We start from the raw sequence: 461,373 nt of genomic DNA, 5'->3' as shown, positions 1-461,373 counted from the left end.
TCTTGATTTTTATCAAGAAATGGTTTCAGGGCTTTTGATGGATGGTAACAAAGTTGCTGGAGTAAAAACATCTTTGGGGGTTGAGATAAAGTCTAAAGCAGTTGTTTTAACCAATGGTACTTTTTTGAACGGATTAATTCATATAGGAGACAAGAATTTTGGTGGGGGCCGTGCAGGCGAAAAAGCTGCGACTGGGATTACCGAACAGTTAGTTGATTTAGGTTTTGACTCAGGCAGAATGAAAACTGGAACGCCGCCTAGGGTTGACGGAAGAAGTTTGGATTATTCCAAAATGATTGAACAACCTGGCGATGTAAACCCTGAAAAATTTTCGTATTTAGATGTTACAAAGCCTTTAGAAAAGCAGCGTTCATGTCATATGACTTACACCAGTGAATTGGTGCATGATTTATTACGTGAAGGGTTTGAAAGGTCTCCAATGTTTAATGGCCGAATTAAAAGTTTAGGACCTCGTTATTGCCCATCAATTGAAGATAAAATAAATCGTTTTGCAGATAAAGATAGGCATCAATTATTTATTGAACCGGAAGGTTGGAATACAGTTGAGGTTTATGTAAATGGTTTTTCAACTTCGCTTCCTGAAGATGTTCAATTTAAGGCATTAAGATCTGTTAAGGGATTTGAAAACGTTAAGTTTTTCCGTCCGGGTTACGCCATAGAGTATGATTATTTTCCGCCAACTCAATTGAAGCATACTTTGGAAACCAAACTTGTTGATGGTCTTTTCTTCGCTGGTCAAATTAACGGAACAACTGGTTATGAAGAGGCAGCATCTCAAGGATTAATGGCTGGTATTAACGCCAGTTTGAAGGTTCAAGAAAAGGAAGCGTTCACACTAAAAAGGGATGAAGCTTATATTGGTGTTTTGATAGATGATTTAATCACTAAAGGAACCGAGGAGCCGTATAGAATGTTTACATCTCGTGCGGAATATAGAACTTTGTTACGACAGGATAATGCCGATTTAAGGTTAACGCCAAAAGGTTATGAGCTCGGTTTGGCTTCTGAAAAGCGATTAAAAAGAATGGAAGAGAAGCATGAGGCGGCAGAAAAATTCGTAAGCTTTTTTGAAAACTTGAGCGTAAAGCCGGAGGACATTAATCCTATTTTGGAAGAGAAGGAGTCCTCTCCCGTAAAACAATCAGGAAAGCTGTTTAAGGTTTTTGCGCGCCCAAATATCGAAATGAATGATATTCGAAAAATTGAGGAGGTGGAGTCTTACATAAAAGAAAATAATTTAGATGTTGAAATTATTGAGCAGGCCGAAATTCAAGTAAAATATTCCGGCTACATAGCCAAAGAAAAAAACAATGCTGATAAATTAAGCAGACTCGAGTATGTAAAAATCCCTGAGAATTTTGATTATTCAAAAATCAAGTCCATGAGTTTTGAGGCGCGTGAAAAACTGAAAAAGATTCAACCAACGACTGTTTCACAGGCATCAAGAATAAGTGGCGTTTCGCCAAATGATATTTCTGTTTTACTTGTTTATATGGGTAGATAGTTTTTAACGTTCCACGTGGAACATCAAAATATTTTCCTTTTTTTGTCCATCTTAACTAGATTCAGAATTCGTTTTTAAATGAGCAATACATCTATTTTTTTAAAGGTAAAAGACCATTCTGTTTCGGGAGAAGAATTCCAACTTATAGAGAATGCGGAATACGGTTTTTTGGAAACCACACCAAAGCCAACTGAGGAAAAACTTCCCGAGTATTACCAAAGTGAAGATTACATTTCCCATACAGATGCCAAAAGAAATCTTTTTGAAAAAGCATATCACTTCGTTAGAGGTGTGTCCTTAAAAAGTAAATTAAACCTGATTAATTCTTTTTCGCAAAAAGGTAAAACGCTTTTAGATGTTGGATGTGGGACTGGTGATTTTTTACAAGTAGCTCAAAATAATGATTGGAAAGTTTTAGGAATCGAGCCGAACGAACAGGCGAGGCAAATTGCCAACCAAAAAACCAACAATGCAGTTTTTAAAACGGAGCAGCTTTTAAAATTTAACAATCATGGTTTTGATGTTATAACCTTGTGGCATGTTTTGGAGCACTTGCCAAATTTAGAGGAACAAGTTTCCATTTTTAAAAAACTACTCAAACTAGATGGAACTTTAATCATTGCTGTGCCAAATCATAAAAGTTATGATGCAAAACATTATAAACAATTTTGGGCTGCTTATGATGTGCCAAGACATTTATGGCATTTTAATAAACCTTCTGTTTTTAAACTCATGGAAAAACAGAACATGCAAGTAAAAAAAATTAAGCCCATGTTGTTTGACGCATTTTATGTGAGTTTGCTTTCTGAAAAATATAAATCAGGAAAAATGAATTTAATTAAAGGTTTTTCTGTTGGGTTGCTCTCAAATTTAAAAGCCGTATTTAACAAAGAGGCTTCTTCGTTAATTTATATTATAAAAAACAGGTAAAAATGCATTTGGAGCCCTTAAAACTAAAATTAAGAACCATAATAAGGAAATGGCATGTGCTTTTTTGAAGCTCCTTTAAATCGCTTTATTTGGCGCCAGAAACAATAGGTAAAATTTATTCATATTTTACAAAGCTATAAATATTGGCTATATGTTAAATTCAAAGTAAATTGAAGTTGGTTTAACGTTTACTTTGCTACATTTGTGCGTTTTTATAAATCAACAAACCAAAACAAATAAATAGATAAAAATGAAAAACATAATTTACTTATCGTTGGTGATGATGGTTTTGGCATCTTGCCAAAAACCAAACAAAATAGGTTTCATAAATAATGGAACTATTATAAATGAGTACCAAGAGAAAAAGGATGTAGAAGCAAAATACCAAGTTAAGGAGGAGAGTTTTAGAAAAAAGGCTGATAGTTTAGGGAAGGCATTTCAAGCTGAAGTTCAAGTGACTCAAATGGAAGCGCAAAGGGCTTCACAAAAAAAGCAACAAGAATTAATGGCTGGGTTGCAACAAAAGCAGCAAAGGTTACAACAACAAATGCAAGCAGAACAGCAACAATTAACCCAAGAATTTCAAACAGAGATAGATTCTGTTATTAGTACAGTTAAAAAGTTTGTTAAAGGGTACGGTAAGACAAACGGATACACTTACATTTTAGGTACAACAGATGCAGCTTCAACGGTAATGTATGGAACCGATGAAAACGATTTAACGCAAACTATTTTAGAAGCTTTAAACGCTGAATATAAAAATTAAGATAAAAGACCTTGGTCTCTAAGCCTCTGTTTAACAGCTAACAGGGGCTTTTGTGTTTTTAAAAATAAAAGGAAAATACCTTTGGAACTATTGATATTTCAATGTTTCCAGAGCCCAACAATTCACCGTCAACCTGAATTAATGGAGGGTTTTCAACGGATGTTTTAATTTTTAATGTATTGGTTTTTAATGTTTTAACTTTTTTATGAAGCGTTATTGTTGCATTAAACAACCTATGAAGGTTTCTTATGATGTCATATTTGCTTAAGTTTTGGCCAATAGTAACATCAAATAGCCCGTCATGAGGGTTCGGGGTGCTAGTAAATTGCATGCCTCCACCCGAATATTGACAAATACCTATAAGAATCATCAATGTTTCCCCAGATATTTCTTCGGAATTAGCAATGATTTTTACCTCGAAGTTTTTGAAAGCAAAAAGACCTATTATAGCCGCCCATAAATAAGACAAACTACCTAGATGTTTGTAAGTTTCAACTCTACTAACCACAAAACCGTCAAATCCAATACCAGCTAAATTGTTAAAGTAAGTAGGAGGCTCTGGACTGTTTTCAAACTGTATTTTGCCAATATCTTGAGTTTTTGTTCGGCCGTTAATAATCAAATCAACAGCCTTTTTTATGTCTTTTGGTATACCATAGGTTTTAACCCAATCGTTACCCGTACCAACAGGAATTACACCTACAGTTATTTTTTGTGAAGGAACAATATTTTGAGACAGTACTCCATTAACTATATTGTGTAGGGTGCCATCACCACCAACACATATAATGTTTCTAATATCCTTCTTAATGGCATTTTGCGCGAGTTCTAAACTGTGTTTGGAATATTCGGTGAGCGCATAATAAAAATTGAGTTTCTCTTGCTCTAACAGTCTTTTAATTTTTGGCCATTTTCGTTTACCAGAACCATTTCCAGAGGCTGGGTTAATAATAACAAACCATAGTTCTTTTGGCTGTGTCATTAACTAGGGTTTTTTGTGTAAAAGTCTAGTTAGTTTTATTGAAAGGTCGGTAAGGATTATTTTAGAATTTCCGTTGCGTTCAATATGGTAAATAGCATCTTGTAGTTCGTCGCTAATTTCCATAATGTTGTTGCCATGAACAAATGGCGCAAAATTCTCCAATTTAAATTTTTCGGTTTTGGGCTCAAAAAAAACTAAATCTGGGGCATTGTAATTTAACAATAATGCCTGCCTAAAGAAATCTAAGCAAAAGTTGAGAAATTGTTTTTGGGTTTCACGGCCGGTTTTGGCAATATCTTCGCTCCAAGAAATTAAATCATGAATGGCCGCCTTATTTCCTTTAGCTTTAAAGGCACTTCTTATCCAGAAAATAAACCAAGTTTCAAACTGGGTGTCTTCAGAATCATGGTAAACTAAATCACAGGCCTTATTATAATTTCCGTTGGATTGGTGCGCTATCTTGGTGGCCACAGACGCTTCTATATGGTAAGCTTTCATCAAGGCTTCTTTGATGTCGTCTTCGGCCAATGGAGGAAAATGTAATATTTGGCAACGCGACCGTATAGTGTTTATAATTTGCTCTTCATCTTCAGCAATTAAAAGAAAAATAGTCTTATTTGGCGGTTCTTCTATTAGCTTTAGAAGCTTGTTGGCGCATGATGTATTCATTTTTTCGGCCATCCAAATCAACATCACTTTATAACCACCTTCATAAGATTTCAGCGAAAGCGATTTTACAATTTCACTAGCTTCTTCTACACTTATAAGTCCTTGTTTGTTATCCACGCCAAGCAGTTTGTACCAATCAAACAAATTACCGTAGGGTTGTTGTTCTAAAAGTTGGCGCCATTCTTCCAAATAAAAGCTTGAAACAGGTTTGCTTTTCACCTTATCGCTTATTGTAACCGGAAAAGCAAAATGAAGGTCGGGGTGCGAAAAGTTTTTGAACTTTAAATTACAAGCTTCATTTCCCGTGTTGTTTTCGCCACCAGAATTGGAGCATAAAATGTATTGCGCATAAGCCAAAGCCATGGGCAATGTTCCAGAGCCCTCTTTACCTATAAATAATTGCGCATGGGGTATACGGCCATTGTCAACACTTTGGGTTAAATGGTTTTTTATATGCGTTTGGCCTAAAACATCCTTAAAAAGCATGAAACAAAAGTAAATGAATTTTTCTATTTAAAATGGCTTTACTTTTTAAAACCAGACGAGTTTTGGTTGAAAAAATTTAATTTTTTAAAAAGTTCTGCTGGTTCAAACGTTTTCGTTAAAAAACACGTTTTATAAAGCTATTTAATTACTTACATTTGTGCTTCAATCACTTAATAAGGTAAAATTTAATTATATGAAGACGCTAAACGACTTTAATTTCGAAAATAAAAAGGCATTGATTCGAGTAGATTTTAATGTCCCCCTAAATGATAAATTTGAAGTAACTGATGCTACAAGAATTGTATCTGCAAAGCCAACAATTATAAAAATATTGGAAGATGGTGGAAGCTGTGTTTTAATGTCTCACTTAGGCCGTCCAAAAGGCGTTCAAGATGAGTTTTCGTTACGTCATATTGTACAAAAAGTTGAAGATATTTTAGGTGTTGAAGTAAAATTTGTGGATGCCTGTGTAGGAGAAAAAGCGGAAGCTGCAGTGGCGAATTTAGAACCCGGCCAAATTTTGCTATTGGAAAATTTACGTTTTCATAAAGAAGAAGAAGCGGGTGATGTAAATTTTGCCAAGCAACTTTCAAAATTAGGTGATATTTATGTTAATGATGCTTTCGGTACAGCGCATAGAGCACACGCATCAACAACTATTGTTGCACAGTTTTTTGAAGGTAAAAAATGCTTTGGAAGCCTATTGGCAGAAGAAATAGAAAGCATCAAAAAAGTTATGGAAACAGGCGAAAAGCCGGTATTGGCCATACTTGGTGGCGCAAAAGTGTCTTCTAAAATAACAATCATTGAAAATATTTTGGATAAAGTTGACCAAATGATTATTGGTGGTGGTATGGCGTTTACCTTTGTTAAGGCACAAGGTGGAAAAATTGGGAATTCAATTTGTGAAGATGACAAACAACAATTGGCCTTAGATATTTTAAAACAAGCCAAAGAAAAAAACGTGAAGGTTTATATTCCAGTTGACACAGTTGCAGCAGATGCTTTTAGTAACAACGCCAATACTCAGATTGTAGATATCAATGCTATACCTGATGGTTGGGAAGGTGTAGATGCTGGACCAAAATCTGTTGAAATTTTCAAAGATGTTGTATTGAAGTCCAAAACCATTCTTTGGAATGGACCTTTAGGTGTCTTTGAAATGGAAAATTTTGCGAAAGCAACTATTGCCCTTGGTAATGCCATTGCTGAAGCTACCAAAAACGGAGCTTTTTCGTTAGTTGGTGGTGGCGATTCTGTGGCCGCCGTAAAACAGTTTGGTTTTGAGGATAAAGTAAGCTATGTAAGTACAGGTGGTGGCGCTATGTTAGAAAGTCTAGAAGGCAAAATACTTCCTGGAATTGCCGCTATTTTGGAATAAAGTGAATTAAGTTTTTAATTTCCCTGAAAAAATACGATTTTAGCCATAATATCGTTCTGTAAACTGAATTGATTTTATGGCTTTTCGTTTTTTAATAACTCTTCTTATTTTCAACACTGGAACTTGTATTTTACAGGCCCAAGACTCTATTTCTTTAAAGACTAATCAAGTCAAGAAAAAGGCTGTTGCGCTAAACAAATCTTCTAAAGATTCATTAATTGACGGAAAGACTAAAACCGTTAAAGTTATTGAAGCCGAGTCTGATAGTTTAAACATTAAAAACCTTCAAGACCATGAATTTGCGGCAGGACTTGACGAAAAATGGTACGAAGAATTATATAGCAATGCGCTGTTCGATACCATTTATAAATCAGTTACCGAGTTATCTTTTGATGCCGTTGATTATCCAGAACTTCCAACCGAAGTACTGAAACAACGCTTAAAGGAACTGGATGCCAGAACACCTTTTAATGTAGAATATAACCCTTCTTTGGAGAACGTTATCAAGTCTTATTTAAAAAACAGACGCGAGCAACTTCAAAAGTTAATAACATTAAGTGCATTTTATTTCCCAATGTTTGAACGGGAATTGGATTTATATGATATTCCTTTGGAAATCAAATATTTGGCAATAGTTGAATCTGCTTTAAAACCCCGGGCAAAATCAAGGGTTGGCGCAACTGGTCTTTGGCAATTTATGTTCAGCACGGGCAAAATGTACGGGCTGGATGTAAGCAGCTATGTTGACGAGCGCAGCGACCCGATTAAATCTACCGAAGCCGCTGCCAAATATTTGGCTAAACTATACGAAATATTTGGCGATTGGGATTTGGCTTTGGCCGCCTACAACTCGGGTCCTGGTAACGTAACTAAGGCTATCAGGCGTTCTGGAGGTTACAAAAACTATTGGAATATCCGCCATAATCTCCCTCGCGAAACCGCTGGTTACTTGCCCGCGTTTTTGGCCAATATGTACATTTTTGAATATGCCGAAGAGCATGGTTTTAAAAAGTACAAACCAGAAACGGCTTATTTTGAAACGGATACTGTTAGGGTAAAACAAATGATTACGTTAGATCAAGTTTCAGAAGTAACAGGCACGCCTATTGAAGAACTTCAGTTCTTAAATCCTTCTTATAAATTGGATATTATTCCGTTTATAAAGGATGAAAATTACACCTTGAGATTGCCTATTGGCGTTATTGGCCAGTTTGTAAACAATGAAGAAAAAATCTATGCGTTTGCCAAGGCAGAATTTGATGAACGTGAAAAACCGCTTCCTCAGCTTATCGAAGCCGACCAAAGATTGACTTATCGCGTTAAATCTGGAGATTATTTAGGGAAAATTTCTAGAATGTATGGCGTTCGGGTTAGTGACATTAAACGATGGAACGGTTTGCGAAGCAATGACATTAGCATTGGGCAACGGCTTACTATTTTTCCCAGAAGACCACATGTTAGTGCTCCCATTTCTGCTACAGCCACTACAAAAACAAAGCCCTTGTCTGGTGAGGTAATTACCTATATAGTTCAGTCAGGCGATTCTTTATGGAGCATTGCTCAAAAATTTCCTGGAGTTTCTGTTCAAAATATTAAAGATTGGAACGGTATTAGTGGTAATAATTTAAAACCGGGAATGAAACTCAAAATAGCTAAGGGTTAATTTCCTTAAAACCTAATACACATTATGCGATATTTTCTTTTTTCATTACTGTCTTTCATGCTTTTAACATCTTGTGGAGACAAAAAAAAATCTACCGAACGTTACATTCAAGATTCATCAGGGGCCATAAATAATGTGTCTGTTGTAACCGAAAATGAAATTTGGGATGGGCGTGTTGGCGAAGCCATAAGAACAGTTTTGGCAAAACCCATTTACGGGCTTCCGCAAGACGAACCTATGTTTACCATTAGCCAAATACCTCCTGCCGTTTTTTCGGGTTTTGTTACTAAAAACAGAACGGTTTTAATGATTAAAATGAATAAAGATGCAGGTATTGAATATTTAGATAATGTATATGCCAAACCGCAGAAAGTAATTGTAGTTTCCGGAAAATCCAAAAAAGAGATTATTGCTATTCTTCAGGAAAATGAATCTAAAATTATTGATACGTTTAGAAGCATGGAGATAGCCGAAAGGCAGCGCCAAATGGCAAAATCACCGCATAGCTTTGAATCGATAAAAGAAAAATTGAACTTAACTATTGATTTTCCATCAATTTACAGAATTGCAAAGTCTACTGATGATTTTTTCTGGATTAGAAAGGACATAACCACGGGCACTACCAACCTTATGATTTACGAGTTGCCCTATTCTGCCATTAAGAGAAATGACAGCGTGGTGAACCAAATTATTCGAATTAGGGATTCTGTAGGTAAAAAATATATTGAAGGCCCGGTTGAAGGTTCTTATTTGGCTACTGAAGACGCCTACACACCTTTTCATGGTGAGACTATTTTGGACAATAAACCAGCTTTGGAAACCAAAGGCATTTGGGACGTCAAAAATGCATTTATGGGTGGCCCTTTTATTAGCTATGCTGTTGAAGACAAAATCAATAAACGATGGGTCATTTTGGAAGGTTTTGCATTTGCACCATCCGTTGATAAACGAAACTACATGTTGGAGCTTGAAGCCATTATTAAAACGGTGAAAATAAATTAGTAAAAAGCATAAAAAAGGCCAACACATTGTATTGGCCTTTTTCAATCATTAAGCTACAAAGTAGTTTTATTCTTTTGTATCACTTTTAGAATCTTCTTCTTTACTGGCATCCTTAAATTCCTTAATGCCACTACCTAGTCCGCGCATTAATTCTGGTATTTTTTTACCTCCAAACAACAATAAAACAACCACAACAATTAATGCTATTTGCCAAGGCCCTATTGCTAATGGTAACATATATAAGCTCATAATCTTAAATTTATAGAGCAAAGTTAGTAATTAAAGTTCAATAATATCGTTTTCAACATAACTTTAGCATAATCTAAAACGGCAAAACAAAACCCTTACTTTAATTTTGGGATAATGTATTGGATAAATTCTATTATTTTTGTTCAGTATGAGTAAGAAAAAGCAAAAACCAAAAAAAATAAAAAGAAAACTTCTCGATAAGTATCGATTGGTTATTCTCAATGAAAACACTTTCGAAGAGCGATTATCCTTCAAGTTAACCAGGTTAAATGTTTTTGTAATGGGGTCTTTATTGGCTATTTTTTTAATCTCCCTGACTTATTTACTCATTGCTTATACGCCGCTTCGGGAATATATTCCGGGGTATTCTTCCACTGCATTAAAAAAGAAGGCCACGGAGTTGAGCTATAAAACAGATTCTTTACAACAGGCATTGGTTATGAACGATCGCTATTACGAATCCATCAAAAAGGTTTTGTCTGGCGACTTAAGTACTGCTGATTTTAATAAAGATTCTATAGTTCAGGCGGTGAAGTTGGAAGCGAGTGAAGTAGATTTTAAACCTAGCGCCGAAGATTCGCTTTTAAGGCAAAAAGTTGATAAAGAGGATAAATACAACCTTTTTGAATCTGCAACATCGGCCACAAACTTTGTGTTATTTCCTCCTGTGAGTGGAACTATCAGCGAAACTTATAATGCCAAGGAAAAACACTATGCGGTTGACATTGTGGTTGCAAAAGACACCCCCGTTAAGGCGACCGCTGATGGCATTGTTATTTTTGCGGAATGGACAGCCACTACAGGTTATGTTGTAATTGTAGAACATAGTTATGGCTTAATTTCGGTTTACAAACACAACACGGGAGTAAACAAAGAGCAAGGTGATTTGGTTAAAGCGGGCGAGGTGATTGCCACAGCTGGGAATTCAGGTGAATTATCAACCGGGCCACATTTGCATTTTGAACTTTGGAATGACGGTTACCCAATAAATCCAACTAACTTTATTGATTTTAACTAAATGATATCATTAAAATCCGCGATAGCAAAACCTTTTGCAAAGCAAGTTTTCAGGAGTATTCAAAAATGGGCAAAAAAACCAATTGAAACTCAGGAAAAAGTTTTTCAAGATTTAATTTCCCAAGGGGCAGGAACAGTCTTTGGAAAGGATCATGATTTTATTAGCATAAATAACCATGCCGATTTTATAAAACGCGTGTCCATAAGGGATTATGAAGCTTTAAAACCATATGTTGAACGTATTATTGCAGGAGAAGAAAATATACTTTGGAAAGGCAAACCCCTTTATTTTGCTAAAACTTCAGGAACAACATCTGGGGTGAAGTACATACCCATAACCAAACCTTCAATTGAAGCCCAAGTAGCAGCTTCACGTAATGCCATTTTATTGTACATCCACGAAACAGGTAACGTTAAGTTTGTTGATGGCAAAATGATTTTTTTACAAGGAAGCCCAGTTTTAAAGCAGAAAAACGGCATTAATATTGGACGATTATCAGGGATTTCAGCCCATTACGTACCTAAATATCTTCAAAAAAACAGAATGCCTTCATGGAAAACCAATTGCATTGAAGATTGGGAAACAAAAGTCAATGCTATAGTTGAGGAAACGGTCAACGAAAACATGACCGTTATTGCTGGTATTCCATCGTGGGTTCAAATGTATTTTGAAAAGCTTCAGCAAAAAACCGGTAAAAAGATTGGCGATATTTTCAAAAATTTCAACCTCTTCATTTTTGGAGGCGTAAATTATGAACCCTATCGGGCAAAGTTTGAAAATTTAATTGGTCGAAAAGTAGACAGTATAGAACTATATCCTGCGAGTGAAGGCTTTTTCGCGTTTCAAGATAAACAGGGTGAAAAGGGTATGTTGCTCCAGCTTAATTCGGGTATTTTTTATGAGTTTATTAAAGCTGAAGACTTTTTTAATGATAACCCGAAACGAATCACCATTAAAGACATTGAGCTTGGTGTAAACTATGTAATGATTATTTCTACAAATGCTGGATTGTGGGCCTATAATATTGGTGATACAGTGCAGTTTACATCCACAAATCCGTATCGCGTAATCGTGTCAGGTAGGATCAAGCACTTTATTTCTGCATTTGGCGAACATGTTATAGGGAAAGAGGTAGAACAAGCGATGCAAGAATCCATTGCAAATACGGACGTTAGGGTTACAGAGTTTACCGTAGCACCACAAATCAATCCAGAACAAGGTTTGCCATACCATGAGTGGTTTATTGAATTTGAAAACGAACCCGAAAACCTTACAGATTTGGCGAGGAAACTAGATGAATCCCTTCAAAAACAAAACACGTATTATTTCGATTTAATAGAGGGAAAGGTTCTTCAACAGCTTAAGATTACTAAAGTTAAAAAAGGAGGCTTTCAGGAATACATGAAATCGGTTGGGAAACTAGGTGGTCAAAATAAAATCCCTAGGTTGGCAAACGACAGAAAAATTGTTGATTCATTTTCGAGTGTGAAATCGCACAAATAATAGTATCTTTGGCGCGAATTTAAGGATACATGAGTAATAAAAAACATCACGCAAGAACGCGCGCTCAAGAGAGCTCAAATGCCATTGAGCGTATGTACATTACCATGCGTCATTTGTTCAACAGAGGATTTTATAAACCGATGGGCATTTCGGGAGAAACCCTTCGTGAAGCCTTGCTTACCCTACGTCCTGAAATTTATGGTTCTATTGCCGAGGAAAAAGCCGAACTGGAAGGGTTGCTTTATGTTATTGATAGGTTGCCTACAGGAATTGAGCAGTGTACATTTATTAACTTAACAAGTGATGAAGGCTACGGGAGTTCTCATTTTAAGCCCATAATTCCAGAAAAGCGACGTAGGCACTGTTACAGAATCGATGCCGAGCAAATGAACATTGAAATTACTCGCGGGCGATCAGATATTTATGATATTTTAACCCATCTTACTTTTCTTTTTGTTGAATCGCATAAAATAAGTTCCAGAGTGCTTATTGATGACGAAGGTACTACTACTAGAGATTGGGTAAAACTTGAAAAAGTAGTGGTTGACAACAACGACTTGTCACAAGAAGAACGAGAAATAGCCATTACACATGCAGCTACCATTTTAGGCAGAACATTTAAGGAAATAACGAATATTTATAGCCAGTTTGCAACGCCCGGGCAACCTGAGCGATTTTTGCATATTATATATTGGCTGGGCAAATTAGCTTTAGAAGAACAGGTTAATTTTAATAAAAGAACCATCACTTTCAGCCCTGTGCTGAGAGAACGTATTGGGCATCATATACATGGCGAGATTTGGGCAGATAACATTAAAGAGTATCTATATAAGCATAATTTGTTAGAAAGGCCAATTCATATCATAAGTGCCAACATGCATAGCGTTATGAATACGCTTTTTGCCCATAATGTTTTGAAGTCAAAAAAGGGACCTCAGAAAGGCCTTTTTGAAATGTATGAAGCCCTTAGCAAAAAGGAAAATGAAGTTATGCGCAATAAAGTGACCAAAGAAGCGTTGCTCAAAGGCATGGCATATCTTAAAGACGCTTCAGGTGCTAATATTGATGTACAGGTTTTTGATACATCAAAATTTGATGCTTCAAAAATGGATATTAAATTTAAACCAGCTGTTGAGGAACAAGAAAATCCTGTTATTTTGGTTATGGATTATGCTTTTGGCGAGCAGGCCTATGAAACGATTGATGAACTTTTAAAGCCTTACAAACTAAAAGGCAAGAATGTTCATTTGAATGTGGAGTCCATTTCCATAATGGGCAAAGCAGGTATTTTAGAAGGAGGGAAGGGAGACATCATGATACCTTCTGCCCATATTTTTGAGGGCACGGCAGATAATTACCCTTTTGAGAATGAGCTGAAGAAAGCTCATTTGGAAAATCAAGGTGTGGACGTTTACGAAGGCGCAATGATTACCGTTTTAGGAACATCACTTCAAAACAAAGATATTTTGAAGTTTTTCCATAATTCTACTTGGCAAGTTATAGGTTTGGAGATGGAAGGGGCACATTACCAAAAGGCAATCCAAGCCGCCTCAAAAGTTCGTGGAAACATAAGAGCCGATGTAAAGGTGAGATATGCCTATTACGCCAGTGATAACCCTTTAGAAACCGGAGCAACTTTGGCTTCAGGAGGATTGGGAACTTCAGGAGTAAAACCAACATATTTAATAACAAGAACAATATTAGAACAAATATTAAATTAATCAATCACCATGAGTAAAGATTCGCCGCAACCACAGCAATCAGAAGAAGTCGATTTAGGGCAGCTATTCAAACAAATAGGCAAGGCATTTGACCGACTTATTAATTTCATCTCAAGTATTTTTAAAGGCATATATAAAGTTGTTATATTATTGCTGGTGCATATTTACAAACGATTAATTTGGTATGCAGGGGTAATTATTATTGGCTTGATATTGGGTTTTATTATAGACTCCTATTCCAAGAAGATGTATGGTGCCAACATGTATATCCAGACTAATTACAACTCTGCGCGTCAAGTCTATGAAAACATCAAACAATTCCATCAATTGGCCTATGTTGATAAGGATACGTCAGAATTGGCTCTAAAACTTAATATTTCTTCAGATTTAGCCTCTAATTTAAAAGGCTTTTATATAGAACCTGATTTGGATGAGAATAATATTGCTGAAATGTATTCTGATTTCTACCAACGCTTAGACTCTGTATCAAGATTAGAGATGACCTACGATAGGTACAGGGAATCTCTAACACCTTACAATTACAGTATTCATAGAGTGGGAGTTGCCTCTACGGACAAAAACATATACAAAAAAATTGAGGAATCTTTTATTCATCAAATTTCAGGCAATAAGTATTTGAATGAGCTTTTAGAGGCTAACAAAAAGATTCTAGAAAAAAAAGACAACGTTCTCCAAAAACAAGTGCAGAAAACAGATTCATTGGTTGAAGAATATTTAAAAATTAGAATTAACGAATCACAAAAGGAACAAATTCCCAATTCTGGCACAAATGTATATTTGGGTGATGCACAATCAGCTGGTGGCAGCTTAATTGTAGACGAAGCCAAAATAGTTAATCAACGGCTATATTATGAAAATCAACGGCGATTGATAGATAGTACATTAGCGGTAAAAAAATATATAGTTAACGTACTTGCAAACTTCCCAGAATCGGGATATGATATCAGCGAATGGTATGAAAAAAAGAAATTTTTGTTGCCCGTTGCTTTATTTACAATTACGCTTCTTGTATTCTCATTCATCGGATTGGGTAAATTTTTAGAAAATCAAGATAAATAATAAACCGCCATATAAATGACAATTTTAATAACGGGAGGGGCAGGTTTTATAGGGTCTAATTTTATCGAATATTTTTTGACAAAGAATCCAATGCATGAAATAGTCAATTTAGATTCTCTAACGTATGCAGGAGACCCTTTAAATTTAGTAGAGGTAAATAGAAATCCCAATTATACTTTCGTTCATGGAGATATTTGCAACAGAAGCTTAATTGAAGAATTGTTCAATAGATATGATTTTAAAGGCGTTATACATTTCGCTGCTGAATCTCATGTTGATAATTCAATAAGTGCACCAAGCGCCTTCATAAACACAAATGTTTTTGGAACATTCAACTTACTTGACGTTTCCAAGAATCATTGGATGGATGCCCCAAACCAAATAAAGAAAGGCTATGCTGAGTCACGATTTTTACACATTTCAACAGATGAGGTCTATGGAACTTTAGGTGATGAAGGCTTGTTTACAGAACAAACCCCTTATGCACCAAATAGCCCATACAGCGCCTCTAAGGCATCGTCAGATTTTATAGTTAGAAGTTATTACCATACTTACGGAATGAACGTTGTAACAACCAATTGTTCAAACAATTATGGTCCAAAACAACACGATGAAAAATTAATACCAACTATTATTAGAAAGGCTTTAAATAATGAAGAAATACCAATTTATGGTGATGGTAAGAACATAAGGGATTGGCTGTATGTTGAAGACCACTGTAGAGGAATAGAGTTGACTTTTATAAAAGGTAAGGCTGGGGAAACCTATAATATTGGCGGTAATAACGAACGGAATAACTTATACATTGCCAATATTATCTGCGGAATCCTAGACGAATTAGTGCCCAAAAGTAGCAGGTACAACCAGCAAATTACATTTGTAAAGGATAGACCTGGGCATGATTTTAGGTATGCTATAGATGCCTCAAAAATTGAAAGGGAATTAGGGTGGCTTGCTCAAGAAAATTTTGAAACAGGCATAAAAAAAACCATTGCTTGGTACTTAAAAAAATACAATAGATGAAAGGTATAATATTGGCTGGAGGTTCAGGAACAAGGTTATATCCACTTACCAAGGTGGTGAGCAAACAGCTTATGCCAGTTTATGACAAACCAATGATTTATTATCCGCTGTCAACATTACTGTCTGCGGGTATTCAGGAGGTATTAATAATAACCACACCGAACGATTTGGAAAATTTCAAACAATTGTTGGGTGATGGTTCCGATTATGGTTGTCGTTTTGAGTATGCAGTACAAGAACAACCAAATGGATTGGCAGAAGCTTTTATCATCGGTGAAAAATTTATTAAGGATGATAGCGTTGCACTTATTTTAGGGGACAATATTTTTTATGGCTCCGGGCTGGATAAAATTTTACAAGATAATGTTGATCCATCGGGGGGTGTTATTTTTGCTTACCATGTTCAAGACCCACAGCGTTATGGGGTTGTTGAGTTTGATGAAAATAATAGGGCAATTTCAATAGAAGAAAAACCTCAAAAACCAAAATCCAGTTTTGCTGTTCCCGGAATTTATTTTTATGATAATTCAGTTGTTGAAATAGCCAAAAGCATTAGCCCCAGTAAAAGAGGAGAGTTGGAAATAACTGATGTGAACAAAACATATCTAAAACAAGGAAGACTTAATGTACAAATTTTAGATAAAGGAACAGCATGGTTAGATACAGGAACATTTACCTCGTTGATGCAGGCTTCTCAATTTGTTGAAGTTATTGAAGAGCGCCAAGGGCTTAAAATTGGAAGCATTGAGGAAATAGCCTATAAAATGGGCTATATTAATAAATCGCAACTTAATGCATTGGCAGAGCCATTGCTAAAAAGTGGCTATGGAAAATACCTTAAGCAACTTATACAGTAAAATGACGATTGAAGAAACATACCTAAAAGACTGCTTTGTAATAACGCCAAAAGTGTTTAATGATGAAAGAGGTTATTTTTTTGAGACCTTTAATAAAAACATTTTTAAAAAGGAAACAGGGATAGACCCGAATTTTGTCCAAGACAATCAATCAAAATCAAATTTGGGCGTTTTAAGAGGTCTACATTTTCAAACAGGTGAATTTGCTCAAGCAAAATTGGTTCGAGTTGTAAAGGGTAGTGTTTTAGATGTTTGTGTTGATGTTAGAGAGGATTCTGCTACCTATGGAAAGTATTTTTCATTAATACTTGACGATAAAAAACACCAACAATTATATATTCCAAGGGGTTTTGCACATGGCTTTGTGGTTCTTGAAGACAATACTATTTTTTCTTACAAATGCGATAATTTCTACAACAAATCTTCGGAATCTGGAATCATATACAATGATGTTGCTTTAAATATCGATTGGGGTATTCCGGAAGAAAGACTTATTATTTCAGAAAAAGACAAAGGTCTTCCTGCATTAAGAGAATAATTTAAATTAATATGGGTTTGAAGGTTTTAGTTACTGGAGCCAGTGGGCAGTTAGGAAAAACCATTGAAGAGTTGTTTGCAAAAAACAATTCCAACATTGATTTTACTTTTGCTTCAAAATCGGATTTGGACATTACCGATCAATTAAAAGTTGAAGTTTTTTTTACAAAAAACAAGTTTGATTATTGTATTAATTGTGCGGCTTATACTAATGTTGAACAGGCAGAGAAAACACCAGAAATGGCGTTTAAAATAAACGCCCATGCGGTTAAAAGTATTGCCAAATCTTGTAAAAAGAATAATGTAACCCTCATACATGTTTCAACAGATTATGTGTTTGATGGAGAAAAAACCACCCCATATACTCCAGAAGATTTAACTAACCCAATAAATGAATATGGCAAGTCAAAATTATTGGGAGAATCCCTTATTCAGGATATACTCAAGAAGTATTTTATCATTAGAACTTCATGGCTCTACAGTAAAAAATATGGAAAGAACTTTTATAAAACAATTGTAAATCTTGCAAAAACAAAAGATGAGTTGGCCATTACAACCGATCAGAAAGGGTGCCCTACAAACACAGAAACTTTAGCAAAATACATTATAGGCTTAATAGTCAGTAAAAATAATAATTACGGATTAAAGCATTTTTCAGACGAAAAAGTAATGACTTGGTATGATTTTGCTAAGGAAATTATGTCAGAAAATAATTTAATTCAAACCACTAACCTTGTTAAAACTAGCAATTATGTTACTTTTGCAAAGCGACCAAAATATTCGGTTTTAAGAACAACTAAAGAATAGAAACAAACAAACTTCAAATGAAAAAAAAGGTAGCTTTAATTACTGGGGTAACAGGACAAGATGGAGCTTATTTGAGTGAATTCCTATTAAAGAAAGGGTATGAGGTTCATGGCATTAAAAGGCGTTCATCATTGTTCAACACAGATAGGATAGACCATCTATATCAAGACCCACATATAGAGCATAGAGATTTTTTCCTTCACTATGGAGATTTGACTGATAGTACAAATTTAACTAGAATTATTCAAGAGGTTCAACCAGATGAGATATATAATTTGGCCGCTATGAGCCATGTTCATGTGTCTTTTGAAATGCCTGAATATACAGCTAATGCCGATGCTCTTGGCACCTTGAGAATTTTGGAAGCAATCCGGTTGTTGGGAATGGAAAAGAAAACGCGGATCTATCAAGCTTCAACCTCAGAATTATATGGTAAGGTACAGGCAGTGCCACAAACCGAAACAACTCCATTTTACCCAAGAAGCCCATATGCAGTAGCGAAAATGTATGCTTATTGGATAACGGTAAATTACCGAGAAGCTTATGGCATCTATGCTTGTAATGGTATTTTGTTCAATCATGAATCACCTATTAGAGGTGAAACGTTTGTTACTCGAAAAATCACTAGGGCAACCGCTAGAATAGCATTGGGTCTACAGGACAAATTTTATTTGGGGAATTTAGATGCTCAACGTGACTGGGGACATGCCAAAGATTATGTTCGTATGATGTGGATGATACTTCAGGCCGATGAAGCTGAAGATTGGGTTATTGCAACAGGGAAAACCACAAGGGTGCGAGATTTTGTGCGTATGAGTTTTGGTGAAGTTGGAATTGAATTGGAGTTTAAAGGAAATGGCGTTGATGAGAAGGCTTATGTAAAAGCATGTAATAAACCAGAATACCAATTACCAATTGGAAGGGAAGTTTTAAGCGTAGACCCTAAATATTTTAGACCAACAGAGGTTGATTTGCTTATTGGCGATGCCACAAAGGCCAAAGAAAAATTAGGTTGGGTGCCAGAATACGATTTGAAGGCATTGGTAAAAGATATGATGCAAAGCGACGTAACCTTAATGAAAAAGGAGCAGTACCTTAAAGAAGGAGGTTATAAAATCATGAATTATTTTGAATAATTTTCATGGAAAAAAACGCTAAAATCTATGTAGCAGGGCATCGAGGTTTGGTTGGAAGTGCTATTCTAAAAAATCTTCAAAAGAAAGGCTATCAAAATCTAGTTGTACGGACACACCACGAATTGGATTTAACCAATCAATCTGCAGTTTCATCTTTTTTCAAACAAGAAAAACCAGAATATGTTTTTTTGGCGGCCGCAAAAGTTGGCGGTATCATTGCAAACAACACATATAGAGGCGATTTCATTTACGAGAATTTGATGATTCAGAATAACGTTATTCATCAAAGCTATCTTCAAAATGTAAATAAGCTGATGTTTTTGGGAAGTACATGCATATATCCTAAAAATAGTCTCCAACCAATGAAAGAAGAGTATCTGTTAACAGATACTTTGGAATATACAAACGAACCTTATGCTATCGCAAAAATAGCGGGAATCAAGATGTGCGAAAGTTACAATTTGCAGTATGGTACCAATTTTATTTCGGTAATGCCTACCAACTTGTATGGGCCTAATGACAATTTCGATTTAGAAAAATCTCATGTTCTTCCGGCTTTAATCAGAAAAATGCATCTTGCCAAAGAATTATCAGAAGGTAGATACGATGAGGTTTTAAAGGATTTAGGGATAAAATCACTAGAAGAAGCTAAAAGCTATTTGAATAAATTTGGGGTTTCTGAAAACAGCGTGGAAATTTGGGGTTCTGGAAAACCAAAACGAGAGTTTTTATGGAGTGAAGATATGGCCGATGCTTGCGTTTTTCTGATGGAGAACAGAAATTTTAAGGACATCTTTAAAGAAGAGGAGAAGGAGATAAGAAATACACATATTAACATTGGCACAGGAGAGGATGTGTCCATTAGAGAATTAGCGGAAACTATAAAGAGTATCGTAGGATTTAAAGGCAAGTTGGTTTTTAACGCAGATAAACCTGATGGTACCATGAGAAAGCTAACGGATGTTTCAAAATTGCATGATTTGGGTTGGAAACATAAAATAAATTTGCAAGAAGGAATAATTAAAATGTACAAATGGTACAATGAAAATGATTGAATACCTAAATACAGCAACAACTGCTGCAGTGCTAGCAGGAAAGGAAATCCTAAAAATATACAATAAAGATTTTGATATAGCCTTTAAAGATGACAGATCTCCTTTAACAGATGCTGATCTTGTATCAAATAAAATAATAATAAAGCACCTCAAATTAACCAATATTCCAATAATCAGTGAAGAAAATAAGCAAATTCCATATACCGACAGAAAAAACTGGGATTATTGTTGGATAGTTGACCCAATTGACGGAACTAAAGAGTTCATAAAGAAAAATGGGGAATTTACCGTAAATATAGCTTTGGTAAAAAGCGGAAAAACAAAATTAGGCATTATTTATGTTCCTGCCACAAGAGAACTATATTACACCAATACAAATAAAACCAAGGCTTTCAAAACCATTATGCCCGAAGTAAGCAATAATTTAAGTGATTTATTATTTAGAGAAGAAGATTTAATCACACCAAATTCAGATATAAATTCAGATATAAAAGTGGTTGGAAGCAGATCGCACATGAATGAGGATACTATTAGATTTGTGGAAAGCTTAAAAGAAAAACACAAAAGTATTGAAATAGTTTCAAAAGGAAGTTCATTAAAGTTCTGTTTGGTGGCAGAGGGAAAAGCTGATGTATATCCAAGATTTGCCCCTACAATGGAATGGGACACAGCTGCGGGTCAAGCTATTTGTGAAGCGGTTGGGTTAAAAGTTTTAGATCAAACAACACAAAAGCCTATGGAATATAACAGAGAAAACCTTTTAAACAACTATTTCCTGGTAGTCAAATAAATGCCAAAAAACCTTTACAAAAGACATATAGCAAAAGCTTTTACTTGGCGTTTAGTTGGTACCATAGACACGGTATTGTTGTCATGGGCAATTACTGGAAACCCTTTAACAGGATTAAAAATTGGCGCTTTTGAAGTTTTAACAAAATTGGCGCTGTATTATTTTCATGAGCAATTTTGGTTTAGAATAAAAATAGAAAAAAGTAAAAAAAGGCACTTATTTAAAACACTAACATGGAGGATTGTTGCAACTGTGGACACAATGCTACTAGCATGGGTGATCTCTGGAAATCCCTTAACAGGATTAAGCATAGGTGTTGCCGAAGTAATAACAAAAATGGTCTTGTACTACATTCACGAGCGTGTTTGGTATAAAATAGACTTTGGATTAGAAAAAAGAAGAAGATTAAAAAGATGGAAAAAAACATCACAGACCACGAATACAAAATCAATAGATTTGAAAGGCAAAAACTAAACGGACATAACTCTTTTTTGGTTTTTTTTACTGGTTTATCAGGTTCAGGCAAATCTACTTTGGCAAATGCCCTTGAAGAAAGACTAAATAAAAACAGAATACATACCTATGTATTGGATGGTGATAATGTAAGGCGTGGTATTAACAAAAATTTAGGTTTTTCTCCAGACGATCGTTCAGAAAATAATAGGAGAATAGGCGAAATATCGAAACTTTTTATCGACGCTGGAATTGTTGTTTTGGCAGCTTTTGTGGCTCCTTATGAAAAAGACAGGAAATTCATCAAAGAAACTGTCAATTCTGATAACTTTGTTGAAGTATTTGTAAATACAAGTCTAGAAGTATGTGAAAAACGCGACGTAAAGGGTTTGTACAAAAAAGCGAGGGCAGGAGAAATTAAAAATATGACTGGAATCTCAGCACCATATGAAAAGCCTAAAAAACCAGACGTAGAAGTATCTCATTTAAACACTGTGGAAGAATCAATTGAAATGATATTTAAAGTTATAAAAGATAAACTAGAACTTAAGGAACATGGGTAAATATTATTTAAATTATTTAGATGAATTGGAATCTGAGGCCATTTACGTTTTAAGAGAAGTTTGGGCACAGTTCCAAAACCCAGTAATACTTTTTTCAGGAGGAAAAGATTCTATAGTAGTCACTCATTTGGCTAGGAAAGCCTTCTATCCGTCTAAAATTCCATTTTCTTTAATGCATGTTGATACTGGACACAATTTTCCTGAAACCATAAAATTTCGAGATGATTTGATTAATGATTTAGGGGTTAATTTAATTGTTGGTTCAGTACAAGAATCTATTAATCAAGGACGTGTGGCAGAAGAAAAAGGCAAAAACGCAACGCGAAATGCACTTCAAATTACAACACTTTTGGATGCCATTGAGACTAATAAAGTAGATTGTGCCATTGGAGGAGGAAGGCGTGACGAAGAAAAGGCCAGAGCCAAAGAACGTTTTTTTTCGCATAGAGATGATTTTGGGCAATGGGACCCAAAAAACCAACGCCCAGAGCTTTGGAACATCTTTAACGGAAAGTGTTTTGAAGGGGAACATTTTAGAGCTTTTCCAATCAGTAATTGGACTGAAATGGATGTTTGGAATTATATCAAAAGAGAAAATATTATAATACCTTCGTTATACTTTGCCCACGAGAGAGAAGTGGTTTGGCGACAAAGTTCTTGGATTCCAAATTCAGAGTTTTTAGTGCTTGAGGACCACGAGGAAATTGTAACAAAAAAAATACGGTTTAGAACTTTAGGTGATATAACAATAACAGGAGGAATAGAATCTGATGCTGATACGGTTGAAAAAATTGCACAAGAAGTATCGGCGATGAGACAAACGGAACGCGGTAATAGAAGTGATGACAAACGTTCTGAAACTTCTATGGAAGACAGAAAACGACTTGGGTATTTTTAACAAAAAACCTCAAAAATCAAAAATATGAAACCTAATGAAGTTATCTGTTTAACACCTGTTTTTAATGATTGGGAAAGTTTATCAATACTTTTATCTGACATCGAAAAGCAAGCAGCTCTCAATAATGAGTATAAGTTTAGAGCAATTGTAATTAATGATGGGTCTACAGAGCCCATGACAAAGGAAATTCTTGAAAAAAATATTGATGTAGAAGTAATTAATCTAAAACTAAATATAGGCCATCAGAGAGCAATTGCGGTTGGCTTGCAGTATATTTCAAATGAAATAGTAAAAGAGCTAAAAATAAAAGGCATTTCTGGCCATGTTGTTGTTTTAGACGGAGATGGAGAGGATAAGCCTTCAGACATAATGTCAATGGTGCAAAAAGCAAATAATGAAATAGTTTTTGCAAAAAGGGTGAAAAGGAGTGAAGGCATTAGGTTTAAGATTGGCTATTATTTTTATAAACTAATATTTAAGCTACTTACAGGAAAAGCAATCAATTATGGTAATTTCAGTGCGATTCCATTTTCTTTAATAAAGAATGTAGCTCTTTTACCCAACATTTGGAATCATTATGCTGGCAGCATAGTTGAATCTAGAATCAAATTTTCATCTTATCCGACTGAAAGAGGTAACAGATATGCTGGTAAATCTAAAATGAACACAATGAATCTCATTATTCATGGGTTCAGCTCAATTTCAATTTATTTTGATAGATTGTGTTTTAGGGTTTTAAAGTTTTCATTTATATCTATTCTTTTATGTTCAGCATTAATATCATTTGTTTTATATAGCAGATTGTTTACGGATAATGCAATACCAGGTTGGGCCTCTAGTTTAATTCTAATCGCTTTATCAATTGTTGTTCAGCTTTTTTCAGTGACTTTCATTATTTTACTATTTCAGTTAAGTACAAGAAGAACAATAAGCCCTCCAAACAAAAAACTTTATTTAGACTTTATTAATAGAGAAAAACATGGTTGATAAGCTAAAAAAACTTCTTCTTGACTCTAAATTTGCCTTAGCATTTATATTATTATTGGCAACTATGCTAAGATTTTATAATCTTGGTTTTCAAAGCCCTTGGTTAGATGAATTGCACACTATGGTAGAGACAGACCCATCTTTGTCATTTAAAGAATTCTACGACCTTTTATTTACAAGGGAACTGATGCCCCATCTGTACTACCTTTTGGCAAGAATTTTTAGTTTTTTGATTGATGACTCTATAGCAGTGGTAAGGTCCATTTCTGCCATTGCAGGCGTGTTAACAGTTTTTGCAATGTATTTTTTGGGTAAGGAAATGAAATCAAAAAAAGTGGGATTAATAGCCGCACTATTGATGGCCATAAACCATTTTCATATTTATTATTCTCAAGAGGCAAGACCCTATGCATTATTGTCATTATTTACAACAGTGTCGTTTTTGTACCTAATAAGGTTTTTAAAAAAAGAACATATAAAATCAGGGCTGCTATATGCCGTATTTGCGGCATTGATGATTAATACACATTTTTTTGGGTTATTTGTGTTGGTTTCACAAGCTTTGATTATTTTAATCTACTTAAAGGCTATTAATTGGAAGAAAGGGTTTTTTATTAATTCCTGTATATCTGGAATTGTAATTCTTTTACTCTTTATTCCTTCAATGCCCATTTTGTTCAAAATATCGCATGTAGATTCGTTTTGGATACCCCCACCATCCCAAACCTTTTTTGCCGATTTGTTTAGTGTTTTCTTCGGCAAGTCGGAGGTTTTAGTAATTATTGCCGTGCTTCTTATAATTATTTACCTGGTAAAGGTTTTTAATACGAAAGAGAAGGAAATTATCAACTTAAACAATACGTATGCAACCAGTTTTGTAATATTAAGTATTTGGTTGTTTGTAACATTTGTTTTGCCGTACATTAGGTCATACACAAATGTGCCCATGATGCTTAATCGGTATTTTACAAGTGCATTACCTGCAATAATTTTAATTTTATCGATGGGGATATCGTCAATAAAGTTTAAAACCAATGCACTAATATTAGGACTCATTTTTGTTACATTTTCATTTGTAAACCTATTCTTGGTTAGAGATTACTACTATAAGGTAACTAAAACACAGTTTAGGGAACTCACTTCAGAGATAGAAAAAAGAAACATTGATAATAGTCTCATTGTTTACAGAATGGCATGGCACATGGAGTATTATTTTAATGACACCCAAGTTATTCAAGGTTCACTCAATAACTACATAAATAACTTAAAATCAGGAACCGAAAAAAAGGAGAATTTTTGGGCAGTAGGGGCGCATTTAAACCCTTATGAAGTTACTGCTCAAAATCAAAAATACTTAGACGACAACTTTTATTTAGTGGATGATATTGAACTAAAGGATTGCTGGGCAAAATATTATATTTACAAGAACAGCAAGCAATCCATAAACGTGCCATTGGTTGATTTTGACCCCAAGTTAACCAACAGCAATTTAGAGTTGGTAATTAAAAGCAATAAAACAGTTACATCAAAGGATGTTTTTTTAAACCAAGGCAATTACAGATTAGTCTTACAGACAAAAAGTAAGCCTAACCCACCAATTGAAAATGAAAACGCCCATATTGATGTTGCCATCAATGGAAAAAGAATAGGAGGCTTTTATACCAGTTCAAAACAAATAATACCAACGTTTTTTGATTTTGAACTACAAAGTAGTATGGCCATTAATATTCAACTTACTTTTGGCAATGATTACTTTAATGACAAGGTAGACAGAGACTTAATTATTTATGGTGTTTCAATTGAAAAGTTAGAGAATAAGTTATGAACAAGTTTAGATTAACCTCCGTTTTTATATTGTTTTGTTTGGTCTCTTGCAAAAAAACACCACCATCTACCAATAACGAATATAGGGTATGGTTAAACCCGGACGTAAAATTGGAAGAAGTTTTTACTGTTAAAATCAGGCTAAAAGTGTTACATAACGATGAGTTCAAAGTTTATTACACCCAAGACAACACCGAAAATTTTAACGAGGAAAATACCGTAAGAACAAAAATAAATGGAAGCAATGAAGTTCAATTGCTTACGTTTAAGTTTCCTAAAGGAACAAAACCCACCAACTTAAGAATAGATTTTGGGTTTAATAAAGAGCAACGTGTATTTGAGCTCAATAATTTGGAACTTAGTTACCATGACAACTATTTCACCATACCAGGGTCAACGTTTTTGGATTACTTTAAAATATTTGATAATCGCTTAATTTTTGACGCATCAACCACCCAATTATATGTTAACAGAGATATCGATAGAAAACAGTATTTACCCATTACAGTATCGAATGAATCGTTAAATGCAGAATTAAAATATTTTTATCAAGAAAATGCAGAACCTAGCTACGAAACTGTTGAATTTGACCAAGAACAACTATCAAATTTAACTAAAAAAAACAACGCGAGATTTAGAATTGAGAAGTTTGAGTTTGATGATAATTATCGACTAAAAGTAAAAGGATGGGCAATGCTTGAAAACGTTAATTCAACAGACACCAAGCTTAAAGCTATACTGTTAAAAGACAATTTAGGCTATATAATTGAATCCGAAAATAAAAGCCGGCCCGATGTAACCAACTTTTTTAAATTAAATTACAATGCAGACAATTCAGGGTTTGAAATAGACACCCGGATAAGGCACATACCGAAAGGCAACTATGTTTTAGGGGTTTTGCTTAATAATGATAAAAAGGGCATTGAAGGTTTATCAATTTCCAATAAACAAGTAACAATTCTGTAATTTTTAAAAATAAACGACCTAATAATGTTAGATAATAATCAGCTATTACGTTTTACAACGGCAGGAAGTGTTGATGATGGAAAAAGTACGCTTATAGGGCGCTTACTTTACGATTCAAAATCAATATTTGAAGACCAATTAGAGGCTATTGAGAGTTCAAGTAAAAGAAAAGGCCATGATGGTGTAGATTTGGCCCTATTTACAGACGGTTTAAGAGATGAACGAGAGCAAGGCATTACAATAGACGTGGCATATAGATATTTTACAACACCAAAGCGTAAATTTATAATTGCAGACACGCCTGGCCATATCCAGTATACGCGTAATATGGTAACAGGTGCGTCCACTGCAAATGCTGCACTTATATTGGTAGATGCACGACATGGTGTTGTAGAACAAACCCGAAGACATGCTTTTATTGCCTCTTTATTACAAATCCCGCATATTATAGTCTGTATCAATAAAATGGATCTAGTTGATTTTAAAGAAGAGACCTATAACAATGTTTTAAGTCAATTTGAAGAGTTTTCTTCAAAACTATTAGTCAAAGATGTTAGATTCATTCCAATGAGCGCTTTATTAGGGGATAATGTAGTTAATCAATCCGAAAATATGCCTTGGTACAAAGGCGCATCATTGCTCCATACGTTAGAGACCATGCATATAAGTAGTGACATAAATAAGGTTGATGCACGTTTTCCAGTACAAACCGTTTTACGTCCACAACGAGAAGGATTTATTGATTATAGAGGCTATGCAGGTAGGGTTTCAAGTGGGGTGTTTAGAAAAGGAGATGAGATTACCATTATGCCATCAGGTTTCACATCTAAGATTAAAACAATTGATGTTTATGATAAACAAATAGACGAAGCATTTGCTCCTATGTCGGTCTCAATCACTCTAGAAGATGACATAGACATAAGTAGGGGCGATATGCTGGTTCGATCTAATAATAAACCAGAAGCTTCTCAAGATATTGAGGTAATGTTATGCTGGTTAAACAATTCTCCCTCTAGGCCACGCACTAAATACAGTATTTTCCATACTACCAACCAGCAAAAAGCCATGATTAAAGAGATAGTTTATAAAATTGACATTAATTCTTTAAACAGAAAAGAAGAGCAAGTCGAATTAAAAATGAATGAAATAGCCAAGGTGAAACTGAGGACAACAAGACCACTGATGGTAGACTCTTACAGAAAGAACAGAAGTACAGGTAGCATTATTCTGGTTGATGATGCAACGAATGAGACAGTAGCAGCTGGAATGATTGTTTAGCACTATTTTAGAAATTTCTTTAAAAGATTTTTGCAATAAGAAATCAGTAAATATTTAAAACTGAAACACCAAAATGTACTTTATGTAAAGAGAGCATAAATTCTTCAGAAATTTGGGTTTAAAATTTATCTGAATGAATTTTTCTAGAGTTAATGTCTAGTGTTTTACTTAAAGTTTAATGAAAAAATTAAATGACCTAGAATGACAAAGCATAAAGACAAAAATTTAATTGAGTTAGTAAAGGGGGGCTCTGTTTCTTTGGTCATTAAACTGATTGGCATGTTGTTCGGTTATCTGTCTATGCTTTTTATTACTAAATATTTTGGTGCTGAAGAATGGGGTATTTATTCATTGTGTATCACTGTTTTAAGTGTTGCAATTATTTTTCCTAAGTTTGGATTTGATACTTCCTTGGTCAGAATCATAGCAGAGTTAAATGTGGAGAACAAACAAGACCAAATTTTAGGAGTTTTGTTAAGATCTACACTTATTTCAATAGCGCTCTCTTTGGTTGTAATTGTTGCAATAACGCTATTTGCAGATGTTGTTGTTTCTAAAGTAATTAGACAGCCAGAAATGCTTTATTATTTTAAAATAATAAGCATAGCCATCATTCCTATGGCATTGTTAACTATTTATAGTTCATTGTTTCAAGCCCTTAAAAAAACAGCATTTTTTATGTTGTTTCAAGCTACGCTTATTAACGTGGTTTTTTTTATTCTTTTAATTTTTTATTACAATTTTGAAATTGATTTTTCAGGAACATTTAATTTATATGTAATTGCGGTATTTATAGTTTTAATAAGCTTAATACTTTTTCTGGTAATAACAATTAAAAAACTAAATACCGACAAGGTTACAAAAAGAGAGAAACCTAGTTTTGGATATTTAAAAATATTTAAAATTTCATTTCCCATGATGATGTCGAGTTCCTTTGCACTTCTTATTGGATGGGTAGATATTTTCATGTTATCCTATTATAAAACAACAACAGATATTGGCATTTACAATACCACATTAAAATTAGCAGCATTGTCAACGATTACTTTAATGGCTGTTAATGCTATAGCTACTCCAAAATTTGGAGAGTTTTATGTAAGTAAAAACATAGCTGGGTTGAAAGAAACAGTTAAAAACTCCACAAAAATGATTTTTTTAACCTCAACACCCATACTATTGGCTCTTGTAGTTTTTGCCAAACCTATTTTGGGTTTTTTTGGCGAGGAGTTTAAAATTGGTTATCTATCGTTAATCTACTTATGCATATCTCGGTTTATTAATGCAATATCTGGATCTGTTGGATATTTGATGCAAATGACAGATCAGCAAAACCAATTTCAAAATGTTTTGATTGTTGCATTTGTGATTAACTTAATTTTAAATTATTTGTTAATACCGAAATATAGCTATGAAGGTGCAGCAATAGCAAGTGGCTTGTCAATGATATTTTGGAATTTGGCCTTAGTGATTATTATAAAAAGAAAACTTGGTTTTTGGACATTTTATAATCCATTACAAAACCTCCGAGAATAATACTACTTCCAAGCATCCAATTTTTTGTCGAGCAGTTTTTCTAAACCCAAAACTTCTCGCTCGAAAGCGGAAGATAAATAATCAAAGGCTTCTTTGCTTATTTCAGGTTTACTTGAGTTTTTAAAAAGGAAAGCATTCTGGATGAACTTTTTTAACCAACGTGGCGTTACATTCCTGGCAAAATCAAATTTTTCTTTCTTCCTTAATAAAAGCTTTGAAATTTTCCCTTTAGGAGACCTGTACACATTATGTTTTTTATCCAAATCCAATTCACCCGGTTTAAAATTGGGCAGGCGTAAAAACTCCAAAACGGAATTTATTCCTTTCTGTGTGTCCTTAAAAAACTCTTCGTATATAATTACTTTGATGTTTTCTTTTTTAAATACGTTATAATAGGATTTCACTTGTGAAAAATACATTCCCAATTCTTTATAAAGCATTACTTTGCCATCTCCCCATACCTTAGGAAAAGTATTTTCATCTCTAATTAATGCTTTTAAAAAATCATCTTCTTTTTCAACACCACTCTTTATATTCATTAAATAATGGGAGAAGGCCCTATTTATTGGATTTCTCAAAATAATAATAATCTTAGCATTAGGGAAATCGTCATAAATTCTTTTGGCTGAATTTTTATCCCATAAGTAAGACGGGCTTGCATCGCCCACAACAGAATAGTTTTTTGAATCCTTATAAAGAGAATAATAAACATCCCTGTCATTTATGATTTTATTGTGATAGAATTTTTTTGGTTTAGGATTATTGTATACCAACTTATCTTCAGATTCAATATCAGAATAATAATTAGGTTCTTTAACTAGGGGGAAAAACACATCTGAATGGCTTTTAAGATAATTATAAAGTGAAGTTGTTCCCGATTTTGCTGCACCAACAATAAATAAATTAATATTTGGTTTTCCCATTCAGTTATTATTTACAAGTCCGTAAAGATATTTATTTGTGCATTATAAGCAGAATAATATTTTTTAAAATTAATATCTTTGCGCATCTAGAAAACAGCTTTACAGAATTGCCTCACGATAAAAACATTAATGAAATATACTGTAATAACAGCTACCTTTAATAGTGATAAGACTGTTACAGAAACATTTAATTCTATCTTAAATCAATCCTACAAGGGAGATATTGAGTATATAGTGGTTGATGGGTGCTCTACCGACCAAACAGTTGATATAATTAAATCTTACCAAGAAAAGTTTCAGTTAAAAGGAATTTCGTTTAAATGGATATCAGAAAAAGACAATGGCATTTATGATGCATGGAATAAGGGATTAAATATTGCAACTGGAGATTGGATTTCATTTTTAGGCTCTGATGACATATATTTAAAAAATGCCCTCGAACTTTACAACGAAACAATATCAAATTTAGAATACCCCAAGGATTTAGTGTATTCAAATGTGGATGTTATAAAAAACAATAAAACAATTAGGGTAATAAATGGCTTGTGGTCATGGAAAATATTTCGGAGAAAAATGAATATTGGCCATGTAGGTGCTTTTCATAACAAGGAATATTTCAAAATCCATGGTAATTATGATGCAGATTACAAAATAGCAGGAGATTATGAATTGCTTCTGAGGGCAAAAGAAAATTTGAAAACAGCCAAAGTAACCTCAACTACCGCCAAGATGGCCTATGGCGGAATTAGCAATAAATTAATTTTTAAGGCTTTCAGTGAATCCATAAAAGCCAAGTGCCAGACGGGTAAATTAAACATTCTTCTTTGTTATTTAGATTTTTTGAAAGAATACTCAATATATTTTTTAAAAAAAGTTATTTAAAAGAGGGGGGTTAGCTAAAAAAATGAAAAAAAAAAGAACTCTTCTTTTTGTACACCAGTCTTCAGAACTATATGGTTCAGACAAGACACTATTCTATTTAGCTAAATCCGTAAACGAAAACATTAATTTTAATGTCATAGTTGTAATTCCCGATGAGGGCCCTTTAAAAAGGTTGCTTGAAGAAAATCACATTGAAGTTATTATTTCCTCGGTAGTAAAAGTATCTCGGGAAATGTTCTCTTTCTGGAACATTGTGTCTTTACCCTTCAATATTGTTTCATCAATAATTAAACTGAACAAAAACCTCAAGGGGCGTAAAATAGATATAATTCATTCTAATACTTTGGCAGTTTTAGTTGGAGGGTTCTATTCTAAAGTTTATGGAATTAGGCACATATGGCATATTCATGAAATTATTGAACACCCTAAGTTGGTCAAGGTTATTTATCCAATAATCGTTAATTTTTTTTCAGATTGTGTTGTATATAACTCCCAAGCCTCTAACCGTTTTTTTTCAAAGGGCAACAAGAGTTTAGAAAAGAAATCAATAACCATTTTAAATGGATTGGACAGAGAGAAAAGTGCTTCTTCAGATGAAGAAATAAAAAACATTCGGAGTTCATTGTTTAAAGTTGAGAAAGATGATATTGTAATCGGATTGGTTGGCAGAATAAACAAATGGAAAGGCCATAGTTTGTTGTTAGGGTCTTTTGGTGAGCTTGTTGGTAAGTATAAAAACATTAAACTTGTTTTTGTGGGTTCAGTTGCACCTAAACAGGAAATTTTAATAAAAAACTTAAAAGCTATAATTGAGGAGAAAGACCTGAATAAAAAGTGCAAAATAATTCCTTTTCAAAATGATATTTGGAAGATTTGGGACAGTATAGATATTGCTGTTGTACCATCCATAGAACCAGAACCCTTTGGGTTAGTAGCCGTGGAAGCAATGTTGGCAGAAAAGCCAGTTATTGCTTCAAACCATGGTGGAGTCAAAGAAATAGTTGTGCATAATAAAACGGGATTTCTTTTTGAGCCCAATAATTCAGGTGAGCTTTGTGTTTTTTTAGAGAAAATGATTACCGATAAAAATAAGATTGCTGAGTTTGGTATCAATGGAAAAAACAGAGCAGAGGAAAAGTTCTCACTAAATAGTTATTCAAAAAAATTTATTGAATTATATTCAAATATTTAAAAGTACATCTCTATTTTAATGAAAATAAGTGTTCAGAAAATATACAAATTCGCTTTTTACAGCTTACTTTTTCTTAATTTGTTTTTAGATTCCATTGAGATAAATTTTGTAGCAGGGTTATTAATCATTTCTTTTATTTCCATTTTTCCTGAAAATAAAATTTCTCAATCATTTTTAAATTTAATTTCACCACTGTTTGTTGTTATTATGGTGTCTTTCTTTGCTGGGTTGTTTTATGAAATTCAACCATATGAAGCGTTACGTGGTTTTGTGTATTTGTTTAAGCCCATTTTATTGATTATTCTAGGCTTTCTTTTGATTAACAAAATAAAAGACAAACACTTTATTTTTAATGCTATAGTCTATACTGCGGCAATTTCTGCAACTATTCACATTTTTGAGTTGTTGGTTTTTTTAGCAAACAACCCATTTTCAGTTACTAGAATTAGAGAATTAGACAGAGATAATTTTATTGAATTGTTTGCTTTAGTAATATTGTCTGTAAATTCAAACAAGATATTTCTTTCTCATACTATCTTAAAAAAACTTAAATTTTTCAGGTTTCTCCTCATAATCTCCTTTGTTTTTTATTTTTCCAGAACAATGTTCATTGCTTTGTTTCTTCTGATTATTGCAATGAAAGGCTATGCTAAAATTTCTTCAAAAGGATTACTTTATATAACTATTTTTACCATTGTCTTTAGTTCGTTTTTTGTTTCTTTGCAATTCATGAACCTTGAAAGGGATAGTAAAGGAATTGATGGCTTTTTGTACAAACTTAAAATAGCTCCGGCTGAGATTTTCAGTCCTGATTTAGATATAGATATTCACAACCATGAAAGTCTTTGGGATCATTGGAGAGCTTATGAAGCATTTAAAGCCATACAACAAATTAAGGACACAAATTATAGTGTTGGATGGTTTTTTGGTAAAGGACTTAGCAGTCAAGTAGACCTTGGTTTTGAAGTCCCTTTAGACGGTAAAAGATTTCAGTATATACCAATTATTCACAATGGATATGTATATGTTTTATTCAAGTCAGGAATATTGGGGCTTTTAATGTACTTTTATTTCCTAGTTTTTGCTTACATGCAATGCTACAAACCATATAAGAATTTAAGCTTAACAATTGTCAACAACTTCATTTCTGGAGTTGCCATTTTTTTTATTCTAACATCATTAATAATTACGGGAATATATAATAAAAGCGATATTATTGTGCTCTTTCTAGGAGGTTTATTTTCACTACAATTATTTTTTTCTAAAACAAATCAAGAGGATGAAAATAGGTATATTAGGAACTAGAGGAATACCTAACTACCATGGTGGTTTTGAACAATTCACTGAATATTTTTCCGTTTACCTATATGAAAATGGACATGACGTTTATGTTTATAATTCAAGTTCTCACCCTTATAAAAAAAAGGATTTTAAAGGGGTGAAAATTATTTCTTGTCTCGATCCCGAAGAAAAGATTGGTACAATGGGACAGTTTGTTTATGACCTAAATTGTATATTAAATGCAAGAAAACAAAACTTTGATATAATTTTGCAATTGGGTTATACAAGTAATTCAGTTTGGTATAAGTTTTTACCTAAAAAACCTTTGATTATTACTAATATGGATGGTTTGGAGTGGAAACGATCAAAATATTCTAAGCCCGTTCAAAAATTTTTAAAATTTGCAGAAAAACTTGCGGTTAAGTCTAGTGATTTTTTAATTGCTGATTCATTAGGAATCCAAAAATACCTTAAATTACAATATAATATTGAATCTGAATATATAGCATATGGAGCAGAACTTTTTAAATTTCCTAATGAGAGTGTTTTAGAAGAATATAAAGTTAGTGGCTTAAAATATAATATGCTTATAGCTAGATTAGAGCCTGAAAATAATATTGAGGTTATTTTAGACGGTGTCAGTCAATCAAAAAGGGAATATCCCTTCTTAGTTATTGGTAAGCATGGTAATAAATTTGGTGAATATTTGAAGCGAAAATTTAAAGATTCAAAAAACATACGTTTTATTGGGGGAGTCTACGACATAGATAAATTAAATAACCTACGATATTATTCAAATTTATATTTTCATGGTCATTCTGTTGGAGGTACCAACCCTTCTCTATTAGAGGCAATGGCTTCGAATGCATTCATAATCGCTCATGATAATGAATTTAATAAATCGATTTTGGGGGATGATGCCTTTTATTTTAAAGAAAAAGAGGATGTGTCATATTTTGTTGATAATTTTTCTAAAAATGATTTTAGTGATAAAACGAAGAATTGTTTCAACAAAATCGAGGAAAATTTTAATTGGGATTCCATAAACAATAAATATTTAAAATATTTGAGTGAGTGCTATAACACCAATAAATAAAATATTTAATAATAATCTATCTGTTTACGTTGTTGGCTTACTTTTGGCAACTTTAATGTTAGATTACGGCTTTGGTAGTTTTAGCTTGGTGCTTCTAGTTTTTTATTCTTTATTTAAATTTTTTACAAAAAATAATAAAGAAGTATTTTTTGATTATAAACTCATCTTTCCTGTTCTTTTATTCCTTTGGTTTTCTTTAACTTACTTTTGGTCTATTGATAAATCGCTTACCTTAAAAGGAATAGGCAGAATCTCTGCATTGTTTTTAGTTCCATTTGCTTTTTCTTTTTTGCCAAAGTTTACGAGACTTGAGTTTTTCAAAATCTTGAAAGCTTATACCGTAGTGAATTTTTTTTTAGGTATAGTGTTTGTAATCACTTCACTCATTCGGTTTCTGGAATCTAGAAAATTAACAGAATTTACATATCATGATTTGGTTAGTGGTTTTAATTTAAACGCTATTTATGTTTCTGTCTTTTTTTCACTGAGTTTTTTTTATTTGTTTTTAAAGCCTAAAAAAAGAATTTATGAAATAGTTTTTTTGATTTTTTTCTTGATGATGATTGTTCTATTGTCATCAAAGACAATAATTTTTTGTTTATTAATTGGAATAATTTTTATCGGGTGGAAAAAAGTCAAGAATAGAACCCCAAAGCTTGTTGAAATAGTGTTGACTTTTTTGGTAATCTGTTTAATTGTGCTTTTAGCAACGAAAGAAATAACTAAAAGGGTAAATGAAGAATTCGTTATAAACTCAGATGAGAAAACAAATTTGTTGCAAGTATTAGAAAAGGATAAATTTTCACAAGTTTACCCTTGGACAGGTACTTCCATTAGACTTTTTCAATTAAGACTTCTCAAAGAACAGATTGAAACCGAACATGTTTTCTTCAATGGTTTTGGCCTCTTTGCCTCTAGAATTGATTTAAAAAAGAGACACGAACAATATGGTACTTATAAGGGCTATCACATATATAATTACCATAATTGCTATGCTCAAGTTTTATCAGAAACGGGAATCATAGGGTTATTATTATTTCTTTTCCTATTAAGTAGCAATATTGTTTTTGCTTTAAAGTCGAATAATTTGTTGTTTGTTTTTTTTAGTTTTGTGGCTCCTGTTTGGAGTTTTACAGAATCATTCTTGTGGGTGCAAAGAGGAATATTCTTTTTTATAATATTTTATTGCTTGTTTAACAGGACAGAATTTTATGAAAACAAAGAATAGAAAGTATAATTTCAACTTTTTCCTTAATCTAATTGTTGTATTAATATAAAGATTTTACAGTGACTAAAATAAAAACTATCTGTTGTATTGGAGCTGGTTACGTTGGTGGGCCTACCATGGCGGTAATAGCCCAAAAATGTCCAGATATAAATGTATCAGTTGTAGACCTTAATGAGGCTAGAATTAAAGCTTGGAATGATGATGATTTATCAAAACTTCCTGTTTTTGAGCCCGGATTGGATAAAATTGTAGAAGAGGCAAGGGGGAAAAATTTATTTTTCTCAACAGATGTTGACAAGGCCATTGATCAAGCCGATATGATTTTTATCTCAGTAAACACACCAACCAAAACCTATGGTAAAGGTAAAGGCATGGCTGCCGATTTAAAATATATTGAATTATGTGCCCGCCAAATTGCTAAGGTTGCCAAGGAAGATAAAATTGTAGTTGAAAAATCTACTTTACCTGTTCGTACGGCTTCAGCTATAAAAAATATTTTAGACCATACTGGCAATGGTGTGAAATTTCAAATTCTATCAAACCCTGAATTCTTGGCTGAGGGTACGGCAGTTCAAGATTTGCTAAAGCCAGATAGGGTTTTAATAGGAGGGGATTCTTCTGAAGAAGGTAAAAATGCTATCCAAGCCTTAAAAGATATTTATGCCAATTGGGTGCCTACAGAAAAAATACTCACAACCAATGTTTGGTCGTCTGAGCTTTCAAAACTAACGGCTAATGCCTTTCTGGCACAGCGTGTATCTTCAATCAATGCAATGTCAGTAATATGTGAAAAAACGGGTGCAGATGTTAGCGAGGTAGCAAAAGCAATTGGTTTAGATTCTAGAATAGGTTCTAAGTTCTTAAAATCATCTGTAGGTTTCGGAGGGTCTTGTTTTCAAAAGGACATCTTAAACTTAGTTTATATAGCCAAAAGCTATGGATTGAATGAAGTAGCTGATTATTGGAAACAGGTAGTCGTTATGAACAACTACCAAAAGAATCGGTTCTCTAATAACATAGTTAGTACGTTATACAACACAGTTTCCGGAAAGAAAATCACGTTCTTTGGTTGGGCTTTTAAAAAAGACACTAACGATACTCGTGAATCTGCTGCTATACAAGTTGCCGATAATTTGTTGAATGAGCAAGCAAATATTGAGGTTTACGACCCAAAAGTGGTTGAGGAATCTATTTATGCTGATTTAGATTATTTAAATACAAGAACTGAAGAAGAAAACAGAAGTTTGTTGAAGGTAAAAGCCGACCCTTATGAAGCAGCGAGGGAGTCACATGCAATAGCTGTTCTAACTGAGTGGGATGAATTTAAAACCTACGATTGGCAAAAGATATATAACCATATGTTAAAACCTGCTTTTGTTTTTGATGGGCGGGGCGTTTTAGACATAAATGAAATGGAAAAAATTGGTTTTGTTTGTTACTCAATAGGAAAAGGTTCATCTAAATAATTTTCAAAAAATGAAGAAAGTTTTAATAACTGGTGCTGCAGGGTTTTTAGGCTCGCATTTATGTGATAAGTTTATTAAAGAAGGCTTTTACGTCATAGCTATGGATAATTTTATTACCGGGGATAAAAAGAATCTTGAGCATTTAGAAAGCCATCCCAATTTTGAGTTTATTGAGCATGATGTAACAGAATTTGTCAAAATAGAAGGTAATCTGGACTATATTTTGCATTTTGCTTCCCCTGCTAGTCCAATAGATTATCTCAAAATACCAATTCAAACATTAAAAGTGGGATCCTTGGGGACTCATAATCTTCTGGGATTGGCCAAGGCAAAAAAGGCAAGAATCTTAATAGCATCAACATCCGAAGTATATGGTGATCCGCTTGTTCACCCTCAGACAGAAGATTACTATGGCAATGTTAACACTATTGGACCAAGAGGGGTTTATGATGAAGCTAAGCGTTTTCAAGAATCTATTACTATGGCCTACCATAGGTTTCATGATATTGAGACAAGGATCGTTCGAATTTTTAATACTTATGGGCCGCGTATGCGACTTAACGATGGGCGTGTAATCCCTGCATTTATTGGGCAGGCATTGCGTGGTGAAGATTTAACGGTTTTTGGAGATGGTTCGCAAACTCGTTCTTTTTGTTATGTTGATGACCAAGTAGAAGGTATTTATCGTTTAATGTTTAGTGATTATTCATATCCTGTTAACATTGGTAACCCCCATGAAATAACAATAAAAGAGTTTGCGGAGGAAATAATTAAGCTTACAGGCACTACACAAAAAATAGTTTATAAAGAACTTCCCCAAAATGACCCACTTCAACGACAACCAGATATAAGCCTTGCAAAAAAAATACTAAATTGGGAGCCTAAAATTGACAGGTCTAAAGGCATGAATATTACCTACAATTATTTTAAAAAACTATCCAAGGAAGAGTTGTTTAAAAGCGAACATAAAGATTTTAAAAACCACATAAAAAAATAAATTGAATACTTTTAAACAGGGTAGATATTCTGGTTTTATAAAGCCCATTTCTTATTTCATAGATTTAAGTATAATTGTTGGTGCTATTTTTTTATTCGAAATTAATTTAAAAAATCTTTATCCTTTTATTTTTTACGCATGTTTTTTTTGGATAATTATTGCATTCAAAAACCATTTTTATGAAGTTCAGAGATATACCAAGGTAGTTCAAATATTTACTCTCCTATTAAGGCAAATTGTCTTTTTCGTTTTTGTTTTATATGCATTTATTGGGTTTTTTAAGCAACCAAATATTAGTAGATGGGCTCTTGGCAATTATCTTGTCTTGGTATTTTTTCTGGTTACGTGCTTTAAATTTTTGGTCTTTTTTTTGTTGAATAAATATAGATCTGCGTTGGGTGGAAATTTTAGAAAGGTCATTGTAATTGGTGACACAGAAAAGACACGTCAGCTTATAAACATTTTTAACACTAGGCCAAGCTTTGGATATAAGTTTATAAAACAATTTTCAGTAAAAGGAGATGAATTTTCCCTTCAAAAGTGTTTTAATTTTATCATAGAAAATGATATTAATGAAATTTATTTTTCTGTTGCAGATTTATCTAATAAACAGATAAATAAACTAATTGATTTTGCTGACAATAATTTGAGGGAACTAAAATTTATTCCGGATAACAAGGACATCTATACAAAAAAATTAAAGTATGAGTATTACGATTATATACCGATTCTTTCATTAAGAACTATACCAATACAGGATACAGTAAATAAATTTACTAAACGGTTTTTTGATATCACTTTTGCCCTTTTTATAATAATTTTTATTTTATCATGGTTAACTCCAATTTTGGCAATAATAATAAAATTGGAATCTAAGGGCCCTGTCTTTTTCAAGCAATCCAGAAACGGATTTAACTATAAAGAGTTTGATTGTTATAAGTTTCGTTCTATGACACCCAACAAAGACGCCCACCTTTACCAAGCTACAAAAGGGGATCAAAGGGTTACTAAAGTAGGTGCTTTTATCAGAAAAACCAGTATTGATGAACTTCCGCAATTTTTTAATGTACTTTTTGGTGATATGTCGGTAGTGGGCCCTCGACCACATATGGTAAGCCATACCAATATGTATGCCCAAAGAATAGATAAATTCATGGTGCGCCATTTTGTAAAACCAGGTATAACAGGCCTAGCCCAAACCAGCGGTTTTAGGGGTGAGGTAGAAACAGATAAGGATATTATTAACCGTGTTAAGTTCGATATTTTTTACATTGAAAACTGGTCGTTGTTGCTCGATTTTAAAATTATAGCACAAACACTTATAAATGCTTTAAAAGGAGAGGATAAAGCTTATTAAAGCCTCTTAATTAGTTGAGATAATTGGTTGTCAAAATCAAAATGCACTTTAGCAGTTTCTTGAATTGATTTTCTAAAATTAAGACTTAGGTTTTTATGATCCAAGGTTGAAATCACTTTGTTAAGAGTATTATAATTTCCAGATTCCGCAATCCATCCTAAATTGTAATCTTCAATAATTTTTTCACCTTCACCACCACCAAAATATAACATAGGGATTCCTAATCTTGTATACTCAAAAATCTTTGAAGGTACAGAACCATAAATTCTGTTTAACAAAGGTATGATGGTTATATCATAGTCCAAAAGTGCTTTGTGAAGTTTTACCCTGGAAACTTCACCATGGTAAACCAAATCAAGATCTGGGTTTTCTAAAATAAAGGATTCTATTTTGGCTTGTTCTGCACCAGCACCATAAATATGAAATTCAATATTGGAATAATCCAGTTCTTTACAAAGTTTGAAAACACCTTGGGCAATGCCCAACAAACCAGCGTACACCATTTTTATTTTTCCTTCTTTAGAAAGATTTCGATTCAATTCTGGTACAGGGAAATCAGGAAAATTACGGTACAAAAAACTATCTTTTTCTGGGTAGAGTGATTTTATATGCTCGAGAATTTCTTCACTCTGCCCCAAAACTAAATCTGCATGTTTATAATTAAAAGCCTCAATCTTTTCAAGTAATTTGTAACTGAAATTCTTTTTAAAGGCACCCAATTCTAGACCAGCAATAGGCCATAAGTCGCTTATGTTTAAAATGAGTTTTCTTTTTTTGGAGCGCAAAAAAAACATAGATGTAAAAGCAACCAATAAAGGTGGTGATTGCACAATAATAGTTTTCGGAATGTTATGCCACATAAAAAACCAAATCAAGCTAAAACTATATGATAGCATGGCGATTAATCGTAACAGTTTATTTTTAGAATTACTCGCATAAATCCACAAGCGATGAATGGTAATATTGTTTTGCGTTGAAGTGTCCTTAAAACGTCCTCTGTAGGCTTCAAAAACACTTCCTCTTGGGTAGTTGGGCAAAGGCGTACAAACTGAAATATTAAAATCATGCTTTTGTAAACCTTCGGCGAGATGAAAAATTCTATTGGATGCAGCTCCTGTTTCAGGTGGAAAGTAATTGGTGATTATGAGAATGTCCTTCATTTACAATTTGAAAATATGTGTTAAATGACTAACTATTCGCTCTGCTGCATGTCCATCCCAAAGCTCTGGAACGCTTCCTTGTTTCCAGTTGCCTGAAAGTAAAATTTTAAAGGCCTTTTCAATTTTTTTGGTATCACTTCCAACCAACAAATTTGTGCCTATATTACAAGTTTCTAGACGCTCTGTACTATCTCTTAGAGTTAAACAAGGCACATTCATAACCGTGGTTTCTTCCGTAATACCGCCAGAATCGGTTATTACCGCTAGGGCATGTTTCACTAAATAATTAAATTCTAAATAGCCCAAAGGGTTTATGTAATGTAAATTTTCAAAATTTAAATCGAGTCCGTCAAGTAGTTTTTGAGTTCTGGGATGAACAGGAAAAATAATGGGGTAATCTTTTCCCAGGGATACAATTTTAGTAATTATATTTTCAAGTTGCACTTCTTCATCAACATTGCTAGGTCTGTGAAGTGTCATTACAAAATAGCCTTTGTTTCTCAAATTCATGTTATCCCAAAAACTAGGCTTTTTCAACCTGCTTTCATTTTTTAACAAAGTGTCAATCATCACGTTTCCAACAAAAAAGATATTGGATTTTGGCACACCTAGTTCTAATAGATTCTCATTGGCGTAACTTGAAGTTGTAAAGAAATAATCGGTTAAGCTGTCGGTCACAATTCGGTTTATTTCTTCAGGCATTTTCATGTCCCCAGAGCGTATTCCTGCTTCAACATGAGCTACTTTTATGTGCGCTTTTTTGGCGACAATGGCACAGGCCATTGTTGAGGTAACATCGCCGACAACCATTACTAAATCACATGGATTTTGTTGCAATTCCTTTTCAAAACCAATCATAATGGCAGCGGTTTGTTCAGCTTGTGTACCGCTTTTAACTTCTAAATTTGTGTCTGGCAATGGAATATTGAGTTCTTCAAAAAAAGTGCCACTCAAATTCTTGTCGTAGTGCTGGCCAGTATGCACGAGCCTATAGCTCATATTAAAACCTTTCCTTTTTTTATTTTGAATTGCCTCAATAATTGGCGCAATTTTCATAAAATTTGGGCGTGCACCTGCAACTATGGTAATTTTCATTGCTTTTTGTTTAAGTAGGATGAAAACTGCTTCAATTTACCACTTTTTGAACGATTCAATTGGTCTTGTTTCTCATAAATAATGTTCAGTCCATTTTCAAGATAGTTTTCCATTTCAGCATTTATTTTTTCTTTTTTCTCATCTGAGAGTTTTCCAGAACTCACGTAAACAATTTTAAATGTATCGGGTTTTAATTGCTCAATTACAAACTCTTTTACATTGCCATTGTCTTCAATAATGCTTTTGGTGATGTAGTAAAACGTTAGTCCAGCAGCTTTTTTTCCACTGGGCAAAATGGCTATATCGTTGGTGCGCCCAATAAGTTTTTCGAGAATAGGATTTTTAATGGTACTGGTCTTCGAAAGTTTTCCGATGTCGCCAATATCATACCGAATAAATGGATGTGCTTTGTTGTAAAGCGAGGTAATAACTATGCGTCCTTCTTCTCCTAAAGGAAGCGGGTTGTCTTGCTCATCTAGAATTTCTACAAATAAGGTTTCGCTGTTAATCTGCCAGTTTCCATCTGGATTTTCAAAGGCAATTAAATCTAGTTCCGAAGCGCCATATTCGTTAATAACTGGCACACCAAATTGGGTTTCCATGAGCTTTTTGTCGTCTTCAAAAAGCATTTCAGAAGTTACAACGCAAGCTTTTAACGATGGACAAACATGGTTTAGGACAATGTCTTTTCTTTGAAGAAATTTAGCGAATTGCACAATGGAACTTGTGTAGCCGTTGATGTAATCAAACCGAGTTGAGCCGAATTTTTTCAAATACTTTTCGAACGAAGCATCGCTTAAATCAAACACCGAAAATCGAAAACGATGACTTAAAGCATCTTTAAAACGTTCTTTATGATAGCCTTTTTTATCTAAAGGAATACCATAAAATCGCGCTTGTTTTGAAGTGTTAAAATCAAGCCCATACCACCCAAAACGGTTTTGAATAACGGCCCAAGTTAAGGCATGGCAAAATTTGTCTTTTGTAAAAATAAATGGGTCACCCGAAGAGCCAGATGTTTTGTTGATGTAAACACTTTTAGGGGTGAAACCTGCTGAGAGTCTTTCGACCAAAGGTTGCTGCAAATGGCTTTTGGTCATTATCGGAACGCGGTTCCAATCATTTAAATCGATGCCTTTTCCAAAAGTTTTGTAAAATGGGTTTTTCTCTAAATGAAAGTTTACAATTTCTTGTTTTTTAGCTTCAACATAAGCTTTAAAATCAGTATCGTTTTTAGCCTGAATATCCTTTAAAGCATCTTTAGCTTCCTTTATAGGAAAGCCGTTTAATCTTAAAGAAAGGTCAAATAAATTCAAACTAAAAAAATATAATCTGTAAAGTAACTAAAAAATATTCGTGTATTAGGGGCATTAATTTTATTTTTGCACGGCACAAACAAACTTAAAAATGAACATTTTAATTCTTGGTTCTGGCGGAAGAGAGCACACTTTCGCTTGGAAAATAGCCCAAAGCCCTAAATGCAAACAATTATTTGTGGCACCCGGTAATTCGGGAACTGCTGAAATAGCCACCAATGTTAATATTGGCGAAACTGAATTTGAAGCTATAAAAAAGCTGGTTTTAGAACAAAACATTGAATTGGTTGTTGTTGGGCCTGAAGCGCCTTTGGTAAAAGGGGTTCATGATTATTTCTTGAATAACGATGCCATTAAACATGTTAAAGTTATTGGCCCACAAAAAGTGGCTGCAGAGCTCGAGGGCAGTAAAGAATTTGCCAAAGAGTTTATGTTTCGCCATAATATTCCAACAGCGGCATATGAAAGTTTTACGGCTGAAACGGTTGAAAAGGGCTATGCATTTTTAGAAAGTTTAAATCCGCCGTATGTTTTAAAAGCAGATGGTTTGGCAGCAGGAAAAGGCGTAGTTATTTTAAATGATTTAGATGAAGCTAAAGCTGAATTAAAAAGCATGCTGGTTGATGCCAAGTTTGGAGCTGCTAGTACCAAAGTGGTCATTGAAGAATTTTTGGATGGTATTGAGTTAAGTTGTTTTGTGTTGACCGATGGCAAAAACTATAAAATCCTTCCAACAGCCAAAGATTATAAACGTATTGGTGAGGGTGACACTGGTTTAAATACAGGTGGTATGGGCGCAGTTTCTCCTGTGCCATTTGCAACTGATGAATTTTTAAACAAAATTGAAGAGCGCATAGTAAAACCTACAATTAATGGTTTTAAAAAAGACAACCTCCCATATGTTGGTTTTGTGTTTATTGGTCTTATTAAAGTAGATAACGACGACCCAAAAGTGATTGAGTACAACGTACGTATGGGGGATCCTGAAACCGAAGTGGTATTTCCGAGGTTAAAAAATGATTTGGTTGAAGTACTCCAAGCCATGGCTAATGGTACTTTGGATAAAATAAACATTGAAATTGATGAACGTGCCGCAACTACAGTAGTTCTCGTTTCTGGAGGATATCCTGAAGCTTACGAAAAAGGTAAAGAAATAATAGGGATTGATGCGGTGAAAGATTCTATACCTTTCCACGCCGGGGCACAATTAAAAGATGGTAAAGTGGTAACCTCTGGTGGTCGTGTTATGGCTATTACGTCATACGGAAATACGTACCAAGAGGCCATAAAAAAATCTTACCAAAGTATAGAAAAACTACATTTTGATAAGATGAACTATCGTAAAGATATTGGATTCGATTTATAGGAACGAATGAGAAGATATGCTTTTATCTTCTTCATTATTGTCATTAAATCCTTTTAACTGTTTCATCCAGTAAACCATGGCTACCAGACCAATAATGCTGAAAATCCAAGAAATTGCATTTGCACCAAACCAACTGTCAAGTTCTAGTGCTCTTAAAGCATCAAAAGGAGCAAAAAGTACATTAACAAATAAATCCTGAATGGCGTAAAAGAAATCTTTCATCTTGTGTTATTTTATTATTTACCAACCATTTTTTAGTTAGTATATTTACTACGCAAAAATACAAAAACGGACAATGATAACAAGTTTTTTTAATAAATCTAAACCAATAAATTTTGTCATTGTATTTTTCGTTACACTTTTAGCTTTTTTAATTGCCAGAATAGAACTTAAAAATGAAGTTGTTTCGGCTCAATTTTTCCTAAAGCAAGCAGTACTTTTCTTAATAGCATTTGTGTCTATTTTGCTTTTAAATTTCATTGTCAGCAAGAATAGCTTGACTAAAAAGAACAACTATGAAATTTTATTGTTCAGCCTTTTCTTGTTGACCATAACACAAACAACAAGAAACTCAGATATACTTTTGTCCAATTTTTTTATACTCCTTGGTTTAAGGCGAATAGTTAGTATTCGTTCACAAAGAGATGTAAAAAAGAAACTTTTTGATGCAGCTTTTTGGGTTGCCGTTGCAAGTTTATTTTATTTTTGGTCTATCCTGTTTTTCATTCTAATCATTCTGTCGCTTGTTTTATATTCAGATAAAAACATAAGGCATTGGATATTGCCTTTTTTGGGGCTTACCACGGTTTTTGTTATTTCAGTTGGAGCATCCATTGTTTTGTATGATAGCTTTTTTGGGATATTTAACACGTCATTCCAAATAAGTTATGATTTCAGCAGTTATAACTCGGCTAAGTATTTAATAGCCATCACAATGCTAATTTCCTTCGGAATATGGTCTTCCATTTTTTACTTGCAGAACATTAAAAAGAAAAAGAAAGCATTTAGGGCCTCATATAAAACCGTTATTTTGGCTGCGGTTCTTGCCTTTTTGATTGTGCTACTAGTTCCTGAAAAAACAGGAAGCGAGTTTTTATTTTTATTTGCACCATTGGCCATAATAATAACCAATTACATAGAAATTATCCAAGAAAAATGGTTCAAGGAAATTTTTGTGTCTGCGCTTATAATAGTGCCTTTTCTGCTTTTATTGTTGTAGTTTTTCACCAAAAGCTAAATCACCGGCATCACCAAGACCGGGAACTATATAACTATTGCTATTCAAAGTTTCATCAATAGCAGCTATCCATAAATGTACGTTTTCAGAGAAATTATTTTTAACAAAATCAACGCCGTCTTGAGCACCAATAACACTTACTAAATGAATTTCCTTGGGAGTGCCATAAGGCTTTAGGGCTTCAAAAGTACTTAACATTGAATGCCCAGTGGCCAGCATAGGGTCTGCCAACACAAGTGTTTTGCCCTCTAAACTTGGGCAAGCCAAATATTCAACAATAATTTCAATTCTTTCGGGGTTGTGTTCGTGGTGTCTGTAAGCAGAAATAAAAGCGTTGTCGGCAGTATCAAAATAATTGAGTAAACCATTATGTAAAGGTATTCCAGCTCTTAAAATGGAACATAAAACAATATCATTTTCTGCCAAGTTAGCAGGGGCTTGTCCCAACGGAGTTTCAACATCAGAAGATTTATAGCTCAATGTTTTACTCATTTCATAGCCCAACACCTCACCAATACGTTCAATATTTCTTCTAAATCGCATTCGGTCTTTTTGTACTTCAATATTTCTAATTTCAGAAACAAAGGTGTTCAATATTGAGTTTTGGAGTGAAAGGTTATGAATGTGCATAGCGCCAATTTTTACAATAGTAAAGTTAACTAAATATGAAGTATATTTACACCTTTAAATTTTATTAGCATGTTTACCACAAAAGCAAACAAAATATTTCAAGACGTTATAGAAAAATACCACATTGTCAATTCGGTTGACCAACCTTTTGAGAATGCTTACCCAGAAAGTGATTTAATAGAACATTTATTATATAGAAAATGTTGGATTGATACCGTACAATGGCATTACGAAGATATTATTCGCGACCCACAAATAGATCCTGTTGCAGCGTTAAAACTTAAACGCCAGATTGATGCTTCAAATCAAGACAGAACGGATATGGTAGAATACATTGACAGCTATTTTCTTGAAAAATATAAACATGTAACACCTAAAAAGAACGCCACAATCAATACCGAAAGCCCAGCTTGGGGAATTGACAGGCTATCTATTTTGGCGCTAAAAATTTATCACATGAATGAAGAGGCAATGCGTAAAGATGCTTCTGAATCCCACAAGGCAGCATGCCAAAAGAAATTAGATGTTTTGCTGGAGCAACGTGTTGATTTATCTACTGCCATTGACACGCTTTTGAAGGATATTGAAAACGGAGACAAGTACATGAAAGTTTATAAACAAATGAAAATGTACAATGACGATGAGCTAAACCCTGTTCTTCGCTCACAAAAATAAAATCCCTGTGAGAACAGGAATCTCATCTCAAAAATTTAGATGCCAGAATCTAAAAAGCATATTTTAGTTATTCGCCTGTCAGCTATGGGCGATGTGGCTATGACGGTTCCTGTTCTACATGCACTTACAAAGCAACATCCCGATTTAAACATAACAGTTTTAACTCGGGCTTTTTTCGCGCCTTTTTTTAGGGATATTCCAAATGTAAACGTCGCTATTGCTGAGGTAGACACAAAGCACAAAGGTGTTTTCGGACTCTACAAATTGGCTAGAGCACTCAATAAAAGCAAGTTTTATGTTGTTGCCGATTTGCACAATGTTTTAAGAACCAAAATTCTAAAAAAATTCTTGAGGTGTAAACGGTTTATTTCTATTGATAAGGGCAGAAAAGAAAAGCGGGAATTAACTTCTGGAAAAATATTTAAGCCTTTAAGAACAACACACCAACGCTATGCCGATGTTTTTAGTGCCTTGGGATATGTGGTAGATTTATCAAATCCGTCATTTCCTGACAAAGCTATTTTAAGTGAAAATCTCCAAGAATTAATTGGCGACAAAGCCGAGAAACTTATAGGAATAGCTCCTTTTGCAGCTCACGAAGGTAAAATGTATCCTTTGGAACTCATTAAAATTGTCATTGAAGAGATTTCAAAGAATTACAAAGTCATCTTATTTGGAGGCGGAGAAAAGGAAGAAGCGATTTTAAACGATTTACAGAAGGCATATAAAAACGTTATTAGTCTTGCTGGGAAACTGACTTTAGAGGAAGAAATGGATATTATTTCAAATTTGGATTTGATGGTTTCCATGGATTCTGGAAATGCCCATATTGCCGCAATGTTAGGGGTAAAAACAATTACCATTTGGGGGGTTACACATCCATACGCAGGATTTGCACCATTCAATCAACCTGAAGATTATGCTTTGTTGGCAGATAGAAATCAATTCCCAAAAATACCGACCTCGGTTTACGGCAATAAATATCCAGAACATTACAAAGAAGCGGCGGGCAGTGTATCTCCTGAAACTATAATTGCTAAAATTAAGTCGATAATTTAAATGCTGTCATTCCTGCGAAGGCAGGAATCCATATTAAGCTTCACGAATATTTTACAGGTTATAATTAAAAAGATTCCCGCCTACGCGGGAATGACAAATAGAGTAATGTTTACACATCATCATAATCCACCGAAATACTTGCTGTGGTTGGATGTGCCTGACAAGTTAGAATTAATCCTTCGGCCACTTCACTTTCAGTTAAAATGTTGTTTTGCCTCATTTTGGCCTCGCCCTCAGTAATTCTAGCTAAGCAACTACTGCAAATACCACCTTGACATGAATAAGGCGCATCTAAATCTTCATCTAATGCTGCTTCAAGTATGGTTTGTTTTTGGGACATTTCAAAAGTTGTGGTCTCGTCATCAACCGTAATGGTAATTTTTGTTTTTCCATCTTCAACGGTTTCCTCTTCTTCTACTTCTGCAGATTTTGCGGCTTTAAATAATTCAAAATGAATTCTGCCCTCATCAACATCATGGCTAGTTAAAACATCTTTTACGGTATGGATCATGGCTTCCGGGCCACATAGATAATAAGCATCAACTTCAATATGTTTGTGCTTATTTTTCATTACATAATTAACCGTACTCTTTTCAATCCTTCCAAAAATGGAATCGTCATCTTCATCCCGCTGGCTAAACACAAACTGAATGGAAAAACGTTCATTGTAATCATGCTGAAGTTGCAAGAGCTCGTTTAAAAACATGGTTTCTTCTGTGGTTTTGTTGCCATATACCAAAATGACTTTACTGTAAACCTCTTCCTCTAAAGCACATTTAATAATGCTTAAAATGGGGGTAATGCCGCTACCGGCAGCAAATAATGCAATGTTTTTGGTTTTGGAATCGTTGGGGGTGAATGTAAATCGCCCTTTCGGCGCTGCAACGTCAAGGGTGTCACCAACTTTTAAGGTGTTATTGGCATAAGCCGAAAATGTGCCATCTTTCACTTCCTTTACAGCAACCTTTAAATCACCACTCTTTGGTGAACTGCACAAGGAGTAATCTCTGCGTAATTCATGGCCATTAATCGTTTTCTTCACGGTAATGTATTGTCCAGCCTGAAAAGAAAAGGTTTCTTTTAAATTTTCTGGAACTTCAAACAGAATACTAATGGATTTATCGGTTTCTCTGTTAATATGCTTTACGGAAAGCGTATGAAATGATGACATGTGAAATTATTTTTAGCAAAAATAGTGAAGTTGGTTTGTAAATTTTAAATTTGGTTGTAACAATTGGTTTAAAAACTTTACTAACAATTGTATTCAGAAGAAACAAAGCAAACATTAACCATCAAAAATTCTTAAAATGAAAAAAGTATTACTAATATGTTTACTTTCAGTTGCATTTATTCTACAGATTGAAGCTCAAGAAAATTCAGAATTTAAAAATGAAACCATAGAGTTTTTAAAATTAACAGGTGCTGGTGCCGCTTTTGAAAATGCTATTGCGCAGATTGGCACCATGGTTACAGAAGGCAATAAAGAAGCGTACACTGAAGAAGCTAAGGGCACATTGGTAGGGCTTTACGAAAAAATGGCAGAGCTTTACATGGGTGAGTTTACTCGAGAGGAAATTAAGCAACTAACCGCCTTTTACGAATCGGATTTAGGGAAAAAATTAGCTTCTAAACAATTGGGCTTAACGCAAAAAGCGATAACATTTGGTCAAACTTGGGGGATGGAAGTTCAAGGTATTGCCCAAAAGTATCAATAAATCCAAATTATGGTCAAGCAATTTTTAGGTTTAGAATGGAAAAAATTTACTAGGGCATCTTATTTCAAAAAAGGGTTGGCCATTAAAATACTTTTGTTTTTTGCGGCCATTTATTTTGGTGGAGCGGCTATTCTCTTTGGCGTAGGCATGTTTTTCATTTTTAAGAAACTATTTCCTGAAACCGACCCCATTATAATGGTAAATAATTTTCTAATCTATTGGGTTTTATTCGATTTAGGCATTAGGTTTTTCATGCAGCAACTGCCAGTAATGAATATTAAACCTTTAATGACCATACCAATCAAGCGTAATACCATTATTCATTATTTGCTTGGTAAAACGGCATTATCATTTTTTAATTTTTTGGCTCTACTGCTTTTTCTGCCGTTTTGCATTGTTTTATTGGCAAATGGTTACCCTTTTTTAAATGTTTTTTTCTGGTTTTTTAGCATCATTTTAATGACATTGAGTGTAAACTTCCTAAATTTTTTAATCAACAAAAACAATGTCTTTTTTTATATCATTTTGGGTCTTTTGGCAATATTTTTTGGATTGGAGTATTATAATATTTTTAAAATTTCTGAGCCATTAGGCATTGCCTTTAATGCGCTTTATAGTCACCCATATCTTGTTTTGGGTCCTGCTCTTTTATTGGGCATACTTTACCTTAAAAACTTTAACGATATAAAAAAGGGTTTTTATTTGGACGGGGCAATTTCAAAAAAAGTAGAAAAGGTAGACACCACCGATTTGACCTGGATGAATCGTTTTGGAAGCATAGCGGTTTTTCTTAAAAATGATGTTCGGCTCATTTGGCGAAACGCTAGACCCAAACAGGTTTTAATGATATCGTTTTTGTTCTTATTTTATGGCGTGATTTTTTACACCCAAAAAATTTATCAGGATATGCCTGCCGTTTTAGCATTTGCATCTATGTTCGTAACAGGTGGGTTTTTAATGACTTTTGGGCAATTGGTCCCGTCTTGGGATAGTGAGTATTATAAATTACTGATGAGCCAAAACATTCCGTACAGGAAGTATTTGGAATCTAAATGGTACCTGATGGTTGTAGCTGTGGCCATTTCATTTATTTTGAGCACGCCATATTTATATTTTGGTTGGAGAATATTTGGCATGATAGCCGCAGGAGCATTGTTCAACATTGGGCTAAATTCCTTTATCACCTTATTTGGAGGTGCGCTTAATAGAGTTCCCGTAGAATTGAATGTTAAGGCGAAAGCGTTTAGTAATACCAATGGTTTTAACCCTACGCAAATGCTCATTGCATTGCCTAAAATTTTTCTACCCATGCTGCTTTTTTATGTCCCTTATGTGATTTTCAACTTTGAGGTGGGTTTAATTGTGTTGGCATCGAGTGGCGTTTTGGGTATTGTTTTTAGGAACTTCTTTTTAAGCCAAATTGAAAATTTATACCAAAAAGGGAAGTACAAAACGGTAGCTGCTTTTACCGAAAAAAATTAGTCAATTTTAATTAATCAGTTTATTTATGATTACAACATCAAACCTGTCAAAAAAGTATAACAATAATTTAGTTTTAAACATTGAGGCCTTAGAAATTCCCAAAGGACAAAGTTTTGGTTTGGTTGGCAATAATGGTGCCGGTAAAACCACATATTTTAGTTTGCTTTTAGATTTAATCCAACCCACAACGGGGCATATAATAAACAATGGTGTACAAGTAAATACGAGCGAAGATTGGAAGCCTTTTACCTCGGCTTTTATTGATGAAAGTTTTTTGATTGGCTACCTTACAGCAGAAGAATATTTTTATTTTATTGGCGAATTGCGAAACCAAAACAAGGCAGATGTTGATACTTTATTAGCACAATTTGAAGACTTTTTTCATGGTGAAATATTAAACCAAAAGAAGTACTTGCGTGATTTAAGCAAGGGCAATCAAAAGAAGGCGGGTATTGTAGCCGCCCTAATTGGAAATCCAGATGTCATTATTTTAGACGAACCCTTTGCTAATTTAGACCCAACAACGCAAATTCGGTTAAAAGCCATCATCAAGGATTTGGCTCAAAAACAAGGAGTTACAGTTTTGGTTTCAAGTCATGATTTGCTGCATGTTACTGATGTTTGCGAGCGCATTGTGGTTCTTGAAAAGGGTGAAATTGTAAAAGATTTGGCAACCAATGAGGCTACACTCAAGGAACTCGAGGCTCATTTTTCCAACTAATCCATTTATTCAAAAGTCGTTACATTTTATAGGTAAATTCAAAAAGATGCTTATTTTTACCCATCTGTATAATAATAGCTTGAGTTAATAGTTATTATTTACACTAAAAACTCGACCTTGAAAATACCTAGTAAGCACATATTTTTTGTAATAGCCCTCTCTTTTTTGGCTATTGGCTGTTCACGAAAAAAGGATAAGTTTATAAACCGTAATGTCCATGCGGTTACCGCAGAATTCAACGCACTGTTTAATGGTTACAATGCTTTAGAGGAAGGCAGGCAAACATTAAACGTTGCCTACTTTGATAATTATTGGGAGGTTTTGCCCATAGAGCGTATGCAGATTATGGAAGATGTTATACTTCCGGGGCAATCCAAAAATGAAAATTTTTCTCGAGCTGAAGAAAAGGCTGCAAAAGCAATACAAAAACACAGTATGAATATTGATGGCAAAGAGAAGAATCCGCAAATGGATGAAGCTTATTTGTTATTGGGCAAGGCCAGATATTTTGACCAACGATTTATTCCTGCGTTAGAGGCTTTCAACTACATACTTTACAAATACCCGGCAAGTGATAAGATTAATCAGGCTAAAGTTTGGCGTGAAAAAACCAATATACGGTTAGACAATAATGAGCTTGCCATTGAAAATTTAAAACGCTTATTGAGGCAAGAAGATTTGGAAGGTCAGGATTTAGCCGACGCCACCTCCATTTTGGCACAAGCGTATTTAAATGTTAAAGTAATTGATACGGCCATTGCACAACTTAAAATCGCGGCCAAAGCTACAAAAAGTAATGACGAACGTGGGCGCTACCAATTTATTCAGGGTCAATTGTACAATTACCTGGGCTACAAGGATAGTGCGAATATTGCGTTCGATAAGGTTATTGAACTTAACAGAAGAATACCTAGAATTTACATGATTACGGCTTATTTGGAAAAAATCAAAAATTTCGATTTTGAAAACGGAAACAAGCTTGAGGTTACTGAGTTGCTGACAGAACTGGAAGAAAACAGGGAGAACCGTCCGTTTTTAGATAAAATCTACCATCAAATTGCGGAATACCACCATTTACAAAACGGTTCAGATTCATTAGCTGTTAAATATTACAATAAATCTTTACGCACCAATTCAAAGGACAAAATTCTAGTTGCCAAAAATTATGAAACTTTGGGCGATATGAATTTTAACGCATCCATCTATGCTAAGGCAGGAAAATATTACGATAGCACAATGAGTAGCTTGGTGGTTAACTCCAAGCCTTACCGCGTTATAAAACGCAAGCGCGATAACCTGGAAGATGTTATTTACTACGAAGCCATAGCCAAATCAAACGATAGTATTCTGACCTTGGTTAATTTATCTGATGCTGAAAGAACTGCTTATTTCAGTACTTTTATTGAAGAATTAAAAGTCAAAGCCGAAGAAGAAAAGAAGGCACAAGAAGCTTCCGAACGAAATACAGGTTTGGTTACGGTTAATAACCAAATTGGAGGGCAACGTTTTGGCCCATCTGGAGGAAATAACCAAGCCAATACATTTTATTTTTATAACCCAACAACGGTTGCTTACGGCAAAAACGAGTTTGTTAAAATTTGGGGCGATAGGCCTTTGGAAGATAATTGGAGGTGGTCCAGTAAAGCAAGTTCAGGCGGAATAGACAATATTACTTCCGCCAATGATGTTTTGGCGGCTGCTTCAGAAGAGGAACGTTTCGACCCACAGTTTTATATTTCCAAAATCCCTTCCGAAGAAAAGGAAATTGATAGTATTTCAAAAGAGCGCAATTACGCATACTATCAACTTGGGTTGATTTATAAAGAAAAGTTTAAGGAATTTGAATTGGCTAAAGATAAATTTCAAAATCTACTGAAGAGCAATCCCGAAGAACGCTTTGTCCTTCCTTCAAAATATAATCTTTATAGAATTTATGAAGCTTTGGGTGAAAATGGCGAAGCAGCCATTGCGAGGCAAAAAATTATTTCGGATTATCCAGAGTCCAGGTATGCCATGATTTTGAGCAATCCGGATTTGGTTTCGGGGAAAGACGAAAACAGTCCTCAGAGTTTATACGAAGCCTTATATGCCCAGCACGAAAATCAGGAATATGAAGAGGTTATTTCAAAAAGTAAAGAATACATCAACACTTTTGAAGGCGACCCCATTGTTCCCAAGTTTGAACTCTTAAAGGCAACTGCAACCGGTCGTTTATATGGTTATGAACCCTATAAAGAAGCCATCAATCATTTGGCTGTCACCTACGCAAACACACCAGAAGGCAAACAAGCCCAAAACATAGAAGCTAATATTTTACCTAGATTGGCTAATAAAGATTTTAACCGCACTACAGATAGCATTCCAGGCAATTATAAAGTAGTTTTCAAGTTTAAAAATGTTGAACCTGAAAAATTGGCGACCTTCAAAGAAACTTTAGATGAGGTTCTGGAAAATATAAGGTATTACCGATTGAAGTCTTCAATGGATGTTTACGACCCTGACACAAAACTGGTTTTAGTACATGGTTTAAAAACAGAGCAAGTGGCCAAAACATTTGACCAATTATTGAAAAAAGAAGACAAAAAGAAAATAAAAGCCCCCTATTTTGTGGTATCATCCACAAACTATCAAATCATTCAAATCCATAAAAATTTGGATGCGTATTTGAATATCGATAATAATTAAACTTAACAGATTATGTTCTCTGAAAACAAAAAAGACAAACAAATGACAGATAATATCTCTGGCAAAAACACAATTGCCCAAGGCACAAAAATTATTGGCGACGTAAATAGCGAAGGAGATTTAAGAATTGATGGCATTATAGAAGGAAATGTAAAAACTTCAGGAAAGGTAGCGGTAGGTAAAGCTGGTTTTATAAAAGGCACTTTAAACGGAACCGATGCCCATTTTGAAGGTAAATTTTCTGGAAAATTGGCGTTGTCTGGCACACTAACCCTAATGTCTTCAGCACATATTGAAGGCGAAGTGGTTGCAGGAAAGTTGGCTGTAGAGCCAGGAGCTACTTTTAATGTGACTTGTGCAATGAAAGGTGCGGTAAAAGAAATGAACAATGGCGGACAAGCAACACAGCAAAGAAAACCAGAATCCGAAAAAACAGCTTAAAAACGTCGCCGCTCTTTCAGGGATAGCAATTCAAATGGGTGTTACCATTTACTTGTTTGTAATTCTTGGTAAATGGCTAGATACGACTTATAACGATGGCAAAAAGCTGTATATCATTATTATGACGCTTTTGGGTGTCGGCATTTCATTGTATGTTGTTCTGAAACAAGTTAATAGAATAAAGTATTGATGAGCAACCCTTTTTTAAGTTTTACCATCAAAGCCTTGTTTGCTTTGGCCATTGCTTTCGGGATTCATTTAGCAGCATTACATTTTTTCAAACTACCCTTGTTTGAAAATAGAATAGTATTATCCTATGCGGTAAACCTAGTCTTGATTGTTGTTATTTTCGGAGTACTTTATTTGCTTAAAAACAAGTACAAAGGGCAATTGGGATTTTTGTTTTTGGCAGGGAGTGTGTTAAAATTTGCCGTTTTTTTTGTGTTGTTTTATCCGTTCTACAAGCTTGATGGTGTAATTACCAAGCTTGAATTTGCCGCCTTCTTCATCCCTTACGCCATTGGTCTTGTGCTCGAATCTGTGAGCTTGAGCAAATGGTTGAATAAACTCGATTAAAGTTTTAGGGCTATTGGTTTAAATAGTGCTGTAAAATGCCAATTAACAATCTCTAAACCAAGAGATGTGGTGTATTGTAGGCATTGCATGTAACCTTTGAAATACAAATATTTAACCCAGTTGAAATAAAAAAGAAAATTGTTTTTGTTTTTCAGAGAAAAACATACCTTTGCAGCGATTTTTAAGCCACTATTATTTAAAGTGATATGCGAAGAAAAATATCTTTAAAACCAATAGCTCTAGTTCTTATATTATTTAGTCTTTTTTCCTGTAAAGAAAGATCTGAGGCAGAAAAGGAAGAAAGAAAAGAAGAAGTTAAAGAATTTACCCAGCACCACGTTAAGGATTCTTATGACTTCCACCTGTTTTCATACACTACAGATTCAGGTGAAGAAAAGCACATTGGTTTTCCATTACCTATATTGCTTTGGGATAACGGATTAAAAGTATTTTCATCTGCACAATTCCATCATGGTGAAGAAGTTGCTGAGGTTGATGGAAACTACTATAAAGTACACCACTCTAAAATCTATAAAGTTGATGGTCCTGAAGGTGAAATTATTGAGGATGAGCACCATCATGCGATTAACGAAAAGCCTTTTGATTTTTCAATCACTAAAAATGTGGTAATGATTTTTATGATGTTTGCCATCATGTTCACCATGTTTTACCGAATGGCCAGAAAACATAAAAGCAACAAGGGTATGCCAAAAGGTTTGGGTCGTTTCTTAGAGCCAATTGTTTTGTACGTGCGCGATGAAATAGCTATTCCTAATATTGGCGAAAAACATTATAAGCGATACATGAGTTATTTGCTTACCGTATTTTTCTTTGTTTGGATTGTCAACCTTTTTGGTCTAACACCAATAGGGATGAATTTAACCAACAATATCGCTGTAACCCTTTGCTTGGCGCTTATTACTTATATCATCACAACTTTTTCTGGAAACAAAAACTACTGGAAGCACATTTTTTGGATGCCAGGAGTACCAGTGCCAATGAAAATAATTTTGGCACCAATAGAATTGTTGGGAACTTTTATTAAGCCATTTGCGTTAATGATTCGTTTGTACGCAAACATTACAGCAGGTCATATCGTTATTATGAGCATCATAGGAATGGTGTTTGTATTGGAAAACTGGTTGGGCAGCTCATTGTCCTTTTTACTGGCATTTGTTTTAGGTATTCTAGAGTTGCTGGTTGCAGCTTTACAAGCATATATTTTTACAGTTCTTTCGGCCCTATACTTTGGTATGGCGGTTGAAGAGCATCATGACGAACATCATTAATAGGTGTTTGTTCCATCCTGTTTTAACAGGATTATAAGATTGAATGTTTAATTTTTAATTATATATTTTTATGGAAATTCCAGCTATCGTAGGTGCAGGTTTAGTAGTAATCGGAGCAGGTATCGGTATTGGTAGAATCGGTGGTTCTGCTATGGAGGCTATCGCTCGTCAACCTGAAGCTACAGGAAAAATTCAAACGGCAATGCTTATTGCAGCTGCCCTTATTGAAGGTATTGGATTTGCTGCATTATTTGCAGTATAAAACAAACAAAGAAACAGCTATAACGGTTGGTTATAGCTGTTCTTTTTAAATTAAACATAAGTTTTTAGAAATTATAGATTATCATGGGAAAATTATTTGAAGACTTTTCATTAGGGTTGTTTTTTTGGCAAGCAGTGCTTTTCATAGCGTTAGTGCTTTTGTTGAAAAAGTTTGCTTGGAAACCGATATTGGATTCGGTTAACGATAGAGAAGAAGGTATTAAAAACGCATTAGATTCTGCTGAAAAAGCAAGATTGGAAATGGAAAACCTTCAGGCCGATAACCAGAGATTATTACAAGAGGCAAGAGCAGAGCGTGAAGCTATGTTGAAGGAAGCGCGCGACATCAAAAATAAAATGATTGAAGACGCAAAAGGAGAAGCCCAAGCGCAAGCAAATAAAATGATTGCCCAAGCGCAAGAAGCTATTGAAAGCGAAAAGAAAGCAGCCATGGCAGAACTTAAAAGTCATGTAGCAGGTTTATCATTGGATATTGCAGAGAAAGTTGTTCGTACTGAATTAGCTAACAAAGACAAGCAATTAAAGTTGGTTGAAACTATGTTGGGCGAAACATCATTAAGTAAAGCATAATGGCAGGAGCAAGAGCAGCGATACGTTACGCAAAAGCATTATTAAGTTTGGCATCAGATCAGAAAGCAGCCGATGTTGTAAATGCTGATATGAAGTTAATTGCCGATGCTATTGCGGGCAGCAAAGACTTAAGTGAAATGTTGCAAAGCCCTGTTGTGCCTTCTTCAGCAAAAAAAGCGGTGTTGTTGGAAGTTTTTAAAAAATCAAATAAAAACACCTTAAGCTTAATAGATACTTTAATTAGTAATAACCGAATTGATATTTTAGGTGATGTTGCTTTAAAATTCAATCAATTATTTGACGAATCAAAAGGTATTGAAGTAGCGACAGTTACAACGGCGGTAGAATTGACAGGAGACCTTAAGAAGAAAGTTTTGGCTAAAGCGAAAGAACTTACAGGGAAAAACGTTGAAGTAAAAAACATTATAGATGAAAGCATTTTAGGTGGTTTCATTTTAAGAATTGGCGACGTGCAGTACAATGCAAGTGTTACCAATCAGCTCAATAAATTAAAAAGAGAATTTTCATTAAACTAAGATATTTATATCTAAATAAATAATAAGATGGCAGAAGTAAAACCAGCTGAAATATCAGCAATCTTAAAAAAACAACTTTCAGGTTTTGAAGCTAGTGCTTCATTGGATGAAGTAGGAACCGTATTAACAGTAGGTGATGGTATTGTTCGTGCTTACGGATTGTCTAACGCACAATATGGTGAGTTAGTTGAATTCGATGGCGGATTGGAAGGTATCGTACTTAACCTTGAAGAGGATAACGTTGGTATTGTATTATTGGGTGGTTCATCAGCAATTAAAGAGGGTTCTACAGTAAAACGTACTGGGCGTATAGCTTCTATTAACGTAGGAGACGGTATTGTTGGTCGTGTTGTAGATACTTTAGGTAACCCGATTGATGGAAAAGGAGCTATTGCTGGAAAAACTTACGAAATGCCTTTAGAGCGTAAAGCTCCTGGGGTTATTTTCCGTGAACCGGTAACTGAGCCATTACAAACAGGTATTAAATCTATCGATGCCATGATTCCTGTTGGCCGAGGGCAACGTGAGTTGGTTATTGGTGACCGTCAAACTGGTAAAACAACAGTTTGTATCGATACCATCTTGAATCAAAAAGAATTTTATGATGCAGGTAACCCTGTATACTGTATATATGTTGCCGTTGGACAAAAAGCTTCAACAGTAGCAAACATTGCTAAAACTTTAGAAGATAGAGGGGCTTTAGCATATACCACAATTGTTGCAGCTAACGCATCAGATCCTGCACCAATGCAAGTTTATGCCCCAATGGCAGGTGCTGCAATTGGTGAATATTTTAGAGATACTGGTCGTCCAGCTTTAATCATTTATGATGATTTATCAAAACAGGCAGTAGCTTACCGTGAGGTATCCTTATTATTACGTCGTCCACCAGGACGTGAAGCGTATCCAGGTGACGTTTTCTACTTACACTCTCGTTTATTGGAGCGTTCTGCAAAAGTGATTAATGATGATGCCATTGCTAAAAACATGAACGATTTACCGGATTCATTAAAGCCAATGGTAAAAGGTGGAGGTTCTTTAACAGCTTTACCGATTATTGAAACTCAAGCCGGTGACGTTTCTGCATATATCCCAACAAACGTAATTTCTATTACTGACGGACAGATTTTCTTAGATGGTGATTTATTCAACTCTGGTGTACGTCCTGCAATTAACGTTGGTATTTCAGTATCGCGTGTTGGGGGTAATGCCCAGATTAAATCTATGAAGAAAGTTGCTGGTACATTAAAGTTAGACCAAGCACAGTTCCGTGAACTTGAGGCGTTTGCTAAGTTTGGTTCTGATTTAGATGCATCTACTTTGAACGTTATTGAAAAAGGTAAACGTAACGTTGAAATTTTAAAACAAGCACAAAACGACCCTTATACAGTAGAAGATCAGATTGCAATTATCTACGCAGGTTCTAAAAACTTGTTAAGAAACGTTCCTGTTGAAAAGGTTAAGGAATTTGAAAGAGATTTTATTGAGTTCCTAAAAGCAAAGCATAGTGACGTTTTAGCAACTTTGAAGTCTGGAAAATTAACTGATGAAGTTACAGACACATTAACTGCTGTAGCTAAAGATTTATCAGGAAAATATTAAGAGGTATTGTCATTCCTGCGAAGGCAGGAATCTCATAATTTGAATATCAATAAAATAGATTCCGTATCAAGTGCGGAATGACAAAAAGGATATGGCAAACTTAAAAGAAATACGTAACAGAATATCATCGGTATCTTCAACAATGCAGATAACCAGTGCCATGAAAATGGTATCGGCTGCAAAGTTAAAGAAAGCCCAAGATGCTATTACTGCAATGCGACCATATGCAGATAAGTTAACTGAACTCTTACAAAGTTTAAGTGCCACTTTAGATGCAGATTCTGGAAGCAAGTTTTCTACGCAGCGTGAAGTAAAAAAGGTGCTCATAGTTGCTGTAACCTCAAATAGAGGTTTGGCGGGTGCATTCAACTCAAACATCATCAAGGAAGTTAATAGGTTAACTTCTGAAACTTATGCTAACCAAGAGGTTTCTTATTTGGCAATAGGGAAAAAGGGAAACGATGCTTTCAAAAAAACCAATAAGGTTATTGCCAATAATAGCTCTGTTTTTGACGATTTAACCTTTGATAATGTTGCTGAGATAGCACAACTTTTAATGGATAAGTTTGTTGAAGGTGAGTTTGATAAAATTGAAATTGTATATAACAGTTTTAAAAATGCAGCAACACAAATTGTAATTACTGAGCAGTTTTTACCAATTGTACCAATTGAAAGTGATGTTAACGTTAATGCCGACTATATTTTTGAACCTTCAAAAGCAGAGATTGTTGAGCAATTAATTCCAAAGTCATTAAAAACGCAATTGTACAAAAGCGTCAGAGATTCTTTTGCTTCAGAACATGGTGCACGTATGACGGCCATGCACAAAGCAACCGATAATGCTAAGGAGTTAAGAGATCAGCTTAAATTAACTTATAATAAAGCACGTCAGGCCGCGATTACCAACGAAATCCTTGAAATTGTTGGTGGTGCTGAAGCTTTGAATAATTAGATTTTTAATGCTAACGGTCAGGTTGAGTTCAGTCGAAGCCTCGTATTAGCATCTCATTAAAACATATAAATCAAGCCTCACTTTTGTGGGGCTTTTTTAGTTCTGTCTTTAATTAATCGAATAGCATTATAATATCTTTGCTTCACGTTTTGTAAAAACGTATTTTTAGCCATATAAATAGTCTTTAATTGAGCGGACTCAAATCATTATTCAAACAAACATTTATATATGGGTTAGCCACTGTGCTACCAAGAATGTTGAGTTTTTTGCTAGTACGACTGCATACCGATGAAAGCGTTTTAAAATCGGTAGCTGATTATGGCGATGTTTCCCTAATATTTTCATACTTCGTTTTGTTCAATGTTATTTTGGCTTATGGTATGGAAACGGCTTTTTTCAGGTTTTTTAGCAAGGAAGAGGATAAGGCCAAAGTTGTTGGAACCTCATCTATTTCACTTATTGTTTCTTCGCTAGGCTTTTTTGCATTAGCCTTATTTTTTCAGGATAGTATTGCAAAAGTTACCGATATAAAACCAGAATATATCAATTTAGTTATCTGGATTTTACTTTTGGATGCCTTGGTAATCATTCCGTTTGCTTGGTTAAGGGCGAGGGCAAAACCAATAAAATATGCGGTAATTAAAATTTTAAATGTTGTCATCAACTTAGGCTTAAACTTGTTTTTGCTTTTATGGCTAAAGGATTTAGCTCAAGACGGAACGGTTTTCAGTGTTATTTATAAACCAAATTTCGAAATCAACTACATCTTTATTGCTAACTTGGTGGCGAGTGCCGTTACATTGTTATTGATGCTGCCTTTTTATTTAAAGGTAAAATATACTTTTAACACCTCACTGTGGAAAAGCATGATGCGCTATGCATTTCCAGTCTTAATTGCAGGGGTAGCTTTTTCCATTAACGAAACATTCGATAGAATTCTATTAGACAAATTATTGCCTAAAAGCATTGCAAAAACAGATATAGGCATGTATTCGGCCTGCTATAAGTTAGCTTTGTTCATGACACTTTTTGCTACGGCATATCGTTTGGGTATTGAACCTTTCTTTTTCAGCCATGCTAAGACTGCCAATCCACAAAAAAATTATGCAAGGGTATTGGAGTATTTTGTTGTTTTCGGCTCTGTAATATTGCTTACGGTAGTTGTTTTTGCAGATGTTTTAAAAGTGATTTTTATTGGAGATGAAGCCTATTGGAAAGCCATGTGGATAGTGCCCATTATACTGATTGCAAATTTCTGTTTGGGTATCTATCACAACCTTTCAGTATGGTATAAAATAACCGACCGCACCAAATTTGGGGCTTATATTTCGGTTTTCGGAGCCCTGTTAACCCTTGCATTAAACTTTTGGCTAATTCCAGTAATGAGCTACAAAGGGTCGGCAATTGCAACGTTAACCGCCTATGCCGCTATGATGTTTTTGTCGTTTTACTTTGGAAGAAAATATTACCCCATTCCATATAATTTGAAAAAAATAGCATTGTATTTAACAGTTTCCATAGGCTTATCCCTATTTATGTTCTATTCCCGATTTAGAGGTAATTATACTATGGGAATCGCACTCTTAATTGTATTTTTGGGAATCGTTTATTTTTCAGAAAGAAATACAGTAAAACAATTATTAAAAAGATAACATGCAAATTAAAATAATCAATAAATCCAGTCATGATTTACCGCACTATGAAACCATTGCCTCTGCGGGTATGGATTTACGTGCTAATCTCTCGGAGCCAAGAATCTTAAAACCTTTGGAAAGAACTATTGTTGGCACAGGCCTTTTTATAGAATTGCCAATAGGTTTTGAAGCCCAAGTAAGACCAAGAAGTGGTTTGGCAGCCAAAAAAGGAATAACCGTTTTAAATGCACCTGGCACTGTTGATGCTGATTACAGAGGCGAAATAGGTGTGATTTTGGTTAACCTTTCCAACGAAGAATTTACCATAAATAATGGCGAGCGCATTGCGCAATTGATTGTAGCAAAACATGAACGTGCAGAATGGCTTCAAGTTCAAGAACTTTCAGAAACTGCTAGAGGTGAAGGTGGTTTTGGAAGCACAGGAGTGAAATAAAAAATAAACGAATCAATTTTTAAAAAATGAAAATAATAGTCCCAATGGCTGGTCGAGGATCACGATTACGCCCGCATAGTTTAACCGTACCAAAACCGTTAATACCTGTTGCAGGGCAACCTATTGTGCATCGATTGGTAAAGGATATTGCCAAAGTGTTAAAACAGCCCATTGATGAGATTGCTTTTGTTTTGGGTGACCCTGCTTGGTTTGGCGACGATGTAGTTTCCAGTTTACAAAATTTAGCCAAGAGTTTGGGAGCTAAAGCGTCTATTTATCGACAAGATAAACCGCTTGGTACCGGGCATGCCATTATGTGTGCAAAACCTTCTCTTTCAGGTCCAGCGGTAATTGCCTATGCCGATACGCTAATTCGCGCAGAATTTGATTTGGACCCCGAAGCCGATAGTGTAATTTGGACCAAACAAGTTGATAACCCCGAAGCTTATGGTGTAGTAAAATTAAATGATAAACAAGAAATTATTGAGCTTGTTGAAAAGCCGAAAACCTTTGTGAGCGACCAGGCGGTTATAGGTATTTACTACTTTAAAGATGTGGCGGTTTTAAAAGGAAAATTACAAGAAATTCTTGATGAAAACGTTATGAATGGTGGTGAATACCAAATTAACGATGGCATCAAACGCATGATGGCCGATGGAAAAGTTTTTAAAACAGGTACTGTGGATGAGTGGATGGATTGCGGTAACAAAGCAATAACCATCGAAACTAATCAACGCATGTTAGGGTTTTTAAAAGACGATGGCGATGAGCAATTGGTTGCAGATTCTGTTAAATTGGAGAATTCAACCATTATTGAACCTTGCTTTATTGGTGAAAACGTGGTGTTAAAAAATACGACAGTCGGGCCTTTTGTTTCAATTGGGAATGACTGTACCATAGAAAATTCAAACGTTAAAAATAGCTTAATCCAAACCCACACAATCATCAAAAATGCTAAATTGGATAATGCCATGATTGGCAATTATGTGGAATATAATGGAGAATTCACAAGAGTGAGTATCGGCGATTATTCAGTTTTGGAATAAGAATTGTTATTAGTAAATCATGTACATTGTTCTTTACAGATTTGAAGTGAAGTTAAATGAGTCTGAAAGCTTTGAAAAAGGCTGGGCAGGATTAACCAATTTGATTTATAAACACGAAGGGAGTTTGGGCTCTCGTTTACATAAAAAATCAGAAACCGAGTATATGGCCTATGCGCAATGGCCAAATAAAAATAAATTTGAGACGGCAGGAGATAATTTGCCTGAAAAAGCAGAGGAATTTAGGGAATTAATGAGAACATCGTGTTCTAATATAGAGATAATGAACAAGTTTGATGTAGTGAATGATTTACTTGTGAAAAAACCTTATGAATAAAAAAAGCTTTTATATAGCTGTTTTCTTTTTCGGAATATTCTTCGTTTCGCAGGTGAACTATGCCCAAGTTGATTCCGGCATAAAACCAGATGATGACTTGGGAAACAATGAAGATGATTTTCAAGAACTGTTCTACGAAGGCTTAAAAGAAAAGGCTATTGAAAATTATGATAAAGCCGCAGAAGCATTTTTAAAATGTATAGAAATTGATAAATCCGTTGCTGTTGTTTATTTTGAAATGGGCAAATGCTACATGAAACTAAAGAATTTTGGTGCAGCCGAAGATGCCTTAAAAGAAGCCGTGCGTCTGACTCCAGATAATGAATGGTATCTGGATGAACTATATGGTTTCTATGTATCACAGAACGATTATGATAGAGCGATAAAAGCGGTTAAACAACTGGTAAAGTATCATCCAGATTATAAAGAAGATTTGGCATCACTTTACGTACAGACCCAAAAGTATGATAAGGCTTTGGAGATTTTGGATGAACTGGATGCTGAATTTGGAACTTCATTGAGCAGGGACGTGATGAGAAATAGAATTTACGAAGCAACCGGACGCAAAAGGGACCAAATTAAAAATTTAGAAGAACGCGTTGAAAATAATCCGGAAAAGGAATCAAATTATTTGGCACTGATTTTCCGTTATAGTGAAAACAATGAAAAGGATAAGGCTTTCGAAACGGCAAAAGAGCTTCTTAAAATCAATCCCAATTCACAATTGGTGCATTTAGCACTGTACAAATTTTATTTGGATGATAATGATGCTGAAAAGGCTATAGAGTCCATGAAAATAGTCGTAAAAAGCAACGAGATTAAACCAGAGGCCAAGTTGAAAGTATTGACCGATTTTGTGAAGTTCGTTGGTGAATATCCAGAATATGAAGAAGATTTAATTCAGGCTACGGCTATGGTTAGTGATGCCAACAACAGTAAAACCGTTATTGAATTAGGACAGTATTATTTGGCTAAAAATAACAAAGAAAAAGCCTTAGAGTATTTTGAGGCGGCCTTAAAATTGGAGCCCAACAATTTTGGCGTTTTGCGGAATGTGATGCTGTTGTATATTGATTTAAAGAAGTTTGATTTAGCAAAAGCTAAAAGCAACGAATCACTTGAAAAGTACCCTTCACAGCCATTATTTTACCTTATAAACGGGGTGGCGTTAAATGAGTTGAATCAGCCTAAAAAGGCCGTTGAATCTTTAGAAATGGGATTGGACTTCATTATTGAAAACCCAAAAATGGAGGTGGATTTTTACCATCAATTAAGCAGGGCATACACACTTTTAAACAATACAACCAAAGCAAAAACGTTTAGTGAAAAGGCAAAACAAATAGAACCCCAAAACTGATGCATAAACTCTCATCTACCATTTTAATCCTTTTGACACTGCTGCTTTTTAATTGTAAATCTGCAAATACAATTGGCAAAGGCGAAGCAGATTATAACCTATCTACAAAGCAATTGATAAAAGCCAATGCAAAGCAGGTAGCGGTTTTTAAAACGCTTCAAGCACGGCTTAAAATAACCTATACCGATAACGGAAAATCACAAACCCATTCTGTAAACTTTAGGGCAAAAAAAGATGAAGCACTATGGATAAATGCCACGTTTTCGGTAATAAGGGCATTGGTTACCCCCGAAAAAGTGAGTTTTTACAATAAACTGGATAACACCTATTTTGATGGCGATTACAAATATTTAAGCAGTTTATTGGGTACAGAATTCGACTTTCAAAAGGTTCAAAATCTATTGTTGGGTGAAACCATATATAATTTAAAAGATGGTGACTTCAAGGCTTCAGTTGATGATGGGGCTTATGTGGTACAACCTAAAAACCAACGCGAACTTTTTGAAATATTCTTTTTGCTGAATCCTTCAAATTTCAAGGTGAAGTCACAACAAATTTCACAACCCAAAGAGCTTAGGCATTTACAAATAGACTATATAGCGTACCAGGATGTTGAGAAACAGATTTTACCTGAGTTGATAAAAGTAATTGCTGTTGAAGCCAATGAAGAAATGCAAATTGCTTTGGAGTTTAAAAATGTAACGCTAAATGAAGATTTAAGATTTCCGTTTAAAATACCTTCCGGATTTAAACCCATAGAACTTTAATGGTGCACAAAAATCCCTCATATAAAATACTTTTTATTATTGCCTTTACGTTGGTTGGTGGAGTAGTTTTTTCACAGAACAACAAACAAAAACAGCTTGAAACCCGTCGACAAGAATTACGCAGGGAAATTCAAAAAATAAATGAATTGCGCAATGAAAATCAATCTAAGGCTAAATCCCAGTTATCGTTAATTGAAGATTTCAACTATAAAATAAGTGTGCTTTCCAATTTGATTAAAGTGACGAATCAACAAGCCAACTTATTGACTCGTGAGATTAACGCCAATCAAAACAAAATTTCGGATTTACGCAACGAATTAACAGATTTAAAGGAAGATTATGCTGGCATGATTGTGAAATCCTATAAAAGCAAAAACCAACAAAGTAGGATTATGTTCTTGCTGTCCTCAAACAACTTTAAGCAGGCATACAAGCGTTTGCAATACATTAAGCAGTACTCAGACCACCAAAAGAAACAAGGGGAAACTATAAAGCTTAAAACGGAAGAATTGCAATTAACTAACAACCGTTTGTTAAAGCAACAAGAAGAAAAAAGAAAATTGATAGCTGAAAATCGCGAAATACAAAAGAGCTTGGAGGAAGAGCGAAAACAGCATGAAACGGTAATGGCTTCGATTAAAAAGGATTTAAATAAATATACTGCTCAAATAAAGGAAAAGCAAAGAGAATCAGATAGAATAGATCGTGAGATAGACCGCATTATCAAGGCCGCTATTGCAAAGTCTAACGAAAAGGCAGGTAAATCTACATCATCAAGTAGTTTTGCCCTAACTGCTGAAGAAGCCGTTTTGGCTTCAAATTTTGTGTCGAACAAGGGCAAATTGCCTTGGCCGGTTGAAAAAGGTTTTGTTAAGATTGGCTATGGAAAGCAGCCTTCTCTAGTTGATAAGTCGTTAATTGTTGAGCGAAATGGCGTTACGATTGCTACTGAAAAAAACGCAAAAGTCCGAGCTGTTTTTGATGGTGAGGTGAGTGAGATTTATAAGATGAAACATATAAACCCCATTGTGATGATTCGGCATGGTAGTTATTTAACCATTTATAAGAATTTATCGGAGGTTTATGTAAAAGTAGGTGATAAGGTAAAAACCAAGCAAGAAATAGGAAAGGTGTTTACAAACCCGAGCAACGGCGAAACTACAATGAGTTTTACCATATCAAAAGGATTTGTCAAAGAAAACCCTGCAAACTGGATTTATAAAATGTGACGTTTTGTGTCATGCAGAACTTGTTTCAGTATCTCACGAGCTAGATAAAAAACTTCTTTAATTCCTTTCGTCATTCTGAGGAGTGACTAAGGAACGACGTGAGAATCTGTTTAAATTAAAATAATTGTTTTCAATAGCAAAGGTTGCCACACTTCGACTCTGCTCAGTGCAAACTACCTCTTCGCAACGGTTTTTAAACAAACAAAGCTTTCAACTCACTAGCCTCAGAAGGCTTTATTTTCCCCGCCAGCAACAAACTCAATTGTTTACGGCGCAAAGCAGCGGCATAGCGTTCTTTTTCTAAATCCGTTTCAGGAAGCACTTCAGGTACCACAACGGGTTTGCCGGTATCATCTACAGCTACAAACGTATAAATGGCTTCGTTGGCTTTTGTTTTATTGCCAGATTCACGGTCTTCTATCCAAACATCAATGTACACTTCAATAGAAGTTTTAAAAGCTCTCGACACTTTAGCTTCAACAGTTACAACACTTCCCAATGGTACGGCACGACTAAAAGCCACATGGTTTACGGAAGCAGTTACTACAATACGTCTGCTATGGCGACGGGCAGAAATACTTGCTGCACGATCCATACGGGCCAATAATTCACCACCAAACAAATTGTTTAAAGGGTTGGTTTCACCGGGTAAAACCATATCGGTTAAAATGGTTTTGCTTTGTTCTGGAGTCCTCGCTTGCATCTTATTGTGTTTTAATGCCGCAAAGGTAAAAGGAATTTGCGATTTTGTTAAGAATTATGGGAGATAAATGGATTTATAATCAATCTAACTTCTTAACCAACAACCAAGCATCACTGTTATGGTTTTTCTTAATATCTCTAAGCGCTTTTAATGCTTCAAGACGATTTTCGTAGCTGGAATAAACCACTTCATGAAGCCCATATTTATTCGCACCAATTTTTCTTGCACTGAATCCTTCAGCTTTAAGCTGAGATACTTTTTTATCGCAATTAGCCTCAATTCTAAAAGCTCCAGCAACAATGTGGTAGTTGCCAGTTTGTTTGGTAACATTTAAAGTAATGGCAGGAAGCGGATTCAGGCTAAAAGTAGCCTGTTGAATTTTTGAGTCAAGCTGTTTTTCAGCTTCCTCTTGAGCCAGTTGGTTGTGCTTTTCAATTTGATTGGCATAATAATTTGAAGCTGCAAATCCTCCTAAAGTTAATGCAACTAAAGCTACTGCAGCATACTTTAAATAAGATTTGCTTTTTCGCTTTTCATAAGTTACGGCAATAGGCACGACCTTTTCAAGACCTTCAGCAACTTCTTTATGCTCTTCCCTAGATATTGCAGGTGATTCAAATTGAGACAATCCAAATGCATCTGTCAGATAGTTTAACTGATAAGTAGGTTCGAACAAAATTTTACCTTCATTGTTAAAAACAATATCGCCAATGTTTTTGAAGGTTAAGGTTTCACCTTGCGTTAAATATGATTTTAGAAGTTTAACCCGTTTTTCAATTTTTTTGTTGGCGGCTTCAAAAGGGATTTTTTCTACATCGGCAATATAATGGGCCAATAAGCCATCGTTTTTTTGGATTTGCTCATTGAACGACACCACTTTTTTTGGTGCATAAAATGTATTGGAATCGTCATCAATTGTGGCCGATACGCGCTGTGTTAAAAACGCACCAAACTTTGGGATGGTAACGCACTCGTATCTGTAAAGTAGGTCGCTAATGTAGGTTTCTAGTTGCATGAAAACAAAGTTAAAAAATTATGTTTTTTTTGAAAATTTAGATACAAGTATTTATTAACACTGTAAAAATTCTTTTATTGCAGCTTAAAAATCAATTGTATAGCATGACGGAAAATGATTTGCTTTTTACTTTGGCCTTGCAGCATGTACCAAATATTGGTGACATAACTGCCAAAAAGTTGATTTCACATTGTGGGTCGGCCGAAGCTGTTTTAATGGAAAAGAAGCATAATCTTCTTAAAATTGATGGTATTGGCAATATTACCATAAGCGAATTATTTAAACCAAATCATATAAAGGAAGCTGAAAATGAAATAGCCTTTATCAAAGCAAATAATATTAAGGTTTCCTATTTTCAAGATAATCAATATCCAGAAAAGCTGAGGCATTGTATTGATGGCCCCATTTTGTTGTTTCAAACGGGGAATATTAATATTGAAAAGCAACGCATCATCAGTATTGTGGGCACAAGAAAAATTACCACCAGTGGTATTGCTTTTTGCGAAAATTTAATAGAGCAACTAGAGCCGTACAATCCGGTTATTGTTTCGGGTTTTGCGTACGGAACCGATATAGCCGCACATAAAGCAGCGATAAAAAACAATTTGCAAACCATTGGTTGTTTAGCGCACGGATTGAATCAAATTTATCCTAAAGTGCATAAAAAGTATATGACAGACACCGAAAGGAACGGAGGGTTTTTAACAGATTTTTGGAGTACCGACCAATTTGATAGAAACAATTTTTTAAAACGGAATCGTATTATTGCTGGTATAAGTGAAGCTACTATTGTCATTGAATCTGCTGAAAAAGGCGGAAGTTTGGTTACGGCCGATATTGCAAACTCATACAACCGCGATGTATTTGCCGTACCCGGAAGAACCACCGATAGCCAAAGTGAAGGCTGTAACAATTTAGTAAAACACCAAAAGGCACATATGCTTACCACGCCTTTTGATGTACCTTACATTTTAAACTGGGAACTTGAAACAAATGAAAAACCAGTTGTACAAAAACAATTATTTGTGGAGTTAGATAGCACAGAAAAAGTGATTTATAACTACCTAAAGGAAAACGAGAAGGAACAATTAGATATGATTGCCATAAATTGCAAAATGCCCATTTTCAAAGTGGCCAGTGTGTTATTAAATATGGAATTAAAAGGGGTTGTTAGGCCTTTACCTGGAAAATTATTTGAGGTAGTTTAATACTGTCATTTCTGCGAAGGCAGGAATCTCATAATTTTATTGTACTTTTCTTTCAAATTAAAAACGCATGAATACTTTTATATCAATCATGTTAATTATCATACTGATATTGATAATGTCAGATGTGTTTTTTCTTTGGAAAATATTTAAAAATATTGGTAAAAAGAAAAAGGAACTGCCTGATGAAAAGTACTTTGAGTTAAAGTATAATATCAATCTACTAAAAGCAGTTTCAGCAATACTCATATTTATAGTTACGTTTTTAGGTTTTAACAGCTACAATAGTATATCTGAAAATTTAGAGGAAGATTTTACTAAAAAATTTAAAATACAAAATGATAAAATTGACAGCCTTGGGAATGTTATATCCGATTATGAAAAAAGTGTTGAATTATTAAAAATGGAAGAGGGTGAATCGGTTGAAAATCTTGCAGATATTAATCAGAAATTTAGGATTATAAATAACAAGCTAAATCAACATAATGAATCTATAAAATATACAACCAAAGTATATGTTGTAAGGGATATTGAGTTTCCAAAAAGACAAGTAGGTAATCCGGTTATACAAGAAGCTTTTATGTTGTACTTTAAAGATTTGAAAACAATTTATGGTGAAGAGTTGCCAGTATTCAAATCCAAGCCCATGGTTGTAATACAGGGTAAAGAAACGCTTCTTTTAGATATAGTTGAATTAACAAAAGAATATATAAGGATTGGCTCAGTCAGGGTCTCTCAAGATAATTATCTTGATTTAGAAGATGGAAATGCAACTTGGAGGGTGGAATCAAAATCATATAATTTTGATTTATGGATTGCTGAACCTAACTAATATCCAACCTTTTCCCTAACACGTTTCAATACATCATCAGCAACCAACATTGCTTTTTCAGCGCCCACTGCAAGGGCAGCATCAATTTCAGCTTGGTTTTCCATATAATAATTGTAACGTTCACGTTGTGTAGCAAAGGTTTTAACAATTAATTCAAATAAAGCCTGTTTGGCATGTCCGTAGCCATAACCACCATTTTCATAATTGGTTTTCATGGTTTCAATTTGCTTGTCATTAGCCAACAAACTGTAAAGCGCAAAACAATTACAAGTTTTCCAATCTTTTGGGTCTTCAAGAGGTGTGCTATCGGTTTGAATACCCATTATTTGCTTGCGTAATTTTTTATCGGGAAGAAATATATTGATGATGTTATCTCTACTTTTACTCATTTTTTCGCCGTCGGTTCCTGGAATAAGCATCGTATTTTCTTGAATTTTTCCTTCGGGCATTACAAAAGTTTTTCCCATTTTAGCATGAAAACGCGAGGCTACATCACGGGTCATTTCAATATGTTGCAATTGGTCTTTCCCTACGGGAATAATTTCGGCGTCGTATAATAAAATATCTGCAGCCATCAGCATTGGGTACGTGAAAAGCCCAGAATTTACATCTTCCAATCTATCAGCTTTATCCTTAAAGCTATGGGCCAAAGTAAGGCGTTGGTAAGGAAAAAAGCAGCTTAAATACCAAGACAGTTCAGTTACTTGCGGAATATCACTTTGTCTGTAAAACACCGTTTTTTCAATATCCAAACCAAAGGCCAACCAAGTAGCCGCGGTAGAATAGGTGTTTTCACGCAAAACATCAGCATCCTTAATTTGTGTTAAGGTGTGCAGGTTTGCAATAAACAAATACGAATCGTTTTCAGGATTATTGGCCATGTTTATTGCTGGCATTATTGCTCCTAAAATATTTCCTAAGTGTGGTGTTCCCGTGCTTTGAATGCCTGTTAATATTCTTGCCATAAATTTTTAATAAGGGACAAATTTAAAGATAAGTTGGACAATAAAAAAAGTGGCTTATGCCACTTTCATCATAAATATTAAAAAAGATTACTTTTTAAACAGTCCAGCCACAAACAAGATGATGGACGCGCCTATGGCCCCCGTTAAAATATCACCAATTATTCCGTCTGAAATTGAAATTCCCAACACACCAAAAAGCCAATTTCCTACTAAGCCACCAAAAATACCAATAACGATATTTAACACTAGACCAAAACCACCACCTTTCATTATCTTTCCGGCCAACCAGCCAGCAATTGCACCTACTAGCAAAGAATAAAGCAAACTCATAATTAAATAATTTTAAAGTTATTATGAATTAAAGATAATCAATTTATAATAGTATTTTTGAGTGCATGAAGTTTGTAAAATATATACTTTGGACACTTTACCGCATCTGGTTTTACATTCTGGTGGCATTGCCCATTATATTTCTTTTCCCCATACTTTTAGTTTCCATTTTAAAAGAATCTTGGTACCCTTTCTTTTTTAAATTGGCAAGATTTTGGGCTAAGTTCATTTTGCTGGGAATGGGTTTTGTTTGTAAAATTGAGCAAGAGGAAATTCCTGAGAAAGACAAAAGCTATATGTTTATAGCTAACCATACCTCTATGGCAGACATTATGCTGATGTTGGTTTCTATTGAAAATCCTTTTGTTTTTGTTGGGAAAAAGGAATTGGCCAAAATTCCACTTTTCGGCTTTTTTTATAAACGGACCTGCATTTTGGTTGATAGAAGTTCAGAGAAAAGTAGAAAAGCTGTTTTTTTAAGAGCACAACGCCGATTGCAGTCGGGGCTGAGTATCTGTATTTTTCCCGAAGGAGGTGTTCCTGAAGAACATATTGAGTTGGATGAGTTTAAGGATGGTGCATTTAGGTTGGCCATAAACCATCAAATACCAATTGTACCCATTACATTGGCCGACAATAAAAAGCGTTTTTCGTATACTTTTTTTAGCGGAGGCCCAGGAAAGATGCGCGTAAAAATTCATAGGTTTTTATCAACCAAAGGGTTGATTATTGAAAATACGCGAGCTATAAATGAAAAAGCCAGAGATATTATTTTAGGGCAACTGCAAGAATTCAACAATCATTCCAATGGATGATATACAAAAAAAACTGCCCGAGGGGTCGAGCAGCTTTTTTTCGATATTAGCTTTCGAGCTTAAATGAAAGCCAATAACCAGATCTAACCAAAAACCTAGAATTTAATAGCAAACCCCGTGTAAACGCCTATAAAAAATGGTGTAAAATTACCTGAGGTATTGTTAAACGTGTTGAATTGATATTTAAACATGGGCTCTAAATTCAAATCAAATTTTTTAGAGATTTGATAGTTTAAACCCAAACCAAAATTGGCACTATAACTCATTTTATTAATGTTGTTTGCTTCACCTAAAAGAATTTGTGGTCCGTTTGCCGTTTTAGAATATATCTCGTTCTTATCCAAAAAGAATGAGCTAAAACCACCTATTATATTCAAGCCTAACTTTTTGTCCAGAACCGTATATTGAATTTCCAAAGGCACTTCAATATATCCAAAAGCTTGGTTTATGGTTGTGTTTGATGTAAATAAGGATTGCGGCACATTTCCAGAAGCCAAAACTTCTGAACTTACAACTGAGATCTCTGATGTGCTACCATTTACATTTTGCAAAGCATTGCTACTGCTACTTAAACCAACAGATTGATATGTTATAATATCGTTTGTGTTGTAGCCCAAATTCACTTTATTAATACCAGACCGCACTTTAATTTTATCATTTAACGCGTAACTGGCTGTAATGCCATAGCTCATATTAAGTTCTCCCGTTTTGGAGTTGTTGTTGAACTGCGGGTCAATGGACGACCCTTCGCCAAGCGTATTAAAATAAACGGGTGCAGCATTTGGCGCTATACTCCATCTGTTGTTTGCGATGGCTTTTTCTTCGGTCAAAAGGTCTTTGTTTATATCAACAGCTTCTTCAATGGTTAAATTGTTTTTAACAACATTTTCTTGGGTAACTTCATCATTTGTTTTGGCAATTTCTGTGTTATTTCCTGAGGAATTATTGATGATATTTTTAGCTTTTTCTGAGTCAATCAAAATATTTTCAGTGTCTTCACCACCTTCGTTGGAAACGATTATTTTTGATTTGTCCACTAAATTATTTTGAAGTGTTTGGCCTTCAGTTTCTTTGTTGGAAATATTGGCTAAAGTTTGATTGTCATCAGAACCTAAGATTTTATCTTTTGAATTCAGTTTTAAATTTGAGCGCAAAGGCGCTTTACTTTCATTTTCTACTTTGGAAGATGAAGTTTCAGCAATAGAATTGGAATTTGAAGGCACCAAAAGATTTGATTTGGTGTTTTCAATATTTTCTTCAGAATCATTCGTATTCGTTATCAAAACGTCGTTTTCGCCTACGTTATCATTTATCGGTAGCGTTTCTCTTACCTGATTAGTATTAGGAGCATTTTCTTCAGTATCTACAACCTGATTGGTAGGGATATCACCAGAGCCATTAAGATATAGCCTGCCTAAGGTCAAAAACAAAAGAAGTAAAGCCGCAACGCCAGCATAGCGCCACCAAATTGGGATAACACGATGTTTTTTCTTTTTCTGGTTAAGTTGGGCTTCTATATTTTTCCAAACAGCATCGCTAGGTTTAACTTCAAAATCTTTGAAGCTCTCCTGAAATAATCTGTCTATGTGTTTTTTATCGCTCATTATAATGATTTTGAACGTTCTTTTATTCTATCGGTTTCAATGGTTTGCTTCAAAATCTGCCTCGCCCTGGCTAAGTTGGATTTTGAGGTGCCCACAGTAATATCTATCATTTCTGCTATTTCTTTATGAGAATAGCCGTCAAGCACATATAGGTTAAAAACCAAACGGTATCTATCAGGCAATTCTTGAATTAACTTTAATAGATAATCAATGGAAATGGCATCTTCATCAACCTCCAACTCAACATCCTCAATAGCATCTTCATTAATTATATCAAAAACTTTTTCATTCCGGTAACGTTGTAAAACCGTGTTTACAGCAATACGTTTCATCCAGCCTTCAAAAGAACCTTTGTGTTTATACTGTTCAATTTTTTCAAAAATTGTTAAAAATGCGTCTTGCAAATTATCTTCAGCTTCGGCATAGTTCCGTGAATACTTTAAGCACACCGCAAACAACTTACTTGAAAAAAGTTTGTATAATTCGCTTTGTGCCTGAGTATTTTCAACTTTACAATTTTCTATGAGTTGGTTCAAACTCAAATTAAACATGTATTAATTAAAACTCACCTTTTACTCTACAACGGGGACCTCAATGGTTAAATATTGAGATACACCCTCTTCATTTTCGCCTTGCCAAAATTTAAAAATATAGGAGCCATTGCTGGTTACTATAAAATTAAACGTAGCTTCTGTTAAAACATTTTCTAAGGTTTCGCAATTGTTACTGTCAAAAACATAATTTATAGGAGCAACGGTACGTTGATTATTTTCTTTAAAATAATAAAACTCCTTAAACCTGTGGCATGTAGACGGCCTATAATAAGAAACTGTAATGGGATAGGTTTCGCCCATAATGAACTCATCAGGAATGTCTACACTTTCAACTGGTAATACCTCAAAACTATAACTCGTTCCGTCGTCATCAATACTACATGAGGATAGAAACAAGAGCGTTAAACAAAGTAAAGCAAATTTTTTCATAGCAAAGATATTGGGGTTTAAATACATGTTTGCACTAAGTAGATGCCCAAAAAGTTAAAAGGTTGCGTATGAAATGAAAGAAACTTTAGGATTTAATGGTTTAAAAAAGAGTGGGTTACTAGTAATGGGAAATAAAAAATCCCGTTTTTGACGGGATTTTGAAATTATTTTTTAGAAACAGCTTTTCTAACCTTTTCCTCTAGTTCATCCATGAGTTCTGGATTATCCTTAATTAGGGCTTTAACCGCATCGCGCCCTTGGCCAAGTTTGGTTTCATCGTAACTAAACCATGAACCACTTTTCTTGATGATGTCATATTCCACGGCAAGATCTAAAATTTCACCAACTTTACTTACGCCTTCGCCATACATGATGTCAAATTCGGCAGTTTTAAATGGAGGGGCAACCTTGTTCTTCACCACTTTTACTCGGGTTTTGTTACCAGAAACTTCGCCACTTGTTTCCTTTATTTGGGTAGACCTGCGAATATCCAAGCGAACCGAAGCATAGAATTTTAGTGCATTTCCACCCGTTGTAGTTTCAGGGTTGCCAAACATAACACCAATTTTTTCGCGTAATTGGTTAATGAAAATAACCGTACAGTTGGTTTTGCTGATGGATGCCGTTAACTTTCTTAGGGCTTGCGACATTAATCGGGCGTGCAGACCCATTTTGGAGTCGCCCATTTCGCCTTCAATTTCACTTTTTGGAGTTAACGCTGCCACAGAATCAATCACTACAATATCAATAGCCCCAGAACGGATTAAATTATCGGCAATTTCTAAGGCTTGCTCTCCGTTATCAGGTTGGGAGATGATTAAGTTTTCAATATCAACACCCAATTTTTCGGCATAAAACCGATCAAAGGCATGTTCTGCATCAATAAAAGCTGCAATACCACCCGTTTTTTGGGCTTCGGCTATGGCGTGCAAAGTCAATGTGGTTTTACCTGAAGATTCCGGGCCGTAAATTTCAATAACTCGACCACGAGGATAACCGCCAACACCCAACGCAATATCCAAACCTAATGATCCGGAAGGAATGGCATCAACATCTTGAATGGCCGCATCGCTCATTTTCATTACCGTTCCTTTTCCGTAAGCCTTGTCCAGTTTATCTAACGTAAGTTTTAATGCTTTTAATTTTGCGTCTTTTTCACTACTCATTTCAATATTTTTTTCAGAAGTTATGCTCGCTAAAGTACTACAACTTTTGTCATATCACAATAATAGTTTTCAACATTAATAGGTCGTATAGAAATCTCTTTTTGATTGGTTTTTACTATAAAAATGAAACTTGTAACGCAACCTTTCTGTGTAACATGCATCTTACTTAAAAAAGAGGAAAAATTTTGCTATCAAATTTACCAAACGAGTTTTTGAATTAAGCTAACTCTAACTCTATTAAAGGCATCTAAAACAAGTGTTTAGATGCTTTTTTTTGTTGAATAAATTGTGTCTTTCTCTTAAAATTGTACTTTTGCAGCTCAAAATATTTTATCATCTGCATTACGCAGCTTTAACCTTAAAATTAGTATAGCATGCAACTGTACAATAAGTTAAGCGCGAAAGAAAGGGCAGAATTAATCGAGAAAGCAGGAAAAGATCGATTAACGCTCTCTTTTTATCAATACGCTAAAATTAAAAATCCTCATGAATTTAGAGACCATTTATTCGTAACCTGGAACACTTTGGATGTTTTAGGCAGAATTTATGTGGCCCTAGAAGGCATTAACGGGCAATTATCACTTCCAGCCGACAGGTTTAATGAATTTAAAGAACATTTAGACACGATTGATTTTTTAAAGGACATTCGGTTGAATATTGCCGTAGAGCAAGACAATATGTCGTTTTTAAAGTTAAAAGTAAAAGTTCGAAATAAAATTGTTGCCGATGGTTTAAACGATGACACCTTTGATGTTACCAATAAAGGCATTCACCTAAAAGCTGAAGATTTCAACAAATTTATTGAAGACGAGAATACGGTTTTGGTGGATATGCGAAACCATTACGAAAGCGAAATAGGCCATTTTAAAAATGCCGTTACCCCAGATGTTGATACGTTTAGAGAATCTTTGAATATTATTGAAGAAGACTTAAAGGAACATAAAGAGGATAAAAATCTGGTAATGTATTGCACTGGTGGTATCCGTTGCGAAAAGGCCAGTGCCTATTTTAAACATAAAGGATTTAAAAATGTTTTTCAGTTGGAAGGTGGAATTATTGAGTATACAAGACAGGTTAAGGAACAGAATCTGGAAAATAAGTTTTTGGGAAAGAATTTTGTTTTTGACGAACGGCGTGCCGAAAAAATAAGCGATGATATTATTGCAAAATGCCATCAATGTGGCGAACCTTTTGATGTGCATACAAACTGCGCCAACGATGCTTGCCATCTACTTTTTATTCAATGTGATAAATGTAAAGCTGAAATGGAAAATTGCTGCTCCACAATCTGTATGGAAATAAACAGGCTTCCATTTGAAGAGCAAAAGGCGATGCGAAAAGGACAAGGCAACAGCAACGATATTTTTAATAAAGGCCGAGCAGACCATTTACCCTACAAAAAGGATTTGAGAAATATTTTTGACCATTTCAAGAACGAAGAAGCTTAAGATGCAAAAGATTGAATTAATGGCGCCTGCTGGCAATTTTGAGTCTTTGCAGGCAGCTTTAGATAACGGAGCAGATTCTATTTATTTTGGCGTAGAGCAGTTGAACATGCGGGCTAGGGCATCCATAAATTTCACTTTAGATGACTTGCCTGAAATAGCTAAACGCTGTAATTCAAAAAAGGTAAGAACGTATTTAACTTTAAATACGATTATTTACGACCATGATCTTTCCATTGTAAAAACATTAATCAATAAGGCCAAGGAAGTAGGCATAACGGCGGTTATTGCCATGGATCAGGCGGTTATTATGGCTGCCAGGGAAGTGGGCATGGAAGTGCATATTTCTACACAAATAAACATCACCAACATTGAAACAGTAAAGTTTTATGCCCTATTCGCCGATACCATGGTGCTGAGCCGTGAATTGAGCCTAAGGCAGGTTAAAAAGATAACCGAACAAATTGAGAAGGAACAGATAAAAGGACCTTCAGGTAAACTCGTGGAGATTGAAATCTTTGGTCATGGTGCGCTATGCATGGCGGTTTCTGGCAAATGCTACATGAGTTTACATTCGTATAATTCATCTGCCAATAGAGGGGCTTGCAAACAAAATTGCAGAAAAAAATACACGGTTATAGAACAGGAAACAGGGTTTGAAATGGAAATTGACAACGAGTACATCATGTCTCCAAAAGACTTGTGTACTATTGATATTTTAGACCAAGTAGCCGATGCTGGCATTAAGGTTTTAAAAATTGAAGGGAGAGGAAGAGCACCAGAATATGTGGCTAAAGTCATTAAGTGCTATAGAGAGGCTATTGACGGTTTAGAGCTCAACACTTATAACAAAGAAAAAGTGGTTTCTTGGATGCAAGACCTTGAAAAAGTGTATAATCGCGGATTTTGGAACGGTTATTATTTGGGACAGAAATTAGGTGAATGGAGTACTGGTTCGGGTTCACATGCCACTCAAAAAAAGGTGTACATTGGCAAAGGCACCCACTATTTTCCTAAACCTCAAATTGGGGAGTTTAAAATTGAAGCTTTCGATATTTCCGTTGGTGATACCATTTTAATTACTGGCCCAACAACAGGGGCAAAGGAACTTGAAATAAATGAGATGTTTGTAAACGACCAAAAATTATCCAAAGGAAGTAAGGGCGATTTGGTAACCATTCCATTGGGATTTAGAATTCGTCCTTCCGATAAATTATACAAAATCGTAGAAAACAAAGTTGAGGCTTAATGGTTGTGGTCACTTTACAACGAAATAAATGCATTGGTTGCAATTACTGTGTTGAGTTTGCGCCCAAACAATTCCAAATGTCCAAAAAAGATGGAAAAACCGTTTTGTTAAAAGGATTGGAAAAAAAAGGTTTTTTTACCCTCAAATCAAACGACCACACCATTTTAGATGCTTGCGAGAATGCATCCAAAGCCTGTCCTGTTAAGATTATAGACGTTAAAAATATTTAAATCGCCCTATTTGATTCTAATGACTCGGGATTATTTCTTGCCTTTTGTTTAATCTTTAATCAATTTAATTGTTTTTCTTTCTTTGTCTACGTCCTCTAAGACTAAGAAATAGATGCCTTTTTGAAGGCTTTCAATACTAAAATTATTGATGCCAACTTGGTTATTTTCTAGGCTAATTACGGATGCTCCCGTTATGGAAATTACGTCAATTTTAACAACCTTCGTCAAAGAAGAAATATTTATATTATTGTTTGAAGGATTGGGGTATACTTTCATCACATTTATTTTTTCTTTGTTAACTGATAATGGTTCATTCACATTAAAGTTATAGCTTAAAGTCTGACCTTCATAGGATACTTCCCAAGTCCATTCGCCAATGGTATCTGGTACAATGGACCAATAGTAATACCAACTGCTCCCAGCTCCAGTTGTTTGATAAATCCAATCATACATAGCCGAATTATCTGGTCTTAATATTCTCAAATGCAACGATTTTCCTATTTCCTGATCTCTAAGATATGTTGATAAATAAATGGTTGCTCCAGCCTCAAATTCAGCAGACTCATAGGTGGTTTCGGTTGTAGGGCAACCAGGAAAAATGTTGGGATCCTTACTGTGGGTCATCAATGCATTAATATTTGGGTCTATATAAGGTTTTTGATTTTCCCACCAAGACTCAGAGTTCATATTATTGCAGCTTCCCGAAAAAGGGTCAACGAGTTGAGTATAGGTATTGTCGGTATAAACTTCAAAATGTAAATGTGGCCCTGTGGAGTTTCCAGAACTTCCAACGATACCCAAAACCTCGCCTTGAACTACTATTTCACCAACAGTTTTTGTAGTTAACGAGCCATTTTTCATATGTCCATACCAAGCTATGCTTCCATCATTATGTTGAACGTAAACGGCGTTCCATTGGTTACTGTTAAAACTACAGCTTCTGTCAAATTGTCCATCGTTTTTGCCTATTATTTGTCCATCCGCAGCGGCAATGATTTCGGCGCCGTCATCGTCCAAGAGTTTCCATGTGTATGGCCAGGTATAAATATCAACTCCTTGGTGGTTGTATCCAGAATCAGTATCGTAGGTTGAAGTACCGCAATTATAATCAGTTAGCTGATTTGGATAATTTGAGTTATGGTCTACATAATTTGAAACGCTCCAAACATCATTGTAAGTTATGTGATTGGCTTTTTTTACAGGCCAAATAAATAATGGGTGTACCAATGCATCTTTTTTTGAAAAAGCCAATTTGTTGTGTTTTTGTAAGACATCAACGTTAGCTTTAAGCGTTTCCTTTATGTCCTTTCTTTGGGTATTGGTAACGCACTCAACCTCATTTTTAAAAAAATATTCACCATTCGTCATGGGTGTATTTGGAGTTTGCCCATTGCTTATTGTGACATAAAATAGAGGTAAGACAAAAAGTTTTAAAATAGCTTTTGATTTCATATTTTGAGCGTTAGGAATTAAGAAATTGGTTATAATGTGTTAAATGGCTATCAATACTGTAAAAAGGTAATAAAAAATCTACTACACATTCAAAAGAGCATTAAAATTTTTTAAGAAAAGTTGTACTTTTTTATAAAATACTAATCATTTAATTTACTAAATAATTAATCTTATATTTACAAATCAAAATAATAACAAATCGTCATTCGTAACAGTCTAATTGTTAGCGAATTCAATATAAAGAACATTATGGCTTGTGCTAGTTGCTCAACTAAAGACGGCTCCCCAAAGGGCTGCAAAAATAACGGTACCTGTGGTACAGATAGTTGCAATAAGTTAACCGTTTTTGACTGGTTGGCAAACATGTCGCTCCCCAATGGTGAAACGCCATTCAACTGGGTTGAGGTTCGTTTTAAGAACGGACGAAAAGAATACTACCATAACTCAGAAAATTTAACACTTAGCATCGGAGATGTTGTGGCAACGCAAGCAAAAGCGGGCCATGATATTGGTATGGTTACCCTTACGGGGGAATTGGTTCGCGTTCAAATGAAGCGAAAAAGTATACCAGAAAACATTGAAGAAGCTCAAAAAATATACAGAAAAGCCAGCCAAAAAGACATCGATATTTGGCAAACGGCTCGTGACAAGGAAGAACCTATGAAGGTTAAAGCACGTCAGTTTGCAATAGACCTGAGGCTTCAAATGAAAATTTCGGATATCGAATTTCAAGGTGATGCCAGTAAGGCAACATTTTATTATACGGCCGAAGACCGCGTTGATTTTAGGGAACTTATAAAGGTTTTTGCTCGTGAGTTTAGAACGCGTATTGAAATGAAACAAGTAGGTTTCCGTCAAGAGGCATCGAGGCTTGGCGGATTAGGCTCTTGCGGTCGTGAATTGTGCTGTTCTACTTGGCTAACGGATTTCCGCTCAGTAAGCACTTCGGCAGCTCGTTATCAACAATTATCATTGAATCCACAAAAATTGGCCGGGCAATGTGGCAAACTAAAATGCTGTTTAAATTACGAGCTTGACACTTATTTGGATGCATTGAAGGATTTTCCTAAAACGGAAACAAAACTACAAACAGAAAAGGGAACAGCCGTTTGCCAAAAAACAGATATTTTTCAAGGGCATATGTGGTACGCCTATGAGGGAGAATGGATGAACTGGCACAAAATAACTGCCGAACAGGCCAGTGAAATCATAGAACTAAACAAGCAAAACAAAAAAGTTGCGAGTCTTGAAGAGTATGCTTCAGATGTTGTAGAAGATACTAAAACAGAGTTTGAAAACGTTGTAGGGCAAGATAGTTTAACTCGTTTTGATAGTCCAAAAAGGAATAAAAAACGTAGAAACAATAGAAGGAAAGGTAATAAGGAAAACGCTAAGGCTACAAAAAACACCGGAGATAACCAGAGTCAAGGTGAAAATAAAAACAAAAACCGAAGAAGAAAAAACAATAAAAGAAAACCTCAAAGCAGTAAAAATGCAGCAAAATAGAGTCCTGTTATTTTTTTTAATGGTTTTTTCGGTATTAGTGTCATGTGATTCTAACCGTGTTTTCGATGAGTATAAGTCAGTACCCAATAAATGGAACAAAGATTCAATTATAAGTTTTAAGGTAAACCCACCAGATTCTATTAATGAGTATAATTTATTTGTTAATTTAAGAAACACCAATGCATACAAATACAATAATTTGTTTTTAATTGTTGAAATGGTTTTTCCACATGGTAAAACAATAAAAGACACTTTAGAGTATAGAATGGCTGAGCCTAGTGGAAAGCTTTTGGGAACGGGATATACCGATATAAAGGAAAACAAATTGTGGTATAAAGAGGGCATAGTTTTTAATGAGTCCGGTGAATACACGGTTAATATTCAGCACGCCATGAGAGAAAGAGGAAAAGTAAATGGTATTAAAGAGTTGGAGGGTATAACGGATATTGGTTTTAGAGTAGAAAATCCGGTGAAAAAATAAACCATTTAAATTTAAAGATTACCAATAGGCTATGGCAAAAGCAAAAAAGGGAACTAAATCAGTTCAAGATTTTTCGAAATACATTCGTTGGTTTTGGATGGTATTTATAGGAGGCATAGTTGCCATATTACTGTTATTTCTTTTGGCATCGTGGGGTGTTTTTGGTGAAATGCCGGACCACACACAATTAGAGAATCCCAGTACCAATTTAGCGACTGAGATTATTTCTTCTGATGGGCAAACCCTCGGGAAATTTTATTTTGACGATAACAGGACTCCCGTAAATTATGACGATTTACCACAACATTTAGTGGATGCATTAATTGCAACCGAAGATGCCCGCTTTCATGAGCATTCAGGAATTGACTGGTTTGGCACTTTAAGGGCGTTGGTTTATTTAGGAAAAAAAGGTGGTGCTAGTACCATTTCCCAACAATTGGCAAAACAATTGTTTCATAACAGGGATAAAGCCAATATCGTTGAAAAACTATCACAAAAGATAAGAGAATGGATAATCGCAACTCGTTTGGAGCGTCAATATACCAAAGAGGAAATATTGACGCAGTATTTTAATATTTACGATTTTGGCAACTTTGCCGATGGAATTCGAAGTGCATCAAGAATTTATTTCAACAAAGAGCCTAAGGAACTCGATTTAAAGGAGTCGGCAATGTTGGTGGGGATGTTCAAAAACTCCTCCTTGTACAACCCAAGGAGAAATCCTGTGGGCGTCACCAATAGGCGCAATGTGGTTTTGGCGCAAATGTATAAATATGATTATATCAGCGAGGCCATCAAAGATTCATTGCAAAAAACCGATTTGGATTTAAATTACACGCCTGAATCGCACAGCGAAGGCATTGCTACATATTTTAGAGAATACTTGAGGGATTTCATGAAAAAGTGGATAGCTGAAAACCCAAAACCAGATGGTACAAAATGGAATTTATACAACGATGGTTTAAAGATTTATACCACAATAGATTCCAGAATGCAAAAGTATGCAGAGGATGCGGTACAACAACACATGCCGAGGTTGCAGGCTGAGTTTTTTCATCAAAACACACCCGAAAGAAACCCAACAGCACCATTTTTAGAGTTGGAACAAAGTGAGATTAATGACTTGATGAATCGTTCCATGAGGCAATCAGAGCGTTGGAGGCATATGAAATACGATTTGAAAAAATCTGATGATGAAATCAAGCAATCTTTTCAAAAGCCAACCCAAATGTCCGTTTTTGTTTGGAAGGATGGTAAGCCTTCAGAAGTTGATACCATTATGAAACCCATCGATTCCATGCGTTATTATAAGTCTTTTTTAAGAACAGGGATGATGTCTATGAATCCACAAACAGGCCATGTAAAAGCTTGGGTAGGTGGTGTTGATTACAGGCATTTTCAATATGACATGGTCAAACAAGGAAAGAGGCAAATAGGTTCAACGTTTAAGCCGTTTGTTTATGCTTCGGCTATTGACCAATTGCATTATTCACCATGTGATGAGTTTCCCGACGTGCCGTTTTGTATTGAAGCCAATAAATATGGAAATCCAGAAGAATGGTGTCCTAAAAATTCCAGCAATGAATACGGTGGAATCCGAACTTTAAAAAATGCCTTGGCTAATTCAGTAAACACGGTTACTGCCCAATTAATGGATAAAGTAGGGCCACAAACGGTTGCTGATTTGGTTAAAAAACTCGGTGTTGATTCTGATGTGCCGCCAGTGCCTTCAATAGCTTTGGGAACACCAGATATAAGTGTTTACGAAATGGTTGGAGCCTATGCCGCTTTTGCCAACCAAGGAGTCTATACAAAACCTGTAATGGTCACCAATATTGAAGATAAAAACGGAACGATTTTATATCAATTTAAACCAGAAACTAGGGATGTGTTAAGCGACGAAACTGCTTTTGTAACGATTAAGCTTCTGGAAGGTGTTACTCAAGGAGGTTCTGGAACCAGATTGAGAACAGAAGGCTACGAAAAATGGAGACCAGAATACAAAGAAATCATTACAGGCTACCCTTATAAATTAGAAAATCCGATTGCGGGAAAAACGGGAACTACACAAAACCAAAGTGATGGGTGGTTTATGGGTATGGTGCCTAATTTGGTGACGGGTGTTTGGGTAGGCGCAGAGGATAGAGCGGCGCATTTTTCCAATATTACTTATGGACAAGGGGCATCTATGGCCTTACCAATTTGGGGCATTTACATGAAAAGCTGTTATGCTGATGAATCGTTAAACGTATCAAAAGAAGAATTTGAAGAACCTGCAGAAATTTCTATAAATGTAGATTGCTCAACTCACACCGGTACAACTGGAACTGATGATTCCGATACGAATGGCGATAGTCCTGACGATTTGGATTTCGGATAGAGGCGTTAAAATTCACAGATTAAATCTTTTTTGCAAACTCTATAAAGAATTTTATCGATTCTGGGTTTTTCATTGAATCGATATTGATTGATTTTTCCATAGGCATTTTAAGCAGAATTTTTTTAACAGGAGCTTCCATTTTTTTACCACTTATTGTATATGGAATATCTCCAACAGGAATAATTTCATCTGGCACATGCCTTGGTGAATATTCTTTTTTTAATTGATTTTTTATTTCAGATTTAACTTCCTCGGTTAACTCATAATTGGGCTTCATTTTTACAAATAACGGCATATAATGCTTGCCTCCTTCCATTTCAAGATTTACAATTAAAGAATCTTCAACAGAATCAATTTTGTTAACGCTTCTATATATTTCACTCGTGCCAATTCTAATACCATGTCTGTTTAAAGTGGCGTCCGATCGGCCATAAATAATAATACCTTTGGTTTTGGAGTTTATTTTTATGAAATCACCATGTCTCCACTTTCCGGGATAGTGCTCAAAATAACTGGATTTATAGCGCTTGTTATCGCTGTCATTCCAGAAGTAAATGGGCATTGAGGGCATGGGCATGTCAATAACCATTTCGCCTAAATCGTCTTCAACCGGGGTTCCATTGTCATCATAAGCATAAAGCGAAACACCGAGTGCCCTACATTGTATTTCGCCCGAATGAACCGCTTTAAATGGTGTTCCGCCAACAAATGCCGTGCAAACATCGGTTCCTCCTGCCATGGAGCACAACCACACATCAGATTTAACGCTGCTGTAAACATAATTAAAAGCTTCGTGTGGCAATGGCGCTCCTGTAGAACTTATAGAACGCAAGGAAGTTAAGTTATTATGATTTTTTGGTGTGATATCCTTTTTCATACTGGCAACCAAAAAAGGTGCACTAGTACCAAAATGGGCTATCTTAATTTTTTCAGAAAGCTTCCAAAGTTTATAAAAGTTGGGATGTGTGGGGCTTCCATCATATAAAACAATGGCTGCGCCCATTAAAAGAGCGGACTGCAAAAAATTCCACATCATCCAGCCTGTTGTTGTATACCAAAAATAATGTTCACCTTGATGGACATCGTTATGAAATGCCATGTACTTTAAATGCTCCAATAAAATGCCACCATGGGAGTGGACAATGGCTTTGGGCAATCCAGTGGTACCGGAAGAATATAATACCCAAATAGGGTGGTTAAAATCCACAGGCTCAAAAGTAAGTGAATTGCCCTTTGTTTTAAAAATGGAATTGATGTTTATATAATCTTCAGGAAAGCTTGAAATGTTATCTTTGTTTACATAGGGCAGTACAATAACTTTTTCCAGAGATGGCAGAGCATTTGCAATGTCAATGGCAATTGCCGTTTTATCGTAAACCTTACCGTTATAGTAATATCCATCTACGGTAATAAATACCTTAGGTTTTATTTGGGCAAAGCGGTCAATAACACTTTCGGTTCCAAAATCTGGGGAAGTACTGGACCAAATGGCGCCAATTGAATTTACGGCGAGAAATGAAATGGTTGCCTCAGGTACATTTGGTAAAAATGCCACAACACAATCCCCTTTTTTTACACCGACTGACTTCAGATAAGTCGCCATAGAAGCCACTTTTTCCCTAAGTTCGTTTCCTTTTATTTCAATATAATCTCCTTGTTCGTTACTGAAGAAAATAGCAGTTTCATTTGCTTTTAAATGCCTAAAAATATGTTCAGAGTAATTTAAACGCGCTCCATTAAACCATTTAAAGTTTGGCATTGTGTTCATTTCTAAAACAGATGTATATGGACTGTACGATATAATGTTGAAGTATTCCCAAATGCTTGCCCAAAAATCGCTGTGGTTGTCGACAGACCAATGCCAAATATCATCATAGGAATCAAAATGAAGGCTTTTATGATTGGCCAACCATGTTTTATATCTAAATAAATGAGTATTTTCTTTAAAAGATTTTGAGCCTTCCCATAATTTATTGTCGGACATTTTATCTGAAAATTTAAGTTGTTTAAATATAAGGAATCTATAAATGAAAGAAGTGTTGATGATCTATAATCCAAAGAAAATTTGCGAAGCAGGGTTGGGTTGAATATGTAAAAATCGACGAAGTGTTAAATGCAAATGCATTTCATCGATTATTTATGTTTTTAAACCGATTTTTTCAAAAAAAGTTTCATCTTAGCATTCCCCAAATCAACCAAACCAAATAATCGATTTACCCAAATCTACCATAAATTTTTAACCTATGAATATTGCAACAAATCTACCTGAACAACCTACTAATGATGAGAGCAAATTCAAAGAAACTTTAAGAGAGAATTTGCAATTTTTTAAAAGTTTAATTTATTTAACCAAGAAAATATTCATGCTGTAACTTTTTAGTTTTGCTCGAATATTTTAAAAAAACTTGCCCGTGTTGCCCCAAATGCGGGCTTTTTTATTGGTTTTTTTGAAGAACAACGCTTCCTACAATCCTTTTGGGATGGCGTCAATAAGCTTTTTGGAATAATCTGATTTTGGATTACTATAAATAACATCGGCATCATCCATCTCCTCAATTTTGCCCTGATTCATAACCATTAATTGGTCGCTCATATATTTCACAACAGCCAAATCATGTGAAATAAAAATGTAGGTAAATCCGAAATCTTCTTTCAATTGATTGAGCAAATTTAAAACTTGCGCTTGAACGGATATATCTAAAGCAGAAACAGATTCATCACAGACTATCAATTTAGGTTGTAGGGCAATGGTTCGGGCAATGCCAATACGTTGCCTTTGCCCACCTGAAAACTCATGGGGATAACGGTTGAAAAAATCTTCGGACAACCCCACCCGATTTAAAATATCCAATACTTTTTCCTTACGCTCATCATCTGAAGCGTAAAGATTATGGACTTTCATAGGTTCCATAATTGCCTCACCTACTGGAATTCGTGGGTTTAATGAAGAGTAGGGGTCTTGAAAGATGATTTGAATGTCTTTCCTAAGTTTTCTAGTCTCCGTTTTGGAAAGTTTGGTAATGTCAATACCTCTATAAAGTATCTTTCCAGCTGTTGCTTTATCAAGTTGAAGAATGGCGTTGCCAAGGGTAGATTTTCCACAACCCGATTCACCAACCAAACCTAAAGTTTCCCCTTCATACAATTTAAAACTAACATCATTAACTGCTTTAAAAGATCTTTGTTTTGAGAACAATCCTGTTTTTGAAATATATTCCTTTTCAACATTGATTACCTCCAAAAGTGGCGGTTTGCTATAAAGTGCTTTGTGATTTTTTTTTCGGACATCAGGAGTTACAATAGTCGAGGATATCGTGTTACTTAAAAAATCTTGGATGGTTGGTAAAGTTTTTAGTCTTGTATCTAATGAAGGCCTAGAATTTATTAAGGCCTTGGTGTAGTTGTGCTGCGGATTTTTAAATATTTCTAAAACTGAACCTTGCTCTACAATACGGCCTTTGTACATTACCAAAGCTCTATCTGCAATTTCAGATATTAAGGCTAAATCATGAGTTATAAAAATAATACTCATTTGGGTTTCTTTTTGCAATGCCTTTAAGAGATTTATAATGTCTTTTTGAACCGTTACGTCCAAGGCTGTTGTTGGTTCATCAGCAATTAAAATATCGGGTTTGCAAGAAATGGCCATGGCTATCATGACGCGCTGTTTTTGTCCACCCGATATTTCATGAGGATATGCACCATGAATGCGTTCTGGGTTTGGTAGTTTTACTTTTTCAAATAGTTGAATGGTTTCTGCCTTAGCTTCTTGTTTTGTTATATTCGTATGTGCCAACAATATTTCCTCTACTTGTTTTCCGCAGGTCATGGATGGGTTTAAAGAACTCATGGGTTCTTGAAATATCATGGCCAATTTGTTGCCTCGAATATTTTGAAATCTTTTTAAAGGAAGTTTGGTTAAATCTTCATTGTTGAAAACGATTTTGCCGGATGTGATTTTTGAAATTTTAGGAGGAAGCAACCCTAAAACAGCCAATGAAGAAACAGATTTTCCAGAACCCGATTCGCCAACAATACCTAAAATTTCATTTTGGTACAATTGGTATGAAATACCATGAATCACTTCATTTTCACCAAACGAAATAACTAGATTTTCTATTTCTAAAATTGGGGAGGTATTCATTAAATACGAATAATTTCATCTTTGGTTAAAAGGCTGTCACCACGTAAGCGCAAAAATATTTGGGCAACGGCTATGGTATCTTTTTCGCAATAATTTATAATACGATCTATGTCATTTTCCTCATAAAATACGCTATAAACCTCGCTGCCATCAATATCATCTTTAGGTGATGGGATTCCTAAAACATGGGTCAATAATTTTAGCGATGTATAAGTTTTATAATCGCCAAATTTCCATAGTTCCAAAGTGTCAAGATGAGGAACTTCCCAAGGTTTTTTACCAAATAAATTAAGCTTATAAGGTAATTCAATGTTGTGGATTATCATTCGTCTGGCAATATACGGAAAGTCAAATTCCTTACCATTATGGGCGCAAAGTAAATGTTTGGGATGACTAAAATGGGAAATGAGTAGATTTTTAAAGTCTTTTAAAATTTTAATTTCATCACCATAAAAAGAAGTGACCCTGAAGTTCTTTAAATCGTTCGAAAGGGCAAAATAACCAACAGAGATACAAATGATTTTTCCAAATTCTGCCCAAATACCTGCTCGTTCATAAAACTCTTCAGCGGTAAACTCATCCTTTCTTTGGTATTCGGATTTCTGTTCCCACAAAGCTTTAGTAGCGTCATCTAAATCTGAAAAATATTGTGCTTCCGGAACCGTTTCAATGTCTAGAAATAGAATATTTTCCAAATTTAATTTAGATATCATAATGCATCATTTTTTACTAAAGCCAAATAATAGACTACACTGTTTTCCAAATATCCCGGTAACCCCAGCGGCTATTCCGCCTAAAATACCAGTTAATAATATTAAAAGAAATTGATTTCCTTGTAAAGGTAATAAAACAGCCACTTTTTTTGCAAGTATAAAACCGTTGGCATTACTTAAGTATAAAGCGTGAACTGACCAAAGTAGAGCAATAGCCATAAATGGAATAAAAAACACGGCACTTTTTTTAAGGGAGATAGAACATGAAGTTATAAATACCGCAACCATAACAGACCACCATGGTAAAAATAGCCCCAACAAAATCGCTATTAATATGGTTAAGATGAAATTTATACTTTTTCGTTTCATGGTTTAGGTGTTAAGGTTTGCGTGGAAATGACACCAGTTGACTCATTTGAAGCCTGCATAAACAATAAATCAATATATTCTCCAGCTGCCCATCTATCAATATAATTGTCATAATATTTACTTCCTGGATTTCCGGATTGACCACCGGGATAAATTCCCAAAGCTCTAGGGGGTGAACTCATTTCAACAATCAATCGCCAAGAAGGAGCATGGTTTTTATCGGCTGCATTAACTGTGTTACGGTCGCCACCGATTGGTAAATCAAAACGAGAAAATGCTGGCAATGCCTGTAACAAATGCCCAACATAGGTGCCTTTGTATTTGCCCCAGTTGTATTCACCGTGTTTTGATTTCCATTCACTTAATTGGCGAGCAGCTTCTTTGAATGAAATTAGAAACAAATCGCTAGCTGTTTCTATTTCAGGTGTTTTTAAAATATCCATAAACTTATCGTCAGGATGGTTTTTAAGCAAGAATATGGTTTGATAGGTCAAGGTTCTTTTCAGTTCCTCATTTTCAATATCAAATTCATCCCATGTTAGTTCGAATAAAGTTTTCCACCAGGCATCCCAGATACTGGGCGCAATTTCATCAACGTCACTATTAAAATCCCATGCTTTAATGATGTTTAATAGCTCCTTTTCTTCATCCGAAAGGGTTACGCCATCCATATGTTCAAACATATACGGCAAAAGTTCTGATGCTTTAAGGTTATAATTGTTGTTTTGTAAATCTTTGAAATCTTGAATATTGAATTTGTCCTTTGATCTGAAGAAATCGTTAATGACCCTATTTCGGTATGTTTCGTAATGATCATTAAATACGTAAAACGGATAAGATTCATCGACAGGATGTTGATTCGCCGAACTCACGAAGCCACGCTCTGGGTTTTTAACATGCGCATTGAATTCTTGGGGGATAAAACCTTGCCAATCGTTTTCTGGTTGGCTACCATCCATTAAAAACTTTCCTTGTTCTTTCCATTTATTGGGGAACAATCCTTGTATCCAAAGGGCAATATCGCCATCGGTTGAGGCAAAAACAAAATTTTGGGCAGGGGCATCCCAATGTTTTAAGGCTTCCAGATAATTGTCGTAATTTTTAGCAGTATTTAAATCTAAAATGGTGCGCTCATTGTTGCTTCCTATATGGCCAATCCACTTCATGGCATAACCTACTTTTTTGCCATTTCCCTTAAAATTCTTATCATAGGTAACAGGGCCATAATGGGTATAAATTACAGAATCTATAAAGGTTTCTGCTCCTTTTATTTTAATTTCTTCGAGGCGAACGGAAGTGTTTTTCCAAGTCTCGCCGTATTTGTATTGTTTTCTTGAGTCATCTTTAAACTCTATTTTATACCAATCCTTAACGTCTCTAGTGGCATTGGTCTCTCCCCAAGCAATATAATTATTAAAACCTGAAACAATACCCAAAGCGCCGGGAAGCGTTGCCCCAAACGAATTGTGTTGAGGCGTTGATAATTGCATAATAAACCAGATGGATGGAAGGTTTAGACCCAAATGGGGATCGTTGGCCAAAATTGGATGACCCGAGTAAGATTTACTTCCTGCAATAGCCCAATTATTACTACCATTGTCTGGGTCTGGTTTTTTCAGCGTATCAGAAATTGAGTCTAATGGTTGTTCTGTATTGGGAGCTTCGGTCATTTGGATGTCTATAAAATCCCAATTAGTTTCTTTAGTGATGATGGGGTCATTTACATCGAAAAAATCTGGAAAAATCAAATCAAAACGGTCTCTGCCGAACTCACGAAGCACATTGGTATAGCCCAAATCATTGTCATAGCCACACAACTCATCAGTCATGTACATCAATAACAAGGCGGTTTTTTTAATCGTCCAAGGTTCAGGTTTATAGTCCAAAAGTTTATATTCTATAGGGTAATCGCTGGCATCCAAACTATGTATATAACTGTTTACACCTTCACTGTAAGCCTCAATATATTTTACAATTTCGGGGTCTTGTTTCATTTTCTCAACGGCGTTTTCTGCACCAAAGCCCATGCCTTTTCTGCGTTGTTCTCTATCGTAATTAAGTGCTTTTTTTCCAATAATTTCAGATAAACGCCCTCCTGAGGCCAATGTTTGAAAATCCATTTGCCAAAGTCTGTGCTTGGCCGTGATATAGCCTTGAGCACGATATAAATCCATATCGTTCTGGGCAAAAATGTGTGGAATAAGTTGGTCGTCATATTTAACTGAGACCTTTTCCTGAAGACCATCAATTTGAATAGTACCAGAAATTATCTCATCCTTTTCATTTTGCCATATGCCAGTGGAGGGGCTTAAAAATTTTCCAATGGGGGGAATTGAGCCAATTTTAGAATTGAAGACATAAAAGAAAATAATTAATAAGAATAAAGAAGCGCTAAATTTAACTACTCTCATGAGCTAATATTTAATTCAGAATTAAATATAGCAATTAAAAGGAAACCGAATGGGTAGTATTGGTGATTTTTAGAAAAGTACCTTAAAACAATTTTTGCTGTTTATTTGGACTTTCATGATCCAAAAGCCACTGCTTTCTGTGAAGCCCGCCAGCATAACCCGTTAAGCTGCCATCGCTCCCAATTACTCGGTGGCATGGAACGATTATCCATAACGGATTTTTTCCGTTTGCATTTGCAACAGCACGAATGGCGTTTACATCGCCCAATTGTTTTGATAGGTTAAGGTAAGAAATAGTTTTTCCATAGGGTATCTGCTCCAACTTTTTCCAGACTTTTTTCTGAAAATCAGTGCCCTCTGGATTTAATTTTAAACTAAATTGTTTACGGACGCCTTCAAAGTATTCTTGAAGTTGAATCACACATTCCTCAAGTTCTGGGGGAATGATATCGGTGACTTTTTCTTCGGAATTTAAAACGGAAACAGATGTAATACCATCTTCATCACCAATAATTTTAGTGAAGCCCAAAGGTGTTTTGATAATACAACTTTCCATTAACCCGAAGAATTATCATCTTCTAAAATACCCAACTTTTTGGCACGTGTTTCCCAACTTTTTCTGGCCAAAAGTTGAAGATCTGAAACGTTATCGCTTTCATCCATAATTTCCAATCCCAAAAGGGTTTCAATAACATCTTCCATAGTTACCAATCCACTAACAGAGCCGTATTCATCAACAACCAATGCCATATGGTTTCTGCTTTCAACAAGTTTTTCAAACAGACTGGGAATAGGTATACTTCTATTTACAATAATGATGGTTCGCAAAAGCTCTGAAAGTTTTTTGGAACCGTTATCTAGAGCCATCTCCTTAAAAATTTCGTCTTTTAAAACAAGCCCCGTTATGTTGTCCGGATTATCTGAAAAGATGGGTATTCTGGAAAAGCGCAAATTCAAATTTCTGTTAAAGAAATCTTCAACTGTAGTGTTTTGGTCTTCTATAAGCATGACCGTTCTGGGGGTCATGATATCTTTAGCCAATACTTCTTTAAAGGTTAACAGGTTCTTTATGATTTTACTTTCGTTTTCCTGAAACACACCTTCTTCATGCGCCATATCGGTCATGGCATGAAAATCCTCTCTGCTTAGCACGCTTCCATGGTGCCCTTTGCCTCCAATAAGCTTTGTAGTAAGCTGTAATAACCACAAAAGTCCAGACCATTTCAATGGAAAAATTAAAACATTTAAAGCTTTGGAAGTAAAATTTGCCAATTTTTTCCAATAAGTGGCACCAATGGTTTTTGGGATGATTTCTGAAGCCACCAAAATCAAAACAGTCATTATAGAAGATACAACACCAACCATAACATCTTCAGTGAATCGAAACCCAAAAACTGTTTTTATATCGCTTCCAAACATTTCGGCATAAGCAGTTTTGGCCTGAACACCAACTAAAATGGCACCAACTGTATGTGCAATGGTATTAAGGGTCAAGATGGCAATCAATGGCCTGTCAACATCCTTTTTTAAGTGTTCTAAATTATCCGCGTAATGCTTGCCTTCCTGTTTTTTCACATTGATGAAGGTTGGCGTTATACTAAGCAATACTGCTTCAAGAATAGAGCATAAAAACGAAAAGAAAATAGAAATAAAGGCGTAAAAAAGGAGTAAGCCCATGGGGTGTTTTGGTTTTATTGACGCTAATTTACGAAATCAATTTCACAACATCCTTGGCAATCCTTCGACTTCGCTCAGGATGACAAAATATTATTTAGATGGCCGTTAAGGTTATTTATTTAAAAGCTTAACAACGTCTTTTGCAAAGTAACTAGCAATAATATCTGCGCCAGCACGCTTTATGGCGGTAATCTGTTCCATCATTACAGCATCGTGGTCTAACCAACCTTTTTCTGCCGCTGCTTTCAACATGGCGTATTCACCAGAAACTTGGTAAACTGCAACTGGAACGTCAATTTCATTTTTAATCTCGCGAACAATATCCAAATAACACAAACCAGGTTTTACCATAACAATATCTGCACCCTCATCAATATCCATTTCGGTTTCACGAATGGCTTCAAAACGATTGGCATAATCCATTTGATAAGTCTTTTTATCCTTAGGGATATTTATCAAATCCACGGGTGCAGAATCTAAAGCATCCCGAAAAGGGCCATAAAAAGCAGAAGCATATTTTGCCGAATAACTCATTATGCCTGTGTTGATAAAGCCTTCGTCTTCCAAAGCTTCGCGAATGGTTAAAATGCGTCCGTCCATCATGTCGCTAGGTGCAACAAAATCGGCTCCAGCTTTGGCATGGGATAGGCTCATTTCCGCAAGAACTTCGGCCGTTTCATCATTTAAAATCTGCCCCTTTTCAATAATGCCATCATGTCCATAAGCAGAATATGGGTCTAATGCTACATCGGTCATGACCAACATATCTGGGCAAACATTTTTCACCGTTTTAATGGCGCGTTGCATAAGTCCTTTAGGGTTTAAGGCTTCTCTCCCTTTATTGTCTTTTAAATTATCTGGCACTTTTACAAAAAGCAAAACCGACTTTAAACCAAGTTTCCAAAGTTCTTTTACTTCGCCTTCCAATAAGTCCAAACTGTATCGGTAATAGTTTGGCATTGACGGAATTTCATCTTTAATGCCTTTGCCTTCAACTACGAAAAGCGGCACTAAAAAGTCGTTTGGTGTTATGATGGTTTCGCGAATTAAACTGCGTATAGCTTCAGTCGTTCTTAAGCGTCTATTTCTTCGTAATGGATACATGTTTTTAGTATTTAAAATCCGTATTTTTTATTAAAATTATCAGCAAATTTCACCCATTTTTTAGGGGCTTTAAAACGATAGCCAAGGTAAATTTCAAAAAAAGGTATGGTGTCGTCTTGTTTTGTATAGCGGTCAATATTGTGGTGTAAAACCAATAAATTAGAATTTATGCCGCCAAAAAAAGTGTTGGAATTGTAACCAACCACCGCTCTTCCGGAAAATTCAAATAGCGCCGAAGTAATATCGCCATCGCCAACATTTGAGCTGTGGTTTAAGCCAATACCCACAGATGTGCCTAATGAGAAAATAAGATTTCTTGTTAGGCAAAAGTTGTAATAGTAAGATGGTGAAAGGGCAATATCAAAAGAGTCCGCAACGCCGTTAATGTCGTCACTTTTTATGGTGTATTTTGTGTAGTAATATGATAATTTAGGAATAAAACTCCCTGTACTTTTGGTTTGCCATTCGTTTTGAAAGCCAATAGCCCTGAACGAAAAATTTTCATTAAGAATATAAGAAGTCGTGCCTCCAATTTTAAGTGTTTTAACACCTGGAACATAGGCTTTTTGGTTGCCTAAAATGATATTAAATCCTTTTTGACTATACAAATCTATGGTTTGCATCCAATGGTTTTGAAACATTCTAAGATTTAGATTAAAGAGTCTCGAATCGGCATTATCTTTATTCGATTTTATAAAATTCGGCGCAAAACCATAATCAATTTCAATACTTCTAAATAAAACTGAGGCTCCTAAATAGGCTCTTATGTTTGGTTCTAATTCATATTTTAAATTAGTGTCTGATTCGTTTATAAAAAAACTATTCGAAGTATTTATTAGTGAAATTCGAGTTGTTATTTTATCTGGAAAGGTTGTAATGTATTCATTTTTAGCAATACTGTCTTGTTGTGAAAAAGTCAAAGTTTCACAAAAAACAAATACTGATATTAAAAGAATTTTTAAACCCAATCTATTGGATTTTTTAAGATATCAATTAATTTTTCTTCTTCACTTCCTTTTTCTGGATGATGGTCGTAAACCCATTGCACATGTGGCGGCAAACTCATTAAAATACTTTCTATACGTCCGTTGGTTTTTAATCCGAAAAGTGTGCCTTTATCATGAACCAAATTAAATTCTACATAACGACCGCGACGGATTTCCTGCCAATTACGCTGTACCTCAGTATATGGTAAATCTTTTCGTTTTTCTACAATGGGCACATAAGCATTTAGGAAACTATTGCCAACTTCGGCTACAAAGTTGTACCAATTTTCCATGGTCATATCTTTTGAAGCTTTACAATAATCGAAAAACAAACCACCAATACCGCGGGCTTCATTGCGATGGGCATTATAAAAATATGCATCACAACGTTTTTTGTAATCATTGTAAAAACCGTCATTATGACGGTCGCAAGCTGTTTTACAAACTTGATGAAAGTGTTTTGCATCTTCCTCAAACAAGTAATATGGCGTTAAGTCTTGTCCGCCACCAAACCATTGGTCAACAATTTTTCCTTCTTTATCATACATTTCAAAATAGCGCCAATTAGCGTGAACGGTGGGTACCATTGGGCTTTTTGGGTGAATTACTAAACTCAAACCACAGGCAAAAAAGTCAACATCACCAACCTTAAAATAGGTTTGCATGCTTTTTGGTAATTTACCATGAACACCAGAAATGTTCACGCCACCTTTTTCAAAAACATTTCCATTTTCAATAACTCGTGTCCGTCCACCACCACCTTCTGGGCGTTCCCAAATATCCTGACGGAATTTCGCCTTGCCATCAACGGCTTCCAGTTTTGATGTTATAGTATCCTGTAAATCTTGTATATATTGATAAAATTTATTCTTCATTATTATTCAAATTCATTGTACAGTTCATAAAGCTCCATGTCTAAAGGAAGTTCACCGGGCGGAGTGTGCTCCTTTTCAAGGGTTTTAATCCAAGTAAAATTACAATTTTCGGCTACTTTAATACTTGCTAAATTGCTTTTATGCACAATGGCTTTCAGCGTAATTAAACCTATTTTGTCAAAAGCATGATCAGATAAGATTTGAATGGCATTTGTGGTAATGCCTTTACCTTCATAATTGTAATCAATGCAGTATGCCAATTCACCGCGTTTCTTTTTCCAATCAAGCGATTTTAAATAAATCAAACCTATTAAGTTGTTGGATTCATTTTCCTTTAAGGTGAATAGGAATTCTTCTTTTGACTGAAACTGTTTAACCTTTTTCTCAGTGAAAATTTTCGACAGGTCAGGGGTTAAATTCTCCTCAAGTGTTTTTGGGAAATATCGTTTTAAACGCTCTTCATTTGACACAACAAAATTGCACAAGATCCAGGGGTCTTGAAGGTTTATGGGTGAAATATGATATGTGTCAAAATTAAGCTTCACTTACAGTTATTGGCTTTAATTTAAGCGCCTCAATCGTTTGGGTTGAAGCCGCGGTAACCGACAAGGGCAGAACCAAAATAACGCCAACTATAGGAACCAAAAGGCATAGTATGAATACAATGCCATTTCCTATGGCCAAACCGCGATGTTTGCGCACAAATTGAACGCTTTCCTTGTATTGAAAATGACGTTCTAGGGTGTAATCCATATTGCCAAATCCAGCATAATAGGCTTGAACTAAAAACAGCAATATAGTTGAAAATATGTTAACAATTGGTATGAACTTTAATAACAAAATAGGAATGGTTAACAGTAATTCCATTAATAAATTTCTAAGGTTAACTTTTATGCCTCTCCATAGTTGTTGTGCAAAAGAAGTATTTCTATGAGTATGCGATGTGTTTCCTGTGAAATGAGCTTCTATTTTCTCAGAAACCGGACTCATAAATGGCGCTGATAGTGCCATGATGATATGTTTATAAATAATAAGGCCGATAATGATTATGATAAGCCAACCAATAAAATTACTGATGGTAGAGAAGGTTTCTTTTCCCCAATCCCAAATCCAGATTTTCGAAATAAAACGTCCAATATTATCTGACAAGCCATATGCTGAAGTAAAAATAAGAATGGCTGTTACAAAACTAATTACCATTGGAATTGCAAAGTATTTCCAGAGTTTTAGTTTTGAGATTAAACCAAAAGCCCCGAAGTACGCTTTAATTCCTTTGGCAATATTTTTAAGCATTATATTCTTTAACGGCATCAACAAATGCCTTTGCATTTTCTAGCGGGATGTTTGGCAAAATACCATGGCCCAAGTTTACAATGTATTTATCTTTCCCAAACTCGTTAATCATTTGGTGCACCATTTTCTTAATAACGGAAGGAGGTGATAGTAAACGGGCAGGGTCGAAATTTCCTTGTAAGGTTATGTTGCCTCCTGTTAAATAGCGGGCATTGCGCGCAGAACAGGTCCAATCAATGCCTAAAGCGGACGCTTTACTCTGTGCCATTTCATGCAGGGCAAACCAACACCCTTTTCCAAAGGCAATTACCGGAGCATCATCCTTTAAAGCTTCAATTATTTGATTGATGTATTGCCAAGAAAATTCTTTATAATCGGTTGGTGATAGCATGCCACCCCAAGAATCAAAAACTTGGACCGCGTTACAGCCTGCTTTTACTTTTTCTTTCAAATAGGCAATGGTAGTATCGGTTATTTTTTGAAGTAATTGATGCGCTGCCACGGGATTGGTAAAACAGAACTCCTTGGCTTTATCAAAGGTTTTGCTGCCTTGACCTTGCACGCAATAGCATAGGATGGTCCATGGTGAGCCAGCAAAACCAATAAGTGGAATTTCATCATTTAGCAATTCTTTGGTGGCTTTTATGGCTTTATAAACATAATCGAGCTCAACTTTAACATCAGGTACGATTACGTTTTCAACATCTTTTGATGTTCGAACAGGATTGGGCAAATACGGACCAAAATTAGGTTTCATTTGTACCTCAATATTCATGGCTTGAGGTATAACCAAAATATCGCTGAATAAGATGGCAGCATCCATTCCATATCTTCTGATAGGTTGCACCGTAATTTCACTGGCTAATTCCGGGGTTCTGCATCGGGTAAAGAAATCGTATTTCTCACGAATGGCCATAAATTCTGGCAAATAACGCCCAGCCTGGCGCATCATCCAAACGGGTGGCCGGTTTACGGTTTCACCTTTTAATGCTCTTAAAAATAAATCGTTTTTTATCATATTTTCATGTCATTGCTAATCGCGCTTTCCAGCGTGATGTGGCAATCTTTTTAATGAGATTACTTCGTCATAATTCCTAGTATGACGATTTAAACATAATGTTCGTTTACTAGTTCTATGACGCTCTCAACAGTTGGTACTTTTGCAACGCGTACATCGTCAAAATGCTTTCTAGCTTCTTTCGCTGTGGTTTCACCAATACAGAAGGCAATCACCTCTACTTTGTTTTTTTGAACGAAGCTTTCAACCGTTGATGGGCTATAAAACATAACGCCTTCAACCGACTCATCAATTTTTAAGCCATCGTATTTGGTTTGGTAGGCTTCAACTTCGTTTACATTTATATGGTTTTCTGCCAATATGGTTGGTAGTACATCCAATCTTAAATCACTACAAAAATAGGTAACTTCGGTGCCTTCAATAAATTCAACCAAATAATTCGCTAAACTTTCAGCGTTATTTTCGGCATGGGTTACTTTGCCTATTTTCTTTTCAATGAGTCGTTTTGTTCTCCGCCCAACGCAGTAGATGTTTTTAAACTGTAATTCAACGGCAGAATAGTTGGTCGTTAACGATTCTACGGCATTTTTACTGGTGATGATGACATTTTGAATTTCAGACCTAAGTATTTGAGGTCGAATACGGTTCAGGCTAATTTTTATAAAATCTGAACTATCAGAAATCACCTTTTCGTTGAACAATAAACGTTGGTCTTCAGTAAGCGATTTTGTTGAATAGATGTTCGTTTTTTTATTGGATTGCTTTATGGTATCCATCAAACGTTTACCACCACGTTCTATAATGAAATCGGCACAAAATTGAGCCATGTTTTCGTGTTTCCCAAGTTTTTCAACGCGGGTTACGTCAATTCGCTTACTGCCGTTGGCACTCAACAATACACCTTTAAAATGAACTTCCTCGTCTTTCATAAAAGCCAATGCACCAATGGGCGCTGTACAGCCACCCTCAAGTTTATTTAAAAACTCGCGTTCAATAGTGGTGCAAATCTCGGTTTCTTTGTGGTTAAGTTCGGCACAAGCGCTTCTAACAAATTCATCTTCCTCTAATGCCGTAATCATGATGGCGCCTTGTGCCGGCGCAGGAATCATCCAATCCAAATTCACTGCGTTTTCCGGACGTATGCCTATTCTGCCAATACCCGCAGCAGCAAAAACAGCACCGTTCCAATCTTCATTGTCATCCAGTTTTTGCAGGCGTGAATTGACATTTCCACGCAAATCCACAATGGTATGTGTGGGGAATCGATTCAGCCATTGGGCTTTTCTTCGCAAGCTACCAGTAGCAACAATGGCATTTTTTGCCCCTAAAAACTCTTCGTTATTCTTAAAAACCAGAGTATCGTTTACGTTTCCACGCTTTAAAACCGCGGCTTGAACAATGCCTTTTGGTAAAACAGTTGGTACATCTTTAAGGGAATGCACTGCAATGTCAATATCGTGGTTTAGCATGGCAATGTCTAAAGTTCTGGTAAAGATTCCAGTTATGCCCAATTCATAAAGCGGTTTGTCAAGTACTAAATCGCCTGTAGATTTTACCGGAACAAGTTCGGTTTTGTGGCCTAAATTTTCGAGTTGCTGTTTTACAATATTGGCTTGCCATATTGCCAATTCACTATCACGCGTACCAATTCTAATGGTTTTAGACATTCGTTTTTTGAGGTTCTTCTAACTGAAACACTTTTTTGATAAGTTCTAAACTTTCGTCTGTAGAAACATCATCTTCTTTTAAATGATGTGCAAAGTGGTTAGTGATTTTTTGAATGATATTATTGCTAATAATTTCGGCTTGAGCTTCATTAAAATCAACAGTTTTTTTACGTTGCGCGTCCAATTCCGCAGCGGCGAAATCTGCAAGTTTATGTTTTAAGGCCTTTATGGTTGGCGCAAATTTTCGGGTTTCCAACCAACTGTTAAATTCAGCTTTTACTTCTTCAATTATAGCTTCGGCCGAAGGAATATGCTGTTTTCTCGCTTCTAAAGTTTCATCGGTGATTTTCGATAAATGGTCAAGATGAACCAGCAAAACATTGTTTAATTCCTCAACATTGGCATTCACATTTTTTGGAATAGATAAGTCTAAAATCAAAAGGTTTTTTTTCGATTGTATAATGTGCTTGTCAATGGTTGGGCGTTGTGCACCGGTAGCAACAATCAAAATATCAGAATTGTTGATTTCTTCTTGTAAATTCGCATAATCTTTAACGATTAAATTGAATTTTCCGGCAATTTGTTCAGCTTTATCCTTGGTTCTGTTAATGAGCGTTATATGTTCATTCTTGGTGTGCTTTACCAAGTTTTCACAAGTGTTCCTGCCTATTTTCCCTGTTCCAAAAAGAAGAATATTTTTGTTGGCAACGTCTTCAACCGTATTCAAAATATATTGTACCGAAGCAAAAGATACTGAAGTAGCACCAGATGAAATATCGGTTTCGGTTTTTATACGTTTGCTCGCCTGAATAACCGCATTGACTAATCGTTCAGTAAAATGGTTTAACAATCCATGCTTGCGAGATAATTTGGCGCTTTGTTTTAACTGGCTAATAATCTCAAAATCACCCAAAATTTGGCTGTCTAGACCAGAACCAACGCGAAACATGTGCGCAATGGCTTCTTTGTTTTTGAAAACATAGGCTACCTTTTGAAATTCTTCAACGGTACCTCTGGTATTATCGCAAAGCAATTGAATGAGTTGAAAAGGATGCTGCGCAAAACCGTAAATTTCGGTACGATTACAAGTTGAAGTCACCACCAAGCTTTCAATATCGTTAGCTTTGGCTTGGGCAAGCAATGCTATTTTAGCTTCATCGTCTAAACTAAAGTGCCCTCTTATGTCTGCATCGGCTTTTTTATAGCTCAAACCAATGGCATAAAAGTAATTACTTCGCGAAATATTGTACTTCTGCATGCTAATACCTGATAATGTGAAGCAAAAGTATACGGATGACGTTAAAAAAAATAACGCTAAAAGAACTATTAGTGTCGTTTGTGGTTTTTTGTCGATGTTTTTTTAAAAAACATGATAAATGTCATACTTTTGTAGGGTATTCGGCAGGTTTTAACGATTCAATTTAGAACGAATCTAAATAAAAGAAATATGAATCAAGAATTTAAGGAAGGAAAAAGTATCGCCAAAAGTTCTTTTGAAGAAACAAAAGTAGATGATGGTTTTGTTGTTCTGGCTTATAAAAACGAAGCTAGCGAAGTGCAAAACCTTGTTAAAGAAATAGATAGCGATTATATCCAATTTCATTTTTGTGTAAAGGGTTCCAGCCAATTCGTTTTTAACGAGGGCAGGTACAGATTGAATATTCTTGAGGAGAATTCATTATTGTTGTACAACCCGCAGCGCGAGCTTCCCATTAATTTGGAAATAAATCCGCATTCATGGATGGTTTCCATATTGATTTCGATAAAAAAATTCCACGGACTTTTTTCTCAAGAGGCCAATTATATTACGTTTTTAAGCGAAGATAACCGTGACAAAAAATATTATAAAGACGGTGTTATCTCACCCTCAATGGCCATTGTGCTCAACCAAATAATTAATTACAACCTCAACCAATCCATCAAATCCATTTATTTTAAAGGAAAAGCATATGAACTGTTAAGCTTATATTTTAACAGAAGTGAGGAAGCTGATATTGAGCAGTGCCCATTTTTGGTTGATGAAACCAATGTGATAAAAATTAGAAAAGCCAAGGATATTATCGTGGCACGTATGGCAGAGCCACCAAGTTTGCAGGAATTGGCCGATGAAATTGGGCTTAGTCTCAAAAAGCTAAAAGAAGGCTTTAAACAAATTTATGGTGATTCAGTTTTTAGCTTTTTGTTCGACTATAAGATGGAAGTGGCTCGAAAACTGTTGGAATCAGGCGAGAATAATGTGAATGAAGTAGGGCATAGAGTAGGTTATAGCACATCAAGCCATTTTATTTCGGCCTTTAAAAAGAAATATGGCACTACGCCAAAAAAGTATATTATGTCTTTAAATTAAAATAATGAATTTTAAAAATAGTAAAGAAAGGCTAATTTTTGGCATTTGCATTTTAATCATTATTTTTTCAGTGCCCGTTTTCTACTTAGTTAGGTTAAATTATATTTTTGGAAGCGACGATAGCCCGCCAAATGATAGAAACTATATTAAGCTTTTTGAAAAAGCAACTATGGTTGAACTACCGGAATCGGCAAAAATAACTGACAAGAGCTATTTTTCTCAGGTTTTGAGTGATGGTTGGCAGGCTGGAGTTATTAAAATGGGTTATGCTAATGAGTATTTAAATTTAAAAAATGAAATAATTTCTAATACTTTAATTTCAAGAAAAATACAAAATGGAGGAGGTAGATTTTTTTCAGAAATAAAAGAGAAAGTTGGCGGATCAGATACAACCTATTACAACTTTAAAGAAAGCTTTCGATTAGAATTTATTGATATAACAAAAACCATAATTTTTGAAAAATCTTGGTAAAATTTTTCGGGTTATGATGAGTTATACTGTACCATAAGATATTTAAAAACCCAAATGTTATGAAGTATTTAACCCCAGAAATTGAAGCCTTGTCAAAACAATTTGAAATCACAAAATCTTTGGCTCGCACTAATGTGTCATGTGGTATTTTCCAAGATTGTGATTATAATGAAGAACGCCCAATATTATACCATGAGCAAAAACTGGAAAACAAGGAAAAATAGTTTTTTAAAGCCCGTTTTAGTTTTCCTCTTTGGCCTTTATGTACTATCATGCAATGCATCAAATAGTGTTTTGGTTTTTTCAAAAACCGAGGGTTTCAGGCATAAATCTATTGAAACAGGAGTTAAAACCATTCAAGGTTTGGGTATGGAACATGATTTTAAAGTAACACATACCGAAGATGCCGATATGTTTTCAAATGAAGCCTTAAAGCAATTCCAGTTAATTATTTTTCTCAACACTACCGGTGATGTATTGAACAGCGAGCAGGAAACCGCTTTTAAGAATTACATCAATAACGGTGGAAGTTTTATGGGGATACATTCGGCTACAGATACCGAATTTGAATGGGAATGGTACGGTAAATTAGTGGGTGCTTATTTTTTAAATCACCCAAAACAAGCTGAGGCCACGATTAATATAGTTGAAAGTAATCACGCATCTACAAAGCATCTGCCAATAAAATGGGTGCATTTTGACGAATGGTATAATTTTAAAAACATAAGCGAAAATATTCATGTACTTTTGAACCTTGATGAATCGAGTTATGAGGGAGGTAAACATGGCGATTTTCACCCAATAGCTTGGTGTCAAGAGTTTGATGGTGGTAGAATGTTCTATACGGGATTGGGACATACCGAAGAATCATATGCCGAGCCAGAATTTAGAAAGCATTTGCTCGGGGGTATTTTGTATTGTTTGAATAGATAATTTTAGAGATAATAGATGAAAAAAGGCATTTTATTGGTCAATCTTGGGTCGCCAGATAGCCCAGAACCCAAAGATGTAAAAAAATATTTAGGCGAATTTTTAATGGACGAGCGCGTAATTGATATTCCCTACACAGCTCGGGCATTACTGGTAAGGGGTATTATTTTAAAGACCCGACCCAAAGCTTCGGCTGCGGCCTACAAAAAAATATGGTGGGAAGAAGGCTCGCCACTCATCGTGATTTCAGAACGCCTTCAAAAGAAAATCCAAAAACAAATTGAGGTTCCAGTTGCTTTGGCTATGCGTTATGGTAGCATGACCATAAGAAAAGGTCTTCAAGAATTGGTTGATAAAGGGGTTGAAGAAGTTTTGCTTTTTCCTTTGTATCCGCAGTTTGCCATGGCAACTACCGAAACCATTACGGTTTTGGCCGAAGAGCTACGTCAACAATATTTTCCGAATTTGAAAATAGAATCGGTGCCGGCGTTTTACAACAAACCCGATTATATTGAGGTGCTTTCCAACTCCATAAAAAATCATTTAAAAGATAAAAATTACGAGCATTTGTTGTTTTCGTACCATGGTGTTCCAGAACGGCATATACGCAAAAGCGATGTTACCAAATCGCATTGCAAAATAGACGGCAGTTGCTGTGTTATGCCAAGCAAGGCGCATGAGTTTTGTTATCGCCACCAATGTTTGGAAGTTACCCGATTGGTGGCAGAAAACCTTCAACTTAAGGAAGGTACATACTCTACGTCCTTTCAGTCTCGTTTAGGATTCGATCCATGGTTACAACCTTACACCGACAGAACCATTGAGCGTTTAGGAAAACAAGGCATAAAAAACATGGCCATTGTTACGCCTGCTTTTGTGAGCGATTGTTTGGAAACCCTTGAGGAAATAGCCATGGAAGGTCAGGAGATTTTTCATGAAATCGGCGGAAAAGATTTTACCACAATTCCGTGCTTAAACGACGACAAGGAATTTGTGGATTTGTTATCAAAATGGATAAACCATTGGGCAACTTCTGAAACTTTGGCAGTTTAATGGCGAAAATATCAGCACAAGATTTAGGTACAGAGCCTATTGGCAAATTGCTCATAAAACAAGCAGTTCCTGCATCCATTGGTATTTTGGTGATGTCGCTCAATATTTTAATCGACACTATTTTTGTTGGCAATTGGATAGGTTCCATTGCTATAGCCGCCATTAATGTTGTATTGCCGGTATCGTTTTTTATTGCAGCCTTGGGGATGTCCATTGGGGTTGGCGGTTCTTCCATTATTTCAAGGGCATTGGGTGCCAACAATCACGATAAAGCCCTTAAAACTTTTGGCAACCAAATAACACTTACTTTATTGCTTACCATAACCATGGTTGTTTTCGGGTTGTGGTTTGTTGACGGCATTGTACCTGCGTTTGGGGGCAAAGGCAACATTTTGGAACCCGCAAAAATCTATTATGTCATTGTACTCTATGGCGTACCATTTTTAGCGCTTTGTATGATGGGAAACACGGTAATCAGGGCAGAAGGCAAGCCAAAATTTGCTATGTATGCCATGATGATTCCGTCAATCTCAAATTTAATTTTAGATTATCTTTTAATAAATGTTTTGGATTTTGGAATGGCTGGTGCTGCTTGGGCTACCACCGGATCCTATTTGTTGTGTTTTGCCTTTATATTGTGGTTTTTCTTATCCAAAAACTCAGAATTAAAAATAAACTTTTCGCATTTTGGATTGGATAGACCTATTGTTTCTGAAATCAGCTCTTTGGGGTTTGTAACCCTTGCAAGACAAGCCGTGGTTAGCATTACTTACCTGTTCATGAACAATATTTTGTTCCATTTGGGAGGGGAATCTTCGGTCACCGCTTACGCCATTGTTGGACGAATGCTCATGTTTGCGCTTTTCCCAGTTTATGGTGTTACTCAAGGCTTTTTGCCCATTGCTGGGTTTAATTATGGCGCTTTAAAATACGACAGGGTAAAACAGACCATTTACACGGCCATAAAATATGCTGCAGGATTGGCTACAGTGGTTTTTATTTTGCTTATGGTATTTCCGGAATCCATTACCAAATTGTTCACTCACGATGTTGAAGTGATAAAGGAAACACCGTCAGCCATGCGCTGGGTTTTTGCTGCAACACCAATAATTGCATTGCAACTTATAGGAGCGGCCTATTTTCAGGCTATTGGAAAAGCCAAGCAAGCACTTCTGCTTACATTGTGCCGACAAGGATTTTTCTTTATTCCATTGATATTAATTTTACCCTTATTTTGGGATGAGCTAGGTGTTTGGGTATCATTTCCTATATCGGATATTTTGGCAACCATTGTAACGGCCTATTTTTTAAATAGGGAAATAATTAAGAACTTGAACCCAGAAGATGTTCTAACTTCCAATTTATAACCATGGAATATTACGCTTACATAAAAGCCTTTCATCTTATTTTTGTTATTACTTGGTTTGCGGGCCTGTTTTACATTCCCAGATTGTTTGTGTATCAAATTGAAGCCTTCCATAAGCCTTCACCAGATAAGGAAATTTTAGGGAAACAGTTAAAGCTTATGGCCAAACGCCTTTGGTATATCATTACCTGGCCTTCCGCTATTTTAGCCACACTTTTTGCGGTTTGGCTATTAATTTTACAGCCCTTTTGGTTGCAACAACCATGGATGCACGTAAAATTAGGCTTTGTGGTTCTGCTTTTCATTTATCATTTAAAAACGCACCAATATTTCAAGCAACTACAAAACGATGTGGTAAAAAAACCCTCTAGTTTTATGCGCATTTGGAATGAGGGCGCCACGTTTATTCTTTTTGCGGTTGTGTTTTTGGTCATCCTAAAAAGTGCCATAAATTGGGTTTTGGGCGTTGTAGGCATCATCGTTTTAGGCGTTCTTATCATGTTTGGCTATAAAGTCTATAAGAACATTAGGGACAAAAACCCTGAGGCCTAAACAATTCAAAATAATTAACTTTTTAGGCGTTCACTTTATTTTAAATGACCCTTAGGGTCTTTGGTTTGATTATTGCTATATTTAAGCATTAAAATTCTGAATGAAACTCAAAAAATTTTCCTTACGCACCCGCATCTTTTTGGCCATGATACTCTTGGTGTTGTTGGCGTCCATGCTTATTTCGGCAGTGGCTATTTACCAATACAGAGAGCAAAGCCAAGATTACCATGAAGGCCGATTGGAGCGCAAGGAAGGGAGTATTCAAACCCATTTAAAACGGGTTTTAAATGGCAGGCAAAATACCTGGGAAGTAAAGACTGATAATATTCCTTTCATATTTAAGGAAGAAATCTACAATATTGCCGATATCCATAAACTGCAAATCAATTTATACGATTTGGAAGGTGGTTTACTAATCTCATCCAAAGCAGGGCTTCAAACTAATGTTGCTGAGAAATGTTTGGATGCTGAAATAATGAACGCCATAAACAACACCGTAGAGTTTAACCGCGAATCCGAGTTGGCTAGGCACCGCTATGTGGATATTCATAAAGAAAACGGAGAAACTTTTCAGTCGTCGTACACTTTCATCTTAGACCAAAAGTCGAAACCCTTGGCCATATTGAACATCCCTTATCTTGAAAAGGACGATTTTCTACAAAAAGAGCTTGAAGAATTTTTAAAGCGATTGGGTTTTGCTTTTACGATTGTGCTAGTTATGGCCATTATTATTGCGTTTTGGCTTTCTAAATACATAACAAAATCATTAAAGACCATTAGTGATAAAATAAACACAACGCGACTTGAAAAACGCAATCAAAAAATTGATGTTGACGATACCAGCGAAGAAATCTCCACTTTGGTGAACTCCTATAACAGTATGATTGACGAGTTGGAGGAAAGTGCCATTCAATTGGCGCGAAGTGAGCGCGAACAGGCTTGGCGCGAAATGGCCAAACAAGTGGCCCACGAAATTAAAAATCCGTTAACTCCTATGCGCTTAACGGTGCAAAATTTCCAACGTAAGTTTAATCCAAATGATGAAAACATCCACAAAAAGGTTGATGAATACAGCAAAACGCTCATCCAGCAAATCGATACCATGAGCGCCATTGCTTCGGCATTTTCAAACTTTGCCAAAATGCCCGCCCAACAGAGTGAAACGCTTAACGTGGTAAAAATCGTTAAATTGGCGTTGGATATTTTTAATGAAGATTACATTGTATTTCAGGCGGAATCTGAAGAAATTATTGCAAAATTTGACCGCTCGCAACTCATTCGCGTGGTCACTAATTTGGTAAAAAATAGTATACAGGCCATTCCAGAAAGCCAAACACCCAAAATAGAAATTAAGGTAGGTACTGAAGCGAAAAGCGTATTTATAACCGTGGCCGACAACGGTGTAGGTGTGGCAGAAGAAAACAAAAACAAGGTATTCGAGCCCAAGTTTACCACCAAAACAAGCGGCATGGGCCTTGGTTTGGCTATGGTGAAAAACATTGTGGAAACCTATAAAGGAACCATTTCATTTGATACGGAAAAAGGTAAAGGTACAACCTTTAAAGTAACGTTTCCTAAAGCATAAATTTCAAAGTAAACAGAAATCTCATCACAAAGAAATCGATTAATATGAGCTACAATAACATCTTATTTGAATCGGATAACGGAATTACCACGATAACCATAAACCGACCTAAAAAGCTGAATGCCTTAAACAAGGAAACCATTAACGAACTTCACGATGCTTTCGATAAAGCAAACAAGGATAAAAACACTAAAGTCATTATTATAACAGGAAGTGGTGAAAAGGCCTTTGTAGCCGGTGCCGACATTAGTGAATTTGCAAATTTTAGTGTCGAGGAGGGTAAAAGGTTAGCGGCCAACGGACAAAAAATACTGTTCGATTTTTTGGAAAATCTATCAACCCCGGTTATTGCAGCGGTTAATGGTTTTGCGCTTGGTGGCGGATTGGAATTGGCCATGGCATGCCATTTTAGAATAGCTAGTGATAATGCCAAATTGGGTTTGCCCGAAGTGAGTTTGGGCGTTATTCCTGGGTACGGTGGCACACAACGTTTACCCCAGTTAATAGGCAAGGGCAGGGCTATGGAAATGATTATGATCGCAGGTATGATTGATGCCAACAAAGCCTTAAATTATGGCTTGGTAAACCACGTAACCACCCAAGAGGAATTATTGCCACTTTGCGAAAAAATAGCTAGTAAAATTTTAAATAATTCTTCTGTGGCCATTAGTGCAGCCATTAAAGCTATAAATGCCAGTTTCAAGGATGGCGTAAACGGTTTTGAAGTTGAGGTTTACGAGTTTGGAACATGCTTTGGCACAGAAGATTTTACCGAAGGCACCACTGCATTTTTAGAAAAACGAAAGGCTGATTTTCCTGGGAATTAGAGATTTGTTAAAACTAGATTCTACATTTATTTGGATGTATAGAAATTTCATTGAAATTTTTTGTTTGAATTTTGAGTTCTATTCAAAATATTTTGTGTTAACTATTTCCAAACATGAATTTTGGTACGATGAAATCGATAAAAATTATTGTAGTTCTTTTTTTATGGGTAAGTTTTAATCTTGTCCATTCACAATCCAACGGGCCTGTAGTTTTTGATTTTGGATTAGATGTTTCCAATTATGGCGTGGAGTGTAGCTCCGTATTGCCTGCGGAGCATGAGGGCATAGCCTTTGGTATCACTGGAGATATTGTCAAAAATGAAACGTATTGTACCACAGGTAGCTATTTCGCTTTTTGGGCAGAACTTCCTGAAGGGAACTACCGTGTAAAGGTGGCTGTGGGTAGCGAAATCGAAGCTTCAAATACGACTATAAAAGCAGAATCAAGGCGTTTAATGGTATATAACCATGATACACCAGCAGGGGTTATTGATACATTGGAGTTTATCGTTAGCAGGAGGTCACCAATTATTAATACAGGAGGAAGTATTTCGTTAAAAACAGGTGAGTCAGGCAGATTGAATTGGGATGGTTATCTTTCTCTTGAATTTACTGGTTATTATCCTTGCATTCGTTCTTTATCAATAGAAGAGGTTGATGTTCCTACCATTTTTCTTGCAGGCGACTCTACCGTTGTGGATCAAGAAAATGATCCTTGGACATCTTGGGGGCAAATATTTCCTATTTTTTTAAAACCAGAAGTTGTAGTGGCCAATTACGCTGAATCGGGAGAATCGCTACTTTCTTTTCAAGGTGAAAAACGATTGAAGAAAATTGAATCTCAAATTAAAATGGGGGATTACTTGTTTTCCGAGTTTGCCCACAACGATCAAAAATCTGGGTGGACATATGTAGAACCTTATACAACATATCAAGAAAACCTTATGGTTTTTGCCAATGTGGCGTTAAATGTAGAAGCAACTCCAGTATTTGTTACGTCAACCAACAGAAGATCTTTTGATTCTAATGGAAATATAATCAATACACTTGGAGATTATCCTGATGCGATGCGCCAGCTTGCTGGGTCGCAAAACATTACTTTATTTGACTTAAATGCCATGAGCAAAGACTTATTTGAAGCACTTGGGGTTACTGGGTCAAAGAATGCATTTGTTCATTATCCTGCAAATTACTTTCCATGGGGTAATACTTCATTTTCAGATAATACACACTTTAATATGTACGGGGCATGGCAGTTGGCCAAATGTGTTGTAGAGGCTATTAGGGTTTCCAATTCTCCGTTAAAGAATTTTCTTCGTGATGATGTGCAACCTTATGATGCCAATGTGCCAGATTTGTTTGAGAGTTTAGTTTGGCCAATTCATTCAGCCTCAAAGATTTCGCTTTCAGGTTCTTTAACAAATGAATGTGTTATAGAAGATGCGTTAAAAATTACTGATATTAATGGTAAAATAGAGGTCTCTTTCTATCCAAACCCCGCCGATGGTCTAATTTCTTTTCAAACAGAGGATATACAATTGGTAGAAATACTATCCGTTGATGGTAAATTGCTGATAAATAAATCTATGGATAATCAGGAAGGTCTTGATGTATCATCATTACCTCAAGGTATTTACATATTACGAATAAGAACAGACGTGGGTATAGGAGTAGGAAGATTGGTTAAAAGATAATACTTCCAATTGAAGTTAATCTATCCTACACAATTGATGTTCTCAATTACCTCTGCTTATAGTGTGGGGCTGAATTTTGGTTCGTTTAACGTTTTGTTTAAGGATAGTTGCGTGTGCGAGCAACTAACTTACTAAAATGGAACGAACCAGAGGAAAATCCGCAGGATTTTCCGAGTAGGCTAGAACCGAGCAATTATTTTTACACGTTGTTACCTGCTGGCTTTTTTTATTCATCTATTTCCTTTACTTGTTTTTCCAAGTCCGCAATTCCATTAAACTTTTTAAAGTTCAAATCTTTTTCTATTGATTTTAATTCAGACGTCAATTCTAAAATCAAGTCCAATGGCTCAACTTCGTGTCCGAATAGATTTTGGTCGAATTGAGTTCCGATTAGTAGTCCATCATTAGCCATTCCAACACACCAATTTTCCATAAATTCGGCTAATGGAATTTCGGTCACTTTGTATTTTTTCCATTCGTCTTTTGCACAGGATTTTGCTCTAACTTTTTCTGCCCAAAAACATATCATTCCAATTGGTTTTCCGTTATCATCCTCGTATTGAGTTGAACTTGATGTTGCAAATCCATTTTTACTTTTTAGTCCATAAACTATTTCTCTATCAGAAACTGTCTTGACGAATTTCAGGTGTCTGTTTTTTAGCGTGATAGAGTCTTGGAACATAGTCAATAATTTTTTAACCAAAAAAGTATATGAAAGTAAAAGCTGAAATTAGGAATGATACCAATAGATTTATGTAACTCCATTTATTTCGGTTTGTAGTTCGAATTACCATTAGAAGAATATAAATTATTGCAAAAATTAGGCTTAAAACTCCCAATCCCAATATCATCAGTCCAATAACTCCTTTTCCAATACCAGATTGTCCATCTCCCATTGGGTCAACCTGAATATTTTCAAATTCTGGAATTAAATATGAAATGCACAAAATCAGAATTGTAAGGATAACTGATGTAATTATATTGAAAATTTTCATTGGTTGGTTTAGCTTGCAGGTAACTTGGTGATATGTGTCGTTTTAATGACTTATATCAGTCGTTAAACGAAGGTAGTTGAAATTTTTTACAAAATGAAGTTGTTAATAACCCATTTTCGTTTTAACAGTTTTCGGGTTAAATAATGGCTAACTTTAAAGAGCAATGTTTCTGTTTCTCTGTAAATTTTAATGTTTATGAACCCCAAATCTGTTATAAAAGGCCGCGGTGCGCAGCTTAACGTCCACAACCGTTTTTTTGAATTGAGCCACGAAATGCGTGACGATTTCTTGGAATATTGCCAAAAAGAAGGAGAAACGGCCGATAATAACAAAACCTTATATTTAGAAACCTTCCCCAAAACCATCCTCAATAAAGTGGAAAGCCCGGACGTGGGCATGATGTATTCCATGAATGCTTACCAAGGCTGCGAACATGGCTGTATTTATTGTTATGCCCGAAACACCCATGAATATTGGGGATACAGTGCCGGGTTGGATTTTGAGCGCCGCATTTTGGTAAAAAAAGATGCGCCAAAACTTTTGGAAGCCCATTTAAAAAAGAAAAGTTGGAAGGCACACCCCATTGTAATGTCTGGCAACACCGATTGCTACCAACCTACCGAAAAGCAGTTTGAAATTACCCGAAAATGTTTGGAAGTGTTTTTAAAGTACAGACATCCAGTGGGTATCATCACAAAAAATGCTTTAATCTTAAGGGATTTAGACCTTCTACAAGCCTTGGCTAAAGATAATTTAATTGGCGTTAATGTGTCCATAACCTCACTTTCTGAAGACACAAGGCGTATTTTAGAGCCCAGAACAGCAACTATAAAAAGACGTTTAGAAACCGTAAAAACATTGAGCGAACACGGAATACCCGTTAATGTGATGCTAGCACCTATAATCCCATCAATAAATAGCCATGAAATTTTGCCTTTAGCCAAAGCTGCTGCGGATCATGGAGCCGTGTCCATAGCGCATACTATTGTTAGGCTTAACGGCGCCATTGGTGAAATTTTTACCGATTGGATCAAGAAAACAATGCCAGATCGTGCCGATAAAGTGTTGCACCAAATAGAAAGTTGCCATGGAGGTAGCCTAAACGATTCGCGTTACGGTGCAAGAATGCGCGGTGAAGGCAAAATAGCCGAACAAATTAATAATCTTATGGCTTTGGCCAGGCAGAAATACTTTAAAGACAAGGCATTTCCGAAATTAAACACAGCCTTGCACGAGCAGTTTAAACAAGGACAACTCAAGTTATTTTAACAAAAAAAAGCGGACTATAAAGCCCGCTCTTTCAAGTTGAATTGAGTTAGATAATGTTAACTTTTAATGATTTCTGTAAATACTCTACCTTCTGTTTTATAGACAATTTTGTAGTCGCCTTTATTCAATCCGGTTAATCTGTAAAGACGTTCAACACGCTCTGTGTTTGTTACTGTTTCAGAGTGCATAAGTTCGTAAGTTCCAGTAACTCCGGAATAAACTTCAATTTCCATGGGTGCTTTTTCAAGCGATAGTCTGGTGATGAAAACCAAATCTCCCTTAACTCGGGTTACCGGCTTAAAAAATGTTGTTTCCATTTCTTTTTTGAAAAGGACTTCACTTGCCTTAACCGTAAACGGAATGCTTGTTATTTCCACATCTTTGTTCAATTCAAAAATGTAGTCACCATCAGGAAGCGATGTTAAATCGAAACCTTTAGTATAAACTCCAGTTTTTTGAATAGACTCTTTATATAGAATAATTCCGTTTTCATCTTTAATAGATAAAAGGTTGCCTTCTTTTACATCTGCAAAAGTAACAGCGATTTTTCTAGCATCATCTTTAATGTTTAAAAATGGGGCTTTTTCAGTTGCGAAACTTAACGAGGCAGCCAACATGGTTACCATTAAGATTCCTTTTTTCGAGGTTTTAATTACGTTTTTCATAATATGGGGTTTTAACGTTCAACAGGTCAAAGGTATACTATAAATAAACTTTGTAAAACATTGATATTAATGTATTTGTGTGCTATTTTATCTGTTATTTTTAGATTAATATTTGGTTAAATTAATATAGAATAACTGGGTGTTAATTGTGTATATTTTATGACGATTTAGATATTTTGCAGTTGGGATTAATTATTAGAATAAATTGGTTAAGGAAAATATGTTTTTTTGTAGGACATAAAAAAAGGTGAGCCAAAAGACCCACCTTTTAAATTTAATGAAGCTAAACTTTAATTAATGGTTTCCACAAATTTTCTCCCTTCGGCATGCATAACAATTTTATAGCTGCCTTTTTTAAGTCCGGTTAATTTGAAAATTTTACCTGGTGTTCTGGTTCCTTTTAGTTCTTTGGAGTACATTAACTCTGGTAATCCTTGTCCTGTAAAGTAGATGTCAATCAAAAAGGGTTCTTTATTAAGCGCGAGTTTTGATATGTAAACCAAATTATCTTTTATGCGAACATAAGGTTTGTACGAGATTTTCTCTTTTTCCTTATAAAACGCAACAGAGCCAAATTTTACCGAAAAAGGAATAGAGCTGATTTCTAAATCTTTATCGAGTTCAAAAAGGTATTCACCGTCGGGAAGACTTGTTAAATCAAAACCTTTATTATACAGCCCAGTTTTTTGAATGGACTCTTTGTAAAGAATGGCTCCGTTATCACCTTTAATAAACAGGAGATTTCCTTTTTTAACATCGCGTAAAGCAATTGAGGTCATTTTTGCATCATTTTTAATCATAAAAACTGATGTCTTTTCTTTGGCGAAGCTTAACGAGGTAGCCATCAGTGCTACCATTAAGATTCCTTTTTTAAAATGTTTCATTACGTTTTTCATAAATATGGGGTTTTAACGTTCAACGAATTAAAATTAGGACATCTTTTTTGTTTATAAAATACTGATATTGATGTATTTATATACTTTTTTAGCTATCAGTTTAGACGAGCTTTTGGTTAAAATAAAACAGATTAAAAAGACTATAAAAGTGATTGTTGTGACGTGGGGAATTTTAAAAAAAACAAAAAGACAAGGCATAAAAAAAGTGGGCCACCACAGCCCACTTTTACCAACTAAACTAAATAAGACATTAAACTAATTATTAATGAATTTCGTGTATGTTCTTTCATTAGAACTTAGTACTATTTTATAATCACCACCTTTTTTAAGCTTGTATGCTTTTTCAATGGTTTTTGTGTCTTCAATAACATCAGAGTACACCATTTCGTATTCGCTGTTGTTGTCAGAATAAATCTTAATTTTTAAAGGTTCTAAACTTAATGACAGTTTTGAAATGAACAACATGTCATCCTTTTGTTTGATATAAGGTTTGAAAACTGAAGTTTCTTTTTCCCTAAGAAATGTTACTTTCTTTGCTTTTACAGTAAAAGGTAAGATTTTAATTTCCATGTCCTTATCAACTTCAAAGAAGTAATCGCCATTAGGAAGAGCAGATAAATCAAACCCTTTTTGATAAATTCCGGAAGCTTCTATAGACTCCTTATATAATACAAGGCCGTTGTAGTCTTTAATGGTCAATAAATCACCAACTTTTACATTAGTTAATGTTACAGCCGTTTTTTTGATATCATCTTTTACAACAGATTTATCGTTTTCGTTTGCGAAACTTACCAAGGTAGCCATCATGGTTACCATTAAGATTCCTTTTCTTGTGTGTTTCATTACGCTTTTCATAATTTGAGGTTTTTAACGTTCAACACTGCAAAGTTATAGCGGGTTTTTAGTTCATAAAGCATTGAAATTAATGCATTTATATGCTATTTTATCCGTTATTTTAGGGTTGTGTTAATATAGAATATATAGGTGTTAATAGTGTAAATTTTGACTCAAGCATTTTATTTTTTAAAAATAAATTCTACAATTATTAAAGGTTATAGTTGTTAAAATAATTTTTGAAATCTTTTAGAGTATCCTGGCAAAATTTAAGCAAAAAAAAGTGGGCCACCACAGCCCACTTTACCAACTAAACTAAACTAAATAAGACATTAAACTAATTATTAATGAATATTGTGAACTCTAAAAAGAGTGTTTTTTACTTAATAATTCTTTTAATTATTAATGCTATGATGTTCATAACAATTAACACTACAAAGATATGACCAAAGGGAAGTTATAAAAACATCAATTTTGACCTATTTCTATGCTATATTAACTGTTAAATGAATGTTAATATATCGTTATGATAAAATAACATAGATTTAAGGTAATTAAATATACAGTGTATGCATAATATGTTTTAAATTTGCATTAAAATAGTCCCAAGTTATGATGAATAAGAAACCCACATTAAAGAAAATAAGTCCAAGCTTTGGAAGCTCTTTGTTGGTCAAGCAGCATGTAGAGTCTGTGGATAAGAATGATGCCTATTGGCACTTTCATCCGGAACTGGAGCTTATATATATAAATAAAGGACAAGGTAAGACGCACATTGGTAACCATTTGTCTTATTTTAACAATAGCCAATTAATATTGATAGGCTCTAACCTGCCGCATAATGGTTTTACAGACCGATTAACGGCTAATGGCACAGAAACTACCATTCAGTTTAAATCCAACTTTTTAGGTGATGATTTTTTAAACATCCCAGAAATGGGAAATATTGTGGCACTTTTTGATCGCGCCAAAAAAGGTATTCGTTTTAAAATTGAAACCAAACAGAAAATTGGCCCTAAGATTGAAAAACTCCTAGAACATGATGGTCTAAAGCGTGTTTTAAAGTTTTTGGAAATCTTGAATTATTTAGCCAAAACAGATGATTATACCTTATTAAATGCTGATGGTTTTGCTTTTGAGAGTGAAGCACAGGATAGTTCAAAAATTGATATGATTTTCAAATACGTGAACAAGAACTTCCAAAATCATATTTCATTGGATGAAATAGCAGACGAAGTAAGTATGACCGTTCCTGCGTTTTGCCGATATTTTAAGAAAGCTACAGGTAAAACCTTTACGCAGTTGGTTAACGAGTATAGAGTTGTACACGCTACAAAACTGCTTAATGAAAGCCAGATGAGTATCGCGGATATTTGTTTTGAGTGCGGGTTTAATAATTTCTCGCACTTTAATAAACAGTTTAATGAAATAACTGGTAAGAGCGCATCAAATTATAGGAAAGAAATTAAGCTGATACTTCAAACAAAATAATTGCCTGAAGTTTATAGATATTCTAAAAAACAGGGAAGGATTAAACCTTTCCTTTTTTTATCTAAAATCCAGCTTTGCGTATTGCGATAAAAATATTGTAGGTTAAATATTACCATAATTTTATTTATCTTTCCAAAAAAAAGATGAATAAAGTTTTAACCATAGTCTTCTTAACACTATTAAGTTTTAATGGCACTTTTGCCCAAGACATCATTAAAATTGAGGCCTATGTTTTAGAAAAAAGTACAAACAAACCGTTGCCATATGTTAACATTGGCTTCTGGGGAAAAAGTATAGGGACTGTTAGTGATGAGAACGGAAAATTTTATTTAGAATATGAAGAAAACTATATAGGAAAATTTGAAGTATTGCAGTTTTCGTCTTTAGGTTATAAAATGTTACAAATAAAGGCTTCAGAGTTGTTTTCAAAATTGTCTGAAACCAATAAAATATATTTGGAACCCCAAAATTTGGCTTTAGATGAAGTATTGATTACCTCTGTCCAAAGAGAAAACAAAGAGACAGGCAGTTTGGATTACGATGGTCTTACCCTTGGTTATTGGAAAGATAAAATTGCTCTGGGAGGAGAAATTGCCACCAAAATTAAAATAACCAAGAAAAATTCAAAATTACTCGATTTAAAACTTCGGATTTTGGAAAACCTCTCCGATAGCTTAAAACTGCGCGTCAATGTTTACGATTCAAAAAAGAAGTTGCCCGGTAAAAACTTGTTGGCTACAAATATTTTTCATGTTGTAAAACAAGATAAAGGTATTGACACCATTAATCTTAGGCCCTACAATATTAAAGTTGATGATGATATTATTGTAAGTATTGAGCTGGTTGAGGTGTTTGGAAATCAAGTTGGTTTTGCCATCGCGGGCACCAATAACGGAAGCACCTTTACCCGGTACATAAGTCAGGATAAATGGAAACCCATAAAAGATGCTAAAATGGCATTTGGCGTACTTATATCTTACCCTAAAAAGGAGGATGAGATAGAAAAGAGAACACCACCCCAAGAAATAACCATACTTTGGGATACTTCAGCATCTATGGTTTTCAATAGAGATGTTGCCACTGAAATGGAATTTTTAAGAGAATATCTTAACGAGCTTAAAACTGTTTCTGTTCAGGTAACAAAGTTCAACACTCAAACAGATGAAAGTAAAACTTTTGAGATAGGCAATGGAAATTCAGATGAGCTTATTAACTATTTAAAGAATACGAATTATGAGGGTGGAACGGATTTTTCAAAAGTGTTTTTAGATAGTGGCATTAAGTCCGATTTGGTCATGTTGTTTTCAGACGGGATTTCTACACTTTCGGAGGTTGGAGAACCTTTAAGTTGCCCTATATTCTGCATTGGTTCATCAGAAAATGCCAATCATAATCTGCTTCAGAATATGTCCTCCTCAGAAAATGGTTATTACATCAATCTGACAAAAAACACCACTGATTCTGCAATAAAGGCCATGAAATTTAATATTGAAGACAGACATGTTTACAACTTACCAGAGGCGAATAGTGCCCAAAACAATGTTTATGGTAAGATTAGTAGCAACTCAAGGCCTTTAGAAGGCGTGTCGGTGAGTATCAAAGGAACCTACACCGAAGTTTTTACCAATCAAGAAGGTGCTTATAGCATCCCGGCACAATATGGAGATAAAATTGTTGTCAATTATTTTGGGGCAAAGGAGAAGGAAATAGAAGTCTCCAACAACAAAAATATAGATATAGAGCTTGAATTTGAAGGTGAGCTATTGGATAAAATAAGCATTATTGGTGTAAAAAGAGATACCGTTTCAAGGGATAATATGGTTAGACGGGCGGATAGAAAGTATGGTTATTCAACGTCTTATCTAGCAGCAGAAGATATAAGTCCAGCGGATATATATTTTGTGGATATTCTGCGGAAAATGCCTGGGGTAAATGTTTCAGGCCCACCGCAAAATCCAACAATCTGGATTAGGGACAGGAAGAAAACACCTGCGGTTTTTGTTGATGGTATTCAAACGCTTAATTTTCTATCCATATCACCTCAAAACATAAGTTCTATAACCATTTTAAGGTCTTTGGCAGCCACCAATAGGTTTGGGAGCGAAGGAGCAGGAGGAGCCATAATGGTTACCACAAAAACGGCTTTGCAATATAAAGAAGGGAAAGCAAAAAATTGGGCTCTAAAAACGGGCAATGATTATGAAGAAGGAAAATTATACCCAGAAACCAACACCAAAATTTCAAAATATATTGATGAATTATATGGTGCTGCATCGTTTAACGAAGCGTTGGCTATTTACAAGAACCAGAAAGCCAATTTAAAGCAGCCTTCAATTGACTTTTATCTGGATGCATCAGAATATTTTGAACGATGGGACAAGGAGACGGCCTATAATATCTTTACCAATATTGCAGACCTAGCTTTTAATAACGTTAAGGCACTGAGAACCTTGGCGTACAAACTTGAAGCTTTAAATAAATACGGGGAAGCCAAATATATTTACAAAAGAATATTGAAGTTGGAACCTAAACGAACTCAGGCTTATAGAGATTTGGCTTTAATTTATCAAAATACGGGTGAATATAACAAAGCGATGTTGCTGTACAAACAGATGCTTTTGGGAACCATTGAAGACCTTGATTTTTCTGGAATTAGAGATGTTTTAATCAATGAACTTCGTCATTTGGTATTGTTGCACAAAAATGAAGTTGATTATGAAGATTTGCCTTCAGATTTGCTATCAATCAATTTCAAAAAAGATATGCGATTCGTTTTTGAATGGAATGACCCTTTTGCAGAGTTTGAAATTCAATTTGTAAATCCAGATAATAAGTATTTTACTTGGGAACTTTCAACTTTTGCGAAAAATGAACGTTTAATGGACGGTTTAAAAAAGGGATATCAAATTGAGGAATTTTTTATTGATGATGCAAAACAAGGAAAATGGATCATCAACATCAAAAATTTAAAAAAGGAAACAACGTTAAATCCAACGTATTTAAAATATACAGTTTATGAGAATTTTGCCCAGCCAAACGAAAGTAAAACCGTAAGGGTTATTAAGCTGTATGAGCAGGAGGATAAGGCTACCTTACATGAGTTTATGTATTAGCATGGCTAATTTCTGCCTTCCCATTCTTTATAAAACTGCTCTAAATAGTGTTCCATAAATTCATGCCGTTTTGCAGCCAAACGTTTACCTGTTTCGGTATTCATTCTGTCTTTTAAAAGCAGTAGTTTTTCATAAAAATGATTGATGGTTGGTGCATTTGAGTTTTTATACTCGGCTTTGCTCATGTTGAGGTTGGGTTTAATTTCGGGGTCATAAAGTGCCCTGTTTTTAAAACCTCCATAGTTAAAGCATCGGGCAATACCAATGGCACCAATCGCATCCAATCGATCAGCGTCTTGAATAACATCCAGTTCTGCCGATTTGAATGTTTGTGCTTCATTGCCACCTTTGAAGGATATATGTTCAATAATATTCACAACATGCTCGATAACTGCTGAATCAACATTTAATTTGAACAGGAATTCCCTAGCTATTTTTGGACCAACAGTTTCATTGCCATCATGAAATTTACTGTCGGCAATATCATGAAGCAGTGCGCCTAAGGCTACGATAAACTCATCTACATGTTCACTTTTTGCAATTAGCAATGAATTGTTATAAACCCTTTCGGTATGGAACCAATCGTGCCCGCCCTCGGCATCTGCCAAGGTTTCTTTTACGAAGGCTATCGTTTTGTTGATGATGTCTTTTGAAGCGTACATGTTTTTTAGCCGAATAGCACTTTAGGCTGTTATTTTAATTTTACTGTTCAATTCAAGAATTTTTTCAATAAAAGATTCATTTGTTTTTGGGCTTATATAAAGCTCATTGAATTTGTCATATTTAACAATCAATCCTTTTCTTGATGTGGCAGGTCTAAACCCAACCCAAAGCGTTTTTCCTTTAACAATTTCTGTTATTCTATCTGTGCCTATTTTTCCGCGGAAAGGACCACTTTTATAAACTAGCCCATCTTCTTTTGATAACTTATAACTTGTTCCAAAATATAACCAAAATAAAAGCCACACAACGGCTAAGATTATAATCATTGGGATATAGCCCTGGCTTTTCATCGTTCCGTCAATGAGTCCAAAAATTAGAATACCAATTAAAAAAGTATTTAAACCAATAATTATGATGCTAAATAATATGTCTTTTTTGCTTTCGAATTTCATTTTTTCAACTTGATATAAAGTAAAAATAAAAATTCCTTTCGGTTAGGAAAGGAATTAATTTATGTTCTTATTGCTTTACTTTGTTAAGGCTGGTTCAACCCACTTAAATTGAAATGAGTTTTCCGGTATTTTCATACGTTCTGCCAATCGGTACATTCTTTCAGGAAGTTTCATAAGGTAATCCCTTGCTTTTTCGGCCTCGTCATTCAAGCCTGTAATCTTGTCAATTTCCCAACGGTCAATCAATTTTTTCAAAATATCAACATAGTCAGTTGAGGTGTAAACCCCAATGCGCTGTGCTGTATTTGAAAACTCTTCAAAAGCGGTTCCTATTTTATCTCCAGATTCCCTTAAAAAATGGGCAGGCATGGTAATTTTTTGTTTCATCATATAATGAAAAGCCATCATCATTTGGCTAGGATCAACCTTAAAAATACGATCTACAAAATCAGAATACGCGTGGTGATGGCGCATTTCGTCTCCCGAAATAATTTGGCACATTTTCGCCAATCGTTTGTTTCCATTTTTCTTGGCAATTTTGGCCACGCGGTTATGCGAAACATAGGTTGCCAATTCTTGAAAACTGGTATAAACAAAGTTTTTATAAGGATCGCGGTCTGTGCCAATGTCAAAACCATCGGCAATAAGGTGTTGCGTGGTTTTTTCGATTTCCTTCATATTCACCCTACCTGAAAGGTAAAGGTATTTGTTGAGTACATCGCCATGACGGTTTTCTTCAGCAGTCCACTGTTTTACCCATTTAGACCAGCCATTGCCGCCTTCATCAACTTGATTGATGCCTTCAACATCCATTAGCCACGATTCGTATGTGGGCAGCGCTTCTTCAGTAATCATATCGCCAACTAAAACTACCCAAAAATCGTACGGTAGTTCTTTGGCTAGTTCCCTAATCTCCCTTATTTCTTCAAAAAAGGCATCATCCTTTGCTTCAGAATTTGGTAAAAAATCGGTTGGCTGCCATATCGTATCAATGGGAATTAAATACTTTTCCATTAAAGCATCAACGTCTTTTTCCAAAAACTGCATGACTTCAATCCTCTTATTCTTTAAAGACATTTTTTAGCTATTTATAGTTTATGTGTTTTGTAATAGTGGTTTCAATACTATTTATGAGCTCCTCATTATTAACAAAGGTAGCCATTTCTAGGGGTTTATGCACGGTAAATTGAAGATGATTGCCCAAGCCTAATGGGAACTTTCCGTATTTGTAGATTTTCCATGAATTATTTATCGTTATTGGAACGACCAAGGCAGACGGTGCTTTTTTAAATAATATTTCCAATCCTTTGGTTTGAAATGGTTTAGGTTTCCCGGTTTTACTTCGTGTGCCCTCCGGAAAGATTACAGCAGAACGTTTGTTCTTTTCGATGTATTCACCAAATTTCATAAGGGCTGGCAATGATTGTCTCGGATTTTTTCGGTCTATAAGCGCTGCTCCGCCATGACGCAGATTATATGAAACACTCGGTATACCCTTGCCCAATTCTATTTTACTGATAAATTTTGGGTGGTATTTCCGCATAAACCAAGTTAGCGGGTATATATCATGCAAACTTTGATGGTTGGCCACAATAATTAAAGGCCTATCTGTGGGGATTTGGTATGGATTGTGAAAAGAAAAACGCGTACCCAAAATATGGGCACAGCGCATGAGGCATAATTGTAAAATATCTACGCTTATTTTATGGGCCTGATAACCAAAAAGATTAAAGCACACCCATTGTATAGGATGGAAAATTACTAGTGTTAACATGAAAAACACATAGTAAATAACGGAAATAGGGTATGACAATAGTTTTTGCATGCCCCAAAATTAATAAACTAGATTTTAGTATACAGCAATGCAAGTGTTATTTTCACAATTTACACTTGAAGGAGGGCTGGCGAAAGCGCAATCAGACACAATACCCCATCTGGTATTGAATTCGGCTTCCAATTGATTGTAGTTTGCCACCATTTGCTCTAATTGCTCGGTATCGATTGAAGTTGAATAAATTAAGTAACTCCATGGGCCACCGCAAGGTTTACTGCCCAAGCCAATAAATTTGCATTCTGAAGTTTCATTGCAAACGGAAGTGTTGGCTAAAGCCTCAATTTCAGATTTTAAATTATTTAATTCGGTTTGTTCTTCTTCAAAAGTTGGCATGTTGCCCTCTTCATCACATTGAAATGCGACTAAACTGAGGCAAATTAACAGGAGTAAAGGGGCAAAAAATGGCTTTTTCATTTTAAATCAATTTTTTTTACTAGATGGTTCGCAATTAAAAAGGTTGCGTAAAGGACATAAAAAAACCACAATTTTAATTGTGGTTTAATTTTAATCGTGTTTTATGTTTTTTACAGGTAGTGACTTAACAAAACTCGTTGTAAGCATCAATAAGGTTTTCTGCAATCAGTTCGGCTGGGCGACCTTCAATATGATGACGCTCTAACATGTGAACCAATTCCCCATCTTTAAACAAGGCCATACTTGGAGAGCTCGGAGGAAAAGGAATCATATATTCTCTTGCTTTTTCAACTGCTTCTCTGTCAACACCTGCAAAAACCGTAACAATATGGTCTGGTGTTTTTTCATTTTGTAAACTCAATCTTGCTCCTGGGCGGGCATTTGCTGCTGCGCAACCACAAACCGAATTCACGACAACCAAAGTTGTGCCTTCTTTTGCCAAAGCGGCGTCAACATCAGCCGCTGTATATAATTCTTCAAAACCAACTTTGGTTAAGTCTTCACGCATTGGTTTTACTAATTCTGCTGGATACATATTTTTCAATTTTTTAATTAACCGTTTATTCAGACTGCAAAGATACCAATTGTGTAACAAAATGGTTACTCAATCAACTAACAAATATTATATTTGACGATAAACATAATTTATCATTACATGAGTTTTTCTAAATGGATAGGTGGAGCATTGGGCTGGTCGTTTGGAGGACCTATTGGTGCTATAATAGGCCTGGCCATTGGAAGTTTAATAGACTCAATTTCGGATGGCAATGGAGGCACTTTTATTGGTCAGGGTGAGCCACGCCGAAGAGAACGAACAACGTATAGAACACAGTCCAGACAGCGTCCGCAAACCCAATCGGGCGATTTTGAGGTAAGCTTGCTTATTTTGGCTTCGGTGGTCATAAAGGCGGATGGGCAACAAGATCAGCGCGAATTGGATTTTGTACGCCAGCAATTTGTGAACATGTATGGCAAAGAGCGGGCAAACCAAGCCTTTAAGTTATTTAAAAACATTAGTCAGCAGCGCGTTTCGGTAAGGCCAGTGTGTTTGCAAATCCAGCAAATGATGGACCATCCATCGCGGTTGCAGCTTATCCACTTTTTGTTTGGCATTGCCAAAGCAGATGGTACGGTGACGTCAGACGAGGAGCGCCAAATTTACACAATAGCCGGTTATTTGGGCATCAATTCAAAAGATTATGAAAGCATAAAAGCTATGTTTTACAACAGTAGTGATAATGCTTATAAAGTGTTGGAAATTGATAAAACTGCCACAGTTGACGATATTAAAAAAGCCTACCGAAAAATGGCTATGAAATACCATCCCGATAAAGTGCGACATTTGGGCAAAGAGCATCAAGAAGGAGCCGAAGAAAAATTTAGGCAAGTACAGGCCGCTTATGAGCAGTTGCAGAAGGAGCGTGGGTTTTAATCAAATAATCATAAAAGGCATAATCCATGAAAAACATTTTCGACTTAAAGGAAACCAATGCTATTATTGACCGTATTAATAAATTGAAACCAGACACACAGCCTTTATGGGGTAAAATGAGCGTAGACCAAATGTTGGCGCACTGCAACGTAACTTATGAAATGGCTTTTGAAGATAAACACCCCAAACCTAATAAGTTTACAAAGTTTCTGTTGAAGTTGTTTGTTAAGAATACTGTGGTTGGAGACAAGCCTTATAAGAAAAACTCAAGAACAGCGCCCCAATTTTTAGTGACGGATGCTAAAAATTTTGTTGAGGAAAAAGCAAGATTGTCCGATTACTTAATTAAAACCCAAAGTTTGGGAGAAGGTTATTTTGATGGTATGGAGTCGCATTCCTTTGGAAAGTTAACCAAAGAAGAATGGAACAATATGTTTTATAAACATTTAGACCATCATTTGAGCCAGTTTGGGGTTTAGTTTTGAAAAACTATTTTTGACTCTTCACTATTTGAAGTTAACTGAACCGTTCTCCCTAAAATCATGGCTCTATTATCTTTTTCATGTCCAGCATGCATGTTAAAAGCTATTGGGAAATCATATTCAGAAAGAGCATCTAAAATAAGCTGTTCAACCGAAGTGCCCCAAAGTGTGGTGTTTTTTCTAAGCTTGGTCATATCACCAACAATAATGCCTTTGCAATTATCAAAATAACCAGATCGCTTAAGGCTTTGCAACATACGGTCTATATGATATTTGTACTCGCCAATTTCTTCAATAAATAATATTTTACCAGACACATCAATACTAGATTTAGAGCCCAGCATAGTATGAAGCATGGTTAAATTGCCACCAACAAGTTCACCTGTTGCCGTACCTATTTTATTATAGTTTGAACCTTCTAAGGTATAGCTTAACGGCTTCCCAAAAATGGCATCTTTAAAGGTTGCTATGGTTTCTTGAATAGTTGAAGCATCGTCCTGTAAACTGGTGCACATCATGGCATGTAAGCTTTCAATACCTTCATTATGAACTTGGTTATGTATAGCCGTGATGTCAGAATAACCAATTATCCATTTTGGTTTTTTTTTGAAGGTGGTCCAATTCAGTTTGTCCAAAATCCTGACGGAGCCGTAACCTCCACGCGCACACCAAATGGCACTGACTTTGGGGTCATCTAAAGCCCTTTGGAAGTCTTCACAACGCTCGTCATCCGTGCCTGCAAAATGGTTGGCTTGGTTAAAAACATGTTCGCCAACAAGAGAATTCAAACCCCAACTTTTTAAAAGGTCTTGGGCTTGCTGTATTTCGCCAGATCGGTTTTTCAAAATTCCTGAAGGGGCAACAATGGCTACGGTATCGCCTGCTTTTAAGTATGGTGGTTGTTTCAAAGTGTTGTTATGTTTTTCAGAGGCCGTATTTTGCGCTAAATATTTATTTGTTCCGAAGAAGAAAACTGCACAAAATAAGCTTATTGTTAGTAGGTTTTTCGTCATAATGTAAATGTACATTTTTTTTAATGAAACCCAATTTTTAAGAGCCTTTAAGCGAATTAAAAATTAAAGGTTGAATTAATCCTGAATTTATTTCGGGATATCAAAATTGTAGTGGTTTTATATTAGCAGAATTTTTTCCAATAAGCCCTCAAATTGATTATTTTTGTGCCTTTAAAAGATGCGTTATTCCGAGCAAAGCATGGGAATCTGTTTAATGAGAAGGTCAATTCATAAGATTGCAACAGCCGTTCCTCCTTCGCAATGACTAAAAAATTAAAGTTTTATAATGAACAAACCAAAACGCTACACCGTTACAACGGCATTGCCCTATACTAATGGGCCTATCCACATCGGGCATTTGGCCGGAGTTTATGTGCCAGCCGATATATATGTGCGCTATTTAAGATTAACGGGAAATGATGTTGCCTTTATTGGCGGAAGCGACGAACACGGTGTGCCTATTACCATAAAAGCAAAAAACGAGGGCGTGTCCCCACAAGATATTGTAGATAAATATCATGCCATAATAAAAAAGTCGTTTGAAGATTTTGGAATCTCTTATGATAATTATTCTCGTACTTCGGCACCAATCCACCATGAAACGGCTTCAGAATTTTTCAAGACGTTAAATGAAAAAGGTGAGTTTATCGAAGAAACCACCGAACAGCTTTTTGATGAGCAAGCCAATCAGTTTTTGGCGGATAGGTTTGTTACGGGGACTTGTCCAAAATGTGGAAATGAAGAAGCTTACGGCGACCAATGTGAAAAATGTGGCACCAGTTTAAATGCTACAGATTTAATAAATCCTAAATCAGCTTTAACAGGAAATGTACCGACTTTAAAGGAAACAAAGCACTGGTTTTTGCCTTTAGACAGATACGAAGATTTTTTGAAGGAGTGGATTCTTGTTGGTCATAAGAAAGACTGGAAGCCGAATGTATACGGACAAGTAAAATCTTGGATTGATGATGGATTGCGCCCAAGAGCAGTAACCCGAGATTTAGATTGGGGTATACCTGTGCCAGCTGAAGGTGGAGAAGGCAAAGTGCTTTACGTCTGGTTTGATGCGCCTATTGGTTATATTTCATCAACCAAGGAATGGGCGGCGCGCGAAGGCAAAGATTGGGAAGCTTATTGGAAAGACAATGACACTAAACTTGTTCATTTTATCGGGAAAGACAATATTGTATTCCATTGTATCATTTTTCCGGCCATGTTAAAGGCAGAAGGTAGCTATATATTGCCCGACAATGTGCCAGCAAACGAGTTTTTAAATTTAGAAGGAAATAAATTGTCCACTTCCAAAAATTGGGCGGTTTGGTTGCCTGAATATTTAAAGGAATTTCCGGGCCAGCAAGATGTTTTACGTTATGTTTTGACCGCCAACGCTCCAGAAACCAAGGATAACGATTTTACATGGAAGGATTTCCAAGCCAGAAATAATAACGAACTGGTTGCCATTTTCGGGAATTTTATTAATCGTGTGGTGGTTTTAACCAACAAATATTACGAGGGAGTTGTGCCTGAACCTTCTGAATTTGAGCAAGTGGATGAAGATACTTTGGCCACTGTTAAAGCTTACCCTGATGTTATTGCAAGTTCCATTGAACGCTACCGATTTAGGGAAGCCTTAAACGAGCTAATGAATTTGGCACGATTGGGCAACAAATATTTAGCTGATGCTGAGCCATGGAAAGTGATAAAGGAAGATGAAGAGCGGACAAAAACCATCATGTATGTGGCACTTCAAATAGCAAGTGCGTTAGCAACATTAAGCGAACCATTTTTACCATTCACTTCTGAAAAATTAAAATCGATGCTAAATGTCACGTCGATCGGTGTTGAGACGTCTTGGAATGATGTTTCCACCAATGAAGTTTTACTTCCAGCAGGCCACCAAATTGGCAAGGCTGAATTACTGTTTTCTAAAATTGAAGACGAAACCATTCAAGCACAATTGGATAAGTTAGAAGCGAGCAAAAAGGCAAATGAGGCAGCCAATAAAGCTGTTGAACCACAAAAGGACACCATCACTTTTGAGGATTTTACTAAGCTGGATATTCGTGTAGGCACTATTTTAGAAGCAGAAAAAATGCCAAAAGCAAAAAAACTATTGGTTTTAAAGGTTGATACGGGTATTGATGTGCGTACCATTGTTTCTGGAATAGCCGAGAGCTTTACGCCAGAAGAAGTGGTTGGAAAACGGGTAACTGTTTTGGTAAATCTTGCTCCGCGTGCATTAAGGGGAGTAGAAAGCCAAGGTATGATTTTAATGACCGAATCCGCCGATGGTAAATTGGTTTTTGTAAATCCGGATGATGCTACGGTTGCAAATGGACTTCAAATAAGCTAGTGCTTGTTTGCTTAAAAGTTTATTAAACTTGATTTGATTCATTCGTTAATTCTTTGTTAAACAGATTTTTAAGAACCAGAAAGAAAAACATGTGTAAAAAGTTGCTATTCAATATTTTAACATGTATTTTCATCTATTCCTATTTTTATTTTAAATCAACTTTTAAATTTTCACCATCTATTCGGCCATTAAAAACGTATATAATACTAGCATATTAATTAAATCCTAACACATGAAAAAATTACTTCTATTACTTGTTACAATTAGTGTTTTGTCTTGCGGAGCTTCTAAAACGGTCCGAGATTCTAAAAAGGTTATTAAAGGCAATTGGGTGTTAAATAAAATTGATTATAGTCAATTGGGGACCTACAATGTTAAACTGTTAAACGATGAATCAAAGGACTGTTTTGTAGGTAGTTCATGGCAGTTCGTTCCCAACAACAATACAGGAATTTATACCATTAATAATTCGCAGTGCTCTATCGGAGACCGTTATTTTGTGTTCACCATTGATGAGGTGAATAAAGAAACTGGGCTTTATGATTTCCTATTAAAACCTACAGACGAGAAGTACAAATCGGAAACCAAACAAGGGTTCAGATTGAGTTTGGTGCAACTGTCCGATTCAAATATGCAATGGGAGCAGACCGTGAATGTTGAGGGCAAGCCATTTACCATCACAATGAATTTTATAAAGCAATAAAAAAATTATAACATGAAATCAATTTTAAAAAATACAGGAATAATATTGTTAGCATTTGTAACTATAATAAGTTTTACCAACTGTAAAGCGGTTCAAAATGCAAACAACAAACAAAAGGGTGCTGTTATAGGTGCTACTGGGGGTGCTATTTTGGGAGCTATTATTGGCAATAATGTTGGTAAGGGCGGTAATGGTGAATTGGGCGCGGTTATTGGCGGCGTTGTTGGCGGTACCGCAGGTGTGCTTATCGGGAATAAGATGGACAAGCAAGCCCAAAAAATTGAAGAGGAAATTCCAGGGGCCGAAGTAGAACGTGTTGATGACGGTATTGTGGTAACCTTTGATGAGGGCAGTGGTGTTTATTTCGCAACCAATAAATATGATATCAATGCAACGTCACAAGCAACACTTAATAAGCTTATTGGGGTGTTTAAGGAGTATCCAGATACCAATATTCTTGTGGTTGGTCATACCGATAGCCAAGGCTCTGAAGAATATAATATGACGCTTTCAAAAAACAGGGCTTATGCCGTGACCAATTACTTATCCAATAATGGTATTAGTAGCGGAAGATTAACTACCAATTGGTTTGGCGAAACACAACCGATGCACGATAACTCAACGGGCGAAGGCAGGGCGAAAAACAGACGAGTTAATGTGGCCATTATTCCGAACGAAAAGATGATTGAAGATGCCAAAAAGCAAGCTGGCGAATAACTAGTTTTGCCAACAAAAAAATTAAAGGATTGTTCCCAAAGAACAATCCTTTTTTGTTTCAAATTGACCCAATAAATCAGTAACTTTACGTAAAATCCAAAAGATATGTTATCAAAAAAAATACAAGACGCGTTAAATAACCAAATACGCGTTGAGGCAGAGTCATCGCAGATATATTTAGCCATGGCATGTTGGGCTGAAGTAAAAGGATTAGAGGGTGTGTCAAATTTTATGTATGCCCAGTCTAATGAAGAACGCGAACACATGTTGAAACTGGTTCGTTTTGTAAATGAGCGTGGCGGCCATGCAAAAATTTCAGAATTAAAGGCGCCAAATGTTACGTTCAATTCGTTTAAGGACATGTTTAAGGAGCTATTTAACCACGAGGTTTTTGTTTCTGAAAGCATCAACGAATTGGTTCATATTACACTTCAGGAAAAGGACTATGCAACCCATAACTTTTTACAATGGTATGTTGCCGAGCAAATAGAGGAAGAAGCCATGGCCAGAACGATTTTAGACAAGATAAATATGATTGGCGATGATAAAGGAGGACTATATCTTTTCGACCGGGATATTGAAAATTTAACTGTAACTACCGCAGCAACAAATGCCCCTGAATAGTTTTAACATTTAATCTTATTTAGATTTAATAAAAATAACTTATTTTTGCCATCGAATTTGAATATCCTATTCTGCTTTGGGCAAAAAGAAAAAAAAGAAGGCAATAAAAAAATTACGAAAATTGGGAATTGATCTTCCTAAAAACGTAAAAGATAGTTGCTGTAAAAAATTCAAAAAAGGAGAAAATAAGCGCTGTAAAAAATGTCCTTGTTTTGATTTGGTTAAGAAAGTTGCTTAAATCTTTGTCATACTGAACTGGTTTCAGCATCTTATCAAAATAATTCAAAAGTAAAATTATCCCAAACCCATTAGATTTTATAACCTAATGGGTTTTTTCATTGGACAGAGGAATGATGAGGCTTCTAACTTCTAGCACTTTTGTTTATCTTTATAAGGTTCATGTCTACATTTGATAATATATTCATATTAATTATGAAATTGTACAAACCTCTTTTTTCAGTAATTATAATTATTATTCAATTTATTTTGTCATTAAAATCCTATTATGATTATGTTGAGTGGGGGAAAAGTCATCCTGAATTAGATGGTTTAGTGGACAGATTTTTTCATGGTGAAAGCTTATTCGTGTTTGTTTTAATACTAGGTATCTATGAAATGCTTATAAAACCGAGTACGTATAAGATTGTAATTCGAATTTTCTTGGTTCTTATTGTTTTAGGGACTCAATTTCACAATCTAATTCCAATTGAAGATTTTTATTTTGGAGTATACAATTGCGCATGGTTTTCAACTGTTGTTGCATGCATTTTAATTTTTCTTAGAATGGCAGAATATAGTTTTAAAAGAATAAATAACAGAAACTAACTTAACTAATTTGAAATCTGTTTTCATGCCTAATTTTAAATACATGCAAAAGTCATCATACATTTTATCCAGTTTGTTATTGTTTGGTTGCAATAATGCAACGGATAAAGCAGAAAAGACCGCCGATTCTCAAAAAAATGAAGAGTCCACTAAAAGACAAATCATAGATTTAACACATGAATTTTCAGAGGAAACGGTGTATTGGGTCACTGCCAAAGAATTTGAATTGGACGTAGTGGCTGCGGGAGAAACAGATAAAGGGTTTTATTATGCTGCCAATAATTTTGCAACTGCCGAGCACGGCGGTACACATATAGATGCACCCATTCATTTTGCGAAAGACAAACAGTTTGTTAATGAAATTCCGTTGGAAAACCTGATAGGCAAGGCCATTAAAATTGATGTTTCCGAAAAAGCTTTAAACAATCCAGATTACTTGATTTCTGTTGAAGATTTTATCAATTGGGAAAAACAGGAAGGTATGGAAATTCCAAAGGGCAGTATCGTGCTTTTAGAAACGGGGTTTTCAAAATACTATCCTGACAAAAAGAAGTATCTGGGTACAGACCAAAGAGGGGATGAAGCTGTTAAGTTGCTTCATTTTCCCGGTCTATCTCCTGAGGCAGCACAATGGTTGGTTGAGAACAGAAGTATTCATTCCATTGGTATTGATACCCCAAGTATTGATTATGGGCAATCGCAATATTTTAAAACGCACGTTATACTTTTATCTGAAAATATACCAGCATTCGAAAACTTAACGAATCTGGGTAAACTCCCACCTAAAGGCTTTGAAGTTGTAGCCTTACCGATGAAAATTAAAGGCGGTAGTGGGGCACCATTAAGGATTGTGGCATTTGTAAAATAATGCCATGTTAAAAATTGCCTATCACCCAATTTATAAACATCCTTTGCCCAAAGGGCATCGGTTTCCCATGATTAAATATGAGTTGTTGCCCGAACAGTTACTGCATGAGGGTACTTGCACAAGTAGTAACTTTTTTGAGCCTGAACGTATGCTTGATGAGACGCCAATTTTAAATGTGCATGAACCCATCTATTTTTACGATTTACTCAATTTAACATTGGATAAACGCGCCGCAAGAAAAATAGGTTTTCCGTTAAGTGAAACACTTGTTGAACGCGAAATTGTAATTGCTGATGGCACGATTAAAGCCAGTAAACATGCGCTTAAATATGGTGTGGCCTTGAATATTGCGGGAGGCACACATCATGCCTATTCAAATCGGGGAGAGGCTTTCTGTATGTTTAACGATCAAGCTATCGGAGCTCGTTATCTTCTAAATGAAAAATTAGCTAAAAAAATATTGATTGTAGATTTAGATGTGCACCAAGGAAATGGTACAGCAGAAATTTTTCAGAATGACTCAAACGTGTTTACTTTTTCAATGCACGGAAAAAGCAATTATCCTTTTGTGAAGGAACAAAGCGACTTGGATATTGCTTTAGAAAATAACACAGATGATAAAACCTATTTGAAAATCTTAAAAGAAATTTTGCCAAAACTTATTGAAGAGGAACAGCCTGATTTTATTTACTATCTCAGTGGTGTTGATGTTATAGCTTCCGATAAATTGGGAAAACTGGGCATGACTATTAACGGATGTAAAGAGCGTGACCATTTTGTGCTCAAAACCTGTAAAGATTATAATATTCCCGTAATGTGCTCGATGGGCGGGGGATATTCCCCAGAAATTAAAGCCATTGTAGATGCCCACGCCAATACATTCAGGTTGGCACAGGAGATTTTCTTTTGATGCAAAAAAAAAGAGAGCATAAATTTATGCCCTCTTTTTTTACCTAAAAATTGTACTGTACAAAAGTACTGAAGTTTCTTCCTGGCTCTGTTATTGGAATTCTACCAAAGTCGGCCTGGTTTGTAAAACTGAAGTTTAAGTGGTTGTTGTAAGTTTCATCAAAAACGTTTAATGCAGCCACCCCGACACTGAGGTTCTTTAGTGGTTTAATGCCAAAACGAATATCCATGGTTTCATAACCATTTGTTGTGGTTTCTCCAAAGCTTTCTGCTATTTTGTCTTGTTTGCTCGTTATGTTGTACTGAACATTTGCCCAATATTTTTCACGCTTTAAACCCAATGAAAGGCTGGTATTAAACGGAGGGGTAAGGGGCAAGGATTCCCCTAAGTCGTTGTTTTTGGTATACACATAAGCCAATTCCGTTTTGAAATAAAAATCATTTAAAAAATTAACTTGAGCCATGGTTTCAAACCCAGTTTTGTAAGCATCGTTTAAATTTCTAAATACTTTTACATTTCTTGGTTCTGCCATCGGCATGTATTTTCGGTTTATGTTCGGGTCAACAACAGCAACAATATAGTTTTCAAACTTAGAATAGTAAACATTTGCCGAATATTTAAAGGTATTTTTTAGATTATCTCCTTTAAAACCAATTTCAAATTGATTGTTAACTTCGGGTTTAAGGTTTGGATTTCCCAAATATTCATAAGGGTCTTGGCCAACTGTAAAATGATTGATGTAACGTTCTATCATATTGGCAGAGCGTACCCCACGACCATAAGCAGCCTCGACGGTAAAATGGTCTGAAACCAATTTTTTAAGGGATATCGTTCCGCTTAAATTGTTATCTGTTTTTTCTTCTAAATTATATCTAGCGGCAAAGTCAGCTTCAGGGTCGTCAATATCACTTTTAACCATATCAAAACGCATGCCCGCAGTTAATATGGTGGTTGGGTTTATTGACCATTTGGTTTCGGTAAAAAGACCAAAATCGTTAATGTAACTGTCTTGCCAAACTTTGTCGTTAAACACCATGGGGTTTGGTAATGGCATGCCCATCATGTCCAGTTTTACGGTTCTGGTTCTTCCACCATCCCTGGCAATATTCATAATATCTAACCCACTAAAAACCATGAGCTCTTTTGCAGGTTGCCATGTCAACTCCAATTTTCCGCCTAGTGTAGTCGCTTCCACCGCTGAAGTGGCTTCCATCATCATAAAAGTGGGTCTGTTAAAATTGTTCATTAAATGATCTACAAAACTATAGTATGCCTTTGCGGAAAAGTTTTTAACTGTTTCACCCAAATCTGAAATGTGGTAATCCAAAGATAGAATGCTACTGTTATCATATTCGGTATCCATGGGTAGAGCAGCGTGTTGTACATCGCGGCCAAACGACTGTCTCCATTGGGTTTGCAGGCGTTGGTTTTTTGTAAAATTGTAACCAAGTTTCACACCATAATCTGTGCTTCTGAAAGAGGAAGGGATTTCTACGTTATTCCCATCTTCGTAGTTGCCAAAATCCCTGAACCCCATATTTGCAACAATATCATACTTATTTTGAATGTATTGAAGTTGAAGCATATTGACAATAGAATTTCCATTGGTTTCATATCCAGTCGATACTTTTCCGTGGAATCCCTTATCCAAATAGTCTGGTTTTTGTGAAACCATATTTATAACACCCCCAAAAGTAGCCCCGTAGCGAACCGTAAAGGGGCCTTTTATGATTTCAATTTTCGAAATTTCTTCGGGTGTTACGTGTGTTGTAATGGGGTCCATTCTATTTGGGCAAGCATGCATGGCTTTTGTGCCACCATCATATTGCACATTTAATTGTTCGTATTGGCTGGCCCTAAAACTTGGATCTATGGCATAGTTTCCTCGCTTTATCACCGAAAACCCATTGATGCCATTAAATAAATCGGTTACGTTTTTAGGTTGGACTATGTTTTTTTCATAATCGTTGGTGACGGTGGAAAATACAGGGTCAGTTTTGTGGTTTCCTGTAACAATCACCTCGTTTAATTGGTTTATTTTTTGTTGCGTGCTGTCTTGCTGGGTTTCCTGTTTAGTTTGACCAAAGGACACAACAGATATTAGCGTACCCAAAAGCACACTATATAATATTTTCATTTTATAGCTTTTAAAAATTTGAAATAAGTCGATTACTTTTCAGTGTTTAAAACACAAAAAAGATTGATTTATCTAGAAAATGACCTATGACTGAGGAGGATGAAAACAAAACGTTTTAAAGCTAAAACTGTATAAATTTAGATAAGAAATAATACGTTTCGTTTGGGTGAAAAACTCAGGGGTTAAGTTATAGTTAAAAAGCTCATGTTTAAAAAGTAAAAGCTCATCAAAATTTATAAGTTTGGTGGGCTCGCTGCTTTTTTCATTTGACGATTGGGCTACTTTTTTCAGATGGCACTGACCATTACATTGCATTTCGGGTTTATCTTTATTTTCGCAAAGCTTTTCAATAAAACCCACTGGGTCTAAGCTATAGTAGGCATAAGTGGCAGAAACCTTTAAGCTGTTGTACAGCATAAGTGTGCTTAACAAAAATACAATTAGGTTAGCCCAGTTTTTCACGGATGCAAAATTAAGACAATTACCATTATTTTAGGTGACATTTATCACATAAAACAAGATGTTTTCATGTGTAACTTAAGTAGCCCAATAGATTGTTTTTATTCTCTAATTTTAGATAAAATTTAAAATAAGAAAAAGATGAAAACGAAACATTTAAACTCCGTAATTACGGCCATTATACTTGCCCTTTCATTCTCTTTTTTATATGCATGTAATGAAGAGGACAGTATTAATGAGCTTAATGAAAACAGTATTAATGAGCTTAACGATAACCTTAACGCACAAGAGTTAAACGATTCTGACAAAGAGGCATTGCTTTTTATGCTTGAGGAAGAAAAATTGGCTAGGGATACTTATGTGTTTTTAGACAATTTATGGTCTATTAACCAGTTTGCCAATATAAAGAATAGTGAACAATCGCATATGGATGCTGTTGAAAGCCTCTTGGTGCAATATGGTATAGACTATAAAATATTACCAGCAGGTCAATTTACCGATAAGACTTTACAAGATTTTTATGACCAATTTATCAGCGATGGTTCAAAAAGTGCCGCCGATGCTCTACAGATTGGAGCGACTATTGAAGATTTAGATATTGTAGATTTACAAGAGTACATAGATGCGACTTCAAACACCAGTTTAATAGCTGTTTTTGAAAATTTAAAATGCGGGTCTACTAATCATTTAAGGGCCTTTCTAAAAGGAATTGAAAATTTAGGTGACACTTATACGCCACAATTTTTAAGTGTTGATGTTTATAATTCAATAATCAACGCAACTAATCAAAAATGTGGAAGAGTTTAGCTAATTTACTCGATAATCGAGATTTAAATCACCCCAAGATTGTTTCTATATTATTGATTTTTTCTTTTGAACAATTTGTGGGCTAATTCAAGGTAGTTTACTATCTGTTGTAAGAAAGGATAATGTTTACTGTTGGCATTATCCTTTTTTAATGTTCAAAAATGTCATAAAAAAAGCGCCCAATTTCTTGAGCGCTTGTATTTATTAAAGTTTAATTTGTTTTATTTGTTCATGTTCTTTATTTGGTCAACAAAAGTATCTAAGTCTACTCCGTTATGTACTAAAGTTAAAGCTTTATCAACAATGTATTTTACGTTAACAGCATGAAAACCTAAACCAACTCCTATTTTATTTAAAAGTTTGTGCTCAGGGTCACCCTTAATTTGGTCAACATGTACCATACGTACCAAATCATATAAACGCTCTAAACGTCTGTCGTACGATACCGGAGGGTTAATAGGGTGTGATTTGTAATCCTTCAAGATTTGTTTATAATCCCCTTCGGTAATACCTAGATTGCGTGCTAATCGGTCCAAAAATGCTTGTTCTTCAGGAGTAATAATTCCATCATCCATGGCAACACGAACAATAGCAGCAAAATGGTCTACATTACGCTGTTTAAATCCGCTATCAAATAAATCTGCAAACGACATATCCTTTTGTTTTATTGGTGCTGCAAACGTACATATTTTTTTTAAGAAACTAAATCGAATTTTTGTTTTTTTGGCTGCGATATTACATCTACTTCAGAATAGAAAATTGATTAATGCCTATAAAAGTTTGATCCAAAATGAAACCAAGCGTTGTTTGTAAAAACCTATTAAAATTCAAACTTCAATTGCACACTCACTGCTTTTGTTTTTTCTTGAATCTTTTTAGTTTCTGTGTTTAAATTTGAAATGCTAATACCCAATAAACGTACGGAATTATTGAGCTTGTCTTGATAGAGTAATTCTTTTGCTGTTTCTAAAATAATGCTTTTATCATTAATGAAATAGGGCAAGGTTTTGCTCCGTGTTTGTAATGTAAAATCACTATATTTTATTTTCAGGGTCACTGTTTTTCCAGAAACCTTGCTTTTGTTCAACCTTCTTGATACTTCTTCGGCTATATGTTCTAGTTTTTTAAGCATGAACACCTCGCTTGAAAGATTTTCACTAAAAGTACGTTCGGCAGCCAGACTTTTCCTTATGCGATTTGGTTTTACTTCACTGTTATGAATACCCCGCACAACATGGTAGTAATATCTACCAGATTTACCAAAATTTTCATCAAGGTATTCTAGTGATTTTTGCTTTAAATCCATTCCGGTAAAAATGCCTTTTTGATACATTTTTTCGGCGGTAACTTTACCAACGCCATAAAATTTTCTGATATCCAATTGCTCTAAAAACTCGATGACCTCTTCGGGCTTAACGGTTTTTTGCCCGTCGGGTTTGTTATAATCACTAGCAATTTTAGCAATAAACTTATTTATGGAAATGCCAGCAGATGCCGTTAAGCCAATTTCTGTTAAAATACGTTCTCTTATCTCCTGAGCAATGAGTGAGGCACTTGGGTTGCCCTTTTTATTTTCGGTAACATCTAAATATGCTTCATCAAGTGACAAAGGTTCAACTAAATCGGTATAATCGTAAAAAATAACCCTAATTTTTTTCGAAATTTCAGTATACCTGTCAAAACGGGGTTTTACAAAAATCAAATCCGAGCATAGTTTAGCGGCTAAGTTTCCAGCCATGGCACTTTTTACACCAAATTTTCTGGCTTCGTAACTGGCGGCACTAACCACACCGCGCTTACCGTCGCCACCAACGGCAATGGGTTTGCCCTTAAGCTCAGGATTATCCATTTGTTCCACAGACGCATAAAAAGCATCCATATCAACATGAATAATTTTTCGGATTGGTAAATCAAAAGACATAATGTAAATTTAGGCATTAAAAGCCATTTAATGGTTTACCTTCCCAGCAGGATTAGAAAAATAAATAAACATAACTAATGACAGAAATTGAACGTAAATTCTTAGTAATTTCAGATGCCTATAAATCCGAAGCATTTAGCAAAACAAAGCTTATTCAAGGTTTTTTGAATACGCACAAAGAACGTACTGTTAGGGTAAGAATAAAGGGTGATTCAGGTTTTTTGACGGTGAAAGGTGAGTCGTCCAAAGATGGATTAACACGTTTTGAATGGGAAACGCAAATAACCGCCGAAGATGCTAAAGAACTGTTAAATCTTTGCGAACCAGGCATCATTGATAAAATACGCTATGAAGTAAAGGTTAAAAACCATATTTTTGAGATAGACGAGTTTTTTGGTGAGAATGAAGGTTTGGTAATGGCCGAAATTGAGCTTTCCGGAAAAAACGAAATTTTTGAAAAACCTGATTGGTTGGGTGAAGAAGTAACGGGTAATTTGAAGTATTACAATTCCCAGCTAAGCAAAAAACCTTTTAAATCTTGGTGAAATATAAGCATATACAGATGAAAAAAATAACAACCCTTTTTATTGCAGCACTCGTGGTTTTATCATGCAAGGGTGAGCCAAAAGAAACAAATTTAGATAATATAGATGAGGGTACAGAACTTATCGAAACTTTAAAAGATTCTATAGTTTCGGAAGCCAAAGAGGTAAAAGGACAAATTAAAACTGTAAAGCAAATAAAAGAAGAGCTTACTGCTAAAGGTTTTAAAACGTTCGATTATGTCGATGAAGAAACTAAAGATACTATTTTGATGCAACAGTACTTTATGGCCTTTTTAAAAACAGGACCTATAAGAGGCCAAAATGAAGAGGAAACAGCAGATTTACAAAAGGAGCACCTAGCTCATTTAGGCAAAATGTACGAGTTGGGTTACGCTGATATATCAGGGCCTTTTGGTGATGATGGCGATATTCGAGGAATCACCATTTACAATGTGCCCACTTTAAAAATGGCCGATAGTTTGGCGAATGCCGACCCTATGGTAAAAGCCGGCCGTTTAGAAATTGAAATACACCCTTGGTGGGCGGCAAAAGGTTTTCCCTTAAGATAGATGCTGAAAAAAATCATAAAAGGCATTTACTTTATTTTTAATATTCTAGTAATACTTCTATTATTAGGCATCCATTTTGTTGTTCAAGAAGATAGCTATTGGAGTTCTCTTTATTTTTACATTCTTCCCCTTCCGGTAATTATTTTTATTGTTTTATTATTATCCAGTTTTTTAGTTAAGCTCAGAAAATACAATCTTATTTTGGCGGTTGTATTACTTGTCATTTGGTTAGGCAGAAGTTTTAAAATTCATTTTCCGGATAAAATTAATGACGCTGATGTTGAAATTGTTTTTTGGAATGCCTCACGAGAAAATGGTTTCTCAGAAGCTTTTAATCTTAATGGTGGTATCCCTGACGTGATGGTTTTATCTGAATCCAGTAGTCTTGATCTTTCAGCTTTAAAAAAATCTTATCCTGATTATTATTTTTACAAGTCAAAAGAAGATTTGATGGTTTTTTCCAAAAATCCAATAGAAGATCTAAAGGAGGAATCTTCTAGATTTCGCACCTATATTTTATTTTTTAAAACAATGGGAAAAAATATTTGTGCCATCGATGTTCAAGGCAGTAGCGATGTGCCAAGGTCTTGGGAATTTGAGTTTGTAAATAACCAAATAAAAAATGAACCAAACACCATTATTTTAGGGGATTTTAACGTGCCTTATGAATCTAAATATTTAGATAGTTTGAAAGTTAATTTTAACCACGCCTTTAATAAAAAAGGAAATGGTTTTAGAGAAACTTGGTTCTGGAATTTGCCCTTATTGTCATTGGATCATATTTGGGTGTCAAAGGATTTAAAAATTCTTAAGACTGAAAAAATAGGCACTTTTAAGTCAGATCATAGTATGGTAAAAACAGTTGTTAGGAAATAGGCTTACTCAGATATTTCAATCCAACGCTTGGTTTCATTTCCAAATTCATCAACCGCAGTAATTAAGTGTTTCCCTTTAGTGGGAATAATGGCCAATTCGTGAATGTCTTTGGTGTTCGATATATAAGTTTCATCAACATACCAAAATACAGTGCTGTCGGGTTTCGAATGGGCTATTTTCAGTACTAAATCGTTTGTTGTTCCGTCAAAATCCTTTGGTAAAAAAACGGTGTTGTTTTCTTTGGGGTAGATAAATTCCATGGTAATAGCATTATCGCCCAAACAATCGCTTCTAAATTTTGGCAATGGTTTGTAAAACGGATTTTTGGTTTTGTAATAATAGGCCATTAATGGCGGCAAAACAAACCAATTTTTATTCGTGATATTTGAAATGTTTTCACACGAAGAGTTGACCTGATACATTTCAGTTTTATCTAAATGCACCAGAACATGGTAGGGGCAAGGTTTTGTTTTCAATCCGCTCATTTGAATGAATTTTTCTTCAACATCATCACAATTTGGTGATGCTCTATAACCACTTTTTTTACAAATAGATGCCTCTTGCATTTCATCATAAGGTTTGGAAAACCACTCGCTATTTGGTAAAATATCGAACACATCAAATAAAATAGGCGCAGCAGTTTGTACGCCTACCAAACCTGGTCTGCCTTCACCATCGGCATTTCCAACCCAAACACCAACTACATAATCTTTGGTCGTGCCGATAGCCCAAGCGTCGCGAAAGCCAAAACTGGTGCCCGTTTTCCATGCAATTTGTTTTGAACCATCAAAAAATTCCCAGCTTTCCTCACCTTCAGGCCTGTTTACTTCTTTCAAACTTTCATAAGTTAGATAGATGGAAGCGGCATCAAAAAGGACTTTATCCGAAGTCTTTTTTCCAAAGTCTATAGTTTCCGAAGCCAAAAAAGTAGGTTCGCAAAATTCATTCGAAAAATATTCACTTGAGGTTTCAGAAAAATGATTTAAAGTTGAAGAAAGCGCTGCATAACTTTTGCATAAATCCCACAAATTACTTTCGGCTCCGCCCAAAATAAGCGATAAGCCATAGTGATTAGCATTGTATTTTAAGTCTTTAAGATTTAATGTCTTTAAATAATGATGAAACCTATCCAACCCAAACTCTTGAAGCATTCTTACCGAAGGCACATTTAACGACCGCGATAGCGCCCAACTTGCGGGAACAGCGCCATCATAGGTTTTACTGTAGTTTTCAGGATTGTAATTTCCGAATTGCGTTGGCACATCGGCAACCAAAGTGTTGGGCAGCATGTCGCCAGCATCCAACATGGCAGCGTACAGAAAGGGCTTTAAAATACTGCCTGTGCTTCGGGGTTTATCAATAATATCCACATCTTTTTGGTGCGTTTTATCGGTTGGCGTGTTGCCCACGTAAGTCAAAACTTTTCTGGTTTTTACATCTAAAATTAAAACCGCCGTATTATAAATTTCATTTTGGCTTAATTGATTGTAATGTGTTTTTACAATATGGTTTACACGTTCTTGTAACGGTTTTTTAATGGTGGTTTGAATGTGCTTTCCTCGATGGGTTTGTGCTATTTTTTGTAATAAATGGGGTGCAATTTGAGGTAACGGATAAGGTTTTTGGGGTAGGGGTTCAGCATTGGAAAGATTATAAGTTAAAGTATCTATTAAATCATTTTGAAGCAGTTTTTGAAGCAGTGCATTTCGCTTTTTAAGTAATATTTCATGATTTTTCCCAGGGTAAATAAGTCTTGGGGCATTGGGCAAAACAGCTAAAGTAGCACTTTCTGCCCAAGATAATTGGTTTGCATTCCTATTAAAATATCGCCATGAAGCAGCATCCAATCCAACCACATTGCCACCAAAAGGGGCGTTACTGGCATAGTAAGCCAAGATTTGAGATTTACTTGCACGAAACTCCAAACGGGTTGCTAAAATAAGCTCAATGAGTTTTTCAAAATAGGTGCGTTTTTGGTTTTGTCTGGATAGGCGAATAACTTGCTGTGTTAAGGTGCTTCCGCCACGTTTTACGCCTCCAGATTTTAAATTGTCGCGTAAGGCCTTGAAAATAGAAATAGGATTAAAACCAGGATGTTTATAAAAATAAGCATCCTCAAATTGAATGATACAAGTTTTAAATTTCTCGGGAACACTATCGTTTTGCGGAAATCGCCATTGGCCATCGTCAGCAATTTGGGCACCAAGCAATTGGTTATTGGCACTTGTAATAACTGTTGCAGTAGGTACTTTAAATAGTTGATTTGGCAGGCAAAAATAATAGGCAATTAAAAGCACAAAAATGATTGCCGATTTTATTTTGTTGCGTTTTATGTAGGCTATTATTTTGTTCACAAGGAAAACTCATACTCCCGTTCTACTTTACAAACTTTAACGCTATACCAGCTGTACCAATCTTTTCGACCTTTCTGTTGAGCAATTACATGGTCGCATTGTTGCTTCCAGTTTTTTATAGCTTCTAAGTTCTTCCAATAACTTATGGTGATACCAACCTGATTTCTTGCGCTGTGCATGCCCAGAAAGCCAGATTGTTGTCTCGCCAGAGCTTCCATTTTGTCTGCCATTTCAGGATAACCTTCAATGTTTTCTTTTTGAGTTGAAGTGAAAATTACGGCGTAATATGACTCAAAAGGCTCACTCATGTTCTGTGTCTTATTTTATTCCATGCCAAAACCTGTACCCCATGAGAGTAATGAATTTTATCGGGCTTGTTATTGATTAAATCGCTAAATCTAGGATAATTAACTTCCAATTTTTTTAGATTGATATCTTGCAAAGGCCACTCCAAATGATGCACGTTATATTCTGCAATGTTCTTACTGTAATCTTGAAAAACCACATAGCGTTCGGTTAGCCAATTATCGGTTTTATTTTTGGTTTCTAAGGGGTTCCCCAATTCAAATTCTGCATGAAAGGAATCGTCAAATTCTGTGTTTTTCGATGCGTAGCTAAAGTCTGTTCTTTTCATTTTTGAAAAACGATATGGAAATTTAGATAAGGTTCTTAAAACTTTACAGGAGGAGCGTTTACTGCCTTCCATACTCAAGAAATAAACACCAGGTTTTCCTTTATAAATCACGTAAATACGCAAGTTGATTTCATGAAAATCTGAAACACGTGGAATTTTAAGTATGCTTCGAATGCCAATGTGGTTCATATCGAAAGCCACCAAGCTAACCCATGTTTTTCCATCAATGGTGTCGAGTTCCATACCTTTTGGAAGATGCGGTTTCACCAAATCAGGATTGACTTCCCAATGTAGAAAAATGGTTTTGTTCCATTCCTGATAAAACTTCCACGAGTTTTCTGGGAATTCAAAAGGGCGATGCCCCGATTGTTTCAGTATTTCTTTGGCTTTCATATAGTTAGTTTTCAACAGTTATCCATTGTCCTTTGGTTCTAACAAAATAATCGTTGTCGTACATGGCTTCAGCCTGTACACCATATAAATAATATGTTCCCAAATACGAGGCATTCAGCATCACATTAAAGGTTTTTGTACTGTGCTTTCCTTTTGCTGGTAAATCAAAATAAAAGTTTACTCTGTCGTCCCTAATATCGGTATAATCTGCTAGACTTACAATGGTGTTGCCAAAATTGGTGAATCGGGTATTTACGATTTCCCAGCCCGATGGAAAAATTTGTGTTAAAGCCACATCTTTTGCGGGTTCGTCTTTTAGATTACTTACAGTTACTTTGGCAACAAAGTCCTGACCTTGCTGCAATTTGGAGGCATTTATCTCATTGCCTTTTAGGTCAGTATAACTAACAGAAACACTTAAACCACGCTGCTCATTTATTTCTTCACCAATTGGTAGTTTTCCAGAATTTAAAACGCGCACATAAACCAGATTACCGTTAGCATTTTTTATTGAAATGGAATTATTGCCATCTATAATATTTATATTGCGTTGAGCAATGGCGTTTTTAGTATCAATGGTTTCTTGTTTTCCGTTAATAGAATAATCTACTTTTAAAGCTTTGCCACCATTGGCCTGAACCATTTTTGCCATAGCCAATAGACTGTAGGCTGTGGTTTGAGTGCTCATCCAACGATTGCTCGATAAATCTTTAGCAATGTATTTGGCTAGTTCGCGCAGCTTGGTATTTTTAGTGAGTACCATGGTTTCTAATGCCATAGCACGATTTCTGTCAACCGAGCCATAAGTGTAATAGCTATAGTTTGAAGGCTGAAAATTGATGTTCGCGGTTTTGGAAATAGCATCACTAGCTTCCTTTTGACCCACCAAAGCATAGGCAGCTGCCAATCGCCATTTGGCTTCGTTGGAAATTTCTGAAAACTCTCGTAATCTATTCATCGCTGCCAAATCGGGTTTTCCAGCCAAAGCCAAAGTGTACAGTCTGTAAGCTTGTGCCAAGTCAGAATTATAAGCTCTATAGCTTGGTCGCCAATCTCTAGCAGCTTGTTTTTGGTAGGCTATCCAGTTACTTTTAAATGTTAATGGAAGCACAAATCCTTTCTTTTCAGCTTCAAGCATAAAATGACCTGCGTAACTGGTACCCCAATCATTGGCTGAACTTTGCCCCATCCAATAACTCAAACCTCCATTGGGTTGCTGAAAATGAGCCAAGTGTTTGATGCCATCTTCAATATTAGACTGAATCTGTTGTTTTTTATCTGAATTTAAATCAAAAATATCACTCAAAAACAACTGCGGAAATACACTTGATGTGGTTTGTTCTACACATCCATGCGGATATTGAATTAGGTATTGTAACCTTCGTGAAAAATCCATGGGTGGCAAGGTTGAAAATTCTATGGTTGCGGTATTGGTTCCAGAAACTCCAAAAGTTGAGAATTCAATGGTTTCGGAAGCATTTTCAGTAAGCGTTTTATCTATGGATTTTGAAGTTATCGGGTTTGGGTTTACAACGTCCAACTCCACTTTATAAGTCGATTTTTCACCATTCCCATAGGCAATGACTTCAACGGTATTGATGCCTTTTGCTTTGCTAACATCCAATTCAAAATACGCCATTTGCTCATCGGGTTTGTCAAAGGTTAGGGCTTTGTTGCTTTCGCCAACCACTGAAATACCATTACTCAATTTTAAGCTGATGTTCACATTTTTCACTTTAGGCTCCATAGCAAAAACGGTAACGGGTAGCGTTACTTTTTCACCCGGGCTTAATTTCCGCGGAAGCGATGCCAAGACCATCAAAGGCTTTTTAACCTGAACCGATTTATCGGTACTTCCATAGGCTTGGGTTTTGACATTTCCAGCCACAACCATGGTACGCACCGCGCCAATATAATTGGGCATTTTTATGCTATGGGTAACGGTTTTTCCTGCGTCTAAAGTAAACGGTCCCAAATAGGTAACAACGGGTTTAAATCGGTTGGCCTTTTTGTTTTTCCCTGCCAAAGCACTGCCATCACCACCAATGGCAAACACTTGGTCTATGCTGCCTGAATAAGCGCCGATAACATCGTCAAATACATCCCAGGTTTTTACGCCCAAAGCTTCACGTTTGTAAAATTCGTCCCAAGCATTTGGGGTTTTAAATCGGGTTAAATCGAGTAAACCTTCCTCAACCACAGCGATGGTATAGGTCATGGGTTTATTGTTTTTTTCGGAAACCTGTACCTCAAAGGTTTGTTCTGGTTTTAATACATCGGGCATTTTTAGTTCTGGATGTAGCTTGGTATTGGGGTCTTCAACCAGGATGGGGATAACGCCATACAAGCGAATGGGCAAATCGTTTTCTGTAACCGCATGCGGTTGCAACAATGAAATATTAATGAACACATTTGGTGCCATTACAGAGGTTATCGGAATGCCCACACTGGTTTCACCTTTGGTGGTTTTAACCCATTTGTAATCCAGCACTTCGCTACCATTTTCAATGCTTACCAAAGCACGACCTTCGCTGCCCGATTGGAATTTTATTTTAGCGGTTTCACCTACATTATATTGTTCTTTGTCAGCAGAAAATACCAACATTTTGGCGGCTTCTTTATCACCTGCTGGCGTGTACCAATTTTTATAGAAATAGGCTGTTTTTCCCGTAGCATGACCGCTTGTTGGGTCTACAACCCTGATTAAATATCTGCCACGTTCATGGTTTGGAATTTTTAAATTGAAGCTTCCTTTTCCGTTGGCATCAGTAGAAACTTTGGTGTCTAAAAACGGCCTGTGGTAAGTGCTGGATACGTAACTGGATAGGTTGTCGTAAGAGGAATTCCACCACCAACGCCATTCAATTTTATACACTTTAACCTCTAGGTTGTTACGCTTTATGGGCTTTCCAAAGACATCAACGGTAACCACATCAAAGGTTTGGTTTTCATCTGTGAACAAAGAGCCATAATCATTTCCTTTTGGGGATTTCAACCCAACAAAAGTATCGTAAGGCGCATATTTTTTGGTTAAGGCATCCATGGAGAAGTCACCACCATTTTCAAATGCACGTAACAAAAACTGCACATTCAACATGCCTGGAGCATTTTTACCAACAGATAGTTTTGTATTGATGTTGGCCATTCCGTTTTCATCTACGTTGCCTTCAAATACATTAATTTCTTCGGTGTTGTAGGTTCTTGTAGGGTCAATAAAGGTGTAATCCTTAAAGTTTTCAAACCCTGAATATGTAGTGCTGAATTTCGCCTTTACTTCAGCTTTCAAGTTTTTTCCGGGCGTTCCGTGAAGCCAATTTACCACCAACGTTCCACTTAAAGGGGCTTTATTGGTCAACACCTCGTCTTTAAAATCTACTTTAATTTTAAGGCGGTTGGGCTTAACCGTTTCAATTTTTAGGCCTTTGTAGAAGGTGGCGCCACCAACCGAAACTTTTGCGTTGTAATTTCCTGTTTTGTCTTCTGTGGCTGTTGGTACAGTGAATTTGTAAAAGTTGTTAAGATTATTGGCAGATACGTTTTTGTAAACCAATTTACCATTGGGGTCTGTAATTTCCATTTTTATGGGATGGCCTTTGGGCAACGGATTTGCAAAATCATTGAGCATAAAAGTAAGATGCAAAGTGTCTCCAGGTCGCCAAACACCACGCTCGCCGTAGATGTAACCTTTAAGGCCGCGTTGTGTTTTGTTGCCCGAAACATCAAATTTGCTCAAGGACAGTGAGTTGGCTTCGGCCAATTTTACGTAAGTGGCATTATTGTCTTTTGAAACGATGGCAAAGGCGGCATTTTTTCCTGAATCAAATAAAGTTAAACCGTCGTTATCGGTATTTCTGCTGGCCAATTCCTGTTGCTGAAAATTATAAAGTTTTACCGTTGCATTGGGCTCGGGGTTTGTGGTTAAAATATCTGTAACCGCAAAATAATACGAACCGTTGTTACCTTGTTTTGCAATAACGCCAAGGTTTGAGGCGATTAAATTTTGGGAAACGATTTTACGTTCGTTATAATACGCATCGTGGCAAGGATTGTCCTCTTCACGCCAATTGTAGCTGTAGTTTTTGTAACGGTACGTCAGGTTGTCCCAATATTCTTCTTCCCTTAAATCTTCGTCTTCGGTGGAGGTTTCGGTGTAATCGCCTTCATAATAATCTTCCTTGTAATAATCGTAGTCTTCGTCTTCTTCCGAAGTATTGTTGGTTGCATTTTCAGCACAGTTGTAAAGCGAATAGTTTTTATTGTAACTCACTTCCACACGATAAATAGCACCGGCATCAGCTTGGAAAAATTTAGATAAATCGATGCTGTAGGCTTTCCATTTACCTGTATTTTCGGCTTCGTTTTGAAGTTGAATGGTTTGTTTTGCAATACGGCGGCCTACTTTTCTGATATCGTAAGCGTTGTTATTGTTCAGATTTCCGTCCTGTAAAAATTGAAGTATGTTGTCTTCAAAAATCTTGATGATTCTAACATCAACGGCTTTGAGATTTACGGCTTCAAAATTGAACTTTAAGTCTTGAGAATTTGGTAAAATGGAGCCATTTCCAATGAGACGAACTTGCGGTTTTAGTTCTTCAAAAGCAATAGTTTCATTAAATGGTTTTTTTAGTTTATAACCTTCGGAATTGGTGATGCCTTGAAATATATCAACCTGAATATTGCCCACTAGTTTAGAGTCTGGGTACACTTTTAAGACATTGCCGTCAACAATATATTTTGGATTTTTAACCTTTTGAATTGTTACCAAACCATCAAAATTTTGTTGTTTTTTCAAAGCATCGGAAAAGTTGATAGACAGGTGTTGTTCTGGCGATTGAATAACGTCAACATTAACAATGGTAAAGTTGTTTATGCCTGGAATGTTGATGGTGCTTTCGCCTTCATTTTCAGCTTTTATAGGTTTTCCGTTCCATTTTACGGTAATTTGGCTGTCGTCAATTTTCCGGTTAATGCTGTCAATTTTGAATTCGAAAATTTTAGCTTTTTCATTGTATTCGTTAAAAACTATGGATAGTTTTTTTTCATCTTGTGACGCTTCAACCAATTTTTTGGCGTTTTCCAAAGATATCACATCCGAAGAACGCATAACCGCCGTTACGTACTGCCAATTTTTGCTGTAAGACTGCAAATTATTGGTAACAATGGTGAAACCTGGGGTTATGGTTTTAAACTGAAAGGTGTAGGTTTCATAGCCCTTTTCAACAGTTTTGTAAATGTCATCGAGCTTAACATCAACAGTGTACTCAGTGCCAGGTTCTAAATCTTCATCGGGCGTAAAAATTAAGGTGTGCGCATTGGCTACTGATAATTTTCCCTGAACATGAGGTGTAATTTTTACAACATCATAATTAACTACATCGCCCATTTTCCACTCATTAACCTCTTTTGCCAAATTAACTTGAATAGGTTCTGCAACCGAAACCCAACCAGCCGTGGTATAGCTGATGTATTCTTTAAATTTAAAAATATTATCGGTTTCTACTACTTTCTTTTTACAGGAAAAGACTAACGAAACGACGAATGCTAAAACGAGGCATTTTTTGAATGACATAGATTGATGAATTAAATTGAAAATGAACTGATGAGTTAGTGTAGGCGGTTTCTCGTTAATAAATGTACGTTGAACTTTTTAAGTTTAGACGGCAACGTTTTGTTAATTTGTTCTTAAAATCGTTTAATCTGTAAACATCCCAATATATAAATCACCTTTATCGTTCATAGTTGCTCTGAACATGCCAGCAGTATTAAACTCCATTACCATATTTCCAAGTTTGTCTATGGCAATTACGCCTCCATCACCTTGACCATCATCAATACTAGGTAATTTATTTTGAATCACTTCTTTTGCAGCTTCGGCCAACGATAAATTTTTGTACTCCATTAAAGCAGAAATATCGTGGGCTACCATCGCACGAATAAGATACTCGCCCCAACCTGTAGACGAAACGGCGCAAGTGTTATTATTTGCATAAGTTCCCGCTCCGATAATAGGTGAATCGCCTATGCGTCCCCAACGTTTGTTGGTCATGCCACCCGTTGAAGTTCCCGCAGCCAAATTTCCCAGTTTATCCAACGCTACACAGCCAACAGTACCAAATTTGCTGTCATTTATATTAGTGTTATAATAGGTGTTTACTTGAGCCTGTTTTGCACGTTGAAGCGCATTAAAGCTTTTTTCGGTGTAAAAATATTTAGGGTCAACAATAGTTAAACCTTGCTCTTCAGCAAATTGTTCGGCGCCACTTCCAGAAAACATGACATGAGGTGAATGTTCCATAATAGTTCTGGCCAAACTTATGGGGTTTTTTACTGTTTTTGTTCCGGCCGAAGCACCTGCGTTCAACGTTTTTCCGTCCATAATGGAAGCATCGTGTTCGTTGGTTTCGGCGTTTGTAAATACAGCCCCTTTCCCGGCATTAAATAAGGGTGAATCTTCCAATACATTAATGGTTTTTTCAACGGCATCAATACTGCTTCCACCATTTTTTAGAATATTGTAACCAACTCGAATAGCTTCTTCCAATTTCGATTTGTAAATAGCCTCATTCTCTTGCGACATATGTTCTCTTAAAATAGTGCCGGCGCCGCCATGAATTACAATCGAAAATTCTGCTTTTTGATTGGGTGCTTTAACAACATTTTCTACTTTCTTTTTGCAAGAAGTGATTGTTAAAAAAATAAATAATAGAAAAATGACCTTTTGCATAAATTGATTTCGGTTTATTGCCTCTAAAGTTAATTGATTTGGCGTTGATGAACTTTAATAAAAACAACTTTTTATTAGTATATTCGTAAAAAATTTTAAAATTAATGAAAAATCAATAATTTATGAAAGCAGTAGCGACTGATTTTGGCATAGATAAAGCATTACAAACGTTAGGGATAAAAGCAATAAATGAGGGAACGTCTACAGGTTCAAATTACTTCTCGAATGGAGGTATTATTGAATCCGTTTCCCCGGTTGATGGAAACTTAATTGCAAAGGTGAAAACCACTACAAAGGAAGATTTTGAAACTGTAATGGATGTTGCAACAAAAGCTTTTAAAATATGGAGAAAAGTTCCAGCACCTCAACGTGGCGAAATTGTAAGACAATTTGGTGAAAAACTTCGGGAGAAAAAGGAAGCTTTAGGCAAATTGGTATCCTTTGAAATGGGCAAATCCTATCAAGAAGGTTTGGGCGAGGTTCAGGAAATGATTGATATTTGTGATTTTGCCGTTGGCTTGTCCCGTCAGTTGCACGGGCTGACTATGCACAGCGAACGCCCAGGACACCGTATGTACGAGCAATATCATCCGTTGGGTGTTGTGGGCATCATTTCGGCGTTTAATTTTCCGGTGGCCGTTTGGTCTTGGAATACGGCTTTGGCATGGGTTTGTGGCGATGTTACCGTTTGGAAACCAAGTGAAAAAGTACCGCTTTGTGGCATTGCTTGCCAAAATATTGCTGCCAAAGTTTTTGCTGAAAACAACTTGCCTGAAGGCATTTCATGTTTAATTAACGGCGATTATAAAGTTGGGGAATTTATGACGAAGGATTCCAGAATTCCATTAATTTCGGCAACTGGTTCCATAAGAATGGGGAAAATTGTGGCTCAAGAAGTCGCTTCACGTTTGGGTAAGAGTCTATTGGAATTAGGAGGAAATAACGCGATTATCGTAACCCCAGATGCCGATATTAAAATGACTGTTATTGGTGCAGTTTTTGGTGCCGTTGGCACTGCAGGACAGCGTTGTACTAGTACCCGTCGGTTAATTATTCACGAAAGTATTTATGACAAAGTGAAACAGGCCATTGTTGATGCCTACAAACAATTGCGCATTGGGAATCCGTTGGATGAAAATAACCATGTTGGTCCATTAATCGATAAAGATGCAGTAAGGCTATATCAATGCGCTTTGAAAAAAGTTGTAGCGGAGGGAGGAAATTTAATTGTTAAAGGGGGAGCGCTTTCTGGTGAAGGGTATGAAAGCGGATGTTATGTCAAACCTGCTATTGCAGAGGCTAAACCCGAGTTTGAAATCGTTCAGCACGAAACGTTCGCGCCCGTTTTGTATCTTTTGAAATATTCAGGTGATGTTGAAAATGCTATTGATATTCAGAACAATGTGGTTCAAGGATTGAGTTCGGCCATCATGACTAATAATCTGCGCGAAGCCGAACAATTTTTATCGGTTGCTGGGTCAGATTGCGGTATTGCCAATGTAAATATTGGTACTTCCGGGGCTGAAATTGGCGGAGCCTTTGGTGGGGAAAAGGAAACTGGCGGTGGCCGAGAAAGTGGCAGTGATGCTTGGAAGATTTATATGCGGCGTCAAACCAACACCATCAACTATACAACCGAGCTACCTTTGGCACAAGGTATTAAGTTTGATTTATAAAATCTCACCAAAGATAAATTCAACAAAAAAACCTTGACTCTTTTTTCTATTCGATTTGGAGCACAAGGTTTGATAAAAAGATTAATAGCAGTGCAAAATTACAACTTTTGAGCAAACAGAAAAATTTTAAAGTTAACCTAAGGTTAAATTTATTAACAAATGTTAATTATATTTTACCTTCCTCAAAATTCTAAGGGCTTCTTTATAAAGGTTATACAGTTCGTCGCTATGCGATTTTAGATAAGGCTTTGCTTCATTAAGTTTGTTCAAAGCCTCATGGAACAAGTTTAAATAACATATTAGGTATGTTGATGGAAGGTTTTTTAGGTCTATTTCTTCCCTTGGTGTAAGCGTTAGTTCTTTTTTAAGTTTCTCTAAAATGCTATTGTTGGTGTTGTAAATGTGGTGCAGCACTTTTTTGTCATATTGTGGAGCCTCAAACAATAGTTTGGTATCAATATTATATTGTGCGTTGTCTTCAAATTGAATAACGGTCTTTTCCAAAGGATAATAATGGTAGCGGTCTTGAAGCCCCAGTTTCACATATTCAATAATTTTAAAATTGTCCTCATCAAAATCAATTGAAACTTCATCCAGCGCTGAAAAGAACAGACGTACCTGTTCGTTAACGAGTTCAATATCAACCCGAGAATAAAACACTTCGTCTTTCACCGTTTTTTTTTGCCCAGCCCAACACATTACAAAATACTCTTTAAAAACTTTATACTGGGCGTTATAATCTTTTCGTTTGTTCATAAAGTGAAACACACCATCAAGGGTATGCTCTATATTGTTTTGGGCATTTTTTTCGATAGCCTCAACAATTTTTGAGTTCACATCTTTTATCTCAACATCAAAAATTTTGGGCATGCTCATGCTACCATCTCTAAAAAAAACTGAGCCACCATAGTATTTCCAAATGTTTTTTCTAAGAGATGTTATTTTTTCAGAGGAACGAATGGTAACTAACCCCACAACCTTATCGTCCGGCAAATGAGGAAAAGGAATGTTTTCGTATTGAACAAGAGGCGGATTGGTTAAATAGGCATTAATGAGGTTTTGTATTTTACTGTCGTCAAAAAAGTCGACACCAACAATATTATTGTCTGCGTCTTCAACCCCAATGACTATATATGAGTTGTTTTTTGGGTTACTGTTGGAGAGCGCACAAATGTGCTTTAAAAATTTGGCCTTCCCTTCCTTGTGGGTTATATCTATTTTCCGCTTTTTGTCATAAAAACTATTCTCGTCGTTATGGGCCAAAAGGTGCTTTATAAGTAGGCGTTTGTTAATCATAATAGCAGGGCAAAGGGCGTTTATCCAGAAAGTTTTGTTTTTCAACTATAAAAATACTTAATTCAAATTTAAAATTATAACATTGTTATGCAATTGGGCATCAGTTGCTTACATAAATGTTGGGTTTGCGAATAATCTAAACGCCCCAAAAATGCCGTATATACCTATAAGTCGAATAAAAAACTGCATGCAATGAATATGATTAAAAATTTAAAAATCACTTTATTTTCAATTTTACTGATATCCTTTTTGGGGTGTGAAAATAAAAATGATGAAATGGCAACCAGTGGTGTTCAACCAACAATTACTGTGAAGCTTGTTGATGCTCCTGGTGAATTTAAAGCGGTTAACGTTGAGGTTGTCGATGTCATGATTAAAATGGATGATGATAGCGACAATGAAAATGGTTGGATGTCTCTCGATGCGCAAAACGAAACCGTAAATCTTCTAGATTTTACGGGCGGTATTACCAAAGTACTTGTTGATAAGTTTCCTATCCCTGCCGGAACATTATCACAAATGCGATTGGTGTTGGGTGATGGAAATACAATTGTTATTGAAAACGACCAAGAAGTTGATGAAGAATTCGATTTAAAAACGCCAAGTGCACAGCAATCTGGTTTGAAATTGAAGGTAAACTCGGTTATTGAGCCAGGTTATGCCTATGATTTTATTTTAGATTTTGATGTTGAAAAATCTATTGTTATTGCTGGAAATTCAGGCAATATCATTTTAAAACCTGTGCTTTACGTGAGTACCGAAGCTAATTCAGGCATTATAGAAGGAAGTGTTAGTCCTCAAGATGTTCCAGCAATGGCTTATGTTATTGTTGATGATATGGGGAATGACGACCCAGAGGATGATATTATAATTTCTGCTTATACTGATGAAACTGGAGCTTTTGCTTTATGGGGCGTGCCAGGTGGAACGTATGATGTAATTGTTGAACCGGTTGATGAAGCATCCGATTATGCAAATGGAATTGCCGAAGCCGTGTCCGTAACAAATGGTGAGACCACAATAATTTCTGAACCAATTGAACTACCTTTTAAGCCTAGTTCAATCACTGGAAAAGTGCTTGAATTGCCGGAAGGTGTTTTAGCCACTGCTTCAATAATGGTTGATGGAAACCCTGTAACCGATGAAACTGATGAAACAGGAGTATTCCTTTTAGAGGAAGTTCCAGCCGGAGATTATACACTTACTGTAAGTGCCGAAGGCTACGTTTCCCAAGAAATTAACATTACTGTAACACCAAATGCAGAAACTATAGTGGATGATATTACGCTAGTAGCGGAATAATTCATCTAAAAATAAAAGAATAAAAGGCAGCGCCATATTTGGTGCTGCCTTTTTGTTTTAACCAATAATTAACGGTGCTTGCGAGGCTTTTTTAACCAATTTTTAACAGGTTCCCAATAAAAATTTTAACAATTTGCATTGCTCAAATAAGGACTGTATATTCGGGCTTTTAAAATTTTAAACATGATGGAAGAAACAGGTACAATTGATATTAAGTCGATTAACGAAAAAATTGAAAAAGAAAGTGCTTTTGTTGATTTATTGATGCTGGAAATGAACAAAGTCATTGTAGGGCAGAAGCATATGGTTGAACGTTTATTAATTGGCCTTCTTGGGCAAGGACATATACTCCTTGAAGGTGTTCCTGGACTAGCAAAGACCTTAGCCATAAATACCTTGGCACAAGCGGTTCATGGTAGCTTTAGTAGAATTCAGTTTACGCCAGACTTATTGCCAGCCGATGTTACTGGAACCTTAATCTACAACATGAAGGTTAATGATTTTTCCATCAAAAAAGGGCCTATTTTTGCCAATTTTGTTTTGGCCGATGAGATTAACAGGGCGCCTGCAAAAGTACAGGCAGCGCTACTTGAAGCCATGCAAGAAAAGCAAGTGACTATTGGTGATGATACATTCAAGTTGGACAGGCCATTTTTGGTAATGGCTACCCAAAACCCAGTGGAACAAGAAGGAACTTATCCGTTGCCTGAAGCACAGGTAGACCGTTTTATGCTGAAAACGGTTATTGATTATCCAAAAATTGACGAAGAACAACTTATCATGCGCGCCAATTTAAAAGGTGCTTGGGATAAGGTAAATCCTGTGGTTTCTTTGGAGCAAATTTTAAATGCCCAAAAAGCTGTTCGTGAGGTTTATATGGACGAAAAAATTGAGAAATATATATTGGATATCATTTTTGCTACCAGATATCCTGAAAAATACAGACTTACCAGTTTAAAACCATTAATATCTTTTGGTGCATCACCGCGTGGAAGCATCAATTTGGCCAATGCGGCAAAATGCTATGCGTTTATCAAACGTCGCGGTTATGTGATTCCTGAAGATGTTCGGGCAGTTGTTTATGATGTTTTAAGACACCGAATAGGAATTACTTATGAAGCCGAGGCTGAAAACGTAACTTCCGAAGACATCATCAATAAAATAGTGAACGAAATAGAAGTGCCTTAAGATTTCAGATTTTAGAATGACGAATGAGGATTTGTGATTTCTTCAACCTTAGAATTCGTAAATCAAAAATCTACAATCGTAAATCAAATAATGGATACCAAAGAGTTACTAAAAAAAGTACGTAAGATTGAGATCAAGACACGCCGTTTGTCTGATCACATTTTTGGCGGTGAATACCATTCTACCTTCAAAGGTCGTGGTATGACATTTAGTGAGGTGCGTCAATATCAATTTGGTGATGATGTTAGAAGTATTGATTGGAACGTAACGGCAAGGTACAATGAGCCTTTTGTAAAAGTCTTTGAGGAAGAGCGCGAGCTAACCATGATGCTCATGGTAGACGTTTCGGGCTCAGAATTATTTGGTACCACAGAGCAGTTCAAAAATGAAGTTATTACAGAAATCGCCGCTACACTGGCGTTTTCGGCAACCCAGAATAATGATAAAATTGGGTTGATTCTTTTTTCAGACCAAGTGGAATTATACATTCCGCCAAAAAAAGGACGTTCACATGTGCTTCGAATAATCAGGGAACTAATAGAATTTGAACCCGAAAGTAAACAGACCAATATTGCGGAAGCTTTAAAGTTTATGCAAAACGTAATGAAAAAGAAAGCCATTGTTTTTGTGCTTTCCGATTTTATTGCGGACGATTATAACCAAACCATGAAAATTGTTGCTGGAAAGCATGACGTTACGGGTATTAGAGTTTATGATAAACGTGAGGAAGAAATCCCAAATTTGGGCATGGTGCAAATGCAAGATGAAGAAACAGGAGAGATGATGCTGGTAAATACTTCATCAAAAAAAGTAAGGCTCAATTACGCAAAGTTTTACCGAGAAAAGGTAGATTATTACAAGGAAAGTTTTACCAAGTCGGGAGCCGGTGCTATTGATTGCCGCGTGGACGAAAGCTATGTGAAAAAGTTGTTGGGCTATTTTAAAAGAAGAGGATAGAGAATGATTATTGAAGAATTAAGAATGACTAATTTTAAATTGAGGCCATCAAGAGATCTTTCATTGTCCTTTTTCTTGATTCTTTTTTCTTGGTTCTCTTTTGCCCAAGTGATATCAACTATTGATTCAACTTCCATTAAAATTGGCGAACAGATAACCTACCATATTCAAGTGGAAACCGATTCAACAAAACTGGTCGTTTTTCCAGAGGGACAAACCTTTTCTCCTCTCGAAATGATTGAATCCTATGATGTTGATACCTTAAAGAACAGAGACAAATTCAACTTAATAAAAAAGTACGGCCTAACGCAGTTCGATTCTGGTAAGTACATTATTCCACAACAAAAAATTATTGTTGGTGATAAAACATTTTTTACCGATTCCATTCAGGTTGAAGTTAGAAATGTTGAAATCGATACCACCAAAGGGCTATATGATATTAAACCAATAATTGCCGTTCAAAAAGCGCATAGTAATTGGTGGATTTATGTTTTACTAGCTTTTCTAATTATTGGAGCAATTTCATTTTTACTGTATTGGTTCATTTGGCGCAAAAAACCATTGACTGAAGCGGAACAAATAGCATTGTTGCCGCCGTACGACCGAGCAAAATTAGCCCTCAAAAAACTTGATGAGAGCCATTATTTGGAGCATCAAAACATGAAGGATTATTATTCTGAATTAACGTTTATCATCAGAAAATATTTAGATGAAAAGGTTTATGACCGTGCTTTGGAGAGTACTACAGACGAGTTGATTAAGCGACTCACTTTACTTAAAGAAGGTAATCAGGTGGATTTGAGCAAAGATGATATTAAAAACCTTGAAAACATTTTAAAACGTGCCGATTTAGTAAAGTTTGCTAAATCTGCTCCAGATATTGAATTGGCCAAAATCGATAGAGACACTATCGACATAGAAATAGATCATGTTAAGGAAGCTTTGCCAGAGCCCACCGAAGAAGAAAAGCTACTCGACGCCAAATATCGGGAAGAGCAAGAGCGAAAAAAGAAACGTAAAAAAGTATGGATAACTGTTGCCATAAGCGTTTTTCTCTTACTGGTAACCATTACAGGATTCTCGATTAAATATGGTTTCGATTATGTGAAGGATACCATTATTGGCCACGACAGTAAAGAACTTCTTGAAGGTGATTGGGTAACCAGTGCTTATGGGTTTCCGCCAATTACCATCAGCACGCCAAAAGTTTTAAGGCGTACAACACCCGAATTACCCGAGGAAATGGCGCAACAAATAGAGATGACCCAATTTGGCTACGGAAGCTTGATTGATAGATTTCAAATACGCGTCGCTACTACTAAAATCAAAAATTTGGGTGAAAATAAAATAGATATAGAAAAGGCCATTGATAGTGAATTAAACCTATTCGAAAATGCAGGGGCCCAGAATATCATTACAAAAAGAGAAAAATTTGTTACACCAAATGGAGCTGAAGGGTTAAAAGTTTATGGCACAATGGATGCACCAGTTTTAGGAACTGATAAACTTGAAAAAGGAAAATATGTTGTCCTTGGTTTTACGGCCGAGAATGTTGTTCAAGAAGTCATGATTTTCCACAGGGAAAATGATACTTATGCAGAAAAGATTTTAGAGCGCATCCTTAACTCAATTGAACTTAAAAAAGCAGAAAACTAATGTTTGAAGGCATAGAATTTTTAAATAAGGAGTTTTTCTGGTTGTTTTTATTGCTGCCACTGGCCGTGCTATGGTATCTTTTTAAAAACAAAAGGCAAACGGCCGAGCTTAAAATATCCAGCTTAAAGGGGTTTAAAATCACCAATTCTTGGCTACCAAAATCAAGACATTTGTTATTCGTACTGCGTCTATTGGCTTTGGCTTTATTGATTACTGCTTTGGCAAGACCACAGTCGGTTGATGTGTCAACAAAAACAAAAACTACGCGCGGTATTGATATCGTTATGGCTATTGACGTATCGGCCAGTATGTTGGCAAAAGATTTGTCGCCTAACCGATTGGAAGCCCTCAAAAAAGTAGCTGCAGAATTTATTAAAGGTCGCCCTAACGATAGGATTGGTTTGGTGGAATACGCAGGAGAAAGCTACACCAAAACACCAATTACGAGTGACAAAGCCATTGTTTTGCATTCTTTGAAAAGTATAAAGTACAACACCATTATTGAAGGAGGAACTGCCATTGGTATGGGATTGGCAACGGCTGTAAACCGTTTAAAGGATAGTAAAGCAACAAGTAAAGTCATTATTTTATTGACGGATGGAGTTAATAATTCAGGCTTTATCGACCCAAAAATAGCTAGTGAATTGGCTGTAGAATACGGAATAAAAGTTTACACCATTGGTTTGGGAACAAACGGAATGGCTTTATCACCTGTGGCCATTTTACCAAACGGTAATTTTCAGTACGGGCGTATCCAAGTTGAAATAGACGAAGCTTTACTTGAGGAAATAGCCGAAGTTACGGGAGGCAGATATTTTAGGGCCACCAATAACAAGAAACTTGAAGAGATTTACGACGAAATAAATAAACTGGAAAAAACAGAAATAGAAGAATTTAAATTTTACAATTACGATGAAAAGTATCGCCCCTTGGTAATACTGGCAGGATTGTTCCTGTTACTGGAGGTATTATTAAGATTTACGGTTTTCAGAAGTTTTGTTTAGACTTGAATTTTTCAACTTGAAAAACGTTAAACAAAAATGTATCAATTAGACGAAAAAATATGGTTTTGGGCATTGTTGGTTATTCCAGTGGTAGTCTTGTTCTTTTTGTTACTTCAGTTTTGGAGGTATAAAGCGCAAAAAAAATTCGCTGATTCAACATTATTACAAAAGTTAAGTCCAAATCGCTCTGTTTTTAAGGGTGTTTTAAAGATAATTGTACTTAGTTTGGCCTTTTTGTGTTTGGCAATTGCATTGGTCAACCCAAAAATTGGCACAAAGCTAGAAACAGTTAAGCGCGAAGGTGTAGATATTGTATTTGCCATTGACGTATCAAAAAGTATGTTGGCCGAAGATATTGCACCCAATCGTTTGGAAAAATCCAAGCAGTTGGTAACGCAAATCATCAATAATTTGGCAAGCGACCGCATAGGGATTATTGCTTACGCGGGAAGGGCAATTCCACAATTGCCTATTACAACAGATTATGCATCGGCCAAAATGTTTCTACAAAGCATGAATACCGATATGTTGTCTTCGCAAGGAACGGCAATAAATGAAGCCATAAAATTGGCAACTACTTATTTTGATGATGATGAGCAAACCAACAGAGTACTCATTATCATATCAGATGGCGAAGACCATAGCGAGCAGGCAGCTGCGGTGGCAGAGCAGGCCAGCGAAGAAGGTATTAGAATTTTTACCATAGGTGTGGGAGATATAAAAGGAGGGCCAATTCCAATTAAAAAAGATGGCACGGTTTTAAACTATAAAAAGGATAGCCAAGGCGAAACAGTAATAACCAAATTGAATGAAGAAACACTGCAGAATATTGCAGAAGAGGCTAACGGTGCCTACATTAATGGGAAGAATACCAAAGATGTGGTTGAAAGCATCCATGAGATTTTAAACGCTATGGATAAAACGGAGTTTGAGTCAAAGCAGTTTGCCGATTTTAAAGATCAATTTCAGTGGTTTTTAGGCTTTGGCATATTTTTCTTGTTTATCGATATTTTCCTATTGGAAAGAAAAACGGAATGGCTGAAAAAATTGAATCTTTTCAATGAAAATTTGTAACCGATTCAATAATTCCCATTTTTATAAATTTTTTAACGGACAAAAAAGACAATATTTTCTAATTTAGAAATGAAAATGAAGCAATTACTAACGGTTTTATTAATGTTTTCGGTGATTATGTCTTTTTCCCAAGAAAAGGACAAAGCACAATTGTTGGCATTAAAAAAGGCCAATAATTATGTTTATGAAGGCAACAGTTTATTGCAAAATGATGATGTGGTTTCAGCTGAAATGGAATACAGAAAAGCGATTTCAGAACAGCCAAAGTCTGTAGCTGGAGCTTATAATTTAGGAAATACCTATATAAAAAACGGAAATTTTGATGAAGCCATTTTCAGGCTTCAAGAAGCTGCAGAAGCAGCCACTTCAAAATCTGAAAAACACAAAGCATTTCATAACATTGGTAACGTTTTAATGCAAAACAAAAAATGCAAGGAAGCAGTCGAGGCCTATAAAAACGCTTTGAGAAATGACCCTACAGATGACGAAACCCGATATAATTTCGCATTAGCCAAGGCATGTGCTGAACAACAACAAGACCAGCAAGACCAGCAAGACCAGAATCAGGATAAGCAAGACGAAAATAAAGACAACCAAGACCAAAAGGATAAGGACCAACAGGATAATCAAGATCAAGAAAACAAGGAAAATCAGGATAAAGAAGGCAACGATAAAGAGGATAAAAAGGACGAAGGCGACCAAGACAAGAAGGATGGTGAAGATAAAAAGGATGAAAACGGAAAACCTAAAGACGAAAAGCAAGATCAAAGAAAAGGTGATGAAGAAAAGGAGCAACAACAGCCCAAACCACAACCAGGACAATTGTCTCCCCAGCAAATAAAGAACCTTTTGGAGGCCATGAACAATCAAGAACAAAAAGTTCAAGAAAAAATGAATGCTGAAAAGCAACAAGGTGTCATTATCCAAACAGATAAAGATTGGTAGAGGATTTGGAAGTAGGGAAGACCGAAGCCAAAAGTTTTTAACAGAAAAATGAAAATAGTAAAACACATATCCATCATATTATTGGTTTTTGCCACGAGTTTTGTTTCAGCGCAAGTTGAGTTTAATGCAAAAGCGAGCAAAACCACATTGGGAGTTAATGAGAGGCTGCGCATCGACTTTGAAATGAACCAAGATGGGGATAATTTTAATCCACCAGATTTTGCCAACTTTACAGTGGTTGGTGGTCCCAACCAAGCCGTTAGCAATTCATGGATTAACGGCAAGCGCACCTTTAAAAAAACATACAGCTACTTTTTAGCACCAAAATCTCGTGGAAATTTCACTATTGAGCAGGCTACGATTGTAATAGACGGACAGACGTATAAAACCACACCATTAAAAATAGTGGTAACTGCAGCCGTCGATGTTCCAAAGGACCCCAATGATCCTCAATATTTGGCTTCTGAAAACATCCATTTGGTAGCTGAGGTTTCAAAAACCAATCCGTATTTAAACGAGGCCATTACCGTAGTTTACAAATTATACGTTTCACCGAAAATAGCAGTTGACAATTGGAATGAAATAGATACACCAAGGTATAACGATTTTTGGAGCCAAAACATCGACACCCAAGGGCAAAAAGTACAAAACGGAAAATTTAACGGTGAAGACTACAGGTTTTTAGTGCTTCGAAAAACGGTTTTGTACCCTCAAAAAATGGGCAAACTTGATATTGAGCCTCTAACATTGGATATTGCTTTAAGAGTACCAACAAACAGGCGAGATATTTTTGGAAGTTTATTAATGACACGCACAAGCAAAACAGTTTCGGCTGGCAACAAAACCATTAATGTAAAACCATTACCGGAAGTGGGTAAGCCAGTTGATTTTACTGGTGCGGTAGGGGATTTCAATCTTAATGTTTCGGCTTCCAAAACGGAACTTGACGCTACAGAATCATTGCAGGTAAAGGTTGATGTAAGCGGAAATGGCAACTTAAAACTATTCAAATTACCTAAAATTTCCTTGCCAAGTTCATTGGAGGTATACGAGCCGGAACACAAAGAAAATGTAAGAACCAATTTGTCTGGTATGCAGGGTGATATTTCTGATAGTTATACAGTGGTTCCGCAATACAAAGGAAAGTACCCCATACCGAGCATTTCATTTTCATATTTTGACTTGGCTACAGAAAGCTATAAACGGTTGTCTTCTGATGAAATTGTTATCAATGTTTTAAGCGGGCCGTCCAATACTAATGCAAATAATAGCGGCACTTCGGTTGCCAGTGGTAAAAAGCAGGAGGTGGTTTTAAATAGTGATCACTTCGCGTTTATAAAAACGAAAACAGAATTTGAACCTATTAAACAAGAGTATTTCTTTAAAACAAAACTATTTTGGAGTTTATTATTGTTGCCTTTTTTAGTTATTCCTGTTGCTATTGTTATTCGAAATAAAAAAGCGAGCAGGGATGCTGATGTTTTTGGAAATAAAATTAGAAAAGCCGATAAATTGGCGAAAAAGTATTTGAGCAGTGCCAAGAAATCTTTGGGTAAAAAAGAAGCGTTTTACATCGCTTTGGAGAAAGCCTTACATAATTACCTGAAGGCAAAATTGCATATAGAAACGAGCGATTTTAGTAAGGATAAAATTAAAAGTTTGTTAGAACAAAAGCAGGTACAACAGGAAGTGATAAAAGATTTTATTGGTATTATAGAAAGTTGTGATTTGGCGCGCTATACCCCAATAGACAACGTTACGATGCAAGAGGATTACGATAAGGCGGCCAAAACTATTTCATTAATTGATAAGCAAGCACGGTAAAATGAAGCAATTAGTATATATATTAGTTTTTTTATTGACCACGTTTTGTGTTGCTCAAAACCAATCTACGTTTGAAAAGGCCAATGCCCTTTATAATGAAGGTAAATATGCCGAAGCCATTGATAATTATAAAGCTATTTTGAATAGCGGAGTACAGTCTGCCGATTTATATTTTAATATGGGCAATGCCCATTACAAGCTAAATAATATTGCACCTAGCATTTATTATTACGAAAAAGCTCTTCTATTGGCACCCAATGATGAAGACATTAAAAACAACATAGCTTTTGCCAAAAATATGACCATTGATGCCATTGATGTAGTTCCGGAAGCTGGTTTGCCGAAGCTTTTAAACAGTGCAGCAAATAGATTATCATTTGATGGCTGGGCAAAAACTGCTGTTGGGCTGGTTTTTTGTTTTGTTATTTTATTTTTGGTCTACTATTTTTCATATTCAACCTTAAGCAAACGCATGGCTTTTATTGGAAGTTTACTGTCTTTAGGTTTGGTTTTTGTGACGGTGGCTTTCGCTTTCCACAGATATAATTTAGATAAACTGGATAATCCGGCTATTATTTTTGCTCAAGAAAGCAAAGTTAGAAACACACCTAACCAACGTGGTGAAGAGGCGTTTAGGTTGCACGAAGGCACTAAAGTTCAGGTGGATGAATCTTACAACGATTGGAAGAAGATTAAACTTTCAGACGGAAAAACAGGTTGGGTTGCATCGCAGGACATCAGGCTGTTAAACGATTTTTAATAAAAACTTAACGTTAAGAATTGTATATTTACGTTTTTAAAAATTGAATTCAATGCTGAAACAAATCGTTTCCATATTATTAACAACACTGTTTTTGCTATTTTTAATGGCGCCAACAGTTATATCTATAATAGACGATTCGGTTGATGTTTCGGTTTTTTACACTACTTCAGAAGAAGAAGAAAAAGGTGGAAAGAAAACAGCTGAAAAGGAGCTGTTATACTGCAATTTGGAAGCATCAGACCTAAAGTTTTCAATTCTAGAGGATGAGCACAATTTAGAATATTGTGCCAAAAAATATCCTAACCCACATTTAAAATTAACTTCACCCCCTCCTAGGTTACACATATTATAAATTCAATTTTAGCCTTTTTATAGGCCATAATCAATTTTAATTATTGACTTTTTTGGTTCCAAAGCCAAAATAAAACTCATTTATAATATGTTTAAAACTATTAAAAAAGACTTACCAGCGAGTATAGTTGTATTTTTTGTTGCCTTGCCTTTGTGTTTAGGTATAGCTCTTGCCAGTGGGGCACCATTATTTTCAGGATTAATAGCTGGTATTGTTGGAGGAATTGTTGTAGGAGCCTTAAGTGGTTCTAATATTGGTGTTAGTGGACCTGCAGCAGGTTTGGCAGCTATTGTATTAACGGCCATTGGAACTTTGGGGGGTTATCAAAATTTTCTTGTTGCCGTAGTTATTGGAGGTGTAATTCAGTTAATTTTCGGGTTTTTAAAAGCAGGAGTAATTGGATATTATTTTCCTTCATCGGTTATTAAAGGAATGCTTACGGGCATTGGAATTATCATTATTTTAAAACAAATCCCCCATTTTTTTGGCTATGACGCAGAACCAGAAGGTGCCGATAGCTTTTTTGAAGCCTCAGGAGAAAACACATTTTCGGCGATTTTAAACATTTTCGATAATATTACTGTTGGTTCCACTATTATTGGTGTTATTGGCCTTGCCATATTGATTTTATGGGATAGGGTTTTAACTAAAAAAGCCAAAATTTTTCAATTGATACAAGGCCCGTTGGTTGCTGTTATTTTGGGTATTATTTTTTACTCAGTAACACAATCAAACGAAGCATTGGCCATTTCACAGTCACATTTAGTAAGTGTGCCTGTGCCTGAAGATACAGCATCATTTATGGCGCAGTTTAGTTTTCCAAATTTTGCGGTTATTACAAATACAGATGTTTGGATTGTAGCATTCACCATAGCTTTAGTAGCTAGTTTGGAAACTTTGCTTTGTGTAGAAGCTACCGATAAAATAGATCCCCATAAAAACGTAACTCCAACCAACAGAGAGTTGTTGGCACAGGGTACGGGGAATATCATTTCCGGATTGATTGGAGGATTGCCCATTACTCAGGTAATTGTGCGTAGTTCTGCTAATATTCAATCGGGTGGAGAATCTAAAATGTCGGCCATTATTCATGGGTTTTTCTTGCTAATTTCCGTTATTTTAATTCCTAGGTTATTGAATATGATTCCGCTATCTGTATTGGCAGCTATCTTGTTGGTTGTTGGTTATAAATTGGCGAAACCAAAATTATTCAAACAGATGTATGATTTGGGTTGGAAACAATCTATCCCTTTCACGGTAACCGTTCTAGGTATTGTTTTTATTGACCTTCTCTATGGCATAGGTTTGGGCTTATTGGTTGGTATAGTTGTTATTTTATTAAAAAGCTACCAAAATTCTCATTTCCTTCATATTGAAGACAAAAGCAATGGAAAACACAAAATAAAAATGTCTTTGGCAGAAGAAGTAACCTTTTTTAACAAAGGAGCGATTCTTAAGGAGTTGGATAGCTTGCCAAGAGATACATTTTTAGAAATAGATCTGTTAAAAACAAGATATTTAGATAATGACATTATTGAAATTCTCGAGGATTTTCTGTTTAAGGCGAAAGAAAGAAATATTGATATAAAGTTGACCTCCAAGCGTGGAATAGTAGAGAATCCAGAAAGTTTTGTTGAGTTCTTCAGAACAAGACCTCAGTCAAGTTTAAGTTTAAATTAGGTGTCATGAGAACAAATAAATATAAAATATTGGTGCTATCTGATTTGAAAAATTCGGTAGATTCCACTTTAAAAAGCACGGTAAGCCTTGCGAAAATTATTGGAGGAGAAATAACTTTTTTTCATGTAAAAAAAGCATCAGATGTTGTTGAAGATGAAAACCAACTTTCTGCAAAGCGAACCATAAACCAAAAACATTTTGCAACGAAAAAGAAAATTGAAAGTTTAATAAACCCCATAAAAGAAGATTACGGAGTAAACATTACCACATCTTTTTCATACGGTAATGTTAAGCATGAAATAGAAAATTATTTGGAAGAGAACAAGCCAGATATTATCGTTTTGGGAAAAAGAAAAACTAATCGTTTGGGTTTAATCGGCGATAACATTACCAGTTTTGTTCTCAATAATTTTAACGGTGTTGTTATGATAGCTTCCAACAAAAAGGCACTTGAACCAAGTAAAGAAATTGGTTTGGGGATGTTAAATGCTTCAAACAAACAAATCGATTTCGAGTTTGCTAAAGATTTAATAGCAAACACTCAAAAACCTTTAAGATCTTTCAAAATCATAAAAAAGGCTAGTGAAGCAATTGAAGGACAAAATCAGCTTAACGAAAATAATGTTGAGTATGTTTTTGAGCAGGCCGACAATAATATAAAGGTAATCGACAAATATTTGTCAAAAAACAACATTAATTTGCTTTGTATCGATAGGTCATCACACCCAAATAAAAACAAGTTAAGTGCCAAAAAATCAAACATTGAGGAGGTAATAGATAACCTTAATGTTTCATTTTTAGTAACCGGAAGTAGAAATTTAAAGACTAGATAATTTTGACAGCAATAACAGTAAACAATAACGCATGAAAGCACACACCAGAGAAACACAAGCAACGATGACTCCAGAGAAGTCATTGCAATATTTAAAAGAAGGTAATGAACGATTTCAAAATAACTTAAAGGCTAACAGAAACCTTTTAGAGCAGGTTAACGATACAAGTGATGGACAATTCCCCTTTGCTACAATTTTAAGTTGTATAGATTCAAGGGTTTCTGCAGAATTGGTTTTCGACCAAGGTTTGGGCGATATATTCAGCGTTCGTATTGCAGGAAATTTTGTTAACGAAGACATCTTGGGAAGTATGGAATTTGCCTGCAAGTTGGCAGGCACAAAACTTATTGTGGTTTTGGGGCATACTAGTTGTGGTGCTGTAAAAGGGGCTTGCGACCACGCTAAAATGGGTAACTTAACCAAGTTGATTGAAAAAATTGACCCAGCAGTAAATGCTGTTAAAGAGCCTAAAGATGAAAATTTTAGAAACTCTAAAAACTTAGAATTTGTTGACAATGTATCGAAAAAGAATGTGGAGCTAACCATAGAAAGGATACATAAAGAAAGTCCAATTTTAGCCGAAATGGAGAAAAATGGTGAAATCATGATTATTGGTGCCATGTACGATATAAACACAGGAGCGGTTACATTTTACGAATAGATTAGTGCTTTCTAAGGGAATAAATTATATGAAAAAGAAAGCAAGTATGGTAGCATTGGCTTTGTTGCTTATGCTACCTTTTTTTATTCATGCCCAAGACAGTAATTTTGGTAACTGGCTCATTTATATTGGCAACAAAAAGATAAACACTAAGTGGAATGTTCACAACGAGGTGCAATATAGAAATTATAATGCTGTTGGCGATTTAGAGCAATTGTTGCTCAGAACGGGTTTGGGCTACACATTCAACGAAGGAAAAAATAATGTACTTTTAGGCTACGGTTATATTCTATCTGAAAATTATATCGGAAATACCAACAACAAAATTTCGATTAATGAGCACAGAATTTTTCAGCAGTTTACTTTAAAGCAAAATATTGGAAGTGTTAAATTAAATCACAGATATAGGTTTGAACAGCGTTTTGTGACATCAGATTTTAAAATGAGATTTCGCTACTTTTTAAGCCTAAATATTCCCTTCAAAGAAAACAGCCCATTTTATTTTTCGGCCTACAACGAAATATTTTTAAATACTGAAAGCGCCAAATTTGATAGAAACCGATTATATGGCGGGTTGGGTTTTCAAGTTAATGAAAACCTTAAATTGGAGGTAGGATATATGAATCAATTTTTTGAAACTTCAGGCAGAGATCAGTTCAATATCATTGCATTTGTTAATTTTTAAAAATTCTTAATTTAGTTGAAAAAGGAATACTTTTTAATGTAAGGCTTTTTTTTCGGGCCATTATGAATTAAATTTAGGATTCTTATTTAAATCGCAAATAAACATTAACTGATGAAAAACCTCTTCTCGAACTTAAAAGGAGATGCCTTTGGTGGTATTACCGCTGGAATTGTTGCACTGCCATTAGCATTAGCTTTCGGGGTGTCTTCCGGTTTGGGGCCTACCGCGGGTCTTTATGGAGCCATTTTCATTAGCTTTTTTGCAGCACTTTTTGGAGGAACAGCCACACAAATTTCTGGCCCAACAGCACCGATGACAGCTGTTAGTATGGTGGTAATTGCGAGTATCATTGCAGTTAATGATGGTGATGTTTCAAAGGCCATGCCTGTTATTTTAACTGTTTTTTTATTGGCTGGATTAATGCAGATTGGTTTGGGTGTTTTAGGCCTGGGCAAGTACATTAGGTATATTCCTTATCCAGTTGTTTCTGGTTTTATGACCGCCATTGGGGTGATTATCTTATTGACCCAAATTTTGCCATCATTAGGGTATTACCCAAAAGAAGATGCCGAATTTGTTGAAACCTTTAAGCCATTTGCCGAAGAAGCCATTTTAGAGAATATATTGGAGGAAGAAGCAGGTGAGGGCATTTTAGTACTTGAAGATTTTAAAGAAACTATAAGAAGAGCTAATGAAACAAGTCAAGCAGATATTTTAAAAGAATCTAAAACCCTAGCGGCTAAAGAAGCCTCAGGTGCTTTGGGGGCCATAAAAGCTTTACCAAGGGCTTTGCAAAATATTAATTGGTTGGAATTGATTTTGGCGTTAGCTACCATATTTATAATATATGGGTTTAAACGAATAACTAAAGCCTTGCCCAGCACACTGGTTGCATTGCTAGTGGTTTCTGGTGTGGCCGTTGGTTTTGGTTTGGATTACAGACCCATTGAAAAAATACCAAGCGGGTTACCAATACCAAACCTCGAAATTTTTACAAGTTTTAAGCTCAACAGTGTAACACCTTACATATTTACGGCTTTGACATTGGCATTGTTAGGTGCAATAGATTCTTTATTGACCAGTGTTGTGGCAGATAACATGACCAAAACAAAACACAAGCCCAATAAAGAATTGGTAGGTCAAGGTATTGGAAACAGTATAGCCGCAGTTTTCGGTGGTATTCCAGGGGCAGGGGCAACCATTAGAACCGTTGTAAATATTACCTCAGGCGGAAAAACAAGATTATCTGGTATGATTGCCGGAGTGCTTTTATTTGTTATTCTATTGGGATTAGGGCCAATTGCCTCAAAAATTCCAGCAGCTGTATTGGCAGGTATATTAATAACCGTTGGTATTGGCGTAATGGATTATAAAGGCTTAAAGGCTATACCCAGTATGCCAAAGGATATTAAGCTTGGCCCATTAAAACTAAGTTCGGAGGTTTTAATTATGTTGGTTGTGCTGTTTCTATCCACATTTTGGAATTTGGTATATGCCGTTGGTATCGGTTTGGTTATTGCTTCTTTAATGTTCATGAAAAAAATAGGTGATTTAACGGCTGAACGAAGCGATGTTAAACCGCTTAAAGAGGAAGCATGGAAAGATGAATTAGGTTTTCCTGATAATTTAAGGGAAGAAGTATTCATAAAACACATCAAAGGGCCATTGTTTTTTGGTTCAACCAGTGATTTTCAACAGTTAACAGCTCAAATTCCAGACACGGCCAAAATGGTGGTCATTCGTTTGGGGCGTATGCAATATATGGATCAGTCGGGACTTTATGCCATGGAAGACATGCTACAGGATTTGAACAAAAAGAATATTGAAGTGCTTTTTGTTGGGCTGTTAAGCCAACCAAAATACATGATGGAGCGTATTGATATTATTCCCGATTTAATTCCAAAAGAGCATATCTTTGAAAGTTTTAAAGATTGTATGAAATGGTTAAAAACCAACGTTAAAGATACCCACAAACCGTAAGCTATGAATTTAGATAGAGTATTTGAAAACAACAAAGCTTGGATAAAAGGCAAACTTGAAGTTCAAGACGATTATTTTGAAGAACTGGGCAAAGGTCAAAATCCGGAGCTGTTGTATATAGGTTGCAGTGATAGCCGAGTAACAGCTGAAGAACTCATGGGCGCACAACTAGGTGAGGTGTTTGTGCACCGTAACATTGCTAATATGGTCATCAGTATCGATTTGAATGTGATGTCTGTGGTTAATTATGCTGTAGACCATTTAAAAGTAAACCATATTGTAGTTTGTGGGCACTATGCTTGTGGAGGGGTTAAAGCAGCGATGCAATCGGCCGATTTGGGCATTTTAAACCCATGGTTGCGTAATATTCGGGATGTATATAGAATACACAGAAATGAACTTAACCAGATAGCCGACGAAGAAAAAAAGTACGACCGACTCGTAGAATTAAACGTAAAAGAGCAGTGCGTAAACCTTATTAAAACAGCAGCGGTACAAAAAGCATACAGAGACCGAGGCTTAAAAGTACACGGTTGGGTATTTGATGTGCATACAGGAAAACTAATCGATTTAAAAATAGATTTCGAAAAGTATCTACACGACATTATGGAGATTTATCATTTGGATTAATTAAAGGAAAATCCAAATAAGATTGAAAAGCTATCATTAAGAACCATAAGGATATCTTACGCTTTGCAACATGTTAATCCAATGGGCGGAAAAACATAATGAGTAATTTTTTCAATCTTTTTATACTTCACTTTCCAAATCAATATCATCACCACCTTCATTTGGCGATAATATATTCGGGAAAATAATTGGAACCAAAGACTTTACAGGTTTGTAAAGGGCTGTGTCCTGCATGTTTTCCTCGTCAATAAAGGTAATGTTGTTATTCAGTTTATCGAAAATGTTTAAGACCACGCTCAAAATAAGTGCAATTTTTAAAGCGCCAAAAACTCCGCCCAATAGTTTGTTTAGAATGCCGAGGGCAGCAAAGTCGGCTAGTTTGGTCAGTGCTTTTCCGGCCAATGCAATAGCCAAAACAATAACCACAAAAGTTATGGCCAAGGCAGAATATTTTATGGTGTTTTCGTTCCATTCGGTTTTGGTCTGTAAAAAGTCAGCTGCAAAATTGCTAAAATGTATAGCCCCATAAACGCCGGCAACCAAAGCCACTAAAGAGGCTACTTCAACAAAAAGGCCTTTCATAAAACCACGAACAAGCCCAAATAAAATTAAGCCGGCCAAAACAATATCTATTACGCTCATAATTCAGAATTTTGTCAAATATAAGCTAACTTTGCAACTTTTAACGCTTATAGGTTCAATACAAAAATGTCAAGAGACGAGCAATTAAAGGAACGCTGGGATTTGGTGGTTGAAAAACTATCCAAGCAATTTGCAGATGGGGCGCCCATAGATTTAGATGCCATTATTTATTTAATTGGTGTGCAGGAACTTGGGCAGTTAAACCGTAGCTTTAAAAAGGATCAAAAACTTGATTTAATGCACATTGCCATTTGTAAATTGCTGGCACCTTATGGCTATTACGAGCTTGATTTTGTGGATGATGAAGGCTGGCCACATTACAAAGTTTTGGAAGCTTTACCACATTTAAAGGCCGGTGAGCAATCGGTTTTAATGAAAGAAGCCATTGTAAACTATTTTGTAGAAACCGAGTATATTGATTGATTGTCATGCTGAACTTGTTTCAGCATCTCATAAAAAACATTAAATTTGCCATCATTTTTTACGTGTCATGATAGATAAGATAAACGAACTCATAGCTGAAGCCGAAGCTTTTAAAGCTCAATCAAAGGAAGAGATTGAAGCGTTCCGGATTAAATATTTAGGTTCCAAAGGGCTTTTAAAACAGTATTTCGCAGAGTTTAAAAATGTAGCAAACGACCAAAAAAAGGAATTTGGCCAAACTATAAACAAACTTAAAAAAATTGCCGAAGACAAGGTTGATGCCCTAAAAGAGGAGCTTGAAAGCAAGGAAGAAGTAAAAGGCGTTTATGGAGATTTATCTCGTCCAGGTGCGCCTGTGCAAATTGGTGCGCGCCATCCTATTTCCATTGTAAAAAATCAAATTATTGATATTTTTTCGCGTATTGGTTTTAATGTTAGTGAAGGTCCAGAAATTGAAGACGATTGGCACAACTTTACCGCATTGAACTTGCCAGAATACCACCCGGCACGTGATATGCAGGATACATTTTTTATTCAAACCAATCCAGATATTTTATTGCGTACGCACACCAGTTCGGTACAGGTGCGTTATATGGAAAACAATAAACCGCCAATTAGAACCATTTCTCCGGGAAGAGTATACAGAAATGAGGCTATTTCGGCGCGTTCGCACTGTTTTTTCCATCAAGTTGAAGGGCTTTACATAGATAAAGATGTCAGTTTTGCAGATTTAAAACAAACCCTTCAACATTTCACCACCGAGATGTTCGGGAAAAGCAAAATACGTTTACGCCCAAGTTACTTCCCATTTACCGAGCCAAGCGCTGAGGTGGATGTGTATTGGGGATTGGAAACCGAAATAGATTACCGTATTACAAAGGGTACTGGTTGGCTCGAAATTATGGGCTGTGGTATGGTAGACCCCAACGTTTTGGAAAACTGCGGTATTAATTCTAAAGAATATTCTGGGTTTGCCTTTGGTATGGGCATAGACCGTATTGCTATGCTGCTCCATCAAATAGGCGATATCCGTTTGTTGAGTGAAAACGATGTGCGCTTTTTAGAGCAGTTTAAGTCTGCTTTGTAGTCAATGAAAAAAGACATCGAAATTCCAAAAGTTGAAGACGTTTACATTGCCGTTGTTAACGAGTATAACGAAGTGCATAAAACACAAGATTGGAACGCCTACATTATAAATGACAAAGATGTTGATTTGGAAATGGTGCTTATCGTTACCAGTGGCTATTCCGAAACCAAAAAAACAGCTACTTTCCGAAAGAAAATAGACGTCCTCCCCAAAAAAAGCTTTGCCAAAATAGAATTAATGGTCGAGGAATTGTTCGCATTGAACAACACTTTTAAGGTCTCCTTTTTTGAAGGAAACCAAATGTTTGACAAAACCTACCTCTTTAGAAAAAATACCATAAACCTAAGGGCATTGCAACCTGTTCCATTAATGGATTTAAGGGGCGTTTTGGTAAAATAAGGGGTTTAAATCTTAAATGTAATTACGGGGCGTTTGGCATGGTTTACCAAATCTTCACTGATGCTTCCGTTAAAGAAATGCGAAATACCTTGTCTGCCGTGCGTACTCATCCCAATTAAATCTGCACCAATAGATTCAGAAAAATGCATAATGCCTTTTTCAATGCTCATATCGTTGTAAATATTCAAGGTATGATTTGAAGCTTTAAAGCTTTCAAGAAAATTCTGCATGCGTTGGTTTGCTTCGGCTGAAGTAATAAATTTATTGGGCGTATTCACCATAAGTAAATGCATTTTAGCCCCCAGTTTATTGGCAAATTCCATGGCCTTTTTAAAGGTAGCTTTGCTTTCATCTTTAAAATCTGAAGCAAACACAAAATTGGCAATGTTGAATATTTTATGCTCCTTTTTTACCACTAACACAGGAGTTGCAGAAGTGCGTACCACTTTTTCGGTATTGCTACCAATAAGCATTTCTCTTAGGCCACTTGCTCCGTTGGAACCCATAATAATTAGGTCAATATCCTGTTTTCTACAGAGCTGAAAAATACCTTTGAAAATCTCGTGAAAATCGACAGATTCATGAACCTTCAAACCTTCGAGATAATCTTTATTTTTTAGCTCCTCAAATTTTTTGTGCGCTAATTTCATAAAAAACACAGCCTCTGGCAGGCTACTGTGGGTGCCCATGGGGTCTACTTCTTGTAAAGGCATTTCAAGAATGTGCAACAAGTAAATTTCGCAATCGTGTTTTTTGGCAATTTGTGCGGCTACTTTCAGGGCATTTTCGGCTTGATCTGAAAAATCAGTGGGTACAAGTAATTTTTTCATCAGTTCATGGTTTAGTTAGTTTGTGTTTAAAAAATGATATTCATAAAAAAGGCGTAAAAAATTGTAAGCCCAGAAATATCAAGCTCTCACAAGCAAGCGGTATTTAAATTTATGAAATATTCCTTTAAAAATCAATAAAATGTTATATATTTGCACCGTTGAAAGGCGAAATTAAAGATTATGAGGGGACGAAAAGTCCCCTCTTTTTATACTAAAAAATGTTTAAAACCAAGGTTGCCGAATTACTGGATGCTGCGCTGATTGAAAGACCAGATTTGTTCCTTATTGATTTGTCCATTTCAGGCGATAGCCACATAAAGGTGATTATTGATGGCGACAATGGTATTTTGGTTGAAGACTGTATGTTTGTAAGCCGCGCCATTGAACATAATTTGGACAGGGAAGAACAAGATTTTTCCTTGGAAGTTATGTCGGCCGGAGCAGCATCTCCATTGGTCCATAAACGACAGTATAAAAAGAATGTTAAAAGAACCTTGAAGGTTAAAACGGCCGAGGATGAAGTGGAAGGGGTTTTGACCAAAACATCAGATAATGATATCACCTTGGAGTGGAAAGTTAGAGAGCCAAAACCTGTGGGTAAAGGCAAAGTAACCATAAAAAAGGAAGTTCAAATTCCTTATGAAAACATTGTAGAAGCAAAAGTTATGATTAAATTTTAATTTTAAATAGATTATGGAAAATGTCGCGTTGATTGAATCTTTTTCAGAATTCAAAGACGATAAACTCATTGATAGAGTTACGTTAATGGCAATTTTAGAGGATGTTTTTAGAAGTGCCCTTAAGAAGAAATTTGGTGATGATGATAATTTTGACATTATTGTTAACCCAGATAAGGGTGACTTGGAAATATGGAGAAATAGAGTTGTTGTTGCCGATGGTGAGGTTGAAGACGAAAACCAAGAAATTTCATTGTCTGAAGCACGCAAAATTGAGCCAGATTTTGAAGTAGGAGAAGATGTGTCTGAGGAGGTAAAACTTATAAATTTAGGAAGACGTGCTATTTTGGCATTGCGTCAAAACCTAATTTCAAAAATCCATGAGCACGACAATACCATAATCTACAAACAATTTAAAGATTTAGTTGGCGAAATTTACACCGCTGAGGTGCATCACATACGTCATAGAGCGGTTATTTTGTTGGACGATGAAGGCAATGAAATTGTACTTCCAAAAGATAAACAAATACCATCAGATTTCTTTAGAAAAGGAGATAACGTACGTGGTGTTATTGACAGTGTTGAGCTTAAGGGAGCCAAACCAACCATTATAATGAGCAGAAGCTCCCCAGTATTTTTAGAAAAATTATTTGAACAAGAAATACCAGAAGTTTTTGATGGATTGATTACTATTAAAAATGTAGTGAGGATACCAGGTGAAAAAGCAAAAGTAGCCGTAGATTCTTATGACGATAGAATTGACCCAGTAGGGGCTTGCGTTGGTATGAAGGGTTCCAGGATTCACGGTATTGTTCGAGAGTTGGGTAATGAAAACATTGATGTAATTAATTATACGAATAACTTGCAATTGTACATTACCAGAGCATTAAGCCCTGCTCGTGTAACGTCTATAAAAATTGATGAAGAAGCCAAACGTGCCGAGGTTATTTTAAAACCAGAAGAAGTAAGTAAGGCTATAGGTAGAGGCGGACACAACATCCGTTTGGCGGGTCAGTTAACGGGTTATGAAATTGATGTGTTCAGGGAAGGTGCAGAGGAAGATGTTGAATTAAGAGAATTCTCTGATGAAATTGAAGGCTGGATTATTGAAGAATTTAGCAAAGCTGGATTGGATACCGCAAAAAGTGTATTAGAGCAAGAGGTTGACGATTTGGTAAAAAGAACAGACTTAGAAGAAGAAACCATTTTGGATGTTATCAGAATTCTAAGAGAAGAATTTGAAGAATAGTAAATAATAATGCAGTTTTGCATTACTTTGTGCCTAAATTGGCACAAAATATAGATTTGAGTATTTTAAAGGCAATTTATGGCTGAAACAATTAGATTAAATAAAGTATTACGCGAACTGAACATTTCTCTAGATCGTGCTGTGGAATTTTTGGATTCCAAAGGCATTGAAATAGAAAAGCGTCCGACTACAAAAATTTCTGAAGAAACCTATAACATTCTTTCAGATGAATTTGAGACAGATGCTAACAAGAAAATGAAGTCGCAAAAAGTTAGTGAAGCTAAGCTAAAAGAAAAGGAAGATTTACGCATTAAGCGTGAACAAGAATTGGAAGACAAGCAAAAAGCGGAAGAAGCCAAAGAAATAGCCCGACAAGAAGAAGTTGTAAAAGCATCAAAAACATTATCCGGCCCAAAACAGGTTGGCAAAATAGATTTAGACTCTAATAAGCCTAAACCAGTTGTTGAGGATAAAAAGCCAGCAGAAGAACCAGTTTCTAAAGAAGAAGAAAAGGTAGAAGCTCCTAAGGCAAAAGAAGAATCAAAAATAGAAAAGCCATCAAAGCCAGAACCTAAAAAGGTTGAGATTGATGGTGAAATGGTAGTGCCAGAGGAACAGGTTAAAACTCAATACCAAAAACTTAGTGGTCCAAAAATAGCAGGTGATAAAATAGATTTATCCCAGTTCAACAAGCCAAAGAAAAAGAAAGAAGAGAAGAAAGCTGAGTCAAAGTCTGGAGACGCTGGATCCTCAAATAAAAAGAAACGCCGTAGAATAAGTAAAGGAGGTGGACTTCAAGATAATAAAGGAGATAACCGTTCTGGCGGTGATCGTTTCAAGGGCAAAGGCCAAGGACGTCGAAATATATTAAAAGAGGAGCCTAGCGAAGAAGATGTAAAAAAACAAGTTCGTGAAACGCTTGAAAAGCTTCAAGGTAAATCTGCTAAAGGTAAAGGTGCTAAATACAGAAGAGATAAAAGAGATCTGCATAGAGAACAATCTGAGCTTGATCAACAATTAGAAGCGGAAGAAAGCAAAATCTTAAAAGTAACAGAGTTTGTTACGGCAAGTGAAGTTGCAACCATGATGGACGTTAGTGTAACCGAAATTATTTCGGCGTGTATGTCTCTTGGTATGATGGTGACCATGAACCAGCGTTTGGATGCAGAAACGCTATCAATCGTTGCTGAAGAATTTGGTTATAAAGTTTCATTTGTAACTGCCGATATTGAAGAATCAATAGAGGAAGTTGAGGATAAACCACAAGATTTAAAGCCAAGGGCACCAATCGTTACGGTGATGGGTCACGTAGATCATGGTAAAACATCACTTCTGGACTATATTCGTGAAGAAAATGTAATTGCAGGCGAATCCGGTGGCATTACCCAGCACATTGGTGCTTATGGTGTAGAATTGGAAAACGGACAAAAAATCGCATTTTTAGATACACCAGGTCACGAGGCCTTTACAGCGATGCGTGCTCGTGGAGCCCAAGTTACCGATATCGCCATTATAGTTGCTGCGGCAGATGATGATATCATGCCACAAACCAAGGAAGCCATTGCGCATGCTCAAGCGGCAGGTGTACCTATCGTGTTTGCAATTAATAAGATTGATAAACCAGACGCTAAACCTGATAAAATTAAAGAAGGATTGGCCAATATGAATTTATTGGTGGAAGATTGGGGAGGAAAAATTCAATCACATGACATCTCTGCAAAATTTGGTACTGGCGTTAAAGAGCTTTTGGAAAAAGTATTGCTTGAAGCTGAATTATTGGAGTTAAAGGCAAATCCTAACAAACCTGCTGTAGGTACGGTTGTAGAGGCATTCTTAGATAAAGGTCGTGGTTATGTATCCACTGTTTTAGTGCAAGCAGGAACCTTGAGGGTTGGCGATTATGTATTGGCAGGACAGCACAGTGGTAAGGTTAGGGCTATGCAAGATGAGCGTGGTCACAATGTAAAGGTTGCAGGGCCGTCTACACCGGTATCGATTCTAGGATTGGACGGTGCACCGCAAGCAGGTGATAAGTTCAACGTTTTTGAGGACGAACGCGAAGCAAAACAAATTGCAGCAAAACGTGCTCAGTTACAACGTGAACAATCCGTTAGAACACAACGTCATATTACTCTTGATGAGATTGGTCGTAGAATTGCCCTTGGGGATTTCCAAGAATTAAACATCATTCTTAAAGGTGACGTTGACGGTTCGGTAGAAGCACTTACAGATTCATTCCAAAAATTATCAACGGAAGAAATTCATGTAAATATCATCCATAAAGGTGTTGGAGCGATAACCGAAAGCGACGTGTTGCTGGCTTCTGCTTCTGATGCCATTATCATTGGATTTAATGTGCGTCCGGTAGGAAATGCAAGAACCATTGCAGATAAAGAAGAAATAGATATTAGAACATATTCAATCATCTACGATGCCATAAACGACCTTAAAGATGCTATGGAAGGTATGTTGTCTCCAGAGCTAAAAGAGGAAATTACCGGTACGGCTGAAATTAGAGAAATATTCAAGGTTTCAAAAGTAGGAAGTATTGCAGGTTGTATGGTTACCAACGGAAAAATTTTCAGAAACTCTGGAGTACGATTAATTCGTGATGGTGTTGTTGTTCACACAGGCGAATTGGCTTCCCTGAAACGTTTTAAAGACGATGTTAAGGAAGTTGCCAAAGGGTATGACTGTGGTATGCAAATTAAAAACTACAACGATATTAAAGAAGGTGATATCATTGAAGCCTTCCACGAAGTTGAAGTAAAAAAGAAATTGAAATAAAATTAAAGACAAAAAAGCCGTGCAATTTGCACGGCTTTTTTATTTACTATTATTTTTCTTCGGTTTGAAAATAAATGCACTCGGGAATGTCCGCTTTATTTTTTGAAGTGCCCGATCGGCTTCCAATCGTGTTCTAAAATTACCGGCCCATATTTTAAAATTAGGTGTTTCATATTGCATTGTCGGGTGCCAATCGGCAAAAGACTTACTGAATTCACTTTGTGCACTTTGTGCTCCAGAACGATTTCCTGAGTAAACTTGTATTTTGTATCTATCGGAGTCGTTGTCACTCTTGTTCATTTCCTTTTTAAGATCTAACAAAGCCGCTATTTTTTTATCTTGATTTACAGTAACATTCCCTTGCTGGGAGTAGCTGTATGATACACACAGCAGGAAAGCGAAAAGACTTAAAAAACTGATTTTCAATTTTAATGGTTCCATTTTCAAAATATTTATCACAAATGTATAGGTTATTAACTAAAAAGAGGGCTTTTTTATTATTTAGAATTACTCTAAATTAGCTATTAACACTTCTCTAACATTTTGGGAATCGACTTTTAATATTACTTTTGCGAGAGATTTTTTTAACTGTATTTTTTCTGTTTTTGTTAAAGAAAAAATCGTACCAAAGTATAGAAGTTAATATAACCAACAATATGAGACAGGTGATTCACCGTAAATTAGGCACTAATATTCTTCGTTTAAGCTTAATTATTTTATTAGCGTTTACAGCTTCTCTTTCTGCTCAAGATGGAGATCCAGCAAAAGGAAAATCATTGTTTAATGCCAATTGTGCGGCGTGTCATCAATTAGATAAAAAAATGACTGGTCCTGCATTACGTAAGGTTGAGCAACGTTTAGCCGATGATGAAGGATTGGATAGAGATTGGATTTATGCTTGGATTCGTAACAGCTCAGGAGTTATAAAGTCTGGTGATGCTTATGCCAACAAAGTTTATAATGAATACGGCGGTGCTGCAATGACCGCATTTCCTCAACTGTCTGACGAGGATATCAATAATATTTTAGCATATACTGCAGAAGAAAAAGCTGTTCCTGCTGAAACGGCTGTAGCCGCTCAAGGGGGACAGCCCGCTGGTGCAACTGGTGGTATTTCAAACGAAATCATTTTGGGCGCTTTAGCTATCCTATTTATTTTGTTGGCTATTGGTCTTTATTTGGTAAATAAAACGTTACGTCGTTTTGCTGCTGCCCAAAATATTGAATTGCCAGAAGAAGCTAAGAGAACACCGCTTTGGAAGGCGTTTTTGCAAAACCAATTTTTAATGTTGGTGACCGCCATATTCTTTTTATTGGCAAGTGCTTATTTTGTATATGGTTACTTAATGCAGGTTGGTGTAGACCAAGGTTATCAACCAGTACAGCCAATTCATTTTTCACATAAAATTCATGCAGGTGATAATGGTATAGATTGTAAATACTGTCACTCTTCAGCAAGGGTTAGTAAAACTTCTGGTATTCCTTCATTAAATGTTTGTATGAACTGCCACAAGTCTATTTACGAATATAATGGTGAAACTTCTCCAGAATACACTAAAGAGTTCTATGATGGTGAAATCAAAAAACTATATGCTGCTGCTGGATGGAGCGATGCTGATCAAAAATATACAGGAGAGTCACAACCGGTAAAATGGGTTCGTATTCATAATTTGCCGGATTTTGCTTATTTTAATCACTCTCAGCACGTAACTGTAGCTGGTGTAGAGTGTCAAACTTGCCACGGTCCTGTTGAAGAAATGGAGATTTTATATCAACATGCTCCGCTTACCATGGGATGGTGTATTAACTGCCACAGAGAAACAAATGTGGCTGTAAAAGACAATGCCTACTACGAGAAAATTCACGAAGAATTATCCAAAAAATATGGTGTGGATGAGTTGACGGCTGCTCAAATGGGTGGTTTGGAATGTGGTAAATGTCACTATTAATAAATTTAACAAGAAGTAATTCAATTATATAATATGTCATCAAACAAGAAATACTGGAAAAGTGTTGAAGAGCTTAACGAAAATAGCTCTATTGTTGAGACGCTAAAACAAAACGAGTTTGTTAACGAAATTCCTACTGATGAGTTTTTAGGTGATAAAAACACATTGGAATCTACATCAACTACTCGTCGCGATTTCTTAAAATATGTAGGGTTTACTACGGCTGCTGCTTCTTTGGCTGCTTGCGAAGGCCCCGTTAAAAAATCCATTCCTTATGTAGTACAGCCAACTGAAATTATTCCTGGTGTGGCCAACTACTATGCAACTACAATTGCAGATGGATTTGATTTTGCGAGTGTTTTGGTGAAAACGCGTGAAGGCCGTCCGATAAAAATTGAAAATAACGCGATGGCTGCAACCAATGGTAATGCAAATGCCAGGGTTAACGCATCGGTTTTAGGTTTGTATGACAGTTTGAGGGTTCAAGGTCCAAAGAAAGAAGGAACGTCTATATCTTGGAGTGACTTTGATGCCGAAACAACAAAGAAGTTAACTGATATAGCTGCAGCAAATAAAGATATTGTGTTATTGACACAAACTTTTGCTAGCCCATCAACGAGCAAGTTAATTTCAGAATTTAAAGAAAAGTATGGTAATGTTCGCCATGTGGTATATGATGCTGTCTCAGAATCTGCTGCATTGGACGCATACCAAGCTAAATATGGGGAACGTGGATTGGCAAATTACGATTTTGAAAAAGCCATGACGATAGTTTCTGTTGGTGCTGATTTCTTGGGAGATTGGCAAGGAGGTGGTTTTGATTCGGGTTATTCTAAAAACAGAATTCCAGACCACGGTAAAATGTCGCGTCACATTCAGTTTGAGGCTAATATGTCTTTAACTGGTGCAAATGCTGATAAACGTGTGCCATTAACCCCATCACAACAAAAAATAGCTTTAGCTAAATTGCATAGCTATGTAGTTGGAGGTTCAGTTTCGGGAGAGTTATCAGAAAATATAGAAGATGCTGTTAAGAATGCAGCTTCTCAACTTAAAAAGGCTGGAAGCAATGGTGTTGTCGTTACAGGTATTCAAGATGTAAATGCACAAACAGTTGTTTTTGAAATCAATGAAGCCTTAGGAAGCAAAGCCTTCGACCCAAAAACACCAATTAAAACAAGACAGGGTAGTGATAAAACAGTAGCCAAATTGGTTGCTGATATGAAATCAGGAAAAGTAGCAGCCATTATTATGAGCGGTGTTAATCCTGTTTACTCTTTGCCAAATTCAGCCGACTTTGTTGATGGTTTAAAAAAGACTGAACTTTCTGTAGCGTTTTCTTTAAAAGAAGATGAGACGTCTACAGAAGCACAATATATTGCAGCAGCGCCTCACTACTTAGAAGCTTGGGGTGATGTTGAAATTAAAAAGGGACATTACGCATTAACGCAACCAGCAATTCGTCCTTTATTTGATACCAGACAGTTTCAAGAAGCTTTGTTGAAATGGACTGGAAACGATGTTTCTTATCACGATTATATCAAAGATGCTTGGGGTACAAGTATTTTAGGAGGAAGTTCCTTTAACCAAGCATTGCACGATGGTGTTTTTGTCGGCACTATTGCGGCAGAAACTGAAAGCACTTCCGAGGTTGAAGAAGAAACAACTGCAATACCATTTGGAAATGCAGCCAGATCTTTAGCAGCATCTGCTAAAACGGAAGGTTTAGAATTAACATTATATACCAAAACAGGTATGGGTGATGGCCAACAGGCCAATAACCCATGGTTACAAGAGTTTCCAGACCCAATTACTAGAACAGCTTGGGATAACTACTTAACTGTTTCAAAAGCTGATGCCGATAGCATGGGTTTAACCAATATTCACGTTGCCAATGGTGCATTAAACAGTAATTATGCTAAAGTTACTGTTAATGGTGTTTCTGTAACAGTTCCTGTTATTATACAGCCAGGTCAAGCTAAAGGTTCCGTTGGTTTAGCCTTGGGTTATGGAAAAACCAAAGGGATGAAAGCAGAGATGCAAACAGGTGTAAATGCTTATCCGTTATACCAAGGGTTTAACAATGTTCAAAGCGTAACTGTTGAGGCTGCTGGTGGAGAACACGAGTTTGCTTGTGTTCAATTGCACAATACCTTAATGGGACGTGGTGATATTGTTAAAGAAACTACTTTAGAGATTTTCAATACCAAAGATAAAGAACATTGGAATGCTGTTCCTGTGGTGTCATTAAATCACGAAGAAACTCCAGTAACATCTCCAGAAGTTGACTTATGGGATGAGTTTGATCGTTCAATAGGTCACCATTTCAACCTGTCAATCGATTTAAATGCTTGTACAGGATGTGGAGCATGTGTTATTGCTTGTCATGCTGAAAACAACGTTCCTGTAGTTGGTAAAACTGAAGTACGTCGTAGCCGTGATATGCACTGGTTGCGTATTGATAGATATTATTCATCTCAAGATTCATTTGAGAGCGATAACGAGAAAAAGGAAAATATTTCTGGTTTAGGAAGTTCGTTAAGTGAATTTAATGAAATGGAAAGCGCTTCAGAGAATCCTCAAGTAGCCTTCCAGCCAGTTATGTGCCAACACTGTAACCATGCACCTTGCGAAACAGTATGTCCTGTGGCAGCAACATCTCATGGTCGTCAAGGTCAAAACCATATGGCTTACAACCGTTGTGTAGGTACACGTTATTGTGCAAACAACTGTCCGTATAAAGTGCGTCGTTTCAACTGGTTCTTATACAACGGTAACGATGAGTTCGATTATCATATGAATGACGATTTAGGACGTATGGTGTTGAATCCAGATGTTGTTGTACGTTCTCGTGGTGTGATGGAAAAATGTTCTATGTGTATTCAAAAAACACAAAAAACTATTCTTGATGCAAAACGTGATGGACGTAAAATTAAGGATGGAGAGTTCCAAACAGCTTGTTCTGCAGCTTGTAGCAATGGAGCAATGATTTTTGGTGATATCAATGATAAGGAAAGTAAAGTTGCAAAACTTAAGGAAGATAATCGTATGTATCACTTGTTAGAGCATGTAGGCACGAAGCCAAACGTGATTTATCAAACAAAAGTGAGAAATACAACTGAAGCATAAATCTAATTAAAGAATCAATTATATAATTATGGCGTCTCATTACGAAGCACCTATTAGAAGACCTTTAGTTACAGGCGAAAAATCATACCACGATGTAACCGTGGATGTTGCTAAACCTGTAGAGGGAAAAGCAAACAAACAATGGTGGATAGTTTTTGGAATTTCACTAGCTGCTTTCCTATGGGGAATTGGATGCATACTTTATACCATTTCCACAGGTATTGGAACTTGGGGTTTAAACAAGACCGTTGGTTGGGCTTGGGATATTACTAACTTCGTTTGGTGGGTAGGTATTGGTCACGCAGGAACACTTATTTCTGCTGTGCTTTTATTGTTCCGTCAAAAATGGAGAATGGCTATTAACCGTTCTGCAGAGGCTATGACCATCTTCTCGGTTGTACAAGCAGGATTGTTTCCAATCATTCACATGGGTCGCCCTTGGTTAGGTTATTGGGTATTGCCAATTCCAAACCAATTTGGCTCGCTTTGGGTGAACTTTAACTCACCGTTACTTTGGGACGTATTTGCGATTTCAACATATTTGTCGGTATCATTGGTGTTCTGGTGGACTGGCTTATTACCAGATTTTGCTATGATTCGTGACAGAGCTGTTAGACCATTCCAAAAGAAAATCTATTCTTTATTGAGTTTTGGTTGGTCTGGTAGAGCTAAGGATTGGCAACGTTTTGAAGAAGTATCCTTGGTACTTGCCGGTTTAGCTACTCCGTTGGTACTTTCGGTACATACCATCGTATCTTTTGACTTTGCTACTTCGGTAATACCAGGTTGGCATACCACTATATTTCCACCATACTTTGTTGCTGGTGCGGTGTTCTCAGGATTTGCCATGGTAAATACGCTTCTTATTATCATGAGAAAAGTATGTAACCTTGAAGATTATATTACTGTACAGCACATTGAGCTAATGAACATTGTAATCATGATTACAGGTTCTATAGTTGGTGTGGCTTATATTACAGAGTTATTTATCGCTTGGTATTCTGGTGTTGAGTACGAGCAGTATGCATTCTTAAATAGAGCAACAGGACCTTACTGGTGGGCTTATTGGATGATGATGTCCTGTAACGTATTCTCTCCTCAGTTTATGTGGTTCAAGAAATTAAGAACCAGCATTATGTTCTCTTTCTTTATATCAATCGTGGTAAACGTAGGTATGTGGTTTGAGCGTTTTGTAATCATCGTAACCTCATTGCATAGAGATTATTTGCCATCATCATGGACTATGTTCTCACCAACCTTTGTTGATATAGGTATTTTTATTGGAACCATAGGATTCTTCTTTGTATTGTTCTTGTTATATTCTAGAACATTCCCAGTAATTGCTCAGGCTGAGGTTAAAACTATTTTGAAATCGTCAGGACAGCGTTATAAAAACCTAAGAGAAGCTGGTAAGAGTTTAGTAGGCACTGGTGCAGATACTAGAACATCTGGAGTTGTTGCTTCAACCAAATCTGTTGAAACGGCGAAAGTTGAAGTCTCCGAAGGTGATAAATCTGAAATGACAAACTCATTACTTAGCAGTATAGGAACTTTTGACCCATCAACCCAAAAAGCTGATGATTTAAAGAAAATTAGTGGTGTTGGGCCAAAAATGGAACAAGTACTTAATAGCATAGGTATCTATTCTTTCATTCAAGTAAGTAAGATGAGCAAAAAGGAATACAACTTGTTAGATAGTATCACTGGTTCTTTTCCAGGAAGAGCAGAACGTGATGATTGGTCTGGACAAGCTAAAAAATTAATAAACTAAATATAGTCAATGGAAGCTTCAAAAGTTATTCACGCTATTTATACCGATGATGATGTATTAATGTCGGCCGTTAAAAAGGTTAAGGCAGAAAAACATCATATTGAAGAAATATATACACCGTTTCCGGTTCATGGGCTAGACAAAGCTATGGGACTTGCACCAACGCGTATTGCCATTACATCGTTTATGTATGGTTTGGTTGGTTTGACTGTGGCTATTGTGATGATGAATTTTATAATGATTAAAGATTGGCCTCAAAACATTGGCGGGAAACCAAGTTTTAGCTACTTGGAAAACATGCCGGCGTTTGTTCCAATTATGTTTGAACTAACAGTGTTTTTTGCTGCCCATTTAATGGTTATTACCTTTTATCTACGTAGTAGAATGTGGCCATTTAAAAAAGCTGAAAATCCTGACCCAAGAACAACAGATGACCATTTTTTAATGGAAATTGCTGTACATGGAAATGAGAAAGAATTAGAAAGCTTGCTTAAAGAAACTGGGGCAGTTGAGATTAATTTAATTGATAAAGCGCATTAATATAGACATGAAGAGCTTAATTAAAATATTGGCAATAGCAGTCGTTTTAGTAGTTGTATCCTGTAATAAAAGTTCAGCTCCAAACTATCAATTCATGCCTAATATGTATGAATCTGCTGGATACGAAACTTATGGAGAAGCGGCATTTCGTGATGGAGTTGAAGCACAATTGCCAGCAGAAAGTTCAATACCTAGAGGTTTTGTACCGTTCGATATTGAAAATTCAACTGAAGGTTATGCGTTGGCAAAAGAAACTTTAAAAAGCCCTTTAGATTCTACTCAAGTAGACTTGGAGAGAGGAAAGCAGCTTTATGATATTTACTGTGGTATTTGTCATGGAAACAAAGGAGATGGACAAGGAAACTTAGTAAAACGAGAAAAAATACTTGGGATTCCTAGTTATGATGATGCTGGTAGAGCTATTAATGAAGGTAGTATTTACCATGTTATTTACTACGGTAAAAATGCTATGGGTTCTTATGCTAACCAACTAAATGAAGAGGAGCGTTGGCAAGTAGTTTCGTATGTTTTGCAATTAAAGGCAGATTTAGAAAAGTAAGATTGATAAGATTATTATATAGATATGTATACATTTTCAAATAAATTAAAGACATTTTCTATCATTCTAATGGTTTTAGGATTGTTAGGTGTAGGATATGGTTTTATGACATCTCATAAATCTTTTGAAGAAGTTGAAACCTTACTTGCAGAAGAAGCACATCACGGTGGCGGACATGGTGAAGAAGCTATGCACGCTGTACCTAGTCATGATGCCCATGCAGCTGATGCTCATGGCGAAGAAGCGCATGCAGGTGTCGATGAACATGCCAAACATATTGAGCACGTACAACACCAAATTGCAAATCGCCCTTGGTCTGCGCTTTATGTAGCTGCATTTTTCTTTATGATGATTGCTTTAGGTATTTTGGCTTTTTATGCCATTCAAATTGCATCACAAGCAGGTTGGTCTCCAGTATTGTTTAGAGTTATGGAAGGGATGACTTCTTACCTGTTGCCAGGGGGTTTAATTGTAATTGGTATAGCAGTGGCATCGCATTTCATTGGGCACAATAATCTATTTGTATGGATGGATCCTGAAGTTGTTGCACACGATAAGTTAATTCAAGGTAAATCAGGCTGGTTGAACATTTGGGGCTTTTTAATTAGAGGTCTTATATTTTTAGGAGGATGGAGCTTATACCGTCATTTTTCTAGAAAATTTTCAATTGCTCAAGATACAGCCGAAGATAAAAGTAACTTTAAGAAATCTTTCCGTATTTCGGCTGGGTTCTTGGTATTCTTTATTTACACAGAATCTATGATGGCTTGGGATTGGATTATGAGTGTTGATCCACACTGGTTCTCTACGTTATTTGGATGGTACGTTTTCGCTAGTATGTTTGTAAGCGGAATTACCGTTTTGGCTTTAATTACCATTTACTTAAAATCTAGAAACTATTTAGAGTTTGTAAACGAGAATCACTTACACGATGTTGCCAAGTTTATGTTTGCCTTCAGTATTTTCTGGACTTACCTTTGGTTCTCACAGTTTATGTTGATTTGGTACTCAAACATTCCAGAAGAGGTAACCTATTTCGTATCTAGGTTTAACGACTATAAATTACCATTTTTAGGTATGGTAGTGTTAAACTTTGTATTCCCGATACTTATGTTAATGAATGCAGATTACAAACGCATTCCTTGGTTTGTAGTTATGACAGGTCTTGTAATCTTGTTTGGTCATTATATTGATATATTCAACATGATTATGCCAGCTACTGTTGGAGACAGATGGTTTATCGGTATCCCGGAAATAAGTTCAATTTTGCTTTTTGCAGGACTGTTCATATTTATAGTATTTACAGCTTTAACCAAAGCACCGTTATTAGTAAAAGGATATCCTTTTAGAAAAGAAAGTGAAGATTTTCATTATTAATTAAGAAATAAATAAAGACGAACGATACCAATGACTGCTTTATTAACGATTATAGTTTTAGTATTTATTTTAGTTGCCATTTGGCAAATGGTAAAGATTTTCGATTTGGCTCAGGCCAGAAACGATCAAAGTACCTCAGGTGTTGCCACTGACAAAGACAACACAATAAACGGATATTTAATGATGGGCTTTTTGGCTTTCATTTATATCATCACCATTGTATGTTTTGCTAAGTGGGGAGATTTACCATTGTTATCCAATTCGGCTTCAGAGCACGGACCAACTATAGATAACCTAATGATTGTTTCTATGGTTATTATCTTCTTCGTGCAAACAGTAACGCAGTTTTTATTGCATTATTTTGCTTTTAAGTATAAAGGTGAAAAAGGTAAGAAAGCTTTGTTTTTTGCGGATAACAACAAATTGGAAGCTATTTGGACGATTATTCCCGTGATAGTTTTGGCAGGGTTGATTATTTATGGATTAAGCACTTGGATTAATATAATGGGTGTTGATGAAAGTGATGACCCATTGGTGGTTGAGTTATATGCACAACAGTTTAACTGGAAAGCTAGGTATGGTGGTGCGGACAATACTTTGGGTAAGGCTAATGTTCGTTTAATTGATATTGACCGCGCAAATATTTTAGGATTGGATGAAGCTGACCCTAATGCACAGGATGATGTTATTGCGACTGAATTACATTTACCTGTAGGTAGGCCTGTTTTGTTTAAAATGCGTTCACAAGATGTGCTTCACTCGGCTTACATGCCGCATTTTAGAGCACAGATGAACTGTGTGCCAGGTATGATTACCCAATTTGGTTTTACACCAACGGTAACCACTGCCGAAATGCGTCAAACTTCAGAAATTATTGAGAAAGTACAGCATATTAATGAAATTAGAGTTGAAAACAGCAAACCGTTGGTAGCTAAAGGTGAAGAACCGTTGGAACGATACGAGTTTGATTACTTATTGCTTTGCAATAAAATCTGTGGTAAATCACACTATAACATGCAAATGAAAATTGTTGTAGAAACACAGGAAGAATATGATGCTTGGATGAAAGAGCAAAAAGAATTCAAAAACTCTCTGGTTAATTAATTAAATAGATAAAAACGAAACAAGATTATGTCAGCACACGCAGATAACCACGCTCACGACGACGACCACGGACATCATCATAAAGAGACCTTTGTTACTAAATACATATTTAGTCAAGACCATAAGATGATTGCCAAGCAGTACCTTATAACAGGTACAATTATGGGAGTTATAGGTGTATTAATGTCTATGATGTTCCGTATGCAAATTGCATGGCCTGAAGAGCCTAATGTGTTGTTTGAGGCGCTATTGGGTAAATGGGCACCAGAAGGAGTTATGGACGCCGATATCTATTTGGCATTGGTAACCATTCATGGTACAATAATGGTATTCTTTGTATTAACGGCAGGTTTGAGTGGTACGTTTAGTAATTTATTAATTCCGCTTCAAATAGGTGCCCGAGATATGGCTTCTGGATTTTTAAATATGGTATCATACTGGTTATTCTTCTTGTCAAGTGTAATCATGGTATTATCTTTATTCGTTGAAGCAGGACCTGCAGCGGCCGGTTGGACAATCTATCCACCATTAAGTGCATTACCAATGGCACAGGGTGGTTCAGGTATGGGTATGACACTTTGGTTGGTATCTATGGCCATTTTTATTGCATCATCGCTTTTAGGTTCGCTTAATTATATTGTAACTGTAATTAATTTGCGGACAAAAGGAATGTCTATGACAAGACTGCCACTTACTATTTGGGCATTTTTTATCACTGCAATTATTGGTGTAGTTTCGTTCCCGGTATTATTATCTGCTGCATTGTTACTGATAATGGATAGAAGTTTTGGTACATCATTCTTCTTATCAGATATTTTCATTCAGGGTGAAGTATTGCATTACCAAGGAGGTTCTCCTGTATTATTTGAGCATCTGTTTTGGTTCTTAGGACACCCTGAGGTATATATTGTAATATTGCCAGCTATGGGATTGGTGTCTGAGATTATGGCATCAAATTCGCGTAAACCAATCTTTGGTTATCGTGCGATGATAGCTTCTATATTGGCAATTGCATTCCTGTCAACAATCGTTTGGGGACACCATATGTTTGTTTCCGGTATGAATCCGTTTTTGGGGTCTGTATTCACTTTTACAACTTTATTGATTGCAATTCCTTCGGCGGTTAAGGCCTTTAACTGGATAACCACGCTGTGGAAAGGGAATTTACAAATGAATCCAGCAATGCTATTCTCTATTGGTTTTGTATCAACCTTTATTACTGGAGGATTGACTGGAATTATATTAGGAGATAGTGCTCTAGATATAAATGTACATGATACTTATTTTGTAGTGGCTCACTTCCACTTAGTAATGGGTATTTCTGCATTGTATGGTATGTTTGCAGGCATTTACCATTGGTATCCTAAAATGTTTGGACGTATGTTGAACAAAAATCTTGGTTATATCCACTTTTGGATAACCGCGGTTTGTGCTTATGGGGTTTTCTTCCCGATGCACTTTATAGGAATGGCAGGTTTACCAAGAAGATACTATACAAACAGTAATTTCCCCTTGTTTGACGATTTGGCAAATGTTAATGTTGTAATAACCATATTTGCGCTTGTTGGTGGTGTGGTTCAAATAGTATACTTATATAATTTCTTTACGAGTATTTTCTATGGAAAGAAAGCTATTCAAAATCCTTGGAAATCAACTACCTTGGAATGGACTGCTCCTGTAGAGCACATGCACGGTAACTGGCCAGGAGAGATTCCTCATGTTCATAGATGGGCTTATGATTACAGCAAACCTGGACATGAAGATGATTTCGTTCCACAAAATATTCCTCTTAAAGATGGTGAAGAAGAACTTCAGCATTAGTTAACAGAATAACTCTTACAAATACAAAACCCGCCTTTTTAGGTGGGTTTTGTCGTTTAAAGACATTTTTTTTCGATGAAATGTAAAATTTGTTGAATAAATTCGATGAAATACAAAAAAATCAGTTAAATTGCACTAATAAATGTTTTGTATATGTATTTCTCAAAATACTGATTAAACGGAGTACAGCATAACATTTATGCTAATTAATCAACATTTTAATTTTTCAATTATGAAAACAAACCTACTGTTTAGAAAAGCATTTAGCAATGCCTTGTTTTCTTTGTTGTTATTTGGGTTGTCTGCAAAACTCTCAGCACAGTGCCCCACTATAACTAATTCTAACCCACCACCAATTTGCGACGCTTCGGGTTATACTTTTGCCAATTTAAGTGCAGATTATGCAGTTGATGGCGGAAATGGTATAGTTTGGTATGATGCCGATTCAGGAGGCAATCTTTACAATAATAACCAACTTGTTGAAGAAGGGGTTTACTATGTAGATGATAACTCAGGAATCTGTGGTACACCTAGAGCATCAATAGTTGTCGATTTTCAAGTGAATGCAACGGGACAAAATTTAGACCGTATTTATTGTAGCAATGAAAATGCCACAATCCAGACTTATATAGATGATGTGTTACAAGCGAGTATACCAGCCGGTGGCTCGGTAGAAATTTATACCGACTATGGATTAACTAACCAAGCAAGTACTTCTGATTTATTACCTTCGGGTGCTTCTAACTACTTTATTGTTTTTGTGGATAATGGTGGATGTAAAAGCCAGTTGGAAATTGGCCAGGTTGGAGTTTTTAATGCTCCGGCCGACCCAACACCTTCCAACCCACAAGACTTTTGTTCTGATACTAATCCAACCATTGGAAGTTTAAATCCAGGTACTACAGCTACCAACTACAATTGGTATGATAGCTTAGACGCCTTTGGAAATCCGATTCAACCAGCGTTGTCATTGAGCGAACCTTTAGTCGATGGAAATACATATTATATTCAAGTTGATGATGTGTTTTGTGTGAGTAATCCAGTTACAGTAACTGTAAATGTTGATGACCCAGTTGATGCCGGTGGTTCAGCCGCTTTGGAATATTGTAATGATAGCTTGCCTATTTCAGATTTTAACTTGTTTGATGAATTGGGTGGAACACCAGATACAACAGGAACTTGGTCTGGGCCATTAACTACCTCAAACGGAAATCAAGGAACGGTTAATATTTCGTCATTAACAACAGCAGGTACTTATACATTTTCTTATACGGTATTGAGTAATAGTGCTTGTCCTAATGCTACTTCAAATGTTGTAATTACGGTTTATGAAACCTATAGTTCTGGAACGCCTTCAGCAGCAAACCCAGCCTCATTTTGTGAAGCTAGTCTGCCTACTTCCTTTGATTTGTTTTCATTAATTGAAAACTATGATGCAGCAGGACAATGGACGCAGGGGACAAACAGTACAGACCCTGTTGTTTCGTCAACTATAGATTTAACCGGCTTTACACCTGCCACTTATAATTTCACCTATACGCAAAATCTTTTGCCGAACCCTTGTCCAGAGGAATCCACAACTGTTCAGGTTATTGTTTTAGCCGATCCAAATGCAGGGGTTGCTATAAATCAAGTGTTTTGTGAGAATGATTTGGCGGCAAACTCGCCTTTCGATTTATTTAATGCTCTAGATGGTTCTCAAGACCATAACAGTGGTACTTGGACGGATTCTAGCAACGCAGTAATTTCAAATTCATTGGATATTACTACCTTAAGCGTATCAGGAAGTCCTTATTCGTACAGCTATACTATTGATAATGGAACTTGTTTTGATACCGAAACCATTACAATTACTATTGAGCCAGCTCCAGAATCTGGAACGGCAAATGCACCGGTAGAATTTTGTGAGGGTGCGGCACCTTCAAGTTATGATTTATTTGATTTATTGACAGGTGAAGACCAAGCAGGGACTTGGATTGACGATGATTCCACTGGAGTGCTTTCGGGGAATATAGCTGATTTGTCTAGCTTAGCACCCAATACTTATAATTTTACCTATGATGTAACAGCTATAGGAAGTTGTGACGATGTTAATGTTACAGTAAATGTTATTATCAACCCGATTCCAAATACTGGAACGCCGACACCAGCTATTTTCTGTGAAAATGACTTGGCGACCAATTCCCCATTAGATTTATTTGGACAATTATCAGGAGAAGATGCCGGTGGAACTTGGTCGGATGATAATTCAACGGGGACCCTAACGGGAAGTGATGTTGATTTAACCATTCTAGGAATTGGTTCATATAATTTCACATACACCATAACTGATGCTAACGGTTGTACAAACAGCAGTATTGTTGTAATTTCCGTTGAAGATGCTCCAGAATCTGGAACAGCAAATGCTCCAGTAGAATTTTGTGAGGGAGCAGCTCCATCAAATTATGATTTATTTGATTTATTGACAGGTGAAGACCAGTCCGGGACTTGGATTGACGATGATGCCACTGGAGTGCTTACGGGCAATATAGTTGATTTGTCTAGCTTAGTACCTAATACTTATAATTTCACTTATGATGTAACGGCAATAGGAAGTTGTGATGATGTTAATGTTACAGTAAGTGTGACTATCAATCCGCTTCCAAATACAGGAACACCAACTAATGCCACATTTTGTGAAAATGACTTGGTTGCCAATTCACCTTTAGATTTATTCACACAATTGTTAGGTGAAGATGCAGGTGGAACTTGGTCTGATGACAGTTCATCAAATGCATTGACTGGAAGTAATGTCGATTTAACGTTGTTATCCATTGGTTCATATAATTTTACATACACCATAACTGATGCGAACGGTTGTACAAACAGCAGCACGGTAACCATTATTGTAGTGGATGCACCAGAATCTGGAACGCCAAATGCACCAGTTGAGTTCTGTTTAGCAGAAATCACAACAGGTCAAACGTATAATTTGTTTGATTTATTAACGGGCGAAGACCAAACAGGAACTTGGAATGATGATGACAACTCATTGGCATTATCTGGAAATACGGTAACGCTTGATGGTTTGGCCCAAGGCACATATAATTTCACTTATGATGTTGATGCCATAGGAAGTTGTGATGATGTAAATGTAACAGTAAGTATAGTAATAAATGACACTTCAAGGCCAACTGCTGCTTCACCACAAGAGTTTTGTGATACCGGAACTGTCGCCGATTTAGTTGCTACTGGAACCGCAATTCAATGGTATGACGCAGCAACAGGAGGAACTCCATTGGCATCTACAACAGCATTGATTGATGGACAAACCTATTACGCCACACAAACTGATGCCACAACAGGTTGCGAATCTTCGGTCAGAACACCTGTTTCGGCAACCATTTATACATCACCAAATGCTGGAGGTCCAAATAGCACAGCAATAATAGCTTGCAATAATGACAATAATATTGATTTGTTCACTGCTTTAGATGGAACACAAGATTCAGGAGGAACATGGAACAATGATGACGGCGTAGGTTCTTTGTCAGGAAACACATTTGATGCTACAGGAGTTTCAGCCGGAACATACAGCTTTACTTATACGGTAATAGCCTCTTCACCATGTGTTGATGATAGTGAAACCATCACCATCACAATTGAAGAGCCCTTAAATCCGGGTACAAATGGTGTGCCATTGGATTTATGCAGTAATAATGGAACAGTTGATTTATTCACTCAATTAGGAGGAACACCAGATACTGGAGGAACTTGGTCTCCAGCTTTAACAAGTGGAACAGGAGTTTTCGACCCATTAGTTGATGTACCAGGCACTTACACCTATTCGCTAATAAATGCTTGCGGAACGGTATCAAGTAGTATTGATGTTTCTGTAACTATAGCGCCAAATGCCGGTGCCGATGCTGCTGCTGCTTTATGTGCTATTGATGCACCAATAGATTTATTTACATTATTGGGTAATGCAGCCCAAAGTGGAGGAACTTGGTCACCAGCCTTAACAAGTGGAACCGGAGTTTTTGACCCATCAATTGATGCGCCAGGAATCTATACTTATACGGTAGCTGCCGTTTCGCCATGCTCACCGGATGCAACAGCAGATATTTCGGTTACGGTTGATGATACACCAATGCCAACAGTTGCAAATGGAAATCCAGAATTTTGTTTAGTTGACGGTCCTGTAGTTTCAGACTTAGATTCTACCATTAGTTCTACAGGAACGATAAACTGGTATGAAGATGCAGTTTTGACATTACCACTAAATGGTACCGAAGCTTTAGTTGACGGTGAAGATTATTACGCAACCCAAACGAATACTTCGGGATGTGAGTCTTCAACCAGTGTTCAAATTAATGTAACCATTAATGATGCACCAACGCCATCATTGGCCGATGCTTCAATGGAATACTGTATTAATGATGACCCTACCATTGCCAGCTTATCGTCAAATTTAAATTACGATTCATCTCAATATAGTGTTGCATGGTACGATGCCGCTACAGGCGGGTCAACTTATTCAAGTGATTCTAGTTTAACAAATTCAACCTACTACGCCGCATTGATAGATGTTACAACAGGTTGCGAAAGTAGTGTGCGCTTAGCAGTAACGCCAGATTTAACTGCCTGTGGCAAACTTCAATTACCTGATGGTTTCTCACCAAACAACGATGGTGTTAACGATACGTATGATGTAGACAATCTAGCATTCTTATATCCAAATTTCGAAATAGAGATTTATAACCGAAATGGTAACATGGTGTATAAAGGAAATGCCGGTACACCAAGATTTGATGGAACGGCAAACCAATCAAGGGTTATTTCAAAAGGTGATTTGCCAGTTGGGGTGTATTTCTACATTTTCAAATTTAACGATGGACAAAACAAGCCAGAACAAGGACGCTTATACTTAAGCAGATGATTTTTAGATAAAGCAAAATTTAGAAACGATGAAAAATTTAAATATATATCATAAAATAGCTGCTTTGTTAAGTTTGACGTTCTTGTCATTGCAAAGCTTTGCACAGCAAGACCCTCAGTTTACACAGTACATGTATAATATGAGCATAATAAACCCAGCTTATGCTACAGCAGAAGATGGTATTTTGAACTTAGGAGGCCTATACAGAACACAATGGGTGGGTGTAGAAGGGGCTCCGAAAACAGGAACCTTTTTCGCCCATACACCAATCAATGAAAAAATTGAAATGGGGATTTCGTTTACAAACGATAATATTGGCGATGTAGTTAATGAAAATAACATATATGCAGATTTTGCTTATGTGTTGCCAGTTGGCATTGAAAGTAAGATATCATTTGGTTTAAAAGCAGGTGTAACCCTTTTTGATACCAATTTTGATGGCTTTATGCTTCAATCCGGAAATGCAAATAATGGACTCGATTTTGCTTTCAATGAAAACATCAGCCGAACGTTTCCAAATCTAGGTATAGGCGCCTTCTTCTTTTCAGAAAACTACTATTTGGGTTTATCTGCACCAAATATGCTTTCAACAAAGCATCTTGAGAACCAAAATGGCATAAAAGCCACAGGCGTTGAAAACGTGCATTATTTCTTTACGGGTGGTTATGTTTTCGATTTGAACAAAAACCTAAAACTAAAACCTGCCTTTATGGGTAAAGCCGTTAAAGGCGCGCCGCTGGCGTTAGATTTTACAGCAAGCGTTTTGGTTAATGAGCGGTTAGAAGCTGGCCTTGCCTATCGTTTGGATGATGCCGTTAGTGCCTTGGTGAATTTTAGAATAACCCATGAATTAAGAATTGGATATGCTTATGATTATACAACAAGTAACTTAACCGATTACAGTTCTGGGTCGCACGAAATATTCATTTTGTTTGATGTTGATTTATTCGGATTTAAAGGAGGGTATGATCGTTCACCAAGATTCTTCTAAAATTTAATAATAGGAAAAGATGAAAAAACATATATACATATTAAGCAGCCTTTTATTAGTTAGTGGAATGGCATTGGCACAAAAAGGCAATTTAAAACGCGCAAACAAGCATTTTGAAATGAGGGCTTATCAAGACGCGGCAGAACTTTATGAAACCAAAGAGCGTAATCAAGAAGTGCTTCAAAATTTGGCAGACAGTTACTATTACAACAGCAGTCTTCAAAAGGCCATTAAAACATACAGAGAACTTTTTGTAGAGTATGGCGATTCTATTGATATTGATTATCACTTTAGGTTTGCACAGGCTTTAAAAGGCGTAATGGAGTATAGGGAAGCCGATAAACATTTAAGGCTATATTACAACAAGCCAGTCAATACATTGGCGTTTATCGAGGAAACTGATAAAACAACGCCACATTCATTTAAGTTGGAACAGATAGTAAATCAAAATTCAAGTAGCGATTTCGGACTCTCTTTTTATGGCGATGATCGGGTAGCTTTTGCTTCAGCAAGAAATTCTGAAAACCCCGCCTATTCATGGAATAATCTACCGTATTTGGATTTGTACAATGCGAAGCTGTTAAATAATAATACTTTGGAAGATATTCAGCCATTTTCCGATGCAATAAACACAAATTCTCACGAAAGTAGTGCGGTGTTTACAAAGGATGGTAAAACCATGTATTTTAATAGAACCAACACGACACGCACAAAAACTGACGAGGAACGCATTGCTCATATCAAAATTTATAAAGCAGAATTGGTCGATAGCGTTTGGACGAACGTAACGGCATTGCCATTTACTTCAGACAGCTATAGTACAGAACATCCTGCATTGAGCAAAGACGGAAAAACACTATATTTTGCTAGCGATATGCCCGGAACTTTTGGAAGTTTTGATATTTACAGAGTAGCCATAAATGAAGATGGAACTTACGGCGAACCCGAAAATTTAGGGGAAACCATAAACACAAAACACCGTGAGCAATTTCCTTTTATAAGTGAGTTTAACACTTTGTATTTTTCATCAATTGGTCATGAAGGTTTTGGCGGATTGGATGTGTTTAGAAGCAACATGGTAAATGGCGGTTTTGATAAACCTGTTAATTTAGGAAGCTCAATAAATAGCAATTTGGATGACTTCGCCTATGTGGTTAGAGAGAAGGACAACATGGGTTTTGTGTCTTCAAACCGAACAGGTTATGACAGGATTTTTGGTTTCGCTAGAGAAATAAATCCTTTAACCATTTATCAAGTTGAAGGTATAGTAAAAGACCTAAATAGCGAAGAATTGTTGGCAGGTTCTTTGGTAACATTGTTTGATGAATCTGATACTGTAATTCAGGATACCATTGTTGGTGATGACGCCTATTACATCTTCAAAATTGAACCCAACAAAAAATATAAAGTTCGCGGAACACGAAAAGCATACATCCCCCAGGATGTTGAGTTTTCAACAGACAGCAAAGGAAAAGTACAGCACAATATTTACTTAAACCTTGAGTCTTTTGCCGATGCAGAAGAGCGCGTTAAGGAAAAAGAAAGTGGTGAAGTTCAAGTTGAATTGGACAAAATTTATTTTGATTTTGACAAATCCGATATCCGCGAGGACGCCGCTATTACTTTAAATGTTCTTGTAGATTTAATGAAGAAATACCCAAGTATGGAAGTGGAAGTTTCTGCACATACCGATGCACGTGGTCCAGACCAGTATAATCTGGATTTATCTAAACGTCGCGCCGCCTCTACTTTGGAGTATTTGGTGAGCCAAGGCATTGAAAGAAACCGATTAAAAAGCATTGGCTACGGCGAGATGCAACCACTTAATAAATGCGTAAAAGAAGGTATTTGTGATGATGAAGAATATGATGTTAACCGTCGTTGCGAATTCACAATTTTGAATTAACCAAAACCCTAGAATACCAACCAATTTATTTAAAAGGCCTTTCCATAATAGGAAAGGCTTTTTGTTTATATTTGCTTGGTATGAACGAAAATCTAGATCCAACAAAAAATAATTTTTCTCCTGAAGAAATTGATGTAGAAAAAAAATTAAGGCCACTTTCATTTGATGATTTTACGGGTCAGGATCAAGTATTGGAAAATCTTCAAATTTTTGTTCAAGCAGCGAATCTGAGAACGGAAGCTTTAGATCACACTTTATTTCATGGCCCTCCCGGACTGGGAAAAACCACATTGGCCCATATTTTGGCTAATGAATTGAATGTAGGCATTAAAGTAACTTCGGGCCCGGTATTGGATAAACCTGGTGATTTAGCAGGTTTGCTTACTAATTTAGAAGAACGCGATGTTCTTTTTATTGATGAAATTCACCGATTAAGTCCTATTGTAGAAGAGTATTTATACTCGGCCATGGAAGATTATAAAATTGATATTATGATTGAAACAGGGCCAAATGCCAGAACGGTTCAAATCAATTTAAATCCGTTTACCTTGGTTGGTGCTACAACACGTTCAGGACTGTTAACCTCGCCTATGCGTGCACGTTTTGGTATCCAAAGCAGACTTCAATATTACAATACAGAATTGCTAACCACTATTATTCAAAGAAGCGCTGGAATTTTAAGTGTTCCCATTTCTATGGAAGCCGCGGTAGAAATTGCTGGTAGAAGTAGAGGCACACCACGTATCGCAAATGCATTGTTAAGACGTGTTCGCGATTTTGCACAAATAAAAGGAAATGGAAAAATTGATATCAAAATCGCAAAATTTGCTCTTGAAGCCTTAAACGTCGATGCTCACGGTTTGGATGAAATGGACAATAAAATCCTATCCACAATTATCGAAAAGTTTAAAGGCGGTCCAGTGGGGATTACAACCATAGCAACAGCTGTAAGTGAAAGTCCAGAGACCATTGAAGAGGTTTACGAACCCTTCTTGATCCAACAAGGATTCATCATGCGAACTCCACGAGGACGTGAAGTTACCGAACAAGCTTACAAACATTTGGGCAAAATAAAAGGCCCGACACAAGGTGGCTTGTTTTAATGTTAGTCGGGCTATAATGTCAGGCTGAGCGCAGTCGAAGCCCAAAAATGTTGTTAACAAAATGTATTCCTATTTTGTATATATTTTAAAATGTTCCGATAATTCCTTTTACACAGGAATTACTAACGATTTAGAAAAAAGGTTTACAGAACATCAATCAGGTATAAAAAAGGATAACTATACTTTTAAAAGAAGACCTCTTACATTAGAATTCTGCCAAGAATTTAATGATGTTTTGCAAGCCATTTACTTTGAAAAGAAGATTAAGGGTTGGACAAGAGTAAAGAAGGAGGCTTTAATCAAAGGAGATTTCAATATGCTTCAAATACTTTCTGAATGTAGAAATGCAACCCATTGTAAATACAAAAATTAAGTTAATTATGCGCTTCGACTGCGCTCAGCATGACAGATGAACTCAAATCAAAAGCATACCCAACTCATTAAAACCGAAGCTAAACGCCTCGGTTTTTTGTCTTGTGGTATTAGTAAAGCGCAATTTTTAGAGGAAGAAGCTCCCAGATTGGAGAAATGGTTGAACAACAACATGCATGGTGAAATGCGTTACATGGAAAATCATTTTGACAAACGCTTAGACCCCACAAAACTGATTGAAGGTTCAAAAAGTGTAGTGTCGTTGCTATTAAATTATTTCCCCAGTCAGGAACAAAAAGCCGATAGCTATAAGTTGTCCAAGTACGCTTATGGTACCGATTATCATTTTGTGATAAAGGAAAAACTAAAATCACTTTTAAGTTTCATCCAAGATGAAATTGGTGAAGTAAATGGTCGTGCATTTGTTGATTCTGCACCTGTTTTGGATAAAGCTTGGGCAGCAAAGAGTGGCTTGGGCTGGATTGGCAAAAACAGTAATTTGTTAACCCAACAAGTGGGTTCGTTTTATTTTATTGCCGAACTTATTATTGATTTGGAGTTGGATTATGATGCACCAATAACAGACCATTGTGGTACTTGCACAGCGTGCATTGATGCATGCCCAACCGAGGCTATTGTTGAACCTTATGTGGTTGATGGCAGTAAATGTATTTCTTATTTTACTATTGAGCTAAAGGAAAATATTCCAACAGAATTTAAAGGTAAATTTGATGATTGGATGTTTGGCTGCGATGTGTGTCAAGATGTGTGCCCGTGGAACCGGTTTTCCCAACCACATCGCGAACCATTGTTTCATCCTCATCCAGAATTACTTTCCATGACAAAAAAAAATTGGGATGAAATAACGGAAGATACATTCAAAAAGGTCTTTAAAAATTCAGCCGTAAAGCGTACTAAATTTTCGGGCTTAAAGCGAAATATTCAGTTCTTGAAATAACAATTTTCGTTACACTTAAATTCGAATAGTTTAGAATAGGAATATATTTTTAACAGAAATGATTATCTTCCAATTAATTTCTAAACTAGACTATTAAATTTTTCATGGATATTAAAAATCTTCATGGTTGGTTTTGGCCAATGCTCTATTTGTTACTCGTCTTTAATTTTTCATGTAGTGATGAGGAAGGCAAAAAGTACACCATTGGTTTTGCCCAAACAGGATTTAATGACGAATGGCGAAAGGCCATGAACCAGTCCATGCAAATACAAACCAATTTTTACCCTAATGTAAAGCTCACTATTCTTGATGGTGAAGACAATGTTGAAAAGCAAATTCAGGATATTGAACAGCTAATTGAAAAGGGTGTTGATGTTTTAATAGTTTCTCCGGTTAAATCGCAACCCATTACTCCTATTGTTGAAAAGGCCTATAAATCTGGTATTCCTGTGCTGATTGTAGACAGGAAAATTGAAGGCCAATATTACACCGCATATTTGGGGGGCGATAATTACCAAGTTGGAAACAATGTGGGTAACTACCTCGCTTCTATCTCAAATGGACCTAAAAATATAATTGAAATTAAAGGGTTGCCAGGTTCTTCACCCGCACTTGAACGCAGTTTAGGGTTTAATAACATCGTAAAAAAAACAGATAACTTAAAGGTTATAAAAACAATTGAAAGTAATTGGGAAAGCTACTCTATAGAAGATAGCCTAAAAAATGCTTTAGAAAACATAAAAGACGTTGATTATATATTTGCCCATAATGATAGAATGGCTTTGGGTGCTTGGGAAATAGCCAAAGAAAAAGGGCTTCAGGACTCAATAGGGTTTATTGGGGTTGATGGTTTGCCGGGCCCAAACGGAGGTATTCAATTGGTTGAAGAACACGTGCTTTTGGCAACCATATTATATCCTACAGGTGGTGACGAGGCCATTAGGTTGGCAATGAAAATTTTGAATGCCGAAAAGGTGCCCAAAAATAATATTTTGGGTACTACGGTCATAGATTCAAGGAATGCTGAAATAATGAAAGATCAGTTCGATAAAATTATTCAGCATCAAATTGATATAGAAAACCAACAGATAAAAATAAAGCAACAACAAGAAACCTACTCTACCCAAACAACCATTTTAAAACTTTTATTGGGTTTGTTGATCACGAGCATTTTACTGGGAACATATAGTATTTATTCAACTTTCAACCTTAAAAAGAAGAAGCGTGAGTTAGAATTGCAAAACAGAAAGATAACCATTCAAAGAAATCAAATTCGAAAAATAGCAGAAGAGGTTAAAAAAAGTAACGAGGCAAAGGTTAATTTCTTTACGGGGCTATCACATGAATTTAAAACACCAATCACCCTTATTTTATCATCCATAGAGTCTTTGTCTGAAAACAAAGTTTTGCGAGATAGCAAATTATTAAGGGAAGTAGCTCTGATTTTTAATAATTCCAAGCGCCTTTTACGTTTGATTAATCAGTTATTGGACTTCAGAAAAATTGAGGACAGAAAGTTCATTTTAAAAGCTTCTGAGACCAATTTATTTGAGTTTTCAAATTTAATTTTTAAAGATTTTGAGCGAGAAGCCTTGAAGCGAAACATTAATTTTTCCATTAAATCCAACAATGAAGATTTAAAAGTATTTATAGACAGAAACCTTATGGATAAAGTATATTTCAACCTACTATCCAACGCTTTTAAATTTACGCCAAACAATGGTTCCATCAGTATTGAAATCGTTGATGAATTTGAAACTAATTTTGTAAAAATTCATTTTAAGGATTCTGGAATTGGTATTCCCAATAGTGAATTAAGCAACGTGTTTAAAGCATTCTATCAAGGTTCAAATAACAATAAAGCAAGTTCTGGCATTGGGCTTCATCTCTCTAAAGAGTTTGTTGAGCTGCATAAGGGAAACATTGAAGTACAGTCAAAACACGGTGCTGAGTTTATTATTAAGCTGTATAAAGGAAATGCCCATTTAAGCACTGAAGAGATTGTATATGAACCCGATATTATAGACGATTCTATCTTGAATTTTGATGAAGATTTTGAAGATGAAACTTTTAGTAAGGAAAAGATTGGCAATGAAGATGAGCGTTATTCCATTTTATTGATTGAAGACAATCCAGATTTGGTAAAGTATTTAAAGGGGAAGCTGGGTACGGAGTATCAGGTTTATTTTTCAGATGGGTCTGATGGTATTGAAAAGGCTATAGAGCTTGTACCCGACATAATTATTTGTGATGTAAATTTAGCTGATATTAGTGGTTTTGAAATTTGTAAAACCTTGAAGAACGACCTTAGAACCTCTCACATTCCAAATATTATCCTAACATCATTAAATAACAAAGAGTCTTACATTCAAGGATTGCAATCTGGTGCAGACCTTTATTTGACAAAACCTTTTAGCTATGCTATTTTGCTTCAATCTGTAAAATCATTGTTATATAACAGGGAGAAATTGCGCTATTATTATGTCAACAATGTTTATAAACTGGATACAGAGCATAACTTTGGGCTGTTTGAGCAAGATTTTATTGCAAACATCAATAAATACATTAATGAAAACTTAGATAATTCTAATTTTTCTGTAGAACAATTGGCGGACGAATTGAGTATTTCAAGGGTGCAACTATACCGAAAAATGAAAGCTATTTTAGGGGTTAACATAAGTGATTACATTCAAAATATCCGATTGGAAAAGGCCAAGGCACTTTTGGATGAATCAACATTAACGATTTCTGAAATTGCGTATGCAACAGGCTTTTCTTCACCTAACTATTTTTCTACAAGTTTTAAAAACAAGTACAATATGTCTCCGAAAGCCTATCGAGACAAGCATTAATATTCTTTATTCCTTCTATTCTTATCCCATGAAATATAAACAGGTTAAATCTCTTGATTCTTTAATTTATTTCATTCGGTTGGATGTTAAATTCTTGGGTTATTTTAAGTTTTAAGCTTTTAAAATTTTTAAATTTCTAATAGTACGAACTGTTTTTTGTCATAATCGCAATTATAGAGTTGCACTATGATGAATCAATTTTAAACTTTTATGTAACAATTTCTGTATAAATGGATTTAATGAAATCTATGCAATATTTTTAACTAACTGAAAATAAGCTATTTGTGTTGTAAAAATTAGTTTTGAACAAATTCATAACTTATTGAAACAAATCTAAAATTCAAGATTCGCCTTTCAATCTACCTTGCAATTGTCTAAACTAAATGCCACCACATGAATAAAAAGATATTAATCTGGTCTATTACCGCCGCACTAGCCGGCTTCTTATTTGGATTTGATACCGTTGTTATATCGGGAGCAGAAAAAAAACTACAACTTATATGGAACAGTTCTAATGTATTTCATGGTGTTGTTGTTATTGGAATGGCCTTATGGGGTACTGTTGTAGGTGCTTTTTTTGGAGGGATTCCTACTAACAAGTTAGGCCGTAAAAAAACATTGGTATGGATTGGCGTACTATATACAGTATCGGCAATTGGTTCTGCATTGGCAAACGACCCATGGACTTTTGCCTTTTTTAGGTTTATTGGAGGTTTAGGAGTAGGTGCTTCTACCATTGCGGCACCAGCTTATATATCTGAAATTGCACCTGCAAAAGATAGGGGCAAGTTGGTAGGCCTATACCAATTTAATATTGTTTTTGGTATTTTAATAGCATTCTTCTCTAACTACATGCTTAACGGTATAGGAGAAAATGCATGGCGTTGGATGGTAGGTATCGAAGCGTTTCCCGCTGCTATTTATACGCTTTTTGCTCTGAGTATTCCTAAAAGCCCAAGATGGCTACTTACTAAATTTAAAAACGATGAGGCCAAAGCGGTTTTAAAAATCATCAATCCAGATTTAGATCCAGAAAAATTAATGATTGAAATAAAGGATGAAATGGACAACACAGTGCCCAATGAAAATATTTTCCTTAAAAAATACAGATTCCCCTTAATACTTGCTTTTTTAATTGCATTTTTTAATCAATTGTCAGGTATTAATGCCCTTTTATATTATGCACCTAGAATTCTTGAAGAAGCTGGTTTGGGCGAAAGCTCAGCATTATTGAGTAGTATTGGTGTTGGGGTAACCAATATGCTTTTCACTTTATTAGGTATTGTTTTAATTGACAGATTGGGCAGAAAGCAGTTAATGTATATATGTTCATTTGGATACATCATATCACTGTCTTTAGTATCGGCAGCATTCTTTTTGAAGTGGGAAGGAAGTTCAGTGCCCATATTCCTATTTATGTTCATAGCAGCCCATGCCATTGGGCAAGGTACCGTAATCTGGGTGTTTATTTCAGAAATATTTCCCAACCATTTAAGAGGAGCCGGCCAGTCATTTGGTAGTTCTGTGCATTGGGTTTTGGCTGCAGTTGTCCCTTCTTTAGTGCCAGCACTTTTTTCAAGTATTGGTGCGGGAATGGTATTTCTGTTCTTTGCCTTAATGATGGTTCTGCAGCTTTTCTTCGTCATTTTTATGATGCCCGAAACAAAAGGAGTGTCGCTTGAAGATTTAAGTAAAAAACTAATAAAAAAATAACCAACACCATAAACTAAATTAAAAAATGAAAACTAATAATTACAGAAACTTATTTTTTACGTGCTTTTTACTGCTTGTTTTAATGGGCTGTAAAAACTCCAATGAATCGAAACAAGTTGTTACAAATCAGGAGGTAAAACAAGCTTACACAGAAGAAGAACTTTACCGCCCTAATTTTCATTTTACTCCCAAGACTAATTGGATGAACGACCCCAACGGTATGTTTTATTACAACGGGTATTATCATTTGTACTTTCAATATCATCCCGATAGCAATGTTTGGGGCCCCATGCATTGGGGTCATGCCATCAGTACAGACATGATTACTTGGGCAGAGCAACCAATAGCCATTTATCCGGATGAGTTGGGTACCATATTTTCAGGAAGTGCTGTGGTGGATATAAGCAACAGTTCTGGGCTGGGTGAAACAGAAAAGGCTATCCCTATTGTGGCTATGTATACCAGTTCGAAAGAATTGGGAAATGACAATTGGAAGCAAACACAAAGCATTGCCTATAGTAATGATGAAGGACGAACATTTACAAAGTTTGAACACAATCCAGTTATAGATAATGATAGCATCCAAGATTTTAGAGACCCAAAAGTTACTTGGGATGAGAAAAGAAATAAGTGGGTTATGGTTTTGGCCGCAGGAGACAAAATCATGTTTTATGATTCTAAGGATTTAAAAAAATGGAATTTACTTTCAGATTTTGGAAAAGGAATTGGAGGACATGGAGGTGTTTGGGAATGCCCAGACCTATTTGAACTTCCAGTAATAGGTTCGGATGAGTCTAAATGGATTCTGTTTGTAAGTATAAATCCAGGTGGGCCAAATGGTGGTTCGGCAACTCAATATTTTGTTGGGGATTTTGACGGCACTAAGTTCACTATGGATAAAGAGTTTGAAGCTAGTTTAACCAAGGAGCACAACTACTGGATAGATTTTGGTAGGGATAACTACGCTGGCGTAACATGGTCTAATGCCACAAAAAAAGATGGCAGTAAACTTATGATAGGTTGGATGTCCAATTGGGACTATGCGCAAAAAGTGCCCACCGAAAAGTGGAGAAGCGCTATGACTGTTGCAAGAAATATAAAACTTCAAAAAAATGAATCTGGATATAGATTATTGTTTAATCCAGTTAGCGAATTAGAAAGCTATAGAGGGTCAAAGTTTAAAGACGAAAATATTCAAATTAAGGAAGAAACCAACCTAATAGGATCTACTGGTATTGATTTATCAAGTTCTGAAATAAAGTTTAGTATTTCAGATTTAAAAGATGGTTCATTTACATACAAACTCTATAATAATGAGGGAGATGAATTGCTATTTGGTTTCGATCATACCAACAATACATACTTCATTAATCGCAAAAATTCTGGAAAAACTGATTTTGAGGAAAAGTTTGCCAATAAAGTTTCCGTTGCAAAAAGAACATCAACGAAAAGTAAGCTGACAGGAACAATCTTGTTAGATAAGACATCTATCGAGTTGTTTTATGATGACGGAGAAACAGTAATGACAGAAATATTTTTTCCTAATGCGCCATTTACCCAAATGAGTATATCACCCAAAAAACAAGAATTTATTCTTGAAACTATTGAAATAAATAAACTAAAGTTCAACTAAATTAAATTAATCATGAAATTAAAAAAACTATTTTTTTCGTCATTGTTTGCCCTAGTCTGTATTTGGGCACAAGGACAAGTTAGTGGTACCGTTACGGGCCAAGATGATGGTATGCCTTTGCCTGGGGTGTCAGTTCTGGTAGCTGGAACCAGCACAGGAACAGCAACAGATTTTGATGGTAATTACACCTTCGATGATGTTGATCCCAATGCCACATTAATTTTTAGCTATGTGGGATATGCAACACAAGAAATAGCAATCGACAACCAAACTGTTATTAATGTTGTTATGATGGTTGATGCCGCTGCACTCGATGAAATTGTGGTAACAGGTTACTCCAGAGAACGAAAAGTAGATGTTACTGGAGCAATTACGGTAGTGGAGCTTGGTGCCACTGAAGGCGTAAGCATGAGTTCTGGTAGTGCTATTCAAGGGTTACAAGGCCGTGTTCCAGGGTTGTTCATTCAAAAGAATGGAGACCCAACAGGAATAAGCAACAGCATTTTAATTCGAGGTGCAACCACTTTAGGTAACAACGATCCTTTATATGTTATTGATGGTGTGCCAACAGTAAGACAAGAGGTTTTTGCGAGTATAAACCCAAGTTCAATTGAGTCTGTTCAAGTACTTAAAGATGCATCGGCGTCTTCACTTTATGGAGCGCGAGCAGGTAACGGTGTTATTGTTGTAACTACTAAAAATAGCGCAAAAGCTGCTGGTGGAGAAAAATTCCAAGTGAGCATTAATTCTAACGTCTCAATGTTATCTGAAAAGAAACAACGATACGATATGCTTAACGCGCAACAGCGTGGAGAGGTGTTGTGGAGAGCATCTGTTAACGATGGAGCTGATCCAAATGCAGGTTATGGTGAAATTTACGATTTTGACTGGAATGGCGATTTTAACAATCCGGTATTAAATAGTGTAACTGTTCAGCCATATGTAGGTGGAGACACTAGTGTGCCTGCTGGAGATACAGATTGGCAAGATGAAACCTATGAAACAGGTTATGTATACAATAATGAAATATCTGTTTCCGGTGGCACTGATAACTCCTTTCATTTATTGAACATCGGACATTTAAAAAATACTGGGATTTTAAAGTATACAGGATATGAAAGAATCTCTGCTAAGTTAAATTCAAATTTCAGTTTATTTAATAACAAATTAAGGGCTGGCGTTAACACACAAATGTCCACATCCGATGAAACCTTAGCCTCAAGGGATGTTGGTAGCGCTTGGATTCCAAGTTTGGCCATCACACTTGTGCCTTCATTACCGGTTTATGATGCCAATGGCGATTTTGCGGGACCTTTAGGTGCTGGTTATTCAGATAGAAATAACCCCTTGTTAATGCAGTACCTTAACCGTTGGGACAATACAGATAGAACTACATTTTTTGGAAACATTTATGCCGAATACGATATTATAGAAAACCTAACTTTTAGAACTAGTTTAGGATTAGACTATGGAGCATACAATAAAAAAGATATAGAAACTAGAGTAAACAATGGTTTTGTTACAAGAGGTAATAACAGGTTAATTATAGACTCAAATAACTTCACTAGTTTGATATTTACCAATACTTTGAACTACCAATTAAATTTAAACGACAAGCATAAGATTGGGGTTTTATTAGGTACAGAATCTATTAAAGATGATTTTAATAGGGTTCTGTCTCAAGCCGATGGATTTGCTGTTGAGTCTGAATCATTTTTCCAATTAAACGCAGCTACAGGGGCAAGAACAAATTCGGGATCATCAACAGGAAGTAGATTGTTGTCTCAGTTTGGAAAAATAAACTATGCTTTTGAAGATAGATATTTGGCATCTTTTACACTTCGTCGCGATGGATCTTCAAGATTTGGTGCAGAAAACAGATATGGGGTTTTTCCTGCCGCAACATTAGGTTGGTGGTTAAGTAATGAAGACTTTTGGAAAGACAATAGTATTGTAAACTCATTAAAAGTAAGAGCGGGATACGGTGAGGTAGGAAACCAGTCTATTGGAGACGTGGCTAGGTTTGGTTTATTCGAGTCTAGATACGGTGCTAACCAATTGCAAGCTACAGGAGACAATAACTTTTTCAATACTTATTGGAATGTTGGTACAGCTTATGACCTGAATGGTGTAAATACAGGTAATTTGCCATCTGGTTTTGTGTCTATACAAGCAGCAAACTCAGGTTTAAAATGGGAAACAACAAAAGAGTACAATTTTGGTATTGACTTCACATTGTTCGACAATAAAGTAATTGGTACGTTTGATTACTTTACAAGAGAAACAAGTGACATTTTAACAACGCCACCAATTGCATCTGTAGTTGGAGAAGGGCAACAACGAGTTTTAAACGGAGCAACCACAGAAACTAGAGGTTGGGAATTGTCATTAGGATATTCAAAAACCTTTAATAATGATTTGTCTTTAACAGTATCAGCAAATTTTGGTGCATTTAAAGATGAAATTACTCAATTGCCAGAAGAGGTGGTGTCTTCATATCCTGGTACTGTAGATAATTCAATTATTGGTCATTCTCAGTTTTCAATTTTTGGGTATAAAACTGCAGGGTTGTTCCAGAGTCAAGCAGATATAGACTCTAGTCCAACACAAGTTGGTGCTAGACTTGGAGGGTTGAAGTTTCAAGACCTGAACGGTAACGGAAGCATTGGGCCTGAAGATAGAGACTTTTTAGGAACAACTTTACCTGATCTAGAGTACGGTATCCGAGTAGACTTAAATTACAAAAACTTTGATTTTTCAGTATTTGGCTCTGGCGTAGCTGGACGAATTGGACAAGATCCTTATATTTTCTGGAATAACTTTGTTCAAGGTAGAGAGAATGCAGGACTTGGTGTGTTGGATGCTTGGACTCCTACAAATACAGGGTCTTCAATTCCATCGTTGTCATTGGCGTTCAACGACCAAAGAGTTTCAGATTATCTATACAGAAACAACTCTTATTTCAAAATAAGAAACCTTCAGTTTGGTTATTCGCTTCCTGAAGACATGATAAGTAAATGGGGAGGAATGACTGGATTAAGAGTGTATTTTCAAGGTGAGAATTTATTCTGGTTTACTCCAAAGGACTACATAGGGTCAGATCCAGAAAGAACAAATGTTGATAACATTCCCAATCCAACCATATTGTCATTGGGTCTAAATGTAAATTTTTAAAAAATTGGAAAACATGAAAAATATAAAAACACTTTTTATAGGAATTATTGCCGTATTTATTTTGGTAAGTTGTTCCAAAGACTTTTTAGAGTACGAGCCAGAAGGTGTGCTCTCAAATGAAAATGTGGCTACTGCTGGAAATGCTGAAGCTTTGGTAGTTGCTGCTTATGCGGGAATTGCAAATGATGATATGATTGGGCCATTAACACACATGTGGGTGTTTGGCAGTGTGCGCTCTGATGATGCTTACAAAGGTGGAGGAGGTCGTAGCGATGTGGATATAGTAGACCGTTACGAGCAATATAATTTGACAGCTGCTGATGACCCATCAGATTGGATGGGACCTAGAACCTGGACAAACTATTACAAAGCCATATCTAGAGCGAATTTCGCACTATCGGTAATTAACGATATTCCTGATGCCGATTACGCTGAAAAAACCACAAGACAAGCAGAATTGCGTTTTTTAAGGGCTCATTCCCATTTTATGTTGAAATTATTGTTCAAAAAGATCCCTTACATCACAGAAGGGTTATCACAGGAAGAGCTTTTGCAAATATCAAACAAGGTTGATAACGACGATTTATGGAACACAATTGCAGAGGATTTCTTGTTTGCTTATAACAATTTGCCACAGGCACAGGATCAAGTAGGGCGAGCTGATAGAAATGCCGCTGCAGCGTATTTGGCTAAATTACGTTTGTATCAGGCCTACGAACAAAATGACATGCACCAAGTAACTAACATTAACATGTCTCGTTTACAAGAGGTAGTAGATTTTGCAGATGAAGTTACAGGTAGTTTAGAACCAGATTTTGGTAATAATTTCTTGGATGGTTTTGATAACGGGCCTGAATCTATTTGGGCGGCACAATTTTCTATAAACGATGGTACTACAGTAAGTAGGGTTAGCTTTGTAACAGGGTTAAATTCACCTCACGGTACTGGTTTGTACGGTTGTTGTGGTTTTCATTTGGCTAGCCATAATATGGTTAATGCATTCAAAACTGATGCTTCGGGATTGCCTTTGCTAGATACGTTTAACGACACCAATATTTTTGATACTGTAGATGCCAACGGAGAATCACCATTGGCAGCAGGAGTAACTCTAGATCCAAGAATCGATCATACGGTTGGTATACCGGGGCGCCCGTTTAAATACCGCAATACGGTTAATGAAGCTGGAGATATGGTTTATAACTTTAGCTGGGCAAGAGATCCAGGTGTATATGGTTATTTTGGTAACATGAAAGAGCAACAGGCTCCAGATTGTTCATGCTATGTAAAAGAAGGGCCATTTGTGGGAACTTCTAAGAACGTGGACTTTATTAGGTATGCCGATGTATTATTATTTAAAGCAGAAGCGTTGATACAAATGGATCAGGTTGATGCAGGTGTTACAATAATCAACGACATCCGAAATAGGGCTGCAGTAAGTACCCAGAGACAACTTGATGCAGGTGCAACAGATGTTTACAATGTTGGAACATACCCAATGGGGATGTCAAAAGCAGACGCATGGAAAGCCTTGATGTTTGAAAGACGATTAGAGTTTGGTATGGAAGGCCCAAGATTTTTTGATCTTGTAAGATGGGGTATTGCGGCAGATGTATTAAATGCTTATCTTGATGTAGAAAAAACAAGAAAAGACTTTTTGGCCAATGCGAAATTCACGGCTGGACGTGATGAATATTATCCAATCCCTCAAAGGGAAATAGATTTTACCGGAGGTTTGTATGATCAAAACCCGAATTATTAGAATAGAATATAAGTTTTTTGTTTGAGTTAGTTTAGTTTTTAATCCAGGGGAATTTATACTTGATTCTCCTGGATTTTTAAAACAACTCAAATGGTTGGACTTCATTAAGGGCTTCCTTAAATAGCATATCTTTTAATATAAAAAATTTGAACAGATGAATATAAGAACAACTCTGGTCATTATTTGTTTCCTTGCTATATCTTTCTGCGAATCACAAACAATAATTCCAATTGAAACTAAAGATTTTTCAATGGTTTTTAAAACCGATGCTCAAAATAGATTGTGGAACGTCTATTTTGGCAAAAAACTTAAAAACCAAAGTGATTATGCCGAGGTTGACAAACAATACTACTTTCCTGATGCCAATGCAGGAATCTCTAATTCAGCTTATACGCCTTCTGGTACGTGGAATTTATCAGAACCAGCCTTAATGGTTAAGCATCATGATGGAAATAGGTCAACAGAATTGTTGTTTCATGATGTTTCAAAAGAAGAGCTAGACGGTATTTCGGTAACAAAGATTAAATTATTAGATCCAGTTTATAACCTCAAAGTCGTTCTAAACTATAAAGTATGGCATGATTTAAATGTTGTGGAACAGTGGGCGGAAATTGTAAACAATGAAAAGGGCAAAATAGAGCTCGGCAAGTATGCTTCAGCCAATTTGTTTTTCACCAACAAAGATTTTTACCTAACACATTTTCAAGGTGAATATTTGAGGGAAATGATGCCAACCGAGGAAAAGCTCACTCAAGGGATAAAAACTGTTGAGTCAAAATTGGGCACTCGTGCGATGCTTTTGGGAACCCCAAATTTTATAGTTTCATTTGAAAATCCTGCCCAAGAAGATAGTGGTTTGGTTATGGTTGGCCAGTTGGCTTGGAGCGGAAATTTTAAAATAGAATTTGATATCGATTCAAATAAAAACCTAAGGGTAATAGCAGGAATTAATCCCTATGAATCAAGCTATGGGCTGCAAAAAGGAGAGCGGTTTAAAACCCCTTCTCTTATTTATTCCATTTCTAAAAGCGGAACAGGCTTAGCGTCAAGACAATTACACTCGTGGGCCAAATCCCATAGAGTGCTTAACGGAAATGGGGATAGGTTAACTCTATTGAACAATTGGGAAGCGACCTATTTCGATTTTAATGAAAACAAACTGTCAGAATTAATTAAAAATACCAAAAACATAGGTTTAGATTTGTTTTTATTGGATGATGGTTGGTTTGGAAACAAATACCCTAGAAATAATGATGATGCGGGCTTGGGAGACTGGCAAGAAAACAAAAAGAAGTTGCCTAGTGGCTTAGGCTATTTGGTAAAGGAAGCCGAAAAAAATGATGTTAAGTTTGGAATATGGATTGAACCCGAAATGGTAAATCCTGAAAGCGAACTATTTAAAAATCATCCAGATTGGGTAATAAAACAGCCAGAGCGCAGTATTAAATTATATCGCAATCAAATGGTGCTCGATTTGACCAATCCAGATGTACAGGACTTTGTTTTCGGTGTTGTAGATGATATTTTCACCAAAAACCCAAAGGTTGCTTTTGTAAAGTGGGATTGTAATGCTGTAATATATAATGCCTATTCTTCGTATTTAGAAGATAAAGGAATTTCGCAAACCCATATTTATGTAGATTATGTTCAAGGTCTTTATCGAGTGTTGGAAAGAATTCGAAAAAAATACCCAGATGTTCCTATGATGCTCTGTTCAGGAGGTGGAGGTAGGGCAGACTACGAATTTTTAAAATACTTTACAGAGTTCTGGCCTAGCGACAACACAGATCCAATTGAACGGATTTTTCTTCAATGGAATTACTCATACTTTTTTCCAGCTATTACAATGGATTGCCATGTGACCAATTGGGGCAAACAGCCCATAAAGTATAAGGTTGATGTGGCTAGCATGGGGAAATTGGGATTTGATGTAGATGTAGACCATTTAAGTAAAGAAGAATTGGAGTTTTCAAAGCGAGCTATTAAGAACTATAATGGTTTTAAAAACTTAGTGCTACATGGCACTCAATACCGTTTGGCTAGCCCATACCAAAACCCATTTGCATCTGTAATGTATGTTAATGAAAACAAGTCGCAAGCTGTTATGTTTAGCTTTTTAAGCTCAAATAGGTTTATTGAAAGGATAACAAAAAGGCCCATAAAACTAAAAGGTCTAAATTCTGACAAAAAATATAGTGTTAGAGAGATTAATTTGTTTCAAGAGGGTGAAGGAAGTTTGGTAAATCCAGTTGTTTATTCGGGTGATTTCTTAATGAATGTTGGTATAAACCCAGAAATAAGTGTGAAAAGAACCAGCGTTGTGCTTTTGGTAGATGAAGTAAAGTAAAAAAGTAATTAGTGAAACATGGCAGATATAGTTTGTTTTGGTGAGGTATTGTTTGATGTTTTTCCAACCCATAAAAAAATAGGAGGTGCGCCTTTAAACGTGGCCAGTCGGTTGCGGTCTTTGGGTAATGATGTCGCCATGATTAGTGCCGTGGGGAAAGATAAATCTGGTGAAAAAATTTTAGGCTACCTCAAAGAATGCGGTGTTAGAACTGATTTGGTTCAGGTAAACCAAGAATACAAAACAGGCAAAGTAAAAGTCATGCTAAATGAAAAGGGCTCGGCTTCTTATGATATAAAATACCCAAAAGCTTGGGATAAAATTAGGCTAACAGATGCGTCCAAAAAATATGTTCAAAAAGCCGATGCCTTTGTTTTTGGGAGTTTGGTGGCACGGGATGAAAGTTCAAGAAATACGCTTTACAGCCTTATTGAATTGGCAAAGTATAAAATTTTTGACCTAAATCTTAGGAGGCCGTATTATACAGAAGAGGTGCTTGTCCATCTCATGGAAAAGGCTGATTTTATCAAATTCAATGATGAAGAGCTTTACGAGGTAAGCCAAGCATTAGGCTCAAAATACAAATCATTAGAGCAAAATATCCATTTCATGGCCGAGGCAACACAAACCAAACATATATGTGTTACAAAAGGCGAACACGGTGCTGTTTTATTATACAATGGTAAATTGTATTATAATAGTGGCTACCTAATTAAAGTGGTTGATACCGTTGGTGCTGGTGATTCTTTTTTAGCTTCTTTGGTAAGCCAACTTCTTAAAAAAGTGAACCCACAAGAAGCTATAGATTTCGCTTGTGCTGTGGGTGCACTAGTTGCCCAAAGCGAAGGGGCTAATCCCAAAATATCTTACTCAGAAATAATGGCATTTGTAAATCCAGCTTAGCGGTATTTAAGGATTTAATTTGGGTTTGTTTATTAATCTCAGTGCCAAAGAAACAATATAGATTAACAATCCATAAATAGTTGTAATGGAACTCACCTTTAATCCACCAGCCATCATTTCTTGGCTTACTTGTCCCATTTCTTCAATGCCTTGAAACGCGCTGTACAAGCCTATAATTTGCCCTAATATTCCAAAGGAAAGAGCCAATAGGCCAATTTCTTTTATCCATTCAGGAAATTTCCAAAAACAAACAATAACACCTAGTAGTAAAATAGTAAGGATGGTCATAAATAATGGGCCACCTTGGTAAAATAAATCTAACATAATTTTTGTTTTAAAAGTTTACATTCAAAACTATAACAAAGGTGTTTTTTGGGCAATGTTATAAACCTGTCTACATCTGTTAAATCCAATATTAAAGGGCTACCACTTCAAATTTAAGGATTATTTATAATGATTTATCATATTTTTACAGCATGATTAAAGGTCAAATTTTTAAATTAATTTATTGGGTTACGGCATCTTTTTTAATTGCCTTTTTGCTTCAAAACTCCATTCCTTTTTTTTGGGATGCCTGGTTGATTGCTCTCTTTTTATTGCCGGCTGCATTTATTGTAAAATTTGGAATAGCAAAGACAAAGCATTTTAAAGGCGTAAAAAAATGGCTGCGGTATCTTTTTTTAGCGGTGATATCATTGTACTGGGGTTATGTGGCCATCACAATAACTTATTGGTATTTTTTAGAATTGAAGGCCGATGCATTAGAGAAAATATTGATCAATCCATTTTTTATTTGGATGATTATTGGTTTTTTCATTCTCCTTGAATATATCCTTTTTAAGAAATCGGACAGCGCAGTAAAAGAAACTATATCTATTTATAGCGATAGAAAAAGAACCATCATTCAAGTGAGCAATTTAGCTTATGTGGAGAGTAGGGGAGATTTCACATTGGCTGTTTTGAAGGACGGAAGCCAATATAAAAACAACATAAAAATTTCGGAATGGGAACAAAAACTGAATAGTTTTGTGCGCATCCATAGGTCTTTTTTGGTCAACCCAGACTTGGCAACCTTAAACGGAAATGAAATAGTCATTAACGCTGAATGCTCGCTGCCAATTTCAAGAAGTTATAAAAAACAGGTTGAAGCTTATTTTAAAAACAGCTAACCCCTTCCCAGAGTGAAAAAATAGCTCAAAAATCACAAAAAATCAGATTACCCATTCAATTGGTTTCTTATCTTTGTTCGTTTAGTTAATTAACCAAAAACGATGAGCGAAGAAAGTAAACGTAGAGAGGCCCTTATATATCACGCAAAGCCTGTTCCGGGTAAAATAAAAGTTGTTCCAACCAAAAAATATTCCAGCCAACGCGATTTGTCTTTGGCTTATTCACCAGGTGTTGCGGCACCTTGTTTGGAAATTGAGAAAGACAAAAACAACGCTTACAAATACACAGCAAAAGGAAACTTGGTTGCTGTAATTTCAAACGGTACAGCTGTTTTAGGATTGGGAAATATTGGTCCCGAAGCCTCAAAACCTGTTATGGAAGGTAAAGGTTTACTTTTCAAAATTTTCGCCGATATTGATGTTTTTGATATAGAAGTTGATACGGAAAATATTGATGAATTTATTGAAACCGTCAAAAATATCGCTCCTACCTTCGGGGGAATAAACCTTGAGGATATTAAGGCTCCAGAGGCTTTTGAAATCGAAAGACGTTTAAAGGAAGAGCTTGATATTCCAGTAATGCATGATGACCAACATGGTACGGCCATCATCTCGGCGGCTGCGTTAATCAATGCTCTAGAACTTACTAAAAGAAAGATAGAAGAAGCAAAAATAGTAATCAGTGGAGCTGGGGCCGCAGCCATTTCCTGTTCACGGTTGTACCAGGCTTTTGGTGCAAAACGCGAAAACATGGTTATGTTGGATAGCAAGGGAGTTATACGTGATGATAGAGAAAATTTGTCTGCTGAAAAAGCTGAGTTTGCTACCCATCGCAAAATAGACACTCTTGAGGAGGCTATGATTGATTCCGATGTGTTTATCGGTTTATCCATGGCGAACGTGTTATCTCCAGAAATGCTAAAGTCTATGGCAAAAAACCCTATTGTGTTTGCCATGGCTAATCCAGACCCAGAAATAAAATACGATTTAGCCATAGCCACTAGAAAAGATGTTATAATGGCAACTGGCCGAAGCGACCATCCTAATCAAGTAAACAACGTACTTGGCTTCCCGTTCATCTTTAGGGGTGCTTTGGATGTTCGTGCTACCAAAATAAACGAAGCTATGAAAATGGCTGCGGTAGAAGCCTTGGCAAGACTGGCTAAAGAACCCGTTCCAGAACAGGTGAATATAGCTTACGGCGAAACTAGGTTGGCTTTTGGCAAAGAATATATTATCCCAAAACCATTCGATCCACGATTGATAGCCGAAGTGCCTCCGGCTGTAGCGAAAGCTGCCATGGAAAGCGGCGTTGCGCAATCGCCAATTACAGATTGGGAAGGGTATCAAGACACGCTAAGGGAGCGCCTTGGTTCAGATAATAAGTTGGTTAGATTACTGCTTAACCGGGCAAAATCGAATCCTAAACGTGTAGTTTTTGCTGAAGCGGATCAGCTGGCTGTGATTAAAGCCGCCCAAATAGTTTATGAAGAAGGTATTGCCATTCCTATTCTATTGGGAAGAATAGAGACCATTAAAAGTCTTATGGCCGAAATTGAGTTTGAAGCGGATGATGTTCTTTTGATAGATCCAAAAACAGAAGAAGAAAACGAGAGAAAAAACAAGTACGCCAAAGTATATTGGGAGCAGCGAAAACGTAGGGGTGTAACCTATTACTCAGCACAGCGTTTAATGCGCGAACGTAATTATTTTGCGGCTATGATGGTAAATGAAGGCGATGCCGATGCTCTTATTTCGGGGTATTCCAGAAATTACCCAAGCGTTGTAAAACCGATGCTTGAGTTAATTGGCATGGCCGAAGGGGTAAACCGTGTGGCAACGACCAATGTGATGATGACCAAACGTGGTCCGTTGTTTTTAAGTGATACATCAATCAACATAGATCCAGATGCAAAAGTGCTTACCAAAATAGCCCAAATGACTTCTCATGTGGTTAAAATGTTTGGAATGACCCCTGTAATGGCTATGATTTCATATTCAAACTTTGGTTCATCTGTAAACGAAAGAGCTTCAAAAGTTCGTGATGCTGTAGCCAATTTGCATCGTTATTATCCAGATATGATTGTTGATGGGGAGTTGCAAACCGATTTTGCTTTGAATAATGAAATGTTGGAAGAGCGGTTTCCGTTTTCAAAATTAGTGGGCAAAAAAGTAAACACATTAATTTTTCCAAATTTAGATTCTGCCAATATCACTTATAAATTGCTTAAGGCATTAAATGAAGCCGATTCCATTGGGCCTATTATGATGGGTATGCGTAAACCTGTACATATTTTACAATTGGGGGCAAGCGTGGATGAAATTGTTAACATGACGGCTATTGCTGTTATTGATGCCCAGCACAAGGAACAGTTGGAAAAGGAGGACGCACAGTAATTCATTTGAAAATAAATTTATTACATTTGGTCGGTTAACGAATTGCTGTAGATGATAACTCATATTCAAGGGAAACTTACTGAGAAAAATCCAACACATGTGGTTATTGATTGTAACGGGGTAGGCTACATGTTAAATATTTCACTACATACTTATTCCCAAATACCAGATGCTGAAAACTTAAAGCTGTTTACGCACCTTCAAGTTAAGGAAGACGCCCATACACTTTATGGTTTTTCATCGCTAGCCGAACGCGAAATTTTTAGATTATTAATATCTGTAAGTGGTATTGGGGCAAGCACTGCACGTACTATGCTTTCGTCCTTAACACCAAAGCAAGTTAGGGAAGGAATTGCCACAGGCGATGTTGCTTTAATCCAGTCTATAAAAGGGATAGGGGCAAAAACTGCTCAACGCGTTATCATCGATTTAAAAGACAAGATTTTAAAGATTTATGATATTGATGAAGTTTCGGTTTCAAAAGGCAATACCAACAAAGATGAAGCGTTATCTGCTTTAGAAGTGCTTGGTTTTGTGAAAAAGCAGGCAGAGCGTGTTGTGGACAAAATTATGGTTGCGCAACCAGATGCCAACGTTGAAACTATAATTAAGCAGGCTTTAAAAAATTTATAATTATTTTGACGAGAACTAACCTGAAATCTTACCAATCAATTAAACAATACACCTTTTTAGCTTGTGTTTTATTTTTCTCAACAGTGTCATGGGCGCAAGAACCTGCCCAAGATTCTATTGTGCCAGGTTATAATGTTGGTGAACTAAAGATTCCCAATCCCAATAGCATCGAGTCTAAATACACCTACGACCCTGTAACCGACCGTTATATTTACACCGAAAAAATAGGAAGTTTCAATATTAATTACCCTATAATTTTAACACCAGACGAGTATTATGCCTTGGTGGCAAGAGAAAATTTAAGAGGCTATTACAAGGAAAAAATTGATGCTTTTGATGGAAAAAAAGAAGGTGCTGAAGAAGAACAGAAAAACCTGCTCCCTGAGTTTTATGTAAAATCCGATTTTTTTGAAAGTATTTTTGGCAGCAATGTTATTGAGGTCGTACCACAAGGTTCGGTAGAAATGGATTTGGGTATATTGTTTTCAAAGCAAGACAACCCATCGTTTTCACCACGTAACCGAAGCAACTTCACCTTCGATTTTGACCAACGTATCAGCTTAAGTTTATTAGGTAAAGTCGGAACCAGACTTCAGGTTACAGCCAATTACGATACACAATCTACTTTCGATTTTCAGAACTTAATCAAGTTGGAATACACTCCAACGGAAGATGATATTATCCAAAAAATAGAGGTAGGTAATGTTAGCATGCCATTAAACAGTTCGCTCATAACGGGTGCACAAAGTTTATTTGGTGTAAAGGCGCAGCTTCAGTTTGGTAAAACTACGGTAACGGGAGTATTTTCCGAGCAAAAATCACAAGGAAATACCGTTGTTGCACAGGGTGGAGGCACATTGGAAGAGTTTGAATTGTTCATAAGGGATTATGACGAAAACAGGCACTTCTTTTTAGCACAGTATTTTAAAGATACTTATGATGCTGCATTGGCAAACTATCCATTTATAAACAATAAAGGCTTGCAAATTACTCGTTTGGAAGTTTGGATAACCAACCGAAGCAACCGTACCGAAAACGTTAGGAATATTGTGGCGCTTCAGGATTTAGGTGAAAGTGATAAAGTATACGCAAATGTTAGTGTGTCTGCTGGTCCCGGAGCATTTCCAGATAATGGGAATAATGCGTTCGACCCAACAGCCATTGGTTCGGGTGGTGTTTTAACCGAACAGATTAGGGATATTTCAACGGCAAGCCAAGGGTTTGGTAGTTTGTCCAATCAAGTAAATGAAGGCTTTGACTATGCGAAGTTGGAAAATGCCAGAAAACTGACTCAAGGCCAAGAATATACCTTGAATACCGAATTGGGTTATATTTCCTTAAACCAAAGGTTGAACAACGATGAGGTTTTGGCAGTAGCATTTCAATATACCGTTGCTGGAAAGGTATATCAAGTTGGTGAATTCGCTAATGATGGTATTGATGCTACAGATGTGCAAACAAACAACCAAGGTCAAGTTACATCGGTAGTAAATTCAAGTTTGGTTCTAAAATTATTAAAAAGTAGCATCACCAATGTAGATTTGCCTATTTGGGACCTGATGATGAAAAACATTTACGATACAGGTGCTTACAATCTAAGTCAGGACGATTTTAAACTTAATATTTTTTACAACGAAGCTTCCCCATTAAACTTCATCACACCAGTGGGGGCAAGTTTTGCTTTAGATATTAACGGAAACCCCGTTAATGGTTCTACCCCAGAGGATGATTTACTAGAAAACTCACCGCTTTTGAGGGTGTTTAATTTGGATAAATTGAATTTCAATAACGATCCGCAATCTAGAGGTGATGGATTTTTCGATTTTGTTCCAAGGATAACCGTTATTCCGCAAAACGGAAAAATTGTGTTTACTAGTGCCGAGCCGTTTGGTGAATATCTATTTAACAAATTGGGAAATGGTACTTATGACGATGATACAACTTGGGATGAAAACCAGCGAAAATATGTTTTTTACACCCTTTATAACAGTACGAAAACAGCGGCGTTAGAGGAAGCTGAAAAGAATAAATTTAAAATAAAGGGACGTTATAAATCAACAGGTAGCGACGGAATTCCTATAGGCTCTTTTAACGTACCAAGGGGTTCTGTGCGTGTAACTGCAGGCGGTCGAGTGCTTGTTGAAGGTATCGATTATACGGTAAATTATCAACTGGGAAGAGTCCAGATTTTAGACGAAGCGCTAAAGGCTTCCAATACGCCTATTGAAGTTTCAACAGAGAACAATGCTGTTTTTGGTCAGCAAACAAGAAGATTTACAGGCTTTAACATTGAACACAAATTCAATGAAAATTTTGTTTTAGGAGCTACATTGCTGAATCTTAACGAACGCCCAATTACTCAAAAGGCTAATTATGGTTCAGAGTCCATCAATAATACCATATTTGGTGTAAACGGAAACTACTCTACCAAAGTGCCATTTTTAACACGTTTGGCGAATAAATTGCCTAACATTGATACCGATGTGGAATCGAATTTATCACTTCGTGGGGAGTTTGCATATCTCGCACCAGGTGCTCCAAAAGGAACAGATTTGAATGGAGAGGCAACTTCTTATATCGATGATTTTGAGGGCTCACAAAATGGTATCGATTTAAGATCACAGCAATCGTGGTTTTTGTCTAGTAGACCTTTGGATTTGAATGGTGATGGCAATCCAGACCCTGAGGATGACAATATTATAGATAATGGATTTAATCGTGCCATGTTAAACTGGTACACCATAGACCCTATATTTTATAGTAGCCAACGGCCAAATGGCATAACAGACGACGACATTTCAGACCTATATACCAGCCGTGTATTTATTAATGAGCTGTTCCCAGATCAGGATTTGGTGCAAGGGCAAAATTCGGTTTTATATACGCTTGATTTGGCCTATTACCCCAATGAACGTGGACCCTATAATTTTGATCCAACTTCTGCTAATGGCACTATTCCTGACCCAGAGAATGCTTGGGCAGGAATCACCAGACAAATAACATCCACCGATTTTGAACAACAAAACGTAGAATACATTGATTTTTGGTTGCAAGATCCGTTTCAAGGAAATCCTAGTAATCCTGGAGGTAAATTGGTGTTCAACTTAGGTAATATTTCAGAGGATATTATTCGCGATGGGAAAAAACTTTATGAAAATGGATTGCCGGAAAATGGTGATGTAAGTTTATTGCAGCAAACCCCAACAAGTTGGGGAACCGTTGTGCCTCAAAACCAATCCTTAATTTATGCTTTTGATACTACGGGGCAAGAACGTACCAATCAAGATGTGGGGTATGATGGTTATGACGACGTTGAGGAAATTAATACATTTGGAAGTCAGTTTGGTGATGACCCATCAAACGATAACTATGCTTATTTTTTAAATGCAGATGGTGGTATTTTTGAGCGTTATAAAAGATTTAATGGCGTAGAAGGCAACACGCCGGACACATTTTCGAATACCAATCGAGGAGCCAATACTCAACCCGATGTTGAGGATATTAATCGTGATAATACCATGAACACGATTAACAGCTACTTTGAGTACGAATTGGATCTTACAAGACAAAATCTCCCAGAAAGCCAAGGTGACTTTGATAATTTACCGGATTCAAATCCTTTAAAACAATTCCTTCGAGATTATAAAGAACGTCAACGAGGTTTCCCAAATGGTGAGTCGGAAGTAGTAAGATGGTACCAATTTAGAATCCCCGTTCAAGGTGCCCATGTTAAGGCTATAGGTGGCATTAACGATTTAAGGTCCGTTAGGTTTACAAGAATCTATTTAAAAGAGTTTACACAGCCAACTGTGTTCCGTTTTGGTACGTTGGATTTGGTGCGAAGCGATTGGAGACGTTATACCCAAGTTTTGGATAAGGATGATCCAGAACCTAGCGACCCACAAACTGATTTTTCTGTAGGTGTTATTGGAACATTGCAGAACGAAGGCAGTTACGAACGTCCGCCTGGTATTGAGCCAGAACAATTGTTCAATAACAATACCGTTGTGCGTCAAAATGAGCAATCGCTGGTGGTAAATGTTTGTAATTTAGAGTCTGAAGATTCACGAGCAGTCTTTAAGAATATCAACCTAGATATGCGTCAGTACAAGCGTATGAGAATGTTTATGCATGCTGAAGATGACGACGATTCAGGTACGGGTAATTTAACCGATGGCGATTTGGTTGGATTTATTAGAATGGGTAATGACCTTACGGAAAACTATTATCAAATAGAAATACCTTTAGTGGTTTCAACTTCCAGAACTAGGGAAGGGCTCTGGCCAACCGAAAACGAAATTAATTTACCAATAGAAATTCTTGGTAAGGTTAAGGCACAAGGTATTTCAGATATGACTTTGGGCAATGAAGACCCAACGTTCTATGATATTGTAAATGGGGATATCGTTTTGGCAAATGACCCATTTGGCGGATATGTTATTAATCAGCATCGTGTTGGCATTAAGGGTAATCCTAACTTTGGGGATATTAGAACGTTGATGGTTGGTGTTAAGAATGTTACTAATAGTGATGATTTGTGTGCTGAAGTTTGGTTTAATGAGTTGCGCCTTTCCGATTTAGACAACGAGGGTGGTTGGGCAGCTGTTGTTAGCATGGACAGCAACATTGCCGATTTTGCAAATATTAGCGCAACAGGAAGGCAAAGCACTTCTGGTTTCGGAGCCTTAGAGCAAGGGCCAAGCCAACGTAGTTTGGAAGATGTGAAACAATATGATGTAGTTACCAATGTAAATGTTGGTCAACTTTTGCCAAAAAAATGGGGTATTCAATTGCCATTTAATTACGGGCAAAGTGAAGAATTAATTACACCAAAGTACGATCAGTTTTATAAAGATTTAACCTTAGATTCTAGGTTGGAAGCAGCTAATGACAATGCTGAGCGCGAACGTATCAAGAAGCAATCAGAAGACTATACAAAACGACAAAGTATCAATTTTATTGGAGTTAGGAAAAATAGAACTACAGATAAAACACCAAGATTTTATGATGTTGAAAACCTGACTTTAAACTATTCGTATAACAAGGTGGAGCATCGTGATTTTGAAATTGAAAACTCCGTTAATAAAACTTTGCGCGTGGGTGCCAATTATGCCCATAATTTTAATCCCGTTAAGGTGGAGCCATTTAAAAATAGTGACTCTTTATTCCGAGGTAAATATTGGAAAATCATTAAAGATTTCAACCTTAATTTAATGCCATCAAGCTTTACGGTTAATACCGATATCAACAGGCAGTTTAACAGACAAAAATTTAGGGAAGTTGATTTGACCGGTGCGAATATTGGGATTGAAGAATTGTTCAGAAGAAATTACACTTTCGATTTTCAATATACCATCAATTATAATTTAACCGATGCGTTACAACTTAATTTCACAGCGGCGAACAACAATATTGTGAGGAACTATTTTAAGGAAAACGATTTAATTCGCGGTGAACAAGATGAAACATTGGATGTTTGGGATGGCCTTCTTGATGTGGGTGACCCCAATAGGCAAACCCAAAATTTAGGTGTTACATATCAATTGCCTATCAATAAAATACCAACATTCAGTTTTATTGATGCTACCTATCAATACACAGGTAGTTTTCAATGGCAAAAAGGATCGGATTTGTTTGGAAATGTTGAATTGGATGGACAAACCTATGATTTAGGAAATAACATCCAAAACTCAAACATACACAATATCAATGCGGCTTTGGACATGAACCGTTTCTACAAATACATTGGCTTGGTTAAAAAACCTGTTAGAAACGTGACCCAAAGAAGGACATCTGGCGCACCACCTGGAGCAAATACAGCCAACAATAAACCAAAAAAACCGAGAAGTCAATCACTAACCAAAATACTGAATGCTGGTGTTGATATTTTAACAACCGTTAAAAGAATTCAAGCGAGCTATTCAGAAAACAACGGTATATTTTTACCAGGTTATACCAGAACACCAGGCTTTATAGGAACCTTAAAGCCAACCGTTGGTTTTACTTTTGGTAGCCAAAGCGATGTAAGGTATCTGGCAGCGAGAAGAGGTTGGTTAACGGTTTTCCCAGAGTTTAACCAACAATATACAGCTACAAACACAAAACAATTGGATTTATCGGCAAGTTTGCAACCTGTTACTGATTTAAAAATCGATTTGATTGGAAATAGGGCTTATTATGAAAATTATGCCGAGAATTATAATGTGCAAAATGGAATTTACAATCCGCTAACGCCAAATACGTTTGGAAACTTCAACATTTCAACAATCTTAATAAAAACAGCTTTTGGTAAAAGTGACGAAACCCAATCGGATGCTTTCAATGACTTTAGAACAAACCGATTGATTGTAGCTGAACGATTGGCCGAAAAATTCTATGGAACAACTACTTATGAAAGAAATCCAGAGGATGGCTTCCCGCTAGGTTTTGGGAAAAGTAGCCAGAAAGTGTTGTTGCCTGCGTTTTTGGCAGCTTACACAGGCCAAGATGCAAATAAAGTAAAGACATCGGCTTTCAGAGATGTGCCTATACCCAACTGGGATTTAAAATATACTGGGTTTATGAAGTTTGAATGGTTCAAAAAGCGCTTTAAAAGGTTCTCTTTAACCCATGGATATCGTTCAACCTACACGATTAACCAGTTTACAACCAACCTCAATTTGAATTTGAATCCTGCTGATAATGAACAGCCAGTTCCAGAAACTCCATATTCAAGTCAGCCACAAGAAGCGTTGAATCAATCGGGTGACTTTAAGAATGCACGTCTATTCAGCAATATTAACTTAACAGAAATGTTCAGTCCGTTGGTTCGTTTGGATTTCGAAATGAAAAATTCGGTAAAAATACTTGCTGAAATCAAAAAAGACAGATTGCTTTCATTGAGTTTTGATAACAATTTAATGACCGAGGTACAAGGCAATGAATATGTCATCGGGTTGGGCTACCGAATCAAGGATTTGCGCATACGTTCTAAATTGGCTGGCCCACGTAAGCGTATTGTAAGCGATTTAAACATGAAAGCCGATATTTCTGTGCGGGATAACAAAACAATCATTAGGTATTTAGATTTAGAAAACAATCAAGTTACCTCAGGGCAAACCATTTGGGGCTTAAAATATTCGGCCGATTATGCATTCAGCAAAAATTTAACGGGCATTTTTTATTTTGATTATACTTTCTCTGATTATGCTATTTCTACAGCGTTCCCGCAGACCACCATTAGATCTGGAATTACCATCAGATATAATTTTGGGAATTAACACATAATCTGTTTGAATTTTAGGTGCGAATAAATACATTTGTTAAATTTTAAATTTAAAAGATAAAATGAATATTCCTTCAGAATTAAAATATACAAAAGATCACGAGTGGGTAGCCATGGACGGCGATATTGCAACTATTGGAATTACCGATTTTGCACAAAGTGAATTGGGCGATATTGTTTATGTTGAAGTAGAAACTTTAGATGAAACTTTGGGTGCCGAAGAAATTTTTGGAACTGTTGAAGCGGTTAAAACCGTTTCTGATTTGTTTTTGCCCATTTCCGGTGAAATCATCGAATTTAACGAGTCTCTAGAGGATGAACCAGAAAAGGTGAATACCGATCCTTACGGTGAAGGCTGGATGATAAAAGTTAAGTGCTCTGATGCTTCAGAAGTGGACGGATTAATGTCGGCCGATGACTATAAAGCCCTGATAGGTGCTTAAAAAAGTAATATTTTTTCTTACTCTCACATACACCTTGGTCTTAACCTTGGTGTGTTTGGTGCGGTTAAATAATTTGCCTGATATAGGAGTTTCCTTTGGTGATAAAATCTTTCATTTTTTGGCCTACGTAGTGTTGACCATTTTATGGTTTGGCACTTGGCATTACCGCTTTGGGTTAAAAACAAATAAGTCAATTGTTTACGCCTTGGTATTCGCCATAATTTTTGGTATAATTATTGAGGTATTACAAGATACATTGACGGATTATAGAACATTGGATGCTCATGATATTTTTGCCAATAGCCTAGGGGCGTTGTTGGCTTCAATAGTACTTTGGTTTAAGGGTACATTGCAAGTTAAAAACTCTTAAACGCTTGCATTTTTGATAAATAAATAGTTATTTTAGCAATCTTGATAAACGAATAAATTATGGAACCTAAAAAAAATCCTAAAGCTAATGTTGGGCGAAACAGTTCACTTTACTTTGCCATTGGTTTAGCGCTTATGCTATTCCTTACAAACTATGCCATTAATTACAAAACCTATGACGAGTCAGATATTGATATAGGTATGGTGGTTATGGAAGAGGAGCTTGAAGAAGAAATTCCATTAACAGAGCAAATTCAAACTCCACCACCACCACCACCACCACCAGCAGCGCCTGAGGTGATTGAGATTGTTGAGGATGAGGTTGAAGTAGAGGAAACAGTTATTGAATCTACTGAGGTTGATCAAGAAACAGAAATCGTTGAGGTTGAAGAAGTAGAGGTTGTTGAAGTTGAGGAAGACATTGACGTACCATTCTCTGTAATTGAAAATGTACCTGTTTTCCCAGGCTGTGAAAATGAGCCTAACAATAATGCAAAAAGAGATTGTATGTCTCAAAAGATATCGCAGTTTGTGAATAAAAAATTCAATACAGAATTGGCGAGTGAATTAGGTTTATCAGGAAGACAACGTATCAACGTAATTTTCAAAATAGATAAAACAGGTAGCATTACAGGTGTGCGTGCCAGAGCTCCGCACCCAGGATTAGAAAAAGAGGCTGCACGTGTTATTGGCTTATTGCCAAAAATGAAACCAGGAAAACAACGTGGTAAACCAGTAAACGTTCCATATTCGTTGCCAATTATTTTCCAAGTACAAGATTAATAACTGAGATTATTTATAAATTTAAAAACCTCGAATTTTTATTCGAGGTTTTTTTGTGCCGCTATTTTCAATTATTTCTTGGGCTGAATAAAAAATATAAAATCCCGTTACAGTTTTGTAACGGGATTTCCTTTTGGTATGCTTATTGTGACTTTATCATAATATTAACATTTAAACTATAATTATTATGAGAAATCAAAAGAAACCTCACGAACTCATTCGGCAAAATGAGCTAATCGTGAAAAAATCGCAAAAGCATGAAGCAAATTTACAAAAAAACTCTACCCTTTATTTTCAAATAGGGCTAATTGTCTGTTTATTGGCGGCCTTTGGTTTGCTGGAGATGAGGTTTGAAAAAACCATTCCCGTAACAACAGATGTTTTGCTTCCAGATGACCCTGAAGAAATTTACATTGAGAATTTCAAGGTGTATGAAGAACCAAAGTCAGAGCAACAAAAGGAGACTCAAAATGTGACCAAACTGATTGACAAGATTGAAGAGGTTGATAATGATTATGAAACTAAAAAAGATTTTGAGGTGGTAACGAGTGAACAGGACACATCTCCCGAAACACCTATTGATCCGGGGAAAGTTAATGTAATGGATAAACCTGAAGATGATACTCCTTTTGATTTTATTAGGATTGAGCAAGTGCCAATTTACCCGGGCTGTGAGAACGAAAAAACAAATGATGGTAGAAAACAGTGTTTTTCCGATAAAATCACTAAACTAATTCAACGAAAGTTTGATGGTAATGATATCGCTACCCAATATGGTTTAAGTGGAATGCAAAGAATCGATGTACAATTTACAGTAGATAAAACAGGCAAGGTTAAAGACATCAAAACAAGGTCGCCACATCCAAAATTGAATGAAGAAGCCAAGCGTGTTATTAATTTTATTCCGCAAATGGTGCCCGGTAAACAGCGAGATAAAAATGTAGGGGTTATTTATAATGTGCCTATTAAGTTTATGGTGCAATAAAATCCATGAATTTAAGTTTTTAAAACCGCTACTCTAAGGGTAGTGGTTTTTTATGACCTGAACTTGCCTGCGATGAATTTATTTCAGTGTTTCAGGTTCTTGAAAAAGTATGCAGGAAATCCTAAGTGGTTTCGTCTATTTCAGCATTAATGAGTGTAAAAAATATAGTATCTTTCAACCCTAAATCAACACGCAACAAATCAGCATGAAGCAATTTATTGTAATGTTCCTACTTTTTGCACTACATAATGGCTATGCCCAAAACGCCATTTTAAATGAAAAACCTCCTATTTTTCCGGCGTGTGATACTGTCGCTATAGCTAATTTGCAATCGTGTTTTGATAAACAAGTGTTCAATCATGTTTACAATAATTTTAAAGTGCCGCAACAGATTTTAGATCAAAATTATAAAGGAGAGGTTGTGTTGCTTTTTGAGGTTGATACCTTGGGTAAATTTCGTGTGATTTATGTTGATGCCCTATACAATGAACTCAAGGAAGAGGCAAAAAATGTTTTTGCAAAATTGCCTCAAATAACGCCGGCAACTTACAACGGCAGAAAAACATTTAAGCAGTACTCAATGCCTATAAAAATACCGTTGCAAAATCAAACTGTTGTTACCCAAGATTTGGCCAAGGAAAACAAAATTTCAAAAGAAGATGAAAGAGCCAAGAAGGAATTTGATAGTGTCAATGCCAATTTGTTAGTTTTTGAAAACCAAGCTTACAACAGTCAATTAAATATTCAATTTACCCATAGTGATTATGCCAGATTTGATAGAAGTATGAACTTGGTTGGTACGAATAGCCATACGGCATCCAAACCTTTTGTTTATGAGGAAGTTTCAAAATATTATGATTTTCAGGCAGAGCAAGATCAAATAAAAAAGTCAACCAATACTTGGGGAGGAAAAAAGCTGTGGAACGAGCATTTGGTTCAATTGCAAGGAAAGGATTATTGGTTTACCATCGACCCTATTTTTGATTTGGAAGTAGGAACAGATGCCGATTTAGATTCAGGGTCAACATACAATAATACCCGAGGTATTTTGATACAAGGTGGTTTGGGCAAAAAGCTTAACTTTTATTCCTCGGTTTTTGAAAGTCAAGGGCGTTTTGCAGATTATGTAAACAGATATTCTGAAAGCTTAAAGGCTTTTGGTCCCGATCCGGCAATCATTCCTGGGCGTGGCATTGCAAAGCGTTTTAAAACGGATTCTTATGACTATCCCGTTGCTGAAGCTTATCTATCGTATGCGCCAACTGATTTTATGAACATCCAGTTTGGGCATGGCAAAAACTTTATTGGTGATGGTTATCGTTCATTATTGTTGAGTGACGTCGCTAGTCCACATCCATTTTTAAAACTAAATACCAAGTTTTGGAAAATAAAATACACCAATACATGGATGTGGGTCAAGGATGTCAGGGATGAAGTAGAACAGGACAAAGCATTCTTAACCAAATATATCGCGAATCATTATTTAAGTTGGAATGTTTCAAAACGACTGAACTTAGGTTTGTTTGAATCGGTGCTTTGGACGAACAGTAACAACCGAGGGTTTGATGTAAACTACTTAAACCCCATTATTTTTTTTAGGGCTATTGAATTTGAAACGGGGCAAGGTGCAGGAAACGCATTGCTCGGCGCTTCGGCCAAGTATAAATTTTGCGACAATGTAAATGCTTACGGGCAATTCATATTGGATGAATTTTCACTTGGTGATATTAAAGGCGGTGAAAAAAGTTGGAAAAATAAGTACGGTTATCAACTAGGGGTGAAATATTATAATGCCTTTAAGGTTGATAATTTGTTGTTGCAATTTGAGTATAATCGTGTACGCCCATACACGTATTCACATAATACCATTGTGCTAAATTATGGGCATAATAATCAACCAATGGCTCATTTATGGGGAGCCAATTTTAGCGAAGTGATTATTATCGGCCGTTACCGGTACCAACGTTGGTTTGGTGATGCCAAATTAATTTTTGGTAAGCGCGGATTGGACTTTGACAACGGTACAGATAATTTTAGTTATGGCGCCGATATATACCGAAGTTATGACGACCGTCCTTTTGATAGTGGTGTTAAAGTTGGTCAGGGTATTGAAACCACTACTTTTTATGGGAATTTGCAAGCAGGCTATTTGGTCAATCCAGCGTCCAACTTGAAGATTTTTGCGGACGTTACCTTTAGGAATTTTAACCCCGAAGCTACAACAACGTCAACCTTTAAAAACAACACCGTTTGGTTAAATTTTGGAATAAGAACTGATTTGTTCAATTGGTATTTTGATTTTTGACAATGAAAGTATTACTTGGACTGTCAGGCTGAGCGCAGTCGAAGCCTTGTTCCAGCATCTCCTCAATTAAAAACCAAATATTTTAACCAAAACCGTTTTCAATTTCAGCTTAAAAACCATTGCTCAAAATGCTTTAAAGAAGTATCTTTGCACTCGCTATTTAAAAGCGGATAAGAAAAAGTACTATTGGGCAACTCAAAATCTTCATTGGCAACACCTTCTTTAATTTCAGATTTTAAGGAAATCACCAAAATGCGTCTGGCACTGAGCGTAGTGTTTTCATCATTGGCTGGTTATTTGTTGGGTGTTGAAACCGTTAATCTAAAAACCTTGATTTTACTGGCTTTTGGAGGATATTTCATGGTTGGTGCTTCAAATGCCTTCAATCAAATTATTGAAAAAGATTTGGATGCCTTGATGGAACGAACCAAAAATAGGCCGGTCCCTGCTGGGCGAATGTCGGTTACCACAGCCTTCATTATAGCGTCAATTTTTACGTTATTAGGTGTCATTATACTTTACACCATCAACAAACAAACGGCCATGTTTGGGGCAATTTCCATCTTTTTATACACCTGCGTTTATACGCCTTTAAAAACTAAAACGCCTTTGGCTGTTTTTGTAGGTGCTATTCCGGGAGCTATTCCTTTTATGTTGGGTTGGGTAGCTGCTACCGATGATTTTGGCATTGAACCAGGAACGTTGTTCGCCCTACAGTTTTTTTGGCAATTCCCGCATTTTTGGGCCATAGGTTGGTTTTTGTTCAGCGATTATGAAAAAGCCGGATTTTTTATGTTACCAACTGGGAAACAAGATAAGGGAACAGCAGTACAAACCATGATGTATACTATTTGGACCATCATAGTTTCTATTATTCCAGTTTTTGGTTTTACGGGCAGATTGCATTTATCGATTGTAGCTGCTGTATTGGTTTTTGCAGTTGGGCTTTGGATGTTGTATTATGCGGTTAGATTATTCAATAAAATGACTGAAAAGGCTGCGAAACAACTTATGTTGGTGAGTGTTTCCTACATCACTTTAGTACAGATTATATACGTTATAGATAAATTTATTAGTTAACTATGGATTTAACTCAGGGTACCCAAGAAGAAAAAAACGCAAGAGCAAAAAAAATGATGCTTTGGTTTGGCATTGTGTCGCTCATTATGTCTTTTATGGGGTGGACAAGTGCTTTTATTGTAAGTAGCTCAAGACCCGATTGGTTAAAGGATTTTGTGCTGCCTAATGCGTTTATCATAAGCACTGTTGTAATTGTTTTGAGCAGCGTAATGTTCCTTTTGGCCAAGAGAGCATTAAAAAACGGCAATAGAAAAGCAACTTCTTTATGGTTGCTTGCTACACTTGTTTTGGGTGTGGTTTTTATTTTCAACCAGTTTACAGGCTTTCGGGAAATTATTGACCTAGGTTATAATTTTACTGGCCCGACCAGTAATGTAACCATGTCTTACATTTATTTGATTGCAGTTGTGCATATTTTGCACGTTGTTGTAGGTTTAATTTGTCTTTTGGTCGTAATTTATAATCATTTTAAACAAAAGTATGATGCGACCAAAATGCTAGGGTTTGAACTAGCAGCAACCTTTTGGCATTTTATAGATATACTGTGGGTATACCTCTTTTTATTTTTATATTTTATTAGATAAATAAATTGACTATTTTTGTGCAACTTTTAAATAACAACCATTATATATGAGTACAGCAGTAGTAGAAGGCAAAACTTGGGGTGGAGGTAACCAACCACTAAAAGCAAGTTATGGTAAAATGATGATGTGGTTTTTCATCGTTTCTGATGCCTTAACATTTTCTGGGTTTTTAGCGGCCTATGGATTTTCAAGATTCAAATTTATTGATGCCTGGCCAATTGCCGACGAAGTATTTACTCACGTACCGTTTTTACACGGTCAAGAGTTGCCAATGATTTATGTGGCGTTTATGACGTTCATACTTATCATGTCGTCTGTAACTATGGTTTTAGCCGTAGATGCTGGTCACCATTTAAACCAAAAGAAAGTAACATTATACATGTTTTTGACCATTATTGGAGGTTTAATTTTCGTTGGGTCTCAAGCATGGGAATGGGCAACTTTTATAAAAGGTGATTACGGCGCAGTGCAGACAAAAGGAGGAAACATTTTACAGTTTGTTGATACTGATGGTCATCGTGTTGCGATAAGAGATTTTGCTGCCGTTGAGGAACACGACCGTGTTCAAGATAAAAGAAATACAGGTTTATGGTTTGTTTCCGAAGGTTCTTTACCACCATACACTGTTGAAGAAGTAATAAACGGATTAGAAGAACATGACAATATATTGGTAAGAAGCCAATTGTTGGATGAGCATGGGCACAAAACAATATTAACCAGAGAAGAATCTTTAAAACAAATAAAGGAAAATGGCAAATTGGTGGTTGAAGGAGCTAATCTTCATGTAAATGAATATGGGTCACCACTATTTGCAGATTTCTTTTTCTTCATTACTGGTTTCCACGGTTTCCACGTATTTTCTGGAGTAGTGATTAATATCATTATATTTTTCAATGTAATATTAGGTACTTACGAAAGACGTAAAAACTATGAAATGGTAGAGAAAGTTGGTCTTTACTGGCACTTTGTAGATTTGGTTTGGGTATTTGTATTTACATTCTTCTACCTAGTTTAATTGATAATACAATAAAAAATGGCACACGGACATAATTTAGCAATATTAAGAGGATTAATAAAATTCAAATCCAATACCCAAAAAATTTGGGGCGTTTTAATTTTATTGTCTATTGTAACAGCAGTTGAGGTAGCTCTGGGTATATATAAACCAGAAAGTTTAATGGGTCATGTATTGGGCATGAAGTTGCTTAACTGGATTTTCATTATTTTAACTTTGGTAAAAGCGTATTATATTACTTGGGATTTCATGCACATGCGCGATGAAACTAAAGGATTGAGACGTATGGTTGTATGGACAGCTATTTTCTTAATTCTTTATTTGATTTTCATCTTATTGCAAGAAGGAGGTTATGTATTTAGAGTTTATGACGAAGGATTTATAAAAAGAGATTTCTAAAATATTTTTAGCTCTGTTGAGGTATAGAATTGAAGTGTTAAATTAAGATATAAAGACGGTTATTAAACCGTCTTTTTTTATTTTTGCTAAGCACTAAAAGTAGTGCGATTAGGGTGGTTTTATGGAACAAAAAAAAGTTGGGCGTTATCTCATTTTAGGAATTTTATTTTTTCTTCCTGTCACTTTTTTATTAATGCTATATCCGGCAACCCATAATTATACACCTTTGGATATTGTGGGTGAACAGGTTTTGGATATAGATGATTTTGCTTCCAGTTCTGGAGAAAAAACAGGCTTGAAAGATAATATTACTGTGCTTGGTTTTTTTGGGGCTAATCCGCTCGATAATGCAACCGCTGCATCGAACTTAAAAGAGTTGGTGTACGATAAGTTTAAAGGTTTCAAAAAGTTTCAAATCGTTATTTTAATGCCCAATGGTACAGAAGATGTCGTTGAAAAGCTTAAAGCAGAGATTAGTTCTTATGAAGATTTAAAATTCTGGCATTTTGTTTTTGGCGAGTTTGAAGATTTAAAGAAACAGTTTAATAGTCTCAAATCCGTTAAACCACTTTCCTCTGAATTATCATCAAATAATGTATTTATTATTGATAAGGACTTAAACCAACGCGGTAGGTTGGACGATAGAACGGATCGCGAAATTGAAAAAAACAAACCCATGTACGGTTTGTATGCCTACAACTGCATTGAAGTGGCCGAAATAAAAAATAAAATGAGCGAAGATATGCGCATTTTGTTTACAGAATATAGACAAAAACGAAAAGGCGAATTTAATTCTGAGGTTAGAAGGGCAAACGATTTAAATCAAAACCATGAGTAAAAAAACTAATTATTCATACATAGGAATCGCATTTATAATTCTTGTTTTCGGAATCATTTTTATTCCCAAAATTATTGATCGAATTACGAATAAAGATGTGATTAGAAATGAAAGCAGAAGTGATTATGCAACCGAAAATAAATCAGTTGGTTCCAACTTAGCTTTCATCGAAATTAACGGAGAGCCAAAAAAAGTGCCCACATTTTCATTTACCGATCAAAATGGAAAAAAGGTAACAAACAAAGATTATGAAGGTAAAGTTTATATTATTGAATTTTTCTTTACTACTTGCCCTACCATCTGCCCAAGAATGAATAGAAACCTAATTCAGATTCAAAATGCATTTAAGGATTTTGAAGATTTTGGTGTTGCATCATTCACCATAAACCCAGATTATGATACTCCTGAAGTTTTAAAGAATTATGCTGAACAATACGGTGTAACCAATCCGAATTGGCATTTAATGACCGGGAATAAGGAAGCTATTTATAAGCTGGCCAACGAAGGCTTTAATTTATATACCGCTGAGGAAGCTGAAGTTGCGGGCGGTTTTGAACACTCAGGGAATTTTGCCCTTATTGATAAAAACGGATTCATCAGATCTAGAAAAGATGTTTTTGGAAACCCAATAATCTATTACAAAGGGATAGTTTCAGAAGAAGAAAAAGTGGATGATGATGGGTCTCCAGAAGAAATAAGTGCATTAAAAGAGGATATTAAAAAATTGCTCAATGAATAGTTTTGTCACCCTGAGCGCAGTCGAAGGGTTGTTTCAAAATCACATAATCTAAAAATATGAAAGAAGAAAAAATCATTTTAGACGATAAGAAATACAATAAACTCATTATCCTTCTATCGGTTGTTATACCAGTAGTAGTTGCTATATTGTTTGGAGTTCGAATTCCCAATGTAGAACCATTAACCTTTCTACCTCCTATCTATGCTACGATTAATGGGTTAACAGCAATAATTCTAATCATTGCATTTATAGCTATAAAGAATAAAAATTTGGTGCTTCATGAAAATTTAATGACTACGGCTATTTGGTGTTCTGTAGCTTTTTTGGTTATGTATGTGGCATATCACATGACCAGCGATTCTACCAAATTTGGTGACATTAATCATAATGGAATTTTAGATCCAAATGAAAAGGAATCTGTTGGTAATACACTTTATATATACTATTTTGTACTGTTGACGCATATTATTTTATCTGTGGTTATTATTCCGTTTGTTTTAATAACCTATGTTCGAGCCATTACAAATAATATTGAAAAACATAGAAAAATAGCTAAAGTAACTTTTCCTTTGTGGTTGTATGTTGCTATTACAGGTGTAATTGTTTATCTTATGATTTCTCCTTATTATATTTAAGGTCATTCTGAGTGAAGCGTGAGAATCTGTTCAATGAAAAACTTAAAGTTAACATTAATTCTCCTTATTTTGGTTTCTCTACCTGTTGAAGCCCAGTGTGCCATGTGTCGTGCGGTATTGGAAAGTGAAGAAGGGCAAACTGCTGCCAAAGGCATTAATGATGGTATTATTTACCTTATGGCTATACCTTATATCCTAATAGGGGGTATAGGCTATATTATTTACCGTAAATATAATACGTTAAAAAAGTAATAAAAACTTTTATTTGCTTTTCATGTAACATTTCTTTGTATTGATAGTCTAACTATAAAGCAATTAGCACCGCTTAAATCAATCAAAAGTTATGTTAAAAATCCATCAACTTCACAAATCCTATCCTATAGGAGATTCTAGTTTACATGTTTTAAAAGGAATAGATCTAAATGTCGAAGATGGTGAAATGGTAGCCATTATGGGGTCTTCCGGTTCAGGTAAATCCACTTTGCTCAATATTATAGGGATGCTGGACGAGGCCGATTCAGGGGATTATATTCTAGATGGATTACCCATAAAAAACCTCACCGAAAAAAAAGCAGCGTTATACCGAAATAAATTTTTAGGTTTTATTTTTCAGTCATTCAACCTAATCAATTACAAAAACGCTCTTGAAAATGTAGCGCTTCCATTGTATTATCAAGGCATGAAGCGCAAAGAACGGCAAGAAAAAGCCATGTTCCATTTGGAGAAAGTTGGCTTGGCCGATTGGGCGCACCATTTACCAAAGGAACTTTCTGGAGGTCAAAACCAGCGTGTAGCCATTGCAAGGGCGTTGGCAGCAAATCCTAAATTACTTTTGGCCGATGAACCTACCGGTGCATTGGACAGCACAACGTCATATGACATTATGGCCTTTATTCAGCAGCTAAATGACGAAGGGAAAACCATTTTAATGGTAACCCACGAAGAAGACATTGCCAATATGTGTAAGCGTATTGTAAAGCTTCGCGATGGGGTCATCATGGAAGACAAAAAAATAAAGCAAGTAAGGGTGCAACAACATGTTTGATCTAGACCTTTGGCGGGAAATATTTCAAAGTATAAATAAAAATAGAACCAGAAGCTTGCTTTCTGGTTTTACGGTGGCATTCGCCATTCTGCTATTTGCCATTCTTTTCGGTATTTCAAATGGCTTGCAAAATTACTTCACAGAAGCCTTTGGTACCGATGCTAACAACTCTATAGTTATTTTTCCGGGCATGACCACCAAAGCCCACAAAGGCCTTCAGGCGGGCAGGTTAATTCGATTTAAGAATGAAGACCATGACTTTATTATGGATGAGTTTGGAGATAAGGTGCAGTATATGACCAGTAAAGTCAATAGAAATGTAACGGCAACTTTTAAAGGCGAAAAAAGCAATTATCAGCTTAGGGCAGTGCATCCAGAGTACATGTTCATTGAGAATAATGTGGTTAGTGAAGGGCGCTACGTTAATCAAAATGACTTGGATCGTAAAACCAAAGTAGCTGTAATTGGTAAAGTTGTAAATGATGAACTGTTTGCAAAAGAAAATGCCATAGGAAAGTATGTTAGCTTAAACGGTATATCGTTTAAAGTTGTTGGGATTTTTACAGATGATGAAGGAGATAATGAAGAACGGGTCATTTATGTGCCATTAACAACTGCACAGTTCCTTTATGGCAATACCGATTTTATTGATTTTATGCATTTAACCTACAATCCAGAAATGAACAGTGATGCCGCTTTGGCCTTTGGTACGGCCATTACCAAAAAATTAAAGGAACGGTTCTCGGTAGCACGAAGTGACCAACGGGCTATACGGGTTCATAATATGGCCCAAGGCACCAAACAAGTTGATATGATGACGTTTTGGCTAACGGTAATAATCTTTATTATCGGTATGGGTACGTTAATAGCAGGAGTTGTTGGCATCAGCAATATCATGATTTTTATTGTTAAGGAACGCACTAAAGAAATAGGTATCAGAAAAGCTTTGGGCGCATCACCTAAATCCATAGTCTCCATGATATTATTGGAATCCATTCTCATTACAACAATTGCAGGTTATGTAGGCTTGCTCATTGGCGTAGGTGTTTTGGAATGGGTGGGGCCAAGCTTAGAGCAGTACTATATAAAAGACCCATATGTTAGCACAAGGTTGGTAGTAGGTGCGACCATTACCCTAATTATTGCCGGTGCCATAGCGGGATATTTTCCGGCAAGTAGGGCTTCAAAAATTAAACCCATAGTAGCATTAAGAAACGATTAGTAATGTTTAGATTTTTACTGGATAGAGATACATGGCAAGAGGTCTTTGGTAGTTTAGGCAAGAATAAGCTTAGATCCATTCTTACTATGGTTGGTGTTTGGTGGGGCATTTTGTTACTTATCGTTTTGCTTGGTTCAGCACGTGGGTTAGAAAATGGATTTAATAGGCTGTTTGGCGATTTTGCCACCAACAGTGTTTTTGTTATGGCGAGCAGCACAGGTAAACCGTTTAAAGGATTTCAAGAAGGCAGACGGGTACAAATGACCCTAACAGATATTGAAAAGGTTGAAGAAAATGTTGAGGGCATAGAGTTTGTCGTGCCCAGAAACATGAATCAAGGTCTTGTGGTGAGAAACTTTCTTTCGGGAAGATTTAATGTTATGGGAGACTATCCTGTTTTAGATAAAGTCCAAAAGAAGAAATTGGTACACGGCAGGTTTATCAATCAAAATGATATTGACAATAACAAGAAGGTAGCGGTCATTTCCGAAAGTATTTACAAACAATTGTTCCAAAAGGATGAAGACCCAATAGGTGGATACATTCAGATAAATAATATTAATTATTTGGTCATTGGTATGTACGATCAAGGGAATGTGAATTTTGGACCAAGTGAAGATATACACATCCCATTTACCACTTTTCAACAAGTGTATAATCAAGGCGAGCGAATAGGTTTTTTAATGATAACAGGAAAACCTGAATACGATATTGAGCAAATTGAATATGATGCCAAGTTACTGCTAAAAACATTGAACGATGTGCACCCAAAAGATAACCGAGCTTTTAGGAGTTTCAACTTGGGAAAGGAATTTGCCAAGTTTACCGGATTTTTAACAGGCATGCAGTTCTTAACTTGGTTTGTTGGTCTGGCCACCTTAATTGCAGGTGTTTTTGCCATCGGTAATATTTTATTGATAACCGTAAAAGAACGAACCAAAGAAATAGGTATACGCCGAGCTTTGGGGGCAACACCTTTTGAAATTAAAAGACAAATCGTGGTTGAGGCCGTTTTCCTAACGTTAATTGCTGGAATTGGCGGTATAATAACGGGTGGATGGATTTTGATATTGTTAGACCATATTATCGGGCAAGGTGACGAGGCTGTTATTGTAAACGCATCGGTATCCATAGCCGTAGTATTTATAGCTTTAATCATATTAGTGGTTTTAGGGACTTTAATAGGTTTAATACCAGCCTTTAAAGCCACAAGCGTAAAACCTATTGAAGCATTAAGAGAAGAATAAACAATCAAAAAAATGAATAAAACAGTAAAGATTATTTTAGTATTGGTCGCGATTATAGCGCTGGCGTTTGTGTTAAAATATTTTAAGGATTCCAATTCAAAGGATATTATAGACTACAAGGTTGAAGAGCCTTTTTATACACCTATTAATACGAAGGCGGTGGCAACAGGAAAGCTTAATCCAGAGGAGGAAGTTGAGTTAAAACCCCAGATTTCGGGTATTGTCGATAAAATTCTTGTTGAAGAAGGAGATATCGTGAAAAAGGGTGATTTAATTGCAAAAATAAGGGTCGTGCCAAACGAGCAAAGTTTGGTAAGCGCCAAAAGTAGAATTGCTTCTAGTAAGCTGTCCTATGATAATGCAAAAACTTTATTCGATAGAAACAAGGCATTGTTTGAAAAAGGAGTGATATCACAACAAGATTTTGAAAATAGTGAGTTGTCTTTCAACCAAGCAAAAGAAGCATTGGCCCAAGCGCAAAACGACTATCAAATTATTAAACGTGGTTCTATTTCTGGTGGAAGTTCTGCGAACACTAATATTGTTGCGCAAATTCCAGGAACTATTTTAGAAATCCCCGTTAGGGAAGGTGATCAGGTTATTCAAAGCAATAATTTTAATGCAGGTACAACCATTGCCACGATAGCCGATATGAGTTTGATGATTTTTGAAGGAAAAGTAGATGAGGCCGAAGTTGGTAAATTAAAAGAAGGTAAAGGAATAAAAGTGATTCTTGGAGCCATAAACGATAAGGAATTTCCAGCAATATTAACTTTTGTAGCACCAAAAGGTATTGAAGAAAATGGAGCTGTGCAGTTTACCATTAAGGCTGATGTAAAAATAGATTCCATAACCAATATTAGGGCAGGTTATAGCGCTAATGCCGAAATTGATTTAGAAGCCAAAGACAGCGTTTTGGCTATAAGGGAAGCCTTGTTGCAGTACGATAGATTCACTGAAAAACCTTTTGTTGAGATTTTGGATGGTGAAAATAAGTATAGAAAAGCAGATGTAGAACTGGGTATTTCCGATGGAATCAATATTGAAATTACCGAAGGTGTGAAAATGGGGGATAAAATAAAAGTTTGGAATAAAGCATCAAAAGACAATGAAGGCAATGAGGAAAATTAATTTAAAGCAAATTAGTCTGTTTTTTGGCCTTATTTGTTCCTTGCTGTCTTTCACACAGGAAAAAAAATGGACTTTACAAGAATGTGTTGCGCATGCACTGGAAAACAACATATCTATTCAGCAATCTGGCCTAGATAAAGAAATAGCCAGGGAAAATATTACAAGCGCAAAAGGTAATTTTTTGCCAACTTTAAATGGCTCAGCTTCCGGCAATCTCAATTTCGGATCCTATATTGGACAAGACGGCAGCAGGATTTCAACAAATACCTTCCGGTCTGGCATAGGCCTTAATGCGGGCATAACGGTTTTTAACGGTTTTAGAAATACAAATCTTTATAAACAGGCCCAGCTTGGTTTAGAAGCCAGCGAAGTGCAATTTCAAAAGTTAAAAGACGATATTTCGCTTTATGTTGTTAACAGCTATTTAAATGCCCTTTTAAGTAAAGAAAATTACAAAATAGCGGAAGAACAAGTAAAAGTTTCGCAACAGCAAATAGAAAATATTAAGATATTAGTCGATCAGGGCGTAAAACCTAAATCAGATTTATTTAATGCACAAGCAGAATTAGCAAGCAATAATGAAAACTTAATTGCCGCACAAAACAGTATTGATTTGGCACTTTTAAATTTATCGCAGTTGTTGCAAGTGCCAAACAAGGGGTTTGATATTCAGGATGTTGAAATTAATTTGTCTTCTGCAAAATTGATGTATGATGACACTCAAAGAATATTTGAAAAGGCTTTGCAAAACCGACCGGAAATCCGAGCCGCAGAAATAAATATTGAAAATTCAGAGATTGATATTGAAATAGCTAAATCGGCATTATATCCTACCATCAACTTGGGTGCAAGTCTGGGCACATCCTACCAACATGTTTTGGGCGAAAAAGACAGGATTACAATAGTTGATCCAGATAATCCTGGAGATATAGCTTATATCCCTATTTTTGAACCAGATGATTTGGTTAATCCTATTTTAATTCCAACATCAGATCCAAGAAACCCTGTAAATTACAAATCCATTTCGAATGGATTCGCTAAACAGTTTAGTGATAATTTGGGGTACAATATTGGCGTAAGCATTAACATTCCCATATTTAACGGATTTAGAACAAAATCCAGCATAAATAGAGCGAAAATAAGCAAGGAACGCATTGTTTATGGTCTGGGGCAGGCAAAACAAGACCTATATTCAACCATTGAAAACGCCTATTTAGATGCTCGTGCCGCACTGAACCAATATGAAGCATCTGACGCTTCATTAACCGCACAAGAAGAAGCGTTTAGAACAGCCCAAGAAAGTTATAGCAATGGAGTTATGACCCCCTTTGAGTTCCAACAAGTGCGTAATCGCTTAACAAATGCACAATCTTCGCTCGCCAATGCCAAGTTCAATTTTGTGTTCAAATCAAAACTTTTGGAGTTTTATTACGGCATTCCAATTTCTTTGGACTAAAAAATTTCTTTAATTTGCAATTCCCGTTTTTACGGGAATTATTTTTTAACACTATACCTTGGCATATATTCTAAACATAGAAACGGCAACCACCAATTGCTCGGTATCCATTTCAAAAAATGGCGAAATCGTTGTGTTGAAAGAAGACAATGATAAAAGCTATTCGCATGCCGAAAGGCTTCATGTTTATATTAATGATGCTTTGAAAGAAGCTCATATAGCACCCCAAGATTTATCGGCCATTGCCATTAGCAAAGGCCCTGGTTCTTATACGGGTTTGCGTATCGGGGTTTCGGCAGCAAAAGGGCTTTGTTTTGCATTGGATAAACCTTTAATTTCAGTTTCAACATTAAAGGCAATAGCGCATAAAGTAAACACAGAAGAAGGTTTTATTGTAGCCATGCTGGATGCCAGAAGGTTGGAAGTTTACTCGGCTATTTACAATTCAAATCACCAAAAAATCAGAGAAACCCAAGCACAAGTTTTAGATGAAAACGCCTTTGCGGAATATTTAGCAAAAGGGAAAGTCTATTTTGTTGGTAATGGCGTTGAAAAAACTAAATCGTTAATCAATCACCATAATGCTATTTTCATCGAAGGTGAATTGCCTTCAGCAAATGAAATGGGTCATTTGGCATACAACAAATATAAAATAAGCGACACCGAAGATGTCGCCTATTTTGAACCTTATTATTTAAAAGATTTTGTGGCTTTAAAGCCTAAATCCTAAACGTTTTTATTTGTTCACCATAACTCGGTGTGGATATGGTATTTCTATGCCAGCCGCATCAAGAGCATCTTTAATTTCTTCTGTTGCACCAAAATAAACCGCCCAATAATCTTCCGATTTACACCAAGGTCTTACCGCAAAGTTTATAGAGCTATCGGCCAATTCCATTAAATTTACTGACGGGGCAGGGGTTTCTATCACTTTAGGGTTTGATGTTAAAACGTTCATCAATACTTCTTTGGTTTTCTTAATGTCTGAACCGTAATCAACTCCAATAACCAAATCAACGCGGCGTGTGCCTTCTGTAGTGTAATTAATGATGTTTCCGTTTGATAAGGCACCGTTCGGAATAATGATTTCACGATTGGATAGTCCGGTTAACTTTGTGGTGAAAATTTCAATTTCCTTAACTGTGCCCAATTCACCTTGAGCTTCTATTAAATCACCAATTTTAAATGGTTTGAAAATCATGATGAGGACACCACCTGCAAAGTTCCCTAAAGAACCTTGAAGTGCTAAACCAACGGCCAAACCTGCAGCGGCAATAATGGCTGCAAACGATGTGGTTTCAACACCTACAGTGCCAAGTACAACGATAATTAAAACAATTTTTAAAATCCAGCCCAATAGGTTCACCAAGAATTTTTGAAGGCTTTCATCATAATTTTGCTTGGTCATTATTTTTCTTGTGCCCTTAACTATTTTTTTTATGACCCAAGACCCAATAATCCATATGACTATAGCCCCAAGTATTTTTGGGCCAAATGACATAATTAATTCGTATCCTTTGTCTATCCATTTTTCAATATCCATAATTTTTAAAATTTATATTAGAGTTGTAAAATAATAATTTTTATAGCCTTTTTCATGATATTCAAGTGAAAAAACTGTTAAGTTTTAAAACATCAAAGCGCTCACTAAGGCCAAGATGGCTGGAACGGCCTGAATATAAAACAGGTTTATTTGCTTTGTAGAATATGACCCGTAAATGCCTGCAATGGTCACGCAAAAGAGAAAAAAAGTGGCAATTTTAATGTCTTGTAAAACTATCGAATAAAATAATCCAGCTGCCAAAAAGCCATTATATAACCCTTGATTTGCGGCCAAAACTTTGGTGTCTTCAGCAAACTGCTTCGATTTTAAACCAAAGGTTTTTATGCCTTTAGGTTTGGTCCATAAAAACATCTCTAAGATTAAAAAATAGACATGTTCTAAAGCTACCAAAATAATCAAGCTTATAGTAATGCTGTTCATTGCTGATGTTTTACAAAGCCGGCTAGACCTATACGCTCAAAGGTAGTTAAATTTGGTCACAAAAAAAGTGGAAGACTATCCGTTTATGGCTTCAACCATTTCTACTTTACCAGGTAACATTTGTTTGAGCATATTTTCAATGCCACTTTTAAGCGTATATGTTGATGATGGGCAACCGCTGCATGCACCCTGTAACATAACACTAACATTTTTGGTGCTCTCGTCATAAGAAATAAACTGAATGTTCCCACCATCACTAGCTACTGCGGGTTTTACATATTCTTCCAGAATGTTTATGATTTCTTTGGATGTGTCATCCAGTGCATCAAAATGGCTGTCCAATTGTTCCGTAGATTTTTGTAATACTTGAGCAGCATCTGGTTTGACTATTTCTTTGCCGTTTTCAATATAATTTTTGATGAATTCGCGAAGTTGAATAGTGATGTCTTGCCATTCAGCAACATCATATTTTGTAATGGATACATAATTCTCATCAAGAAAAACACTTTTCACAAACGGAAAATGGAACAGTTCTGTGGCAAGTGGCGAGAGTTTTGCTTCGTCGATGGAGGTGAATTCAAATAGCGTATTGACAATCTTTTTGTTTGCCACAAACTTCATAACACTCGGGTTGGGCGTGCTTTCGGCATAAACGGTAACGGGTACTTTTTTGGGTGTTGCTTCTTCTTCAACAATAATGCCGCCGTCATTCAAATAAGCCTCAATTTGTTCGGCAACTTCGTCTTGCACATCACTCCATTCAACAATATTGTAACGTTCAACCGCTATAAAGTTGCCAGAAATGTAGACTTTTTTAACGAATGGCAAATAAAACAATTGCTGTGCCAATGGCGCATTTTTAGCCTCATCAATGTTATTAAACTCAAAACTTTGGTGTTTTGTAATAAATTGATTCAGTTCAAACTTTACAATGGCATTATTTGTTGTTTCTCGCACGGAAACCTTGAAAGTGTTCATTTTGGCTAATTTTTTACAAAAGTACTAAAAGAAAACTTTAGATATCCTATATTTGAGTTTTAGTATATGCTAAATTAGCGTTAAAAACTAAAGTAGTACAAGTGCTGTGATGAGTGTAATAATTTAATAATCAGCGCGTTTGTTTAAAACCATGATTGCTTGGTACGATTGTTATGAGATTTAGAACTATCATTTTAATGGTTACGTTTTTGCTTTGCTCCAAACTGGCTATTTCGCAAGAAGGTTTACCCATATATACCGATTATCTTACCGATAATTATTATTTAATTCACCCATCAATGGCTGGTATAGCCAATTGTTCTAAAGTTAGGTTAACAGGGCGACAGCAGTGGTTTGGACAAGAGGACGCACCAAAACTTTTAACATTAAGTCTGAATGGGCGTTTGGGTGAGTCTCCGTCAGGACTTGGAGGTATTTTGTATGCCGATAAAAATGGATACCACTCACAGAAAGGGGCGTACGCTACTTATGCACACCATATTATGTTTTCAAGAAGTAGTGTGGACTTGAATATGCTATCCTTTGGTTTAAGCGCAGGGTTTATTCAATACCAATTGGACGAAACTACTTTTTTGGGAGATGCCCCAATACCAGATCCCATAATTGATGGTATCGTTCAAAATGAAACTAATTTTAATCTAGATTTTGGTTTTTCATACCATTATCTTGATTTTTATGCTCATGCTACGGTAAAGAATGTACTTAAGAATTCAGGAATTAATAAAGATACCAATATTACGAGTAATTTAAGGCGTTATTTGCTTTCGGTTGGTTATGTTTTTGGTAGGTTTGGTAGTACTTGGAGTTATGAGCCTTCTGTCATGTTTCAATACAGGGACGCTACCCAAGAAGGCGGTATTGATGTAAACGCAAAAGTTTATAAGGAAATGGACTTTGGTAAATTATGGGGAGGGCTGTCTTATAGAAATAGTTTTGATGGCGCAGAATATATAACCAATTCCAATTCGGTTAGTAGTCAAAAACTTCAACAAATAACTCCAATTTTGGGCATCAACTATAACAACTTTATGTTTGCCTATACCTATACTTATCAAATAAATTCGGTAGTATTTACCAACGGAGGTTTTCATCAGTTAACCTTGGGGTATAATTTTAGTTGTAAACGCGAGCCATATCACTGTAACTGTCCTGCAGTAAACTAGTCCTATTCATACATTTTAGTTTACCTCATTCTTTTGAATAAAAAAGTAGATGTTTCTAAAGGACTTTTGTGCAGTAACATTTTGGTTGTTAGGTGGTCTTAATAATATCGACTCACGTAATAATTCGTAAATTTGTTTTATCAGCATTTTAAAAATATGGACATTAACGATAACATTGAGTCGCCTTTAAAGCTAAAAGTTAGTTTTAATAAGTTATTGAAGCAATATGAAATTTTAGCAAAAGGCGATGACGGATTTGTTGCTGAAAAAGCTAGCCGTATTTTGAAAATAGCAGAACATTTCCCCGAACTGCGGGATGGTTTTAGTGATACAACCATTTTATCTGAAAGGGAAAATGAAATAAAGGCAATTCTTAATGATACATTTAATCCGTTGCTAACCAAAAACGAGATTAAAACAGCTTCGGTACCACTGCATAATTTGATTTTCAATTCCTCTGAACGATTTAAAAACATCATAAAAAATGCAGGCGAAGGTTTTCAACTTCAAATTAAAAACATGCCAGAAGATGATACCTACATTATAGCATGTACCATTATTCTGAGCTTTTGTTATGGTTATGATTTGAATTTTAAAAGACCATTTTATTACGAAATACCTGACAAAAATGGCATACTGCGCTACTATAAAATTTTATACAACGCCGATTTTTGCGAAATAATTCCAACGGAAAAGGCCAAAAAAATCACACCTGAAGATTATGATGAACTATTGGATAATTTTGAAAACATTGAGCTTTGGAAGGAAAAATTTCCACCCAATAGCCATGTTTTTAAAGGGTTTGTGATTTCGAATATTTTTGATGTTACAGACGACCAATCCATTTCCAACATCAAAACAAGTCTTATTGGAGAGGGACAAGAGAAAGATGAGTGTTTTACCGAGAATTTCCATGAAATATTTGAATCACTTTTGGGGGTAAAAGATATTAAAGTTGGTTTTTCGGCCTATAATAAAGCAGAAGGTACTTTTGATGCAATTTTTGGATTTGGTATTAAGAGTTTTTTACTTGGAAGCGAGGACAGCAAAAGTTGTAGGGAGGCCTTTTGCAAATGGTCTTACAATAGGGTGTTGAAAGAGAAAAAATATTTTTCAGTTTCGGATGTAGATAAGATTTTTGAAAAGTCAAAAGGACATGCGCCTCATATTACTACTTTGCACAAACAGGGTATAAAAAGTGCCATTATTGCGCCCATTGCAAATGATGATGGATTAATGGGTATACTTGAAATTGTTTCTTACACCCCAAAAGTATTGAACAGCATAAATGCCAATAAGCTTATTGATATTATGCCATTTATTGTTTCTTCGGTAGAGCGTTCCATAAACGAAGAAGAAAATTTAATTGAGGCTATTATTCAACAAGAATGTACTTCAATACATCCAAGTGTTAAATGGCGTTTTGTACAAGAGGCAAAAAACTATATTAAAAACCAAATGGGTAGTAATGAAGCGTCTTTCAAAAAGATTGCATTTGATGGTGTTTACCCGCTTTATGGACAAATTGATATTAAAGGATCTTCAGAGGCAAGAAACAAAGCCACCAAACAAGATTTAACCCTTCAGTTAAAGGCTGTAAAACGTATTGTTGAAAAAGCTTCAGAGAAAGAGTCCTTGCCTATTTACCAACAATTTATATATCAAATCAATTCATTTAGAAAAGGGTTGGGCGATAATTTTCAAGTTGATAGTGAACAACAAATTTCCGCATTTTTCAAGCAAGATATTGAGCCGCTACTTAAACATCTACATGAGTATGATGAACTGAAAGAAGATATTGATAGCTATTATGAAAGTATTGATAGCAAAATAAATGTGCTTTACAAAAATAGAAAGGACTATGATGAAACCATTGCCAAGATTAACATGGAAATGGCATCATTATTAGATAAAAAACAGATTGAAGCACAAAATATGTATCCGCATTATTTTGAGCGTTTTAAAACTGATGGTGTTGAGCATAACATGTACATTGGTGAGTCTATAACCAAGAAAGATAGTTTCAACCCTATTTATCTTTATAACCTGCGCCTTTGGCAATTGCAAGTTATGTGCGAAATGGAAAACACTTACTACCAAATGCAGTCTGACTTTCCTGTTGCTTTAGATGTAGCATCCATGATATTGGTTTTCAATCAACCATTGACCATTAGCTTTAGAATGGATGAAAAGCAATTTGATGTTGATGGAACCTACAATGCACGTTACGAGATTGTAAAAAAACGTGTAGACAAAGCTTTTATCAAGGGAACAAACGAACGCGTAACTCAAAAGGGTAAAATCACTATTGTTTATTCGCAAAAACAAGATGAATTAGAGTACTTGGGTTATGTCAAATTTTTACAATCAAAACATTATTTAGATAACGATATTGAAATTGTAGAATTACAAGATCTACAGGCTGTAACTGGGCTAAAGGCCATTAGGGTTAGTGTGCTTTATCATAAAAATGAAGACGACAAAGCCTTTTATACTTATGATGATTTAATGAAGGAAATTAAGGCCTAATGTACACCGCCATAGAATTTAAAGGCAATGGCAAAAGCAATAACGCTTACGATAATTCCAATCATAAAAACGCTGTAAGTAATCCTAAGTATTTTATATTTTCTGTTGAGCACCAATCCTAAAAAGTATAAGTCTTTTTTCATGGATGAGTATAAATAATCCTTGTCTTTCATGACTTCTTCCATGGCCCATTCAAATTCGTCAAGGCTCATTTTATGAAAATTTCCAAAAAACAATAAGTTCACTTTTTTGTTGGCCACGTCTTCTTTGGTAAACTTACCACTGGTAATATTTGGTCTGGTGGCAATGATGGATAAAACAATGGAAATTACCGTGAAAATCACAAAGATTATTGTTGGAACAATAAGATAGGCATTGGAAGCATTGTCGAGTTTGGAAACCAAATTTGATAGAACCAAAGACACAATAATCGCATTTACCGATAACAATATGTTTGCCTTGGTATCTGCAATGTTGCTCAGTTCCATATGGTTTTTCAAGGTCACTCGAAACATGGTCTCTATACCGCGCTCGGGCAATTCAATTTTGTTCTTTTTAAAGCGGATTTCCTCTTTTTTCTGTTTCAGTTTTTTATTGTTGGCATCAAGCTTTTGCTTTGCTTTAATTAATTCTGATAAGTTTTTCCCTTTACGTTCCTCCCAGATGCTTGCGGCTTCTGCGGTATGAAAACGATGTCTGGTCGATAAAAAATCAATGTTTTCATTCAGCCATTCGGCTTCACTCAAGGTTTTATTGCATTTTAGTTCCCATTCTTTCCTGAGCAATTCAGAAATCTCACGATAACTTTTACTGCCAATGTGCGAGGAGTCGGCATCACGAATAATCTTTTCTAACTTAGTCTTTGGTTCAGCATAAATTTTGGTTGCCAAAATAAGGTCGCAAATCGTTTTTATGGCTTTTTCCGGGCAGTTTTGTTGCTTCAAAAATTCTTTTGAAATCGCAACACTTTCATCTTCATGGTTGTTTATGTCTTTGGTATAACCCGTATCATGCAGCCAGGCTGCTGTGAGCAATAGGTTTTTTTGGTCTTCTTTGATGTTAGAAAGCTCGGCCAACTCATTTGCACTTGCGACCACACGTTGTGTGTGTGGAATGTTATGATAGGTAAAAGCTGGATCTAACTTTTCATTTAAAAGATTAAGAACAAATTTTTCTACTTCCGAAATAAGCATAAAAAGAAATTAAGTTTGTGATAAAGTAAAAATACTAAACTTTAAGAACATAAAATTAACCCATAAATAACGCAATATTTTATTGTAAATTTCATGAAAGCTTTAAGAAGTGGTAAATTGTAAGTTTTTGGTTGTATTATCGACTTAAAGTTGAATTTTGGATGAACATAATTTAATTAAGAAAGGACAAAAATATGCTTACTTGGAAAGACGTCATCAACTTTTGCGTAAACGGAAATCCAACCCCTGATGAACACGTTGAAAAGACAGAGGCCGAATGGGAAAACCTTTTAACACCAGAACAATTTAGGATTACCCGTTTAAAAGGAACCGAACGCCCACATAGTGGAGAGCTCTGTAGTATTTATGAAGCAGGAAAATATAATTGTGTATGCTGCAATACGCCTTTGTTCGACTCTACCATAAAATTCAATTCAGGTACAGGATGGCCAAGTTTCACCCAACCAATTAAAGAAAACGCCATTAAGTATGAAAAAGATACCGCTTATGGCATGGTGCGGGTTGAGGTAATGTGTAACACCTGCGATGCCCATTTGGGGCATGTTTTTCCTGACGGACCAGAACCTAGTGGATTGCGCTATTGCATTAACTCAGAATCTATGCAATTGGAGAAGGAGGTAGCCAATGGATAACAACAATTTGCAAACAGCAACCTTTGGTGGAGGTTGTTTTTGGTGTACCGAGGCAGTATTTCAAAACATTAAAGGTGTAGAAAAAGTGGTTTCGGGTTATTCTGGTGGTAATGCCCCTGGGCACCCTACATACAGAGAAGTCTGCTCTGGTTTGACGGGTCATGCAGAGGTGGTTCAAATCACCTTTGATGCCAGTACAATTTCTTTTGAAGATATTTTGATTGTTTTCATGACAACCCATGACCCCACAACGCTAAACAGACAAGGAGGTGATGTGGGGACGCAGTATAGGTCGGTAATTTATTATCATAACGGAGAGCAATATGAAATTGCCAAAAAAGTGTTGAAAGAAGTTGGTAAATATTATGATGACCCAGTTGTTACGGAGCTTTCGACTTTAGGTGTTTTTTACAAAGCCGAAGATTATCATCAAAATTATTATCAACAGAATCAATCGCAAGGCTATTGCAGTTTTGTAATCACCCCTAAATTGGCAAAGCTAAGAAAGCTTCATGCCGAAAAATTGAAATAAATGCAACTCAGTATAAAAGACAGGTTTACCAAAGAATTGCCAGCAGACCCTGTTTTGGAAAATAATCGACGGCAGGTTTCAAATGCGTGTTTTTCGTATGTGTTTCCTAAGAAAACGTCAAAGCCAGAATTAATTCACGTATCTCCCGAAATGTTGGATAATTTGGGGATGTCATCAAAAAATGCACAAAGCGAAACTTTTTTAAACGTATTTACAGGTAACTATATTTTGCCAAATACTAAACCTTACGCTATGTGTTATGCTGGACATCAATTCGGTAGTTGGGCGGGACAGTTGGGAGATGGTCGGGCCATAAATTTGTTTGAAGTTGAGCATGAAAATAAATTTTGGACTTTACAACTCAAGGGTGCAGGTGAAACTCCTTATTCACGCTCGGCGGATGGGTTGGCCGTTTTGCGCTCATCAATTCGTGAGTATTTGTGCAGTGAGGCCATGTTTCATTTGGGTGTGCCAACAACGCGTGCACTTTCATTGGCGTTAACTGGCGATAAGGTGATGCGCGATATCATGTATGATGGCCATCCAGCCTACGAAAAAGGTGCTATTGTTACTCGGGTTTCACCTAGTTTTTTGCGTTTTGGCAGTTATCAAATATTTGCGGCAAGACAAGAACATGAAACCTTAAAAACTTTGGTAGATTATACCATAAAGCATCATTTCTCGCATTTAGGGAAGCCATCAAAAGAAACTTACATCTCATTATTTAAGGAGGTTACAGATTTAACCTTGGACATGATCATTCATTGGCAACGGGTTGGTTTTGTGCATGGCGTCATGAATACTGATAACATGTCTATTTTAGGCCTGACCATAGATTATGGCCCCTATGGCTGGTTGGAAGGATTCGATTTTGGATGGACACCAAACACTACAGACAGCCAACATAAACGCTACCGCTTCGGCAATCAACCAAATATAGCGCTTTGGAACTTATATCAATTGGCAAATGCCTTATATCCTTTGGTTGAAGTAGCCGAGCCCTTTCAAACGATTTTGGATGACTATAAACCCAACTACGAGGCTAAATATCTAAATATGATGCGTTCCAAAATAGGATTATTTAAAGAGGATGCCTTTGACAAATCGTTGATAGAAGACTTGGAAAACAATTTGCTGTTGGCTGAAACAGATATGACCATTTTCTTTAGAAATTTTAGCGATTTTGATGCTGAAAGTCCTTCCGAAGGATTGCAACTTGTTATGGATGCTTTTTATAATCAAAATGAGCTAACGGAAGATATCAAACAAAAATGGAACCAATGGTTCAAACGCTATGCATCAAGATTGGAATTGGAAGATATTTCTTCAGAAAGTAGAAAACAAAAAATGAATTTGGTAAACCCCAAGTATGTGCTTAGAAATTATATGGCTCAATTGGCCATTGATGATGCTGATAAAGGGAATTATAAACTAATTGACGAACTGTTCCAATTGCTAAAAAATCCTTATAACGAACAACCTGAGCATGAAAAATGGTTTGCTAAAAGACCTGAATGGGCAAGGCACAAAGTGGGCTGCTCGATGCTATCTTGTAGTTCGTAAATATATTATTTCAGAAAAATGAATTAATTTAGAGGAAAGCTTTGGAGCCAAAACCTAACTTTTATTTAGTCATTTACAGGAGCCAACCATGAGGATTTTTCGTTATTCTTCTATTATTATAATCAGTTTGTTTTTAAGTTCTTGTGCAACTTACAAACCTCAATATGCCAATAATCAGTTTGAATCTTCAGGTTTTCCAGAAAAAAAAATAGTGCATAGTTTTTACCTGATTGGCGATGCGGGTATTTCTGGCGAAGCGGAATCTTCAAAAGCCATAAATAATTTTAAAAGCGAACTTTCAAAAGCTTCGGGAAATAGTACTACAATTTTTCTTGGAGATAATATTTATCCGAAGGGCTTACCTGAAAAAGAGGAGAGCGGACGAGCATCGGCAGAAAACCAATTAAATGCCCAAATAGATGCTGTTAAGGATTTTAAGGGCAAAACCATTTTTATCCCTGGTAACCACGATTGGTACAGCAATGGTTTAAAAGGGTTAAAACACCAAGAAAAGTACATTGAGGATGCTCTCGGGAAAAATACCTTTTTGCCGGAAGATGGCTGCCCCATTAAAAAGGTTGAAATAGATAAAAACATTGTGCTGATTTTGGTGGATTCTGAATGGTACATGACCAATTGGGATAAGCACCCAACTATAAATGACGAATGCGATATAAAAACAAGAACCAAGTTTTTTGACGAATTGGAAGGTGAAATAAAAAAGGCCAGAGGTAAAACTACGATTATTGCCATTCATCACCCTTTGTTTACCAATGGCTCCCATGGTGGGCAATATTCATTTGGTAGCCATATGTCCCCACTTCCCGTTTTGGGAACACTAAAAAATGTCATGAGAAAAACAGGTGGTGTTGTCACTGTTGATAATCAAAACAAGCGTTACAACGAGTTTAGAAAACGAATGATCACGTTGGCACAAGAAAATGATAAAACTATTTTTGTTTCGGGTCACGATCATAATCTTCAATACATAGTTGAAGATAACCTGCCACAAATAGTAAGTGGTTCAGGTTCAAAAACCAAACCCACTCGAAATGTGGGTGGCGGCCAATTTTCCTATGGAGCAATGGGCTATGCCCGTTTGGATGTGTTTAGTGATGGGTCGTCTTATGTTAGATTTTACGCTAACGACCAAGTTGTGTTTCAATCCCAAGTTCTTCAACAGGATGAAAAAAAGATATTCAATACCTATCCTACATCTTACCCAACGGATAAGGTGGCCTCAATTTATACGGAAGAGGAAACTTCAAAAGGAAGACTTTATAAGTTGTTTTGGGGCAATCGGTATAGGAAAGATTTCAGCACTCAAGTTAAGGCGCCAACAGTTGATTTGGACACTTTATTAGGCGGCTTAAGGGTTGTTAGAAAGGGTGGTGGGCACCAATCAAAATCCTTACGCTTAAAGGATAAACAAGGCCGCGAATATGTTATGCGGGCACTCAGAAAAAATGCGGTGCAATATTTACAGGCAGTTGCTTTTAAAGATCAATATATTGAGGGTCAATTTGATGATACGTATACTGAGGGTTTGTTACTTGACGTTTTTACGGGGTCGCACCCATATGCGCCATTTACTATTGGAAGGCTTTCAGATGCAGTTGGCGTTTACCATACCAACCCTGTGCTGTATTATGTGCCAAAACAAAATGCTTTGGGCCATTTTAACAGTGAATTTGGTAATGAATTGTACATGATTGAAGAACGTACCGATTCTGGACATGGCGACAAAGCAAGTTTTGGCTATTCCAATGAGTTGATAAGCACTGATGATGTCTTGAAAAAATTAAATAAAGACGAAGATTTTGTGCTTGATGAGGCATCGTATATAAGGGCGCGTTTGTTTGATATGCTCATTGGTGATTGGGATAGGCATGAAGACCAATGGCGGTGGGCAGAGTTTAAGGAAAATGGGAAAAAGGTATACAGACCGGTGCCTAGAGACAGAGATCAAGCATTCTCAATTATGGCAGATGGCGCTTTATTGAATGTGGCCACTAAACTGATTCCGGCATTGCGCCTTATGCAAAGCTATGATGAGGACCTAAAAAGCCCAAAGTGGTTTAATTTAGAGCCTTACCCATTGGATATGGCCTTAATAAATCAATCGAATAAGGAGGTTTGGGACGCTCAGGTAGCACACATTGTAAAAAATTTAACCGATGAGGTTATCGATGAAGCATTTAAAAACTTTCCACCCGAAGTTGATCAGAATTCAATTCTAGAAATAAGACAAAAATTAATTGGAAGACGGGCGAATCTTCAGAAGATATCGGACAAATATTACACCCATTTAAATAAGTATGTAGTGGTAAAGGGCACCAATAAAGATGATTGGTTTGATATTGAACGGTTGCCAAATGGTGAGACTAAAATATCAGCATATCGAATTAAAAAAGATAAAAAAGCAGATTTGTTTCATCAGCGAACTTATTCAAAAGCGAGTACAAAAGAGATTTGGATTTATGGATTGGATGATGACGACCGATTTGAAGTTTTTGGTAATGGAAGTAACCCAATTAAAATAAGATTAATAGGTGGTCAGAATAAAGATATTTATAACATTGGCAATGGTATAAACCTTAAGATTTATGACCATAAATCCAAAAAGAATGAATTTTTGACCAATAAAGGAACGTTAAAACTAACCGATGATTATGAAACCAATGTTTATGATTATAAAAAGTTAAAAAATAGTTCTAATCAATTTATCCCTTCGTTTGGAGCTAATCCAGATGACGGATTTAAAGCTGGGTTTACCAATACCTTTACCAATTACGGTTTTGAACGCAATCCGTTTAGTGCCCAACATACCCTTTCCGCCTCTTATTATTTCGCAACTAATGGTTTTGATTTAGGGTATAGTGCAGAATTTGCCAATGTGATCGGGAGGTGGAATTTAAATTTAAGCACCAAATTTACAAGTCCCAATTATGCCGTCAACTTTTTTGGTTTTGGTAACAATACGCCAAATCCAGAAGCAGATGAGCAAGATGGGTTTGATGCCAATTTGGATTATAACCGAGTGAAATTAAAAACTATAAAAGTTGAACCTTCATTAATCTGGAAAGGCCAATTGGGCGCCAGTGTTGAATTCGGTTTGTCTTATGAATCTATTGAAGTTGAAGAAACCCAAGGCAGATTTATAAATGATGAATTTTTAGGAGACGGCGAAGACATGAATGACCAATTCATCGGCGTGCATGGCAAATATCAATATGCAAATTCTGATAATTCGGCTTTTCCAACGCTTGGAATGTTATTCGCATTACAGGCTGGCTACAAAAACAATATAGATAGTTCAAAAGGTTTTGGTTATCTCATTCCCGAATTGGGATTTGATTATAAATTAATTGCGAGTGGGCAATTGGTTTTGGCGACAAAATTTAAAGGGCATTTTAACTTTGGTGATGGCTTTGAGTTTTATCAGGGCGCCAATATTGGCGCGAATAATGGACTAAGAGGTTTCAGAAATGAACGTTTTACGGGAGAAAGTGCATATGTTCAAAGTACCGATTTAAGATTGAATCTTCGAAAATTAAAAACAGGAGTATTACCTTTAAATATTGGTGTCTATGGAGGTTTTGATTATGGGAAAGTTTGGGTTGACGACAATTTATTGCTCGACCCCAGCCACCATTCAGATACATGGAATACCTCAGTTGGGGGAGGTGTTTTTGCCAATGCAGCTGATATGGTAACATTAAATATTTCGGCATTTAATAGCTCCGACGGACTGCGTTTGGCGTTTAAATTGGGTTTTGGATTTTAGTTTAGTTTAAAATCGTAAAGGTTTCCACCTTCTCCTTTTGTCTTTTCGTCTGTTATGTAAACCGAGTGGTTATTTTTAAAACAAATGCCTTCCTTTTGTGAACTGTGCCCAAAGGTCATTTCTTCAACTTTGCCGTTAAAAAATTGGTCGGTTTTAAAGTTTGTTATTTTCCAAAGTTTATCATGATTTAAAAGCACAATTGTTTCCCCATCATCGCTAATATCAGCCGAAGTTATCTGATTGTGTTTTCCGTCTAAATTAAAATCAGTTACCATTTCCGCAGTGTGTTTTCCAATTCTATTGGGGACTTTTAGAAGAATACTCGATTTATTCTCTTTGCTAAACATGTAGAAGTAGCCATTAAAAAGGAAAAAGGCTTCAAAATCCTTCGGCTTTAGGTTTTTTGGTAAAATAAAATTGATGCGTTCGACAGAGGTTTTATCCGATTTTAAATCTGAAACTTTATAAATGGTAAAATCATCTCGGTTTTTGCTGTTGTTGCCAAAATCACCAATGTAGAGGTTTCCAAAGCTATCCGAAGTTAAATCTTCCCAATCAATATTACTGGCATTACTAATATCAATGTCTTTTACAATTTTACCATTTTTATTTAAGCCGTAAATATTGTTTTTGTTTCCAGAATCCTCAATAGTCCACAATAATTTTGAACCATTAACGGTTTCGATGGCTGAGGCCTCTTTCAAACTATTTGGAAGGTCTGCAATAACATGAAGTTTTCCTGTTTGACAGGAGTTTAACAGTATCGAGAAAGCCAATATTTTTTGAAGATGGTATAACATACAAATACATGAAAAGGCAAATTACCTGTTTTATAAATCAATCAAAAAATAAAAACTTAAACTATTGGTAATTGTTGTGTAAAAGCACTTATTATTTAATAGATTTATACAATTAAATGGAAAAAAATGACCACAGTTAATGACTTATTAAAGTTACTGATTTTAGAAAAAGTAACCGAAAGTGAGTTTAATGGCGTAAGTAAAACCGTTGGCAGTCCAGTGGTTTTTGGTGGGCAAGTGCTTGCCCAGGCCATTAATGCTGCCAGCAGAACCATAACAAACAAAAGAATTTTACACTCCATGCATGCCTATTTTTTGGAGGCAGGAGATTTAAACCTTCCAATAACTTATAATGTGAGCCGGGTTAGGGATGGTGGTAGCTTTTCGGTTAGGCGTGTTACTGCTCACCAAAAGGATAGAACAATTTTTATTTTATCGGCATCATTTCATAAGAAAGAGGATGGATATAACCATCAAATAGAGATGAAATCAGGTTTAAAACAACCGGAAGAACTTTTAAGTTGGACTGACATTTTACATCAATTTGGTGATTTCTTGCCTAAAAGCTTAAAGACTTTTTTTGAAATTGAACGCCCAATAGAATTCAAGCCAACCAAAATAGATAATCCGTTGGAACGAAAGGATTTGCCTCCGTTTAGCGATGTATGGTTTAAATTAAAAAGCTACACGGCCAATAGTTTGGATTTGGTAACAAAACAGCAAATATTAACCTATATTTCAGATTATAATATTTTGGTTTCGGCACTTAATCCTCATGCCAGTAAAGCACATTGGGGTAATATGCAAACCGCTAGTTTGGACCATTCCATGTGGTATTTTCGCGATTTTGACTTTGATGATTGGTTGCTGTTTTCCATGGAATCGCCAAGCACTTCAAATGCCCGAGGTTTTGCCCGAGGAAATATTTTCACGAGGGACGGTAAACTCATAGCATCAGTGGCTCAGGAAGGTTTAATGCGACCAAAAGATAAAAAATGACTTCAGGAATTTTAAAAATTGGTCATCGTGGTGCGGCTGGGCATGTAGCTGAAAACACTACAGAATCCATCAAGAAAGGGATAGAATTAGGGGCGACCGGAATCGAGTTGGACGTACATTGCTGTGCATCTGGTGAGCTGGTGGTATTCCATGATTTCACATTAGATAGGGTGACCAATGGCACGGGCGACATTTCAAAATATATACTTTCAGAATTAAAAAAATTAAAAGTTCTTGATGAATTTGCGATTCCTACGTTGCATGAAGTTATGAATGTTATTGATAATAACGTATTAATGAATATTGAACTCAAGGGACATAATACGGCCAAACCTGTTGTGGAGTTCATTGAGTTTTATGTTGAAAGAAAAGGCTGGAGTTGGCATAGTTTTTTGGTGTCCAGTTTTCAAAATGACTTATTGGAGCAGGTTTATGAAGCGAACCAAAACATTAATTTGGGTATTTTAAACGATACCAATTTAGAGGAAGCCATAATTTTTGCTAGGCAAATAAATGCCGTGTCCATTCATCCAGATTATACCATGTTAACCCAAGAAAAGGTGAAAAAAATACAAGCGCACAATCTTAAAATTTTGACGTATACAGTTAATGAGAAAGAGCATATTGAACGCTTAAAATCTTATGGTGTTGACGGAATAATTTCAGATTTTCCTGATAGGTTATGATTCAAAAAGATGTGATTATAATTGGCGGAGGTGCTGCTGGTTTTTTTGCGGCAATTAATATTGCCGAGCAAAATCCAACGCTCAATGTAACAATATTGGAACGTGGAAAGGAAGGCCTGCAAAAGGTAAAGGTTTCTGGAGGCGGACGGTGTAATGTAACGCATGCCGAGTTTATTCCGCAGGAATTGGTGCAAAATTATCCTCGAGGTGAAAAGGAATTATTGGGTCCTTTTCATCAATTTATGACGGGCGATACCATCGAATGGTTTGAAAAAAGAGGTGTAGAGCTTAAAATTGAAGACGATGGCAGGATGTTTCCTGTTTCAAATTCGTCGCAAACTATAATAGATTGTTTTTTAAATGAAGCCCAAAAGTATGGTGTTGATGTTTTGTACAACCATATTGTTAAATCAATTTCAAAGGGGAATGGATGGTTTCAAATTGAAACTTCGGAAGGGTTATTTTCCTCAGAAAAAATATTGGTAGCTACAGGGAGCAACCTAAAAATGTGGAAGATTTTAGAAGATTTGGGGCATACTATTTCCCAACCAGTTCCTTCGCTTTTTACATTTAATATTGACGATGTTCGCATTAAAGATATTCCGGGAGTTGTTGCACAAAATGTTGAGATAAGTGTGTTGGAAACCGATTTGTTTAGCGAAGGTCCACTGCTTATTACCCACTGGGGTATGAGCGCTCCATCTATTTTAAAACTGTCTGCTTTTGGTGCTTTGGAGCTTGCCAAGCGTGATTATAAATTTCAGATTAAAATCAATTTTATTAAAAAATCTTTTGAAGATTGTTTAGAGGTATTAAAAACTGCAAAACAAGATTTGGCTAAAAAAACAGTGTTCAAATCCACGCATTTTGATTTACCAAAAAGGCTTTGGCACCAATTGGTTTTGGCTTCTAATATTAATGAAGATACCCGTTGGGCAGATATAAATAAAGTACAACTTGAAGCATTGGCATCGCAACTCACCCAAGCTGTTTTTAAAGCGAATGGGAAAAGCACCTTTAAGGAAGAGTTTGTTACAGCAGGTGGCGTTGATTTAAAAGAAGTTAACTTCAAAACCTTTGAAAGCAAGCTTGTTGAAAATCTTTATTTTGCTGGAGAAGTGCTGAATATTGATGCCGTTACGGGTGGTTTTAATTTTCAAAATGCTTGGACTGGTGCTTTTATTGTAGCAAAAAATATAATTAAGCAATGAATACATACGTCGCATTGCTTAGAGGAATAAACGTAAGCGGACAAAAAAAAGTCCCAATGGCAGAATTACGCGAATTGCTATCAAAAGCAGGTTTAAAAGATGTGCAAACCTACATTCAAAGTGGTAATGTGGTTTTTCGCTCTTCCGAAAATGAAGCTGAAAAGCTAGCGTTACGTATCCAAAACACTATAGAAAAACACTTTGGTTTTGAAGTACCAACATTGGTGAAAAGTCCAAAGGAGCTTCAGCAAATTTTTGACGCTTGTCCTTTTCCGGAAGATGAAAAAACAGAAAGTTATTTTATGCTGTTATTTGCGTCACCAAGTAAAGCATTGGTTGATGAGGTTTCAAAAATATCATATTCCAACGAAACTTTTGTGATAACTGATGATTGTGTTTATTTGTATTCATCAGTAGGTTATGGCAACGCAAAATGCAACAATAATTTCTTTGAACGGAAATTAAAAATAACAGCAACAGCAAGAAACTATAAAACCATGGTAAAGTTGTTATCTTTGTCGGCAGATTAATGCAACATGAACGAAGCAAGTTTTATACCTAAGTCTGTTAAAAGTACAGTTGATAGTGGAAGTTTTACATGGGAATCGCCAAGCAATATTGCTCTTGTAAAATATTGGGGAAAAAAGAAAGATCAAATTCCAGAAAACCCTTCAATTAGTTTTACTTTAAATCAGTGCAAAACCAGCACAAAGCTTAGTTTTTCCAAAAAAGAAAATAGCGATGATTATTCGTTTGACGTTTTTTTAGATGGTCAAAAAAAACCTGATTTTAAACCAAAAATTGAAACTTTTTTCAAACGGGTTGAAGTGTATTTGCCGTTTTTAAAAGATTATCATTTTAAAATTGAAACTTCAAATACTTTTCCGCACAGTTCCGGAATTGCATCTTCGGCCTCAGGCATGAGTGCTTTGGCCTTGTGTTTCATGAGTGTTGAGAAATTATTGAATGACGGTAAAATCTCCAATCAGTTTTTTGTTAAAAAAGCTTCTTTTTTGGCACGATTGGGCTCTGGAAGTGCTTGTAGAAGCATAGAAGGACCTTTGGTGGTTTGGGGAGAACATGGCTCAATTGAAGGTAGTAGTGATTTGTTTGGGGTAAAATATCCTTATGAAGCCCACCAAAATTTCAATGATTATCAAGACACCATTTTGTTGGTTGATAGAGGAGAAAAGCAGGTAAGTAGCACTGTTGGACACAATTTAATGTACGGTCATCCATTTGCCCTAGAACGATTTAAACAGGCTGGCCAAAACCTTGAAAACCTCATTAGTATTCTAAAAAATGGTGATTTAGATGATTTTATAAAAATTGTTGAAAGTGAGGCATTAACACTCCATGCTATGATGATGACCAGTTTGCCTTATTTTATTTTGATGAAGCCGAATACCTTGAGTATCATTAATAAAATTTGGGAGTTCAGAAAAGAAACTGGCTCAAAGGTTTGTTTTACTTTAGATGCCGGTGCCAATGTACACGTGCTTTATCCCGAAATTGAGAAAGAAACCGTTTTGAAATTCATTAATAATGAATTAGTTGCGTATTGTGAAAATGGTCATTATATTTGCGACGTTATTGGTTTGGGGGCCAATGAAATATAACTTTTAATATATTTTTGTTTAAAAAATTTATATATTTGTTAAACACGGTGCTCTAAACCGCCTAATTTTATGAAAGGACCTTTATTTTATTCAAAAATTCTTCTCTTCGGTGAGTATGGAATTATTAAAGATTCTAAGGGATTATCTATTCCTTATAGCTTTTACAACGGTGCTTTAAAAAAGGGCGACAACACTTCAGCTATTTCTCTTGAATCAAATGAAAGCTTAAAACGATTTGCCAAGTACATCCAAGGTATCGATGATAGTTTGGTACGTTTTGATATGGATAGGCTTTTGGAGGATGTAAATGCCGGAATGTATTTCGATTCTACCATTCCACAAGGCTATGGCGTTGGCAGCAGTGGTGCTTTGGTTGCGGCCATTTATGACAAATATGCCTTTGATAAAATTACGGTTCTCGAAAATTTGACCAGAGAAAAACTGTTAAAGCTTAAATCTATTTTTTCGGCAATGGAATCTTTTTTCCATGGTAAATCCTCTGGTTTAGACCCTTTAAATAGTTATTTGAGTATTCCGATTTTAATAAACTCGAAAGATAATATCGAGGCTACGGGTATTCCTGCCCAACAAAGTGAAGGTAAGGGTGCGGTTTTTTTATTGGACAGTGGTGTAATTGGCGAAACGGCTCCGATGGTAAGCTTGTTTATGGAAAACATGAAACAAGAAGGCTTCCGAAAAATGCTTAAAAACCAGTTTATAAAACACACTGATGCCTGTGTGGATGATTTCTTAAAAGGTGATATAAAATCGCTGTTCAAGAACACTAAACGGTTGTCAAAAGTGGTTCTGAATCATTTTAAACCTATGATTCCGCAAGAGTTTCATGAACTTTGGAAAAAAGGCATTGAAACTAACGAGTACTACTTAAAATTATGTGGCTCTGGTGGAGGAGGCTATATTCTTGGGTTTACCGAAGATATTGAAAAGGCTAAAAAATCTCTTGCCACTCATAAATTGGAAGTAGTTTATAACTTCTAAATTTCAGTTATCTTTACTGCTATCCTGAAAGAGATTTAGGATTTCTTCAATTTTTTCAGATGTTATCCAGAAAACAGAAACACATCCTTCTTAAATTTTTCAGCATGTTTTCGGTTGTACGTGGCTATAATATTCTTGTTATAGTTATTGCCCAATATTTAGCATCCATTTATATCATGGCGCACGATAAGCCTTTAAAGCACGTGCTTTTTGATGTTAATTTGCTCATGTTGGTTTTAGCATCAGCAGCCTCCATAGCTGGAGGATATATTATCAACAATTTCTACGATTCTGAGAAGGATTTAATCAATCGACCCTTTAAATCCAGATTGGACAGGCTGGTAAGTCAAAACACGAAGCTTTCGTTTTATTTTGTGCTGAATTTTGTGGCAGTTGTCATGGCGAGTTATGTGTCGTTTAGAGCGGTAATTTTCTTCGCTATTTACATTTTTGGCATTTGGCTTTACTCACATAAGTTAAAAAAGCTGCCATTTATTGGTAATTTGGTTTCGGCAATTTTAACCATTACACCCTTTTTTGCCATTTTTATGTACTACAAAAATTTCGAAACCGTAATTTTTGTACATGCCCTGTTTTTGTTTTTGCTCATATCTATGCGCGAACTGACCAAAGATTTGGAAAACATTACAGGAGATTTGGCACAAGACTATAAAACCATCCCAGTGGTTTATGGAGAAAAAACCTCAAAAATAATGCTCACTACACTGTCCGTTTTAACATTGGTGCCCACTTATTTGCTACTATATCGTTTTGAAATAGGGTATATGTATGTGTATTTTTATTTGAGTATTGTTTTGTTGTTCATTTTTTTGGTTATTCTATGGAGGTCAAGAACCAAAATCCATTATTTAATCTTACACAATATTTTGAAGTTCATTATTGTAGCTGGCGTATTTTCAATTGTGCTCATAAAAGTAAGTGTGGTTTTAAACCGCATATAAAATAGTTTCAGCCGTCAAAATATCTGTAAATCATATACAGTTAACAAAACGGCAAACATCAATAACAATCAGAATATTAAGTATATCTTTGCATAAAATTTAAAAACAATGAGCAGACATCAGGGGAGTAAAGGAAATGGAAAGGCGTCAGGGCGGGGTAGTGGAAATAAACGTTATACGAGTTATTCCCGAGGAAATGCTCCAATAAAAAAAACAACTACACAAAAGCCTCAAGACAATTCGGGTGAGATTAGGTTAAATAAATATGTTGCCAATTCAGGAATGTGTTCACGTAGGGAAGCCGATGTACATATTGCCACAGGCCTGGTTTCGGTAAACGGAAAAGTCGTTACCGAAATGGGCTATAAGGTAAAGCCAGGTGACGAGGTACGTTACGACGGTGCCAGAATTAATCCAGAGAAAAAGGTCTATGTGTTGTTAAATAAACCCAAAGGTTTTGCTACCACAACAAGTGAAGGTAAAGGCAGAACAGTAATGGATTTAGTGGCCAATGCTACAAATGCTAAAATAAAACCTATAGGTCGCTTGGGAAGAAATTCAAAAGGGTTGTTGCTTTTTACCAATGATGATGCGATTGCCAAAAAATTCACGAACTCTAACAAAGGGGTTCCTCGATTGTTCCACATTGAATTGGATAAAAATTTGAAGTTGGAAGACTTAAAAACAATCCAAAACGGATTTCGAGTTGATGGAAATTTAATTGAAGTTGAAGAAGTAAGCTATATTGATGGTGCGCCAAAACGCGAAATAGGCCTAAAAATCAAGAATACTGGAAATACCATTATCCGCACAATTTTTGACCATCTAAAATATGACGTTGTAAGTATAGATTGTGTGGCCATAGGTCATTTAACCAAAAAGGATATTCCCCGTGGGCATTGGAAACACCTAACCGAGCAGGAATTGAATACCCTAAAAATGATTTAAAAAAAATCCCTTTTATGAAGATAAAAGGGATTTTTTTTGGATGTATTATTTCTGCCCTTTTTTAAAGCCATAAGTATTTTGGCCTATAAAATCGTGAGGAAATTTATCATCTCCTTTAAAGCCAATTTCAATGGTGCCGCTATCTTCAGGAATATAATTGGTTTTGAAAATATAGTCCCAAAGGCTTAAGCTAATCCCATAGTTTACACCATATTTTCCTTTTGGCAAGGTATAAGCATGATGGTATAAATGCATAACGGGATTATTGAAAACATACTTCAATGGGCCCCAAGTTATTTTGATATTTGAATGGTTAAAATGACCAATGGCAATGGTTATAAAGTGAATGATATATGCTTGCTCTGGTTCAAAGCCACCAATAATCATAACACCAAAAGTTTTCAATGGCTTGTATAAAACATTTTCCATCCAATGGTACCTTAAATGTGCGGCAAATCCCATTTCCTTGACACTATGGTGAACTTTGTGGAATTTCCATAAAAATGAATATTTGTGCAATAAAACATGGGTAAACCATTGAACAAAATCCAATATGATGAAGAAAACTAACAGCTGTGCCCAAGATGCCCATCCAGACATATCAATTAACGCTAAACTTTTTGCCGTTAAGTTTATCTCTCCAAACAGCAAGCCAATTATTTTGTAAACGCCGCTAATTACTATCGAGAAGATGAAAAAATTAAAGAACATATAGAATGCGTCAAGCCAAAAATCGCGCCTGAAAATAGATTGATCTTTTCGCCAGGGAAAAATGATTTCTAAAATCCACACAAAGAGCGAAATGGCTATAAGTCCCCAAAAATAATTGGTGTACCAAGGAACTTCAAAAATAATGGATTTCCATGTCCATGTTAAGGTGCCTTGAAAGGCATTAATAAAGGCGTCTAAATACTTTTCCATAATTATTTTAATTGTTGTTTATATTATATTTTGTTTAAATTTAATTCTCCAGTTCGTACCAATCAATATTGTTTAAAACCATCCTTCTTCCCTTTTTTTGTGGCGGATAGTTTGTAACTAGATAATTGACAATTACTTCTTGGTTTTTGCCTAAATCCCAAAGGTTTTGGGTTTCTTGCATCCATTTTATTGTAGCGTTCCAGCGCTCTGTATTCATTCTGTTTTGGGTTATTAATTTAGCAGAATGACAAAAGGTACAATTATTTACCACAGTCATCAATCCTTCGGCATCTACTAAACCTGTTCTTACATGAATGCCATTTTCAATACGGTCTTCATCAACTTCTTCTACAACGGCCACAAGATTCTCAGAATCCGATTTAAAATTAAAGAATCCTGGATTAATGGTATAGTAAACTAATCCTGCACCGGTAATAATAAGCAAGCCAAACAGTAGTACCATGGCCCGGTACACTTTCATGACTTTTTTCCTGAATGCTTCTTCTTTAGTCATTTACTTAACTTTTACAGCTATTCTATGGCAAGCATTATTTAAATACCCCTTTGGGTTCCAACCTGGTAAGAGCATAGGCTGGGCTATGCCATTAGTGTTGGTGGCTCTAGCCCATATTTCGTAATACCCTTCTTTTGGAAAATTTATGGAAGCATTAAAATGTTGCCAAGCCAATCGGTTTGCTGGTTTTTCAACAGGACATATTGTCCATGTAGATCCAAAATCTATGGAGTATTCCATTTTTGCTACTTCAAGTTCGCCAGCCCAAGCATGCCCTCTAACGCTAAGTGCCTTTCCTTTACTGATTATCGCTCCTGTTTTTGGATAGGTAATTAACGATTTAACTGGCATTGATTCAATAATGCACATATCTTCACCTTTTACCTTATCACCCGGAGCAACAGGTTTGCAAGGAACTCGATATGACGAACCGGTCATTTTTTCACCGTCATGGACTTTGTTTCGAATACTAATTCGGTTGAGCCATTTTCCGGAAACCGAAGCAGGCCAACCGCCAACAACTAAACGTAATGGATAGCCATGAGCAAGGGGTATGTCTTCGCCATTCATTCGAAACGCTAAAATAGTTTCGTCTTGAAGTGCTTTTTCCATCGGGCATCCTCTAGAAATGGGTTCTTTATTTGGGTCTCTACTCAAATGCAAATCAGCGGCATGATAACCTATGTAGACAGCGGTATTTTTAATTCCCGCATCTTCAAGAACATCCCGTAAGCGAACACCTGTCCATGAGGCACAATGCACCGCACCAACGGTCCATTGGTTTCCTTTTGCAGGCGGGTCAAATTCATTTCGTCCGTTACCACCGCATTCTATGGTTAGTTGATAGGTGTGGTGCTTAAACTTGGATTTTAATTCGGCTAGTGTATATGTTTTTTCTTTTACAACCGATTCACCATCAATGGTAAGTGTCCATGTTTTTGGGTCAATATCTTCAGGAATTAAACCATTATTTCTTATGAACATACATGAGTTAGGGGTTATTTTGTCATCTAACAAATGCGCTTGAGCCTCAATATTCCAAGGTTTGTCATTAAGAACAACCATTTCAGGATTCTTGTTAAATAATTTGAAGGGGTCTGGTTCTTGCAGGGCCAAAGGGGTATAGCCTTTAAGTATTTTAGAACCAAAAACAAGTTCTGTTCCTATGATTGCCGCAAAGGAGCCCAAAGTTGTTTTTTTGATAAATTCGCTTCTTTTCAAAGTTGTCTATTAATGGGGTGAATAATTAATTCTTCAAAATACAACTACTTAATTTGTTCCATTGTAACTTTTGTTACAATAAGTATAGTTAGTTATTCGCAATAATGTTGGCTATAGAAAACAATAGAAGCCTTTAAAATCTAACATAACTATAACAGTATAAATCCAACACGTTTGAATAAAATTTATATTTTTGGAACAGTAATTGTAATTTCTTACTTGAACAATAAATGTGGCGCATAGAAGTTACATTATCAATGACCCAAATAAGATGAAAAAAACACTACTTATTCTAATAACGGCTTTATCGGTTCAAGTTACATTGGCCCAGTCAAAATCTGCATTTGGCGATGGCGAATGGTTCAAGTTTAGAATGAGCTACAGTAATTGGCTCAAGGCTGGTAATGCCACGCTCAACGTAAGAGAAACCAAATTAAATGATAAAGAAGTGTACCATGTGGTGGGAAAAGGCTGGACCACGGGTATGATTAAATGGTTTTTTAAGGTGAAAGACCGTTATGAAAGCTATTTCGACAAGGAAACCATTCAGCCTTACAAGTTTATAAGAAACATTGATGAAGGTGGGTATACCAAAGATTTGGAGATTGATTTTGACCAAGTGAACAACAAGGCCCATGTAAACGATAAAAAACACAACACCAGAAAAGTTATTGACACCAAACCCAATATACAGGATATGGTGTCAACTTATTATTATTTACGTAATAATTTAAACATAGAAAAACTTAAAATAGGCGATGAGTTGCAGGTTGATATGTTTTTTGATGGAGAAAATTATGGGTTTAAGTTGCAGTATCTAGGTGAAGAAATAATTGACACAGATTTTGGCGAAATAGAATCTTTAAAATTTAGGCCGTATGTTATGGCGGGGCGCGTTTTTAAAGAGGAAGAAAGTTTAACCTTATGGGTGTCAAAAGATAAAAATAAAATGCCTTTACGCATAAAGGCAGATCTGGCCGTGGGGTCTCTAAGGGCAGACCTCGAAGCGTTTAAAGGGCTTAAGCATCCTTTCAGAATAGTTGTAAAGCCGAAGAGATAGAATATTTTGAGTGCCAACCTAAACAAAAAACTAAAAGAAAAATATGATGCCATTGACCAAGATGTTGAGGCACATTTAGAAGGTTTGCTGCACAGTAAACCTATTAATTATTGGGATTATATTCAAACCGATGCTTTGTTGAATCTTCAGGTACAGCGCACCGTTTTTCCTGACGAGAAGGTATTTATTATGTACCATCAAATCTCTGAATTATTGTTTAAAATGATTTTGAGTGAGATCGAGCAAGTCGCAAAATCCGAACAAATCAGTACCGAGGTTTTCACTGATAAAATAATGCGCATCAGTAGATATTTTGATGTTCTAACGTCCTCTTTTAGTATCATGAAGGATGGTATGGACATAGACCAGTATAATAAGTTTAGAACAACCTTAATTCCGGCAAGTGGTTTTCAAAGCGCCCAGTATAGAAAAATTGAATTTTCTTCAACAGAACTTATCAATCTTATTGATAAACGATTTAGAGATACTATTGATAGGAATTCTTCATACGAACATGCTTTTGAGCACCTCTATTGGCAAGCCGCTGGCAAGGATTACAAAACAGGCAAAAAAACCTATACTTTATCGGCATTTGAAGATAGATATAAAGAGGAATTTATTAGATTTACCAAATTTTATCAGTATAATAACTTGTGGACAAAATTTAAGGCTTTGCCCGAAGCTTCACAAGCTAATAAAGATTTGGTAAAGGCCATGCGCCATTATGACTACACAGTAAATATTAAGTGGGTCATGGCACACTACCATACAGCAAATCATTATTTAAATATTGGAGGGCAAACCGCAGAAGCCACAGGAGGAAGTGAGTGGGTGAAGTATATGCATCCAAAATATCAAAAAAGAATATTTTTTCCAGATTTATGGACAGAGAACGAAAAGGAAACGTGGGGAACAGATATTTAATTATGCTGCTAGCAGTAATAAGTTTTGCTAGCTGTAAAGAAGAACAAAAACCACTTGAAACACAAGAAGAATTAGCGGTTGTTGAAGAACCAATGGAATCGATAGAGTTTGGTTTTAATTTAAACGACTATGTTGTAAAAAGGGACACCGTAAAAGCAGGGGAAAGTTTTGGACAAATTTTAGAGCGTAACAATATTGGTTACCCGAAAATTTTTCACATAGCCGAAAAAGCTAAAGAGACCTATAATATTGCCAGATTTTTTCAAAAAGGAAAACCCTACACGCTTTTATGCGCCAAGGATTCTTTAGAGACAGCACAATGTTTCATTTACCAGCCCAATTTGGAAGAATATGTGGTTGTAAATTTTCAAGATTCCATACATGCCTATACGGAACGAAAACCTATTAAGTACATTGAAAAAACAGCAACGGGCGTTATTACCAACAATATTTCGGAGACTTTAGACAAACAAGGATTAAGTCCAAGATTGGCCTATATTATGGCCGATGAGATTTATGCTTGGACCATTGATTTTAGACGTCTTCAAAAAGGAGATCGCTTTAAAGTTATTTACACCGATAAATATATAGACGACAGCATTTACGTTGGTGTGCATAATGTAAAAGCAGCTTATTTTGAGCATAACAATGAGCCATTTTACGCATTCAGATTTCAAACCGATACAGTTAAGGGCATCGTGGATTATTTTAACGATGAAGCCAAAAATTTACGTCGTGCCTTTTTAAAAGCTCCTGTTAAGTTTAGTCGGATATCATCCCGATATAATTTAAAGCGTAGGATAGCGGTATACAATTTTCAACTTCGCCCACATAAAGGAACCGATTTTGCCGCACCAATAGGGACACCAATTATGGCAACCGCCAACGGTACAGTAACAGAATCTGCAAGACGTGGTGGTAATGGTAACTATGTGAAAATTCGGCACAACGCCACATACGAAACGCAGTATTTACATATGAGTAGACGTAAAGCCAAAGTAGGCGATTTTGTAAAGCAAGGTGATGTTATAGGATGGGTTGGTATGACGGGTAATACCGGTGGACCGCATGTCTGTTACCGTTTTTGGAAAAATGGTCAACAAGTCGATCCTTTCAAGCAGAAATTACCAGAAGCAAAACCCATTTCAGATAGTTTAAAAGAAAAGTTCTTAGATTTTATCAAACCAATTAAGTACGAACTGGATAATGTGAATTTCAAACCAGAAATTCTAGATGAAGAGCAACAAAACCAGCCAGTATTCACACAAGCAAATTCATAATATGGCACTACCAACTATTAATCCGACAACCACCAGCGCTTGGAAAAAACTTCAAGAGCATTTCATGGGCACTAAAAATGTGCACATGAAAGATTTATTCGCGAAAGATGCGAAGCGTGCAGATAACTTCACTATAAAATGGGAAGACTTTTATGTCGATTTTTCTAAAAACAGAATTACCGACGAAACATTAAAATATTTGGTGGAACTAGCCAATGAGGTAAAATTAAAAGACGCTATTGCGAGTCAGTTTTCAGGTGAAATTATAAACCAAACCGAAGGCAGGGCCGTTTTGCATGCGGCTTTAAGGGCACCAGAATCAGCTACTTTTATGGTTGATGGGGTTAACGTGATGCCCGAGGTTTATGAGGTTAAACAAAAGATTGAGCGTTTTACCAACGAAGTGGTAAATGGACAAAGAAAAGGGTACACCGGAAAAGTATTTACAGATGTGGTTAATATTGGTATTGGCGGTTCAGATTTAGGGCCAGCTATGGTAGTTGATGCCTTGCAATTCTATAAAAATCAACTGACCACGCATTTTGTGAGCAATGTGGACGGCGACCACGTTAACGAAGTCATTAAAAAGCTTAACCCAGAAACAACCTTGTTTGTTATTGTTTCTAAAACCTTCACCACCCAAGAAACGCTCTCAAATGCTAATACCATTAAAGAATGGTTTTTGAAATCGGCCGATGAAGCCGCCATTGCCAAGCATTTTGTGGCGGTATCAACCAACATTAAAAATGTAAAGGCTTTTGGAATTGACGAAAACAATATTTTCCCGATGTGGGATTGGGTTGGTGGTCGTTTTTCCCTTTGGAGTGCTGTAGGTTTGAGCATTAGCCTGGCTGTTGGTTATAAAAATTTTGATAGCTTATTGAGTGGAGCACATAAAATGGACGAGCATTTTAAAAGTGAGGATTTTGCCTCCAATATCCCAGTGGTTTTGGCTTTAATAAGTGTGTGGTACAACAACTTTTTTGGTGCAGAGAGCGAAGCTATTATCCCGTATTCTCAATATTTAAACCAGTTTGCAACCTATTTGCAACAAGGCATTATGGAGAGCAATGGTAAAAGTGTTGATCGCAACGGAAACCCAATAACCTATCAAACAGGTACAATAATTTGGGGCGAACCGGGCACTAATGCCCAACACGCCTTTTTTCAGTTAATACACCAAGGCACTAAATTGATTCCGGCAGATTTTATAGGTTTTACAGAATCGTTGCACGGAAATCAAGACCATCAAGATAAATTAATGTCAAACTTTTTGGCACAAACAGAGGCTTTGCTAAATGGTAAAACTGAGGCTGAAGTAATTGCTGAAGGAGCAGATGAAACCCTAAAACCTTTTAAAGTTTTTCAGGGCAACAAACCAACAAACACTATTTTCATTAACAAGCTGTCACCTGAAAGTTTAGGAAAACTGATTGCCATGTATGAACATAAAATATTTGTACAGGGGATTATTTGGAATATTTTTAGTTACGATCAGTTTGGTGTTGAGCTAGGAAAACAATTGGCCAATAAAATTTTAAAGGAATTTAATGATAGCGGAAAAGGGAATCATGATTCTTCAACTCAAAATTTGTTGAATTATTATAAGACTAAACGCTGAAACGTATAATTTTTCTTTACAAAAGCTTAAAAAAGGTGTCAATAATTTAAAGTTGGCGCCTTTTTTTATAAACAAATATTGCATTTGTTAACAATGCGTTAATGTTAATCATTCAATATTACGTATTTTAGCGACGACTAATTTCAAATAATTAATTATGAAAAGAACTACGCATTTTTTAATGTGCGCTGTAGTGTTATTATTTTCTACAGTTTTATTAGCACAAAGTACAATTACTGGTACTGTTGTGGAAGCGGGAACAGATATCCCATTACCAGGTGCAAATGTTATTGAAAAAGGAACTTCAAATGGAGTGACATCCAACTTTGATGGAAATTTTACGATAACTACCAAAGCTTCCTCTGGTGAAATTGTAATAAGTTACATTGGTTACAATTCAAAAACCATTTCATTTTCTGGAGATCTTGCTTTAGGAAATGTTATCTTAGAGTCTAGTCAGGTAGGCTTAGAAGAAATTCAAATTATTGCTTCGGTGGCTGTTGACAGAAAGACACCGGTTGCCGTATCTACGGTAAAAGCTCAAGAAATTGAATTAAAACTAGGAACACAAGAATTCCCTGAAATTCTAAAATCAACCCCTGGAGTTTATGCTACAAAAGCAGGTGGTGGTTATGGTGACGGTCGAATCAATCTTAGAGGTTTTAACTCCGAGAATGTAGCTGTTATGATCAATGGTATTCCAGTAAACGATATGGAAAATGGTCGTGTTTATTGGTCTAACTGGGCGGGTCTTGGTGATGTTACAAGTACTATGCAGGTTCAAAGAGGTTTAGGTGCAGCTAAAATTGCAGTACCTTCTATTGGTGGAACAATTAATATCGTTACTAAAACTACAGATGCCGAAGAAGGAGGGAATGTAATCACTTCCATAGGTAATGATGGTTATTTTAAATATGGTTTAACTTACTCTACGGGATTAATGGACAGTGGTTTTGCTGCAACTGTTTCGGCAGCTAAAACTGAAGGGGATGGTTATGTTGATGGAACGGAATTTTCAGGAGTTTCTTATTTCGTAAATATTTCTAAAGAAATTAACGATGCTCATACATTGTCATTTTCTGCCTTTGGAGCAAAACAACGTCATGGACAAAGACAAAATATGCATTTGATTGAAACTTACAGAAATGCAGAAAGTGGAAGAAAGTTTAATGCTGACTGGGGATATAAAAATGGCCAAGTTACTTTCCAAGAAGATAACTTTTACAACAAGCCACAAATGTCTCTGAACCATTATTGGAATTTAAATGATAATACCTCTATTAATACTTCAGCATATGCATCATTTGGTTCTGGAGGTGGAGGCGGAACTGCCGGAGATTATAAATTTGGTTTAGATGCTACAACTGGACAAGGAGATTATAGAATAGGAGCTTTTGGCCCTATCGATTTTGACAAAATTGTAGATGAAAATATTGCGGCAGGTGCTAACGGAGCTGAGACCTATTTAAGAGCATCACGTAATGATCATAATTGGTATGGCGTTTTATCTACTTTAAAAACTAACCTTGCAGATGATTTAGTTTTATTGGCTGGGTTAGATTACAGATACTATAAAGGTATTCACTTTTCTGAAGTAACCGATTTATTAGGTGCCCAATTTGCCTTAGACGATGGAAATGTAAACAATCCTAACGCGGCATTGCAAGTAGGTGATAAAAGAGATTATTACAATGATGGCTTAGTAGGTTGGCTAGGTGCATTTGGTCAGTTGGAGTATGACGTTAACGCAAACTTTAATACGTTCATTTCTTTGGCAGCATCAAATACATCTTACAAAAGGGTGGATTATTTCAATTATTTAGATTCAGATCCTTTGCAAGAAACAGACCGATACAATTTCTTCGGATTCAGTGCCAAAGGTGGTGCTAACTATAGAATAGACGGTTATCACAATGTTTTCGCAAATCTTGGGTATTTTGAAAAGGCCCCCGGTTTTGATTCTGTGTTTTTAAATTTCACTAATGATAACATCAATGCAGATGCACCAAACCAAAAAATTTCGAGTTTTGAGCTTGGTTATGGCTATAGATCAGAAAAACTTTCGGGTAATATCAACCTTTACCATACCAGATGGAATGACCGTACAGAAACAGCGTCTTTTCAGCAACCAGATGGCACTAGAGCTGCTGCAAACATTTTGGGTGTTAACGCAATTCACCAAGGTATTGAATTGGATTTTATTTATAGAGCTTGTGAAAGTTTTAGTTTAACAGGTATGGTTTCTTTAGGTGATTGGAGATGGGACAGTAATGTAACAGATGTCGATATATTAGATGAAGACCAAAATGTAGTTGATACGGTTAACTTGTTTATTAAAGATTTACATGTTGCAGATGCTGCACAAACCACTATGGCTTTGGGTGCTAATTATAAATTCTCTGAAGATACCAGACTTATAATAGATTACAACTACTATGATAATCTTTATGCGGAATTTGATCCAAGTGATCGCGGAACCGCAGGTGCTCCAGATGCTTGGAAGATGCCGGCATATGGATTATTTGATATAGCAATGACCCACGGATTTAGCTTCGGGTCGTTCGATGCTACCTTAACCGCCAGAATGAACAATGTTTTTGATACAGAGTATATTTCTGATGCGCAAGATGGTTCTGGGTCAAATTCCGATACGGCTCTGGTATATTATGGTTTTGGAAGAACATTCAGCATCGGAGCCAAACTTAACTTTTAAAAATTTTGTAATATGAAAAGAATATTTTTTTGTTTAACGATTTTAGGAGCAACCATAGTTGGTTGTAATCCTTTGGAGGATATCTACAACGATATTGATGCGCAAGACAACCCAATAGTTGGTGACACGGCTTATGAGTTGACTGATGAAGATTACGATGATTTGGACAAGTCCTTTGGAAATTTTGATTCTGAAGATGAAGCTAAAACATTAATTCCAGAGCTATTGTCCGATAAATATCCTGTATGGGGTGAGGGTTCTTCAGCTTTGGTAACTTTCAAAGTTTATTCTCCAAAAAGGGAAGAAAGAAGCTTGATTAGATATACCGTATCTTCTGATGATTATGCCAATTTGGGACATACTTTTGGAAATTTTGATAGTAGCTCAGATATACAAGGATTTTTGGAATATAAGTATCCAGACCCAGCAGACAGAGTTTTAGTGTCGCTTACTTATAAGTACTATGATGGCAGTGTAAACACCTTAAACAATGGTTTCTTGTTTATAAATGGCGTTTGGGAAACCATTCTTGGCTTTACCGATGATGAATATGCTGTTATGGGAGAAGGTTTTCCTAACTTTTCTAACGAAGATGAGGCTATTGCCAAAATACCTGTCTTCTTGAAAGATAAATTTAAATATGAAACCAAAGCAGCAGGGGATATTCAGGCCACAATGTATAAACTATATACTACTGATGTTGATGATTTGGATGAAGATGGAAGAACAGACGATAGTACAACCTATAGCTATGTTAAGTATTTTATATTTGATGGTTCAGATTGGTCAGAGTATAATGATGTATTGGATATAACGCTTCAATTTGGTCATGATGGAACAACTTGGGTTCCGGATAACACAATTAAATACACATTGACAAGTGCAGATATTGCATTTATTTCAAATGCGTTTATTGATACATACCCTGGCCCAGCTGACAATGTTGGGTTCTTTGGAAGTTTTGACAGAAGATCGAGCAGTTCTAACTTTTGGTCTGAAAGCATGCTTTTAGAAGCATTTAATGCGTTATTGGATAACAAAGATCCTAACGCAGAAGAAGGACAAAAATACGTGCTTACCTATTTAATTTATAATGGGTCTACTACTAATGAAACAATGAGCGTTATAAAAACTGATGGCGTTTGGGTTTATCAATAGAATAGATGCTTAAATTTTAAAAAAGCCACCTCTCATTGGGGTGGTTTTTTTTCCTCAGAAGAATCCATATATTTATGATAATTATGAAAAGACTTTTATTATTACTCTTCACATGGGTTATATGCAGTTGCAGCTCAGGAGGCGATGATACACCACCACCAAAACAAGAGCCTGTTGATGATGGAAAACCAGTAGCCATTAACGATGCATTTACAACAGTTGAAGACAATGAAATTCAATTAACCGATTTATTGAGTAACGATACTGTGGTGGATAACGCCAAGGTTTCTTCTTTTGATTCAACAACCTCTGAAGGAGGAACGGTATCCGATGAGCGGTTGTACTATTTATATACACCCAAAGCAGGTTTTGTTGGTGAAGACACCTTTACCTATACATTATGTGATGATGATGGCACACCAAATTGTTCAACAGCAACGGTTACCATTACGGTTACAGATGAAGGAAATCCAACAGCAGAAGACGATGCTGTTAATGTTTTAAAAAATAGCACTAAGGTTCTTTCCTCGCTTTTGGATAATGACAACGTTATTGACGATGCCGTTATCGTTTCGGTTGATAATTCATTAACTATGGGTACGGTTGTTTTAAATACTGATGGCACAATAAGCTATACACCCCAAACAGATTTTACTGGCAATGATAGTTTTACATACACACTTTGTGATGATGATGAAACGCCAAATTGTGAAACAGCTATGGTAAATGTTACGGTGCTTTCGGCCATTAGCTTTAATATTCCTGCTGAATTTGCAGATTACTACAATGGCGTAGTGTTTTCTGAAGATGCTGGCTTAATGCTAGATGAATTGGAAAATTTAACAATTGCAATGCACACTACAATTCTTTCCTATGGACAAAGACATGAATATTTGTATAATGCAGATGCCGATTTATCTAATTCTGACAACGTTATATTGATGTATTCTGGCGAAAGCAGGTTTTGGCAAGAATATACTTCAGGAACAAACCCTTATTCTCCTCAAACTTTTAATACCGAGCACATTTATCCACAATCACTTTTAAGTTCAACTGATGCGGTAACCGATTTGCACCATCTCAGGTCTTGCGATGCAAATGTGAACAGTGAACGGCTAAACTACCCTTTTGCAGATAGTAATGGAACTTATAAGTTAATTGGAGAGACATGGTATCCGGGTGATGAGTGGAAAGGTGATGTTGCTAGAATGGTCATGTACTTAAACATTCGCTATGGAGAGATTTTTAGTAAAGTAGGGACATTGGATTTGTTTATACAATGGAACATTGAAGACCCTGTTTCACCATTTGAGGAACAGCGCAATAATGTTATTTACGGAGCACAAGGCAACAGAAATCCATTTATTGACAACCCATATTTGGCCACTTTAATTTGGGGAGGCAATGCTGCCGAAAACAGATGGAATTAAATAATATCTAAACGATAAAAATGATTTTAGAACCGCTTCCTTTTGAAGCGGTTTTTTTATGGGTTTTAATTATTACATTTGTGACATAAAATAAATTAAAGAATCATGTACGAAACTATAAAAGCACTTCACTCATATTGGGCATATTTGGTATTGATAGTTCTGGTAATCGCAACTTTTAGTGCTATTATCAAGACTATTGGAGATAAAGAATACGGTCCAAACGATTTCAGAAAATCACTGTTTACTTTGATTGTTTCACATATTCAATTGTTGATTGGTTTGGTGCTTTATTTTGTTTCGCCCAGATTGAAAATGTTTAGTGAATTGGGCATGGGCGAGGTCATGAAAGATTCCTTGAATAGGCTTTATTTGGTTGAGCATCCTTTAATCAACATTATTGCCGTTGCATTGATTACTATAGGCTATTCAAAGCATAAAAAGAAGCTTACTTCAAAAGTTAAATTAAAAACCATTGCTATTTTTTATAGCATTGCTCTAATTCTATTTTTATCCAGAATCCCATGGGATGCTTGGTTAGGATAGTTAATCGGTTTCCTTGATTAAATATACATAAACAGGAAAATGGTCGCTATAGCCGCCGCTAAAACCGCTATCGTTCCAACTTCTAAAAGGATAGCCTTTGTAGGGACCACTGTCTTCAATTAAATAATTTTTATTGAAAATACCTGCTTTATAAAAACGGAATGAGGAATAATCTTTTTCTAAAAGAGGTTTTGTTACCATTATTTGGTCAAACAAAAACCAATCATCACGGTAGGCGGTTGTGCCCAATCCATTTTTATAAAAATCTATAAACGGATTGTAAATACCCTTTAAGCCTACTTTACTTCTTTTGTTTTTAGCGTTTAAAACATCTTTAACGCTGGCATTATTTGGGTTGTCGTTTAAGTCGCCCATAATGAAAATCTTGGCGTAGGGGTCTATTACTTGCAGCGAATCTACCAAATACTTGTTCAACTTGGCGGCGGCAACACGTTTAGGTCTGCTTCGTTCTTCACCACCTCTCCTTGATGGCCAATGGTTCACAATGATATGGATTAAGTCATCTTCAAGCAGTCCACTAACCAATAATTGGTCTCTGGTGTAAACTCTTTGTTGGTCTTGGTCATCATATATTTTTAGTTCATGTGTGCTCGAGCTAATAGGAGTAAAGGCTTTCTTTTGGTATAAAAGTGCCACGTCAATGCCACGTCCATCAGGCGAATCAAAATGCACCATGCCATAATTTTTTTGTACCAACAAAGAGTCATTTACCAAATCTTCTAAAACAGATTTATTTTCAATTTCGCAAACCCCAATAATGCTAGGGGTGTTGTTGGTAACATCCTTGCCAATATCTGCAAGAACACGTGCCATATTGTGCACTTTTTGCTTGTAAATTTCTTGTTTATTGGCATTGAGCTCCATAATAGGGCTATATTCATCAAACTTATTAGGGTCGTTAATGGTATCGAATAAATTTTCCAAATTGTAAAAGGCCACGGTGTGGATTTTGAATTTTTTATCTTGGGCGCCAACGTTCATTAGCAAACCAAAAAATAAGACGGAGATACTGAATTTTAAATAGTTCATATTGATATAATACAGGTTGTGTTCATTGGTTTTATCTCAAAACCTAAGCCAAAGTTAAGTGATTATTATAAATGTTATAAATTTCTTTTTCATGCATTACTTTTTGTAATTTAAGCATCTAAATTTTCGTATGAACAGAACGCTACTTCTTTTTCTTTTTTGTGCATTTTCAATTGCTGTCTATTCGCAACAAACATTGATAAAGGGCAGCGTTAAAGATGCGCTTTCGTTTAACCCTTTGGAGGATGTTACCGTAACGATTGAAGAAACAAACCAATATGTTTTAACCAATGTTTTGGGCGAATTTGTGTTTCATGAAGATGTGCCATTGGGCGAGCAAGTCTTGCGAATTTCCAAAACGGGGTATTTAACAAACCGCTACCCTATTGTGGTGAATGAGGGTGAAACGGTAAATATTTTGGATATGATTTTAGAAATCAATACGGCATATTCAGCTGATTTGTTCACCATAACCTTGTCAGATGACGAGCTTAATGACGACTTCAGTGGCGCTGATAATATTTCTGGTTTGTTGGCGTCTTCCCTTGATGTGTTTCAGCGTACAGCGGCGTTTGAGTTCAGTTCGTCCTTTTTCAGAATGCGTGGGTTAGATTCCAATAACAGTTCCATTCTGATCAATGGCATTGAAATGAACAAAACCTATAATGGCAGACCGCAATGGAGTAATTGGGGAGGTATAAACGATGTGTTGAGAAACCAAGAATTGTCGTTGGGATTAACACCTTCAAGCTATACTTTTGGAGGCGTTTTGGGTTCTACGAACATTAATGTTAGGGCCTCAGAAGCCAGACCAGGTGGCCGGATTACCTATTCATCTTCAAACCGAAGTTATACCAATCGGCTCATGGCAACATACGCTTCAGGGTTGCTAAAAAATAATTGGGCGTATACCGTATCTTTGGGCAGACGTTGGGGAAATGAAGGTTATCAAGATGCTACTTTGTATAGTGCCAATTCGTTTTTTGCTTCCGTGGAAAAGAAAATCAGCGATAGGCACAGTTTAAATGTTGCAGCTATTTATACGCCAAACCGACGTGGAAAATCCTCGCCAAACACTCAAGAAATTTATGATTTAAAAGACATTCGATACAACGAATATTGGGGATGGCAAGATGGCGAACAACGAAACTCAAGAATTAAGGAGATTAATGAGCCCGTTGTGATGCTGAACCATTATTGGGATTTAAACAGCAAAACTACTTTGAACACGAATGTGGCCTACCAGTTTGGAAAAATGGGCAATAGCAGATTGGATTATAATGGGACTGATTTGGTGGATGGTTTTCCTCAAGGAGGTGGTGCCAACCCCAGTCCAGCATACTACCAAAAGCTGCCCAGTTATTATGAACGGAATTTTCCAAATGATTTGCAGTACGCTTACATGGCATTAAAGGATTTTCAAAATGACGGACAAATCAATTGGAATGCTATGTACGAGGCCAATATTGCCAATGCACAAAACGGTGGCAATGCCATTTATGCCTTGTATGAAGACCGTGTTGACGATTCACAGTTGACCTTAAATTCCATTTTGACTAGGGAAATAAATGACCATGTCATCTTAAATGCTGGCGTAAATTACAAAGCCTTAAAATCTGAAAATTTTGCACATGTTTTGGATCTTTTGGGTGCTTCGACCTATTTGGATGTTGATGGTTTCGCGACAGAGATTGATGAAGCCCAAAATGATTTACTAAACACAAACCGTATCGTTTCTGAAGGCGATAAATTCAAATATCATTACAATATTTTTGCCAATGAACTGAGCGGTTATGCCCAAGCACAGCTTACATATAATAAAGTAGATTTTTATATTTCTGGAAGTTTCAAATCTGCCCAATACCAACGTGAGGGCATATACCAAAATGGTGGGTTTCCAGATACTTCATTGGGCAAGGGTGAAAAACTAAACTTTATTGGTTTTGGGGGCAAAGGAGGATTCACCTATAAATTATCTGGTAAACATGTTTTTAATATCAATACAGGTTACATTTCCAGACCACCATCCATACAAAACACCTTTTCAAACGCTCGTGAAAACCATAATGTAGTTCCAAATATTTCAGAAGAAAAAATAATTTCCACCGATGGCAGTTATATATTTCGATCGTCCATTGTGAAAGCCAAACTAACGGGCTATTACACAAAAATTACCGATGCTAGTGAAATATCCTTCTTTTTTGCCGATGGTGTTGGGGGTGATAATGCTGTTTTTGTACAGGAGATTTTGCAGGGTATTGATAAAAAACACATTGGGGCAGAACTGGGTATTGAAGCCCAAGTAACCCCAACGATTAAATTAAAGGGCGCAGCAGCCATTGGTCAATTTACGTACGATAATAACCCCAATCTATACCTTTCTACCGAACCAGACGATGAATCGGTAGCTGCCGGTTTTGTTGATGGGTTTAAGGATTTCGGGCATTCCAATCTTAAAAATTACAGACTGTCTTCGGGGCCACAAAATGCCTATTCTATTGGTTTTGAATATCGCGATCCAGATTTTTGGTGGGTTGGTGCCACGGCCAATTTTTTTGCCAACACCTATATTGATGTGAGCCCGTTAACGCGGTCTTCAAATTTTAGCACCGATTTTGACGGCAATGTGTTCCTTGATTACGATGAAAAATTGGCCAAAGTTTTGCTCAAGCAAGAGCGTTTTGATGACTATATGGTAGTTAATTTGGTGGGTGGCAAAAGTTGGAAAATAGGGGAATATTATGTGGGGCTATTTGCGAGTGTAAACAATCTTTTGGATGAGGTTTATAAAACCGGAGGTTTTGAGCAAGGTAGAAATGCCAATTATAGAGAACTTCGAGATGATAAAGCCTTGAACACGCCTGTTTTCGGACCAAAATATTGGTACGGACGAGGCACTACCTATTTTTTGAATTTAAACTTTAGATTTTAAGCCAATGACATACCTGATAGGCAGGTGGATAAAAAAATAAACAGATGAAAAAGATAAAATCAATTTTAGGCATTTTGACAATGACATTGCTTTTGGCATCCTGCGTTCAGGATGATGATTTTAACGTGCCTGATATTTCTATTACCGAACCCGAAATTTCACAGGCGCAAATCACCACATTTAAGACCATTAAATCGTTGTATGAGCAGGCGGTCAACAACGGAAATAGCACAGCTACAATAGACGATGATACCGATTTGTACATTGAGGGCTATGTGGTGTCCTCAGACAAAACAGGAAACTTTTTTGAAGAACTCATCATTCAAAACAAAACGGATGACAGCAACCCAGATAATGACCCAAGAATAGGATTTCGGGTAAGCATCAATGTAAGTAAACTTTCGAATACTTATCAATTCGGACAAAAGGTGTATGTCAAGATGAATGGCTTGAGCATTGGCGAAGAAAATGGCGTCATCACCATAGGCAAAGGAGATGGCGTAAACGTAGAACAAATTCAGGCTGCCGAGTATAAGGACATCATTTTAAGAAGTAATGAAATTGCTACCATATCACCAAAAGTTGCGGGATTGGCTGATTTAACGGATTGGGACCAAAACACACTCATTAAGCTCGATAACATACAGCTCAATCGGTTTGAAATTGGAGCGAGCTTTGCCAGTGAATCCTATGATGAGTTTGACGGTTTCCGTGTGTTGGAAAGCTGCGATTCGGGTATTTCCATCATGATGCAAACCAGTACGTTTGCCGATTTTAAATCGTTGATTGTGCCACAAGGACGAGGTAGTGTTACGGGTATTTTTAGTCGCGATTTTGGTGATGATTTTAACGTATTGATTCTTAACAGTTCTGCCGATGTTAATTTTGAGAATACGGAGCGTTGCGATTCGTTGGAATTGAGTTGTGGTATTGCTTCAACATTAGGTACAGGCAATTTGTTTTACGAAGATTTTGAATCGCAAAGCAACAATAGGCCTATTGAAGGCAATGGTTGGACCAATTATATTGAGGCAGGGACCGAGGCGTGGGAAGGCTATTCCTCAACGTCATCAAATGCGTCATTGGGGCGTTCAGCACGGTTTCAGTCGGCTAGTTCGGGTGATGTGAGCAATATTGGTTGGCTCATTACACCTGCCATAAATTTAGATGCTCAAGATGGTGAAACCCTTCGATTTAAAACATCCAACAGTTTGGCCGACAGCAGTTATATGGAAGTGCTGTATTCATTGGATTGGGATGGCAACGAGGCCAATATTACTTCGGCTACATGGGGCGTCCTGTCTGATGCTTATGTGGTAAAAGATACAGATTCGTTTGTGGAATGGTTTAATTCTGGAACGGTAGATTTATCTTGTGTTTCAGGTACTATTTACATTGCCTTTAAGTACACGGGTAGCGGACAGGATAGCTTTGATGGTGTTTACGAGTTGGATGAAATTAGCATTGATTTTGTGGAGTAAGATTCTTAAATGAATCGTCATTCTGAGCGATAGCGAAAGAATCTGTTGCAGTGGAGTTCCATTTATAGGATTGGCGCAGCACCGCGTCCTTCACAATAACTTTACTTCCTAAAAATAGCATATACCGGAAAATGGTCACTATAGCCCCCTTTGTACTTGGGGCCAACATAGGTTCTAAAGGGTTTGCCTTTGTATTTTCCTTTAAAGAGTTTTAAAAAGTCGGTATCAAAAATTTCAGCTTTATCAAAACTTAAGGTGTCGGGGGTAGCTTCGAAGAAGTTGGTTGAAAAAATAATTTGGTCGAACAAGTTCCACTTAAAATTATGGTTTGTTGTTCCTCGATTGTAGGTATGCAAAACCTCCATGGGGTTGAATAAATCGCAACTGTTCACCAAACGTCTTATACTGTTGCTGGATGGGTCGTCATTAAAATCGCCAATCACTACAATTTTGGCATTGGCGTCTTCATTTTTTAAACGCTCAGTAATTTCTATCACTTTATCGGCGGCAGCAAAGCGCTTAAATTCGGTTTCTTCAGCCCCCTCTCTTCTGGAGGACCAATGGTTGACTAACACATGAATTTTTTCTTGGTCAAGCAATCCAGAAACCAATAAAATATCTCTGGTATAATCAGGTTCACCATCTTCATCAACCAAATGCACGCTAAAGGTTTCAGAATGTAACACTTCAAAAGCATCCGCATCATAAATCAAGGCCGTATCAATACCGCGTTCGTCAGGCGAATTATAATGCACATAGCTATAATTGAGGTCCTCCAAATGTTTTGAGGCTATTAAATCTTCAACTACCTTGGCGTTTTCAACTTCAGCTAAACCAACAATAGCAGGGTGTTTTCCCGTTTCTTTTCTACCGATATTTGAAATAGCAAAACTTAATTTTCTCAATTTGTTTTGATAACGTTTGGGTGTCCACTTTTTCGTCGAAATGGGCAAAAAGTCATTGTCGCCCATATTTTTCGGGTCGTCTTGAGTATCAAACAAGTTTTCAAGGTTGTAAAACCCTATGGTTTGTAAATCATTCCGAACAGGAATATTTTCAAAATCTTCAATCATAAATCCAAAAATAGCTTTTAAAATATAAAAAAGAAAATGCTGGCAATTGTGTAAATTTGTGCATTATTTGTTTTTATGATAGAAAAGAAAGATGTTGCTTTAGAAAAAGCAGTTTTAATTGGGATAATAACAAGGGAGCAGGACGAGGAAAAATCTAAGGAATACTTGGATGAATTGGAGTTTTTAACCTATACGGCGGGTGGTGAAGTGGAAAAGCGTTTTACCCAAAAAATGGAAAAGCCCGACCCCAGAACATTTATCGGTACCGGAAAGTTGGAGGATGTACGCAAATATATCAAAGAGCATGAGATTGACACGGCTATTTTTGATGACGAACTTTCGGCGGCACAAGAGCGAAACATCAGTAAGGCACTTGATGTTAAGGTTTTGGATAGAACAAATCTGATTCTCGATATTTTTGCCCAACGTGCCCAAACTAGTTATGCGCGTACCCAAGTAGAATTAGCACAATGCGAATATTTACTACCAAGATTACGAGGTATGTGGACGCACCTTGAACGCCAAAAGGGTGGTATTGGTATGCGCGGACCTGGTGAAACCGAGATAGAAACCGATAGGCGAATTGTTCGTGATAAAATAGCACTACTTAAAGAGCGTATTAAAACTATTGACAAGCAAATGGCCGTGCAACGTGGCAACCGCGGAAAAATGGTTCGCGTGGCTTTGGTGGGTTATACTAACGTTGGCAAATCTACCCTAATGAACGTGATTAGCAAAAGTGAAGTTTTTGCTGAAAACAAACTGTTTGCCACTTTGGATACGACCGTTAGAAAAGTAGTGATTCAAAATTTGCCCTTTCTGTTGAGTGATACGGTTGGTTTTATTAGAAAACTGCCCACACAATTGGTTGAAAGTTTTAAAAGTACCTTGGATGAAGTTCGAGAAGCTGATTTGTTATTGCACATTGTGGACATTTCACACCCAAATTTTGAGGAACACATTGATTCTGTAAACAAGATTTTAGGCGAAATAGATAGCAACGATAAACCAACCATCATGGTGTTCAATAAAATTGACGCCTATAAAGCTGAGCCATTAGCCGAGGACGATTTGGAAACCGAGCGTACCAAAAGACATTACACACTGGCTGAGTGGAAAAAAACCTGGATGAACAAAATTGGGGACAATGCTTTGTTTATTTCTGCGTTAAATAAGCAAAACTTAGAAGATTTTAAAAAGCGGGTTTATGATGAAGTGAGGCAAATTCATGTAACGCGTTTTCCATACAACCATTTCCTGTATCCGGACTACGAAGAGGAAAATTAAAAGACCATATTTTTCATGAATAGGATTTCAAATCTGCTTAAAAGAAAATGGATTAAATGGAGTCTTATTGGGGTGGCTGCGGTTATTGCTTTTTTTGTCATCCTTTATTTTAGTATTTATTGGGGTGCTTTTGGCAAGTTGCCTACCAAAGAAGAACTCAGTTCTATAAAACAGGAACAAGCCACCCAAGTATTGGATAAAAATGGCAAACTGATTGGTAAATATTATATTTTCGACAGGCAGCCACTTAAGTTCAATGATTTTCCAAAACATCTTATTGATGCTTTAATTGCTACCGAAGATGTTCGATTTTTTGAACACGATGGGGTTGATAATGTGAGTTTGGTGCGCGTGTTTGTGAAAAACATCATCCTTCAGGACAAATCAGCCGGTGGCGGAAGTACCATTACTTTGCAGTTGGCTAAAAATCTGTTCGGGCGAAAGGATTATGCCATGTTCAGTATGCTCATCAATAAATTTAAGGAGGCCATTATCGCCAAACGTCTTGAAGATATTTATTCGAAAAACGACATTTTAACCATGTATTTCAATACGGTGCCGTTTTCAGATAATACCTATGGCATTGAAAGCGCAGCACAAAAATTCTTCAACAAAACCACCTCAGAGTTAACAACAACCGAAGCTGCCACTTTGGTAGGCACGTTAAAGGCGAACAATTATTTTAATCCGCGATTGAACATTCAGCGCAGCCAAGACCGGCGCAATGTGGTGTTGAATCAAATGGTGAAATATGGCTACTTGGCGGAAGATTCATTGGACATGCTACAAAATGAAAAGTTGGTTTTAAATTACCGTTCTTTTAATCATGATTTGGGTTTGGCGCCTTATTTTAGGGAACAGGTGAAAAAGGAATTATCAGCCATTTTAGATTCCATAAAAAACCCTGAAGGGGAACCATATGATTTGTATAAAGATGGGTTGATTGTACATACCACTTTAGATTCCGATATGCAAAAGTTGGCAGAGGAAGCCATGAAAGAACATTTGTCGCAATTGCAAATCGACTTTGAAAAATCGTATGGCAATAATGCCCCATGGGAGACCAATGAAAGGATTATTGAAACCGCTATGAAAAATCTACCTAAATATAAAGCCTACAAGGAAGCTGGATTATCTGAAAAACAAATTCAAGATTCATTGGCTAAAAAGCGACCGATTGAGCTTTTCGGTTGGAAAGGTGATACCATTAAAACAGTTACCTTAAAGGACAGTTTGCAGCATTATCTTAAATTTCTAAATACAGGCATGCTTGCCATAGAACCCAAAACGGGGGCTATTCAAGCTTACATTGGGGGTATAGATTATCGATTTTTCAAGTACGACCACGTGTCTCAAAGCGAACGGCAAGTGGGATCAACATTCAAACCTTTTGTTTATACGGCGGCTATTGAAAATGGTATGAAACCTTGTACGTACTTTTCGTTGGCAGAAGTGACCTATAAAAATTATGACGATTGGACGCCCACCAATTCAGGAACAACAGAGGAAGACCCATACATCAATTACACTTTGGAAAAAGCCTTGAGCCATTCGGTAAATACCATTGCCGTAAAAGTGTTGGACAAGGTGGGCATCCCCAAAGTGCATGAGCAAGTTAAAAAGCTGGGCATCGCAAAGGAATTGCCCAACCAACCCTCGTTGGCATTGGGTGTGGCTGAAATTAATTTAAGGCAGTTAACAGGCGCTTATGCCAGTTATTTAAATGAAGGTAAGGCCGTAAAACCCTATGCCATTACCAAAATAGAAGACCGCCACGGTAACATCATCGCCTCCTTTAAACCCAAAGTAGTAATGGAAGAAGCGTATAGTAATTACACCCGAGAAGTGATGTTGGAAATCATGAAATCTACGGTTAATTCTGGTACGGCAGCCCGACTGCGAAGCACCTATAATTTAAAAAATGATATAGCGGGAAAAACGGGTACCACCCAAAATAATAAGGACGGTTGGTTTGTGGGCTTAACCCCTAATTTGGTGACCGTAACTTGGGTGGGCAATGATAACCACAGCATTGGGTTTAAAACCACAGCAATGGGGCAGGGTGCCAACTCGGCATTGCCCATTTTTGCCAAATTTTACCAAAAACTGAATGGCGAAAGCAATTACAATAGTATTACCAACGCCAAGTTTAAAACCCCGTCACCACAGGTTTTGGAAGACCTAAATTGTGAACCCGAAAAACGTGATGGATTTTTTAAACGGTTGTTTGGTAGGAAGAAAAAGACCAAAAGGTTTAAGTAGGATAATTGTCAAAAATGAAAAAATAAAAACGCTTCCTAAAAATGGAAGCGTTTTTATAAATCAGTTTAGACCTAAGTGTTAAAACTTATAACTCAACCCAACAGTATAATAAGATTGTAAATCGTTATTTACATCATCAAAGCCAGTAGCTGTTGGTGGGGTTTGCATTAAAGCATAATTTAAGGCTTCTTGTTTATTGCTACGCAAACCAAAATCAAAACCAACACCAATCATTTTCCAAAGGGTGTAGCTAAAAGAGTTGGTCCAAGTCCAGTTGGAGTAGTCACTACTTTTATAACTCTGGAAAGCCGACAGGTTGGTTTTAAAGTTTACGGCACCAATAGATCTGGTGTAATCGGCCACGATTTTAGCACCCAAAGACGATTCAAAAACCGTGTCCCCACTGCTAAATACAAAGTTGTAGTTTAAAGGGTGTATCACCACAATAAGGTTGTCAATGGGCGTCCAAGTGGCGCCAACCCCTAAATCTAAATAGCCAGGGTCGTTAAAGTTGTCCAACAACGTGGTTCTATATTCCATCAATCCAGAAGCCGCCAATGATTTTGTAATGTTTCTACCGTATAGTGAGGACAGGTTGAACACATCGGTAGTTGGGTTAAAGCTTTCATCGTCGTTTGGATTATCTTTATCATCCAATTTCACCCAATTTAAGTTTGTACTTAAGGCGTTTCGCCAGAAAAACTTTTCTTCAATTAAATTGGCATAAGCGTTTAAGGTAAAACCAATATTACCCGAGGAGTTGTTTGGTGCACCTTGGGCATACCATTTGCTAAAATTGGATAAGCTGCCACCAATAGTACCAAAAGCACCTGTTCTCCAGCCTGGTAGGGCATCAATTTTTGCTTGAATGGCTTTGGCCTCTTTTTGTGCGGCATCTGCCTCGGCTTGCTTTTCAGCTTTTTGGGCCTGTAATTCTTCTTTTGTTTGAGCGTTTATCGAAACTATTCCGATAAGAAACACAATTAATAATAGAGTTCTTCGCATGCGTTCTGTTTTTTTATATGTACGTAAATATAACATTATTTTTGTTGCAAATTATGTTATAAATGGATTGATAATTAACAGTTTTAAGACCCAGTTTTGTGCTGAAGTCACATTTAAAAACGGAAATTATTTCTTTTTGAAGAGTGGTACCGAAGAGCAGGCCTCGCCGTACATAATGGATGTTGCAACGGGTTTTAACTTATTGGCTAGCATGATGTATGCGTTTTGCGGCACGGGTTTTTTGGAGCAGCCTTTTATAATAAGAGGTTTGCCTTTAAACTCCGTAACATCCAAGTTATTGATGACATCTTGGTAAATGGAAGTTTCCAGTTGTTCCAAATTGCCAATCACTACTTTTTTTGCAAAGGGTTCCAAATGAAGACTGATGAGCATAAATGCCCACCCGGGAATTATGGCATCGGTGGTACAAGTGAGCGCTACATAACTGTCTTGGTATTGCGACCAATCGTATTCTGCCACCTGATTTCTAAAATCTTTTTCGCGCAGCACGAATCCTTCAAAAAGCCAGTCTTTAATATCGAACAATACGCGTTGCCCTTTAGGATAATAGTCCTCGAGGTTGATGGCAACCAATTTGCTGTTCGCAACGCGATTTATGATTTCGTCTGGCATATACTTTTTTAAAGAAATTCTTCCCTAATTGGATTAAAACTGTCTATCAGTCTTACATGTTCTGTTAGGGTTTGTACTGTATGGTTGAGGTTGGACTCAATTTTAAAAACATCACCTTCGTTTAGTAGATATTCCCGATCCTCAACAAATAATTTTAAAGAACCACTGACTACATAGGTAATTTGCTCATGCGGGTGGTTGTGAGGTGGGTCTGGTTGTTCCATAGGACCGTTGGTAAAATCAATTACCGTAATCATTAGGTCATTTAAGTGAACAACTTTTCTGTTTAAATTCGGATTTAAAGCAACAAAACCTTCATTGCTTTTTATGACTTCTTTAGCCATTATATCTCTTTATTTTTGTTTGGTTTCCCGTTTTCACGGGAATGACAATTTCAAGGGAAACCTCAAGGAATTCTTTTTCAATTAAAGCATGCCTAGTTCTAACTTTGCCTCTTCGCTCATTAGCTCTTGTGTCCATGGCGGATCGAAGGTGATTTCAACCTCTGCACTGTTCACAGCGTCCAAAGATTTTACTTTTTCTTCAACCTCAAGGGGCAGTGTTTCGGCAACGGGGCAGTTGGGCGTTGTAAGTGTCATCAAGATTTTTACGTCGTAATCTTCATTGACGAACACATCATAAATCAACCCCAATTCGTAAATGTCTACGGGAATTTCTGGGTCGTAAATAGTTTTTAAAACCCCTACTATTTTTTCACCCAATTCTGTTGTATCTATAGTTGAATCGCTCATTTTTTATAGGTTATTTGTTAAGTTGTGTGGTGTTAAGTCGATAAACAACGACTCTGCAACAAACAACTAGTCTAATTTAACTGTGTTTGATATGCAATGGCATACATTTTTAATTGCTTCACCATACTAACCAAACCATTGGCGCGTGTTGGTGACAAATGTTCCTTTAAACCAATTTTGTCTATAAAATCGGTGTTGGCGTCAATAATATCTTTTGGGTGCTGATTTGAAAACACGCGGATTAAAATAGCAATAATGCCTTTGGTTATTATGGCATCACTATCGGCTGTAAATACAATTTTATCGTCCTTCATTTCGGCATGAACCCAAACTTTGCTTTGGCAACCTTTTATAATGTTGTTATCGGTTTTGTATTGGTCGTCAATTAAGGGTAAATCTTTCCCCAAATCAATCATATATTGGTAGCGCTCTTCCCAGTCTTCAAACATGGAAAATTCGTCTATTATTTCGTTTTGTATTTCTTCAATTGTCATACTTAAATTTTAAACAAAAATACGATAAGAATTTAAGAAAGCATCATTTTCGCTTTTTTAACCCCTTCAATCAAGGCGTCAATTTCCGCTTTGGTGTTGTAAAAGGCAAACGAAGCACGCACGGTGCCCGGAATTTTGTAAAAATCCATGATGGGTTGTGCACAATGGTGGCCAGTACGAACAGCAATGCCCATCTTGTCTAAAATAGTGCCCACATCGTAAGGGTGAATACCTTCTAGATTAAATGAAATAACCGATGTTTTGTGTTTTGAGGTGCCGTAAATTTTAAGCCCTTCAATTTCTAATAGCTTTTCGGTGGCGTATTCAAGCAACTCGTTTTCGTAGGCTGAGATATTATTAAAGTCGATATGGTTCATATAATCTATAGCCGCACCGAAAGCTATACCTCCACAAATATTGGGCGTTCCGGCTTCAAATTTATGGGGCAATTCGGCATATGTGGTTTTTTCGAAAGTTACCTCAGCAATCATTTCGCCTCCACCTTGGTATGGTGGAAGTTTTTTAAGCCATTTTTCTTTTCCGTAAAGCATGCCAACACCTGTAGGACCGCACATTTTATGGGCTGAAGCCACGTAAAAATCGACATCCAATTTTTGAACATCTGGGATTAAATGTGGACATGATTGTGCTCCGTCAACCAAAACTACTGCACCAACTTGGTGTGCTTTATAAATGATATCTTCAATGGGATTTATGGTTCCCAAGGCATTTGAAATATGGTTTACAAAAACCAGTTTCGTATTGTTGGAAAGAAGCTTATCAAATTCATCCATAACCAACTCACCATCATTATTCATGGGAATGACTTTAAGCGTTGCACCTGTGCGCTCGCACAACATTTGCCAAGGCACAATATTGCTGTGGTGCTCTAAAGCCGATACAATGATTTCATCGCCTTTTTTTAAAAGGGATGAAAAGCCGTTTGCGACCAAATTAATGCCATGTGTTGTTCCTGAGGTAAAAATAATTTCATGGGTGAACATAGCATTGAAATGCGCCCTAATCTTTTCACGAGATTGTTCGTAAAGGTCAGTCGCTTCTTGGCTCAATGTATGTACCCCGCGATGTATGTTGGCATTGTAATTTGAATAGTAATCTACAATGGCATCAATAACTTGTTTTGGGGTTTGCGAGGTTGCAGCATTATCAAAATAAACCAACGGTTTGCCATTTACTTTGCGAGAAAGAATGGGGAAATCTTTTCTTATTTCTTCTACATTGAACATGGCGGTTATTTTTAGCCCCGAATGGGGCATGTTGAAACTTGATTTGGTAGCCCTTCGACTCCGCTCAGGGTAAACTTAAATAGCTTCAAATAATTTTAAAGGTCGAAACCAATATTAACACCCAATTTATTGGCAATAATCTTGGTGATGCGTTGTTTTATTTCTGGAATTTTCACCGAACTTAACACATTGTTGCTGAAGGCGTACATTAAAAGCCCTTTGGCCTCTTTTTCAGGAATGCCGCGAGTTCGCATGTAAAACATAGCGCTTTCGTCCAATTGGCCAATGGTACAACCGTGTGAACATTTAACGTCATCTGCAAAAATTTCCAATTGAGGTTTGGTATTTATGGTTGCTTTGTCGCTTATTAAAATGTTGTTGTTTGCTTGAAAAGCATTGGTTTTTTGTGCTTCTTTTTCAACGATGACTTTTCCGTTGAAAACACCTATGGAGTTTCCGTCAAAAATGCCTTTGTAATCTTGATGGCTTTCGCAATTTGGCTCAATATGGTGAACCAACGTATTGTGGTCTACATGTTGTTTGTTGCCTATGATGGTAACTCCTTTTAAAGTAGAATCAATACGTTCACCGTTTTGGAAAAAGTTAAGGTTGTTGCGCGTTAATTTTCCTCCAAAACTGAACGTGTGCACTGAGGCAATACTTTCTTGTTTTTGGTTGATGAAGGTATTGTCAATAAGTGATGCGTTGTCATTGTCATTCTGGATTTTATAATAATCAACAATGGCACGTTTGTTTGCGAAAATTTCGGTAACGCTATTGGTCAACACAGCATTGTCAGTTAAGCTTTGGTGGCGCTCAATAATCTGCACGTGGCTATTCTCGTCTACCACAATTAAGTTACGCGGCTGCAACATAGTTGCCGATTCGTTACCTGTTGAAAAATGTATAATTTGAATTGGTTTTTGAACCAATTTGTTTTTTGGAATATGGATGTATGCTCCTTCACTTGAGAAAGCGGTGTTCAAGGAAGACAAGCTGTCTTTAGTGGCAACTTTGTTAAAATAATTTTCAATGACCAAACGGTATTTGGGTTTTGAAAATGCCGCTGACATCAAACAAATATCCATCCCTTCATGCGTGGTTTGTGACAAGTGCGAAGAATATTTACCGTCAATAAATACAATTTTATAGGTATCTATGTCGTGAATAAAATATTTTTTAATATCTCTATACTCCAAGCCTGTTTCGCGCTTAGGGAAAACACTGTAATCTTCTTTGAGAATTTTGTTTAAGGACGTGTATTTCCAGGCTTCTTCCTTTTTTGTTGGGAAGCCTTTTTCTTCGAATATTTTTATGGCATCAGAACGAACGTCGTGTATATAAGTGTCTACGTCAACACTATTTTCAAACGCCATGAATGATGATACTAATTTGTCTTTTAAATCCATTTTTTAATTGTTTCAAGTTTTTTGTTCAATGTTTCAAGTTGGTTGAAAACATAAAATCAAATGTTATTTAAACTTGTTCCCTTTAAAATCCTTTTTGTTTAAGTATGAAATGAAAGCAGCAATTCTTTTGCTTAATTTTTCATGTTCATCTACTAATATTTTTAGTTTTTCTTCTGAAATATATCCAGAATCATAAACTCGATATAATTGAGACCTGGTTTCTCCTGCAGAACCTTTGGCGATTGAAAGAAATTGTCTGAACTCCAAATTCCCATCTCTTTCAAAACCTTCAGCTATATTGTCCATTACAGAACCTGAAGCAGCTTTTATTTGGTCTTTTAACCTAAAATCATTTTTTAAATCTGATTCATTGCTGACATCCTTGATTTAATTGAATAGCCTTCTGGCTTCTTGCCAAATTTCCAAATCCTCAAATCGTTTTATTGTAGCCATTAACCTGAAACAAAAAACTTAAAACGCAATAATTGGCTAAACCAATTCTTGCTTAATCCAGTCGTATCCTTTTTCTTCAAGTTCGTGAGCCAATTCTTTTGGTCCGGATTTTACAATTTTACCGTTGTGTAAAACATGAACAAAATCCGGTACGATATAATCCAACAAGCGTTGATAGTGGGTAATCACTACAACGGCATTGTCTTTACTTTTTAGTTTATTAACGCCATTTGCTACAATGCGCAGCGCATCAATATCTAAACCTGAATCTGTTTCATCAAGTATAGCTAACTTAGGCTCAAGCATGGCCATTTGGAAAATTTCATTGCGCTTTTTCTCTCCACCGGAAAACCCTTCGTTTAACGAACGGGATAAAAATTTGCGGTCTATTTCCAAAAGCTCTGATTTTTCACGGATAAGTTTAAGCATGTCCTTCGCGGGCATTTCTTCTAGTCCTTTCGCTTTACGTGTTTCATTAATGGCCGTTTTCATAAAGTTGGTCACCGATACTCCTGGAATTTCCACGGGATATTGGAACGATAAAAATATGCCTTTGTGCGCACGCTCTTCGGCAGCCAATTCATCAATATCTTCACCTAAAAATTCAATGCTACCTTTAGTTACTTCGTAGTCTTCTTTTCCGGCAATAACCGAAGCCAATGTACTTTTACCTGAACCGTTTGGCCCCATAATAGCATGAACTTCACCTGCTTTTACCTCAAGGTTTATACCTTTAAGTATACTTTTATCCTCAACACCTGCGTGTAAATTGTTAATCTTTAACATAATTACTGTTCTCCTAGTTTTACAACGTTATTTTCATCTTTAGGAATTGGGTTTACACTGAGAATTTCAGCGACTTCAACCTTATTTTCCCAAAGAATTTTTTCATCTTTTTGATTTGTGATTTTTCCTCTTATTTCCACTTGAACCATGTCGGTTGGTTCCTTTTTATATTTTTCGGCGAGTTGGTTCAGCTCTTTAAGTTTATCCGTAATAAAAAGACCATAAATATTGGCATGTGTTTGCAAAACAGCGGCTCCATCATATAAAACAAATTGCCCTTTCAGTAAAGTGAGCCCATCATTTTGTTTATCTGTTCTTTCTTCTGTTTTTGAAGTGCCAGTATCCTCGGTTTGTTTAGATTTGGCTTCATTTTTACAGCTTATAAATGCTATAAAAACCAATGTGGTAAATAATAGTCTTTTCATTTTGAGTTGTTTATCCAACACTTCCCTCTAAACTTATTTCCAATAATTTTTGAGCTTCAACGGCAAACTCCATTGGGAGTTTATTCAACACCTCTTTGCTAAATCCATTTACAATAAGGGCGATTGCTTTTTCGGTATCAATACCACGCTGATTACAATAGAATATTTGGTCTTCACCTATTTTACTGGTTGTTGCCTCGTGTTCTATTTTGGCCGATTTGTTTTTCGCTTCAATATAAGGAAAGGTGTGTGCGCCACATTCATTACCCATCAACAAACTATCGCATTGCGAAAAGTTACGGGCGTTGTCAGCTCTTGAATTAATTTGAACCAATCCGCGGTAGCTGTTTTGTGATTTTCCTGCTGAAATACCTTTTGAAATGATGGTAGATTTAGTGTTTTTTCCTAGATGAATCATCTTTGTACCCGTATCGGCCTGCTGAAAATTATTGGTCACAGCGATAGAATAAAACTCCCCAACCGAATTATCACCTTTCAACACACAACTTGGGTATTTCCAAGTAATGGCCGAACCGGTTTCTACTTGAGTCCATGAAATTTTTGCGTTTTTCTCGCACAATCCACGCTTGGTCACAAAATTATAAACACCACCTTTGCCTTCAGAATTTCCCGGAAACCAGTTCTGTACCGTGCTATATTTAATTTCAGCATCTTCCAATGCAATCAACTCTACAACTGCAGCGTGCAACTGATTTTCATCTCTACTTGGTGCGGTACAGCCTTCAAGGTAACTTACATAACTGCCTTCATCGGCAATTACAAGTGTTCTTTCAAATTGGCCGGTACCGGCTTGATTGATTCGGAAATAAGTTGATAGTTCCATCGGGCATTTAACACCTTTAGGGATATAGCAAAACGAGCCATCGCTAAAAACGGCAGAGTTTAAAGCCGCATAAAAATTATCTTTTTGAGGAACTACTGTACCTATATATTTTTTAACAAGTTCAGGGTGTTCTTTAATAGCTTCACTGATGGAACAGAAAATAATGCCCTTTTCACCCAAAGTTTTCTTAAACGTTGTTGCTACCGAAACTGAATCAACTACCACGTCCATGGCAACACCGGCAAGCTTTTTTTGCTCATCAAGTGAGATACCCAATTTTTCGAAAGTTGCCAATAATTCCGGGTCTACTTCATCCAAACTATCATATTTTGGCTTTTTGTTTGGTGCAGAATAGTAGGAAATAGCCTGAAAATCTGGTTTTTTGTATGTTACGTTTGCCCATTCAGGTTCAATCATTTTTTGCCAAGCACGAAACGACTCCAAGCGCCATTCTGTCATCCATTCAGGTTCTTCTTTTTTAACAGAAATAGCTCGAACAATGTCCTCATTCAAACCCACAGGGAATGTGTCAGATTCTATATCGGTATAAAATCCATATTCATATTCCTTGGTTTTAAGTTCTTCCCTTAAATCGTCTTCGGTATATTTATTCATTGTTTTTGTTTATAAAGAGAAACTTTCACCACAACCACAAGTACGGTTGGCGTTCGGATTGTTGAATACAAAACCTGTTCCGTTTAATCCTCCAGAGTATTCCAAAGTAGTGCCTACTAAATATAAAAAGCTTTTTTTGTCTACAATAATTTTTACGCCGTTATCTTCAAACACTTTGTCACCTTCTTGTTGTTCTTTATCAAACTTTAAATCGTAGGACAGCCCAGAACATCCACCGCTTTTAACACCAACGCGCACAAAGTCCGTTGCAGCATTATAGCCATCATCGGCCATAAGCTCAAGTACTTTCTTTTTTGCTGTTTCAGATACTTTTATCATGTTGCATTAATTAGATTTAGACATCTGGCTAAATAATTTTTATTAAGACAGTTTCTAAATAGGGTACAAATATACAATATAAGTCATGGATAACAGCATTTCCTAACATTATATTAGCATATAGTTTTATAGCTTTTCCTTATACATTGGCGAAGCTTGGTTTGTGGATGACGAATGCCGTCAATGACGATGACTAAATGAAGTTTTATAATGCAAAATCATTTAAGTGACCTGACTAATTTTTGTTCATAAAGAGTTAAAAACAAAATTAGCTTCTTATTTTTGCCCTATGATAGAAGATAAGAATCAACAACGAACGAAATTAAGTGATATAGGGGAATTTGGACTGATAGACCACTTGACTAAAAATTTTAAAATAAAGCGAAAATCCACTTTAAAAGGAGTTGGAGATGATGCCGCCGTTTTAAATTTTAAAGACAAAAATATTGTAGTTACGACGGATTTACTTGTTGAGGGAGTCCATTTTGATTTAAGTTACATGCCATTAAAACACTTAGGTTACAAGGCGATTATCGTTAACTTATCAGATGTTTATGCCATGAATGCTCAGGCTACCCAAGTTACGGTTTCAATCGCTGTTTCCAATAGATTCCCATTAGAAGCTTTGGAAGAACTGTATGCCGGCATGGAAACTGCAGCCTCAATTTATGGTGTCGATGTTGTTGGTGGAGACACCACAAGCTCAACAAGTGGGATGTTAATTTCTGTAACAGCCATTGGAGAGGTGGTTCCTCAAAATGAAACATACAGAAGTGGTGCAAAACCAAATGACCTACTGGTCGTTACTGGAGATTTGGGTGCGGCCTACATGGGTTTACAGGTTCTAGAGCGTGAAAAGGAGGTATATAAAGTTAATCCGCAAAATCAACCGGATTTAGAACTGTACACCTATATAATAGAGCGACAGTTAAAGCCTGAGGCGAGAAAGGATATTATAAAATTGCTCGAAGACCTCAAGGTTAAGCCAACATCTATGATTGATATTAGTGATGGTCTGTCTTCCGAAATTATGCATTTGTGCAAACATAGCAAGGTAGGTTGCGATTTGTATGAAGAAAAAATTCCGTTAGATCCGCAAGTTATCTCAACATGCGAAGAGTTTAATATAGACAGTACAACGGTGGCATTAAATGGAGGAGAGGATTACGAATTATTATTTACCATTTCTCAGGCCGATTTCCCAAAAATAAAGGCTAATCCCAATTTAACGGTCATAGGCTATATGAAGGAAGCCACTGAAGGTGCGCACTTAGTTACTCGAGCAGATACTAAAATTCCGCTGAAGGCTCAAGGTTGGAAAAATTTTAATGACTAAAGACGAGCAGATGGTCTTGCTTGAACGTGGTTTGTTTGTTAATTGCCCTAAGAATTCGTTTGTTGTGAACGCGTTCTAAAACCTCGTTTATTTCTTTAAATTTTGGAGTAAGTTCGGTTAATCGACCGTTGCTGTTTGTGGTAAATTCTTTGTTACAATTTTTACATTTATATTCTCTAACATGATAGGTTACTTGTTTGGTTTCCTTAATGTCATGTCCAAATACTTTACAATGGATGCTTCTCATGTTTTGCACATATTAATTACGTTTTGAGAGAGAGCTTGAAAGTATTAAAAAGTGCTGAAAAATTGTTAATAAGTGGTTAGTAAATCGATGAAACGAGCGATTTCTTCTTTAAACGTTCAGTCCTAGAGAGGTGTATGCGTTCTAAAATGGCATTGATTTCCTTAAATTTGGGAGTAAGCTCTATTAATTTACCATTGCTGTTGGTGGTCAGTTCCTTTTTGCAATGTCTGCAGGTATACTCCTTAACATGGTAAGTTACTTTTTTAGTAACTTGATAATCATGACCAAAAAGATTGCAGTACATTCTAGGAATTAAAGTAGGTTTAGAAGTAGAATTTTTCATGATTTTAGTGTTTAGGGACTTTAAATTTAAAAAATAAAACGAAATAATCGATAAAACATTAAATATTTTCGATGAAATGCATAATTATATGTAGGAATTCATCTTTATTTTCAATATGACTCATGTGCCCATCTGGAAATTCCGCCACTTCAACTTGAGTATCTTTTGTTTGTGCAATAAGTGAATCGTAATCCAAAGCGGGATCTTTTTTGCTAATAATGAGCATTTTTTTAAATGGGGTAAAATGTAGAAGAGCCTCTCTATCCACTCTAATTTTCATACCTTCCAAAGCTGCTATAATACCCTGTAGAGGCGTTTTTTGAGCCTCTTGGATAACCTTTTTAATTTCTGGTGAAAATAGAGTTCTATTTTTTGGCCTAAAGAGATTTGTTATGGCCATACGGATAAACGTTTTATGGTTATGCTTTACGGCTAAAATGCCACGGTCTCTGTTCAATTTTTTTTCTGAAGTATCGGCTCTAGCGGTAGAATTCATGAGGCATAATCCTTTTACCGCATCTGGGTTTCTCTCGGCAAATGCTAGGGAAACGTAACCACCCATGGAGTGCCCAACAAGAATGGAGCGTCTAATTTTTTGTTTTTTGAGAACAGCTTCTACGGCCTCTGCCATGAGTTCCATGGTGTGTACATAATCCAAACACCCGGTTTTTCCATGGCCCAATAAATCAATACAAATGACTCTGTTGTTTTTGGTGAGCGTTGAGATGAAAGGTTCCCACATAGATGAGTTTTCCAAAAAGCCGTGCAGTAAAACTACAGCTTCACCTTTGCCTGCATCGGTATAAAAAATGTTGGTGCCTTTGTATTCTAAAACCATGGGCAATTTATCTGCGACAAAGATAAAATCAAAGTACCTAAAAAACTAAGATTTCACCTTTTTTATGGCGGCAAAAGCTTTGTCAACAAACTCATCTTCAACCAAAATAGTGAATTCGTTGGTTGTAGAAAGAACCTCATAAAGTACAACGCCTTCCCACGCCAAACGCTTAAAGAAATGGTAATACAAACCAGCAATTTTAGAGTTGTCTTGTGGGAGGTTAATGCTAATGGCAGATAAGCCGTCTTGCATGGCCAACAATTTTTCGTTATTCAAGGCTTCTTTAATAAAGTCATTTATGCTGCTGGAAACAATAATATTGCTTTCATGAATGCCCCGTGTAAACGTGTAAAACAGTTTAGACTCTTGGTTAATCCGTTCTAAAATTTTGGCATGATTATCTATTATGGTTTCAGAATTTTTCACTGTAAAATCCGTTAAATTCGAGCGCACCGTTATATCTCCCAAATTTTGGATAACCTTTTTCATTTTAATGGAATTCGACAAAGCCACCGGTGGGTTATAGCGCCTTAAAGCCATCATAATAGCTCCAGGTTTTACATCCTTTTTAAGCATCTTACTTATGGGCTCTGTAAGCTCAATGGCCAATGCGCTAAAGTTTATAATGTTTCTAGAGAGTGCTTCTTCCAAATATGGTTGGGCAATCAAAATATCTTCAACACAATTCGATACGGTTTTCATTTCCTAAATATTATATGTTAATTATTTAACATTCTGTGTAAAAATAAACATTTTTTTTAATAAACATAGTCGTTATGAAAATGAATAATACTTTTGTCGCTCAAATTAATGGAAATGAAAGTATTAAAGTTTGGTGGAACATCGGTTGGGTCAGTTGAAAACATGAACAATGTTAAGAACATTATTAATGATGGTGAAAAGAAGATTGTGGTGCTTTCGGCTATGTCTGGTACAACAAACCAACTTGTTGCCATAGCCCAAGATATTAATGACGGAAACCCCAATGAGGCAATTGAGAAAATCAATAAACTTCATGAAAGTTATTTTTCTACTATCGATAACTTGCTTAGCAACGCCAATCTTAACAAGGATGTAAGGGCTTATGTTTCTAACGTTTTTGATTTGTTGGTGGAAAGTACTTATAAGTCATTTTCACAAACTTTAGAAAACCTTATAGTTGCACAAGGTGAGCTCCTTTCAACCTATATGTTCAATAGCTTTTTGAAACAAGAAGGAATTAGCTCTGCATTACTTCCAGCATTGGATTTTATGAGAATTGATGCGTTCAAAGAACCTGCTTTGGATTCGATTAAGGAAAAGTTTAAAGTTGTTTATGATAATACTGAGGATTCAGAAATTTACATTACCCAAGGGTTTATTTGCTTGGATGACCAAGACGAGATTTCAAATCTGCAACGTGGAGGCAGTGATTATACGGCAACAATTATTGGTGCTGCAATAAAAGCTGAAGAAGTGCAGATTTGGACTGATATTGATGGAATGCACAACAATGATCCAAGATATGTTGAAAACACGAAGCCTATTTCAAATCTATCATTTGATGAAGCGGCCGAGTTGGCATACTTTGGTGCAAAAATATTACACCCACAAACGGTTACTCCTGTAAGAGAGGATCATATTCCTGTGCGATTAAAAAACACGATGAATCCAGAAGCCCACGGCACATTAATCTCTAGTGAAACTACTGAAAATGGCATCAAAGCCATAGCTGCTAAAGATGGCATTACGGCTATCAAAATAAAATCAGCTCGTATGTTGCAAGCCCATGGTTTCTTGAAGAAAGTTTTTGAAATTTTTGAGGTCCATAAAACATCAATTGATATGATTACCACTTCTGAGGTGGCTGTTTCTTTAACAATTGATGATGACAGAAATTTAAATAAAATTTTGCTCGAACTTGAAAAAATTGCAACTATTGAAGTTGATAAAAACCAAAGCATTGTTTGTTTGGTTGGCCACTCTGTTGTAAACCATCAAGATACTTACAAATTGTTTCAAATTTTACAAGATGTAAAAATTAGGATGATTTCTTATGGTGGAAGCAAAAACAATATATCATTATTGATAGATTCAAAAGATAAAATTAATACGCTACAAAAACTAAACGATTATTTATTTGAATTAGTCACTCTATAAATTACAATATTAGTATTGATAGCGAAAAGGGTCGTTTTAAACGACCCTTTTTTATTTCTATGAATTCATGATATCTTCAATTTCTTCTGCTTCAATGGGTATGTTTCGCATCAGGTTAAATGGCTCTCCCGATTTTTGAATGACAACATCGTCTTCGAGCCTTATGCCAAAACCTTCCTCAGGAATATAAATTCCGGGTTCAACCGTGAAAATCATGTTGGCTCTCATGGGTTCTGTTAAAATGCCATAGTCATGGGTGTCCAGGCCAATATGGTGTGATGTGCCGTGCATGAAGTATTTTTTATAGGCTGGCCAATCTGGATTTTCATTTTTTACATCGGCTTTATCCAAAAGTCCAAGGCCTAAAAGTTCACTGGTCATAATTTTGCCTACTTCAATATGGTAGTCGGCCCAAAGGGTTCCAGGAACCAGCATTTTTGTGGCTTCATTTTTCACTCTTAATACGGCGTTGTAAACCGCTTTTTGCCTTTCGGAATACCTGCCAGAAACAGGGATAGTTCTACTTAAATCACTTGAATAGTTGGCATATTCGGCAGCTACGTCAAACAGAATTAAGTCGCCCGCCTTGCACTGCTGGTTGTTTTCAACATAGTGTAGCACGTTGGCATTATTTCCTGAAGCTATTATTGGTGTATAGGCAAATCCTTTTGAGCGATTTCGCAAAAACTCGTGCACGAACTCAGCCTCAATTTCGTATTCCCAAACGTTTGGCTTAACAAAGTTTAAAACACGACGGAATCCTTTTTCGGTAATGTCACACGCTTTCTGCATAAGTTCAATTTCAATATCCTCTTTTACTGATCTCAAGCGTTGCAAAATTGGATTGCTCTTAGCCACGCGGTGCGCCGGATATTTTTCTTTTAACCATTTTGTGAATCTGGCCTCTCGGGTTTCAACTTCTACATTTGCTCTGTAATGCTCATTGGTATTTATGTAAACAGTATCGCATTGTGTCATTATTTCAAAGAGAATTTTCTCCATGTCTTGCAGCCAATAAACTGTTTTGATTCCACTGGTTTCAAATGCTTTTTCTTTGGTTAATTTTTCGCCTTCCCAAATGGCAATATGCTCGTTGGTTTCTTTTAGAAACAATATTTCCCTGTGTTTTTCTTTTGGGCAATCTGGAAACAAAACCAATACGCTTTCTTCTTGGTCAACACCACTTAAATAAAAAATATCACGGTGCTGCTCAAAGGGCATGGTGCTGTCAGCACTAATTGGGTAGATGTCATTTGAATTAAAAATTGCCAAACTATTGGCTTGCATGTGAGCTATGAATTTTTTTCTGTTTTTTGCGAAAAGCGATTTATCTATTGGTACGTACTTCATCGAAAAATCTTGTTTTTTGTGTTATTCCATAATTTATTAAAGCAAAATTAAACAAATCTTAAGCATATTTCATTATATTTGATAATCTTCTAATACAAAGTCTGTTAAATCATGAGAGGGAAAGTGCTGTTCAAATTATTTACTGTATTTGCTTCATTCGTTTTGGTTGAAAATACAGTTTATGCCCAAGGGGTCTTGAAAGAAGTGTCTTTAGAAAGGCAAATTAATAAATCGAGTTTGGTTGTTGAGGGAAAAGTTGTAGCAAAAAGATCTGTTTGGAATGCGGAACAAAACAGAATACTTACCATAAACACCATTGAGGTTTACAAGTCTTTTAAAGGAAAATCAAATTTACAGATAGAAATTGTTACACCAGGAGGCACTATTGAGTCTATTACACAAACAATAACACCAAGTTTAAAGTTGAATATAAATGACACGGGTGTGTTTACGCTTTATGATAATAATATTGCATTAGCATCTCATGCTAAATCCAGTTTGAAAAAATATAAGGCTTACAGTTCTTTACAAGGATTTTATAAATATGATTTGTTGAACAACGTAGCCACTAACCCTTTTAAGAAGAGTAAGAACATTTCTAATAATTTGTATAATCAAATTACGGCGATTACAAAAGAACCATATAAAGAATTGGTTTCGTTTGACGTCGCTGCTAAGTCAGCATTGTTAGCAGATAAGAGTAGTGGAGCTTTAGCACCTGCTATTACAGGAGTTGAGCCTTTAACTGTTACGGCAGGAAATGGAGATACTATAACAATAACAGGTTCTGGTTTTGGTGCTAATCCAGGGAAAGTTGAATTTGAAAATGCAGATGACGGAGGAGCAAGTTTTGTTGAGGCACTGACTTCCCAAATTTTGTCTTGGGATGATGGTACCATTGTGGTTGAAGTACCTACAGAAGCTGGTACGGGCAACATTAGAGTCACTGATAACACTTCTGCCTCAATTGTTTCAACCGAAATCTTGGTCGTTTCATATGCTCTTCTAAATTATAATAGGGCGGGTGTCGCTATTTTGCCACAACATTTCGGAACGCAAGGTACAGGAATGACTTGGCAAATGCATACGGAGTTTGATGCCAATACAGCAGCAAAAGAGTCTTTTTTAAGAGCTATGGAAACCTGGCGTTGTGAAACTAAGATAAATTGGGTTTTAGGCTCAGCAACAACCATCAAAGAAGGTGTTATCGATGATACAAATGTCATAGCATTTGATGATGCAACAAACCCACTTGAGGATGGAGTGCTGGGTCAGTGCAGGACAACAACAGGGTCTTGTGGTGATACAAGGGATTTGGTTACCGAGTTGGATGTTATTTTTGATAATGATACTGAGTGGAATTACGGCCCAGATCCAACTGGTTTGGCTTTTGATTTTGAAACGGTAGCCCTTCATGAATTGGGTCATGGCCATCAATTGGGTCATGTTATTGATGACACTGGAGATGTTATGCATTTTTCTATTGCAGCTGGTGAAGATTTAAGATTTTTGAATAGTGATAATGCCACGGCGGCAGGGATCATTCAAAATTTTAGTACTACGTCCCAGATGTGCGGACAAACTATGATGACGGATTACTCAGGCAGTTGTTCGTTAGGTATTGTAACACAAGAAGTCATAGCCAATGAAATTAATATTTACCCAAACCCTGCGAGAGGCATGTTGTATATTGAAAATGGATCTGCTTTTAATTTGGAGAAAGCAATGTTGTTTGATATTGCAGGGAGAGCCATCTTAAGTATAGATATGGCGAATGCGCCAAGAATCAAGGTAATTGATGTAAGCACTATTTCAAAAGGTATTTATTTCATAAATATTTTTTCTGGAAATGCCATGGTAAGTAAGAAAATATTGGTTGAATAAACAATATTAGGATATTTAGGATAAGCGCACTTTATAGTGTGCTTTTTTTTGAACAAAAACCTACTTTAAAACCATTCTAAATAGTAAAAACTAACAGTTTATAGCTTGTCTAAAACACGTTGCTAAACTACATTTGCATATTATAACTAACTTTACAAAAATGAGCGGATTTTTTAAATCTTCGATAGGGAGAAAAGTGGCAATGGCACTTTCTGCATTCTTCCTTATGTTTTTCTTAATTATACATTTAGCAGTAAACATCACCTCGCTTTTTAGCGAGGAATTATTTAATGAGCTATCCCATTTTATGGGAACAAATCCATTGGTTCAATTGGCTTTGCAACCCATTTTAATCTTTGGTGTTGTATTTCATTTTGTTATGGGTTTTGTTTTGGAAATAAAAAACAAAAAAGCCCAAGGTGTTGCTTATGCCAAAAATAATGGTGCTGCCAATTCAACCTGGATGAGCCGAAACATGATTTATAGTGGGCTTGTAATTTTGGCTTTTATTGTACTTCATTTCATAGATTTTTGGATTCCAGAACTTAATGTAAAATACATACAAGGTGACATGTCTGGATTGATAGAAGGAACAGAAAGTTTTAGATATTATGAAGAATTGCATCATAAATTTTCACCGGCTTGGCGAGTAGCTGCTTATGTAATAGCCTTTGTGCTTTTGGGTTTGCATTTGGCCCATGGATTTACTTCGGCATTCCAATCAATGGGTTCTTCGGCCAGTCAGAAAAAAACATTGAAAAGTTTAGGTAAGGCATATTCAATTATAATTCCATTAGGCTTTATAATCATTGCATTAGTTCACCATTTTAACCATTAATCTGAAATAAAAATGGCTTTAGATTCAAAAGTACCAAAAGGTCCAATAAAAGATAAATGGACAACATATAAAGATAAAATCAACCTTGTAAATCCTGCCAACAAACGACATATTGATGTTATTGTTGTTGGGACTGGTTTAGCTGGTGGTTCTGCCTCGGCAACTTTGGCAGAATTAGGTTATAATGTAAAAGCATTTGCTTACCAAGATTCTCCCCGTCGTGCACACTCCATTGCGGCACAAGGTGGAATTAATGCTGCAAAAAACTATCAAGGTGATGGTGATTCAACATACAGATTATTTTATGATACAGTAAAAGGTGGCGACTATCGTTCACGCGAAGCAAACGTATATCGTTTGGCTGAAGTATCGGCAAATATCATTGACCAATGTGTGGCCCAAGGTGTTCCTTTTGCCCGTGATTATGGTGGACTATTGGACAACCGTTCGTTTGGTGGTGTTTTGGTTTCAAGAACATTCTATGCTAAAGGACAAACCGGCCAACAATTGTTGTTGGGAGCGTATTCAGCAATGAACCGTCAAATTGCACGTGGTAAGATTGAAATGTTCAATCGTCATGAAATGTTGGATGTTGTTATTGTCGATGGAAAGGCTAGAGGGATTATTGCCCGTAACCTCGTTACAGGAGAAATTGAACGTCATTCGGCACATGCGGTCGTAATAGCATCGGGCGGTTATGGCAATGTTTATTTCCTTTCAACCAACGCCATGGGAAGTAACGTAACGGCAGCCTGGAAAATCCATAAAAAGGGAGCATATTTTGCTAACCCTTGTTATACCCAAATTCACCCAACTTGTATTCCCCGTTCTGGCGATTATCAGTCTAAGTTGACTTTGATGTCTGAATCACTTCGTAACGATGGGCGTATTTGGGTACCAAAGAAAATGGAAGATGTGCTGGCCATTAGAGAGAAAAAATTAAAACCAACTCAAATCCCTGAAGAAGATAGAGACTACTATTTGGAAAGAAGATATCCTGCTTTTGGTAACTTGGTGCCTCGGGATGTAGCATCTCGTGCTGCAAAAGAACGTTGTGATGCTGGTTATGGTGTTAATGCAACGGGTGAAGCGGTTTATTTGGATTTTGCCTCGGCCATAGAACGATATGGAAAGGAGCAAGCCAAGATTCATGGCATTTCAAATCCATCTAAAGAAAAAATCATTGAGCTAGGTGAAAAAATAGTTGAAGCAAAGTATGGAAACTTGTTCCAGATGTACGAGAAAATCGTTGACGAAGACCCATATAAAACGCCAATGATGATTTATCCAGCAACACATTACACGATGGGTGGTATTTGGGTAGATTATAATTTAATGACAACCATTCCCGGATGTTACTGTATTGGTGAGGCCAACTTTTCGGACCATGGAGCCAACAGACTTGGTGCTTCGGCGTTAATGCAAGGTTTGGCTGACGGCTATTTTGTGTTGCCATACACGATTGGCGATTACTTATCAAATGATATAAGAACTGGAAAAATTCCAACGGATTCTAAAGAATTTGATGAAGCTGAAAAGGCTGTAAAGGACAGAATTGATTTCTTCGTTAATAATAAAGGAACAAAATCTGTTGACTATTTCCACAAGCGTTTAGGAAAAGTAATGTGGGATAAAGTTGGTATGGCTCGTAACGAAAAAGGCTTGAAGGAAGCTATGGCTGAAATAAAGCAAATTCGTGAAGAATTCTGGAAAGAAGTTAAAGTTCCAGGAAATGCCAACGAAATGAATCCTGAATTGGAAAAAGCTGGCCGTGTTGCAGATTTCTTGGAATTAGGGGAATTGTTCGCAAAAGATGCTTTAATGCGAAATGAATCTTGTGGTGGACACTTCCGTGAAGAGTCTGTTGAAGAAAGTGGAGAGCAAAAAGGTGAAGCAAAACGTGATGACAAAAATTTTGCATTTGTTGCAGCTTGGGAATATAAAGGTGAACCTGCAGATGCTGTTCTACACAAAGAAGAATTAGAGTTTAAAGATATTGAACTAAAACAACGTTCATACAAATAAGATTGACATTATGAATTTAACACTTAAAATTTGGAGACAGAAAGACTCAAATGCAAAGGGTCAAATGGTCGATTATAAAGTTACAGATATTTCAGAACATATGTCTTTTTTAGAAATGATGGATGTTTTGAACGAACAATTAATTGGACAAGGTGAAGAGCCCGTGGCGTTCGATCACGACTGCCGTGAAGGTATTTGTGGTATGTGTTCCATGTATATAAATGGTGAGGCCCATGGCCCAGACCGTGGCGTTACAACTTGCCAGTTACACATGCGTATGTTTAAAGATGGTGATACCATAACGATTGAACCATTTAGAGCAAAAGCGTTCCCAGTTATAAAGGATTTGGTTGTTGATAGAAGCGCTTTTGAGCGTATTCAACAGGCAGGAGGTTACATTTCTGTAAACACATCCGGTAACACTCAAGATGCTAATGCCATTCCAATTTCAAAGCATGCAGCAGACGAGGCTATGGATGCAGCAACCTGTATTGGTTGTGGTGCATGCGTTGCAACGTGTAAAAACTCAAGTGCCATGCTATTTGTTGGTGCAAAAGTTTCGCAATACGCGTTGTTGCCACAGGGGCAAGTTGAAGCTGCCGACCGTGTTAAGAACATGGTTGCGCAAATGGATTTGGAAGGATTTGGTAACTGTACCAATACTGGAGCCTGCGAGATTGAATGTCCTAAAGGCATTTCATTAGAGAATATTGCCCGAATGAATCGAGAATTAATGAAAGCTGCAATTTCTTAATATTTGCTGTTTTTCATCGAAAAAAACATGAACCCAAGCATTTGCTTGGGTTTTTTTATAGATTTGGTTTTATATTAAGAAACTGATGAACAGAACTATATACCTTCTAATAATTTACTTTTTTTTGTCATGTGTCAATATTAAGGCTCAAACAATCGAGTCAATTGATCTAAAAAAAGATTCATTATTCAGTAAAACAAAGCTATTAAAGCACATTCAAGCGTTGTCATCTGATGCTTTTGAAGGTAGGCGAACAGGAAGCAATGGAGCAGTTAAGGCAAGAAGTTATATTGTCAATCAATTTTATACTTTAGGTGTTTCGCCATTTTACAAACAGTATGAGCGGCCTTTTTCCTTTTCAAATGAAAATAAGCGCTATTCTGGTGCCAATATATTAGGTTTTATTAAAGGAACTGAGTTTCCTGATAAGTACATGGTTATCAGTGCGCACTATGACCATGAAGGCGTAAAAAAAGGAATGATTTATAATGGTGCGGATGACAATGCATCTGGAGTTGCTGCCCTTTTCAGTTTTGCAGAATATTTTAAATCGCATTCTCCAAAACATTCAATAGTACTGGCCGCTTTTGATGCCGAAGAATTAGGGCTCAACGGGTCAAAATATTTTTTGAACAATCTCAAAATCAAATTAAGTCAAATCAAGGTAAACTTGAACATGGATATGATTAGTAGGAGTGATGAAAACGAACTTTTTGCTGTCGGAACAAAACATCATCAATTTCTTAAAAAGATAATTTTAAATACGAAAGGCTCGGGTAAACTTAAACTTAAAATAGGGCATGAAGATGGTGATTGGAAGGATAATTGGACTTATTCTTCCGACCATGCTAATTTTTACAAAAAGCGTATCCCCTTTCTGTATTTCGGGGTGCCAGACCACAAAGATTACCACGAACCTACAGATGATTTTGAAAATATCCATCCAGACTTCTACATTGATGCTGTAAAAACAATAATTTCAGTTTTTGAAAAGCTCGATGCTATGACTCTATAGCGTTTATGTCCTGAAGACTATTCACCACCGCCGTCTAACATAAATCCTCCGTTTATAAGAACTTCCTTGTTTTCTAAATCTTTTGCGTTTAAAACAACAGCTTGTGTTTCAGTTTCTTCACCAAGCTCTAATTTTATTTTTTCAAAATAATAATTGTTCGCTTTCTTCTCCTTTAGAGCTAGGGCAAAAGTACCGTCTTCGCCTCCAAGAATAGCGTTTTTTGGCAATGCTGGGGCAGTAAAGGCTTCTGTTAAAATATTTGCTTCAACGAACATGCCTACTATAAAATTGGCTTCAGACTCGTTTAAAATATGCCCATGAACTTTTACAATTCTAGTGGTTTCGTCAATGGTTGTGCCAACCAAATGCACTTCGGCTTCAAATGTTTTATCTGATGATTCAGGAATTTGAAACAGGATTTTTTGGTCTTTTTTAATGTGTAAAATGTCTTTTTCAAACACCGAAAGTTCTAAATGAATATGGTCTGTATCAACAATTTCCATAATCACATCAGCTTCTGAAACGGGCATACCATTACTCACATTCACCTTGGTAATAAAGCCTTCAATAGGTGAGTATAAGTTGATGGTTGAGGTTAATTTTCCTTGATCAACCGATGTTGGATTAATGTTTAACATGGCCAATTTTTTACGTAATCCGTTATAATGTGCTAAACTACTTTTATAAGTGCTCTCTGCCTTTAAAAAGTTTTTTTGCGATGTAATGTTCTCATCAAATAGTGTTTTTTGACGGTTAAATTCAGACTTTAAATAATTAAGTTGTTCGGCAACTTCTAAATATTGTTGTTGCAACTCCACAAACTCAGGGTTTTCAAGTGAGACTAAAACTTGTCCTTTTTTTACTTTATCACCTGCCAAAAGCGGTGTTTTGGTAATATAACCACCCATAAATGTGCTGATTTTAGCCTTATTTTTTGGTGGCACATCAATAGTTCCGGTAGCTTTTATGCCCGTGTTGAAGGTATGTTCTTCTAATTTTCCCAATTGCATATTTTCATTTTCAAATTGCGATTGGGTTACTACAATTTCGTTAGAATTAACTTCTTCAATAGAATTAGTTTCGTTGTTTTTTTCTGATTTTCCGCAAGCGGATAAGGCAAGCGAAAATAGTAGTATATATATGCGTTTCATTATTATAAAATTAAATGGTTTATGGTGATTATAGTTTGGTTGTATGCGTTAAGATTTTCAAGGTAAGTCAGCTCAATTTCGGTTGCCGTCTCTATACTTTGTATGTATTGAAAAAAATCAATTTCACCTTCCTTAAAGGTGCGTTCGGCAGTTTTAATTATTTCTTCTGAAAGTGTTTTGCCTTGGGTGTCGTAGTAGTTAATGGCTTCTTCGTACTGTTGAAGTTTTGCCATTAGCGATTGATATTCGGCATTTAGCTTGATTTTATAATCTTGTTTTTCAGCCTCAGATGCTTCTTGGGCCAATTTAGTAGCCTTAATTTTTGAAGCATTTCCGCTGAAGAACAACGGAATTTTTAAACCAAATTGATAGCCTTTAATATTAGTGTTTAAAGTGCTGTTGCTTCCTTGAAAATATTCGGCGCTCAAATCGGGCAAGAGGTTTTGTTTTTCCTGTTGATTTAAGGCTTTGTAATATAAATTGGTATTGTCGTAAATCGAAAGGCCGATGTTGTTTTCAACCGAAATGGTTTTAAGTGGTAGCTTTTGAAGGGTCTCATCCGTTATTGAAAAGGAATCCGTTTGTACCAATTTTTTCAATTGCTCCTTTGCTAAAACAACTTCATGTTGCGCTTGTTTAAAAAGCATCTCGAGCTGTTTTTGTTTTGATTTGGCACTTATCATTTCCAAATAATTGGTTTCTCCCAATTCAAACCGGCGTTGAGATGCCTTCTCAAATTGTCGATATAAACTATCTAAAACCATATAGGTTTTTGCCTTACTTTTTGCATAAACCAAATTTGTATAGGTTGAACTAACATCTCGTTTCAAGGCTTCTAAAGCTAAATTATGATGGGTTTGTCGAAGGTTGAATTTGGCTTTGTTCACTTTTTTATCAGCGAAATAAACCGTCGGGAATTTAAAGTCTTGCGATACTCCAAAAACCTTTAAAGGTTCGTTGTTAATAGCAAGATTATTTTTGTCATAGCTATAATAAACCGATGTTTTATCGAAGCTAAAAGCACTGCCAATTAAGGCTTTAGATTCGTCTGTTTTTAAAGATGAAGATTTTAAACCCGCATTATTTTCAATCGCTAAGTTTATTGCATCGTCAACAGTAAGCAGTTCATCTTGAGCTTGCATTTGTAACGATAGTAAAATGATAATTACTGATGCCGTTATTTTTTTGTTCATTTTTAATTCTGTTTTTTCTTCGAACCATGCGTATAAAACAGGCAAAACGATTAATGTTAAAATAGTTGCAGTAACAAGTCCGCCAATTACGACAGTAGCCAATGGTCTTTGCACTTCGGCACCCGCATTGGTTGAAATGGCCATTGGAAGAAAGCCTAAGGCTGCTGCTGCCGCTGTTAATAAAACCGGTCGTAAACGTTCGGCAGTGCCTCGTTTTATCCGTTCTTCAATGTTGGTAATCCCCGCTTCTTTTAGCTCTTTAAAATGTTCAATTAACACAATTCCGTTTAGTACCGCTATACCAAATAAAGCGATAAAACCAACACCTGCCGAAATACTAAATGGCATACCTCTAAACCATAACAATAATACACCACCAACCGCAGAAAGCGGAATTGCTGAATAGACCATAGCCGCTTCTTTTATGGAACCAAATGCAAAGTGTAATAGAATGAATATAAGTACCAAAGCGATGGGTACGGCTATCATTAATCGTGCTTTGGCACTTTGTAAGTTTTCAAATTGTCCGCCATAAGTTATGCTATAGCCAACAGGAAGTTTTACTTGACTTTCAATAATTTTTCTAACATCATCCACAACCGATTGTAAGTCTCGATTTCTTACATTTATGCCTACAACGATGCGTCTACGGGTATCGTCCCTCGAAATTTTTGCAGGACCTGTGGTGTATTTTATTTCGGCCAATTCACTCAATGGAATTTTTATGCCGCTTGGAGTATCAACATATAAATTTTGAAGGTTTTCAATATTTGTTCTGTTGTTTTTATCCAAACGTACCACCATATCAAATCGTTTTTCGCCTTCAAATACATTGCCAACAGTTTCACCAGCAAATCCCATAGAAATGATTTGATTTATATCTGAAATGTTTAAACCATAGCGTGCAATTTTGCTTCGGTTGTAGGTTACGCTCATTTGAGGTAAGCCTTTAACTTTTTCAATAACAATATCTGATGCCCCTTCAACATTTTGGATGAGCGATTTTATTTCTTCAGCCTTATTGGCCAAAACCGATAAATCTTCACCAAAAACTTTAATGGCAACATCGGCTCTAACACCTGTAATAAGCTCGTTGAAACGCATTTCAATAGGTTGGGTAAATTCCACTTCCATACCTGGAATAACAGTGAGTGCTTCTTTAAATTTATCGGCTAATTCATCTTTGCTATCTGCCGAAACCCATTCATCTTTTGGTTTTAGTTTAATAATCACATCGCTTTCTTCCATACTCATTGGATCTGTGGGTACTTCGGCGGCACCAATTCTGCTCACCACTTGGTCAACTTCTGGGAAATTTTCTAGAAGTATTTTTTCAATTTTTGTAGTGATTTCAATGGTTTTTCCCAATGATGTTCCCGTTTTTAAAACTGGCTGGATTACAAAGTCGCCTTCATCTAAAGTGGGTACAAATTCGCCACCCATACTTGTGAAAATCCAGATGCTTGTGGCCAACAAAGTACCAGCGAGCGACACGACTATCTTTTTGTGTTCTAAGGCCCAATGAATAGATGGTTTGTACAGTTTATTTAAAAACTTCATGAGCCTAACCGATATATTTTTATCCGTTTGTTTGCTAGGTTTTAAAAACATGGATGAGATAACCGGAACGTATGTTAAACAGAAAATCATGGCACCAATGAGTGCAAAACTAAAAGTGAGTGCCATGGGTTTAAACATTTTGCCCTCAACACTGCTTAACGATAATATGGGGATGAATACAATAAGAATGATGAGTTGCCCAAATATGGCCGAATTCATCATTTTTGAGGCACTTTTTTGGGTGATGGCATCAACGGTTTCTTGTTGTTCAGACTTTGAAAGTGAGCCTATTTTTTCGCTTTGCGATGTTATTCGAAAGGCAATAAACTCGACAATGATAACGGCACCGTCTATGATTATCCCGAAATCGATAGCACCCAAACTCATCAAATTTGCATCAATACCAAAAATGTTCATTAATGAAATGGCAAACAATAAACTCAAAGGAATTACTGAAGCCACAACAAGCCCAGACCTTAAATTCCCCAATAGCAAAACCACAACAAAAATTACGATAAGTGAGCCTAAAATTAAATTTTCGGCAACGGTAAATGTTGTTTTGCCAATTAGTTCGCTACGTTCTAAAAACCCATTAATGTAAACACCTTCAGGTAATGAATTTTGTATGGAAGCTACGCGTTCTTTTACGGCATCAATAACCTGTTTTGAGTTACCGTCCTTAAGCATCATAACTTGTCCAAGTACTTTTTCGCCTTCACCATTCCCTGTTATGGCACCAAAACGGGTGGCACTTCCAAAGCCAACTTTCGCAACATCTTTAATATAAATTGGAACACCTTTGTTTTTTACAACAATATTTTCAATGTCGCTTAACGAGTCTACCAAGCCTTCACCGCGAATAAAAAAGGCTTTGTTGGTTTTCTCGATGTAACCGCCACCAGCAACACTGTTATTTTTTTCCAAAGCGTCAAAAATATCCATGTAACTAATGTTCATGGCTTTCAATTTTTGCGGATTTATGGAAACTTCATACTGTTTTAAATAACCGCCCCAAGTATTGACTTCCACAACTCCAGGAATTCCCGAAAGCTGACGTTTTACAATCCAATCTTGAATGGTGCGCAATTCAGTGGCCGAATAGCGGTCTTTAAATTCGGGTTTTACATCTAAAATGTATTGGTAAATTTCACCCAAACCCGTTGTTATGGGGCCCATTTCTGGAGAACCAAAACCTTCAGGTATTTTTTCGGAGGCTGATTTTATTTTTTCGGCAATGAGCTGCCTCGGAAGATAAGTTCCCAGTCTGTCCTCAAAAACAATGGTTACCACTGAAAGACCAAATTTTGAAACCGAACGAATTTCTTCAACTCCCGGTAAATTAGCCATTTCCAACTCAACAGGATAGGTAATAAACTGTTCCACATCTTGGGTGGACAAGTTTCTTGAAGTTGTAATAACCTGCACTTGGTTATTGGTAATATCAGGTACGGCACCAATGGGAATTTGAGTCAGGGAAAAAATCCCGAAGCCAATAACCGTGGCTATAAAAAGTAATATAACAAGCTTATTTTTTAAGCTGAATTTTATAAGATATTCTAACATAATTCATTTTGATGAATGATTAATAAAAGCTATTCAAAGAGCTATTTTTGAATAGTTTAAAATTATTCTGAAATAAATTATGCTAACTTAGGTGGCTGAAAAACAGAAGGTTTTTCGAAAAAAGAAGTTGTTTCCTTGTAGAAAAAGTTTCGGGGAATATCCTGAAAAGAGTTAGTGTTCAATTGGTAAGTCAGTTCAGGAACTAGAATAAAAACACTATTTACATGACAAAACATGTGCTGGTGATTTTTAAACGGCAAGTCTTCGTGCTCTTTATGGTCGTTTGGGTGGGAGTCCTTTTTTTCTCCGTAGTGTTCAGATAGAAACTCAAAAAAAGTATCGCCGTACATTTCTTGATGAAATTGGGCATGCTCTATTAAAACACTGAATTTAGAAAGGTCTTCAATGTTAATATTGATACTTTGCACAAGAATCAAAAGTGAGTAAAATAATGCCACTAATTTGCTCATACCGAGACAATATTACGAAAAATAATGATTATAAATTGTTAAAAATAAGCTTTTAGCTGCACCGACCCTGTATGAATGGTTTTGCTGTTTTCAGATTTTCTGCCGAAATAACTCAGGTTTAAATCCAGAAAATCGGTCAGCTTTTTTTGTGCCAATAATGTCCACGTGAAGTTCTTTCCAGGTTGCAAACCTTCCAATATTTGATAGGCAACAGGTGTGTTGGCATTGCCGTTATAAGTGTTTGAGATATAGTTTAATTCACCATTAATGGCACTTTTTTGACTGCTCGCAAAGCTGAAAGATATACCGTATTTCTGCTGTTTTAACGACTCCATATTACCAATGGTATTGTTTTTACTGGCGTATTGGTAGAACATATCAAAACTGGAATTGTCGTTGAACAAATAGGATAGCTTTGGGTTTAGCCTCGTTTCATCAAAATTATAATTTTTACTGGTGAAGTTTTCGCTAATACTTTCATTGTTGTCGAAGGAAGAAAGCAAATTAATCAACCAACTTTTAGCAATTTTATGGTTAAAATTTACTTGATGGCTTTTTAAACTGTTTTCAATAAACCCAACAGACAGAACACTTCTTGTGGTATTCTTTAGGTAGGTGTAAGAGGTAGTGTAGTGTTGTTTTCCTCGGTTAAAAAACAATACATTTCTAAAATTAAGCTGTAGCCCCAACTGGTCATTTTTATTGGTGTTAAATGGATTTAAATTGAAACTTTCTCCATCGCGTTTAGTTTTTCTATCAATTAAATAACTGGTTTGGTTGTAAAAATGAGACCAAAAAAGTTCTGATTTTTTTTCGGAAACCGACCATTGCGCAGGATTAATTGTTAGGGTTTGGCTCAACCTATTTTGATGGGTTTTTATAAAAACCCGATTTGGTAATAACACCCGAATATATTTCCCTTGGTCCTGAAATTGGGCAATTTCAAATTCTTCCAATTCTTGAACGCCATTGTTGTTGTAATCGTTCCAAGTATACGCGCCTTGTCCGGCTTCAACTTCAACATAGGTAAAATCTTGTTGGGGTAATGTGCCCGAATTGGTTTCAAAAATGGTATTCCATTGTACGATTTGCTTGAAAAGTTTTTGGCTAAACTGTAACCTGGAATTTATCGATTTTTCATCTGCAATAGACTCATCCTCAATTTTTAAAGTCCTGTAATTGGCATAAAGCGATAGGTTGGTGTTTTTGTTTTGAACCAGTTTTGAATCTAAATAAAAAGTGTTGGAAGTATTTACTTTTTGCAGTTCGTTGTTCCGGATGCTATCGTTCACACGGTTTTTATAGCCAATTTCTGCAAAAACCTTGGCGCTATCTCCAACACCAAAGAACACTTCATACGATTTGAATTTCTGGCTTAAAGGTGTCAATATTTGAGTTGCAGTTTCGCGTTGCTCGTTGTCTTCAATAGATAATTTTGTTCCAATCCAACTTTTGTTCATGCTATAGGCTAATCGGTTGTAGCTTCTAAAAAATGATGAGGTGTTTAAATTGGAATTTGCGCTTAAGAAACTTGAAAAGGACGAAATATTTAATTTATTTAAGGTTAAGTTGGCATTTATAATGTGGCGGTTTCCATTAAAACCATCCGAAAAGCCAAGGTGTTCAAATTGATAATTAATGTATCCTTTTTGCTGATGCAGCCATTTTAAACCGGAATGCATTAAAACTTGGTTTCCTAAATTAAAGCCAATGCCGTTAATATTATTTTGGTCTAAATTCCAATCGCGGTTAAATTCAGGGTTATAAAGTCCTTGGACATTTCTAAAATCCTTGGTGATGTAATCGCTGTCAAAAAAAGCATCCAACTGCCATAACGTATCTTTTTTCACCAAGGTTTGATTGGCCGTTAGTTTTCCAGCGAAGCCATCATTGTTGCCATCATCAAGATTTGAAAATAGGTTCAAGTCATTTTTACTTCCTGCAAATTCAAAATTTATATTGGTTTTTTCTGAAGGCATATAACTTCCGTTTACCACTGCCAATTGCAATTTGGTTGGGGCAATAAGTTGAACAACAGGGGCGTAATTACCTTGATTTGGCCCTGCATATTCATAAATATTATTAATAGCGTTGGAATTACTTAAAACATAATCGCCCTGATTTTCGCCCACTAATGAAAAAGTGACCCGATACAGTTCGTCATCGGGGTTGTTGGAAAATACAAAGGCTTCAACCCCATTTATCAGCTCTTTTTTGTACAAAATTCTATTGTCGTTCAAGTTCTCCTTAATTTCTGAAGGGGCTACCATTTGTGAACGGTCATCACCAGCCGTAGCCAAAATTTGTGCTTGTTCTTCAGAAAGGTTTTGTTGTAAAGGTTGATTTTTGGCATCGTTTTCAGAATATACCAAAACACCAATTTTTAGTTTTTCGCTTTCAAAATTTCCACCACCATAGGCCACAAAACGCGAATAGTTTCGGTCGCTAAATTGATAATCAACTGTAATGCGCATTTCGGAAGTAATAGGAAAGGTGGAGTTGAAAATAATTTCACCAGCGTTGTAGTCTATAATATAATCTTGGTCTTCGCCTCGTTTTACAGGGACGCCATTTACATAAACGGTTTCGCTGCCAGAAACAATAAGCACAAACAATTCGCCATTTTGACCCTGCAATTTATAAGGCCCTTGATTGCCTTCTTGCGCTATAAATTGGCTGGTTGTAAACTGACCTCTAACCAAAGCACCAGCGGCAAATAAATTGGTTTGGGTTTCTTCCTCGCCAAGGTTCAAATTGAAATTTAAACCCTGTACACGTTTTGAAAAATTTCCAAAATAGGAGGTGTTGTTTTGCAAATCGATATCACCAGCACGAACATTCCAACGGTCACTTAAAAGTTCAATAAAGACTTGGTCAAATTCATCCAAACGTTGACTGTAACCGTTTTCCTGTAACGGGATATTGGCATCCTGAATCGAGGCACGCAAAGACACCTTCTCATTTAATTTTCCGATTATTTGAAGGTCGAGTTCGCTGTTTAAAACTGAATTTTGATTGTTTCCAACCGTAACACCTCGAGAAATACTTCCCGAAGTTGTTAGGCCATCAAAAGGAATAAAGTTTCTAGAGACATTGGATTGCGAAAATTTGTACAAAGGTTGGTCGTCACTGCTGCTTTCAACAATAATACTTTCATCCAATTGCTTGTAAGTTTTGGTTAAAAACTCAGGAAACTTTAAATAGTTGATGATGATTGAATCTGTTTCAATGGGCTTTTTAAAGGTTAAAATAGCTTTGGGGAAATCAACTGAATAATATGAAGTGTCGATTGCGGTTTGGTCAAGTTTTAGAATAGAAAACGAACTCGGATTGATACTCACGCTATCAATTTGAATGCTATCTTTTACCGCAGCCTTTTTTGTTCTATAGTTTGGATTTTGATTTTGCGAAAACCCGCATAAACCAAATAACAACGCTAGAATATAGGTGCAGTGCTTCATCAGATACTTAAACTGTAAATCGCCTAAAATATTTTGTTAATAGCTTCGTTAAAACTCCTGTTGTATTTAATAGTGTAAAAGTAGCGTATTATTTATTTTAGCTGAAATTCTTATCAACTAGATGAAAATCATATCATATAACGTAAATGGCATTCGTGCGGCAATAAATAAAGGTTTTATAGATTGGCTAAAAGCGGCAAACCCAGACGTCATTTGTTTACAGGAAATAAAGGCGCTTAAAGAACAGTTGGATTTAAATCTTTTTGAAGATGCCGGTTACAAATACCAATACTGGTTTAGTGCCCAAAAGAAAGGGTATAGCGGTGTGGCTATTTTAAGTAAAATAGAGCCCAACTATGTGGAGTATGGCACGGGAATTGATTCAATGGATTCCGAAGGTCGAAATCTTCGGGCAGATTTTGATGGGTTTTCAGTGATGAGTTTGTACTTGCCATCTGGAACCAATGATGCCCGATTAGACCACAAATTTGAATACATGGATATGTTTCAAGACTACATCAATCAGCTAAAAAAAGAAATTCCCAATTTAATTATTTGTGGTGATTATAATATTTGCCATGAAGAAATTGACATCCACAACCCGAAAGGATTGAGTAAAGTTTCTGGTTTTTTACCCGTGGAGCGCGAATGGATTGGAAATTTTATTGATAGCGGGTTTATTGATTCTTTCAGATTTATTCACCCAGAAAAACAAGAATATAGCTGGTGGAGCTACCGTGCCAATGCCCGTGCAAACAATAAAGGTTGGCGATTGGATTATGCCATGGTTTCGCAGCCCCTACAAGAAAATATAAAAAGAGCCGTTATACTTTCAGATGCAGTACACAGCGACCATTGTCCTATCCTGCTTGAAATAGAAGACTAATTATAAAACAAACAAACCCAAACAAATGATAAAAAAGAGCCTATTCGCAGTACTTGCTTTAGTTGTGATTACTTCGTGTGTATCACCAAAAGTGTATAAGGATTTAGAAGCTAAATATGCCGATTTAAAATCGGAAAACAGAAAACTTTCCAAAGAAAACCAAGCGCTTTTAAATGCTAAAACGGCCGCCGAAAATGAATTAAAGCAGTTAAAATCGGCATACGACGAAGCCATTGCCCAACGCGATAAATTGGAAGGCGAATACAATGCCACCAAAGCCAGTCTTGATAATTTAAAGTCGTCTTATGATGCTTTAGAGCAAAACAGTTCTAAAGCTATTGCTGAAAATTCTCAAAAGAACAGAGAGCTTTTGGCTCAGTTGGAAGCAAAGGAACAAGCCTTGGCAGCTGAAAATGCCAGATTGGAAAAACTAAAACGCGAATTGGAAGACCGCTCAAACCGAGTTGCTGAACTTGAAAAAGTAATTGCTGATAAAGATGCTGCTATGACTGCCTTAAAGGACGCTATCTCCAGAGCATTGACAGATTTTGAAGGTAAAGGATTGACCGTAGAGCAGCGCGATGGAAAGGTTTACGTGTCTATGGAAAACAAATTGTTGTTCAATTCGGGAAGTTGGGCAGTTGGTACGGAAGGAAGAAGGGCTGTACAGCAATTGGGCAGTGTTTTGGGAGATAATCCAGATATTGCCGTTTTGATTGAAGGCCATACCGATAATGTGCCGTATTCGGGAAATGGGCCATTGACCACCAACTGGGATTTGTCTACCAAACGCGCCACGGCTATTGTCAACATTTTACGTGAAAACAACAATATTAATCCTGAAAACTTAACCGCCGCTGGTCGTGGTGAATATGCACCGGTAGCATCCAATCATACACCAGAAGACAGGGCAAAAAACAGACGTATAGAGGTTATTTTAACACCTAAGCTGGATGAACTTTCTAGGTTGCTGAATGAATAGTTGCTCTTAGGTTAAACGACTTCAATTATAAAAGTAAATCGCATTTTAAACCTTTCATTTTTATACAACTGAAAGGTTTTTTTATCTTTAAACTTTCTAAAAATCTAAAAGGTTTAGCAATCTAAAATGAAATACACAACACTTCCAAAAACAGATGTTAAAGTAAGTAAAATATGTTTGGGCACTATGACCTGGGGCAGGCAAAACACCGAAAGTGAAGGTCATCAACAATTAGATTATGCTCTAGAACAAGGAATCAATTTTATTGATACCGCCGAAATGTACCCTGTGCCAGCTAATCCTGAAACCCAAGGGCGAACAAGTGAAATTATCGGTACTTGGTTTAAAAAAACAAAAAACCGTGATAAAGTTGTGTTGGCAAGCAAAATCATCGGGCGACCTGGCAGCTACACGGCACACATTAGGACTAATGGCCTTCAAGACAATTCCATTGAAGAGGCGGTTAATGCTGAACTTATGCGCTTGCAAACAGATTATATCGATCTGTATCAAATACATTGGCCTGAACGTGATACCAATACTTTTGGACAGCGCGATTATAAGCATAATGAAAATGATGAGTGGGAGGATAATTTTAATGAGGTGCTCCATAAAATGGACATACAGATTAAAGCAGGCAAAATCAGGCATATTGGGGTTTCCAATGAAAAAGCATGGGGTGCCATGCGGTTTTTAGAAGAATCAAAAACCCATAATTTACCAAGAATGAAAACCATTCAGAATGCTTATTCTTTGATTAACAGGATTTTTGAAGGCGATATGGCTGAAATTTCCATTCGCGAAGAGCTGGGCCTATTGGCTTATTCGCCCTTGGCATTCGGAGTGCTTTCTGGAAAATATATAAAAGGAATTGCGGCTGACAATTCAAGGTTAAATTTATTCCCAAGATTTTCCAGATACAGTAGTGAGCAATGTACCGAAGCTACAAAGCGTTATTTGAGAATAGCAGAAAAGCATAATATGACCTTGGCACAAATGAGTTTAGCTTTTGTTAATCAGCAGCCGTTTGTAACCAGTAATATTATCGGTGCCACTACTTTGGAACAGCTAAAGGAAAATATTGATTCTATAAACATCACTTTAAGCGATGAGGTGCTAAAAGAAATTGAAGGGGTGCATGCGGAAATTCCTAATCCTGCAACTTAATTTTGTAAGAAATTATTTTTAAACTCATTCTTTAATTATATTAGTACAAACAATGTAAGTTAATGTATGAAGAACGGTTTTTATAAAGTAATACTTTTTACTCTATGTGTTTTTTTCTGCCAAATTGCCTCGTCTCAAAGTATTTCTATTCAAACCAAATATGAAAATATTTTAATTCATAAAGACTCTTCGTTTGAAAGACACATAAGTGTTTTGTTAAAAAAAAGTAACGAAATGATTATGTATCCAATCTTTTATGATACAGAACTTGAGAAGATATCGGATGTTCAATTATATGCAAAAAAAGGTAAAAAGTTCAAGATCTTAAAGGAATACCAAGTTTTTGAAGAAAATGTTCAGCTAGACTATATCACAAGTAAAAAAGTGAAATCAATAATGATTCCCTCTGGGATTGAGGCAAAGATTGAATATAAAATAAAGTGCAGTGAGCTCATGTATTTTTCGGGTCTTCACTTTTTTTCTAATGATGTTGTTGATACGTTAAAATATCAAATAAATATCCCCAACACATTTAAATTTGAATATGACACGATTAATACTGATTCATTAAGTCATATAAATATTGATTCAATTAAATCAGGCAGTTTAACCAAATGGAAAGTTGATGCTATACCTTTGAAAGTTGCCCCAGACCCTTTGATGTTCTTTGGAATTTATAAAGACATCAAAGCACCGATGATGAGAACCTTGATTTTTCCTAATGATTATAACAGAGGAAAAGAATACATGAACAAATGGTATCTCGAAAAGGCAAAGACGAGAAGAGGACTTAATTCATCCGCAATCAATAAAATAGATGAATTAACAGATGGGATTATCGAACCAGTTAGAATAATTGATATACTGTATAACTATGTTAAGAACAATTTTAAATATGTCGCTATAGAAATAGGAATGGGAGCTTTTATTCCAACACATGTAAATGAGGTATTTAAAAATAAGGAAGGTGATTGTAAAGATTTGTCAAATTTTCTTTCGGAGGCTTTAAATTACAAGGGAATAAGAAGCGACATTGCCTTAGCTGCAACAGATAATCATATAAGTAATTGTGATTTTCCATCACTTAGTTCTGCTAATCATGTAATATGTTTAGCTTATTTAGGGGCTGAACCAATTTTGTTAGATCCGACTGATCCCATTCATAAACCAAGGGTTCCAGTTCAAAGTTTGCAAAAAAGATCACTGTTAATTGTCAATAATAGTGGAGGGGAATTTTATGAAGCACCAAGTTATACTTCAGAACAAAATTTAATTGATTATAAAATTGAGTTAGAAGCTGATTCCAGTCATGGATTTATGAAGGGAGATTTTGAGGTAGTTTATAATGGTATCTCTGGAAATTTTTTGAGACGAGGATTGTTACATCTTACTAAAGATGAAATAAATGATGTGGTTGAGAAACATTATGAATTGGTATTTGATAATCAGTCAATTTCCAATTTTGAATTGTTCAATCAGGATAATTTAATAGAGGTCGATGGTGTGTTGTCGGTCAAAAATAAAATATTCAAAGATGGTTTAAGAAGATTTTTGTTTATTGATTTTTTGCCTAAGTTAATTGAAACCGTTGACAGAGAAACTTTGCTTGAGGGAACTAATCTAGGTAGTCCTTTTAAAAAGAAAGTTAAGCTGAAAATTAATATGGATGAATCTCACCAAACATTTGAATCTATTCACCACAATTACACTGAAGAAGGAGTCTCGCTATCTTTTGGTATTTCAAGCGTTTCTGAATTCGTTATCGAATGTGATTATGAGTTTAACTTTGACTATATTTCTATTGACAAGAAGAATTTGGATGTTACTAATGAGATTTTAAAATCATTTAATGAATTAACCAATGAGCCTATTATTTTTGAGAGCAAAAGCTAATAAATACTATCTTTTATTTCTTTTTTTGATGTTTAGCAATTTTTTGTTCGCGAATGATAGTATTCCAGACAGCGAATTTCTCCAATATTGCAAGAAGTCAGACGCGTATTTATTGTATTCATATACTGATGTTACATACGCTCAGTCTTGGTTCCAGTATAAAAGATTTGTTACTATTACTAATAAACTTGTTGTAAATAATTCAGCTGGTGTAGATAAGTATGCATTTTTAAATTTAACGAAGTCCATAAGTAATAGTCTTAAAGAAATTAAGATTAAAACATTAAAATCTAATGGAAATATTATTGAGTTAGACTCAAGTTTGATTTTTAAGAAAGAGGATAATGGTAATAAATTTGCAGCAATTAGTTATCCTATTCCAGGAGTTGAACCTAGAGATACTATTTATACTTTCTATACATATTCAGAAAACCTGAAAAAGTATGAAATGATGGATTTTGTTAATCTGTATTCTGATATCCCAAGTTTAAATACTGAATACACAGTTAAGTCGGACCCCAATCTCTTGGTCAGATATAAGCAATATAATAGTTTTCCAGAGCCTAAAGTAATATCAAATGACTCTTTGGTTTATTGTGTTTTTAAAATGGAAAAGATTAAGGCGTTGTCTGAGAACAAGAACATGTGTGCACTTTGTGAGTTGCCATATTTGTATTATTCTTTAGAAAAACCGGATAGCAAAATTACAACATGGAAAGATGTGTACAACCAACAATTTAATGCAGTAACTCAACCTATTTTATTGGATTACGAAAAATCATCATACTACAGAAAATGGAAAAGAATGGTAATTGGAGAAGCAAAAGACAGCACAAAATATTTCAAGTTTGAACTGCTGCATAAAGATATTCAGGACAATTTTCAAATGCAGCCTGCCAATTACGATGAGTTAATCAAATCTAGCGGGTATTTTCTTAAAAATCAATATTTTGACCCTTTAAGCATCAGGAGATTGTACAGACAATTATTGGAGGATTTAGAAATTGATTATTCAGCTGTATTTGCCAGGAGTAAGCGTTCCGGTAGCATAGATCCATTTTATATTAGAATGGGTGAATACGATCATGTTTTTTTTGCATATGATAATGGTCGAGGAGGTTTGAATCTTTTATATCCTAATGATGAATATTATAAATTTCAGATAAACGAAATACCAACATCTATTTATGATACAGAGGCTGTTATGGTAAAACCTTATTTATCAGAGAAAGTAAAAAAAAGAGATAGATTTATTAATTATGATTTGAAATTGGCCGAAGTAGATTCAGTTGCGGTCCATAAAGTAAAATTACCTGGAATGAGCAATGAACTTAATTGTTTGAGACAACTTTATTATTGTGACGTAAATCTTGAAGAAAAGAAAGTTTTGTTCAAAAATAGATTTTCTGTTGGAGGCGGTTTGTCAACAGATTTAAGACAGTTTTTCGATTTTCTAAGTAAAAATAAGGATGTAAGTGATTTTTATGATGCGCTAGCTGAATTTGAGGGTAATGATTCTTCTTTTCAGTTAGACTCAGTAACTACAAGACATTTGCAAACTATACAACCATTTAATTACACAATTAATTCTGAAGGAAAATTAAAAAAAGGTATAGATTTTCTAAATGAGCATACGCTAAGTATATCTCTGGAAAATTTAGTTCAACATATTCAGGTTGAAAGTGAAACAGATACGGTAGATTTAAATTACTACCTGGATTATGGGTATACTGATTACTTTTCTATAATACTTAATTTTCCATGCAAAATTGATTTATTGAATAATGATAATAATGCAGTAGAGTTTAGAAATGATTTTGGAGAGTATTTTTTCGAAGCGAAAATAGGAATAGGCGGTAATCAATTAATAATACAATCCAATTACAAAATTACCAAAGATGTCATACCAAAAGATAAATATGGTCAATTGAAGGAATTAAATAAGTTTCTAAAAGAAATTAAAAACAAACGATTTATTTTGAAGCTGGATAATTAATAATTTACTATCGTTTTTGTTGGAGAGGAGAAACTCTTAATACGTACAAGTATACGAGAGAAATATTCAGCCCTGTCTTTGGCTTTAAAGTTTCTGCGAACATTACTTAAACTTTGAGAATAAAAAAAACCCGCAACTTTTTAAGTTTGCGGGTTTTTAATTATTTAACTTGATTACCATCTTTATCAAAAAAGTGATATTCTAAGTATGTGTAAGCATCTCTTGGTAAAACTTTAACCCATTTTTTGTGTTCTAAAAACCATTTAGAACGCACAGATGGAAAACCTTTTGTTAAAAAGGCTGCTATAAAAGGATGTGTGTTTAAAGTCAGCTTTTTATAGTCTTTTTTAAATAGTTTTTCAAGGTCGTGGTTTATTTTTTGAACCACCCCAATTGGTGCTTCAATTTCAGTGCCATTTACGCCGTTAGGGTTTTCCTCACGGGTTTTAATGTTCATCTCTGGGCGAACGCGTTGCCTTGTTATTTGTATCAAACCAAATTTACTTGGTGGCAATATTTTGTGTTTTGCTCTGTCATCCTTCATTTCTTCGCGAAGGTGATTAAAGAGCTTCTGCCTGTTTTCTGCATTGGTCATATCAATAAAATCCACCACAATTATTCCGCCCATATCGCGCAAACGCAATTGGCGAGCCATTTCTGTAGCGGCTATTAAATTAACCTCTAATGCTGTATCCTCTTGATTGTTAGCTTTGTTGGATCGGTTGCCGCTATTTACATCTATAACATGCAGGGCTTCGGTATGTTCTATTACTAAATAGGCACCTTTTGCCATAGAAACGGTTTTTCCAAACGAAGTTTTTATTTGTCTTTCAATTCCGAATTTTTCAAAAATTGGGACATTGGACTGATACAATTTAACTATTGATTCTTTTTTTGGTGCAATTTCTTGCAAATAATCTTTAATTTGAATGTAAAGCTCCTCATCGTCAACCGTTATTCCGGTAAAGGTATCGTTGAATATGTCTCGTAAAATTGACGAGGCTTTATTCATTTCTCCTAATACCTTGGTTGGATGATGCGCTTTGTGTAGCTTTTTACACATTGCCGTCCATCGACTAAGCAAATTTTGTAAATCTCTATCTAGTTCAGCTACTTTTCTGCCTTGTGCTACGGTACGCACTATCACACCAAAACCTGGTGGAGTAATGCTCTTAACCAAACGTTTTAATCGGTCTTTCTCTTCGCGGTCTTCTATTTTTTGTGAAATAGAAATGCGATTGGAAAAAGGTACTAAAACAATATACCGGCCAGCAATGGATAGCTCACTGCTTATCCTTGGGCCTTTGGTTGATATTGGTTCTTTTACGATTTGTACCAATAGCGACTGATTAGATTTTAAGACGTCGGCAATTTTGCCATCCTTCTCAATATCTTTTTCAAATGGGAAGTTTTTTAAAGAAAAATCTTTTAGTTTACCTGTGCTTACACGCTTTGTGAACTTTAAAAGTGAAGGTAGTTTTGGCCCTAAATCATGATAGTGCAAAAATGCATCTTTCTCATAGCCTACATTTACAAATGCGGCATTTAGTCCAGGAACAGCTTTTCTTATTTTGGCTATAAACACATCACCAACAGAGAAGTTGTTACTATCTTCATCTTTTTGTAATTCAATAAGTTTTCCATCTTTTAATAAGGCAAAATCAACATTGTCGGAACTAGATCGAATGATCAATTCTTTATCCATTGTGTTAATTTTTATCCATACATCTAGTTGTAAAGTTGTAAAGTTGAAAGTCGTAAGTCGTAAAGGTATTAAGGAATTTACTTAAAAATTACAACCAACGGCTAACAGCAAACAGCTAACGACTTAACTGTATAGATGGATTATACATTATTTTTTATCACAGGATTTTAATCCGTGGAGTTCAAAAGCACCCAAAAGGTGTAAAAAAATTAATGAACTCATTTCAAAGAACTTGTTGTTTTTTAAATCAAAAAAAGTAGCTAACCTAACTACTTTTTTGAATTATTTTTTCTTTTTGTGACGGTTAGCGCGTCTACGTTTTTTACGTTTATGCGTCGCTACCTTATGTCTTTTACGTTTTTTACCACTTGGCATAAATAGTGTCTTTTAAATTAATAATTCGTTTTGTACTGAAACAAGTTCAGCATTGGTTTTTTATTTAACGTCTACATTTGTTTTAACGCCTTCTACAAAAACTTTTGCAGGCTTAAATGCAGGAATGTTGTGAGCTGGTATTTTTATTGTTGTGTTTTTAGAGATGTTTCTACCAGTTTTTTCAGCTCTAGTTTTGATGATGAAGCTTCCAAAACCTCTTAGGTAAACATTATCACCACTTTCTAAAGAAGTTTTTACTTCTTCCATGAATGTTTCAACAGTTGCTTGAACATCACCTTTTTCAATTCCTAACTTCTCAGAAATTTTTGCTACTAAATCAGCCTTCGTCATTTTAAAAATATATTTTTTGGTTACTATTAATTCTAAAAGGGATGCAAATATAGGAATTAAATATTCAATATTTCAAACCTAATTAATTAAAATTTAAGATTATAAAGGTTTATTTTTGTTTTCAGTATTTACTCGATTCATGAAATTTTCGAAAACCTTAACTAATTGGTATTCAAATAATAAGAGAAGTTTACCTTGGCGAAAAACCAAAGAGCCTTATCACATTTGGTTGTCTGAAATTATTTTACAGCAAACCCAAGTGGCTCAGGGCTTACCATATTATGAGTCGTTTTTAGCAAAATACCCAACCGTTTTTGAATTGGCCACAGCCGATGAAGAAAACGTATTAAAATTATGGCAAGGTTTAGGGTATTATTCAAGGGCCAGGAATTTACATGCTACAGCAAAACACATTACGAATGAGTTAAATGGAGAGTTCCCAAACAACTACAAAGATTTGTTGAAGTTAAAGGGAGTTGGCGATTATACCGCCAGTGCCATTGCATCTATTTGCTTTAATGAAACAGCCGCGGTAGTTGATGGAAATGTCTACAGGGTTTTGTCGCGTTATTTTGGTATTGAAACCCCCATTAATTCTACCAAAGGGGCAAAAGAGTTCAAAGCTTTGGCTCAAGAGCTAATAGATAAAAATAATCCAGCCGAATTTAATCAAGCTATCATGGAATTTGGCGCCACTCAATGCAAACCTAAAAATCCAGATTGCTCGGTTTGTCCATTTAGTGATAGTTGTATGGCGTTCAATAATAAAATGATTAATGATTTACCTGTAAAAATCAAATCGGCCAAGGCAAAAAAGAAGCATTTCAATTTTTTGGTTTTTATTTCAGAAGATGGAAAGACGATTTTGCAAAAAAGAAAAGGTAAGGGCATTTGGCAAAATTTGTATCAGTTCCCATTGGTGGAAACCAATAAGGATGTTGATGTTGAATCTTTTAAAATAATTGTTGAAAACCACGAATTGATAAATGGTAAAAATTTTGAGTTCACACCATATAATAATGAGGCAATAGTGCACAAATTATCGCATCAACATTTACATACTAAGTTTTGGATTGTTAATGTTGAAAAACTTACTGTAAAAGGTATTTCAATTCAAGAAATACATAATTATGCGGTGCCTATTTTAATCGGAAATTTTATTGACTCATTTAATTTTTGATGCAGAATTAATGCCAATCATATTTTTTTATTAATTTTAAAAAAATGAGGGACAAATGGTTATTTGAAAAAAAATTCTCGACGCAAGTCGAGTAACATTGAGAATTGTCATTCCCGTGAAAACGGGAATCCAAAAATTAAAGAAATGAAGAAATATTTCTTTAATTTTGTCCTCCTGAAAAACAAGATTATGTCTGGAACATTAAATAAAGTTATGCTTATTGGTCATTTAGGTGATGAAGTGAAAATGCACTATTTTGAGGGTGGCGGCTGTGTAGGTCGTTTTCCTCTAGCAACCAATGAAACCTATACAAATAAGCAGACCAACGAGCGAATTACCAGCACAGAATGGCATAATATTGTTGTAAGAAACAAAGGGGCAGAGATTTGTGAAAAGTATTTAAGTAAAGGTGATAAAGTTTATATTGAAGGCCGTTTGAAAACACGAAAATGGCAAGATGATAGTGGAAATGATAGATATTCAACCGAAATTCAATGTACGGATTTTACCTTTCTCACTACCAAAAAAGAAAGTGAAAGTAATGCTGCTGCATCAAATATGCATTCTGCTCAAAAGCCCATTGAAAGCCAACAAATGGGCAGTGGACCTATTGAAGATGAAAATGATGATCTACCATTTTAAAAATGCACTCGAGGTTGTATCGAGAAAATTATGTTTAACTAAAGCACTAGTAGTTGGATCCTGACCCCGCGAGTTTTATAACCTTAACAACAACCGATTTTTCGGTTGTTATTAGTTTTGCTTTGTTGTTTTTGCTTTTAATATGCTCTGCCCTTATTTCTGGTGCAGAGGTTGCTCTGTTCTCACTCAATATAGAGCAAATAAAGGAAGGTTTACAACAAAATTCCAAACGCATTGAAATTATAGCAAGGTTGCTTGAGCGGCCAAAAAAGTTGTTGGCCACTATTTTGGTGTCCAATAATTTTATAAATATTGCCATTGTAATTTTGTTTGCTTTTATTGGAGAAATTATATTTAAAGACATTGTGTTAACCTTCAATTTATACCTTGTTGAAATAAGTTTGAAGTTTCTTCTTGAAGTTGTTCTCGTTACATTTTTAATCTTACTTTTTGGTGAAATTCTTCCGAAAATTTATGCTAGCCGTAACAATTTAAAATTTGCCACATTTATGGCGTATCCTTTGCGAGTGTTGGATGTGGTTTTGTCGCCCATAAGTTTACCAATGCGCGGTGTTACGTTGGCCATACATAATAAATTAGGCAAACAAAAATCAGGGATAAGTGTGGATCAGCTTTCACAGGCATTGGAATTGACCAGCGAGGAAGACACCACAAAGGAAGAACATAAAATTTTACAAGGTATTGTGTCCTTCGGAAATACGGATACTAAGCAGGTTATGCGCCCTCGAATAGACATTTTTGCTTTGAGTATTGATCAAAAATACTTGGAAATCATGCCGGAAATTGTCGAAAATGGCTATTCAAGAATCCCCATTTATAAAGACAATATCGATACCATTGTAGGGGTTCTTTATGTGAAGGATTTGCTTCCTTATATAGATAGAAAACAGTTTGATTGGACAACTTTAATTCGTGAGCCTTTCTTTGTGCCAGAGAATAAAAAACTGGATGACTTAATGGCCGAATTTCAAGAAAAGAAGGTGCACTTGGCTGTTGTGGTTGATGAATACGGTGGAACGTCAGGATTGATCTCTTTGGAAGATATTATAGAGGAAATTGTTGGTGATATTAGCGATGAGTTTGATGACGAAGATTTAACCTATTCAAAACTTGATGAAAATAATTATGTTTTTGAAGGTAAGACTGCGCTAAAGGATTTTTACAAAATCATTAAGTTGGAAGATGATAGTGTTTTTGAAGCCAGCAAAGGTGAAGCGGAGACCGTAGCTGGTTTTGTATTGGAAATTTCAGGAAGCTTTCCTAAACTAAATAGTAAAATAAATTTTGAAAACTACGTTTTTACTATTGAGGCTATGGACAAAAAACGCATTAAACTTGTAAAATTCACAATAAAGTAATGGTGAAAAACTTGGTATTTTTATGGTTTACTTTGATTAGTTTTTCTTGTGGTGAAGATTACGTGCCCAAACCCAAGGCGCAGTTAAGATTGGATTACCCTGAAGCCAAATACACAGACGCAAATTTAAATTTGCCATTTACCTTAGAGGCTAATGCTTTGGCGGAAAATATCAAAATGAAAAAAGTAGATGCTCCAACCGAAAGTTATGGTATAAACTTGGAGTATCCAAGCATGAAGGGCACCATCTTTTTAACATACAAGGCTATTGAAAATAACGAGAAGAACCTTTGGGATTTTTTAAGGGACGCCCAAAACTTTACCCAAAAGCATACCATAAAAGCCGATGAGATTCCTGTAACGCCCTATGAAAATAAAGAACGAAAAGTTTATGGAGCTTTTGCCGAAGTAAAGGGGGATGTGGCATCACCAGCACAATTTTATGTTACAGATAGTATTAACCACTTTTTAACTGGATCACTTTATTTTTACGCTAAACCTAATTACGATTCCATTTTGCCAGCTTCAAACTATCTGCAAAAAGACATAAAACACCTCATGGAAACCCTTAAGTGGAAATAAAAAAGGCTCTCAAATGAGAACCTTTATTTAAATGTTATGGCTTTGTTTTTAAGCTGCTTCCTTTTTACTGCAACAAGCTTTTTTGCAATCTTTGGCACAAGCGGTTTTCTCTTCCTCTGTTTTGTTTGCACAGCACGCTTTTTTGCAATCAGCTGAACAGGCCTTGGCATTAGAAAACGCATCAACTGTTTTCATGTCGCTCACTTTGTACACATCAGATACCTGGGCAACGGCCTCAGTTAATGATATAGGCGTTACTTTGGCTTCATCGTATTCTACCATAGCTAGTTTTTTGTCAAAGTCTACAGTAGCAGTTTTAACGCCTTCCATTCCAGATATTTTCTTTTGAATGGTGGCAGCGCAACCAATGGCGCAGGTCATTCCGTCAATAGTAAATTCTGCCATGGCATATGTTGCATTGGGGTCAATTTCCTTAACGGCATCAGCAGCAACTTCAACGGTTTTCACTTCTGGTTTCACGTCGTTTTTACAACTAAAAACAAATGTTGAAAATGCAGCTAGAAACAAAAAATATTTTATTGATTTCATTGAGAATGTCTTTTTAAAGATTATGATACAAAACTACTAAATAAGGCTATTTATTGTGAAAAGTAAGAATGAAATTATTTTTTTTCAAGATTTTTTCCGAAATTTAAGTGAATTAATTTCAAAAAATTATGAAAAATATATCCCTTCCAATACGTTTTGGTTTAGTTACCAGTGCCGTTTTAATAGCTTATTTTTTGGTTTTGGCCTTGGTTGGTAAACATACAAATCCGGCGTTTAGTTTTTTCAATGCTTTAATTACGGGTTTTGGAATTTATGAGGCGGTAAGGTTTAAAAAACTTGAAGACCTAACAGGTTTTTCATATGGCGAAGGGTTTAAAACAGGTTTAATAACTGGGGGTGTCGCAACCATAGTTTTTACTTTTTTCTTTCTTACTTATGCCACAGAGGTTAATAGTGCTTTTTTAACAGAATTACTTCATACCATTAAAGGTGGTTTTGATGCAGATATAGGTATGGTTACTTTTATAGTAGCCGTAATGGGTTTTGCCACAACCGTGGTGGCCACATTAACTGTTATGCAGCTCTTCAAAAAAACAGGAAATATTCATCAATAACATTTTAAAACGTTTGCAGATTAATTAATTAGCAGTATATTTGCACCCGCCTTAGGCAAACTGAGGTGGTTTTCAAAATTAATTATTAATAAAAACGTTACGCTATGTACGCAATTGTAGAGATAGCAGGGCAACAATTTAAAGTTGTAAAAGACCAAAAAGTGTTTGTTCACCGTTTACAAGAAGAAGAAGGTAAGAAAGTTTCTTTCGATAACGTTCTTTTAATTGGCGATGGTAACAATGTAACTGTAGGCGCCCCAGCTATAGACGGAGCTCAAGTAGGAGCAAAAGTCTTAAAGCACCTAAAAGGTGATAAAGTTATAGTTTTCAAAAAGAAAAGACGTAAAGGTTACCGTGTAAAAAATGGCCACCGTCAATCACTTTCTGAAATTATAATCGAAAGTATTGTAGCTTCAGGAGCCAAAAAAGCTGCTCCAGCTAAGAAAGAAGAAAAGAAGGTAGAGGCAAAGGTTGAAGCTAAACCAGTTGCTGCAAAAGCTTCAAGTAAAGCTGATGACTTAAAGAAAATTGAAGGAGCAGGGCCTAAAGCAGCAGAAGCTTTAGTAAATGCAGGTCTGGATACTTTTGCAAAAGTTGCTGCTGCCACTTCAGGAGAATTAAGCAAAATCCTTTCTGAAGCTAGCGCAAGATTATCTCATATCGTTACTGATACTTGGCCAAAGCAAGCTGCTTTAGCTGCTGAGGGTAAATGGGATGAGCTAAAAGAATTACAAGATAGATTAGACGGCGGAGTAGAAAAATAATTTCGTCATTATTAACAATATAAAAACTTAAGACAATGGCACATAAAAAAGGAGTCGGAAGTTCGAAAAACGGTAGAGAATCAGAATCAAAACGTTTGGGCGTTAAGATTTTTGGTGGACAAGCTGCTGTTGCTGGAAACATTATCGTAAGACAAAGAGGAAATACACACCACCCAGGTGAAAACGTGTATTCTTCAAAAGACCATACTTTACACGCACAGGTTGATGGTATTGTAAGGTTTACTAAGAAAAAAGATAACAAATCTTATGTTTCAATAGAACCATTTGAGGCTTAAGAAGTATCATTCTAAAATTAAAAAAAACCTTTTCAGAAATGGAAAGGTTTTTTTATTTCTTTAAAATATCGTTTACAATTTTTAAATGGTGTTTGGTGTGGATTTCTAAAAACCGAAGTGTTTGCCTTTTTGAAAGTGTACCAAAAATATGATGGATGAAATAGGACTTTTTGGGAAGTGGACTTATTTTATCAAGATGTTTTCTTGCTATTTCCAATTGAGAATGCAAATCCTCAACTGAAATATGGCCATCAGGTTGAACAATTTTAGGGGCTTTGGCTTTCCCCCTTGGGATATAACCAAATGGAAATAAAATCAAGCGCCAAAAATTAAAATCTCGTTTATACTTTTCGTGCTTGGTTTTTAATAAAATGGTACAAACGCCATTTATTACTTTTAAAGAATGGTCAAGCTGCCAACCTACATTAACTTTTGAAACCTTGCTATTGCTCATTTCTTTATTCGGAACGTTATGCTCGATTTCATTTAATAGATTGTTCAAAATGGCTATTTGTTTGTTGCTCATGTTCAAAATTTGTTTAAAAGATATAAATTAAATGATTAACTTTAGAGACTTGCATTTGTAATCAATATATTGTTTTACCCTAAAAATTATATAGATATGCTACCCTTTAGATCAGAAATCAGAAACTCCCCAACGCAACCTACCATCAAGATTTTTTTGAGTGACGAGTCTTTGGACGAGCGTATAAAAAAGCATTTGGAGCATTTTAACGATATTGAGTCTATTGAAATAAGGGAAAGTGTTGAGCAAAATCGATCTGATGAAAACATTACTGTTTTTTTGAAGGAAGATGTAGATATTAATAAAATGAAACAGTCTATTGACTCCAGTCTTTGGTGGTATTTTGAAGAAGATTTAGTTGACGAATAAGTAAATTAATTGTTGTAGCCAACAGATATAAAAACCAAAATATCGTTAAGGCATTTCTCTAAATCCTTTTTTATTTCGTGTTCCCAGAACCGAAAAACGGTATAACCCATTTCTTTTAGTTGCAGGTTAACTTCGGCGTCACGTTGCATATTGCGCTCTATTTTAGGAACCCAAAACCGACGGTTGCTTTTTATGGTTTTTTTTCGTTCGTCCCAATTATAGCCATGCCAAAACTCACCATCAATAAAAATGGCCAGTTTGTATTTTTTAATGGACACATCAGGTTTTCCCGGAAGTTTTTTTGAATCAACCCTATAACGCACTCCTCTTTTCCAAAGAGCCTTCCTAAACTGTAATTCTGGTTTTGTGTTTTTACCCTTAATTTTGCTCATTATTTTTGAGCGCTTTTGGGTGGTATAAAAACCAGATTCCTCATTAAATCTTGGGACTTTTATTTTATTATCTTCGTAGGACATTTATTAAAGTATGATTCGTTTTCAATTTTTTCCACGTTCGCAAGGCATAACTAAACAAATGCAAGATGTTATTGACTGCTTTGTTAATTGCGATAACAAAATATCCTCTAGTATTTTTACATTTAGTAGTAATGAAGTACTCGAGTTTTTGAGAAAACCTCTTGAAAATATAGGTTTTAAAGTTGAAAAAGGCAAATCAAAAAAATCTAAAATACACGTCCCAGTATTATTTGGGCTCAATAATCAAATTGATAAAAGCTTTAATGCTGATGCTGTTAGTGCAGATGGTAAAATTGTTATTGAGGTTGAAGCAGGGAGAGCGGTAGCTAATAATCAATTTTTGAAGGATATATTTCAGGCGAGTATGATGTTTCAAGTCGAATATTTGATTATTGCGGTTCGCAATGAATATAGGGGTTCTGACGACTTTTCTAAAATATATGCTTTTCTAGAAACTTTATACATTAGCAATAGAATGGAATTGCCTATAAAAGGGATATTATTGATTGGTTATTAACAACCAAAAACCCTCACATTTCTGCAAGGGTTTCTAAATATCTAAAAGTCTAATATTCTAATAATCTAACTAGTATCTGTAATGCTCTGGTTTAAAAGGGCCTTCAACCTCTACACCAATATATTTTGCTTGGTCTGGTTTAAGCTCGGTAAGCTCAACACCTATTTTTTCTAAGTGTAATTTGGCCACTTTTTCGTCTAAATGTTTCGGTAGCATATACACTTGGTTTTCGTAAGCATTTGCATTTTTCCAAAGTTCAATTTGTGCTAAGGTTTGGTTTGTAAACGAGTTACTCATTACAAAACTTGGGTGACCAGTAGCACATCCTAAATTAACCAAACGGCCTTCAGCCAAAATTATAATATCTTTTCCGTCAATGGTATATTTGTCAACCTGAGGTTTAATGGTGTTTTTGGTATGGCCATAATTTTGATTTAACCAAGCCATTTGTATTTCATTGTCAAAGTGTCCGATATTACAAACAATGGTTTTATCTTTCATAGACTTAAAATGCTCTGACCTAACAATATCCTTATTTCCAGTGGTTGTAATTACGATATCTGCATTTGCAATTACGGTTTCGAGTTTCTTAACTTCAAAACCATCCATAGCGGCCTGTAAAGCACAAATTGGGTCTATTTCTGTTACAGTTACAATACTTCCAGCACCTTTAAAAGAAGCAGCCGTACCTTTGCCAACATCGCCATACCCACAAACAACTACGCGTTTTCCGGCAAGCATAACATCTGTTGCACGACGAATAGCATCAACAGCACTTTCGCGACAGCCATATTTATTGTCGAATTTTGATTTAGTTACAGAATCATTTACGTTAATAGCAGGCATAGGCAAAGTTCCATTTTTCACGCGTTCGTAAAGCCTGTGAACACCAGTAGTGGTTTCTTCAGACAAACCATTAATTCCTGCTGCCAATTCTGGATATTTATCTAAAACCATATTGGTTAAATCGCCTCCGTCATCAAGAATCATGTTAAGTGGCTTGCGCTCTTCGCCAAAGAAAAGCGTTTGTTCAATACACCAATCAAATTCTTCTTCGGTCATATCTTTCCAAGCGTAAACTGAAGTCCCTGCAGCAGCAATTGCAGCAGCAGCTTGGTCTTGGGTTGAGAAAATGTTGCATGAACTCCAAGTAACTTCTGCGCCTAAAGCTTGTAAGGTTTCAATTAAAACTGCTGTTTGAATGGTCATGTGCAAACAACCTGCAATACGGGCCCCTTTTAAAGGTTGTTCAACTTTGAACTCCTCACGAAGGCTCATTAATCCTGGCATTTCGGCTTCAGCTAGCTCTATTTCTTTTCTGCCCCAAGCTGCAAGCGAAATATCTTTTACTTTGTGAGCTATGAATGGAATTGTTTTTGTACTCATATCAATCTTTTGTTTTAAACCTAAACGTTGTTTTAGCACTTAAAAAAGGTTAAATTCGCCATTTGAAAGCACCAATATTATTTAGCAGGTGCAAAGATAGCTAATAACTTTTAGAATATTAAATGCCTCTTTATAAAACCATTAATGTAAATTCACAAACTACTGTTAAAATCTGGAAGATAACAGAATCTTTTGAGGATTTAATGCATTCAGTAAGTTTAAAACCGCAGAGTTTACAGCGCGTGATGGCCATGAAAAGTGAAATGCACCAACGTGGATTTTTAAGTGTGCGCTGTTTGTTACGGAAGTTTGGTTATGAAGATGCCGATTTGTTTTATGATGAAAACGGTAAACCTCATTTAAAGGATGGGAAGCAAATTTCCATAACACATTCTTTTAATTTTTCGGCAATCATAGTTAGTGATTTGGCTGTAGGAATTGATATTGAGAAACAGCGAGATAAAATTGCCATTATTGCCCATAAGTTTATTGACTATGAAAATGACTATCTAAATGAAAATTCCGAGGATTATAAAGGAGAACTAACGGTAATATGGTGTGTTAAAGAATCTTTATATAAATTGTTTGCTACTCCAGGTTTGAGTTTTAAAAAGCATTGTTTGGTTATTCCGATTGCTGATAATGAAAATGAAACTGTAGCTTGGGTTGATTATGAAGATTTGAAATATCGATTCAATATCCAATTCTTAGAATTTGAAGGTTTTACTTGTGCCTTTGCTGTTGCTTAAATGGGGGAAATTTATAATAATATATGTAATGCCACCGCAAAGGGTGAAAAGTTATTGGCTGTTTTAATTGATCCAGATAAATTTATATTAGAAAATACCGAACGCTTTATTGAAAAAGTAAACTGCTCCAAGGCAAACTTTATTTTAGTAGGAGGAAGTACAGTAGATGACAATGCTACAGATGCCCTAGTCAAGGAATTAAAAATGCACACTAGTTTGCCTGTGATTATATTCCCGGGAGACATAACTCAAATTACCGATAGGGCAGATGCTTTGCTCTTTTTAAGTTTGATTTCAGGACGAAACCCTGAATATTTAATTGGAAAACATGTACAATCCGTATCAAAAATTAGGGCTACTAAATTAGAATTAATTTCAACAGGATACATTCTTATTGAAAACGGAAAAGAGACGGCGGTACAGCGTATAACAGGAACAACACCAATGCCAAGAACCCAAGTTCAAAATATAATTGATACTGCAAAGGCTGGCGAATTGTTGGGTATGAAGCTTATTTATTTAGAAGCTGGAAGTGGTGCCTTGCATCCAATTACTCCAGAAATTATTCAAGGTGTAAAGCAAGAATTAAATATTCCTCTCATAGTTGGTGGTGGTATCAAAAGCGCAAAACAATTGGAGGAAGCCTATGGTTCTGGAGCTGATATTGTGGTTATTGGTACGGCTTTTGAAGAAGATGAACGTTTTTTTGATGAACTGTTGAAATAATCTTTCTGGCCTATTTTTTAGCTAAGTATATATAGGGTGTTTTTGGTCTTTTCATACCAGTACCCAGATAAAAACCAGTGTGTGCTGGTTGGTTATAAGCTACATTTTGCCATGCAATACTCACACGATACAATGGGTCGTGCATTAAAGTGAAAATTCGTTCTTCAGTTGGGTAGGGTGTTGAGAAAATGACCAATTCTGTGTTTTCTTCATTTCTCCAGATAATTTCTTCACGCCAATCTCCAAGAATATCTGCAATTAAGCAAGGGTTTGATTTAGTCCCGTTATTACTTCTAAGGTTCATGCCGTCATGATTGTAAGCTTCCAATAAAATATCGGTTTTTTCAAATTCGGCATTCCATTTTGCAATACGGGTTTTGTCAACTATTTCCCTGAGCAAATCGCCATCCCACCAAGCAAACATGTTATAACTGGAACCCCTTCGTCCAACAGTAGGGTAAGTTGTTGAAATAACTTCACCTCTTGTATTATGAATACCCGATCCATTCGAAGCCCAGCTTTCTGCACCAAGATGGGTTGGGTCAATATCGGCCGTTACACCGCGCCCAACGTCTCCTTTTCCCTCAACACGCCAAATGACTTCTCCATTTTTAGGGTCTCTAAAATCTATGGCAGGAATAGTGGTTCCGTTTGCTACCTCATGGCACATAAAATATTCGAGTCCTTCTCTGTTTGGATCAAAATCTCCCAAATGGGCAGCATCTCCATGGCCAAAGCCCGTGGAATACAAACCTGTTCCGGTATCATCAATGGCGCAAGAACCAAATTGAATTTCATCTTTGCCATCACCATCCAAATCACCCACAGCTATATTGTGGTTTCCTTGTCCAGCATACACTTCATTTCCTTTTTCATTAGAATCAAATACCCAGCGATTTGTTAATTTACCATTTCGATAATCATATGCCGCCAAAACGGTTCGGGTATAATATCCTCTGGAAAAAACTAGGCTCGGTCGTTTTCCGTCTAAATATGCAACACAAGCCAAAAATCTGTCAACACGATTTCCGTAATGATCCCCCCAATCTGAGACTTTTCCTCGTGCTGGTATGTAGTCTACAGTATCAATAAAAGTACCTGTTTCACCAGAAAAAAGACTTAAATACTCAGGACCTTCTAAAATATATCCAGTACTGTTTCTGTAATCTGCATTTGCATCCCCTAAAATGGTTCCGACACCATCAATAGTTCCATCAGCAGTTTTACAGGCCATTTCGGCTTTGCCATCACCATTCAGGTCGTAAACCATAAATTGTGTATAATGTGCCCCAGAGCGAATATTCTTTCCTAAATCTATAGTCCATAAAATGGTGCCGTCCAATTCTAAACCTTGCAAAAAAGTATTGCCAGTATAACCCCTATGTGCGTTGTCATGGGAGTTTGTTGGTTCCCATTTTAAAACGAGTTCGTATTGCCCGTCGCCGTCTAGGTCACCAACAGAAGCATCATTGGCTCTATAAGTATATTCCCTGCCATCTGGCGAAGTTCCACCTTTGGGCGGAGTAATTGGAATTCTTTTGTAATTGCTACTCCATACTTCTATTGGCTTAGAAGGTTTTTGCTCTCTGCCATCAATAATAGCAGCGACACTGTAAGTTTTATTTTTTTCAGTTTTATCAATAAAATTACTGGCACCTGTTAGTGGCTTCTTGTTTAATAGAGTTTTGCCACGATAAACGTTATAAGAAACACTTTCAAATTCATCTGCCTGAATCCTCCAGCTTATGAGAACTTCGGAATCACTTTTTCGGACAGCCAGAAGGCCACGGTCTAAATTTTCCAATTGTCTTTGGGCAGAAACATTTTGAAATGTAAATATTAAACCGATTAAAACAAGATGAATTTTTATAAGAACAAAAGGAGAGTTATTACGTTGACTCATAATTACGGCTTTTATGTTTTCTAAATTAAGACCTTATGAAAAGAAAAAGGTTTAATCAAGCAAAAGAAGCAGGTATGGTTATAGAGGTGCTTTTGAATTTATCTGAATAGGGTTCATTTATATGGAAATCATAAATGAACCCGATATAATTTTTTTATTTCAAGAAAACCTTAAAGGCATGAACGTCGGTTTCTTGTTTGATTTTAACAAAGTAAAGCCCTGAGGGAAGTCCACTAAGGTCATGGTTTTTAATATTCTCGGCACTTTTTTGGCTTATAAGTTTACCAATACTATTATAAACTTGAATAGTGCCATTAATTGTTTTGTTGAATTTAACCATCCCCGAAGTTGGATTTGGATATAGCCTTATTTCACCAGCATTGTCCTTAAGTTTTTCATCAACCGATAAAGTTGGTTCCACTAAGGTAATATTTGGGACATCAGGATCTACCATACCATTGCCTAAAAAGAAACCTGTATGTGCCGGTTGGTTATATGCTACATTTTGCCATGCTATACTGGTGCGATATACAGGGTCATGCATTAAGGTGAAAATTCGTTGGTCAGGTTGATCCGCGCTGGACATGATTACTAAATATTCATTTGAAGAATTCCTCCAAATAATTTCTTCTCTCCAGTCACCCAAAATATCAGCAATTAAACATGGGTTTGATTTTGATCCATTGTTGCTGGCTAATGCCAGATTGTCGTAGTTGTATGCCGTTAAAACCCTATCAGTGCCACTACCATTCCATTTGGTTATTACGGTTCTATCGACCAACTCTCTTGATAAATCTCCATCATACCAAGCGGCCATGTTGTAGGTGGCGCCGTTGCCAGCAGTTGTTGGGTATGTATTAGGGTAAATATTGTTTCCATTTACATCATAAATGCCTGTGCCATCTGACGACCATGCTTCTGCTCCCGGGTAATTGGGGTCAATATCTGCTATTAAACATCTACCAATATCCGCACTACCACTGGGTTGAGGTACTTGCCAAAATATCGTTCCAAGTTGGTTGCCCCTAAAATCAGCTCTTGGTACCTTAGTTGTCCTTTCCGAACCAAAGTTTCCTAATGCAGTGTTTGCGGTTGATCCAGCAGTTTCATGGCAGGTGAAGTATTCTAAACCGGGATTATTAGGATTGAAATCACCCAAGTGGCTAGCATCTCCGTGTTTATATCCTGTGGAATGCAGTGCAGTTCCGTTATCATCAACTGTTAATGAGCCATAAATAATTTCATCTTTTTCATCACCATCAATATCACCAACGGTTACACTATGGTTTCCCTGATGTTCGTATTGGCTACCTGCTATATTGGAATCGAAAATCCATTTGAAATTTAAGTTTGAACCGTCAAAATCCCATGCAGCCAAAACGGTTCGGGTATAATACCCTCTGCAGAATACAACACTAGGATGAATTCCGTCGAGGTAAGCCACACATGCTAAAAATCGATCAACTCTATTGCCGTAGTTATCTCCCCAACTTGAAACGGTTCCTCTACCTGGAATGTAATCTACGGTGTCAATAAAAGTACCGCTTTCTCCAGAAAAAACACTTAAGTATTCAGGGCCACTAAGCACGTATCCCCCGCTATTTCTATAATCGGCGGTTGGATTGGGGCCTAAAATAGTTCCGGCATTGTCTTTCGAACCCTCTGCAGTTTTGCAAACCACTTCGGCTTTTCCATCTCCATTTAAATCATAAACCATAAATTGGGTGTAATGGGCTCCAGATCTTATGTTTTTTCCTAAATCAATAGTCCATAACACAGTGCCGGTATCGTCCATTTCAAGGGCTTGTAAAATGGTATTTCCAGTATAACCACTTTGTGCATTGTCTTTTGCATTAGTGGGGTACCATTTTAGTACAAGTTCATATTGGCCATCCCCATCTAGGTCTCCAACTGACGCATCGTTGGCTTCATAAGTGTAAGCTACATTGTCAGGGGTTGTTCCCCCCGCTGGAGCGGTAAGTGGTATTTTTTTATAAATGTCATCCCACGAGCCAACGGCTTCAGAGCGTTCTTGTTCAACCCCATCAATAACTGCTGCCACGCTATAGGTGAAATTTGGCAGGAATGATGAATTATCCATATAATTACTCGCGCCAGTTATGGGCGTCGTGTTTAACTTCGTTCCACCACGGTAAACATTATAAGAGGCATTTTCAAATTCGGTGCCTAAAATTCGCCAACTCACCAAAACATTTGATGGTCCGGTTTTTATTGCCAAAACACCCCGGTCTAAATTTTCCATTTGTCTTTGTGCCATCATAGATCCAGATGGGAGTATGAGACAGAAAACAATTAATTTAAAAAGTGCAAATGGAATATTGTAATTTTTTTTCATAGTCAATTTAAATTATAATAATTTGCTAAATATAAGTTTCAAAGTAAAAATTACCATCCTGTTCTAACATGCTTCATAAATAGAATGTTAGTTTTGCATGCGGAAGGTTTTCTTAAAGTTATCAAAAAAAAAAAATCGTGGACTCAATTTTTAATTGGATTTTTTCTCAGTACCAAAGTGTGCCAACCATTATTATCGTGTTGGAGTTTATTGGTGTTTTTTTTGGGTTTTTGAGTGTTTGGTATGCCAAACAAGAAAACATTTTGGTGTACCCTACTGGCATTATTAGCACCGCTATTTTTGTATATATTTTGTGGATTTATGCCCTATTGGGAGATATGCTTATAAATGCTTATTATTTTTTAATGAGCATTTATGGCTGGTACATATGGACTAGGAAAGTAGATGAAGCCCATGTAACGCCAATTTCTAGAACTACATTGAACGAAAAAAAAGCTATTGTGGCTATTTTTTTGGTAACACTGCTATTTGTTTGTTTAGTTTACAATGCCTTTGATAGATGGACGAATTGGGTAGCATATGTTGATGCCATTACTACAGCCATATTTTTTGTTGGTATGTGGCTTATGGCCAGAAAAAAAATAGAAAACTGGACGTTTTGGATTATTGGTGATATTATTTCTGTTCCATTATATCTTTATAAAGGCTTAATTTTCACTAGTCTACAGTATTTAGGCTTTACAATTATTGCCATTTATGGCTATTTAGCATGGAAAAGAACCTTAAACAACAACCTGCAAACTGCATAAAAGTAGTTTTGTTTGGCCCCGAATCAACTGGAAAGACAACCTTGTCAAGACAATTGGCGAGGCACTACAATTCGGTTTGGGTTCCGGAATATGCGCGTGAGTATCTTCAAAACAAATGGAATAATGAACGTAAAACCTGTGAACCTGAAGATTTGTTGCCCATTGCCATTGGACAGATGAAGTTTGAAAATGAATTGGCTAAAAAAACCGATACCATTTTAATTTGCGATACAGATTTGTTGGAGACCAAAGTGTATTCTGAAGCTTTTTACGGAGGAAATTGTGATCCGATGCTTAAAAAGTATGCGCTAGAAAACACCTACGATTTGTATTTTTTAACTTATATTGACTCGCCTTGGGAAGCGGATGATTTAAGAGATAGGCCAGAACAAAGAATGGAAATGTTTAAGGCTTTTGAGGATGAATTAATAAAGTATAACAGACCATTTATACTATTAAAGGGCAGTAAAAAAGAACGTTTAGAAATGGCTGTGAAACACATAGACAAACTATTACTAAAAAAATAATTGAAATGTTTTCTGAGAAGGATATTCAGCAAATAAAAAATAAGGGCATCGAAAAAGAGCAGGTTGTAGCTCAAGCAGATCGCATTAAAAACGGCATGTCGTATTCTAATTTAGTTGCTGCCGCAACCATAGGAAAGGGTATTGAAAGTTATAATGAAGCCGACCTTCAAAATTTTATCCAGTCTTATGATGCCAAAAAGGATGATTTGAGCATTGTTAAGTTTGTTCCAGCTTCGGGTGCGGCTACTAGAATGTTTAAGTTTTTATTTCAGTTCTTGAAAAATTTTAATCCTGCAAAAGACACGGTTGAAAGTTATGCCGAAAGACGGACTGATTCTCTCATAAAAACCTTTGTTTCCAATTTAGAAAAATTTCCCTTTTATGATGAAGTCATTTCAAAAGTAAAAGAAACTTGTCCAAATTATGATGAATTGGATGAATCGGAAAAACATCTTGAATTTGTAAAAACCATGTTGGATGAAAATGGGTTGAACTATAGTTTTTTCCCAAAAGGGTTATTGCCATTTCATAAATATGATGACGAAGTTGTTACGGCATTTCAAGAGCATTTGTTTGAATCTACAATATATGCTTCATCAAAAGGCACATCAAATTTACATTTTACGGTTTCAGAAGCGCACCACGAATATTTTCTGAAGGAATTAAAAAAGGTTATAAAACGTTTGGAAGCTGAAACACAAACTACATTCAATGTGGCATTTTCCTATCAAAAGAAAGCTACCGAAACCATTGCCTTAACCACAAAGGATGAGGTTTATAGAAAGGAAGATGGTTCAATTCTATTCAGGCCAGCGGGCCATGGGGCATTGTTGGAAAATTTAAATGATTTGGATAGCGACTTAATCTTCATAAAAAACATTGATAACATAGTGGTTTCGAGCAGGAATGTTGAGGTTTCTAGATATAAAAAGTTGTTGGCTGGTGTATTATTGGAAGCTCAAGAAACTGTTTTTGCTTATTTAAATAAATTGGATGAAGGCGACCCTGGTGAAACCGAACTAAAAATCATGATTCTTTTTCTGAGATATAGGCTGAATACACCAGTCCCCGAGGATATTGATGATTTTTCTATTGGAGATAAAATAGCATTTTTGAAAGAAAAACTGAATAGGCCCATTCGTGTTTGCGGAATGGTAAAAAATGAAGGAGAGCCTGGTGGTGGTCCATTTTGGGTACGAGATAAGGATGGGAAGGTTTCCTTGCAGATTGTAGAATTTGCCCAAATTAACTTCAGTAAAAAGCATCAACAAGAACTAGTCTATAAGGCCACACATTTTAATCCGACCGATTTGGTTTGCGCCGTTAAAAATTACAAAGGCAAAAAATTTGATTTGAAGCAATTTGTAGATCCTGAAGCTGCGTTTATAACCATGAAAACACAAAACGGAACAGATATTCAAGCTTTGGAACTGCCCGGATTATGGAACGGAAGCATGGCTTATTGGAGCTCCATTTTTGTTGAAGTTCCGGTAGAAACTTTTAATCCCGTAAAAACGGTTAACGATTTGCTTAAACCAGCGCACCAGGGCAACAATGTTTAATGAGGAAAGTTTACTCAAAGAATTAACTTTTAAGGCTGTTAGGAGTTCTGGAAGTGGCGGGCAGAACGTAAACAAGGTGTCCTCAAAAGTGGAATTGGTTTTCGATTTGAAAGCCTCGGTTGAGTTGAACGAGACACAAAAACAAAGACTTCTTGAGAAGCTTCAAAATCGACTCAATAAAGATGGCATTTTACTGTTGCAATGTGATGAAAGTAGAAGTCAGCATAAAAATAAAGATCTTATAGTTGCACGTTTTTTAAATCTTATTAAAGCAGGGTTGGTTGAACCAAAAAAGCGAAAGCCAACTAAAATCCCAAAATCGGTTATTAGAAAGCGACTTAAAAACAAGCGTTGGTTATCTGAAAAGAAAGCGGGCAGAAAAAAACCTGATATCGATTAAAAAAAATCGTAAATCGTAAATCGTAATCCATAAATCTAATATATCTTTGCAGCGTTCTCAAAAAAGGGGTGCCTATATCGGCTGAGATCATACCCAATGAACCTAGAACAGGTAATGCTGTTTAGGGATAGAATATTCGGAAACGTACAATCTTGATATTCAAATTTTAAACAATTAATTGTTAACCAAAAGAATAATTACCTCTTTTTATTTGATTATAAATTCATAATCGTAATGAAAAATTTATTTCTTTTTTTAGCACTTTTAGTGTTGTCTTTTTGTGCAGCCGCTCAAGAAAATCAAATCGAAAAAGATTCAACAGAAACACAAAACCTAGACGAAGTTTTGGTAAAAGCTGTAAGAGTAGACGCCAATTCGCCAATAACGCATAGCAATGTTTCAAAAGAGCAATTGGCAAAACGTAATTTGGGGCAGGATATTCCCGTGCTGCTCAATTATTTGCCTTCGGTAGTAACTACCAGTGATGCAGGAGCAGGTATTGGCTACACAGGAATTAGGGTTCGTGGAACCGATGCTACAAGGGTAAACGTAACCATAAATGGAATTCCTTATAACGACCCAGAAAGTCAAGGTACATTTTGGGTGAATTTGGGCGATTTTGCGTCCTCAACCCAAAGTTTACAATTGCAGCGCGGTGTTGGTACTTCAACTAATGGATCGGGTGCTTTTGGTGCAAGTTTAAACGTTTTGACTGATGCCTTTTCTGCAGATGCTTCTGGAGAGATTTCCAATAGTTTTGGTAGTTACAACACACGTAAACATACCGTAAAATTAACCACAGGGCAATTATATGCGGATACTGAGCGCAGTCGAAGTATTGAAATTTCAGGTCGATTTTCAAAAATAAATTCTGATGGTTATGTAGATCGTGCCTTCACAGATTTAAAGGCGTATTTTCTGCAAGGAATTTACAAGGATGATAATACCCTAATTAAAGCTTTGACATTCGGAAATAAAGAATATACTTATCAGGCATGGTTTGGACTTACGGCTGAAGAATTGAAAGAAGATCGCCGCCAAAACCCATACACTTACGATAATGAAACCGATAATTATTGGCAAGACCATTATCAATTGCATTGGAATGAGCGTTTGGACAATAATTGGTCAACAAACTTAGGGTTGAACTATACTAAAGGGAAAGGGTATTTTGAACAATATAAACCAGAAGAGAGTGCTGCCGATTTTAATAACTTAATCGAAGATGATTCTGATGTCATAGTACGTCGCTGGCTGAATAACAATTTTTATGTTTTAAACGCGAATGTTACATTTAAGAGGAATATGTTGGAAATTATCTCAGGACTTTCAGGCAGTAGTTATACTGGTGACCACTTCGGAGAAGTTATTTGGGGAGCCGATTTAGCACCAAATGCAAATATTAGAGATAAATATTATGAAGGTGATGCTACAAAAAATGATTTTAGCATTTTTTCAAAAGCTACATTTAAAATAGATGAAAAACTTACAGGATTTATCGATTTGCAAGGGCGTTTTGTAAGCTACAAAACCAACGGATTGAATTCAGATAGATTGCCTTTTGTAACCGATGCCCAATTCAATTTTTTTAACCCAAAACTGGGACTTACCTACAGAAATTCGGAATCAAGTAGTTTTTACACTTCTTACGCGCGAGCCAATAGGGAGCCAAACCGAGATGATTTTAAAGCAGGTGTAACCGAAAATGAAACACTTAATGATATTGAGTTGGGTTGGCGTTTCCAAAAAGAAAAGGCCAATGTTAATGCCAATTTATACTACATGTTTTATCAAAACCAATTGGTTTTGACAGGTGAGTTAGATGACGTGGGAAGCCCTGTCAGAGCCACCAGCGGTAAAAGTTACAGGTTGGGTTTGGAAGTTGATGCCAATGTTCAATTCTGCAAAACTTTTGGCGTGTCAACTAACGTTGCTATAAGCAGTAATAAAAACAAAAATTTTAATGCATCTATTGATGGAGAAGTTGTGGATTTGGGCAATACCAACATTTCATTTTCGCCAAATTTGGTATTCGGTAATGCCTTTAATTTTTATCTAGCCAAAAATTTACAACTCAATTTGTTGAGCAAATATGTTGGCAAGCAATTTATAGGAAATACAGATTCCGAGGCTTCCAAACTGGAAAGCTTTTTTGTCAGCGATTTTAATATTGTCTATGAAATAAAGCCCAAAGCAATTTTTAAGTCCATTGTGTTAAGCGGTTTAGTGAATAATATTTTTAATAAGGAGTACGTGTCTAACGGATACTATTACACTTATGATGACACTTGGTCCGACCCAAATTCGGTTACCACAATTGAAGGGGCTGGGTATTATCCGCAAGCCACCATTAACTTTTTGGTGGGGGCTACTTTGAAGTTTTAATTTAGGTTTCTCTATCCCCTCCTTTGGAGGGGATAGAGGAGGCTAGTTGTAAATTAAAAGGTTATCTCCGCTTCTCTCAGCAATATAACCCCTTAGGGGGCATTTGGTTCCGTTATTTCCTAATGGTATGCCATCCAACAAACTGTATTCGTTGCCGTCATCACAATTACATTTTGCTATAATGCCGTCAATTCTTAGAGAAGAACAATCTGAGGGTATGTGATTGGGGTCGGTGGCATCAAAGGCAACATATCTTGCTCCTGTGTTGTTAACGATTATACCATCTCTTCCACCTATTTGGGGTATGTGCACAGGTACGTTAATAGACTTCAATTGGCTGTATTGTGGAAAGTTAAGGTTTATGCTTTCGCTTACACTAATGTCCAATAAGAATCTGCAATTTCTGTCGTCATTGGAATTTCCGCTACAAGAAAATAAAATAGTAAAAACCAAAAAGCATGATAGGTATTTCATTTGTTTGACCAATAATTTAATGATGGTTTTTGTTTGTGTCATGCCCTTTTCCGGCTTACATTATTCCTTCAAAACGAGCATGCAATTTACGATAAAAAGCAAACTGACGTAAAAATTTTGTATATTTGTAATCGGAATCTCGTATGTGCGAGATTTTTTTGTATGCTGAACTTGTTTCAGCATCTTTTATTAAGTAAAACGATGAAGTTATGAGTAAAGTATCATACTATACACCAGAGGGGTTAAAAAAATTGAGAGAGGAGTTAAAGCAACTCAAAGATGTTGAACGTGTAAAAGCTTCAAAGGCCATTGCTGAAGCAAGGGATAAAGGTGATTTAAGTGAAAATGCCGAATATGATGCCGCTAAGGAAGCACAAGGTATGCTGGAAATGCGTATTTCTAAACTGGAAGATGCTTTGGCCGGTGCCCGTGTCATTGATGAGTCACAGTTAGATACTTCAAAAGTGTTGGTGTTGTCAAAAGTGAAAATAAAAAACCAAACCAATGGTATGGAAATGGTTTACACTTTGGTGGCTGATGGAGAGGCTGATTTAAAATCAGGAAAAATATCCGTTAATTCACCCATAGGGAAAGGTTTGTTGGGTAAATCGGTAGGTGAGGTTGCCGAAATTAAAGTGCCAAACGGCGTTATGAAATTTGATATTGTAGAAATTTCCAGATAAAGGCATTATAACATAAATTTAAAAAGATTCCTGGTTCAAAATAATCAGGAATCTTTTATCTTTATATGGGTTTCTTAAATATTCACATTTATAATTATGGCTTCAATATTCACAAAAATCATTAATGGAGAAATTCCTTGTTATAAAATTGCAGAAACAGATGAGTTTTTTGCTTTTTTAGACATCAACCCCAATTCGATAGGGCACACCCTCTGCATTCCGAAGAAGGAAGTGGATAAGATTTTTGATTTGGATGAAGCAACCTTCAACGGCCTTATGGCTTTTTCAAGAAAGGTGGCTTTGGGTATTGAAAAAGCTGTGCCGTGCAAGCGCGTGGGCATTACGGTAATTGGCTTGGAGGTGCCCCATGCGCATGTGCATTTAATTCCGTTGCACACCATGGAAGATGCGCGTTTTATAAAAAAGGAAAAATTATCTTCCGAAGAATTTCAAAAGTTGGCGGATTCTATTAAATCTAATTTATAGATTGGTGTAGTAAACTAGAAAAATTAATAAAGCTGTTAGGGCAATGGCCAAGCCAATAGCAATCCAAGACGTTTTTTTAAGGTAAGTTGAAGCCTTTTTTGGCGTAAAGGCCTTGTTTTGGTAGGCAACAACACGTTCAATATCATCGGTCCATTGTACTGGATAAATAATTGAATTACACTTTTTACAGGCCAATTCTTGATTAATTTCAGATGTTATGGATTTATAAAAGCTCGTTTCAACAATCTTTTGTTTGAATGTTAATCTTAAACCATCGGTGCCATAACATTGCGGACAGTTGTTTTTTAGGATTACCTCTTTAGAGTCAATAAATTTTTCAGGCATAACTTGTTAATTTGCACGCTTTAGGTCAATTTGTATGGTTGTGCCTTTTTCTTTTTCAGATTGCGAAACACTTATTTTGCCTTTATGGAAATCTTCAATAATGCGCTTTGTTAAAGACAAACCTAGCCCCCAGCCGCGCTTTTTGGTAGTAAAACCTGGCTCAAATATTTTGTTGAAATCTTTTTTATTTATGCCTTTACCGGTATCCGTTACAGTTATTTTTACATTGTTTTCTAGCTGCGAAATTTCAATGGTCAATTTCCCGCGGCCTTTCATGGCATCAATGGCATTTTTTACTAAATTTTCAATGCTCCAACTGTACAATTGTTTATTTAGTTCAACAAATATTTCACCATCAGGAATTATAATTTCAAAATCAATAAGTTTTGAAGACCTTGCTTTTAAGTAATCATAAGAATCAATGGTTTCTTTGATGATATCGGCTTTTTCCAAAGTAGGTAACGACCCAATTTTGCTGAAACGCTCTGTGATTGTTTTTAAACGATCTACATCTTTTTCCATTTCAGAAATGTAATCGGGGTTCACGTTTTCGCTTTTTAAAATTTCAGTCCAGCCAATTAAGGAAGATAACGGTGTGCCAATTTGATGCGCTGTTTCCTTGGCCATGCCAGACCAAAGTTTATTTTGTGTGGCATTTTTGTTGCTTCGGTAAAAAAAGAAAATTACTGCGCCAAACAGAAAAATGATGAGCAGTAAAGCTAGTGGATAATAAGCCAGTTTATTTAAAAGTGGAGAGTTGCCATAGTAAATAGTAGAGAATGTCTTTCCTTGGTATTTTATATCGATTGGTTTGTTTTCGTCTCGAAATTTTTCAATTAGTTTTTGAATGTGAAGAGAATCTTGGATCTTAGTTTCATCAATATTATTAAAACTGCTCAAACGTCCATCTTGGTCAATAACCAACATGGGTGTTGTCGTATTGCTGTTCAATATTTTTAAGGTAAGATTTAAGTTGGTGTTGGTTTCAGCATTTACAAATTCGGTTTGGGCAAACGACCAGTTTTCCATTTTTGTGCGCTCCTCATCTTTAAAATGCTGAAAAAATTCATAAGTCTTCCATAAAATAAGTGAGACTATAGCAAAGGAGGCTATGATAATAATCCAACGGAATGCATTGCTATGTTTTGTAAAAATCACGAACTATTGATTTTGATTTCTAATATAATGCAAATCTGTTAATATTATTGTCCAAGTTGTTAGTAAATCGGTTTTTAGATGAGTTAGACTTTGGTTACATTTGTTATTCATTAAAAAGTTTAATGGCATCAATTGACCCAAAGCAATTATCAACCAGTAAATTACACGGTTATTTGTTGAGTGCGGTTGCACCTAGGCCCATAGCTTTTGCAAGCACGGTTGATAGCGACGGAAACCCAAATTTATCACCATTTAGTTTTTTTAATGTGTTTAGTACTAATCCGCCTATATTAATTTTTTCACCATCTAGGCGTGTAAGCAACAATACAGTTAAGCATACGCTAAACAATGCGGAGGCAACCAAAGAGGTTGTGATAAATGTGGTGAATTACGATATGGTTCATCAAGTGTCGTTGGCCAGTACAGAATACCCCGAAGGCGTTAATGAATTTGATAAGGCTGGACTGACTATGCAAAAATCGGATTTGGTTAAGCCATTTAGGGTGGCCGAGTCACCTGTTCATTTTGAATGTAAGGTTAATGATATAATCAAGCTGGGTGTAGAAGGTGGAGCAGGTAATTTAATTATTTGCGAGGTTTTGAGAATGCATATTGATGATGATTTTCTGGATGAAAATGATGCCATAGACCAGAAAAAATTAGATTTGGTTGCTAGAGCGGGAGGCAGTTTTTATAGCAGGGCAAGAAAAGGCTTTTTTGAAATACCAAAACCCTTGTCTTCATTAGGTATTGGTATTGATAATTTTCCTGATTTTGTTAAAAACAGTATGGTTTTAACAGGAAATGACCTAGGAATGTTAGGAAACGTTGAAGCTCTGCCCAGTAAAGAAAGTGTTGAAGCTTTTGTGAAGGATTTAGCGGCGCGTTATCCAAATATTAAAACGGCAACACATAGGCAAAAGCATAAACTAGCCCGAAATTATTTAAGTTTTGGCGATGTACAGAGTGCGTGGAAAATATTGCTATCTTAAATCAAAATAAAAGAGTATTAATAAGGAATAAATAATAGATTAAATGGAAGTTCAAGGAAGAATTAAAGTGATTGGAGAAACTCAAACTTTTGGTAACAATGGTTTTAGAAAAAGAGAAATTGTAGTTACAACAGAGGAGCAATACCCACAGCATATTATGGTGGAGTTTGTGCAAGACAAAACAGATTTGTTAGACAACTATCAAGTTGGTCAGCAAGTAAAAATAAGTATAAATTTACGTGGAAGGGAATGGGTAAACCCACAAGGTGAAACAAAATATTTCAACTCCATTCAAGGATGGAGAATAGAGGCCTTGCAATCTGAAGCTTCAGGCACAAACATGCCACCTGTGCCACCAGCAGATGCGTTTGAACCAGCGGGTGATTTAAACGATGATGACCACGACGATTTACCGTTTTAAATAATTTCTGTCACCCTGAGCACAGTCGAAGGGTATCAACAATCAACCTTTCAGTTTATATTGAAAGGTTTTTTATTTTTAAGAATGCATTATCTCACCAATAAAATATGGTTTCCAAATGTAAATGAAGCGACTAAAGAGGGCTTGCTCGCCATGGGTGGCGATTTATCTGCTGAGCGTTTGTTGCTCGCTTATAGAAATGGCATTTTCCCTTGGTTTGAGATGGATAGCCCAATTTTATGGTGGTCGCCAGACCCGCGTTTTGTGCTGTTTCCAGAAAAGTTGAAGGTGTCTAAAAGTATGAGGCAGTTTATTAACAACACTAATTTTACAATAACGGTCAATAAAGATTTTGAAGCCGTAATAACGGAATGCTCCAAAGCAAAAAGGGCAGGGCAATCAGGAACCTGGATAACCGATAGTATGATTGAATCTTATGTAAAACTTCATAAATTGGGGCATGCAAAATCTGTTGAAGCTTGGAAAGGAAGTGATTTGGTGGGCGGACTTTATGGTGTTGATTTAAACAACGGAGTGTTTTGTGGAGAGAGCATGTTCTCGAAAGAAAGCAATGCAAGCAAGGTTGCCTTTATCACGTTTGTACAAAACACCGATTATAAATTATTTGATTGCCAAGTTTATACCAAACATTTGGAAAGTTTAGGGGCTGAAGAGATTCCTAGAAATGCTTTTTTGAGCTATTTAAATGTGTAGCCCAAAATATTCTATCTTGTAAAGGCGTAATTTTTGAAATGAAAAAAATCATAATTTTAATGTTGACCATTTCTTTTTTCAAGTTTGGAAATGCCCAAATTTTAAAAAAGGAAATTCCAGATAAACTTGTTGTCTTAACCTTTGATGATGGCTGTGCAAGTCATCACTCCATTGTGGCACCTTTACTAAAAAAGTACAAGTTTAATGCCACCTTTTTCATGTGTGAGTTTCCGCCCAATTATAAGGATAGCACAAAATATATGACATGGGAACAGGTTAAAAAACTTTCTGAAATGGGTTTTGAAGTTGCAAATCATACCCTTTCGCATAAACATATTAATAGGCTTTCTAAATCGCATGCAATAGAGGAGATTAGAGCAATAGAGGCCAAATGCGATTCTGTTGGAATTTCAAAGCCAGCGTCATTTGCTTATCCAGCATACGATTTAAATGCTCAATCCTTGGAAATTTTAAGGGAATTAAATTATAAATATGCCCGTGCAGGAGGGAAGAGACCTTATAACCCTCTGGAAGACCATCCGTATTTAATTCCGAGTTGGGCAATGAAAACAGATAATATTGAATTGATTCGGACTGCTTTTTCCGAGGCAAAAAATGGTAATATAGTTGTAATTACCGTTCATGGTGTCCCCGATATTGAGCATCCTTGGGTTGATACATCGCCAGAAGTTTTTAAGTCGCATTTAGAGTTTCTATCAAGGAATAATTATAAGGTAATCTCTATTAGTGATTTGGACGATTATATTGATGTTGACGAGGCATTAAAAACAATAATTCCAGATTTGGATAAGCCATTAAAAAACTAGTATTTAACCAATTTTATAAATTTTTAGACCTCATTATACCTAAAACATCCAACTTCGTGGTCGTTTACCATACCCGTGGCTTGCATATGGGCATAAACCACAGTGGTGCCAACAAATTTAAATCCGCGTTTTTTTAAGTCTTTGTTAATAGTATCGCTTAAAGGTGTGTTTGCGGGTGCACTTTTGTGGTTTTTTAGGGTGTTTTTTATAGGTTTGCCATCAACAAAACCCCAAATGTATTTACTGAAACTGCCAAATTCTTCCTGTATTTTGATAAATGCTTGGGCATTGGTAACAGTAGCCTTTACTTTTAATTTGTTTCGTATTATCCCAGCATCAAGCAGTAAACTGTCCATTTTATCTTGGGTGTAAAGGGCTATTTTTTTATAATCGAAATCATCAAAAGCTTTTCTGAAATTTTCGCGTTTTCTTAGAATAGTAATCCAGCTCAACCCTGCTTGAAAAGTTTCTAAAGTTAAAAATTCAAACAAGGTTTCATCATCGTAAACAGGAACGCCCCATTCCTTATCATGATAAGTTTCATAAAGGTCATCACCAACACACCAACCACATCTGTGTAACGAATTCATATTTTGTTCAGGTTTAAAGTAAAAGTATGACAAATATCATCTTAAATAAAATATGTTGCATCTAAATTTGTGGCTTTAAGTATTGTTTCAATGTTAATAAATGAATTATGGATACCACAATTAATGACAGCCTAAATTGCAGCATGTCTTACAAGGAATATAGGGATTTGGTAAAGAAGATGGCCGAAAATAATTCTACCACGGGTTTAGAAAAGACTGAAGTTTATACAGATTTTACGTTGCTTAATGATAAACGGATGAAGCGTTGGGACAAAACCTTAAAGATTTCTGAAGAGTCCCAGCAAAAGATTTTAGAATTCAAACACCCTATAACTTGGTTGGCCATTGCCGAGAGTTGGTGTGGCGATGGTGCCCATATGCTTCCTGCCTTGAATAAGGTGGCAGAGTTGAGTAAATACATAGAATTGAAAATTGTACTTAGAGATGAAAACCCTGAACTTATGGATGCATTTTTAACTTATGGAACCCGGTCTATTCCAAAAGTAATTATGATTGATAACGAAACAGGAGCGGTTTTGAACACTTACGGACCAAGACCAAGTGAGGCCACGGCTTATGTAAACAGATTTAAGGCTAAATACGGAAAACTAACACCAGAATTTAAGGAAGATTTACAACATTGGTATAACAAAAACAAGGGGCAAAATATCATTGAAGATATAACCGAAATGTTATGCAAGCTAGAGCCTACCGTTTGCCAATAAAATGAAATGTAATGGAGCCCAATTGGTTTTCTTTTGTGGGGTCAGCACTAAATTTAGAATCTTTGGCATATTCCAAGGCATGCTCAATCAAGCACTCATTTGAAGATGTTGATGAGGTGTTTAAATAAGTATCGGTAACATTTCCTTTTGAATTAACCGTAATATTTACCACAATTTTTCCATCAACCTCACACAAATAAACAGGTATGGGAATATAGATTTTATTGCGGTTTACCAAAGAATAGCTGATGGTGCTTTTATGGTTGTTGTTTTCAGAAAGCTGCTTTTTTAAAACCTCGTTGGCCTTGTTGAATTTTGAAAGCTCGTCTTGGTTTAATTTTGAATCATCCGGAATTTCATACTCTCTTTTTAACGCGTCACTGTTTTCTGAAATATCACTTGCTTTGGGAACATAGTCTTCGGGTGGTGCAATGCGCTCGTATGCTTGGGCAAAGTGCTTATTTTCTTGTGTTTCGTTAAAAGCGCTATTTGTTTCGGCTTTAGCGTTGTTCAGTTTTTCTAAAGCTTCAAGCTGCTTGATTTCTTCATCAGTAGGTTCTTTTTCGGGCTCAAGTTCATAGTAACTTTCAGAAAGAAATTCACTGTGCTTTTTTAGACCGAGATTAAAAACAGATAGTACTACCGTTCCGGAAATTAGAAAAGTAAGTAGAAGCGCTCTATGTTGATCTGTTAGGTGCAAATCTTAAAAATTATAGGTTTGGGTTCGCTAAATATACGTAAAATTAGATAATTTAGTTTTTTAGGCTATCTATAAAGCTTTCTATGGTAAGCGCATCATCAACGTTGAAGCTACCGATTTTTGTGCGCCTAAGTGCCGATAAATGGGCTCCAGACTGTAAGGCTTTGCCAAAATCGTTAGCCAAAGAGCGGATATAGGTGCCCTTGCCGCAAACCACTCTAAAGTCAATGTTTGAAGAGCCTGTACTGAGCGCAGTCGAAGTATCGATTTTTGTGATTTCAAACTCGGAGATATGAACATTTCTTGGTTTTATTTCAACATTTTCACCTGCTCTGGCAAATTCATATAAACGTTTCCCATCCTTTTTTATGGCCGAAAAAACAGGCGGAAATTGCTCAATGTCTCCAATAAACTGTTTGGTGGTTGCTTTGATTAAGTCTTCCGAAATATGTTCAGTTGGAAAGGTTTCATCAATTTCGGTTTCCATATCAAAAGAAGGTGTGGTGCTTCCCAAAACAAAAGTGCCGGTGTATTCTTTTGTTTGTGCTTGAAATGTATCAATTTGTTTGGTCATCTTTCCTGTGCAGATTACCAATAAACCAGTAGCCAAGGGGTCTAAAGTGCCGGCATGACCCACTTTTATCTTTTTTATTTTGAATGCTTGTTTTATCTCCCACCGCAGTTTGTTCACTACTTGAAAGGACGTCCAATGCAATGGTTTGTCTATGAGTAAAACTTGTCCGGAAAGATAATCTTCTGCGGTTGGCATGCTAATTAAAGAAAGTGTAAATAATGGCAATAAGCCCAACTATAGCGCAATAAACTGCAAAATAAGTGAGCTTACTTCTTCTTACCAAAGAAATCATCCAAGTACAGGCAAATAGCCCCGCTACAAAGGCTGCAATAAATCCGATGGAGAGTGTAGTAAAATTTCCGCTGTTATAAGTTAATTCACCACTAAGCACATCTTTGGCAATTTTACCAAAAATAAGGGGAACAACCATAAGGAACGAAAATCTGGCTGCTTTAGTTTTATCGTTGCCCAACAATACTGAAGTTGAAATGGTTGCGCCTGATCGTGAAATACCAGGAAGCATCGCAATGGCTTGAGAAATGCCAATAACAAAAGCATTCATAAATGATACTTCTTTGTTCGTGTTTCTGGCCTTATCAGCTAAAAATAAAAGTATGCCTGTAATGATGAGCATGCTGCCCACCAAAAGTATATTGCCACTAAAAAGTTGTTCCAATTGTTTTTCAAAAAAAAGCCCGATTGCCACTGCTGGAATCATAGATACGGCAATTTTTGCCATAAATTGTAGGTCCTCGTTCCACTTAAATTTTAGCGCGCCTATTATGAGCGAAATAATATCTTTTCTAAAAACAACCATCGTGCTCAATGCCGTTGCAAAGTGCAGTACTACGGTAAAAAGCAAACTTTCTTCGGGAACAGAATGGTCGCCTAAAATAGCTTTCCCAAGTTCTAAATGGCCACTGGATGAAACGGGTAAAAATTCGGTAAGTCCTTGAATGATGCCGAGGATAATCGCGTCTATTATTTCCATGGCGTAAAAATATTAAAATAGTGCTACAAAAAGCTTTTTCATCCTTAAACTTTGAGAAATTGAAGTATTTTAGACTGATGAAGATCGTTGTAGCGCCCGACAAGTTTAAAAACTCACTCACTGGATGGCATTTTTGCAATGCAGTTGAGGAAGGTATTCATGCTATAAATCCAGATGTAGAGTTAATAAAATTACCACTTGCAGATGGGGGTGACGGCACAATGGACGTTTTAAAGCATCATCTAAATGGTGAGCTGGTTCGTATTGAAGTAAACAATCCTTTTTTTAATCCTACGCTTGCCACTTATTTATATGCCGAAAAGTCAAAAACTGCTTTTATTGAAATGGCAGAAGCTTCTGGAATGAAATTATTGAAACCAGAGCAATTAGATTGCAAAAACGCCACAACTTTTGGCACTGGCGAAATGATTGTTGATGCCATAAACAAGGGCGCATGGAAAATTATTTTGGGTATTGGTGGCAGTGCAACCAACGATTGTGGTATTGGCATGGCAACAGCTTTGGGTTATCGGTTTTTAGATAAAAATAAAAGAACGGTGAAGCCAATTGGTGTCAACTTAGCAAAAATTGAATCTATTGATGTGACTTACGTTCATCCAAAATTAAATGAGGTGGCGTTTGAAATTGCATGCGATGTTGAAAATCCATTATATGGAAAAGATGGAGCGGCTTTTGTTTATGCGGCTCAAAAAGGAGCGACAGTTGATGATATAATAATACTTGATTCTGGGTTAAGGCACCTTTCAAAAATCATAGAAGAAATTTTTAATGTTAATCCACAAAATGTAAAAGGTGCTGGAGCAGCTGGAGGCATGGGGATAGCTTCAAAAGTATTTTTAAATGGAGAGTTGCAACCTGGAATTCAACTTATTAGAAGAGTGGTAAAGTTTGACGAAAAAATAAAAAATGCTGATTGGATTATTACAGGTGAAGGCACTTTAGATAAGCAAACCTTATCAGGCAAAACAGTTCATGGTGTGGTAACTTCTACGAAAGCGAAAAATATTAAAGTGGCCGCATTATGCGGTGATTTAAAATTAAGCGAAAAAGAACTCAAAAATTTTGGAATTGATTATGCCGATTGGGTTTTACGGCACGCCAAAGATTTAAATGATGCTTTGGAAAACAGTTATGACTATGTAAAAAAAATGGCAACTGAATTTGCCAAGAAAGTACTTTTGTAATTACTTATCCGGATTCAGCAAAATGGCGTAAATCTCAAATCCAAAACCAACTAGTACTACCAATGGAGCAAGCCTAATACGTCTCCAACTAAAAATTTCAGGGTTAAAAACATTGGGGTCATCGCTACCACCGCCGGCCATCAAAATAAAACCAAGCGCTATAACGGCCAGACCTATAAACATGAATTTATAGTTTTTCTTTCCAAATACAAACGTCGGTTTTGCTTCTTCTTTTCGTTTTTTTTCTCCCATGATTTTTCCTTGCTGAAAAATTTTAGTGCAAAATAACAGATTTATTTAAAACAATGGTGTTAACGGCTCTCTAAATTATTGAATCGTTTAGAAAGTATAAGATTCCTTCGAAGTTATTCCTCTTCAATAAGTGTTAAACTCAGTTTTCCATATTGCTCCGTTGAGTCGTTGGCATCAATTTGATAGGTGTATTTTCCTTTTTCCAAAGGTGTTTCGCCTACGAAATCGATTGGTTGAATGGTATATATTTCACCATCGATTTCCAACTCTACAAAACCATACCGATATGCCTTTTCAAATAGTTTGTATTCAGATTTTTCACCAGGATTAAGATTTTCGTAATCTGCTGAAATAGCGGTTATGTTTTTATAATCGAAAGTGCTAACATTCGAAATTCGAATAAGTGCTTGTGTGTTTTTCAGGTCGTCATCGGCACAACCTAAAATCAAAGAAAAAATAACTGATAAAATTAAGATTCTAGAAAGTTTCATATTGAAAATATTTTAGCTAAAACACTAATAATATAACTCGTCTGTTTTTAAATTTAAAAAGCGTTGGGTTGCAAAATGGGTGCTTATCCAAGTAATTACAATACCTAAGGCAAATACAACTGCGAATAAAAGCACGATTAAAATAGGTGTGTTTAGCAAGCCCAATTCTGGGAATGTTTGATTGACGTAATAAAGTACAATGCCCATGCCTATTAAAGCCAAAACGGCACCAATAATACCCAAACGCACGCTTTTCCAAACAAATGGGCGACGAATAAATTGCTTGGTAGCCCCAACCATTTGCATGGTTTTAATAGTGAATCGTTTTGAGTAAACCGATAGCCTAATGGAACTGTTTATCAGCAGCACGGCGATTAAAGTGAAAATACCACTAATCACCAAAACCCAAAAACTGATTTTTTTAACGTTATCATTCATCAGGTTTACAAGGTCGTTATCGTAAGTCACTTCGTCCACAAAGTTTTTGGAGGTTGCTTCAGCGGAAATTTTCTCGAGTTGTTCCGAGGTAACAAAATCAGCTTTTAAATGCACATCAATGGAATTTTGTAACGGATTGTAACCCACAAAATCCATAAAATCCTCACCGTTTTCAGCTTTCATAAATTCGGCAGCCTGCTCTTTTGAGACATATTCGGTAGATTTTACATAATCTGCCATGGCTAAACTTTTTTCCAATTGATTGATTTCAACTTCTTTGGCAGAATCCTTTAAGTAAATGGTCAGTACCACTTGTTCCTTAAAATGGTCAGATACCTTTTTGGCATTAAGTACTAGCATACCCAATAATCCCAATAAAAACAAAACCAAAGCTATGCTGAGCACCACCGAAAAATAGGAAGAAATCAGTCTGCGTTTTTGGTGTTTTTCAAAAGATGAACTCATAAATTATGGATTAACGGCGTAAAAATATAAAAGAAAACTTGATTCATTAAAAAATTACAACGTTTAAACTTGCTACATTGTTTTATTTGGTTGGTTTCTTTTCGCGCTTGCCCGTAATATAAACTCCAGTTGCAACCAAAATACAGCATAGAATTTTAATAAAACTAATATCTTGGGCATATGCACTTTGCACAAACAGAAAAGCAATGATGCTTACCAAAACAAAACTAACAACAGGTTGTAAATACACATAACTGCTGGCAACGGAAGGCATTACATATTTTAGTGCATAAATATTAAATAGGTAAGCCAAAAACGTCGTGAATAAAACCACATAACCAATGGTTAAATAGGTACTTGTTGTAAAAGCTTCAAAATTGGTATTCAAAAAGTCGTTTATGCCAAAAGGAAAAACATAAATGAATCCGAATAAAAATATGTAACTAATCACGGTAAGTGCGTTGTATTTTTGCATTAAGGTTTTTGCAAGGACCATGTATAAAGCAAAACTAGCGGCATTTAAAAACACATATAAGTTTCCTAGGAATGAGCTTGTGCCCTGCGTTTTATTTCCGTAAAGAATTAAAAAAATAGCACCTGAAGCCGCCAATGCAATACCCACTATTTTGTTTTTGGTGATTCGTTCCTTTAAAATGAAAAAACTAAAAATCAAAACTAAAACAGGTGCCGCGGTTTGAATTATTGAAGCATCTATTGGGGATGTTAAATTTATGCCATGAAAAAACAGCATTTGGTTTAAAGCGCCTCCAAATAGTCCACAAAGAGCAAGTTTTAATAGGTCTTTTTTGGCAACTTTTTCCTTGACGAACAATAGTTTAAAAGTCCAAAACAACAACACACAACAGGAAAGTCTAATGAAAATAAATGCAGAAGGACCAATTTTATTGGGCATAATGCCTTTGGCAATAATATAATTTGCCCCATAAATGATATTGGTTGCCAATAAGGCCAAATGTGCCCTTGTTGTGTTCTGTAACAAACTTAATGTGTTATTTATGATGCGAAATTACAAATTGCTTTTTCAAACAAAATTATAATTGCCAGTTTATATTCAATTTCTTTATAATGAATGTCATTAAACACAATCAAACGCTTTCAAGTTTCTATATAAACCGTAAATTTGCGCTTTCAAAAAAGCAGAAATACAACAGATGAAATACGATTTCAATCAAATCGAGAAAAAGTGGCAGGACTATTGGGCAAAAAACCAAACGTTTAAAGCAGAAAACAATAGCAATAAACCAAAATATTATGTTTTGGATATGTTTCCTTATCCAAGTGGTGCGGGTTTACATGTTGGACATCCGCTAGGTTATATTGCCAGTGATATTTATTCACGCTACAAGCGCCATCAAGGGTTTAACGTATTGCATCCGCAAGGGTATGATTCTTTTGGCTTGCCTGCCGAACAATATGCCATTCAAACGGGGCAACATCCTGCCATTACGACTGCCGAAAATATAAAAACTTATCGCCGTCAGTTAGACCAAATAGGTTTTTCATTTGATTGGAGCCGTGAAGTTCGTACTTCCGATCCCAAATATTACAAATGGACGCAGTGGATTTTTATTCAACTATTCAACTCGTGGTACAATTACAAAATTGATAAGGCCGAAGATATTTCAGAATTGATTAAAATTTTTGAAGTAGAAGGCAATGCAAATGTTAACGCTGCTTGTGATGATGATGTCGAAATGTTTTCTGCTGAAGATTGGAAGAAATTTGATGGTGTCAAGCAACAAAAAATATTACTCCAATTTCGCTTAACGTATCTAGCTGAAACCGAAGTGAACTGGTGTCCTGCATTGGGAACGGTTTTAGCGAATGACGAAATTGTAAACGGCGTTTCAGAGCGTGGTGGGCATCCTGTTGTACGCAAAAAAATGACACAATGGAGTATGCGAATTTCGGCGTATGCAGAACGTTTGCTTCAAGGTTTAGAAACCATTGACTGGACCGATTCACTCAAGGAAAGCCAACGAAATTGGATTGGAAAATCGGTTGGTGCTTCCGTGAAGTTTAACGTTATGCCGAATGTCACCCTGAGCGCAGTCGAAGGGTCTCAAATTGAAGTTTTCACAACGCGACCCGACACCATTTTCGGAGTAAGCTTTATGACGTTGGCTCCAGAGCATGAACTCGTGCTACAAATAACAACTCCAGAACAAAAAGCTGAAGTTGAAGCTTACATTGAAGCGACTGCAAAACGCAGTGAGCGCGATAGAATGGCCGATGTAAAAACCATTTCAGGTGCGTTTACTGGCGCTTATGTTGAGCATCCATTTACCAAAGAACCAATTCCGGTTTGGATTGGCGATTACGTATTGGCAGGCTACGGTACAGGCGCTGTAATGAGTGTGCCTTGTGGCGACCAGCGTGATTATGATTTTGCAAAGCATTTCAACATCCCCATCCAAAATATTTTTGCTGGCGTTGATATTAGCGAAGAAGCCTTCGCCGATAAAGAAAAAACCATTATTGCCAATAGCGACTTTTTAAATGGTTTAAGCTATAAAGAAGCCACTAAAAAAGTCATTCAAGAACTTGAAAAATTAGGTCAAGGACAAGGAAAAACCAATTACCGTTTGCGCGATGCGGTGTTTAGCCGTCAGCGTTATTGGGGCGAGCCATTTCCGGTGTATTATGTAGATGGCATGCCGCAAATGATTGACATCAAATATTTACCCATCGAGTTACCAGAAGTTGAAAAATATCTCCCAACCGAAACGGGTGAACCACCATTAGGCAACGCTACAAAATGGGCGTGGTGTACCGAAACTAATACAGTGGTTGATAATGATAAAATAGACAACAAAACGGTGTTCCCGTTGGAGTTGAATACCATGCCAGGGTGGGCAGGAAGTAGCCAATATTTTAACCGCTACATGGACCCGCATAACGACCAAGAAATCTTCTCAAAAGAAGCCATTGATTATTGGCAACAGGTAGATTTATACATTGGTGGTAGCGAGCATGCCACAGGGCATTTGTTGTATTCGCGTTTTTGGCAAAAATTTATGTTTGATAAAGGTTATGTAAACCACGACGAATTTGCCAAAAAATTGATTAACCAAGGGATGATTTTGGGTACGAGTGCTTTTGCATATGGTTTTGGTCCAGGTCTTGCTTATGAATATCCGGATGATGTAGTTAAAGCTGCAAAAGCAGGAATAGTGAATAAAAAGTTTGTTATTCCAAAAGAATCTTATGACAAAGGGATTGAGGGAGAATTAGATAATGTTACTCAAAAGATTGTCGACGATATAATTGCTGAATATAAATCACATGGAATTAATGTGAAGTATGTAGGTGAAGAATTTAGTGGAACATTTACTCCCTTTAGAATAAGTCTTAATAACCTAAAAGGCACAAGCGATATTTTAGATGTTGAATCTATTAGAAAAGATCCTTTATTTAGTTTTATATCTGAAGCAGAATTTATTTTGGATGAAAATGGTGATTATGTCACTCATAGAGACGTCGAAAAAATGTCTAAATCCAAATATAATGTGGTCAATCCAGACCAAATTTGTGAAGATTATGGTGCCGATAGTTTACGTCTTTACGAAATGTTTTTAGGGCCTTTAGAGCAATACAAACCTTGGAATACTGCTGGTATAACAGGTGTGCACAGTTTCCTTAAAAAACTTTGGAAAATATATGTTAGTGAAAATGGATTAAATGTTACCGATGCGGCACCAACCAAAGACAGTTTAAAAACGCTGCATAAAACCATTAAAAAAGTACAGGAAGATATCGAGAATTTCTCGTTTAATACTTCGGTATCCACCTTTATGATTGCAGTAAACGAGTTAACAGCTCAAAAATGCACCAGTAAAGGCATTTTAGAACCCTTATTGATTTTAATTTCACCGTATGCGCCACACATAGCCGAGGAATTGTGGAGCAAGTTAGGTAATAGTGAATCTATTTCAACAGCGCCTTTTCCAAAATTTGATGAAAGCCATTTGGTGGAAAGCAGTAAAAATTACCCGATTTCTTTCAATGGAAAAATGCGTTTCACGTTAGAATTACCGTTAGACATGAGCAAAGAGGATATTGAAAAAACTGTTCTAGAAAACGAAAAAACCCAAGAGCAATTACAAGGGAGAACGCCTAAAAAAGTAATTGTAGTGCCCGGTAAAATTGTAAACATCGTTGGGTAATTACATCGAAATAACAGGATTTATAGCTGCGGTTTTAACCACAGCGGCTTTTTTACCCCAAGTATATAAAACCTGGAAAACACAAGACGTTTCTGCTCTATCGCTACCCATGCTTTTAATGTTTTTTGTTGGTGTCTTCACTTGGCTTATCTATGGGTTTCTCAAAAACAGTCCATCCATAATTTTTGCAAATAGCATTACCATTGTATCTGCTTTTTTGTTGATTTATTTCAAAATCGTCTATACAAAAAGATAGCTGAGAATATTAATGCTCTTTTTTTCCAACAATTACGGTAGATAGTCCCATTGAGTTTAAAATCAACTTATCAATAATCTTAATTATTGGAACAAAAGTGTTGTAGAGTTGCATTTGCCCTTTCGGAATTGTTTTTTTTCTTAAGATTTTACCACTTACAAACCAGCCCAGAATGCCGACAAAGTTAAAATATTGTTTGTGTATTATTTTTAAATTGGAATTAATAAATACATTAGAAAGTGAAGATTTGGTGTAGCGCCTGTAATGCCCCAGTTCAGTGTCAAATTGGTTAAAAAGAGTTCGGTACGAAGGCACTAAAATTATGGCACACCCATTTTTTGCCAGTAACTTATAGCAGTTTCTTAAGGCCAATACGTCATCTTTTATATGCTCCACAACGTTGAGGGCGAAAACGGTATCGTACTTAGCCAAATGATGTTGGTATTTGTAGTCAAAATCAGGGTGTGTTAAGTCTAAAACCTCAGCGCCCAAAAAATTGGAATGTTGGTTGAATTTGTCGTTTAGTTTAGTGCAATAGTTTTCTCTAATATCGCTTAAAAAAATAGGATAACCGTCTTTAATAAAGAAAGTTGAAATATTCCCAATACCGCTACCAATCTCAAGAATGTTTCCTTTGCAAAAAGGTTTGATGGTTTGGTACATCCATTGATTGAATTTGTCGGCTTGGGCAATGGTGTCCAGAGTCTCTAGGCCAAATTCATCATTTTCCTTAAACTCAAATTTCTGATCCATTACTTAAAAAGATTATACCTTAAAATGCAGTATATGGCATGAAAACCATCTTTCCAGCCAATTTTTTTGCCCTCATCGTATGTTCTCCCGTAATAGGAAATACCAACTTCGTAAATCCGGATATTTTTGATTTTTGAAATTTTGGCCGTCACTTCTGGTTCAAAACCAAACCGTTTTTCTTTCAGTGTTACAGATTTAATAATTTCTTTTTTAAAGACTTTATAACACGTTTCCATATCGGTAATGTTGATGCCTGTTAAGAGATTGGATAGAAAAGTCAATAATTTGTTTCCAATGGTATGGAAAAAGAAAAGTACTCTGTGGGGGTATCCACCAACAAACCTTGACCCATAAACCACGTCTGCAAAACCATCCAAAATAGGCTTTAAAAGTCGGTTGTATTCATTAGGGTCATATTCTAAATCGGCGTCCTGAATAATAATAAAATCGCCATTTGCCTCGGCAATACCTGTATGGATGGCAGCACCTTTACCCTGATTTTTTTCGTGTCGAACAACTTTAAGCGGAAAATTTGGGTTTTCAGATTTAAAATTTTCAATGGATTTTAGAGTACCGTCTGAGGAGCAATCATCAACAATGATAACATCTTTTTTAATGTTTTCAATAAGTTCAACTTTTTTTATGTTGTTTAGTATAGGAAGAACTGTATGCTCTTCGTTAAATGTTGGTATGATTATAGATAGTTTTTGGCTCACAGATTTATGTTGAATTGATTTAGCTGAATATGCTCGAGTACTGAAAATTAGTTTTATAAGTCTATTTTAAGACATTTAGCCTTTTGTTAAATCCTTGTGCGGCAAACATACAATAAATTGGCAAAATTGGAACTAAAAAACGAGATGCGCCTGAAGGACCTGTTAAAGCTGCAATGTAGATTATAATGCACAAAGTGAAAAGAGAAATGGGTAATTTACGGTTTTCTTGCTTTAGCCAAAATAAAATAAAACCAACAGCTTTAATGATGTTGAAAAGTAGGATGAAGGGCAGCAAAATTAATATCAAAAAAGGTTGTTCCTTAAAATACTGAAAAGCACCTGCAATGCCACTTTTGTTAAGATGTGCTAAAAAGCCTTCCTCTTCTTTATTTTTGTAGTTGAAAAAATTATACAAATCAAACCGGCCAGGGTCTAAAAACATCATGGCACTTCCTCTTACATGATGCCAAGCATAGCTAAAAAGGTCTTTTTTTATGTAATCAACACATGTTGTTTTTATCGTTTTTTGTCTTTCTTTATAGTTGGTTGTATTATTGGCTTTAGAGCTAATTTCATTATTTACTTTCTGTGCAAAATCTTCACCGTATTTCTTGATGTGGAAGTATTTTAGATTGTAATTTTTTAAACTTAAGTTTTGAATGCTCGAAAACTCGTAGCTCCCTGTTCTTTGGGCATTCCAAGAAATATACATGAAAAATGCAGCAATGGGAATTAACGAGAATAGATAAGCCTTTTTCACAATTTTCTTGGTTAGCCATAAGCAAATTAAAACATTGGGAATAATGAATAGATAAAAAACAGGTTTTGTTAGAAAAAGTAAAACGATGATGATCTGGGAGTACAAAACATATTTTAATTTTTTCGTCTGAATGGTTTTGTGAAAAGTATAACAAAGCAGGATGATGAGGAATTGGAGCAAAATTTCACTCATTAAATAGTTTGCATAAATAAATTGACTTAATGAAATGATTATTAGAGTAACGAATAATTTAACATTGACTTGCTTAAAATAATGCTTAAAAATTTTCAGAGTTAGTACAATTCCTAAAAATGACAGGATGTTTTGAACAATGATAACCGCAGTTTTGCTCTTCAAGAAAAATGAAAAGACCAAAACAAAAATGCCATAAAAAGGAGGTCTTTTGGTATATTCTTCAAAATTTATTTGTGCATTTAAATCGGCTGAATAAAAGGTGAAGTGGTTCTTTATGTTTTCAGCTAATTGATAATATTCATGTGAGTCCTGTAAAAAAAAATCGCCTAAAGAAATTTTTACAAAAAGGAATATTAAGTGAACAATTGCTAAAACGATTAGCGTATAGTAGGTTGTTCTGTAATTAAAACCCATTAATTTTAATGCAAAAGGTTAAGTTTTATTCAAAGGTAGTTTATTTATTATAACCACAGAATAATAAGGAGAATTATGGTGTTTTTGTCCTTTTTTAGGTTTTTAGACTCGGTATGTTGTTAATCCTATCAATCTAATCGATTTTATATAATTGTTAGTAAAATGTTAAATTTTATATATATTTTTTAACTAAAACAGCTAAATAGTGTTTATTTTCAATTTAATTAATTTAATTTTGCGCTTTGATTTTAAATAACCTAAAAATAAAGCAAATGAAAATTGGTGTTCCTATTGAAATAAAAAACAACGAGAACAGAGTGGGTATGACACCTTCTGGTGTTTTTGAACTTACCAAAAGAAACCATGAGGTTTATGTGCAAAAAAATGCCGGGTTTAACAGTGGTTTTCATGACGAAGATTACATTGAAGCTGGAGCTATAATCCTAGAAACCATTGAGCAGGTTTACGATATTGCAGAAATGATCGTAAAAGTTAAAGAGCCAATAGAAAAGGAATATGATTTAATTAGACCGGACCAAGTGGTGTTTACTTATTTTCATTTTGCTTCAAGTGAGGTGTTGACAAATGCCATGATCAAAAGTAACGCTGTATGCATTGCCTACGAAACTGTAGAAGATGAAGATGGAACGTTGCCATTGTTGGTTCCAATGTCGGAGGTTGCAGGGCGTATGTCTATTCAGCAAGGCGCAAAATATTTGGAGAAACCAATTAAAGGCCGTGGTATTTTGTTGGGTGGTGTTCCGGGAGTTCCGCCAGCAAAGGTTTTAATTCTAGGTGCTGGCGTCGTGGGTTATCAAGCTGCAAAAATGGCCGCAGGATTAGGGGCTTTGGTTATTATAATGGACATCAATATGAAAGCCCTGCGTTATGTTAGCGATTCCATGCCAAATAACGTTATTAGCGAATTTTCGAGTGAATATAACATACGAAAGCATATCAAGGATTCCGATTTAATCATCGGCGGTGTTTTGATTAAAGGTGCAAAGGCACCCAAACTTATTACACGAGATATGCTAAAAGATATGCGTCATGGCACTGTTATGGTTGATGTAGCTGTAGATCAAGGCGGATGTTTTGAAACCACAAAGCCTACAACACATGAGCACCCAACCTATATTATTGATGAAGTAGTTCATTACAGCGTTGCCAACATGCCGGGGGCTGTTCCTTATACGTCAACCGTGGCATTAACAAACGTAACGTTGCCTTATGTTATAAGGTTGGCTAACGATGGCTGGAAGAAAGCTTGCAAAGACAGCAAATCTTTGTCTAAAGGTCTAAACATTGTAAACGGTAAAATTGTTTACAAAGAAATAGCCGAAGCCTTTGATATGGAGTTTGCCGATGCATAACAAGAAATAAACTGTTTTAAAAACGGAATGCCTTCAATAAGGTTTTCCGTTTTTTTTTATTATCCTGAAATCAGGATGTTAATTTTAACACAATTTTAAATACTGACATAATATCATACCAGATTAAATGGCGTTATTTTTGTTATATTTAGTTCAAGTTAAATTTTAAAAAAGAAAAACAAATGCTAGGATATTATATATTAATTGGAGCCATTGCACTCGTAAGTTGGATGGTGAGTAATACATTGAAGCGAAAGTTTGAAAAATATTCAAAAGTTCAGCTTCGTAATGGGATGAGCGGTAAAGAAATTGCGGAAAAAATGCTGTCAGATAATGGCATCTACGATGTTGAGGTTATCTCGACCCCAGGACAGTTGACTGATCATTACAATCCAAAGAATAAAACAGTAAATTTAAGCGAAGCTGTCTATAACCAACGTAATGCAGCTGCTGCTGCTGTAGCGGCACACGAATGTGGTCATGCGGTTCAACATGCAAAAGCATATCAATGGTTGCAAATGCGCTCGGCCTTAGTGCCCATCGTTAGTATAACATCCGGAATGTCTCAATGGTTGATCATTGGTGGCTTAATTTTAGGTGGAGCTGCTGGTCTCGGATTAGGCTGGTGGGTAGCTGCCGCTGGTGTGGCATTTATGGGATTTGCTACTTTATTTAGTTTTATTACGCTTCCTGTTGAGTATGATGCAAGCAATAGGGCGTTGGCATGGTTGAAAAATAGAAACATGGTATCGCCAGAGGAATATGCTGGTTCCGAGGATGCCTTAAAATGGGCAGCGAGAACATATTTGGTTGCAGCCATAGGTGCTTTGGCTAACTTGTTATACTGGGCGCTTCAAGTATTTGGTGGCAGGGATTAAATCTGAAAAACTTTTAATTAAAAGCCTTGAATAGATTCAAGGCTTTTTTTTGTCATTTTGTTAAGCTTAAATAATTCAAAATAGGAGAAAATAATCTTATCTTCATAAGGTAAAAAGGTCTTTTTTGAAAGCACAAAAATTATATGATATTACTATTGTTGGCGGAGGCATTGTGGGTGCTGCAACGGCTTATAAACTTCAGCTGAAATATCCGCATTTACACTTGTTGCTCATTGAAAAAGAAAATGAATTGGCCGCACACCAAACGGGCAATAATTCTGGGGTTATACACTCTGGATTATACTATAAACCAGGTTCTGCCAAAGCAAAAAACTGTGTTGATGGCCGAAAGCAATTGGTAAAGTTTGCAAGGGAATACGGTATTAAACACGACGTTTGTGGCAAGGTTGTGGCGGCAGTTGAGGAGTCTGAATTGCCCTTTATGGACAAAATTTTTCAAAACGGTTTGGCAAACAATACTGAAGGCATTGAAAAAATTAATGCCAGTCAGTTAAAAGAAATTGAGCCTTTTGTAAACAGCATTGGAGGCATTTGGGTGCCATGTACAGGCATAGTTGATTTTAGAGGAACCACCGAGAAATTAGCGGAATTGGTTTTAGCCAAACAATCAAAAAGCAAAATTGTCTTAAGTGAAAAGGTTGTGGATTGCGTCCATGAAGCTGAAACAAGCACGATAATAACATCAAAAAATAAGTACAAAACAAAGCATGTCATTTTTTGTGGTGGGTTGCAAGCCGATAGGCTGGCGAAAAAAGACAATGTAAAACTCAAAGAAAAAGTGGTCGGTTTTCGGGGCGATTATTATAATTTAACGGAACAAGCCAAAGTAAAGGTTAAAAACTTAATTTATCCAATGCCGAATCCTGCATTTCCATTTCTTGGTGTTCATTTCACGCGGATGGTTAATGGCGATGTGGAATGTGGTCCGAATGCGGTTTTAACGTTTAAAAGAGAAGGGTACAATAAAACCGATTTCAACATAAAAGACACGTTGGATGCGCTATCTTATTCCGGAACATGGAACCTGTTATTTAACCACACCAAATTTGCTATTAATGAATATCGACGGGCATTTTCAAAAAAACTATTTCTAAAAACCTTGCAGCGTTTAATTCCGTCTTTAACTATGGAGGATATTGAACCCGGAAGAGCAGGGGTCCGCGCGATGCTGCTAAAAGAAGACGGCAAGATGCAAGACGATTTTAGGATTGAATATAAAGAAAGGAGCATACATGTTTTAAACGCTCCATCGCCTGCGGCAACAGCATGTCTGGCTATTGGCGATAGAATTAGTGAAATGGCGACTGAACGTTTCGTTTTAGATTCATAACTTTACAAGTATGCAACATTCGTCTAAACTTCCACATGTTGGAACCACTATATTTTCAATTATGAGCGCTTTGGCAGCAAAGCACAATGCCATTAATTTATCACAAGGCTTTCCTAATTTTAAAAGTGACCAAAAACTAATCGATTTGGTGAGTAAAGCCATGAATTCGGGATATAACCATTATGCGCCGATGCGTGGAAATTTAGAGCTTCGTGAAGCGATTGCTAAAAAAACCGAATTGGTTTATAATGAAAGTTACCACCCTGAAACCGAAATTGTAGTTACAGCTGGTGCAACTCAAGCCATTTTCACCATTATTTCAACATTTGTAAAATCTGGTGACGAGGTCATTGTTTTTAAACCAGCCTATGACAGTTACGAACCTAATGTGGAGCTAAATGGCGGAATTTCTGTGCCTATTCAATTGGATGCTTCTAACAATTTTAAGGTGGATTGGAACATGGTGAAAGCGAAAATTAATGAGCGCACCAAAATGATAATCATTAATTCGCCCCACAATCCATCAGGGACAATTTTTTCAAAGTCTGACATGTTGCAACTTGAAGAGCTCACAAAAAACACAAATATTATTGTGTTGAGCGATGAGGTATACGAGCACATGATTTACGATGGGGAAAAGCACCAAAGTGCCTGTCTGTTTCCAGGTTTAAAAGCCAGAGGTTTTGTGGTGTCATCGTTTTGTAAAACCTTTCACAACACAGGTTGGCGTGTAGGTTATTGTTGTGGACCAAAGGAGTTGATTGACGAATTCTTAAAAGTGCACCAGTTTAATGTGTTTTGTATTCACCATCCCACCCAAAAAGGTATTGCCGAATATATGCAAGAACCCAATCATTACTTGCATTTGCCACAGTTTTATCAAGAAAAAAGGGATTTGTTTTTAAGTTTAATAAAAGAATCAAGATTTAAATTTACACCTTCAAAAGGATCGTATTTTCAGGTTTTGGATTATTCTGAAATCACCGAAGAGTACGATGTGGATTATGCCAAAAGATTGACCATTGAAAATGGGCTAGCGTCCATCCCTATGTCGGTTTTCAATACAAATAATCTAGATAATAAAGTGCTGCGGTTTTGTTTTGCGAAAACGGAAGATACCCTAAAAAAAGCGGCCGAAATTCTAAATAAAATATAAGTTACTTTTTATATCTTTTAGTGTCTAAATGACAAGTTTAACTTTTAAAATTACGATTATGAGATTTTTAATGATATTGTTATTTGGGGGTTTAGGTTTCACGATTTGTGCCCAAGAAGTATCTGTTGATGGTATTAACTATGAGGTAAAAGATGAACGCATCCTTAAGAATGGAATAGATGCCACCGATGATTTATCAGTTGAATTGAAAGAAAAAATCAATCATGCTGCAATTGTAAAGAGAGGCCAAATTAAAGAAGCTGAAAAAGTTGAAAAAAGATTAAAAATGGCTGAGAAAAGCCAAAAAAGTGCAGAAAAGAAACAAAAAAAGGCTGAAAAGGCATTAAAGAAGAAGAAAAAAGCGCAATCTGATTTTCAAAAATCAACCAAAAAATATGGGTCAGCTCAAAAAAATTACGATAAATTGAAAAAGAAAGGTAAATTGTCTCCTGAAGATGAAGAAAAATGGCTTGAAAAAATTGATAAGTTTAAAGCCCAAAGTGAGAAGGCTAAAAAGAAATTATAACATATTAAAAGTGCAAAGCCAGATCAAAATAGCGTTAATCCAATCGGATTTAGTTTGGGAAAACCCAGAAAAAAACAGGGAAAACTTTTCAAAAAAGATTCAAAGCATTACAGAATATGTTGATGTTATTGTTCTACCTGAAATGTTCACCACGGGTTTTACCATGAATGCCGATAAGGTTGCGGAATCCATGCAAGGTGAAACTATTGCTTGGATGAAAGAACTAGCTTCCCAAACGAACGCTGCAATTTCAGGGAGCATTATCATTTCAGAGGAAGGCAAATTTTATAACCGCTTTCTTTTTGTAGAACCATCAGGGAAAGTATCATTTTATAACAAGCGCCATACGTTTACTTTGGCAGGAGAGGAAAAGACCTTTACTGCAGGTTCAGATAAAGTGATTATTGATTATAAAGGCTGGAAAATCTGCCCAATGGTTTGTTACGATTTGCGTTTTCCGGTGTGGGCAAGAAATGTTGAAGATTATGATGTTTTAATCTATGTGGCCAATTGGCCAAAACCGCGCATAAATGCTTGGGATACTTTATTGCAGGCAAGGGCCATTGAAAATATGTGCTATTGCATTGGTGTGAACAGGGTTGGCATTGATGGAATAAATATTGAATATTCAGGCCATTCCGGAGCCTACGATGTTTTGGGAAATTCAATAGCCAATTTTAAACCTTTTGAAGATGGCATCAAAATAGCAACACTTGAGCAAAGGCATATTGAAGCTTATAGGAATAAACTAAAATTCTTAAACGATATAGACAGTTTCAAGATTAATTAAACTGAAGGGTTTCTTGAATTCCCCAGTCTGCTCTAATTTCAACATCCTGAAAATAACTTGCCTTTTCAGGTTGCATTTTTTTCAAATAATTGCCCGTATCAAATTTTTTGTTGCCGTTGGTATCGTGGATTACCCTAATGGAATATGTGCCCGGACTTAAATTTAAAAAATCAATTGGGCCTTCTTCATTGGCATAGGTTTCATTTTGAACTTTGCCACTTTTGTCAGTTAATTGAATTATGAGTGGATATTTAGCATTAACCAAAGTAAATCTTACATAACCAAAGTCCGATGCTTTTTGGGTTCTTAAAGAAACATTTATGGTGTCGTTTGTCTTATCAAAAAAGCCTACAAAAGCTTCCGGGAGCATTTGAATCTTGTAAGCATTCTCCTCTGTTTTATCAAAACTTAACGCATAGGTATTGGTGATGCTATCAAAAGATGAATTAAAATCTACAAATGTCGAATCTTTGTCCATGATTGAAATCTTCGACCTATCGAATTTTATAAATGGTGTACTGCCAATTATTTTAAGGTTTTCATCAATGCCAATATTGCTTGAAGGAAGTATTTTTATGGTCAGGGAGTCTCGTTTTTGTTCGCTAATTTTAACCGTAAAATCTTTTTCAAAGTTGAGGTGTGACACATTAAAATTAAGCGAATCTACCTGTAATCTCGGCTTGTACCAATACATCAACGAATCGGTTTTTTCATCCTTGGTAATGCGGTATGTAAAATCCTCTGGTGTTTCAGAAAGGATTTTTATTTTCATATCTTCATAACTGCCTTCATAGCCAAAAGCAATTTTTTCTCCAGTTATCAATTTGGGCCTAGTAGCGTTAAAGTCCAAATTTTCCTTAAACAATTTCAGGGTGTAACTGCTATCTGAAGGCACTTCTATAAACCCTTCGTGAAATGCAATTTGGTCAACCTTCTGCTGAAATTTATTGTCGCCATTGTTATCTTTTAGCGCAATGAGTTTGTAGGTTCCAGCTTTAATGTTTTCAATGGAAAAAGTGGTTAAACTGTCAAGCGTATTGGTTATATATTTAGGCTTTTCTTTATAAATTATAGAGTCAGTATAAGTTGAATCCACTTCATAAAGAGCAACGTTTACAAAAGTTTCTGGTTGTTTTAAAAGGGCATCAACAATGTTTCCTTTTACAGTTAACGAATCAATATAATCTCCTGTAGAAAATACGTAGCGGTAAAATGGATAGGGGTTACCCTCGTTATTGTCTGTAATGCTATTACCAAAATTAAAAGCATACGTGGTGTTAGGCTGTAGGGTATCGAAAATTTTTATGGTGATGTATTTACTTGCGTTTCCCAACGGTGTAATATTTGGTTGGGTGTTCATGGGAGGTGAAATAATCAATTGCTTTTGAAGGTCTTTGATTTTGATGTACTCATCAAAATGAATTTCAATTTCATCAGCTTTAAAATTGATGGAATAGTTTTCGGGAATAGACTTTATAACCTTAGGTGGGGTTTCGTCTTTTGGACCTCCTTCTGGTCGGCCTCGATTGGCACAATTAACAAAAATAAGACCTATAAAAATGGCCAAAATAAAATTTGAAAGGGTCTTGTTCATCAACAATTTTAAATTTTTAACAAAAGTACATGAATTTTTTAGTTCTGAAATTCACAAAAAAACAGAATAAAAAAATTTTTGCACTAGCGAAGCGGTTACTAAAGTGAAATGAAATTTTGCATTTTTTTGAACAAAATTTCAGTTCTTGCTGAAGAAACCTACGTATTTTTAGAGATATAACGGGCAAGTGTTTAAGCTATTGCCATCGTTGCAATGCTAATTTTTATGTTTTCGGCTTGGTTAAGAACGCTTATGCAGGCTTCTAAAGTGGCGCCAGTAGTGATTAAATCGTCCACCAATAAAATGTGTTTGTTTTTTATGCTTTGGGTATTATTTATGGCAAACAACTCGTTGCTCTTGTTCCAACGGGCAAACCGGCTTTTTATGGTTTGCGATTTGGTGTTAGTTACTTTTATCAAAACGTCATCTTTATATTCTGCATTTAAAGCGGTGGCAATTTGTTGCCCAAACTTGGCTACTTGGTTGTAACCACGTTTCTTCAATTTTTTTTTGTGCAACGGAACGGGAATAACCACATCAATGTTTTGATAATCCTCAACTGTTTTTAATTCGCCACCAAGCCAATCGCCGAGAAAAGAGCCTATTTTTTCGTAACTCCGATACTTTAAATTATGGATAAGTTGCTGTACTTTCCCTTTTTTTTCAAACCTAAAAAGTGCTGTACCGTGCTCAATTTTGGCTCGTCCATACAGTACTTTTTCAACGGCATCGCTGCCATCAAAATGAAAGTTGGTAACAGGCAAATCATGTCGACAATCCATACAGATGGCATACTCGTTATCGTTTAACAGATTTTGACAAGCATAACAGACTTTCGGAAAAAATAAATTGATGACTGACCTAAACATTTCATTTTAAACTCTGGCAGGGTAAACTTAAATAAAAAATAAATGCAGCACTTATTTTTCACTAAAAAGCCATTAGTTTAAAGCGGTTTTTTATTTTTGCAGCATGGCAAATCAAGACGATCAATTTAAAAAAGTAATCTCTCACGCAAAGGAGTATGGTTACGTATTCCAAAGTAGCGAAATATACGATGGATTAAGTGCAGTTTACGACTACGCACAAAATGGGGCTGAACTAAAGAAAAACATACGCGACTATTGGTGGAAAGCCATGGTGCAGATGAATGAAAATATTGTGGGAATTGATGCCGCAATTTTCATGCACCCAACAACATGGAAGGCTTCGGGGCATGTTGATGCCTTTAACGACCCTTTGATTGATAATAAAGACTCCAAAAAACGTTACCGTGCTGATGTTTTAATAGAAGAATACTGCGCCAAGATAGAGGCCAAGATAGACAAAGAAGTAGCTAAAGCGGAAAAGCGTTTTGGGGATGCTTTTGATAAAGACCAATTTTTGTCTACAAACCAGCGTGTAGTAGAATATCAAGAAAAGATAAACACTACGCTTTCGCGCATGGCAAAATCTTTGGAAAATGAAGATTTAGCTGATGTAAAAGCACTGATTGAAGAATTGGAAATTGCAGATCCATTAACTGGTAGTAAAAATTGGACCGATGTAAAGCAATTCAATTTAATGTTCGGTACCAAATTGGGTGCTTCAGCCGAAAATGCCATGGATTTGTATTTGAGACCCGAAACGGCTCAAGGCATTTTTGTAAACTTTTTGAATGTTCAAAAAACAAGTCGATTGAAAATTCCTTTTGGGATAGCCCAAACTGGCAAAGCCTTTAGAAATGAAATTGTTGCTAGACAATTCATTTTTAGAATGCGCGAGTTTGAGCAAATGGAAATGCAGTTTTTCATTAAGCCGGGCACACAACAAGAGTGGTATGAGCATTGGAAAGAAACCCGACTAAAATGGCATTTAAGTTTGGGTATGGGAGAAGACAATTACCGTTTTCACGACCATGAAAAATTAGCGCATTATGCTGATGCTGCTGCCGATATTGAATTTAAATTTCCATTCGGATTCAAAGAGCTTGAAGGTATCCATTCAAGGACCGATTTTGATTTAAGCCAACACGAAAAATACTCGGGAAAAAAATTACAATATTTTGACCCTGAAGAAAATAAAAGCTATGTACCTTATGTACTGGAAACTTCAATTGGATTGGATAGAATGTTTTTGGCCGTGTTTTCAAATTCCCTGCAAGAGGAAGAATTGGAAAACGGCACAACCAGAACCGTGTTGAAGTTGCCAAGTGTTTTGGCACCAGTAAAAGCAGCGGTTTTACCATTGGTTAAAAAAGATGGTTTACCAGAAGTTGCCAGACAAATTGTTGAAGATTTAAAATGGGATTTCAACGTTGATTATGATGAAAAGGATGCCGTAGGAAGACGTTACAGAAGGCAAGATGCCAACGGAACGCCATTTTGTATTACTATAGATCATGATACTTTAGAAGATGATACTGTTACCATTCGCCACAGGGATTCCATGGAGCAAGAACGTGTAAAAATTCAAGATTTGCGAAATATTATAAAACAAGATGTTGATGTGCGTAATTGGTTGATGAAGATGAAATAACATCACGATATGTCATGCTGAACTTGTTTCAGCATCTCAGAATATTTAACAAAAAAACCAAGCAAAGCTTGGTTTTTTTGTTAAATATGTATTTGTCGGTCAATTTGTTGGTCCAACGAAATAAGCGATTCCGTTCTTTGAACACCAGGAATGGTTTGAATGTTTTTGTGCAGCAAATGCATTAAATGTGCGTTGTTCAAACTGATTAGTTTTATAAAAAGGCTGTAATTTCCGGTAGTGTAGTGGCATTCAAGAACTTCTGGAATGCGTTTAAGGCTTCTAACCACGTCATCCGTATTGGCTGCTTTATCCAAATAAATCCCAACAAAAGCCAAGGTAGAATACCCCAAGACTTCAGGATTAAGAATAAATTTTGAGCCTGCAATGAGTTTGGATTTTTCCAGTTTACGCAAACGTTGGTGAATGGCCGCCCCTGAGATGCCAACATTTCTGGCAATTTCCAAAATGGGTGTGCGGGCATCATCGGTTAAAGCCCGAAGTATTTTTTTGTCAATACCGTCAATAGTAAAGGTTTTGGTTTTTTTTGCCATATAGCTTGTTGAAAATTAAAACATAAATGTACATATTTACTTTTAATTTGTAAGGCAAAAGATTTGCAAGTATCCGTTAACTAACTGTTCAAAGGATTGTAACCTAAATATAGCACTTCTTTTTCGTTAAATGAAATGCCGTGTTCTTTAAGTTCTTGTAAAATGGGTTGGTAAACCTCTTTGTTAATGGGCATTTGAACCCCTGGAGTTTTTATTTTTCCGTTTAAAATAGCTATGGTTGCCATGGCAACAGGCAAGCCAACAGTCTTGGCCATTGCGGTATAGGTTTGGTCTTCACCAAGCACGACCAAATTGGCGTCAATTTGGTGTTTTTTGCCATCTAATTCGTAGCCAAATTTGTGGTACATTACAATCATATCTTTGTCCTTTGAAGAAAGCGTCCAACTGTCCATAAGTATTTTTTGAAGAATTTGCGCAGGGGTTGCGTTTTTAAGGTTCACAGCTTTGTTCGGATTAAAAATATCAAGCTCCATTAGTTTATCCCAAACAATATCGTCTTGGTCTATTCTAAGCTGATGCCTTAATTTTAGCTCAACTGAATCTGATGGGCTATAAGGCAAAAAGGCATTAATAAAATCCCGATAGCTCATATGCTCACTGTTTTCCATAACATAACCGTCATCGGTCATTCCGAGGGCTACAAAAATATTCCAGGCTCTACTAAATCCTACACGACGCATCGTACCTCGATAAAGAGTCTTTATGTTATCAAGTCCGTAAGCGCTTTGGTACTTAAGTGAATCCCTATTAGCATAGACTTCAAAACGGCCAAAACCGTCAATATCCAAAAACTCGGTACGCCTAAAAAGCCTGTTATATGGAATGTATTTATAAGTGCCTTCCTGTAAAAATTTGGCAACACCACCTTGTCCTGCGGTGACCACATTTCTAGGGTTCCATGTAAATTTATAATTCCATAAATTGTTGTCGCTTTCAGGTGCTACTAAACCTCCGGTGAAAGATTCAAACAAAATTATTTTTCCACCATCATGTCGAATACGATCAAGAACTTGCATTGCGCTCATGTGGTCAATGCCCGGATCTACACCTATTTCATTCATTAAAATGAGTCCTTTACTTTTAGCTTCCTTGTTTAAGGCTTGCATTTCTTGACTTATGTATGAGGCGGTGACCATATTTTTGCCAAAACGAATGCAATCTTTGGCTACTTCAATATGAAATCGAGCGGGTAACATTGATATAACGATATCGGCATTTTCAATAGCTTTAGCCCTCGAAGATGCATCAAAAACATCAAAAACCATTGTTTTAAAATTTTTGTGGTTACCGACGAGTTTTTTTGCATTTTCTATTTCTAGGTCTGCAACCGTTATGAAAAGTTGTTCTTCTTCCGATTTATCCATTAAATACTTTAATAGATATGAAGAAGATTTCCCAGAACCAATAACCAAAACGTGACGCATATAAATTTCGAATTAATTTTGCTTTTTTTAGCTAAGTGCTAAAATAATATTTATTTTTGCGAAATTAATAATCAATATATGTTTTTATTGAGAATAATTTATTTGCAATGAATAGAAATATCTTATTGGCAGCGGCAATTTTAGGTGCTACCGGAGTTATTTTAGGTGCTTTTGGTTCACATGCCTTAAAGGAATTAATTTCGATAGAAGCCCAACAGTCTTTTGAAATAGGGGTGCGTTACCAAATGTACCATGCACTTTTTTTATTGTTTGTAGGCAGTATGTCGTTTATAGATAAAAAGTCCAAAAACAGCTTATTTTATTTAACTTTAGTAGGCATTATATTATTTTCTGGTTCTATTTATGGGTTGGCGACCAACACGTTAACGGCTTTCGATTTTAAAAGCATCGGGTTTATTACGCCCATCGGCGGGTTGTGTATTATAGCAGCTTGGTGCCTTTTAATCTTAAATCTGCTGAAGCTTAAGTCCAAAGATTAAATAAAATCGAAACAAACAAAATCAATAGAATTTAATGAGTAACCATTTTTAAATTAAAACATGGCAAATAAAAAACAAGTTACGAAAACGATTTCGTTGGAGAATTACGGTATTAAAAATGCAACGGTAAGGTATCAATTGTCGCCAGACGAGCTTCATCATATCACCATTGAAAAAGGGCAGGGCGTTGAAGCCTCATCAGGGGCTTTGGCCATAAATACGGGTGAGTTTACAGGACGGTCGCCACAAGATAGATTTATCGTTAAAGATGATATTACAAAAGACAAGATTTGGTGGGGAAACATAAACATTCCGTTTGATCCAAATACCTTTGATGCGCTTTACGACAAGGTGGTTAAGTATTTATCTAACAAAGAAGTTTTTGTGCGGGATTGTTATGCTTGTGCCGATGAAAATTATAAACTGAACATTAGGGTAATTAATGAATACCCATGGAGCAATCAATTTGCATACAACATGTTTTTGCGTCCAGTTGAAGAAGACATAAAGCGGTTTGAAGCTGAGTGGATTGTTGTAAATGCACCAGGTTTTATGGCGAATGCAGATGAAGATGGAACCCGGCAACACAACTTTGCCATTTTAAATTTCACAAAAAAAATTGCATTGATTGGAGGTACAGGCTATACAGGTGAAATTAAAAAAGGAATCTTTTCGGCGTTGAATTTTATTTTACCAGTTGAAAAGAACACATTGCCCATGCATTGCAGTGCCAATGTCGGTAAAAAGGGTGATACAGCTATATTTTTCGGTCTTTCAGGAACAGGAAAGACAACGCTTTCAACGGACCCCAATAGAAGTTTAATTGGGGATGATGAGCATGGCTGGACATCAGAGAATTCTGTATTTAATTTTGAAGGAGGCTGCTATGCCAAGGTTATAAACCTTTCAAGAGAAAATGAACCTGAAATTTATGATGCCATAAAAAAAGGAGCAATTCTTGAAAATGTGGTTTTAGATCAAAATGGCAATGTGGATTTTGCTGATACGTCAATTACCCAAAACACCAGGGTGAGTTATCCCATTCACCATATTGAAAATATCAGGATTCCATCCATAGGGAAAAACCCGAAAAATATATTCTTTTTAACCGCAGATGCCTTTGGGGTGATACCACCAATTTCAAAATTAACCCCAAGTCAGGCTGCATACCATTTTATATCTGGTTATACTGCTAAAGTTGCTGGCACAGAGGCCGGTGTTGTAGAGCCTGTTCCATCATTTTCTGCATGTTTCGGTGCGCCTTTTATGCCGTTGCATCCTTCAAAATATGCAGAAATGCTAAGCAAAAAAATGATTGAGGCAAGGGTAAATGTTTGGTTGGTAAATACGGGTTGGACGGGAGGTCCTTATGGTGTTGGCACTAGAATGAAGCTGAAATATACTAGAGCCATGATAAATGCTGTTTTGAATGGTGATTTAGGATTGTATAATTACGACGATTATCATATCCACTCGGTGTTTGGGGTGGCGCAACCTAGAACTTGCCCAGGTGTGCCAACAAGCGTTTTAAGCCCCAGGGCTACTTGGAACGACGACGAAGCCTATTACACCATGGCATTTAAGTTAACCAATGCATTTAGGCATAATTTCAAAAAGTTTGAAGCCCATTGCAGTGAGGAGATCAGACGTGGTGGTCCACAGCGTTATGCGTTTTAAATCTGAATTTAAACAAGACTTTCCAATTAATTATCATATCTTGTAGAGTGCGTCTTTTCCAGGGTTAAAATTGTTCTTTTTTATTTGGTTAAAGGTGCTCTTTATTTAAAAATAATATTGTTATGAAGAGAATTTTAGTTGTTGCCCTTTGTATGGCTTCTTTCGTTTTGCAAGCCCAAAATGTAACGAAACCGGAACTTCTGCCGCAAAAAATAGTCACTAACACTTATCACGGCACAACACTCGAAGATCCTTATCAATATCTTGAAAACTTAGACGACCCAGAAGTAATTACATGGATGAGGGATAACGCCAACTATGCAAATTCTGTTTTAAATAGTATTTCCGGCAAGCAAGAGATGTTTGATAAAATGAAGGAATTGGTGGAGAGAAGGGCGGCCTCAATCTATAATCTTCAAATTACAGATAACGATGTTTATTATTACCTAAAACGTGTGCCTGGAGAAGAAGTAGGTAAAATGTACATACGCAACGGCTACGAAGGAAAAGAGAAATTGTTTTTTGACCCCACGAAATTCAGAAGTGATGATGGTAAAACATATACTGTTGAATCCATTACACCTAACATAAATGGGGATAAAATTGCTGTGGGGGTATCTGCTAATGGGTCTGAAAACCCAGAAATACTTTTGTTTAAGGATACTGGTGAGCAATATGATGAGATTATTCATCTAGGAAGAGGTATTTCCTGGAGGCCGGATGGCGAATCATTTTATTATAATAAATATAATTCCCCTGATGTTTCCGATATGAACAGGAAACTTTACACCTTGGTTTATTTGCATACCGTGGGAAGTAATCAATCTGAAGATACCATAGTTTTTTCAAAAGATGACTATGCAAGTTTAGGTATTAAGGAAATGGAAATACCTTATATTCTTTATGGCAAAGAAGCAGATGTTGATATTTTGATTCCAAGTTCAGTTGATAAAGATATAGAACTGTTCATGAAGGCTTCTAATAATGAAGCTAAAGAATGGAAATTGGTATTAAGCAGAGAGGATGATGTAATTAATTTGACAGCTAATTCAAAGTTTGTGTATTATCTAACCTATAAGGATGCGCCAAACTATAAAATAGCTAGAGCTTCGCTCGAGAATCCTGAGTTTTCAAATGCAGAAACTGTTGTAAAGGAATCTGATGATGAAATTATTACAGGGTTTAGCCTTACAAAAGATGGGTTGTATTACACTACTGTTAGGAACGGCGTTGAAGCCAAAGTATATTATCTTGCGGATGATAAAAGCAAAGCTGTGGAGCTTAATTTGCCTTTTGCGGCGGGCCAGGCATCTGTTTCCAGTAGAGGTAGTAAGTTTTCAGATATTTGGATTTCAATTTCTGGATGGACATCACCTAGCAAACGATTCTTGTACAGTCCAGATAAAAACACATTCATACACCAACAATTGTCCACTGTAGTTGAATACCCTGAATTAAAGAATCTTATAGCCAAAGAAGTGGAGGTGAAGTCCCATGACGGTGTGATGGTGCCCGTATCAATTATTTATAACAAAGATTTAAAGTTAAATGGTGAAAACCCAGCTGTGATTTATAGCTATGGTGCTTATGGAAATTCAACGTCTCCCTTTTTTAGTCCAATAACCCTAGCTTATACTTTGTACAAAGGCATATTGGTTGTTCCTCATGTTAGGGGTGGTGGTGAACTTGGTGACGCTTGGCACAAGGCGGGTCAAAAATTAAATAAACCAAACACGTGGAAAGATGCCATTGCAACCGCAGAGTATTTAATAAAGGAAGGCTATTCCAACCCCAAAAAGATATCCATTTTTGGCGGTAGTGCAGGAGGAATTTTGGTGGGTAGGTCAATTACCGAACGCCCCGATTTATTTGTGGCTGCGGCACCATTGGTGGGTGATATGAATACAGTGCGAATGGAAGAAACACCAAATGGGCCAGTAAACACTCCAGAGTTTGGCACGGTAAAAGATCCAGAAGAATTTAAAGGTTTATTGGCTATGGATTCTTATCACAATTTAAAGCCTGGCACAGATTATCCTGCCACATTAATTACAGCAGGGATGAACGATCCTAGGGTAATAGCATGGGAGCCTTCAAAATTTGCAGCTAAAATGCAACATGATAACAAAGGAGATTCTCCAATTTTATTCTTGACTAATTTTGATGAAGGTCATGGTATCGGCAGTACTTTGTCCCAAACGTTAAATAATTTCGCTAATATTTTTTCTTTTTTCTATTGGCAATCAGGTCACCCAGATTTTAAATTGAAAAAACCGGTTAAAGAATAAAAAAAAGGGGCGTTTTAAAACGCCCCTTTTTTTTTAAAGAATAATAATCAAAAGTAAAATGATTATGATGGCGCCACTGGAAATATAAATGCCATTTCCTGACGCTCTTACCGTTTTTTTAATGGTGCGGACTTCTTCGCGAAGTTCCTTTTTTTCATCACGATTTAAATTGGATTTATCCATCTCCTTTATTTCATAAAGTCGATCCATCATTATTTTGATTTCTGGTGGTATCTCAGTTGTTTTTATTGTTGCATGGACGGGCGGTTTTTCAGTTGCCATCATTGAGTTGGGGAATGCGCTCAACGAGAGAAGCATAACCAATAAACAGAAAACTTTTTTAGTCATAATAGTATTTTTAAAGAGTTACTTTTATAAATATACGCTTTTCTTAAGGTTTTAAGACTTGATTTAACATAACCCATCCGAAACAAAAAAGGGACGATTTAAAAAACCGTCCCTTTTTTTATTGTTGTATAATTATCTTATTTCCCTTTGTTTACCTTCTCAATATACTTTTCCAAAGCCATGGTCATTGAAGGTGTTTCTGGTGTTGGTGCCGCAATATCTACACGCAATCCTTTTTCTTCTACGGCTTTTATGGTCGTGTTTCCAAATACCGCAATACGGGTCTCGTTTTGTTTGAAATCTGGAAAATTTTGAAACAATGATTCAATTCCAGACGGACTAAAAAATACCAAAACATCGTAAAAAACATTGGCCAAATCTGATAAATCACTGATTACAGTCTTATAAAAAACGGCCTGTTTCCAGTTTACGCCTAAAGCATCCAAAGTACTTGGTACTTCAGGTTTTACCTTATCGGTATTTGGTAACAGGAATTTTTCGTCCTTATATTTTTTGATTAATGGTGAAAGTTCAGAAAAGGTACGTTTACCCACATAAATTTTACGCTTTCTGTACACCACATACTTTTGAAGATAAAAAGCTACAGCCTCAGACTGGCAAAAATATTTCATAGTATCAGGCACTTTAAAGCGCATTTCTTGAGCCACCCTGAAAAAGTGGTCAACAGCATTTCGACTAGTAAGAATTATAGCCGTATAGTTGTTTAAGTCTACTTTTTGATGTCTAATTTCCTTTGCTGGAACCCCTTCAACATGAATAAAAGGTCTGAAATCAATTTTCACATGTTGTTTTTCTTGTAAATCGAAGTAAGGTGAGTTCTCAATTTTTGGTTCAGGTTGGGACACTAAAATTGTTTTCACTTTCATAAGCGTAGGCTGTTTTTTTCTTTTATTTATCGAAAAACACCTTGTATAAAATCAGATAGGGTGCAATTTCGAGAGCGCAAAGATACAAAATAAAATAGAATAAGTTATGTTTTAGTAAACTTTGATTTGCTTTTAAAGAGCTAATTAAGCCTATAATATTCAATGATAAAAGCAATCCAACAATGCTATAAATGAGTGTTTTATTTGGCTCAAAACTGTAAAGTAACAAAGCGTTAATGGGCATTAAAACAAGTCCCAAATAGTTTTTAAAACTTATTTTTTGGAAGATATATTGGTCAACTAACTTATCAATTTCAAAAAGACTGCCTATTAATCGCTCAACAAGCACTTTTATTAAAATGAAAGTAGCTATGGCAAAAGCAAGTTGGAACATGCGATTTAATGAGAGACTGTTTGTGCCAAAAATATGCCTAATGCTTATAAAACAGAATACAGAAACAGATAGTATAAGGTTGCCAAAAAGCAGTGCGTCAAATTTGTCAAAGAATTTTTGATCTCGTGAGTATATTTTAAGGTATTTGTCGTTTCCCAATACCAATACAAAATCATCAAAACGCTTTGGGGAAGTAAGTTTAGCAATAGCAACAACAATCAGCCCAACAACGATTAGCACTGTAAATAACTCATTTGAAACTATGTTACGAAGCATGCCATAAAATTATTATATTTTTCAATATCGGGGTGTATTATTGAGTATTATTTAAAAAAAATAAACGCTTAATAATGTACATTTGCTAAAAACTAATTTTGGTGAATATTCTCTGAACTAGCTATCCTGTGGTTAAAGTGAAAATGGATTTAATAAGGAAGAAGTAAACTTTAGAGTATTTTAAAATCGATTATAGAGTAAAACTTAATTATGCCCAAGATTGTTGTAATTATTCCAACATATAACGAGATAGAAAACATTGAGGCGATTATTAAGGCGGTGTTTTCGCAGTCGGATGACATCCATGTTTTAATAGTTGATGATAATTCTCCAGATCATACAGGATTAAAAGTAAAGGAGCTTCAAAAAGATTTTAAAGACCGTTTGTTTTTGGAAATAAGAAAGGAAAAATCAGGTTTGGGTACAGCCTACATACATGGATTTAAATGGGCCTTAAAAAGGGAATACCAATATATTTTTGAAATGGATGCCGATTTTTCACATAACCCAAAAGATGTTGTAAGACTTTATGAAGCTTGCCAATCGGGTGGTGCCGATATGGCCATTGGGTCAAGGTACGTTACCGGTGTTAATGTGGTTAATTGGCCTATGACAAGAGTGCTAATGTCTTATTTTGCATCAAAATATGTGCGTTTTATTACGGGAATGAAAATTCATGACGCCACCGCCGGATATGTATGTTATAAAAGAAATGTTTTAGAGACCATTAATTTGGATACCATAAAGTTTATTGGCTACGCATTTCAAATTGAAATGAAATTTAAGGCCTACATAAAAAACTTTAAGATTGTTGAAGTGCCTGTTGTTTTTACAGATAGAACGAAAGGAGAATCCAAATTAAGTTCTGGCATAATTTCTGAAGCCATTTTTGGAGTAATCTCAATGAAGGTGAAGAGTTTATTTAAAAAATAAAGCTACCAATGAAAAAAACTACCCTTATAAAAAATGTCAATATAGTAAATGAAGGTACTATTTTTAGTGGCGATATACTTATTGAAGGCGAATATATAAAGCAGATAGATGAATCTATCAGTGCAAAATCTTCCAATGTAAATGTTTTTGATGCCGAAGGGAAATATGTTTTGCCCGGGGCAATAGACGACCAAGTACATTTTCGTGAGCCCGGTTTAACTCACAAAGCCAATATTGAGACCGAAAGTAAGGCCGCTATTGCAGGGGGAATTACGTCGTTTATTGAAATGCCCAATACCAATCCGCAAACCACAACTATTGAGGAATTGGAAAACAAATTCAAAAGAGCTTCAAAAACATCGTTTGCCAATTATTCTTTTATGTTTGGGGGCACTAATGATAATTTGGAAGAAATTTTAAAACTGGATGTCAACCAAGTTGCAGGACTAAAGTTGTTCTTGGGTTCTTCAACAGGTAATATGTTGGTGGATGATGCTGAGGTTTTAGAAAAAATCTTCAAAAGCACAAACATGCTTATTTCAGTGCATTGCGAAGACGAGGGTACAATTAAAAAGAATTTTGCCAAGTATCATGACAAATATGGGGATGATATTCCAATAAAATACCATCCCAAAATACGAAGTGAGGAAGCTTGCTATTTGTCATCTTCCAAAGCTATTGAATTGGCAAAAAAGACGGGTGCAAGATTGCATGTTTTCCATCTTTCAACGGGAAAGGAAACGAGTTTGTTCACCAATAAAATTCCGTTGGAAGAAAAAAAGATAACAGCCGAAGTATGCATACATCACCTCTGGTTTTCTGATGAAGATTACGAAAAAAAAGGTGCGTTAATAAAGTGGAACCCAGCCGTAAAAACAAGTGCTGACAGGGATAAATTGTGGGAGGCTTTGCTGGATGACCGAATTGATGTTATCGCTACAGACCATGCGCCCCATACTATAGCCGAGAAGAAAAACGTTTATACAAATGCGCCTTCGGGTGGGCCTTTGGTGCAACATGCACTTCCGGCCATGCTTGAAATGTACCACAGAGGGAGAATATCAATAGAGAAAGTAGTTGAAAAAATGTGCCATAACCCCGCTATTTTATTTCAAGTTGAACGACGTGGGTTTATAAGGGAAGGTTATTTTGCCGACTTGGTTTTGGTAGATTTGAATAACCCATGGACGGTAAAAAAAGAAAATATTTTATATAAATGTGGGTGGTCACCATTTGAGGGTGCCACATTCAAATCTAGAATTACGCATACCTTTTTAAATGGTAGTTTGGTATACCAAAACTCGAAGTTTAGCAATGTGAAATCGGCTAAACGATTAACATTTAATAGATGATTTTAAGAAAATATTTATTGGCGATCATATTGGTTCTAACGGTTGTGGCCTGTAAAAAAGTTAAAGGCCCGGACAAACCAAGAAACCTGATTCCGAAAAAAGTAATGGTCAATATTTTAATTGATGCAAAACTTGTTTCTTCGGCGAGCGCCATGAATAAAAGAATCATGAGAGATAGCGGAGTTGTTATTAACAACTACGTTTTTGCCAAGTATAATATTGATAGTTTGCAGTTCGCCCAGAGCAATGATTATTACGCATTTCACATAAAGGATTACGAAGATATTTATACCGAGGTTCAGGATAGCTTAGAGCGCCTAAAGCAAAAGCTTAAAGAACAGGAGGCCGAAGAATGGAAAATTCAAACCAAACGAGAGGAGGATTCATTAAAGGCCATTAAAAAGGATTCAACCGAGGTGATAAAAGAGAAGGATTCTTTAAGTCCGTTGAAAAGGAATGATTCCATTATAAAGGGGCTCGTTGATAAAAAATATGAGCAAAACAAAAAGTTCCTTAAACCTGTTTCAGATACTGTTTCCCGACTGAATTAATGCTTTCTTCAATAGGTTGAAATTCATGGTTCAGGGCATTTTTTACTTTAATACTGTTAAACCTTTTTTCAGTTGATATTGCTTCTGCTAAATGCCTGGTAAGTCGTCTGCGTTTGCCTGTAAGCTTGTGGTTTAGCCAATCGAGTTTCCAGATGATATCCAACAAGGTTTTTGTTGCCAATTTATTAGGGGGCTGAGCATTTACCGATTTAGCTAAAGCTTGAAGAAAATCTTTATAGGCCCAATTTTCTGCCACCAAAACAAACCGTTCATTTTTTATAGAGCTATCCATGAGCCCAATCATGATGGAAACAACATCTTCCACTGCCACAACACCAATGGTTCCAGAAGGAAAATATTTCATGCCCTTATGGGCTTTTTTGAATAGGCTTCCTGAGCCATAACGCCAAATACCGCTTCCCAAAATAACACCTGGATTCACTATTACGGTATCAACCCCTTCTTGGGTGCCGCGCCAAACTTCCATTTCGGCACCATATTTTGTGATGCCATAAACACTATTGTCTGACTCTGGATTCCAAACCGTTTCTTCAGTTGCATCTTCATTTTTCAGAGGTCTGCCTAAGGTTGCCACTGAGCTCACATAGCAAAGTTTTTCAATGTTATGGGAAACACATAGGTTCACCACGTTGGCTGTGCCTTCAATGTTTGTTTTTCTTAAAAGATGGTATTTATCGGGCTCGAAAGATACAAAAGCGGCACTGTGATAAACTTTATTGACTCCCTTAAGAGCATTGGTTAAGGACGGAACATCCAAAATATCTGCCTTAACCCAATCAATAGAATCAAAAATGTCTTCGTAATTATTGGTGTAACACGAAAAAACGCTTTTTACATTGTCAAGTTTACGTTCGTTGCGGTAAATGGCCCGCACTTTTTCATTTGCTTCGGCAAGCCTGAAAAGCAAATGTGCACCAACCAAACCAGTACCTCCTGTTACTAAAATCATAGAACTAATGTAAAGAAATATTCATTATGTCTCAGTAATTATACCTGTATTTTTATCTTTGCATAGTTTTTTTAAAAAGTAGAACCATGATAATGAATTTTGTTGAAGAATTAACTTGGAGAGGCATGATCCATACGGTTATGCCGGGTGCCGAAGAACACTTAATGGAAGGCATGCGAAGCGCCTATGTGGGGTTTGATCCAACAGCAGATTCTTTACATATTGGTAATTTGGTGCCCATCATGTTATTGGCCCATTATCAGCGTTGCGGACACAGACCTGTGGCTTTGGTTGGGGGTGCAACCGGAATGATTGGTGACCCATCGGGCAAGTCTAGCGAACGTAATTTATTGGACGAAAAAACATTACGCCATAATCAGGAAGCCATAAAAAATCAATTGGCCCATTTTTTAGATTTTGAAAGCGATGCCGACAATGCTGCTATTTTGGTTAACAATTATGATTGGATGAAAGAGTTCTCGTTTTTAGAATTTATTAGAGATGTTGGCAAGCACATTACCGTGAATTATATGATGGCAAAGGATTCTGTTAAGAACAGGATTTCATCAGATTCTACAGAAGGTATGAGTTTTACGGAATTCACCTATCAATTGGTTCAAGGTTACGATTTTCTTCATTTGTATAAAGAAAAGGATTGTACCATTCAAATGGGCGGTAGTGACCAATGGGGCAATATTACTACTGGGACAGAGTTGATCAGAAGAATTGATAGTGGAAAGGGTTATGCAATTACATGCCCTTTAATCACAAAATCTGACGGTTCTAAATTTGGAAAATCTGAAGGCGGAAATGTATGGTTGGATGCCGAGAGAACATCACCCTATAAATTCTATCAATATTGGTTGAACTCTAGTGACGAGGATGCCGAAAAGTATATCAAGATTTTTACGTTTTTAAATGAAGCAGAAATCAATGCTTTGACCGAGGAACATAAACAAGCACCTCATTTAAGGATTTTACAGAAACGTTTGGCAGAAGAAATTACCACAATGGTGCATTCAAAAGAGGATTTGGAAAATGCCATCAAGGCCAGCAATATTCTATTTGGAAATTCAACGGGAGATGATTTAAAGCAACTCAATGAAAAAACGTTTTTAGATGTTTTTGAAGGAGTGCCCCAAACGCAAATTTCCAAATCTGAAATTGAAAATGGTTTGGATGTTATAGCGGCCTTGGCCGAAAAGGGAGGTTTTTTAAAATCGAACGGAGAGGCGAGAAGGGCATTAAAAGAAAACTCTATTTCCGTAAATAAAGAAAAAGTAAAAGAAGATTACAGCATTACTTCAAAAGACCTGATAAATAATAAATTTGTGCTTTTGCAACGCGGTAAGAAAAATTATTTTGTTTTACAGGTTATATAAAAAAGTAAAGCCCGATTTTTAAAATCGGGTTTTACAAAACTAACAAACCAAACTAATAACTAAATTTTTCTTTTTCTTAGTCATTGGGTTGGTCGCAATTTTTATGTTAACCTTACTCGAAAATTAATTTTTTTCAAACTTCATTTTATTCCAGTTTTCATCGGCTTTTTTTGCAGAGCTTCTGCTCCTTCATCATTCCATAATTTCAAGGTGTTTGTGCCCCAAGCGTTATAGAATAGATAAAGCTTGCCGTCATTAATTTGAAATGTTTTTGGGTCAATGCCCACTTTTTCGCCTTTAGCTCCAATGGCATAAGCACAATAACCGCCATATTGCGGCATGTATTTTTTAGGGTCTTTTAAAAAGGTATTTAAGTTTTCTTCAGAAGAAAATTTATAGTCCACACCGTCAAAGGTAGTTTTAAATTGGTTGCTTCCTTCAATGGCTTTATTGCTGAAATAGACAACAACATCATATCCATTGGCTATGTATCCTTTTTTCAGATTGTAGTCTATGCTTTGTGCTGAAATAAAAGAAATAGATAACAAAATGAGGGATTGAAATAAACTTTTCATCGTGAATCGTTTTTCCAATAAGTCTGAAATTGAATGAAACCTTACAATAAGCTAAAGCACCATGAGGTTGCAGCCACGAATATCAGAGTTGTCAAAACGTCCAATGACTTCAAATGAACCATTGGGATTAACAGTGCCCAAATCTTGGGTGGCTATAAAGGAACAAGAGTTGATGTTGGCCAAATCAATAACATTAATACCGCCTGTTCTATTTGGACTTTGAATGGTGAGTGCATCTTCGGTATCGCGGGTTAAAACTTTCATCCACGGAGGGCAGTTAAAAACCCCGTCACCTTGGGAGTATGCCTGGCTTAAAAGTTCTGTCATGCCATATTCGCTATGAATGGTTTCTATGCCAAACCTTGTTTTTAGTCTATTGTGAAGTTCTTCCCGAATCAGTTCTTTTCGTCTGCCTTTCATGCCGCCCGTTTCCATAATAATGGTGTTTTTTAAGCTGAATTGATAAGTTTCAACCAAATCGAGCAAAGCAAAAGAAACCCCAATAAGTAATATTCTTTTCCCTTCGGCATCCAGAGTTTTTAATTGCTTTTGCAATTCTGTAATATTAGTCAAATAAAATCCGCTTTCTTTGTGTTTTGAGGCTTTTATCATGGCATCAACCATATAAACCAGTGAAGAGCCATTGCGCTCAAGATAAGAGGGCAATAAACCTAAAATAACATATTCTTCAATAGTTCCATAAAAATGTTCAAAACCTTTGGTAAAGCTTCTTTGGTAAATGCCCAAATCTGTAACGTGGTGTTTGCTTGTCGTGTCGCCCGTTGTTCCAGAGCTTGTAAAGATGGTTTTGACAGGCGATAAGGCACTTAAAACAGCTTTGGTTTTAAAAAATTGGATGGGAAGAAAGGGGATGTCTTCTATTGTTTTAACATCGCTGGGATGTTTGTATAATAAATCACAAAAAGAGCGATAGACTTTATTGTTTTCAAACTGAAATTTGAAGATTTGTAATGCCAAATCTTCAAATTCGTTGTCATTTTTAATATTGAAAATGGAATGGGTATCAATCATGCCTCAAATAATGAGGCAAAAGTATGTAAAATAAAAAAGCGCCACCAAACGGTAGCGCTTTAAATTATATGGTAAATATGTTATTTAATCACCAATTTTTGTGTGCTAGTTGCGCCATCTTGAGCAACTTTCATAACATAAATACCAGATTTAAGAGTGGAAACATCCATTGTGTTGTCAGTAACTGTTTTGTTTAATACTAGTTTTCCGAGCATGTCTGTCACAGTAATATTCATTTTAGAAAAACTATTACTTAGAATTGTGACTTGCCCCTTAGAACTTGGATTTGGATAAACTTTGAATCCATCTATTTTATTTTCTGACAATGAAAGGGCAGGGCAGTTAGACGTTGGTCTGGATCCCAATGTTGGGCAGGCTCCTGTAGCTCCCAAAGATACATTTGATAGCCTCCATTCGGCATATCCATCTAATCCATCATCCATATATTGGATGCCAATAAAAACATCCGGACCTAAAATTGCACCAGATAAGTCTACACTGTAAGAACCGGCAGTGTCTATTACCTGTGCGGTGGTCCAAGCAGAGTTAGATGGGCATTCAAAATAAGAGGAGGTGTAAACAATATTTAAATCGGTATCGTCAAAGAGTTTAGCAGCATCAAATTCTAGAACCAAATCTGTTGCAGAAGTCGTATCTAAAGGTCCAAAAATTAACCAAGTTTCAACATTCTCAGATCCTCCACCCACATAGCCATTCATTGTATAAGTTCCAGAGGTTTCCGTCCATTCATCACCTTCTGAATTAGGCATTACTGTGACAGATTCTAATAATTCTGTTCCACCACTTAAATCAAAACATTGATTGATAGCTGAAACGCTGAAAAACACATAATAATCATCTAGGTTATCTGTGCCATCAGTTAAAATTACTTGACAATCGTAATCTTGTCCATCAGTAGTAGCAATGGTATATGGGCTTGTAATATCAGTTATAAGATTTCCATTAATAATTATATCAACACGATCACTAGGTTGTTGATTTTGTGTTCCAAAAACTATATCAACACTTGTAGTGCCAGGAGGAAATACCTGGTAATCATAAGGAGAAGTAACTTCTATTCCAGGGAAAAGATCAATGTCTTCTGCAATGGCTACTAGGTCAATGGCAATATCTTCGTCTCCAGCATCAAGGTTGCTGAATGTTAGTCTGATATCAATTAAAGAGCCTGTTGCCAAAGCCACTTGGAAATATCCCCATTCGTTTGTTAAAAAAGTACCATCACCAACACCGTCAAAATCTGTGTCTTGCGCAGGTTCAGTGTTTGTACCTCCAATAGCTTCAAATTGTAAAATCTTAGTAAAGCTACCAGAGTTGTCATAGTCTACCTCAACAGTAAAACTACTGTCAGCATCCCAATCTTCGTTTCCGTCTTCGGAATCATCCTCTGCAAGGCCTATAACAAACGTCATATTGGTGAACCCTGAAATATCGATATCATCAAAATCCATTGTAAGTACCGAAGGTTGTCCATCTCCGTCCGTGTCCATAGCAGCAAAATAGTAATCGTTGTCGTCACTGAAAATTTGGTAGGTAGAAGTAATATTACTTGAACCATCTGTTCTAGTGAAAAAATCACCTGATCCATCAGAGAATTCTGGAACGGAAGTGTTGTATACCGTGCCATTACCATCGTCTTGAAAATTTTCAAAGAATACGATTTGTTGACCAAAAGAAAGGGCGGAAATTAAAACTGTAAGTGAGAGAAAGTAAAATTTTTTCATATTGTAGGGATTAAATTAATTTCTCTCAATTTAAAAATTATTTTTAGTTAAAACTAAAAAAACAGCCCAATGGACTGTTTTTTTACATCAAATTAAAGATTTCTTTACTTTATCACTAATTTTCTTGCTTCGCTAACCTTATTTTCTGTAATCTTTAAAATATAAACACCTTTGTTTAGATTGGAGATATTTAATTCTTTCCCTTTTAACTCGGTGGAAAATATACGTTTGCCCAAAACATCATAAAACTCAACAGTTTTATCAGAATTAAGTTTTGATTGAATGGTAATAAAGCTTTGAGAGCTACTATTTACAGGGTTTGGGTATATTGCCAAGCCTGAAATACTCTCTTCAGGAGGATTCTGGTTCTTGCTGTTTTGTCCCATAACAGATGGAACGGAGAACAGCATAAATGCGAAAAGTAAAAATGCAAAGTAGGTATTTTTCATAAGCTCAAATTTGGTTATGTAAAGGTAAGTATTTACATCAAAATTGATGCCAAAGTACTGTTAAATAATACTGTAATTGGTCGAAAAATTAAATTCAAGTCATCGTAATGTTACCTTAAAGTTATTAATTTTACATATTTCATAATATTGTACTTTAAGTTTTATCTTTACTCCAATTTAACATTAGGACTAAATAATGAAGAAAAAGGACATTAAAATTCTGTTGGTTGATGATGAACCGGATATTCTTGAAATAGTTGGGTATAACTTAACCAGCGAGGGCTATCAGGTTGTTACTGCTGAAAATGGGCTACAAGCCGTAAAAAAGGCAAAAAAGGAGCTTCCGCATTTAATCATTATGGATGTGATGATGCCAGAAATGGATGGTATTGAAGCTTGTGAATTGATTAGAAAAAATCCTGATTTAAATAATACCATTGTTACTTTTTTAACAGCAAGAGGAGAAGATTACTCGCAAGTGGCGGGCTTTGATGCCGGTGCCGATGACTACATAACCAAACCGATTAAACCTAAAGTTTTGGTGAGCAAAGTAAAGGCACTCTTAAGAAGGTTTAAGGAAGAAGATGTGGTAGATACTGTTAAGGTAGGTAATTTGGTAATCAATAGAGACGAATACAAAATTACATCCAAAGGAAAAGAAATAATATTGCCACGAAAAGAATTTGAATTATTATCTTTATTGGCATCAAAGCCAGGAAAAGTATTCAAAAGAGATGAAATACTTGACGCTGTTTGGGGAAATGAAGTAGTTGTTGGTGGCAGAACCATTGATGTACATATTAGAAAACTTCGTGAAAAAATTGGTGATGATAGTTTTAAAACCATAAAAGGTGTTGGCTATAAGTTTGTTGATTAATGCAAGCAAAATTTAAAAAATCTTACAAGTTTGCGATTAAAACATCGCTCTACACAACCATTTTTATAACACTCCTTATGAGTGTTTTTTTGTATTATGTCTATGAGTTTAAATGGCTTCATATTTTGGGGTTTTCGCTCAGCGTGTTTCTCTTTTCATTTTTGATTGTCCAGTTTAGTATTGAGCGTTTTATCTACAAAAGGGTAAAAAAAATCTATGATGATTTAACCTTACTGGAATCGGCAAGTTTAAATAAAAGGTCTATTACCACCGATATGAAAACCCTAACCGAAGAAATCGATAAATATGCCCGCGACAAAAAATTGGAAATAGAAACCCTTAAGGTGAGGGAGGAGTACAGGAAAGAGTTTTTAGGTAATGTGTCGCACGAGCTTAAAACGCCCTTGTTTACGGTTCAAGGTTATATTTTAACACTTTTGGATGGTGCTGGTGAAGACGAAAAGTTAAGGGAAAAATACCTTAAGAGAGCAAGTAAAGGTGTAGAGCGTTTGGGCTATATTATTAAAGACTTGGATATGATTACCAAACTGGAAGTTGGTGATTTAAGCCTAAATTTTGAAGATTTTGACATTGTTGAGCTGGTGGAAAACGTTTTTGACATGTTGGAGATGAAAGCCAGTAAGAAGAAAATCACCTTAACATTTGATAGAGACTACCCTAATCCAATAATGGTGAAAGCGGACAAAGAACGCATTCAGCAGGTCCTTGTCAATTTAATCGTTAATTCCTTAAAATACGGCAGGGAAAAGGGCACTACTGAAATCAGTATTGAAAACCTGATAAAAAGTAAGGTTATTATACGTGTAACGGACAATGGAGAGGGCATTGCAAAAGCACATTTGCCTCGACTTTTTGAGCGCTTTTACCGTGTAGACAAAAGTGGCTCAAGGAAAGAAGGTGGTTCCGGTTTGGGGCTTTCCATTGTGAAGCATATCATAGAGGCCCATGATGAAAAAATATACGTTGAAAGTGAATTTGGCGTGGGTAGTGAATTTTCCTTTACTTTAGAAAAGGCTAAATAGTTCTTTGTAATTAATTTCATGATCAAAGGATTTTAAACCCAAATAATGTTTAACTTCATTAAGCTTGTCAATAGTAAACTCATCTTGGTTGCAACTTGGTACTAACTGCATTTCGGTTAACCTATTGGCCAAATATTCTTGTTCAAACTGCCCTGGGGTTGGTATAAAAAATGCTTTTTTGTTCAGTTTGGCTAAATCCATCACCGTGGTGTAACCTGACCGCGAAATTATTAATGCACTTTCATTGATTGTTTTTTCCAATAAACTTGAGGTCATAAAATTGTAAATGGTAACATTACCCATAAGTTGAATGGTTTGCTCTTGTTCCATAACACCCTTTACAAAAACCACTTTTCCTGAAAAACTTTTCAATTCTTTTAAAAGCTTTTCCTCGAGCATGGTACGCTGCGGTTCTGGGCCGGAAATCAAAACCATCAAATCATTTTTTATTTCAGAATTGGTTTTGTTAAACCGGCTCAATGGACCAATGTATTTTGTTGGAATATCAATGGTTGTTAAATGTCCCAAACGTCCGCTTAGATTTACATCGCCTTCAACATCAGGAACCCAGCATTCATTGTATTTCTTTATTATTTCTTGGTGCATTTTTGTGCTCAACCAAGTAGTGTTTCCACTAAGAACATTTAGCTGGTGAGTAATAAACACTGATGGGACATATTTGTTGCGAACGCCCAAACGGTTGTCTGAAATAATTCCTGCAATATCGTTATGCTCTAAAATGGCGTCAATGGATTTCTTTTCGGCTTTTATAGCCTTTAAAATTTTGGGAGCATCTTTCAGTAATTTTAACCTAAAATTCTTTCCTTTCTTCGCGTAATTTACATCGTAAGGAGGTAATTGAATGGATGAAAGGTTTGGAAATTCCTTCCTTAAAAGTGTTAGTGCGGCACCGTCGCTGACAATAACAGGAACAAAGCCTTCCTGCATTAAGGCATTGATAATAGGAATACACCTGGTGGCATGGCCCAGTCCCCAATTTAACGGCGCAACTAAAATTCTTTTCTTCATTAAAGTGATAATGTGAAACTTGGAATCTAACCTCTTTTCACATCTTTTAAATCAAAAAAATTGATGTCTTTACAAGGCTTGAAACAAGTTGTAAGTAAAATTAAAGATAAACACATTAATGCCCTTGTATATTTCCTTAATTTTACCAAAAAATTAAATTAATAAGAAATAGTAATCAACCTTGGGAAGCAAAAATAAACTGAGAAGATTTAAGGAAAATGAAACTTTTGACAATGTGTTTCAGCCAACTCGAGATGAATTGGTCAACTTTAGTTTCGATTTAAAAGGAAACTGGCGAAAAGATGTTTTTAAAAACCAAAATCCCATAGTTTTGGAATTGGGTTGTGGAAAAGGGGAGTATTCGGTGGCCTTGGCAAAAAAATACCCTGATAAAAACTTTATTGGTATTGATATAAAGGGAGCCAGATTTTGGAGAGGGGCTAAAACGGCCATTGAAGAAAACATTCCAAACGTGGCATTTCTTCGCACTCAAATTGAACTGGTTGACTATGCATTTTCTGAGCATGAGGTTGACGAAATTTGGATAACCTTTCCAGATCCGCAAATTAAATACAAGCGCACCAAGCACCGCATGACTAACAGGGCCTTTTTAAAACGTTATAAGAAAATTTTAAGGCCGGATGGTGTGGTTAATTTGAAAACCGATAGTGAGTTTATGCACGGTTATACACTGGGCTTATTGCATGGGGAAGGACACGAGGTGCTCTACGCCAACCATAATGTTTACAAGCAAGAAGGTAGCCCTGAGGAGGTTACTAGCATTCAAACTTTTTACGAATCGCAATATCTAGAGCAAAACAAAGCAATTACGTATATTCGGTTTAAAATTAAATAAACGTGGACATTACCCTTATTTTTTTTCTCGGACTTGTGTTTGCGCTCTTGGGAGTTGTTCCACCTGGGTTATTGAACATGACAGTGGCAAAAATTAGTTTAAAAGAAGGGCATGTTCGGGGGATAATGTTTTCCATTGGGGTTTGTGTTGTTGTTTTTGCACAAACATACATAGCCGCAATTTTTGCACGTTATTTGAGCAAACATCCTGAAGTGATAAGTGTGTTGCGTGGTGTGGCTTTGGTCATTTTTGTTTTGATAACTGTATATTTTTTGGTTATTGCCAAATCAACTCCAAAACCACAAATTGAGCCCAAAATGAAAAGTAAACATAGCCGTTTTTTCCAAGGTATGTTGTTGTCGGCAATAAATGTGTTTCCTATTCCATATCAAGCTTACGTCACCATTACTTTGGCATCGGTAGGTTGGCTCTCTTTTGAGCAAATTAATATCTTGTCTTACGTGGCCGGAGCTGGCACTGGTACTTTTGTCACCCTTTACATGTACATCTTCTTTTTTGATAAAATAAAGGGCAAGGCTGTAACCAGTCAAAAAAGCATGAACCTCCTTATTGGCGTTATTACGGGCATCATTTCTATTGCTACATTGATTAATATTATTCAGGATTTTTAATGAATGAAAGCAGAAACACTTAATTTTTTCGATAAAGTTTATGAAGTAGCAAAGCTTATCCCTTATGGAAGAGTGACAAGTTACGGAGCTATTGCCAAATATCTGGGTGCGGCAAAAAGTGCGAGGATGGTGGGCTATGCCATGAATGGGTCTTCAGGAAAAGATGTGCCGGCACATCGCGTTGTAAACCGAAAAGGACTGTTGACGGGCAAACATCATTTTGATGGTACAAACCTAATGCAACAGCTTTTGGAGAGTGAAGGAGTGGAGGTAGTTGACAATCAAATCCAAAACTTTAATGAGGTTTTTTGGGATCCAGCAAAGGAATTATAATCAGCTGTTTGTTTCAAAATTCACAATAAATTGAAAATCTTCAATACATAAGAAAATCAAATAATTGCATCAAAAAAACTTCTCGCTTTTGCCTTAAAACTTCTGCCATTATTACCTATCTTTGCACTTAGAATGATTCTTAATAAAGGAAATGAAACTGAATAAAAAAGATATATTAAAGGCACTGGAAAGTATAACCGTTCCAGGCGAAGGACAAAACATGGTTGAAAGCGGTGCAGTTAAAAATGTGGTGACTTTTGGTGATGAGGTTGTTGTAGATATTACCATAAAAAACCCAAGTTTACAAGCTAAAAAGCGTACTGAGGTTGATATTTTAAAAACCATTCACGATCAGGTTTATGAAAAGGCAAAAATAAAGGTAAACATTACTGTTGATGCGCCTGAAAAACCTAAGGTAAACGTCATTAAAGGGAAACCTGTTCCCGGAATAAATAATATTGTAGCTGTGGCTTCAGGTAAAGGTGGTGTTGGTAAATCTACAATAACGGCAAACTTGGCGGTAACCTTGGCTAAAATGGGCTTTAAAGTTGGCGTTTTGGACGCCGATATTTACGGACCTTCCATTCCCATTATGTTTGATGTTGAAGCCGAAAAACCTTTGGCCGTAAATGTTGAAGGAAAATCTAAAATGAAACCCATTGAAAATTACGGAGTAAAAGTTTTATCAATAGGGTTTTTTACACAACCAGACCAAGCCGTAGTTTGGCGTGGACCTATGGCAGCAAAAGCTTTAAACCAAATGATTTTTGATGCCCATTGGGGTGAGTTGGATTTCTTGTTGTTGGATTTGCCCCCAGGTACTGGCGATATCCATTTAAGTATCATGCAGTCATTGCCAATCACTGGAGCAGTTGTGGTCAGTACACCTCAAAATGTGGCCTTGGCCGATGCCAAAAAAGGAGTGGCCATGTTCCAGCAAGAAAGTATTAGCGTTCCCGTTTTAGGAATTATTGAAAATATGGCGTACTTTACCCCGGCTGAATTGCCCGATAATAAATATTATATCTTTGGAAAAGAAGGTGCCAAAAACTTGGCAGAAGATTTAAAAGTGCCATTTTTAGGAGAAATCCCTTTGGTGCAAAGTATTAGGGAGGCGGGCGATGTTGGTCGTCCAGCGGCATTGCAAACGGCAACACCTTTAGAGCAGGCTTTTGAAAAATTGACTCAAAATGTTGTTGAAGAGGTGGTGCGAAGAAACGACAATTTGCCACCAACCGAGGCTATTAAAATTACAACTATGGCAGGTTGTAGTGCAGTAAAAAACTAAATTGCTTTTTACCTTGAATAAGGAAAAGTTAGTACAACTAAATATATGACTTCAGAAGAATTAAGAGAAAAAGTAGAACTTGCCTTAGATGAAATCCGTCCGTTTCTTCAAAGTGATGGTGGGGACATCTCATTGTTGTCCATCGAAGATGACAGGCTTGTAAAAGTTCAATTACAAGGTGCTTGTGTGGGTTGTAGCGTTAACCAAATGACGTTAAAATCTGGTGTGGAAATGACCATAAAAAAGCATGCTCCACAAATTGAACAGGTTATAAATATTGGTTAAATTACTTTTTCTTCCCTTAAAAAATGGTGCAAGCTATCAGCTATTTTATGGCAATTGCTAACTTTTGAAACATCGTTGCAGAATTTATTATCCGTATTTTCTGCCTTACAATTAAAACCACTTAGGTTTACTTTTGAAAAGTCTTTATTAATTTTTTTACATGCTTTGTAAAGGTCTTCAATGGTTTCAAACTGACTTGGCTCAACCTCATGTTTTAAAAGGTAGCCTCTTAAATAATTTTCAATGGCATGTTGCGCATTCTTGCATACAAGATACGATACAATGTCTTCTTCAGGTCTGTAAAGTTCTTTTCTGGCTTGGTTCAACCTTTTTTCCGCGCTTAAAAAATATTTGCTGGGATTGGTTTCCATGATAAGCGTTTTAAATTTTGTTATTTGTTAAGAGATGAACTGCTCCACACTATCTTGACCTAGCATGGAGCATTTCATACCTAATTTCAAACATTTACTTAAGCAAATGTTTTTTCAAAGATGGTTACATGTCTCTGAAAAGTTCTAATCGTTCCCATTTAGTGTCCACTTCTTCTTGAGCTTGTTTTAGGAGTTGTGCGCCTAATTCGGCATTGTCTTTTACAACTCTGGTGAAACGAGTTTCAGAATACATAAAATCTTCTAATGGAGCAGCAGGTGCTTTTGAATCTAGTTTAAACTTCTTGCCTTTTGGTTTTGAAGGATCAAATCTAAATAATGGCCAATAACCTGTTTCCACTGCTTTTTCTTGGTGAATGGCGGCATCTTTAAGATTATAACCGTGGTCTCCACAATGCGAATAAGCAATGATTAATGATGGACCGTCATAAGCTTCAGCTTCTTCAATAGCTTTTAGCGTTTGCATATCTTTAGCGCCCATGGCCACTTGTGCTACATAGACATTGCCATAAGAAACGGCTTGTAAAGCTAAGCTCTTTTTACCTGTGCGTTTACCAGAAACGGAGAATTTAGCACTTGCTCCAAGAGGTGTGGCTTTTGAGGTTTGTCCTCCTGTATTGGAATAAATTTCAGTATCCAATACCATAATATTAATGTTTTCTCCAGATGCCAATACATGGTCTACGCCACCGTAACCGATGTCGTAAGCCCAACCATCACCACCAAGTATCCAAACAGATTTTTTGCGTAAGTACTCCGTTAGTTGCGCTAGTTTTTTAGCTTCAGGTTTGTCTATTGAAGCTAACTTGTTTTTTAAGATTTCAAGATTTTTAAAATTCTCAGCTTTTTCGGCTTCATTAGTTTCTTTATTGTTAAGGATGGCTTCAACCAAATCCTTGCCTACTTCAGCTTCTAAAGATTTTAATAAACTTACTGAAACTTCTTGTTTTTTGGTAAGTGCCAACTTCATACCAAACCCAAATTCGGCATTGTCTTCAAATAATGAGTTTGCCCAAGCTGGGCCTCTACCAAATTTGTTGGTTTTGTAAGGTGTTGTTGGCAAATTACCGCCGTAAATTGACGAACATCCTGTTGCATTGGCAATCATGATGCTATCACCGTATAATTGGGTGAGCATTTTAATATAAGGTGTTTCACCGCAACCTGAACATGCTCCAGAGAACTCAAATAGTGGTTCAAGGAATTGTGAGCCTTTAATATTGGTGATTTGTAATTCGGTTCTGTTGTAATCTGGAAGATTTACAAAGTAATCCCAGTTTTTGTTTTCAACAGCTTCAACATCCAATTTACTATGCATGTTTATAGCTTTAAAGTCGGGGTCTTCTTTACTTACAGCTGGACAAACGGCTACGCACAAATCGCATCCTGTACAGTCTTGAGGCGACACTTGCAATACATAAGATTCAGTTTCTTTATTAAAAGGTCTACCTATCGCTGCCACTGTTTTCAATGATTCTGGTCTGTCAGCCAATTCATCATTGGAAACCACTTTGGCTCTAATGGCTGCGTGCGGACAAATAGCCACACACTTATTACACTGCGTACAAAGGTCTTCGCCATCCCAAACTGGTACAAAATCTGCAATACCACGTTTTTCATATTGCGTCGTTCCTGTTGGGAATGTGCCATCTACGGTGAATGCACTTACAGGTAATTCATCACCTTTACCAGCTAGAATTTTACCTAAAACTTCTTTAACAAACGGATCTTCCGTTCCGGTCATCATTGGTTTTAATTCCTCATGGCTTGTAATTTGTTTAGGATATTCTACTTTTTGAAGATTTTCCAATGATTTGTCCACTGCATTAAAGTTCATTTGTACCACCTTATCGCCTTTTTTAGAATAAGATTTTACAATGGCTTCTTTAATTTTTTGAATAGCTTCATCTTTTGGAAGTACTCCAGAAATAGCAAAGAAACATGTTTGTAATACGGTATTTGTACGTTTACCTAATTTGGCTTCATGTGCTACTTTAGATGCATCAATCACATAAAACTCCAATTCATTCTTGATGATTTCTTCTTGCATCAATTTTGGTAATTTTTCCCAAATTTCATCTTTGTCGTAAGGGGAGTTCAATAGGAACGTTCCACCTTTTTTAACATGATCCAGGATATCATACTTTTCTATAAAATTGAATTGATGGCATGCAACAAAATCAGCTTTATGGATTAAATATGTAGAATAGATAGGGTCTGGCCCAAAGCGTAAGTGGGATACCGTTTGTGCACCCGCTTTTTTGGAGTCGTAAACAAAATAACCTTGAACGTAATTATCTGTGGTTTCTCCAATAATTTTGATGGAGTTTTTATTGGCACCAACAGTACCATCGGAACCTAGTCCAAAGAACATACAGTTAAAGGTGTTCTTGACTGTTTTAAGTGTTTCGCCAATCTCTAAACTGGTATATGACACGTCATCATTAATGCCAATAGTGAAATGGTTTTTAGGTTTGTCTTTACTAAGCTCATCGAAAATGGCTTTTACCATGGCTGGGTCAAACTCTTTTGAAGATAAGCCGTAACGACCACCAATGATTTTTGGCATGTCACGTTCACTCTCGGTAAAGGCGGTCACAACATCTAGATAAAGAGGTTCGCCTAAACTACCAGCTTCTTTAGTTCTGTCTAAAACGGCAACTTTTTTCACGGTTTCTGGTAGAACATTCACGAAATGGCTGATGGAGAATGGTCTGAATAAGCGAACTATTATAGCGCCAACTTTTTCACCGTTTTTAACCATGGTGTCCACAGCTTCCATTACTGGACCTTGACCAGAACCCATTATAATTATAACTTTTTCTGCTTCTGGATGACCTACATAATCAAATAGCCCGTACTTTCTGCCGGTATGATTGTAGAACTCATTCATTGTTTTTTCAACAATGCCAGGAACTTTTTCATAGTAAAGATTGGCCGCTTCACGAGCTTGGAAGAATACATCCGGATTTTGTGACGTACCCCTTACAACTGGATGGTCTGGGTCTAACGAACGTTTTTTGTGTTCTAAAATTTTGTCTTCGGGCATCATGTCTTTTATGATGTCGTCTGTGATGCTATCTATCTTAGATATTTCATGAGATGTTCTAAACCCGTCAAAAATATTCATGAAAGGCACTCTAGATTTTAAGGTTGCTACTTGCGAAATAAGAGCAAAATCTTGAGCTTCTTGTACGGAACCACCAAACAACATAGCAAACCCTGTTTGCCTAGCCGCCATAACATCAGAATGGTCACCAAAAATGGATAAAGCATGGGTTGCAATTGTTCTGGCCGCCACATGTATTACAGAAGGAAGAAGCTCTCCAGCTATTTTGTACATGTTCGGAATCATGAGCAGCAAGCCTTGCGAGGCTGTAAACGTGGTGGTTAAAGCACCTGCTTGCAAAGAGCCATGCACCGCTCCAGAGGCACCGCCTTCACTTTGCATTTCAACAATTCTTGGGATGTTGCCCCAAATGTTTTTCTGTCCTTTTGAGCTATATACGTCTACGTGTTCGCCCATTGGCGATGCCGGCGTTATGGGGTATATGGCGCAGACTTCATTGGTCTTATGGGCAACCCTTGCAACAGCCTCGTTTGCATCACAAATTAATTTTGGAAATTTTTTCATAATTATGTCTTATTTAAATGAACCGAAACCTGCACCAAAGTCATAGAAAATTTCAGGTGCAAAATTTCAAAAATGTACAGACCCTACAAGATTTCTTATGAATCGAACCAAAACCCTTGAGGCCTAAAATAAATCCCTTAAAATTAAAATTTGAATGACGGACAGACTATGATTTTTGTCATGTAATTGAAAAAGAGAAAGAGGATTAAAAAAAATGAGGATATCAAATAAATAGGATATCCTCATTTTCAAAACGGCTAATTTATTGGTTTGTTGAACGTTATAAACTTTGCCGCAAAAGAAAAACAAAAAATTAAATATAGTTTAGTTTGGGTTACTCTGCGTGTAACCAAGCTTTTTTAGCCAGCAAGACTTCTTCTGTTTCAACGTGGTTTTCATCAGGGATGCAACAATCCACTGGGCAAACTGATGCACATTGCGGTTCGTCGTGGAAACCTTTGCACTCGGTACATTTCTCGGGTACGATATAATAGAACTCCTCAGAAATTGGTTCATTCATTTCATCGGCATCAATTTCATCACCACTAAGGGAAGTTACAGTGCCACTTAAAGCTGTTTCATCTGCATAAGCCCATTCTTGAGCGGGCTCATAAATTGCATTATTGGGACACTCCACAATACAGGCATCACAGTTAATGCATTCGTCTGTTATAATAATTGCCATAATTCATTTTGTTTAGAGAAGTAAAAGTAATTTCTATCTCTAAGCATTAATATGACTTTTGTCACCTTTAATTCAAAAAATGAAAATTAAATTTGATTACAGTGCAGAGTATTTAATTTTTTAAATTGATTTGTTATGATAGCTAATAAAACGAGGCAGACCAAAAAGATACAGCACGAAGTTCTGGATGCCGTTGTGATAAGATTTGTTGGTGATTCTGGAGATGGTATGCAGTTAACGGGTACGCAGTTTTCAGATACATCGGCTATGTTTGGGAATGACGTTGCTACATTTCCAAATTACCCTTCGGAAATACGTGCGCCACAAGGAAGTTTATATGGAGTTTCAGGATTTCAGGTCCACATAGGTAGTGTTGAAATCAGTACACCCGGAGACGATGTAGACTTATTGGTTGCCATGAACCCAGCGGGTTTAAAGACCAATTTGTATTCGGTAAAACCGGGACATACCATTATAGTAGATACAGATTCCTTTACCAAAAAGAATTTAGAAAAAGCGCAGTATATCACCAATCCACTTAGAGATGGTAGCTTGGCTAACTATAGAATTATTGAAGTACCAATGTCTTCATTGACCAAAGAGGCTTTGAAGGATGTTGAAGATTTAGATAATAAAAGTATTGCCCGAAGCAAAAACATGTTTGCATTGGGAATTGTGTATTGGATGTATGATCGTTCACCAGAACATACTATTGATTTTTTTGAGAAGAAATTTGCATCAAAACCAAATTTGATTGACGCCAATACCAAAGTTCTTAATGCCGGATTTTATTATGCCGAAACGTTAGAGCTAATTCCTAACGCATATGCTATTTCACCTGCCAAAATGGATTCTGGTGTTTACCGAATTATTGCCGGAAATACAGCTACGGCTTGGGGATTTCTTGCAGCCGCTGAAAAATCTGGATTGGAATTGTTTTTGGGTTCTTACCCAATCACTCCGGCGACGGATATTTTACACGAACTGGTCAAGCACAAGCATTTTGGAGTTAAAGCATTTCAGGCGGAAGATGAAATTGCGGGTGTAACCTCTGCAATCGGTGCTGCATTTGCTGGAGATTTGGCCATTACAACTACTTCAGGTCCAGGTTTAGCCCTGAAAAGTGAAGCTTTGGGTTTGGCCATGATGTTGGAGTTACCCTTAGTTATTGTAAATGTACAACGTGGTGGTCCCTCAACGGGTTTGCCAACCAAAACCGAGCAGTCTGATTTAATGCAGGCCATGTATGGTAGAAATGGTGATAGCCCCGTTATCGTTTTGGCCGCCGATACACCTTCGGGCTGCTTTAATTATGCCTATCAAGCTGCGAAGCTTGCTTTAGAGCATATGACACCCGTTATTCTGTTAACAGACGGATATATTGCCAATGGTTCGGAACCTTGGAGAATAAAACGTGTTGTAGAAATGCCCGAAATTAAAAACAACAAGGTTACGGAACTTAGGGAAAATTGGCATCCTTATGATAGAAATATGGAAACCTTGGCGCGTAATTGGGCTGTTCCCGGAACGTTTGGTTTGGAGCACAGAATTGGTGGCTTGGAAAAAGACCAAATAACTGGTAACGTGTCGCATGTTCCTGAAAACCATGAAGCCATGACCAAAATTAGGGCCGCTAAAATTAAACGTGTACAAAACTACATTCCCGATTTAGTGCCCGAATTCGCAGAGTCTGGCGACTTACTTGTAGTAGGTTGGGGTGGAACATATGGCAGCCTACATTCTGCAGTAAAACAGTTAAATATGGAAGGCCATAAAAATATAGGTTTTGCACATTTTAGCTACATAAACCCATTACCTAAAAACACCGAAAAGGTGCTTAAAAGCTTCAGGAAGATTGTGGTTTGTGAATTAAACAACGGGCAATTTGTAAATATTTTGAAAATGAATTTTAACATCTGCGGATTGTTGCAATACAACAAAATACAAGGATTGCCTTTTGGAAATAGCGAGTTGATTGATGAATTCAAAAAATTATTAAAGTAACTATGGAAACAACTGCTGAAAGAAACTATACGTTTAAGGATTTTGCCAGTGACCAAGAAGTAAGATGGTGCCCTGGTTGCGATGATTATGTTGTTTTACGCTCCGTGCAAAAGGCGCTTCCAGAAATGGGCGTAAAAAAGGAAGATGTTGTTTTTATATCTGGTATTGGGTGTTCATCACGTTTTCCATATTATATGGATACTTATGGCATGCATGGCATTCATGGTAGGGCTCCTGCTATTGCAACTGGCGTTAAACTGGCAAATCCAAACCTGAGCGTTTGGGTTATTACTGGCGATGGGGATTCTATGGCCATTGGCGGTAACCATTTCATTCATGTTTTGCGTCGAAATATTGATTTAAACATCATATTGTTCAATAATGAAATATATGGATTGACCAAAGGACAATTTTCACCAACATCTCTTGTTGGGCAGAAAACAAAATCCTCACCTTATGGCAATACGCAGCCTCCGTTCCAACCTGGTGAATTGGCCATTGGTGCCCAAGCAAGATTTTTTGCTAGAATAGGTGGAAATACACCAAAGGAAATGACAGAGATTTTTATTGAAGCCGAAAAGTTTAATGGAACTTCTTTGGTTGAAATATTACAAAATTGTGTGATTTTTAATGATGGATGCTATACACAATTCACTGATAAAAACGTGAGGGAAGATAAGCAGTTGTTTGTTGAACATGGGAAACCAATGATTTTTGGAAAAGACAGAAATAAGGGTTTAGTGTTAAATGGGTTGAAATTGGAAACGGTGACCATTGGTGAAAATGGCGTGACAGAAGACGATATTTTGGTGCATAATGCCAAAGATGAAGACCCAACCATGCACCAAATGTTGGTTCGATTAAAATACCCATTGGTAACTGGAATTATTAGAAGTTTTGATGATGTAACCTTAGAAGAACGAGAAGATGCACTAACAAAAGAGGTGAAATCGCGTTCAAAATTTGCACAAACTGACGACCTGTTTTTTTCAGGAGAAATATATCAAGTAAATTAATTTAGAAGTGACTAGCTCAAATTAAAAATGCCTTTTTCAACGATGCGAAAAAGGCATTTTTTATTGAAGTGTTATAAACTGGATTTATACCAAAGCGGTAAATCCTAAAAATGCTAAAGATAAAAGGCCGGCCACCAATAAATTAATAGGCACACCTTTCATGCCTTCAGGAATATTGGCAAGCTCCAATTGTTCTCTAATACTTGCAAAAACAATCAAAGCCAATCCAAAGCCTAAAGAGTTAGAAATGGCAAAGAAAACAGCTTTTAACAAACTACTATCTTCTAATCCTAATGCTAAAATGGCAACACCCAAAACCGCACAGTTTGTGGTAATTAAAGGTAGAAAAACACCTAATGCCTGATATAGCGCAGGACTTACTTTCTTTAAAATGATTTCAACCATTTGCACTAATGCCGCAATCACTAAAATAAATGTTATGGTTCTTAGGTAATTCAATCCGCTAGGGATTAAAACGTATTCATGTAATAAATACGTAACCGTTGTGGCAATCGTCATAACAAATAAAACAGCTCCAGACATACCTATGGAAGTTGAAACCTTATTGGAAACACCTAAAAAAGGACAGATTCCCAAGAATTGCGATAAAACAATATTGTTTACAAAAACGGCTGCTATGAGTATGATTAAGTAGTCCATGTTTAAGCAGTTTTAGATGTTAGTCTGTTAAAAACAACAGTTAAGTAAGCCAATGCAATAAATGCACCTGGTGGTAAAATGAAAAGTATAAAAGTGTTTGCGTTTTCTGGAACAAACGATAAGCCAAACAAACTCCCGTTACCAAATATTTCGCGAACCGCACCTAAAACTGTAAGCGCCAAAACAAAACCAAGACCCATACCCAAAGCATCCAAAACCGAAGAAATTAAATTGTTTTTTGATGCAAAAGCTTCAGCTCTACCCAATATTAAACAGTTAACCACAATTAACGGAATGAATATCCCAAGTTGTTCATAAAGAAATGGAATAAAGGCTTCCAAAATCATTTCAACTATGGTAACAAAAGATGCAATAATGATGATGAACGCAGGGATACGGACCTTACTCGGAATTTGTTTTTTTACCAAGGACACCACAATGTTCGACATTAAAAGCACAAACAACGTGGCAACGCCCATGCCCAAACCATTAAACGCCGATGAGGTTACACCCAAAGTAGGACACATACCCAAGAGCATCACGAAAATAGGATTCTCTTTGATTATGCCTTTTAGGAAATTCTGTTTTTGATTTATATCGTTTGCCATAGCTGCTATTCGGATTTATTGATTGAATCTAGGTTTTTTATAAACACCTCATAAGCCATTTCTGTAGCCTCAGTAAAGGCTCTTGAGCTTATGGTTGCGCCTGTTAGAGCATCAACGTCACCTCCGTCTTTTTTAACTTTTAGGCTATAAGCTTTCGGATTTTTGTCTCTAAATTGCTGTAAAAAACTCTCGTCTTTCATTTTTGTGCCCAAGCCTGGGGTTTCTTTCTGCTCTAAAACTGCAATATTTTTAATGGAACCGTCGGGATTAAAGCCAACCATAATTTTAACAAGTCCGCTAAACCCTTTTTCGGAAAAACCAGTTACTGCAGCCCCGACAAATTCCCCATTGCTAAAGGCGGGATAAACTTCAATGCTATCTGTTGCGGTTTCCAGTTTCACTTTTATTAGGTCTTCAACAGGGTTGCTGTTAAACTCGGGTAACACCTGTTTTATGGCGTTTATCTTTTTTTCTAGTTTGGCTTTGGCTTTAGGTTCAATGGTTAAATCGTTTACAAACCCAAGTGCAAAACCAGATATGAGTGTAATCAATAAAAGAGACACGGTCATATTTAAGAATGTTGATTCTTTCTTGCTCATAATTACACGATTTTAGCTTTTATTTTAGAACCAAATCTTCGTGGTTTAAAATATTTATTAATTAATGGAACAAAAGCGTTCATGATTAAAATGGCAAACGAAATGCCTTCTGGATAAGCTCCAAAGAGCCTAATTAAAACCGTTATTATGCCTATACCTATAGCAAAAATTGCCATCCCTTTTTTGGTCATTGGGCTAGTAACCAAATCGGTTGCCATATAAAAGGCTCCTAAAATCGCACCACCTGACAAAATATGGATGATCGGGTTGGCGTATTGTTCCGGGTTAATGGTCCAAAAGATTCCCGTAAAAACAGCCATGGTAGCTAAAAGGATTACTGGAATGTGCCATGAAATGACTTTTCTAGCAATTAAATAAATACCACCAAGTACCAAAGCCAATGCTGACATTTCTCCTAAAGAACCACTTGTAATACCAAACAGCATATCCATTGCTGAAGGAATTCTTGTGCTAATTTCTGTCATGGTATCGCCTGCCATGAGACCTTCTTTTATAGCGCCTAAAGAGGTTGCTCCAGTTACGGCATCAACTAAAGATGTGTTGTTTTCAACAGGTGTTGGCCACATGGTCATTTGTACAGGGAATGAAACCAGTAAAAATACACGGCCCACCAAAGCGGGATTGAAGATGTTAAAACCCAGTCCACCAAACGATAATTTACCTATACCAATGGCAACCAAACCCCCAGCAATAACCATCCAAATGGGGAGGCTTGAAGGTAAGTTGAACGCCAATAAAATACCAGTTAGCAACGCAGAGCCATCACCAATGGTGACTTCAGCTTTTAAGAGATATTTTTGAATGAGATATTCGAATAAAATACAAGATGAAATTGCAACAGCAGTTACAATTAACGCACCTATTCCAAACACATATAAAGAAACCAAAAAGGAAGGCACTAATGCTATGATGACATCGTACATTAGTTTTTTTGAGGTTCTATCGGAATGAACATGCGGCGAGGCAGATACTATAATAGGTTGGGCGCTCATAACTAGTTTTTGGAAGTGTTTAGTTTTTTAACAATGTTTTTTCCGAATCTTATGTAGTCGAGTAGTGGACGGTGCGATGGGCAAACATAACTGCACGAACCACATTCAATACAGGTCATGATATCTTCATAGGATGCCTTTTCATACATGCCTTTTTCAGAAAGGTTCATGAGCAAATGGGGTTCTAGTCCCATGGGGCAAACGTTAACACACTCGCTACAACGAATACAATTTTTGGGTTCACCTCGGCTCGCTTCATCTTCAGAAATCACCAAAATCCCCGAAGTTCCTTTAGTTACTGGAACATCTAAATTCTTGATGGCTTTTCCCATCATAGGGCCACCGTTCACTATTTTTCTTGTGCCTTCGGGTAAACCTCCAACTTCATCTACTAAATCTTTAATTGGGGTTCCAATTTTTACCCAATAGTTTGATGCGTTTTCAAGTTTTTTTCCGGTAACGGTAACGACACGTTCGATTAAAGGTTTGTTATGTTGAATGGCTTGGTAAATAGCAAAAATCGTCCCGACATTATGTACGATGACACCCACATCAAGGGGTAATCCATTTTTAGGAACCTCTCTTTTTAAAATGGCTCGAATTAACTGTTTTTCGCCGCCTTGAGGATATTTTACTTGCAACGCAGCAACCTTAATCGTTTCATCGTTTTTAGTAAGGTTTTTAAAGAGCTCAATAGCATCTCTTTTGTTGTTTTCAATACCGATTATAGCATTGTTAATGTTCAAGGCTTTTAGCAATATTTTTATGCCAACCATTATTTCTTCGGCTTTTTCAAGCATCAACCGATGGTCCGCAGTTAAATAAGGCTCGCATTCTACACCGTTAATAATAAGGTGGTCCAATTTGGTTCCTTCCTTCACCTGCAATTTAACATGCGACGGAAAGGTTGCGCCTCCCAGACCAACAATGCCAAAATCGTTTATCTTTTGAAGAATATCTTTTGCATCTGCTACAATTTCAGTTTTTAAAGGATATTCAATGTCCTCAAAATTGGATTCGTTTTTTAGGTCAGTTCTAATAACGATACATTGTTTTTTATAACCACTGGTATCAACAATCATATCCAATTTTGTAACGGTTCCTGCTACTGGTGAATGGATATTTGATGACACAAAACCACCAGATTTGGCAATAACTTGACCAATTTCAACTTTATCTTTTTGTTCCACTATTATTTCTGAAGGAATGCCAATATGTTGAGCAATGGGTACATAAACCACCTTTGGTATGGGCATTTTTTTGATGCCTTTTGAGGATGTTATCTTATTTTCAGGCGGATGAATTCCTCCTTTTGGAAATGTTTTAAGCATCTGTTTTTGAATTTTCTGGTTGTACATCTGTTTCGGTAACAGCTACTTTTTCTTCTTTAGGCGCTTTTGCTTTCTTTGGAGGGAAATTGGTTTCTATAATAGAGTGTGTTGGACAAACTTCCACACATTTTCTGCAAAGCGTGCACAATGCAGCATCTATATAGGCCAAATTATTTTCCATAGTGATGGCGTCTTTTGGGCAAATATCATCGCATTTAGAGCATCCAATACATGCCACTTCACAAGCTTTTTTGGCTATTCCTGCCTTATCTTCATTTAAGCAGCCAACAAATATTTTGAGGTCGCGCTTGTTGCGTGGTCTCATTTCTAAAATATTTCTTGGGCAAGCTTTTACACAGGCACCACAAGAAGTACATTTATCTGTAATTATTACGGGCAAACCAGTAGCTTCATCCATATACATGGCATCAAAATCGCATACGGCTACACAATCGCCATCACCTAAACAGCCGTATTGGCAATCTGTTTCCCCACTGTAAACCATAGCAGAAATAGCGCAAGATTTTGGTCCTTGGTATTCTGTGGTTTTAGGGCGCACATCGCATCCGCCTTGACACAGCATAACGGCCACGGTAGGGTCTTGTTCTGTCACTTCCTTGCCTAAAATTTCGGAAACTTGCTTCATAACATCGTTTCCGCCGACAGGGCAGAATAAATCTGAAATATCTTCTGTAGCTACTAATTTTTCAGCGAACGCTTTACAACCAGGTGACCCACAACCGCCACAATTTGCAGCTGGCAATGCCTCGTCAACCTTGGCAATTAAAGGGTCTTCATAGACGTAAAACTTCTTGGAAACTACGTACAGAACAACTGCTGCTATTACCCCCAAGGAAGCTAGTAACAAAACACTATTTAATATTGAATCTGTCATGTTCAACTTTGTTTTAATATTGAAATTTTAAAAGCACTTTTTAGGTTGTTTTTAAGAAAATGAAGGGTTAAGTAGTATGGTAATAGCACTAAGATGGATAATACTCCGGCTATCCATTCTGCGAAAAAGGCAGAAGCAATGATTAACGTAAGAAGCATGAGTAAAAAAGGAAAAACATAGGCCCAAAATACAGCCTTAAAACCCAAGGTTTTCTTTAAAATAACCTTTACATGTTCGTTAACAATAAAAGGGTCTGTGGCATTATAAACAGTGACCTCTTTTGTTGTGGACTCCGAAATACCACATGCTGCCTTTGCTTTGCAGGACTCGCAATGTATGTTTTGTTCTAAAGCAACAATAACAGAGTCTCCAGAAATTTTGGAAATAATACCGGAATGAACAAAAGTATCGTTATTGTTAGCTTGAGCGTTCATAACCACTAAATAGTTATATCAAATTCACTTGGTGAAATTAGTGCATTCGTACTGTGAATTTTATGATTTATGTCAGGAATTATTATTGTTTTAGAAAAAATATGCTTAAATTCATTTTAGTGAAATAGAGTGTAAAGGGTTGTTTTATAGTGTAATGAATATAAAACCTATTAATCCTATAAGAATTATAGGAAAATGATTTGAAAATTATAAATTAAGTTTTATTTTTGCCCAGATTTTTTGAGAATATCAGAGATAACGTATAACTAAAGCGTATAAACAAGAGCGGTAGGATGGATATTAGAGTTAACATTACAGACAGGGATGGTGTGAAACATGAGGTATTGGCGCCCACAGATATGGCCATGAACCTTATGGAAGTTGTAAGGTCTTATGAACTTGCCCCAGAGGGAACCATTGGGGTATGTGGAGGTATGGCCATGTGCGCTTCCTGCCAATGTTATGTTTTGAGCAATCATGAATTACCGGAAATGACTGATGATGAAGATGCCATGTTGGCCGAAGCTTTTGATGTGCAGAATAATAGCCGTTTGGGGTGCCAAATTCAGATGACTCCAGATATGGAAGGTCTTGAAGTGGCCTTGGCACCGGAAAGTTAATTGGTTTTATAATCCAACAACTTTCTTGGGCCTTCAAGTAGAATTCTAACTATTTGTAACGTGCCATCGTCCTTTGTGGCAATTTGCCATTTAATCAAAGAAATTTTGCCATTTTCAATTTCAATGCCCGTGATACTTCGAGGATGAACGCAGCTGCCGTCATTGAAAAAGGCAATGTCTCCGGGTTCTGGAAAACGTGGGCGATGGGTGTGCCCAACAACGGTAACTTGATTATTATTTTCGGTAATCCATTTTTTTGTTCGCCGTTCTACTTTTATAAGTTCTTTATAGTTTTTTGCAGGGCTAGTAGGGTCGGCAATACCCATAACGTTTAAGGGTTTCCATAGAATTCTAACCATAAATCGGCTCCATTTCCAAAACAGGAAATTCCACCAATCCGCTTGATGGCCATGGGTTAAAAACACCTCTTGCTCCGTCATACAATGCTTTAAAATAATGCCTTCGTGATAGGCAATGTCTCCAAAAAGTTCTTCGTTTTGACCGGTTTTTGGATCGAAATAGGTTGATAGATTCTTTTTTACGTACTTGGGGTCGCGATAAACCATATCGTGATTGCCCCAAATCATGTGCAGCCGTTTTTCCTCATGAAATTGTTTCATGAGCATATACACATTTTTATGGGCGTTTAAAATGGATTCAAAAGAAAGGTTTTCCCAAAGTTCATCACCATCGCCAAGTTCGCAATACTGAAAACCTTCGGCATAATAATGTTTTAACGCATGAAAATATATGTTTCGGTTGTTTGCAAAGTCGTCGGCAAAACTATTGTCCCCTCGATGACAATCGCTAAATAGAATAAATTTACTATCATCATCAAAATCAATGATTTTAGCATTTTTATAAGCACGATCCAATCTTTTTTTCGACGAAAGCATGAGGTAAATGTAAGTAAAAAAGCGTTTCATTCTGAAACGCTCTTTTTTGTTTTCTTGGGATATTTATTTGAACCTAAAAAATTCAGCTTCTTATTTTCGGCACAAAGGATCAGCCCCAATAGTGCCAACCAAACGTTCTAAATAATCATCAGATTTTACGTCGTTGTACAAGTTTTTTACCGTTTCCAAACGCTTGTTTAGATTCATTTCTTGGGCCACTTCTTTATTATTTGGATCATTCATGAAATTTTCTAAATAAGCAATTTGGGAATCATAGAACCTAATGTTTTTTTGTTGTTTTAGTATAAGTCGTTTCTTGTACCAATCGCTATTTATCACATAATCTCTGTCAAAATATTTTCTTAATTCAGGGTCATTGATGTTTTTGCCTTCGTATTGGCCATAGGCCATAATGTGCAATAGAATTTTCAAAGGAGGAATGGCCGCATCAACACTTCTATCTTCAAAATATCTGAGTGCTACTTTCTGTTGGGCTTCAACAATATTGTTAATACCATCCACATAATCTTCCATGCCTTGAAGTTCGGGCTTCAGCATTTTTTCGTTGAATACAGCTGTTGGCTCATCGAACAGACGATTTAAACATCTTAAAGAGAAAATTTTAGTGATACGATATCCCAAACGACTCGCTAAAATGGTCTTTCCATTATATTCAAAATCTTCCAGTTTTTCTAAAGCGCCATTTTTAATCAATTGTTTCGGGTCTCTATCCTCTGGGGTTAATCGTGCCCAAATTTCAGGGATTAAAATGCTAATGTCATGGTCTACTTTATTCTCACCACCAACATATCCGGCGGCGGTGCTAAAGGCGTTAGATTCTGTTAAAATATGGGATAGAAGGGCATTGTTTAAATCTGTAGTTGGGGTTAACATGTTGAAAGGTCCTTTTGTTAAAGCACCTTCGGAACCTGCACCTGTGGTTGATGGGGATTTACCAGTCAAACTACAAATGAAATCCATAAACAGCTCTGGTGTTTCCTGATAGTGAATTGGATTATAAACCGCCAACGGACGAATGCCCGCTTTTCTGTCAGCAGGGTTGTTTCGCCTACCCGGTAAAACAGCATTCACCGCATGAATTACAGGGTCTTCAGGCTTAATTTTTCTATGTAAACGCACACCAATATCTGCAACATAGGAGGCTTCAGTTTCTTTAAAGAATCTATTTGGTTCCAAGTAACGGGGGTTTTTAGTAGGTTCGCCATCTACAATTCGTGGATGGGAGGGCAGTACAAACTGCGCTTCATCATTTTCACTATTGATAATTTCAAGTATAAAATCCTTAACTGGCTGAGTGTACTTGTCAAAATTTATGGTGTCCTCATAAATGGCTATGGCGTCTTCTTTGGTCAACATTTCATAATTTGTCAAGAATCTGCCATCTGAAATAATATCCAGCTCTGCATTTTTATCATAACCGCGCACTATAGCTTCATCTGGCCTTTGGAATAGATGCGCCTCGCAATTGGTCAATATTTTTACACTTTTGTTAGTGTATTCAGGGTTTAAATTTTTAAACCTGTATTTGGGTAATGTTATGGAAGCGGTTATATCATCTTCAGTTTGAACTTTTTCACTTGCTGAAAAATCAGAGCGTAATTTATTAAGCATCCAGTTACCATGTTGATTGAAACCAATCCTTACGTAACTACCAACCACAGGGGTGTTATTGTACATTAATGAGGTGCCCTGAACGCCATTAATAATTTCAACGGACATCATGTCCTTCCAATTAAGGTTGGCGCCATGTGCTTGCCTGAATAGTCGTTTAACAAAGAGAACAAGCGAGCGGACGTGTACAGGAATTCCCTTTAAAAAAGCATTAAATTCATCTGAGTTTTCCTCCGAAGGCGTTAATAACTTAACAACAGATCCCAATGTTCTTTTTTCACTAAGGAATGATCTAGATTTAGGTCTATTAGGGTCTTTTACTTTCCATCGTGTGGAATAATCGAACTCAATAATTTCATCAGCCTTTTTAAAATCCTCTTCAATATTATGAAGGTTGAATGTGCTGTATGTTATGGCGTTCTGCATCGATTTTGAAATCTCAGACTTTCCGCCTCCCGAAACTGTACAAGGCTTATGGCAAAACATGCCCTCTGGGAATGTTTCAATAATTCGCCATAAATTGATGGATTTGTGTTTTTCCAGTCTAAGTTTGTTTCCCGTAGGATGCACATAAGTTTTAAAGGGCGACAATTTTAACTTTTGTTCTTTTCCCTTGTGTTCCCAGGCAATGCTATTGGTGTTAGTGTTTATATAAGCAGATTCTGGTATATAAACAATGTTCGGGTATTTTATATCTACCGCATAGTTCTCCGGTTTAACTTCAATTCTGTCGGCCAATAGGGCTTTAACGTCTTCAAAATTATGGTCAAGACCGTAAACGTTAGAGTAATCATTGCCGTTTACAGTGTCGCCCATAACACGTCTGGCAAAGGCAATTGCACCTCCGGCGTGTTCTTCTTCTACCAGACCAAATAAGTTGGCAGAATAACTAATTTGGGTTTTGATTTCTTTTTTGGAATAGCCGTAGTAGTTGTCTGCTATCAACGTAACGACAACACCTCTATCGTCTCTGCACGTAATTTTAAATGCGCCACCATCGTTGTATAGTTCGTTTTCGTCCTTCCAACACATGCCGTCATTTCTCTGGCGTTCGGTAGCATCATCGTAATGTGGTAAACCAACATCCTTCTTTTTTAAAGTGATGAGCTGTGGTGCCAGTACAATGCAACCCGTATGCCCTGTCCAATGTTCAGTGTCTAAGGCAGCGTCATTCTTTGCTAAATTTGGATTGCCTGCATTGCCAAAAATATTTTCAACAAAGTCTAAATTACTCACTAGGTTTCCTGGAGCGAAAAAACGAACTTCCAAAGATTTTTTTGCAATAATACCTTTAACCTCAGGGCAAACGGTAGGCCTTAACAACATAGAGACCATAACCTTGGCTTGTTTTTCTTGACTGGAGGTAAATGGTAAAACTTTTAAATCTTCAGGGGGATTAAAGGCAGCATTCAAAAAATGGGCAAAAACAATTTTTGGTACTTCCTTCTTATCTAGAGGTACGGGCAAATCGCCTTCAACAATATGAAAAGTTCCTTTTGTGGTTCTCTTGTCATGTAGCGGGTTGTTTAAAATGCCCTGTTTAAGCCTTTTTGAGTTTACCAAACTACTCTCAAAAGAATTGCCGTCTGGCGGTAAACTGGCTTCTCTAGCCTGTCCTTTTTTTGATAGAATAAGTGTGTCGTTGGGTAATACATACGATTTTTTATAATCGACATCTTTTAAATAATCATTAATGAAATTTTGAATTCGCGAATCTACAGGGGAATGATGTTGCGCCAAAAGCCTTGACTTTTCGCGAAATCCTTGAATTAGCCCTTTTGTTAATTCTTCAAACCTTGGGTCACCGAATTTTTCGGAACTTTCAGGTTTGTCCCTAAATATAGGCTGCCCCAGAGCGGCTAATTGCAGGTTTATGAATTGAATGATGTCTTTTCTGTTTTCTTTTTTGGTTATGTTGCTCACTTTGGATAGTTATTTATATTTAAACGCAATCAATTGTAAATGTTACAATGCAAAAATATTCACTGGCTGAATTAAAACTCCTGTCAAAAGTCAGGAACTATAAAAATATGAAGAATTTTTCCTTTGGAAAACTATCTACTAAAGGTTTTAAGAAAAGAATATTGAAAATCTTGGTTGTTTCACTTGAAGGCGTTCAATCCTGTAATATCCAAACCAGTAATCAATAAATGGATGTCGTGCGTGCCTTCATAAGTAATAACGCTTTCCAGATTCATGGAATGCCGCATGATGCTATATTCTCCGGTAATACCCATGCCTCCAAGAATTTGTCGTGCTTCACGGGCAATATTTATGGCCATGTCAACATTGTTGCGTTTTGCCATAGATATTTGGGCTGAAGTTGCTTTGCCTTCATTACGTAAAACACCCAATCGCCAAGTTAGAAGTTGTGCCTTGGTGATTTCCGTAATCATTTCTGCCAATTTTTTTTGCTGAAGCTGAAATTGACCAATGGGTTTACCAAATTGAGTACGCTCTTTGCTGTATCGTAAAGCTGTGTCGTAACAGTCCATAGCAGCGCCTATAGCTCCCCATGCAATGCCATAACGTGCCGAATCCAAGCATCCAAGCGGTGCGCCTAACCCAGACTTATTGGGTAATAAATTTTCTTTAGGCACTTTTACATTGTCGAAAATGAGCTCGCCAGTTGCAGATGCGCGTAATGACCATTTATTATGGGTTTCCGGGGTTGAAAACCCTTTCATACCTCGTTCAACCAAAAGCCCATGAATTCGTCCCTCTTCATTTTTTGCCCAAACTACGGCAACTTGTGCAAATGGGGCATTGCTTATCCACATTTTTGCTCCGTTTAGTAAATAGTGGTCACCTTTATCTTTAAAATTGGTAACCATGCCTCCAGGATTGCTCCCGTGGTCTGGTTCGGTTAAACCAAAACAGCCTATCCATTCCCCGCTTGCTAATTTAGGCAGGTGTTTTTTACGTTGCTCTTCATTGCCATATTTCCAAATAGGATACATAACCAAAGAAGATTGTACTGATGCCGTACTACGAATACCTGAATCTCCCCGCTCAATTTCCTGCATAATTAGACCATAAGAAATTTGGTCTAATCCCGCTCCACCATATTCCATGGGGATGTAAGGGCCAAAAGCTCCAATTTCAGCCAATCCGGTAATGATTTGCTTTGGAAATTCTGCTTTTTGCGCATACTCTTCTATTATTGGAGAAACTTCACGTTTTACCCATTCGCGAGCAGCTGCACGTACCAATTTGTGCTCATCTGTTAGCAGTTCATCTAAGTTGTAATAGTCTGGAGCTTCAAATAAATCAGGTTTCATTATTTTTATATTGAATAAATAATTCTTAAATAATGCGGTATATTTTTATTAAATATGTAACAGATGTCAAATTTAGCCAAAATAAATTAAAAATTATATTTTTAAATGGTAATTAATTTAAGAATTTATCTGTTCAAAAATTCGGCAATTAATTTATGGAAGTGATGAACCCCTTGTTCTCTTGTTGGTGAAAACCGACCGGTTTTATAAAATGATGAACGTATTCCTTTTTGAACATTTTCAACAATATCTTCATCTTCTTGCTCCACCTTATCTAAGCCACTCCCTGCGCCCTTATTTAGTTTATCTGCATCGTAAACATAAGACATGAAGGAAACTTTTGTTTTGTTAATACTAATAGGCTGAACCAAATTTATGGATAGCCCCCATGGATAAAAATTAAACATGAGATTAGGGAATATCCAATAGTAATAGGCAGCTACATTTTTACCGTGGTCAATGTGGTCTTTTGGCAAATCAAAAATATTTTTACTGTCATTACTAAATCCTATTTGCAGGTTGCAAAATTCATAAATCTCGGTTTTATAGCTTCCGTAGTCTAAAATGGCGTTCAAATCTTTATGCACAAAAGGCACATGAAATCCTTCCAGATAATTATCGCAATAGAGAGCCCAATGTGCATCAACCATAAAATCTTTGTTTAATGATCTATTGGGTTTAAATTCATTTAAAGGAAGAAATCCGATGCGCGAATTCATTGTGTCTATCACCTTTTGAAAGACAAAAGTAGGATTTAGGCTAGCAAACAAAAATGGCCCCCATTGCTTAAAAGGAAGTTTGTGTAAGTTGTCACAGGCACGAGGAAAATCCTGGGTTTTTTCAAATTCGGGCATGTATTCGAATTCGCCTTTTAAGTTAAAGCGTCTACCATGATAGCTACAAATTAATTTTTTTGATGTGCTGGCTTTCGTAACCAATAGATTTCCTCTGTGGGTGCAAACATTTGATAGACAAGATACTTTTCCGCTGGAAGTTTTGGTTAAAACCAATGGTTCGGAAAGATAGCCATCAAGTAAGGCAAATGGGTAAACTGACTGTTTTTTGGCCACCAAGGCTTCATCACCTATGAAATGCCACGATTTCTGGAATATTTTTTCTTTTACAAAATCAAAAAGACCTTTGTCCCTATAGAAATAGGAGGGAAGCGTTTCAGCATTAGAAATATCGGGGTCGATATAGAAGTTATATGCCATTTATTCTATTATAATTGTATATTTAACCGTCTTGTAATTTACATAATTAAAGTTTATCTATTATTAAAACCTTTTAGATGAGTTCGAAACCACAGAAAATAGGATTGATAACCGCTACATCCCTTGTTATTGGTAATATGATTGGTGTTGGCATTTTTGTTTTGCCGGCAGCTTTGGCCAAATATGGGAGCATAAGCCTCTTAGGATGGGTGTTTACTGGGGTAGGGGCACTTATTTTGGCTAAAATATTCAGTAATCTAAGTAAAATTGTAGTTAATAAAAGTGGAGGCCCTTATGCTTATTCAAGAGCTGGATTTGGTGATTTCATTGGGTTTTTAATGGCTTGGGGTTATTGGATATCCTGTTGGGTAAGTAACGGGGCTGTTGCCATTGCCATTGTAGGTGCTTTAAGTTTCTTTTTTCCTGAGCTGGAGACCAATTCTTTCTATTCCGTTAGTATTGGGTTGCTCTTAATATGGTTTTTTACATGGATTAATACAAAGGGAATTAGGGAATCTGGGAAAGTTCAGGTTTTAACTACTGCCCTAAAGCTATTGCCGTTGGCATTTGTTATTGTAGTTGGCGTTTTCTTTTTCAATATTGAAAATTTCCCTGCTTTTAATTTAACTGGGAATAGTGATTTTGCAACCTTACCAGCGGTGGCTGTAATGACATTATATGCGTTTCTGGGAATTGAATGCGCCACCATACCAGCTGAAAGTGTTGAGGATTCTGAAGTTATTGTTCCGAAGGCCACCATGTTTGGAACCATATTAACAACAATTGTATATGTTTTGGCAACAGTCGTTCTTTTTGGAGTATTGCCTACAGAGGTATTACAAAATTCTCCCGCGCCATTCGCTGAAGCTGCAAGACTCATGGCTGGAGATTATGGTGGTTATTTTGTGGCTGTTGGGGTTATTATTTCAGGTATAGGTGTTTTAAATGGGTGGATATTGATTACGGGGCAAGTGCCAATGGCAACTGCCAAAGATGACTTGTTTCCAAGAATCTTCAAAAAAGAAAATAAAAAGGGTGCGCCTGTTATTGGACTGGTTATTGGCAGTTTGCTTTCAAGTGCTGTTATGCTCATGAATTTTACAAAAGGATTAGTGGATCAGTTTGAAATTATAGTGGAAATAGTGGTTTTTGTGGCTTTGCTGCCATATTTGCTAAGTGCTGCAGCTTATGTTTTAATTATCATTGAAAAGAAATTACATGCCAATAATTGGGTAAAAACCTTTCTTCTGGGTGGTCTTGGGTTCGCTTATTCCCTATGGGCCATTTGGGGTTCTGGAAGGGATACCGTATTTTACGGATTCATCTTGTTGCTATCAGGAATCCCTTTCTATTTGTTAATGCATTGGCATAAGCGGAACGACTAGTTGTCTTTCATTTTTAAATAGAAATCCTTTGTCAGTTTAATATAATCTTCGGTGTATAAGTGTCTGGAAGTTTCAATAATCAATGCCTCTTTTTTCAAGTCACTTTCACCAAAAGAAAATTCAATTAAGCTTCGTTTGATTTTCGCTGTAGGGCTGCCCTTAACATGTAAAATGTTGTTTGGAAAGAGGTTGAAATTTGATGCTATTTCAATGAACAAAGATTCTTCCTTAAATGGTATAATTACCGAAAAAATCCCACTTTGAGATAGCAACTTGGCAACGCTATCAATTAAATGATCAAAAGGCATGGCGTCTTGAAAACGAGCCATATCCCTTTGCTCATTTTTAGTTTTGTAATCCTCGACAAAAAAGGGTGGATTGCAAACAATTAAATCGTATTTATCTTCAATTTCATCTGCAAACTCCTCCAACGAAGCATGGTAGCAAAATAGCCTGTCATCCCAAGGCGATTGCTCAAAATTATCCACACACTGTTCATAGGCGAGTTCGTCAATTTCTAGAGCGTCAATAATTTCGGCATGACTTCGTTGAGCAAGCATTAGGGATAGTATTCCTGTGCCCGCACCAATATCCAATACAGAAAATGGGTTGTTTTTTAGGGTTGCCCAAGCTCCGAGTAATACGCCATCGGTTCCAACTTTCATGGCGCATTGGTTCTGGTTTATACTAAATTGCTTAAATCGAAAAGGGTTATTTGACATTATAAAGTTACCGTTAAAATGTGCTAAAATATACTAAACAATGTTAAAAAATGGGTTTTGATTCGTCTCGTTTTTAATTTTGCCACGTATATAATTTATAGTGGCAGAATTTGAATAGTTTGAGATTTTAAGAAGATGAGGAATTTGGAGAAAGTTTTAAAGAAATTAAATGATTTGTTGGTGTCTAACCACGAGCATGAGAATATTTATCAAGAAGCGTTTAAAGCTATTGATGACGAAGAACTTAAGTCGTTTTTTCAAGAACAGAGAAATGTTCGTAAAATGTACAGTGAGCAGTTGTGCTTGGAAATTGAAAAACTGGTTGGTAAATCTAAATTTTCGGAAGCAGTTAGTAAAGAGTCTTATAAGGTTTCCATGAATTTTAGAAATTTAATCTTTCTTAAAGATTATAGTCTTTTGCTCAATGAAGTTTACAGAATAAAACGCGCGACCATTAGCAAGTATAATGCCTTGTTAAATGAGTTGAATTTGCCATTGTCCGTGTGCAAATTGCTCGTTGAGCAGCGTGATGGTATCCAAGCTACGATGAATGCCATTAAAAGGTCAGAAAACTTGATTGCCCAAAACGTTTAAAGCTTAATTAAACGCAAAATTGTTGTTGAAGTTGTTCAGGAAATGCCGATAAAGGGCATAAAAAATTGCTGAAATGCAAAAATATTACGAGAAAATATTGAATTATTGTGAGAAATAGTTTAATTTGAGAAGCTAAACACTTATTTATCAATTTATTGTAATCCTGAAAACCCCAAAACAATGAAAAAATCAAATCCAACTATTACCCAACTAAACGAACTTTTAGCCATTAATAATGATGCGGAAAAAATTTATCTTGATGCTTTGCATCATGTTGAAGACGAAGATTTAAAAAACTTTTTTAGGGCAATGGCTTTTGAACGAAGTGAGTTTTGTAGATTTCTTGGAGCTGAAATTATTCAAAAGGGTGGAAATCCAGAATATCCTGAAGATGAGAAAGGGGCTTTAAACAAATTATGGGCTAGGTTAAAACAAATTATTTCCAAAAATGATGAATATGCCCTTTTTGATGAAGTTTGCAGAATGAAAACCTGGACTATTGATAAATACAACGACACATTAAACAAAATAAAATTTTCTGAGCACATAGCGCAATTATTGCAAAAACAAAGAGATGCAATTGAAAGAAGCTTGCATGCCCTTCAAATTGGGAACAGGCAAATGGCTTAGAAATTAATCAAAAAAGAAAAAACACAAAGGCCAATCTTTAAAGATTGGCCTTTGTGTTTATATATTATGTTCGTCTGGAAATGTTACAAGTATAAATCAATCAATCCCTCCGGTGTTTCAACATAAATGGTTTTGTTTTTGCGGTCTACCTTAACAATAAATTCATCATTCATGGGGATTAAGATTTCTGTTCCGTCCCTGTCAACAACAAATAACGCTTGTGCCGTAGAATCGTTAATGGCTTTAATAGTTCCCACTTTACCGAAATTAATATCTTCTATGGTGAAATTTATGACTTCGTGAAAGTAAAACTTGTTGCCTTCTAGTTTAGGAAGCAAATTCAAAGGAAGGTATAAATCACTTTTCATTATGGAATCTGCGTCGGCCTCGGTATCAACATCTTCAAATTTTATGCGTAGTAATTCCGATTTGTGCAATTGTGAGCTTTCAACAAAAAAAGGAACCAGATTATTTCTCAATTCTAAAAAAATGGCATCGAGGTTTTCGTAAAGTTCAGGCTGGTCGGTGTCAAGTTTCACTAAAACTTCCCCTTTAAAGCTATACTTTTTTATAATTTTTCCTAAGTAAAAACAGTCTTTTTTTTCCATGACAAATTAATTGATTTGTCACCCTGATTTGTCACACTGAGCGCAGTCGAAGTGTTGTTTCAGAGTCTCATTATTTGGATTCTATTTTTCATAAAAAATCCCGCCAAGGGCGGGATTAAAAGTATAAAAAATTAAATTTTTATTCTTCTTCGTTTGACGCTTCAGTTTCTGCAACAGGAGCTTCATCCTCAGTCGCTTCTTCTTCAACAACAGGGGCTGTAGCAGCAATTCTTGCTTCATTTACAGCTTTTTCTGCAGCTAAAGCGTCTGCTTTGGCTTTGGCGCTAGCTTCTGTTAAACCGTCAGCTTTAGCTTGAATTTTAGTTGCTTTTTCTTCTAACCAAGCATCGAATTTCGCTTGCGCTTGTTCTTCAGTAAGGGCACCTTTTTTTACACCACCTGCAAGATGGTTTTTCAATAAAGCACCTTTATAAGATAAAATTGCTTTAGCGGTATCAGTTGGCTGTGCACCATTCTGTAACCATTTTACAGCACCATCAACGTTTAATTCAACAGTTGCTGGGTTTGTGTTTGGATTGTAAGCACCTAATTTTTCAAGGTATTTACCATCTCTTTTTGCTCGTGCATCTGCGGCAACGATCCAGTAATAAGGTTTTCCTTTTTTACCGTGTCTTTGTAATCTAATTTTTACTGGCATAATAATTAATTATTTGAGGTTCTCGACCTCGGTTATTAATGAGGGCGCAAAGATACTATATTTTTTTAATTATCAGATGGTTATTTGTTGTGAAATTTGGTGAAATATTTAAAACAGCAAACATACGGGAGTTGGTGCCTTAAAATCGTGTAAAAAATTGAGTTTTCCATTGGAAGAATTAATGCTAAAAACGGAAATGTTATTGCTTTTTCGGTTGGCAACCAACAGAAATTTTCCCGTTGGGTCTGGTGTGAAATTTCTAGGCCAATCGCCATGAACACTTATGTTCTGTATTTTTTCCAACGTGCCATTTTCTTTATTTCGTTTAAAAACTGCAATAGAGTTTTCGCCTCGGTTAGAGCCATATAAAAAGCGTTCGTCTTTGCTTAAATGGATGTCGGCGCAAGAGCTGTAGCCTTTGTAATTTTCATCTAAAGTTGAATCTTCATCAATTTGTTTAAAGCCAGAATCAGTCTTTTCAATTGATGTTATAGAGCATCCGTATTCATTGATTACATAAATATATGTTCCGTTTGCTGTAATTGTAAAGTGCCTTGGTCCTGGATTGCCCTTTGTTTCAATAATAGCGGGAGATTCAAGTTCATATTTACTTTCTTTCAGTTTATATTGATATAAGGCATTGCGACCCAAATCGGAAACAAACAGGTTGTCTTCAAAGAATTGTGCAGAATGTGCATGCGATTTTTCATCGTCGGTATTATGGTCAAAAACCTGTGATGCTACATTTAGACTTCCATCGGCATTAATGTCATACAATGATATATTGCCTCCTTTATAATTGGATGCCACCAATTTGTTGCCTTCATTGTTGACTGAAATATGACACGGGGCACCACCAAAAGTTTTTTCTCGGTTAATAAACGCCAAAGTGCCATTTTCCATTATTTTGAAAGCAGACACGGTGCCATTTTCACCTTCATCTACAGCATATAAAAACCTTTTGTCAGGAGAATAGGCGATATAAGATGGATTGCTAATGGTTGTTGCCAACTTAAGATTGCTGAGTGCCCCGGTTTTGGTGCTAAATTGTACTTGGTAAATGCCTTCGCTGTCCCCGTCCGTATAGGTGCCGACATACAAAGGAGTATTTTGGCAATTAGCCAAGTTTAAACTAATTAGAGTAAATAAAAAGGCTGATAAGGGTTTCATAAAACAGCTTTTAGTTTTTTTCAAAAATAGGACATTAAATTTATATGATAAAAATGCTTTTTCGACTTGTTTTCAATATCGTCCTTTTTTGTTTAAAACTGTTTATAACTTACATTAAAAAAAGAGGATATTCTATGTATTTTTATAAACTCATTTTCGACCAAACGACGAAACAAATCAACGCATAAACATTTAAGGAATGTTCTTAATTTTCGATACAGAAACCACAGGATTGCCAAAACGCTGGGATGCACCCATAACCGATGTAGATAATTGGCCAAGGTGTATTCAAATTGCATGGCAGTTGCACGACGCTATGGGGAATTGTGTTGAAAGTCAAGATTATTTGGTACAGCCAGATGGTTTTAATATTCCCTACGATGCGGAAAAAATCCACGGCATTTCTACAGAATTGGCCCAGGAGCAAGGTATACCTTTGGCAGAAGTATTGGAAAAATTTAACGAAGCACTAGGAAAGGCCAAATTCGTTGTTGGGCAAAATGTGAAGTTCGATTTAAATATTATGGGCGCGGAATTTGTACGGGCTGATGTTGAAAATCCGTTACAGGAATTGCCCGTATTGGATACCTGTACCGAGCATACAGCCCAGTTGTGCCAAATTCCCGGGGGGCGTTACGGCAAGTTTAAACTGCCCACATTGACAGAGCTTCATGAACACCTGTTTAACGAACCATTTGAAGAAGCCCACAATGCCACTGCCGACGTGGAGGCTACAACCCGCTGTTTTTTGGAGTTGGTTCGTTTGGGTGAATTCACGAAGGAAGAGTTAGACGTACAGCCTGATTATTTTGAGCGTTTTAAGGAGTCTAATCCTGATGAAATCCAACTCATTGGATTAAAACACATCAATCTTAAAAAGGAAAGCTCCAAAATAAGGGAGCGAATAAAAAAGGCTTCTTCGGCACACATTTCTTCCGAAGATTTAAAACAAAATGTGTCGGATTTAGTAGATGTAGATTTTGTGCATCTTCATAACCATTCGCAATTTTCGGTATTGCAATCCACCATGAGCGTGGCCGATTTGGTAAGTGCAGCTGCAGAACACAACATGCCTGCCGTGGCGTTAACGGACCATGCCAATATGATGGGTGCCTTTCATTTTGTAAATGCCGTTAGTAGGCACAATGGAAGTGTTAAAGCGAAGTTGCAAGCAGCCGAAGAAACTGGCGATAAAATTGATGTTAAGGAAATAAAACCTATAGTAGGTTGCGAGTTTTTTGTTTGTGAAGACCATACAGATAAAACCAGAAAAGACAATGGCTATCAAATTGTGCTTTTGGCCAAAAACAAAAATGGATACCACAATTTGGCAAAATTGTCGTCGCATGCTTTTGTTGACGGGTTTTATTACTTGCCCAGAATAGACAAAAAGCTCATTCAGCAGTATAAAGACGATATCATTGTACTTACCGGTAACTTATATGGTGAAGTGCCAAGTAAAGTGTTGAACGTGGGAGAAAACCAAGCTGAAGAAGCCTTGTTATGGTGGAAAGATGAATTTGGTGATGATTTATATGTAGAGCTAATGCGCCACAATCAAGAGGACGAAAATCGTGTAAATCCCTCTTTAATCGAGTTGGCAAGAAAACATAATGTAAAGTTGGTCGCTACAAATAATACCTATTATCAAAACAAAGAAGATGCCAATGCCCACGATATTTTACTTTGTGTAAAAGACGGTGAAAAGCAAGCTACACCAATTGGCCGAGGACGTGGATATCGCTACGGATTGCCAAATCAGGAGTATTATTTTAAATCTTCTGAGGAGATGAAGCAGCTTTTCAAAGATGTTCCCGAAGCCATTTTTAATGTTCAGGAAATTGTTGACAAAGTTGAAGCATTTCAATTGGCGCGTGATGTGTTATTGCCTGCATTCGATATTCCAGATGAATTCAAGCATGAAGAAGATTTGGTAGATGGTGGAAAACGAGGTGAAAATGCCTATTTGGGTCACTTAACCTATGAAGGCGCAAAGAAACGTTATGGCGACCCATTTTCAGAAGAAATTAAAGAGCGCCTCGATTTTGAATTAAGTGTTATTGAAAATACGGGCTATCCGGGCTATTTTTTAATTGTTGAAGACTTTATTCGCGAGGCACGCAAAATGGATGTTTCGGTGGGGCCAGGGCGTGGGTCGGCGGCTGGATCGGTGGTGGCCTATTGCCTTTGGATTACCAATATCGATCCTTTAAAATACGATTTGCTTTTTGAGCGTTTCCTTAATCCTGACCGTATCAGTATGCCCGACATCGATATTGATTTTGATGACGAAGGCCGTAGCCGTGTCATGGAATATGTCATTAAAAAGTACGGTTCAAACCAAGTGGCTCAAATTATTACATACGGTACCATGGCGGCCAAGTCGTCTATTAGAGACACGGCCCGAGTACTCGATTTGCCATTGTTTGACGCCGATAGAATTGCAAAACTAATACCCAACATGTCCAAACTGAACAAGATTTTTGGTTTGGATGAAAAGGAACTTGGTAAAAAATTTAGGGCAGAAGATTTAGAAAAGGTCAATCAATTGCTCAACATTTCGGAAGGAGACGATTTGGAGGCCGAGACCGTCAACACGGCAAGAACGTTGGAAGGTTCGGTGCGAAATACGGGTATCCATGCATGTGGGGTGATTATTACTCCAGATGATATTACCAAATTCGTTCCAGTAGCTACGGCAAAAGATTCCGAACTTTACGTTACCCAGTTTGATAACTCCGTGGTGGAATCTGCCGGTCTTCTAAAAATGGATTTCTTAGGGCTTAAAACGTTGACTTTAATTAAGGATACTGTTAAAATTGTTAAGGCAAAACATGGCATCCAACTAGATCCCGAGAGTTTTCCACTGGATGATGAGAAAACATATAAACTTTTCCAAAGAGGTGAAACCGTTGGGGTGTTCCAATACGAATCGCCGGGTATGCAAAAACATCTTCGAGATTTAAAGCCAACCGTTTTTGAAGATTTAATTGCGATGAATGCGCTGTACCGTCCAGGTCCTATGGAGTATATCCCAAGTTTTGTTAGAAGAAAGCATGGCGACGAAGACATAGATTACGATTTGCCTGCTATGGAAGAATACTTAAAGGAAACTTACGGTATTACGGTTTATCAAGAACAGGTGATGTTATTGTCCCAAAAACTGGCGGGTTTTACCAAAGGTGAAGCTGACGTGCTTCGTAAGGCTATGGGTAAAAAGCAGATTGCGGTACTCGATAAAATGAAGCCTAAGTTTGTTGAGCAGGCCAGTGCCAATGGGCATGATGCCAAAATTCTTGAAAAAGTTTGGAAAGACTGGGAAGCCTTTGCCAGTTATGCCTTTAACAAATCGCATTCCACTTGCTATGCCTGGATTGCTTACCAAACGGCATACCTCAAGGCACACTATCCAGCAGAATATATGGCTGCAGTGCTTTCCAATAACATGAATGATATCAAGCAGGTTACCTTTTTTATGGAAGAGTGTAAGCGTATGAAGTTGGATGTACTTGGGCCAGATGTGAACGAAAGTTACTATAAGTTTTCTGTAAATAAAGATGGCGCCGTGCGGTTTGGTATGGGGGCGATTAAAGGTGTTGGCCAGGGTGCGGTTTTAACCATTGTTGAAAATCGAAAAAAAGATGGCCCTTATAAATCCATTTTCGATTTGGCAAAGCGAATCGATTTGCGGGCCGCCAACAAAAAAGCTTTTGAAAATTTAGCATTGGCTGGGGGTTTTGACAGTTTTGGTAACACTCATCGTGCTCAATATTTTTATGATGAAGGCGATGGCATTACCTTTTTGGAAAAGGCCATTAAATATGCCCAAAAATACAAGGAAAATGAAAACTCGGCTCAGGTCAGTTTGTTTGGAGAGGCAAGTGACGTGCAAATCCCAGAGCCTTTAGTGCCTCCATGTGAAGAATGGGGCACCATGGAAAAACTTAGTAAAGAGCGAGAAGTTGTTGGAGTTTATATTTCTGGGCATCCGTTGGATGATTTTAAAACAGAAATGAATGCGTTCTGTAATGCCACTGTGGGCTTGTTCAATAATTTGCAACCTTTTGTTAACCGAGAATTGGTTTTTGGTGGTGTAGTTACGGATGTGCAGCATCGTGTTAGCAAGCAAGGAAAAGGATGGGCTTTATTTACTATTGAAGATTACAACGACAGTTTTGAATTCAGGATTTTTGGCGAAGAGTATCTAAAGTTTAGGCATTTTTTGTTGAAAAATAATTTTGTGTTTGTAAAGGCTTTCGTGCGTGAAGGTTGGATAAATAAAGAAACGGGTAAACCGAGCGACCCCAGATTGCAGTTCAATAATTTTCAATTATTACATGATGTCATGGAGCAATATGCCAAAAAACTGTCCATTCAAGTTGATATTCATGATTTGAATGAACAGAAAATCATCGCTTTAAAAGAATTAATCCATTTACATCCAGGTAATCAAGTGCTGAATTTCGTCGTTTATGATAATCGGGAAAAGTTAAAGCTAAGCATGCCCAGCAGAAAGCAAAAGGTAAAAGTCTGCCAAGAGTTACTGAATGAACTGGAGGCTCAAGATGTGAAGTTTAAGTTGAATTGATATTATAATTCAACAGCTTAGTAGTTTGAAATTTTATTTAGATTTATTAACCAAGTCCATTAAATCAACATCATTGCCCAACAAAATTTCGTTAGGGTTGATGCGTCCTTCCATTTTCCCGTTTTCCAGTTTTAAAACTCCACGGGGGCATACCGCAGAACAAATTCCGCAACCTACACAGCTTGACCGCACAATATTTTCGCCTTTTTGAGCATAAGCACGAACATCTATACCCATTTCACAATAGGTAGAGCAATTTCCGCAGGAAATGCATTGTCCGCCATTGGTTGTGATCCTGAATTTTGAAAACAAACGTTGCTGAAATCCTAAAATGGCTGCCATTGGGCATCCAAAGCGACACCAAACCCTGCTGCCAAAAATGGGGTAGAACCCTGTGCCAATTACCCCTGAAAAAACGGCGCCAATCAAAAATGAATAGGATGACCTTAACGTTTCTGCTTTAAACAAAAACAGTTTGGTTTCAGAGCTAAGTAAATGCATGCCAATTAAAACCAAAATAATCACAAAGTAACCAATGGCTCCATATCTGGCATCTTTGCCTAATTCTTTTCTTTTGAAAACCATGGTAAGCGAAAAAACCAAGGTTAAAAAGCCAACAACCGAAAACAAAAAAATGTCTCTGGTAAGCCAATATTTATTGGGGTCGTAACCCAAATAGGTGTAAATAACCGCGGCGGTCATTAAAACCACAAACACCAAAACGCTATGTATAACCCAGCGCTCTACCTTCCAAGCAAAAAGACTTTTGTCGCTTAAATGTCTAAAAGAATCCCCAGCAGTTTCTGCCAGCCCACCACAGCCACAAACCCAAGAACAATACCAACGTTTGCCAAAATTATAGGTAAGTATTGGTGTGATGACGAAAACGGACAAAACTCCAAAAACAAGCATGGCAACCCCAATACTTCCAGCGTTGATGAATGAATTTATTCGGTATTGCTCAAAGTTGTAATAGTTAAGTGGCCAAATGTTTTTGAGGTCGTAATAGGGTAATTCTGAATTCATCACATACATGAATTCTGGGATTAAAAAGGCAAATGCCAACTGAAAAAACATGACTGAAATGGTCCGAATTTGCTCGTATCGGTTATGCCTATATTTTAATAAAAACTTATAGCCAAAGATTAAAATGGCTAGTGTGTAGAGTGTTCCGTACACAAACCATTGGCTTGCCGGTCTTCCACTTAATAATTCACTCAATGGGTCAAATAATGAAATGAGTCCGGTATTAGCTTCATCAGATGGTGTTTGCCCTAAATACTGAGGAAAAAAATAAAGCACAATATAAAAACCAGTAAGCACAAGACCAGTAACCCAACCTAAAATACCTCTCGATGAAATAGATTTAAACCAAGTGCCATCATTTTTAATGCCTTCTGACTTCGTTAAGTACAGGTCGTTTGCAAAAACAACAGTGCCCGAGGTGATTAACGCTAAGGATAAAGTTAGAAACAAACCCTTACTAGGGAATTGAGTATTAAACAAAGCCAATACCAGAATGAAGAACCCGACCGTTCCCATAAAAACGCCAATTTTTTGTTTGGTTGTCATAGTAGTGGCATCAGGTTTTGCTAACGACATGCTGTGGTTTAATTTATTGCTCATTGATAATAGGCTTATGCCGTTTGAAGTTGATTTTTATAAACGGACAACATATCCGATTCATAAGTTCTATAAAATTCTGGGTCAAAATTAGCTTCAGATAAATGTTGCATCACATAATCCATATCACGCTTTTCGGTGAGCCATCTATCAAAAACTTCATGGCGCATTCTAATGCCAAAAGTGTTAATGCCTAGAAATTCATTCGTGTTCTTATTAAATGCCACAGTAATGCATTTGGTGTCGTCTTCATGCTTCCAATGGAAGTGGGTTTCGTTTTCTCCGGGCTTATTAAAAACCCAACCATAAGTTTGATATTCAATATCAAAAAACTTTGCCGAATTAAACCAATGTCCTGGGTTGTAGGGTGTTCTATTGCCGCAGATTGTTTGGGCAACTGTCTCACCCATCATGCGCCCGGTATACCAAACGGCTTCAATGTTGCGCCGTTGGCCAATTGGCTCAAGCTGTTCGGCGCAATCACCAATGGCGTAAATATCTTTAATGTTTGTTTCTAAAGAACGATTCACCTTTACACCCTTAGCAATTTCAATGTTAGTGCCTTTCAGGAAGTCAATATTTGGTGAAACACCAACCGTTAGCCCAACCACATAGCACATGATTTCTTCGCCCGTTTCTTCAATAATTACTGACTTTACCTTGCCATTTTTATCGGCTTTTATTTCTTTCAAATTGGTACTTAAACGTAAATCTATATGATGGCTTTTTATATGCCGATTTATCATTTGACTTTCACCTTCGGGCAAAACTCCGTTCCAAAAACTGGATTCACGAACCAAAAAAGTTACCGGAATATTTCTAGAGTTGAGCATTTCAGCAAGTTCAATACCAATTAACCCACCGCCAACAATCACGGCTCGTTTACATGCCAAATTATTCGGTGCGTATTTTTCTAAATTCTCTAAGTCTTGCTTATGGTACATGCCCATAACGCCCTCTAAATCTTGCCCAGGCCAACCAAATTTATTGGGTTTACTACCTGTTGCAATAATGAGTTTGTCATATTTTAGAGCATCATTGTTGTCAAAATGGAGCGTTTTAGCTTTAGTGTCAACCGTTTTTACATAGCCTTTTTTTAAGTCGATTCTGTTCTTCTTCCAAAACCAATTTTCGTAAGGCTGTGTGTGCTCAAACTTCATATGACCCATATAAACATACATAAGTGCCGTGCGCGAAAAGAAATATTCGGTTTCCGCAGAAACAATCGTAATTTTTTTATCGGAAAGTTTTCTTATGTGTCTAGCGGCCGTAACGCCTGAAATGCCATTGCCAATAATAACGATATGTTCTTCCATGTTTTGATGGGTGTTTTGTAATAGGTCGAAGCTAAAGATAATAACTTATAGTGAGCTTGTTAATTTAGAAACACTTTAAATTTTGTTATAGTTGTAAGGTTTCCTGAAATTTGTGGTCATCCAAATCCTTTTTTTCTTGAATGTAAGTTAGTCGTTACGTTTTGTTTCAATTTGTAAAGGGTGGGATTTGGATAGACTTTAAATGTTAAGATTCCTAATCTTATAATATTAAATGGTAAATTAGAAGTTTAAATGTTAATCGTTTATGCACATCCTTAAGTTTCTGTTTTTATGGTTGATTCTAAGTTTTCAATCCTGTGCACCGCAAATCCAAAAGATTAATGGAGTGAGTTTTGTGGCTTCAAGGGAAGCCATTGATGAAAACCACGTTAAGCCAGTAGTGCATTTAAATGCCAACTATGCTGCTGTGATGCCTTTTGGCTTTATTAGGAATTTGGAACACCCCGAAATAGTCTTTAATACAGAAAGACAGTGGTTTGGTGAAACCAAGGTTGGGGCTAAACAGTACATTGAAACTTTGAGAAAGAAAAAAATAAAAATTATGCTAAAACCACAAATTTGGGTTTGGCGTGGTGAATTCACTGGACTTATTAAAATGAATGCTGAAGCCGATTGGCAACTTCTTGAAAATTCTTATTCAAAGTTTATTTTGGATTTTGCCTCATTTGCCCAAGAGATGAAAGTTGATATTTTCTGCATTGGTACAGAACTCGAAAATTTTATTGACCACAGACCTGAATATTGGAACGAACTAATTAACGAAATAAGAAAAGTTTATAAAGGTAAGCTCACCTATGCAGCCAACTGGAATGAATTTAGCCGAACCCCATTTTGGAGTAAGTTGGATTATTTAGGAATTGATGCCTATTTTCCAGTGAGTGAAAGTAAAACTCCAACCGTTGAAGAGTGTTTAAATAGTTGGAAAAATTATAAGCAAATTATTTCTGAAATAATCCAAAAATATGATAGCACCGTTTTATTCACAGAGTATGGTTACAGAAGTGTTGATTATTCTGGAAAAGAACCATGGAAAAGTGACAGAAATATGGACCAAGTAAACTTGGAGGCACAAACAAATACTACAAAAGCACTTTTTGAAACCTTTTGGGGCGAAAATTGGTTTGCAGGTGGTTTTGTTTGGAAATGGCACCATAACCATGAAAGAGCTGGTGGAAAAAACAATACAAGGTTTACGCCGCAGAATAAACCAGCCGAGGCTGTAATTAGAACGCAATACAGTTTACGGGAATGATGTTAGACATTTTTAATATGGAAGAAATAACCTGAATTAAAGGTGCCAGCTATTAGTCCAAAACCATAACCAAATCATCCGCATTTACCATAATTCCTGTTTGCAGAGCAATTTTCTTGACTGTGGCATCCATATTTGCGGTAATTGTTGTTTCCATTTTCATGGCCTCGATAACGAACAAAGGTTGGTTTTTGGTTACTTTCTCTCCCCGTTTAACCAAAATGGTCGACAGCATGCCTTGCAATGGGGCCCCAACTTGGTTAACATCCGCTTTATCAACTTTAACATGCTCAACTTTATCCACTTTTATGGCATTGTCCTTAATTTGGACACTTCGGCCTTGCCCATTTAATTTAAAATAGACGGTTACCATACCATCGCTGTTCGGTAGACCAACAGATTCCAGCGTGATTAAAAGCGTCTTTCCTTTGTCCACCTCAACAATTATTTCTTCACCTATTTCCATGCCATAGAAGAAATTTTTGGTCGGTAAGTTCATAAGGTTGTCATATTTTAAATGCAAGTTGTAAGCATCGGTAAAAACCTTCGGGTACAATTGATAGGACAGAAAATCCGTGTACTCAATCGTTCTGCTTAAATCTTGTTCAAATATCTTTTTAAATTCTTCGTATTCCTTATCAAGATTTAATGGAGGCATATGTGCATTAGGCCTATCGGAATAAGGTTTTTGGTCTTTCAGAACTATTTTTTGAAGTTTTTTTGGAAATCCACCAACAGGCTGCCCTAAATCACCTTTAAAGAAATCAACTACCGATTGTGGAAAGGATAATGTTTCACCCTTTTCCATAACATCTTGGATGGTTAAATTATTACTCACTAAAAATTGGGCCATGTCGCCAACCACTTTGGAGCTTGGCGTAACTTTTACAATATCGCCAAAAAGGGTATTCACATCGCTATACATTTGTGTGATTTCATGAAAACGGTCTTCAAGCCCCAAAGCCCTTGCCTGTGGTTTTAAATTGGAATATTGCCCACCAGGAATTTCATGTTTAAAAACTTCACCGGAACCTGCTTTTAACCCAGATTCAAATGGGTAATAATATTCTCTTACAGTTTCCCAATAGTTAGAATATTCATTTAAAGAATCAATGTTTATATCTGTAGCTCTGTCTTGAAACTTTAACATTTCAACCACCGAATTGAAATTGGGTTGCGAGGTTAATCCTGACAACCCACCAAGGGCAACATCAACTACATCAACGCCAGCTTCAATAGCTTTTAAATAAGTTGCCGCTTGAATGGAAGACGTATCATGTGTATGCAGATGAATAGGAATTTTTAACTCTGATTTTAGTGCGGAAATGAGCTCGAAAGCCGCATACGGTTTCAATAAACCGGCCATATCTTTCACCCCCAAAATATGGGCTCCGGCATTTTCAAGTTCTTTGGCCAGATTGACATAGTATTTTAAATCGTACTTTTTATTGCTGGGATTTAAAATATCGTTGGTATAGCAAATGGAGCCTTCGGCTAAACCTTTGGTCCTGGTCCTAACATGTTCAATACATGGCGCCAATGATTTCATCCAATTTAGGGAGTCGAAAATTCTAAATACATCTACACCGTTCTCCCAAGAATGCTCAACAAACTCACCGATTAAATTATCGGAATAAGCTTTGTACCCCACACCATTTGAACCACGAATAAGCATTTGCAGTAACAAATTGGGCATGGCTTTGCGCAATAAACGCAATCTTTCCCAAGGGTTTTCTTGTAAAAAACGCAGGCAGACATCAAAAGTGGCACCGCCCCAAACTTCCATGCTGAAAATTTCAGGATGGTTTCTTGCATAGCCCTCAGCTACTTTTAGCATATCGAAAGTTCGCATGCGAGTAGCCAGTAAACTTTGGTGGGCATCACGCATAGTAGTATCCGTAAAATGCACCTTCTTTTCATTTTTAAGCCATTCTGAAAATTTTTCGGGACCTAGTTCTGTCAATAAATCTTTGGTGCCTTTTGGATAACCACCATTAATATCAAACTTCGGGACTTTGGGTTTTACAAATGTTTTGTCGTGTTCAATTTTTTTAACATCAGGATTGCCATTTACAATGATTTCACCGAGATAAGTGATTAATTTGGTGGCCCTATTTCTCGGTACCTTAAATTTAAATAAATCGGGGTTTTGCTTAATAAAGTTAACAGTAACTAATCCTTTCCGGAAGGTTTCATGAACCAGAATATTGTCTAAAAATGGCATGTTGGTTTTTACGCCACGAATTCTAAATTCTGCCAAAGCACGTCTAATTTTTCTGCTGGCACCGTCCAAAGTTCGGCTATGTGCTGTAACTTTTACCAACATGGAATCAAAAAACGGTGAAATCTTGGCACCTTGGTAAATGCTGCCCGCATCCAACCGAATACCGAAACCAGAAGCACTTCGGTAGGCAGAAACTGTTCCATAGTCTGGTTTAAAATCGTTTTGGGGGTCTTCGGTGGTTATTCGGCATTGCAAAGCATAACCATTGATTTTAATAGATTCTTGGTTGGTAATTTTTATTTGCTCGTCCGAAAGTTTATAACCACCAGCAATAAATAATTGAGATTTAACTAAATCTATGTTGGTAATCACTTCGGTAACTGTATGTTCAACCTGGATTCTCGGGTTTACCTCAATAAAATAGATGGAATCGTCATCATCTACCAAAAATTCTACCGTCCCAATATTGTTATAATTAACGGCACTACAAATTTTTATTGCGTAGTTGTAAAGGGCATTCTTGGTTTCATCTTTTAGGCCATATGAAGGCGCAAATTCAATAACTTTTTGGTAGCGTCGTTGCACCGAACAGTCGCGCTCAAAAAGATGGACAATATTGCCATGGCTGTCGGCAACAATCTGTATTTCAATATGTTTTGGGTTTTCAACAAACTTTTCCAAAAACACAGTGTCATCTCCGAAGGCGTTCAAAGCTTCACGTTTGCTTTCGGTGTAGGCTTTTTTCAGTTCTTCTTCATTTCGAATAACACGCATGCCACGTCCGCCACCACCCGAAGCCGCCTTGAGCATAATGGGGTAGCCAATTTTTTTGGCTTCGGAAATGGCAATTTTCACATCCTTTAAAGGCTTTTCATTACTTTTTATAATGGGGATTTGGTTTGCAATCGCCACTTCCTTGGCTGTAATTTTATCCCCTAATGCTTTTAAAACCGATACTTTGGGCCCGATGAAAATGATACCATTGTCCTCGCAAGCTTGGGCAAAATTGGCATTTTCAGAAAGGAAGCCATAACCAGGATGAATGGCATCAACCTCATTTTCAAGGGCAATTTTTATAATGGCCTTAATGTCCAAATAGGGTTTTAAAGGTTCATTGTCCTCACCAATTTGATAAGATTCATCAGATTTATAACGGTGAAGGGAGTAACGGTCCTCATAGGTGTAAATACCGATGGTTTTCACGTTAATTTCCGTACAGGCCCTAAAAATTCTAATGGCAATTTCGCCACGATTGGCGACTAAAACTTTCTTTATTTTCATAGGAAGTGCTTTAGATTGTCTGTTAATAGCGTGCTTAAATTACGAATTTAAGTTCGTGATTGTTAATCATTTTTAAACATAATTTAATATTCTTCTTGATTATTATATAGGGAAACCATTAGTTTTGTTGAAAATAAAAATTATGCGGGTTTTAGCAATAGGAGACATTCACGGAGGCTTAAAGGCACTGATTCAGGTTTTAAATAAAATGGAGGTGAAGGACGAAGATACCTTGATTTTTATGGGTGATTATGTAGACGGTTGGAGTGAATCGGCACAAGTTGTTCAGTTTTTAATGGAACTTTCTAAAAAGATAAATTGTGTTTTTATTAAGGGGAATCATGATGTTTGGTGCGAGGAGTGGCTTCGTGATGGCGAAGTGAATATGACTTGGTACATTCATGGTGGAAAGGAAACCATGGAGAGTTACACAGGCTTTACCAAGGAAGAAAAAAAGGCGCATTTAACCTTTTTTGAAAATTTAAAAATGTACCATCTTGATGATAAAAACCGATTGTTTTTGCATGCAGGATTTACCTCGATGCATGGTGTAGAGAAGGAAGTTTTTCAAACCACCTTGTATTTTGACAGAACACTTTGGGAAATGGCATTGACGATGGATAAACGTATTGAAAGAGATTCTGAACTGTACCCCAATAGATTAAAACATTACACTGAAATTTTTATTGGACATACACCCACAACCAACTTTAAATGTGATGTACCGATGCATGCCGTAAATATTTGGAATATTGATACCGGTGCCGCCTTTAAAGGAAAACTAACTGGTATTGATGTTGATACAAAAGAGTTTTGGCAAAGTGATAACTTACCCAGTTTATATCCTGATGAAATGGGAAGGAATAAGTTTTGATGTTAGGAAATTTTTGCTTTATAATAACTGTGTAAACGTCCTGCATCAGCACCAAACCACTTTTTTACATAAATAGACCAATACAGGTATTGTAATTTCCAAATGCCTTGTTTCCGGTACATTCTGGCCGATGTGTATAGCTTTTTGTTTATGACAACAAATTGTTTTCGTTTGTACAATTCGTTGATTAAAATATTATCTTCATAAATAGTGTAGCGTTCATCGTATCCGCCAATTTCATTAAAAAGTCTTTTTGTTATAAATTGACTTTGGTCGCCACCACGGCAGGCGCGCCATTTAAATTGGGTTAACCAGCTGGCCAAGCGCAGCCACCAATGGTTGCTGTCAAATTGCATTCTAAAACAACCAGCTTTGTTGCCTTTTTCTAATTCATCAATAATAAGCTGGTCAAAGTTCTTGGGCGGAAAAGAATCGGCATGTAAAAAATAAAGGATGTTTCCTGTAGCGTGTTTAGCACCAAAATTCATTTGTTTGGCCCGACCTTTTTCAGAACTTAAAAGAATGACGTTGTTAAAGTTTGAAACCAAATGTTTTGAGTCATCTGTGCTCCCGCCATCAACCACGATAATTTCTGAAACATTTTGTTGTTTGGAATTGACTATAACATGCCTGAGCGATTTCTCGATAAATTCAGCTTCGTTTAAAATGGGAATTATTATTGAAATTTTATTCATTCAGGTTCCAGTTGTATTCTTTAAAGGATTTTTTCGCTTCCGCTGAAATTTCAATGTTTGAATACAGATTTAAAAAATCAATCAAGCTGCCGTTTTGTTCAAAATCTTTAGCAAACCATTTGAAGATTTTTGAAAGCTTTAGTTTGTTTTCAGATATTTCATTGCGTTCGGGGTCATTTAAAAATTCCTTTGCAGCTTCGTTCAATTGTTGTTCTAGTTTTGATGCTGCATACGCTTCGTTCAATAATTTTGGGCAGGAATAGGAAGCACAAACAATAGCAAAATGAATTCGGGGTTCATTCATTTTTCTAAGTATATTATGTTCAATTTCATTCAAACTATACATACTGTCGCCTAATTTCCAAAGACGTTGATCCCATGGATCTTTAATATCTTTTATGCTTCTAATTGGGTAATGGCGTAAAACCAAATCAATGGTCAAAGCATTATAAGCGTTTATCCAATAGGCTAGTTTTTCCTCTTTTGATAGTGTTAGAAAACTTTCATTCTTATGCATTAAACTCAAAACATAAATGTAGTCGAGCAATTTTTTGTATTCGGTTTTAAACGATTTGTAATTAACAAAACCATCATTTGAAACATGTTTTTGCAAAAGCTCATCAAACAACTGGTGAACAGGCATAACCCTTTTAGTTAGAATTTGATTGAATTCTAGAGCGGGTTCAATTGAAGTTTTAGCAACTTGTGCACGACTGCTCGCCAAAGAAACAGTAAAAACTATAATAAAGTTGATGTATTTCATTATTAAGTTTATTTACTTCCGCAGCTATTTTTGCAATCTAAAAAGGCTTTTTTAGCAACATCCGCCACCATCGTAATGATAGGTAGATTCACTTATAAAAATATCATCCCTATTTAAACTTGCTAAAGCGGCCGCTGTTTTATCACAAATGGCCAAGGGTTGGTTTTGCAATAAAATATGCCCTTTTTTATCGTCAACAAAAGGGTCGTCACCAAAATAAATGGCGGCTTTTCCAGTAAAAATGCAAGGGCCATCTTCCGGCATTGGGTCTTTAATGGCAGCGACTTCAATGGATTCAATGTAAATCAATTCGTCTGTAGCGTAGTGTTTCGGGGCTAAAACCCTATATGGTTTACGAGCGCGAATTTCTATGGTGCCAAAACCAGCGTCTGTAAGCATTTTTACATATTCTGCAATAGGCAGGCTGCCACTTAAACACAAAGCGCGCAATCTGTCATCATTTCTCAAGGCATCATTCATGGGCTGCTCGCATGTAGGGTCACTCATAACCAAACGTCCGTGTGGTTTTAAAACCCGATACATTTCGGCAATGGCTTTTTTTAAGTCTTCAGATTTAAAAATATTAAATAAGCAGTTTTGGGCGGCCACATCAATGCTGTTGTCGGACACTGGTAGGTTTAATGCATTTCCTTTTTTTAAGGTGACAAATTCCTTTTTAAACCATGGATTTAATTTTTCGGCCTCTATAAAATTTTTGCGAGATGCTTCCAGCATTTCATCAACCACATCCACACCAATTACACCTTCTTTTTGGCGGTTAAAATAAGCGAACTGCAATAGTTCCATGCCACCACCAACGCCAACATATAACATTTTGGGGTTGTTGGTTAAGTCGCGTGCATGCACTGTGGAACCACAACCATAGTTCATCTCTTGCATGATTTTTGGAATCTTCAATCCGGGTAATTCCCAAACGGGGTTGGTGGTACAACATAATCCAACATCTGGAGTTAATGCTGCTTCTTTATAGACGTTATGTGCGGTTTCTAAGTAGCTCATTGTTTTTTTAGATAGAAGAAGCAAGATTTAGGGTCCAAGACACTATAGAGTTTTTCTTGATTCTTGATTCAGAAAATCTTGATTCTATATTGTTTTAATTAATTCTTTAAATAATATAATCATTTCTGGTTCTGCTTTTGCTGCATGGGCAATGATATCATTGATGTCAACAGGTTCCAGGTTGCCTGGGTCGCATTCATCTGTTAAAACTGACACAGCCGCCGCTTTTAATTTTAAATGATTGGCAACAATAATTTCAGGAACCGTACTCATCCCCACGGCATCTGCACCAATGGTTTTCAGCATGCGGTATTCTGCACGGGTTTCCAATTGTGGGCCAACAACGCTGGCATAAACACCTTCATGTAGTTTAATATTGTTAGCCTTGGCAATGTTTTTAAACTTAGTATTGATTTCGGCATCATAAGGCATGCTCATATCTGTAAAGCGTTCGCCTAAAAATTCAACACCTTTAAAGGCCAAGGGTGAACTTCCTTGAAGATTAATATGGTCTTCAATAAGCATGAGCTCTCCTTTTTTAAAATTGAGGTTGATGGCTCCAGCGGCGTTTGAAACCAAAAGGGTGTGTATGCCCAATTTTTCCATAATGCGAACAGGATAAGTAACATCTTGCAAGCTATAGCCTTCATAGACATGAAAACGGCCCTGCATAACAACTGCAGTTTTTCCGGCCAATTTTCCGTAGATGAGTTTGCCTTTATGGAATTCTACAGTAGCTGTTGGGAAATTGGGAATATGGTTGTAGCTCGCTTCCTTTATAATTTCAATGTGCTCTATGAGTTGCCCCAATCCTGTGCCCAAAATGATACCTATTTCGGGGGTTTCAAAGCCTTTGCCTTTTAAATAATCAACCGTTTCTTCTATGTATTTAATCATTTTAAATATTGAATTTTTTCTCGCAATTTATGGTTGGATTGATAGAATTCTGAAGCCATTAAATCTTCAAAAGTGTCTATATCATTCAAAGTCTCTAAAGTAGTAAATGTAAAGCGGTTTTTAGTTAACTCTTGAAGAGTTTCTTGCAATAAATTAGATTGGCTCCAAGGTTTGTTTTCAAAAATGAAATCACACATCTTGTTGAGGCCAATCAAGTAATACCCGCCATCTTGTGCAGGGCCAAAAACGGTATCAGTTTTATTGAGAGCCTTCAAACCTTGATTGATGAGCTTTTCGGACATTTCGGGTAAATCTGTACCAATCAAAACGATACGCTCGTAGCCATCTTCAAAACCATCTTTAAAAGCATTTTTCATACGCTCGCCAAGGTATTTGCCTTTTTGAATGGTTTTTTTATAGCCTTTCCATTCATTGTTCACAATCGAATCTGAGAAATAAACTCGTTTATCTGCCGAAAGATTTTTAGTAGCATTTTTGGCGACTTTCACAAGCTCTTTATAGACATCCAAAGCAGCTTGGTTGCCAATAGATTTGGCAAGCCGAGTTTTTACTTTTCCAAGTTCAATATTCTTTACAAAAACGATAACAAGGGCTTTACTCATATATTTTTATTCCTTTGGAAAGCCATTTGCTCCAACTTTTGGAAAAGGCATGGATGCTATCGGTTTCTTGTCCTTTCTTATTATAAACGGGGAAACCTTGATTTTTCCATTCAAAAATACCGCCGTACAGGTTTTTAACATTGGTGTAGCCCGCTTTTTTAAGTTTTTCGGCAATATCTTCAGATCGAACACCGAGAGAGCAATAAACCACAATGCTTGAATTTTTATCGACTAATTTTTGTTGAACCGAATCTAAACTAAAATTATCGTAGCCCACAAAAATGGCGTTTTTAAGATGACTGACTTGGTATTCTTTTTCTTCTCTAGAATCCAGTAAAATAGTATTTTCTGCTGAAGTTCTCAACGATTCAGCATTGATATAAGGAATGCTTTCGGTGTTGTAATGTTTTAATAATTTTGAAAGCTTTTGCTGTGAAAAACTCGCGGATGACACTAGAATAATAAGATAAAAAAGAAACTGCTTCATATTATTTAATTAGGCAACCGTACCTTGGCAACTGCTTCCGGCACCTGCAGTACAACCATAACAATGTTGAGAAATTACGATATCTCTGCCCTCCAAAAGGGTTTCGTTGTATTCCGAAATATGTTTGGTTTTACCATTAATCGGCAATTCCAACATTTGGTTAAAGTCGCAATCATACAAATAGCCATCCCAGCTAACGGAAAGCGTATTGGTGCACATCACGTTTTCAACGGCTGCAGGGTTGTAGGCTTCAACCAACTCATACATATAGTCCTCGTAATTTTCCGAAGCGATGAGGTAGTCTAAAAACCTGCTAATTGGAAGGTTGGTAATGGCAAACAAGTTGTGGAAATGAATATCAAAATCTTCTTTTAATGCTTTTTTGTAATCCATTTCCATTGAAGCTTGATTTCCCGGTAAAAATGCCCCAGATGGATTATAAACCAAATCTAATCGCAATGAACTATCCGGCATGCCATACCCTACGGAATTTAACATTTTAAGCGCTTCGATGGATGTGTTAAAAACACCTTCGCCACGCTGTTTGTCCGTTTTCCCACGTGTCCAATGTGGCATGGAACTTACTACATGAATGTTGTATTTTTTGAAAAATTCAGGTAAATCGTGATATTTTTTATTGGCCTTGATGATGGTTAAGTTAGACCGAACTATGAAATCCTTAATGCCAACTTTTGCGGCCTCTTCCACAAACCAACGAAAATTAGGGTTCATTTCTGGAGCGCCACCGGTTAAATCCAAGGTATGTGCCTCGGTATTTTTTATAACCTCCAAGCACTGTTGCATGGTTTCCTTGGTCATGATTTCCTTTCGGTCTGGGCCGGCATCAACATGGCAGTGTGCACAAACTTGATTGCACATATAGCCCACATTAATCTGAAGAATCTCCAGTTTTTTTGCTTTGAGTGGAAATTGACCAGTTTCTGCAATTTTATTTTTAAACTTAGGTAAGTCGCCGTTTTGAAAAATACCGTTGGACAAAATTTCCAACTGTCTTTTTGAGTTTGCGAGTGCACTTTCGCGTTTATGTAAGGATTTAATCATTTTTTGATTTTTGATTTACGATTTACGAATAACGATTGATAAGAAACTCTAAAATCGTGCATCGTAACTCTTAAAATCGATTTACATATCCAATTTATTTACTTTGTTCATCATCTGCACGCCATGTACCAAGGATGCACCACCACGAATAGCTCCCGCAACGTGCAAAGCTTCCATCATTTCTTCTTTGGTTATGCCACGTTTAAGGCCATCACCTGTATAGGCGTCAATACAATAAGGGCATTGAATGGTGTGCGCCACGGCTAAAGCGATTAACGATTTTTCTCTGGCGGTAAGTGCGCTTTCCTCAAAAACGGAATTGTAATAGTCAAAGAATTTACTGCCCAATTCTTGGTTCCATTCGCTGATTTTTCCAAATTTTCTTAAATCGGCAGGGTCGTAGTATGTTTTTTGCATAAATGTATTTTGGTCTAAAGATATAAATCTGCTTTGTTAAGTCGGTATGTTTGTTATGACTTAACAAAATTTGTTGGAAATTTTGGGTGAAAGTATTTTTTAGAATTGATTTTAGCTGTGCTCGGTTTTGATGTCTTTTGTTCTAAAATATTCACAACTTAATGCATTTTCTGACTGAATCAGTTCTTTTTTAAACTTGCAGAACAAACTAAGTCGAACTTCTTTTTTATTGATTCTTCTCCTTGAATATCCGGCATATCGACATAATTCACATTCTCTAATTTGAATATTTCTGTAATTTAAATATTCGATTTGATTTTCGGATTCTGTTTTTCTTTCATTATAAAACTTGTCTAAATGATAATCAACAAATTTTATATTCTCTTGATTTGAATAAATTTCAGCTAAAATGCTTTCCAGATAGTATTCTGTGAATTCATAGGAGCCATTTTTATTTAAAATAAAAACTTTCCTATATTCTCTACAACCTTTTTTAGTCAAAGAGCAAAAGTCCCTTGTAGTTGAATTCAATTTAAAATTATAAAATTCAGTATTATTTTGTTCAAAGGATAGTCTTTTGTTTTTTAAGCCAATAACATCTGAATCATTTTTAATCGTAATTTCAATGATTTTATTTCTGGAATTTAACTTCTTTGAAGTTGATTTATGAGTTACGACTATTTCTATAAAGATAACTTCGGTTGGTTTTTTTGTTGACAATAATTGAATATCAGGTTTAAATTCATCAAAGCCTTCTTCAACTTTTATTTTGTCAAAAGTTTTTGTCAAATCGTAAGCTTCTGTTCTTGTTCCTATGTTGCAAAAAATGTCCGTTTGTTTAAAATGTCTATCGCATACAGCTTTAATAGGATATTCTAAGTAAAATGGCACTTTGTTTTCCACTGCATCTAAATACGTTTCTTTAAAGACTTCTTTTGCGGCTTCGTGCAAATAAGTCTCATTTGAAAAATTGACTTTATTTAAATGGTGAAAGTGAGGTTTAAATTTTCCTTCTAAGTAGGCAGTCATTTTTTTGTTACTTATTAAATTGAAAAATGAGCCGTTTTTTCTCATTTCAATTGTAACATCATTAATGTGAACTATCTTGTTGTTGTATTTTGCCCAACTATACTTAACCATTAAATAATTCGTTTAAATTCTAGTTTTAGATGGTAGCTCAACTTATCGATGGTATAATATTTTGATTTCCTTTACTCTTTTATCAAACTCCTAGAAATCACAATTTTTTGAATCTCAGAAGTGCCCTCATAAATCTGGGTAATTTTAGCATCGCGCATTAAACGCTCCACATGGTATTCCTTTACAAAACCATTGCCACCATGTATTTGCACCGCTTCAACGGTGTGTTTCATGGCCACGGTGGAGGCGTAAAGTTTTGCCATAGCACTGCTTTTGTCATAATTGTTGCCATTATCTTTATCCCAAGCTGCTTTCATTACCAACATACGTGCTGCTTCAATGTCGGTGTACATATCGGCCAATTTAAAGGCAATGGCTTGGTGGTTGCAAATTTCGGTGCCGAAAGCTTTGCGCTCTTTGGAATATTTAAGAGCCAATTCGTAAGCGCCGGATGCTATACCCAATGCCTGCGATGCAATGCCTATACGACCGCCTGAAAGGGTTTTCATGGCAAATCTAAACCCAGAACCGTTGGGGCCAATTCGGTTGGATTTGGGAACTTTAACATCATTAAATTGAAGGGTGTGCGTGTCGCTTCCGCGAATGCCCAATTTATCTTCTTTAGGCCCCACATGAAAACCTTCCATGCCTTTTTCAACAATAAAAGCATTGATGCCATGCGAACCTTTATCTCTATCAGTTTGGGCAATAACAATATAAACATCTGCACGGCCACCGTTTGTTATCCAGTTTTTTGTGCCGTTGAGAACATAATGGTCGCCTTTATCAATAGCCGTTGTTCTTTGAGACGTGGCATCGCTTCCGGCTTCGGGTTCACTCAAACAGAAGGCGCCAATAAATTCACCCGTAGCCAGTTTGGTCAAGTATTTTTCTTTTTGTTCTTCGCTGCCATAGGCCTCAATGCCATAACACACCAAAGAGTTATTTACGGAAACAATTACAGAAGCAGAAGCATCAATTTTAGACAATTCTTCCATAATGAGCACATACGAAACCGCATCCATACCGCTACCACCATATTTTGGGTCTACCATGATGCCCAAAAAGCCCAAATCGCCCATTTTTTTGACAAGCTCTTTGGGGAAATGTTGTTTTTCATCACGTTCAATCACACCCGGAAGGAGTTCGGTTTGGGCAAAATCTCGGGCCGCATCTCGAATCATTAGGTGTTCTTCTGAAAGGCTAAAATCCATAATTGACAAATATTTTGTGTTTTTGATAAAAAATATTTACAAATATAGCTTTTTACTGTTAAATATTCAATGGGATTGTTATTTTTGCTTTGTATGATAAAAAGCGAATATCATGTAGTTGGCGTAATGTCTGGAACCTCATTAGATGGTATCGATTTGGTTCAGGTTAAGTTTTATTTTGAGGGTTTTTGGCGTTTTGAGATTCTTGCTGCTGAAACTATTGCCTATCCCAAAAAATGGCGTGATACCCTGAGGAATTTAGTGTCACTTTCGTTAGAAGATTTGAAGAAAATAGATGAGGATTACACCGAGTTTTTGGCGCTTACCATAAAAGAATTTATTTTTAAAAACGACATCAAAAATGTTGATGCGATTTGCTCGCATGGGCATACGGCATTGCACCAACCAGAGAAAAGGTTAACGCTTCAAATTGGCAATTTGCCTGAAATAGCCAAGATTTTAAATGAAATTGTAGTTTGTGATTTCAGGGTTGAGGATGTTAAGCTAGGTGGACAGGGTGCGCCATTAGTACCGATTGGAGATAAACTATTGTTTTCTGAATACGATTTTTGCTTGAATTTGGGTGGGTTCGCCAATATCTCTACGGAGATAAAGCAATCTCGAATAGCTTATGATATTTGCCCTGTTAACATTGTACTGAATCATTATGTGAGCCAATTAGGATTTGATTTTGATGATGGCGGACAAATAGCCTCTTCAGGAAAGTTGGATACAACACTTCTTTATCAATTGAATGACCTTAATTTTTATGCGCAAAAGCACCCAAAATCTTTGGGATTGGAATGGGTTAGAACCAATATTTTTCCACTTATTGATATTTTTAAATTGGAGGTCAAAGACGTTCTAAACACATTTGTTGAACACATTGCTGTTCAAATAGCTTCAGTAATCAAACAAAAAAATGACGCATCGGTTTTGGTTACGGGAGGAGGGGCGTACAACAAATATTTAATGGAAAGAATCAAATTTCATTCAAAAAGCAAAATAATTATTCCTGTAAATCAGGTTGTTGAATTCAAGGAAGCGCTCGTTTTTGGGTTTCTTGGCGTGTTAAAACTTCGTGGGGAAGTAAACTGTTTACATAGTGTAACGGGAGCTTCAAAAGACCACAGTTCAGGCATCATCTATCATCCTTAAATTTTATCTAAATTTAATCTTTAAGGATTTTTAGTTTTTTATATTTGTTACATTAATAATTTAATTTCTCTAATAATGAATCAGCTTTAGCTACGCTTAATTTAATTTCAAAGAAGTTTTTACAGTAGGCAACAGTTAACAAGTTTTACAAATAGAGATGAAAGAATTATTAAAAAAATATGAAAATAAAGCACCCGAAATTGTTTTTAATTGGAAAGATTCCGAGACGGAAGCAGAGGGTTGGGTGGTTATAAATTCATTGCGTGGTGGTGCTGCCGGTGGTGGTACAAGGATGCGTAAAGGCCTTGATATGAATGAGGTTTTATCGTTGGCAAAAACCATGGAAATTAAATTTACCGTTTCAGGTCCACCAATAGGCGGAGCAAAGTCTGGTATTAATTTCGACCCAAAAGACCCCAGAAAGAAAGGGGTTTTGGAACGTTGGTTTATGGCCGTTTCCCCCTTGCTTAAAAGCTATTATGGTACAGGCGGCGATTTAAATGTTGATGAAATACATGAGGTAATACCTATTACTGAAGAAAGTGGAGTATGGCATCCTCAGGAAGGAGTTTTTAACGGTTATTTCAAGCCTACCGAAGCCGATAAAATAAACCGAATAGGGCAGTTGCGCCAAGGTGTCATTAAGGTTATTGAAAACCCTTATTACTCACCAAGTGTTTTGAGAAAATACACGGTGGCCGATATGATAACGGGTTTTGGGGTGGCAGAAGCTGTCAGGCAGTATTACAATATTTATGGAGGCTCAATAAAAGATAAACGAGCCGTTGTGCAGGGTTTTGGAAATGTTGGAGCAGCCGCTGCATTTTATCTGTCCCAAATGGGTGCTAAAATCGTTGGCATTATTGATGTTGTTGGTGGATTGATAAACGAAGAAGGCTTTACTTTTGAGGATATTTCAAAACTTTTTCTTGCGAAAAAAGGAAATACACTAGTTGCTGAAGATTTGATTCCTTTTGAGGAAATAAATAAAAAAATATGGTCATTAAAAACGGAAATTTTTGCACCTTGTGCTGCATCTCGACTGGTTACCATTCATCAAATAGACGAAATGATTGATAGTGGTTTAGAAGTCATATCTTGTGGTGCCAATGTGCCATTTTCCGATAAAGAAATATTCTTTGGACCCATAATGGAACATACCGATTACAAGGTAAGTTTGATACCAGATTTTATTTCAAACTGTGGCATGGCTCGGGTTTTTGCTTATTTTATGGAACGCAAAGTGCAGATGACGGACGAAGCAATTTTCAACGACACATCCAATAGGATTAAGGAGGCATTAGAAAAAATTTACAATAAAAATAAATCCAAAACGGAGATTAGTGCAACAGCTTTTGAAATTGCACTAAAACAACTCATCTAACACAAAAACATATGGAATCAGCAATTATTTTGGTATTTGTAATAGGCTATTTGGGCATTACCCTAGAGCACAGTTTAAGAATAGATAAATTAATACCAGCCTTGGTCATGATGGCTGTCTGTTGGGCGTTAATTGCTTTGGGCCTTGAAACCTTTCCACAATGGTTTGATTCTGGAAACCATGCACTTTTAGAAGGGTTTGGTGATTTAGGGGCAGATGAGAAGATGCACCTTATGGAAGAAACACTGCTTCACCATTTAGGTAAAACATCGGAGATTTTGGTGTTCCTTTTAGGAGCTATGACCATTGTTGAAATTATAGATTATTTTGATGGCTTTTCTACCATAAAAGACTTCGTGAAGACAAAAAAGAAAACAAAAATCCTTTGGATTTTTGCTATTCTAGCTTTCATATTGTCTGCTATAATAGATAACCTTACAGCAACTATTGTTCTTATTTCAATCCTTCAGAAAATTGTTAAGGAAAGAGATGTTCGCATTTGGTATGCTGGCTTGATCATTATTGCAGCAAATGCTGGTGGTGCTTGGTCTCCAATTGGTGATGTAACCACAACCATGCTTTGGATTGGTAAAAAAGTGTCTACAGGTCATTTAATTGGTTATTTATTGGTGCCTTCATTCTTATGTATGGCAGTACCTACGTTTGTTGCTTCGTTTTTACCGGCTTTTAAAGGTGACTTAGACGTTGAGGAGGTTGAAGAGAAAAAGAAATCAAGGTTTAGTGCGACCATGCTTTATTTAGGATTAGGCGCAATTGTGTTTGTTCCCATTTTTAAAATGATAACCCATTTACCGCCTTATGTTGGTATGATGTTGTCGTTGGGAGTTGTTGCTACATTTGCTGAAATTTATAGTAGTTCAAAATTTAGCATGACTGAATTTCATGCCGAGGAAAGCGATGCCCATGCGCACCATAGCCCGGTGCATTATTCATTGTCCAAAATAGAATTACCCAGTATCTTATTTTTCTTGGGTATTTTAATGGCCGTTGCCGCATTGGAATCTTTGGGCATCCTATTTGGTTTTGCCGCCTCATTGCAGGAAAATATGCCAATGCTGGGAACAGAAATTCACCCTGGAGGCCACGAAGGTGTTTCAGACATCGTGGTACTATTGCTCGGGGTTGGTTCTGCGGTAATCGACAATGTGCCTCTTGTGGCAGCTAGTTTGGGTATGTTTCATGAGCCTATGGACAATGAGCTTTGGCATTTTATCGCCTATTCTGCGGGTACTGGTGGAAGTATGCTTATTATTGGCTCCGCCGCTGGTGTTGTGGCTATGGGTATGGAGAAAATCGATTTCTTCTGGTATCTAAAAAAGATAGCCTGGCTGGCTTTAATAGGCTTCTTGGTTGGTGCTGCGGCATTTATGGTAACCAGAACACTCTTTTAAATTTACGGTTCAACGATATTCAAAATGGAAAGATTGGTGTTTTTCACCAATCTTTCCATTTTTATATGGGTAAATATTACTGAAAATGATTTTTATTATACTTTAGCAAAAAATCAAGCGTTATACAGATGCGAATAAATTAATAACATTATATGCTTATAACATTAATACAAAACATACAAGAAGGTACGGAAGTGCCTCTAGAAGGTGAATCTGTTGAAAAAACACTCTCAATCATAGAATTAATAAGTAGTGGAGGTGTTGCAGGACAAGTTATAATTGCTGTTCTGTTTTTGCTTTTGGTAGGAGCAATTTACATTTATTTTGAACGCATTTTTGCCATTAAAGCAGCATCAAATGTTGATGCCAATTTCATGAACCAAATCAAGGATTATGTCAGCAATGGTAAGATTGATTCAGCACAATTGCTTTGTGCACAAGTAAACTCACCGGTATCTCGATTAATTGGGAAAGGCATTTCCAGAATTGGCAAACCACTTGCTGATATTAATACAGCCATTGAAAATGCGGGGCGATTGGAAATTTATGGGCTTGAAAAAAACGTAAGTATCCTAGCGACAATTTCAGGAGCCGCACCTATGATTGGATTTCTTGGTACGGTAATTGGAATGATATTAGCCATATTTGAATTGGCCAATGCAGGAGGAAGCATAGAAATGGATGTTTTAGCAGGAGGTTTATATACAGCCATGACCACAACGGTAGCGGGGCTTATTGTAGGGATTGTGGCCTATATAGCTTACAACCACCTAGTGGTTAGAACAGATAAGGTTGTGTATCAAATGGAAGCTAATTCGCTTGAGTTTTTAGACCACTTAAACGAACCAATATAATATGAACTTTAGAGGAAGAAATAAGGTTACACCAGAATTCAATATGTCTTCAATGACCGATATTGTATTTCTGCTGCTTATCTTTTTTATGATTGCTTCTACTTTGGTGACTACCAATGCCATTGATATCATTTTACCAAAAGCCAGTGGTAAGACCGAAAATAAAAAATCGGTGGCGGTAAGTATAAAAAGCGATTTAACTTATTATATCGATCAAAAAAGGGTTGGTGAAAGCGTTTTGGAGAACGAATTGCTGGCCTTGCTATCGGCAGAAGACAAGCCAACTATTGTGTTAAGGGCTGAAAAATCAGTGCCTGTTGAAAATGTGGTTAAGGTGATGGACATTGCCAATAGAAACAAATTCAAGGTTATATTGGCCGTAAAGCCAAACTAAAATGTTTCCTTGCCGACTTATTTATAGCATTTTACAAAAATTAAGATGAAATTTTTTGAAACCAAACATGAACGAAATTCAGCTAAATTAACGGCGTTAATTACGCTTATTATT

The 461,373-nt window shown here is 36.3% G+C and carries 413 protein-coding genes and 1 pseudogene (2 of these 414 only partly in view); 258 read left to right on the top strand and 156 right to left on the bottom strand.

Features of this window, described 5'->3' with window-relative positions:
• The 3 genes from mnmG to WJN01_RS03565 form a co-directional block, all read left to right on the top strand.
• A protein-coding gene (gene mnmG, locus WJN01_RS03575; RefSeq protein ID WP_445195787.1) for a tRNA uridine-5-carboxymethylaminomethyl(34) synthesis enzyme MnmG crosses the window boundary here: on the top strand, positions 1-1,525 show its 3' portion. Its footprint begins 347 nt before the window's first position; 1,525 of the gene's 1,872 nt are visible here — the last part of the coding sequence; the start codon falls outside the window, past its left edge; its stop codon occupies positions 1,523-1,525.
• 78 nt (positions 1,526-1,603) lie between these two features.
• Positions 1,604-2,455 (top strand): class I SAM-dependent methyltransferase, encoded by an 852-nt coding sequence (locus tag WJN01_RS03570; RefSeq protein ID WP_445195786.1) that lies wholly within the window; start codon positions 1,604-1,606, stop codon positions 2,453-2,455.
• 250 nt (positions 2,456-2,705) lie between these two features.
• Positions 2,706-3,221: an OmpH/Skp family outer membrane protein gene (locus tag WJN01_RS03565; protein ID WP_445195785.1), complete on the top strand. Its 516-nt coding sequence runs from the start codon at positions 2,706-2,708 to the stop codon at positions 3,219-3,221.
• A gap of 58 nt (positions 3,222-3,279) precedes the next feature.
• On the opposite strand, the gene WJN01_RS03560 is transcribed toward WJN01_RS03565, so the two are convergent.
• Together WJN01_RS03560 and WJN01_RS03555 are read right to left on the bottom strand one after the other, a co-directional pair.
• The gene (locus WJN01_RS03560; RefSeq protein ID WP_445195784.1) at positions 3,280-4,203 is read right to left on the bottom strand and encodes a diacylglycerol/lipid kinase family protein; all 924 of its coding nucleotides are present in this window, start codon (positions 4,201-4,203) and stop codon (positions 3,280-3,282) included.
• Positions 4,204-4,206: 3 nt separating this feature from the next.
• Positions 4,207-5,358, bottom strand: a complete 1,152-nt coding sequence (locus WJN01_RS03555) for a DNA polymerase III subunit (protein ID WP_445195783.1) — start codon at positions 5,356-5,358, stop codon at positions 4,207-4,209.
• Positions 5,359-5,551: 193 nt separating this feature from the next.
• On the opposite strand from WJN01_RS03555, the gene WJN01_RS03550 reads away from it, so the two are divergent.
• The 3 genes from WJN01_RS03550 (at position 5,552) to WJN01_RS03540 (ending at position 9,404) form a co-directional block, all read left to right on the top strand.
• Positions 5,552-6,739, top strand: a complete 1,188-nt coding sequence (locus tag WJN01_RS03550) for a phosphoglycerate kinase (RefSeq protein WP_445195782.1) — start codon at positions 5,552-5,554, stop codon at positions 6,737-6,739.
• 76 nt (positions 6,740-6,815) lie between these two features.
• Positions 6,816-8,402, top strand: a complete 1,587-nt coding sequence (locus tag WJN01_RS03545) for a LysM peptidoglycan-binding domain-containing protein (protein WP_445195781.1) — start codon at positions 6,816-6,818, stop codon at positions 8,400-8,402.
• Positions 8,403-8,426: 24 nt separating this feature from the next.
• On the top strand, positions 8,427-9,404 hold the full coding sequence (locus tag WJN01_RS03540) for a DUF4837 family protein (RefSeq protein WP_445195780.1): 978 nt from the start codon (positions 8,427-8,429) through the stop codon (positions 9,402-9,404).
• 66 nt (positions 9,405-9,470) lie between these two features.
• On the opposite strand, the gene tatA is transcribed toward WJN01_RS03540, so the two are convergent.
• Positions 9,471-9,653: a twin-arginine translocase TatA/TatE family subunit gene (tatA, locus tag WJN01_RS03535; RefSeq protein ID WP_445195779.1), complete on the bottom strand. Its 183-nt coding sequence runs from the start codon at positions 9,651-9,653 to the stop codon at positions 9,471-9,473.
• 148 nt (positions 9,654-9,801) lie between these two features.
• Between tatA and WJN01_RS03530 the strand changes: the two genes are divergently transcribed.
• The 19 genes from WJN01_RS03530 (at position 9,802) to WJN01_RS03440 (ending at position 29,682) form a co-directional block, all read left to right on the top strand.
• Positions 9,802-10,671: a M23 family metallopeptidase gene (locus WJN01_RS03530; protein ID WP_445195778.1), complete on the top strand. Its 870-nt coding sequence runs from the start codon at positions 9,802-9,804 to the stop codon at positions 10,669-10,671.
• Positions 10,672-12,174 carry a GH3 auxin-responsive promoter family protein gene (locus WJN01_RS03525; protein ID WP_445195777.1) on the top strand — a complete coding sequence of 501 codons (1,503 nt, stop codon included), beginning with the start codon at positions 10,672-10,674 and terminating at the stop codon, positions 12,172-12,174. It abuts the gene before it with no gap.
• Between the two features lie 29 nt (positions 12,175-12,203).
• Positions 12,204-13,895, top strand: coding sequence for a DUF6909 family protein (locus WJN01_RS03520; RefSeq protein ID WP_445195776.1), 1,692 nt, complete (start codon positions 12,204-12,206; stop codon positions 13,893-13,895).
• A 9-nt stretch (positions 13,896-13,904) separates the two neighbouring features.
• Positions 13,905-14,975, top strand: a complete 1,071-nt coding sequence (locus tag WJN01_RS03515; RefSeq protein ID WP_445195775.1) for a hypothetical protein — start codon at positions 13,905-13,907, stop codon at positions 14,973-14,975.
• Between the two features lie 15 nt (positions 14,976-14,990).
• Complete coding sequence (gene rfbB, locus WJN01_RS03510; RefSeq protein WP_445195774.1) at positions 14,991-15,998, top strand: dTDP-glucose 4,6-dehydratase; 1,008 nt, start codon at positions 14,991-14,993, stop codon at positions 15,996-15,998.
• A complete protein-coding gene (gene rfbA / locus WJN01_RS03505; protein ID WP_445195773.1) occupies positions 15,995-16,855 on the top strand; it encodes a glucose-1-phosphate thymidylyltransferase RfbA in 861 nt (286 codons plus the stop codon). The genes rfbB and rfbA overlap by 4 nt, the downstream gene beginning before the upstream one ends.
• Position 16,856: 1 nt before the next feature.
• Positions 16,857-17,393, top strand: a complete 537-nt coding sequence (gene rfbC / locus WJN01_RS03500; RefSeq protein WP_445196291.1) for a dTDP-4-dehydrorhamnose 3,5-epimerase — start codon at positions 16,857-16,859, stop codon at positions 17,391-17,393.
• A 17-nt stretch (positions 17,394-17,410) separates the two neighbouring features.
• Complete coding sequence (rfbD, locus tag WJN01_RS03495) at positions 17,411-18,199, top strand: dTDP-4-dehydrorhamnose reductase (RefSeq protein ID WP_445195772.1); 789 nt, start codon at positions 17,411-17,413, stop codon at positions 18,197-18,199.
• A 17-nt stretch (positions 18,200-18,216) separates the two neighbouring features.
• Complete coding sequence (gene gmd, locus WJN01_RS03490) at positions 18,217-19,335, top strand: GDP-mannose 4,6-dehydratase (RefSeq protein WP_445195771.1); 1,119 nt, start codon at positions 18,217-18,219, stop codon at positions 19,333-19,335.
• Between the two features lie 5 nt (positions 19,336-19,340).
• Complete coding sequence (locus WJN01_RS03485; protein WP_445195770.1) at positions 19,341-20,390, top strand: GDP-L-fucose synthase family protein; 1,050 nt, start codon at positions 19,341-19,343, stop codon at positions 20,388-20,390.
• Positions 20,383-21,180, top strand: coding sequence for a 3'(2'),5'-bisphosphate nucleotidase CysQ (cysQ, locus tag WJN01_RS03480; RefSeq protein WP_445195769.1), 798 nt, complete (start codon positions 20,383-20,385; stop codon positions 21,178-21,180). The genes WJN01_RS03485 and cysQ overlap by 8 nt, the downstream gene beginning before the upstream one ends.
• The gene (locus tag WJN01_RS03475; protein WP_445195768.1) at positions 21,181-21,654 is read left to right on the top strand and encodes a DUF2061 domain-containing protein; all 474 of its coding nucleotides are present in this window, start codon (positions 21,181-21,183) and stop codon (positions 21,652-21,654) included.
• The gene (gene cysC / locus WJN01_RS03470; protein ID WP_445195767.1) at positions 21,594-22,196 is read left to right on the top strand and encodes an adenylyl-sulfate kinase; all 603 of its coding nucleotides are present in this window, start codon (positions 21,594-21,596) and stop codon (positions 22,194-22,196) included. The genes WJN01_RS03475 and cysC overlap by 61 nt, the downstream gene beginning before the upstream one ends.
• Entirely contained in the window at positions 22,189-23,094 is a 906-nt protein-coding gene (gene cysD / locus WJN01_RS03465) for a sulfate adenylyltransferase subunit CysD (RefSeq protein ID WP_445195766.1), read from the top strand. Before cysC ends, cysD begins: the two co-directional genes overlap by 8 nt.
• A gap of 24 nt (positions 23,095-23,118) precedes the next feature.
• Complete coding sequence (locus tag WJN01_RS03460; RefSeq protein WP_445195765.1) at positions 23,119-24,081, top strand: glycosyltransferase; 963 nt, start codon at positions 23,119-23,121, stop codon at positions 24,079-24,081.
• Positions 24,074-25,906 (top strand): glycosyltransferase family 39 protein, encoded by a 1,833-nt coding sequence (locus WJN01_RS03455; protein WP_445195764.1) that lies wholly within the window; start codon positions 24,074-24,076, stop codon positions 25,904-25,906. Before WJN01_RS03460 ends, WJN01_RS03455 begins: the two co-directional genes overlap by 8 nt.
• Positions 25,903-26,871 (top strand): hypothetical protein, encoded by a 969-nt coding sequence (locus WJN01_RS03450; protein WP_445195763.1) that lies wholly within the window; start codon positions 25,903-25,905, stop codon positions 26,869-26,871. Before WJN01_RS03455 ends, WJN01_RS03450 begins: the two co-directional genes overlap by 4 nt.
• A 24-nt stretch (positions 26,872-26,895) precedes the next feature.
• Positions 26,896-28,149, top strand: a complete 1,254-nt coding sequence (gene cysN, locus WJN01_RS03445; RefSeq protein ID WP_445195762.1) for a sulfate adenylyltransferase subunit CysN — start codon at positions 26,896-26,898, stop codon at positions 28,147-28,149.
• 201 nt (positions 28,150-28,350) lie between these two features.
• Positions 28,351-29,682 (top strand): flippase, encoded by a 1,332-nt coding sequence (locus WJN01_RS03440; RefSeq protein WP_445195761.1) that lies wholly within the window; start codon positions 28,351-28,353, stop codon positions 29,680-29,682.
• A 2-nt stretch (positions 29,683-29,684) separates the two neighbouring features.
• Here WJN01_RS03440 and WJN01_RS03435 read toward each other — a convergent pair whose 3' ends face one another.
• On the bottom strand, positions 29,685-30,605 hold the full coding sequence (locus tag WJN01_RS03435) for a sulfotransferase family protein (protein ID WP_445195760.1): 921 nt from the start codon (positions 30,603-30,605) through the stop codon (positions 29,685-29,687).
• 129 nt (positions 30,606-30,734) lie between these two features.
• On the opposite strand from WJN01_RS03435, the gene WJN01_RS03430 reads away from it, so the two are divergent.
• Genes WJN01_RS03430 through WJN01_RS03395 form a run of 8 tightly spaced genes read left to right on the top strand, consistent with a single transcriptional unit; the run spans position 30,735 to position 40,104 of the window.
• Positions 30,735-31,487, top strand: coding sequence for a glycosyltransferase family 2 protein (locus WJN01_RS03430; RefSeq protein ID WP_445195759.1), 753 nt, complete (start codon positions 30,735-30,737; stop codon positions 31,485-31,487).
• A 22-nt stretch (positions 31,488-31,509) separates the two neighbouring features.
• The gene (locus WJN01_RS03425) at positions 31,510-32,679 is read left to right on the top strand and encodes a glycosyltransferase family 4 protein (protein ID WP_445195758.1); all 1,170 of its coding nucleotides are present in this window, start codon (positions 31,510-31,512) and stop codon (positions 32,677-32,679) included.
• An 18-nt stretch (positions 32,680-32,697) separates the two neighbouring features.
• On the top strand, positions 32,698-33,984 hold the full coding sequence (locus tag WJN01_RS03420; protein WP_445195757.1) for a hypothetical protein: 1,287 nt from the start codon (positions 32,698-32,700) through the stop codon (positions 33,982-33,984).
• Complete coding sequence (locus WJN01_RS03415) at positions 33,959-35,056, top strand: DUF1972 domain-containing protein (RefSeq protein ID WP_445195756.1); 1,098 nt, start codon at positions 33,959-33,961, stop codon at positions 35,054-35,056. Before WJN01_RS03420 ends, WJN01_RS03415 begins: the two co-directional genes overlap by 26 nt.
• A complete protein-coding gene (locus WJN01_RS03410; protein ID WP_445195755.1) occupies positions 35,031-36,284 on the top strand; it encodes an O-antigen ligase family protein in 1,254 nt (417 codons plus the stop codon). Before WJN01_RS03415 ends, WJN01_RS03410 begins: the two co-directional genes overlap by 26 nt.
• A 59-nt stretch (positions 36,285-36,343) precedes the next feature.
• On the top strand, positions 36,344-37,750 hold the full coding sequence (locus WJN01_RS03405; RefSeq protein ID WP_445195754.1) for a UDP-glucose 6-dehydrogenase: 1,407 nt from the start codon (positions 36,344-36,346) through the stop codon (positions 37,748-37,750).
• A gap of 10 nt (positions 37,751-37,760) precedes the next feature.
• The gene (locus tag WJN01_RS03400; RefSeq protein ID WP_445195753.1) at positions 37,761-38,747 is read left to right on the top strand and encodes a UDP-glucuronic acid decarboxylase family protein; all 987 of its coding nucleotides are present in this window, start codon (positions 37,761-37,763) and stop codon (positions 38,745-38,747) included.
• A gap of 1 nt (position 38,748) precedes the next feature.
• On the top strand, positions 38,749-40,104 hold the full coding sequence (locus WJN01_RS03395; protein ID WP_445195752.1) for an undecaprenyl-phosphate glucose phosphotransferase: 1,356 nt from the start codon (positions 38,749-38,751) through the stop codon (positions 40,102-40,104).
• On the opposite strand, the gene WJN01_RS03390 is transcribed toward WJN01_RS03395, so the two are convergent.
• Genes WJN01_RS03390 through WJN01_RS03380 form a run of 3 tightly spaced genes read right to left on the bottom strand, consistent with a single transcriptional unit; the run spans position 40,101 to position 43,675 of the window.
• Entirely contained in the window at positions 40,101-41,264 is a 1,164-nt protein-coding gene (locus WJN01_RS03390) for a glycosyltransferase family 4 protein (RefSeq protein WP_445195751.1), read from the bottom strand. The two genes, WJN01_RS03395 and WJN01_RS03390, sit on opposite strands and share 4 nt — an antisense overlap.
• Positions 41,265-42,359: a non-hydrolyzing UDP-N-acetylglucosamine 2-epimerase gene (gene wecB, locus WJN01_RS03385; RefSeq protein WP_445195750.1), complete on the bottom strand. Its 1,095-nt coding sequence runs from the start codon at positions 42,357-42,359 to the stop codon at positions 41,265-41,267.
• Positions 42,356-43,675, bottom strand: coding sequence for a phenylacetate--CoA ligase family protein (locus WJN01_RS03380; protein WP_445195749.1), 1,320 nt, complete (start codon positions 43,673-43,675; stop codon positions 42,356-42,358). The genes wecB and WJN01_RS03380 overlap by 4 nt, the downstream gene beginning before the upstream one ends.
• 91 nt (positions 43,676-43,766) lie before the next feature.
• Here WJN01_RS03380 and purD point away from each other — a divergent pair, with 91 nt between their 5' ends.
• The gene (gene purD / locus WJN01_RS03375) at positions 43,767-45,041 is read left to right on the top strand and encodes a phosphoribosylamine--glycine ligase (RefSeq protein ID WP_445195748.1); all 1,275 of its coding nucleotides are present in this window, start codon (positions 43,767-43,769) and stop codon (positions 45,039-45,041) included.
• On the opposite strand, the gene WJN01_RS03370 is transcribed toward purD, so the two are convergent.
• Positions 45,036-45,263 (bottom strand): DUF6341 family protein, encoded by a 228-nt coding sequence (locus WJN01_RS03370; RefSeq protein ID WP_445195747.1) that lies wholly within the window; start codon positions 45,261-45,263, stop codon positions 45,036-45,038. The genes purD and WJN01_RS03370 overlap by 6 nt on opposite strands.
• A 73-nt stretch (positions 45,264-45,336) precedes the next feature.
• Here WJN01_RS03370 and WJN01_RS03365 point away from each other — a divergent pair, with 73 nt between their 5' ends.
• Complete coding sequence (locus WJN01_RS03365; protein WP_445195746.1) at positions 45,337-46,260, top strand: DUF6427 family protein; 924 nt, start codon at positions 45,337-45,339, stop codon at positions 46,258-46,260.
• Here the strand turns inward: WJN01_RS03365 and upp are convergent.
• Complete coding sequence (gene upp / locus WJN01_RS03360; RefSeq protein WP_445195745.1) at positions 46,249-46,908, bottom strand: uracil phosphoribosyltransferase; 660 nt, start codon at positions 46,906-46,908, stop codon at positions 46,249-46,251. The genes WJN01_RS03365 and upp overlap by 12 nt on opposite strands.
• A gap of 69 nt (positions 46,909-46,977) precedes the next feature.
• Here upp and WJN01_RS03355 point away from each other — a divergent pair, with 69 nt between their 5' ends.
• Together WJN01_RS03355 and WJN01_RS03350 are read left to right on the top strand one after the other, a co-directional pair.
• Entirely contained in the window at positions 46,978-47,583 is a 606-nt protein-coding gene (locus WJN01_RS03355) for a DUF4254 domain-containing protein (protein WP_445195744.1), read from the top strand.
• Between the two features lie 39 nt (positions 47,584-47,622).
• Positions 47,623-48,642, top strand: coding sequence for a glycosyltransferase family 9 protein (locus WJN01_RS03350; RefSeq protein WP_445195743.1), 1,020 nt, complete (start codon positions 47,623-47,625; stop codon positions 48,640-48,642).
• 109 nt (positions 48,643-48,751) lie between these two features.
• On the opposite strand, the gene WJN01_RS03345 is transcribed toward WJN01_RS03350, so the two are convergent.
• Positions 48,752-49,813, bottom strand: a complete 1,062-nt coding sequence (locus tag WJN01_RS03345) for a 2Fe-2S iron-sulfur cluster-binding protein (protein WP_445195742.1) — start codon at positions 49,811-49,813, stop codon at positions 48,752-48,754.
• A gap of 136 nt (positions 49,814-49,949) precedes the next feature.
• Between WJN01_RS03345 and WJN01_RS03340 the strand changes: the two genes are divergently transcribed.
• The 20 genes from WJN01_RS03340 to WJN01_RS03245 all read left to right on the top strand — a co-directional run bounded on the left by WJN01_RS03340 (position 49,950) and on the right by WJN01_RS03245 (position 68,314).
• A complete protein-coding gene (locus WJN01_RS03340; protein ID WP_445195741.1) occupies positions 49,950-50,357 on the top strand; it encodes a DUF2059 domain-containing protein in 408 nt (135 codons plus the stop codon).
• A gap of 9 nt (positions 50,358-50,366) precedes the next feature.
• Complete coding sequence (locus WJN01_RS03335) at positions 50,367-51,839, top strand: DUF5687 family protein (RefSeq protein WP_445195740.1); 1,473 nt, start codon at positions 50,367-50,369, stop codon at positions 51,837-51,839.
• A gap of 25 nt (positions 51,840-51,864) precedes the next feature.
• On the top strand, positions 51,865-52,560 hold the full coding sequence (locus tag WJN01_RS03330) for an ABC transporter ATP-binding protein (RefSeq protein ID WP_445195739.1): 696 nt from the start codon (positions 51,865-51,867) through the stop codon (positions 52,558-52,560).
• Positions 52,561-52,677: 117 nt separating this feature from the next.
• A complete protein-coding gene (gene porW, locus WJN01_RS03325) occupies positions 52,678-55,245 on the top strand; it encodes a type IX secretion system periplasmic lipoprotein PorW/SprE (protein WP_445195738.1) in 2,568 nt (855 codons plus the stop codon).
• A gap of 12 nt (positions 55,246-55,257) precedes the next feature.
• Complete coding sequence (locus WJN01_RS03320; RefSeq protein ID WP_445195737.1) at positions 55,258-55,686, top strand: bactofilin family protein; 429 nt, start codon at positions 55,258-55,260, stop codon at positions 55,684-55,686.
• Complete coding sequence (locus tag WJN01_RS03315; protein ID WP_445195736.1) at positions 55,634-55,876, top strand: AtpZ/AtpI family protein; 243 nt, start codon at positions 55,634-55,636, stop codon at positions 55,874-55,876. The genes WJN01_RS03320 and WJN01_RS03315 overlap by 53 nt, the downstream gene beginning before the upstream one ends.
• Positions 55,876-56,262, top strand: coding sequence for a DUF6168 family protein (locus tag WJN01_RS03310; RefSeq protein WP_445195735.1), 387 nt, complete (start codon positions 55,876-55,878; stop codon positions 56,260-56,262). The genes WJN01_RS03315 and WJN01_RS03310 overlap by 1 nt, the downstream gene beginning before the upstream one ends.
• Before the next feature lie 206 nt (positions 56,263-56,468).
• Positions 56,469-57,551, top strand: coding sequence for a F0F1 ATP synthase subunit A (gene atpB / locus WJN01_RS03305; RefSeq protein WP_445195734.1), 1,083 nt, complete (start codon positions 56,469-56,471; stop codon positions 57,549-57,551).
• Between the two features lie 70 nt (positions 57,552-57,621).
• The gene (gene atpE, locus WJN01_RS03300; protein WP_102756010.1) at positions 57,622-57,813 is read left to right on the top strand and encodes an ATP synthase F0 subunit C; all 192 of its coding nucleotides are present in this window, start codon (positions 57,622-57,624) and stop codon (positions 57,811-57,813) included.
• Between the two features lie 83 nt (positions 57,814-57,896).
• Complete coding sequence (locus WJN01_RS03295; protein WP_445195733.1) at positions 57,897-58,403, top strand: F0F1 ATP synthase subunit B; 507 nt, start codon at positions 57,897-57,899, stop codon at positions 58,401-58,403.
• Complete coding sequence (gene atpH, locus WJN01_RS03290) at positions 58,403-58,939, top strand: ATP synthase F1 subunit delta (RefSeq protein ID WP_445195732.1); 537 nt, start codon at positions 58,403-58,405, stop codon at positions 58,937-58,939. The genes WJN01_RS03295 and atpH overlap by 1 nt, the downstream gene beginning before the upstream one ends.
• Before the next feature lie 27 nt (positions 58,940-58,966).
• On the top strand, positions 58,967-60,541 hold the full coding sequence (gene atpA / locus WJN01_RS03285; RefSeq protein ID WP_445195731.1) for a F0F1 ATP synthase subunit alpha: 1,575 nt from the start codon (positions 58,967-58,969) through the stop codon (positions 60,539-60,541).
• 91 nt (positions 60,542-60,632) lie between these two features.
• Positions 60,633-61,493: an ATP synthase F1 subunit gamma gene (atpG, locus tag WJN01_RS03280; RefSeq protein ID WP_445195730.1), complete on the top strand. Its 861-nt coding sequence runs from the start codon at positions 60,633-60,635 to the stop codon at positions 61,491-61,493.
• Between the two features lie 188 nt (positions 61,494-61,681).
• Positions 61,682-63,145, top strand: coding sequence for an oligosaccharide flippase family protein (locus WJN01_RS03275; RefSeq protein WP_445195729.1), 1,464 nt, complete (start codon positions 61,682-61,684; stop codon positions 63,143-63,145).
• A 1-nt stretch (position 63,146) separates the two neighbouring features.
• Positions 63,147-63,581, top strand: a complete 435-nt coding sequence (dut, locus tag WJN01_RS03270; protein WP_445195728.1) for a dUTP diphosphatase — start codon at positions 63,147-63,149, stop codon at positions 63,579-63,581.
• 26 nt (positions 63,582-63,607) lie between these two features.
• Positions 63,608-64,627: a sugar nucleotidyltransferase gene (locus tag WJN01_RS03265; RefSeq protein ID WP_445195727.1), complete on the top strand. Its 1,020-nt coding sequence runs from the start codon at positions 63,608-63,610 to the stop codon at positions 64,625-64,627.
• A gap of 19 nt (positions 64,628-64,646) precedes the next feature.
• The gene (locus WJN01_RS03260) at positions 64,647-64,961 is read left to right on the top strand and encodes an antibiotic biosynthesis monooxygenase family protein (RefSeq protein ID WP_445195726.1); all 315 of its coding nucleotides are present in this window, start codon (positions 64,647-64,649) and stop codon (positions 64,959-64,961) included.
• Positions 64,954-66,318 (top strand): tetratricopeptide repeat protein, encoded by a 1,365-nt coding sequence (locus WJN01_RS03255; RefSeq protein WP_445195725.1) that lies wholly within the window; start codon positions 64,954-64,956, stop codon positions 66,316-66,318. Before WJN01_RS03260 ends, WJN01_RS03255 begins: the two co-directional genes overlap by 8 nt.
• Entirely contained in the window at positions 66,318-67,085 is a 768-nt protein-coding gene (gene lolB1 / locus WJN01_RS03250; protein ID WP_445195724.1) for a lipoprotein insertase outer membrane protein LolB1, read from the top strand. The genes WJN01_RS03255 and lolB1 overlap by 1 nt, the downstream gene beginning before the upstream one ends.
• Complete coding sequence (locus WJN01_RS03245; RefSeq protein ID WP_445195723.1) at positions 67,085-68,314, top strand: murein hydrolase activator EnvC family protein; 1,230 nt, start codon at positions 67,085-67,087, stop codon at positions 68,312-68,314. Before lolB1 ends, WJN01_RS03245 begins: the two co-directional genes overlap by 1 nt.
• Positions 68,315-68,507: 193 nt before the next feature.
• Here WJN01_RS03245 and WJN01_RS03240 read toward each other — a convergent pair whose 3' ends face one another.
• On the bottom strand, positions 68,508-69,017 hold the full coding sequence (locus tag WJN01_RS03240) for an acyl-CoA thioesterase (RefSeq protein ID WP_445195722.1): 510 nt from the start codon (positions 69,015-69,017) through the stop codon (positions 68,508-68,510).
• 79 nt (positions 69,018-69,096) lie between these two features.
• Positions 69,097-70,032: an HU domain-containing protein gene (locus WJN01_RS03235; RefSeq protein ID WP_445195721.1), complete on the bottom strand. Its 936-nt coding sequence runs from the start codon at positions 70,030-70,032 to the stop codon at positions 69,097-69,099.
• A gap of 104 nt (positions 70,033-70,136) precedes the next feature.
• Between WJN01_RS03235 and dprA the strand changes: the two genes are divergently transcribed.
• Together dprA and WJN01_RS03225 are read left to right on the top strand one after the other, a co-directional pair.
• Positions 70,137-71,240 carry a DNA-processing protein DprA gene (gene dprA, locus WJN01_RS03230; RefSeq protein ID WP_445195720.1) on the top strand — a complete coding sequence of 368 codons (1,104 nt, stop codon included), beginning with the start codon at positions 70,137-70,139 and terminating at the stop codon, positions 71,238-71,240.
• A 67-nt stretch (positions 71,241-71,307) separates the two neighbouring features.
• Positions 71,308-72,069 carry a hypothetical protein gene (locus tag WJN01_RS03225; protein WP_445195719.1) on the top strand — a complete coding sequence of 254 codons (762 nt, stop codon included), beginning with the start codon at positions 71,308-71,310 and terminating at the stop codon, positions 72,067-72,069.
• Here WJN01_RS03225 and trpS read toward each other — a convergent pair.
• Both trpS and WJN01_RS03215 read right to left on the bottom strand, forming a co-directional pair.
• Positions 72,066-73,034 carry a tryptophan--tRNA ligase gene (trpS, locus tag WJN01_RS03220; RefSeq protein WP_445195718.1) on the bottom strand — a complete coding sequence of 323 codons (969 nt, stop codon included), beginning with the start codon at positions 73,032-73,034 and terminating at the stop codon, positions 72,066-72,068. The genes WJN01_RS03225 and trpS overlap by 4 nt on opposite strands.
• A gap of 87 nt (positions 73,035-73,121) precedes the next feature.
• Positions 73,122-73,364: a GlsB/YeaQ/YmgE family stress response membrane protein gene (locus WJN01_RS03215; RefSeq protein ID WP_445195717.1), complete on the bottom strand. Its 243-nt coding sequence runs from the start codon at positions 73,362-73,364 to the stop codon at positions 73,122-73,124.
• A gap of 65 nt (positions 73,365-73,429) precedes the next feature.
• Here WJN01_RS03215 and WJN01_RS03210 point away from each other — a divergent pair, with 65 nt between their 5' ends.
• Entirely contained in the window at positions 73,430-74,179 is a 750-nt protein-coding gene (locus WJN01_RS03210; RefSeq protein WP_445195716.1) for a lysophospholipid acyltransferase family protein, read from the top strand.
• A 95-nt stretch (positions 74,180-74,274) separates the two neighbouring features.
• Here the strand turns inward: WJN01_RS03210 and WJN01_RS03205 are convergent, their stop codons facing one another.
• The 4 genes from WJN01_RS03205 to recA form a co-directional block, all read right to left on the bottom strand.
• Complete coding sequence (locus WJN01_RS03205) at positions 74,275-75,783, bottom strand: hypothetical protein (RefSeq protein WP_445195715.1); 1,509 nt, start codon at positions 75,781-75,783, stop codon at positions 74,275-74,277.
• A complete protein-coding gene (locus WJN01_RS03200) occupies positions 75,783-76,325 on the bottom strand; it encodes an RNA polymerase sigma factor (RefSeq protein ID WP_445196290.1) in 543 nt (180 codons plus the stop codon). Before WJN01_RS03200 ends, WJN01_RS03205 begins: the two co-directional genes overlap by 1 nt.
• A gap of 30 nt (positions 76,326-76,355) precedes the next feature.
• Positions 76,356-76,766, bottom strand: a complete 411-nt coding sequence (locus WJN01_RS03195; protein ID WP_445195714.1) for a hypothetical protein — start codon at positions 76,764-76,766, stop codon at positions 76,356-76,358.
• Between the two features lie 164 nt (positions 76,767-76,930).
• Positions 76,931-77,932: a recombinase RecA gene (gene recA, locus WJN01_RS03190; protein ID WP_445195713.1), complete on the bottom strand. Its 1,002-nt coding sequence runs from the start codon at positions 77,930-77,932 to the stop codon at positions 76,931-76,933.
• A 374-nt stretch (positions 77,933-78,306) separates the two neighbouring features.
• Here recA and trhO point away from each other — a divergent pair, with 374 nt between their 5' ends.
• Genes trhO through WJN01_RS03175 form a run of 3 tightly spaced genes read left to right on the top strand, consistent with a single transcriptional unit; the run spans position 78,307 to position 80,856 of the window.
• Positions 78,307-79,380, top strand: coding sequence for an oxygen-dependent tRNA uridine(34) hydroxylase TrhO (gene trhO / locus WJN01_RS03185; protein ID WP_445195712.1), 1,074 nt, complete (start codon positions 78,307-78,309; stop codon positions 79,378-79,380).
• Between the two features lies 1 nt (position 79,381).
• Positions 79,382-80,626 carry a peptidase U32 family protein gene (locus tag WJN01_RS03180; RefSeq protein WP_445195711.1) on the top strand — a complete coding sequence of 415 codons (1,245 nt, stop codon included), beginning with the start codon at positions 79,382-79,384 and terminating at the stop codon, positions 80,624-80,626.
• A complete protein-coding gene (locus WJN01_RS03175; RefSeq protein WP_445195710.1) occupies positions 80,626-80,856 on the top strand; it encodes a ferredoxin in 231 nt (76 codons plus the stop codon). The genes WJN01_RS03180 and WJN01_RS03175 overlap by 1 nt, the downstream gene beginning before the upstream one ends.
• A gap of 48 nt (positions 80,857-80,904) precedes the next feature.
• Here WJN01_RS03175 and WJN01_RS03170 read toward each other — a convergent pair whose 3' ends face one another.
• Positions 80,905-82,308: a M23 family metallopeptidase gene (locus WJN01_RS03170; protein ID WP_445195709.1), complete on the bottom strand. Its 1,404-nt coding sequence runs from the start codon at positions 82,306-82,308 to the stop codon at positions 80,905-80,907.
• Between the two features lie 249 nt (positions 82,309-82,557).
• Here WJN01_RS03170 and WJN01_RS03165 point away from each other — a divergent pair, with 249 nt between their 5' ends.
• The 3 genes from WJN01_RS03165 to WJN01_RS03155 are packed head-to-tail and all read left to right on the top strand — an operon-like array spanning position 82,558 to position 86,675.
• Complete coding sequence (locus WJN01_RS03165) at positions 82,558-83,814, top strand: PSP1 domain-containing protein (RefSeq protein ID WP_445195708.1); 1,257 nt, start codon at positions 82,558-82,560, stop codon at positions 83,812-83,814.
• Positions 83,801-84,295, top strand: coding sequence for a gliding motility lipoprotein GldH (locus WJN01_RS03160; RefSeq protein ID WP_445195707.1), 495 nt, complete (start codon positions 83,801-83,803; stop codon positions 84,293-84,295). Before WJN01_RS03165 ends, WJN01_RS03160 begins: the two co-directional genes overlap by 14 nt.
• A 31-nt stretch (positions 84,296-84,326) precedes the next feature.
• Positions 84,327-86,675, top strand: a complete 2,349-nt coding sequence (locus tag WJN01_RS03155; protein WP_445195706.1) for a penicillin-binding protein 1A — start codon at positions 84,327-84,329, stop codon at positions 86,673-86,675.
• Between the two features lie 19 nt (positions 86,676-86,694).
• Here the strand turns inward: WJN01_RS03155 and WJN01_RS03150 are convergent, their stop codons facing one another.
• The 15 genes from WJN01_RS03150 to hemA all read right to left on the bottom strand — a co-directional run bounded on the left by WJN01_RS03150 (position 86,695) and on the right by hemA (position 104,190).
• On the bottom strand, positions 86,695-88,659 hold the full coding sequence (locus WJN01_RS03150) for an acetoacetate--CoA ligase (RefSeq protein ID WP_445195705.1): 1,965 nt from the start codon (positions 88,657-88,659) through the stop codon (positions 86,695-86,697).
• A gap of 480 nt (positions 88,660-89,139) precedes the next feature.
• Positions 89,140-90,819 (bottom strand): ABC transporter ATP-binding protein, encoded by a 1,680-nt coding sequence (locus WJN01_RS03145; RefSeq protein ID WP_445195704.1) that lies wholly within the window; start codon positions 90,817-90,819, stop codon positions 89,140-89,142.
• Positions 90,819-91,532, bottom strand: a complete 714-nt coding sequence (locus tag WJN01_RS03140; RefSeq protein WP_445195703.1) for a 3'-5' exonuclease — start codon at positions 91,530-91,532, stop codon at positions 90,819-90,821. The genes WJN01_RS03145 and WJN01_RS03140 overlap by 1 nt, the downstream gene beginning before the upstream one ends.
• A 6-nt stretch (positions 91,533-91,538) precedes the next feature.
• Positions 91,539-91,901: a hypothetical protein gene (locus WJN01_RS03135; RefSeq protein ID WP_445195702.1), complete on the bottom strand. Its 363-nt coding sequence runs from the start codon at positions 91,899-91,901 to the stop codon at positions 91,539-91,541.
• Positions 91,898-94,312 carry a penicillin acylase family protein gene (locus WJN01_RS03130; protein WP_445195701.1) on the bottom strand — a complete coding sequence of 805 codons (2,415 nt, stop codon included), beginning with the start codon at positions 94,310-94,312 and terminating at the stop codon, positions 91,898-91,900. Before WJN01_RS03130 ends, WJN01_RS03135 begins: the two co-directional genes overlap by 4 nt.
• 82 nt (positions 94,313-94,394) lie before the next feature.
• Positions 94,395-94,868 carry a methylated-DNA--[protein]-cysteine S-methyltransferase gene (locus WJN01_RS03125; protein ID WP_445195700.1) on the bottom strand — a complete coding sequence of 158 codons (474 nt, stop codon included), beginning with the start codon at positions 94,866-94,868 and terminating at the stop codon, positions 94,395-94,397.
• A complete protein-coding gene (locus WJN01_RS03120) occupies positions 94,868-95,989 on the bottom strand; it encodes a CNNM domain-containing protein (RefSeq protein ID WP_445195699.1) in 1,122 nt (373 codons plus the stop codon). The genes WJN01_RS03125 and WJN01_RS03120 overlap by 1 nt, the downstream gene beginning before the upstream one ends.
• A gap of 111 nt (positions 95,990-96,100) precedes the next feature.
• Entirely contained in the window at positions 96,101-97,093 is a 993-nt protein-coding gene (hemB, locus tag WJN01_RS03115) for a porphobilinogen synthase (protein ID WP_445195698.1), read from the bottom strand.
• An 11-nt stretch (positions 97,094-97,104) separates the two neighbouring features.
• Positions 97,105-98,013 (bottom strand): DUF4421 family protein, encoded by a 909-nt coding sequence (locus tag WJN01_RS03110; RefSeq protein ID WP_445195697.1) that lies wholly within the window; start codon positions 98,011-98,013, stop codon positions 97,105-97,107.
• A 38-nt stretch (positions 98,014-98,051) separates the two neighbouring features.
• Positions 98,052-98,954, bottom strand: a complete 903-nt coding sequence (gene hemF / locus WJN01_RS03105; protein WP_445195696.1) for an oxygen-dependent coproporphyrinogen oxidase — start codon at positions 98,952-98,954, stop codon at positions 98,052-98,054.
• Between the two features lie 2 nt (positions 98,955-98,956).
• Positions 98,957-99,499, bottom strand: a complete 543-nt coding sequence (locus tag WJN01_RS03100; RefSeq protein WP_445195695.1) for a GNAT family N-acetyltransferase — start codon at positions 99,497-99,499, stop codon at positions 98,957-98,959.
• Complete coding sequence (locus WJN01_RS03095) at positions 99,489-100,247, bottom strand: EI24 domain-containing protein (protein WP_445195694.1); 759 nt, start codon at positions 100,245-100,247, stop codon at positions 99,489-99,491. The genes WJN01_RS03100 and WJN01_RS03095 overlap by 11 nt, the downstream gene beginning before the upstream one ends.
• A complete protein-coding gene (hemE, locus tag WJN01_RS03090) occupies positions 100,240-101,265 on the bottom strand; it encodes a uroporphyrinogen decarboxylase (protein ID WP_445195693.1) in 1,026 nt (341 codons plus the stop codon). Before hemE ends, WJN01_RS03095 begins: the two co-directional genes overlap by 8 nt.
• An 89-nt stretch (positions 101,266-101,354) precedes the next feature.
• A complete protein-coding gene (gene hemC / locus WJN01_RS03085; RefSeq protein WP_445195692.1) occupies positions 101,355-102,932 on the bottom strand; it encodes a hydroxymethylbilane synthase in 1,578 nt (525 codons plus the stop codon).
• Positions 102,925-104,190, bottom strand: coding sequence for a glutamyl-tRNA reductase (gene hemA / locus WJN01_RS03080; protein WP_445195691.1), 1,266 nt, complete (start codon positions 104,188-104,190; stop codon positions 102,925-102,927). The genes hemC and hemA overlap by 8 nt, the downstream gene beginning before the upstream one ends.
• Before the next feature lie 189 nt (positions 104,191-104,379).
• Between hemA and WJN01_RS03075 the strand changes: the two genes are divergently transcribed.
• The 10 genes from WJN01_RS03075 to WJN01_RS03030 all read left to right on the top strand — a co-directional run bounded on the left by WJN01_RS03075 (position 104,380) and on the right by WJN01_RS03030 (position 113,758).
• Complete coding sequence (locus WJN01_RS03075) at positions 104,380-105,279, top strand: AraC family transcriptional regulator (RefSeq protein ID WP_445195690.1); 900 nt, start codon at positions 104,380-104,382, stop codon at positions 105,277-105,279.
• 4 nt (positions 105,280-105,283) lie between these two features.
• On the top strand, positions 105,284-105,751 hold the full coding sequence (locus WJN01_RS03070; RefSeq protein WP_445195689.1) for a hypothetical protein: 468 nt from the start codon (positions 105,284-105,286) through the stop codon (positions 105,749-105,751).
• A 59-nt stretch (positions 105,752-105,810) separates the two neighbouring features.
• Complete coding sequence (locus tag WJN01_RS03065; RefSeq protein WP_445195688.1) at positions 105,811-105,975, top strand: hypothetical protein; 165 nt, start codon at positions 105,811-105,813, stop codon at positions 105,973-105,975.
• A complete protein-coding gene (locus tag WJN01_RS03060; RefSeq protein ID WP_445195687.1) occupies positions 105,920-106,684 on the top strand; it encodes a ThuA domain-containing protein in 765 nt (254 codons plus the stop codon). The genes WJN01_RS03065 and WJN01_RS03060 overlap by 56 nt, the downstream gene beginning before the upstream one ends.
• Before the next feature lie 15 nt (positions 106,685-106,699).
• A complete protein-coding gene (gene hemH, locus WJN01_RS03055) occupies positions 106,700-107,734 on the top strand; it encodes a ferrochelatase (protein ID WP_445195686.1) in 1,035 nt (344 codons plus the stop codon).
• The gene (locus WJN01_RS03050; protein ID WP_445195685.1) at positions 107,734-109,101 is read left to right on the top strand and encodes an MATE family efflux transporter; all 1,368 of its coding nucleotides are present in this window, start codon (positions 107,734-107,736) and stop codon (positions 109,099-109,101) included. Before hemH ends, WJN01_RS03050 begins: the two co-directional genes overlap by 1 nt.
• A 2-nt stretch (positions 109,102-109,103) precedes the next feature.
• Positions 109,104-109,652 carry a CopD family protein gene (locus WJN01_RS03045; protein WP_445195684.1) on the top strand — a complete coding sequence of 183 codons (549 nt, stop codon included), beginning with the start codon at positions 109,104-109,106 and terminating at the stop codon, positions 109,650-109,652.
• A 100-nt stretch (positions 109,653-109,752) separates the two neighbouring features.
• Positions 109,753-111,237 carry a sensor histidine kinase gene (locus WJN01_RS03040; protein WP_445195683.1) on the top strand — a complete coding sequence of 495 codons (1,485 nt, stop codon included), beginning with the start codon at positions 109,753-109,755 and terminating at the stop codon, positions 111,235-111,237.
• 44 nt (positions 111,238-111,281) lie between these two features.
• Positions 111,282-112,064 carry an enoyl-CoA hydratase/isomerase family protein gene (locus WJN01_RS03035; RefSeq protein WP_445195682.1) on the top strand — a complete coding sequence of 261 codons (783 nt, stop codon included), beginning with the start codon at positions 111,282-111,284 and terminating at the stop codon, positions 112,062-112,064.
• 128 nt (positions 112,065-112,192) lie between these two features.
• Positions 112,193-113,758 carry a T9SS type A sorting domain-containing protein gene (locus WJN01_RS03030; RefSeq protein WP_445195681.1) on the top strand — a complete coding sequence of 522 codons (1,566 nt, stop codon included), beginning with the start codon at positions 112,193-112,195 and terminating at the stop codon, positions 113,756-113,758.
• Between the two features lie 226 nt (positions 113,759-113,984).
• Here the strand turns inward: WJN01_RS03030 and WJN01_RS03025 are convergent, their stop codons facing one another.
• Positions 113,985-114,440: a DUF2750 domain-containing protein gene (locus WJN01_RS03025; RefSeq protein WP_445195680.1), complete on the bottom strand. Its 456-nt coding sequence runs from the start codon at positions 114,438-114,440 to the stop codon at positions 113,985-113,987.
• 508 nt (positions 114,441-114,948) lie between these two features.
• Between WJN01_RS03025 and WJN01_RS03020 the strand changes: the two genes are divergently transcribed.
• Complete coding sequence (locus WJN01_RS03020; RefSeq protein WP_445195679.1) at positions 114,949-116,022, top strand: PA0069 family radical SAM protein; 1,074 nt, start codon at positions 114,949-114,951, stop codon at positions 116,020-116,022.
• A gap of 56 nt (positions 116,023-116,078) precedes the next feature.
• On the opposite strand, the gene WJN01_RS03015 is transcribed toward WJN01_RS03020, so the two are convergent.
• The 3 genes from WJN01_RS03015 to WJN01_RS03005 form a co-directional block, all read right to left on the bottom strand.
• Positions 116,079-116,687 carry a hypothetical protein gene (locus WJN01_RS03015; protein ID WP_445195678.1) on the bottom strand — a complete coding sequence of 203 codons (609 nt, stop codon included), beginning with the start codon at positions 116,685-116,687 and terminating at the stop codon, positions 116,079-116,081.
• A 290-nt stretch (positions 116,688-116,977) separates the two neighbouring features.
• Positions 116,978-117,583, bottom strand: a complete 606-nt coding sequence (locus tag WJN01_RS03010; RefSeq protein WP_445195677.1) for a hypothetical protein — start codon at positions 117,581-117,583, stop codon at positions 116,978-116,980.
• A gap of 255 nt (positions 117,584-117,838) precedes the next feature.
• Positions 117,839-118,426 carry a hypothetical protein gene (locus WJN01_RS03005; protein ID WP_445195676.1) on the bottom strand — a complete coding sequence of 196 codons (588 nt, stop codon included), beginning with the start codon at positions 118,424-118,426 and terminating at the stop codon, positions 117,839-117,841.
• A 603-nt stretch (positions 118,427-119,029) separates the two neighbouring features.
• Here WJN01_RS03005 and WJN01_RS03000 point away from each other — a divergent pair.
• Positions 119,030-119,908, top strand: a complete 879-nt coding sequence (locus tag WJN01_RS03000) for an AraC family transcriptional regulator (protein WP_445195675.1) — start codon at positions 119,030-119,032, stop codon at positions 119,906-119,908.
• Positions 119,909-120,051: 143 nt separating this feature from the next.
• Positions 120,052-123,021 (top strand): carboxypeptidase-like regulatory domain-containing protein, encoded by a 2,970-nt coding sequence (locus WJN01_RS02995; protein WP_445195674.1) that lies wholly within the window; start codon positions 120,052-120,054, stop codon positions 123,019-123,021.
• A gap of 5 nt (positions 123,022-123,026) precedes the next feature.
• Here WJN01_RS02995 and WJN01_RS02990 read toward each other — a convergent pair whose 3' ends face one another.
• The 6 genes from WJN01_RS02990 to WJN01_RS02965 form a co-directional block, all read right to left on the bottom strand.
• Positions 123,027-123,683: an HD domain-containing protein gene (locus tag WJN01_RS02990; protein WP_445195673.1), complete on the bottom strand. Its 657-nt coding sequence runs from the start codon at positions 123,681-123,683 to the stop codon at positions 123,027-123,029.
• 21 nt (positions 123,684-123,704) lie between these two features.
• Positions 123,705-124,136, bottom strand: coding sequence for a PH domain-containing protein (locus tag WJN01_RS02985; RefSeq protein WP_445195672.1), 432 nt, complete (start codon positions 124,134-124,136; stop codon positions 123,705-123,707).
• A gap of 75 nt (positions 124,137-124,211) precedes the next feature.
• Positions 124,212-125,213, bottom strand: a complete 1,002-nt coding sequence (locus WJN01_RS02980; protein WP_445195671.1) for an acyl-ACP desaturase — start codon at positions 125,211-125,213, stop codon at positions 124,212-124,214.
• Positions 125,214-125,220: 7 nt separating this feature from the next.
• Positions 125,221-125,961, bottom strand: a complete 741-nt coding sequence (locus WJN01_RS02975; RefSeq protein ID WP_445195670.1) for a lysophospholipid acyltransferase family protein — start codon at positions 125,959-125,961, stop codon at positions 125,221-125,223.
• Positions 125,962-125,985: 24 nt separating this feature from the next.
• Positions 125,986-126,384, bottom strand: a complete 399-nt coding sequence (locus tag WJN01_RS02970; RefSeq protein WP_445195669.1) for a hypothetical protein — start codon at positions 126,382-126,384, stop codon at positions 125,986-125,988.
• 124 nt (positions 126,385-126,508) lie between these two features.
• Positions 126,509-126,919, bottom strand: coding sequence for a BrxA/BrxB family bacilliredoxin (locus tag WJN01_RS02965; RefSeq protein ID WP_445195668.1), 411 nt, complete (start codon positions 126,917-126,919; stop codon positions 126,509-126,511).
• A 120-nt stretch (positions 126,920-127,039) separates the two neighbouring features.
• Between WJN01_RS02965 and WJN01_RS02960 the strand changes: the two genes are divergently transcribed.
• Together WJN01_RS02960 and WJN01_RS02955 are read left to right on the top strand one after the other, a co-directional pair.
• Complete coding sequence (locus tag WJN01_RS02960) at positions 127,040-127,816, top strand: TerB family tellurite resistance protein (RefSeq protein ID WP_445195667.1); 777 nt, start codon at positions 127,040-127,042, stop codon at positions 127,814-127,816.
• A 26-nt stretch (positions 127,817-127,842) separates the two neighbouring features.
• Positions 127,843-128,295 (top strand): DUF1569 domain-containing protein, encoded by a 453-nt coding sequence (locus WJN01_RS02955; protein ID WP_445195666.1) that lies wholly within the window; start codon positions 127,843-127,845, stop codon positions 128,293-128,295.
• Here the strand turns inward: WJN01_RS02955 and WJN01_RS02950 are convergent.
• Positions 128,292-129,311 (bottom strand): S66 peptidase family protein, encoded by a 1,020-nt coding sequence (locus tag WJN01_RS02950; protein ID WP_445195665.1) that lies wholly within the window; start codon positions 129,309-129,311, stop codon positions 128,292-128,294. The two genes, WJN01_RS02955 and WJN01_RS02950, sit on opposite strands and share 4 nt — an antisense overlap.
• Before the next feature lie 286 nt (positions 129,312-129,597).
• Here WJN01_RS02950 and metG point away from each other — a divergent pair, with 286 nt between their 5' ends.
• From metG to WJN01_RS02920, 6 genes are all read left to right on the top strand, one after another.
• The gene (gene metG, locus WJN01_RS02945; RefSeq protein ID WP_445195664.1) at positions 129,598-131,664 is read left to right on the top strand and encodes a methionine--tRNA ligase; all 2,067 of its coding nucleotides are present in this window, start codon (positions 129,598-129,600) and stop codon (positions 131,662-131,664) included.
• Positions 131,665-131,896: 232 nt separating this feature from the next.
• A complete protein-coding gene (locus WJN01_RS02940; RefSeq protein ID WP_445195663.1) occupies positions 131,897-132,367 on the top strand; it encodes a lipocalin family protein in 471 nt (156 codons plus the stop codon).
• Between the two features lie 12 nt (positions 132,368-132,379).
• The gene (locus tag WJN01_RS02935) at positions 132,380-133,084 is read left to right on the top strand and encodes a YiaD family glycine zipper/OmpA-like lipoprotein (RefSeq protein WP_445195662.1); all 705 of its coding nucleotides are present in this window, start codon (positions 132,380-132,382) and stop codon (positions 133,082-133,084) included.
• Between the two features lie 105 nt (positions 133,085-133,189).
• Positions 133,190-133,708 carry a ferritin gene (locus tag WJN01_RS02930; protein ID WP_445195661.1) on the top strand — a complete coding sequence of 173 codons (519 nt, stop codon included), beginning with the start codon at positions 133,190-133,192 and terminating at the stop codon, positions 133,706-133,708.
• 868 nt (positions 133,709-134,576) lie between these two features.
• Complete coding sequence (locus WJN01_RS02925) at positions 134,577-135,401, top strand: cyclase family protein (protein WP_445195660.1); 825 nt, start codon at positions 134,577-134,579, stop codon at positions 135,399-135,401.
• Between the two features lie 4 nt (positions 135,402-135,405).
• Positions 135,406-136,311, top strand: a complete 906-nt coding sequence (locus WJN01_RS02920) for a histone deacetylase family protein (protein ID WP_445195659.1) — start codon at positions 135,406-135,408, stop codon at positions 136,309-136,311.
• 43 nt (positions 136,312-136,354) lie between these two features.
• Here WJN01_RS02920 and WJN01_RS02915 read toward each other — a convergent pair whose 3' ends face one another.
• Positions 136,355-138,448: a TonB-dependent receptor plug domain-containing protein gene (locus WJN01_RS02915; protein WP_445195658.1), complete on the bottom strand. Its 2,094-nt coding sequence runs from the start codon at positions 138,446-138,448 to the stop codon at positions 136,355-136,357.
• A gap of 84 nt (positions 138,449-138,532) precedes the next feature.
• The gene (locus WJN01_RS02910; protein WP_445195657.1) at positions 138,533-138,910 is read right to left on the bottom strand and encodes a hypothetical protein; all 378 of its coding nucleotides are present in this window, start codon (positions 138,908-138,910) and stop codon (positions 138,533-138,535) included.
• A gap of 138 nt (positions 138,911-139,048) precedes the next feature.
• On the opposite strand from WJN01_RS02910, the gene WJN01_RS02905 reads away from it, so the two are divergent.
• Positions 139,049-139,714, top strand: coding sequence for a DUF2202 domain-containing protein (locus WJN01_RS02905; RefSeq protein WP_445195656.1), 666 nt, complete (start codon positions 139,049-139,051; stop codon positions 139,712-139,714).
• Between the two features lie 221 nt (positions 139,715-139,935).
• On the opposite strand, the gene WJN01_RS02900 is transcribed toward WJN01_RS02905, so the two are convergent.
• Both WJN01_RS02900 and dinB read right to left on the bottom strand, forming a co-directional pair.
• Positions 139,936-140,367 (bottom strand): TerB family tellurite resistance protein, encoded by a 432-nt coding sequence (locus WJN01_RS02900; protein ID WP_445195655.1) that lies wholly within the window; start codon positions 140,365-140,367, stop codon positions 139,936-139,938.
• Between the two features lie 167 nt (positions 140,368-140,534).
• Positions 140,535-141,635 carry a DNA polymerase IV gene (gene dinB / locus WJN01_RS02895; RefSeq protein WP_445195654.1) on the bottom strand — a complete coding sequence of 367 codons (1,101 nt, stop codon included), beginning with the start codon at positions 141,633-141,635 and terminating at the stop codon, positions 140,535-140,537.
• Between the two features lie 77 nt (positions 141,636-141,712).
• Here dinB and WJN01_RS02890 point away from each other — a divergent pair, with 77 nt between their 5' ends.
• The 3 genes from WJN01_RS02890 to WJN01_RS02880 are packed head-to-tail and all read left to right on the top strand — an operon-like array spanning position 141,713 to position 143,625.
• Positions 141,713-142,180: a CYTH domain-containing protein gene (locus WJN01_RS02890; RefSeq protein ID WP_445195653.1), complete on the top strand. Its 468-nt coding sequence runs from the start codon at positions 141,713-141,715 to the stop codon at positions 142,178-142,180.
• A gap of 17 nt (positions 142,181-142,197) precedes the next feature.
• Entirely contained in the window at positions 142,198-142,749 is a 552-nt protein-coding gene (locus WJN01_RS02885) for a YciI family protein (RefSeq protein WP_445195652.1), read from the top strand.
• Positions 142,750-143,625, top strand: coding sequence for an endonuclease/exonuclease/phosphatase family protein (locus WJN01_RS02880; protein WP_445195651.1), 876 nt, complete (start codon positions 142,750-142,752; stop codon positions 143,623-143,625).
• 2 nt (positions 143,626-143,627) lie between these two features.
• Here the strand turns inward: WJN01_RS02880 and pbpC are convergent, their stop codons facing one another.
• From pbpC to WJN01_RS02855, 5 genes are all read right to left on the bottom strand, one after another.
• Complete coding sequence (pbpC, locus tag WJN01_RS02875; protein WP_445195650.1) at positions 143,628-145,979, bottom strand: penicillin-binding protein 1C; 2,352 nt, start codon at positions 145,977-145,979, stop codon at positions 143,628-143,630.
• The gene (locus tag WJN01_RS02870; protein ID WP_445195649.1) at positions 145,976-146,287 is read right to left on the bottom strand and encodes an antibiotic biosynthesis monooxygenase family protein; all 312 of its coding nucleotides are present in this window, start codon (positions 146,285-146,287) and stop codon (positions 145,976-145,978) included. Before WJN01_RS02870 ends, pbpC begins: the two co-directional genes overlap by 4 nt.
• Positions 146,284-147,006 carry a YqjF family protein gene (locus tag WJN01_RS02865; protein WP_445195648.1) on the bottom strand — a complete coding sequence of 241 codons (723 nt, stop codon included), beginning with the start codon at positions 147,004-147,006 and terminating at the stop codon, positions 146,284-146,286. The genes WJN01_RS02870 and WJN01_RS02865 overlap by 4 nt, the downstream gene beginning before the upstream one ends.
• Before the next feature lie 4 nt (positions 147,007-147,010).
• Positions 147,011-152,575 (bottom strand): alpha-2-macroglobulin family protein, encoded by a 5,565-nt coding sequence (locus WJN01_RS02860; RefSeq protein ID WP_445195647.1) that lies wholly within the window; start codon positions 152,573-152,575, stop codon positions 147,011-147,013.
• A 123-nt stretch (positions 152,576-152,698) separates the two neighbouring features.
• Entirely contained in the window at positions 152,699-153,730 is a 1,032-nt protein-coding gene (locus WJN01_RS02855; RefSeq protein WP_445195646.1) for an isoaspartyl peptidase/L-asparaginase family protein, read from the bottom strand.
• 122 nt (positions 153,731-153,852) lie between these two features.
• On the opposite strand from WJN01_RS02855, the gene amaB reads away from it, so the two are divergent.
• On the top strand, positions 153,853-155,406 hold the full coding sequence (amaB, locus tag WJN01_RS02850) for an L-piperidine-6-carboxylate dehydrogenase (RefSeq protein ID WP_445195645.1): 1,554 nt from the start codon (positions 153,853-153,855) through the stop codon (positions 155,404-155,406).
• Positions 155,407-155,568: 162 nt separating this feature from the next.
• On the opposite strand, the gene WJN01_RS02845 is transcribed toward amaB, so the two are convergent.
• On the bottom strand, positions 155,569-156,702 hold the full coding sequence (locus WJN01_RS02845) for an ATP-binding protein (protein WP_445196289.1): 1,134 nt from the start codon (positions 156,700-156,702) through the stop codon (positions 155,569-155,571).
• A gap of 192 nt (positions 156,703-156,894) precedes the next feature.
• Here WJN01_RS02845 and WJN01_RS02840 point away from each other — a divergent pair, with 192 nt between their 5' ends.
• From WJN01_RS02840 to WJN01_RS02765, 16 genes are all read left to right on the top strand, one after another.
• Positions 156,895-158,004: a DUF4382 domain-containing protein gene (locus tag WJN01_RS02840; protein WP_445195644.1), complete on the top strand. Its 1,110-nt coding sequence runs from the start codon at positions 156,895-156,897 to the stop codon at positions 158,002-158,004.
• Between the two features lie 186 nt (positions 158,005-158,190).
• Positions 158,191-159,192: an AAA family ATPase gene (locus WJN01_RS02835; protein ID WP_370478065.1), complete on the top strand. Its 1,002-nt coding sequence runs from the start codon at positions 158,191-158,193 to the stop codon at positions 159,190-159,192.
• Positions 159,193-159,282: 90 nt separating this feature from the next.
• Positions 159,283-160,149, top strand: a complete 867-nt coding sequence (locus tag WJN01_RS02830; RefSeq protein WP_445195643.1) for a DUF58 domain-containing protein — start codon at positions 159,283-159,285, stop codon at positions 160,147-160,149.
• 3 nt (positions 160,150-160,152) lie between these two features.
• Positions 160,153-161,805 carry a hypothetical protein gene (locus WJN01_RS02825; protein ID WP_445195642.1) on the top strand — a complete coding sequence of 551 codons (1,653 nt, stop codon included), beginning with the start codon at positions 160,153-160,155 and terminating at the stop codon, positions 161,803-161,805.
• On the top strand, positions 161,805-162,809 hold the full coding sequence (locus WJN01_RS02820) for a vWA domain-containing protein (protein WP_445195641.1): 1,005 nt from the start codon (positions 161,805-161,807) through the stop codon (positions 162,807-162,809). Before WJN01_RS02825 ends, WJN01_RS02820 begins: the two co-directional genes overlap by 1 nt.
• A gap of 36 nt (positions 162,810-162,845) precedes the next feature.
• A complete protein-coding gene (locus WJN01_RS02815; RefSeq protein ID WP_445195640.1) occupies positions 162,846-163,883 on the top strand; it encodes a vWA domain-containing protein in 1,038 nt (345 codons plus the stop codon).
• Between the two features lie 75 nt (positions 163,884-163,958).
• Positions 163,959-164,828, top strand: coding sequence for a tetratricopeptide repeat protein (locus WJN01_RS02810; protein WP_445195639.1), 870 nt, complete (start codon positions 163,959-163,961; stop codon positions 164,826-164,828).
• 48 nt (positions 164,829-164,876) lie between these two features.
• Entirely contained in the window at positions 164,877-166,652 is a 1,776-nt protein-coding gene (locus WJN01_RS02805) for a BatD family protein (protein ID WP_445195638.1), read from the top strand.
• 1 nt (position 166,653) lies between these two features.
• On the top strand, positions 166,654-167,412 hold the full coding sequence (locus tag WJN01_RS02800; RefSeq protein WP_445195637.1) for an SH3 domain-containing protein: 759 nt from the start codon (positions 166,654-166,656) through the stop codon (positions 167,410-167,412).
• 52 nt (positions 167,413-167,464) lie between these two features.
• Positions 167,465-167,767: a hypothetical protein gene (locus WJN01_RS02795; protein ID WP_445195636.1), complete on the top strand. Its 303-nt coding sequence runs from the start codon at positions 167,465-167,467 to the stop codon at positions 167,765-167,767.
• Between the two features lie 87 nt (positions 167,768-167,854).
• Positions 167,855-169,447 (top strand): SulP family inorganic anion transporter, encoded by a 1,593-nt coding sequence (locus WJN01_RS02790; protein ID WP_445195635.1) that lies wholly within the window; start codon positions 167,855-167,857, stop codon positions 169,445-169,447.
• Between the two features lie 5 nt (positions 169,448-169,452).
• A complete protein-coding gene (locus WJN01_RS02785; RefSeq protein ID WP_445195634.1) occupies positions 169,453-170,280 on the top strand; it encodes a universal stress protein in 828 nt (275 codons plus the stop codon).
• 31 nt (positions 170,281-170,311) lie between these two features.
• On the top strand, positions 170,312-170,941 hold the full coding sequence (locus tag WJN01_RS02780; protein ID WP_445195633.1) for a carbonic anhydrase family protein: 630 nt from the start codon (positions 170,312-170,314) through the stop codon (positions 170,939-170,941).
• Positions 170,942-170,969: 28 nt separating this feature from the next.
• Positions 170,970-171,626, top strand: coding sequence for a DUF2490 domain-containing protein (locus WJN01_RS02775; RefSeq protein ID WP_445195632.1), 657 nt, complete (start codon positions 170,970-170,972; stop codon positions 171,624-171,626).
• Between the two features lie 111 nt (positions 171,627-171,737).
• A complete protein-coding gene (locus WJN01_RS02770; RefSeq protein WP_445195631.1) occupies positions 171,738-173,606 on the top strand; it encodes a SulP family inorganic anion transporter in 1,869 nt (622 codons plus the stop codon).
• Between the two features lie 3 nt (positions 173,607-173,609).
• Positions 173,610-174,236, top strand: coding sequence for a carbonic anhydrase (locus tag WJN01_RS02765; RefSeq protein ID WP_445195630.1), 627 nt, complete (start codon positions 173,610-173,612; stop codon positions 174,234-174,236).
• 120 nt (positions 174,237-174,356) lie between these two features.
• Here WJN01_RS02765 and WJN01_RS02760 read toward each other — a convergent pair whose 3' ends face one another.
• Positions 174,357-174,878 (bottom strand): CvpA family protein, encoded by a 522-nt coding sequence (locus WJN01_RS02760; protein ID WP_445195629.1) that lies wholly within the window; start codon positions 174,876-174,878, stop codon positions 174,357-174,359.
• A gap of 66 nt (positions 174,879-174,944) precedes the next feature.
• Between WJN01_RS02760 and WJN01_RS02755 the strand changes: the two genes are divergently transcribed.
• The 3 genes from WJN01_RS02755 to WJN01_RS02745 all read left to right on the top strand — a co-directional run bounded on the left by WJN01_RS02755 (position 174,945) and on the right by WJN01_RS02745 (position 176,787).
• Positions 174,945-175,301: a hypothetical protein gene (locus WJN01_RS02755; protein ID WP_445195628.1), complete on the top strand. Its 357-nt coding sequence runs from the start codon at positions 174,945-174,947 to the stop codon at positions 175,299-175,301.
• Positions 175,302-175,368: 67 nt separating this feature from the next.
• On the top strand, positions 175,369-176,388 hold the full coding sequence (pheS, locus tag WJN01_RS02750) for a phenylalanine--tRNA ligase subunit alpha (protein WP_445195627.1): 1,020 nt from the start codon (positions 175,369-175,371) through the stop codon (positions 176,386-176,388).
• Positions 176,389-176,391: 3 nt separating this feature from the next.
• Entirely contained in the window at positions 176,392-176,787 is a 396-nt protein-coding gene (locus WJN01_RS02745) for a hypothetical protein (RefSeq protein WP_445195626.1), read from the top strand.
• A 5-nt stretch (positions 176,788-176,792) separates the two neighbouring features.
• Here WJN01_RS02745 and WJN01_RS02740 read toward each other — a convergent pair whose 3' ends face one another.
• Entirely contained in the window at positions 176,793-177,617 is an 825-nt protein-coding gene (locus WJN01_RS02740) for a universal stress protein (protein ID WP_445195625.1), read from the bottom strand.
• A gap of 218 nt (positions 177,618-177,835) precedes the next feature.
• On the opposite strand from WJN01_RS02740, the gene rimP reads away from it, so the two are divergent.
• From rimP to infB, 3 genes are all read left to right on the top strand, one after another.
• A complete protein-coding gene (gene rimP, locus WJN01_RS02735) occupies positions 177,836-178,297 on the top strand; it encodes a ribosome assembly cofactor RimP (protein WP_445195624.1) in 462 nt (153 codons plus the stop codon).
• Between the two features lie 13 nt (positions 178,298-178,310).
• The gene (nusA, locus tag WJN01_RS02730; RefSeq protein WP_370477563.1) at positions 178,311-179,543 is read left to right on the top strand and encodes a transcription termination factor NusA; all 1,233 of its coding nucleotides are present in this window, start codon (positions 178,311-178,313) and stop codon (positions 179,541-179,543) included.
• Positions 179,544-179,621: 78 nt separating this feature from the next.
• Positions 179,622-182,330, top strand: a complete 2,709-nt coding sequence (infB, locus tag WJN01_RS02725) for a translation initiation factor IF-2 (protein ID WP_445195623.1) — start codon at positions 179,622-179,624, stop codon at positions 182,328-182,330.
• A 39-nt stretch (positions 182,331-182,369) separates the two neighbouring features.
• Here infB and WJN01_RS02720 read toward each other — a convergent pair whose 3' ends face one another.
• Positions 182,370-182,771 (bottom strand): SPOR domain-containing protein, encoded by a 402-nt coding sequence (locus WJN01_RS02720; RefSeq protein WP_445195622.1) that lies wholly within the window; start codon positions 182,769-182,771, stop codon positions 182,370-182,372.
• A gap of 215 nt (positions 182,772-182,986) precedes the next feature.
• On the opposite strand from WJN01_RS02720, the gene WJN01_RS02715 reads away from it, so the two are divergent.
• The 21 genes from WJN01_RS02715 to WJN01_RS02615 all read left to right on the top strand — a co-directional run bounded on the left by WJN01_RS02715 (position 182,987) and on the right by WJN01_RS02615 (position 219,209).
• Entirely contained in the window at positions 182,987-184,279 is a 1,293-nt protein-coding gene (locus WJN01_RS02715; RefSeq protein ID WP_445195621.1) for a c-type cytochrome, read from the top strand.
• 33 nt (positions 184,280-184,312) lie between these two features.
• On the top strand, positions 184,313-187,408 hold the full coding sequence (locus tag WJN01_RS02710) for a TAT-variant-translocated molybdopterin oxidoreductase (RefSeq protein ID WP_445195620.1): 3,096 nt from the start codon (positions 184,313-184,315) through the stop codon (positions 187,406-187,408).
• A 28-nt stretch (positions 187,409-187,436) separates the two neighbouring features.
• Entirely contained in the window at positions 187,437-189,179 is a 1,743-nt protein-coding gene (locus tag WJN01_RS02705) for a helix-hairpin-helix domain-containing protein (protein WP_445195619.1), read from the top strand.
• 9 nt (positions 189,180-189,188) lie between these two features.
• On the top strand, positions 189,189-189,719 hold the full coding sequence (locus tag WJN01_RS02700; protein ID WP_445195618.1) for a DUF3341 domain-containing protein: 531 nt from the start codon (positions 189,189-189,191) through the stop codon (positions 189,717-189,719).
• A gap of 7 nt (positions 189,720-189,726) precedes the next feature.
• Entirely contained in the window at positions 189,727-190,278 is a 552-nt protein-coding gene (locus WJN01_RS02695; RefSeq protein ID WP_445195617.1) for a c-type cytochrome, read from the top strand.
• Between the two features lie 24 nt (positions 190,279-190,302).
• Positions 190,303-191,655: a quinol:cytochrome C oxidoreductase gene (locus WJN01_RS02690; protein ID WP_445195616.1), complete on the top strand. Its 1,353-nt coding sequence runs from the start codon at positions 190,303-190,305 to the stop codon at positions 191,653-191,655.
• Between the two features lie 30 nt (positions 191,656-191,685).
• Positions 191,686-192,759 carry a cytochrome c oxidase subunit II gene (locus WJN01_RS02685; RefSeq protein ID WP_445195615.1) on the top strand — a complete coding sequence of 358 codons (1,074 nt, stop codon included), beginning with the start codon at positions 191,686-191,688 and terminating at the stop codon, positions 192,757-192,759.
• 27 nt (positions 192,760-192,786) lie between these two features.
• Positions 192,787-194,580, top strand: coding sequence for a cytochrome c oxidase subunit I (locus WJN01_RS02680; protein ID WP_445195614.1), 1,794 nt, complete (start codon positions 192,787-192,789; stop codon positions 194,578-194,580).
• A gap of 232 nt (positions 194,581-194,812) precedes the next feature.
• A complete protein-coding gene (locus WJN01_RS02675) occupies positions 194,813-199,498 on the top strand; it encodes an Ig-like domain-containing protein (protein WP_445195613.1) in 4,686 nt (1,561 codons plus the stop codon).
• Between the two features lie 28 nt (positions 199,499-199,526).
• Complete coding sequence (locus WJN01_RS02670; RefSeq protein WP_445195612.1) at positions 199,527-200,489, top strand: PorP/SprF family type IX secretion system membrane protein; 963 nt, start codon at positions 199,527-199,529, stop codon at positions 200,487-200,489.
• Positions 200,490-200,508: 19 nt separating this feature from the next.
• Positions 200,509-202,395 carry an OmpA family protein gene (locus tag WJN01_RS02665; RefSeq protein WP_445195611.1) on the top strand — a complete coding sequence of 629 codons (1,887 nt, stop codon included), beginning with the start codon at positions 200,509-200,511 and terminating at the stop codon, positions 202,393-202,395.
• A gap of 80 nt (positions 202,396-202,475) precedes the next feature.
• Entirely contained in the window at positions 202,476-203,498 is a 1,023-nt protein-coding gene (gene ruvB / locus WJN01_RS02660; RefSeq protein WP_445195610.1) for a Holliday junction branch migration DNA helicase RuvB, read from the top strand.
• A gap of 61 nt (positions 203,499-203,559) precedes the next feature.
• Complete coding sequence (locus WJN01_RS02655) at positions 203,560-203,871, top strand: GIY-YIG nuclease family protein (protein WP_445195609.1); 312 nt, start codon at positions 203,560-203,562, stop codon at positions 203,869-203,871.
• 36 nt (positions 203,872-203,907) lie between these two features.
• A complete protein-coding gene (queG, locus tag WJN01_RS02650; RefSeq protein ID WP_445195608.1) occupies positions 203,908-204,828 on the top strand; it encodes a tRNA epoxyqueuosine(34) reductase QueG in 921 nt (306 codons plus the stop codon).
• 104 nt (positions 204,829-204,932) lie between these two features.
• Positions 204,933-207,680, top strand: coding sequence for a hybrid sensor histidine kinase/response regulator transcription factor (locus tag WJN01_RS02645; protein ID WP_445195607.1), 2,748 nt, complete (start codon positions 204,933-204,935; stop codon positions 207,678-207,680).
• Between the two features lie 393 nt (positions 207,681-208,073).
• On the top strand, positions 208,074-209,393 hold the full coding sequence (locus WJN01_RS02640) for a sugar porter family MFS transporter (protein WP_445195606.1): 1,320 nt from the start codon (positions 208,074-208,076) through the stop codon (positions 209,391-209,393).
• Between the two features lie 25 nt (positions 209,394-209,418).
• A complete protein-coding gene (locus WJN01_RS02635) occupies positions 209,419-211,026 on the top strand; it encodes a glycoside hydrolase family 32 protein (protein WP_445195605.1) in 1,608 nt (535 codons plus the stop codon).
• Between the two features lie 12 nt (positions 211,027-211,038).
• Positions 211,039-214,200: a SusC/RagA family TonB-linked outer membrane protein gene (locus WJN01_RS02630; protein WP_445195604.1), complete on the top strand. Its 3,162-nt coding sequence runs from the start codon at positions 211,039-211,041 to the stop codon at positions 214,198-214,200.
• A gap of 13 nt (positions 214,201-214,213) precedes the next feature.
• Positions 214,214-215,959: a RagB/SusD family nutrient uptake outer membrane protein gene (locus WJN01_RS02625; protein WP_445195603.1), complete on the top strand. Its 1,746-nt coding sequence runs from the start codon at positions 214,214-214,216 to the stop codon at positions 215,957-215,959.
• 154 nt (positions 215,960-216,113) lie between these two features.
• Positions 216,114-218,306, top strand: coding sequence for an alpha-galactosidase (locus WJN01_RS02620; RefSeq protein WP_445195602.1), 2,193 nt, complete (start codon positions 216,114-216,116; stop codon positions 218,304-218,306).
• Positions 218,307-218,324: 18 nt separating this feature from the next.
• Positions 218,325-219,209: a carbohydrate kinase family protein gene (locus WJN01_RS02615; RefSeq protein ID WP_445195601.1), complete on the top strand. Its 885-nt coding sequence runs from the start codon at positions 218,325-218,327 to the stop codon at positions 219,207-219,209.
• A gap of 6 nt (positions 219,210-219,215) precedes the next feature.
• Here the strand turns inward: WJN01_RS02615 and WJN01_RS02610 are convergent, their stop codons facing one another.
• A complete protein-coding gene (locus WJN01_RS02610; protein ID WP_445195600.1) occupies positions 219,216-219,533 on the bottom strand; it encodes a MotA/TolQ/ExbB proton channel family protein in 318 nt (105 codons plus the stop codon).
• 152 nt (positions 219,534-219,685) lie between these two features.
• On the opposite strand from WJN01_RS02610, the gene WJN01_RS02605 reads away from it, so the two are divergent.
• The 23 genes from WJN01_RS02605 to tsaB all read left to right on the top strand — a co-directional run bounded on the left by WJN01_RS02605 (position 219,686) and on the right by tsaB (position 247,678).
• The gene (locus tag WJN01_RS02605; RefSeq protein ID WP_445195599.1) at positions 219,686-220,378 is read left to right on the top strand and encodes a LytR/AlgR family response regulator transcription factor; all 693 of its coding nucleotides are present in this window, start codon (positions 219,686-219,688) and stop codon (positions 220,376-220,378) included.
• A gap of 102 nt (positions 220,379-220,480) precedes the next feature.
• Positions 220,481-222,775, top strand: a complete 2,295-nt coding sequence (locus WJN01_RS02600) for an NADP-dependent malic enzyme (protein ID WP_445195598.1) — start codon at positions 220,481-220,483, stop codon at positions 222,773-222,775.
• A 51-nt stretch (positions 222,776-222,826) separates the two neighbouring features.
• Complete coding sequence (ruvA, locus tag WJN01_RS02595; RefSeq protein WP_445195597.1) at positions 222,827-223,408, top strand: Holliday junction branch migration protein RuvA; 582 nt, start codon at positions 222,827-222,829, stop codon at positions 223,406-223,408.
• A gap of 5 nt (positions 223,409-223,413) precedes the next feature.
• Positions 223,414-230,667, top strand: a complete 7,254-nt coding sequence (gene sov, locus WJN01_RS02590) for a T9SS outer membrane translocon Sov/SprA (protein WP_445195596.1) — start codon at positions 223,414-223,416, stop codon at positions 230,665-230,667.
• A 67-nt stretch (positions 230,668-230,734) separates the two neighbouring features.
• Positions 230,735-231,115 carry a glycine cleavage system protein GcvH gene (gcvH, locus tag WJN01_RS02585; protein WP_445195595.1) on the top strand — a complete coding sequence of 127 codons (381 nt, stop codon included), beginning with the start codon at positions 230,735-230,737 and terminating at the stop codon, positions 231,113-231,115.
• Positions 231,108-231,485, top strand: a complete 378-nt coding sequence (locus tag WJN01_RS02580; protein WP_445195594.1) for a VanZ family protein — start codon at positions 231,108-231,110, stop codon at positions 231,483-231,485. Before gcvH ends, WJN01_RS02580 begins: the two co-directional genes overlap by 8 nt.
• 59 nt (positions 231,486-231,544) lie before the next feature.
• Entirely contained in the window at positions 231,545-232,267 is a 723-nt protein-coding gene (locus tag WJN01_RS02575; protein ID WP_370477592.1) for an energy transducer TonB, read from the top strand.
• Positions 232,268-232,454: 187 nt separating this feature from the next.
• On the top strand, positions 232,455-233,252 hold the full coding sequence (locus tag WJN01_RS02570) for an energy transducer TonB (protein ID WP_445195593.1): 798 nt from the start codon (positions 232,455-232,457) through the stop codon (positions 233,250-233,252).
• 205 nt (positions 233,253-233,457) lie between these two features.
• On the top strand, positions 233,458-235,557 hold the full coding sequence (gene remB / locus WJN01_RS02565) for a gliding motility outer membrane protein RemB (RefSeq protein ID WP_445195592.1): 2,100 nt from the start codon (positions 233,458-233,460) through the stop codon (positions 235,555-235,557).
• A 186-nt stretch (positions 235,558-235,743) separates the two neighbouring features.
• Positions 235,744-236,637 (top strand): heme o synthase, encoded by an 894-nt coding sequence (gene cyoE, locus WJN01_RS02560; RefSeq protein ID WP_445195591.1) that lies wholly within the window; start codon positions 235,744-235,746, stop codon positions 236,635-236,637.
• A gap of 2 nt (positions 236,638-236,639) precedes the next feature.
• On the top strand, positions 236,640-237,221 hold the full coding sequence (locus tag WJN01_RS02555; RefSeq protein ID WP_445195590.1) for a cytochrome c oxidase subunit 3: 582 nt from the start codon (positions 236,640-236,642) through the stop codon (positions 237,219-237,221).
• Positions 237,222-237,267: 46 nt separating this feature from the next.
• The gene (locus tag WJN01_RS02550) at positions 237,268-238,236 is read left to right on the top strand and encodes a cytochrome c oxidase subunit 3 (RefSeq protein WP_445195589.1); all 969 of its coding nucleotides are present in this window, start codon (positions 237,268-237,270) and stop codon (positions 238,234-238,236) included.
• Positions 238,237-238,254: 18 nt separating this feature from the next.
• A complete protein-coding gene (locus WJN01_RS02545) occupies positions 238,255-238,635 on the top strand; it encodes a cytochrome C oxidase subunit IV family protein (RefSeq protein ID WP_445195588.1) in 381 nt (126 codons plus the stop codon).
• Between the two features lie 121 nt (positions 238,636-238,756).
• Positions 238,757-239,473 carry a hypothetical protein gene (locus tag WJN01_RS02540; RefSeq protein ID WP_445195587.1) on the top strand — a complete coding sequence of 239 codons (717 nt, stop codon included), beginning with the start codon at positions 238,757-238,759 and terminating at the stop codon, positions 239,471-239,473.
• Positions 239,466-240,212: an SCO family protein gene (locus WJN01_RS02535; protein ID WP_445195586.1), complete on the top strand. Its 747-nt coding sequence runs from the start codon at positions 239,466-239,468 to the stop codon at positions 240,210-240,212. The genes WJN01_RS02540 and WJN01_RS02535 overlap by 8 nt, the downstream gene beginning before the upstream one ends.
• 56 nt (positions 240,213-240,268) lie before the next feature.
• On the top strand, positions 240,269-240,847 hold the full coding sequence (locus WJN01_RS02530) for a DUF420 domain-containing protein (protein ID WP_445195585.1): 579 nt from the start codon (positions 240,269-240,271) through the stop codon (positions 240,845-240,847).
• A gap of 33 nt (positions 240,848-240,880) precedes the next feature.
• Entirely contained in the window at positions 240,881-241,099 is a 219-nt protein-coding gene (locus WJN01_RS02525) for a CAMCR motif-containing small membrane protein (protein WP_445195584.1), read from the top strand.
• Between the two features lie 91 nt (positions 241,100-241,190).
• Positions 241,191-241,892 carry an ABC transporter ATP-binding protein gene (locus WJN01_RS02520; RefSeq protein ID WP_445195583.1) on the top strand — a complete coding sequence of 234 codons (702 nt, stop codon included), beginning with the start codon at positions 241,191-241,193 and terminating at the stop codon, positions 241,890-241,892.
• On the top strand, positions 241,885-243,114 hold the full coding sequence (locus WJN01_RS02515; RefSeq protein WP_445195582.1) for an ABC transporter permease: 1,230 nt from the start codon (positions 241,885-241,887) through the stop codon (positions 243,112-243,114). The genes WJN01_RS02520 and WJN01_RS02515 overlap by 8 nt, the downstream gene beginning before the upstream one ends.
• A 2-nt stretch (positions 243,115-243,116) precedes the next feature.
• Complete coding sequence (locus tag WJN01_RS02510; RefSeq protein ID WP_445195581.1) at positions 243,117-244,361, top strand: ABC transporter permease; 1,245 nt, start codon at positions 243,117-243,119, stop codon at positions 244,359-244,361.
• A gap of 12 nt (positions 244,362-244,373) precedes the next feature.
• On the top strand, positions 244,374-245,492 hold the full coding sequence (locus WJN01_RS02505; RefSeq protein ID WP_445195580.1) for an efflux RND transporter periplasmic adaptor subunit: 1,119 nt from the start codon (positions 244,374-244,376) through the stop codon (positions 245,490-245,492).
• Positions 245,479-246,948, top strand: coding sequence for a TolC family protein (locus WJN01_RS02500; RefSeq protein WP_445195579.1), 1,470 nt, complete (start codon positions 245,479-245,481; stop codon positions 246,946-246,948). The genes WJN01_RS02505 and WJN01_RS02500 overlap by 14 nt, the downstream gene beginning before the upstream one ends.
• Before the next feature lie 58 nt (positions 246,949-247,006).
• Positions 247,007-247,678: a tRNA (adenosine(37)-N6)-threonylcarbamoyltransferase complex dimerization subunit type 1 TsaB gene (gene tsaB / locus WJN01_RS02495; RefSeq protein WP_445195578.1), complete on the top strand. Its 672-nt coding sequence runs from the start codon at positions 247,007-247,009 to the stop codon at positions 247,676-247,678.
• 6 nt (positions 247,679-247,684) lie between these two features.
• Here tsaB and WJN01_RS02490 read toward each other — a convergent pair whose 3' ends face one another.
• From WJN01_RS02490 to WJN01_RS02480, 3 genes are all read right to left on the bottom strand, one after another.
• The gene (locus WJN01_RS02490) at positions 247,685-248,491 is read right to left on the bottom strand and encodes a mechanosensitive ion channel family protein (RefSeq protein ID WP_445195577.1); all 807 of its coding nucleotides are present in this window, start codon (positions 248,489-248,491) and stop codon (positions 247,685-247,687) included.
• An 84-nt stretch (positions 248,492-248,575) separates the two neighbouring features.
• Complete coding sequence (locus WJN01_RS02485; RefSeq protein ID WP_445195576.1) at positions 248,576-248,932, bottom strand: DUF1304 domain-containing protein; 357 nt, start codon at positions 248,930-248,932, stop codon at positions 248,576-248,578.
• 75 nt (positions 248,933-249,007) lie between these two features.
• The gene (locus tag WJN01_RS02480) at positions 249,008-249,910 is read right to left on the bottom strand and encodes a NifU family protein (RefSeq protein ID WP_445195575.1); all 903 of its coding nucleotides are present in this window, start codon (positions 249,908-249,910) and stop codon (positions 249,008-249,010) included.
• A 173-nt stretch (positions 249,911-250,083) separates the two neighbouring features.
• Here WJN01_RS02480 and WJN01_RS02475 point away from each other — a divergent pair, with 173 nt between their 5' ends.
• Both WJN01_RS02475 and WJN01_RS02470 read left to right on the top strand, forming a co-directional pair.
• Positions 250,084-251,094 (top strand): PorP/SprF family type IX secretion system membrane protein, encoded by a 1,011-nt coding sequence (locus tag WJN01_RS02475; RefSeq protein WP_445195574.1) that lies wholly within the window; start codon positions 250,084-250,086, stop codon positions 251,092-251,094.
• Between the two features lie 156 nt (positions 251,095-251,250).
• Entirely contained in the window at positions 251,251-253,623 is a 2,373-nt protein-coding gene (locus WJN01_RS02470) for a GAF domain-containing protein (RefSeq protein ID WP_445195573.1), read from the top strand.
• Here the strand turns inward: WJN01_RS02470 and WJN01_RS02465 are convergent.
• Positions 253,620-254,816, bottom strand: a complete 1,197-nt coding sequence (locus WJN01_RS02465; RefSeq protein ID WP_445195572.1) for a Pycsar system effector family protein — start codon at positions 254,814-254,816, stop codon at positions 253,620-253,622. The two genes, WJN01_RS02470 and WJN01_RS02465, sit on opposite strands and share 4 nt — an antisense overlap.
• 194 nt (positions 254,817-255,010) lie before the next feature.
• On the opposite strand from WJN01_RS02465, the gene msrB reads away from it, so the two are divergent.
• The 4 genes from msrB to WJN01_RS02445 all read left to right on the top strand — a co-directional run bounded on the left by msrB (position 255,011) and on the right by WJN01_RS02445 (position 261,351).
• Positions 255,011-255,469, top strand: coding sequence for a peptide-methionine (R)-S-oxide reductase MsrB (gene msrB / locus WJN01_RS02460; RefSeq protein WP_445195571.1), 459 nt, complete (start codon positions 255,011-255,013; stop codon positions 255,467-255,469).
• Positions 255,462-256,001: a peptide-methionine (S)-S-oxide reductase MsrA gene (gene msrA / locus WJN01_RS02455; RefSeq protein WP_445195570.1), complete on the top strand. Its 540-nt coding sequence runs from the start codon at positions 255,462-255,464 to the stop codon at positions 255,999-256,001. The genes msrB and msrA overlap by 8 nt, the downstream gene beginning before the upstream one ends.
• Entirely contained in the window at positions 256,002-257,564 is a 1,563-nt protein-coding gene (locus WJN01_RS02450; RefSeq protein ID WP_445195569.1) for a protein adenylyltransferase SelO, read from the top strand.
• A gap of 88 nt (positions 257,565-257,652) precedes the next feature.
• Positions 257,653-261,351, top strand: coding sequence for a metallophosphoesterase (locus WJN01_RS02445; RefSeq protein WP_445195568.1), 3,699 nt, complete (start codon positions 257,653-257,655; stop codon positions 261,349-261,351).
• Here the strand turns inward: WJN01_RS02445 and WJN01_RS02440 are convergent.
• The gene (locus tag WJN01_RS02440) at positions 261,348-262,151 is read right to left on the bottom strand and encodes a hypothetical protein (RefSeq protein ID WP_445195567.1); all 804 of its coding nucleotides are present in this window, start codon (positions 262,149-262,151) and stop codon (positions 261,348-261,350) included. The two genes, WJN01_RS02445 and WJN01_RS02440, sit on opposite strands and share 4 nt — an antisense overlap.
• Positions 262,152-262,277: 126 nt before the next feature.
• Between WJN01_RS02440 and WJN01_RS02435 the strand changes: the two genes are divergently transcribed.
• The 8 genes from WJN01_RS02435 to WJN01_RS02400 all read left to right on the top strand — a co-directional run bounded on the left by WJN01_RS02435 (position 262,278) and on the right by WJN01_RS02400 (position 269,575).
• Positions 262,278-263,150: an acyl-CoA thioesterase gene (locus WJN01_RS02435; protein WP_445195566.1), complete on the top strand. Its 873-nt coding sequence runs from the start codon at positions 262,278-262,280 to the stop codon at positions 263,148-263,150.
• Positions 263,147-263,836 carry a glycerophosphodiester phosphodiesterase gene (locus tag WJN01_RS02430; protein WP_445195565.1) on the top strand — a complete coding sequence of 230 codons (690 nt, stop codon included), beginning with the start codon at positions 263,147-263,149 and terminating at the stop codon, positions 263,834-263,836. The genes WJN01_RS02435 and WJN01_RS02430 overlap by 4 nt, the downstream gene beginning before the upstream one ends.
• Positions 263,833-265,047, top strand: coding sequence for a BaiN/RdsA family NAD(P)/FAD-dependent oxidoreductase (locus tag WJN01_RS02425; protein ID WP_445195564.1), 1,215 nt, complete (start codon positions 263,833-263,835; stop codon positions 265,045-265,047). Before WJN01_RS02430 ends, WJN01_RS02425 begins: the two co-directional genes overlap by 4 nt.
• Positions 265,044-265,577: a DUF1697 domain-containing protein gene (locus tag WJN01_RS02420; RefSeq protein WP_445195563.1), complete on the top strand. Its 534-nt coding sequence runs from the start codon at positions 265,044-265,046 to the stop codon at positions 265,575-265,577. Before WJN01_RS02425 ends, WJN01_RS02420 begins: the two co-directional genes overlap by 4 nt.
• 6 nt (positions 265,578-265,583) lie before the next feature.
• Positions 265,584-266,666, top strand: a complete 1,083-nt coding sequence (locus WJN01_RS02415; protein WP_445195562.1) for a diphosphomevalonate decarboxylase — start codon at positions 265,584-265,586, stop codon at positions 266,664-266,666.
• A 69-nt stretch (positions 266,667-266,735) separates the two neighbouring features.
• A complete protein-coding gene (locus WJN01_RS02410; protein WP_445195561.1) occupies positions 266,736-267,665 on the top strand; it encodes a mevalonate kinase family protein in 930 nt (309 codons plus the stop codon).
• A gap of 59 nt (positions 267,666-267,724) precedes the next feature.
• Complete coding sequence (locus WJN01_RS02405) at positions 267,725-268,627, top strand: geranylgeranylglycerol-phosphate geranylgeranyltransferase (RefSeq protein ID WP_445195560.1); 903 nt, start codon at positions 267,725-267,727, stop codon at positions 268,625-268,627.
• A 108-nt stretch (positions 268,628-268,735) separates the two neighbouring features.
• Positions 268,736-269,575, top strand: coding sequence for a pseudouridine synthase (locus WJN01_RS02400; RefSeq protein WP_445195559.1), 840 nt, complete (start codon positions 268,736-268,738; stop codon positions 269,573-269,575).
• Between the two features lie 45 nt (positions 269,576-269,620).
• On the opposite strand, the gene WJN01_RS02395 is transcribed toward WJN01_RS02400, so the two are convergent.
• Genes WJN01_RS02395 through WJN01_RS02385 form a run of 3 tightly spaced genes read right to left on the bottom strand, consistent with a single transcriptional unit; the run spans position 269,621 to position 272,231 of the window.
• Positions 269,621-270,496 (bottom strand): sterol desaturase family protein, encoded by an 876-nt coding sequence (locus WJN01_RS02395; protein ID WP_445195558.1) that lies wholly within the window; start codon positions 270,494-270,496, stop codon positions 269,621-269,623.
• Positions 270,497-270,536: 40 nt separating this feature from the next.
• Complete coding sequence (locus tag WJN01_RS02390) at positions 270,537-271,010, bottom strand: monoheme cytochrome C (RefSeq protein ID WP_445195557.1); 474 nt, start codon at positions 271,008-271,010, stop codon at positions 270,537-270,539.
• Complete coding sequence (locus tag WJN01_RS02385; RefSeq protein ID WP_445195556.1) at positions 271,011-272,231, bottom strand: sulfite oxidase; 1,221 nt, start codon at positions 272,229-272,231, stop codon at positions 271,011-271,013.
• A gap of 271 nt (positions 272,232-272,502) precedes the next feature.
• On the opposite strand from WJN01_RS02385, the gene WJN01_RS02380 reads away from it, so the two are divergent.
• The 8 genes from WJN01_RS02380 to WJN01_RS02345 all read left to right on the top strand — a co-directional run bounded on the left by WJN01_RS02380 (position 272,503) and on the right by WJN01_RS02345 (position 282,963).
• On the top strand, positions 272,503-273,291 hold the full coding sequence (locus WJN01_RS02380) for a DUF3108 domain-containing protein (RefSeq protein WP_445195555.1): 789 nt from the start codon (positions 272,503-272,505) through the stop codon (positions 273,289-273,291).
• 6 nt (positions 273,292-273,297) lie between these two features.
• The gene (locus WJN01_RS02375) at positions 273,298-274,215 is read left to right on the top strand and encodes a tryptophan 2,3-dioxygenase family protein (protein ID WP_445195554.1); all 918 of its coding nucleotides are present in this window, start codon (positions 273,298-273,300) and stop codon (positions 274,213-274,215) included.
• On the top strand, positions 274,173-275,495 hold the full coding sequence (locus WJN01_RS02370) for a peptidoglycan DD-metalloendopeptidase family protein (protein ID WP_445195553.1): 1,323 nt from the start codon (positions 274,173-274,175) through the stop codon (positions 275,493-275,495). Before WJN01_RS02375 ends, WJN01_RS02370 begins: the two co-directional genes overlap by 43 nt.
• A gap of 1 nt (position 275,496) precedes the next feature.
• The gene (gene pgi / locus WJN01_RS02365) at positions 275,497-277,116 is read left to right on the top strand and encodes a glucose-6-phosphate isomerase (protein WP_445196288.1); all 1,620 of its coding nucleotides are present in this window, start codon (positions 275,497-275,499) and stop codon (positions 277,114-277,116) included.
• Positions 277,117-277,273: 157 nt separating this feature from the next.
• On the top strand, positions 277,274-279,829 hold the full coding sequence (locus WJN01_RS02360; protein WP_445195552.1) for a TonB-dependent receptor: 2,556 nt from the start codon (positions 277,274-277,276) through the stop codon (positions 279,827-279,829).
• A gap of 12 nt (positions 279,830-279,841) precedes the next feature.
• Entirely contained in the window at positions 279,842-280,987 is a 1,146-nt protein-coding gene (locus WJN01_RS02355; protein ID WP_445195551.1) for a hypothetical protein, read from the top strand.
• Between the two features lie 83 nt (positions 280,988-281,070).
• Positions 281,071-282,417 (top strand): endonuclease, encoded by a 1,347-nt coding sequence (locus tag WJN01_RS02350; RefSeq protein WP_445195550.1) that lies wholly within the window; start codon positions 281,071-281,073, stop codon positions 282,415-282,417.
• Between the two features lie 105 nt (positions 282,418-282,522).
• Positions 282,523-282,963: a hypothetical protein gene (locus WJN01_RS02345; protein ID WP_445195549.1), complete on the top strand. Its 441-nt coding sequence runs from the start codon at positions 282,523-282,525 to the stop codon at positions 282,961-282,963.
• Here the strand turns inward: WJN01_RS02345 and WJN01_RS02340 are convergent, their stop codons facing one another.
• Positions 282,964-284,013, bottom strand: coding sequence for an endonuclease/exonuclease/phosphatase family protein (locus tag WJN01_RS02340; RefSeq protein WP_445195548.1), 1,050 nt, complete (start codon positions 284,011-284,013; stop codon positions 282,964-282,966).
• A gap of 130 nt (positions 284,014-284,143) precedes the next feature.
• Between WJN01_RS02340 and WJN01_RS02335 the strand changes: the two genes are divergently transcribed.
• Entirely contained in the window at positions 284,144-286,945 is a 2,802-nt protein-coding gene (locus WJN01_RS02335; RefSeq protein WP_445195547.1) for a carboxypeptidase regulatory-like domain-containing protein, read from the top strand.
• A gap of 44 nt (positions 286,946-286,989) precedes the next feature.
• On the top strand, positions 286,990-288,426 hold the full coding sequence (locus WJN01_RS02330) for a DUF5689 domain-containing protein (protein WP_445195546.1): 1,437 nt from the start codon (positions 286,990-286,992) through the stop codon (positions 288,424-288,426).
• 101 nt (positions 288,427-288,527) lie between these two features.
• Here the strand turns inward: WJN01_RS02330 and WJN01_RS02325 are convergent, their stop codons facing one another.
• Complete coding sequence (locus tag WJN01_RS02325) at positions 288,528-289,499, bottom strand: endonuclease/exonuclease/phosphatase family protein (RefSeq protein ID WP_445195545.1); 972 nt, start codon at positions 289,497-289,499, stop codon at positions 288,528-288,530.
• Positions 289,500-289,574: 75 nt separating this feature from the next.
• On the opposite strand from WJN01_RS02325, the gene hflX reads away from it, so the two are divergent.
• Both hflX and WJN01_RS02315 read left to right on the top strand, forming a co-directional pair.
• Positions 289,575-290,786, top strand: coding sequence for a GTPase HflX (gene hflX, locus WJN01_RS02320; protein WP_445195544.1), 1,212 nt, complete (start codon positions 289,575-289,577; stop codon positions 290,784-290,786).
• A 15-nt stretch (positions 290,787-290,801) separates the two neighbouring features.
• Complete coding sequence (locus WJN01_RS02315; protein ID WP_445195543.1) at positions 290,802-293,048, top strand: penicillin-binding protein 1A; 2,247 nt, start codon at positions 290,802-290,804, stop codon at positions 293,046-293,048.
• A 78-nt stretch (positions 293,049-293,126) separates the two neighbouring features.
• Here WJN01_RS02315 and WJN01_RS02310 read toward each other — a convergent pair whose 3' ends face one another.
• From WJN01_RS02310 to WJN01_RS02255, 12 genes and pseudogenes are all read right to left on the bottom strand, one after another.
• Positions 293,127-294,053 (bottom strand): DUF3078 domain-containing protein, encoded by a 927-nt coding sequence (locus tag WJN01_RS02310; RefSeq protein WP_445195542.1) that lies wholly within the window; start codon positions 294,051-294,053, stop codon positions 293,127-293,129.
• A 126-nt stretch (positions 294,054-294,179) separates the two neighbouring features.
• A complete protein-coding gene (locus tag WJN01_RS02305) occupies positions 294,180-294,686 on the bottom strand; it encodes a DUF2480 family protein (RefSeq protein WP_445195541.1) in 507 nt (168 codons plus the stop codon).
• Between the two features lie 8 nt (positions 294,687-294,694).
• Positions 294,695-295,030: a cupin domain-containing protein gene (locus tag WJN01_RS02300; RefSeq protein WP_445195540.1), complete on the bottom strand. Its 336-nt coding sequence runs from the start codon at positions 295,028-295,030 to the stop codon at positions 294,695-294,697.
• An 81-nt stretch (positions 295,031-295,111) separates the two neighbouring features.
• Entirely contained in the window at positions 295,112-295,438 is a 327-nt protein-coding gene (locus WJN01_RS02295; RefSeq protein ID WP_370477644.1) for a DUF59 domain-containing protein, read from the bottom strand.
• 71 nt (positions 295,439-295,509) lie between these two features.
• Positions 295,510-295,932, bottom strand: coding sequence for a SufE family protein (locus WJN01_RS02290; RefSeq protein WP_445195539.1), 423 nt, complete (start codon positions 295,930-295,932; stop codon positions 295,510-295,512).
• Between the two features lie 32 nt (positions 295,933-295,964).
• Positions 295,965-297,179: an aminotransferase class V-fold PLP-dependent enzyme gene (locus tag WJN01_RS02285; protein WP_445196287.1), complete on the bottom strand. Its 1,215-nt coding sequence runs from the start codon at positions 297,177-297,179 to the stop codon at positions 295,965-295,967.
• 95 nt (positions 297,180-297,274) lie between these two features.
• Positions 297,275-298,588 (bottom strand): Fe-S cluster assembly protein SufD, encoded by a 1,314-nt coding sequence (gene sufD / locus WJN01_RS02280; RefSeq protein ID WP_445195538.1) that lies wholly within the window; start codon positions 298,586-298,588, stop codon positions 297,275-297,277.
• A gap of 63 nt (positions 298,589-298,651) precedes the next feature.
• A pseudogene (locus WJN01_RS02275) lies at positions 298,652-299,041 on the bottom strand (four helix bundle protein).
• Positions 299,042-299,077: 36 nt separating this feature from the next.
• The gene (sufC, locus tag WJN01_RS02270; protein WP_445195537.1) at positions 299,078-299,827 is read right to left on the bottom strand and encodes a Fe-S cluster assembly ATPase SufC; all 750 of its coding nucleotides are present in this window, start codon (positions 299,825-299,827) and stop codon (positions 299,078-299,080) included.
• Between the two features lie 2 nt (positions 299,828-299,829).
• Complete coding sequence (locus WJN01_RS02265; protein WP_445195536.1) at positions 299,830-300,252, bottom strand: hypothetical protein; 423 nt, start codon at positions 300,250-300,252, stop codon at positions 299,830-299,832.
• 10 nt (positions 300,253-300,262) lie between these two features.
• A complete protein-coding gene (gene sufB, locus WJN01_RS02260) occupies positions 300,263-301,711 on the bottom strand; it encodes a Fe-S cluster assembly protein SufB (protein ID WP_445195535.1) in 1,449 nt (482 codons plus the stop codon).
• Between the two features lie 9 nt (positions 301,712-301,720).
• Positions 301,721-302,050, bottom strand: coding sequence for a HesB/IscA family protein (locus tag WJN01_RS02255; RefSeq protein WP_370477653.1), 330 nt, complete (start codon positions 302,048-302,050; stop codon positions 301,721-301,723).
• Between the two features lie 289 nt (positions 302,051-302,339).
• Between WJN01_RS02255 and thiL the strand changes: the two genes are divergently transcribed.
• Positions 302,340-303,386 carry a thiamine-phosphate kinase gene (thiL, locus tag WJN01_RS02250; RefSeq protein WP_445195534.1) on the top strand — a complete coding sequence of 349 codons (1,047 nt, stop codon included), beginning with the start codon at positions 302,340-302,342 and terminating at the stop codon, positions 303,384-303,386.
• Here thiL and WJN01_RS02245 read toward each other — a convergent pair.
• The 4 genes from WJN01_RS02245 to WJN01_RS02230 all read right to left on the bottom strand — a co-directional run bounded on the left by WJN01_RS02245 (position 303,376) and on the right by WJN01_RS02230 (position 305,516).
• Positions 303,376-303,633: a DUF1660 family phage protein gene (locus tag WJN01_RS02245; protein WP_445195533.1), complete on the bottom strand. Its 258-nt coding sequence runs from the start codon at positions 303,631-303,633 to the stop codon at positions 303,376-303,378. The two genes, thiL and WJN01_RS02245, sit on opposite strands and share 11 nt — an antisense overlap.
• A gap of 76 nt (positions 303,634-303,709) precedes the next feature.
• Entirely contained in the window at positions 303,710-303,976 is a 267-nt protein-coding gene (locus tag WJN01_RS02240) for a DUF1660 family phage protein (protein ID WP_445195532.1), read from the bottom strand.
• A 58-nt stretch (positions 303,977-304,034) separates the two neighbouring features.
• The gene (locus WJN01_RS02235; RefSeq protein WP_445195531.1) at positions 304,035-304,814 is read right to left on the bottom strand and encodes an alpha/beta fold hydrolase; all 780 of its coding nucleotides are present in this window, start codon (positions 304,812-304,814) and stop codon (positions 304,035-304,037) included.
• A gap of 45 nt (positions 304,815-304,859) precedes the next feature.
• The gene (locus tag WJN01_RS02230; protein WP_445195530.1) at positions 304,860-305,516 is read right to left on the bottom strand and encodes a hypothetical protein; all 657 of its coding nucleotides are present in this window, start codon (positions 305,514-305,516) and stop codon (positions 304,860-304,862) included.
• 114 nt (positions 305,517-305,630) lie between these two features.
• On the opposite strand from WJN01_RS02230, the gene WJN01_RS02225 reads away from it, so the two are divergent.
• Complete coding sequence (locus WJN01_RS02225; protein ID WP_445195529.1) at positions 305,631-306,953, top strand: aspartate kinase; 1,323 nt, start codon at positions 305,631-305,633, stop codon at positions 306,951-306,953.
• Positions 306,954-307,010: 57 nt separating this feature from the next.
• Here the strand turns inward: WJN01_RS02225 and WJN01_RS02220 are convergent, their stop codons facing one another.
• A complete protein-coding gene (locus WJN01_RS02220) occupies positions 307,011-308,303 on the bottom strand; it encodes an aminopeptidase P family protein (protein WP_445195528.1) in 1,293 nt (430 codons plus the stop codon).
• A 111-nt stretch (positions 308,304-308,414) separates the two neighbouring features.
• Here WJN01_RS02220 and WJN01_RS02215 point away from each other — a divergent pair, with 111 nt between their 5' ends.
• From WJN01_RS02215 to WJN01_RS02195, 5 genes are all read left to right on the top strand, one after another.
• Positions 308,415-310,187, top strand: a complete 1,773-nt coding sequence (locus tag WJN01_RS02215; RefSeq protein ID WP_445195527.1) for a T9SS type A sorting domain-containing protein — start codon at positions 308,415-308,417, stop codon at positions 310,185-310,187.
• Positions 310,188-310,347: 160 nt separating this feature from the next.
• Positions 310,348-311,025 carry a succinate dehydrogenase cytochrome b subunit gene (locus tag WJN01_RS02210; RefSeq protein WP_445195526.1) on the top strand — a complete coding sequence of 226 codons (678 nt, stop codon included), beginning with the start codon at positions 310,348-310,350 and terminating at the stop codon, positions 311,023-311,025.
• A gap of 12 nt (positions 311,026-311,037) precedes the next feature.
• Entirely contained in the window at positions 311,038-313,050 is a 2,013-nt protein-coding gene (locus tag WJN01_RS02205) for a fumarate reductase/succinate dehydrogenase flavoprotein subunit (RefSeq protein ID WP_445195525.1), read from the top strand.
• Positions 313,051-313,060: 10 nt separating this feature from the next.
• Positions 313,061-313,804 (top strand): succinate dehydrogenase/fumarate reductase iron-sulfur subunit, encoded by a 744-nt coding sequence (locus WJN01_RS02200; RefSeq protein WP_445195524.1) that lies wholly within the window; start codon positions 313,061-313,063, stop codon positions 313,802-313,804.
• A gap of 85 nt (positions 313,805-313,889) precedes the next feature.
• A complete protein-coding gene (locus WJN01_RS02195; protein ID WP_445195523.1) occupies positions 313,890-314,819 on the top strand; it encodes a M28 family peptidase in 930 nt (309 codons plus the stop codon).
• 17 nt (positions 314,820-314,836) lie between these two features.
• Here the strand turns inward: WJN01_RS02195 and WJN01_RS02190 are convergent, their stop codons facing one another.
• From WJN01_RS02190 to WJN01_RS02175, 4 genes are all read right to left on the bottom strand, one after another.
• A complete protein-coding gene (locus WJN01_RS02190) occupies positions 314,837-315,970 on the bottom strand; it encodes an efflux RND transporter periplasmic adaptor subunit (protein WP_445195522.1) in 1,134 nt (377 codons plus the stop codon).
• Between the two features lie 2 nt (positions 315,971-315,972).
• Positions 315,973-320,286 carry a CusA/CzcA family heavy metal efflux RND transporter gene (locus WJN01_RS02185; RefSeq protein ID WP_445195521.1) on the bottom strand — a complete coding sequence of 1,438 codons (4,314 nt, stop codon included), beginning with the start codon at positions 320,284-320,286 and terminating at the stop codon, positions 315,973-315,975.
• Between the two features lie 77 nt (positions 320,287-320,363).
• The gene (locus tag WJN01_RS02180) at positions 320,364-320,756 is read right to left on the bottom strand and encodes a hypothetical protein (protein ID WP_445195520.1); all 393 of its coding nucleotides are present in this window, start codon (positions 320,754-320,756) and stop codon (positions 320,364-320,366) included.
• A 38-nt stretch (positions 320,757-320,794) separates the two neighbouring features.
• Positions 320,795-324,217, bottom strand: coding sequence for a DUF8818 domain-containing protein (locus tag WJN01_RS02175; RefSeq protein WP_445195519.1), 3,423 nt, complete (start codon positions 324,215-324,217; stop codon positions 320,795-320,797).
• Between the two features lie 121 nt (positions 324,218-324,338).
• On the opposite strand from WJN01_RS02175, the gene WJN01_RS02170 reads away from it, so the two are divergent.
• The 5 genes from WJN01_RS02170 to WJN01_RS02150 all read left to right on the top strand — a co-directional run bounded on the left by WJN01_RS02170 (position 324,339) and on the right by WJN01_RS02150 (position 331,141).
• Entirely contained in the window at positions 324,339-325,103 is a 765-nt protein-coding gene (locus WJN01_RS02170) for an exodeoxyribonuclease III (protein WP_445195518.1), read from the top strand.
• 25 nt (positions 325,104-325,128) lie between these two features.
• Positions 325,129-326,085 (top strand): OmpA family protein, encoded by a 957-nt coding sequence (locus WJN01_RS02165; RefSeq protein ID WP_445195517.1) that lies wholly within the window; start codon positions 325,129-325,131, stop codon positions 326,083-326,085.
• 126 nt (positions 326,086-326,211) lie between these two features.
• Positions 326,212-327,252: an NADP(H)-dependent aldo-keto reductase gene (locus tag WJN01_RS02160; protein WP_445195516.1), complete on the top strand. Its 1,041-nt coding sequence runs from the start codon at positions 326,212-326,214 to the stop codon at positions 327,250-327,252.
• A gap of 66 nt (positions 327,253-327,318) precedes the next feature.
• Complete coding sequence (locus tag WJN01_RS02155; RefSeq protein ID WP_445195515.1) at positions 327,319-329,145, top strand: transglutaminase-like domain-containing protein; 1,827 nt, start codon at positions 327,319-327,321, stop codon at positions 329,143-329,145.
• A 112-nt stretch (positions 329,146-329,257) separates the two neighbouring features.
• On the top strand, positions 329,258-331,141 hold the full coding sequence (locus tag WJN01_RS02150; protein ID WP_445195514.1) for a DUF3858 domain-containing protein: 1,884 nt from the start codon (positions 329,258-329,260) through the stop codon (positions 331,139-331,141).
• 160 nt (positions 331,142-331,301) lie between these two features.
• Here WJN01_RS02150 and WJN01_RS02145 read toward each other — a convergent pair whose 3' ends face one another.
• Together WJN01_RS02145 and WJN01_RS02140 are read right to left on the bottom strand one after the other, a co-directional pair.
• Positions 331,302-332,846 carry an Rne/Rng family ribonuclease gene (locus WJN01_RS02145; RefSeq protein WP_445195513.1) on the bottom strand — a complete coding sequence of 515 codons (1,545 nt, stop codon included), beginning with the start codon at positions 332,844-332,846 and terminating at the stop codon, positions 331,302-331,304.
• A 435-nt stretch (positions 332,847-333,281) separates the two neighbouring features.
• The gene (locus WJN01_RS02140; protein ID WP_019386001.1) at positions 333,282-333,572 is read right to left on the bottom strand and encodes an HU family DNA-binding protein; all 291 of its coding nucleotides are present in this window, start codon (positions 333,570-333,572) and stop codon (positions 333,282-333,284) included.
• Between the two features lie 139 nt (positions 333,573-333,711).
• On the opposite strand from WJN01_RS02140, the gene mutY reads away from it, so the two are divergent.
• The 4 genes from mutY (at position 333,712) to gldD (ending at position 337,354) form a co-directional block, all read left to right on the top strand.
• A complete protein-coding gene (mutY, locus tag WJN01_RS02135; protein ID WP_445195512.1) occupies positions 333,712-334,752 on the top strand; it encodes an A/G-specific adenine glycosylase in 1,041 nt (346 codons plus the stop codon).
• Positions 334,753-334,941: 189 nt separating this feature from the next.
• A complete protein-coding gene (locus WJN01_RS02130) occupies positions 334,942-335,394 on the top strand; it encodes a single-stranded DNA-binding protein (RefSeq protein WP_445196286.1) in 453 nt (150 codons plus the stop codon).
• A 53-nt stretch (positions 335,395-335,447) separates the two neighbouring features.
• On the top strand, positions 335,448-336,773 hold the full coding sequence (locus WJN01_RS02125; protein ID WP_445195511.1) for a gliding motility-associated protein GldE: 1,326 nt from the start codon (positions 335,448-335,450) through the stop codon (positions 336,771-336,773).
• Positions 336,773-337,354, top strand: a complete 582-nt coding sequence (gene gldD, locus WJN01_RS02120) for a gliding motility lipoprotein GldD (protein ID WP_445195510.1) — start codon at positions 336,773-336,775, stop codon at positions 337,352-337,354. Before WJN01_RS02125 ends, gldD begins: the two co-directional genes overlap by 1 nt.
• 48 nt (positions 337,355-337,402) lie before the next feature.
• Here the strand turns inward: gldD and WJN01_RS02115 are convergent, their stop codons facing one another.
• Positions 337,403-337,903: a heavy-metal-associated domain-containing protein gene (locus WJN01_RS02115; RefSeq protein ID WP_445195509.1), complete on the bottom strand. Its 501-nt coding sequence runs from the start codon at positions 337,901-337,903 to the stop codon at positions 337,403-337,405.
• A 128-nt stretch (positions 337,904-338,031) separates the two neighbouring features.
• On the opposite strand from WJN01_RS02115, the gene WJN01_RS02110 reads away from it, so the two are divergent.
• The 3 genes from WJN01_RS02110 to rpmA all read left to right on the top strand — a co-directional run bounded on the left by WJN01_RS02110 (position 338,032) and on the right by rpmA (position 339,538).
• Complete coding sequence (locus WJN01_RS02110; RefSeq protein ID WP_445195508.1) at positions 338,032-338,478, top strand: DUF4199 domain-containing protein; 447 nt, start codon at positions 338,032-338,034, stop codon at positions 338,476-338,478.
• Between the two features lie 104 nt (positions 338,479-338,582).
• Positions 338,583-339,242, top strand: a complete 660-nt coding sequence (rplU, locus tag WJN01_RS02105; RefSeq protein WP_445195507.1) for a 50S ribosomal protein L21 — start codon at positions 338,583-338,585, stop codon at positions 339,240-339,242.
• A 35-nt stretch (positions 339,243-339,277) separates the two neighbouring features.
• Complete coding sequence (gene rpmA / locus WJN01_RS02100) at positions 339,278-339,538, top strand: 50S ribosomal protein L27 (protein WP_370477681.1); 261 nt, start codon at positions 339,278-339,280, stop codon at positions 339,536-339,538.
• Between the two features lie 52 nt (positions 339,539-339,590).
• Here rpmA and WJN01_RS02095 read toward each other — a convergent pair whose 3' ends face one another.
• Entirely contained in the window at positions 339,591-340,064 is a 474-nt protein-coding gene (locus WJN01_RS02095) for a DUF1569 domain-containing protein (protein ID WP_445195506.1), read from the bottom strand.
• Positions 340,065-340,160: 96 nt separating this feature from the next.
• Here WJN01_RS02095 and WJN01_RS02090 point away from each other — a divergent pair, with 96 nt between their 5' ends.
• Positions 340,161-340,433 (top strand): hypothetical protein, encoded by a 273-nt coding sequence (locus WJN01_RS02090; protein ID WP_445195505.1) that lies wholly within the window; start codon positions 340,161-340,163, stop codon positions 340,431-340,433.
• Between the two features lie 5 nt (positions 340,434-340,438).
• On the opposite strand, the gene WJN01_RS02085 is transcribed toward WJN01_RS02090, so the two are convergent.
• On the bottom strand, positions 340,439-340,909 hold the full coding sequence (locus tag WJN01_RS02085; RefSeq protein WP_445195504.1) for a very short patch repair endonuclease: 471 nt from the start codon (positions 340,907-340,909) through the stop codon (positions 340,439-340,441).
• 58 nt (positions 340,910-340,967) lie between these two features.
• Here WJN01_RS02085 and WJN01_RS02080 point away from each other — a divergent pair, with 58 nt between their 5' ends.
• Entirely contained in the window at positions 340,968-341,426 is a 459-nt protein-coding gene (locus tag WJN01_RS02080) for a hypothetical protein (RefSeq protein ID WP_445195503.1), read from the top strand.
• A 69-nt stretch (positions 341,427-341,495) separates the two neighbouring features.
• Here the strand turns inward: WJN01_RS02080 and ahcY are convergent, their stop codons facing one another.
• Positions 341,496-342,812, bottom strand: coding sequence for an adenosylhomocysteinase (ahcY, locus tag WJN01_RS02075; protein ID WP_445195502.1), 1,317 nt, complete (start codon positions 342,810-342,812; stop codon positions 341,496-341,498).
• A gap of 122 nt (positions 342,813-342,934) precedes the next feature.
• On the opposite strand from ahcY, the gene WJN01_RS02070 reads away from it, so the two are divergent.
• Together WJN01_RS02070 and WJN01_RS02065 are read left to right on the top strand one after the other, a co-directional pair.
• Positions 342,935-343,561, top strand: a complete 627-nt coding sequence (locus WJN01_RS02070) for a 4'-phosphopantetheinyl transferase family protein (RefSeq protein WP_445195501.1) — start codon at positions 342,935-342,937, stop codon at positions 343,559-343,561.
• A complete protein-coding gene (locus WJN01_RS02065; protein WP_445195500.1) occupies positions 343,562-344,287 on the top strand; it encodes a phosphoglycerol geranylgeranyltransferase in 726 nt (241 codons plus the stop codon).
• A 10-nt stretch (positions 344,288-344,297) separates the two neighbouring features.
• On the opposite strand, the gene WJN01_RS02060 is transcribed toward WJN01_RS02065, so the two are convergent.
• Complete coding sequence (locus WJN01_RS02060) at positions 344,298-346,190, bottom strand: rhamnogalacturonan lyase (RefSeq protein WP_445195499.1); 1,893 nt, start codon at positions 346,188-346,190, stop codon at positions 344,298-344,300.
• 154 nt (positions 346,191-346,344) lie between these two features.
• Positions 346,345-348,546, bottom strand: coding sequence for a rhamnogalacturonan lyase family protein (locus WJN01_RS02055; RefSeq protein WP_445195498.1), 2,202 nt, complete (start codon positions 348,544-348,546; stop codon positions 346,345-346,347).
• A 137-nt stretch (positions 348,547-348,683) separates the two neighbouring features.
• Between WJN01_RS02055 and pnuC the strand changes: the two genes are divergently transcribed.
• The 5 genes from pnuC to WJN01_RS02030 all read left to right on the top strand — a co-directional run bounded on the left by pnuC (position 348,684) and on the right by WJN01_RS02030 (position 354,190).
• Positions 348,684-349,316 (top strand): nicotinamide riboside transporter PnuC, encoded by a 633-nt coding sequence (gene pnuC / locus WJN01_RS02050; protein ID WP_445195497.1) that lies wholly within the window; start codon positions 348,684-348,686, stop codon positions 349,314-349,316.
• Positions 349,277-349,843: an AAA family ATPase gene (locus WJN01_RS02045; protein ID WP_445195496.1), complete on the top strand. Its 567-nt coding sequence runs from the start codon at positions 349,277-349,279 to the stop codon at positions 349,841-349,843. Before pnuC ends, WJN01_RS02045 begins: the two co-directional genes overlap by 40 nt.
• Before the next feature lie 5 nt (positions 349,844-349,848).
• The gene (locus WJN01_RS02040) at positions 349,849-351,405 is read left to right on the top strand and encodes a DUF4301 family protein (protein ID WP_445195495.1); all 1,557 of its coding nucleotides are present in this window, start codon (positions 349,849-349,851) and stop codon (positions 351,403-351,405) included.
• The gene (gene arfB / locus WJN01_RS02035; protein ID WP_445195494.1) at positions 351,398-351,805 is read left to right on the top strand and encodes an alternative ribosome rescue aminoacyl-tRNA hydrolase ArfB; all 408 of its coding nucleotides are present in this window, start codon (positions 351,398-351,400) and stop codon (positions 351,803-351,805) included. Before WJN01_RS02040 ends, arfB begins: the two co-directional genes overlap by 8 nt.
• A 234-nt stretch (positions 351,806-352,039) precedes the next feature.
• Positions 352,040-354,190, top strand: a complete 2,151-nt coding sequence (locus tag WJN01_RS02030; protein ID WP_445195493.1) for a TonB-dependent receptor — start codon at positions 352,040-352,042, stop codon at positions 354,188-354,190.
• Positions 354,191-354,232: 42 nt separating this feature from the next.
• Here the strand turns inward: WJN01_RS02030 and WJN01_RS02025 are convergent, their stop codons facing one another.
• Positions 354,233-354,706 (bottom strand): hypothetical protein, encoded by a 474-nt coding sequence (locus tag WJN01_RS02025; RefSeq protein ID WP_445195492.1) that lies wholly within the window; start codon positions 354,704-354,706, stop codon positions 354,233-354,235.
• A 167-nt stretch (positions 354,707-354,873) separates the two neighbouring features.
• Here WJN01_RS02025 and greA point away from each other — a divergent pair, with 167 nt between their 5' ends.
• Positions 354,874-355,347: a transcription elongation factor GreA gene (greA, locus tag WJN01_RS02020; RefSeq protein ID WP_445195491.1), complete on the top strand. Its 474-nt coding sequence runs from the start codon at positions 354,874-354,876 to the stop codon at positions 355,345-355,347.
• Between the two features lie 96 nt (positions 355,348-355,443).
• On the top strand, positions 355,444-355,833 hold the full coding sequence (locus WJN01_RS02015) for an HIT family protein (RefSeq protein WP_445195490.1): 390 nt from the start codon (positions 355,444-355,446) through the stop codon (positions 355,831-355,833).
• On the opposite strand, the gene WJN01_RS02010 is transcribed toward WJN01_RS02015, so the two are convergent.
• Positions 355,828-356,178, bottom strand: a complete 351-nt coding sequence (locus tag WJN01_RS02010) for a hypothetical protein (RefSeq protein ID WP_445195489.1) — start codon at positions 356,176-356,178, stop codon at positions 355,828-355,830. The genes WJN01_RS02015 and WJN01_RS02010 overlap by 6 nt on opposite strands.
• 6 nt (positions 356,179-356,184) lie before the next feature.
• Positions 356,185-357,336 (bottom strand): sensor histidine kinase, encoded by a 1,152-nt coding sequence (locus WJN01_RS02005; protein ID WP_445195488.1) that lies wholly within the window; start codon positions 357,334-357,336, stop codon positions 356,185-356,187.
• Positions 357,337-357,458: 122 nt separating this feature from the next.
• Between WJN01_RS02005 and WJN01_RS02000 the strand changes: the two genes are divergently transcribed.
• The 4 genes from WJN01_RS02000 to WJN01_RS01985 all read left to right on the top strand — a co-directional run bounded on the left by WJN01_RS02000 (position 357,459) and on the right by WJN01_RS01985 (position 360,290).
• Positions 357,459-358,328 carry a flavin reductase family protein gene (locus WJN01_RS02000; protein WP_445195487.1) on the top strand — a complete coding sequence of 290 codons (870 nt, stop codon included), beginning with the start codon at positions 357,459-357,461 and terminating at the stop codon, positions 358,326-358,328.
• A 43-nt stretch (positions 358,329-358,371) separates the two neighbouring features.
• A complete protein-coding gene (locus tag WJN01_RS01995) occupies positions 358,372-358,749 on the top strand; it encodes a DUF3127 domain-containing protein (RefSeq protein ID WP_445195486.1) in 378 nt (125 codons plus the stop codon).
• A gap of 84 nt (positions 358,750-358,833) precedes the next feature.
• The gene (gene aat / locus WJN01_RS01990) at positions 358,834-359,463 is read left to right on the top strand and encodes a leucyl/phenylalanyl-tRNA--protein transferase (RefSeq protein WP_445195485.1); all 630 of its coding nucleotides are present in this window, start codon (positions 358,834-358,836) and stop codon (positions 359,461-359,463) included.
• A 38-nt stretch (positions 359,464-359,501) separates the two neighbouring features.
• Positions 359,502-360,290: a polysaccharide deacetylase family protein gene (locus WJN01_RS01985; RefSeq protein WP_445195484.1), complete on the top strand. Its 789-nt coding sequence runs from the start codon at positions 359,502-359,504 to the stop codon at positions 360,288-360,290.
• A gap of 23 nt (positions 360,291-360,313) precedes the next feature.
• Here WJN01_RS01985 and WJN01_RS01980 read toward each other — a convergent pair whose 3' ends face one another.
• Positions 360,314-360,880 carry a DNA-3-methyladenine glycosylase I gene (locus WJN01_RS01980; RefSeq protein WP_445195483.1) on the bottom strand — a complete coding sequence of 189 codons (567 nt, stop codon included), beginning with the start codon at positions 360,878-360,880 and terminating at the stop codon, positions 360,314-360,316.
• Between the two features lie 107 nt (positions 360,881-360,987).
• Here WJN01_RS01980 and WJN01_RS01975 point away from each other — a divergent pair, with 107 nt between their 5' ends.
• Positions 360,988-361,605: a thioredoxin family protein gene (locus WJN01_RS01975; protein WP_445195482.1), complete on the top strand. Its 618-nt coding sequence runs from the start codon at positions 360,988-360,990 to the stop codon at positions 361,603-361,605.
• Here WJN01_RS01975 and WJN01_RS01970 read toward each other — a convergent pair.
• From WJN01_RS01970 to WJN01_RS01960, 3 genes are read right to left on the bottom strand one after another with little or no spacing between them, the layout of a single operon-like run.
• Positions 361,589-362,305: a hypothetical protein gene (locus tag WJN01_RS01970; RefSeq protein WP_445195481.1), complete on the bottom strand. Its 717-nt coding sequence runs from the start codon at positions 362,303-362,305 to the stop codon at positions 361,589-361,591. The genes WJN01_RS01975 and WJN01_RS01970 overlap by 17 nt on opposite strands.
• A gap of 52 nt (positions 362,306-362,357) precedes the next feature.
• The gene (gene truB / locus WJN01_RS01965) at positions 362,358-363,074 is read right to left on the bottom strand and encodes a tRNA pseudouridine(55) synthase TruB (RefSeq protein ID WP_445195480.1); all 717 of its coding nucleotides are present in this window, start codon (positions 363,072-363,074) and stop codon (positions 362,358-362,360) included.
• Position 363,075: 1 nt separating this feature from the next.
• Positions 363,076-363,870, bottom strand: a complete 795-nt coding sequence (locus WJN01_RS01960; RefSeq protein WP_445195479.1) for an undecaprenyl-diphosphate phosphatase — start codon at positions 363,868-363,870, stop codon at positions 363,076-363,078.
• 77 nt (positions 363,871-363,947) lie between these two features.
• On the opposite strand from WJN01_RS01960, the gene WJN01_RS01955 reads away from it, so the two are divergent.
• Complete coding sequence (locus tag WJN01_RS01955; RefSeq protein WP_445195478.1) at positions 363,948-365,075, top strand: glycerate kinase; 1,128 nt, start codon at positions 363,948-363,950, stop codon at positions 365,073-365,075.
• Here the strand turns inward: WJN01_RS01955 and WJN01_RS01950 are convergent, their stop codons facing one another.
• The 4 genes from WJN01_RS01950 to WJN01_RS01935 form a co-directional block, all read right to left on the bottom strand.
• Positions 365,076-365,327: a DUF3098 domain-containing protein gene (locus WJN01_RS01950; RefSeq protein WP_445195477.1), complete on the bottom strand. Its 252-nt coding sequence runs from the start codon at positions 365,325-365,327 to the stop codon at positions 365,076-365,078.
• A 113-nt stretch (positions 365,328-365,440) separates the two neighbouring features.
• The gene (locus WJN01_RS01945; RefSeq protein ID WP_445195476.1) at positions 365,441-365,818 is read right to left on the bottom strand and encodes a hypothetical protein; all 378 of its coding nucleotides are present in this window, start codon (positions 365,816-365,818) and stop codon (positions 365,441-365,443) included.
• 24 nt (positions 365,819-365,842) lie between these two features.
• The gene (locus WJN01_RS01940) at positions 365,843-366,721 is read right to left on the bottom strand and encodes a cell division protein FtsX (protein ID WP_445195475.1); all 879 of its coding nucleotides are present in this window, start codon (positions 366,719-366,721) and stop codon (positions 365,843-365,845) included.
• 82 nt (positions 366,722-366,803) lie between these two features.
• Positions 366,804-367,721, bottom strand: coding sequence for a DMT family transporter (locus WJN01_RS01935; RefSeq protein ID WP_445195474.1), 918 nt, complete (start codon positions 367,719-367,721; stop codon positions 366,804-366,806).
• 172 nt (positions 367,722-367,893) lie between these two features.
• On the opposite strand from WJN01_RS01935, the gene WJN01_RS01930 reads away from it, so the two are divergent.
• Positions 367,894-370,908, top strand: coding sequence for a leucine--tRNA ligase (locus tag WJN01_RS01930; RefSeq protein WP_445195473.1), 3,015 nt, complete (start codon positions 367,894-367,896; stop codon positions 370,906-370,908).
• Positions 370,901-371,164, top strand: a complete 264-nt coding sequence (locus WJN01_RS01925) for a SemiSWEET family sugar transporter (protein ID WP_445195472.1) — start codon at positions 370,901-370,903, stop codon at positions 371,162-371,164. The genes WJN01_RS01930 and WJN01_RS01925 overlap by 8 nt, the downstream gene beginning before the upstream one ends.
• Before the next feature lie 9 nt (positions 371,165-371,173).
• On the opposite strand, the gene WJN01_RS01920 is transcribed toward WJN01_RS01925, so the two are convergent.
• From WJN01_RS01920 to WJN01_RS01910, 3 genes are all read right to left on the bottom strand, one after another.
• The gene (locus WJN01_RS01920; protein ID WP_445195471.1) at positions 371,174-371,917 is read right to left on the bottom strand and encodes a class I SAM-dependent methyltransferase; all 744 of its coding nucleotides are present in this window, start codon (positions 371,915-371,917) and stop codon (positions 371,174-371,176) included.
• A complete protein-coding gene (locus WJN01_RS01915) occupies positions 371,917-372,633 on the bottom strand; it encodes a glycosyltransferase family 2 protein (protein WP_445195470.1) in 717 nt (238 codons plus the stop codon). The genes WJN01_RS01920 and WJN01_RS01915 overlap by 1 nt, the downstream gene beginning before the upstream one ends.
• A 61-nt stretch (positions 372,634-372,694) precedes the next feature.
• Positions 372,695-374,002 (bottom strand): glycosyltransferase family 39 protein, encoded by a 1,308-nt coding sequence (locus WJN01_RS01910; RefSeq protein ID WP_445195469.1) that lies wholly within the window; start codon positions 374,000-374,002, stop codon positions 372,695-372,697.
• Positions 374,003-374,274: 272 nt separating this feature from the next.
• On the opposite strand from WJN01_RS01910, the gene ald reads away from it, so the two are divergent.
• From ald to WJN01_RS01880, 6 genes are all read left to right on the top strand, one after another.
• On the top strand, positions 374,275-375,375 hold the full coding sequence (ald, locus tag WJN01_RS01905) for an alanine dehydrogenase (protein ID WP_445195468.1): 1,101 nt from the start codon (positions 374,275-374,277) through the stop codon (positions 375,373-375,375).
• A gap of 182 nt (positions 375,376-375,557) precedes the next feature.
• On the top strand, positions 375,558-376,253 hold the full coding sequence (locus tag WJN01_RS01900; RefSeq protein WP_445195467.1) for a zinc metallopeptidase: 696 nt from the start codon (positions 375,558-375,560) through the stop codon (positions 376,251-376,253).
• 124 nt (positions 376,254-376,377) lie between these two features.
• Positions 376,378-377,604 carry an L-2-hydroxyglutarate dehydrogenase gene (lhgD, locus tag WJN01_RS01895; RefSeq protein ID WP_445195466.1) on the top strand — a complete coding sequence of 409 codons (1,227 nt, stop codon included), beginning with the start codon at positions 376,378-376,380 and terminating at the stop codon, positions 377,602-377,604.
• Positions 377,605-377,614: 10 nt separating this feature from the next.
• Positions 377,615-378,760, top strand: coding sequence for a methionine aminotransferase (locus WJN01_RS01890; protein ID WP_445195465.1), 1,146 nt, complete (start codon positions 377,615-377,617; stop codon positions 378,758-378,760).
• A 58-nt stretch (positions 378,761-378,818) separates the two neighbouring features.
• Positions 378,819-379,286, top strand: a complete 468-nt coding sequence (locus WJN01_RS01885) for a hypothetical protein (RefSeq protein ID WP_445195464.1) — start codon at positions 378,819-378,821, stop codon at positions 379,284-379,286.
• Between the two features lie 10 nt (positions 379,287-379,296).
• Complete coding sequence (locus WJN01_RS01880; RefSeq protein ID WP_445195463.1) at positions 379,297-380,076, top strand: amidohydrolase; 780 nt, start codon at positions 379,297-379,299, stop codon at positions 380,074-380,076.
• On the opposite strand, the gene WJN01_RS01875 is transcribed toward WJN01_RS01880, so the two are convergent.
• Both WJN01_RS01875 and WJN01_RS01870 read right to left on the bottom strand, forming a co-directional pair.
• Positions 380,069-381,670, bottom strand: coding sequence for an Ig-like domain-containing domain (locus tag WJN01_RS01875; protein ID WP_445195462.1), 1,602 nt, complete (start codon positions 381,668-381,670; stop codon positions 380,069-380,071). The genes WJN01_RS01880 and WJN01_RS01875 overlap by 8 nt on opposite strands.
• A 191-nt stretch (positions 381,671-381,861) precedes the next feature.
• Positions 381,862-382,539 carry a ComF family protein gene (locus tag WJN01_RS01870; protein WP_445195461.1) on the bottom strand — a complete coding sequence of 226 codons (678 nt, stop codon included), beginning with the start codon at positions 382,537-382,539 and terminating at the stop codon, positions 381,862-381,864.
• 103 nt (positions 382,540-382,642) lie between these two features.
• Between WJN01_RS01870 and WJN01_RS01865 the strand changes: the two genes are divergently transcribed.
• Positions 382,643-384,187 carry a glycine--tRNA ligase gene (locus WJN01_RS01865; RefSeq protein ID WP_445195460.1) on the top strand — a complete coding sequence of 515 codons (1,545 nt, stop codon included), beginning with the start codon at positions 382,643-382,645 and terminating at the stop codon, positions 384,185-384,187.
• A gap of 80 nt (positions 384,188-384,267) precedes the next feature.
• Here WJN01_RS01865 and WJN01_RS01860 read toward each other — a convergent pair whose 3' ends face one another.
• Together WJN01_RS01860 and WJN01_RS01855 are read right to left on the bottom strand one after the other, a co-directional pair.
• The gene (locus WJN01_RS01860; protein ID WP_445195459.1) at positions 384,268-384,738 is read right to left on the bottom strand and encodes an Lrp/AsnC family transcriptional regulator; all 471 of its coding nucleotides are present in this window, start codon (positions 384,736-384,738) and stop codon (positions 384,268-384,270) included.
• A gap of 80 nt (positions 384,739-384,818) precedes the next feature.
• Complete coding sequence (locus tag WJN01_RS01855) at positions 384,819-386,183, bottom strand: saccharopine dehydrogenase family protein (RefSeq protein WP_445195458.1); 1,365 nt, start codon at positions 386,181-386,183, stop codon at positions 384,819-384,821.
• A 107-nt stretch (positions 386,184-386,290) separates the two neighbouring features.
• On the opposite strand from WJN01_RS01855, the gene WJN01_RS01850 reads away from it, so the two are divergent.
• The 3 genes from WJN01_RS01850 to WJN01_RS01840 all read left to right on the top strand — a co-directional run bounded on the left by WJN01_RS01850 (position 386,291) and on the right by WJN01_RS01840 (position 390,648).
• Entirely contained in the window at positions 386,291-386,683 is a 393-nt protein-coding gene (locus WJN01_RS01850) for a DUF423 domain-containing protein (protein ID WP_445195457.1), read from the top strand.
• Between the two features lie 60 nt (positions 386,684-386,743).
• Complete coding sequence (pckA, locus tag WJN01_RS01845; RefSeq protein WP_445195456.1) at positions 386,744-388,360, top strand: phosphoenolpyruvate carboxykinase (ATP); 1,617 nt, start codon at positions 386,744-386,746, stop codon at positions 388,358-388,360.
• A gap of 122 nt (positions 388,361-388,482) precedes the next feature.
• Positions 388,483-390,648 carry a prolyl oligopeptidase family serine peptidase gene (locus tag WJN01_RS01840; RefSeq protein ID WP_445195455.1) on the top strand — a complete coding sequence of 722 codons (2,166 nt, stop codon included), beginning with the start codon at positions 388,483-388,485 and terminating at the stop codon, positions 390,646-390,648.
• 33 nt (positions 390,649-390,681) lie between these two features.
• Here the strand turns inward: WJN01_RS01840 and WJN01_RS01835 are convergent, their stop codons facing one another.
• The 3 genes from WJN01_RS01835 to WJN01_RS01825 form a co-directional block, all read right to left on the bottom strand.
• On the bottom strand, positions 390,682-390,996 hold the full coding sequence (locus WJN01_RS01835; protein ID WP_445195454.1) for a hypothetical protein: 315 nt from the start codon (positions 390,994-390,996) through the stop codon (positions 390,682-390,684).
• 137 nt (positions 390,997-391,133) lie between these two features.
• The gene (locus WJN01_RS01830; RefSeq protein WP_445195453.1) at positions 391,134-391,883 is read right to left on the bottom strand and encodes a uroporphyrinogen-III synthase; all 750 of its coding nucleotides are present in this window, start codon (positions 391,881-391,883) and stop codon (positions 391,134-391,136) included.
• A gap of 22 nt (positions 391,884-391,905) precedes the next feature.
• A complete protein-coding gene (locus WJN01_RS01825) occupies positions 391,906-392,553 on the bottom strand; it encodes a DUF4271 domain-containing protein (protein WP_445195452.1) in 648 nt (215 codons plus the stop codon).
• 210 nt (positions 392,554-392,763) lie between these two features.
• Here WJN01_RS01825 and WJN01_RS01820 point away from each other — a divergent pair, with 210 nt between their 5' ends.
• From WJN01_RS01820 to WJN01_RS01810, 3 genes are read left to right on the top strand one after another with little or no spacing between them, the layout of a single operon-like run.
• Positions 392,764-393,486, top strand: a complete 723-nt coding sequence (locus WJN01_RS01820; protein ID WP_445195451.1) for a polyprenol monophosphomannose synthase — start codon at positions 392,764-392,766, stop codon at positions 393,484-393,486.
• An 8-nt stretch (positions 393,487-393,494) separates the two neighbouring features.
• Positions 393,495-394,838 (top strand): dihydroorotase, encoded by a 1,344-nt coding sequence (locus tag WJN01_RS01815; RefSeq protein WP_445195450.1) that lies wholly within the window; start codon positions 393,495-393,497, stop codon positions 394,836-394,838.
• Positions 394,835-395,389, top strand: a complete 555-nt coding sequence (locus WJN01_RS01810) for a DUF4296 domain-containing protein (protein ID WP_445195449.1) — start codon at positions 394,835-394,837, stop codon at positions 395,387-395,389. The genes WJN01_RS01815 and WJN01_RS01810 overlap by 4 nt, the downstream gene beginning before the upstream one ends.
• On the opposite strand, the gene WJN01_RS01805 is transcribed toward WJN01_RS01810, so the two are convergent.
• Positions 395,352-396,359: an NAD-dependent epimerase/dehydratase family protein gene (locus WJN01_RS01805; protein WP_445195448.1), complete on the bottom strand. Its 1,008-nt coding sequence runs from the start codon at positions 396,357-396,359 to the stop codon at positions 395,352-395,354. The genes WJN01_RS01810 and WJN01_RS01805 overlap by 38 nt on opposite strands.
• A gap of 86 nt (positions 396,360-396,445) precedes the next feature.
• Here WJN01_RS01805 and tyrS point away from each other — a divergent pair, with 86 nt between their 5' ends.
• Entirely contained in the window at positions 396,446-397,741 is a 1,296-nt protein-coding gene (gene tyrS, locus WJN01_RS01800; RefSeq protein WP_445195447.1) for a tyrosine--tRNA ligase, read from the top strand.
• Positions 397,742-397,881: 140 nt separating this feature from the next.
• On the opposite strand, the gene WJN01_RS01795 is transcribed toward tyrS, so the two are convergent.
• The 4 genes from WJN01_RS01795 to WJN01_RS01780 form a co-directional block, all read right to left on the bottom strand.
• Positions 397,882-398,316, bottom strand: coding sequence for a YHS domain-containing (seleno)protein (locus WJN01_RS01795; protein WP_445195446.1), 435 nt, complete (start codon positions 398,314-398,316; stop codon positions 397,882-397,884).
• A gap of 51 nt (positions 398,317-398,367) precedes the next feature.
• Positions 398,368-399,348 carry a LuxE/PaaK family acyltransferase gene (locus WJN01_RS01790; RefSeq protein WP_445195445.1) on the bottom strand — a complete coding sequence of 327 codons (981 nt, stop codon included), beginning with the start codon at positions 399,346-399,348 and terminating at the stop codon, positions 398,368-398,370.
• 80 nt (positions 399,349-399,428) lie between these two features.
• Positions 399,429-401,090: a T9SS type A sorting domain-containing protein gene (locus WJN01_RS01785; RefSeq protein WP_445195444.1), complete on the bottom strand. Its 1,662-nt coding sequence runs from the start codon at positions 401,088-401,090 to the stop codon at positions 399,429-399,431.
• A 104-nt stretch (positions 401,091-401,194) separates the two neighbouring features.
• Positions 401,195-401,539: a T9SS type A sorting domain-containing protein gene (locus WJN01_RS01780; RefSeq protein ID WP_445195443.1), complete on the bottom strand. Its 345-nt coding sequence runs from the start codon at positions 401,537-401,539 to the stop codon at positions 401,195-401,197.
• Positions 401,540-401,735: 196 nt separating this feature from the next.
• Between WJN01_RS01780 and WJN01_RS01775 the strand changes: the two genes are divergently transcribed.
• Together WJN01_RS01775 and WJN01_RS01770 are read left to right on the top strand one after the other, a co-directional pair.
• Positions 401,736-402,416 (top strand): response regulator transcription factor, encoded by a 681-nt coding sequence (locus WJN01_RS01775; RefSeq protein ID WP_370477739.1) that lies wholly within the window; start codon positions 401,736-401,738, stop codon positions 402,414-402,416.
• Positions 402,416-403,459 (top strand): sensor histidine kinase, encoded by a 1,044-nt coding sequence (locus WJN01_RS01770; protein WP_445195442.1) that lies wholly within the window; start codon positions 402,416-402,418, stop codon positions 403,457-403,459. Before WJN01_RS01775 ends, WJN01_RS01770 begins: the two co-directional genes overlap by 1 nt.
• Here WJN01_RS01770 and WJN01_RS01765 read toward each other — a convergent pair.
• Positions 403,442-404,488, bottom strand: coding sequence for a glycosyltransferase (locus tag WJN01_RS01765; protein ID WP_445195441.1), 1,047 nt, complete (start codon positions 404,486-404,488; stop codon positions 403,442-403,444). The two genes, WJN01_RS01770 and WJN01_RS01765, sit on opposite strands and share 18 nt — an antisense overlap.
• 181 nt (positions 404,489-404,669) lie before the next feature.
• Between WJN01_RS01765 and trmB the strand changes: the two genes are divergently transcribed.
• The 5 genes from trmB (at position 404,670) to WJN01_RS01740 (ending at position 407,882) form a co-directional block, all read left to right on the top strand.
• Positions 404,670-405,344: a tRNA (guanosine(46)-N7)-methyltransferase TrmB gene (trmB, locus tag WJN01_RS01760; RefSeq protein WP_445195440.1), complete on the top strand. Its 675-nt coding sequence runs from the start codon at positions 404,670-404,672 to the stop codon at positions 405,342-405,344.
• A gap of 2 nt (positions 405,345-405,346) precedes the next feature.
• Positions 405,347-405,976 (top strand): LysE family transporter, encoded by a 630-nt coding sequence (locus tag WJN01_RS01755; RefSeq protein ID WP_445195439.1) that lies wholly within the window; start codon positions 405,347-405,349, stop codon positions 405,974-405,976.
• Positions 405,977-405,979: 3 nt separating this feature from the next.
• The gene (locus tag WJN01_RS01750) at positions 405,980-406,309 is read left to right on the top strand and encodes an MGMT family protein (RefSeq protein WP_445195438.1); all 330 of its coding nucleotides are present in this window, start codon (positions 405,980-405,982) and stop codon (positions 406,307-406,309) included.
• A 151-nt stretch (positions 406,310-406,460) separates the two neighbouring features.
• Positions 406,461-407,597: an Mrp/NBP35 family ATP-binding protein gene (locus tag WJN01_RS01745; protein WP_445195437.1), complete on the top strand. Its 1,137-nt coding sequence runs from the start codon at positions 406,461-406,463 to the stop codon at positions 407,595-407,597.
• A gap of 45 nt (positions 407,598-407,642) precedes the next feature.
• Positions 407,643-407,882, top strand: coding sequence for a NifU family protein (locus WJN01_RS01740; protein ID WP_445195436.1), 240 nt, complete (start codon positions 407,643-407,645; stop codon positions 407,880-407,882).
• Here the strand turns inward: WJN01_RS01740 and WJN01_RS01735 are convergent.
• The 3 genes from WJN01_RS01735 to WJN01_RS01725 form a co-directional block, all read right to left on the bottom strand.
• Complete coding sequence (locus tag WJN01_RS01735; RefSeq protein ID WP_445195435.1) at positions 407,879-408,253, bottom strand: HEPN domain-containing protein; 375 nt, start codon at positions 408,251-408,253, stop codon at positions 407,879-407,881. The genes WJN01_RS01740 and WJN01_RS01735 overlap by 4 nt on opposite strands.
• 124 nt (positions 408,254-408,377) lie before the next feature.
• Positions 408,378-411,905: a pyruvate:ferredoxin (flavodoxin) oxidoreductase gene (nifJ, locus tag WJN01_RS01730; RefSeq protein ID WP_445195434.1), complete on the bottom strand. Its 3,528-nt coding sequence runs from the start codon at positions 411,903-411,905 to the stop codon at positions 408,378-408,380.
• Positions 411,906-412,239: 334 nt separating this feature from the next.
• On the bottom strand, positions 412,240-412,590 hold the full coding sequence (locus WJN01_RS01725) for a 4Fe-4S dicluster domain-containing protein (RefSeq protein WP_445195433.1): 351 nt from the start codon (positions 412,588-412,590) through the stop codon (positions 412,240-412,242).
• 135 nt (positions 412,591-412,725) lie between these two features.
• Between WJN01_RS01725 and WJN01_RS01720 the strand changes: the two genes are divergently transcribed.
• Complete coding sequence (locus WJN01_RS01720; RefSeq protein ID WP_445195432.1) at positions 412,726-414,594, top strand: 2-oxoacid:acceptor oxidoreductase subunit alpha; 1,869 nt, start codon at positions 412,726-412,728, stop codon at positions 414,592-414,594.
• 2 nt (positions 414,595-414,596) lie between these two features.
• Positions 414,597-415,610: a 2-oxoacid:ferredoxin oxidoreductase subunit beta gene (locus WJN01_RS01715; protein WP_445195431.1), complete on the top strand. Its 1,014-nt coding sequence runs from the start codon at positions 414,597-414,599 to the stop codon at positions 415,608-415,610.
• 84 nt (positions 415,611-415,694) lie between these two features.
• Here WJN01_RS01715 and WJN01_RS01710 read toward each other — a convergent pair whose 3' ends face one another.
• The 7 genes from WJN01_RS01710 to WJN01_RS01680 are packed head-to-tail and all read right to left on the bottom strand — an operon-like array spanning position 415,695 to position 421,150.
• Positions 415,695-416,270 (bottom strand): electron transport complex protein RnfA, encoded by a 576-nt coding sequence (locus WJN01_RS01710; RefSeq protein ID WP_445195430.1) that lies wholly within the window; start codon positions 416,268-416,270, stop codon positions 415,695-415,697.
• A gap of 2 nt (positions 416,271-416,272) precedes the next feature.
• Positions 416,273-416,878, bottom strand: a complete 606-nt coding sequence (locus WJN01_RS01705; protein ID WP_445195429.1) for an RnfABCDGE type electron transport complex subunit E — start codon at positions 416,876-416,878, stop codon at positions 416,273-416,275.
• A gap of 5 nt (positions 416,879-416,883) precedes the next feature.
• Positions 416,884-417,477: an RnfABCDGE type electron transport complex subunit G gene (locus WJN01_RS01700; RefSeq protein ID WP_445195428.1), complete on the bottom strand. Its 594-nt coding sequence runs from the start codon at positions 417,475-417,477 to the stop codon at positions 416,884-416,886.
• Positions 417,478-417,479: 2 nt separating this feature from the next.
• Positions 417,480-418,490: an RnfABCDGE type electron transport complex subunit D gene (locus WJN01_RS01695; protein WP_445195427.1), complete on the bottom strand. Its 1,011-nt coding sequence runs from the start codon at positions 418,488-418,490 to the stop codon at positions 417,480-417,482.
• Between the two features lie 2 nt (positions 418,491-418,492).
• Complete coding sequence (gene rsxC / locus WJN01_RS01690) at positions 418,493-419,821, bottom strand: electron transport complex subunit RsxC (protein ID WP_445195426.1); 1,329 nt, start codon at positions 419,819-419,821, stop codon at positions 418,493-418,495.
• Positions 419,814-420,716, bottom strand: coding sequence for a Fe-S cluster domain-containing protein (locus tag WJN01_RS01685; protein ID WP_445195425.1), 903 nt, complete (start codon positions 420,714-420,716; stop codon positions 419,814-419,816). The genes rsxC and WJN01_RS01685 overlap by 8 nt, the downstream gene beginning before the upstream one ends.
• Before the next feature lie 2 nt (positions 420,717-420,718).
• Entirely contained in the window at positions 420,719-421,150 is a 432-nt protein-coding gene (locus WJN01_RS01680) for a SoxR reducing system RseC family protein (protein WP_445195424.1), read from the bottom strand.
• A 293-nt stretch (positions 421,151-421,443) separates the two neighbouring features.
• Between WJN01_RS01680 and WJN01_RS01675 the strand changes: the two genes are divergently transcribed.
• Complete coding sequence (locus WJN01_RS01675; protein WP_445195423.1) at positions 421,444-421,770, top strand: 2Fe-2S iron-sulfur cluster-binding protein; 327 nt, start codon at positions 421,444-421,446, stop codon at positions 421,768-421,770.
• Here WJN01_RS01675 and WJN01_RS01670 read toward each other — a convergent pair.
• From WJN01_RS01670 to WJN01_RS01655, 4 genes are all read right to left on the bottom strand, one after another.
• Complete coding sequence (locus WJN01_RS01670) at positions 421,767-422,696, bottom strand: metallophosphoesterase family protein (protein ID WP_445195422.1); 930 nt, start codon at positions 422,694-422,696, stop codon at positions 421,767-421,769. The genes WJN01_RS01675 and WJN01_RS01670 overlap by 4 nt on opposite strands.
• Before the next feature lie 60 nt (positions 422,697-422,756).
• Positions 422,757-426,221 (bottom strand): PPi-type phosphoenolpyruvate carboxykinase family protein, encoded by a 3,465-nt coding sequence (locus WJN01_RS01665; protein WP_445195421.1) that lies wholly within the window; start codon positions 426,219-426,221, stop codon positions 422,757-422,759.
• A gap of 179 nt (positions 426,222-426,400) precedes the next feature.
• On the bottom strand, positions 426,401-427,579 hold the full coding sequence (locus WJN01_RS01660; protein WP_445195420.1) for an acyl-CoA dehydrogenase family protein: 1,179 nt from the start codon (positions 427,577-427,579) through the stop codon (positions 426,401-426,403).
• A gap of 125 nt (positions 427,580-427,704) precedes the next feature.
• Positions 427,705-428,793, bottom strand: a complete 1,089-nt coding sequence (locus tag WJN01_RS01655; protein WP_445195419.1) for an SRPBCC family protein — start codon at positions 428,791-428,793, stop codon at positions 427,705-427,707.
• Between the two features lie 77 nt (positions 428,794-428,870).
• Here WJN01_RS01655 and WJN01_RS01650 point away from each other — a divergent pair, with 77 nt between their 5' ends.
• On the top strand, positions 428,871-430,178 hold the full coding sequence (locus WJN01_RS01650) for an amino acid permease (protein ID WP_445195418.1): 1,308 nt from the start codon (positions 428,871-428,873) through the stop codon (positions 430,176-430,178).
• Here WJN01_RS01650 and WJN01_RS01645 read toward each other — a convergent pair.
• On the bottom strand, positions 430,175-430,843 hold the full coding sequence (locus tag WJN01_RS01645) for a tRNA1(Val) (adenine(37)-N6)-methyltransferase (protein WP_445195417.1): 669 nt from the start codon (positions 430,841-430,843) through the stop codon (positions 430,175-430,177). The two genes, WJN01_RS01650 and WJN01_RS01645, sit on opposite strands and share 4 nt — an antisense overlap.
• Positions 430,844-431,044: 201 nt before the next feature.
• On the opposite strand from WJN01_RS01645, the gene WJN01_RS01640 reads away from it, so the two are divergent.
• Positions 431,045-431,494 carry a DUF2383 domain-containing protein gene (locus WJN01_RS01640; RefSeq protein ID WP_445195416.1) on the top strand — a complete coding sequence of 150 codons (450 nt, stop codon included), beginning with the start codon at positions 431,045-431,047 and terminating at the stop codon, positions 431,492-431,494.
• Positions 431,495-431,674: 180 nt separating this feature from the next.
• Complete coding sequence (locus tag WJN01_RS01635; protein WP_445195415.1) at positions 431,675-432,124, top strand: PA2169 family four-helix-bundle protein; 450 nt, start codon at positions 431,675-431,677, stop codon at positions 432,122-432,124.
• An 83-nt stretch (positions 432,125-432,207) separates the two neighbouring features.
• Here the strand turns inward: WJN01_RS01635 and rimM are convergent, their stop codons facing one another.
• The 3 genes from rimM to WJN01_RS01620 form a co-directional block, all read right to left on the bottom strand.
• The gene (gene rimM / locus WJN01_RS01630) at positions 432,208-432,732 is read right to left on the bottom strand and encodes a ribosome maturation factor RimM (protein WP_445195414.1); all 525 of its coding nucleotides are present in this window, start codon (positions 432,730-432,732) and stop codon (positions 432,208-432,210) included.
• Between the two features lie 139 nt (positions 432,733-432,871).
• Positions 432,872-433,390, bottom strand: a complete 519-nt coding sequence (locus WJN01_RS01625) for a 30S ribosomal protein S16 (RefSeq protein WP_445195413.1) — start codon at positions 433,388-433,390, stop codon at positions 432,872-432,874.
• A 108-nt stretch (positions 433,391-433,498) separates the two neighbouring features.
• Complete coding sequence (locus WJN01_RS01620) at positions 433,499-434,560, bottom strand: lactonase family protein (protein WP_445195412.1); 1,062 nt, start codon at positions 434,558-434,560, stop codon at positions 433,499-433,501.
• Between the two features lie 199 nt (positions 434,561-434,759).
• Between WJN01_RS01620 and dnaE the strand changes: the two genes are divergently transcribed.
• Positions 434,760-439,148, top strand: coding sequence for a DNA polymerase III subunit alpha (gene dnaE, locus WJN01_RS01615; RefSeq protein ID WP_445195411.1), 4,389 nt, complete (start codon positions 434,760-434,762; stop codon positions 439,146-439,148).
• Positions 439,149-439,181: 33 nt separating this feature from the next.
• Here the strand turns inward: dnaE and WJN01_RS01610 are convergent, their stop codons facing one another.
• On the bottom strand, positions 439,182-440,774 hold the full coding sequence (locus WJN01_RS01610; RefSeq protein WP_445195410.1) for a 4Fe-4S binding protein: 1,593 nt from the start codon (positions 440,772-440,774) through the stop codon (positions 439,182-439,184).
• 11 nt (positions 440,775-440,785) lie between these two features.
• The gene (locus WJN01_RS01605; protein WP_445195409.1) at positions 440,786-442,087 is read right to left on the bottom strand and encodes an NAD(P)/FAD-dependent oxidoreductase; all 1,302 of its coding nucleotides are present in this window, start codon (positions 442,085-442,087) and stop codon (positions 440,786-440,788) included.
• Positions 442,088-442,352: 265 nt separating this feature from the next.
• On the opposite strand from WJN01_RS01605, the gene WJN01_RS01600 reads away from it, so the two are divergent.
• A complete protein-coding gene (locus tag WJN01_RS01600) occupies positions 442,353-443,360 on the top strand; it encodes a glycoside hydrolase family 113 (RefSeq protein ID WP_445195408.1) in 1,008 nt (335 codons plus the stop codon).
• A 52-nt stretch (positions 443,361-443,412) separates the two neighbouring features.
• On the opposite strand, the gene WJN01_RS01595 is transcribed toward WJN01_RS01600, so the two are convergent.
• Positions 443,413-446,865: a pyruvate carboxylase gene (locus WJN01_RS01595; RefSeq protein WP_445195407.1), complete on the bottom strand. Its 3,453-nt coding sequence runs from the start codon at positions 446,863-446,865 to the stop codon at positions 443,413-443,415.
• A 142-nt stretch (positions 446,866-447,007) separates the two neighbouring features.
• Here WJN01_RS01595 and WJN01_RS01590 point away from each other — a divergent pair, with 142 nt between their 5' ends.
• Positions 447,008-447,739, top strand: coding sequence for a metallophosphoesterase family protein (locus WJN01_RS01590; RefSeq protein WP_445195406.1), 732 nt, complete (start codon positions 447,008-447,010; stop codon positions 447,737-447,739).
• 2 nt (positions 447,740-447,741) lie between these two features.
• Here the strand turns inward: WJN01_RS01590 and WJN01_RS01585 are convergent, their stop codons facing one another.
• The 10 genes from WJN01_RS01585 to WJN01_RS01540 form a co-directional block, all read right to left on the bottom strand.
• Entirely contained in the window at positions 447,742-448,434 is a 693-nt protein-coding gene (locus WJN01_RS01585; RefSeq protein WP_445195405.1) for a TIGR04283 family arsenosugar biosynthesis glycosyltransferase, read from the bottom strand.
• Entirely contained in the window at positions 448,427-449,197 is a 771-nt protein-coding gene (locus WJN01_RS01580; protein WP_445195404.1) for a DUF547 domain-containing protein, read from the bottom strand. Before WJN01_RS01580 ends, WJN01_RS01585 begins: the two co-directional genes overlap by 8 nt.
• A gap of 51 nt (positions 449,198-449,248) precedes the next feature.
• Positions 449,249-450,217 carry an arsenosugar biosynthesis arsenite methyltransferase ArsM gene (gene arsM / locus WJN01_RS01575; protein ID WP_445195403.1) on the bottom strand — a complete coding sequence of 323 codons (969 nt, stop codon included), beginning with the start codon at positions 450,215-450,217 and terminating at the stop codon, positions 449,249-449,251.
• Positions 450,218-450,301: 84 nt separating this feature from the next.
• Positions 450,302-451,114: a purine-nucleoside phosphorylase gene (locus WJN01_RS01570; protein ID WP_445195402.1), complete on the bottom strand. Its 813-nt coding sequence runs from the start codon at positions 451,112-451,114 to the stop codon at positions 450,302-450,304.
• Positions 451,111-451,737, bottom strand: a complete 627-nt coding sequence (locus tag WJN01_RS01565) for a TIGR04282 family arsenosugar biosynthesis glycosyltransferase (protein WP_445195401.1) — start codon at positions 451,735-451,737, stop codon at positions 451,111-451,113. Before WJN01_RS01565 ends, WJN01_RS01570 begins: the two co-directional genes overlap by 4 nt.
• Complete coding sequence (locus WJN01_RS01560) at positions 451,730-452,224, bottom strand: rhodanese-like domain-containing protein (RefSeq protein ID WP_445195400.1); 495 nt, start codon at positions 452,222-452,224, stop codon at positions 451,730-451,732. Before WJN01_RS01560 ends, WJN01_RS01565 begins: the two co-directional genes overlap by 8 nt.
• Before the next feature lie 9 nt (positions 452,225-452,233).
• Positions 452,234-453,286 (bottom strand): arsenosugar biosynthesis radical SAM (seleno)protein ArsS, encoded by a 1,053-nt coding sequence (arsS, locus tag WJN01_RS01555; protein ID WP_445195399.1) that lies wholly within the window; start codon positions 453,284-453,286, stop codon positions 452,234-452,236.
• 81 nt (positions 453,287-453,367) lie between these two features.
• The gene (locus tag WJN01_RS01550; protein ID WP_445195398.1) at positions 453,368-453,703 is read right to left on the bottom strand and encodes an arsenosugar biosynthesis-associated peroxidase-like protein; all 336 of its coding nucleotides are present in this window, start codon (positions 453,701-453,703) and stop codon (positions 453,368-453,370) included.
• Between the two features lie 111 nt (positions 453,704-453,814).
• Entirely contained in the window at positions 453,815-454,843 is a 1,029-nt protein-coding gene (locus tag WJN01_RS01545; RefSeq protein WP_445195397.1) for a hypothetical protein, read from the bottom strand.
• 71 nt (positions 454,844-454,914) lie between these two features.
• Positions 454,915-456,057, bottom strand: a complete 1,143-nt coding sequence (locus WJN01_RS01540; protein WP_445195396.1) for an acyl-CoA dehydrogenase — start codon at positions 456,055-456,057, stop codon at positions 454,915-454,917.
• A 69-nt stretch (positions 456,058-456,126) separates the two neighbouring features.
• On the opposite strand from WJN01_RS01540, the gene WJN01_RS01535 reads away from it, so the two are divergent.
• The 6 genes from WJN01_RS01535 to WJN01_RS01510 form a co-directional block, all read left to right on the top strand.
• Entirely contained in the window at positions 456,127-457,215 is a 1,089-nt protein-coding gene (locus WJN01_RS01535) for an anhydro-N-acetylmuramic acid kinase (protein WP_445195395.1), read from the top strand.
• A 157-nt stretch (positions 457,216-457,372) separates the two neighbouring features.
• On the top strand, positions 457,373-458,599 hold the full coding sequence (locus tag WJN01_RS01530) for a Glu/Leu/Phe/Val dehydrogenase dimerization domain-containing protein (protein WP_445195394.1): 1,227 nt from the start codon (positions 457,373-457,375) through the stop codon (positions 458,597-458,599).
• 11 nt (positions 458,600-458,610) lie between these two features.
• On the top strand, positions 458,611-460,011 hold the full coding sequence (nhaD, locus tag WJN01_RS01525; RefSeq protein ID WP_445195393.1) for a sodium:proton antiporter NhaD: 1,401 nt from the start codon (positions 458,611-458,613) through the stop codon (positions 460,009-460,011).
• A 152-nt stretch (positions 460,012-460,163) separates the two neighbouring features.
• Positions 460,164-460,865 (top strand): MotA/TolQ/ExbB proton channel family protein, encoded by a 702-nt coding sequence (locus tag WJN01_RS01520; RefSeq protein ID WP_445195392.1) that lies wholly within the window; start codon positions 460,164-460,166, stop codon positions 460,863-460,865.
• Between the two features lies 1 nt (position 460,866).
• Positions 460,867-461,259, top strand: a complete 393-nt coding sequence (locus WJN01_RS01515) for an ExbD/TolR family protein (protein WP_445195391.1) — start codon at positions 460,867-460,869, stop codon at positions 461,257-461,259.
• 45 nt (positions 461,260-461,304) lie between these two features.
• A protein-coding gene (locus tag WJN01_RS01510; RefSeq protein ID WP_445195390.1) for an energy transducer TonB crosses the window boundary here: on the top strand, positions 461,305-461,373 show its 5' end (the start). 786 nt of this gene lie beyond the right edge of the window; 69 of the gene's 855 nt are visible here — the first part of the coding sequence; its start codon is at positions 461,305-461,307; the stop codon falls past the right edge of the window.

Source organism: Tamlana sedimenti (assembly GCF_038148895.1).
Taxonomy (GTDB): Bacteria; Bacteroidota; Bacteroidia; order Flavobacteriales; family Flavobacteriaceae; genus Tamlana.
The sequence above is the reverse complement of the archived record's forward strand: the minus strand, read 5'-3'. Positions and strand labels throughout refer to the sequence as shown.

Bases quoted from the DNA above. Each gene is read 5' to 3' on its own strand.
- WJN01_RS03570 (WP_445195786.1), top strand. From the start codon at position 1,604: ATGAGCAATACATCTATTTTTTTAAAGGTAAAAGACCATTCTGTTTCG.
- WJN01_RS03565 (WP_445195785.1), top strand. From the start codon at position 2,706: ATGAAAAACATAATTTACTTATCGTTGGTGATGATGGTTTTGGCATCT.
- WJN01_RS03560 (WP_445195784.1), bottom strand. From the start codon at position 4,203: ATGACACAGCCAAAAGAACTATGGTTTGTTATTATTAACCCAGCCTCT.
- WJN01_RS03555 (WP_445195783.1), bottom strand. From the start codon at position 5,358: ATGCTTTTTAAGGATGTTTTAGGCCAAACGCATATAAAAAACCATTTA.
- WJN01_RS03550 (WP_445195782.1), top strand. From the start codon at position 5,552: ATGAAGACGCTAAACGACTTTAATTTCGAAAATAAAAAGGCATTGATT.
- WJN01_RS03545 (WP_445195781.1), top strand. From the start codon at position 6,816: ATGGCTTTTCGTTTTTTAATAACTCTTCTTATTTTCAACACTGGAACT.
- WJN01_RS03540 (WP_445195780.1), top strand. From the start codon at position 8,427: ATGCGATATTTTCTTTTTTCATTACTGTCTTTCATGCTTTTAACATCT.
- tatA (WP_445195779.1), bottom strand. From the start codon at position 9,653: ATGAGCTTATATATGTTACCATTAGCAATAGGGCCTTGGCAAATAGCA.
- WJN01_RS03530 (WP_445195778.1), top strand. From the start codon at position 9,802: ATGAGTAAGAAAAAGCAAAAACCAAAAAAAATAAAAAGAAAACTTCTC.
- WJN01_RS03525 (WP_445195777.1), top strand. From the start codon at position 10,672: ATGATATCATTAAAATCCGCGATAGCAAAACCTTTTGCAAAGCAAGTT.
- WJN01_RS03520 (WP_445195776.1), top strand. From the start codon at position 12,204: ATGAGTAATAAAAAACATCACGCAAGAACGCGCGCTCAAGAGAGCTCA.
- WJN01_RS03515 (WP_445195775.1), top strand. From the start codon at position 13,905: ATGAGTAAAGATTCGCCGCAACCACAGCAATCAGAAGAAGTCGATTTA.
- rfbB (WP_445195774.1), top strand. From the start codon at position 14,991: ATGACAATTTTAATAACGGGAGGGGCAGGTTTTATAGGGTCTAATTTT.
- rfbA (WP_445195773.1), top strand. From the start codon at position 15,995: ATGAAAGGTATAATATTGGCTGGAGGTTCAGGAACAAGGTTATATCCA.
- rfbC (WP_445196291.1), top strand. From the start codon at position 16,857: ATGACGATTGAAGAAACATACCTAAAAGACTGCTTTGTAATAACGCCA.
- gmd (WP_445195771.1), top strand. From the start codon at position 18,217: ATGAAAAAAAAGGTAGCTTTAATTACTGGGGTAACAGGACAAGATGGA.
- WJN01_RS03485 (WP_445195770.1), top strand. From the start codon at position 19,341: ATGGAAAAAAACGCTAAAATCTATGTAGCAGGGCATCGAGGTTTGGTT.
- cysQ (WP_445195769.1), top strand. From the start codon at position 20,383: ATGATTGAATACCTAAATACAGCAACAACTGCTGCAGTGCTAGCAGGA.
- WJN01_RS03475 (WP_445195768.1), top strand. From the start codon at position 21,181: ATGCCAAAAAACCTTTACAAAAGACATATAGCAAAAGCTTTTACTTGG.
- cysC (WP_445195767.1), top strand. From the start codon at position 21,594: ATGGAAAAAAACATCACAGACCACGAATACAAAATCAATAGATTTGAA.
- cysD (WP_445195766.1), top strand. From the start codon at position 22,189: ATGGGTAAATATTATTTAAATTATTTAGATGAATTGGAATCTGAGGCC.
- WJN01_RS03460 (WP_445195765.1), top strand. From the start codon at position 23,119: ATGAAACCTAATGAAGTTATCTGTTTAACACCTGTTTTTAATGATTGG.
- WJN01_RS03455 (WP_445195764.1), top strand. From the start codon at position 24,074: ATGGTTGATAAGCTAAAAAAACTTCTTCTTGACTCTAAATTTGCCTTA.
- WJN01_RS03450 (WP_445195763.1), top strand. From the start codon at position 25,903: ATGAACAAGTTTAGATTAACCTCCGTTTTTATATTGTTTTGTTTGGTC.
- cysN (WP_445195762.1), top strand. From the start codon at position 26,896: ATGTTAGATAATAATCAGCTATTACGTTTTACAACGGCAGGAAGTGTT.
- WJN01_RS03440 (WP_445195761.1), top strand. From the start codon at position 28,351: ATGACAAAGCATAAAGACAAAAATTTAATTGAGTTAGTAAAGGGGGGC.
- WJN01_RS03435 (WP_445195760.1), bottom strand. From the start codon at position 30,605: ATGGGAAAACCAAATATTAATTTATTTATTGTTGGTGCAGCAAAATCG.
- WJN01_RS03430 (WP_445195759.1), top strand. From the start codon at position 30,735: ATGAAATATACTGTAATAACAGCTACCTTTAATAGTGATAAGACTGTT.
- WJN01_RS03425 (WP_445195758.1), top strand. From the start codon at position 31,510: ATGAAAAAAAAAAGAACTCTTCTTTTTGTACACCAGTCTTCAGAACTA.
- WJN01_RS03420 (WP_445195757.1), top strand. From the start codon at position 32,698: ATGAAAATAAGTGTTCAGAAAATATACAAATTCGCTTTTTACAGCTTA.
- WJN01_RS03415 (WP_445195756.1), top strand. From the start codon at position 33,959: ATGAAAATAGGTATATTAGGAACTAGAGGAATACCTAACTACCATGGT.
- WJN01_RS03400 (WP_445195753.1), top strand. From the start codon at position 37,761: ATGAAGAAAGTTTTAATAACTGGTGCTGCAGGGTTTTTAGGCTCGCAT.
- WJN01_RS03390 (WP_445195751.1), bottom strand. From the start codon at position 41,264: ATGAAGGACATTCTCATAATCACCAATTACTTTCCACCTGAAACAGGA.
- wecB (WP_445195750.1), bottom strand. From the start codon at position 42,359: ATGAAAATTACCATAGTTGCAGGTGCACGCCCAAATTTTATGAAAATT.
- purD (WP_445195748.1), top strand. From the start codon at position 43,767: ATGAACATTTTAATTCTTGGTTCTGGCGGAAGAGAGCACACTTTCGCT.
- WJN01_RS03370 (WP_445195747.1), bottom strand. From the start codon at position 45,263: ATGAAAGATTTCTTTTACGCCATTCAGGATTTATTTGTTAATGTACTT.
- WJN01_RS03365 (WP_445195746.1), top strand. From the start codon at position 45,337: ATGATAACAAGTTTTTTTAATAAATCTAAACCAATAAATTTTGTCATT.
- upp (WP_445195745.1), bottom strand. From the start codon at position 46,908: ATGCACATTCATAACCTTTCACTCCAAAACTCAATATTGAACACCTTT.
- WJN01_RS03355 (WP_445195744.1), top strand. From the start codon at position 46,978: ATGTTTACCACAAAAGCAAACAAAATATTTCAAGACGTTATAGAAAAA.
- WJN01_RS03350 (WP_445195743.1), top strand. From the start codon at position 47,623: ATGCCAGAATCTAAAAAGCATATTTTAGTTATTCGCCTGTCAGCTATG.
- WJN01_RS03345 (WP_445195742.1), bottom strand. From the start codon at position 49,813: ATGTCATCATTTCATACGCTTTCCGTAAAGCATATTAACAGAGAAACC.
- WJN01_RS03340 (WP_445195741.1), top strand. From the start codon at position 49,950: ATGAAAAAAGTATTACTAATATGTTTACTTTCAGTTGCATTTATTCTA.
- WJN01_RS03335 (WP_445195740.1), top strand. From the start codon at position 50,367: ATGGTCAAGCAATTTTTAGGTTTAGAATGGAAAAAATTTACTAGGGCA.
- WJN01_RS03330 (WP_445195739.1), top strand. From the start codon at position 51,865: ATGATTACAACATCAAACCTGTCAAAAAAGTATAACAATAATTTAGTT.
- WJN01_RS03320 (WP_445195737.1), top strand. From the start codon at position 55,258: ATGTTCTCTGAAAACAAAAAAGACAAACAAATGACAGATAATATCTCT.
- WJN01_RS03315 (WP_445195736.1), top strand. From the start codon at position 55,634: ATGGCGGACAAGCAACACAGCAAAGAAAACCAGAATCCGAAAAAACAG.
- WJN01_RS03310 (WP_445195735.1), top strand. From the start codon at position 55,876: ATGAGCAACCCTTTTTTAAGTTTTACCATCAAAGCCTTGTTTGCTTTG.
- atpB (WP_445195734.1), top strand. From the start codon at position 56,469: ATGCGAAGAAAAATATCTTTAAAACCAATAGCTCTAGTTCTTATATTA.
- atpE (WP_102756010.1), top strand. From the start codon at position 57,622: ATGGAAATTCCAGCTATCGTAGGTGCAGGTTTAGTAGTAATCGGAGCA.
- WJN01_RS03295 (WP_445195733.1), top strand. From the start codon at position 57,897: ATGGGAAAATTATTTGAAGACTTTTCATTAGGGTTGTTTTTTTGGCAA.
- atpH (WP_445195732.1), top strand. From the start codon at position 58,403: ATGGCAGGAGCAAGAGCAGCGATACGTTACGCAAAAGCATTATTAAGT.
- atpA (WP_445195731.1), top strand. From the start codon at position 58,967: ATGGCAGAAGTAAAACCAGCTGAAATATCAGCAATCTTAAAAAAACAA.
- atpG (WP_445195730.1), top strand. From the start codon at position 60,633: ATGGCAAACTTAAAAGAAATACGTAACAGAATATCATCGGTATCTTCA.
- dut (WP_445195728.1), top strand. From the start codon at position 63,147: ATGCAAATTAAAATAATCAATAAATCCAGTCATGATTTACCGCACTAT.
- WJN01_RS03265 (WP_445195727.1), top strand. From the start codon at position 63,608: ATGAAAATAATAGTCCCAATGGCTGGTCGAGGATCACGATTACGCCCG.
- WJN01_RS03260 (WP_445195726.1), top strand. From the start codon at position 64,647: ATGTACATTGTTCTTTACAGATTTGAAGTGAAGTTAAATGAGTCTGAA.
- WJN01_RS03255 (WP_445195725.1), top strand. From the start codon at position 64,954: ATGAATAAAAAAAGCTTTTATATAGCTGTTTTCTTTTTCGGAATATTC.
- lolB1 (WP_445195724.1), top strand. From the start codon at position 66,318: ATGCATAAACTCTCATCTACCATTTTAATCCTTTTGACACTGCTGCTT.
- WJN01_RS03245 (WP_445195723.1), top strand. From the start codon at position 67,085: ATGGTGCACAAAAATCCCTCATATAAAATACTTTTTATTATTGCCTTT.
- WJN01_RS03240 (WP_445195722.1), bottom strand. From the start codon at position 69,017: ATGCAAGCGAGGACTCCAGAACAAAGCAAAACCATTTTAACCGATATG.
- WJN01_RS03235 (WP_445195721.1), bottom strand. From the start codon at position 70,032: ATGCAACTAGAAACCTACATTAGCGACCTACTTTACAGATACGAGTGC.
- dprA (WP_445195720.1), top strand. From the start codon at position 70,137: ATGACGGAAAATGATTTGCTTTTTACTTTGGCCTTGCAGCATGTACCA.
- WJN01_RS03225 (WP_445195719.1), top strand. From the start codon at position 71,308: ATGAATACTTTTATATCAATCATGTTAATTATCATACTGATATTGATA.
- trpS (WP_445195718.1), bottom strand. From the start codon at position 73,034: ATGGCAAGAATATTAACAGGCATTCAAAGCACGGGAACACCACACTTA.
- WJN01_RS03215 (WP_445195717.1), bottom strand. From the start codon at position 73,364: ATGAGTTTGCTTTATTCTTTGCTAGTAGGTGCAATTGCTGGCTGGTTG.
- WJN01_RS03210 (WP_445195716.1), top strand. From the start codon at position 73,430: ATGAAGTTTGTAAAATATATACTTTGGACACTTTACCGCATCTGGTTT.
- WJN01_RS03205 (WP_445195715.1), bottom strand. From the start codon at position 75,783: ATGAGCGATAAAAAACACATAGACAGATTATTTCAGGAGAGCTTCAAA.
- WJN01_RS03195 (WP_445195714.1), bottom strand. From the start codon at position 76,766: ATGAAAAAATTTGCTTTACTTTGTTTAACGCTCTTGTTTCTATCCTCA.
- recA (WP_445195713.1), bottom strand. From the start codon at position 77,932: ATGAGTAGTGAAAAAGACGCAAAATTAAAAGCATTAAAACTTACGTTA.
- trhO (WP_445195712.1), top strand. From the start codon at position 78,307: ATGCAACTGTACAATAAGTTAAGCGCGAAAGAAAGGGCAGAATTAATC.
- WJN01_RS03180 (WP_445195711.1), top strand. From the start codon at position 79,382: ATGCAAAAGATTGAATTAATGGCGCCTGCTGGCAATTTTGAGTCTTTG.
- WJN01_RS03175 (WP_445195710.1), top strand. From the start codon at position 80,626: ATGGTTGTGGTCACTTTACAACGAAATAAATGCATTGGTTGCAATTAC.
- WJN01_RS03170 (WP_445195709.1), bottom strand. From the start codon at position 82,308: ATGAAATCAAAAGCTATTTTAAAACTTTTTGTCTTACCTCTATTTTAT.
- WJN01_RS03165 (WP_445195708.1), top strand. From the start codon at position 82,558: ATGGCTTGTGCTAGTTGCTCAACTAAAGACGGCTCCCCAAAGGGCTGC.
- WJN01_RS03160 (WP_445195707.1), top strand. From the start codon at position 83,801: ATGCAGCAAAATAGAGTCCTGTTATTTTTTTTAATGGTTTTTTCGGTA.
- WJN01_RS03155 (WP_445195706.1), top strand. From the start codon at position 84,327: ATGGCAAAAGCAAAAAAGGGAACTAAATCAGTTCAAGATTTTTCGAAA.
- WJN01_RS03150 (WP_445195705.1), bottom strand. From the start codon at position 88,659: ATGTCCGACAATAAATTATGGGAAGGCTCAAAATCTTTTAAAGAAAAT.
- WJN01_RS03145 (WP_445195704.1), bottom strand. From the start codon at position 90,819: ATGAATACCTCCCCAATTTTAGAAATAGAAAATCTAGTTATTTCGTTT.
- WJN01_RS03140 (WP_445195703.1), bottom strand. From the start codon at position 91,532: ATGATATCTAAATTAAATTTGGAAAATATTCTATTTCTAGACATTGAA.
- WJN01_RS03135 (WP_445195702.1), bottom strand. From the start codon at position 91,901: ATGAAACGAAAAAGTATAAATTTCATCTTAACCATATTAATAGCGATT.
- WJN01_RS03130 (WP_445195701.1), bottom strand. From the start codon at position 94,312: ATGAGAGTAGTTAAATTTAGCGCTTCTTTATTCTTATTAATTATTTTC.
- WJN01_RS03125 (WP_445195700.1), bottom strand. From the start codon at position 94,868: ATGGAAAGTTGTATTATCAAAACACCTTTGGGCTTCACTAAAATTATT.
- WJN01_RS03120 (WP_445195699.1), bottom strand. From the start codon at position 95,989: ATGGGCTTACTCCTTTTTTACGCCTTTATTTCTATTTTCTTTTCGTTT.
- hemB (WP_445195698.1), bottom strand. From the start codon at position 97,093: ATGTATCCATTACGAAGAAATAGACGCTTAAGAACGACTGAAGCTATA.
- hemF (WP_445195696.1), bottom strand. From the start codon at position 98,954: ATGAAGAATAAATTTTATCAATATATACAAGATTTACAGGATACTATA.
- WJN01_RS03095 (WP_445195694.1), bottom strand. From the start codon at position 100,247: ATGCTTAAAAATATTGCCAAAGGAATTAAAGCGTACTTCGGGGCTTTT.
- hemE (WP_445195693.1), bottom strand. From the start codon at position 101,265: ATGATAAAAAACGATTTATTTTTAAGAGCATTAAAAGGTGAAACCGTA.
- hemC (WP_445195692.1), bottom strand. From the start codon at position 102,932: ATGTCTAAAACCATTAGAATTGGTACGCGTGATAGTGAATTGGCAATA.
- hemA (WP_445195691.1), bottom strand. From the start codon at position 104,190: ATGCAGAAGTACAATATTTCGCGAAGTAATTACTTTTATGCCATTGGT.
- WJN01_RS03075 (WP_445195690.1), top strand. From the start codon at position 104,380: ATGAATCAAGAATTTAAGGAAGGAAAAAGTATCGCCAAAAGTTCTTTT.
- WJN01_RS03070 (WP_445195689.1), top strand. From the start codon at position 105,284: ATGAATTTTAAAAATAGTAAAGAAAGGCTAATTTTTGGCATTTGCATT.
- WJN01_RS03065 (WP_445195688.1), top strand. From the start codon at position 105,811: ATGAAGTATTTAACCCCAGAAATTGAAGCCTTGTCAAAACAATTTGAA.
- WJN01_RS03060 (WP_445195687.1), top strand. From the start codon at position 105,920: ATGAAGAACGCCCAATATTATACCATGAGCAAAAACTGGAAAACAAGG.
- hemH (WP_445195686.1), top strand. From the start codon at position 106,700: ATGAAAAAAGGCATTTTATTGGTCAATCTTGGGTCGCCAGATAGCCCA.
- WJN01_RS03050 (WP_445195685.1), top strand. From the start codon at position 107,734: ATGGCGAAAATATCAGCACAAGATTTAGGTACAGAGCCTATTGGCAAA.
- WJN01_RS03045 (WP_445195684.1), top strand. From the start codon at position 109,104: ATGGAATATTACGCTTACATAAAAGCCTTTCATCTTATTTTTGTTATT.
- WJN01_RS03040 (WP_445195683.1), top strand. From the start codon at position 109,753: ATGAAACTCAAAAAATTTTCCTTACGCACCCGCATCTTTTTGGCCATG.
- WJN01_RS03035 (WP_445195682.1), top strand. From the start codon at position 111,282: ATGAGCTACAATAACATCTTATTTGAATCGGATAACGGAATTACCACG.
- WJN01_RS03030 (WP_445195681.1), top strand. From the start codon at position 112,193: ATGAAATCGATAAAAATTATTGTAGTTCTTTTTTTATGGGTAAGTTTT.
- WJN01_RS03025 (WP_445195680.1), bottom strand. From the start codon at position 114,440: ATGTTCCAAGACTCTATCACGCTAAAAAACAGACACCTGAAATTCGTC.
- WJN01_RS03020 (WP_445195679.1), top strand. From the start codon at position 114,949: ATGAACCCCAAATCTGTTATAAAAGGCCGCGGTGCGCAGCTTAACGTC.
- WJN01_RS03015 (WP_445195678.1), bottom strand. From the start codon at position 116,687: ATGAAAAACGTAATTAAAACCTCGAAAAAAGGAATCTTAATGGTAACC.
- WJN01_RS03010 (WP_445195677.1), bottom strand. From the start codon at position 117,583: ATGAAAAACGTAATGAAACATTTTAAAAAAGGAATCTTAATGGTAGCA.
- WJN01_RS03005 (WP_445195676.1), bottom strand. From the start codon at position 118,426: ATGAAACACACAAGAAAAGGAATCTTAATGGTAACCATGATGGCTACC.
- WJN01_RS03000 (WP_445195675.1), top strand. From the start codon at position 119,030: ATGATGAATAAGAAACCCACATTAAAGAAAATAAGTCCAAGCTTTGGA.
- WJN01_RS02995 (WP_445195674.1), top strand. From the start codon at position 120,052: ATGAATAAAGTTTTAACCATAGTCTTCTTAACACTATTAAGTTTTAAT.
- WJN01_RS02990 (WP_445195673.1), bottom strand. From the start codon at position 123,683: ATGTACGCTTCAAAAGACATCATCAACAAAACGATAGCCTTCGTAAAA.
- WJN01_RS02985 (WP_445195672.1), bottom strand. From the start codon at position 124,136: ATGAAATTCGAAAGCAAAAAAGACATATTATTTAGCATCATAATTATT.
- WJN01_RS02980 (WP_445195671.1), bottom strand. From the start codon at position 125,213: ATGTCTTTAAAGAATAAGAGGATTGAAGTCATGCAGTTTTTGGAAAAA.
- WJN01_RS02975 (WP_445195670.1), bottom strand. From the start codon at position 125,961: ATGCAAAAACTATTGTCATACCCTATTTCCGTTATTTACTATGTGTTT.
- WJN01_RS02970 (WP_445195669.1), bottom strand. From the start codon at position 126,384: ATGAAAAAGCCATTTTTTGCCCCTTTACTCCTGTTAATTTGCCTCAGT.
- WJN01_RS02965 (WP_445195668.1), bottom strand. From the start codon at position 126,919: ATGTATCCAGCAGAATTAGTAAAACCAATGCGTGAAGACTTAACCAAA.
- WJN01_RS02960 (WP_445195667.1), top strand. From the start codon at position 127,040: ATGAGTTTTTCTAAATGGATAGGTGGAGCATTGGGCTGGTCGTTTGGA.
- WJN01_RS02955 (WP_445195666.1), top strand. From the start codon at position 127,843: ATGAAAAACATTTTCGACTTAAAGGAAACCAATGCTATTATTGACCGT.
- WJN01_RS02950 (WP_445195665.1), bottom strand. From the start codon at position 129,311: ATGACGAAAAACCTACTAACAATAAGCTTATTTTGTGCAGTTTTCTTC.
- metG (WP_445195664.1), top strand. From the start codon at position 129,598: ATGAACAAACCAAAACGCTACACCGTTACAACGGCATTGCCCTATACT.
- WJN01_RS02940 (WP_445195663.1), top strand. From the start codon at position 131,897: ATGAAAAAATTACTTCTATTACTTGTTACAATTAGTGTTTTGTCTTGC.
- WJN01_RS02935 (WP_445195662.1), top strand. From the start codon at position 132,380: ATGAAATCAATTTTAAAAAATACAGGAATAATATTGTTAGCATTTGTA.
- WJN01_RS02930 (WP_445195661.1), top strand. From the start codon at position 133,190: ATGTTATCAAAAAAAATACAAGACGCGTTAAATAACCAAATACGCGTT.
- WJN01_RS02925 (WP_445195660.1), top strand. From the start codon at position 134,577: ATGCAAAAGTCATCATACATTTTATCCAGTTTGTTATTGTTTGGTTGC.
- WJN01_RS02920 (WP_445195659.1), top strand. From the start codon at position 135,406: ATGTTAAAAATTGCCTATCACCCAATTTATAAACATCCTTTGCCCAAA.
- WJN01_RS02915 (WP_445195658.1), bottom strand. From the start codon at position 138,448: ATGAAAATATTATATAGTGTGCTTTTGGGTACGCTAATATCTGTTGTG.
- WJN01_RS02905 (WP_445195656.1), top strand. From the start codon at position 139,049: ATGAAAACGAAACATTTAAACTCCGTAATTACGGCCATTATACTTGCC.
- WJN01_RS02900 (WP_445195655.1), bottom strand. From the start codon at position 140,367: ATGTCGTTTGCAGATTTATTTGATAGCGGATTTAAACAGCGTAATGTA.
- dinB (WP_445195654.1), bottom strand. From the start codon at position 141,635: ATGTCTTTTGATTTACCAATCCGAAAAATTATTCATGTTGATATGGAT.
- WJN01_RS02890 (WP_445195653.1), top strand. From the start codon at position 141,713: ATGACAGAAATTGAACGTAAATTCTTAGTAATTTCAGATGCCTATAAA.
- WJN01_RS02885 (WP_445195652.1), top strand. From the start codon at position 142,198: ATGAAAAAAATAACAACCCTTTTTATTGCAGCACTCGTGGTTTTATCA.
- WJN01_RS02880 (WP_445195651.1), top strand. From the start codon at position 142,750: ATGCTGAAAAAAATCATAAAAGGCATTTACTTTATTTTTAATATTCTA.
- WJN01_RS02870 (WP_445195649.1), bottom strand. From the start codon at position 146,287: ATGAGTGAGCCTTTTGAGTCATATTACGCCGTAATTTTCACTTCAACT.
- WJN01_RS02865 (WP_445195648.1), bottom strand. From the start codon at position 147,006: ATGAAAGCCAAAGAAATACTGAAACAATCGGGGCATCGCCCTTTTGAA.
- WJN01_RS02860 (WP_445195647.1), bottom strand. From the start codon at position 152,575: ATGTCATTCAAAAAATGCCTCGTTTTAGCATTCGTCGTTTCGTTAGTC.
- WJN01_RS02855 (WP_445195646.1), bottom strand. From the start codon at position 153,730: ATGCAAAAGGTCATTTTTCTATTATTTATTTTTTTAACAATCACTTCT.
- amaB (WP_445195645.1), top strand. From the start codon at position 153,853: ATGAAAGCAGTAGCGACTGATTTTGGCATAGATAAAGCATTACAAACG.
- WJN01_RS02845 (WP_445196289.1), bottom strand. From the start codon at position 156,702: ATGATTAACAAACGCCTACTTATAAAGCACCTTTTGGCCCATAACGAC.
- WJN01_RS02840 (WP_445195644.1), top strand. From the start codon at position 156,895: ATGAATATGATTAAAAATTTAAAAATCACTTTATTTTCAATTTTACTG.
- WJN01_RS02835 (WP_370478065.1), top strand. From the start codon at position 158,191: ATGGAAGAAACAGGTACAATTGATATTAAGTCGATTAACGAAAAAATT.
- WJN01_RS02830 (WP_445195643.1), top strand. From the start codon at position 159,283: ATGGATACCAAAGAGTTACTAAAAAAAGTACGTAAGATTGAGATCAAG.
- WJN01_RS02825 (WP_445195642.1), top strand. From the start codon at position 160,153: ATGATTATTGAAGAATTAAGAATGACTAATTTTAAATTGAGGCCATCA.
- WJN01_RS02820 (WP_445195641.1), top strand. From the start codon at position 161,805: ATGTTTGAAGGCATAGAATTTTTAAATAAGGAGTTTTTCTGGTTGTTT.
- WJN01_RS02815 (WP_445195640.1), top strand. From the start codon at position 162,846: ATGTATCAATTAGACGAAAAAATATGGTTTTGGGCATTGTTGGTTATT.
- WJN01_RS02810 (WP_445195639.1), top strand. From the start codon at position 163,959: ATGAAGCAATTACTAACGGTTTTATTAATGTTTTCGGTGATTATGTCT.
- WJN01_RS02805 (WP_445195638.1), top strand. From the start codon at position 164,877: ATGAAAATAGTAAAACACATATCCATCATATTATTGGTTTTTGCCACG.
- WJN01_RS02800 (WP_445195637.1), top strand. From the start codon at position 166,654: ATGAAGCAATTAGTATATATATTAGTTTTTTTATTGACCACGTTTTGT.
- WJN01_RS02795 (WP_445195636.1), top strand. From the start codon at position 167,465: ATGCTGAAACAAATCGTTTCCATATTATTAACAACACTGTTTTTGCTA.
- WJN01_RS02790 (WP_445195635.1), top strand. From the start codon at position 167,855: ATGTTTAAAACTATTAAAAAAGACTTACCAGCGAGTATAGTTGTATTT.
- WJN01_RS02785 (WP_445195634.1), top strand. From the start codon at position 169,453: ATGAGAACAAATAAATATAAAATATTGGTGCTATCTGATTTGAAAAAT.
- WJN01_RS02780 (WP_445195633.1), top strand. From the start codon at position 170,312: ATGAAAGCACACACCAGAGAAACACAAGCAACGATGACTCCAGAGAAG.
- WJN01_RS02775 (WP_445195632.1), top strand. From the start codon at position 170,970: ATGAAAAAGAAAGCAAGTATGGTAGCATTGGCTTTGTTGCTTATGCTA.
- WJN01_RS02770 (WP_445195631.1), top strand. From the start codon at position 171,738: ATGAAAAACCTCTTCTCGAACTTAAAAGGAGATGCCTTTGGTGGTATT.
- WJN01_RS02765 (WP_445195630.1), top strand. From the start codon at position 173,610: ATGAATTTAGATAGAGTATTTGAAAACAACAAAGCTTGGATAAAAGGC.
- WJN01_RS02760 (WP_445195629.1), bottom strand. From the start codon at position 174,878: ATGAGCGTAATAGATATTGTTTTGGCCGGCTTAATTTTATTTGGGCTT.
- WJN01_RS02755 (WP_445195628.1), top strand. From the start codon at position 174,945: ATGTCAAGAGACGAGCAATTAAAGGAACGCTGGGATTTGGTGGTTGAA.
- pheS (WP_445195627.1), top strand. From the start codon at position 175,369: ATGATAGATAAGATAAACGAACTCATAGCTGAAGCCGAAGCTTTTAAA.
- WJN01_RS02745 (WP_445195626.1), top strand. From the start codon at position 176,392: ATGAAAAAAGACATCGAAATTCCAAAAGTTGAAGACGTTTACATTGCC.
- WJN01_RS02740 (WP_445195625.1), bottom strand. From the start codon at position 177,617: ATGAAAAAATTACTTGTACCCACTGATTTTTCAGATCAAGCCGAAAAT.
- rimP (WP_445195624.1), top strand. From the start codon at position 177,836: ATGTTTAAAACCAAGGTTGCCGAATTACTGGATGCTGCGCTGATTGAA.
- nusA (WP_370477563.1), top strand. From the start codon at position 178,311: ATGGAAAATGTCGCGTTGATTGAATCTTTTTCAGAATTCAAAGACGAT.
- infB (WP_445195623.1), top strand. From the start codon at position 179,622: ATGGCTGAAACAATTAGATTAAATAAAGTATTACGCGAACTGAACATT.
- WJN01_RS02720 (WP_445195622.1), bottom strand. From the start codon at position 182,771: ATGGAACCATTAAAATTGAAAATCAGTTTTTTAAGTCTTTTCGCTTTC.
- WJN01_RS02715 (WP_445195621.1), top strand. From the start codon at position 182,987: ATGAGACAGGTGATTCACCGTAAATTAGGCACTAATATTCTTCGTTTA.
- WJN01_RS02710 (WP_445195620.1), top strand. From the start codon at position 184,313: ATGTCATCAAACAAGAAATACTGGAAAAGTGTTGAAGAGCTTAACGAA.
- WJN01_RS02705 (WP_445195619.1), top strand. From the start codon at position 187,437: ATGGCGTCTCATTACGAAGCACCTATTAGAAGACCTTTAGTTACAGGC.
- WJN01_RS02700 (WP_445195618.1), top strand. From the start codon at position 189,189: ATGGAAGCTTCAAAAGTTATTCACGCTATTTATACCGATGATGATGTA.
- WJN01_RS02695 (WP_445195617.1), top strand. From the start codon at position 189,727: ATGAAGAGCTTAATTAAAATATTGGCAATAGCAGTCGTTTTAGTAGTT.
- WJN01_RS02690 (WP_445195616.1), top strand. From the start codon at position 190,303: ATGTATACATTTTCAAATAAATTAAAGACATTTTCTATCATTCTAATG.
- WJN01_RS02685 (WP_445195615.1), top strand. From the start codon at position 191,686: ATGACTGCTTTATTAACGATTATAGTTTTAGTATTTATTTTAGTTGCC.
- WJN01_RS02680 (WP_445195614.1), top strand. From the start codon at position 192,787: ATGTCAGCACACGCAGATAACCACGCTCACGACGACGACCACGGACAT.
- WJN01_RS02675 (WP_445195613.1), top strand. From the start codon at position 194,813: ATGAAAACAAACCTACTGTTTAGAAAAGCATTTAGCAATGCCTTGTTT.
- WJN01_RS02670 (WP_445195612.1), top strand. From the start codon at position 199,527: ATGAAAAATTTAAATATATATCATAAAATAGCTGCTTTGTTAAGTTTG.
- WJN01_RS02665 (WP_445195611.1), top strand. From the start codon at position 200,509: ATGAAAAAACATATATACATATTAAGCAGCCTTTTATTAGTTAGTGGA.
- ruvB (WP_445195610.1), top strand. From the start codon at position 202,476: ATGAACGAAAATCTAGATCCAACAAAAAATAATTTTTCTCCTGAAGAA.
- WJN01_RS02655 (WP_445195609.1), top strand. From the start codon at position 203,560: ATGTATTCCTATTTTGTATATATTTTAAAATGTTCCGATAATTCCTTT.
- queG (WP_445195608.1), top strand. From the start codon at position 203,908: ATGAACTCAAATCAAAAGCATACCCAACTCATTAAAACCGAAGCTAAA.
- WJN01_RS02645 (WP_445195607.1), top strand. From the start codon at position 204,933: ATGGATATTAAAAATCTTCATGGTTGGTTTTGGCCAATGCTCTATTTG.
- WJN01_RS02640 (WP_445195606.1), top strand. From the start codon at position 208,074: ATGAATAAAAAGATATTAATCTGGTCTATTACCGCCGCACTAGCCGGC.
- WJN01_RS02635 (WP_445195605.1), top strand. From the start codon at position 209,419: ATGAAAACTAATAATTACAGAAACTTATTTTTTACGTGCTTTTTACTG.
- WJN01_RS02630 (WP_445195604.1), top strand. From the start codon at position 211,039: ATGAAATTAAAAAAACTATTTTTTTCGTCATTGTTTGCCCTAGTCTGT.
- WJN01_RS02625 (WP_445195603.1), top strand. From the start codon at position 214,214: ATGAAAAATATAAAAACACTTTTTATAGGAATTATTGCCGTATTTATT.
- WJN01_RS02620 (WP_445195602.1), top strand. From the start codon at position 216,114: ATGAATATAAGAACAACTCTGGTCATTATTTGTTTCCTTGCTATATCT.
- WJN01_RS02615 (WP_445195601.1), top strand. From the start codon at position 218,325: ATGGCAGATATAGTTTGTTTTGGTGAGGTATTGTTTGATGTTTTTCCA.
- WJN01_RS02610 (WP_445195600.1), bottom strand. From the start codon at position 219,533: ATGTTAGATTTATTTTACCAAGGTGGCCCATTATTTATGACCATCCTT.
- WJN01_RS02605 (WP_445195599.1), top strand. From the start codon at position 219,686: ATGATTAAAGGTCAAATTTTTAAATTAATTTATTGGGTTACGGCATCT.
- WJN01_RS02600 (WP_445195598.1), top strand. From the start codon at position 220,481: ATGAGCGAAGAAAGTAAACGTAGAGAGGCCCTTATATATCACGCAAAG.
- ruvA (WP_445195597.1), top strand. From the start codon at position 222,827: ATGATAACTCATATTCAAGGGAAACTTACTGAGAAAAATCCAACACAT.
- gcvH (WP_445195595.1), top strand. From the start codon at position 230,735: ATGAATATTCCTTCAGAATTAAAATATACAAAAGATCACGAGTGGGTA.
- WJN01_RS02575 (WP_370477592.1), top strand. From the start codon at position 231,545: ATGGAACCTAAAAAAAATCCTAAAGCTAATGTTGGGCGAAACAGTTCA.
- WJN01_RS02570 (WP_445195593.1), top strand. From the start codon at position 232,455: ATGAGAAATCAAAAGAAACCTCACGAACTCATTCGGCAAAATGAGCTA.
- remB (WP_445195592.1), top strand. From the start codon at position 233,458: ATGAAGCAATTTATTGTAATGTTCCTACTTTTTGCACTACATAATGGC.
- WJN01_RS02555 (WP_445195590.1), top strand. From the start codon at position 236,640: ATGGATTTAACTCAGGGTACCCAAGAAGAAAAAAACGCAAGAGCAAAA.
- WJN01_RS02550 (WP_445195589.1), top strand. From the start codon at position 237,268: ATGAGTACAGCAGTAGTAGAAGGCAAAACTTGGGGTGGAGGTAACCAA.
- WJN01_RS02545 (WP_445195588.1), top strand. From the start codon at position 238,255: ATGGCACACGGACATAATTTAGCAATATTAAGAGGATTAATAAAATTC.
- WJN01_RS02540 (WP_445195587.1), top strand. From the start codon at position 238,757: ATGGAACAAAAAAAAGTTGGGCGTTATCTCATTTTAGGAATTTTATTT.
- WJN01_RS02535 (WP_445195586.1), top strand. From the start codon at position 239,466: ATGAGTAAAAAAACTAATTATTCATACATAGGAATCGCATTTATAATT.
- WJN01_RS02530 (WP_445195585.1), top strand. From the start codon at position 240,269: ATGAAAGAAGAAAAAATCATTTTAGACGATAAGAAATACAATAAACTC.
- WJN01_RS02525 (WP_445195584.1), top strand. From the start codon at position 240,881: ATGAAAAACTTAAAGTTAACATTAATTCTCCTTATTTTGGTTTCTCTA.
- WJN01_RS02520 (WP_445195583.1), top strand. From the start codon at position 241,191: ATGTTAAAAATCCATCAACTTCACAAATCCTATCCTATAGGAGATTCT.
- WJN01_RS02515 (WP_445195582.1), top strand. From the start codon at position 241,885: ATGTTTGATCTAGACCTTTGGCGGGAAATATTTCAAAGTATAAATAAA.
- WJN01_RS02510 (WP_445195581.1), top strand. From the start codon at position 243,117: ATGTTTAGATTTTTACTGGATAGAGATACATGGCAAGAGGTCTTTGGT.
- WJN01_RS02505 (WP_445195580.1), top strand. From the start codon at position 244,374: ATGAATAAAACAGTAAAGATTATTTTAGTATTGGTCGCGATTATAGCG.
- WJN01_RS02500 (WP_445195579.1), top strand. From the start codon at position 245,479: ATGAGGAAAATTAATTTAAAGCAAATTAGTCTGTTTTTTGGCCTTATT.
- WJN01_RS02490 (WP_445195577.1), bottom strand. From the start codon at position 248,491: ATGGATATTGAAAAATGGATAGACAAAGGATACGAATTAATTATGTCA.
- WJN01_RS02485 (WP_445195576.1), bottom strand. From the start codon at position 248,932: ATGAACAGCATTACTATAAGCTTGATTATTTTGGTAGCTTTAGAACAT.
- WJN01_RS02480 (WP_445195575.1), bottom strand. From the start codon at position 249,910: ATGAACACTTTCAAGGTTTCCGTGCGAGAAACAACAAATAATGCCATT.
- WJN01_RS02475 (WP_445195574.1), top strand. From the start codon at position 250,084: ATGAGATTTAGAACTATCATTTTAATGGTTACGTTTTTGCTTTGCTCC.
- WJN01_RS02470 (WP_445195573.1), top strand. From the start codon at position 251,251: ATGGACATTAACGATAACATTGAGTCGCCTTTAAAGCTAAAAGTTAGT.
- WJN01_RS02465 (WP_445195572.1), bottom strand. From the start codon at position 254,816: ATGCTTATTTCGGAAGTAGAAAAATTTGTTCTTAATCTTTTAAATGAA.
- msrB (WP_445195571.1), top strand. From the start codon at position 255,011: ATGCTTACTTGGAAAGACGTCATCAACTTTTGCGTAAACGGAAATCCA.
- msrA (WP_445195570.1), top strand. From the start codon at position 255,462: ATGGATAACAACAATTTGCAAACAGCAACCTTTGGTGGAGGTTGTTTT.
- WJN01_RS02450 (WP_445195569.1), top strand. From the start codon at position 256,002: ATGCAACTCAGTATAAAAGACAGGTTTACCAAAGAATTGCCAGCAGAC.
- WJN01_RS02445 (WP_445195568.1), top strand. From the start codon at position 257,653: ATGAGGATTTTTCGTTATTCTTCTATTATTATAATCAGTTTGTTTTTA.
- WJN01_RS02440 (WP_445195567.1), bottom strand. From the start codon at position 262,151: ATGTTATACCATCTTCAAAAAATATTGGCTTTCTCGATACTGTTAAAC.
- WJN01_RS02435 (WP_445195566.1), top strand. From the start codon at position 262,278: ATGACCACAGTTAATGACTTATTAAAGTTACTGATTTTAGAAAAAGTA.
- WJN01_RS02430 (WP_445195565.1), top strand. From the start codon at position 263,147: ATGACTTCAGGAATTTTAAAAATTGGTCATCGTGGTGCGGCTGGGCAT.
- WJN01_RS02425 (WP_445195564.1), top strand. From the start codon at position 263,833: ATGATTCAAAAAGATGTGATTATAATTGGCGGAGGTGCTGCTGGTTTT.
- WJN01_RS02420 (WP_445195563.1), top strand. From the start codon at position 265,044: ATGAATACATACGTCGCATTGCTTAGAGGAATAAACGTAAGCGGACAA.
- WJN01_RS02415 (WP_445195562.1), top strand. From the start codon at position 265,584: ATGAACGAAGCAAGTTTTATACCTAAGTCTGTTAAAAGTACAGTTGAT.
- WJN01_RS02410 (WP_445195561.1), top strand. From the start codon at position 266,736: ATGAAAGGACCTTTATTTTATTCAAAAATTCTTCTCTTCGGTGAGTAT.
- WJN01_RS02405 (WP_445195560.1), top strand. From the start codon at position 267,725: ATGTTATCCAGAAAACAGAAACACATCCTTCTTAAATTTTTCAGCATG.
- WJN01_RS02400 (WP_445195559.1), top strand. From the start codon at position 268,736: ATGAGCAGACATCAGGGGAGTAAAGGAAATGGAAAGGCGTCAGGGCGG.
- WJN01_RS02395 (WP_445195558.1), bottom strand. From the start codon at position 270,496: ATGGAAAAGTATTTAGACGCCTTTATTAATGCCTTTCAAGGCACCTTA.
- WJN01_RS02390 (WP_445195557.1), bottom strand. From the start codon at position 271,010: ATGACTAAAGAAGAAGCATTCAGGAAAAAAGTCATGAAAGTGTACCGG.
- WJN01_RS02380 (WP_445195555.1), top strand. From the start codon at position 272,503: ATGAAAAAAACACTACTTATTCTAATAACGGCTTTATCGGTTCAAGTT.
- WJN01_RS02370 (WP_445195553.1), top strand. From the start codon at position 274,173: ATGGACAGAGAACGAAAAGGAAACGTGGGGAACAGATATTTAATTATG.
- pgi (WP_445196288.1), top strand. From the start codon at position 275,497: ATGGCACTACCAACTATTAATCCGACAACCACCAGCGCTTGGAAAAAA.
- WJN01_RS02360 (WP_445195552.1), top strand. From the start codon at position 277,274: ATGAAAAGAACTACGCATTTTTTAATGTGCGCTGTAGTGTTATTATTT.
- WJN01_RS02355 (WP_445195551.1), top strand. From the start codon at position 279,842: ATGAAAAGAATATTTTTTTGTTTAACGATTTTAGGAGCAACCATAGTT.
- WJN01_RS02350 (WP_445195550.1), top strand. From the start codon at position 281,071: ATGAAAAGACTTTTATTATTACTCTTCACATGGGTTATATGCAGTTGC.
- WJN01_RS02345 (WP_445195549.1), top strand. From the start codon at position 282,523: ATGTACGAAACTATAAAAGCACTTCACTCATATTGGGCATATTTGGTA.
- WJN01_RS02340 (WP_445195548.1), bottom strand. From the start codon at position 284,013: ATGAACTATTTAAAATTCAGTATCTCCGTCTTATTTTTTGGTTTGCTA.
- WJN01_RS02335 (WP_445195547.1), top strand. From the start codon at position 284,144: ATGAACAGAACGCTACTTCTTTTTCTTTTTTGTGCATTTTCAATTGCT.
- WJN01_RS02330 (WP_445195546.1), top strand. From the start codon at position 286,990: ATGAAAAAGATAAAATCAATTTTAGGCATTTTGACAATGACATTGCTT.
- WJN01_RS02325 (WP_445195545.1), bottom strand. From the start codon at position 289,499: ATGATTGAAGATTTTGAAAATATTCCTGTTCGGAATGATTTACAAACC.
- hflX (WP_445195544.1), top strand. From the start codon at position 289,575: ATGATAGAAAAGAAAGATGTTGCTTTAGAAAAAGCAGTTTTAATTGGG.
- WJN01_RS02315 (WP_445195543.1), top strand. From the start codon at position 290,802: ATGAATAGGATTTCAAATCTGCTTAAAAGAAAATGGATTAAATGGAGT.
- WJN01_RS02310 (WP_445195542.1), bottom strand. From the start codon at position 294,053: ATGCGAAGAACTCTATTATTAATTGTGTTTCTTATCGGAATAGTTTCG.
- WJN01_RS02305 (WP_445195541.1), bottom strand. From the start codon at position 294,686: ATGCCAGACGAAATCATAAATCGCGTTGCGAACAGCAAATTGGTTGCC.
- WJN01_RS02300 (WP_445195540.1), bottom strand. From the start codon at position 295,030: ATGGCTAAAGAAGTCATAAAAAGCAATGAAGGTTTTGTTGCTTTAAAT.
- WJN01_RS02295 (WP_370477644.1), bottom strand. From the start codon at position 295,438: ATGAGCGATTCAACTATAGATACAACAGAATTGGGTGAAAAAATAGTA.
- WJN01_RS02290 (WP_445195539.1), bottom strand. From the start codon at position 295,932: ATGACAATTGAAGAAATACAAAACGAAATAATAGACGAATTTTCCATG.
- WJN01_RS02285 (WP_445196287.1), bottom strand. From the start codon at position 297,179: ATGTTCAATGTAGAAGAAATAAGAAAAGATTTCCCCATTCTTTCTCGC.
- sufD (WP_445195538.1), bottom strand. From the start codon at position 298,588: ATGGATTTAAAAGACAAATTAGTATCATCATTCATGGCGTTTGAAAAT.
- sufC (WP_445195537.1), bottom strand. From the start codon at position 299,827: ATGTTAAAGATTAACAATTTACACGCAGGTGTTGAGGATAAAAGTATA.
- WJN01_RS02265 (WP_445195536.1), bottom strand. From the start codon at position 300,252: ATGAAAAGACTATTATTTACCACATTGGTTTTTATAGCATTTATAAGC.
- sufB (WP_445195535.1), bottom strand. From the start codon at position 301,711: ATGAATAAATATACCGAAGACGATTTAAGGGAAGAACTTAAAACCAAG.
- WJN01_RS02255 (WP_370477653.1), bottom strand. From the start codon at position 302,050: ATGATAAAAGTATCTGAAACAGCAAAAAAGAAAGTACTTGAGCTTATG.
- thiL (WP_445195534.1), top strand. From the start codon at position 302,340: ATGATAGAAGATAAGAATCAACAACGAACGAAATTAAGTGATATAGGG.
- WJN01_RS02245 (WP_445195533.1), bottom strand. From the start codon at position 303,633: ATGAGAAGCATCCATTGTAAAGTATTTGGACATGACATTAAGGAAACC.
- WJN01_RS02240 (WP_445195532.1), bottom strand. From the start codon at position 303,976: ATGAAAAATTCTACTTCTAAACCTACTTTAATTCCTAGAATGTACTGC.
- WJN01_RS02235 (WP_445195531.1), bottom strand. From the start codon at position 304,814: ATGGTTTTAGAATACAAAGGCACCAACATTTTTTATACCGATGCAGGC.
- WJN01_RS02230 (WP_445195530.1), bottom strand. From the start codon at position 305,516: ATGAAAACCGTATCGAATTGTGTTGAAGATATTTTGATTGCCCAACCA.
- WJN01_RS02225 (WP_445195529.1), top strand. From the start codon at position 305,631: ATGAAAGTATTAAAGTTTGGTGGAACATCGGTTGGGTCAGTTGAAAAC.
- WJN01_RS02220 (WP_445195528.1), bottom strand. From the start codon at position 308,303: ATGAAGTACGTACCAATAGATAAATCGCTTTTCGCAAAAAACAGAAAA.
- WJN01_RS02215 (WP_445195527.1), top strand. From the start codon at position 308,415: ATGAGAGGGAAAGTGCTGTTCAAATTATTTACTGTATTTGCTTCATTC.
- WJN01_RS02210 (WP_445195526.1), top strand. From the start codon at position 310,348: ATGAGCGGATTTTTTAAATCTTCGATAGGGAGAAAAGTGGCAATGGCA.
- WJN01_RS02205 (WP_445195525.1), top strand. From the start codon at position 311,038: ATGGCTTTAGATTCAAAAGTACCAAAAGGTCCAATAAAAGATAAATGG.
- WJN01_RS02200 (WP_445195524.1), top strand. From the start codon at position 313,061: ATGAATTTAACACTTAAAATTTGGAGACAGAAAGACTCAAATGCAAAG.
- WJN01_RS02195 (WP_445195523.1), top strand. From the start codon at position 313,890: ATGAACAGAACTATATACCTTCTAATAATTTACTTTTTTTTGTCATGT.
- WJN01_RS02190 (WP_445195522.1), bottom strand. From the start codon at position 315,970: ATGAAACGCATATATATACTACTATTTTCGCTTGCCTTATCCGCTTGC.
- WJN01_RS02185 (WP_445195521.1), bottom strand. From the start codon at position 320,286: ATGTTAGAATATCTTATAAAATTCAGCTTAAAAAATAAGCTTGTTATA.
- WJN01_RS02180 (WP_445195520.1), bottom strand. From the start codon at position 320,756: ATGAGCAAATTAGTGGCATTATTTTACTCACTTTTGATTCTTGTGCAA.
- WJN01_RS02175 (WP_445195519.1), bottom strand. From the start codon at position 324,217: ATGAAGCACTGCACCTATATTCTAGCGTTGTTATTTGGTTTATGCGGG.
- WJN01_RS02170 (WP_445195518.1), top strand. From the start codon at position 324,339: ATGAAAATCATATCATATAACGTAAATGGCATTCGTGCGGCAATAAAT.
- WJN01_RS02165 (WP_445195517.1), top strand. From the start codon at position 325,129: ATGATAAAAAAGAGCCTATTCGCAGTACTTGCTTTAGTTGTGATTACT.
- WJN01_RS02160 (WP_445195516.1), top strand. From the start codon at position 326,212: ATGAAATACACAACACTTCCAAAAACAGATGTTAAAGTAAGTAAAATA.
- WJN01_RS02155 (WP_445195515.1), top strand. From the start codon at position 327,319: ATGAAGAACGGTTTTTATAAAGTAATACTTTTTACTCTATGTGTTTTT.
- WJN01_RS02145 (WP_445195513.1), bottom strand. From the start codon at position 332,846: ATGGATAAAGAATTGATCATTCGATCTAGTTCCGACAATGTTGATTTT.
- WJN01_RS02140 (WP_019386001.1), bottom strand. From the start codon at position 333,572: ATGACGAAGGCTGATTTAGTAGCAAAAATTTCTGAGAAGTTAGGAATT.
- mutY (WP_445195512.1), top strand. From the start codon at position 333,712: ATGAAATTTTCGAAAACCTTAACTAATTGGTATTCAAATAATAAGAGA.
- WJN01_RS02130 (WP_445196286.1), top strand. From the start codon at position 334,942: ATGTCTGGAACATTAAATAAAGTTATGCTTATTGGTCATTTAGGTGAT.
- gldD (WP_445195510.1), top strand. From the start codon at position 336,773: ATGGTGAAAAACTTGGTATTTTTATGGTTTACTTTGATTAGTTTTTCT.
- WJN01_RS02115 (WP_445195509.1), bottom strand. From the start codon at position 337,903: ATGAAATCAATAAAATATTTTTTGTTTCTAGCTGCATTTTCAACATTT.
- WJN01_RS02110 (WP_445195508.1), top strand. From the start codon at position 338,032: ATGAAAAATATATCCCTTCCAATACGTTTTGGTTTAGTTACCAGTGCC.
- rplU (WP_445195507.1), top strand. From the start codon at position 338,583: ATGTACGCAATTGTAGAGATAGCAGGGCAACAATTTAAAGTTGTAAAA.
- rpmA (WP_370477681.1), top strand. From the start codon at position 339,278: ATGGCACATAAAAAAGGAGTCGGAAGTTCGAAAAACGGTAGAGAATCA.
- WJN01_RS02095 (WP_445195506.1), bottom strand. From the start codon at position 340,064: ATGAGCAACAAACAAATAGCCATTTTGAACAATCTATTAAATGAAATC.
- WJN01_RS02090 (WP_445195505.1), top strand. From the start codon at position 340,161: ATGCTACCCTTTAGATCAGAAATCAGAAACTCCCCAACGCAACCTACC.
- WJN01_RS02085 (WP_445195504.1), bottom strand. From the start codon at position 340,909: ATGTCCTACGAAGATAATAAAATAAAAGTCCCAAGATTTAATGAGGAA.
- WJN01_RS02080 (WP_445195503.1), top strand. From the start codon at position 340,968: ATGCAAGATGTTATTGACTGCTTTGTTAATTGCGATAACAAAATATCC.
- ahcY (WP_445195502.1), bottom strand. From the start codon at position 342,812: ATGAGTACAAAAACAATTCCATTCATAGCTCACAAAGTAAAAGATATT.
- WJN01_RS02070 (WP_445195501.1), top strand. From the start codon at position 342,935: ATGCCTCTTTATAAAACCATTAATGTAAATTCACAAACTACTGTTAAA.
- WJN01_RS02065 (WP_445195500.1), top strand. From the start codon at position 343,562: ATGGGGGAAATTTATAATAATATATGTAATGCCACCGCAAAGGGTGAA.
- WJN01_RS02060 (WP_445195499.1), bottom strand. From the start codon at position 346,190: ATGAGTCAACGTAATAACTCTCCTTTTGTTCTTATAAAAATTCATCTT.
- WJN01_RS02055 (WP_445195498.1), bottom strand. From the start codon at position 348,546: ATGAAAAAAAATTACAATATTCCATTTGCACTTTTTAAATTAATTGTT.
- WJN01_RS02045 (WP_445195496.1), top strand. From the start codon at position 349,277: ATGGAAAAGAACCTTAAACAACAACCTGCAAACTGCATAAAAGTAGTT.
- WJN01_RS02040 (WP_445195495.1), top strand. From the start codon at position 349,849: ATGTTTTCTGAGAAGGATATTCAGCAAATAAAAAATAAGGGCATCGAA.
- arfB (WP_445195494.1), top strand. From the start codon at position 351,398: ATGTTTAATGAGGAAAGTTTACTCAAAGAATTAACTTTTAAGGCTGTT.
- WJN01_RS02030 (WP_445195493.1), top strand. From the start codon at position 352,040: ATGAAAAATTTATTTCTTTTTTTAGCACTTTTAGTGTTGTCTTTTTGT.
- WJN01_RS02025 (WP_445195492.1), bottom strand. From the start codon at position 354,706: ATGACACAAACAAAAACCATCATTAAATTATTGGTCAAACAAATGAAA.
- greA (WP_445195491.1), top strand. From the start codon at position 354,874: ATGAGTAAAGTATCATACTATACACCAGAGGGGTTAAAAAAATTGAGA.
- WJN01_RS02015 (WP_445195490.1), top strand. From the start codon at position 355,444: ATGGCTTCAATATTCACAAAAATCATTAATGGAGAAATTCCTTGTTAT.
- WJN01_RS02010 (WP_445195489.1), bottom strand. From the start codon at position 356,178: ATGCCTGAAAAATTTATTGACTCTAAAGAGGTAATCCTAAAAAACAAC.
- WJN01_RS02000 (WP_445195487.1), top strand. From the start codon at position 357,459: ATGGCATCAATTGACCCAAAGCAATTATCAACCAGTAAATTACACGGT.
- WJN01_RS01995 (WP_445195486.1), top strand. From the start codon at position 358,372: ATGGAAGTTCAAGGAAGAATTAAAGTGATTGGAGAAACTCAAACTTTT.
- aat (WP_445195485.1), top strand. From the start codon at position 358,834: ATGCATTATCTCACCAATAAAATATGGTTTCCAAATGTAAATGAAGCG.
- WJN01_RS01985 (WP_445195484.1), top strand. From the start codon at position 359,502: ATGAAAAAAATCATAATTTTAATGTTGACCATTTCTTTTTTCAAGTTT.
- WJN01_RS01980 (WP_445195483.1), bottom strand. From the start codon at position 360,880: ATGAATTCGTTACACAGATGTGGTTGGTGTGTTGGTGATGACCTTTAT.
- WJN01_RS01975 (WP_445195482.1), top strand. From the start codon at position 360,988: ATGGATACCACAATTAATGACAGCCTAAATTGCAGCATGTCTTACAAG.
- truB (WP_445195480.1), bottom strand. From the start codon at position 363,074: ATGCCAACCGCAGAAGATTATCTTTCCGGACAAGTTTTACTCATAGAC.
- WJN01_RS01960 (WP_445195479.1), bottom strand. From the start codon at position 363,870: ATGGAAATAATAGACGCGATTATCCTCGGCATCATTCAAGGACTTACC.
- WJN01_RS01955 (WP_445195478.1), top strand. From the start codon at position 363,948: ATGAAGATCGTTGTAGCGCCCGACAAGTTTAAAAACTCACTCACTGGA.
- WJN01_RS01950 (WP_445195477.1), bottom strand. From the start codon at position 365,327: ATGGGAGAAAAAAAACGAAAAGAAGAAGCAAAACCGACGTTTGTATTT.
- WJN01_RS01945 (WP_445195476.1), bottom strand. From the start codon at position 365,818: ATGAAACTTTCTAGAATCTTAATTTTATCAGTTATTTTTTCTTTGATT.
- WJN01_RS01940 (WP_445195475.1), bottom strand. From the start codon at position 366,721: ATGAGTTCATCTTTTGAAAAACACCAAAAACGCAGACTGATTTCTTCC.
- WJN01_RS01930 (WP_445195473.1), top strand. From the start codon at position 367,894: ATGAAATACGATTTCAATCAAATCGAGAAAAAGTGGCAGGACTATTGG.
- WJN01_RS01920 (WP_445195471.1), bottom strand. From the start codon at position 371,917: ATGGATCAGAAATTTGAGTTTAAGGAAAATGATGAATTTGGCCTAGAG.
- WJN01_RS01910 (WP_445195469.1), bottom strand. From the start codon at position 374,002: ATGGGTTTTAATTACAGAACAACCTACTATACGCTAATCGTTTTAGCA.
- ald (WP_445195468.1), top strand. From the start codon at position 374,275: ATGAAAATTGGTGTTCCTATTGAAATAAAAAACAACGAGAACAGAGTG.
- WJN01_RS01900 (WP_445195467.1), top strand. From the start codon at position 375,558: ATGCTAGGATATTATATATTAATTGGAGCCATTGCACTCGTAAGTTGG.
- WJN01_RS01890 (WP_445195465.1), top strand. From the start codon at position 377,615: ATGCAACATTCGTCTAAACTTCCACATGTTGGAACCACTATATTTTCA.
- WJN01_RS01885 (WP_445195464.1), top strand. From the start codon at position 378,819: ATGAGATTTTTAATGATATTGTTATTTGGGGGTTTAGGTTTCACGATT.
- WJN01_RS01875 (WP_445195462.1), bottom strand. From the start codon at position 381,670: ATGAACAAGACCCTTTCAAATTTTATTTTGGCCATTTTTATAGGTCTT.
- WJN01_RS01870 (WP_445195461.1), bottom strand. From the start codon at position 382,539: ATGTTTAGGTCAGTCATCAATTTATTTTTTCCGAAAGTCTGTTATGCT.
- WJN01_RS01865 (WP_445195460.1), top strand. From the start codon at position 382,643: ATGGCAAATCAAGACGATCAATTTAAAAAAGTAATCTCTCACGCAAAG.
- WJN01_RS01860 (WP_445195459.1), bottom strand. From the start codon at position 384,738: ATGGCAAAAAAAACCAAAACCTTTACTATTGACGGTATTGACAAAAAA.
- WJN01_RS01855 (WP_445195458.1), bottom strand. From the start codon at position 386,183: ATGCGTCACGTTTTGGTTATTGGTTCTGGGAAATCTTCTTCATATCTA.
- WJN01_RS01850 (WP_445195457.1), top strand. From the start codon at position 386,291: ATGAATAGAAATATCTTATTGGCAGCGGCAATTTTAGGTGCTACCGGA.
- pckA (WP_445195456.1), top strand. From the start codon at position 386,744: ATGGCAAATAAAAAACAAGTTACGAAAACGATTTCGTTGGAGAATTAC.
- WJN01_RS01840 (WP_445195455.1), top strand. From the start codon at position 388,483: ATGAAGAGAATTTTAGTTGTTGCCCTTTGTATGGCTTCTTTCGTTTTG.
- WJN01_RS01835 (WP_445195454.1), bottom strand. From the start codon at position 390,996: ATGACTAAAAAAGTTTTCTGTTTATTGGTTATGCTTCTCTCGTTGAGC.
- WJN01_RS01830 (WP_445195453.1), bottom strand. From the start codon at position 391,883: ATGAAAGTGAAAACAATTTTAGTGTCCCAACCTGAACCAAAAATTGAG.
- WJN01_RS01825 (WP_445195452.1), bottom strand. From the start codon at position 392,553: ATGCTTCGTAACATAGTTTCAAATGAGTTATTTACAGTGCTAATCGTT.
- WJN01_RS01820 (WP_445195451.1), top strand. From the start codon at position 392,764: ATGCCCAAGATTGTTGTAATTATTCCAACATATAACGAGATAGAAAAC.
- WJN01_RS01815 (WP_445195450.1), top strand. From the start codon at position 393,495: ATGAAAAAAACTACCCTTATAAAAAATGTCAATATAGTAAATGAAGGT.
- WJN01_RS01810 (WP_445195449.1), top strand. From the start codon at position 394,835: ATGATTTTAAGAAAATATTTATTGGCGATCATATTGGTTCTAACGGTT.
- WJN01_RS01805 (WP_445195448.1), bottom strand. From the start codon at position 396,359: ATGATTTTAGTAACAGGAGGTACTGGTTTGGTTGGTGCACATTTGCTT.
- tyrS (WP_445195447.1), top strand. From the start codon at position 396,446: ATGATAATGAATTTTGTTGAAGAATTAACTTGGAGAGGCATGATCCAT.
- WJN01_RS01795 (WP_445195446.1), bottom strand. From the start codon at position 398,316: ATGAAAAGTTTATTTCAATCCCTCATTTTGTTATCTATTTCTTTTATT.
- WJN01_RS01790 (WP_445195445.1), bottom strand. From the start codon at position 399,348: ATGATTGATACCCATTCCATTTTCAATATTAAAAATGACAACGAATTT.
- WJN01_RS01785 (WP_445195444.1), bottom strand. From the start codon at position 401,090: ATGAAAAAATTTTACTTTCTCTCACTTACAGTTTTAATTTCCGCCCTT.
- WJN01_RS01780 (WP_445195443.1), bottom strand. From the start codon at position 401,539: ATGAAAAATACCTACTTTGCATTTTTACTTTTCGCATTTATGCTGTTC.
- WJN01_RS01775 (WP_370477739.1), top strand. From the start codon at position 401,736: ATGAAGAAAAAGGACATTAAAATTCTGTTGGTTGATGATGAACCGGAT.
- WJN01_RS01770 (WP_445195442.1), top strand. From the start codon at position 402,416: ATGCAAGCAAAATTTAAAAAATCTTACAAGTTTGCGATTAAAACATCG.
- WJN01_RS01765 (WP_445195441.1), bottom strand. From the start codon at position 404,488: ATGAAGAAAAGAATTTTAGTTGCGCCGTTAAATTGGGGACTGGGCCAT.
- WJN01_RS01750 (WP_445195438.1), top strand. From the start codon at position 405,980: ATGAAAGCAGAAACACTTAATTTTTTCGATAAAGTTTATGAAGTAGCA.
- WJN01_RS01745 (WP_445195437.1), top strand. From the start codon at position 406,461: ATGAAACTGAATAAAAAAGATATATTAAAGGCACTGGAAAGTATAACC.
- WJN01_RS01740 (WP_445195436.1), top strand. From the start codon at position 407,643: ATGACTTCAGAAGAATTAAGAGAAAAAGTAGAACTTGCCTTAGATGAA.
- WJN01_RS01735 (WP_445195435.1), bottom strand. From the start codon at position 408,253: ATGGAAACCAATCCCAGCAAATATTTTTTAAGCGCGGAAAAAAGGTTG.
- nifJ (WP_445195434.1), bottom strand. From the start codon at position 411,905: ATGAAAAAATTTCCAAAATTAATTTGTGATGCAAACGAGGCTGTTGCA.
- WJN01_RS01725 (WP_445195433.1), bottom strand. From the start codon at position 412,590: ATGGCAATTATTATAACAGACGAATGCATTAACTGTGATGCCTGTATT.
- WJN01_RS01720 (WP_445195432.1), top strand. From the start codon at position 412,726: ATGATAGCTAATAAAACGAGGCAGACCAAAAAGATACAGCACGAAGTT.
- WJN01_RS01715 (WP_445195431.1), top strand. From the start codon at position 414,597: ATGGAAACAACTGCTGAAAGAAACTATACGTTTAAGGATTTTGCCAGT.
- WJN01_RS01710 (WP_445195430.1), bottom strand. From the start codon at position 416,270: ATGGACTACTTAATCATACTCATAGCAGCCGTTTTTGTAAACAATATT.
- WJN01_RS01705 (WP_445195429.1), bottom strand. From the start codon at position 416,878: ATGGCAAACGATATAAATCAAAAACAGAATTTCCTAAAAGGCATAATC.
- WJN01_RS01700 (WP_445195428.1), bottom strand. From the start codon at position 417,477: ATGAGCAAGAAAGAATCAACATTCTTAAATATGACCGTGTCTCTTTTA.
- WJN01_RS01695 (WP_445195427.1), bottom strand. From the start codon at position 418,490: ATGAGCGCCCAACCTATTATAGTATCTGCCTCGCCGCATGTTCATTCC.
- rsxC (WP_445195426.1), bottom strand. From the start codon at position 419,821: ATGCTTAAAACATTTCCAAAAGGAGGAATTCATCCGCCTGAAAATAAG.
- WJN01_RS01685 (WP_445195425.1), bottom strand. From the start codon at position 420,716: ATGACAGATTCAATATTAAATAGTGTTTTGTTACTAGCTTCCTTGGGG.
- WJN01_RS01680 (WP_445195424.1), bottom strand. From the start codon at position 421,150: ATGAACGCTCAAGCTAACAATAACGATACTTTTGTTCATTCCGGTATT.
- WJN01_RS01675 (WP_445195423.1), top strand. From the start codon at position 421,444: ATGGATATTAGAGTTAACATTACAGACAGGGATGGTGTGAAACATGAG.
- WJN01_RS01670 (WP_445195422.1), bottom strand. From the start codon at position 422,696: ATGAAACGCTTTTTTACTTACATTTACCTCATGCTTTCGTCGAAAAAA.
- WJN01_RS01660 (WP_445195420.1), bottom strand. From the start codon at position 427,579: ATGAAACCTGATTTATTTGAAGCTCCAGACTATTACAACTTAGATGAA.
- WJN01_RS01655 (WP_445195419.1), bottom strand. From the start codon at position 428,793: ATGGCATATAACTTCTATATCGACCCCGATATTTCTAATGCTGAAACG.
- WJN01_RS01650 (WP_445195418.1), top strand. From the start codon at position 428,871: ATGAGTTCGAAACCACAGAAAATAGGATTGATAACCGCTACATCCCTT.
- WJN01_RS01645 (WP_445195417.1), bottom strand. From the start codon at position 430,843: ATGAAAGTTGGAACCGATGGCGTATTACTCGGAGCTTGGGCAACCCTA.
- WJN01_RS01635 (WP_445195415.1), top strand. From the start codon at position 431,675: ATGAAAAAATCAAATCCAACTATTACCCAACTAAACGAACTTTTAGCC.
- rimM (WP_445195414.1), bottom strand. From the start codon at position 432,732: ATGGAAAAAAAAGACTGTTTTTACTTAGGAAAAATTATAAAAAAGTAT.
- WJN01_RS01625 (WP_445195413.1), bottom strand. From the start codon at position 433,390: ATGCCAGTAAAAATTAGATTACAAAGACACGGTAAAAAAGGAAAACCT.
- WJN01_RS01620 (WP_445195412.1), bottom strand. From the start codon at position 434,560: ATGAAACCCTTATCAGCCTTTTTATTTACTCTAATTAGTTTAAACTTG.
- dnaE (WP_445195411.1), top strand. From the start codon at position 434,760: ATGTTCTTAATTTTCGATACAGAAACCACAGGATTGCCAAAACGCTGG.
- WJN01_RS01610 (WP_445195410.1), bottom strand. From the start codon at position 440,774: ATGAGCAATAAATTAAACCACAGCATGTCGTTAGCAAAACCTGATGCC.
- WJN01_RS01605 (WP_445195409.1), bottom strand. From the start codon at position 442,087: ATGGAAGAACATATCGTTATTATTGGCAATGGCATTTCAGGCGTTACG.
- WJN01_RS01600 (WP_445195408.1), top strand. From the start codon at position 442,353: ATGCACATCCTTAAGTTTCTGTTTTTATGGTTGATTCTAAGTTTTCAA.
- WJN01_RS01595 (WP_445195407.1), bottom strand. From the start codon at position 446,865: ATGAAAATAAAGAAAGTTTTAGTCGCCAATCGTGGCGAAATTGCCATT.
- WJN01_RS01590 (WP_445195406.1), top strand. From the start codon at position 447,008: ATGCGGGTTTTAGCAATAGGAGACATTCACGGAGGCTTAAAGGCACTG.
- WJN01_RS01585 (WP_445195405.1), bottom strand. From the start codon at position 448,434: ATGAATAAAATTTCAATAATAATTCCCATTTTAAACGAAGCTGAATTT.
- WJN01_RS01580 (WP_445195404.1), bottom strand. From the start codon at position 449,197: ATGAAATACATCAACTTTATTATAGTTTTTACTGTTTCTTTGGCGAGC.
- arsM (WP_445195403.1), bottom strand. From the start codon at position 450,217: ATGAGCTACTTAGAAACCGCACATAACGTCTATAAAGAAGCAGCATTA.
- WJN01_RS01570 (WP_445195402.1), bottom strand. From the start codon at position 451,114: ATGATTAAATACATAGAAGAAACGGTTGATTATTTAAAAGGCAAAGGC.
- WJN01_RS01565 (WP_445195401.1), bottom strand. From the start codon at position 451,737: ATGAGTAAAGCCCTTGTTATCGTTTTTGTAAAGAATATTGAACTTGGA.
- WJN01_RS01560 (WP_445195400.1), bottom strand. From the start codon at position 452,224: ATGAAGCAGTTTCTTTTTTATCTTATTATTCTAGTGTCATCCGCGAGT.
- arsS (WP_445195399.1), bottom strand. From the start codon at position 453,286: ATGATTAAATCCTTACATAAACGCGAAAGTGCACTCGCAAACTCAAAA.
- WJN01_RS01550 (WP_445195398.1), bottom strand. From the start codon at position 453,703: ATGCAAAAAACATACTACGACCCTGCCGATTTAAGAAAATTTGGAAAA.
- WJN01_RS01545 (WP_445195397.1), bottom strand. From the start codon at position 454,843: ATGGTTAAGTATAGTTGGGCAAAATACAACAACAAGATAGTTCACATT.
- WJN01_RS01540 (WP_445195396.1), bottom strand. From the start codon at position 456,057: ATGGATTTTAGCCTTTCAGAAGAACACCTAATGATTCGAGATGCGGCC.
- WJN01_RS01535 (WP_445195395.1), top strand. From the start codon at position 456,127: ATGGGATTGTTATTTTTGCTTTGTATGATAAAAAGCGAATATCATGTA.
- WJN01_RS01530 (WP_445195394.1), top strand. From the start codon at position 457,373: ATGAAAGAATTATTAAAAAAATATGAAAATAAAGCACCCGAAATTGTT.
- nhaD (WP_445195393.1), top strand. From the start codon at position 458,611: ATGGAATCAGCAATTATTTTGGTATTTGTAATAGGCTATTTGGGCATT.
- WJN01_RS01520 (WP_445195392.1), top strand. From the start codon at position 460,164: ATGCTTATAACATTAATACAAAACATACAAGAAGGTACGGAAGTGCCT.
- WJN01_RS01515 (WP_445195391.1), top strand. From the start codon at position 460,867: ATGAACTTTAGAGGAAGAAATAAGGTTACACCAGAATTCAATATGTCT.